The organism is Micromonospora zamorensis, assembly GCF_900090275.1.
GTDB lineage: Bacteria > Actinomycetota > Actinomycetes > Mycobacteriales > Micromonosporaceae > Micromonospora > Micromonospora zamorensis.
In genome coordinates this window covers 519,045-978,591 of the sequence record NZ_LT607755.1, presented here as the reverse complement: position 1 = coordinate 978,591, position 459,547 = coordinate 519,045, and the positions used below count along the sequence as shown (strand labels likewise).

422 protein-coding genes, 3 tRNA genes, 4 pseudogenes and 1 riboswitch (2 of these 430 only partly in view) are annotated in these 459,547 nt (G+C 71.9%); of the genes and pseudogenes, 154 read left to right on the top strand and 275 right to left on the bottom strand.

Annotated features, from left to right (window positions below; all coding sequences use genetic code 11):
• Together GA0070619_RS04480 and GA0070619_RS04475 are read left to right on the top strand one after the other, a co-directional pair.
• Positions 1-916: the 3' portion of an ATP-binding cassette domain-containing protein gene (locus GA0070619_RS04480; RefSeq protein WP_088946893.1), read on the top strand. The gene continues 17 nt to the left of window position 1, outside the view; only the last 916 of its 933 coding nucleotides appear in the window; the start codon falls outside the window, past its left edge; its stop codon occupies positions 914-916.
• On the top strand, positions 913-1,683 hold the full coding sequence (locus GA0070619_RS04475; protein ID WP_157743898.1) for an ABC transporter permease: 771 nt from the start codon (positions 913-915) through the stop codon (positions 1,681-1,683). Before GA0070619_RS04480 ends, GA0070619_RS04475 begins: the two co-directional genes overlap by 4 nt.
• Before the next feature lie 35 nt (positions 1,684-1,718).
• On the opposite strand, the gene GA0070619_RS04470 is transcribed toward GA0070619_RS04475, so the two are convergent.
• Genes GA0070619_RS04470 through GA0070619_RS04455 form a run of 4 tightly spaced genes read right to left on the bottom strand, consistent with a single transcriptional unit; the run spans position 1,719 to position 5,853 of the window.
• Entirely contained in the window at positions 1,719-2,396 is a 678-nt protein-coding gene (locus tag GA0070619_RS04470; protein WP_088946892.1) for a response regulator, read from the bottom strand.
• Positions 2,396-3,940 carry a sensor histidine kinase gene (locus GA0070619_RS04465; RefSeq protein WP_231927259.1) on the bottom strand — a complete coding sequence of 515 codons (1,545 nt, stop codon included), beginning with the start codon at positions 3,938-3,940 and terminating at the stop codon, positions 2,396-2,398. Before GA0070619_RS04465 ends, GA0070619_RS04470 begins: the two co-directional genes overlap by 1 nt.
• 54 nt (positions 3,941-3,994) lie before the next feature.
• Positions 3,995-4,720 (bottom strand): dethiobiotin synthase, encoded by a 726-nt coding sequence (gene bioD / locus GA0070619_RS04460; protein WP_088946890.1) that lies wholly within the window; start codon positions 4,718-4,720, stop codon positions 3,995-3,997.
• Complete coding sequence (locus tag GA0070619_RS04455; RefSeq protein ID WP_088946889.1) at positions 4,717-5,853, bottom strand: 8-amino-7-oxononanoate synthase; 1,137 nt, start codon at positions 5,851-5,853, stop codon at positions 4,717-4,719. The genes bioD and GA0070619_RS04455 overlap by 4 nt, the downstream gene beginning before the upstream one ends.
• Before the next feature lie 153 nt (positions 5,854-6,006).
• Between GA0070619_RS04455 and bioB the strand changes: the two genes are divergently transcribed.
• Genes bioB through GA0070619_RS04440 form a run of 3 tightly spaced genes read left to right on the top strand, consistent with a single transcriptional unit; the run spans position 6,007 to position 7,710 of the window.
• Positions 6,007-7,002, top strand: coding sequence for a biotin synthase BioB (bioB, locus tag GA0070619_RS04450; RefSeq protein ID WP_088946888.1), 996 nt, complete (start codon positions 6,007-6,009; stop codon positions 7,000-7,002).
• On the top strand, positions 7,002-7,199 hold the full coding sequence (gene bsaP, locus GA0070619_RS04445) for a biotin synthase auxiliary protein BsaP (RefSeq protein ID WP_088946887.1): 198 nt from the start codon (positions 7,002-7,004) through the stop codon (positions 7,197-7,199). The genes bioB and bsaP overlap by 1 nt, the downstream gene beginning before the upstream one ends.
• Before the next feature lie 4 nt (positions 7,200-7,203).
• On the top strand, positions 7,204-7,710 hold the full coding sequence (locus GA0070619_RS04440) for a GNAT family N-acetyltransferase (RefSeq protein WP_088946886.1): 507 nt from the start codon (positions 7,204-7,206) through the stop codon (positions 7,708-7,710).
• Between the two features lie 9 nt (positions 7,711-7,719).
• Here the strand turns inward: GA0070619_RS04440 and GA0070619_RS04435 are convergent, their stop codons facing one another.
• From GA0070619_RS04435 to GA0070619_RS04415, 5 genes are all read right to left on the bottom strand, one after another.
• Positions 7,720-8,247: a DUF488 domain-containing protein gene (locus GA0070619_RS04435; RefSeq protein WP_231927258.1), complete on the bottom strand. Its 528-nt coding sequence runs from the start codon at positions 8,245-8,247 to the stop codon at positions 7,720-7,722.
• Between the two features lie 276 nt (positions 8,248-8,523).
• Positions 8,524-10,974 (bottom strand): non-reducing end alpha-L-arabinofuranosidase family hydrolase, encoded by a 2,451-nt coding sequence (locus tag GA0070619_RS04430; protein WP_088946884.1) that lies wholly within the window; start codon positions 10,972-10,974, stop codon positions 8,524-8,526.
• 208 nt (positions 10,975-11,182) lie between these two features.
• Complete coding sequence (locus GA0070619_RS04425; RefSeq protein WP_088946883.1) at positions 11,183-14,068, bottom strand: glycoside hydrolase family 9 protein; 2,886 nt, start codon at positions 14,066-14,068, stop codon at positions 11,183-11,185.
• Between the two features lie 175 nt (positions 14,069-14,243).
• Positions 14,244-14,729, bottom strand: coding sequence for a hypothetical protein (locus GA0070619_RS04420; protein ID WP_088946882.1), 486 nt, complete (start codon positions 14,727-14,729; stop codon positions 14,244-14,246).
• Positions 14,730-14,759: 30 nt separating this feature from the next.
• Positions 14,760-18,242, bottom strand: coding sequence for an ALF repeat-containing protein (locus GA0070619_RS04415; protein WP_088946881.1), 3,483 nt, complete (start codon positions 18,240-18,242; stop codon positions 14,760-14,762).
• A gap of 362 nt (positions 18,243-18,604) precedes the next feature.
• Between GA0070619_RS04415 and GA0070619_RS04410 the strand changes: the two genes are divergently transcribed.
• Both GA0070619_RS04410 and GA0070619_RS04405 read left to right on the top strand, forming a co-directional pair.
• Positions 18,605-20,170, top strand: a complete 1,566-nt coding sequence (locus tag GA0070619_RS04410; protein WP_088946880.1) for an aldehyde dehydrogenase family protein — start codon at positions 18,605-18,607, stop codon at positions 20,168-20,170.
• Between the two features lie 67 nt (positions 20,171-20,237).
• Positions 20,238-20,636: a VOC family protein gene (locus GA0070619_RS04405; RefSeq protein ID WP_088946879.1), complete on the top strand. Its 399-nt coding sequence runs from the start codon at positions 20,238-20,240 to the stop codon at positions 20,634-20,636.
• An 11-nt stretch (positions 20,637-20,647) separates the two neighbouring features.
• On the opposite strand, the gene GA0070619_RS04400 is transcribed toward GA0070619_RS04405, so the two are convergent.
• The 3 genes from GA0070619_RS04400 to GA0070619_RS04390 form a co-directional block, all read right to left on the bottom strand.
• The gene (locus GA0070619_RS04400; protein ID WP_088946878.1) at positions 20,648-21,712 is read right to left on the bottom strand and encodes a GNAT family N-acetyltransferase; all 1,065 of its coding nucleotides are present in this window, start codon (positions 21,710-21,712) and stop codon (positions 20,648-20,650) included.
• Positions 21,713-21,878: 166 nt separating this feature from the next.
• On the bottom strand, positions 21,879-22,838 hold the full coding sequence (locus tag GA0070619_RS04395) for a hypothetical protein (protein ID WP_157743897.1): 960 nt from the start codon (positions 22,836-22,838) through the stop codon (positions 21,879-21,881).
• A gap of 61 nt (positions 22,839-22,899) precedes the next feature.
• Positions 22,900-23,601 carry an ACT domain-containing protein gene (locus GA0070619_RS04390; protein WP_088946876.1) on the bottom strand — a complete coding sequence of 234 codons (702 nt, stop codon included), beginning with the start codon at positions 23,599-23,601 and terminating at the stop codon, positions 22,900-22,902.
• Between the two features lie 149 nt (positions 23,602-23,750).
• On the opposite strand from GA0070619_RS04390, the gene GA0070619_RS04385 reads away from it, so the two are divergent.
• Both GA0070619_RS04385 and GA0070619_RS04380 read left to right on the top strand, forming a co-directional pair.
• Entirely contained in the window at positions 23,751-24,830 is a 1,080-nt protein-coding gene (locus tag GA0070619_RS04385) for a phosphotransferase family protein (RefSeq protein ID WP_088946875.1), read from the top strand.
• A complete protein-coding gene (locus tag GA0070619_RS04380; protein WP_088946874.1) occupies positions 24,830-26,041 on the top strand; it encodes an acyl-CoA dehydrogenase family protein in 1,212 nt (403 codons plus the stop codon). Before GA0070619_RS04385 ends, GA0070619_RS04380 begins: the two co-directional genes overlap by 1 nt.
• Before the next feature lie 29 nt (positions 26,042-26,070).
• Here GA0070619_RS04380 and GA0070619_RS04375 read toward each other — a convergent pair whose 3' ends face one another.
• The 6 genes from GA0070619_RS04375 to GA0070619_RS04350 form a co-directional block, all read right to left on the bottom strand.
• Positions 26,071-27,117 carry a LacI family DNA-binding transcriptional regulator gene (locus GA0070619_RS04375; protein ID WP_088946873.1) on the bottom strand — a complete coding sequence of 349 codons (1,047 nt, stop codon included), beginning with the start codon at positions 27,115-27,117 and terminating at the stop codon, positions 26,071-26,073.
• An 82-nt stretch (positions 27,118-27,199) separates the two neighbouring features.
• Positions 27,200-28,621 carry a GH1 family beta-glucosidase gene (locus GA0070619_RS04370; protein ID WP_088946872.1) on the bottom strand — a complete coding sequence of 474 codons (1,422 nt, stop codon included), beginning with the start codon at positions 28,619-28,621 and terminating at the stop codon, positions 27,200-27,202.
• Entirely contained in the window at positions 28,618-29,460 is an 843-nt protein-coding gene (locus GA0070619_RS04365) for a carbohydrate ABC transporter permease (RefSeq protein WP_088946871.1), read from the bottom strand. The genes GA0070619_RS04370 and GA0070619_RS04365 overlap by 4 nt, the downstream gene beginning before the upstream one ends.
• 10 nt (positions 29,461-29,470) lie before the next feature.
• On the bottom strand, positions 29,471-30,442 hold the full coding sequence (locus GA0070619_RS04360; protein ID WP_088946870.1) for a carbohydrate ABC transporter permease: 972 nt from the start codon (positions 30,440-30,442) through the stop codon (positions 29,471-29,473).
• Positions 30,443-30,551: 109 nt separating this feature from the next.
• Positions 30,552-31,841: an ABC transporter substrate-binding protein gene (locus GA0070619_RS04355; protein ID WP_088946869.1), complete on the bottom strand. Its 1,290-nt coding sequence runs from the start codon at positions 31,839-31,841 to the stop codon at positions 30,552-30,554.
• 226 nt (positions 31,842-32,067) lie between these two features.
• On the bottom strand, positions 32,068-32,631 hold the full coding sequence (locus GA0070619_RS04350) for a plasmid pRiA4b ORF-3 family protein (protein WP_088946868.1): 564 nt from the start codon (positions 32,629-32,631) through the stop codon (positions 32,068-32,070).
• Positions 32,632-32,781: 150 nt separating this feature from the next.
• On the opposite strand from GA0070619_RS04350, the gene GA0070619_RS04345 reads away from it, so the two are divergent.
• The 10 genes from GA0070619_RS04345 to GA0070619_RS04300 all read left to right on the top strand — a co-directional run bounded on the left by GA0070619_RS04345 (position 32,782) and on the right by GA0070619_RS04300 (position 44,457).
• On the top strand, positions 32,782-33,528 hold the full coding sequence (locus GA0070619_RS04345; protein WP_088946867.1) for a pyrimidine reductase family protein: 747 nt from the start codon (positions 32,782-32,784) through the stop codon (positions 33,526-33,528).
• Positions 33,529-33,676: 148 nt separating this feature from the next.
• Positions 33,677-35,431 carry an ATP-binding protein gene (locus GA0070619_RS04340; RefSeq protein ID WP_088946866.1) on the top strand — a complete coding sequence of 585 codons (1,755 nt, stop codon included), beginning with the start codon at positions 33,677-33,679 and terminating at the stop codon, positions 35,429-35,431.
• 19 nt (positions 35,432-35,450) lie between these two features.
• A complete protein-coding gene (locus GA0070619_RS04335; protein ID WP_088946865.1) occupies positions 35,451-36,599 on the top strand; it encodes an exonuclease SbcCD subunit D in 1,149 nt (382 codons plus the stop codon).
• Entirely contained in the window at positions 36,599-39,073 is a 2,475-nt protein-coding gene (locus GA0070619_RS04330) for an AAA family ATPase (protein ID WP_088946864.1), read from the top strand. The genes GA0070619_RS04335 and GA0070619_RS04330 overlap by 1 nt, the downstream gene beginning before the upstream one ends.
• 55 nt (positions 39,074-39,128) lie before the next feature.
• On the top strand, positions 39,129-40,088 hold the full coding sequence (locus tag GA0070619_RS04325; protein WP_088946863.1) for a hypothetical protein: 960 nt from the start codon (positions 39,129-39,131) through the stop codon (positions 40,086-40,088).
• A 15-nt stretch (positions 40,089-40,103) separates the two neighbouring features.
• A complete protein-coding gene (locus GA0070619_RS04320; protein ID WP_088946862.1) occupies positions 40,104-40,961 on the top strand; it encodes a spermidine synthase in 858 nt (285 codons plus the stop codon).
• 127 nt (positions 40,962-41,088) lie between these two features.
• On the top strand, positions 41,089-41,781 hold the full coding sequence (locus GA0070619_RS04315) for a sigma-70 family RNA polymerase sigma factor (RefSeq protein WP_088951545.1): 693 nt from the start codon (positions 41,089-41,091) through the stop codon (positions 41,779-41,781).
• Positions 41,778-42,554 (top strand): anti-sigma factor family protein, encoded by a 777-nt coding sequence (locus tag GA0070619_RS04310; protein WP_088946861.1) that lies wholly within the window; start codon positions 41,778-41,780, stop codon positions 42,552-42,554. The genes GA0070619_RS04315 and GA0070619_RS04310 overlap by 4 nt, the downstream gene beginning before the upstream one ends.
• Positions 42,555-42,757: 203 nt before the next feature.
• Positions 42,758-43,405 (top strand): hypothetical protein, encoded by a 648-nt coding sequence (locus GA0070619_RS04305; RefSeq protein WP_088946860.1) that lies wholly within the window; start codon positions 42,758-42,760, stop codon positions 43,403-43,405.
• Between the two features lie 131 nt (positions 43,406-43,536).
• Positions 43,537-44,457 (top strand): DNA-3-methyladenine glycosylase family protein, encoded by a 921-nt coding sequence (locus GA0070619_RS04300; RefSeq protein ID WP_088946859.1) that lies wholly within the window; start codon positions 43,537-43,539, stop codon positions 44,455-44,457.
• 28 nt (positions 44,458-44,485) lie between these two features.
• Here GA0070619_RS04300 and GA0070619_RS04295 read toward each other — a convergent pair whose 3' ends face one another.
• The gene (locus tag GA0070619_RS04295; protein WP_172861974.1) at positions 44,486-44,989 is read right to left on the bottom strand and encodes a DUF1990 family protein; all 504 of its coding nucleotides are present in this window, start codon (positions 44,987-44,989) and stop codon (positions 44,486-44,488) included.
• A gap of 97 nt (positions 44,990-45,086) precedes the next feature.
• Between GA0070619_RS04295 and GA0070619_RS04290 the strand changes: the two genes are divergently transcribed.
• Positions 45,087-45,581 (top strand): GNAT family N-acetyltransferase, encoded by a 495-nt coding sequence (locus GA0070619_RS04290; RefSeq protein WP_088946857.1) that lies wholly within the window; start codon positions 45,087-45,089, stop codon positions 45,579-45,581.
• On the opposite strand, the gene GA0070619_RS04285 is transcribed toward GA0070619_RS04290, so the two are convergent.
• Positions 45,556-45,978 carry an SRPBCC family protein gene (locus tag GA0070619_RS04285; protein WP_088946856.1) on the bottom strand — a complete coding sequence of 141 codons (423 nt, stop codon included), beginning with the start codon at positions 45,976-45,978 and terminating at the stop codon, positions 45,556-45,558. The two genes, GA0070619_RS04290 and GA0070619_RS04285, sit on opposite strands and share 26 nt — an antisense overlap.
• Before the next feature lie 92 nt (positions 45,979-46,070).
• Positions 46,071-46,283: a hypothetical protein gene (locus GA0070619_RS04280; RefSeq protein WP_088946855.1), complete on the bottom strand. Its 213-nt coding sequence runs from the start codon at positions 46,281-46,283 to the stop codon at positions 46,071-46,073.
• A 134-nt stretch (positions 46,284-46,417) separates the two neighbouring features.
• Between GA0070619_RS04280 and GA0070619_RS04275 the strand changes: the two genes are divergently transcribed.
• Both GA0070619_RS04275 and GA0070619_RS04270 read left to right on the top strand, forming a co-directional pair.
• Complete coding sequence (locus GA0070619_RS04275) at positions 46,418-47,533, top strand: ATP-dependent DNA ligase (protein WP_088946854.1); 1,116 nt, start codon at positions 46,418-46,420, stop codon at positions 47,531-47,533.
• Positions 47,534-47,591: 58 nt separating this feature from the next.
• Positions 47,592-49,163 carry an alpha/beta hydrolase gene (locus tag GA0070619_RS04270; RefSeq protein WP_088951543.1) on the top strand — a complete coding sequence of 524 codons (1,572 nt, stop codon included), beginning with the start codon at positions 47,592-47,594 and terminating at the stop codon, positions 49,161-49,163.
• Here the strand turns inward: GA0070619_RS04270 and GA0070619_RS04265 are convergent.
• Positions 49,090-49,602: a potassium channel family protein gene (locus GA0070619_RS04265; RefSeq protein ID WP_088951544.1), complete on the bottom strand. Its 513-nt coding sequence runs from the start codon at positions 49,600-49,602 to the stop codon at positions 49,090-49,092. The genes GA0070619_RS04270 and GA0070619_RS04265 overlap by 74 nt on opposite strands.
• Before the next feature lie 73 nt (positions 49,603-49,675).
• Here GA0070619_RS04265 and GA0070619_RS04260 point away from each other — a divergent pair, with 73 nt between their 5' ends.
• Positions 49,676-50,128, top strand: coding sequence for a GNAT family N-acetyltransferase (locus GA0070619_RS04260; protein ID WP_088946853.1), 453 nt, complete (start codon positions 49,676-49,678; stop codon positions 50,126-50,128).
• A 63-nt stretch (positions 50,129-50,191) separates the two neighbouring features.
• Positions 50,192-50,689 carry a hypothetical protein gene (locus GA0070619_RS04255; protein ID WP_157743896.1) on the top strand — a complete coding sequence of 166 codons (498 nt, stop codon included), beginning with the start codon at positions 50,192-50,194 and terminating at the stop codon, positions 50,687-50,689.
• 88 nt (positions 50,690-50,777) lie between these two features.
• Here GA0070619_RS04255 and GA0070619_RS04250 read toward each other — a convergent pair whose 3' ends face one another.
• The 8 genes from GA0070619_RS04250 to GA0070619_RS04220 form a co-directional block, all read right to left on the bottom strand.
• Positions 50,778-51,503 carry an ABC transporter ATP-binding protein gene (locus GA0070619_RS04250; RefSeq protein ID WP_088951542.1) on the bottom strand — a complete coding sequence of 242 codons (726 nt, stop codon included), beginning with the start codon at positions 51,501-51,503 and terminating at the stop codon, positions 50,778-50,780.
• An 11-nt stretch (positions 51,504-51,514) separates the two neighbouring features.
• Positions 51,515-52,510 carry an ABC transporter ATP-binding protein gene (locus tag GA0070619_RS04245; RefSeq protein ID WP_088946851.1) on the bottom strand — a complete coding sequence of 332 codons (996 nt, stop codon included), beginning with the start codon at positions 52,508-52,510 and terminating at the stop codon, positions 51,515-51,517.
• A 1-nt stretch (position 52,511) separates the two neighbouring features.
• Positions 52,512-55,220, bottom strand: a complete 2,709-nt coding sequence (locus tag GA0070619_RS04240) for an FtsX-like permease family protein (RefSeq protein ID WP_088946850.1) — start codon at positions 55,218-55,220, stop codon at positions 52,512-52,514.
• Positions 55,217-58,405 (bottom strand): ABC transporter permease, encoded by a 3,189-nt coding sequence (locus GA0070619_RS04235; protein WP_088946849.1) that lies wholly within the window; start codon positions 58,403-58,405, stop codon positions 55,217-55,219. The genes GA0070619_RS04240 and GA0070619_RS04235 overlap by 4 nt, the downstream gene beginning before the upstream one ends.
• 130 nt (positions 58,406-58,535) lie before the next feature.
• Positions 58,536-58,700: a hypothetical protein gene (locus GA0070619_RS32650; protein WP_172861973.1), complete on the bottom strand. Its 165-nt coding sequence runs from the start codon at positions 58,698-58,700 to the stop codon at positions 58,536-58,538.
• The gene (locus tag GA0070619_RS04230) at positions 58,697-58,912 is read right to left on the bottom strand and encodes a helix-turn-helix domain-containing protein (RefSeq protein ID WP_088946848.1); all 216 of its coding nucleotides are present in this window, start codon (positions 58,910-58,912) and stop codon (positions 58,697-58,699) included. Before GA0070619_RS04230 ends, GA0070619_RS32650 begins: the two co-directional genes overlap by 4 nt.
• Positions 58,912-59,346 (bottom strand): DUF2975 domain-containing protein, encoded by a 435-nt coding sequence (locus GA0070619_RS04225; RefSeq protein WP_231927257.1) that lies wholly within the window; start codon positions 59,344-59,346, stop codon positions 58,912-58,914. The genes GA0070619_RS04230 and GA0070619_RS04225 overlap by 1 nt, the downstream gene beginning before the upstream one ends.
• A gap of 120 nt (positions 59,347-59,466) precedes the next feature.
• Positions 59,467-60,141 (bottom strand): Rossmann-fold NAD(P)-binding domain-containing protein, encoded by a 675-nt coding sequence (locus GA0070619_RS04220; RefSeq protein ID WP_088946846.1) that lies wholly within the window; start codon positions 60,139-60,141, stop codon positions 59,467-59,469.
• A gap of 127 nt (positions 60,142-60,268) precedes the next feature.
• Between GA0070619_RS04220 and GA0070619_RS04215 the strand changes: the two genes are divergently transcribed.
• Positions 60,269-60,631 carry a winged helix-turn-helix transcriptional regulator gene (locus GA0070619_RS04215; protein ID WP_088946845.1) on the top strand — a complete coding sequence of 121 codons (363 nt, stop codon included), beginning with the start codon at positions 60,269-60,271 and terminating at the stop codon, positions 60,629-60,631.
• 88 nt (positions 60,632-60,719) lie between these two features.
• Here GA0070619_RS04215 and GA0070619_RS04210 read toward each other — a convergent pair whose 3' ends face one another.
• On the bottom strand, positions 60,720-61,970 hold the full coding sequence (locus GA0070619_RS04210; protein ID WP_088946844.1) for an HNH endonuclease signature motif containing protein: 1,251 nt from the start codon (positions 61,968-61,970) through the stop codon (positions 60,720-60,722).
• 62 nt (positions 61,971-62,032) lie between these two features.
• Positions 62,033-63,070, bottom strand: a complete 1,038-nt coding sequence (gene ligD, locus GA0070619_RS04205; protein WP_088946843.1) for a non-homologous end-joining DNA ligase — start codon at positions 63,068-63,070, stop codon at positions 62,033-62,035.
• Positions 63,071-63,117: 47 nt separating this feature from the next.
• On the opposite strand from ligD, the gene msrB reads away from it, so the two are divergent.
• Complete coding sequence (msrB, locus tag GA0070619_RS04200; protein ID WP_088946842.1) at positions 63,118-63,522, top strand: peptide-methionine (R)-S-oxide reductase MsrB; 405 nt, start codon at positions 63,118-63,120, stop codon at positions 63,520-63,522.
• A gap of 61 nt (positions 63,523-63,583) precedes the next feature.
• Here msrB and GA0070619_RS04195 read toward each other — a convergent pair whose 3' ends face one another.
• The 3 genes from GA0070619_RS04195 to GA0070619_RS04185 all read right to left on the bottom strand — a co-directional run bounded on the left by GA0070619_RS04195 (position 63,584) and on the right by GA0070619_RS04185 (position 65,408).
• Entirely contained in the window at positions 63,584-64,207 is a 624-nt protein-coding gene (locus tag GA0070619_RS04195; RefSeq protein WP_088946841.1) for a DUF305 domain-containing protein, read from the bottom strand.
• Positions 64,208-64,271: 64 nt separating this feature from the next.
• Positions 64,272-65,024, bottom strand: coding sequence for a lytic polysaccharide monooxygenase (locus tag GA0070619_RS04190; RefSeq protein WP_088946840.1), 753 nt, complete (start codon positions 65,022-65,024; stop codon positions 64,272-64,274).
• Positions 65,025-65,132: 108 nt separating this feature from the next.
• The gene (locus GA0070619_RS04185) at positions 65,133-65,408 is read right to left on the bottom strand and encodes an isoamylase early set domain-containing protein (RefSeq protein ID WP_088946839.1); all 276 of its coding nucleotides are present in this window, start codon (positions 65,406-65,408) and stop codon (positions 65,133-65,135) included.
• A gap of 154 nt (positions 65,409-65,562) precedes the next feature.
• Between GA0070619_RS04185 and GA0070619_RS04180 the strand changes: the two genes are divergently transcribed.
• The 4 genes from GA0070619_RS04180 to GA0070619_RS04165 all read left to right on the top strand — a co-directional run bounded on the left by GA0070619_RS04180 (position 65,563) and on the right by GA0070619_RS04165 (position 68,637).
• Entirely contained in the window at positions 65,563-65,823 is a 261-nt protein-coding gene (locus GA0070619_RS04180; RefSeq protein WP_088946838.1) for a Prokaryotic metallothionein, read from the top strand.
• Positions 65,824-66,001: 178 nt separating this feature from the next.
• Positions 66,002-66,943 carry a DMT family transporter gene (locus tag GA0070619_RS04175; protein ID WP_231927256.1) on the top strand — a complete coding sequence of 314 codons (942 nt, stop codon included), beginning with the start codon at positions 66,002-66,004 and terminating at the stop codon, positions 66,941-66,943.
• Positions 66,944-66,962: 19 nt separating this feature from the next.
• Positions 66,963-67,418 carry a GNAT family N-acetyltransferase gene (locus GA0070619_RS04170; RefSeq protein WP_088946837.1) on the top strand — a complete coding sequence of 152 codons (456 nt, stop codon included), beginning with the start codon at positions 66,963-66,965 and terminating at the stop codon, positions 67,416-67,418.
• Between the two features lie 118 nt (positions 67,419-67,536).
• Positions 67,537-68,637 (top strand): lytic polysaccharide monooxygenase auxiliary activity family 9 protein, encoded by a 1,101-nt coding sequence (locus tag GA0070619_RS04165; protein WP_088946836.1) that lies wholly within the window; start codon positions 67,537-67,539, stop codon positions 68,635-68,637.
• Positions 68,638-68,729: 92 nt separating this feature from the next.
• Here GA0070619_RS04165 and hemQ read toward each other — a convergent pair whose 3' ends face one another.
• From hemQ to hemE, 3 genes are read right to left on the bottom strand one after another with little or no spacing between them, the layout of a single operon-like run.
• Positions 68,730-69,431, bottom strand: a complete 702-nt coding sequence (gene hemQ / locus GA0070619_RS04160) for a hydrogen peroxide-dependent heme synthase (protein ID WP_088946835.1) — start codon at positions 69,429-69,431, stop codon at positions 68,730-68,732.
• Positions 69,428-70,837 carry a protoporphyrinogen oxidase gene (gene hemG, locus GA0070619_RS04155; protein ID WP_088946834.1) on the bottom strand — a complete coding sequence of 470 codons (1,410 nt, stop codon included), beginning with the start codon at positions 70,835-70,837 and terminating at the stop codon, positions 69,428-69,430. Before hemG ends, hemQ begins: the two co-directional genes overlap by 4 nt.
• 6 nt (positions 70,838-70,843) lie before the next feature.
• The gene (gene hemE, locus GA0070619_RS04150) at positions 70,844-71,941 is read right to left on the bottom strand and encodes a uroporphyrinogen decarboxylase (protein WP_088946833.1); all 1,098 of its coding nucleotides are present in this window, start codon (positions 71,939-71,941) and stop codon (positions 70,844-70,846) included.
• Positions 71,942-72,078: 137 nt separating this feature from the next.
• Here hemE and GA0070619_RS04145 point away from each other — a divergent pair, with 137 nt between their 5' ends.
• The gene (locus tag GA0070619_RS04145; RefSeq protein WP_088946832.1) at positions 72,079-72,651 is read left to right on the top strand and encodes a DUF3000 domain-containing protein; all 573 of its coding nucleotides are present in this window, start codon (positions 72,079-72,081) and stop codon (positions 72,649-72,651) included.
• Positions 72,652-72,673: 22 nt separating this feature from the next.
• Here the strand turns inward: GA0070619_RS04145 and GA0070619_RS04140 are convergent, their stop codons facing one another.
• Together GA0070619_RS04140 and GA0070619_RS04135 are read right to left on the bottom strand one after the other, a co-directional pair.
• On the bottom strand, positions 72,674-73,288 hold the full coding sequence (locus GA0070619_RS04140; protein ID WP_231927255.1) for a hypothetical protein: 615 nt from the start codon (positions 73,286-73,288) through the stop codon (positions 72,674-72,676).
• A gap of 411 nt (positions 73,289-73,699) precedes the next feature.
• Positions 73,700-74,914 (bottom strand): S1C family serine protease, encoded by a 1,215-nt coding sequence (locus GA0070619_RS04135; protein ID WP_088946831.1) that lies wholly within the window; start codon positions 74,912-74,914, stop codon positions 73,700-73,702.
• Positions 74,915-75,111: 197 nt separating this feature from the next.
• Between GA0070619_RS04135 and GA0070619_RS04130 the strand changes: the two genes are divergently transcribed.
• The 7 genes from GA0070619_RS04130 to GA0070619_RS04100 all read left to right on the top strand — a co-directional run bounded on the left by GA0070619_RS04130 (position 75,112) and on the right by GA0070619_RS04100 (position 82,396).
• Positions 75,112-76,431, top strand: a complete 1,320-nt coding sequence (locus GA0070619_RS04130; RefSeq protein ID WP_088946830.1) for a ribonuclease D — start codon at positions 75,112-75,114, stop codon at positions 76,429-76,431.
• A gap of 194 nt (positions 76,432-76,625) precedes the next feature.
• Positions 76,626-77,822, top strand: coding sequence for a thiolase family protein (locus tag GA0070619_RS04125; protein ID WP_088946829.1), 1,197 nt, complete (start codon positions 76,626-76,628; stop codon positions 77,820-77,822).
• On the top strand, positions 77,819-79,888 hold the full coding sequence (locus GA0070619_RS04120) for a 3-hydroxyacyl-CoA dehydrogenase NAD-binding domain-containing protein (protein ID WP_088946828.1): 2,070 nt from the start codon (positions 77,819-77,821) through the stop codon (positions 79,886-79,888). The genes GA0070619_RS04125 and GA0070619_RS04120 overlap by 4 nt, the downstream gene beginning before the upstream one ends.
• A gap of 170 nt (positions 79,889-80,058) precedes the next feature.
• Positions 80,059-80,829, top strand: coding sequence for a hypothetical protein (locus GA0070619_RS04115; protein WP_088946827.1), 771 nt, complete (start codon positions 80,059-80,061; stop codon positions 80,827-80,829).
• 132 nt (positions 80,830-80,961) lie between these two features.
• On the top strand, positions 80,962-81,300 hold the full coding sequence (locus GA0070619_RS04110) for an ArsR/SmtB family transcription factor (protein ID WP_088946826.1): 339 nt from the start codon (positions 80,962-80,964) through the stop codon (positions 81,298-81,300).
• Entirely contained in the window at positions 81,297-81,773 is a 477-nt protein-coding gene (locus tag GA0070619_RS04105) for an SRPBCC domain-containing protein (protein WP_088946825.1), read from the top strand. Before GA0070619_RS04110 ends, GA0070619_RS04105 begins: the two co-directional genes overlap by 4 nt.
• A complete protein-coding gene (locus GA0070619_RS04100) occupies positions 81,770-82,396 on the top strand; it encodes a dihydrofolate reductase family protein (protein ID WP_088946824.1) in 627 nt (208 codons plus the stop codon). Before GA0070619_RS04105 ends, GA0070619_RS04100 begins: the two co-directional genes overlap by 4 nt.
• 117 nt (positions 82,397-82,513) lie before the next feature.
• Here the strand turns inward: GA0070619_RS04100 and GA0070619_RS04095 are convergent, their stop codons facing one another.
• From GA0070619_RS04095 to GA0070619_RS04080, 4 genes are all read right to left on the bottom strand, one after another.
• Entirely contained in the window at positions 82,514-82,933 is a 420-nt protein-coding gene (locus GA0070619_RS04095) for a VOC family protein (RefSeq protein ID WP_088946823.1), read from the bottom strand.
• Positions 82,930-83,337, bottom strand: a complete 408-nt coding sequence (locus GA0070619_RS04090) for a VOC family protein (RefSeq protein ID WP_088946822.1) — start codon at positions 83,335-83,337, stop codon at positions 82,930-82,932. Before GA0070619_RS04090 ends, GA0070619_RS04095 begins: the two co-directional genes overlap by 4 nt.
• A gap of 159 nt (positions 83,338-83,496) precedes the next feature.
• On the bottom strand, positions 83,497-84,672 hold the full coding sequence (locus GA0070619_RS04085) for a sensor histidine kinase (protein ID WP_088946821.1): 1,176 nt from the start codon (positions 84,670-84,672) through the stop codon (positions 83,497-83,499).
• Positions 84,669-85,337 carry a response regulator transcription factor gene (locus GA0070619_RS04080; protein WP_088951539.1) on the bottom strand — a complete coding sequence of 223 codons (669 nt, stop codon included), beginning with the start codon at positions 85,335-85,337 and terminating at the stop codon, positions 84,669-84,671. Before GA0070619_RS04080 ends, GA0070619_RS04085 begins: the two co-directional genes overlap by 4 nt.
• A gap of 142 nt (positions 85,338-85,479) precedes the next feature.
• Here GA0070619_RS04080 and GA0070619_RS04075 point away from each other — a divergent pair, with 142 nt between their 5' ends.
• Complete coding sequence (locus tag GA0070619_RS04075; protein WP_088946820.1) at positions 85,480-86,628, top strand: peptidase C39 family protein; 1,149 nt, start codon at positions 85,480-85,482, stop codon at positions 86,626-86,628.
• Here the strand turns inward: GA0070619_RS04075 and GA0070619_RS04070 are convergent, their stop codons facing one another.
• Both GA0070619_RS04070 and GA0070619_RS04065 read right to left on the bottom strand, forming a co-directional pair.
• Positions 86,629-87,912 carry an outer membrane protein assembly factor BamB family protein gene (locus GA0070619_RS04070; RefSeq protein ID WP_157743895.1) on the bottom strand — a complete coding sequence of 428 codons (1,284 nt, stop codon included), beginning with the start codon at positions 87,910-87,912 and terminating at the stop codon, positions 86,629-86,631.
• Positions 87,909-89,189, bottom strand: a complete 1,281-nt coding sequence (locus tag GA0070619_RS04065) for an outer membrane protein assembly factor BamB family protein (RefSeq protein ID WP_157743894.1) — start codon at positions 89,187-89,189, stop codon at positions 87,909-87,911. The genes GA0070619_RS04070 and GA0070619_RS04065 overlap by 4 nt, the downstream gene beginning before the upstream one ends.
• 126 nt (positions 89,190-89,315) lie before the next feature.
• Here GA0070619_RS04065 and GA0070619_RS04060 point away from each other — a divergent pair, with 126 nt between their 5' ends.
• A complete protein-coding gene (locus GA0070619_RS04060; RefSeq protein ID WP_172862170.1) occupies positions 89,316-91,205 on the top strand; it encodes a hypothetical protein in 1,890 nt (629 codons plus the stop codon).
• On the opposite strand, the gene GA0070619_RS04055 is transcribed toward GA0070619_RS04060, so the two are convergent.
• Both GA0070619_RS04055 and GA0070619_RS04050 read right to left on the bottom strand, forming a co-directional pair.
• A complete protein-coding gene (locus tag GA0070619_RS04055) occupies positions 91,206-93,008 on the bottom strand; it encodes a hypothetical protein (protein WP_088946816.1) in 1,803 nt (600 codons plus the stop codon).
• Positions 93,008-95,023 carry a glycosyltransferase family protein gene (locus GA0070619_RS04050; RefSeq protein WP_231927254.1) on the bottom strand — a complete coding sequence of 672 codons (2,016 nt, stop codon included), beginning with the start codon at positions 95,021-95,023 and terminating at the stop codon, positions 93,008-93,010. The genes GA0070619_RS04055 and GA0070619_RS04050 overlap by 1 nt, the downstream gene beginning before the upstream one ends.
• 155 nt (positions 95,024-95,178) lie before the next feature.
• Between GA0070619_RS04050 and GA0070619_RS04045 the strand changes: the two genes are divergently transcribed.
• A complete protein-coding gene (locus tag GA0070619_RS04045) occupies positions 95,179-96,375 on the top strand; it encodes a hypothetical protein (protein WP_088946815.1) in 1,197 nt (398 codons plus the stop codon).
• A 63-nt stretch (positions 96,376-96,438) separates the two neighbouring features.
• Here the strand turns inward: GA0070619_RS04045 and dxs are convergent, their stop codons facing one another.
• The 3 genes from dxs to GA0070619_RS04030 all read right to left on the bottom strand — a co-directional run bounded on the left by dxs (position 96,439) and on the right by GA0070619_RS04030 (position 101,821).
• Positions 96,439-98,385 (bottom strand): 1-deoxy-D-xylulose-5-phosphate synthase, encoded by a 1,947-nt coding sequence (gene dxs, locus GA0070619_RS04040; protein ID WP_088946814.1) that lies wholly within the window; start codon positions 98,383-98,385, stop codon positions 96,439-96,441.
• A gap of 81 nt (positions 98,386-98,466) precedes the next feature.
• Complete coding sequence (locus GA0070619_RS04035) at positions 98,467-99,702, bottom strand: class I SAM-dependent RNA methyltransferase (RefSeq protein WP_088946813.1); 1,236 nt, start codon at positions 99,700-99,702, stop codon at positions 98,467-98,469.
• 31 nt (positions 99,703-99,733) lie between these two features.
• Positions 99,734-101,821 carry an APC family permease gene (locus tag GA0070619_RS04030; protein WP_088951537.1) on the bottom strand — a complete coding sequence of 696 codons (2,088 nt, stop codon included), beginning with the start codon at positions 101,819-101,821 and terminating at the stop codon, positions 99,734-99,736.
• Positions 101,822-101,985: 164 nt separating this feature from the next.
• Here GA0070619_RS04030 and GA0070619_RS04025 point away from each other — a divergent pair, with 164 nt between their 5' ends.
• On the top strand, positions 101,986-102,651 hold the full coding sequence (locus GA0070619_RS04025) for a potassium channel family protein (RefSeq protein ID WP_088946812.1): 666 nt from the start codon (positions 101,986-101,988) through the stop codon (positions 102,649-102,651).
• Between the two features lie 3 nt (positions 102,652-102,654).
• Positions 102,655-103,344, top strand: coding sequence for a potassium channel family protein (locus GA0070619_RS04020; protein WP_088946811.1), 690 nt, complete (start codon positions 102,655-102,657; stop codon positions 103,342-103,344).
• A gap of 17 nt (positions 103,345-103,361) precedes the next feature.
• On the opposite strand, the gene GA0070619_RS04015 is transcribed toward GA0070619_RS04020, so the two are convergent.
• From GA0070619_RS04015 to dut, 4 genes are all read right to left on the bottom strand, one after another.
• Positions 103,362-104,045 (bottom strand): DUF3159 domain-containing protein, encoded by a 684-nt coding sequence (locus GA0070619_RS04015; protein WP_088946810.1) that lies wholly within the window; start codon positions 104,043-104,045, stop codon positions 103,362-103,364.
• Between the two features lie 25 nt (positions 104,046-104,070).
• Positions 104,071-104,451 (bottom strand): OB-fold nucleic acid binding domain-containing protein, encoded by a 381-nt coding sequence (locus tag GA0070619_RS04010; protein ID WP_088951536.1) that lies wholly within the window; start codon positions 104,449-104,451, stop codon positions 104,071-104,073.
• A 114-nt stretch (positions 104,452-104,565) separates the two neighbouring features.
• The gene (locus GA0070619_RS04005) at positions 104,566-105,228 is read right to left on the bottom strand and encodes a DUF3710 domain-containing protein (RefSeq protein WP_088946809.1); all 663 of its coding nucleotides are present in this window, start codon (positions 105,226-105,228) and stop codon (positions 104,566-104,568) included.
• Between the two features lie 25 nt (positions 105,229-105,253).
• Positions 105,254-105,790 carry a dUTP diphosphatase gene (gene dut / locus GA0070619_RS04000; RefSeq protein ID WP_088946808.1) on the bottom strand — a complete coding sequence of 179 codons (537 nt, stop codon included), beginning with the start codon at positions 105,788-105,790 and terminating at the stop codon, positions 105,254-105,256.
• Positions 105,791-105,880: 90 nt separating this feature from the next.
• Here dut and GA0070619_RS03995 point away from each other — a divergent pair, with 90 nt between their 5' ends.
• Positions 105,881-106,408: a DUF3093 domain-containing protein gene (locus GA0070619_RS03995; protein WP_088946807.1), complete on the top strand. Its 528-nt coding sequence runs from the start codon at positions 105,881-105,883 to the stop codon at positions 106,406-106,408.
• Positions 106,409-106,427: 19 nt separating this feature from the next.
• Here GA0070619_RS03995 and GA0070619_RS03990 read toward each other — a convergent pair whose 3' ends face one another.
• Both GA0070619_RS03990 and GA0070619_RS03985 read right to left on the bottom strand, forming a co-directional pair.
• Complete coding sequence (locus GA0070619_RS03990; protein WP_088946806.1) at positions 106,428-107,252, bottom strand: hypothetical protein; 825 nt, start codon at positions 107,250-107,252, stop codon at positions 106,428-106,430.
• A gap of 116 nt (positions 107,253-107,368) precedes the next feature.
• The gene (locus tag GA0070619_RS03985) at positions 107,369-107,665 is read right to left on the bottom strand and encodes a DUF4193 domain-containing protein (protein ID WP_007075406.1); all 297 of its coding nucleotides are present in this window, start codon (positions 107,663-107,665) and stop codon (positions 107,369-107,371) included.
• 433 nt (positions 107,666-108,098) lie between these two features.
• On the opposite strand from GA0070619_RS03985, the gene GA0070619_RS03980 reads away from it, so the two are divergent.
• A complete protein-coding gene (locus GA0070619_RS03980; protein ID WP_172862169.1) occupies positions 108,099-108,614 on the top strand; it encodes a LytR C-terminal domain-containing protein in 516 nt (171 codons plus the stop codon).
• 24 nt (positions 108,615-108,638) lie between these two features.
• Here the strand turns inward: GA0070619_RS03980 and GA0070619_RS03975 are convergent, their stop codons facing one another.
• Complete coding sequence (locus GA0070619_RS03975; protein WP_088946804.1) at positions 108,639-109,460, bottom strand: inositol monophosphatase family protein; 822 nt, start codon at positions 109,458-109,460, stop codon at positions 108,639-108,641.
• A gap of 288 nt (positions 109,461-109,748) precedes the next feature.
• Between GA0070619_RS03975 and GA0070619_RS03970 the strand changes: the two genes are divergently transcribed.
• Positions 109,749-111,338 (top strand): RNA polymerase sigma factor, encoded by a 1,590-nt coding sequence (locus GA0070619_RS03970; RefSeq protein ID WP_088946803.1) that lies wholly within the window; start codon positions 109,749-109,751, stop codon positions 111,336-111,338.
• 245 nt (positions 111,339-111,583) lie between these two features.
• On the top strand, positions 111,584-111,817 hold the full coding sequence (locus GA0070619_RS03965) for a DUF7455 domain-containing protein (protein ID WP_030489368.1): 234 nt from the start codon (positions 111,584-111,586) through the stop codon (positions 111,815-111,817).
• A gap of 796 nt (positions 111,818-112,613) precedes the next feature.
• Here the strand turns inward: GA0070619_RS03965 and GA0070619_RS03960 are convergent.
• The 3 genes from GA0070619_RS03960 to GA0070619_RS03950 all read right to left on the bottom strand — a co-directional run bounded on the left by GA0070619_RS03960 (position 112,614) and on the right by GA0070619_RS03950 (position 115,449).
• Complete coding sequence (locus GA0070619_RS03960) at positions 112,614-114,347, bottom strand: DEAD/DEAH box helicase (protein WP_088946802.1); 1,734 nt, start codon at positions 114,345-114,347, stop codon at positions 112,614-112,616.
• 180 nt (positions 114,348-114,527) lie between these two features.
• Positions 114,528-115,190, bottom strand: coding sequence for a trimeric intracellular cation channel family protein (locus GA0070619_RS03955; protein WP_088946801.1), 663 nt, complete (start codon positions 115,188-115,190; stop codon positions 114,528-114,530).
• Positions 115,191-115,230: 40 nt separating this feature from the next.
• A complete protein-coding gene (locus tag GA0070619_RS03950; RefSeq protein WP_088946800.1) occupies positions 115,231-115,449 on the bottom strand; it encodes a DUF3039 domain-containing protein in 219 nt (72 codons plus the stop codon).
• An 88-nt stretch (positions 115,450-115,537) separates the two neighbouring features.
• Here GA0070619_RS03950 and GA0070619_RS03945 point away from each other — a divergent pair, with 88 nt between their 5' ends.
• Together GA0070619_RS03945 and GA0070619_RS03940 are read left to right on the top strand one after the other, a co-directional pair.
• Entirely contained in the window at positions 115,538-116,473 is a 936-nt protein-coding gene (locus GA0070619_RS03945) for a pseudouridine-5'-phosphate glycosidase (RefSeq protein WP_088946799.1), read from the top strand.
• On the top strand, positions 116,470-117,369 hold the full coding sequence (locus GA0070619_RS03940) for a carbohydrate kinase family protein (RefSeq protein WP_088946798.1): 900 nt from the start codon (positions 116,470-116,472) through the stop codon (positions 117,367-117,369). The genes GA0070619_RS03945 and GA0070619_RS03940 overlap by 4 nt, the downstream gene beginning before the upstream one ends.
• Before the next feature lie 54 nt (positions 117,370-117,423).
• On the opposite strand, the gene GA0070619_RS03935 is transcribed toward GA0070619_RS03940, so the two are convergent.
• Positions 117,424-117,783, bottom strand: a complete 360-nt coding sequence (locus GA0070619_RS03935) for a DUF3099 domain-containing protein (RefSeq protein WP_172861971.1) — start codon at positions 117,781-117,783, stop codon at positions 117,424-117,426.
• 104 nt (positions 117,784-117,887) lie between these two features.
• Between GA0070619_RS03935 and GA0070619_RS03930 the strand changes: the two genes are divergently transcribed.
• The gene (locus GA0070619_RS03930) at positions 117,888-118,175 is read left to right on the top strand and encodes a hypothetical protein (protein WP_088946797.1); all 288 of its coding nucleotides are present in this window, start codon (positions 117,888-117,890) and stop codon (positions 118,173-118,175) included.
• Between the two features lie 13 nt (positions 118,176-118,188).
• Entirely contained in the window at positions 118,189-118,500 is a 312-nt protein-coding gene (locus GA0070619_RS03925) for a hypothetical protein (protein WP_088951534.1), read from the top strand.
• 28 nt (positions 118,501-118,528) lie between these two features.
• Here GA0070619_RS03925 and GA0070619_RS03920 read toward each other — a convergent pair whose 3' ends face one another.
• A complete protein-coding gene (locus tag GA0070619_RS03920) occupies positions 118,529-119,119 on the bottom strand; it encodes an HhH-GPD-type base excision DNA repair protein (RefSeq protein WP_088946796.1) in 591 nt (196 codons plus the stop codon).
• A gap of 83 nt (positions 119,120-119,202) precedes the next feature.
• On the opposite strand from GA0070619_RS03920, the gene GA0070619_RS03915 reads away from it, so the two are divergent.
• Genes GA0070619_RS03915 through dtd form a run of 3 tightly spaced genes read left to right on the top strand, consistent with a single transcriptional unit; the run spans position 119,203 to position 122,192 of the window.
• Complete coding sequence (locus GA0070619_RS03915; protein WP_088946795.1) at positions 119,203-120,204, top strand: CPBP family intramembrane glutamic endopeptidase; 1,002 nt, start codon at positions 119,203-119,205, stop codon at positions 120,202-120,204.
• Between the two features lie 34 nt (positions 120,205-120,238).
• Positions 120,239-121,723 (top strand): DUF7782 domain-containing protein, encoded by a 1,485-nt coding sequence (locus GA0070619_RS03910; protein WP_172861969.1) that lies wholly within the window; start codon positions 120,239-120,241, stop codon positions 121,721-121,723.
• A gap of 46 nt (positions 121,724-121,769) precedes the next feature.
• The gene (gene dtd / locus GA0070619_RS03905) at positions 121,770-122,192 is read left to right on the top strand and encodes a D-aminoacyl-tRNA deacylase (protein WP_088946794.1); all 423 of its coding nucleotides are present in this window, start codon (positions 121,770-121,772) and stop codon (positions 122,190-122,192) included.
• A 147-nt stretch (positions 122,193-122,339) separates the two neighbouring features.
• Here dtd and GA0070619_RS03900 read toward each other — a convergent pair whose 3' ends face one another.
• Positions 122,340-123,128 carry a sporulation protein gene (locus tag GA0070619_RS03900; protein WP_088951532.1) on the bottom strand — a complete coding sequence of 263 codons (789 nt, stop codon included), beginning with the start codon at positions 123,126-123,128 and terminating at the stop codon, positions 122,340-122,342.
• A 231-nt stretch (positions 123,129-123,359) separates the two neighbouring features.
• Here GA0070619_RS03900 and sigB point away from each other — a divergent pair, with 231 nt between their 5' ends.
• From sigB to GA0070619_RS03880, 4 genes are all read left to right on the top strand, one after another.
• Positions 123,360-124,376, top strand: a complete 1,017-nt coding sequence (sigB, locus tag GA0070619_RS03895) for an RNA polymerase sigma factor SigB (protein WP_414855621.1) — start codon at positions 123,360-123,362, stop codon at positions 124,374-124,376.
• Between the two features lie 121 nt (positions 124,377-124,497).
• A complete protein-coding gene (locus tag GA0070619_RS03890) occupies positions 124,498-124,875 on the top strand; it encodes an ArsR/SmtB family transcription factor (RefSeq protein ID WP_088951530.1) in 378 nt (125 codons plus the stop codon).
• Positions 124,872-125,378, top strand: a complete 507-nt coding sequence (locus tag GA0070619_RS03885) for an SRPBCC family protein (RefSeq protein ID WP_088946793.1) — start codon at positions 124,872-124,874, stop codon at positions 125,376-125,378. Before GA0070619_RS03890 ends, GA0070619_RS03885 begins: the two co-directional genes overlap by 4 nt.
• Complete coding sequence (locus tag GA0070619_RS03880) at positions 125,375-125,782, top strand: VOC family protein (protein ID WP_088946792.1); 408 nt, start codon at positions 125,375-125,377, stop codon at positions 125,780-125,782. The genes GA0070619_RS03885 and GA0070619_RS03880 overlap by 4 nt, the downstream gene beginning before the upstream one ends.
• Positions 125,783-125,791: 9 nt before the next feature.
• Here the strand turns inward: GA0070619_RS03880 and GA0070619_RS03875 are convergent, their stop codons facing one another.
• From GA0070619_RS03875 to GA0070619_RS03865, 3 genes are read right to left on the bottom strand one after another with little or no spacing between them, the layout of a single operon-like run.
• Positions 125,792-128,347, bottom strand: coding sequence for a bifunctional acetate--CoA ligase family protein/GNAT family N-acetyltransferase (locus GA0070619_RS03875; protein WP_088946791.1), 2,556 nt, complete (start codon positions 128,345-128,347; stop codon positions 125,792-125,794).
• Positions 128,348-128,372: 25 nt separating this feature from the next.
• Positions 128,373-129,554, bottom strand: a complete 1,182-nt coding sequence (locus tag GA0070619_RS03870; protein ID WP_088946790.1) for an acetoin utilization protein AcuC — start codon at positions 129,552-129,554, stop codon at positions 128,373-128,375.
• Positions 129,555-129,602: 48 nt separating this feature from the next.
• Positions 129,603-130,463, bottom strand: coding sequence for a sulfurtransferase (locus tag GA0070619_RS03865; RefSeq protein WP_088951529.1), 861 nt, complete (start codon positions 130,461-130,463; stop codon positions 129,603-129,605).
• Between the two features lie 101 nt (positions 130,464-130,564).
• Here GA0070619_RS03865 and GA0070619_RS03860 point away from each other — a divergent pair, with 101 nt between their 5' ends.
• Positions 130,565-131,254, top strand: coding sequence for a metal-dependent transcriptional regulator (locus tag GA0070619_RS03860; protein WP_088946789.1), 690 nt, complete (start codon positions 130,565-130,567; stop codon positions 131,252-131,254).
• Positions 131,255-131,288: 34 nt separating this feature from the next.
• Here the strand turns inward: GA0070619_RS03860 and GA0070619_RS03855 are convergent, their stop codons facing one another.
• Entirely contained in the window at positions 131,289-131,837 is a 549-nt protein-coding gene (locus GA0070619_RS03855) for a hypothetical protein (RefSeq protein ID WP_088946788.1), read from the bottom strand.
• Positions 131,838-131,948: 111 nt separating this feature from the next.
• Positions 131,949-132,203, bottom strand: coding sequence for a DUF5522 domain-containing protein (locus GA0070619_RS03850; protein ID WP_088946787.1), 255 nt, complete (start codon positions 132,201-132,203; stop codon positions 131,949-131,951).
• A 51-nt stretch (positions 132,204-132,254) separates the two neighbouring features.
• Between GA0070619_RS03850 and GA0070619_RS03845 the strand changes: the two genes are divergently transcribed.
• On the top strand, positions 132,255-133,106 hold the full coding sequence (locus GA0070619_RS03845; RefSeq protein WP_088946786.1) for an alpha/beta fold hydrolase: 852 nt from the start codon (positions 132,255-132,257) through the stop codon (positions 133,104-133,106).
• On the opposite strand, the gene GA0070619_RS03840 is transcribed toward GA0070619_RS03845, so the two are convergent.
• Positions 133,094-134,206, bottom strand: a complete 1,113-nt coding sequence (locus GA0070619_RS03840) for a carboxypeptidase-like regulatory domain-containing protein (protein ID WP_088946785.1) — start codon at positions 134,204-134,206, stop codon at positions 133,094-133,096. The genes GA0070619_RS03845 and GA0070619_RS03840 overlap by 13 nt on opposite strands.
• A 204-nt stretch (positions 134,207-134,410) precedes the next feature.
• Here GA0070619_RS03840 and GA0070619_RS03835 point away from each other — a divergent pair, with 204 nt between their 5' ends.
• Positions 134,411-135,352 (top strand): MerR family transcriptional regulator, encoded by a 942-nt coding sequence (locus GA0070619_RS03835; RefSeq protein WP_088946784.1) that lies wholly within the window; start codon positions 134,411-134,413, stop codon positions 135,350-135,352.
• Between the two features lie 14 nt (positions 135,353-135,366).
• On the opposite strand, the gene GA0070619_RS03830 is transcribed toward GA0070619_RS03835, so the two are convergent.
• The 3 genes from GA0070619_RS03830 to nrdR all read right to left on the bottom strand — a co-directional run bounded on the left by GA0070619_RS03830 (position 135,367) and on the right by nrdR (position 139,959).
• Positions 135,367-136,302: a DUF2332 domain-containing protein gene (locus GA0070619_RS03830; protein ID WP_088946783.1), complete on the bottom strand. Its 936-nt coding sequence runs from the start codon at positions 136,300-136,302 to the stop codon at positions 135,367-135,369.
• A 224-nt stretch (positions 136,303-136,526) separates the two neighbouring features.
• Positions 136,527-139,391: a vitamin B12-dependent ribonucleotide reductase gene (locus GA0070619_RS03825; protein ID WP_370453076.1), complete on the bottom strand. Its 2,865-nt coding sequence runs from the start codon at positions 139,389-139,391 to the stop codon at positions 136,527-136,529.
• A gap of 67 nt (positions 139,392-139,458) precedes the next feature.
• On the bottom strand, positions 139,459-139,959 hold the full coding sequence (gene nrdR, locus GA0070619_RS03820) for a transcriptional regulator NrdR (RefSeq protein ID WP_088946781.1): 501 nt from the start codon (positions 139,957-139,959) through the stop codon (positions 139,459-139,461).
• 539 nt (positions 139,960-140,498) lie between these two features.
• On the opposite strand from nrdR, the gene lexA reads away from it, so the two are divergent.
• On the top strand, positions 140,499-141,287 hold the full coding sequence (gene lexA / locus GA0070619_RS03815; RefSeq protein ID WP_088946780.1) for a transcriptional repressor LexA: 789 nt from the start codon (positions 140,499-140,501) through the stop codon (positions 141,285-141,287).
• Between the two features lie 134 nt (positions 141,288-141,421).
• Here lexA and GA0070619_RS03810 read toward each other — a convergent pair whose 3' ends face one another.
• The gene (locus tag GA0070619_RS03810; RefSeq protein ID WP_088946779.1) at positions 141,422-143,149 is read right to left on the bottom strand and encodes a hypothetical protein; all 1,728 of its coding nucleotides are present in this window, start codon (positions 143,147-143,149) and stop codon (positions 141,422-141,424) included.
• A gap of 49 nt (positions 143,150-143,198) precedes the next feature.
• Positions 143,199-144,653: a GTPase HflX gene (gene hflX, locus GA0070619_RS03805; RefSeq protein ID WP_088946778.1), complete on the bottom strand. Its 1,455-nt coding sequence runs from the start codon at positions 144,651-144,653 to the stop codon at positions 143,199-143,201.
• Positions 144,654-144,836: 183 nt separating this feature from the next.
• Between hflX and GA0070619_RS03800 the strand changes: the two genes are divergently transcribed.
• Positions 144,837-146,303: an NAD-dependent malic enzyme gene (locus GA0070619_RS03800; protein WP_088946777.1), complete on the top strand. Its 1,467-nt coding sequence runs from the start codon at positions 144,837-144,839 to the stop codon at positions 146,301-146,303.
• A 67-nt stretch (positions 146,304-146,370) separates the two neighbouring features.
• Here the strand turns inward: GA0070619_RS03800 and dapF are convergent, their stop codons facing one another.
• From dapF to GA0070619_RS03785, 3 genes are read right to left on the bottom strand one after another with little or no spacing between them, the layout of a single operon-like run.
• Complete coding sequence (dapF, locus tag GA0070619_RS03795) at positions 146,371-147,225, bottom strand: diaminopimelate epimerase (protein WP_088946776.1); 855 nt, start codon at positions 147,223-147,225, stop codon at positions 146,371-146,373.
• Positions 147,226-147,232: 7 nt separating this feature from the next.
• The gene (gene miaA / locus GA0070619_RS03790; protein ID WP_088946775.1) at positions 147,233-148,168 is read right to left on the bottom strand and encodes a tRNA (adenosine(37)-N6)-dimethylallyltransferase MiaA; all 936 of its coding nucleotides are present in this window, start codon (positions 148,166-148,168) and stop codon (positions 147,233-147,235) included.
• A complete protein-coding gene (locus GA0070619_RS03785; protein WP_088946774.1) occupies positions 148,165-148,977 on the bottom strand; it encodes a class III extradiol dioxygenase subunit B-like domain-containing protein in 813 nt (270 codons plus the stop codon). Before GA0070619_RS03785 ends, miaA begins: the two co-directional genes overlap by 4 nt.
• 150 nt (positions 148,978-149,127) lie before the next feature.
• Here GA0070619_RS03785 and GA0070619_RS03780 point away from each other — a divergent pair, with 150 nt between their 5' ends.
• Entirely contained in the window at positions 149,128-150,336 is a 1,209-nt protein-coding gene (locus tag GA0070619_RS03780) for a DUF349 domain-containing protein (RefSeq protein WP_088946773.1), read from the top strand.
• Positions 150,337-150,926: 590 nt separating this feature from the next.
• Entirely contained in the window at positions 150,927-152,516 is a 1,590-nt protein-coding gene (locus GA0070619_RS03775) for a cellulase family glycosylhydrolase (RefSeq protein ID WP_088946772.1), read from the top strand.
• Between the two features lie 100 nt (positions 152,517-152,616).
• Here the strand turns inward: GA0070619_RS03775 and miaB are convergent, their stop codons facing one another.
• Complete coding sequence (gene miaB / locus GA0070619_RS03770) at positions 152,617-154,110, bottom strand: tRNA (N6-isopentenyl adenosine(37)-C2)-methylthiotransferase MiaB (protein WP_088946771.1); 1,494 nt, start codon at positions 154,108-154,110, stop codon at positions 152,617-152,619.
• A 220-nt stretch (positions 154,111-154,330) separates the two neighbouring features.
• On the opposite strand from miaB, the gene GA0070619_RS03765 reads away from it, so the two are divergent.
• Complete coding sequence (locus GA0070619_RS03765) at positions 154,331-155,239, top strand: alpha/beta fold hydrolase (protein ID WP_231927253.1); 909 nt, start codon at positions 154,331-154,333, stop codon at positions 155,237-155,239.
• Positions 155,240-155,304: 65 nt separating this feature from the next.
• Here the strand turns inward: GA0070619_RS03765 and fxsT are convergent, their stop codons facing one another.
• Genes fxsT through GA0070619_RS33740 form a run of 5 tightly spaced genes read right to left on the bottom strand, consistent with a single transcriptional unit; the run spans position 155,305 to position 164,226 of the window.
• Positions 155,305-159,174, bottom strand: coding sequence for an FxSxx-COOH system tetratricopeptide repeat protein (gene fxsT / locus GA0070619_RS03760; RefSeq protein ID WP_088946769.1), 3,870 nt, complete (start codon positions 159,172-159,174; stop codon positions 155,305-155,307).
• Entirely contained in the window at positions 159,171-160,442 is a 1,272-nt protein-coding gene (locus GA0070619_RS03755; RefSeq protein ID WP_088946768.1) for a TIR-like protein FxsC, read from the bottom strand. The genes fxsT and GA0070619_RS03755 overlap by 4 nt, the downstream gene beginning before the upstream one ends.
• Positions 160,439-161,098: a TIR-like protein FxsC gene (locus GA0070619_RS03750; protein ID WP_157743893.1), complete on the bottom strand. Its 660-nt coding sequence runs from the start codon at positions 161,096-161,098 to the stop codon at positions 160,439-160,441. The genes GA0070619_RS03755 and GA0070619_RS03750 overlap by 4 nt, the downstream gene beginning before the upstream one ends.
• 46 nt (positions 161,099-161,144) lie before the next feature.
• On the bottom strand, positions 161,145-161,969 hold the full coding sequence (locus GA0070619_RS03745) for an AAC(3) family N-acetyltransferase (protein WP_231927252.1): 825 nt from the start codon (positions 161,967-161,969) through the stop codon (positions 161,145-161,147).
• Positions 161,953-164,226 (bottom strand): FxsB family cyclophane-forming radical SAM/SPASM peptide maturase, encoded by a 2,274-nt coding sequence (locus GA0070619_RS33740; RefSeq protein ID WP_269458555.1) that lies wholly within the window; start codon positions 164,224-164,226, stop codon positions 161,953-161,955. The genes GA0070619_RS03745 and GA0070619_RS33740 overlap by 17 nt, the downstream gene beginning before the upstream one ends.
• Positions 164,227-164,630: 404 nt before the next feature.
• Here GA0070619_RS33740 and GA0070619_RS03735 point away from each other — a divergent pair, with 404 nt between their 5' ends.
• Positions 164,631-164,879 carry a DUF2277 family protein gene (locus GA0070619_RS03735; protein ID WP_088946765.1) on the top strand — a complete coding sequence of 83 codons (249 nt, stop codon included), beginning with the start codon at positions 164,631-164,633 and terminating at the stop codon, positions 164,877-164,879.
• Positions 164,880-164,944: 65 nt separating this feature from the next.
• On the opposite strand, the gene GA0070619_RS03730 is transcribed toward GA0070619_RS03735, so the two are convergent.
• Entirely contained in the window at positions 164,945-165,424 is a 480-nt protein-coding gene (locus GA0070619_RS03730) for a hypothetical protein (RefSeq protein ID WP_088946764.1), read from the bottom strand.
• A 251-nt stretch (positions 165,425-165,675) separates the two neighbouring features.
• Positions 165,676-166,665 carry a selenide, water dikinase SelD gene (gene selD / locus GA0070619_RS03725; RefSeq protein WP_088946763.1) on the bottom strand — a complete coding sequence of 330 codons (990 nt, stop codon included), beginning with the start codon at positions 166,663-166,665 and terminating at the stop codon, positions 165,676-165,678.
• Between the two features lie 195 nt (positions 166,666-166,860).
• Between selD and GA0070619_RS03720 the strand changes: the two genes are divergently transcribed.
• The 4 genes from GA0070619_RS03720 to GA0070619_RS03705 are packed head-to-tail and all read left to right on the top strand — an operon-like array spanning position 166,861 to position 170,269.
• Positions 166,861-167,616, top strand: coding sequence for an amino acid ABC transporter ATP-binding protein (locus tag GA0070619_RS03720; protein ID WP_088946762.1), 756 nt, complete (start codon positions 166,861-166,863; stop codon positions 167,614-167,616).
• Positions 167,617-167,672: 56 nt separating this feature from the next.
• Positions 167,673-168,551, top strand: coding sequence for a glutamate ABC transporter substrate-binding protein (locus GA0070619_RS03715; RefSeq protein WP_088946761.1), 879 nt, complete (start codon positions 167,673-167,675; stop codon positions 168,549-168,551).
• Between the two features lie 42 nt (positions 168,552-168,593).
• Complete coding sequence (locus GA0070619_RS03710; protein ID WP_088946760.1) at positions 168,594-169,301, top strand: amino acid ABC transporter permease; 708 nt, start codon at positions 168,594-168,596, stop codon at positions 169,299-169,301.
• Positions 169,298-170,269, top strand: coding sequence for an amino acid ABC transporter permease (locus GA0070619_RS03705; RefSeq protein WP_088946759.1), 972 nt, complete (start codon positions 169,298-169,300; stop codon positions 170,267-170,269). Before GA0070619_RS03710 ends, GA0070619_RS03705 begins: the two co-directional genes overlap by 4 nt.
• 62 nt (positions 170,270-170,331) lie before the next feature.
• Here the strand turns inward: GA0070619_RS03705 and rny are convergent, their stop codons facing one another.
• The 8 genes from rny to GA0070619_RS03665 all read right to left on the bottom strand — a co-directional run bounded on the left by rny (position 170,332) and on the right by GA0070619_RS03665 (position 179,564).
• On the bottom strand, positions 170,332-172,098 hold the full coding sequence (gene rny, locus GA0070619_RS03700; protein WP_088946758.1) for a ribonuclease Y: 1,767 nt from the start codon (positions 172,096-172,098) through the stop codon (positions 170,332-170,334).
• A gap of 570 nt (positions 172,099-172,668) precedes the next feature.
• Positions 172,669-173,427: a 3-keto-5-aminohexanoate cleavage protein gene (locus GA0070619_RS03695; RefSeq protein ID WP_088946757.1), complete on the bottom strand. Its 759-nt coding sequence runs from the start codon at positions 173,425-173,427 to the stop codon at positions 172,669-172,671.
• Between the two features lie 30 nt (positions 173,428-173,457).
• Positions 173,458-174,147 (bottom strand): regulatory protein RecX, encoded by a 690-nt coding sequence (locus tag GA0070619_RS03690; protein ID WP_088946756.1) that lies wholly within the window; start codon positions 174,145-174,147, stop codon positions 173,458-173,460.
• Positions 174,148-174,161: 14 nt separating this feature from the next.
• Positions 174,162-175,208: a recombinase RecA gene (gene recA / locus GA0070619_RS03685; protein ID WP_053656326.1), complete on the bottom strand. Its 1,047-nt coding sequence runs from the start codon at positions 175,206-175,208 to the stop codon at positions 174,162-174,164.
• A 183-nt stretch (positions 175,209-175,391) separates the two neighbouring features.
• Positions 175,392-175,592, bottom strand: coding sequence for a DUF3046 domain-containing protein (locus GA0070619_RS03680; protein WP_030489422.1), 201 nt, complete (start codon positions 175,590-175,592; stop codon positions 175,392-175,394).
• 5 nt (positions 175,593-175,597) lie between these two features.
• Positions 175,598-176,989: an MFS transporter gene (locus tag GA0070619_RS03675; RefSeq protein WP_088946755.1), complete on the bottom strand. Its 1,392-nt coding sequence runs from the start codon at positions 176,987-176,989 to the stop codon at positions 175,598-175,600.
• A 231-nt stretch (positions 176,990-177,220) separates the two neighbouring features.
• Positions 177,221-177,925, bottom strand: coding sequence for a UdgX family uracil-DNA binding protein (locus GA0070619_RS03670; protein ID WP_088946754.1), 705 nt, complete (start codon positions 177,923-177,925; stop codon positions 177,221-177,223).
• 298 nt (positions 177,926-178,223) lie between these two features.
• Complete coding sequence (locus GA0070619_RS03665; RefSeq protein ID WP_088946753.1) at positions 178,224-179,564, bottom strand: aminotransferase class I/II-fold pyridoxal phosphate-dependent enzyme; 1,341 nt, start codon at positions 179,562-179,564, stop codon at positions 178,224-178,226.
• Positions 179,565-179,600: 36 nt separating this feature from the next.
• On the opposite strand from GA0070619_RS03665, the gene GA0070619_RS03660 reads away from it, so the two are divergent.
• On the top strand, positions 179,601-180,842 hold the full coding sequence (locus tag GA0070619_RS03660; protein ID WP_088946752.1) for a bifunctional pyridoxamine 5'-phosphate oxidase family protein/GNAT family N-acetyltransferase: 1,242 nt from the start codon (positions 179,601-179,603) through the stop codon (positions 180,840-180,842).
• On the top strand, positions 180,842-181,513 hold the full coding sequence (gene leuE, locus GA0070619_RS03655; RefSeq protein ID WP_088946751.1) for a leucine efflux protein LeuE: 672 nt from the start codon (positions 180,842-180,844) through the stop codon (positions 181,511-181,513). The genes GA0070619_RS03660 and leuE overlap by 1 nt, the downstream gene beginning before the upstream one ends.
• Positions 181,514-181,526: 13 nt before the next feature.
• Here leuE and GA0070619_RS03650 read toward each other — a convergent pair whose 3' ends face one another.
• The 10 genes from GA0070619_RS03650 to GA0070619_RS03605 form a co-directional block, all read right to left on the bottom strand.
• Positions 181,527-182,459 carry a sporulation protein gene (locus GA0070619_RS03650; protein WP_088946750.1) on the bottom strand — a complete coding sequence of 311 codons (933 nt, stop codon included), beginning with the start codon at positions 182,457-182,459 and terminating at the stop codon, positions 181,527-181,529.
• A gap of 132 nt (positions 182,460-182,591) precedes the next feature.
• The gene (locus GA0070619_RS03645; protein WP_088946749.1) at positions 182,592-183,656 is read right to left on the bottom strand and encodes a hemolysin family protein; all 1,065 of its coding nucleotides are present in this window, start codon (positions 183,654-183,656) and stop codon (positions 182,592-182,594) included.
• A gap of 52 nt (positions 183,657-183,708) precedes the next feature.
• On the bottom strand, positions 183,709-185,064 hold the full coding sequence (locus GA0070619_RS03640; RefSeq protein ID WP_088946748.1) for a hemolysin family protein: 1,356 nt from the start codon (positions 185,062-185,064) through the stop codon (positions 183,709-183,711).
• Between the two features lie 230 nt (positions 185,065-185,294).
• On the bottom strand, positions 185,295-185,654 hold the full coding sequence (gene mnhG, locus GA0070619_RS03635; RefSeq protein ID WP_088951527.1) for a monovalent cation/H(+) antiporter subunit G: 360 nt from the start codon (positions 185,652-185,654) through the stop codon (positions 185,295-185,297).
• Positions 185,654-185,917: a monovalent cation/H+ antiporter complex subunit F gene (locus GA0070619_RS03630; RefSeq protein WP_088946747.1), complete on the bottom strand. Its 264-nt coding sequence runs from the start codon at positions 185,915-185,917 to the stop codon at positions 185,654-185,656. Before GA0070619_RS03630 ends, mnhG begins: the two co-directional genes overlap by 1 nt.
• On the bottom strand, positions 185,914-186,525 hold the full coding sequence (locus tag GA0070619_RS03625; protein WP_088946746.1) for a Na+/H+ antiporter subunit E: 612 nt from the start codon (positions 186,523-186,525) through the stop codon (positions 185,914-185,916). The genes GA0070619_RS03630 and GA0070619_RS03625 overlap by 4 nt, the downstream gene beginning before the upstream one ends.
• A complete protein-coding gene (locus GA0070619_RS03620) occupies positions 186,522-188,027 on the bottom strand; it encodes a Na+/H+ antiporter subunit D (protein WP_088946745.1) in 1,506 nt (501 codons plus the stop codon). Before GA0070619_RS03620 ends, GA0070619_RS03625 begins: the two co-directional genes overlap by 4 nt.
• On the bottom strand, positions 188,027-188,506 hold the full coding sequence (locus GA0070619_RS03615; RefSeq protein WP_088946744.1) for a Na(+)/H(+) antiporter subunit C: 480 nt from the start codon (positions 188,504-188,506) through the stop codon (positions 188,027-188,029). Before GA0070619_RS03615 ends, GA0070619_RS03620 begins: the two co-directional genes overlap by 1 nt.
• A complete protein-coding gene (locus GA0070619_RS03610) occupies positions 188,503-191,337 on the bottom strand; it encodes a Na+/H+ antiporter subunit A (RefSeq protein ID WP_088946743.1) in 2,835 nt (944 codons plus the stop codon). Before GA0070619_RS03610 ends, GA0070619_RS03615 begins: the two co-directional genes overlap by 4 nt.
• A gap of 100 nt (positions 191,338-191,437) precedes the next feature.
• A complete protein-coding gene (locus tag GA0070619_RS03605) occupies positions 191,438-191,824 on the bottom strand; it encodes a hypothetical protein (protein WP_088946742.1) in 387 nt (128 codons plus the stop codon).
• A gap of 177 nt (positions 191,825-192,001) precedes the next feature.
• Between GA0070619_RS03605 and GA0070619_RS03600 the strand changes: the two genes are divergently transcribed.
• Positions 192,002-196,648 (top strand): ATP-dependent helicase, encoded by a 4,647-nt coding sequence (locus GA0070619_RS03600; RefSeq protein ID WP_088946741.1) that lies wholly within the window; start codon positions 192,002-192,004, stop codon positions 196,646-196,648.
• 154 nt (positions 196,649-196,802) lie between these two features.
• On the opposite strand, the gene GA0070619_RS03595 is transcribed toward GA0070619_RS03600, so the two are convergent.
• Positions 196,803-197,369, bottom strand: coding sequence for a hypothetical protein (locus GA0070619_RS03595; RefSeq protein WP_157743892.1), 567 nt, complete (start codon positions 197,367-197,369; stop codon positions 196,803-196,805).
• 147 nt (positions 197,370-197,516) lie between these two features.
• Between GA0070619_RS03595 and GA0070619_RS33905 the strand changes: the two are divergent.
• Together GA0070619_RS33905 and GA0070619_RS33900 are read left to right on the top strand one after the other, a co-directional pair.
• A pseudogene (locus tag GA0070619_RS33905) lies at positions 197,517-197,867 on the top strand (GNAT family N-acetyltransferase); the annotation flags it as partial.
• A gap of 122 nt (positions 197,868-197,989) precedes the next feature.
• Complete coding sequence (locus GA0070619_RS33900) at positions 197,990-198,340, top strand: CPCC family cysteine-rich protein (protein WP_331716864.1); 351 nt, start codon at positions 197,990-197,992, stop codon at positions 198,338-198,340.
• A 27-nt stretch (positions 198,341-198,367) separates the two neighbouring features.
• On the opposite strand, the gene GA0070619_RS03580 is transcribed toward GA0070619_RS33900, so the two are convergent.
• On the bottom strand, positions 198,368-199,633 hold the full coding sequence (locus GA0070619_RS03580; protein WP_088946737.1) for a hypothetical protein: 1,266 nt from the start codon (positions 199,631-199,633) through the stop codon (positions 198,368-198,370).
• 109 nt (positions 199,634-199,742) lie between these two features.
• Here GA0070619_RS03580 and GA0070619_RS03575 point away from each other — a divergent pair, with 109 nt between their 5' ends.
• Positions 199,743-200,576, top strand: a complete 834-nt coding sequence (locus GA0070619_RS03575; RefSeq protein WP_088946736.1) for a DNA-formamidopyrimidine glycosylase family protein — start codon at positions 199,743-199,745, stop codon at positions 200,574-200,576.
• Positions 200,577-200,742: 166 nt separating this feature from the next.
• Positions 200,743-204,348, top strand: coding sequence for a hypothetical protein (locus GA0070619_RS03570; RefSeq protein ID WP_088946735.1), 3,606 nt, complete (start codon positions 200,743-200,745; stop codon positions 204,346-204,348).
• A 32-nt stretch (positions 204,349-204,380) separates the two neighbouring features.
• Here the strand turns inward: GA0070619_RS03570 and pspM are convergent, their stop codons facing one another.
• The 7 genes from pspM to GA0070619_RS03535 form a co-directional block, all read right to left on the bottom strand.
• Positions 204,381-205,169, bottom strand: a complete 789-nt coding sequence (gene pspM, locus GA0070619_RS03565) for a phage shock envelope stress response protein PspM (RefSeq protein ID WP_088946734.1) — start codon at positions 205,167-205,169, stop codon at positions 204,381-204,383.
• Between the two features lie 23 nt (positions 205,170-205,192).
• Positions 205,193-206,065, bottom strand: coding sequence for a PspA/IM30 family protein (locus tag GA0070619_RS03560; protein ID WP_088946733.1), 873 nt, complete (start codon positions 206,063-206,065; stop codon positions 205,193-205,195).
• 199 nt (positions 206,066-206,264) lie between these two features.
• A complete protein-coding gene (locus GA0070619_RS03555) occupies positions 206,265-206,705 on the bottom strand; it encodes a helix-turn-helix domain-containing protein (protein WP_088946732.1) in 441 nt (146 codons plus the stop codon).
• Positions 206,706-207,112: 407 nt separating this feature from the next.
• Complete coding sequence (locus GA0070619_RS03550; RefSeq protein ID WP_088951526.1) at positions 207,113-207,670, bottom strand: CinA family protein; 558 nt, start codon at positions 207,668-207,670, stop codon at positions 207,113-207,115.
• Between the two features lie 207 nt (positions 207,671-207,877).
• The gene (pgsA, locus tag GA0070619_RS03545; RefSeq protein WP_088946731.1) at positions 207,878-208,471 is read right to left on the bottom strand and encodes a CDP-diacylglycerol--glycerol-3-phosphate 3-phosphatidyltransferase; all 594 of its coding nucleotides are present in this window, start codon (positions 208,469-208,471) and stop codon (positions 207,878-207,880) included.
• Between the two features lie 77 nt (positions 208,472-208,548).
• On the bottom strand, positions 208,549-210,057 hold the full coding sequence (gene rimO, locus GA0070619_RS03540) for a 30S ribosomal protein S12 methylthiotransferase RimO (RefSeq protein ID WP_088951525.1): 1,509 nt from the start codon (positions 210,055-210,057) through the stop codon (positions 208,549-208,551).
• An 88-nt stretch (positions 210,058-210,145) separates the two neighbouring features.
• Entirely contained in the window at positions 210,146-211,069 is a 924-nt protein-coding gene (locus GA0070619_RS03535; RefSeq protein ID WP_088946730.1) for an ornithine cyclodeaminase family protein, read from the bottom strand.
• Positions 211,070-211,161: 92 nt separating this feature from the next.
• A riboswitch (guanidine-III (ykkC-III) riboswitch) is annotated at positions 211,162-211,234 on the top strand.
• 56 nt (positions 211,235-211,290) lie between these two features.
• Here GA0070619_RS03535 and sugE point away from each other — a divergent pair.
• Together sugE and GA0070619_RS03525 are read left to right on the top strand one after the other, a co-directional pair.
• Positions 211,291-211,605 carry a quaternary ammonium compound efflux SMR transporter SugE gene (gene sugE / locus GA0070619_RS03530; RefSeq protein WP_088946729.1) on the top strand — a complete coding sequence of 105 codons (315 nt, stop codon included), beginning with the start codon at positions 211,291-211,293 and terminating at the stop codon, positions 211,603-211,605.
• 74 nt (positions 211,606-211,679) lie between these two features.
• A complete protein-coding gene (locus GA0070619_RS03525) occupies positions 211,680-211,925 on the top strand; it encodes a hypothetical protein (RefSeq protein ID WP_088946728.1) in 246 nt (81 codons plus the stop codon).
• A 100-nt stretch (positions 211,926-212,025) separates the two neighbouring features.
• On the opposite strand, the gene GA0070619_RS03520 is transcribed toward GA0070619_RS03525, so the two are convergent.
• Positions 212,026-214,485, bottom strand: coding sequence for an FtsK/SpoIIIE family DNA translocase (locus GA0070619_RS03520; protein ID WP_088946727.1), 2,460 nt, complete (start codon positions 214,483-214,485; stop codon positions 212,026-212,028).
• Between the two features lie 113 nt (positions 214,486-214,598).
• On the opposite strand from GA0070619_RS03520, the gene GA0070619_RS03515 reads away from it, so the two are divergent.
• The 3 genes from GA0070619_RS03515 to GA0070619_RS03505 all read left to right on the top strand — a co-directional run bounded on the left by GA0070619_RS03515 (position 214,599) and on the right by GA0070619_RS03505 (position 217,012).
• Positions 214,599-215,078, top strand: coding sequence for a type III secretion system chaperone family protein (locus tag GA0070619_RS03515; RefSeq protein WP_088946726.1), 480 nt, complete (start codon positions 214,599-214,601; stop codon positions 215,076-215,078).
• The gene (locus GA0070619_RS03510; protein WP_157743891.1) at positions 215,075-216,748 is read left to right on the top strand and encodes a type III secretion system chaperone family protein; all 1,674 of its coding nucleotides are present in this window, start codon (positions 215,075-215,077) and stop codon (positions 216,746-216,748) included. The genes GA0070619_RS03515 and GA0070619_RS03510 overlap by 4 nt, the downstream gene beginning before the upstream one ends.
• Before the next feature lie 81 nt (positions 216,749-216,829).
• Positions 216,830-217,012, top strand: a complete 183-nt coding sequence (locus GA0070619_RS03505) for an LPXTG cell wall anchor domain-containing protein (RefSeq protein WP_231927250.1) — start codon at positions 216,830-216,832, stop codon at positions 217,010-217,012.
• Positions 217,013-217,092: 80 nt separating this feature from the next.
• On the opposite strand, the gene GA0070619_RS03500 is transcribed toward GA0070619_RS03505, so the two are convergent.
• The 5 genes from GA0070619_RS03500 to GA0070619_RS03480 form a co-directional block, all read right to left on the bottom strand.
• The gene (locus GA0070619_RS03500; RefSeq protein WP_088946724.1) at positions 217,093-218,781 is read right to left on the bottom strand and encodes a ribonuclease J; all 1,689 of its coding nucleotides are present in this window, start codon (positions 218,779-218,781) and stop codon (positions 217,093-217,095) included.
• A 52-nt stretch (positions 218,782-218,833) separates the two neighbouring features.
• The gene (gene dapA / locus GA0070619_RS03495; protein ID WP_088946723.1) at positions 218,834-219,760 is read right to left on the bottom strand and encodes a 4-hydroxy-tetrahydrodipicolinate synthase; all 927 of its coding nucleotides are present in this window, start codon (positions 219,758-219,760) and stop codon (positions 218,834-218,836) included.
• 47 nt (positions 219,761-219,807) lie between these two features.
• Complete coding sequence (gene thyX, locus GA0070619_RS03490) at positions 219,808-220,548, bottom strand: FAD-dependent thymidylate synthase (RefSeq protein ID WP_088951523.1); 741 nt, start codon at positions 220,546-220,548, stop codon at positions 219,808-219,810.
• Positions 220,549-220,810: 262 nt separating this feature from the next.
• Positions 220,811-221,413: a DUF2752 domain-containing protein gene (locus tag GA0070619_RS03485; RefSeq protein ID WP_231927440.1), complete on the bottom strand. Its 603-nt coding sequence runs from the start codon at positions 221,411-221,413 to the stop codon at positions 220,811-220,813.
• Positions 221,414-221,477: 64 nt separating this feature from the next.
• A complete protein-coding gene (locus GA0070619_RS03480; RefSeq protein ID WP_088946722.1) occupies positions 221,478-222,707 on the bottom strand; it encodes a winged helix-turn-helix domain-containing protein in 1,230 nt (409 codons plus the stop codon).
• Between the two features lie 79 nt (positions 222,708-222,786).
• On the opposite strand from GA0070619_RS03480, the gene GA0070619_RS03475 reads away from it, so the two are divergent.
• Positions 222,787-223,338, top strand: a complete 552-nt coding sequence (locus GA0070619_RS03475) for a GNAT family N-acetyltransferase (RefSeq protein ID WP_088946721.1) — start codon at positions 222,787-222,789, stop codon at positions 223,336-223,338.
• Here GA0070619_RS03475 and GA0070619_RS03470 read toward each other — a convergent pair.
• Positions 223,237-224,511 carry a glycosyltransferase family 87 protein gene (locus tag GA0070619_RS03470; protein WP_088946720.1) on the bottom strand — a complete coding sequence of 425 codons (1,275 nt, stop codon included), beginning with the start codon at positions 224,509-224,511 and terminating at the stop codon, positions 223,237-223,239. The two genes, GA0070619_RS03475 and GA0070619_RS03470, sit on opposite strands and share 102 nt — an antisense overlap.
• Before the next feature lie 35 nt (positions 224,512-224,546).
• On the opposite strand from GA0070619_RS03470, the gene GA0070619_RS03465 reads away from it, so the two are divergent.
• Positions 224,547-225,131 (top strand): GNAT family N-acetyltransferase, encoded by a 585-nt coding sequence (locus GA0070619_RS03465; protein WP_088946719.1) that lies wholly within the window; start codon positions 224,547-224,549, stop codon positions 225,129-225,131.
• Between the two features lie 45 nt (positions 225,132-225,176).
• Here the strand turns inward: GA0070619_RS03465 and GA0070619_RS03460 are convergent, their stop codons facing one another.
• From GA0070619_RS03460 to GA0070619_RS03425, 8 genes are all read right to left on the bottom strand, one after another.
• The gene (locus GA0070619_RS03460) at positions 225,177-225,662 is read right to left on the bottom strand and encodes a GNAT family N-acetyltransferase (RefSeq protein ID WP_088946718.1); all 486 of its coding nucleotides are present in this window, start codon (positions 225,660-225,662) and stop codon (positions 225,177-225,179) included.
• A 61-nt stretch (positions 225,663-225,723) separates the two neighbouring features.
• Positions 225,724-226,491, bottom strand: a complete 768-nt coding sequence (dapB, locus tag GA0070619_RS03455; protein ID WP_088946717.1) for a 4-hydroxy-tetrahydrodipicolinate reductase — start codon at positions 226,489-226,491, stop codon at positions 225,724-225,726.
• 109 nt (positions 226,492-226,600) lie between these two features.
• The gene (locus tag GA0070619_RS03450; RefSeq protein WP_088946716.1) at positions 226,601-227,998 is read right to left on the bottom strand and encodes a M16 family metallopeptidase; all 1,398 of its coding nucleotides are present in this window, start codon (positions 227,996-227,998) and stop codon (positions 226,601-226,603) included.
• 47 nt (positions 227,999-228,045) lie between these two features.
• On the bottom strand, positions 228,046-230,448 hold the full coding sequence (locus tag GA0070619_RS03445; protein ID WP_088946715.1) for a polyribonucleotide nucleotidyltransferase: 2,403 nt from the start codon (positions 230,446-230,448) through the stop codon (positions 228,046-228,048).
• Between the two features lie 227 nt (positions 230,449-230,675).
• Positions 230,676-230,945, bottom strand: a complete 270-nt coding sequence (gene rpsO, locus GA0070619_RS03440) for a 30S ribosomal protein S15 (RefSeq protein ID WP_030337594.1) — start codon at positions 230,943-230,945, stop codon at positions 230,676-230,678.
• A 199-nt stretch (positions 230,946-231,144) separates the two neighbouring features.
• Positions 231,145-232,074 carry a bifunctional riboflavin kinase/FAD synthetase gene (locus GA0070619_RS03435; RefSeq protein WP_088946714.1) on the bottom strand — a complete coding sequence of 310 codons (930 nt, stop codon included), beginning with the start codon at positions 232,072-232,074 and terminating at the stop codon, positions 231,145-231,147.
• Positions 232,075-232,149: 75 nt separating this feature from the next.
• The gene (gene truB / locus GA0070619_RS03430; protein ID WP_088946713.1) at positions 232,150-233,034 is read right to left on the bottom strand and encodes a tRNA pseudouridine(55) synthase TruB; all 885 of its coding nucleotides are present in this window, start codon (positions 233,032-233,034) and stop codon (positions 232,150-232,152) included.
• A 57-nt stretch (positions 233,035-233,091) separates the two neighbouring features.
• The gene (locus tag GA0070619_RS03425) at positions 233,092-234,432 is read right to left on the bottom strand and encodes an MATE family efflux transporter (protein WP_088946712.1); all 1,341 of its coding nucleotides are present in this window, start codon (positions 234,430-234,432) and stop codon (positions 233,092-233,094) included.
• 194 nt (positions 234,433-234,626) lie between these two features.
• On the opposite strand from GA0070619_RS03425, the gene GA0070619_RS03420 reads away from it, so the two are divergent.
• A complete protein-coding gene (locus tag GA0070619_RS03420) occupies positions 234,627-235,502 on the top strand; it encodes a flagellar basal body-associated FliL family protein (RefSeq protein ID WP_088946711.1) in 876 nt (291 codons plus the stop codon).
• Positions 235,503-236,059: 557 nt separating this feature from the next.
• On the opposite strand, the gene GA0070619_RS03415 is transcribed toward GA0070619_RS03420, so the two are convergent.
• The 9 genes from GA0070619_RS03415 to rimP all read right to left on the bottom strand — a co-directional run bounded on the left by GA0070619_RS03415 (position 236,060) and on the right by rimP (position 244,044).
• The gene (locus tag GA0070619_RS03415) at positions 236,060-236,269 is read right to left on the bottom strand and encodes a DUF6186 family protein (RefSeq protein WP_172862168.1); all 210 of its coding nucleotides are present in this window, start codon (positions 236,267-236,269) and stop codon (positions 236,060-236,062) included.
• Entirely contained in the window at positions 236,269-236,676 is a 408-nt protein-coding gene (locus GA0070619_RS03410) for a hypothetical protein (protein ID WP_088946709.1), read from the bottom strand. Before GA0070619_RS03410 ends, GA0070619_RS03415 begins: the two co-directional genes overlap by 1 nt.
• A gap of 97 nt (positions 236,677-236,773) precedes the next feature.
• Entirely contained in the window at positions 236,774-237,832 is a 1,059-nt protein-coding gene (locus tag GA0070619_RS03405) for a DHH family phosphoesterase (RefSeq protein WP_088946708.1), read from the bottom strand.
• Positions 237,829-238,329, bottom strand: a complete 501-nt coding sequence (gene rbfA / locus GA0070619_RS03400) for a 30S ribosome-binding factor RbfA (RefSeq protein WP_088946707.1) — start codon at positions 238,327-238,329, stop codon at positions 237,829-237,831. Before rbfA ends, GA0070619_RS03405 begins: the two co-directional genes overlap by 4 nt.
• Before the next feature lie 126 nt (positions 238,330-238,455).
• Positions 238,456-238,752: a DUF503 domain-containing protein gene (locus tag GA0070619_RS03395; RefSeq protein ID WP_088946706.1), complete on the bottom strand. Its 297-nt coding sequence runs from the start codon at positions 238,750-238,752 to the stop codon at positions 238,456-238,458.
• A gap of 90 nt (positions 238,753-238,842) precedes the next feature.
• Entirely contained in the window at positions 238,843-241,872 is a 3,030-nt protein-coding gene (gene infB / locus GA0070619_RS03390) for a translation initiation factor IF-2 (RefSeq protein ID WP_088946705.1), read from the bottom strand.
• Positions 241,873-241,965: 93 nt separating this feature from the next.
• Complete coding sequence (locus GA0070619_RS03385; protein ID WP_088946704.1) at positions 241,966-242,298, bottom strand: YlxR family protein; 333 nt, start codon at positions 242,296-242,298, stop codon at positions 241,966-241,968.
• A 16-nt stretch (positions 242,299-242,314) separates the two neighbouring features.
• Complete coding sequence (gene nusA, locus GA0070619_RS03380) at positions 242,315-243,358, bottom strand: transcription termination factor NusA (RefSeq protein WP_088946703.1); 1,044 nt, start codon at positions 243,356-243,358, stop codon at positions 242,315-242,317.
• A complete protein-coding gene (gene rimP, locus GA0070619_RS03375) occupies positions 243,355-244,044 on the bottom strand; it encodes a ribosome maturation factor RimP (protein ID WP_088951521.1) in 690 nt (229 codons plus the stop codon). Before rimP ends, nusA begins: the two co-directional genes overlap by 4 nt.
• Positions 244,045-244,274: 230 nt before the next feature.
• Between rimP and GA0070619_RS03370 the strand changes: the two genes are divergently transcribed.
• From GA0070619_RS03370 to GA0070619_RS03340, 7 genes are all read left to right on the top strand, one after another.
• Positions 244,275-244,727, top strand: coding sequence for a hypothetical protein (locus GA0070619_RS03370; RefSeq protein ID WP_088946702.1), 453 nt, complete (start codon positions 244,275-244,277; stop codon positions 244,725-244,727).
• Positions 244,724-245,161: a ferritin-like domain-containing protein gene (locus GA0070619_RS03365; protein WP_088946701.1), complete on the top strand. Its 438-nt coding sequence runs from the start codon at positions 244,724-244,726 to the stop codon at positions 245,159-245,161. The genes GA0070619_RS03370 and GA0070619_RS03365 overlap by 4 nt, the downstream gene beginning before the upstream one ends.
• A gap of 52 nt (positions 245,162-245,213) precedes the next feature.
• Positions 245,214-245,816, top strand: coding sequence for a PadR family transcriptional regulator (locus GA0070619_RS03360; protein WP_088946700.1), 603 nt, complete (start codon positions 245,214-245,216; stop codon positions 245,814-245,816).
• Positions 245,813-246,547 carry an ABC transporter ATP-binding protein gene (locus GA0070619_RS03355; RefSeq protein WP_231927249.1) on the top strand — a complete coding sequence of 245 codons (735 nt, stop codon included), beginning with the start codon at positions 245,813-245,815 and terminating at the stop codon, positions 246,545-246,547. The genes GA0070619_RS03360 and GA0070619_RS03355 overlap by 4 nt, the downstream gene beginning before the upstream one ends.
• Positions 246,544-249,315: an FtsX-like permease family protein gene (locus GA0070619_RS03350; RefSeq protein WP_088946698.1), complete on the top strand. Its 2,772-nt coding sequence runs from the start codon at positions 246,544-246,546 to the stop codon at positions 249,313-249,315. Before GA0070619_RS03355 ends, GA0070619_RS03350 begins: the two co-directional genes overlap by 4 nt.
• Positions 249,316-249,400: 85 nt before the next feature.
• Positions 249,401-249,901, top strand: coding sequence for a nitroreductase family deazaflavin-dependent oxidoreductase (locus GA0070619_RS03345; protein ID WP_088946697.1), 501 nt, complete (start codon positions 249,401-249,403; stop codon positions 249,899-249,901).
• A 33-nt stretch (positions 249,902-249,934) separates the two neighbouring features.
• Positions 249,935-250,669, top strand: coding sequence for a hypothetical protein (locus tag GA0070619_RS03340; RefSeq protein ID WP_088946696.1), 735 nt, complete (start codon positions 249,935-249,937; stop codon positions 250,667-250,669).
• A gap of 6 nt (positions 250,670-250,675) precedes the next feature.
• On the opposite strand, the gene GA0070619_RS03335 is transcribed toward GA0070619_RS03340, so the two are convergent.
• Positions 250,676-251,389 (bottom strand): VIT1/CCC1 transporter family protein, encoded by a 714-nt coding sequence (locus GA0070619_RS03335; RefSeq protein ID WP_088946695.1) that lies wholly within the window; start codon positions 251,387-251,389, stop codon positions 250,676-250,678.
• Positions 251,390-251,444: 55 nt separating this feature from the next.
• Entirely contained in the window at positions 251,445-252,302 is an 858-nt protein-coding gene (map, locus tag GA0070619_RS03330; RefSeq protein WP_088946694.1) for a type I methionyl aminopeptidase, read from the bottom strand.
• A 95-nt stretch (positions 252,303-252,397) separates the two neighbouring features.
• Here map and GA0070619_RS03325 point away from each other — a divergent pair, with 95 nt between their 5' ends.
• The gene (locus GA0070619_RS03325; protein WP_172861968.1) at positions 252,398-252,712 is read left to right on the top strand and encodes an STAS domain-containing protein; all 315 of its coding nucleotides are present in this window, start codon (positions 252,398-252,400) and stop codon (positions 252,710-252,712) included.
• A 21-nt stretch (positions 252,713-252,733) separates the two neighbouring features.
• On the opposite strand, the gene GA0070619_RS03320 is transcribed toward GA0070619_RS03325, so the two are convergent.
• From GA0070619_RS03320 to GA0070619_RS03295, 6 genes are all read right to left on the bottom strand, one after another.
• The gene (locus tag GA0070619_RS03320) at positions 252,734-256,393 is read right to left on the bottom strand and encodes a SpoIIE family protein phosphatase (protein ID WP_088946692.1); all 3,660 of its coding nucleotides are present in this window, start codon (positions 256,391-256,393) and stop codon (positions 252,734-252,736) included.
• A gap of 193 nt (positions 256,394-256,586) precedes the next feature.
• The gene (locus GA0070619_RS03315; protein ID WP_088946691.1) at positions 256,587-257,138 is read right to left on the bottom strand and encodes a pyridoxamine 5'-phosphate oxidase family protein; all 552 of its coding nucleotides are present in this window, start codon (positions 257,136-257,138) and stop codon (positions 256,587-256,589) included.
• Positions 257,139-257,185: 47 nt separating this feature from the next.
• A complete protein-coding gene (locus GA0070619_RS03310) occupies positions 257,186-257,884 on the bottom strand; it encodes a gamma-glutamyl-gamma-aminobutyrate hydrolase family protein (RefSeq protein ID WP_088946690.1) in 699 nt (232 codons plus the stop codon).
• 173 nt (positions 257,885-258,057) lie between these two features.
• Positions 258,058-258,825: a 3-oxoacyl-ACP reductase gene (locus GA0070619_RS03305; protein WP_088946689.1), complete on the bottom strand. Its 768-nt coding sequence runs from the start codon at positions 258,823-258,825 to the stop codon at positions 258,058-258,060.
• A gap of 5 nt (positions 258,826-258,830) precedes the next feature.
• Entirely contained in the window at positions 258,831-260,186 is a 1,356-nt protein-coding gene (locus tag GA0070619_RS03300; RefSeq protein ID WP_088946688.1) for an aldehyde dehydrogenase family protein, read from the bottom strand.
• Between the two features lie 22 nt (positions 260,187-260,208).
• Complete coding sequence (locus GA0070619_RS03295; RefSeq protein WP_088946687.1) at positions 260,209-261,573, bottom strand: glutamine synthetase family protein; 1,365 nt, start codon at positions 261,571-261,573, stop codon at positions 260,209-260,211.
• A gap of 91 nt (positions 261,574-261,664) precedes the next feature.
• Between GA0070619_RS03295 and GA0070619_RS03290 the strand changes: the two genes are divergently transcribed.
• Positions 261,665-262,810, top strand: coding sequence for a PQQ-dependent sugar dehydrogenase (locus GA0070619_RS03290; RefSeq protein ID WP_088946686.1), 1,146 nt, complete (start codon positions 261,665-261,667; stop codon positions 262,808-262,810).
• Positions 262,811-262,827: 17 nt separating this feature from the next.
• Here GA0070619_RS03290 and GA0070619_RS03285 read toward each other — a convergent pair whose 3' ends face one another.
• The 6 genes from GA0070619_RS03285 to pcaF all read right to left on the bottom strand — a co-directional run bounded on the left by GA0070619_RS03285 (position 262,828) and on the right by pcaF (position 270,454).
• Positions 262,828-264,414, bottom strand: a complete 1,587-nt coding sequence (locus tag GA0070619_RS03285) for an amino acid permease (RefSeq protein WP_088946685.1) — start codon at positions 264,412-264,414, stop codon at positions 262,828-262,830.
• Positions 264,415-264,711: 297 nt separating this feature from the next.
• Entirely contained in the window at positions 264,712-265,458 is a 747-nt protein-coding gene (locus GA0070619_RS03280) for an MBL fold metallo-hydrolase (RefSeq protein WP_088946684.1), read from the bottom strand.
• A gap of 60 nt (positions 265,459-265,518) precedes the next feature.
• Positions 265,519-266,019 carry a DUF456 domain-containing protein gene (locus GA0070619_RS03275; protein WP_088951520.1) on the bottom strand — a complete coding sequence of 167 codons (501 nt, stop codon included), beginning with the start codon at positions 266,017-266,019 and terminating at the stop codon, positions 265,519-265,521.
• A gap of 55 nt (positions 266,020-266,074) precedes the next feature.
• Positions 266,075-268,321, bottom strand: coding sequence for a putative bifunctional diguanylate cyclase/phosphodiesterase (locus GA0070619_RS03270; protein WP_231927248.1), 2,247 nt, complete (start codon positions 268,319-268,321; stop codon positions 266,075-266,077).
• A gap of 4 nt (positions 268,322-268,325) precedes the next feature.
• Positions 268,326-269,138 (bottom strand): SAM-dependent methyltransferase, encoded by an 813-nt coding sequence (locus GA0070619_RS03265; protein WP_088946683.1) that lies wholly within the window; start codon positions 269,136-269,138, stop codon positions 268,326-268,328.
• 110 nt (positions 269,139-269,248) lie between these two features.
• Positions 269,249-270,454: a 3-oxoadipyl-CoA thiolase gene (gene pcaF / locus GA0070619_RS03260; RefSeq protein ID WP_088946682.1), complete on the bottom strand. Its 1,206-nt coding sequence runs from the start codon at positions 270,452-270,454 to the stop codon at positions 269,249-269,251.
• Positions 270,455-270,560: 106 nt separating this feature from the next.
• On the opposite strand from pcaF, the gene GA0070619_RS03255 reads away from it, so the two are divergent.
• From GA0070619_RS03255 to GA0070619_RS03240, 4 genes are all read left to right on the top strand, one after another.
• Positions 270,561-271,526: a glutathione S-transferase family protein gene (locus GA0070619_RS03255; RefSeq protein WP_088946681.1), complete on the top strand. Its 966-nt coding sequence runs from the start codon at positions 270,561-270,563 to the stop codon at positions 271,524-271,526.
• Positions 271,519-272,175 (top strand): DUF998 domain-containing protein, encoded by a 657-nt coding sequence (locus GA0070619_RS03250; protein ID WP_088946680.1) that lies wholly within the window; start codon positions 271,519-271,521, stop codon positions 272,173-272,175. The genes GA0070619_RS03255 and GA0070619_RS03250 overlap by 8 nt, the downstream gene beginning before the upstream one ends.
• 223 nt (positions 272,176-272,398) lie before the next feature.
• On the top strand, positions 272,399-273,703 hold the full coding sequence (locus GA0070619_RS03245) for a dicarboxylate/amino acid:cation symporter (RefSeq protein ID WP_172862166.1): 1,305 nt from the start codon (positions 272,399-272,401) through the stop codon (positions 273,701-273,703).
• A 70-nt stretch (positions 273,704-273,773) separates the two neighbouring features.
• Positions 273,774-274,841: an NADH:flavin oxidoreductase/NADH oxidase gene (locus GA0070619_RS03240; protein ID WP_088946678.1), complete on the top strand. Its 1,068-nt coding sequence runs from the start codon at positions 273,774-273,776 to the stop codon at positions 274,839-274,841.
• Between the two features lie 58 nt (positions 274,842-274,899).
• Here the strand turns inward: GA0070619_RS03240 and GA0070619_RS03235 are convergent, their stop codons facing one another.
• Positions 274,900-278,475, bottom strand: coding sequence for an ABC transporter ATP-binding protein (locus tag GA0070619_RS03235; protein ID WP_088946677.1), 3,576 nt, complete (start codon positions 278,473-278,475; stop codon positions 274,900-274,902).
• An 894-nt stretch (positions 278,476-279,369) separates the two neighbouring features.
• On the opposite strand from GA0070619_RS03235, the gene GA0070619_RS03230 reads away from it, so the two are divergent.
• Entirely contained in the window at positions 279,370-279,930 is a 561-nt protein-coding gene (locus GA0070619_RS03230; RefSeq protein WP_088946676.1) for a hypothetical protein, read from the top strand.
• A gap of 407 nt (positions 279,931-280,337) precedes the next feature.
• Here GA0070619_RS03230 and GA0070619_RS03225 read toward each other — a convergent pair whose 3' ends face one another.
• Positions 280,338-281,177, bottom strand: a complete 840-nt coding sequence (locus tag GA0070619_RS03225) for a GNAT family N-acetyltransferase (RefSeq protein WP_088946675.1) — start codon at positions 281,175-281,177, stop codon at positions 280,338-280,340.
• On the bottom strand, positions 281,107-282,447 hold the full coding sequence (locus GA0070619_RS03220) for an MFS transporter (RefSeq protein WP_088946674.1): 1,341 nt from the start codon (positions 282,445-282,447) through the stop codon (positions 281,107-281,109). The genes GA0070619_RS03225 and GA0070619_RS03220 overlap by 71 nt, the downstream gene beginning before the upstream one ends.
• A 112-nt stretch (positions 282,448-282,559) precedes the next feature.
• On the opposite strand from GA0070619_RS03220, the gene GA0070619_RS03215 reads away from it, so the two are divergent.
• Entirely contained in the window at positions 282,560-283,150 is a 591-nt protein-coding gene (locus GA0070619_RS03215) for a PadR family transcriptional regulator (RefSeq protein WP_088946673.1), read from the top strand.
• Between the two features lie 162 nt (positions 283,151-283,312).
• On the opposite strand, the gene ispG is transcribed toward GA0070619_RS03215, so the two are convergent.
• From ispG to GA0070619_RS03190, 5 genes and pseudogenes are all read right to left on the bottom strand, one after another.
• Positions 283,313-284,485 carry a flavodoxin-dependent (E)-4-hydroxy-3-methylbut-2-enyl-diphosphate synthase gene (ispG, locus tag GA0070619_RS03210; RefSeq protein ID WP_088946672.1) on the bottom strand — a complete coding sequence of 391 codons (1,173 nt, stop codon included), beginning with the start codon at positions 284,483-284,485 and terminating at the stop codon, positions 283,313-283,315.
• A 9-nt stretch (positions 284,486-284,494) separates the two neighbouring features.
• The gene (locus tag GA0070619_RS03205) at positions 284,495-285,745 is read right to left on the bottom strand and encodes a M50 family metallopeptidase (protein ID WP_088946671.1); all 1,251 of its coding nucleotides are present in this window, start codon (positions 285,743-285,745) and stop codon (positions 284,495-284,497) included.
• On the bottom strand, positions 285,745-286,956 hold the full coding sequence (gene dxr, locus GA0070619_RS03200) for a 1-deoxy-D-xylulose-5-phosphate reductoisomerase (RefSeq protein WP_088946670.1): 1,212 nt from the start codon (positions 286,954-286,956) through the stop codon (positions 285,745-285,747). Before dxr ends, GA0070619_RS03205 begins: the two co-directional genes overlap by 1 nt.
• Before the next feature lie 43 nt (positions 286,957-286,999).
• Positions 287,000-287,632: a Uma2 family endonuclease gene (locus GA0070619_RS03195; RefSeq protein WP_088946669.1), complete on the bottom strand. Its 633-nt coding sequence runs from the start codon at positions 287,630-287,632 to the stop codon at positions 287,000-287,002.
• A gap of 647 nt (positions 287,633-288,279) precedes the next feature.
• Positions 288,280-289,155 (bottom strand): annotated as a pseudogene (locus GA0070619_RS03190) (RHS repeat-associated core domain-containing protein); the annotation flags it as partial.
• Positions 289,156-289,319: 164 nt separating this feature from the next.
• Here GA0070619_RS03190 and GA0070619_RS03185 point away from each other — a divergent pair.
• Positions 289,320-289,763 carry a hypothetical protein gene (locus GA0070619_RS03185; RefSeq protein ID WP_088946668.1) on the top strand — a complete coding sequence of 148 codons (444 nt, stop codon included), beginning with the start codon at positions 289,320-289,322 and terminating at the stop codon, positions 289,761-289,763.
• Positions 289,764-289,918: 155 nt separating this feature from the next.
• Here the strand turns inward: GA0070619_RS03185 and GA0070619_RS03180 are convergent, their stop codons facing one another.
• Together GA0070619_RS03180 and GA0070619_RS03175 are read right to left on the bottom strand one after the other, a co-directional pair.
• Positions 289,919-293,611: a CARDB domain-containing protein gene (locus tag GA0070619_RS03180; protein WP_088946667.1), complete on the bottom strand. Its 3,693-nt coding sequence runs from the start codon at positions 293,609-293,611 to the stop codon at positions 289,919-289,921.
• A 375-nt stretch (positions 293,612-293,986) separates the two neighbouring features.
• Positions 293,987-294,538, bottom strand: a complete 552-nt coding sequence (locus GA0070619_RS03175) for a GNAT family N-acetyltransferase (RefSeq protein ID WP_088946666.1) — start codon at positions 294,536-294,538, stop codon at positions 293,987-293,989.
• A 51-nt stretch (positions 294,539-294,589) separates the two neighbouring features.
• On the opposite strand from GA0070619_RS03175, the gene GA0070619_RS03170 reads away from it, so the two are divergent.
• Both GA0070619_RS03170 and GA0070619_RS03165 read left to right on the top strand, forming a co-directional pair.
• Positions 294,590-295,429, top strand: coding sequence for a YhjD/YihY/BrkB family envelope integrity protein (locus GA0070619_RS03170; protein WP_088946665.1), 840 nt, complete (start codon positions 294,590-294,592; stop codon positions 295,427-295,429).
• An 11-nt stretch (positions 295,430-295,440) separates the two neighbouring features.
• Positions 295,441-297,036, top strand: coding sequence for a phytoene desaturase family protein (locus GA0070619_RS03165; RefSeq protein WP_088946664.1), 1,596 nt, complete (start codon positions 295,441-295,443; stop codon positions 297,034-297,036).
• 90 nt (positions 297,037-297,126) lie between these two features.
• Here GA0070619_RS03165 and GA0070619_RS03160 read toward each other — a convergent pair whose 3' ends face one another.
• Positions 297,127-298,707 (bottom strand): Rieske 2Fe-2S domain-containing protein, encoded by a 1,581-nt coding sequence (locus GA0070619_RS03160; protein WP_088946663.1) that lies wholly within the window; start codon positions 298,705-298,707, stop codon positions 297,127-297,129.
• A 199-nt stretch (positions 298,708-298,906) separates the two neighbouring features.
• Between GA0070619_RS03160 and GA0070619_RS03155 the strand changes: the two genes are divergently transcribed.
• On the top strand, positions 298,907-299,128 hold the full coding sequence (locus GA0070619_RS03155; protein ID WP_088946662.1) for a DUF2631 domain-containing protein: 222 nt from the start codon (positions 298,907-298,909) through the stop codon (positions 299,126-299,128).
• Positions 299,129-299,213: 85 nt separating this feature from the next.
• Here GA0070619_RS03155 and GA0070619_RS03150 read toward each other — a convergent pair whose 3' ends face one another.
• The 8 genes from GA0070619_RS03150 to GA0070619_RS03115 form a co-directional block, all read right to left on the bottom strand.
• Entirely contained in the window at positions 299,214-300,377 is a 1,164-nt protein-coding gene (locus tag GA0070619_RS03150; protein WP_088946661.1) for a DivIVA domain-containing protein, read from the bottom strand.
• 31 nt (positions 300,378-300,408) lie between these two features.
• Positions 300,409-301,566, bottom strand: a complete 1,158-nt coding sequence (gene rlmN / locus GA0070619_RS03145; protein WP_088946660.1) for a dual-specificity RNA methyltransferase RlmN — start codon at positions 301,564-301,566, stop codon at positions 300,409-300,411.
• 103 nt (positions 301,567-301,669) lie between these two features.
• On the bottom strand, positions 301,670-302,956 hold the full coding sequence (locus GA0070619_RS03140; protein WP_088946659.1) for a phosphatidate cytidylyltransferase: 1,287 nt from the start codon (positions 302,954-302,956) through the stop codon (positions 301,670-301,672).
• A gap of 392 nt (positions 302,957-303,348) precedes the next feature.
• Positions 303,349-303,906, bottom strand: coding sequence for a ribosome recycling factor (gene frr, locus GA0070619_RS03135; RefSeq protein WP_088946658.1), 558 nt, complete (start codon positions 303,904-303,906; stop codon positions 303,349-303,351).
• Positions 303,907-303,989: 83 nt separating this feature from the next.
• Positions 303,990-304,757 carry a UMP kinase gene (gene pyrH / locus GA0070619_RS03130; protein WP_088946657.1) on the bottom strand — a complete coding sequence of 256 codons (768 nt, stop codon included), beginning with the start codon at positions 304,755-304,757 and terminating at the stop codon, positions 303,990-303,992.
• A gap of 161 nt (positions 304,758-304,918) precedes the next feature.
• Positions 304,919-305,746 (bottom strand): translation elongation factor Ts, encoded by an 828-nt coding sequence (tsf, locus tag GA0070619_RS03125; RefSeq protein ID WP_088946656.1) that lies wholly within the window; start codon positions 305,744-305,746, stop codon positions 304,919-304,921.
• A gap of 133 nt (positions 305,747-305,879) precedes the next feature.
• Positions 305,880-306,794, bottom strand: coding sequence for a 30S ribosomal protein S2 (gene rpsB, locus GA0070619_RS03120; protein WP_088946655.1), 915 nt, complete (start codon positions 306,792-306,794; stop codon positions 305,880-305,882).
• A gap of 391 nt (positions 306,795-307,185) precedes the next feature.
• The gene (locus tag GA0070619_RS03115) at positions 307,186-308,256 is read right to left on the bottom strand and encodes a hypothetical protein (RefSeq protein WP_231927247.1); all 1,071 of its coding nucleotides are present in this window, start codon (positions 308,254-308,256) and stop codon (positions 307,186-307,188) included.
• A gap of 196 nt (positions 308,257-308,452) precedes the next feature.
• Here GA0070619_RS03115 and GA0070619_RS03110 point away from each other — a divergent pair, with 196 nt between their 5' ends.
• Positions 308,453-308,812, top strand: coding sequence for a YraN family protein (locus GA0070619_RS03110; RefSeq protein WP_088946654.1), 360 nt, complete (start codon positions 308,453-308,455; stop codon positions 308,810-308,812).
• A 32-nt stretch (positions 308,813-308,844) separates the two neighbouring features.
• Entirely contained in the window at positions 308,845-310,317 is a 1,473-nt protein-coding gene (locus tag GA0070619_RS03105) for a YifB family Mg chelatase-like AAA ATPase (protein ID WP_088946653.1), read from the top strand.
• Here GA0070619_RS03105 and GA0070619_RS03100 read toward each other — a convergent pair.
• Both GA0070619_RS03100 and GA0070619_RS03095 read right to left on the bottom strand, forming a co-directional pair.
• Positions 310,302-310,517, bottom strand: a complete 216-nt coding sequence (locus GA0070619_RS03100) for a winged helix-turn-helix domain-containing protein (RefSeq protein ID WP_157743889.1) — start codon at positions 310,515-310,517, stop codon at positions 310,302-310,304. The two genes, GA0070619_RS03105 and GA0070619_RS03100, sit on opposite strands and share 16 nt — an antisense overlap.
• 287 nt (positions 310,518-310,804) lie before the next feature.
• Positions 310,805-311,149 (bottom strand): hypothetical protein, encoded by a 345-nt coding sequence (locus GA0070619_RS03095; RefSeq protein WP_088946651.1) that lies wholly within the window; start codon positions 311,147-311,149, stop codon positions 310,805-310,807.
• A gap of 25 nt (positions 311,150-311,174) precedes the next feature.
• Here GA0070619_RS03095 and GA0070619_RS03090 point away from each other — a divergent pair, with 25 nt between their 5' ends.
• Complete coding sequence (locus GA0070619_RS03090; protein ID WP_088946650.1) at positions 311,175-311,390, top strand: hypothetical protein; 216 nt, start codon at positions 311,175-311,177, stop codon at positions 311,388-311,390.
• A 66-nt stretch (positions 311,391-311,456) separates the two neighbouring features.
• On the opposite strand, the gene GA0070619_RS03085 is transcribed toward GA0070619_RS03090, so the two are convergent.
• The 11 genes from GA0070619_RS03085 to GA0070619_RS03035 form a co-directional block, all read right to left on the bottom strand.
• A complete protein-coding gene (locus GA0070619_RS03085; RefSeq protein ID WP_157743888.1) occupies positions 311,457-311,948 on the bottom strand; it encodes a hypothetical protein in 492 nt (163 codons plus the stop codon).
• Between the two features lie 18 nt (positions 311,949-311,966).
• Entirely contained in the window at positions 311,967-314,108 is a 2,142-nt protein-coding gene (locus tag GA0070619_RS03080; RefSeq protein WP_157743887.1) for a hypothetical protein, read from the bottom strand.
• Entirely contained in the window at positions 314,105-315,484 is a 1,380-nt protein-coding gene (locus tag GA0070619_RS03075) for a phage tail family protein (RefSeq protein WP_088946647.1), read from the bottom strand. The genes GA0070619_RS03080 and GA0070619_RS03075 overlap by 4 nt, the downstream gene beginning before the upstream one ends.
• Positions 315,484-315,897 (bottom strand): HK97 gp10 family phage protein, encoded by a 414-nt coding sequence (locus GA0070619_RS03070; RefSeq protein WP_088946646.1) that lies wholly within the window; start codon positions 315,895-315,897, stop codon positions 315,484-315,486. Before GA0070619_RS03070 ends, GA0070619_RS03075 begins: the two co-directional genes overlap by 1 nt.
• 145 nt (positions 315,898-316,042) lie before the next feature.
• A complete protein-coding gene (locus GA0070619_RS03065; RefSeq protein ID WP_088946645.1) occupies positions 316,043-316,369 on the bottom strand; it encodes a hypothetical protein in 327 nt (108 codons plus the stop codon).
• 20 nt (positions 316,370-316,389) lie between these two features.
• Positions 316,390-316,797 carry a hypothetical protein gene (locus tag GA0070619_RS03060; RefSeq protein WP_088946644.1) on the bottom strand — a complete coding sequence of 136 codons (408 nt, stop codon included), beginning with the start codon at positions 316,795-316,797 and terminating at the stop codon, positions 316,390-316,392.
• A 14-nt stretch (positions 316,798-316,811) separates the two neighbouring features.
• Positions 316,812-317,219 (bottom strand): hypothetical protein, encoded by a 408-nt coding sequence (locus tag GA0070619_RS03055; RefSeq protein ID WP_088951519.1) that lies wholly within the window; start codon positions 317,217-317,219, stop codon positions 316,812-316,814.
• Positions 317,219-317,791: a hypothetical protein gene (locus GA0070619_RS03050; RefSeq protein ID WP_088946643.1), complete on the bottom strand. Its 573-nt coding sequence runs from the start codon at positions 317,789-317,791 to the stop codon at positions 317,219-317,221. Before GA0070619_RS03050 ends, GA0070619_RS03055 begins: the two co-directional genes overlap by 1 nt.
• Positions 317,792-317,933: 142 nt before the next feature.
• Complete coding sequence (locus tag GA0070619_RS03045) at positions 317,934-319,229, bottom strand: phage major capsid protein (protein WP_088946642.1); 1,296 nt, start codon at positions 319,227-319,229, stop codon at positions 317,934-317,936.
• A 9-nt stretch (positions 319,230-319,238) separates the two neighbouring features.
• The gene (locus GA0070619_RS03040) at positions 319,239-319,907 is read right to left on the bottom strand and encodes a head maturation protease, ClpP-related (RefSeq protein ID WP_088946641.1); all 669 of its coding nucleotides are present in this window, start codon (positions 319,905-319,907) and stop codon (positions 319,239-319,241) included.
• Positions 319,888-321,123 carry a phage portal protein gene (locus GA0070619_RS03035; protein ID WP_231927246.1) on the bottom strand — a complete coding sequence of 412 codons (1,236 nt, stop codon included), beginning with the start codon at positions 321,121-321,123 and terminating at the stop codon, positions 319,888-319,890. The genes GA0070619_RS03040 and GA0070619_RS03035 overlap by 20 nt, the downstream gene beginning before the upstream one ends.
• Before the next feature lie 41 nt (positions 321,124-321,164).
• On the opposite strand from GA0070619_RS03035, the gene GA0070619_RS32645 reads away from it, so the two are divergent.
• Entirely contained in the window at positions 321,165-321,467 is a 303-nt protein-coding gene (locus GA0070619_RS32645; RefSeq protein WP_088946640.1) for a hypothetical protein, read from the top strand.
• Positions 321,400-322,893 carry a terminase gene (locus tag GA0070619_RS03025; protein WP_231927245.1) on the top strand — a complete coding sequence of 498 codons (1,494 nt, stop codon included), beginning with the start codon at positions 321,400-321,402 and terminating at the stop codon, positions 322,891-322,893. Before GA0070619_RS32645 ends, GA0070619_RS03025 begins: the two co-directional genes overlap by 68 nt.
• A gap of 72 nt (positions 322,894-322,965) precedes the next feature.
• Here GA0070619_RS03025 and GA0070619_RS34015 read toward each other — a convergent pair whose 3' ends face one another.
• From GA0070619_RS34015 to GA0070619_RS32640, 9 genes are all read right to left on the bottom strand, one after another.
• Positions 322,966-323,172, bottom strand: a complete 207-nt coding sequence (locus GA0070619_RS34015; RefSeq protein ID WP_157743886.1) for an HNH endonuclease — start codon at positions 323,170-323,172, stop codon at positions 322,966-322,968.
• A gap of 53 nt (positions 323,173-323,225) precedes the next feature.
• Positions 323,226-323,372, bottom strand: coding sequence for a hypothetical protein (locus GA0070619_RS32130; RefSeq protein WP_157743885.1), 147 nt, complete (start codon positions 323,370-323,372; stop codon positions 323,226-323,228).
• A gap of 14 nt (positions 323,373-323,386) precedes the next feature.
• The gene (locus GA0070619_RS03015; RefSeq protein ID WP_088946637.1) at positions 323,387-323,728 is read right to left on the bottom strand and encodes a hypothetical protein; all 342 of its coding nucleotides are present in this window, start codon (positions 323,726-323,728) and stop codon (positions 323,387-323,389) included.
• A gap of 133 nt (positions 323,729-323,861) precedes the next feature.
• Positions 323,862-324,020 carry a hypothetical protein gene (locus GA0070619_RS32125; protein ID WP_157743884.1) on the bottom strand — a complete coding sequence of 53 codons (159 nt, stop codon included), beginning with the start codon at positions 324,018-324,020 and terminating at the stop codon, positions 323,862-323,864.
• A complete protein-coding gene (locus tag GA0070619_RS03010; RefSeq protein WP_157743883.1) occupies positions 324,013-324,285 on the bottom strand; it encodes a hypothetical protein in 273 nt (90 codons plus the stop codon). The genes GA0070619_RS32125 and GA0070619_RS03010 overlap by 8 nt, the downstream gene beginning before the upstream one ends.
• A 221-nt stretch (positions 324,286-324,506) precedes the next feature.
• A complete protein-coding gene (locus tag GA0070619_RS03005) occupies positions 324,507-325,640 on the bottom strand; it encodes an AAA family ATPase (protein ID WP_088946635.1) in 1,134 nt (377 codons plus the stop codon).
• Entirely contained in the window at positions 325,637-325,801 is a 165-nt protein-coding gene (locus GA0070619_RS32120; RefSeq protein ID WP_157743882.1) for a hypothetical protein, read from the bottom strand. The genes GA0070619_RS03005 and GA0070619_RS32120 overlap by 4 nt, the downstream gene beginning before the upstream one ends.
• Positions 325,801-326,103, bottom strand: a complete 303-nt coding sequence (locus GA0070619_RS03000) for a helix-turn-helix domain-containing protein (RefSeq protein ID WP_088946634.1) — start codon at positions 326,101-326,103, stop codon at positions 325,801-325,803. The genes GA0070619_RS32120 and GA0070619_RS03000 overlap by 1 nt, the downstream gene beginning before the upstream one ends.
• Positions 326,104-326,349: 246 nt before the next feature.
• A complete protein-coding gene (locus tag GA0070619_RS32640; RefSeq protein WP_088946633.1) occupies positions 326,350-327,789 on the bottom strand; it encodes a recombinase family protein in 1,440 nt (479 codons plus the stop codon).
• 15 nt (positions 327,790-327,804) lie between these two features.
• Here GA0070619_RS32640 and GA0070619_RS34205 point away from each other — a divergent pair.
• From GA0070619_RS34205 to GA0070619_RS02980, 4 genes and pseudogenes are all read left to right on the top strand, one after another.
• Positions 327,805-327,909, top strand: a pseudogene (locus GA0070619_RS34205) (magnesium chelatase subunit ChlI family protein); the annotation flags it as partial.
• Positions 327,906-329,117: a DNA-processing protein DprA gene (locus GA0070619_RS02990; RefSeq protein WP_088946632.1), complete on the top strand. Its 1,212-nt coding sequence runs from the start codon at positions 327,906-327,908 to the stop codon at positions 329,115-329,117. The pseudogene GA0070619_RS34205 and the gene GA0070619_RS02990, both read left to right, overlap by 4 nt.
• 295 nt (positions 329,118-329,412) lie before the next feature.
• On the top strand, positions 329,413-330,471 hold the full coding sequence (locus GA0070619_RS02985) for a tyrosine-type recombinase/integrase (RefSeq protein WP_088946631.1): 1,059 nt from the start codon (positions 329,413-329,415) through the stop codon (positions 330,469-330,471).
• A 43-nt stretch (positions 330,472-330,514) separates the two neighbouring features.
• Entirely contained in the window at positions 330,515-331,696 is a 1,182-nt protein-coding gene (locus GA0070619_RS02980) for an aminotransferase class V-fold PLP-dependent enzyme (protein ID WP_088946630.1), read from the top strand.
• Here the strand turns inward: GA0070619_RS02980 and GA0070619_RS02975 are convergent.
• Positions 331,617-332,354 carry a murein hydrolase activator EnvC family protein gene (locus tag GA0070619_RS02975; RefSeq protein WP_088946629.1) on the bottom strand — a complete coding sequence of 246 codons (738 nt, stop codon included), beginning with the start codon at positions 332,352-332,354 and terminating at the stop codon, positions 331,617-331,619. The two genes, GA0070619_RS02980 and GA0070619_RS02975, sit on opposite strands and share 80 nt — an antisense overlap.
• A gap of 115 nt (positions 332,355-332,469) precedes the next feature.
• Positions 332,470-332,916: a DUF4240 domain-containing protein gene (locus GA0070619_RS02970; RefSeq protein ID WP_088946628.1), complete on the bottom strand. Its 447-nt coding sequence runs from the start codon at positions 332,914-332,916 to the stop codon at positions 332,470-332,472.
• A 161-nt stretch (positions 332,917-333,077) separates the two neighbouring features.
• Here GA0070619_RS02970 and GA0070619_RS02965 point away from each other — a divergent pair, with 161 nt between their 5' ends.
• On the top strand, positions 333,078-334,205 hold the full coding sequence (locus GA0070619_RS02965; RefSeq protein WP_088946627.1) for a sulfite oxidase: 1,128 nt from the start codon (positions 333,078-333,080) through the stop codon (positions 334,203-334,205).
• An 82-nt stretch (positions 334,206-334,287) separates the two neighbouring features.
• On the opposite strand, the gene GA0070619_RS02960 is transcribed toward GA0070619_RS02965, so the two are convergent.
• The 12 genes from GA0070619_RS02960 to proS form a co-directional block, all read right to left on the bottom strand.
• Positions 334,288-334,611, bottom strand: coding sequence for a DUF2469 domain-containing protein (locus tag GA0070619_RS02960; RefSeq protein WP_007075222.1), 324 nt, complete (start codon positions 334,609-334,611; stop codon positions 334,288-334,290).
• A complete protein-coding gene (locus GA0070619_RS02955) occupies positions 334,608-335,420 on the bottom strand; it encodes a ribonuclease HII (protein ID WP_088946626.1) in 813 nt (270 codons plus the stop codon). Before GA0070619_RS02955 ends, GA0070619_RS02960 begins: the two co-directional genes overlap by 4 nt.
• On the bottom strand, positions 335,414-335,947 hold the full coding sequence (locus GA0070619_RS02950) for an NUDIX hydrolase (RefSeq protein WP_269458584.1): 534 nt from the start codon (positions 335,945-335,947) through the stop codon (positions 335,414-335,416). Before GA0070619_RS02950 ends, GA0070619_RS02955 begins: the two co-directional genes overlap by 7 nt.
• Positions 335,948-336,001: 54 nt before the next feature.
• Positions 336,002-336,637 carry a signal peptidase I gene (gene lepB, locus GA0070619_RS02945; RefSeq protein ID WP_088946624.1) on the bottom strand — a complete coding sequence of 212 codons (636 nt, stop codon included), beginning with the start codon at positions 336,635-336,637 and terminating at the stop codon, positions 336,002-336,004.
• Between the two features lie 10 nt (positions 336,638-336,647).
• Complete coding sequence (gene lepB / locus GA0070619_RS02940) at positions 336,648-337,517, bottom strand: signal peptidase I (RefSeq protein ID WP_088946623.1); 870 nt, start codon at positions 337,515-337,517, stop codon at positions 336,648-336,650.
• 181 nt (positions 337,518-337,698) lie between these two features.
• On the bottom strand, positions 337,699-338,055 hold the full coding sequence (gene rplS, locus GA0070619_RS02935; RefSeq protein WP_088946622.1) for a 50S ribosomal protein L19: 357 nt from the start codon (positions 338,053-338,055) through the stop codon (positions 337,699-337,701).
• Positions 338,056-338,197: 142 nt separating this feature from the next.
• Positions 338,198-338,971, bottom strand: a complete 774-nt coding sequence (trmD, locus tag GA0070619_RS02930; protein WP_088946621.1) for a tRNA (guanosine(37)-N1)-methyltransferase TrmD — start codon at positions 338,969-338,971, stop codon at positions 338,198-338,200.
• Between the two features lie 12 nt (positions 338,972-338,983).
• A complete protein-coding gene (gene rimM, locus GA0070619_RS02925; protein ID WP_088946620.1) occupies positions 338,984-339,544 on the bottom strand; it encodes a ribosome maturation factor RimM in 561 nt (186 codons plus the stop codon).
• Positions 339,544-339,804 (bottom strand): RNA-binding protein, encoded by a 261-nt coding sequence (locus tag GA0070619_RS02920; protein ID WP_172862164.1) that lies wholly within the window; start codon positions 339,802-339,804, stop codon positions 339,544-339,546. Before GA0070619_RS02920 ends, rimM begins: the two co-directional genes overlap by 1 nt.
• On the bottom strand, positions 339,779-340,309 hold the full coding sequence (gene rpsP, locus GA0070619_RS02915; protein ID WP_088946619.1) for a 30S ribosomal protein S16: 531 nt from the start codon (positions 340,307-340,309) through the stop codon (positions 339,779-339,781). Before rpsP ends, GA0070619_RS02920 begins: the two co-directional genes overlap by 26 nt.
• A 229-nt stretch (positions 340,310-340,538) precedes the next feature.
• A complete protein-coding gene (locus tag GA0070619_RS02910; RefSeq protein ID WP_088951517.1) occupies positions 340,539-341,186 on the bottom strand; it encodes a ribonuclease FAU-1 family protein in 648 nt (215 codons plus the stop codon).
• A gap of 83 nt (positions 341,187-341,269) precedes the next feature.
• A complete protein-coding gene (gene proS / locus GA0070619_RS02905) occupies positions 341,270-342,676 on the bottom strand; it encodes a proline--tRNA ligase (protein WP_088946618.1) in 1,407 nt (468 codons plus the stop codon).
• Positions 342,677-342,961: 285 nt separating this feature from the next.
• Between proS and GA0070619_RS02900 the strand changes: the two genes are divergently transcribed.
• Positions 342,962-343,564, top strand: coding sequence for a TetR/AcrR family transcriptional regulator (locus tag GA0070619_RS02900; RefSeq protein WP_088946617.1), 603 nt, complete (start codon positions 342,962-342,964; stop codon positions 343,562-343,564).
• Positions 343,565-343,729: 165 nt separating this feature from the next.
• Here GA0070619_RS02900 and GA0070619_RS02895 read toward each other — a convergent pair whose 3' ends face one another.
• The 9 genes and pseudogenes from GA0070619_RS02895 to ftsY form a co-directional block, all read right to left on the bottom strand.
• The gene (locus tag GA0070619_RS02895) at positions 343,730-344,809 is read right to left on the bottom strand and encodes an amidohydrolase family protein (RefSeq protein ID WP_088946616.1); all 1,080 of its coding nucleotides are present in this window, start codon (positions 344,807-344,809) and stop codon (positions 343,730-343,732) included.
• 65 nt (positions 344,810-344,874) lie between these two features.
• Complete coding sequence (gene ffh, locus GA0070619_RS02890; RefSeq protein WP_088946615.1) at positions 344,875-346,437, bottom strand: signal recognition particle protein; 1,563 nt, start codon at positions 346,435-346,437, stop codon at positions 344,875-344,877.
• A gap of 114 nt (positions 346,438-346,551) precedes the next feature.
• Positions 346,552-347,208, bottom strand: a complete 657-nt coding sequence (locus tag GA0070619_RS02885; RefSeq protein ID WP_088946614.1) for a response regulator transcription factor — start codon at positions 347,206-347,208, stop codon at positions 346,552-346,554.
• Positions 347,205-348,368 (bottom strand): sensor histidine kinase, encoded by a 1,164-nt coding sequence (locus tag GA0070619_RS02880; protein WP_231927244.1) that lies wholly within the window; start codon positions 348,366-348,368, stop codon positions 347,205-347,207. The genes GA0070619_RS02885 and GA0070619_RS02880 overlap by 4 nt, the downstream gene beginning before the upstream one ends.
• A 329-nt stretch (positions 348,369-348,697) precedes the next feature.
• Positions 348,698-350,973 (bottom strand): annotated as a pseudogene (locus GA0070619_RS02875) ([protein-PII] uridylyltransferase).
• A 16-nt stretch (positions 350,974-350,989) separates the two neighbouring features.
• On the bottom strand, positions 350,990-351,328 hold the full coding sequence (locus GA0070619_RS02870; protein WP_172862163.1) for a P-II family nitrogen regulator: 339 nt from the start codon (positions 351,326-351,328) through the stop codon (positions 350,990-350,992).
• A 25-nt stretch (positions 351,329-351,353) separates the two neighbouring features.
• Positions 351,354-352,763, bottom strand: coding sequence for an ammonium transporter (locus GA0070619_RS02865; protein WP_088946612.1), 1,410 nt, complete (start codon positions 352,761-352,763; stop codon positions 351,354-351,356).
• 276 nt (positions 352,764-353,039) lie between these two features.
• Entirely contained in the window at positions 353,040-353,903 is an 864-nt protein-coding gene (locus tag GA0070619_RS02860; RefSeq protein ID WP_172861967.1) for an aminoglycoside phosphotransferase family protein, read from the bottom strand.
• Between the two features lie 6 nt (positions 353,904-353,909).
• The gene (gene ftsY / locus GA0070619_RS02855) at positions 353,910-355,097 is read right to left on the bottom strand and encodes a signal recognition particle-docking protein FtsY (protein ID WP_088946610.1); all 1,188 of its coding nucleotides are present in this window, start codon (positions 355,095-355,097) and stop codon (positions 353,910-353,912) included.
• A gap of 149 nt (positions 355,098-355,246) precedes the next feature.
• On the opposite strand from ftsY, the gene GA0070619_RS02850 reads away from it, so the two are divergent.
• From GA0070619_RS02850 to GA0070619_RS02830, 5 genes are all read left to right on the top strand, one after another.
• The gene (locus GA0070619_RS02850; RefSeq protein WP_088946609.1) at positions 355,247-356,974 is read left to right on the top strand and encodes an alkaline phosphatase D family protein; all 1,728 of its coding nucleotides are present in this window, start codon (positions 355,247-355,249) and stop codon (positions 356,972-356,974) included.
• A gap of 9 nt (positions 356,975-356,983) precedes the next feature.
• Positions 356,984-357,424: a MarR family winged helix-turn-helix transcriptional regulator gene (locus GA0070619_RS02845; RefSeq protein ID WP_231927243.1), complete on the top strand. Its 441-nt coding sequence runs from the start codon at positions 356,984-356,986 to the stop codon at positions 357,422-357,424.
• 145 nt (positions 357,425-357,569) lie between these two features.
• Positions 357,570-359,189 (top strand): MDR family MFS transporter, encoded by a 1,620-nt coding sequence (locus tag GA0070619_RS02840; RefSeq protein WP_088946608.1) that lies wholly within the window; start codon positions 357,570-357,572, stop codon positions 359,187-359,189.
• Positions 359,190-359,200: 11 nt separating this feature from the next.
• A complete protein-coding gene (locus GA0070619_RS02835; RefSeq protein WP_172861966.1) occupies positions 359,201-359,695 on the top strand; it encodes a universal stress protein in 495 nt (164 codons plus the stop codon).
• A 42-nt stretch (positions 359,696-359,737) separates the two neighbouring features.
• On the top strand, positions 359,738-360,268 hold the full coding sequence (locus GA0070619_RS02830) for a DinB family protein (protein ID WP_088946607.1): 531 nt from the start codon (positions 359,738-359,740) through the stop codon (positions 360,266-360,268).
• A 13-nt stretch (positions 360,269-360,281) separates the two neighbouring features.
• On the opposite strand, the gene GA0070619_RS02825 is transcribed toward GA0070619_RS02830, so the two are convergent.
• A complete protein-coding gene (locus tag GA0070619_RS02825) occupies positions 360,282-361,253 on the bottom strand; it encodes an ArsR/SmtB family transcription factor (RefSeq protein ID WP_088946606.1) in 972 nt (323 codons plus the stop codon).
• Between the two features lie 77 nt (positions 361,254-361,330).
• On the opposite strand from GA0070619_RS02825, the gene GA0070619_RS02820 reads away from it, so the two are divergent.
• The gene (locus tag GA0070619_RS02820; RefSeq protein ID WP_088946605.1) at positions 361,331-362,281 is read left to right on the top strand and encodes an SMP-30/gluconolactonase/LRE family protein; all 951 of its coding nucleotides are present in this window, start codon (positions 361,331-361,333) and stop codon (positions 362,279-362,281) included.
• Positions 362,282-362,294: 13 nt separating this feature from the next.
• Here GA0070619_RS02820 and GA0070619_RS02815 read toward each other — a convergent pair whose 3' ends face one another.
• The 3 genes from GA0070619_RS02815 to GA0070619_RS02805 all read right to left on the bottom strand — a co-directional run bounded on the left by GA0070619_RS02815 (position 362,295) and on the right by GA0070619_RS02805 (position 367,082).
• Entirely contained in the window at positions 362,295-362,915 is a 621-nt protein-coding gene (locus tag GA0070619_RS02815) for an HAD-IA family hydrolase (RefSeq protein WP_088946604.1), read from the bottom strand.
• Positions 362,915-366,529: a chromosome segregation protein SMC gene (gene smc / locus GA0070619_RS02810; RefSeq protein WP_088946603.1), complete on the bottom strand. Its 3,615-nt coding sequence runs from the start codon at positions 366,527-366,529 to the stop codon at positions 362,915-362,917. The genes GA0070619_RS02815 and smc overlap by 1 nt, the downstream gene beginning before the upstream one ends.
• A gap of 358 nt (positions 366,530-366,887) precedes the next feature.
• Positions 366,888-367,082, bottom strand: a complete 195-nt coding sequence (locus tag GA0070619_RS02805) for a hypothetical protein (protein ID WP_007456482.1) — start codon at positions 367,080-367,082, stop codon at positions 366,888-366,890.
• A 373-nt stretch (positions 367,083-367,455) separates the two neighbouring features.
• On the opposite strand from GA0070619_RS02805, the gene GA0070619_RS02800 reads away from it, so the two are divergent.
• The gene (locus tag GA0070619_RS02800; RefSeq protein WP_406082303.1) at positions 367,456-368,604 is read left to right on the top strand and encodes a CAP domain-containing protein; all 1,149 of its coding nucleotides are present in this window, start codon (positions 367,456-367,458) and stop codon (positions 368,602-368,604) included.
• Between the two features lie 117 nt (positions 368,605-368,721).
• Entirely contained in the window at positions 368,722-369,564 is an 843-nt protein-coding gene (locus GA0070619_RS02795) for an endo alpha-1,4 polygalactosaminidase (protein ID WP_088946602.1), read from the top strand.
• A 235-nt stretch (positions 369,565-369,799) separates the two neighbouring features.
• On the opposite strand, the gene GA0070619_RS02790 is transcribed toward GA0070619_RS02795, so the two are convergent.
• The 9 genes from GA0070619_RS02790 to rsmD all read right to left on the bottom strand — a co-directional run bounded on the left by GA0070619_RS02790 (position 369,800) and on the right by rsmD (position 377,725).
• Positions 369,800-372,019, bottom strand: a complete 2,220-nt coding sequence (locus GA0070619_RS02790) for an MMPL family transporter (protein WP_088946601.1) — start codon at positions 372,017-372,019, stop codon at positions 369,800-369,802.
• Between the two features lie 222 nt (positions 372,020-372,241).
• Positions 372,242-373,099 carry a bifunctional DNA-formamidopyrimidine glycosylase/DNA-(apurinic or apyrimidinic site) lyase gene (gene mutM, locus GA0070619_RS02785; RefSeq protein WP_088946600.1) on the bottom strand — a complete coding sequence of 286 codons (858 nt, stop codon included), beginning with the start codon at positions 373,097-373,099 and terminating at the stop codon, positions 372,242-372,244.
• Positions 373,092-374,012, bottom strand: coding sequence for a ribonuclease III (rnc, locus tag GA0070619_RS02780; protein ID WP_231927242.1), 921 nt, complete (start codon positions 374,010-374,012; stop codon positions 373,092-373,094). The genes mutM and rnc overlap by 8 nt, the downstream gene beginning before the upstream one ends.
• Positions 374,009-374,995 carry a hypothetical protein gene (locus GA0070619_RS02775; protein WP_088946598.1) on the bottom strand — a complete coding sequence of 329 codons (987 nt, stop codon included), beginning with the start codon at positions 374,993-374,995 and terminating at the stop codon, positions 374,009-374,011. Before GA0070619_RS02775 ends, rnc begins: the two co-directional genes overlap by 4 nt.
• Positions 374,996-375,106: 111 nt before the next feature.
• A complete protein-coding gene (gene rpmF, locus GA0070619_RS02770; protein WP_030335284.1) occupies positions 375,107-375,280 on the bottom strand; it encodes a 50S ribosomal protein L32 in 174 nt (57 codons plus the stop codon).
• Between the two features lie 5 nt (positions 375,281-375,285).
• Positions 375,286-375,849 carry a YceD family protein gene (locus tag GA0070619_RS02765; protein ID WP_088946597.1) on the bottom strand — a complete coding sequence of 188 codons (564 nt, stop codon included), beginning with the start codon at positions 375,847-375,849 and terminating at the stop codon, positions 375,286-375,288.
• 109 nt (positions 375,850-375,958) lie between these two features.
• A complete protein-coding gene (locus GA0070619_RS02760) occupies positions 375,959-376,456 on the bottom strand; it encodes an SPFH domain-containing protein (RefSeq protein WP_088946596.1) in 498 nt (165 codons plus the stop codon).
• Between the two features lie 226 nt (positions 376,457-376,682).
• Entirely contained in the window at positions 376,683-377,165 is a 483-nt protein-coding gene (gene coaD, locus GA0070619_RS02755) for a pantetheine-phosphate adenylyltransferase (RefSeq protein ID WP_088946595.1), read from the bottom strand.
• Positions 377,162-377,725, bottom strand: a complete 564-nt coding sequence (gene rsmD, locus GA0070619_RS02750; RefSeq protein WP_088946594.1) for a 16S rRNA (guanine(966)-N(2))-methyltransferase RsmD — start codon at positions 377,723-377,725, stop codon at positions 377,162-377,164. Before rsmD ends, coaD begins: the two co-directional genes overlap by 4 nt.
• Positions 377,726-378,030: 305 nt before the next feature.
• Between rsmD and GA0070619_RS02745 the strand changes: the two genes are divergently transcribed.
• Positions 378,031-379,539: a cell wall anchor protein gene (locus tag GA0070619_RS02745; protein ID WP_088946593.1), complete on the top strand. Its 1,509-nt coding sequence runs from the start codon at positions 378,031-378,033 to the stop codon at positions 379,537-379,539.
• A gap of 158 nt (positions 379,540-379,697) precedes the next feature.
• Here the strand turns inward: GA0070619_RS02745 and GA0070619_RS02740 are convergent, their stop codons facing one another.
• Positions 379,698-380,171 (bottom strand): NUDIX domain-containing protein, encoded by a 474-nt coding sequence (locus tag GA0070619_RS02740; protein ID WP_088946592.1) that lies wholly within the window; start codon positions 380,169-380,171, stop codon positions 379,698-379,700.
• Complete coding sequence (locus GA0070619_RS02735) at positions 380,168-380,890, bottom strand: XRE family transcriptional regulator (RefSeq protein ID WP_231927437.1); 723 nt, start codon at positions 380,888-380,890, stop codon at positions 380,168-380,170. The genes GA0070619_RS02740 and GA0070619_RS02735 overlap by 4 nt, the downstream gene beginning before the upstream one ends.
• Before the next feature lie 246 nt (positions 380,891-381,136).
• On the opposite strand from GA0070619_RS02735, the gene GA0070619_RS33240 reads away from it, so the two are divergent.
• A complete protein-coding gene (locus GA0070619_RS33240) occupies positions 381,137-381,394 on the top strand; it encodes a flavin reductase (RefSeq protein WP_088951513.1) in 258 nt (85 codons plus the stop codon).
• A 2-nt stretch (positions 381,395-381,396) separates the two neighbouring features.
• Here GA0070619_RS33240 and recG read toward each other — a convergent pair whose 3' ends face one another.
• Positions 381,397-383,595 (bottom strand): ATP-dependent DNA helicase RecG, encoded by a 2,199-nt coding sequence (gene recG, locus GA0070619_RS02725; RefSeq protein ID WP_088946590.1) that lies wholly within the window; start codon positions 383,593-383,595, stop codon positions 381,397-381,399.
• On the bottom strand, positions 383,592-385,205 hold the full coding sequence (locus GA0070619_RS02720) for a DAK2 domain-containing protein (RefSeq protein ID WP_088951512.1): 1,614 nt from the start codon (positions 385,203-385,205) through the stop codon (positions 383,592-383,594). The genes recG and GA0070619_RS02720 overlap by 4 nt, the downstream gene beginning before the upstream one ends.
• Before the next feature lie 288 nt (positions 385,206-385,493).
• Between GA0070619_RS02720 and rpmB the strand changes: the two genes are divergently transcribed.
• Positions 385,494-385,685 (top strand): 50S ribosomal protein L28, encoded by a 192-nt coding sequence (gene rpmB, locus GA0070619_RS02715; protein WP_007456456.1) that lies wholly within the window; start codon positions 385,494-385,496, stop codon positions 385,683-385,685.
• Positions 385,686-385,871: 186 nt separating this feature from the next.
• On the opposite strand, the gene GA0070619_RS02710 is transcribed toward rpmB, so the two are convergent.
• Together GA0070619_RS02710 and GA0070619_RS02705 are read right to left on the bottom strand one after the other, a co-directional pair.
• Positions 385,872-386,333, bottom strand: a complete 462-nt coding sequence (locus GA0070619_RS02710) for a GNAT family N-acetyltransferase (protein WP_088946589.1) — start codon at positions 386,331-386,333, stop codon at positions 385,872-385,874.
• A 29-nt stretch (positions 386,334-386,362) separates the two neighbouring features.
• Complete coding sequence (locus tag GA0070619_RS02705; RefSeq protein ID WP_088946588.1) at positions 386,363-387,352, bottom strand: thiamine-phosphate kinase; 990 nt, start codon at positions 387,350-387,352, stop codon at positions 386,363-386,365.
• A 96-nt stretch (positions 387,353-387,448) separates the two neighbouring features.
• On the opposite strand from GA0070619_RS02705, the gene GA0070619_RS02700 reads away from it, so the two are divergent.
• Both GA0070619_RS02700 and GA0070619_RS02695 read left to right on the top strand, forming a co-directional pair.
• Positions 387,449-387,682, top strand: coding sequence for an Lrp/AsnC ligand binding domain-containing protein (locus GA0070619_RS02700; protein ID WP_007456453.1), 234 nt, complete (start codon positions 387,449-387,451; stop codon positions 387,680-387,682).
• A gap of 9 nt (positions 387,683-387,691) precedes the next feature.
• On the top strand, positions 387,692-388,351 hold the full coding sequence (locus tag GA0070619_RS02695) for a DUF3515 domain-containing protein (protein WP_088951511.1): 660 nt from the start codon (positions 387,692-387,694) through the stop codon (positions 388,349-388,351).
• A 76-nt stretch (positions 388,352-388,427) separates the two neighbouring features.
• On the opposite strand, the gene GA0070619_RS02690 is transcribed toward GA0070619_RS02695, so the two are convergent.
• Positions 388,428-389,528: a D-alanine--D-alanine ligase family protein gene (locus GA0070619_RS02690; protein WP_088946587.1), complete on the bottom strand. Its 1,101-nt coding sequence runs from the start codon at positions 389,526-389,528 to the stop codon at positions 388,428-388,430.
• Positions 389,529-389,723: 195 nt separating this feature from the next.
• Positions 389,724-389,942: a hypothetical protein gene (locus GA0070619_RS02685; protein ID WP_088946586.1), complete on the bottom strand. Its 219-nt coding sequence runs from the start codon at positions 389,940-389,942 to the stop codon at positions 389,724-389,726.
• A 278-nt stretch (positions 389,943-390,220) separates the two neighbouring features.
• On the opposite strand from GA0070619_RS02685, the gene GA0070619_RS02680 reads away from it, so the two are divergent.
• On the top strand, positions 390,221-391,066 hold the full coding sequence (locus GA0070619_RS02680; RefSeq protein WP_088946585.1) for a helix-turn-helix domain-containing protein: 846 nt from the start codon (positions 390,221-390,223) through the stop codon (positions 391,064-391,066).
• A gap of 5 nt (positions 391,067-391,071) precedes the next feature.
• Entirely contained in the window at positions 391,072-391,272 is a 201-nt protein-coding gene (locus GA0070619_RS02675; protein WP_088946584.1) for a DUF397 domain-containing protein, read from the top strand.
• A 201-nt stretch (positions 391,273-391,473) separates the two neighbouring features.
• Here GA0070619_RS02675 and GA0070619_RS02670 read toward each other — a convergent pair whose 3' ends face one another.
• The 5 genes from GA0070619_RS02670 to GA0070619_RS02650 all read right to left on the bottom strand — a co-directional run bounded on the left by GA0070619_RS02670 (position 391,474) and on the right by GA0070619_RS02650 (position 396,273).
• Positions 391,474-392,523, bottom strand: a complete 1,050-nt coding sequence (locus GA0070619_RS02670; RefSeq protein ID WP_088946583.1) for an ROK family protein — start codon at positions 392,521-392,523, stop codon at positions 391,474-391,476.
• 84 nt (positions 392,524-392,607) lie between these two features.
• Positions 392,608-393,396, bottom strand: a complete 789-nt coding sequence (locus tag GA0070619_RS02665; protein WP_088946582.1) for a putative protein N(5)-glutamine methyltransferase — start codon at positions 393,394-393,396, stop codon at positions 392,608-392,610.
• Positions 393,393-394,523, bottom strand: a complete 1,131-nt coding sequence (locus GA0070619_RS02660) for a cystathionine gamma-lyase (RefSeq protein WP_088946581.1) — start codon at positions 394,521-394,523, stop codon at positions 393,393-393,395. The genes GA0070619_RS02665 and GA0070619_RS02660 overlap by 4 nt, the downstream gene beginning before the upstream one ends.
• Positions 394,524-394,531: 8 nt before the next feature.
• A complete protein-coding gene (locus GA0070619_RS02655) occupies positions 394,532-395,539 on the bottom strand; it encodes an NAD(P)H-dependent glycerol-3-phosphate dehydrogenase (protein WP_088946580.1) in 1,008 nt (335 codons plus the stop codon).
• Positions 395,536-396,273, bottom strand: coding sequence for a lysophospholipid acyltransferase family protein (locus GA0070619_RS02650; RefSeq protein WP_088946579.1), 738 nt, complete (start codon positions 396,271-396,273; stop codon positions 395,536-395,538). The genes GA0070619_RS02655 and GA0070619_RS02650 overlap by 4 nt, the downstream gene beginning before the upstream one ends.
• Before the next feature lie 127 nt (positions 396,274-396,400).
• Between GA0070619_RS02650 and cofC the strand changes: the two genes are divergently transcribed.
• From cofC to GA0070619_RS02625, 5 genes are read left to right on the top strand one after another with little or no spacing between them, the layout of a single operon-like run.
• A complete protein-coding gene (cofC, locus tag GA0070619_RS02645; protein WP_088946578.1) occupies positions 396,401-397,051 on the top strand; it encodes a 2-phospho-L-lactate guanylyltransferase in 651 nt (216 codons plus the stop codon).
• 23 nt (positions 397,052-397,074) lie between these two features.
• Entirely contained in the window at positions 397,075-397,272 is a 198-nt protein-coding gene (locus tag GA0070619_RS02640; RefSeq protein WP_030335323.1) for a cold-shock protein, read from the top strand.
• A gap of 54 nt (positions 397,273-397,326) precedes the next feature.
• Positions 397,327-399,681, top strand: coding sequence for an RNA degradosome polyphosphate kinase (locus tag GA0070619_RS02635; protein ID WP_088946577.1), 2,355 nt, complete (start codon positions 397,327-397,329; stop codon positions 399,679-399,681).
• Between the two features lie 24 nt (positions 399,682-399,705).
• Positions 399,706-401,226: a CYTH and CHAD domain-containing protein gene (locus GA0070619_RS02630; protein WP_088946576.1), complete on the top strand. Its 1,521-nt coding sequence runs from the start codon at positions 399,706-399,708 to the stop codon at positions 401,224-401,226.
• The gene (locus tag GA0070619_RS02625) at positions 401,214-402,092 is read left to right on the top strand and encodes an NUDIX hydrolase (protein ID WP_088946575.1); all 879 of its coding nucleotides are present in this window, start codon (positions 401,214-401,216) and stop codon (positions 402,090-402,092) included. The genes GA0070619_RS02630 and GA0070619_RS02625 overlap by 13 nt, the downstream gene beginning before the upstream one ends.
• A 173-nt stretch (positions 402,093-402,265) precedes the next feature.
• Here GA0070619_RS02625 and GA0070619_RS02620 read toward each other — a convergent pair whose 3' ends face one another.
• The 4 genes from GA0070619_RS02620 to leuC all read right to left on the bottom strand — a co-directional run bounded on the left by GA0070619_RS02620 (position 402,266) and on the right by leuC (position 407,268).
• Positions 402,266-404,203, bottom strand: a complete 1,938-nt coding sequence (locus GA0070619_RS02620; RefSeq protein ID WP_088946574.1) for an endonuclease/exonuclease/phosphatase family protein — start codon at positions 404,201-404,203, stop codon at positions 402,266-402,268.
• 140 nt (positions 404,204-404,343) lie between these two features.
• Positions 404,344-405,048 carry an HU family DNA-binding protein gene (locus GA0070619_RS02615; protein WP_172861965.1) on the bottom strand — a complete coding sequence of 235 codons (705 nt, stop codon included), beginning with the start codon at positions 405,046-405,048 and terminating at the stop codon, positions 404,344-404,346.
• Between the two features lie 172 nt (positions 405,049-405,220).
• Entirely contained in the window at positions 405,221-405,808 is a 588-nt protein-coding gene (gene leuD, locus GA0070619_RS02610; RefSeq protein WP_088946572.1) for a 3-isopropylmalate dehydratase small subunit, read from the bottom strand.
• Positions 405,809-405,822: 14 nt separating this feature from the next.
• Positions 405,823-407,268: a 3-isopropylmalate dehydratase large subunit gene (leuC, locus tag GA0070619_RS02605; RefSeq protein ID WP_088946571.1), complete on the bottom strand. Its 1,446-nt coding sequence runs from the start codon at positions 407,266-407,268 to the stop codon at positions 405,823-405,825.
• Between the two features lie 49 nt (positions 407,269-407,317).
• Between leuC and GA0070619_RS02600 the strand changes: the two genes are divergently transcribed.
• Positions 407,318-408,004, top strand: coding sequence for an IclR family transcriptional regulator (locus GA0070619_RS02600; RefSeq protein ID WP_007456408.1), 687 nt, complete (start codon positions 407,318-407,320; stop codon positions 408,002-408,004).
• A gap of 216 nt (positions 408,005-408,220) precedes the next feature.
• Here the strand turns inward: GA0070619_RS02600 and GA0070619_RS02595 are convergent.
• The 4 genes from GA0070619_RS02595 to GA0070619_RS02580 form a co-directional block, all read right to left on the bottom strand.
• Positions 408,221-408,293: transfer RNA gene (locus GA0070619_RS02595), tRNA-Glu, on the bottom strand.
• 173 nt (positions 408,294-408,466) lie between these two features.
• Positions 408,467-408,539 (bottom strand) — tRNA-Glu (locus GA0070619_RS02590).
• A gap of 135 nt (positions 408,540-408,674) precedes the next feature.
• Positions 408,675-408,746: transfer RNA gene (locus GA0070619_RS02585), tRNA-Gln, on the bottom strand.
• Positions 408,747-408,854: 108 nt separating this feature from the next.
• Positions 408,855-409,658: a fumarylacetoacetate hydrolase family protein gene (locus GA0070619_RS02580; RefSeq protein ID WP_088946570.1), complete on the bottom strand. Its 804-nt coding sequence runs from the start codon at positions 409,656-409,658 to the stop codon at positions 408,855-408,857.
• A 172-nt stretch (positions 409,659-409,830) separates the two neighbouring features.
• Between GA0070619_RS02580 and GA0070619_RS02575 the strand changes: the two genes are divergently transcribed.
• Both GA0070619_RS02575 and GA0070619_RS02570 read left to right on the top strand, forming a co-directional pair.
• Positions 409,831-411,306, top strand: coding sequence for a hypothetical protein (locus GA0070619_RS02575; protein ID WP_088946569.1), 1,476 nt, complete (start codon positions 409,831-409,833; stop codon positions 411,304-411,306).
• A 33-nt stretch (positions 411,307-411,339) separates the two neighbouring features.
• A complete protein-coding gene (locus GA0070619_RS02570) occupies positions 411,340-412,206 on the top strand; it encodes a 3-methyladenine DNA glycosylase (protein WP_088946568.1) in 867 nt (288 codons plus the stop codon).
• Positions 412,207-412,219: 13 nt separating this feature from the next.
• Here GA0070619_RS02570 and arfB read toward each other — a convergent pair whose 3' ends face one another.
• The 7 genes from arfB to GA0070619_RS02535 all read right to left on the bottom strand — a co-directional run bounded on the left by arfB (position 412,220) and on the right by GA0070619_RS02535 (position 417,790).
• The gene (gene arfB / locus GA0070619_RS02565) at positions 412,220-412,645 is read right to left on the bottom strand and encodes an alternative ribosome rescue aminoacyl-tRNA hydrolase ArfB (protein ID WP_088946567.1); all 426 of its coding nucleotides are present in this window, start codon (positions 412,643-412,645) and stop codon (positions 412,220-412,222) included.
• 34 nt (positions 412,646-412,679) lie between these two features.
• Positions 412,680-412,976 (bottom strand): hypothetical protein, encoded by a 297-nt coding sequence (locus GA0070619_RS02560; RefSeq protein ID WP_088946566.1) that lies wholly within the window; start codon positions 412,974-412,976, stop codon positions 412,680-412,682.
• Positions 412,977-413,086: 110 nt separating this feature from the next.
• Positions 413,087-413,959: a S1C family serine protease gene (locus GA0070619_RS02555; protein WP_088946565.1), complete on the bottom strand. Its 873-nt coding sequence runs from the start codon at positions 413,957-413,959 to the stop codon at positions 413,087-413,089.
• Positions 413,960-413,997: 38 nt separating this feature from the next.
• Complete coding sequence (locus tag GA0070619_RS02550; protein WP_088946564.1) at positions 413,998-414,957, bottom strand: VWA domain-containing protein; 960 nt, start codon at positions 414,955-414,957, stop codon at positions 413,998-414,000.
• Positions 414,954-415,973: a DUF58 domain-containing protein gene (locus tag GA0070619_RS02545; protein WP_088946563.1), complete on the bottom strand. Its 1,020-nt coding sequence runs from the start codon at positions 415,971-415,973 to the stop codon at positions 414,954-414,956. Before GA0070619_RS02545 ends, GA0070619_RS02550 begins: the two co-directional genes overlap by 4 nt.
• Positions 415,970-417,013, bottom strand: coding sequence for an AAA family ATPase (locus GA0070619_RS02540; protein WP_088946562.1), 1,044 nt, complete (start codon positions 417,011-417,013; stop codon positions 415,970-415,972). The genes GA0070619_RS02545 and GA0070619_RS02540 overlap by 4 nt, the downstream gene beginning before the upstream one ends.
• Before the next feature lie 267 nt (positions 417,014-417,280).
• Positions 417,281-417,790, bottom strand: a complete 510-nt coding sequence (locus GA0070619_RS02535) for a hypothetical protein (RefSeq protein ID WP_088946561.1) — start codon at positions 417,788-417,790, stop codon at positions 417,281-417,283.
• A gap of 378 nt (positions 417,791-418,168) precedes the next feature.
• Here GA0070619_RS02535 and GA0070619_RS02530 point away from each other — a divergent pair, with 378 nt between their 5' ends.
• The 3 genes from GA0070619_RS02530 to GA0070619_RS02520 all read left to right on the top strand — a co-directional run bounded on the left by GA0070619_RS02530 (position 418,169) and on the right by GA0070619_RS02520 (position 420,830).
• Complete coding sequence (locus tag GA0070619_RS02530) at positions 418,169-419,251, top strand: IS630 family transposase (protein ID WP_088946560.1); 1,083 nt, start codon at positions 418,169-418,171, stop codon at positions 419,249-419,251.
• Positions 419,248-419,679, top strand: a complete 432-nt coding sequence (locus GA0070619_RS02525; protein WP_088946559.1) for a hypothetical protein — start codon at positions 419,248-419,250, stop codon at positions 419,677-419,679. The genes GA0070619_RS02530 and GA0070619_RS02525 overlap by 4 nt, the downstream gene beginning before the upstream one ends.
• A 137-nt stretch (positions 419,680-419,816) precedes the next feature.
• Positions 419,817-420,830 (top strand): endonuclease/exonuclease/phosphatase family protein, encoded by a 1,014-nt coding sequence (locus GA0070619_RS02520; protein WP_088946558.1) that lies wholly within the window; start codon positions 419,817-419,819, stop codon positions 420,828-420,830.
• Positions 420,831-420,869: 39 nt separating this feature from the next.
• Here GA0070619_RS02520 and cimA read toward each other — a convergent pair whose 3' ends face one another.
• Complete coding sequence (gene cimA, locus GA0070619_RS02515; RefSeq protein WP_088946557.1) at positions 420,870-422,453, bottom strand: citramalate synthase; 1,584 nt, start codon at positions 422,451-422,453, stop codon at positions 420,870-420,872.
• A gap of 365 nt (positions 422,454-422,818) precedes the next feature.
• Between cimA and GA0070619_RS02510 the strand changes: the two genes are divergently transcribed.
• A complete protein-coding gene (locus GA0070619_RS02510) occupies positions 422,819-423,277 on the top strand; it encodes a hypothetical protein (protein WP_088951510.1) in 459 nt (152 codons plus the stop codon).
• A 65-nt stretch (positions 423,278-423,342) separates the two neighbouring features.
• Positions 423,343-424,089: a tyrosine-protein phosphatase gene (locus tag GA0070619_RS02505; RefSeq protein WP_370453074.1), complete on the top strand. Its 747-nt coding sequence runs from the start codon at positions 423,343-423,345 to the stop codon at positions 424,087-424,089.
• A gap of 79 nt (positions 424,090-424,168) precedes the next feature.
• Here GA0070619_RS02505 and GA0070619_RS02500 read toward each other — a convergent pair whose 3' ends face one another.
• Complete coding sequence (locus tag GA0070619_RS02500; protein WP_088946555.1) at positions 424,169-425,266, bottom strand: branched-chain amino acid aminotransferase; 1,098 nt, start codon at positions 425,264-425,266, stop codon at positions 424,169-424,171.
• Positions 425,267-425,429: 163 nt separating this feature from the next.
• Positions 425,430-426,461: a 3-isopropylmalate dehydrogenase gene (locus tag GA0070619_RS02495; RefSeq protein ID WP_088946554.1), complete on the bottom strand. Its 1,032-nt coding sequence runs from the start codon at positions 426,459-426,461 to the stop codon at positions 425,430-425,432.
• Between the two features lie 231 nt (positions 426,462-426,692).
• On the opposite strand from GA0070619_RS02495, the gene GA0070619_RS02490 reads away from it, so the two are divergent.
• Both GA0070619_RS02490 and GA0070619_RS02485 read left to right on the top strand, forming a co-directional pair.
• Positions 426,693-427,535 carry an FAD:protein FMN transferase gene (locus GA0070619_RS02490; RefSeq protein WP_088946553.1) on the top strand — a complete coding sequence of 281 codons (843 nt, stop codon included), beginning with the start codon at positions 426,693-426,695 and terminating at the stop codon, positions 427,533-427,535.
• 385 nt (positions 427,536-427,920) lie between these two features.
• Positions 427,921-428,277 (top strand): hypothetical protein, encoded by a 357-nt coding sequence (locus GA0070619_RS02485; RefSeq protein ID WP_088946552.1) that lies wholly within the window; start codon positions 427,921-427,923, stop codon positions 428,275-428,277.
• Between the two features lie 76 nt (positions 428,278-428,353).
• Here GA0070619_RS02485 and serA read toward each other — a convergent pair whose 3' ends face one another.
• The 5 genes from serA to GA0070619_RS02460 form a co-directional block, all read right to left on the bottom strand.
• Positions 428,354-429,952, bottom strand: a complete 1,599-nt coding sequence (gene serA, locus GA0070619_RS02480) for a phosphoglycerate dehydrogenase (protein WP_088946551.1) — start codon at positions 429,950-429,952, stop codon at positions 428,354-428,356.
• Positions 429,953-430,379: 427 nt separating this feature from the next.
• Complete coding sequence (ilvC, locus tag GA0070619_RS02475; protein WP_088946550.1) at positions 430,380-431,393, bottom strand: ketol-acid reductoisomerase; 1,014 nt, start codon at positions 431,391-431,393, stop codon at positions 430,380-430,382.
• Positions 431,394-431,486: 93 nt separating this feature from the next.
• On the bottom strand, positions 431,487-432,002 hold the full coding sequence (gene ilvN / locus GA0070619_RS02470; RefSeq protein ID WP_088946549.1) for an acetolactate synthase small subunit: 516 nt from the start codon (positions 432,000-432,002) through the stop codon (positions 431,487-431,489).
• On the bottom strand, positions 432,002-433,885 hold the full coding sequence (locus tag GA0070619_RS02465; RefSeq protein WP_088946548.1) for an acetolactate synthase large subunit: 1,884 nt from the start codon (positions 433,883-433,885) through the stop codon (positions 432,002-432,004). Before GA0070619_RS02465 ends, ilvN begins: the two co-directional genes overlap by 1 nt.
• A gap of 187 nt (positions 433,886-434,072) precedes the next feature.
• Positions 434,073-436,427, bottom strand: coding sequence for a putative bifunctional diguanylate cyclase/phosphodiesterase (locus GA0070619_RS02460; RefSeq protein WP_371409981.1), 2,355 nt, complete (start codon positions 436,425-436,427; stop codon positions 434,073-434,075).
• A 128-nt stretch (positions 436,428-436,555) separates the two neighbouring features.
• Between GA0070619_RS02460 and ilvD the strand changes: the two genes are divergently transcribed.
• Together ilvD and GA0070619_RS02450 are read left to right on the top strand one after the other, a co-directional pair.
• Positions 436,556-438,403: a dihydroxy-acid dehydratase gene (gene ilvD / locus GA0070619_RS02455; RefSeq protein WP_088946546.1), complete on the top strand. Its 1,848-nt coding sequence runs from the start codon at positions 436,556-436,558 to the stop codon at positions 438,401-438,403.
• Positions 438,404-438,567: 164 nt separating this feature from the next.
• The gene (locus GA0070619_RS02450) at positions 438,568-439,410 is read left to right on the top strand and encodes an SCO4651 family lipoprotein (protein ID WP_088946545.1); all 843 of its coding nucleotides are present in this window, start codon (positions 438,568-438,570) and stop codon (positions 439,408-439,410) included.
• Between the two features lie 135 nt (positions 439,411-439,545).
• Here GA0070619_RS02450 and GA0070619_RS02445 read toward each other — a convergent pair whose 3' ends face one another.
• The gene (locus tag GA0070619_RS02445; protein WP_088946544.1) at positions 439,546-439,863 is read right to left on the bottom strand and encodes an ROK family protein; all 318 of its coding nucleotides are present in this window, start codon (positions 439,861-439,863) and stop codon (positions 439,546-439,548) included.
• A gap of 81 nt (positions 439,864-439,944) precedes the next feature.
• On the opposite strand from GA0070619_RS02445, the gene GA0070619_RS02440 reads away from it, so the two are divergent.
• Positions 439,945-440,688 carry a copper homeostasis protein CutC gene (locus GA0070619_RS02440; protein ID WP_088946543.1) on the top strand — a complete coding sequence of 248 codons (744 nt, stop codon included), beginning with the start codon at positions 439,945-439,947 and terminating at the stop codon, positions 440,686-440,688.
• Between the two features lie 120 nt (positions 440,689-440,808).
• Here GA0070619_RS02440 and GA0070619_RS02435 read toward each other — a convergent pair whose 3' ends face one another.
• From GA0070619_RS02435 to GA0070619_RS02415, 6 genes are all read right to left on the bottom strand, one after another.
• Positions 440,809-441,345 carry a hypothetical protein gene (locus tag GA0070619_RS02435; protein WP_088946542.1) on the bottom strand — a complete coding sequence of 179 codons (537 nt, stop codon included), beginning with the start codon at positions 441,343-441,345 and terminating at the stop codon, positions 440,809-440,811.
• A 141-nt stretch (positions 441,346-441,486) separates the two neighbouring features.
• A complete protein-coding gene (locus GA0070619_RS33735) occupies positions 441,487-441,618 on the bottom strand; it encodes a hypothetical protein (RefSeq protein ID WP_269458550.1) in 132 nt (43 codons plus the stop codon).
• Positions 441,619-441,656: 38 nt separating this feature from the next.
• Positions 441,657-441,839: a hypothetical protein gene (locus GA0070619_RS02430; RefSeq protein ID WP_157743881.1), complete on the bottom strand. Its 183-nt coding sequence runs from the start codon at positions 441,837-441,839 to the stop codon at positions 441,657-441,659.
• Between the two features lie 98 nt (positions 441,840-441,937).
• Positions 441,938-443,629: a SulP family inorganic anion transporter gene (locus tag GA0070619_RS02425; RefSeq protein WP_088946540.1), complete on the bottom strand. Its 1,692-nt coding sequence runs from the start codon at positions 443,627-443,629 to the stop codon at positions 441,938-441,940.
• On the bottom strand, positions 443,626-443,964 hold the full coding sequence (locus GA0070619_RS02420; protein ID WP_088946539.1) for an ArsR/SmtB family transcription factor: 339 nt from the start codon (positions 443,962-443,964) through the stop codon (positions 443,626-443,628). The genes GA0070619_RS02425 and GA0070619_RS02420 overlap by 4 nt, the downstream gene beginning before the upstream one ends.
• A 73-nt stretch (positions 443,965-444,037) precedes the next feature.
• Positions 444,038-446,482, bottom strand: a complete 2,445-nt coding sequence (locus tag GA0070619_RS02415; RefSeq protein WP_088946538.1) for a glycoside hydrolase family 2 protein — start codon at positions 446,480-446,482, stop codon at positions 444,038-444,040.
• A 119-nt stretch (positions 446,483-446,601) separates the two neighbouring features.
• On the opposite strand from GA0070619_RS02415, the gene GA0070619_RS02410 reads away from it, so the two are divergent.
• Positions 446,602-447,621, top strand: a complete 1,020-nt coding sequence (locus GA0070619_RS02410) for a LacI family DNA-binding transcriptional regulator (protein ID WP_088946537.1) — start codon at positions 446,602-446,604, stop codon at positions 447,619-447,621.
• Between the two features lie 20 nt (positions 447,622-447,641).
• On the opposite strand, the gene GA0070619_RS02405 is transcribed toward GA0070619_RS02410, so the two are convergent.
• Positions 447,642-450,032: a GGDEF domain-containing phosphodiesterase gene (locus tag GA0070619_RS02405; RefSeq protein ID WP_088951509.1), complete on the bottom strand. Its 2,391-nt coding sequence runs from the start codon at positions 450,030-450,032 to the stop codon at positions 447,642-447,644.
• 218 nt (positions 450,033-450,250) lie between these two features.
• On the opposite strand from GA0070619_RS02405, the gene GA0070619_RS02400 reads away from it, so the two are divergent.
• Positions 450,251-450,643, top strand: a complete 393-nt coding sequence (locus GA0070619_RS02400) for a PH domain-containing protein (RefSeq protein ID WP_088946536.1) — start codon at positions 450,251-450,253, stop codon at positions 450,641-450,643.
• Here the strand turns inward: GA0070619_RS02400 and GA0070619_RS02395 are convergent.
• A complete protein-coding gene (locus tag GA0070619_RS02395; RefSeq protein ID WP_088946535.1) occupies positions 450,637-451,563 on the bottom strand; it encodes a 2-hydroxyacid dehydrogenase in 927 nt (308 codons plus the stop codon). The genes GA0070619_RS02400 and GA0070619_RS02395 overlap by 7 nt on opposite strands.
• A 186-nt stretch (positions 451,564-451,749) precedes the next feature.
• On the opposite strand from GA0070619_RS02395, the gene GA0070619_RS02390 reads away from it, so the two are divergent.
• The 3 genes from GA0070619_RS02390 to GA0070619_RS02380 all read left to right on the top strand — a co-directional run bounded on the left by GA0070619_RS02390 (position 451,750) and on the right by GA0070619_RS02380 (position 456,459).
• Positions 451,750-453,567, top strand: a complete 1,818-nt coding sequence (locus GA0070619_RS02390; RefSeq protein WP_088946534.1) for a SpoIIE family protein phosphatase — start codon at positions 451,750-451,752, stop codon at positions 453,565-453,567.
• A 92-nt stretch (positions 453,568-453,659) separates the two neighbouring features.
• Positions 453,660-454,832: a PQQ-dependent sugar dehydrogenase gene (locus GA0070619_RS02385; RefSeq protein ID WP_088951508.1), complete on the top strand. Its 1,173-nt coding sequence runs from the start codon at positions 453,660-453,662 to the stop codon at positions 454,830-454,832.
• Positions 454,833-454,893: 61 nt separating this feature from the next.
• Complete coding sequence (locus GA0070619_RS02380; protein ID WP_088946533.1) at positions 454,894-456,459, top strand: metallophosphoesterase; 1,566 nt, start codon at positions 454,894-454,896, stop codon at positions 456,457-456,459.
• 310 nt (positions 456,460-456,769) lie between these two features.
• Here GA0070619_RS02380 and GA0070619_RS02375 read toward each other — a convergent pair whose 3' ends face one another.
• Both GA0070619_RS02375 and gatB read right to left on the bottom strand, forming a co-directional pair.
• Positions 456,770-459,127 carry a transketolase-like TK C-terminal-containing protein gene (locus GA0070619_RS02375; RefSeq protein ID WP_088946532.1) on the bottom strand — a complete coding sequence of 786 codons (2,358 nt, stop codon included), beginning with the start codon at positions 459,125-459,127 and terminating at the stop codon, positions 456,770-456,772.
• Between the two features lie 86 nt (positions 459,128-459,213).
• Positions 459,214-459,547, bottom strand: partial view of an Asp-tRNA(Asn)/Glu-tRNA(Gln) amidotransferase subunit GatB gene (gatB, locus tag GA0070619_RS02370; protein WP_088946531.1) — the final stretch only. It continues 1,166 nt past the right edge of the window; only the last 334 of its 1,500 coding nucleotides appear in the window; the start codon falls outside the window, past its right edge — the gene reads right to left on this strand; it ends in the stop codon at positions 459,214-459,216.

The following is a 459,547-nucleotide window of genomic DNA, read 5'->3' as shown; positions in this document are numbered from 1 at the left end:
GTTGACGAAACGGTTCGGGGCGACCGTCGCGGTCGACGCCCTGACCGTCGACATCGCGCCCGGCCGGGTCACCGGGTTCCTCGGCCCCAACGGCGCCGGCAAGTCCACCACCATGCGGATGATCCTCGGGCTGGACCGTCCCAGCGCCGGGCAGGCCCTCATCGGCGGGCGCGCGTACCGGGAGTTGCGCCGGCCGCTGCACGAGGTCGGGGCGCTGCTCGACGCCCGTGCCATCCACCCGGCCCGCTCCGGCCGAGCGCACCTGCTGGCCATCGCCCGCAGCAACGGCATCCCCACCCGCCGGGTGGACGAGGTGCTCGACACCGTCGGGCTGGACGCGCGGGCCGCCAGGAAACCGGGACGGACCCTCTCCCTCGGCATGGGCCAGCGGCTCGGCATCGCCGGCGCGCTGCTCGGCGACCCGCCGGTGCTGATGTTCGACGAGCCGGTGAACGGCCTCGACCCGGACGGGGTGCGCTGGGTGCGGCAGCTCATGCGCTCGCTGGCCGACCAGGGACGGACTGTCTTCGTCTCCAGCCACCTGATGAGCGAGATGCAGCTCACCGCCGACCAGCTCGTGGTGATCGGCCGGGGACGACTGCTCGCCGACGCCCCGACCGACGAGGTGATCGCCGGCAGCGCGGTCGCGGTCCGGGTCCGCAGCCCGCACCCGGACGGCCTCGCCGCCCTGGCCGCGCGCCTCACCGCCACCGGCGCGACAGTGCAGGCGGCCGACCGCAACGAGCTGACCGTCACCGGCACCACCGCCGACCGCGTCGGGGACCTGGCACACGAACTGGGCGTACGACTGCACGAGCTGAGCCCGCACGGCGCGTCGCTGGAGCAGGCGTTCATGGAACTGACCGCCGACAGCGTCGAGTACGCGGGCGGAACGACCGGAGGTGGGGCGCGATGAGCACCAGTACCCGCGGTGGCGCGGTGGCCGCCGAGTGGACCAAGCTCTCCTCGGTGCCGAGCACCTGGTGGACGGCGCTGGCCGGGCTGCTGGTGATGGCCGCGAGCGCCGGTCAGCTGGCCATCTACGCCGCCAACGACAACACCAACGACGACCCGACCGACGACCGGGGAATCGTCACCGTCGGCAGCGTGCTGATCGACTCGGTCGAGTTGACCCAGTACGTGGTGCTGGCGCTCGGCCTGCTGGCGATCACCGCCGAGTTCACCAGTGGCACCATCAGGACCACGCTCCAGTGCACCCCGTCGCGTGGCCGCGTACTGCTGGCCAAGGCCGCCGTCGCCGGCACCGTCACCTTCGCCCTCGGTCTGCTGCTCGGCGGCGTCGGCGCCCTGGTGGCCCGACCGGTGCTCGGCGAGTGGGGCAGCGCCCCGGTGGCCGGCACGATCGGCGACATCGTGGCGGTGGCCGCCTACCTGGCGCTCATCGGCGTGCTCGCCCTGGGCCTCGGCGCCGCGCTGCGCAACGCGGTACTCACGATCACCGTGCTCCTCGCCACCCTGATGATCGTGCCGTTGTCGCTTCAGGAGCCGGACATCGACGTGCTGAACCGGATCGCCGACGTGTTCCCCGGCGTGGCCGGAGCGCACTTCCTGGCCGGCGACACCGAGCCGTACCCCAGCCTCGTCGGGCTGCTGCTGCTCGCCGGCTGGGCGGGGGCCGCGCTCCTGCTGGGCCGGGCCGCGCTGCGCCGCCGCGACGCGTGACGCCGGCGGCTGAGCGGGGGCCGCGCCGCACCCGCTCAGCCGTCGACCAGCCCCGCCTCGTACGCGAGGATCGCCGCCTGCACCCGGTTGCGCACGTCGAGCCGGGTGAAGATGCTGGTCAGGTAGCTCTTCACGGTGCCCTCCACCAGGTGCAGCCGGCGGGCGATCTCGGCGTTGGACAACCCCGCCCCGACCAGGGCCAGCACCTCCCGTTCCCGCTCGGTCAGCCCGGCCGTACGGTCCCGTGCGGCGGGCCGGCGGGCCAACCGACCGGCGCCCAGCTCGATCACCCGGCGGGCCACCTGCGGCGACAGGTACGCACCACCGTCGGCGACGGCGTGCACGCCCGCGATCAGCTCACGGGGGTCGCCGGCCTTGAGCAGGAACCCGTTGGCGCCGTGCCCCAGCGCGCGGGCCACGTGGTCGTCCTCGCCGAACGTGGTCAGCATGATCGTCGCGGTCTCCGGCACGACCCGGCGGATCTCGGCGGCGGCGGCCAGCCCGTCCATCCGCGGCATCCGGATGTCCAGCAGCGCGACCCGAGGTCGGTGCGCACGGACCAGCTCCACCGCCGCGTGCCCGTCGCCGGCCTCGGCGACCACCTCGATGCCGGGATCGGTGGCGAGGATGGCCCGGACGCCCGCCCGGATCATCGCTTCGTCGTCGGCCAGGACGACCCGGACCGGCGCTGCCCCGGTCGTGTCGGTGTTCACTACGCGATCCACTCCTTGCTGACCAGCCGGCCGTCGGTGAAACACAGCCGCCAGGTCGGCTGCGCGAGGGGAAAGTTGCCGTCGGTGTAGTACTCGCAGTCCGCCCGGTCGGCCGGCGTGGGGCGATCCAACTGCCGCCGGGGCAGCCCGGCCAGCTCCGACCGGGCCGCGCCGACCCGCATCTGGTCGAAGGTGGCCCGGTCCAGCACCGTCCCGGCAGTCGCCACCGGGTAGTAGACGAGGGAGAGCACGAGGGCGAAGCCAACCGGCGCCGCCAGCGCCACCAGGAGGCTGCGGCGCACCCGTCGGCGGGCGTCGTGCAGCCGCCGCTCGGCGTCCACCGGCCGCTCCACCGGACCGCGCTGGTCGCCGCCCTCGATCGCCTCCACCGGCGGCGCGCTTGCCGGCAACACCGCCCGTACGACGAAGCCGCCCTCGGTACGCGGGCCGGCGTGCAGCGTCCCACCGGAGAGACGGACCCGTTCGGCGAGGGCGAGCAGTCCGCTGCCCTGCGACGGTGGGGCGGGCAGCGGCCCCGCCGGCGCGGCGCCGTTGACGACGGCGACCTCGACCCGATCAGCGTCCCGGGTCAGGCGCACCTCCACCGGGGCGCCCGGTGCGTAGCGGGCGGCGTTGGTCAGCGCCTCACGGACGATCCGGTGGGCCGCGTGACCGGTCATCGCCGGCAACTCCGCGACCGCCGGGCCGGCCTCCATGCGTACCGCCATGCCGGCCTCCCGGGCACCCTCGACCAGATCGGCGACGGTCTCCCCGCTCGGACGCACCGACGCGCCGCCCTCCTCCCGGAGCACCCCGATGATCTCGTGCAGTCGCTCGGTGGCGGCGGAGACGCTGGTCCGCAGCTCCCCCGCCGCGGCCCGGTGCCGATCGTCCAGGTCGGCGGCGACCTCCAGGGCGGCGGCCCGCAACGCGATCAGGCTGAGGTCGTGACCGAGCGAGTCGTGCATCTCCCCGGCGATCCGGGCCCGTTCCCGCAGCCGGATCCGCTCGGCGGCACCACGCTCCTCGCGGGTCAGCGCCTCCACGTGCCGTCGACCGGCGTCGGCCAACTCCTGCTGCTGACGCCGGTATCGCCCGACCAACCAGGGGAACACCGCGGCGAACAGCAGCACCGAGGCGAGCAGGAACCAGGTGGCCGGGCCGGTGCCGAGCACGCCCAGGTTGAGCGCCGTGCCGCCCGCCGCGATCAGCACGAAGACCCCGGCCGCCCGGCCCGCGGAGGCGCTGCGCCGCCCGGCGAGATAGCTGAAGACCGGGATCGCGAACACGAAGTTGCCGTCGACGACCGACCCGAGCACCACCAGCACGAGGGCCGCCAACGGTGCGCGCCGATTTGCCAGCACCGCCGCCACGCCGAGCAGCACCAACTTGCCGACCACCAGCGGCAACGCGTACCGCGGATAGGGCGGGCTGAACCCGGCATAGCCGACCGGGGCGGCCACCACCGCCCAGAGCAGCACGTCCCGCAGCAGCCGACGCCACCGGTCCGACAAACCCGGCGGCGAGAAGTCGAAAATCGGCACGGCGGTCAGGCTACCCACGTCCGACCTGGGCGGACACCGACGAAAGTCAGGTGTTCAGCCGCTCTCCTCGGCCCAGACCCGCCAGTCGTCGAGCACGCCGTGCAGGGCCGGGGTGAGCCAACCCGGCGCGGACCGCCGGAACACCCCCGGGTCCATCGCACCGGCGCCGTCGGGCAACGCGCCGAGCAGGTTCGGCACCAGGTCGGTGAGGTTCGTCCAGTGCACCAGCTCCGGTCTGGTCGGCCAGGCGCCGATCACCACGCCGGCGGGCACCGCACGCCGGTCGAGTGCCTCCAGGGTCAGCGCGGTGTGGTTGAGCGTGCCCAACCCGGCGCGGGCGACCACCACCGCGGGTACGCCGAGCGACACCGCCAGGTCGGCCATCGTCCACGGCTCGCCCGACGGGCGCAGCCCCATCGGCACCAGCAGCCCACCCGCGCCCTCGATCAACACAAGGTCGTGCTTGTCCGCCTCCGCGCGGACGGCGTCCACCACCGCGTACAACTCCAGCGGCGGCAGATCCGCCACCCGGGCGGCGGCCAGCGGGGCGAGCGGATCGGGATACTTGGCCAAGGTCCGGCCGGTCAGCGGGGCAGCCAACCGGTTGACCGCGTCCACGTCGCCGGGCTCACCGCTGGCCGTACCGGTCTGGCCCGGCTTGACCACCGCCACCCGCAACCCGGCGGCCTGCGCGGCGGCCGCGATCGCCGCGGTCACCACGGTCTTACCGACCTCGGTGTCAGTCCCGGTCACCAGAACCGGGCCCTCCCACGCGGTCATGGGGCAGTTTCCACGATGACGTCCACAGCCCGCTCGAACGCCGCCCGGGGCACCCCCGCGCTGATCGTGAGCCGCAGGCGGGAGCGGCTGTCCGGGGTGGACGGTGGCCGGAAGCAGCCCACCGCGACGCCCCGGTCCCGGCAGTCGGCGGCCCAGGTGGTCGCCGCCTCCGGCCCGGGGGCGGTCACCGAGATCACCGCCGCGTCCGGCACGGAGACGGTCAGCCCGGCCGCACGCAGCCGGTCGACCGCCAACCCCACCCGGTCCGACAGCTCCGCACGCAGGTCGTCGCCAGCCCGGACCAGCCCCAGCGCGGCGTGCACACCGGCGGCGACCGCCGGCGGCAGGGCCGTGTCGAAGATGAACGTACGCCCGGTCTCGACCAGGTGCCTGACGAACTCGGCCGGGCCGGCCACCAGCCCACCCGCGCCGCCGAGCGCCTTGGACAGGGTGGCGGTGACCACCACGTCCGGCTCACCGGACAGCTTCGCGGCGGCCACCCCGCCCGCGCCAGCCGGACCGATCACGCCCAGCGCGTGCGCGTCGTCGACCAGCAGCAGCGCACCGTGCCGGCGGGCCACCGCGTGCAGCCGGGCCAGCGGGGCGAGGTCACCGTCGACCGAGAAGACCGACTCGGTGACCACCACCGCCGGGCGACCCGGAGCGGCCGCGAGTGCGGCAGCCACCGCGTTCACGTCGGCGTGCGGGGTGACCACCGTCTCCGCACCGGAGATCCGGCAGCCGTCGATCAGGGACGCGTGGTTGTGCGCGTCGGAGACGAGCAGCGTCCGAGGTTGGACGAGTGCCCGCAGCGCGCCGATGTTGGCCAGGTAGCCGGAGGAGAAGACGAGGGCCCGGTCGGTGCCCAGCCACTGCGCCAGCTCGTCCTCCAACGCCTGGTGCGCGTCGGTGGAGCCACGCACCAGGCGCGACCCGGTCGCCCCCAGCCCGTACGCCGACAGCGCAGCCGTGGCCGCGGCCGTGACCTGCGGGTGGGTGGCCAGGCCGAGGTAGTCGTTGCCGGCCAGATCGGTCATCTGATCGTCGGCGGGACGCGGGGTCAGTCGCCGGGTCAACCCGGCCTTCGCCCGCAACTCCGCGCGGCGGTCGAGCGCCGCCAGCCAGTCCGCCACGTCACCCCTTCACCGCCGTCCGCGCCGGTCAGCCCGACACCCGCCGGGCGAAATTACCACCCGCCGCCGACGCCCGGCGGATCCACTCGCTGCGAGGCATCGACGGCTGTTAGGTCATTCCGGCTGATCGGGGCGCCTTGTAAGGTACGAGCCATGCCAGCGATCCTCGACCAGGCCCGGACCCAGGTCCTCGGTGACGGTGTCGGCCTCGACCAGGCCGGCATCCTCGCCGTGCTGAACCTGCCCGACGAGCACCTGCCCGCCGCTCTGCAGCTCGCCCACGACGTGCGGATGCGCTGGTGCGGCCCGGAGGTCGAGGTCGAGGGGATCGTCTCGCTGAAGACCGGCGGCTGCCCGGAAGACTGCCACTTCTGCTCCCAGTCCGGCCTGTTCACCTCGCCGGTGCGCTCGGTCTACCTGGACATCCCGTCACTGGTCGAGGCGGCGAAGCAGACCGCCAAGACCGGGGCGACCGAGTTCTGCATCGTCGCGGCCGTGCGCGGCCCGGACGCCCGGCTCATGAAGCAGATGCGCGAGGGCGTCGCCGCCATCAGGGCGGAGGTCGACATCCAGGTCGCCGCGTCGCTGGGCATGCTCACCCAGGAGCAGGTCGACGACCTGGTCGACATGGGCGTGCACCGCTACAACCACAACCTGGAAACCTGCAAGTCGTACTTCCCCAACGTGGTCACCACGCACTCCTGGGAGGAGCGCTGGGAGACGCTGCGGATGGTCCGCGACTCCGGCATGGAGGTGTGCTGCGGCGGCATCCTCGGCCTCGGCGAGACCGTCGAGCAGCGGGCCGAGTTCGCCGCGCAGCTCGCCGAGCTGGCCCCGCACGAGGTGCCGCTCAACTTCCTCAACCCGCGCCCCGGCACCCCGCTCGGCGACCGCCCGGTGGTGGAGGGCAAGGACGCGCTGCGGGCCATCGCCGCGTTCCGGCTGGCCATGCCGCGCACCATCCTGCGGTACGCGGGCGGCCGGGAGATCACCCTCGGTGACCTGGGCACCCGTGACGGTCTGCTCGGCGGCATCAACGCGGTGATCGTCGGCAACTACCTGACCACGCTGGGTCGACCGGCGACCGCCGACCTGGATCTGCTGGCCGAGCTGAAGATGCCGGTCAAGGCGCTCTCCGACACGCTGTGATGACCGTGACGACGACGGAGCTGTGGTGCGACCGGTGCGGTGAGTCGGCGACGGCCACCGCCCACCCGGCCTGCGCGTCGGCTCGCGAGTTGGAGCCGCCCCGATTCTGTCCCCGGTGCCGGCGCCGGATGAAGGTGCAGGTGCTGCCGGTGGGTTGGTCGGCGGTCTGCGTCGAGCACGGCGAAGTTCGGGGCTGAGCCGGTGCTGCGCGGGCGGGCGGTGGTCCTGCGACCGGCGACGGCCGCGGACGTGGAGGCCCTCGTCGCGATCCGGGCCGACCCGGAGGTCCGCCGGTGGTGGCGGGGCGGCGACGACCTGACCGGTTCCGTCCGCGCCGACCTCGGCGACGACGACCTGCACGTGTACGCGATCGAGCACGACGGCCGGGTGGTCGGCGCCATCCAGTGGTACGCCGAGGCGGACCCGGACTACCGGCACGCCAGCCTGGACGTCTTCCTCGAACCGGCGGCCCGCGGTGAGGGCCTGGGTGGGGACGCGATCCGCACCCTGGCCCGGCACCTGATCGACGAGTACGGCCACCACCGCTTCACCATCGACCCGGCGGCGGCGAACAGCGCCGCCATCCGCGCGTACGCGAAGGTGGGTTTCCGCCCGGTGGGGGTGCTGCGCCGTTACGAGCGTGGCGAGGACGGGCGCTGGCACGACGGTCTGCTGATGGACCTGCTCGCCGACGACCTGGTGGAGTGAGCGGGCACCTCAACCGTCCCAGCAGAGGTGCCCGTTGGGGAGTCGCCGGGCACCCTCGGCGGGCTGGTGCGGGCTGAGCCGCCCCTCCGGCATGAGGTGGGCCACCGGCGTCCCGCGACCGAGCGCCGCGACGTCGGCGATCAGCCGGCGGTGGCAGCGCCACCAGAGGCTCTCGCTGCACATGACAGCGGTGGTGCGTTCAGCCGCGTCGGCCAGCACCCCGGTCAGCGCCGTGTCGAAGTCCTGGGTGCGGGTGTAGGCGGCGTACGCCCGGAACGCCGCGACCTTCCACCAGGTGTCCGGCTCGGGCTCCCCGGCCGGGACGTGCCGGCGGCCGCCCAGGTGCGGCTCCCAGCGGTAGTCGATGGCGTACTCGGGCAACCACCGCTCAAGCTCCTCGCGGTGCACGTCGGGGTTGGTGCGGCTGGCCGGGTACCGTCGCACGTCCACCAGCAGCGCCACCCCGGCCCCGGTCAGCAACTCTCCCAGCCGCACCCGGTCGGCTGTGCCGTGTCCAACGGTCAGCAGCTCAATCACACTGCTGCCTTGCCCCGAATCCCGCCTGCTTATCCCCCGGCCTTGGCGGGATCTTGGGTACAGGCGAGCGATGCCACCCAATGGCATGCCGGGGGTCAGTGCCGCTGGGGCACCCGCCGGGCGGCGCTCGTGGCGAGCGCGACGGAGAGGGCGCCGGCCAGCAGGATGATCATCCCGGGTACGACGGTGTGGGTACCCGGACGCAGATCTCGGACGGGCGTGCCCGGCACCGCACGGTGCCGGGCACGCCCCGGTTCTCCGCGAACGGAGTGACGCCTAACGCTGGAGGGTCAGCACACCCGGCCGCCACGGCAGCAGGTTGTAGTCGCCGCCCGCACTGGGGTTCTTGCCCTGGTACAGGAACTGCAGGTTGCAGGCGTCGACGGTCTTGGTCTGGTCGGGGTTGGTGCGGACCAGGTCACCGTGGCTGATGTCGTTGGTCCACGTCGCGCCGCTGTTGGCCTTGCCGGCGAAGGGGTTGCTCTCGGTGGCGGCCTGCGGGGTCCACGAGCCGTTCAGACTGGTGGACGTGAACGACCGGAAGTAGCGTCCCTGACTCCCGATCGCCTCGACGATCATGAGGTACTGGTTCTGGCCCTGCACCTTGTAGACCTCGACGCCCTCGAACAGGTTGTTCGTCGAGTCGGTCATGACCGTCGTGTAGGTCGAGCCGAAGCTGCCCGGGAAGTTCCCCAGCGGCATGCTCGACCGGTAGATCTTGCCGTTGTCCCCGGCGAAGAACAGGTACATGTTCTGGTCGTCGCCGATGAGGGTCTGGTCGATCACCCCGTACGGGGCGTCGGAGAGGGTGGCGGTGGAGAGCGTCTGCGCCGAGGACCAGCCGTTTGCGTTCGTCGGGTCGCTCGACGTCTTGTAGCTGAACGAGGTCGGTCCCCACTGGTACGCCAGCACCCAGATGTTCTTCGGGGCGAAGTACAGCAGCGTGGGTGCCACGGTGCCCTGACTCATTCCGGTCTGGCCGGCCGAGGCCATGTCGGACCAGTTGGTGAACAGGCTGAAGTTCATCGATCCGTACTGGCCGCTGCTGTTGACGTTGGACGCGTAGACCAGGTGCTTGCCGTTGTAGACCACGTTTGTGAAGTCCTTGACCGAGACCCAGCCGTTCTGCGGGTTCGCCAGCGCGCCGGTCGACGACCACCGGTAGGTCGACGGGAGCGCGCAGCCACCCGTCGGCGGCGGCGTGGTGGTCGGCGGGGTCGACGTCGGCGGCGTGTCGCCGCCGAAGTCGGTCCGCCACTGCTGGTTGGTCTGTCCGTGGCAGTCGTACAGCTGGACCTGCTGGCCGTTGCCGGTACCCCAGACGTCCAGGCACCGGCCGGACTGCACGCCGCTGATGGTGCCGTTGGAGTTGATGTTCCACTGCTGGTTCGGCTGGCCGTTGCACTCCCAGATGATGATTCCGGTGCCGTTCGCGGTGCCCGCGCCGTTCGCGTCGAGGCACTTGCTGCCGTAGACCCTCAACTGCTTGCCGCTGGTGTACGTCCACTGCTGGTTCGACTGACTGTTGCAGTCGTAGAGCTGGACGCGGGTGCCGTTGGTCTGCGTGGCGTTGGGCACGTCGATGCACCGGCCCGACTGCACGCCGACGATCCGGCCGGCGCCGCCGCTCGGCGGCGGGCTCGTGGTCGGGCTCACCGTCGGGGTCGCGGTCGGGCTCGAGGTCGGGGGGGCCGCGTTGAGCGCGTTGAGGACCGAGTTGTAGGCGGCTTTCTTGTTGCCGCCGCCGTCGAAGAGCAGCGGGCTCTCGTTGGAGCGCCAGGAGTCGCTGTCGCGTACGCCCCAGACGGTGATGCCGATGCAGCGCGGCACGTTCAGGCACGCCTGGGTCAGCCCGGCGTACTGGGTGGTGGAGGAGTTGGTGACGTCGACCTCGGTCAGCGCCACGTCCACGCCGAGCGCGGCGAAGCTGGACAGCGTGGTCTGGAAGTTGCTCGGCAGCGAGCTGCCGCCGGTGAAGTGGGTCTGCAACCCGACGCAGTCGATCGGCACGCCACGGGACTTGAAGTCCTGGATCATGCGGTAGACGCCCTGCGTCTTGCCGTACGACCAGTTCTCGATGTTGTAGTCGTTGTAGCAGAGCTTGACCGAAGGGTCGGCCGCCCGCGCGGTGCGGAACGCGACCTCGATCCAGTCGTTGCCGGTGCCCTGGAGGTTGGACTGGCGACGGCTGCCGTCCTCGTTGAACGCCTCGTTGACCACGTCCCAGGCGGCGAGCTTGCCCCGGTAGTGGCCCATCACGCCGTTGATGTGGTCGATCATCGCCTGACGGAGGTTGCTGCCGCTCAGGCTCTGCATCCACCCCGGCTGTTGCGCGTGCCAGGCCAGGGTGTGCCCACGGACCTTCAGGCCGCGCTGGGTCGCCCAGTTGTAGATCTGGTCGCCGGAGTTGAAGTTGAACTGGCCCCGCTGGGGCTGCGTCGCGTCCGGCTTCATCTCGTTCTCAGCCGTGATCATGTTGAACTCGCGCGCGGCGATCGTGCTGTATGTCGAGTCGCCGAGCCGGCCCGCCGCGATGGCGGTGCCGAAGTACCGGCCCGACTGTGCGGCGGCCGCGCCGAGCGTGCTCGCGGCGGCGTTCGCCGAGGGCATCATCACCGCGACGGCGGCCACGGTCACGACGCTGAACGCGCCGGCGAGCAGCGCTCGGACGGCGGGCGATCGCCGTCGCCCAGTCGCGCCGCGATGAACGGATGGGCTCATTGCCATCTCAGCCTCCTTACTGGCCAACACCCGGGCCGCCGAGGCGGGGACGACCGGACGTCTCGATTGGGACATCTAATCCAGTCGATGCTTACACCACGTGTCGGTCCGGACAATGTGTTACGGAAAAGTTTCGGAAATGCTGTGCCGCGCGCGGCGTAGCGTGGCCGGTCGCCCGGGCGCGGTACCGACCACGCCACGCCGCGTCGATGAGTCAGGAGACGGTGCAGGCGGTGCCGTTCAGGGTGAAGGCGGCCGGCCTGGTGGTACTGCCGGTGTGGGTGCCGTTGAAGCCGAAGCTCGTCGACGCACCCGGCGCCAGTGTCCCGTTGTAGGACAGGTTCGACGCGGTCACCGCGGTGCCGGTCTGGGTCACGTTCGCCGACCAGGCCTGCCCGATCTTCTGCCCGCTGCTCGGGAACGTGAACGTGAGCGTCCAGCCGTTTATCGGCGTCGTTCCGGTGTTGGCGATCGTGATGTTCGCGGTGAACCCGGTGTCCCAGTTGTTCGCTGTCCAGGTCACCGCGCAGCCGCCGCCGGCGGGCGGGGCCGTGGTGGTGACCGTGACGCCGGGCGACGCGGCCGAGACGTTTCCGGCCGCGTCCACCGCCACCACCGTGAACGTGTACGTGGTGGAGGCGGTCAGCCCGGTCACGGCCAGCGTGGTGCCGGTGGCCGAGCCGACCAGGACGTTCCCGCCCCGGTAGACGCGGTAGGCCGTGACGCCCGCCGCGTCGGTGGACGGGCCCCAGGTCAGGGTCAGGCCGGTCGGGCCGACCGCTGCGGCGGTGGGCGTACCGGGTGCGGTCGGCGGGGTGGTGTCCGGCGCCGGACCGGCCGGCGTGGTGACGCTGAGGGCGGCCGATGCCGCCGAACGATTGCCGGCGCCGTCGAGCGCCCGCACGGTGAACTGGTACGTCCGCTCGGGTGCCAGGCCGGTCACGGCCAGGGAGGCCCCCGTCGAGGCGGTGACGACTGGGTCGGCGCCGGCCGAGGTGCGGGTCACCTCGTAGCCGGCCAACCCGCTGCCGCCCGTGTCGGTGGACGTGGTCCAGGTCAGCGTGAGCCCGCTGGACGTGACGGCGGACGCGACGGGCGTGCCGGGCACTGTGGGCGCGGTGGTGTCCGGCACGACCGGGCCCGGCTCCTCGCCCCAGACGCGGGTGGTGCCGGAATAGAGCGGCACCTTCCGGTTGGGCCCGGCGGTGGCCTGGTACGACGGGTCGTTGGTCGGGTCCCAGGTGCCACCCTCCGGCACACCGATCTTGAACTGGACCTCCATCCGGTGCTGCGACTGCCCGGCCGGGGCGATGGTGTGCCCGGTGCAGTCCACCTCGACGTACCAGATGTCGCCGCTGAACTGCTTGGCCGTCGTCGGGGACGGGCAGCCCTGGGTGTAGCCGGCGGTGACCTGCACCGGGCCGGTGCCGTCGGGCCGGAAGTAGTACCGGAACCGGCCGTCGGTCAGGGCCCGGGCCGGGAACGCCGACTTGTTGTAGACCATCACCTTGAGCCCGGTGGCCCGCGGTTCGGCCTGCGTCACAGTGGTCTCCACTGTCAGCTCGTCGATGTCCGGCGTCTCGGCGACCGGGAAGTTGGCGAGCGGCGTGCCGCCGTACTCGGAGACCAGCCGGACCAGCGCGGAGGTGAAGCCGGCGTTGTAGTCGGTGGCCACCTCGTTCATCACGTAGTCCGACCGGCTGTCGCTGTACGCGTCGTTGGCCGAGGACGGGCCGCCGACCAGCGCGCCGTAGAGGGTGTGCCGGGTCTCGACGGGCACCGTCTGGCTGTCCCACCAGGAGCCGTGGGCGGTGCGGTGGTGCGGGTTGCGCGGCGAGTTGGCGCCGAACCCGATGACGTAGCTGGAGTTGCGCGGGTTGTCGCCCAGCGCGTAGTTGATCTGCCGGACGGCGAAGTCGTGGTAACGCGCCTTGCGGGTGGTGTCGGTGGTCTTGTCGCTGTAGACCAGCGCGGCGAAGGAGGTGTTGGCCGCGTAGCGCAACGCACCCCAGGAGTCGAGCACCGCCATCCCACCGGGTGAATACGGCACCCGCTGCCCGTCCACCCCGACGGTCCAGTAGTCCAACCAGCGGTTGGCGTCGTCGACGTACTTCTGCTTGCCGGTCAGGTTGGCCAGCAGCACGTACGCCCCGAACTGCTTGTTGTCCCAGGCGATCGTCCACTTGTAGGAGCGGGTGGTGGACTGGTTCTCGGTGCCGAGCTTGTCGTACTCACTCTCGGCCTTGGCCAGGTAGCTGGCCTCGCCGGTGGCCCGGTGCAGCCAGATCGCCGCCCAGACCAGCTCGTCCTGCCAGCCGCTCCACGAGCGGTAGAAGCTGGTCGCGTCGGTGATGCACTCGTGGTAGGACTTCCGCACCGTGTCGGCGAAGGTGTAGAGCTGCCGGGCGTGCCCGAGCAGCCGGTCGGCGTAGGCCGCGTCGGTGGGACGGAAGACCATCGAGGACGCGGCCATCGCGGCCGCCGTCTCCCCCGCCAGGTCCGCGCCGCCACAGCTCGCATCGATCTTGTACGCGGGCCGCGCCATCGCCATCACCTCGGCCGGACCCCACCACTTGTGGTCGTCGTCGCCCTTGCCGACCTGTCCGTAGAGGACGTTGGCGGACGGGTGCGCCTTGATGAAGTAGTCGTTGACGAAGCGCAGGTTGTTGAGCAGGTGCGGCAGTTGGCCGGACGCGGTGTAGCCGCTGCGGTACTCCACAGCGCCCCAGGCGAGCATGGTGGCGCTGAACGCCATCGGGAAGCCGAACTTCACGTGGTCGCCCGCGTCGTACCAGCCGCCGGTGAGGTCCAGCCCAGCGTCGGCGCCGTCGGTGAGCGCGCTGTCGCCGCGCCAGGAGACCCGGTTCCAGTCGGGCAGCCGCCCGGACTGCTGCGCCTCGTAGAAGAGCAGCGACTTCTGCAGCACCTCGGCGTAGTTGTAGGCCGCTGGCGCGGCGGAGGCGGGCGACGACGTCGGCCCGGCGACCGCGAGGGCGAGACCCGTGAGCAGGGCGACGCCAGCGGCCAGCAACCGCCGCGGCCAGGGCTGGTCCCGCACAGGCTGCACGGGCCGGCGGCGAATCCGTTCCGGGTAGGACATGGCGGAACTCCTGTCGATGGCGCCGCCGGGCAGCCCGACCGAAGCGGGACGACGTCAGGGCACGGGTGCCCGGCGGCTGTGGTGGTGGAGCCGGGGGCGCCTCGGGAGCGCTCCCACAGATGAACGTCAATCTAGCCGCCTGCGTGCCGCCTTGTGAAGGGTCGGCGGAAACGCGCTAGAACTCCACCCCGTGCAGATAGACCCGTGATCGCCCCTGGCCGGTGGTCACCTCGACGGTGATCTCCGTGCCCGCCAACGGCCTACTCCGGAAGCGCAGGTAGGAGGTGCTGTCGTCCTCGTACCAGCCCCAGTCCGTGCGCTTGTCGTCGCGAAACCGGAGGGCGTCGTCCCGGCTGACGGCGGTGCCGCCCGCGAGCTGGTTGTCCCGCAGGAAGCCGTCCACGCAGGGGGCGTCGGACGCGAACGTCAGGTAGAGGGTGTCATCGATGTAGTCGCCCGACCAGTACCGAAGGTCGGCGAGAGCGCAGTCGGGCACTCGCACCTGGAACTGGTCGAAGATCTCGCCCATCGACTTGTCCCACCTGCTCGACGGGTACGCCCGCCCGTCGAAGGGACCCTTGCCCCACAACGCCACGCCGAAGGCGGCGGCGAGCACGGCCAGCACCGTGCCCACCACCGCCAGACGCCGCCGCCAGGTCATAGGTCGTAACCCTAGGGCGGAACCCACCTGTCAGCCCAGACTCTGGGTGCTGCTCGTGCCCTTGACCGTGAACTCCTGCGCCACCCCGTACGTGTGCATGGCGGCGTAGTCGCTGAACGAGATGCCCCAGATTTCCTCGTCGGCGTCGAAGTTCCAGTCCTTGTAGACATCGACCTCGTAGCTGCCGGCCGTCCTGGGCACCCCGTTGACCATCGAGACGGTGATGGACCCGTTGACTCGGTACTGGACGCCCCGAACCCCCAGTCGGTAGTCCAGGTTCTCGGTCATGCTCACCCCCCGCCACATGCTGTCGATGTTGTAGGTACAGGACGACCGCCCGCTGCCGGCGCACCGGCTGCCAGCCGTGGCGAGCAACTCCGCCACGTCGCGGTCGACGGCGGACTTGAACTGACTGTCCCTCAGGTAGTCGTCCACGTTGACCGTGAAGTCGTCACCCGAGGCGTTGTAGTAGTGCTTCCACAGCGCGCAGGCCTGGGTGGTCAGCACGCAGACACCCTGCATGGTCGTCCAGAGCTGTGCCCGCATCTCCAGCAGGGCGGTGGGCTCGTTCCATGGCGGAGTCTTCGAGCCGAACGCGCCGTTGTCCGATGGTGTGGTGGGATCGTAGGGATCCTTGTCCGCATCGGGGTCGGTCACGACCATCTCTGCAGCGAGGCGGGCCTGCTCCTCCTCCCGCTGCTTGCGCACCGCGATCTGCATCGCCTCGATCGCCGCCTGGGCCGCGAGAACCGCGTCCTTACCGGCCTCGATCGCCGAGGCACGGGCCCGCGCCGCCGACGACTGAGCCGCGGCGGCGTAACCGCGGGCCTGCGCGGCCGAGGCGTTCGCCTCACTGGCCGACCGAGTGGCCGACTGGGCCGCCCGCTGGGCCGAAGCGGCGGCCTCCCGGGCGCGTTGTGCTGCGGCTGCGGCCTGGTCTGCCGAAGCCTTCGCCTGCAGCGCCGATGCCTGGGCGTCGGCGGCGTACCCGGCCGCCAGCGCCGCGGCCTGGCTGGCCTGCCGGGCGTACGCCTCGGCCTCGGCCTGCGCCTGCCGGGCGATCGCTGCGGCATGACCGGCGTCGGCCGCGTCCTTCTGAGCGTTGGCGGCGTACTGGGACGCCTCCGCGACATACCGGCTGACGGTCGCGGCGTGCGTCGCTGCCTCCTGGTCCCGCTGGCGGGCCTTGAACTGCTCCGTTTCGATGAAGTACCGGATGTAGCCGCGAGGCCCTTCGAGCCCGATCCTGCCCGCCGCCTTGACCTCGGGACCCCCGGCGGTGATGATCTGCCCGGCGGTGATCCGGTCGTCAGCCTCCGCCGCCTGGTAGCGGCCGGTGCGAAGGAACTGGGCCACCGCAGCCGCACCGGAGTTCAGCGCGGTCTGCGCCGCCGCCTTGGTGGTGGGCCCACCGGCGGCCATGATCTGGCCGACCTTGATCCGGTCGTCCAGCTCCTTGCCCGGGTACTGCCGGCCGTCGAGGAACGTGCGGACATCGTCGTGATCGCCACCGAGGGCCGCCTTCGCGGCCTCCTTGAACGCCGGCGGCCCGGCACCCTCAGCCAGGTGCAGCACCCGCCCACGGTCGTCCTGCTCCGCGGCCAACAGGCGACCGGTGCTCAGGAACTGCCGCAGGTCGGCCTCGGAGCCGGTCAGGGCGTCCTCCGCAGCGGTGCGGGTCCACGGGCCGGCGATGTCGAGCAATCGCAGGGCAGCCTGCCGACCGCTCGTCAGAACCGTCTCCGTGGACGCTCCGGGAGCCGACGCCTCGGCCAGCAGCCGGTCGGTCTCGTCGTCCACCCGCTCCAGCTCCGGACGATCGAACGGGATCTCCAGCGGGCGGTCGAGGTCGACGGTGCGGGCCTGCTGCGCGGCTTGGACAGCCCGCTCGGTCTCCAACTCCAGGCGCAGCACGTCGGCCTGCCGAGCCGTGGTCTCGACCTGCCCGGCCTGGGCTGCGGCCTGCGTCGCCACATCCGCGGCGACCTTCGCCGACGCGGCATGGCGAGTCGCCTCGGCCGCCGCGTCCGCGGCCTCCCCGGCATGCTCGGCCGCGTCGTCGGCGGCAGCGGCGGCCGCCCGGGCGTGCCGCGCCGAGTCCATGGCGAACTGGTACGCCTGCCGGGCGGCACGCCCGGACTCCCCCGCCAACGCCTCGGCGGCGTCCGCCGCGCGGTCGGCGATGGCGGCCTGTCGCCGCGCCTCGGCCGCAGCCCGCTTGGCCCGCTCCGCCTCACCGCCGGCGGCCTGGGCGTAGTTACCCGCCTCCTCCGCGGCGGCAGCCGCGGCCTGGGCGTTCGTCACGGCGTTGCGTGCCGCGCGAGCCGCGGCGCCCGACGCGTCGGCCGCGTCCGCCGCCTTCTGGGTGGCAGCGGCAGCCATCTCCGCCGCTGCGGCGGCAGCTCGTGCCTGCTGGGCCGCGGTTCGCGCCGCTGCGGCCTTGCTCGCATCGCCGGCCGCCGCGCCGGCGGCGTTGAATGCCTTCGCGGCAGCCTTGCCGGCCATCGCCGAGGCGGCTGCGGCCCTGGACGCCGCGTTCGCGGCAACCCGGGCCGCACGGTTTGCCGCGCTGGCCGCATTCGTCGCATCCTGGGCCGCGGCCGCAGCCCGTCGGGCGGCGTCCGCGGCCCGTCCGGCAGCAGCCGCCGCCTTGTCCGCCGAACCCTGCGCCGCCGCCGTCTCCGCCGCGGCCCGTTGCGCCGCTTCCTTCGCGAGCTGGGCCGCCGTCACCGCGCGCTTCGAGGCGTCTTCTGCGGCCACCGTCTCCTCGGCCGCGGTCTGCCCCGCCTGGCGAGCCAGATCGGCAAGCTGGGACACCGAAAGGATCTCCTGATCCCGGGCCCGGGCAACCTCCTGACCCCGGTCGAGGAAGTATCGGATGTCTTCCAGGGTGCCGTTGAGCGCTGCCTGCGCCGCAGCCCGGACCGCCGGGCCGCCCGCCGTCATGATCTTCGCGACCAGGACCCGATCGTCCTGCTCCTTGGCCTGCTGCCGGGTGACGAGCAGGAAGTTGGCCACGGCGCTGTCGCCGCCGTTGAGCGCCTGCTGCCCGGCGGCCTTCGTCGCTGGGCCACCCTGGCTCATGATCCGACCCACCTGGATCCGCAGATCCTGCTTCATCGGAGCCTGGTAGCCGGTGTCCAGGAAGGCCCGCACGTCCTGCTCGGTCTTGCCGAGCACCACCTGCCCGGCGGCATTGGTCGTGGGGCCGCTCAGACTCATCATCTGGGCCAGGCGGATCCGGTCGTCGTACGCCTGCGCCTGTTGCCGGCCCGTGGCCAGGAACGCGCGTACGTCCTCATCCGAACCCACCAGGCACGCCCGCGCGAGGCTGGCCACGCTCGGGCCGCCCGCCCGGAGCAGGGCGAGCACCTGTGCCCGGTCGGAGCTGGCGGGCTCCGCCGCTCTCGCACCGCCGACACCGACCCCGGCCGACAGGGCCAGCGCCAGCACACCGATCAGCGAGCCGCGTGCGAGCCCCTGGGCCCGGCCTGCGCGTCGCCATCTGGACATGGTTCTACCCGTGCTCAACATCGAACCCCCGTGCATCTTCGATGGTCACCAGGGCCGCATCCGCCCTGGGCGACGTCAAAATATCGAAGATCTCCTCACTCCACTGCCCCGTCTCGGCAGTGTGGACAGTGCACCACACCACATTGCGAGGAACACATCACATAATCGATGTTCATCAATGTTTTTTCCTTGTCAACCCGCGCTGCGGCTGAGGGACTCGTCGCGGGGTGCCCCCGGCGTACGGTTCAACACCCCAGAAAGACAGACGTACTGTTGCCGACCCGCTACCCGCCGCGAGACAGTACGGCTCATCAGCGGTGTCATCGACGCCGCCGCTCCCCGGTCGACCCTGAGGAGAAGCGATGGCACTACGACTCGCCGACGGCACCGCCTGGTCCGACGTCCTGGCCCGCGCGGTGGCCGCCACCGGAGAAGCGTTCGGAGCCGAGGTGGACGGCGTCACCACCCTGCACAACCTGGTCGAGGGCGAATGGCGGGCCACCGGTCAGCCCGCCCCCGTCCGCACCCCGGTGGACAACACCGTCGTCATCAACCTGCGCCGGCTCGACGCCGACACCGCCCGCGCCGCGGTCCTGCACGCCGCCGCCGAGCACCGGACCTGGGCCCGGACCCCGCTCGCCGACCGCAAGGCCCGCGTCGCCGACGCACTGGACTCGCTCACCGCCCACCGCGACCTGCTCGCCATGCTGCTGGTCTGGGAGATCGGCAAGCCCTGGCGGCTCGCCTGCGCCGACGTGGACCGCGCGCTCGACGGCGTCCGCTGGTACGCGGACGAGATCGACCGGATGCTCGCCGGCGGTCGCGAGCCGCTGCCCGGCCCGGTCAGCAACATCGCGTCGTGGAACTACCCGATGAGCGTCCTCGTGCACGCCGAGCTGGTGCAGCTGCTGGCCGGCAACGCGGTCATCGCCAAGACCCCGTCCCAGGGCGGCGCCGTCTGCCTGACCGTCGCACACGCGCTGATGCGCCGCGCCGGCCTGCCCGCGACCCTCGTCAGCGGCGGTGGCGAGGAGTTGTCCGAGGTGCTGGTTCGCGCACCCGAGATCGGTGCCGTCGCGTTCGTCGGCGGACGCTCCAACGGCGGCAAGGTCGCGGCCGCGCTGCTCGACACCGACAAGCGGCACTTCATCGAGCAGGAGGGCCTCAACGCCTGGGGCATCTGGAACTTCTCCCAGTGGGACCTGCTCGCCGCCCACCTGAAGAAGGGCTTCGAGTACGGCAAGCAGCGCTGCACCGCGTACCCCCGGTTCGTGGTGCAACGTGACCTGGTCGACGAGTTCCTCGACATGTACCTGCCCGTCGTCCGCTCGGTGCGCTTCGGTCACCCGCTCGCCGTCGGCGACGACTGGGCCGCGGGAGACCCGCTGCCCGAGCTGGACTTCGGGCCGCTGATCAGCGCGGCCAAGGCCGACGAGCTGCACCGAAAGGTCGACGAGGCGGTCCGCGGCGGAGCGGTGCCGCTGCACCGGGGCAAGCTCAACGGCGCGCCGTTCCTGCCCGGGCAGGACACCTCGGCGTACGTGGCACCGTCGGTGCTGCTCGCCCCGCCCGGCCGGTCCCGGCTGATGCACGCCGAGCCGTTCGGGCCGGTCGACACGATCGTCGTGGTGGACACCACCGACGAGCTGCTGGCCGCGATGAACGCCTCCAACGGGGCACTGGTCGCCTCCCTGGCCTGCGACGACACCGACGAGGCCAGCAAGCTCGCGGTGGACCTCCAGGCGTTCAAGGTGGGCATCAACAAGCCGCGCTCACGGGGTGACCGGGACGAGCCGTTCGGCGGCCGGGGCGCCTCCTGGAAGGGCGCGTTCGTCGGCGGCGACCTGCTGGTGCAGGCGGTCACCGTGGGCGGCGACAGCCGTCTCTACGGCAACTTCCCCGACTACAACAGCTACCCCGCCACCTGAGGTCGGCGCCGGCCCCCTGTCGACGCCCAGCGCGTGCGACAGGGGGCCGGCGGCGTACCGTCGCGAGATGGCGACGATCGAGCAGCTCTCCCTGGGTGTGTCCGACGCCGAACGGGCGGCGAGGTTCTGGGCTGCGGCCCTCGACTACCGTCGCCGGGCACCGCGATTCGACGGCGACGAGTGGATCGTGCTGGAGCCCCAGCCAGGCGCGCCGGGCATGGCGATCGCGATGGACCTGAGCGAAAGCCCGGTGCAGGATTTTCCCCGCCTCCACCTGGACCTGGACGCCGGCGAGCGCAGCCTCGACGAGGAACTCGACAGGTTGCTCGCGCTCGGCGCCCAACGGGTGGACTGGCGCCACTACCCCACCGACCCGCACCCGACCGAACCCCCGTACGTCGTGCTCGCCGACCCGGAGGGCAACCGGTTCTGTGTGTCCGGCCGCCGGGAACGCCCCGCGCGGTGACAGGGCCCGCCCTACGAACCAGGCGTCGAGAGGGTGCCCTTCCGGTCCGCGGCGAGCGGGACGGTGAGGGTGAGCAGGGTGCCGTCGCGCTCCGCCGAGCTGGACCGGTTCAGCCGGCGCAGCGTCCGCAACATCGGGGCGTTGTCGGCCTGGACGTGCAGCACCAGCGCCGCGTACCCGGATCGGTCGGCATGCTGGGCCAGCCGGCGCAGCAGCGCTGAGCCGAGCCCCCGCCGCTGCCAGTCGTCGCGCACCAGCAGCGCCACCTCGGCCTCGTCACCCTCGCCGAGCAGGTTCGCCAGGGCGACCAGCGACTCCGCCTCGCCGTCGGCGCCGGTGGCCGTGGCCACCAGGGTCAGCCCTCGGCTCGGCTCCAGCAGCCGACGCAGCCGGGCCGGCTGCGGCAACCCCGCCCCGCCCAGGTAACGCCGGTGCCGGCTGCGCGGCGAGCACCCCTCGTGCAGCTCCACGACACCGGACAGATCGTCCGCGCAGGCGGGCCGCACGGCAACCTCGGCACCGTCGGGCAGCACCAGGGTGATCTGCTCGGCCGCCCGACGGACCACCGTGGCGGCCAGCTCGACCAGGGCCTGCGCCCGGGCGTACTCCGCCGGGGTGAAGGCGGGCGCGACCCGGCGCAGCGAGAACGAACCGCCCGCCGGGTCGGCCAGCAGCATGGTGGCGCCGGTGATCCCCCGTTCGACGCCGGTCGACGCGGGTCGCCAGCTGACCGAGTCGGCACCGAGCAGGGTGCGCAGCGCCGCGCCCGTCGCGTCCGGGTCACGCACCAGCCGGTTGGCCAGCCCGAGCACCCGGGTCGGCTGGTCGGCCAGGCCGCGCGCCTCGCTGCGCGCCACCCAGCAGTCCCGGCCCCGACCCCGCTCGACGGCGGCGATCAGCCCGGCCTCGTCCAGCGCGTCCGGCGCGTCGACCAGGAAATCGTCCACCGCGCCCTGCTCGGTGGGCTGCACCTGCACGGTGAGGATGTTGACCCCGCGCAACGCGAGGCTCGCCGTGAGCACCGACAGGTAACCCGGCCGGTCGTCCACGGTGGCCCTGATCCGCCACAACGTCATGGCTGCCTCCCTTCCCCGGGTGTCAGCCTCGTCCCCCGCTGTTGCCGCCCTGTTGCTCGGCGGTCACGGGTTTCGCTCAGGAATCGGGTCGGGTAGGGGCACCTGACGGCTGGTGTCCCGCTGGACACCACCGGCAGAGCCAGACCGTGCGGCGGACCGGATCGCCCTATGCCGGGCGGCCGCGGTAGCCGATGGGGCCCTCGCCGACCCGCTGGTAGGTCCCCAGGAAGCCGCCGTCGCCGAAGGCGACTGTGCCGTTGTTGCCCCGGAGGTCGCGCCAGCTCAGCCTGGTGACCGGGTGGCCGGGCACACCCACCGCGACCCGCAGGTCACCGGAGCGGTGCCACCCACCGCCCCAGCCGTCCTCGGTGGTGAAGTGCTGAGCATTCCGGGCCACCGAGCCGCGCTCGATCAGCCGGCCGCGGAACTCCCGCGGCCGCTCACCCGGCTGTCGGCTCCAGCCGTAGAAGGCGGCCTGCTGCTGCTCGAACATCATCGCGTACTCGGCGCCGGACGCATCCGCCCACGCCACCTGGTCGAGGACAGCCTGCTCGCCGCGGTCGACGAAGATGGTGACCTCGCCGACGTCACTCGCGTACCGCAGCACCGGCTCGGCGACCGCCTGTCGGACGAGGGCCAGGCCCGCCTGATCGTGGGCGTTCATCGGGTCGACCGTCACCCGGTACAACCACAACATGCTCCGGGCGTCGTTACCGCTCTCGATCCGCACCGTGTTCCGGCCGGCCACCAGTTCCTCGGCCGGGACCGCGAAGACCAGCCGTTGCGGGAGTCCACCGCCGTTCGGGATCCGCAGCCGGTCGGCCAGCGACCTGCCGTTGAGGCGAACGGTGAGCGGGGCGTGTCCGGGCCCCCCGGAGAGCATCGACGCGAGCGCCACGAGGGTGACGCACGCCTCGCGGACGATGGTCGGGTCGGGCACGTCGAACTCCAGTTCGACGGAGCCGCCGGAGTGGAGGGCCAGGTGATCGCGCTGGGCCGAGGACCGGTGGACGCCGGTGATGGTGACGTTCCCGAGGCGCGGCGGCTCGGTGCCGAAGTCGGCGTAGGTGGGTTCCATCTGGGTGCCGGCACGACGCTTGCCCGCTGACGCAGGAGACGAGTCCATTTGACGAGACTAGATCAACGATTTCGGACCCGCGGACCACCGGTCTCCCGACCGTAGCGACTCAGGGGCTGGCGACCACCGGGGGCGCGCCGACCAGGTCGAGCCGGTCACCGAGGATCACCGCGCAGGCCCGGACGAGCTGGGTGAGACGATCCACCTCGGTGCTGTGGAACGCGGCGGCGGAGAGGGTCTCGCTGTGCTCGCGGGCCACCACCAGCACCAGGCCCGCCCGTCCGAACGGCGCGACCGCGTGGTGCGTGCCGTCGGGCGTGGTCATCGACCGACCGCGCAGCGGGGTCACCTCCGGCAACCGCAGGGGTACGGGTGCACGCCAGCTCGCGTGCCCCACGGTCGCCCCGCCGCCCCCGGTCCGCGAGGCCCAGTCGACAGGCACCACGGCGGCGACGGCCCAGTCGGCTGCCAGCAGCCCGGGAACCGCGTCGACCAGGGTGGCGAGCCCGTCGGCCGGGTTGGCCGCGACCTGCGCCAGCAGCTCCGCGTCCTGCCCGGTGGTGGTGGGCGCGCCGATCGCCCGCCACACGCCGTCCACCCGCACGCCGGGGATCGCCGCGAGACCGGCCAGCAGCCGCTCCACCCGCGCCGCGCCCGGCCACACCACCGTGAAGTCGTCCACCGCGCGCCCGCCGAGGCGTTCGAGGACCACCACCTGGACGATGTCCGCGCCGGAGACGCCCAGCGTGCGGGCGACCTGGCCGAGCGTGCCTGGACGGTCCGGCAGGGTGACCCGAACTCGCAGCAACATGTCTGTCCCTCCGCTCGGCGGGCCGGCAGAGTGCGACCGGCAGGCTGGCCCCAGCCTGGTCGTTGACCATTTCGTCCCTGTTGCAAAGGCATGTCCCGAGCGGAAAATCTCATATTGACAACGTGAACCGGCTGCCATCAACTAGTCGGATGAGTGATCCGGCCATCGATGCGTTGCGGCCGGAGGCCGTCCCAGGCTCCCCCACCGGGCTCGCCCTGGACCGACTCGCCGACTATCTGGCCCAGCACCGACCCGAGTTGGCCGTCGGGCCACTGCGCGCCAACCTGATCGCGGGCGGCAAGTCCAACCTCACCTACCTGCTGCGACTCGGCGACCGGGAGGTCGTGCTGCGCCGCCCGCCGCTGGGGCACGTGCTGGCGACCGCGCACGACATGGCCCGGGAGTTCCGGGTCATCTCGGCGCTGGCGCCGACCGAGGTGCCGGTGCCCGGCGCGCTGCTGCTCTGCACCGACCCGGAGGTGATCGGCGCGCCGTTCTACCTCATGGAGCGGATGCCCGGTGAGGTGTTCCGCACCCGCGCACAGACCGACCCGCTGGGCGACGAGCGACGCCGCGCCCTCGCCATGGCGATGATGGACACTCTCGCCGCGCTGCACAGCGTCGAGCCGTCCTCGGTGGGGCTGAGCGACTTCGGCCGCCCGGAGGGCTACCTGGCCCGGCAGGTCCGCCGCTGGGGTGGGCAGCTCGACCGCTCGCGCAGCCGTGATCTGCCCGGCATCGACGAGCTGCGTGACCTGCTGGCGGCCACCGCCCCGGAGGGCGCGAACGCCGGCCGGATCGTGCACGGCGACTACCGACTGGACAATCTTCTCGCCTCGGCCGACCCGGTGGCCGTGCACGCCGTCCTCGACTGGGAGATGGCCACCCTCGGCGACCCCCTCGCCGATCTGGGGCTGCTCCTGACGTACTGGGAGGTGCTCGGCGGCAGCGACACGGCCGACGGCAACCCGGTCGCCGACGGGCTCGGGCCGCGCGCCGGCTTCCCCACCGGCGCCGAGCTGATCGACCGGTACGCGGGGCGCAGCGACGTGGACGTCGGGCCGCTGCACTGGCACGTGGCACTCGGCTGTTTCAAGCTCGCGGTCATCTGCGAGGGCATCCACTACCGCCACACGCTCGGGCAGACGCTCGGCGAGGGCTTCGACCGGATCGGCGAGATGGTGGCACCGCTGGTCGCACACGGGCTGACCGCCGCCAGGGAGCGGTGATGGACTTCTCATACGACAGCCGGACCGAGGAACTACGCGGCGAGCTGACCCGATTCCTGACCGAGCACGTCTACCCGGCCGAGGCCGTGCACGCCGAGCAGGTCGCCACCGGTGACCCGTGGTCGCGTACCCCGGTGTTGGCCGAGCTGAAGGCGGAGGCCCGCAAACGCGGCCTGTGGAACCTGTTCCTCCCCGACCCGCGCTACGGCGCCGGCCTGACCAACCTCCAGTACGCGCCGCTGGCCGAGTTGACCGGGCGCAGCCCGCACCTGGCGCCGGAGGCGGTCAACTGCGCGGCACCGGACACCGGCAACATGGAGCTGCTGGCCGAGTTCGGCTCGGAAGCGCAGCAGAAGCGCTGGCTGATGCCGCTGCTGGAGGGCGAGATCCGTTCCGCGTTCTGCATGACCGAGCCGGACGTGGCATCCTCCGACGCCACCAACATCGCCACCCGGATCACCCGCGACGGCGACGAGTACGTGATCAACGGGCGCAAGTGGTGGTCGTCCGGCGCGATGGACCCGCGCTGCGAGATCTTCATCGTGATGGGCAAGACCGACCCGGACGCCGACCGGCACCGCCAGCAGAGCATGGTGCTGGTCCCCCGGGACACCCCCGGGGTGAACGTCCGTCGGGGCATGAGCGTCTTCGGCTACACCGACGGCTCACACGGTGGGCACGCCGAGATCGACTTCACCGATGTCCGGGTGCCCGCGGAGAACCTGATCGGCGCCGAGGGCACCGGCTTCGCCATCGCCCAGGCCCGGCTGGGTCCCGGCCGGATCCACCACTGCATGCGATTGATCGGAATGGCTGAGCGGGCATTGGAACTGCTCTGCAAGCGGGCGCTCGAGCGGGTCGCGTTCGGCCGACCGCTGGCCGAGCAGGGCGTGGTCCGGGAGTGGATCGCCGAGTCACGGGTGCGCATCGAGCAGGCCCGGTTGCTGGTGCTCAAGACGGCCTGGCTGATGGACACCGTCGGCAACAAGGGCGCGCACACCGAGATCCAGGCCATCAAGATCGGCACCCCGGCGATGGCGGAGTGGGTGATCGACAAGGCCATCCAGGGGTACGGCGGCGCCGGCGTCAGCCAGGACACGCCACTGGCCGCCCTGTGGGCGCAGACCCGCACCCTGCGCCTGGCCGACGGCCCCGACGAGGTCCACCGCAACTCCCTCGCCAAGCGGGAACTCCGCCGCTGGGCCCCGTAACCCGCCCAGCGCCGCCCCCGAGGTCGGGGTCAGGCGCTGGCGCGGTGGATCAGCTGGGTGTCCAGGAGGATGTGCGGGGCCGGGAGGTCGTCGCCTCGGATGCGGGCGACCAGCAGGCGGGCCATCTGTCGACCCATCTCCTCCACCGGTTGGAAGACGGTGGTCAGCGGCGGCTCGGCCTGTTTGGCGATCGTCGCGTCGTCGAAGCCGATCACCGCGACGTCCTCGGGCACGCGCCGGCCGGCCTCGCGCAGGGTACGCAGCGCGCCGAACGCCATGAGGTCGGACGCCACGAAGACCGCGTCCAGGTCCGGGCAGGAGTCCAGTAGCCGGCGCATGGCGGCCGCGCCGCTGCCCTCGCTGAAGTCGCCGTACGCGATCAGGTCGGGGTTGACGCCGCCCCCGGTGGCCTTGACCGCCTCGGTGTAGCCGGCCAGGCGGGCCAGGCCGGCGCCCATGTCCTGTGGCCCGGCGATGGTGCCGATGCGTCGGCGCCCCAACCCGGTCAGGTATTCCACCGCCTGCCGAGCCCCGCCAACGTTGTCCACGTCGACGAACCAGGCCGGCTGGGCGCCGGGTTGCAGCATCCGGGCGGGCCGACCGCCGAGCACGGCGGGCAGGCCGCGCTCCTCCAGCAGCGTCGGCAGCGGGTCGGAGTCGTGCAACGACAGCAGCAGTACGCCGTCGACGTGCTGGTTGGTCAGGTGGTGCTCGACCCGCTCCCGCTCGACCGGCGACTGCGCCATGGCCAGCCAGAGCTGCATCGGCGTCTCCAGCAGCGCGGAGCTGATGCCCCGCACGATCGAGGCGAAGAACGGCTCGGTGAAGACCCGCTCGCCGGACTCGGACACCACCAGGGCGACGGAGTCGGTGCGCTGGGTGACGAGCGCACGGGCAGCCCGGTTCGGCACGTACCCCAGCTCGGCGATGGCCTGTTGGACCGCGGCCCGGGCCTCCGGGCTGACCTGGGGCGAGCCGTTGACCACGCGGGAGACCGTGCCCCGGCCGACGCCGGCACGCGCCGCGACCGCGTCGAGGGTCGGGCGCCCGAGCGACCGGGTGCGCTGCGTTGTCATCGTCTGCTCCTCCGACGGCGGACGGACCCGGCGCCACCTGCGGGAGGTGGACGCCAGGACCGTCCTGATGGCTGGCCCGAGCCTATTGTGCGGCCAGACCGTTGCGCCGGATCACCGAGGCGTACCACTTGGCGCTGGACTTGGGGGTGCGGGCCTGGCTGTCGTAGTCGACGTGGATCATGCCGAACCGCTTGGTGTAACCCCAGGCCCATTCGAAATTATCCATCAACGACCAGGCAAAGTATCCCCGCAGGGGAACTCCGTCGTTGATCGCCTCGTGCGCGGCGCGCAGATGCGCGTCGAAGTAGGCCAGCCGGTCGACGTCGTCGACCTCCCCGTCGACCACCGAGTCGACGAACGCGGACCCGTTCTCGGTGACGTAGAGCGGCAGGTCGGTGTAGTCGTGCACCCGCCGCAGCGTCTCGGTCAGGCCCGGGGCGTCGATCTCCCAGCCCATGTCGGTGACCGGGACGCCCCGGGTGACGAACCGTACGTCCTCGCTGCCCGGCCAGCACGAGGGAGCACTGTCGGTCGCGACACCCTCGGTCGATGCGGCGACCACGTGCCGGCTGTAGTAGTTGACCCCGACCAGGTCCAGCGGCGTGGAGATGGTCGCCAGGTCGCCGTCGCGCACGTGGCCGAAGTCGGTCACCGTACGCAGGTCGGCCACCAGGTCCTCCGGGTACGACCCGCGCAGCAGCGGGTCCAGGAAGAACCGGTTGGCCAGCCCGTCGATCCGCCGGGCGGCGTCGGAGTCAGCAGGGGTGTCGCTGGCCGGGTCGACCGGGTAGAGGTTGACGGTCACGCCCACCTCGGCGGTCGGCCGGGCAGCCCGCAACGCCTGCACGGACAGGCCGTGACCGAGCATCAGGTGGTGCCCGGCGCGAACCGCGTCCGCCCCGTTGGTGCGGCCGGGGGCGTGCACACCGGAGCCGTAGCCGAGGAACGCGGAGCACCACGGCTCGTTCAGCGTGGTCCAGTAACGCACCCGGTCACCGAGCGCGTCGGCCAGCAGCGTCGTGTAGTCGGCGAAGCGGGCCGCGGTGTCCCGGGCCGGCCAGCCGCCGGCATCTTCCAGCGGCTGCGGCAGGTCCCAGTGGTACAGGGTGAGCCACGGCTCGATGCCGTTGGCCAACAGTTCGTCGACCAGCCGCCGGTAGAAGTCCAGGCCCTGCGGGTTGGCCGCGCCCGTGCCGCCGGGCTGCACCCGGGGCCAGGAGACCGAGAAACGGTACGACTTGAGGCCGAGCTCCGCCATCAGCGCGACGTCGTCGCCGAGCCGGTGGTAGTGGTCGCACGCGACGTCCCCGGTGTGCCCGGCGACGACCCGACCCTCGGTGTGGCTGAAGGTGTCCCAGATCGACGGAGTGCGGCCGTCCACGGCCGCCGCCCCCTCGATCTGGTACGCCGCAGTCGCGGCCCCCCAGAGGAATCCGGGTGGAAAGGTCAGCCCGGGGCGCTCGTCGAGGACGTCGACGGCGGGTGGGCTGGCGGGGTTGCTCACGACTTGACGGCACCTTCCATGATCCCGCCGATGATCTGGCGGCCGAACACGAGAAAGACGAGCACGAGGGGGATGGTGCCGATCGCCGTGGCGGCGAACACCTGGGAGTAGTCGGTGTAGTAGGCGTACGAGAGGAAGGAGAGCGAGACCTGGAGGGTCGGGTTCTCCGGGGTGAGGATGGCGTACGGCCAGATGAACGAGTTCCAGGTCTCCATGAAGGTCAGCAGACCGAGCACGCCGGCGGCGGGACGTAGCGCGGGCAGCACGATGCTCCAGTAGATCCGGAACGTGCTCGCCCCGTCGACGCGGCCGGCCTCGATCAGCTCGTCGGAGATGGCCTGGCTGGCGTACTGCCGCATCATGAACACGCCGAAGGCGCTGACCAGGAACGGCACGGTGACCGCGTAGAGGGTGTCGTACCACCCCAGGTCCTGCATCATGGACCAGAGCGGGATGAGGCCCATCTGGGTCGGGATCATCATGGTGACGATGATCGCCAGCAGAAGAGCGTTGCTGCCCCGGAACTTCAGCTTGGCGAAGGCGAACCCGGCCAGTGAACCGGTGAGCACCACCGACAGGGTGACCACCGAGGAGACGATGATCGAGTTCATCATGCCGGTGAGGAAGTTGGCGGCGTCGTTGTCGAGCACTCGCCCGAAGTTGTCACCGAACGCCCCGCCCGGGGTGAGCGGCGGCGGCACGTCGTTGATGTTGTCCAGGCTGCGACTGCCGATCACCAGCATGTAGTAGAACGGGTAGATCGACAGCAGTGCCGCCAGGATGAGCGCCACGTAGGTCAGCGGGCTGGTGCGCCACAGGCGCTGGGAAGCCGAGATCATCGATCTCTCCTCACTTCGCCGAGCGGCGGACGAGTAGGAAGTTGACCAGCGACACCACGACGATGATCATGAAGATGGCCCAGGCGACCGCGGCTCCGTAGCCGGCGGTGTTCAGGTTCGCGATGCCCATCTCGTACATGTACATGGCCAGCGTCTGGAACTCCCGCTGGCTGCCGCCGAGAATGTTGCCGTTGGCGAAGAGCAGCGGCTCGGTGAAGAGCTGCATGCCGCCGATCGTGGACAGGATGACCACGAAGGTGAAGGTGGGCTTGAGCATGGGCAGGGTGATCTGCCAGAACTGCCGCCACGGGCCGGCGCCGTCGATCTCCGCAGCCTCGTAGAGGTCCTTCGGGATCGCCTGCATGCCGGCGAGCAGGATCAGGGTGTTGTAACCGGTCCACCGCCAGTTGACCATCGATGAGATGGCGAACCACGAGCTCCACCGCTGCCCGTCCCAGTCGACCGGGTCGACACCGACGAAACTGAGCAGCCAGTTGAACAGGCCGAACTCCCGCTGGAACAGCATCCCGAAGACGATCGCGACCGCGGCCACCGACACCACGTTCGGCATGAAGATGGCCATCCGGAAGAAGGTCTTGGCGCGCAGGAAGGTCCGGTTGAGCAGGTTCGCCAGGAAGAGGGCGAGCAACAGCTGCGGGATGGTCGACATGGCGAAGATGCCGAACGTGTTGACCAGCGCGTTCCAGAAGTACTCGTCGGAGAACAGCCGGGTGTAGTTGTCGAAGCCGATGAACGAGTGATCGCCGATCATGTCCCAGTCGTGCAGAGACATCCAGGCGGTACGCACCATCGGGTACAGCCCGAACGCACCGAAGATCAGGAAGAACGGGGCGATGTAGAGGTACGGCGAGTACTTGACATCGAGGCGGTTGAGTAGCCTTCCCCGGCGCTGCCGGGAAGGGAGATCGGGAGAAGGCGGTGCTGCTGGCGACGGCGGTGCCGTCGTGGCCGACAGGCTCATGCGAATTTCCTTTTCCGGCGAGGCCCGGGGGCCCTCGCGCAGGGCGCTACGCGGAGGGGACCGGCCGGTGGCGTCCGGGAAGCCCCGAACGCCACCGGCAGGGAATCACTCAGAAGGCACCCTGAGTCTTGGCGTCCTTCGTGAACTGCTCCCAGGCCTTCGCCTTGTCGGCCTGCCCGCTCTCGAACGCCCGCAGGGCCGGCTCGAGTGCGTTCTCCTTGATCGCCTGGTGCTTCGGGCCCAGGTGGGTCGGCTGGATCTTGGCGACGCTCTCCCCGAAGATCTTGCCGGTCGGCGCGTTGCTGAAGTACTCGTTGGTGTAGCTGATGAACGCGTCGTTCTTCAGCGCCTCCAGGTTGGTGGGCAGCGGGCCCTTGGCCTTGAAGGCCTCCACCTGGCTCTTCGCGTTGGTCAGGTACTCGGCGAGCTTCGCCGCCTCCTTCGGGTACTTGCTCTGCGCCGGAACCGCGAGCCACGAGCCGCCCCAGTTACCGCCGCCGCCCGGCACGGACGCCACGTCCCACTTGCCCTTGTTGGCCGGACCGGAGTTCTCCGTGACGATGCCGAGCATCCAGGACGGGCAGAAGGTCGCCGCGAAGGTGCCCTGCTTGAAGCCACCGGACCACTCCGGCGACCAGGTCTGCGCCTTGGCGGAGATGTCCGCCATCGAGGTGGCGGTGTCCCAGGCGTTCTTCACCGCGGGGCTGGTGTCCGCGATGATGTTGTCTTCCTTGTCGTAGAACAGGTCACCGTTGCCCTGGAACATCACGCCGTTGGAGACGGCGGTGATCGAGTCGATGAACGCCTTGCCGCCGCTGCCCTGCTTGTACTTCCGGCCGGCCTCGTGGAAGCCGTTCCAGTCCGACCAGAGCGCCGACACCTGGTCGCGCTCGGTGGGCAGGCCGGCAGCCTGGAACAGGTCCTTGCGGTAGCAGACGGCGAGACTACCGACGTCGGTCGGCAGGCCGATCAGCCGGCCGTCGGGCGCCTTGCCCAGCTCCCACTTCCAGGGCAGGTATTCCTTCGAGTGGTCGGCAACCAGCGGGGTGAGATCGGCCCAGTTGCGCGCGTTGGGCTTGAACTCGTTGAGGATGCCCTCTTCCAGGGCGGTGACGTCCGCCGCACCCTTGCCGGTGGCCAGGTAGCGGACCAGCTTCGGCCGGTACTCGGCGAGCTGCGCGGTCTTGCGCAGCTCGACCTTGATGCCGGTGTCCTTCTCGTACTGCTTGACGAGCTCGTCGTAGCCCATCTCGCCGAAGGTGTCGACGACCAGCTTGGCTGGCTTCTCGCCGGCCGCCGGCTTGTCGTCGTCGTTGCCGCAGGCTGCGAGACCGCCGATAGCGGTGATCGCGGCCAGGGCAGCGGCCGCCAGGCGGGTACGCCGCGTGGTGACACTCATTCGCTGACCCCTCTTTCCGGTGGTGAGGCTGGATGTGTGTGGTGGGGTGCTCATCACGCCTGGCCGGGGATGCGTCAGTGACCCATGCCACCCTCGGGAGCGCTCCCATGAGATTGCCGACAGGTAACGGGAGTGTCAATAGGGCGATGGGAGCGTTCCCAGATCGTTACCGCTCAGCTCACCTGGCAACTCCGCCTCGCAAACTCCGCCTCGGACCGGCGGAGCTTCAGCAGAAGCGGCGGAGCAGGGTGGTGGTCTGGTCCGGATCGAAGCGGGACGGGTCGAAGGTGGAGCCCGCCCAGTCGCGCAGCGTCGCGTGCCGTGGATCGACCGGCCCGACCGGATCGTCCTCGTCGGCCAACGCGACCAGGAGCGCCCCGTAGCCCAGCGGCCCGCCGACGCCCTCCGGTGGGCAGGCCCGCTCACCGTCCAGGCAGACCGGGTACCGCTCGTCGGGGTCGGCGGTCAGCGCGTCCTCCACGACCAGGTCGTGCTCCCACCAGTCACCGAAGTCGTACGTGTAGGAGAACCGGCTGCCCTTGCCGAGCACCGCGTCCAGCCGCACGTCCAGCTCGTCGTGCAGCGCCAACTCGCCGTCCGGGTCGGGGTCGCCGTACTGCACGGCGTCGATCTCGAACGAGTGCAGGTGGCAGTCCCGCCAACCCATCGCGTGCTGCACCACCCGGTGCAGCCGGTCCAGCGTGTAGCCGGCCGGCACGAGCACCCGGCGCCACACCGGCGGGCGGACGCCGGCGAGGGACATCTTCAGCTGGAAGATCTGACGCGGCATGCTGTCCTGTCCTCCCGCGGCTTAGGCTGCGAGCATGATCTGCCGAGCGTGCCGGGCCCGGCGACACGACGACTGCCCGGGCCGGAACTGGTGCGACTGCCAGCACCGTACCGCCGAACCGACCCCTCCCGTCACTGGTCCGGCCGGCGAATGAGCGTCGGAATTCCGATCCGACGGCTCTGGCCCGAGCCTTCGACGCAACAACTCGACGACGCCGCGCTGACCACGCTCTACGGCCGCGCCGACGAGCCCCGACTGCGGGTCAACTTCGTCGCCAGCCTGGACGGCGCGGTCACCCTGGACGGCTATTCCGCAGGGCTGTCCGGCCAGCCGGACAAGCGGGTGTTCGGCGTGCTGCGGATGGTCTGCGACGCGCTGGTGGTGGCCGCCGGCACGCTGCGCCACGAGGGATACCGGGCGGTCCGCCTCGACGAGCGCCGTCGCGCCTGGCGACGCGAGCACGGGCTGGCCGAGTATCCGACGCTGGTGGTCGTCTCCGGTTCACTCGACCTCGATCCGGCGCAGGCCGCCTTCGCCGACGCGCCGACCCGTCCGATCGTGCTCACCCACGCCGACGCCGAGCCACCGCCCGGCCTGACGGACGTCGCCGACCTGCTGCGCTGCGGCACCGGGCGGGTTGACCTGGCCGCCGGCCTCACCGAACTGCACCGACGCGGGCTGACCCAACTGCTCTGCGAGGGCGGCCCGCACCTGCTCGGCGCGCTCACCGCCGCCGACCTGGTGGACGAGCTGTGCCTCACCGTCGCGCCGCTGCTCGCCGGGCCCGGCCCGGGCCGGATCACCGCCGGCGAGGCCGCACCGCCCCGGCACCTGCCACTGCGGCACGTGCTCGCCGCCGAGGACGGCGTCCTCCTGCTCCGCCACGCCCGCCCGTAACGGGCCGTCGTCCGGCCACACACCCACCGTCGCGGGTGTGACGGCGCATGGTGTCGTCCGCCGCGTCGCGTGGCGACCTGTCGTACTCCTCGGGCAGGATGCACCTCATGGTTCCCGACCGTGCTGCCCGACCGACCCGAGTCGCCCGATGACCGACGCCGACCTCGACAGCCCGGGCGAGGTGGTCGGGCGGGTGCTGGGCACCGCCGACGCCACCCCGTTGCAGTTCTGGACGGCCGTGGCACCCGGCAGCTATCTCCAGCTCGACGACGTCGTGGTCACCCGACGGGAGCTGCCGGACCGGGAGCCGGTGACGATCGCCGGCGTGGTCACCCAGGTCCGCGCTCGACACGAGGGCGCCCAGTTCGAGTCCGACGTGTTCGCCATCGCCGACGGCACACTGCCCGCGCAGGTGCAGGAGGCCGCCGAGGTCACCACCACCCGGGTCGATCCGGAGCTGTACGTGCCGCCGACCCCCGGCGCGGTGGTGCACCGGGCCGAGGGCGACGCCCGGGCGCGCGCGCTGCACTTCGACCGGATGGAACGGCGCATCCCGATGGGGATGGGTCGGGACGGCGTCCCGGTCTATCTCAACGCCGACTTCCTCGACGGCAGCCGCGGCGCACACGTCTCGATCTCCGGCATCTCCGGGGTGGCCACCAAGACCAGCTTCGCGACCTTCCTGCTCTACTCGGTGTTCCGCTCCGGGGTGCTGGGCGGCGACGCGGTCAACGCCAAGGCGCTGATCTTCAACGTCAAGGGTGAGGACCTGCTCTTCCTGGACCATCCCAACACCCGCCTCGACGATCCGACCCGCGCGGCGTACGCGAAGCTCGGGTTGAGCGCCGGCGCCTTCCCCGACGTGCGGGTCTACGCCCCGCCCCGGGTCGGTGACGCGGCCGGCACGCCGGATGTGAGCAGCCGGCTCACCGGGGTGGACGCGTTCTACTGGACGCTGGACGAGTTCTGCGCCGACCGTCTCCTGCCGTACGTCTTCGCCGACGCCGACGACGAGCGCCAGCAGTACACGATGGTGGTCCACTCGGTGACCGCGCACCTGGCCCGCTACGCCCAGCCGGCCGACGGCGGGGTGAGCATCGACGGGGTCCGGCTCGGCTCCTACGGCGACCTGGTCGACCACATCGTCGACCAGCTCAACGACGACGAGACCCGCTCCGACTGGGCGGGCAGCGCGGTCGGTCTGGGCACCGTCAACGCGTTCGCCCGGCGGTTGATCGGCAGCAAGAAGGACCTGGCCCGGCTGATCCGTGGCGACCTCGCCACCCGTCGCCCGCACTCGATCAACACCAGCGAGTCCGCGCAGGTCACCGTCGTCGACCTGCACAACCTTCCGGACCGCGCCCAGCGGTTCGTGGTGGGTGTGACGCTGAAGAGCGAGTTCGAGCGCAAGGAGAAGTCCGGCACCGCCAAGCCGTTGCTCTTCGTCGTGCTCGACGAGCTCAACAAGTACGCCCCCCGGGAGGGCTCCTCGCCGATCAAGGAGGTGCTGCTCGACATCGCCGAGCGGGGCCGCTCGCTCGGGGTGATCCTGATCGGCGCGCAGCAGACGGCGAGCGAGGTGGAACGGCGCATCGTCACCAACTCGGCGATCCGGGTCGTCGGCCGGCTCGACCCGGCCGAGGCGTCCCGCCCGGAATACGGCTTCCTCCCGCCCGCACAGCGCCAGCGGGCGCTGCTGGCCAAGCCGGGCACCATGTTCGTCAACCAGCCGGACATCCCGGTGCCGCTCTGTCTGGAGTTCCCCTTCCCGGCCTGGGCCACCCGGGTCTCCGAGGCGGGCCGGGCACCATCGGAGACGCTGCGCTCGATCACCCAGTCCGCCGACCCGTTCGCCGTGGTGGGCTCCGGCGGCGGCAGCACCGACGACGACATCCCGTTCTAGGCAGGGGCCAGCCACAGCAATGAAGATCCTGCACACCTCCGACTGGCACGTGGGAAAGGTGCTCAAGGGGCAGTCCCGGGCCGAGGAACACAAGGCCGTGCTGGCCGGGGTGATCGACATCGCCCGTGCCGAGCAGCCGGATCTGGTGATCGTCGCCGGTGACCTCTACGACACCGCCGCGCCCACCTCGGAGGCGACGCGTCTGGTCACCCGGGCGCTGACCGCGCTGCGTCGCACCGGCGCGGACGTGGTGGCGATCGGCGGCAACCACGACAACGGCCCGGCGCTGGACGCGCTGCGGCCGTGGGCCGATGCCGCCGGCATCACGCTGCGCGGCGGGGTGCGGGAAAATCCGGACGAGCACGTCATCGACGGCGCCACCGCCGGCGGAGAGCGGTGGCAGCTGGCCGCGCTGCCGTTCCTGTCCCAGCGGTACGCGGTGCGCGCGTTGGAGATGTACGAGCTGACCGCGGCGGAGACCAACCAGACGTACGCCGACCACCTGGGCCGGGTGCTCGGGCGACTGACCGAGGGGTTCACCGAACCGGACCGGGTGCACCTGGTCACCGCGCACGTGACGGTGACCGGCGCGACCACCGGTGGCGGCGAACGCGACGCGCACACGGTGCTGGGCTACGCCGTCCCGGCCACCGTCTTCCCGGCCACCGCGCACTATGTGGCGCTGGGCCACCTGCACCGGGCGCAGCGGGTCATCGGCCCCTGCCCGGTGCGCTACAGCGGCAGCCCGCTCGCTGTCGACTTCGGTGAGCAGGAGAACGTCCCCTCGGTGACGATTGTCGAGGTGACGGCCAGCACCGCCGCCCGGGTGCGGGAGGTGCCGGTGACGGCGGCGAGCGCGCTGCGGACGGTGCGGGGCACCCTGGCCCAGCTCGCCGAGATCGAGGCACCGGACGCCTGGCTGCGGGTGTACGTGCGGGAGCAACCCCGCGCCGGCCTGCGCGAGGAGGTGCAGGAGCTGCTCCCCCGGGCGCTGGAGATCCGCATCGACCCGGAGCTGCTGGCCGCGCCGGGCAGCGGTGCCCGCATCGCGCAGCGCTCGGGGCGTTCGCCGCGGGAGTTGTTCGCCGACTACCTGGACAGCCGGGGCCACGCCGACGAGGGCGTGCAGGAACTCTTCGACGAGCTCTTCGAGGAGGTCGAGCACTGATGCGTCCGATGCGCTTGGACATGGCCGGGTTCACGGTCTTCCGGGACGACACCACAGTCGACTTCACCGACGCCGACTTCTTCGCCCTGATCGGCCCGACCGGTTCGGGCAAGTCCACAGTGCTGGACGCTATCTGCTTCGCGCTCTACGGCATGGTCCCCCGCTGGGGTGGCGCCCGAGGGCTGGCGAACGCGCTCGCGCCGTCGGCGACCGAGGCCCGGGTGCGGCTGGTCTTCGAGTCCGGCGGGGCCCGCTACGTGGCGACCCGGGTGGTCCGGCGGGACGGCCGGGGCAACGTGAAGACCGCGAACGCCGGGTTGCAGCTGATGCCAGCCGGCTTCGACGTGACCAAACTGGACACCGGGTTGAGCCCGGACGACCTCGGTGAGGTGGTGGCCGGCACCCCCGCCGAGATGGAGCAGGCGGTGCTGGAGGCGGTGGGGCTGCCGTACGAGCAGTTCACCAGCTGTGTGGTGCTGCCGCAGGGGCAGTTCGCCGATTTCCTGCACGCCAAGCCGGCGACGCGGCAGCAGATCCTGGTCAACCTGCTGGGCCTCGGCGTCTACGAGGACGTGCAGAAGAAGGCGACGGCGCGTGCCGCGCAGGCGGACGCCCGACTCGACGCGGTCGACCAGGTGCTCGCCGGGCTCACCGGCGTGGACGACGAGGCGTTGGCCGAGGCCGAGGCCCGGGTCGAGCGGATGGCCGAGCTGGCGGCAGCGGTGACGGCCGCGGTGCCGGAGCTGGCGGCGGCCCGGACGACCGCGCGCGAGGCGGCGGCGGCGCTGACCGCTCTCGACGACGAGTTGTCCGTGCTGACCGGGATCCGCGCGCCGCGCGGGGTGGCCGAGGTGGCACGCGCGGTGACTGCGGCGCGGGCCGACGCCGAGGCCGCGGCGACGGGCGTGTCGTTGGCCGAGGAGCGCGAGGAGAAGCTGCGCGGGGAGCTGGCCGGCGCTGGCGACGAGAGCGCGGCGCGGCTGCTGCTGCGGGCGTACGACGATCGGGACCGGCTGTCCGCTGAGGCCGACACGGTCCGGGCGGCGGTGCGCGCGGCGAGCGACGAGCATGCCACGGCGGTGGCCGCGCTGGCGGTGGCCCGCGCGGAGGCCGAGCAGGCCGAGGCCGACCTGGAGGCGGCCTTCCGGGCGCACGAGGAGGCGAAGGCCACCGACCTGGCGGTCAGTCTGCGGGTGCACCTGCATGCCGGCGCGCCCTGCCCGGTCTGCGAGCAGCCGGTGGCGCAGGTGCCGGCGGTGCCGGCCGATTCGGCGGTGGCGGCCGCGACGGCGGCGGGCAAGGCGGCGCGGGCCGCGACCAAGGCCGCGCAGACCGCGGTGCGGCAGCGGGACGAGGCGGCGCGTGACCTGGAGCGCCTGCTGGTTCAGGCGCGGGCCCGGCAGGAGCAGGTGGACTCCCGGCTGGCCGAGCTGGACGGGCAGCTCGCCGGGGCTGCGGAGCCGGCCGTGTTGCGCCGGGAGTTGGCCGAGCACGCCCGGTTGCGGCGCGCCCTGGAGGAGGCGGCGACAGCGGTGCGGGCCGGCCGCGAGGCCGCACGTCAGGCCCGGGCCGGGGTGGATGCCGCCGAGGAGCGGCTGCGGGCGGCCTGGCGGGCCTTCGACACGTCCCGCGACGGGTTGGCGCGGTTCGGCCCGCCGGCGACCGATCGGGACGATGTGGCCGCCGCGTGGGCCGCGTTGACCGGTTGGGCGACGACCGAGGCCGACCGCCGCCGCGAAGATCGGGCGAGCCGGGCGGTCGCCGTCGCCGAGGCCGAGTCGGTGGCTGACACGGTGCGGCGGCGCATCGCCGGCATCTTCGCCGACGCCGACGTGCCGGTCGGCGACGACCCGGTGCACGCCGCGACCGTCGCGGTGGAGCGGGCCGACGCCGACCTCCGCCGGCTGCGGGAGCGCCGGGAGCAGGCCGGGACGCTGCGCGAGCAGCGTGCCGGGCACGAGCGGGAGGCGCAGGTGGCGCGGGCGCTCGCCGGGCACCTGCGGGCCAACAACTTCGAGCGGTGGTTGCTGGCGGAGGCGTTGGACCTGCTGGTCGACGGCGCGTCGGGGATCCTGCGGGAGCTGTCCTCCGGCCAGTACGAGCTGGTGCACGACAAGGGCGAGTTCGTGGTGGTCGACCACCACGACGCGGGGCTGCGCCGGGGCGTTCGCACCCTCTCCGGGGGTGAGACGTTCCAGGCGTCGTTGGCGCTGGCCCTGGCGCTCTCCGAGCAGCTTGCCGGGATGTCGACCACGGCGGCCAGCCTGGAGTCGATCGTCCTGGACGAGGGCTTCGGCACGCTCGACGCGGCCACCCTGGACACGGTGGCCGCCACTCTGGAAAACCTGGCCGCCCGGGGTGACCGGATGGTCGGCGTGGTCACCCACGTGCCGGCGCTGGCCGAGCGGATCCCGGTCCGGTTCGAGGTGCGCAAGGACGCGCGTTCGGCGCGCATAGAGCGGACGGGCCGGTGAGCGCGAGGAGTGCAGCGCAGCGGAGCCCCGCAGTCGCGAACGAAGGGCCAGCTCGGTGAGCGACGCCGCGTTCTTCGTCGACTCGTGGGATCCGGCGTACGGGGCGTCGTTCGAGGCGTCCGCTGCCGGGCCGGCCGCGCCGAGCAGCGCGCAGGTCGACGCGGACGCCGAGGTGCCCGCTGTCGACTGGCGGGCGATCGGGGTGCGGGCGGGGGTGCGGGCGCCCGACGTGGTGCTGCTGGTCGACGGGGTTCGCCGGATCGACGCGAGCATCTGGACGGCCGAGACCGACGGCGTGTCGTTTCCCGGGTTGGCCGCCTCGTACGCTGCCGGGGTGGTCCGGTGCGACCTGGGCCGGGGTGCGGCGCAGTTGGCCGGCACCCGGGTTGGCCGGGGTCTGTTCACCGCGAGCCCGTCGGCGCAGGACGTGGTGGCGGGTGCGATCCGCTATCCGGTGCACCGGGTGGGTGGCACCGGTGAGCTGGCGAAGTTGCCGGCCGCGGTGCAGGGCCCGCTGACCGCGCTGGAGGTGGCGGTGTCCGACGCCGCCCGGGTCGACGGTGACCTGCTGGTGGTGGACGGCCCGTTGCGGAGCCGCCGGCAGTTGCCGCGCACACTGGGTTACATCAAGACGCAGCACAGCCAGTACCTGGATGCCCGGCTGACCGCGGTGGTGACCGGTATGGCGTCGGGTGAGCGCTCGCCGGTGTTCCGGCTCGGCACCGCCTGGGGTGGCTGGTCGTGGTATCTGCGGTTGCCGGTGGCGGTCGGTGCGCCGTGGGCGGGCATCGTCCGGGTGGAGTGCTCGGCCGATCTGCCCGTCGAGGCGGCGATCGAGCTGGCCGACCTGTCGCTGGTCACCCTGCCGCGTTTCGCCTCCACCCCGTACAAGGATCCCCGCGCTCCGCAGAACCTGATCCCGATCGCCGGTCTGGAACGCCGACTGCGTGCCCTGCTCGGCGACTCCCGACTGCTGCACCGCGCGTTGACCGCCGCGGCTCGCGCCGCGCGGTAGACGGGGCTGATCACGATGGGACGTAAACGGGCGGCTGACCGGGTGGTCGAGCAGGTCGACACCGGGCAGGCCGAGCTCGTTCCGGATCCGGACCGGGCGGGCTCGTGGACCCTGCTGCTGGACGGCGCGCCGCAGTCGCATGTCGACCTGACCGACCCCACCCACCTGGAATTCGAGTACGTGCGACGGCTGGCCGCCGCGCTGGACCTGATCGCGCCCGCCGGTGAGCCGCTGCGGGTGCTGCATCTGGGCGGTGGGGCCCTGACCCTTCCCCGGTACGTCTCCGCAACCCGTCCCGGGTCTACCCAGCGGGTGTCCGAGGTGGACGGCGCGTTGGTGGAGCTGGTCCGTCGGGCGTTGCCGTGGCCGTCCGACACCCGGCTGCGGGTGCGGGTGGAGGACGCGCGGGCGGTGTTGACATCCACCCGCGACGCCAGCTACGACGTGGTGGTCGCCGACGTGTTCGCCGGTGCCCGTACCCCGGCTCATCTCACGTCCGTGGAGTACGCGGCGGAGGTGGCCCGGGTGTTGCGCCCCGCGGGTTGGTATCTGGCGAACCTGGCCGACGGCCCACCGCTGCGGCACGCCCGGGCGCAGGTCGCCACGGTCCGCTCGGTGCTGCCGCAGGCCTGTCTGGTGGGCGACGCGGCGGTGTTGCGTGGCCGCCGGTACGGCAATCTGGTGCTGGTCGCCGGGCGGGTCACACCGCCGGTGCCGGAGCTGACCCGGCGCGCGGCCGGTGACTGGTTTCCGGGTCGGGTGGTGGCCGGCGACGACCTGGACCGCTTCGTCGGTGGAGCGCAGGTGGTGCGGGACGCCGACGCGACCGGCTCCGATCCCCCGCCTCCGGGGCTGTTCTCGGTCCGCCGCTGACCGCCCACCCGGCAGCGACGCAGAACTTTTTTTTCGCGGTTTGTTGATCCGTTCGGGGCGCTGGCGCGTACCACCGGGCGGCCCACCTCGTGGGCCGGCGTTGGTGACGGACATCCCGGAGGTCTGCATGCATGCGGTGGCGGCCGGTTGGCATGGTGACGCGGTACGCGCGGACTGGTTGTCGGCGCGGTCCTCGTCGCGGCCGACGCCCCCTGCTCGGGGGGTCGACGCGCACGCGACGTCTCGCCAGAATGGTCCGGTGACGCCGCGACCGGCGCCCGGGCGCCATCAGGCGACGACAACCGAGGCCAGCCATTCCGACCAGTTGATCCGTCAGCTCTACGCCGAGCACGCCGGTCCGCTGCTGATGTTCGTGATGCGTCTCACCGGGGGGGATCGGCAGCGTGCGGAGGACATCGTCCAGGAGACGCTGCTGCGGGCCTGGCGCAACGCGCACCGCCTCGGCACGCAGGGGCAGGGCTCGCTGCGGCCGTGGCTCGTCACGGTGGCCCGTCGGATCGCCATCGACGAGCACCGCAGCCAGGAGGCCCGGCCACCGGAGACGTACGACCGGGACCTCACCGCGTTCGCCGAGGCGGACAGCACCGACCGGGTGTTGCGCACGATGACGGTGGCGGACGCGCTGCGTACGCTCAGTCAGTCGCACCGGGAAATTCTGATCTCGACGTACTTCCGGGGGCGGACGGTCCCGGAGGCCGCCGAGGAGTTGGGGCTGCCGCTCGGCACCGCCAAGTCGAGGGTCTACTACGCGCTGCGCGCGCTGCGCACGGCTCTGCAGGAGCGGGGGGTGACAGAATGAGCCGGCCGGACCACATGGACGTCGCGGCGTACGCGCTCGGTGTGCTCGACGAGCAGGATACCGAGCGGTTCGAGGAGCATCTCGCGACCTGCTGGGCGTGTGCGGCGGAGTTAGAGACGATGGTGCCGGTGGTCGGGCTGCTCTCCGACATCGACGGCGAGACGATGATGGCGCTGGAGCAGACAGCGACCGATCCGGCGTTGTTGAACCGGACGCTGGGCGCGGTCCGGGCCGATCGTCGGCGTACCCGGTTCCGGCAGATGTTGGCGACGGCCGCTGCGGTGGTGGTCTTCGGCGGACTGAGCGGGTACGGGTTCGTCAGCGTGACCGACAGCGGCTCGACCCCGGTGGCCGGTCCGACGTCGAACGCACCGATCGACCCGCAGACCAGCGGGCCGACTGCTCCGCCGAGCGGCCCTGGTGTGGGCGGCACGGAGGAGGAGGGCGACCAGGTCGACGCGACCGACCCGACCACGGGCGTGCAGACGACAGTGTTCCTGGTCAAGCGGGAGTACGGCACCCGGATCAATTTCAGCCTGCGGAAGCTGCCCGGCCCGCGCGTCTGCCGGCTGGTGGTGGTGCGCAAGAACGCCGACCCCGAGGTGATTTCGACCTGGTCGGTGCCGGAGGGTGGTTACGGCACCAACACCCGCCCGCAGGGTCTTGAGTTGAGTGCCTCGACGTCCGCGCTGGTGAGTGACATCAAACAGCTCCAGGTGCAGTCGATCGACGCCAATGGTGTGGCGAGTCCGCTGGTCACGGTCCCCCTGTAGTCGCGCGTACGCTTCGGCGCCGGTCATTGTCACAATGACCGGCGCCGATCTGTCGTTTGTGGGGAGTTTCCCTTGCGGGGGCGTACGTATCGCTGCCCCGATCGGTTCAATCAAAGAACGTGAAATTGACCACTGTTACTACTTCAACCTTGACAGCCCACTTCCCGTACCTATGGGTGAACTGCCAAGAATGAGGAGGGCACGTGGCACAGATGAAGCGGACCGTCATCGTCGCGAGCGCGATGGTCGCACTAACGGCCTGCGCTCCCGCAGGTTACGACGGGGCGAACTCGAGCGCGGCCGAGCCGGTCGCCGTCGCCGCGGCCGAGCCCACCGCGTCGGTTGTACCCGAGGCTTCGGCGTCCGCGGAGGCGCCCGCCGCCGACGCGCCGCCCGCGAACGTGGACCTGACCGAGAAGTTGGTCGGCAAGAGCGTCGCCCGGATGGGCAAGGTGGTCACCGACCAGGACGGTTGGATCCTGTACCGCTTCGACAAGGACACCGCCGACCCGCCGTCGTCGAACTGCGTCGACAAGTGCGCCGAGGTGTGGCCCCCGGCGCTGACCGACGGCAACCCGCAGCTCACCGGCGTCTCCGACGACAAGGTCAGCAGCGTGACCCGCCAGGACGGCACCCGTCAGCTCACCGTCGGCGGCTGGCCCGTGTACCGCTACATCGGCGACAAGAAGCCCGGCCAGTGGAAGGGCCAGGCCGTTGGTGGCACCTGGTTCGTGGTCCAGCCGGACGGCAAGAAGAACCTCAGCTGCCTGCCCACCTCCACGCCGAAGGCGGTCGCACCGCCGGCGGACAGCGGCTCGAACGACGCCGGAGGCTCGGGCTACTCGTACTGAGCCAGGCACACCACCAGGACGCGGTGGTCGGTCGTCGCCGGGGAGGGCGCGGCCGGCCACCAGTTGTACGGGCGGGACGTCGGCACACCGGTGGTGCCGACGTCCCGCCCGTACGTGGCAGAGTTGGCGGCGTGACCGACACCGAACCCGCCGCGAGCAGGGTGTTGCGCCCTCCGGTCGGTTATCGGCTGGCGGCTTCTGTGCGCGCACTCACCTTCAGCCCGTACGACCCGTGCGCGCGGGTCGCCGCCGGCACCTTCTGGTGGGCCACCCGCACCCCGGACGGCCCGGCCACCCTGGCCCTGCGCGCCGCCGGCGGCGAGTTGCTCGCGGAGGGCTACGGGCCGGGCGCCGAGCACGTCCTCGCCCGCGCCGACGCGATCGCCGGGCTGCGCGACGACCTGACCGGCTTCACCGAACTGGCAGCGGCGCACCCGCTGGTCGCCCGGCTGGCCCGGGAGCACCGGGGCCTCCGGATGCCCGCCACCGGGGAGGTCTTCCCCCGACTCCTGCGCGCGGTCTTCGAGCAGAAGGTCACCGGCAAGGAGGCCTACCGGGCGTACTCGGCGATGGTGCGGCACTTCCGGGAGCCGGCTCCCGGCCCGTTGCAGCCGCTGCTCCTGCCGCCCGAGGCCGCCACCGTGGCCGCGGCCCCGTACTGGGTGTTCCACCCGTTCGGGGTGGAACAGCGCAGAGCCGACACGCTCCGTCGCGCCGCGGCGCTCGCCGACCGCCTGGAGCGCAGCACAGACGCCGCCGACGCCACCCGCCGGCTGACCGCAATTCCCGGCATCGGGCCGTGGACGGCCGCCGAGGTGGTCCGGATCGCGTACGGGGACCCGGACGCGGTCAGCGTCGGCGACTTCCACATCCCGAACACTGTCGCCTGGGCGCTCGCCGGCGAGCCGAGGGGCGACGATGCCCGGATGTTGGCCCTGCTGGAGCCGTTCCGGGGTCACCGGGGCCGGGTCTGCCTGCTCCTGGAGGCCGCCGGCATCCGCGCGCCGAAGTACGGCCCGCGCGCCCCGATCCGCTCGTTCGCGGGTTACTGAGCCTCGCCGGAGCGACAGTGCCCGGCGCTCAGCGGCTCAGACAGAGCCGCCGCAGGGTACGGCCGAGCCACCAGGCGTAGGTGTGCTGCACCGCCCGGACAGCCGGGCCGCCGGCACAGGTGAACCAGCGGGCCGGGAGGCTGAACGCGCGTACCTCGAACCAGACCGCGCCGTCGTCCTCGCGGCCGACCACGAACGCCTCCTCGCCCCGCTCCGGATGCCCGGTCAGGCTTCCGTAGCCGAAGCCCGCGCGAGTGGGCGACTCCTCGCTCCAGATCACCTGACACGGCCCCCAGATGCGGGCCGGGCCGACGCCCAGGCCGGCGGTGACCAGCACCCCCTCGGTGGCGCGTGCGACGGTGGTCCGCATCCGGACCCCGGCGGCGCGGTGCAGCCGCCAGCTCAGCACCGCCTCGGCCGCGGTGTCGAAGCTGCCCGCCGGCAACGGATACCGGTGGCGCAGGTGGTGGTAGCCGCCGGGCAGCGCCCCGTGCCGGGTCCGCCCCACCTCCGGGTACGTCAGCTCGGCCACCGCTCCCCCTCGTTCTCGGCTGGACACGGGCCAGCGTACGGCCGGCGCGGGCGGGGCCGCCCGCCGAGGACATCGGCGGTCGTGGTGTGCTGCCCCGATGAGCGTCGAGGCGAGCATCGTCCCGGCCGGTGTCGCGGACGTCGGCGAGATCCTCACCGTGCAACGGGCCGCGTACCTGACCGAGGCACAGCACTACGGCGACCCGTTCCTGCCGCCGTTGACCGAGACGCTGGACGAGGTCCGGGCGGTGTTGACCGGCCCGGGCGTCGTCCTCGCAGCCCGGTCGGGGCACCGACTGGTCGGCTCGGTGCGGGCCCACCTGGCCGGGGACACCGCGCACGTCGGGCGACTCTCGGTGGCCCCGGACCAGCAGGGTCGGGGGGTCGGTGGACGGCTGCTCACCGCGATCGAGGTGGCCTGCGCCGGCCGGGTGGCCCTGTTCACCCTGTTCACCGGGGCGGACAGCGCGCGCAACCTGCGGCTGTACGAGCGGCACGGCTACCGGATCGTGGCGCACCGGCCGGACCCGAACGGCATCCGGTTGGCCGTGCTGGAGAAGCCGGTGGTCAGCCCCGCTCACTCCGACGTTTGAGCCCGTCGGCCTCCAGACGCAGGTAGCGCCGGAGCAGGTCGCCGTAGAGCCAGCCAATCACGTCGGCCAGCGGCCCGGACTGGGCGATGGCCAGCTCGACCCGGGTGCGCCCGCCGGGCAGCGGCAGCAGACGATGCTCGCCCCGGGTGCGTACACCGGGGGTCTGGGAGGCCCAGGTGAACTCCCGGCCCTCGGTCAGATCGGTGACCCGCCACACGGCCGGCCGCAGCTTCGGCTGGGTCAACCGGGCCGTCGCGCCGACGGCGAGCGGCCCCGGCTCCCCCCGCTCGGCCCGCGACACCGAGGCCGTCCACTCCGGCCAGCGCGGCACGTCGACCAGCACCGCCCAGACCTGCTCGACGTCGGCGGCGATTTCCGTATCCGCTTCGAACCGCATCGTGTCTCCTCCCGGCGGCGCCGGTCGGCACCGCCGGGGTGCAGACGAGGCCTCCGGGTGGATCGTGACACCCGGGCGCAAGCTCGGTGGGATCAGGCCGCTTCGCGCAGGTCGGCCAGGCTCAGCGGGGTACGCCGGCGCAACAGCTCCTCCAGCTCCGGCACCGAACCGACCTCGCCGAGCACGTCGCGACCGCCGCCGAACCGCTCCGGGTAACGCCGGGTCAGCCGGTAGCGGTAGCGGCCCCGGATCAGCTCGACGCTGACCCGCCACCGCCCACAGCAGTCACAGACCCACTCGGACACCCCGCGAAAGTAGCTCTGACCTGCGGTTATCCGATCCGGTCGGTCGGGACGAGCAGCGCAGCGGCGGACACGCCGCCCCGGCACCGACGGTGATCTGCCTCACGACTGTCGGCACCGTCTGATTGACTGGCGCCGTGGACCTGCCGATCAACCCGCCGGTCGAGCCGATGCTGGCCAAGAGCGTGCCCAAGCTGCCCACCACCCCAGGCCTCACCTACGAGCCCAAGTGGGACGGGTTCCGGTGCATCGTGTTCCGCGACGGCGACGAGGTCGAGCTGTCCAGCCGGGGCGGCAAGTCGATGACCCGCTACTTCCCCGAGGTGGTCGAGCAGGCCCGTCGACAGCTACCCGAGCGGTGCGCGGTCGACGGCGAGCTGATCGTGATCCGGCGCGACGGGCCGAGCGGCCAGCCCCGGCTGGATTTCGAGCTGCTGGCCCAGCGCGTCCACCCGGCCGCGTCCCGGGTGAAGATGCTGGCCGAGACCACTCCGGCCGACTTCGTCGCGTTCGACCTGCTGGCGATCGGCGACGAGGCACTGCTCGACCAGCCCTACCCGCGCCGCCGCGAACGGTTGGTCGAGGCGCTGGCCGGGGTGCGTCCGCCGGTGCACGTCACCCAGGTCACCACCGATCCGGACACTGCCCGTCGCTGGTTCGACGTGTTCGAGGGCGCCGGGTTGGACGGGCTGATCGTCAAGCCGGCCGACCTTCCGTACGAGCCGGGCAAACGGCTGATGTTCAAGGTCAAGCACGCCCGCACCGCGGACGCCGTGGTGGCCGGGTTCCGCTGGCACAAGTCCGGCCCGGTGGTTGGCTCGCTGCTGCTCGGCCTGTACGACGACTCCGGGGTCCTGCACCACGTTGGCGTGAGCGCGTCGTTCAGCATGGCCCGCCGCGCCGAGCTGCTCGACGAGCTGGCGCCCTACCGGGACACCGGAGGCGAGCACCCGTGGGTGCACGGCGACCACGAACGCGGCCAACGCATCCCCGGCGGGGTGAGCCGGTGGACGGGCACGAAGAACCTGGAGTGGGAGCCGGTGCGCCCGGAGCTGGTGGTCGAGGTGGGCTACGACGCGATGGAGGGCGAGCGGTTCCGGCACACCGCCCAGTTCGTCCGCTGGCGCCCGGACCGCGACCCCCGCTCCTGCCGCTACGACCAGCTCGACCGCCCGATCCGCTTCGATGTGGACCAGGTGCTGCGCGGCGACCCGACGGCCACCGTGGACCGAGCCGCCACCGGCCCGGCGTAACCTGGCCGTCGACCCGATCCCGGAGGACCACGTGACCCGCACCGACCGTCAGCCCCGGATGGCGACCACTCGCCGGGTCCGTCGGCACCTGGCCGCCTTCGTGGCGGCCGCGCTGCTCACCGCCGGCTGCACGCTGCCGGCGTTCGCGCCGCGCACCGAGGTGGAGGGTGCCGCCGCGCCGACCGGGAGCGCCCCGACGTGGCGGCCCTGCCCGGAGGTGCCCGACGAACTGGTCGGGCGTGGCGCACCGGACATGCGGTACGAGTGCGCGCGCATCGCGGTGCCCCGCGACTGGGGCACCGGGGCCGGAGCGAGCACCGGCCCGGGCGCCGGGGAGACGTTCGAGATCGCCCTGCTGCGCGCCCGGTCCACCAAGCAGCGCGACCGGGTCGGCTCGTTGGTGGTCAACCCGGGTGGCCCGGGCGGCTCCGGCGTCGACACTGCCGTCTACCTCTCCTTCGGCACCCAGTTCGGCGGGCTGCCCGCCTCCATCACGGAGCGTTTCGACATCGTCGGCTTCGACCCGCGTGGCGTCTCCCGGTCCAGCCCGGTGAAGTGCATCTCCGACGCCGACCTGGACGCCAGCTTCGGCTTCGACCCCGACCCGACGAGCCAGTCGGCGTTCGACGGCTTCGTCGGCCTGAGTCAGCGGATCGGGCGCGGCTGCGGCGACCGCTACGGCGACCAGTTGCCGCTGTACGGCACCGAGCAGGCCGCCCGCGACATGGACGCGGTACGCGCCGCAGTGGGCGACGACAAGCTCACCTACCTCGGCTACTCCTACGGCACCCTGCTCGGCGCCACGTACGCCCAGCTCTACCCGCAGCGGGTGCGGGCGCTGGTGCTCGACGGCGCTGTCGACCCGCAGCAGCGGCTGGTGGAGGGTTCGGAGAGCCAGGCCCGCGGCTTCGAGCGGGCCTTCACCAACTTCACCCGCTGGTGCGCGGCGAACGCCGGCCGCTGCCCGATCGCCCCGGACGCACGCGCCGCTGTCACCTCGGCCATCGACAAGGCCAAGGTCTCACCGGCACGCGGCGCCGACGGCCGGGAGGCCACCGCCGGCTGGGTGTTCTACGCGGTCATCTCGTCGCTCTACACCGAATCCGGCTGGCAGGAGCTGGCCCAGGCGATCGACCGGCTGGGCGAGGGTGACCCGAAGGACGTGTTCCGGCTCGCCGACGCGTACGCCGGCCGGGCCGACGACGGGCACTACTCGAACCTGTTCGACGCCAACCTGGCCATCAACTGCGCCGACGAGACAGAGAAGCCGAGCCGGGAGCAGATCCGGCAGTTGCAGTCGGAGTGGCGCGGCAAATACCCGCTGTTCGGGCCGGCGCTGGCGGTCGGCATGCTGAGCTGCGTGGAGTGGCCGGGCGGGCGTGACCCCTACCCGACCGGGAAAGCCAACGGCGCGCCGCCGATCGTGGTGGTCGGCACCACCGGCGACCCCGCGACACCGTACGAGCAGACGCCCCGGCTCGCCTCGATGCTGGGCGTCGGCCGGGTGCTCACCTGGGAGGGTGAGGGGCACACCGCCTACCCGCAGACGTCCTGCATCACCGACGCGGTCGACGCGTACCTGATCGAGCTGACCGTCCCCCGCGAGGGCCTGCGCTGCCCTGCCCGTTGACCGGCTGGACCGGCGGCAGCGGTGGCACCTCGATTCCCTGCCGGGCGGCCAACTCCTCCAGCAGCGCCCGCATCCGGCGCACGTCGGTCTTGAGCTGCTCCTGCTCCTCGTGCACGAACGCGTCGTCGTCGACGATGAGCCGGCTCGCGAAGTGCGCGGTGATCAGCGGGATGACCAGCAGCACCATGGTCGAGATGAGCAGCGCGGCGAGCGTACGACCCGCCCAGGTGGTCGGCGAGATGTCGCCGTACCCGACGGTCGAGGCGGTGACCACCGCCCACCAGACGGCGTCCGCCGGGCTGCGGTGCTCGACCTCCCCGTAGATGACCCCGGCCACGACGATCATCAGCAGGTACGAGGTGATCAGCGTGCGGGGTGAGTTCGCGAACCACACCAACGCCCGGTAGATCCACCGGAACGGCAGCAGCAAGACTTCCATGCCGCTCATGCTGCCCCGTGGTGGCAACCGCCGCCGACCCATCCGTCGACGTCGCTGTGCCAGGCTCATCGGCATGACCGACGTGACCTACCGGGAGGCGGTCCGGGGCGACCTGCCCGCCGTCATCGCCCTGCTCGCCGACGACGTCCTGGGCAAGGCCCGCGACTTCACCGAGGTCGACGAGGCCTACGAGAGGGCGTTCGCGGACATCAGCGCGGACCCGCGCAACCAGCTCATCGTGGCCGAGCAGGACACCGAGCTGGTCGGCTGCCTCCAGATCACCTACATCCCCGGGCTGGGCCGGCACGGTGCCGAGCGGTCGCTGATCGAGTCGGTCCGGGTCCGCTCCGACCGGCGCGGCCAGGGGTTGGGCCGGGAGCTGATGACCTGGGCGGTCGACCAGGCCCGGCAGCGGGGTTGCGCGCTGGTGCAGCTCACCACCGACAAGACCCGCGAGGACGCGCACCGCTTCTATCTGAGCCTCGGCTTCGTGGCCAGCCACGAGGGCATGAAGCTCGCGCTCTGACCCGGCGTCGCGTTCACCCGGCGGGGCAGTGGGAGTCGCCCCGACCGGGTTACGTTCGCTGCCATGAGCAGGCCGACGATTCCCGGCGCCGCAGCATCGCGCCCGGCATGGCGGCGGACTGGCTCGGCGCTGTTGGCGGTCGGCGTCCTCCTGGTCGTCGTCGCGTTCTGCCTGCCCGCGTGGCACCGCGTCTACCCGGATCGGACGGAGACCACTCCGGGTTCGACGATGCTCGGCTGGGCGCTACCGTTCGCGGTGATCGCCGCCATGTTCGCGGTGCTGTCGCTCGCCAACACCGGCCCGGCCCGCTGGGTCTGGCGGCAAGCCAGCCTGGGAATGCTCATCTCCAACGTGCTCGCCTGCGGCAGCCTCACCGGGGCGTACTGGTATTTCGAGGCCGAAGACCCCTACGTCAAACACGAGTTGATCTCGACCAGGCCGGGCGCCGGTCTTCTCCTCGCCCTGCTGGGCTACCTGCTGATCCCGCTCGCCGGGTCCCTTCCTGACGGCCAGAGACGCGCCGACCGGCCCGAGCACGACCGGCCCGACCGGACGCAGTAGGGAACGCCCTCGCCCTACCGCCGTACCAACGCGCCAAAGCGCCGCACCGCGACGGCGTGGGCCAACGTCGGGCCACTATCCGGCAGCGTCAGCTGTCGACCAGGCGACCGTCGCGCAGCACGAGCACCCGGTCGGCGAGGTCGATCAGTGCCGGGTCGTGCGTCGCCACCAGGGCCGTCATGCCACGGGCGTGCACCACCGCGCGCAGCAGATCCATGATGGAGCGTCCGGTTTCCGAGTCGAGCTGACCGGTGGGTTCGTCGGCGATGAGCAGGTCCGGCTCGTTGGCCAGCGCGCGCGCCACCGCGACCCGCTGCTGCTGCCCACCGGAGAGCTCGTAGGGACGCTGCGCGGCGTGCCCACCGAGGCCGACCAGCTCCAGCAGCACCGCGACCCGCTGCTCCCGTTCCGCGGCCGGCACCTGCGCCAGCCGCAACGGCACTCCGACGTTCTCGGCGGCGGAGAGGATCGGCACCAGCCCGAAGGTCTGGAACACGAACCCGACGGTGCCCCGGCGCAGCCGCAACAGCTCCGCCTCTCCCGCCGAGGTGACCTCGTGCCCGGCCACCACCACCTGACCACTGTCCGGCCGGTCCAGCCCGCCGATCACGTTCAGCAGGGTGGTCTTACCGGCTCCGGACCGGCCCCGGATGGCGACCAGTTCGCCCCGGTTGGCCGTGAACGAGACGCCCTGCACGGCATGGACGGCGTGCTCGCCCCGGCCGAAGGTCCGGCTGACGTCACTGACCCGCACCACCTCTGCGGGGTGCGCCGAGGGCACACCGCCGAACCCGGCCGCGCCGGTCACCACCATGTCCTGCTGGCTCATGCCCGTGCCCCCCGCTCGTCCGAGGCCCGGTCACCGGGCCGTACCTGCACATGGTCCGGCTCCAGGTCGAGCCGGACCCGTTCCTTCAGCGCGAGCGCGTCGACGAACGCGGCCGGTAGCTGCATCCGGCCGTTCCGGTCCAGCACCGCGTACTCCTCGCTGACCAGCTCTGTGTTGCCGTCCGCGCCGACCCGAGCGGTGCGGCGTACCTCGGAGGCGGTCCGACCGTCGCGGATCGCGACGGTCCGGCGGACCTGCGTGGCCACGGCGTGGTCGTGGGTGACGACCACGATGGTCACGCCCAGCTCGGCGTTGATGGTGCGCAGCGCCGCGAAGACCTCCGCGCCGGTCGCCTCGTCCAGTTCGCCGGTCGGCTCGTCGGCGAAGAGCACCTCCGGGTCGTTGGCCACGGCCACCGCGACCGCACACCGCTGCTGCTCACCGCCGCTGAGCTGCCCCGGCCGCCGGTCGGCGCAGTAGCCCACGCCGACCATGTCGAGCAGTTCCCGGGCTCGCTGCCGACGGGCCTTGCCGCTGAGTTTGCCGGCCAACTGCATCGGCAACTCGACGTTCTCCAGCGCGCTCAGATACGGCAGGAGGTTGCGGCCGGTCTGTTGCCAGACGAACCCGACCAGCTCCCGCCGGTAGCTCAGCCGACGCTTCGCGGAGAGCGAGAGCAGGTCGTAGTCGGCCACCCGGGCGATGCCGGCGGTCGGCGTGTCCAGGCCGGAGAGGATGTTGAGCAGGGTCGACTTGCCCGAGCCGGAGGCGCCGACGATCGCGACCAGCTCACCCCGGTCGATGACCAGGTCGAGCCCCTGCAGGGCGACCACCTCCACCCCCTCGGTCTTGAAGATGCGCACCAGGCCGTCGCAGACGATGTGCCCGCGCAGGCGGTCCTGCCCGCCGGCCCGCTCGGCGGCGCGTTGCGCTGCCCGCTGTTGCAGGGCGGCCAGGTCCGGCACCAGTGGAGTCTGGGCGGTAGCGGTCATCTCAGCTCTCCTCTCCGAGCCGAAGCACCTCACCGAGGCGCAACCGGCGGTTGTTCAGGGCCTCGACGGCGACCGCGAAGCCGAGGGCGACCGCCCCGAGCGCGAGCACCGCGGCGACCAGGCTGGGCTCGAAAGCCACCTGGACCGGCACACCACTGGTGAACGCGGACAGGCCGAGCACCGGATTGAGCAGCAGGGGCAGCACCGCACCGACCAGCGCACCGGTCAGCACCGACACCGCGACCAGCGGGGTCAACTCGACCAGCAGCAGCCCTCGCCACTGCCGGCGGGACAGGCCGAGGGTACGCAGCCGGGACAGCACCTGACCCCGGGCACGCGCCCCGGCCAGCACGGTGAACGCGATGGCCAGCAGCCCGAGCACGGTGCCGCCGACGGCGCCGGCCACGAACCCGAAGGCCAGCACCCCGTTCGCACCGCCGTCGCCGAGTTCCCGGCGGACGTCCGCGCGGGTGTCGACAGTGACCCCGAGTGGGCGGTCCCGACCGGTGACCGCTCCGTCGCGTTGGTAGCGTGCCTGCCCCTGGTCACCGGCGACGCGCAGCGCCTCGGCGTCCAGCGGGTCCCCGGCGACCAGCAGGCTGGTCGGCACGGGTGTGGTGGTGCGTTCCGGCAGCGCCTGCCAGGGCAGGATCACGAACCGGCTGGTGTTCGCCGACAACAGCGGGAAACCCTCCTGGGTGTCGGCCACCCGGAACTCGTACCGCTGGCCCTGCACCGAGATGAAGGCCGAGTCGTTCAGCCCGGCCTTGGCCAGGTCGGCGGCGACCGCCGGGGAGACGATCGCCGGCAGCGGACCCTCCCCCGGCCGGGCGGCGAGCAGCGCGGGCGGCACCGACAGGTCGACCTCGGATTCACGGGCCACCGCATCCAGCCCCGAGCCGTCGACCAGGAGCACGTCCGTCGGCGCGACCCACGCGTCGGTGCCGATCTCGTCGACCGCCAGCCGCTCGTCCGCCTGGTACAGCACCCGGGTGACGGCCCGAACCCCCGGCAGACGACCCAACTCGTCGATGGTGTCGGGCGCGAACCGCTCCCCGCGGATCACCGCGTCGGCGGGCACGATCTGCTCGGCGGCCCGTTCCCGGCTCGCGTCGACGCCGGCGGCGACGACCGCGCAGAACGCCGCGGTGCCGATCGCCAGCACCACGACGACCAGCGGGGTGGCGACGGCGGACCGGCCGGCCCGCGCCGTGCCGAGGAAGGCCACGCTGCCCCGGGTCCGCGCGGCAAGCCGGCTGACCAGCAACAACGGCCAGGGGTACGCCCGCAGCGCGAGCACTGCCGCCGCTACCGCGAGCAGCACCGGCACCGACACGAGCAGCGGGTCCACCTCGCCGAGGGTGAGGCCACGTCGGCGCAGCAGCACCGCGGCGAACCCGGCCAGCAGCAGCAGGGAGACCTCGACGGTGAGCCGGCGGGCCGAGGGGCGCACCCGGATCAGGTCACGGCGGGCCGCCGCACCGCCCGGTACGGCCAGCGTCGCCAACGGCAGCGCGAGCGTGACCAGGACGGTCGCCGCGATGACGTACGGCGTGGTCGGGTCCGGCTCGCCGGGGAACAGGGTGCCGAGCCACCAGCCCAGCGCGGCGGCGACCGGCACCACCAGCAGCGATTCGGCGAGGCTGCGCCGAGCACCGGCGGTGGCCGCGCCACCACGGGCCCGCAGCAGCACGAACTCCGAACGGCGCCGTCGGGTGGCGAGGCTGGCCGCGAGCACGATGAGCCCGGCCAGAGTGGCCAGTACCCCCGCGGCGATCACCGCGAGCAGGGTCCGGGCGGCATCGACCTGGGCGGCGAACGCGCGCAACGGGACGTCGACGCCCTGGGTCAACGTGAGGTCCTGCGGCCGGGTGCGCTGCATCGTCTGCAGACCGTCGATCAACTGGTCCAGCTCGCGTGCGTCGATCCGGTCGGCGCCCAGGCGGTATCGCCAGTTGTACTGGACCGGCCAGCCCGCCGCGGCCCGCTTGTTGAGGGCCGACTGGGCGACCACGCCGACGATGACTTTCGACTGGGCGTCGCCGGGCGGTTCGATGATCCGCAGCAGCTGTGGCAGCCCGTCCCAGATCCCATTCGCGGGGTCGACGGGGCGGAACAACCCGGACACCACCACCGGGGCAGCGTCGGAGAGTTTGCCCTTGTCATCGGCGTTGCCGATGCGCAGTTGGCTGCCGGCGCGCAGGTTGAGTTTGCCGGCCACGTCGGCGTCGAGCGCCACCTCGATCGGCCGCTCGGGAATGTAGGTCTCGCTCGGCCACGCCCCCTCGACGAGGGTGCTCGCGTCCTGGATGCCGGGCACAGCCCGTAGGCCCAGGTCGACCCGCAGGTTGCGAGCCGCGAGATCCGGCCCGACCACTCGGGCCGCCTGGGAATCCACGTTGTACCACCGCTCGGTCACCGCCGACCGCACCTGCGACGGCATCTCGGCGGCCAGGCGGTCGAACCGCTCGGTGGCGCCGCCCATCGCCGTGTTCCTGGAGGTCGCGGTCACCACCCCGGTGGTGTACGAGATGTCCCGGCGGGCGGCTGGCTCACTGCTCAGCTGCGCCCGCAGGCCCTGTTCGGCGAGCCGGTTGACCAACCGGGGCACCCCACTGATCAGCAGCGTGACCACCAGGGTCAGCACCGCCAGCAGCAGGAACTGCCCTCCGTACGCCCGGACCCGCCGGACGGCCGCGCCGACGCTCATCGTTCTCCCCCGATTCGCAGCTGCACCGCCGCCACCCGCTGACGGATGCCGGTGGCGATGAACGCGCTGAAGGCGAGCGCCGCCAGCAGCAGGCCGACCGCGGTCAGGCCGATCGGCACCCAGGGCAGCGCGAACGTCGCCGGAGGGATCGGCCGATCGGCGGCCGAGGTGAGGATGACCAGTGGCGCCATGGTGGCGCCGACTCCGGCACCGAGTAACAACCCGACCCCCACGCCGATGCCGGCGAGGAACGTCTGTTCGGCCAGCAACGCCCGGGCCAGGAGCCCAGGCGTGGCGCCGAGGGTGTGCAGCACCGCGAACTCGCCGAGCCGGTGTCGCGCGGTGGCCCAGACATCCACCATCAGGCCGACGAGGGCGAGCAGCACCGCGCCGAGCGCGGCGGCGAGCATTCCGGTACGCGAGCCCTGCCAGTACGGGTCGTCGGCGGCCGACTCGTACACCGCTTCCCGGTTGAGCACCGTGACGCCCGACAGCTCGCCGGCCGCCTGGGCGGCGGCCGTCGCGTCGTCGGCGCCGATCCACCACTCCGGTACGGGTCGCATCGTGCCATTGCCCCGGACCAGCATGTCGACGGCTGCGGGCAGGTCCAGCAGCACGCCTTCCCCGGTGGTGGTCGGCACCGCACTCAGCTCGCCCACCAGTTGGACCGGCAGCGTCGCCCCGGCGAGCGTCAGGTCGACGGTGTCGCCGACGCGCAGGCTCAGCGCCTCACGCACCCCGGGGGTCATCAGCACCGCGATGGGCTCGCTCTCCCCGCCGGGCACGATCGTGAACCGGGTCGGCGGCTGGTACAGGAACTGCCCGCCAGGAATCACGTCCACCGGGTGCACCGCGGCGAACCCGGTGGGAGTGGTCCGCACCGGCGTGGACTGCTGCTCGCGGGGGGCCGTCATCGTCCAGTTACCGCTCAGCCCCGCGGGCGCTGTGGTGCCGTCGGCGTTGACCACCGTCAGCCCGTCGAGCTGGAGTCGGTAGGCGTTGCCGGCCGCCAACCCACCGTCAGCTTCGAATCCGGTCAGCCGCAGCCGTGCCCCGCGGGCGTCGGGCAGCTGCACGGTGAACTGGGTGGCCCGGCCGTCGCTGGCGGAGTTGGCCGCGGGCAGCCGCAGGGCGAGACCGTCGGAGCTGGTGACCAGCAGCGTCACCGCGACCTGAACCGGCCGGCTCGCGTTGCTCACCGGGGTACGGACCGTGCCGGTGATCGCGCGCGCGTCGGCGGGCAGCTCGACGCCTGCGAAGGCTCCCCGCGCCTTGACCATCCGCTCGAACTGTGTCGACGCGGTTCCGTCGCTCAGGCGGTCGGCGAGACGGACGACCCCGGCGGCGCTGGCCGCGTCGACACCGATCACGGTCGCCTGGAGGTCCTCCCGGCCGACCCGTATCTCGTCCCGCCACGCCGGGAGCACCCGCTTGACGCTCGGCAGAGCGGCGAGCTGGTCGCCCCGGGTCGGCGGGGCGGCGCCGGTCCGTTCGGTGACCCGCAGGTCGGCGCCGACCGTGTGTCCGGCCTGCTCGACCTGGGACCGCTCCCCGGTGCTGATCAGGGACCAGGCCAGGGTGCTGCCACCGACGGCGAGGGCCAGCAGGAGCACCGGGCCGGCGTGCGGACGCCGACCGGCCTGCCACATACCGAACATGGTGGCCGTCCAGGGCCGCCGGTCGACAAACCGCTCGGCGAACCGGGTGAGCGGCGGAAGCATCCGCAGCGCCAGCACGGCGCCGGCCAGCACGCCGAGCGTCGGGGCGGCGACCAGCAGTGGGTCGATCCCGAGTCGACCGCCGGACCCGGCCAGCGGGGAGGCGTACCGGCGTAGCTGCACCCAGGCGAGCACGGCGAGCGCCACGAGGACCAGGTCGACGCTGGCACGTTGGATGCTCGCCGACCGGTTCGGCCGGGACCGGGCGGCCATGTCGGCCACGTACGTGCCGGCGTTGCGCAGCGTCGGGAGAACCATGGCGACGAGGCAACCGGCCGCGGTGGCCGCCGCTGCCGCCCAGATCAGTGTGGTGTTGCCACCGGCGGTGGAGAGGTCGGCCGACCCGCCGGGTCGGACGAACCGCAGTGCCTCGCCGGCGATCAGCGGACCGAGCACGGCGGCCGGGGCGACCACCAGGGTCGCCTCGCGAGCGGCCAGGCCGGCCAGTTGCCGACGGGCGGCGCCGCGGGCTCGCAGCAGCGCGGTCTGCGGGCGGCGGTCCTCGTGCAGGAGCGCGGCGACCAGCACCAGCGCGTACCCACCGAGCACCAGGATCAGCAACAGCGGGGTGGCCAGCGAGGAACGACCCACCAGGTCGGCGCGGGCGATCCGGTCCAGCAGTGTCTCCATCTTGGTCACCGTCTGCCCGGAACTGCCGAGCTGAGCGGCCTCGGGCACGGCCGAGGTCGCCTCGGTGAGGGCTTTCCGCACGGCGGGCAGATCGGCGGTGTCGACGCCCGCGAGGTCCGGTTCGGCCAGCCAGGACGCCGACACCGACCCCGGCGAGGTGGCGACGAAGTCGACCGGGTCGAGGGTGAACGGCCCGTACGAGGTGCCGGAACCGGCACTGCCCTCCCCCACTCCGGGGGCCAGCAGCCAGTACGCGTCGGTCGGGTCGCGGGGCCGCCAGGTGCCGGCGAGGACCAGCTCACCGCGTCGTTCGGTGGCCCGGTCACGCACCGGGATGCGTTCGCCGACGCTGAGGCCCAGCGTGCCGGCGACCCGCTCCGGCAGGCTCACCTGGACGGGGTTCGCGCCCGGGCTGGGCCAGGCTCCGCTGGTCAGCTCCGCGTGGGCGGCGAGGTCGTCGAGCGTGGCCAGGTTCGCGAAGACCGGTTCGTCGTCCGGACGGGTGACCTGCCCGAGATCGCCGGTCAGCTCCCGGCCGGTGCCGTAGCGGGCGGCGGCGACGCTGACCGGGGCACCGGCGAGCCCGTTGGCGAACTCGGCTCGGACCGCCTGGTCCCGGGTGGCGAACTCGGCCGCGTCACGCCCACCTGAGCCATTGACCAACAGGCCGCGTTCCTCGGCCGGCGAGGCGGCGACCAGGGCACGCTGCCCGGCGTCCACCGCCCGGCGGTTGTAGTCGGACAGCCCGGTAACCAACGCGACGGCGACGAGGGCAGCGATCACCGCGGCAACCAGCAGCCCTCGCGCCTCGCGGGCCCGCCTCCACACCAGCTTCATCCGACGCCTCCCCTGGCCCCGGTGGGCCGACGACCATCAAGACAGGCCACCCCCCGGGAAAGGTTCGCGCCCGTTACATGATCGTTATTACGAGAGGGTCAGCTCACCCCGGCCCGTGCGCCTCGGACGGTCAGCTACCGCCCCGTACGTTGCGGATGCCGAACGCCACCGCGCCGATCACGAGCACGACGCCGAGGAGTTGCAGGCCCGGCGAGTCGTCGGCCTCCCCGTGCACGATGCCGGCGACACCGAGCGCGACGCCGAGGACGGCGACGACGGTCAGGACGTACCTCATGAGGTTTCCTCCTCAACCCACTCGAGCAGGTCTCCGGGCTGGCAGTCGAGCACCCGGCACATCGCTTCCAGGGTGCTGAAGCGGACGGCCTTGGCTCGGCCGTTCTTCAGCACCGCCACGTTGGCCGGAGTGAGCCCGACGCGTTCGGCGAACTCGCCGACGCTCATCTTGCGCTTGGCCAACTCGACGTCGATGCGGACGACGATGGGCATCAGATCACCGCTTCCATGTCGGTCCGCAGCGTGGTCGCCTGCCGCAGCAGCGCACGCATCACCACCATCAGGAGCCCCAGCACGGTGACGCCCACCGTCAGCAGGAACAGCAGCAGCGGCACGCCCGGGTCATCCGCGTTGAAGCCGACGTAGAGGAAGACGCCCACGAGCACAGCCCACCCGGCGCCGATGGCCCACACGATCGCGTCCACCCATTTCAGGGACGCTTCGGTGAAGATGCGGTCGTTCTTGACGAGGCTGAGCAGCTGCCACGTCGCGACGATGACCACCTGCACGCACAGCACCCAGAACACCGTCACGATGGTCGCCGGCCATCGCAGGTAGGCGTCCTCCGGCGACTCCTGGGCCATGTACGCGAACTGCCCCGGCAGCGAGAGGGTCTGGAACACGACCAGCACCCCGAACAGCACCACGAGAAAGACTCTGAGAGCGGCTACCGCTCGATGCTCCGTAACCATGCATCGAGTTTCGCTCGTTACCTATCGAAAGTCAATCGGCGAGTCGGGGGCGCTGTCGGAGCGTTGGAGGGCGACTCACGCGGCAGCGGTCAGCTCCGCAAGGACCGTGTAGAGCCGGGCAGCCGCCGACTGGTCGAACTCCGGTCGCGTGAGAGGGACCGGCGCGCCGCGCCGCAGCGCCGTCAGCCGAGCGGCCGGCGGCTCGGCCAGCAGGGCCGCCAGGAGGGTGGCAGCGTCAGCGGTAGAGGATCCAAAGAGCGCGGCGGACGCCCCTACGAGGGCGCGCATCGGTTGGCGGAGTTGACGGTGCATACCGCTGTCGACGAACAGCGGGTTGTACAGCACGTATCGGATTGGGCTGTTCGGGTTGTGCGCGGCGAAGCCGGCGCCGAGGAGGTCGTTGGCGCGCGCGCCCTGCATCGTCGCCTTCAACATGGTGTATCCGCTGGCCAGCTGCAGATCGTCCCAGTGGATTCGGCCGGCCCGGATTCCGCCGGTGCCGCTGAGGTTGAGGATGACCGGTGTCTGAACACGTTCCAATGCCGGGCGGAGCCGTTCGGCGAGCAGATAGCGACCGAGGACGTAGATCGCGAAGGTCTGCTCGAAGCCCTCACCGGTGACGATCCGCCGCTGGTCGAAACGCCCTGCCGCCAGTACCAACACGTCGATCTTGTCCGGTAACCGGTCTGCCAGTGCGGAGGTCTGCCGGACCGAGGTGAGGTCGGCGTCGGCACTGCCGATCGCGACCACTCGATCTCCGGCTCGCCGCAGTTTGTCGGCAAGGGCACCGCCGATGCCACGTGTCCCGCCTGCAATCACCACTGTGCGCATACTTCATCGTTGGCTTCTGTCGGCCCACTCGAAAGAAGGCACATCGATGTCACCGGCACTGCAGCTACCCGTGACCCCGGCCGACCGCGCGGCGTGTCCGGCAACCGACGTGCTGCGCCGCGTAGGCGAGAAGTGGAGTGTTCTCGTTCTCGCGGTGCTCCGCGAACGCCCTCATGGCTTCAACGAACTCGACCGCACCATTCACGGTCTGAGCCGACGCATCCTCACCCGCACACTGCGCACCCTGGAGAGCGACGGGCTGATCAGCCGTCAACAGACACCGGAGCGTGTCGAATATGCGCTCACCGACCTGGGCCGCTCACTTCTGCCACTGGTCATCGCCGTCGGCGAATGGGCAGTCGCGCACGCCTCCGACATCGAGCAGGCACGCGCTCGGATGCATGGATGAGCCACGAGAACCGGCGCAGAGAAGCTGCGTCGCACCTCGGTTTCGACCTCGCACCTCTCGCAGATCACCGGTGACCGCGTCCCGTTGCCTACGTCCGTCGGTGATAGTGGTTGCGACGCGGGAGCTGGTCGGCGTCGAGCCAGGCCGGCGGTATGAATTCGGGGTGGTTGTCGTCGCCGAGCCGCACGGTCCAGTCGTTGTGGTGGAGGTGTCGGTGGTGGTGGCCGCAGAGTAGGACGGCGTTGTTGAGGTTGGTGGGGCCGCCGTCGGCCCAGTGGTGGATGTGGTGGGCGTCGCACCAGCGGGGTGGTCGGTCGCAGCCGGGGAAGGCGCAGCCGCGGTCGCGGAGCACGAGGGCGCGGCGTAGTGGGCCGGTGATGAGGCGGCGTTGTCGGCCGAGGTCCAGTGGTTGGCCGGTGCTGTTGAGGACGGCGGGCAGGATCGCGGCGTCGCAGGCGAGTCGGCGCACCGTTTCCGGTGTGAAGTGCAGGCCGAGGTCGAGCGCCCCGTCGCCCAGCTGCCGGGTCAGCGTGTCGTAGCTGGTGGTGACGACGATCTGGGCGGGGTCGCCGCCGTGTTCGGGTAGCTCACCGGTGCGCAGGGCGAGGCGGCACACGTCGGCGAGGGCGTCGTGGCGGCGCTGGCCGGCGCAGCGCTGGTCGTCGGGGCCGGCGGGTGCGCTGAGGGGGTCGATGGCGGCGCGCAGCAGCGCGGCGGCTTCCACGTCGAGGGTGCCGGTGAGGCGCAGCCGACCATCGGTCTGCTCGGAGATGGTGAGGTGCCGGTCGCGCGTCGCCCGGGCGGCCTCGGCGTCGAGTGCGGCGCGGGCGGCGGCGTCGGCGATGTCGGGGGCGACGTGGTCGAGGATGCGGGTGCCGAGCTTGCGCAGCAGCATGGGATCGAACTGCCCGGCCCAGTCGACCAGCACACCGACGGCCTTGTCGGCCACCTCCGGCCCAGCGGTCGACTGCACAGTGCTCACGGTGTCGGCGATGACCCGCACCTGCTCCACGCTGACCGCGCCGGCCGCCAGCGCGCCCCGCACGGCCGTCGGGGCCGCGTCAACGCAGAGCGCGAGATCGACCAACCGGCGGGCCGCCGGAATGGTCAACCGCAGTCGCTCGCGCAACCAGACCGCTGTGCTGGACGCGCCCTGCGCGACCGCCGTGCCCCGACCGTCCACCTCGCGCACCAACGCCAGCTTCACGGCGGCGAGACGCTGCTCCAAGCGGTGTGCGGCGTCGAGCGCCGCGATCAGCTCATGCTCGGTGAGAGGCCAGGCGGCCGCGTCGGTGCAGGTCGCCACCGCACTCTCCGCCCGCGCCAACTCATCGATCACATCCAAACTCTAGAACAGGTGTACGACAAATTACGGCCCTGCGAGAAGCGAGGCCCGGCCGGTCAGGCGTTGTCGTCGTCGGGGGTGCGCTTGGCGCGGCTGGGCTGCACGCGCTTGGGTTCGCCGGGCATCTTCGGGTGGTCCGGCGGGTACGGCAGGTCGCCCTGACCGGCGGCGGCGTCCCGGTCGGCCCACTCCAGCAGCGGGGTGATGTCCCACGGTGCGTCGTCGATGCCGGCGTGCGGGTCGCCGCGCTCGGCGAGCCGGGCCGGAACGGTGCGCAGGTCGAAGTCGTCCGGGTCGACGTCGGGCAGCTCGTCCCAGGTGACCGGGGTCGAGACGGTCGCCCGGGCGTTGGCCCGCAGCGAGTACGCGCAGGCGATCGTGCGGTCGCGCGCCATCTGGTTGAAGTCGACGAAGACGCGGCTGCCGCGTTCCTCCTTCCACCACGCGGTGGTGACCAGGTCGGGGTGGCGGCGTTCCACCTCCCGGGCGAGCGCGATGGTGGCCCGGCGCACCTCGGTGAACGTCCAACGGGGCTGGATTCGCAGGTAGACGTGCACACCTCGGCCGCCGGAGGTCTTCGGCCAACCGGCCACGCCCAGCTCGTCGAGGAGCGCACGAACCTCCCCGGCGGCCCGGGCCGCGTCGGCGAAGTCGGTGCCGGGCTGTGGGTCCAGGTCGATGCGCAGCTCGTCGGGCCGGTCGGCGTCGGCGGCGCGGACGGGCCAGGGGTGGAACACGATGGTGCCCATCTGCGCCGCCCAGGCCACGTGTGCGAGGTCGACCGGGCACAGCTCCGCCGCGCTCCGACCGCTGGGGAAGGTGATCTGCGCGGTCGTCACCCAGGGCGGCACCCCTCGGGTCGGCACCCGCTTCTGGAAGAACGCCTCACCCTCGACGCCCTCGGGGAAGCGTTGCAGCGTTGTGGGCCGGTCCCGCAGGGCGCGCATGATCGCGTCGCCGACGGCGAGGTAGTAGTGGAAGACGTCCGCCTTGGTGAACCCCCGCTGGGGGAAGATCACCCGATCCGGACTGCTCAGCCGTACGCTGTGCCCGGCCACCTCGACCTCGGTGACCGCTGCCTTGGTGCCAGCCATCCCGCGACCTTATGCCACGACCCCGACCTTCGACGTACCGTTGACGGGTGAGTCTTGACGACAATGAGCTGCCCCGCACCGACGACGAGTGGCGGGTCCGACTGACCCCCGAGGAGTTCCACGTCCTACGGGAGGCCGGCACCGAGCGACCGTGGACCGGCGAGTACGTGGACACGAAGACCCAGGGCGTCTATCACTGCCGAGCCTGCGGGTTGGAGCTGTTCTCCAGTGACACGAAGTTCGACTCGCACTGCGGCTGGCCGAGCTTCGACGACGCCATTCCGGGCCGGGTGAAGGAAATCGAGGACCGCACCCTCGGCATGGCGCGCACGGAGATCCGCTGCGCCCGCTGCGACAGTCACCTCGGGCACGTCTTCCACGGCGAGGGCTTCACCCCGAAGGACACCCGGCACTGCGTCAACTCGGTCTCCATCAAGCTGGAACCCCGCTGACCAGGGCACCCCGGGGCATAACCACGCCCGGGGCATAACCACGCCCGGGGCATAACCACGCTCAGGGCGTACCCCTCAACAGCTCGACCTCGGCGGTCCGGGACTGCTCGATGCGCCGGGCCAGGTCGCGGACCCGCTCGTTGCGGCCGACGTCGACCTGGGCCCGGGCCAGGTCGGCTGCCGACCGCTGGTGGTCGGCGAGCACCTCGCGCAGCACCCGGTCGACGTCCGCGTCCGGCGCGGTCCGCAGCCGGTCGAGCGCGGCGTCGTCGCCGTGCCCTTCGTGGTGGTGGGCGGCCGCGCTGGCGCCGGGCCCGGTAGTGGGCAACCAGCCGCGCATCGCGGCCAGCTCGTCGGCTTCGGTCGCCTCGATGGCGGCGGCCAGGGTGCGCAGCGCGTCGTCGCGCAGCCGGTCGGAAGCCAATCGGACGATCTGCAGGGTGCGTTCGCTGTGCCCGACCATCGTGCTGAGGAACACCACGTCGATCCCGCTCATCGTGGCGGCGTCGATCGTGTCCCCGGCCGGGGCGGCACCGGCGCCTGAGGCTCCGGCATCCGCGGACCCGGCCGGGGACGCGGGCGCCGGTTGCGGCCGGGTTGACGAGTTCGACGTGGGCGACCCGGCGCAGCCGCCGGTGAGCAGCAGAGCGGCGACCAGGGACGCCAGACGGGTACGGCGAGGCATGCCGGGTGCTCCGTTCACGCGAGGGCGGCGAACACGGGTGCGGCCATGGGCCGCACCCGTGCGGTCAGACCTGTTGCCAGAGCGCCGGTACGTTCGGCGGCTCCCAGCCGGGAATCGCGGTGTGCGCCTGCCGGCAGCGGTAGGTGGCTCCGCCGTAGGTGACCTGGTCGCCGACCTGGTACGCCCGACCCGTCGTCCAACTGCCGCCCGGCGCGGGCGGAGTGGTCGGCGTGGCGGTCGGGGTGGGCCGTGGGGTGGGTGAAGGGGTGGGGGTGGGCGTGGGGGTGGGGGTCGGGTTCGACCCGCCGCCGCCGATCTGCACGTCGATGCAGGAGTAGAAGGCGTTCGCCGTGTCGGAGATGTTCCACACCGCGAGGATCTTCTGCCGGCCGGAGAAGCCGCCGAGGTTGACGTTGTGCGAGACGGTGGCGCCCGGCTGCTGGTTGTTGCCATTGACCACGCCGACACGGGTGTTGCCGATCCAGTACTCCCAGTTGCTGGTGGCGTGCCGGGCGGTGTTCACCCAGGTGAAGGTCAGCGAACTGCCCACCGAGGTGGCCGGCCAGCCCCGGCTGTCGTCGTTGAGGACGGCGAACTGGGCGATTCCGGCGTTGCAGCTGCGCAGGCCCTTGGGGCCCTCGACGCTCTGCGGCTCGTACTTGATCTGCCCGCAGTCGGGCACCCGGCCCTGCGCGCAGAGCGCCTGCCGGCTGGGTGGGGCGGAGACGTAGCCGTGCGCCTGCGCGGGGGCGGCGACGGTGAGGGTGGCGGCGACAGCACCCGCCGCCACCAGCGGAATGGTCATTCTTCGACGCATCGGGGCAGCTCCTTCTCCAGGTACGGTGGGTGCCCCTCAAGGTAATTTAAACTTTGTTAACAGTAAAGACTCCCATCGATAAATCCATCGATGGTGGCGAGTTTTCCCTCAGATCCGGAGCAGGCTCCCCCGGTCGTCGACCTGGTCGGCTGACTCGTCGTCCAGCCAGACGCCGCCGGTGGCGAGGTAGCGGAACCGGTATTCACCCGGGGGAAGCTTCACGGTCACCGTCCGGGTGCCATCGCGGCGGGTCACCATCTCGTGCCGGCCCGGCTCCCACCCGTTGAAGGAGCCGACCACGCTCACCGGGCCGGGCGGGGCGTCCCGGGGGAGGCAGAAGGTGACCCGGGTCTGGTTGCCGAAGAGCTTGTTGCGCTTGATCACTGTGATCCTCCGGGGTTGCGGCGGTTCACCCCACACAACGGACAACACGCCGACGCCGACACGCCGCCACGACTCCTGCACCTCGACATTTCGCCTCGCGAGCCGCCGAGCCGAGAGCAGTCTGTAGACACATGTCGTGATATGGGAGGTTTCAGTGGCAACGTGTGAGGTCTGCGGCAACGACTACTGGATGGCGTTCGAGGTGCGCACCGTCAGCGGTGACGTACACACCTTCGACTCGTTCGAGTGCGCGATCCACCGGATGGCACCGATCTGCGAACACTGCCAGATCAAGATCGTCGGGCACGGCGTCGAGGTCAACGGCCGCTTCTTCTGCTGCGGGCACTGCGCCCGTGCCGTCGAGGGCGACGTGGGCGCGGAGATCCGCGACGCCGTCGGCGCACGCCCGGCCTGACCAGGCCTGCGGTACGGTCGTCCCCATGCGGCCACTGCTGGGCGTCCTGCCCCCGCCGCGCTCCTGAGCGGAGCGCCGCGCCTCTCGCCGATCGGGTGACCTGACCCGACCCGGCTCGCTGCCGTACGCGCTCCGTCGACGTCGTCCCCGTCAACGGCTCATCCTTCGGAGCGCATCCGTGTCCGTTTCCCGTACCGTGCAACCGGCTGCCTCGGCGCCGGCCGTCGACCAGGCCCGCACCGGCCTGATCCAGATCACCGTCACCGGCGTGCTGTGGGGCACCACCGGTGTGGCGGTGCAACTCCTGCACGACAGCACCGGGCTCAGCCCGGTGAGCATCGGCTTCCACCGCCTCGCGATCGCCGCGCTCGTCCTGCTGGCGTGCACCGCCGGTCGGCTCGGCGCGATCCTGGCCACCCTGCGCGCGGCACCCGTACCCCTGCTGCTCACCGGCGTCGGCCTCGGCCTCTACCAGGCGCTCTACTTCGCGGCCGTGGCTTGGGCCGGCGTCAGCGTGGCCACCGTCGTCAGCCTGGGCCTGGCCCCGGTGCTCGCCGCGGCCTGGGAGTCGGCGCGCGCCCGACGGATCCCCGGCCCGCTGCGTCTCGCCACGCTGGTCGCGGCCGTGGTCGGTCTCGCCCTGATCACCGGGGCGACGGCGGACCCGACCGCCGCAGCGCCCGCGCCGCTGCTCGGCCTGCTCGCGGCTGCCGGCTCCGGCCTCGGGTACGCGGTGACGACCCTGATCAGCCGACAGGTGTCGCAGCGCGTCGCACCGATGACGCTGACCACCATCTCCACAGTTGTCGGAGCGCTGACCCTGGCGCCGTTCGCCGTGGTCGCCGGGGTGAGCGTGCCGGTACGCCCCGACACGGTGGCACTGCTGCTGCACCTCGGCGTGGTCACCACCGCGGTGGCGTACGCGCTGTTCTACGCCGGGCTGCGCACCACCCCGGGCAGCGTCGCCGCCGTGCTGACCCTGCTCGAACCGCTCACCGCCGCGGCGCTGGCGGTGGTGCTGCTGCACGAGCCGCTTCCACTGCCGGTCGTCGCCGGCGGCGTCCTGCTGCTCACCGCCGTGGCCGCCACCTACCTGGCACCTCGACGGGGCACCAGGTGAGGCGGCCTACCATCGTCGGATGCCCTCGCAGACCACCGAGATCCGGACGGCCTCCTTCGCCGACCTGAACACCCGCACCTTCCACGACCTGCTCAAGCTGCGCATCGACGTGTTCGTGGTGGAGCAGAACTGCCCGTACCCGGAACTCGACGGGCGCGACGTCGAGCCGGGCACGCGGCACCTCTGGCTGACCGACGGCGGCGCGCCGCTGGCGTACCTGCGGATCCTGGCCGACCCGGACGGCACCGCCCGGATCGGTCGGGTGGTGGTGGCACCGGCGGCGCGCGGCGGCGGGCAGGCCGGCCGACTGATGACCGCGGCGCTGGAGGTGGTGGGCAACCGGCCCTGCGTGCTGGACGCCCAGTCGCACCTGGTCGCCTTCTACACCCGGCACGGCTTCGCGGTCAGCGGCCCGGAGTACGTCGAGGACGGCATCCCGCACACGCCGATGCGACGCGGTGCCATTGACGTCTGACGATCGAGCTGGCATGGTGCCGGGTAGAGCCATCGCAGGAGCCAGCGAGTAGGCGCGGGAGTGGGCAACTCCCGTCGGTCCGGGTGTCGTCGTCCGACCTCATCCCCCCGGGGGCTCCATGTCCACTCTCATCCGATCACGACGCGTGTTCTGGTTGTTCGCCATCGCGACGGCCGCCGCGCTCCTGTTGACCACCGCGCTGACCACCATCCAGGCCAGGCCCGCCTCCGCGCACGGCTCGGTCGTCGACCCGGCCTCGCGCAACTACAGCTGCTGGCAGCGCTGGGGTGACGACTTCCAGAACCCTCGCATGGCCACCGAGGACCCGATGTGCTGGCAGGCCTGGCAGGCCGATCCGGCCGCCATGTGGAACTGGAACGGCCTGTTCCGTGAGGGCGTGGGCGGCAACCACCAGGGCGCCGTTCCCAACGGCCAGCTGTGCAGCGGCGGGCGCACCCAGAGCCCTCGCTACAACTCGCTGGACACCATCGGCGCCTGGAAGACCACCTCGGTGTCGAACAACTTCCGGCTCCGCTTCTTCGACCAGGCCAGTCACGGCGCCGACTACATCCGGGTGTACGTGACCAAGCAGGGCTTCAACGCGCTCACCGAGCCGCTCGGCTGGGACGACCTGGAGTTGGCCGGCCAGATCGGCAACACCCCGGCGTCGCAGTGGAACCCGGACACCGGTGGCGTCTCCATCCAGATCCCGGTCAACGCGTCGGGACGCACCGGGCGGCACATCGTCTACACCGTCTGGCAGGCCAGCCACCTGGACCAGTCGTACTACCTGTGCAGCGACGTCGACTTCGGCGGTGGGTCGACCACCCCGCCACCGACCACTCCCCCGCCGACGACCCCGCCGCCCACCACTCCCCCGCCCACCACCCCGCCGCCGACCACCCCGCCGCCGGCTGGGGCCTGCACGGCGACGTACCAGGTGACCGGTCAGTGGTCCGGTGGCTTCCAGGCCGACGTGAAGGTGACCGCGGGCGGTTCACCCACAAAGGGCTGGTCGGTGAGCTGGAACTACGGCAACGGCCAGCAGGTCACCTCGTCGTGGAACGCGACGGTCAGCGCCAACGGCACGCTGGTCACCGCACGTAACGCCAACCACAACGGCACCCTCGCCGCCGGAGCGAGCACCACGTTCGGTTTCCTCGGCTCGTGGAACGGCAGCAACCCGGTTCCGCTGGTCTCCTGCACGACGACCAGTTGACCCCCGTCCGGTGCCGCACCCGGGCGGGGGTGCGGCACCGGCCGGCGGGCCCGAAGCGTGCGTCCCGGCTCAGACCAGGCAGCGTCCCGGGCTCAGACCAGGCAGTTGACGATCTCGGCGACCGAGCGCCGGCGGCCGGTGTAGAAGGGGACCTCTTCCCGGACGTGCCGGCGGGCGCCGGACGCGCGCAGGTCCCGCATCAGGTCCACGATCCGGTGCAGTTCGTCGGCCTCGAAGGCGAGCATCCACTCGTAGTCCCCGAGCGCGAACGAGGCCACCGTGTTGGCCCGGACGTCCGGATAACCGCGCGCCATCTTCCCGTGCTCGGCGAGCATCTCGCGCCGCTCGGCGTCGGGCAGCAGGTACCACTCGTAGGAGCGGACGAACGGGTACACGCAGATGTAGGGGCGGGCCTCCTCCCCGGCCAGGAACGCCGGGATGTGGCTCTTGTTGAACTCCGCCGGCCGGTGCAGCGCCATCTGCGACCAGACCGGGGTCAACGCCCGCCCCAACGTGGTGCGGCGGAACCGCAGGTACGCGTCCTGGAGCGCGTCGGGGGACGCGGAGTGCCACCAGATCATCACGTCCGCGTCGGCGCGCAGACCAGCGACGTCGTACACGCCCCGGACCACCACGTCCTTGCCGGCCAGCTCGTCGAAGAGGGCCACGACCTCGCTGGTGACGTTGTCCCGCAGTGAGGGCAGCGGCGCGCTGGCCCGGAACACCGACCACATGGTGTAGCGGATGCTGTCGTTGAGCTCCCGCAGGCGGGCCGCGTTGGTCTGCTCGGTCATCTCGCCGATCCTCCCAGTGCTGTGACGATCTCCTCGGCCGCCGTCTCGCCGGAGCGGACGCAGACCGGGATGCCGACGCCGTCGTATCCGGCGCCGGCGAGGACCAGTGTGGGGTGCGCGGCCCGCAACGCCGTGCGCGCGGCGGCGACCCGGTCGGCGTGCCCGGGGGCGTACTGGGGCAGCGCCCCGCCCCACCGCTGCACGTGCCCGTCGACCGGGGCCGGCAGCGGGGTGCCGAGCACCGCCGAGAGCTCTCGATGCACGGTGGCCGCCAGGTCCGCGTCGGGGCGCTGGAGATGCGCCTCCTCGCCGTACCGGCCCACCGAGGCGCGCACCAACGCCACGCCGTCCGGCCGGCGCAGGTGCCCCCACTTGGTGGTGAAGAAGGTGGCGGCCTTGATCAGCAGCCCTTCGGTGCTCGGCACCAGGAAGCCGGACAGCTCGGGCAGCTGCGGCTGCGGCACCGCGAGGGTGACCAACGCGACGCTCGCGTAGTCCAGCTCGCCGATGCCCGCCGCCGCCACCGGGGCCGGGCCCGCGAGCAGCCGGGCCGCCGGTCGCGCCGGCACCGCCAGCACCACGGCGTCCACGTCGACCAGCTCAGGGTCACGCGTCGGGCCGACAGTGAGCCGCCAACCCGTGTCGGTCGGGGTCAACTCGCGGACGGCGGCGTCCCGTCGTACCGTCGCGCCGCTGGCCGTCACGGCGGCCTCGATCAGGGTGCTGAGCCCACCGACCAGGGTGCCGAAAACCGGGGTGCCGGGCGCGCGCGGCGCGGCGGCCTGCGCGGCCCGGACCGCACCGGTCAGGGTGTGCTCCACCCGGGCCGTGCGGGCCAGCGCCGGCATCGTCGTGACCAGGGAGAGGTCGTCGGCGCGGCCCGCGTACACGCCGCCCAGCATCGGGTCGACCAGCCGCTCGACCACCTCGTCACCGAAGCGGGACCGGACCAGCGCACCCACCGAGACGTCCGCGTCCGGCCCGACCAGCGGCCGACCACCGTCGGTGTCGGCGCCCGCGAGGGGGCGGGCGACCGACGTCACCCGGTCCAGATCCCCGGGTACGCCCACCAGCGTGCCGCCCGGGATCGGGCGCAGCCCTCCGTCGACGACCAGCGCGGCCTGCCCCACCGTGGGGTGCACGATCTTCTCGGCGAGACCGAGCCGGCGGGCCAACGCCACCGCCGCGCTCTCGGCGCCCGCCGGGTCGCGCATCAGGAACGACTCGGCGCCGAACTCCACCGGCTGGCCGGCCAGCTCACCGGTGCGCAGCTTGCCGCCCAGCGCGCCGGACTGCTCGTACACCGTGATCTCGGTGCCGGCCGGTGCGCAGTCGCGCAGGCGGACCGCGGCGGCCAGCCCGGCGATCCCGCCGCCGACCACCGCCACCCGCCAGGGCTGCCGCATCGCCGGTCAGCCCTGGTCGGCCCGGCGGCTGGACAGCTCGTGCACCAGCGCGACCACCCGGGTCAGCACATCCGGGTCGGTTTCCGGCAGCACCCCGTGACCGAGGTTGAACACGTGCCCGGGAGCCGCCCGGCCCTGCTCCAGAATCCGGCGCACCTCGGCCTCGACCACCGGCCACGGCGCGAGCAGCACGCACGGGTCCAGGTTGCCCTGCACCGCCTTGTCCGGGCCGATCCGGCCGGTGGCCACGTCCAGCGGGGTACGCCAGTCGACACCGACCACGTCCGCGCCGGCCTCACCCATCGCGCCGAGCAACTCGGCGGTGCCCACCCCGAAGTGGATCCGCGGCACCCCGGCGTCAACAAGCCCGCTCAGCACGGCGGTCGAGTGCGGCAGCACGAAACGGCGGTAGTCGGCCTCGGAGAGCGCCCCGGCCCACGAATCGAAGAGCTGCACGGCTGACACACCGGCGTCGATCTGCACCCGCAGGAAGGCCAGCGTCACCTCGGCCAGCCGGCCGCAGAGCGCGTGCCACAGCTCCTCGTCGCCGTACATCAGGGCCTTGGTCTTCGCGTGGGTCCGCGACGGCCCGCCCTCGACCAGGTAGCTGGCCAGGGTGAACGGCGCGCCGGCGAAACCGATCAGCGGGGTGTCACCCAGCTCGACCACCAACTGCCGGACGGCCTCGTCGACGTACCAGACGTCGTCGCGGGTGATCGGGCGGATCCGCTCCACGTCGGCGGCGGTGCGGATCGGCTCGGCGACGACCGGACCGGTGCCCGGCACGATGTCCAGGTCGACGCCGGCCGCGGCCACGGGCACCACGATGTCGCTGAACAGGATGGCCGCGTCCACCCCGTGCCGGCGCACCGGTTGGAGGGTGATCTCGGTGACCAGCTCCGGGCGGCGGCAGGACTCCAGCATCGGCACGGTCGCCCGGATCTCCCGGTATTCCGGCAGCGAGCGGCCGGCCTGGCGCATGAACCAGACCGGGGTGTGCGGGCCGGGCCGGCGTCGGCAGGCCCGAATGAAGGGCGAGTCGGCCGGTCCGCCGGGGCGGGATTCTCCGTCTCGGGCGACAGTGCCCGTGGTGTCCGTGGTCATCGCCGCAATCGTGCCACGCCCACCACCCCCACCCGGGTGGGGGTGAGATGAAGGGCACCGTTCCTTACGCCCGGCGCCCTTCATGAGCGTCGGCGCGCCGTCGAAGCGGGGGACGGGCGGCGGCATAGGCTGCCGACATGGCCCCCCCGATCGCGCTCCCGGAGACGTTCGCCCGCGCGGTCGCCGGGCTGCGGTCGGCGGCCCCCCGGCCGGAGATCACCCTGGAGGAGGTCGGCGCCCCCCAGCGGCTCGCCCCGTACGCGTTCGCGCTCTCGGCGGCCGTGCTGCGCGACGGCGACGAGGTGGCCACCGGCCGGCTGATCCTGCTGCACGACCCGGTCGGGCACGAGGCGTGGCAGGGCACCCTGCGGTTGGTCACCTACGTGACCGCCGAGTTGGAGGTCGACCTGGCCGCCGACCCGCTGCTGCCCGGGGTTGGCTGGACGTGGCTGACCGACGCGTTGGACGCCCAGGACGCCGGCCACCGGGCGATCGGCGGGACGGTGACGCAGACCATGTCGACCCGGTTCGGTGACCTCGCCGGCCCACCGACAGTCGGCGACATCGAGATCCGCGCCTCCTGGACGCCGGTCGACGACGACCTCAGCGCGCACCTGCTCGGCTGGTGTGCGCTGCTCGCCTCCACGGCCGGGCTCCCCCCACCCGGCGTGACGGCCCTGTCCGACCGCCGCCCCGCCGGCGCAGCCTGACCCGGCGAGGGGCGGCGGAGGGCTACAGGTAGTTCTCCGCCTCGTCGCAGACCTTGTCGAGGCCCTTCATGGCCGCGTCGTAGGCGGCCTTGTTGCCGGCCGACGCCGCTCCCAGCGCGGTCGTCAGCTTGTCCAGGCAGCTCGCGATGACCGTCTTCTGCCGGGCCTGCTCGTCACGGTCGTTGCGGGTGCCGGTCAGGTCCTGCTCGGTGTTGTCGAGCTTCGCCTGCATCGTCCCCAGGTCGGCCTTCAGCCTCGTGATCTCGGTGGCGTTGGCGGCGATGGTGCCGTCGCGCTGGCTGACCTGACCGGTGAGACGCTTCTCGGTGCGGTTCAGCTCGTTGTTCTTCGTCACGAACAGCCCGGTCATCACGCCGCTGACGACGAAGAGCAGCGCGGCCACCAGGGCCAGCACCAGCACCGCGCGCCCCCGCCCGGCCGCAGGCGCACCGGGAGGGCCGTACGGCGGCCCGTATCCCGGGCCGGAGACCGGCGGCGCGGACATCGGCGGCCCGTACCCGGGGCCGGAGACCGGGGGCACGGACATCGGCGGCGCGGACATCGGCTGGCCGGTGTACGGCGGGGCGCTGGCCGGGTAGCCCGGCGACCCCTGCGGCATGCCGTACTGGGGTGGCACGGGAGGGTTCGCGGGGTACTGCGGCGGGGCCTGTCCCGGCGCGTACGGCTGCGGGGCGGGCTGGGCGACCGGGTGTGGGACGGTCGGGTCGGCGTTTGTCGACTGCCAAACGGCCTGCTGTGGAACGGTCGGTTCAGCGCCGGACGGACCGTCCTGGGGACCTACGGCGTGCGCCACGGTCCGGTCGGGGTCGGGGGGCGTCGGAGAGGCCGGCGGGACAGCCTGCGACTCGGGCGATGGTTGGGACATCTTCATTCCTCCAGATGGGCGCGCCCGCCTCGGCAGGCGCGGTGACGTGCTGCGAAGAGATCGCCTGATGCCGGCTGATCAGCCGGGTCGGCGATGGATCGGCGATGGGTCGGCAATGGCCGTGGGTGGTGCGTGCGGCCGGCGGCGTCGCCGGTCGCCGGTTCAGCAGATCTTGAAGCCGTCGCAGGCGACCTTGATCGGTACGGCCAGCCCGATGCCCTCGGCGTTGCGCGCCTTGGCGGTGGCGATGCCGACAACCTCCTTGCTGCCGTTGATCACCGGCCCGCCGGAGTTGCCCGGGTTGATCGGGGCGTCGAACTGGATCGCCGGGCCGGACCCGCCCTGGGCCGGCCGCAACGCGCTCACCACGCCGGTGGTCACGCTGTCCTCCAGGCCGAGCGGCGCGCCGACGACGACGATCTGCTGGCCGGACTTCGCCGCGGCGGGCGCGGTGACCAGGCCGCTGAACTTGCCGCTGGCACGCAGGTGCGCCACGTCGTTGGTCTTGTCGACCTTGACGATCGTCGCCGGGAAGCGCTGGCTGGTGCGCTCCAGGAACACTTCGCGGCCACCGCCGTCCCAGACCGCCTCGACCACGTGGAAGTTGGTGAACAGGTTCGTCCCGCCGCCGCTCGCCGGCTTGCCCACCGCGAACGCGGTGCCGGTGAACTCACCGGCCCGGACCCGGAACACGCTCGGCAGCACCGCGCTGGCCACCGCCTCCGGGTTGAACGCGGCACCCGCCTGCTTCTCCAACGTCTCCGCGCGCTTGTCCAGGCTGTCGAGGCGGGCGAGGTCGCCGTCCTGGGCCTGCGCCAGCCGGCGGTCGGTGTCGGCGAGCCGGTCGCCGACCCGGTCGAGCTGGTACGCCTGGAGCCCGGCCACCGCCGCGAGCACGACGACGGCCACCGTGGCGAGCACGGCCGGCCACCGACGACGGGTGGGCCGGTCGGCCGGCGGGGAGGCTGGCCAGTGCGCGGGGCCGCCGGGGTAACCGGCGGTCGTGGAGGGCCCAGTGCCGGCCGGACCGGGCGGCGGATAACCGGCCACGCCCGGAAACCCGGGTGCGGCCGGCGGATAGGCGCCGGGGCCGGGGGCGGCCGGCGGAGCGCCCGGGCCCTGGTGCCCGGCGCCGCCGAACGGGGTCGGCGGCGGGCCCCACTGCCCGGTATTGGGCGGGACGGGACGCTCGGGGCGGGGTGCGGGGACGGGTCGGGCCTGGTCCGTGCCGCCCGAGGGGGGCGTGGACCAGGCCGAACCGGGTTGGGGCTCGATGCGCGGTGGCAGCGGACCGGGTCGGCCGGCCATCGACCCGCTCGCGTCGGCGGGTTCGGCACCCGCCGGTCGCCCGTCCCCCGAACCGAAGCCAGCCGTCATGATCGCCGTGCCTTTCCCGTGGTCTTCCCGCCGCCGTCGACTCGTCGTCCCGGCCGGCGGTTCGATGGAACGTACCTGTGCGATCGGGCTTTGTCTCCCCCGATGTCCGGCATCCGAAGGACGCCTTGTGGACACCTGACCGACACACGCCGGACCGGCTGCACCCGCCGGATCATCGCGCGCACTAGGGTTGGCAGGTGACCGACGAACCACCCCTGCGCCGTCGGCCCACCGAAGACCTTCCGGGAAACGCACCCCAGCACCCGCCGTCGGCCCAGCCGCAGCTGGCAGGCGAGGGAGCCGACCCGGCCGACGGTGGGCCCGTTCCGCTGATCGCCCCGCGTGACGGCACCCCTGATCCGGTGGCCGCTCCGGCCGAGCTTGCCGAGGTCGTTGCCCGTTTCGCGGCGGGCACCGGCCCCGTCGCCCTGGACGCCGAGCGAGCCTCCGGTTACCGCTACAGCCAGCGCGCGTACCTGGTGCAACTGCGCCGGGCCGGTGCGGGTACGGCGCTGATCGACCCGCTGCCGCTGCCGGACCTCAGCACGCTGGACGCGGCGATCGGCGAGGCCGAGTGGGTGCTGCACGCTGCCAGTCAGGATCTGCCCTGCCTGGCCGAGGTGGGGCTGCGCCCGCGCCGGTTGTTCGACACCGAACTGGCTGCTCGGCTGGCCGGATTCGAGCGGGTCGGGCTGGCCGCGCTGACCGAGCAGCTACTCGGGTTCACCCTGGAGAAGCACCACTCGGCGGCCGACTGGTCGAGCCGACCGTTGCCCGAGTCGTGGCTGACGTACGCCGCTCTCGACGTGGAGCTGCTCACCGACCTGCGCGACGCGCTCGACGCCGAGCTGACCCGGCAGGGCAAGTCGGCCTGGGCCGCGGAGGAGTTCGCCGCGCTGGTCCGCACCGGGGCGCGCCCACCGCGGGTCCGCGCCGAGCCCTGGCGGCGCACGTCCGGCATCCACCGGCTGCGGGGAGCGCGGGCCCAGGCCCGGGTCCGCTCCATGTGGTACGCCCGGGACCAGATCGCCTCCCGGCGGGACGCCGCGCCCGGTCGGGTGTTGCCCGACTCGGCGATCATCGCCGCGGCCGAGCTGGACCCGAAGGACGAGAAGACCCTGCTGACCCTGCCCGGTTTCGGCGGCCGGTCGGTGCGGCGGTTGGCTCGCACCTGGCTCGCCGCGCTCGACGACGCCCGACAGCTTCCGGAGGACTCCCTGCCGGTCTCCCCGACCGTGGAGGGCCCGCCCCCGCCGCACCGCTGGGCCGAACGGGACCCGGTGGCGGCTGGTCGACTGGCCCGCTGCCGGGAGGTGGTGATCCGCATCGCCGGTGAGCACAACCTGCCGCCGGAAAACCTGATCACGCCGGATTCGGTCCGCCGGTTGGCCTGGACCCCGCCGGAGGAGCTGACCGAGGAGACGGTCGCGGAGACCCTGCGCGGTCTCAACGCCCGCGAGTGGCAGATCGGCCTCCTCACAGCCGACCTGACCGAAGCCCTGGACCCCACCCCCTGACCCCACGCTCCCGGCCTGGCGCTCGGGGGCGTGGGTCACCGGGCAGTGTGGGGTGGGCCACAGCGGGGGGTCGGGACGGGGTTGGTTACTGGCGAGTAGCATTTCGGGGGAACCTGCCCGTGTCGGCGACCCTTGGTTCAGTCCGCAGCGCCGCTCGGCGCGAAAGCCGGATCATGGTCGAATAGGAGGCTCAAGTGCCCCGTGAAGTTCGGGATGTCGTCTTCGTCGATGGCGTCCGTACCCCGTTCGGCAAGGCGGGTGGCATGTACGCCAACACCCGCGCCGACGATCTGGTGATCCGCTGCATCCGTGAGCTGCTGCGCCGCAACCCGCAGCTGCCCCCGGAGCGGGTCGAGGAGGTCGCCATCGCGGCCACCACCCAGATCGGTGACCAGGGCCTCACCATCGGCCGTACCGCCGCGCTGCTGGCGGGTCTGCCCAAGACCGTTCCCGGCTTCGCCATCGACCGCATGTGCGCCGGCGCGATGACCGCGGTGACCACCGTGGCCAGCGGCATCGCGATTGGCGCGTACGACATCGCCATCGCGGGTGGCGTCGAGCACATGGGCCGTCACCCGATGGGTGAGGGCGTCGACCCCAACCCGCGCATCATCGCGGAGAAGCTGGTCGACCCGTCAGCGCTGGTCATGGGCTCCACCGCGGAGAACCTGCACGACCTGGTCCCGCACATCACCAAGGCACGCACCGACGCGTTCGCGCTGGCCTCGCAGCAGAAGACCGCCAAGGCGTACGCCAACGGCAAGCTCCAGGACGACCTGGTGCCGATGTCGATCCGCGACGCCGAGGGCGGCTGGGGTCTGGCCACAGTGGACGAAGCCCCACGGGACACCTCGCTGGAGAAGCTCGCCACCCTGAAGACCCCGTTCCGCCCGCACGGCAAGGTCACCGCGGGCAACGCGGCCGGCCTGAACGACGGCGCCACCGCGAGCCTGCTCGCCGACGAGGCCACCGCCCGTGAGCTGGGCCTGCCGATCGCCATGCGGTTGGTGTCGTTCGGTTTCGTCGGTGTGGAGCCGGAGGTGATGGGCGTCGGCCCGATCCCGTCGACGGAGAAGGCGCTGCGCCTGGCCGGGCTCAGCATCGACGACATCGGCCTGTTCGAGCTGAACGAGGCGTTCGCCGTGCAGGTGCTCGCGTTCCTCGACCACTTCGGCATCGCCGACGACGACGCGCGGGTCAACCCGTGGGGCGGCGCGATCGCCATCGGTCACCCGCTGGCCTCCTCCGGCGTACGCCTGATGACCCAGTTGGCCCGCCAGTTCGCCGAGCACCCCGAGGTCCGTTACGGCGTGACGGCGATGTGCATCGGCATCGGCATGGGCGGCACGGTCATCTGGGAGAACCCGCACTGGACGGAGGGCAACAAGTGAGCGCGCTCGCCGCACCCAACGAGGTCGTCACCAAGGCGCTGCTGCGCCAGGTGAACGTGCCGGGGCTGGACCGTCCGGCCGCCCTGATCACGCTGGACAACGGCTTCGACCACACCAAGCCGAACACGTTCGGCCCCGGTGGTCTGGCCAGCCTGGACGAGGCGATCACCGCCGCGCTCGCCGCCGACCCGGCGTTCATCGCGGTGACCGGTAAGCCGTACATCTTCTGCGTGGGCGCGGACATCGTCGGCCTGCCGCAGCTCGCCGACCGCGCGCAGGCGCTGGAGATCGGCCGGCTGGGCCACCGGGTCTTCGCCCGTCTCAAGGACAGCACCGTCCCCACCTTCGCGTTCGTCAACGGCGCGGCGATGGGCGGCGGCCTGGAGCTGGCGCTGCACTGCCACTACCGGACGCTCTCCGGTGGTGCGGCGGCTCTGGCCCTGCCCGAGGTCTCCCTCGGCCTGGTGCCGGGCTGGGGCGGCACCCAGCTGCTGCCGAACCTGATCGGCATTCCCGCCGCCACCCAGGTGATCATCCAGAACCCGCTCATGCAGAACAAGATGCTCAAGCCGAAGCAGGCCGCCGAGCTGGGCATCGCTGACATCCTGCTGGAGCCGGCCGACTTCCTGGAGCGGTCCCTGGAGTGGGCCGCCGGGGTGGTCCGGGGTCAGGTCACCGTGACCAGGCCCGAGGTCGACAAGGACATGTGGGCGGGCGTGCTCTACTTCGCCCGGGAGACGCTGAACCAGCGGCTGCACGGCGCGGTCCCGGCCGCGTACAAGGCGCTCGACCTGCTGGAGACGGCGAAGGACGGCGACTTCGCCGCCGGCACCGCCGCCGAGGACGAGGCCCTCGCGGACCTGGTCTTCTCCGAGGAGCTGCGCAGCGGTCTGTACGCCTTCGACCTGGTGCAGCGGCGGGCCAAGCGGCCGGCCGGCGCACCGGACAAGGGCCTGGCCCGCACGATCACCAAGGTCGGCATCGTCGGCGCCGGCCTGATGGCCAGCCAGTTGGCGCTGCTGTTCGCCCGCCGCCTCCAGGTGCCGGTGGTGATGTCCGACCTCGACCAGTCCCGGGTGGACAAGGGCGTCGGCTACGTGCACACCCAGATCGAGAAGGCCGTCACCAAGGGCCGGATGGACAAGAACACCGCCGCCAAGCTGTACGGCCTGGTCAGCGGCACTGTCGACAAGAGCGCCTTCGCGGACGCCGACTTCGTCATCGAGGCGGTCTTCGAGGACCTGGGTGTCAAGAAGCAGGTCTGGGCCGAGTTGGAGAAGATCGTCTCCCCGGAGGCGGTGCTCGCCACCAACACCAGTTCGCTGTCGATCACCGAGATGGCCGCCGAGTTGGAGCACCCGGAGCGGGTGGTCGGCTTCCACTTCTTCAACCCGGTGGCGGTGCTGCCGCTGCTGGAGATCGTCCGGGGCGAGCGCACCGACGACGTCACGCTGGCCACCGCGTTCGCGGTCGGCAAGCAGCTCAAGAAGTCGAGCGTGCTGGTCAAGGATGCTCCGGCGTTCGTGGTGAACCGGCTGCTCACCCGCTTCCTGGGCACCGTCTTCGCCGCTGTCGACCAGGGCACCCCGCTGGACGTGGCCAACAGCGCACTGGACCCGCTGGGCCTGCCGATGCGCCCGTTGGCCCTGCTCCAGCTGGTCGGTCCGGCCGTCGCGTACCACGTGGGCGGCACTCTGCACGCCGCGTACCCGGACCGGTTCGGTGTCAGCGAGAACCTCAAGCGGATCGCCGACTCGGGCCAACCGATCGTGGTCGACGACCAGGTCAACGACGAGGTGGCCAAGCTGCTCGTCGTCGGTGACCAGCCGCTGACCGCCGAGCAGGTGCGCCAGAACGCGCTCGACGCGCTCGCGCAGGAGATCCGGCTGATGCTGGACGAGGGCGTGGTCGCCGAGGCGCAGGACATCGACCTGTGCATGATCCTGGGCGCCGGTTGGCCGTTCCACCTGGGTGGGGTCACTCCATACCTGGACCGGACCGGCACGTCCGAGCGGGTCACCGGTCAGCGGTTCCTGCCGCGCGGGGCGGCGAGCCTGCCGGCCTGACCGATCGCAGCACCACCGTCGCGGTGGTCGGAGCGTCCCTCGTGGACGATCCGGCCACCGCGACTGTTTGTGATCACATGGCGGCTGGCAGGGGCCTGTGCAGGGACAACGCCGGGGTCCTCGGCGGGTTAAGATCACGCGCTTTGCACCCCCAACTTGGAGCTGACTGAATGTCCCAGCCGCCGGCCAACCCTTACGGCCCGCCGCACGATTCCCCCACCCCGCCGCAGCAGCCCGGTCAGCCGGGCCAGCCGCAGCAGCCCGGTGGTTGGTCCCCGCCGCAGCAGCAGGGATTCCCGCCCGCGCAGCCGGGTCAGCCGTACGGCGATCCCAGCCTTCTCGGTCCCCCGCAGCCGGCGAAGAAGTCGAAAGCCGGCAAGATCGTGCTGATCGTGCTGGCCGTGGTGCTGGTGCTCTGCGTCGGCGGCGCGGTGATCACCTGGCTCGCGGTCAAGGGGCCGGTGGGCGACGCCGTCGATGCCAGCAAGACCCGGCTGGTCGCGCCAGCCACCCTCGCCGGCCGGCCGAAGGTCACCGACGCGGAGCTCCAGACGGCCGCCGACCAACTGGTCCGCGAGATGAAGTCGTCGGTGCAGAACGAGACCAGCACGGTCGGCGCCTTCTACGGCGACCCGACCAAGCAGGACCTCGTCATGATCGCCGGCGCGTCCGGCCTGATATCCGACCCGAAGAAGGAGATGAACGACGCCATCAGCGGGCTCTCCACCGAGCTGACGGTGACCAACATGGTGGCCGTCGATCCCGGCCCACTCGGCGGTGAGGCGAGCTGCGGCGACGGCAAGGCGGAGAGCGTGCCGCTGGGCGTCTGCGTCTGGGCCGACAAGGGCAGCCTGGGCATGGTGGTCACGTACTTCAAGTCCGCCGAACAGGCCAAGGCCGAGTTCATCACGATCCGGGGCCAGGTCGAGCAGCGCTCCTGACAGTGGGCGACGGGGCCCCGGCCACCCTCGGGTGGTCGGGGCCCCGTGCCGTGTCTGCCGAGCGTCGGGTTGCCCATCCTGGTAAATACTTCGCCCTTGCGCTAAGTATCGTCTCACGCAATACTTAGCCACATGGCACAGTTTTCGGCGCAGCTCGACGGCGTGTTCGTCGCCCTCGCCGACCCGACCCGGCGCTGGGTCATCCGACGCCTCGGCCACGGCCCGACGAGCGTCGGCGATCTCGCCCGCGAGTTCCCGATGACCCTTCCGTCGTTCATGAAGCACGTGCAGACGCTCGAATCGAACGGGCTGATCCGCACGACCAAGTCCGGCCGGGTGCGCACCTGCGTGCTCAACCGCGAGCGCCTCGCCCTCGTCGACGACTGGCTCGCGGAGCAGCGCCGGATCTGGGAAGAGCGCACGGATCACCTCGAACGCCTCGTCACCGATCAGCAGGAGGATCAGCAGTGAATCCCGACCTGGACCTGACCATGACGCGGGTCATCCGCGCCCCCCGTGCCGCCGTGTGGAGCGCCTGGACCGACCCGTCCCGCTTCGCGAAGTGGTGGATCCCGGCGCCGTCCCTGTGCCGCGTCGATCGCCTGGACGTGCGGCCCGGTGGCGCGCTGGTGACCCGACTGAGCGATGACGGGGTGGAGTTCGTCCCACACCTCGACGCGTGCTTCCTCGTCGTCGACGATCATGAACGGATCGTGTTCACGAACGTGATCGACAGCGCCTGGCGGCCCGCGAACCCCAGCCCGGTCCCGATGACCGCCGAGATCACCATGAAGGACCACCCGGACGGCACCGACTACCGGGTCGTCGTCCGCCACGGTGATCCCGCCGCTCGTGACCTGCACGAGAAGATCGGCTTCGCGGACGGCTGGGGCTCGGTCACCGAACAACTCGCCGGGCTCGCCGAGAGCCAGGGTGCGCCGTGAAGCTCGTCCTTACCGAGTTCGTCACTCTCGACGGCGTCAGCCAGGGTCCCGGCTCGCCGACCGAGGATCCGAGCGACGGCTTCACCCGCGGCGGCTGGCTCGTGCCCTACCTGGATGAGGCCTTCGTCCGCCGCACCTCTGACTGGTTGGGTCTCGCCGACGGTCTGCTGCTCGGACGGCGGACCTACGAGGCGTTCGCTCGCGACTGGCCGCAGATCACCGACCCGGACGATCCGTACACCGAGCGGATGAACTCACTACCGAAGTACGTCGTGACCAACACCCTGACGGAGGGCGTCTGGCAGCCGACGACGGTGCTCCACGGCGACCCGATCAAAAGCGTCGGAAACCTCAGGGGCCAGCCAGGACGGGAGCTCCAGATTCACGGCAGCGCGCGGCTCGGCAGGGCCCTGTTGTCGGCCGGCCTCGTCGACACCCTCCGACTCGTCGTCGCCCCCACCGTGGTCGGTTCCGGACGACGGCTGCTCGACCACCCGAGCGCAGCCACCGGCCTTCGACTCGTCCACCACGACGCAACCGCGAACGGCCTGCTCCTGCTCGAGTACGAGCATGTCGGCGCCGCCCCGGTGGCGGAATACGAGGGCGTGACGAACTTCGTCTAGTCACCGCGCTACGACACGGCCACCGCCTGAATCTTGCGGGCAAGTCCTGCCCCAGCAGCGTGGCGTGGGGCCCCGGCCACCTGAGGGTGGTCGGGGCCCCGCGCCGTCCGTGGACGGTCAGGCCGGTTCGGCAACCGCTGCCGCGGCCCGCGCGGCCGCCGCGGCCGCCCGCTCAGCGGCGTTGCCGAGCACGCAGAACTCGTTGCCCTCCGGGTCGGCCAGCACCACCCAACCCCCGCCGGTCGGGCCGACGTGGTCGGCGACGAGCGTCGCGCCGATGCCGAGCAGTCGCTCGACCTCCTCGGCCCGGGTCCGGTCGGCGGGTTGCAGGTCCAGGTGCAGCCGGTTCTTCACCGTCTTGCCCTCGGGCACGGCGAGGAAGAGCACCTCCGGGCCGCCCGGCGGCAGGAGCATCGCCTCCGGGTCACCGGGGAAGTCGTCGGGCTGCCGGGGGCAGTCGAAGACCTGCGCCCAGAAGCCGGCCAGGGCGTACGTGTCGTGACAGTCGATGCTGATGTTGTGGATCGTCGAACTCACAGCTGGTCCTCCACGGTGGTGGTGGCGAGACGTTCCCCAGCGCTGCGGACCACGCAGAACTCGTTCCCCTCGGGGTCGGCGAGCACCGCCCAACCCGTGCCGTCGGCACGCCGACGGTCGGCGACCACTGTGGCACCGAGGCCGAGCACCCGCTCGACCTCCTCATCTCTGGTCCGGTCGACGGGTTCCAGGCAGATGTGGAGCCGGTTCTTGGTCACCTTCTCCTCCGGCACCTCTTGGAAGAACAGGTTCGGGGTGGCGTCGTCCGGCGGCAGCAGGGCCGCCTCCGGGTCACCGGGGGCGTCCTCGGAGTGCCGGGCGTACCCGAGCACGGCGGCCCAGAAGCCCGCCAGGGCGTACGTGTCGTGACAGTCAAAACTGATGTTGCGGATCCGTGGATACACGGGTGTTCCCTCCGTACGGGATGGGACGCTCCGCTTCCGGGAGTCAGCCGGCGCACACCCGGGGTGCGGAGTCATGATTGGTGGACATCGACGCACCCCCTTCGCTTCCTGGCTGACGCCGTGATCTTGCCACCGGCCGAACGCCGCGCGCAACCCCCGTCAGCCCTGGCCGGGCACCGACCCGTTGACCGCCGGAGCGTCCGCCGACGGGAGGGTGACAGTCACCTCCAGACCACCACCCGACTGCGCGATCACCCGTACGGTGCCGCCGTGCGCCGTGCAGACCGCCCGGACGATGGACAGCCCCAGGCCGGAGCCGCGGGCCCCGGTCCGTTCCCGGCCACCGCGACGGAACGGCTCGAACAGCCCCGGCACGTCGGCCTGGTCCACCTCGAAGCCGGTGTTGCCCACCACCAGCCAGGACCGGTCGCCGTCGGTGCCGGTGCGCACCCAGAGCCGGCCGTGCAGGTGGTTGTAGCGGACCGCGTTCTCGATGAGGTTGCCGGCCAACCGGTCGAGCAGCCCCGGGTCGCCGACCACCGGAGCGGACTCCAGTGACGTCTGGACCCGTAGCCCGATCCGTTCCACCTCCCGGCGCATCGCGGACAGCGCGTTGGCGGTGCCGGCGGCGAGGTCACACTCGGTACGCCGGCCCAACTGCCGCCCGGCCTGGGCCTCGCTGCGGGCCAGCACCAGCAGCGCGTCCACCAGGCCGTTGGCCCGCTCCGAGGCGTCCCGGACCACTGTCGCCATCCGGCGGTATTCGGCGGCGTCCGCGTCGTCGTCGCTGAGCGTCACGTCGATCTCGGTGCGCATCACGGCGAGCGGGGTACGCAGCTCGTGCGAGGCGTTGGCCACGAAGCGCTTCTGCGCCTCGAAGGCGGACGCGATCCGGTCCAGCATGGCGTCGAACGTCTTGGCCAGCTCGGCCACCTCGTCGTCGGCGCCCGAGTAGCCGATCCGCTGGTCCAGGGTCGCCTCGCCGAGCCGCTGGGCGGTCGCGGTGACCTGGTGCAGTGGGCGTAGCGCCCGCCCGGCCACCGCGTACGCGCCGGCCACCCCGACGACGCTGATCGCCAACAGCGCGACGAGGCCCTTGGCCAGCAACTCCCCGGAGGCGGCGTCGACGAGTTGCCGCTGCCACTGGGCGGCGTCCATCGACTCGCCGTCCGCCAGCAACACGACCGTGCCGGGCAGCAACTCGTCGGTGGGTCGCAGCGCGTCACGGACCAGCAGCCAGGCCAGCAGCACCAGGATCGCACCGGCCCCGATCAGCAGCACACCGTTGAGCAGGGTCAGCCGCAACCGCAGGGTGGGCCGCAACCGGCGGCTCATGCGCCAACCTCGGCGGTGCGGTAACCCGCTCCGACCACCGTCTCGATCAGCGGCGGGTCGCCGAGCTTCTTGCGCAGCGTCATCACGGTGACCCGGACGATGGTGGTGAACGGGTCGGTGTTGGCGTCCCAGACCCGTTCCAGCAGCTCCTCGCTGGACACCACCGCGCCGCGCGCCTTGAGCAGCTCGCTGAGCACCCCGAACTCCTTGTTGGTGAGGTCGACCGGCACGCCGGCGCGGGTGGCCACCCGACGGGCCGGGTCGAGCACCAGGTCGGCCAGTTCGAGCACCGGCGGCGCGGCCGGGGTCGCCCGCCGGCCCAGCGCCTGCACCCGGGCGACCAACTCGTCGAACGCGAACGGTTTGGGCAGGTAGTCGTCCGCTCCGAGCTGCAGCCCCTCCACCCGGTCGGCCACCGTGCCGCTCGCGGTGAGCATCAGCACCCGGGTCAGCGCGCCGGAGGCGGCCAGGTCGGCGCAGATCTGGTCACCGTGCACACCCGGCAGGTCCCGGTCGAGCACCACCACGTCGTACCGGGTGACGAACGCCGCCTCGTGGCCGGCGTCGCCGTCGTACGCCACGTCGACGGCCATCCCCCGCTTGCGCAACCCTCGCGCGATCGCGTCGGCGAGGTTGCGCTCGTCCTCCACCACCAGTACCCGCATCCCGGCCTCCTCGCTGCTGACCACCGACAACCTAGTGCCGGTCGGCAACCATCGTCCCTCGCCGCCCGCACCGGTCGGCGTTGCGGACCACCTCGGCGTACGCGATGCTGGCCCGCGGCACCGAGGGACGGACGGACCTGGCATGACCATCGCGGCACCAACCACCGGGCGGGACATCGCCTACCGGGGTTTCCACCTGCCGGCCGACACGACGGCCGGCAACGGCGACGGCCTGCTCGCCACCGGTCGAGGGCTGGCCCTCGACGGCGTGAACCAGCAGGGCGCCTGGACGTCGCCGCCGGTGCGGGTCGGCTTCCCCGTCAGCGAGGTGGTGCCGTCCTGGACCGCCGAAACCCCGGCCGGCTGCTGGATCGAGGTCGAGCTGCGCGGCTGGCACGACGACGCGCCGAGCACCGGCTGGTACCGGTTGGCCCGCTGGGCGGCCGACGACCTGGCAGTTGAACGCACGTCGGTGCCCGGGCAGCGCGACGGCGACGCCCGGGTCGACACCGACACCCTGATCGTGACCGGCGCGACGGTCACCGGTTGGCAGGCGCGGGTCACCCTGTGCCGGCCGGCGGAAAGCACGACCGGCCCGGTGCTGCGCAGCGTCGGCGCGGTCGCCACCGGTCCCACGAGCACCGCCCAGGAGTACGCGCAGCCCGCCTCGTCCGCCGCCTGGGGCCGGGTGCTGGACGTGCCCCGCTACTCGCAGCGGCTGCACGCCGGCCAGTACCCGCAGTGGGGAGGAGGCGGCGACTCCTGGTGCAGCCCCACCTGCATCTCGATGGTGCTCGCCCACTGGGGTGCCGAGCCGACCCCGGCGCACTACGCCTGGGTGGAGCCGCCCGGCCCGCGTCCGGTGGTGGTACACGCCGCCCGACACTGCTACGACCACGCGTACGCCGGGGCGGGCAACTGGTCGTTCAACACCGCGTACGCCGGCCGGTACGGGGTGGACGCGTTCGTCACCCGGCTGCGGTCGCTGGTCGAGGCGGAGGCGTTCATCGCGGCCGGCATCCCCCTGATCGTCTCCGCCGCGTTCCGGGCCGACGAGGTGCCGGGGCTCGGGTACGACACGGCAGGGCACCTGATGGTGCTGGTCGGCTTCACCGTCGACGGCGACCCGGTGCTCAACGACCCGTACGCCCCGGACGACGACGCGGTCCGTCGCACCGTGCCCCGGCAGCGGTTCGAGGCGGTCTGGCAGCGCGGCAGCGGCGGTGTGGCGTACGTGCTGCGGCCCCCGTCGGTGCCGCTGCCCCCGCCGCCCGCTCAGGCGAACTGGTAGTCAGTCCGGCAACTCCCAGATCCGGTAGGCGCCGGCCGGGGCGGCACCGCACACCAGGTGATCGGTCATCGCCTGACATTCGCCGATGGCCTGGGGCAGCACGTCCAGGACCTGCACCTTCCCGGCGCGGACGTCCACCTCGCCGACGACCACCCCTCCGTCGGGATGCCGTCGTGTGCCGATCAGCCGACCACCGAGACTGAGTTGGTAGAGGTCCCACCGGCCCAGGTCGGCCAGTTCCCGCCCGGTCAGCGGATCGAGCACGACGAAGTGCTCCGGCCCGTCTTCGCTGCTCAACACGTTGACCATCAGCCGACCGTCGTACGGCCAGGCCCAACCCCACCGGGTGTTGCGCCAGCGCAACGCGCCGGTTGCGGTGTCGATCGCTTGGAGTTCGTTGTTGCCGGTGCGCACGCACAGGACGGGGCCACAGTCCAGGGCGAAGTCCACGTTGACACCCGCGCGGCTCCAGCGTTGGTCGAGCTTGTCCAGCCCGTACGCGGCCACCGTGCCGGAACCTCTGTCGATGGCCAGCAGCAGGTCCTTCGTCAGGTCCACTCTGATCGGACCACCGTCGGGCGGGCGCAGGTCGGCGCGGGCCAGCACGGCGCCGGTGACCGCGTCGCGTACCTCGACCGGCCCGTCCACCTGGTTGAGCACCACGCGGTCCACTCCGTGCCCGGTGTCCCGAACGTTGATCTCGGCGGTGGTGGGGGGCAGCTGCCAACGCACCGTGCCGCAACACGGATCGACCACGCGCAGACCGGACGGCTGGGTCTCGCCACCGGTACGCAGCAGCAGGTTGCCGTCGGTCAGCTCGAAGACGCTGCCCGGCTGCTGCCACCGGTACGCCCCGGTCGCCCGGTCCAGAGCGACGGTGCGTGTCTCCCGGCCCTCGGGGCCGATCTCGTACCCGGTGACCAGCATCATCCCGGCCAGCGGAGTCATTCCCCAGTACCGCGCCTCCGCCGACAGCGGCGCCTGCCAGACCGGCTCGCCGCCGGGCAGCCGATACGCGGCCAGCCGCCCCTGCCGCCCAGGGCTGGTCGGCTCCATGACCAGAACGAGGTCACCGTCGACCAGGACGTCGGCCCCGGGCTGGGTCGGCAGCGTCACCGGGGCCCGCCGGGGTGGGGCCACGGCGGAGGCAGCGAGCGTGACCAGCGCGAGGAGCAGGACCAGCGCGCAGCGCAGCTGCCGGCCGTCGGCGCGGGGTGGGCGGGGTAACGGCTCCGGGTCCGTGCCGTGCCGCAGCTCGCCGAGGTCGATCACCGAGTCGCTCACCGCGTCAACCGCCACAACGCGGTCGCGCCGTCGACACGCTGGCAGAGCAGGACCGGCAGGGACGCCTGGCAGCTGCCGGCGATGACCCGGAGCACGTCGAGGATCCGCGCCTGACCTGCCACCAGGTCCAGCTCGGCGACGACCATCCGGCCGTCGGCCCCCTGGCGCAGGCCGACCAGCGGATCGTCCGGCCCGAGCACCGGCAGCAGGCCCCACGCGCCCAGCTCGGTCCTTACCTGCCCGGTCGCCGCGTCCCGCACCTCGTACCCCTGGCCGGGCCTGGCCATCAGCAACCGGCCGTACCGGACGTCGGCCAGGTTGTCCTGGCCCTGTTCGGACCAGCGCACCGCGCCGGTGGCGGGATCGAGCACCTGGAGGCCGCCGGTCTGCGGTACCGCACAGAGCAGACCGCCGCAGTCGACCACATGCGACACCAGCGTCACCTCGGCCGTCCACCGTAGCTCCAGCTCGGCCAGCCCGTAGCTCACCAGCCGGGTGCTGCCGGGCGGGACGAGCAGCAGCAGGTCGTCGACGACCTGCACCCGCTGGTACGCCGACCGGTCACCGGGCAGTGTGTCGATGCTACGCAGCAGGCGGCCTGTGCCGGCGTCGTGCACCTGCACCTCGCCGGTCGGTTGCAGGAGCACGAACCGGTCGACCTGGCCCTCGGGAGTGAGGTGGTAGGACGGGTTGGCGGCCGGCGGGACCGACACCGACCAGAGCACCCGGCCGGTGTCGGGCTCGACCCCGCTCACCGCGCCCGACCCGTCCTCCCGGCCGTCGGTCACCAGCAGAGCGCCGCTGGCTGTCGGCTGGGGAGCACCCGGATGCTGCCAGCGTTGCCGGCCCGTGACGGTGTCGAAGGCGGTGGTCTGGAACACCCTGTTCGGGGCGCTGACCGCCATCGTCAACACCAACCCTCGCTCGACCCGGACGTCCAGGTAGTCACCGGTGCGGACCAGCGGCGTCTGCCACCGCCGCCGCACGACTGTTCCGGATGGTGCCGGCTGGGCGTAGGCGGTCAGGTAGCGGTCCCCGTCGGGTGTCGGCGGGTCGATGACGAAGATGCCGTCCCCGGCCAGGTATGCCGTGGCCGTGGGCGACGCCGGCACGATGCTCACCGTTCGCTGCGGTGACGGCGTGGCGCCGGCCAGCACCACCAGGCTGAGCACCAGCACCGCCGCGCTGCGCAGCGGGCGACCGGCGGCGCGCGGGCGGCGGACCGCAGGCGCTGACGCCGGCTCCTCCCGGATCTCGCCCAGCTCGATGATCGACAACGATCGTCCTTCCGTCACCACTCAGGCTGACCGACGGGTGACCGTCCGGCAAACCGACCGTGAGCGCACCGGGCCGGCAAAAGCGGCGGAACCCCGCCTGTACGATGGCGCGTCGTGGCTGTGCCGGTGGTAGACCCTTCGCTGAATCCCCTGACCGACGCCGACCCGGCCGAGGCCGAGTCGACACGGCGGCCTCGACGCCGCCCGGCCCGAGCCGACCTGTTGGCCCTCGGAGCCTATGTCCTGCTGGGCGTCTTCGTCTGCCTCAACTACTGGGGTGACGTCAGCGGCCGGGTCTCCTCGCACCTGCCCACCGACCACAGCTGGTTCGAGTGGCTGTTCGCGCACGGCGCGTACTCGGTGCGGCACCTGGAGAACCCGCTGTTCACGGCCCAGCAGAACGCCCCGGACGGGGTGAACATGATGGCCAACACCTCGCTGCTCGGGGTGACCCTGCCGCTGGCCCCGCTGACCATGCTGCTCGGCCCGCAGGTGATGTACGCGCTCTACCTCGGTGCGGCGCTGGCCGCCACCGCCGGCACCGGCTACTGGATGCTCTCCCGCCACCTGGTGCGCTCCCGGGCGGCGGCCTTCGTCGGCGGCGCGTTCCTCGGCTTCGCGCCGGGAATCATCCACCACGCCAACGGCCAGCCCAATTTCGTGTCCAACTTCCTGCTGCCGCTGATCGTGGTGCGGGTGCTGCGCCTCGGCGAGCCCGGCCGGTGGCGGCGCAACGGGTTGGTGCTCGGGGCGCTGGTGACGTACCAGATCTTCATCAACGAGGAGATGCTGCTGCTCACCGCGCTGGCCTGCCTGGTCGTCGTGCTGGCGTACGCCGTGCAGCGCCCGACGGCCACCCGGGCCGTCGCTGGCACGTTCCTGGCCGGGCTCGGCGTCGCTGGCGGGGTGGCCCTGGTGCTCGCCGCGTACCCGATCTGGTTCCAGTTCAACGGCCCGCAGTCCTACCGGGGCCTGCAGGGTGGCGTCTTCCACAACTGGGGCGAGGACCTGGTCGCCTTCGTCACCTTCGCCCGGGACACCTGGGCCGGCGACCCGGCAGTGGAGAAGACGATCGGGTTGACCGAGCAGAACACCTGGTTCGGCTGGCCCCTGGTGCTGCTCTCGGTGGTCGCCCTGGTGCTGCTCGTACGCCGATCGTTGCCGGCCCGGATCGCCGCCGTGCTGATCGTCGTCTTCACAGTGGCGTCGATCGGGCCCCGGGTGCGGTTCAACGGCGTCGAGACCGGGGTGCGCGGCCCGTGGTCGTACGTGCCGGACGACCTGCCGCTGGTCGAGATGATGATGCCGACCCGGTTGACGCTGGTGGTGGCCGCCGCGGTGGGCGTACTGCTCGCGCTGACCTGGGACGCCGCGCACCGCCAGGGGCGCCCGGTGGCCGACCAGCCGCGGGTGCCGGCCCAGCGCGTCGGGGAGGCGGCCCCGGCGACGTCCGACGAGCCGAGCCCGCCCGCGCCGGTCGCGGCGGGCCGCCGGTGGCTGCGCCCGGTGGGGTACGCGGCTGTCGCCCTCGCCGTGCTGCCGCTCTTTCCCCGGCCGCTGCCCGCCCAGCAGATCGACCCGCCACCGCACTTCATCAGCGCGGGCGGCTGGCGGCCGTACGTGCCGGCGGGTCGAACCCTGGTGCCGGTGCCGATCCCGAGCAACGTGCACGGCCTGCCGACGCTGCGGTGGAGTGCGCTGACCAGGCAGGAGTTCCCCGTCCCGGGCGGCTACTTCATCGGGCCGAACGAGCTGGGCGAGGGTGTCTTCGGCGCGCCGAACCGGCCCACCAGCACCCTCATCTACTCCACGATGGACAAAGGCGCGGTCCCGGTGCTCACCGACGAGAACCGCCGCCAGGCCGTCGAGGACCTGCGGTTCTGGCGGGCGTCGGTGGTCGTGCTCGGGGCGCATCCCCGCGAGGCGGTGCTGCGCGAGCTGGTAACCGGCCTGATCGGGCCGCCCCAGCGGGTCGACGACGTCTGGGTCTGGGACGTCCGCGCCCTGGTGAGCTGATCAGTCGACCTGGTTCCGGACGTCCCACATCCACCCGCCGTCGACCGGTCGGCCCGGCCCGAGCAGGTCGTCGACGGTCCGACGGACCGGCTCGCCGTTGGTCAGCTGGCCGAGCACCACCACGGCGGCCCGCCAGTGCCGTAGATCCTCGACGGCCTGGCGGCGGTCGGCGTCGGTGAGCACCGGCGCCGTGCCGGTCTCGGCGACCCGCCGCAGCAGCACCGACGTTGGGCGGTCCGGCGCGCCCCAGCGGGCCGCCGGGTCGTCCGGGCCGCTCGGGCCGATGAAGTAACCGCCCGGCGTGGGAAACGCCAGACCGGTACGGGCGGACCAGAGCATCGCCGGGCTCTGCGCCGCGCCGGTGACCGGCGGAACGGCGACCACCGTCCGGCCGGGCGGCACCAGCGGACGCCACCCGCCGTCGGCGACGAACCCCGGCACCGGCGTGACCGGCACCACCCGGATCGGCGTCGGGACCAGCGGCAGCAACGCGGCGGCCACCGCGCCGGCCCAGAGCAGCCGCACCGGCAGCCCGGGTGCGGTCGACAGCCGGCGCGCCGCCCGCACCCGGTCCAGGGAGAGCGCCACCAGCACACCCAGCACCGGTACGCAGACCAGCGCGAACCGGGCCGGCACCGCGAGGTCGAGCAGGGGCAGCCCGGCGACCACCCGGTACGGCCCCGGAATGCCGGTGGCGGTGCCGTCCACCCGCAGCTCGGTGCCGAGGGAGAGCAGCGCGAACACCAGCCCACAGCCGGCCAGCGCGCGGACCAGCGGCCGTCGCCACAGCCAGATCACGATCACCACGGCGAGCACCAGCAGCCCCGGGCCGAAGAAGGAGTTCTCCTCGGTCGGGTTCGGCGCGAGCAGGCCCGGCAGCCAGTCGTCGCCGAGCACGGTCTGCCGGGCCGACGCGGTGAACGACGCGGCGTCCAACTGGAAGGCGTGCGTGGCGAACGCCATCCCGGAGTAGTGCTGCGGGCCGTGGAACTGGAACCACAGCGGGTATGCCAGCGGCACCGCCGCCACCCCGGCCGCCACCGCCAGCCGGCCGAGGAGGGCCGGGGCGAGTTGCCGGGCGGCCACCCGGTCGGCGAGCGCGTAGCCCAGCGCGAACACCCCCGCCGCGAGCGCCAGGAAGACCAGCACCTCCTCCCCGATGAAGACCTGCCAGACCAGCAGCAGCCCGAGGACGATGCCGGGCCGCCACACGCCGACGAGCCGGTGCGCCGGGTCCACGGCGGGCCGGAACACCAGGGCGAGGATCGGGGGCACCAGGAACTGCGCGGCGATGTGCAGGTGCGCGCCCGCCTGGGCGATCATTCCCGGGGCGAAGCCGCAGATCAGCCCACCGACCGCGGCGGCGGAACGGGTGGTGACCAGCCGGCGGCGCAGCAGCGCGTACCAGGCGGCGGCCGTGCCGGCGAGGCAGCAGACGACCGCCACGCAGAACGCCACCTGCGAGCCGAGGAGCAGGGTGACCGGGGTCAACGGGACACCCAGGCCGAGCACCGAGGTGTTCGCCATCAGGTTGACCCCGTCGGGCGCGTTCAACCCGGCACTGTGGAGGGGGTTGTCCCCCGCGACCACGGCGTGCGCCGCGTGGGCCAGCATCCACTCGAAGAGGATCTGGTCGCCCGCCTGGTGGAACAGCCGCCCCGGCTGGCCCCACTGGGCGCTGGTCAGCACCGCGGCCAGGCCCAGATAGCCGACCACCACCAGCAGGTCCCGCAGCCAGACCGGACGGGGCGTCGGCACCACCGCCGGGGGCGAGGTGGCCGGGGACGTCGTCCCGGTGGTCATCAGACCGAACGGTCGGTCAGCGCCCGGACGTCCCACACCCAGACGTCCAGCTCCTGGCGGCCGGGGCCGACCAGGTCCTCGACGGTACGCCGCAACGGCTCGGCGTTCTGCTGACGGAGCGGCAGCACCAGGATCGCGGCCCGCCAGTGACGCAGCTCGTCGGCGAAGCGGCGGCGTTGCCGGTCGTCGAGCTTCGGCATCCGCCCGGTGGTCGCCACCTCCTCCAGCATCTGACCCACCCCGCTGGGTCGGCCACCGAACCGACCCGCGTCACCGGTGTTGCCGTTGCGCGGGGCGAGAAAGTAACCGCCGGGGATCTTGAAGTCGAGGTTGGTGGTCGCCGCCCAGCGCATGCCGTGCGTGTTACCCATACTGGGCACCGGGATCGGCACCAGCGTCTGGTCCGGCCCGACGTACGCCCGCCAGCGGTCGGCCGTGATGAAGTCCGGCACCGGCGGTCGGGAGACCATCCGCAGCGGCATCGGAGCGATCGGCAGCAGCGCGAACGCCAGGCCCGCCGCGGTGAGCGTCCGCACGGTGCGTCGGTCGGCCGGTCGCAACGCCCAGGCCCGCTCGACGGCGAGCGCGAGCAGCAGACCGATCACCACACTGGTGATCAGACCGAACCGGGTCGGCACCACCGCGTCCAGCAACGGCAGGTGGACCAGCAACTGCCACGGCCCGCTGACCAGCTCACGGTCCCACCAGGAGACCCGCTCACCGAGCGACAGGACGGCGAAGAACAGGCCGGTCACCGCGAGCGCCCGGACGATCAGCTCCCGGCGCAGCCAGACCACGATGCCGATGGCGAGCATGGACAGGCTCCAGCCGAAGAACGCGTTCTCCTCCGAGTAGTTCGGCGCCAGGTTGATGTTGGCTCGCTGGTTGCCGCCGAGGGTGGGCGAGCCGGGGGCGAAGAAGGCGGCGATGTCGTTGCCGTAGTCCTTCACCGCGTCGCTGAGCCCGTGGTAGGCCATCGGCCCGGCGAACTGCACGTACAGGGGGTACGCCAGCAGCGCCCCGGCCAGCAGCGTGCAGGTCACCACGCCGATTCCGAGCGGTCGCCAGGCCGCCGACCAGCGGGCGGGTTCCTGCGCGAGCACGGCCAGCAGGAACACCCCGCAGGCCAGCGCAGTGAAGAGCAGGATCTCCTCGTTGATGAACGCCTGCGCGGTGACCAGCAGGGCGAGCAGCGCCCCGTCCCGGACCGGCCGACGGGACCGGGTGAGCACCAGCACCCGCCAGACGATGAACGGCAGCAGGAACTGGCTGATGATGTTCGGGTGCCAACTGGCGTGCGACAGCATCGCGGGCGAGAAGCCGCAGAACCAGCCGCCCACCGCCGCCGCCAGCGGCGTACGCACCAGGTGGCGGGAGAGCATGAGGTACCAGGCCATGGCGGTGCCTGCGAGGCCCAGTGTCACCAGCACCACGAAGGAGACCGCCGGCCCGAAGAGCAGCGTCACCGGGACCATCGGGATGCCCAGCGCCAGCACGGCCGTGTTGGCCATCAGGTTGACGCCGTCGGGGTAGTTGAACTGCTCGGTGTAGAACGGGTACTCGCCGTGCAGCACCACGCGTACCGAGTGGGCGAGGAAGAACTGCACCTGGGCCGGGTCACCGGTGTAGAGCGAGGCCACCCGACCGGACGGGTCCAGCCAGATCCGGCTGGTCACCCAGAGCGCGGCGAGCAGGAACAGGCCACCCACCGCGAGGTGTTGCCGTCGCCGGGTCCAGCGACGCCACCGCGCCCGCGTCGGTACGACCTCCGCGCCGTCGGCCACCGCCACGTCCTCCGCCGGCGTTGCGGGCTCGGACGGCGCTGCGGGCTCGGACGGCGTTGCGGGCTCGGACGGCGCGTCCGGGTCCGTCGGTGCTTCGGGCTCAGCCGGTGCTTCGGCGGGGGCGGTGGCGGCGAAGAGGCCGCCCGGTGTGCGGTAGCTCACCATCTCGTCGGGGCCGGTTGCGGCCTCCGGGTGCGGCGCGGGCAGGGCGCGGGACTCGGCAGGCGTCACAGTCGGCGGAGTCTACCGGAGCAACGAAAACGCACTAAAGCCCCGGTGACGTCCATTGTGGTGGGTCTGACGGCGACCACCTGGGGTCCCGCACCGGACATCTCGTACTATGGCGCTTTCCGACAGCGACGGCGAGGCGATCGGGGGCGGACCAGGTGACTCCAGGCCGTCGGCACGGCAGGGCGCTTCCCGTCCTGCTCACCGCGCTGCTGGCCGCCACGGCCTGCGGTCCGGTGGCCGAGAGGAAGCCGCAGGATCTGCGGGTCGGCTACGACAGCCTGGACGGCGCGTTGGTCGTGTGGCCGCCCCGGGGCGACCTCTCGGGGGACGCCACGGCGACGGCAGCGGTCACCAGGACGGTCCGCGACTGGCGGTCACCGGCCGATGACCGCGCGCACCTGCCCTCGTCCGGCATCCTCTTCTCCGGCCGGGTCGACGGCGCGCCGGTGGCACTCGTGGCCGCCGACGTGCCCGGCGAGAGCGCCTCCTGGCTGCTGCAACTCACCCGTGACGGCGACCGGTACGCGGTGACCCGCGCCACCGAGTACACCGACCCGGGCTACCTCGTCTACTCCGACGTTCTGCCGGTGCAGACCGCCGCCGGCCGCCGCTACCTGGTCTCGGCGCGGGTGCAGACGCTGGTCGGGCCACAGGATCGGACGTTGCCCGTCACGGACGGCCTCAGCGCGCCGGTCGACGTGCCGTCCTGCACCGCGGTCGGAGTGACAGCGACCCTGCGGACCACCGAGTCGCTGCCCCGCGGGCGGGCCGCGGACCGGCTGCTCGACCTGGGCACCGGCACCGTCGACCCACGCTATCCGCTGGTCCGCGACGAGTCCGGCACCGGCCGGAGGGCGCTCACCGGGCTGGACACCTGCGTGCTGGGCGGTGACCGGGGCCCCTTCGGCAGCATCCCCCGCCGGATCGGCGACCGGGACGCGCCGCGCTCGGTGCCGACGTCCTGGCCGATGGCGAAACTCACCGTCCGCTCGCTCGGCGAGGTCGCTCTCGGCGGTGGTGAGGCGGCCGAGTTGCAGCAGCTCAGCTGGGACACCGACGCCGGCGCGATGACCGCTGTGGTCTACCGACCGGCCGACGGGAGCGCGCCCGTCGTCTCACCCGCCGACCGGGCCACCCCGTTGCAGGCGTACCAGTTGCCGGTGCCCGGCCAGCCGCTCGTGGTGCTGAGCTGGCGAGCCACCCGGGACAGCTCCCTGTCCGTTCCGCCGGGCACTCCCCTGCTGGTCGAACGCCCCGGCCTGGCGGTCATCCCCGGCCCGTCCCGTTCCCAGACCTACAGCCTCGCCAACACCGACAAGACCCACTACCGCTCGGTGAAGCCAACCAACTGACCCGCTCGTGCGAACGACGACGGCGGGCGTCCCCGGGAGGGGGCGCCCGCCGTCGTCGTTTCGTCAGTTCTGCGCGGCCGCGTCGCTGGGGGTGAGGCGGTCCGGGGTGGCGTCCAGGCCGGAGATCCAGCCGGTCACGTTGCGCGCCACGTCCTGGGCGGTCAGGCCCAGGTCCGCGAGGATCTGCGCGCGGGTGCCGTGCGGGTGCCACTCGGCCGGTACGCCCAGGTCCTTGAGCGGCACCCGGACGTCGGCGTCGCGCATGGCCTGGGCGAGCGCGTCGCCCACCCCGCCGACCCGGACCCCGTCCTCGACGCTGACCACGAGCCGGTGGCGGGCGGCCAGGTCGACCAGCTCCGCCGGGACCGGACGCACCCAGCGGGGGTCGACGACGGTGACGCCGTAGCCCTGCTCGGCGACCCGGGCGGCCACCTCCATGCCCAGCTGGCCGAACGAGCCGACAGCGACCAGCAGCACGTCGGTACGCGCCGACTCGGCCAACACGTCGACCGGGCCCACCCGGCGCAGCGCCGGCAGGTCCGCGGCGACCGCGCCGGTCGGGAAGCGCACCACGGTGGGGCCGTCGTCGACGGCCACCGCCTCGCGCAGCTCCTCCCGCAACGTGGCGGCGTCTCGGGGAGCGGCGATCCGCAGCCCGGGCACCACCCCGAAGACCGACATGTCCCAGATGCCGTAGTGGCTGGGGCCGTCCGGGCCGGTGATGCCCGCCCGGTCCAGCACGAAGGTCACCGGCAGTTTGTGCATCGCCACGTCCAGCAGGACCTGGTCGAAGGCGCGGTTGAGGAAGGTGGCGTAGACCGCGACCACCGGGTGCAGACCGCCGAGCGCCAACCCGGCCGCCGAGGTGGCGGCGTGCTGCTCGGCGATGCCCACGTCGTACACCCGCTCGGGGTACTTGCGGGCCAGCTTGGCGATGCCGGTCGGCTCGGCCATCGCGGCGGTGATGCCCACCACGTCCGGCCGCTCGTCGGCGACGGCCAGCAGCTCGTCGGCGAAGACGTGCGTCCACTTCACCGACGGGGCGGCCAGCAGCGCGCCGGTCTCGACGTCGAAGGCGCTGCTCGGGCCGTGCAGGCAGTCCGCCTCGTCCTCCTCGGCCGGGCGGTAGCCGTAGCCCTTGCGGGTGACCGCGTGCACGATCACCGGGCCGCCGAAGTTCTTCGCCGCGCGCAGCGCCGCCTCGACGGCCGCCACGTCGTGCCCGTCCACCGGGCCCACGTACTTGATGCCCAGGTCCTCGAACATGGCCTGCGGGGCAACCGCGTCCTTGATGCCCTTCTTGACTGCGTGCAGCACCTCGTACATCGGCTTGCCGACCAGCGGCGTGGAGCCGAGGGCGTCCTTGACGGTGTCGAGGACCTTCTCGTAGCCGGGGTTGAGCCGCAGCGAGGAGAGGTGGTCGGCCAGCCCGCCGATGGTCGGCGAGTAGGACCGGCCGTTGTCGTTGACCACGATCACGAGGGAGTTGCCGGCGGTGGCGATGTTGTTCAGCGCCTCCCAGCACATGCCACCGGTGAGCGCGCCGTCGCCGACCACGGCCACGACGCTGCGGGCCTCACCACGCAGCGCGTACGCCTTGGCGAGGCCGTCGGCGTAGGAGAGCGCGGTGGAGGCGTGCGAGTTCTCGATGAGGTCGTGCTCGCTCTCCGCCTGGCTGGGGTAGCCGGAGAGGCCACCGCGCTGACGGAGCTTGTCGAAGCCGGCCTGGCGCCCGGTGAGGATCTTGTGCACGTACGCCTGGTGGCCGGTGTCGAACAGGAGCCGGTCCCGGGGCGAGTCGAAGACGCGGTGCATGGCCAGCGTCAGCTCGACCACACCGAGGTTGGGCCCGACGTGCCCGCCGGTGCGGGAGACCTTGGCGATCAGGAAGTCCCGGATCTCGGCGGCGAGGACGTCCAGCTCCTCGCCCGACATCCGCTTGACGTCCTGCGGACCGCGTACCGTCCCCAGCAGCCGGCCGTGGTTGGCCGTGTCCTCTTCAACACTCATGACCGGAGAGTCTATCGGCCGCCCGGTACTCCGCAGCCTGGGCCGAGAGGCCCGGGCCGTGCGGGTCGGCTGAGCCCCTGGTCAGAGCGCGATCCGCGGCGGGAGCAGCAGCCCCACCTGCTCGACGTGCTGTGTCATCGGGAACAGGTCGAAGCCCCGCAGCGCCGCCAGCCGCCAACCGAGCTCGGTGAAGGTGCGGACGTCCCGGGCGAAGGCCGCCGGGTCACAGGCCACGTACGCGACCGCTCGCGGGCCGGCGGCGACGATGTCACGCACCACCTGGGCGCCCGCGCCGGAGCGCGGCGGGTCGAGCACCACCACGTCGACCGGGCCGGTGATCCGTCGGCGGGTCAGCGCGGTCTCCACCCGGGCGGCGACCACCTCGACCTGGGGCAGGTCGGCCAGGTTGGCCCGGGCCGCGTCCACCCCGTCCCGGCTCGACTCGACCAGGGTGATCCGGGCGTCGCCGACCCGTCCGGCGAGGGCCGCGGCGAACAGCCCAGCGCCGCCGTAGAGGTCCCATCCGGTCTCGCCCGGCTGTGGGTCCAGCAGGTCCAGCACCGCCGCGCAGAGGGTGTCCGCCGCGGCCGGGTGCACCTGCCAGAACGCGGACGCGGGCAGCGTCCAGTCCCGTCCGGCGGCCACCTCGCGGACCTCGGTCGGCCCGCTCACCAGGGTGGGCACCCCGTCGCGGATCTCCGTGACGGTCACGTCCCCGCCGGTGCTGGCGATCGTCTCGACCCCCTCGGCGGCCGGCCAGCGCTCGGTGAGCACCGGCAGCTGCTGGATGGCCGGGTGGGCGATCCGGCAGCGGTCGATCGGCACCACCTCGTGCGACCGGTGCTTGAGCAGACCGGCCCGGTCCGCGGCGTCCACGGCGTACCGGACCCGGGAGCGCCAGCCGAGCAGCCCGCCGGGCAGCGCCTCGACCCGGACGCCGAGCTTGTCCAGCTCGGCGTCGGTCAGCCCGCCGAGGCGGACCAACTGCTCGCGCACCACTGCGGTCTTCCAGGCCAGTTGCGCGTCCGGGGCGACGTGTTGCAGGTCGCAGCCGCCACACGCGCCCGGCCTGGCGTACGGGCAGGGCGGCTCGACCCGGTCCGGTGAGGGGTCCAGCACCGTCACCGCGTCGGCCCGGACGAACCCCCGGTGCACCTCGGTGACCTCGGCGATGACCCGTTCACCGGGCAGCGCGTGCCGGACGAAGACGACCTGCCCGTCCACCCGTGCCACGCAGTGCCCGCCGGGGGCGACCGCGTCCACGGTCAGCTCGACCCGTTCCGCCTCGGCCAGCCCACGCTCGGGTGCCGGTGGCACCGGGGTTGTCGCGGTTCGCTGTCCGCCCGACTCAGTCACGGCCGTTTCCTTCCGTTGCGCGGTCCGCCGGGCCGCCCTCACCGGGCGGCGGCGGAGAAACCACCGGCGGTGCGGAGACCAGCGGCGGCACGGTGCCGCGCGGCCCCCGTGCCGGTGTCCGGGACAGTGTGGCGTCCAGCCGGTCCAGGTTCTTGCTCGCTGTCGACGCGAGCTGCCACGGCACGCTGACCACCATCACCCCCGGTTCGAAGAGCAGTCGGCCCTTGAGGCGCAGGGCGCTCTGGTTGTGCAGCAGGTTCTCCCACCAGCGGCCGACCACGTACTCCGGGATGAAGACGGTGACCACGTCGCGGGGTGACTTGCGGCGGGTGGAGGCGACGAAGTCCAGGATCGGGCGGGTGATCTCCCGGTACGGCGAGTCGATCACGGTGAGCGGGATGGCCATCTCCCGCCGCTCCCAGTCGGCCTGCAGGTCCCGGGTGTCCTTGTCGTCCACGTTGACGGTCACTGCGGTCAGCGTGTCCGGCCGGGTGGCCCGGGCGTAGGCGATGGCCCGCAGTGTCGGCTGGTGCAGTTTGCTGACCAGCACGATCGCGTGGTTGCGGGCGGGCAGCGTGGCCCGGCCCTCGTCCGGCGGGGTCAGCTCGACGGCGATCCGGTCGTAGTGCCGGCGGATGGCCAGCATCAGCACGTAGATCACCGCCATCGCGGCGATCGCGATCCAGGCGCCGAGCAGGAACTTCGTGACCAGGACGATCACCAGCACCGTGCCGGTCAGGCCCATGCCGAACGTGTTGATCGCCCGGGACCGGTACATCTTGCGGCGCGCCTCCGGGTCCCGCTCGGTCCGCAGGTGCCGGTTCCAGTGCCGGATCATGCCGGCCTGGGAGACGGTGAACGAGACGAAGACCCCGACGATGTAGAGCTGGATCAGCTTCGTCACCTCGGCCTGGAAGCCGACGATCAGCACGATCGCGAAGAGGGCGAGGAAGGTGATGCCGTTGGAGAACGCCAGCCGGTCGCCGCGGGTGTGGAACTGGCGGGGCAGGTAGCGGTCCTGCGCGAGGATCGAGCCGAGCACCGGGAACCCGTTGAACGCGGTGTTCGCGGCCAGGAACAGGATCAGGGCGGTCACCCCGGCCAGCACGTAGAGCAGGATCGACCCGGACCCGAAGACCGTCTCACCGAGCTGGGTGGTGACGGTCTTCTGCACGTACCCCTCGGGGCCGGAGACGATCTGCAGGGCCGGGTCCTCGACAAACTGCAGGTGGGTCAGCCGGGCCAGCCAGATGATCCCGACCAGCATGCTCACCGAGATGGTGCCGAGCAGCAGCAGGGTGGTGGCGGCGTTGCGGCTCTTCGGGGCCTTGAACGCCGGCACACCGTTGGAGATCGCCTCCACGCCGGTGAGCGCGGCGGCGCCCGAGCTGAACGTCCGCAGCAGCAGGAAGATGAGCGCGAACCCGGTCACGCTGTGCTCGGCCTGGATCACCAGGTCGGCGCTCGGTGCACGGAGGTCGTCGCCCAGCACGAAGACCCGGAACAGCCCGGTGAGCAGCATCCCGAGCATCACGATCACGAAACCGTAGGTGGGGATGGCGAACGCCGTGCCCGACTCGCGCAGCCCGCGCAGGTTGACAGCGGTCAGCAGCACCACCGCGATCACCGCGATCAGGACCTTGTGGGTGGCCACGAACGGCACCACCGAGCCGAGGTTGGCCACCCCGGAGGAGACCGACACCGCCACCGTGAGCACGTAGTCGACCAGCAGCGCACTGGCCACCCCGACGCCGAACTTCGGGCCCAGGTTGACAGTGGCCACCTCGTAGTCGCCACCGCCGGACGGGTAGGCGTACACGTTCTGCCGGTAGCTGGCCACCACGGTGAGCATCACCACGACCACTGCCAGCGCGATCCATGGAGAGAACAGGAACGCCGAGGCGCCGGCGATGGAGAGGGTGAGCAGGATCTCGTCGGGCGCGTACGCGACGCTGGACAGCGCGTCGGAGGCGAACACGGGCAGCGCGATGCGCTTCGGCAGGAGGGTGTGCTGGAGCCGGTCGGACCGGAACGGTCGACCGAGGAGGAGCCGCTTCAGCAGCGAGGTGGGACTGGCCACGAACGCCAAGGGTACGACCACCACGGCGGGGGCGCGGGGGTGGGCGATCACGGCTGCTCACGACGACGGGGGTACGGTCGGTCCCCGCTTCCCGCCGGGACGTGGCAGGCTCGCACTCGGAGGCCACCGGAAGCGGGGGCGGTACGCACCTTGGGAGGGACAGCGTGCACGTCGTGATCATGGGATGTGGCCGGGTCGGGTCGACCCTCGCGCACAGCCTGGAGTCCCGAGGGCACTCGGTGGCGGTGATCGACCAGGACGCCGACGCGTTCCGCCGGCTCGGCCCCGACTTCGCCGGGATCACGGTGACCGGGGCCGGCTTCGACGGCGAGGTTCTCCGACAGGCCGGCATCGAGCGCGCGGACGCCTTCGCGGCGGTGTCGAGCGGCGACAACTCCAACATCATCTCGGCGCGGCTGGCCCGCGAGACGTTCGGCGTGTCCCGGGTCGCCGCCCGCATCTACGACCAGCGCCGGGCGCAGGTCTACGAGCGGCTGGGCATCCCCACCGTCGCGACAGTGCGCTGGACTGCCGACCGGATGCTGCGGCACCTGGTGCCGGAGGGCAACGTGGAGATCTTCCGCGACCCCACGAGCACCGTGTCGATCGTCGAGGTGCCGGTCCACAAGGACTGGATCGGCCGGTCGTTGCGCACACTGGAGGAGGCGTCCGGCGCACGGGTCGCCTACCTGATCCGCTTCGGCATCGGCACGCTGCCCACCGGCTCCACCGTCGTACAGGAGGGTGACCAGGTGTTCATGCTGGTCAGCGATGACATCGTGGCGACGGTCACGTCGGTGGCGGCGGCGCCGCCGGAAGGGGGGCACTGAGCCATGCGGGTCGCCATCGCGGGCGCGGGCAACGTGGGCCGCTCGATCGCCCAGGAGCTGATCGACAACGGCCACCAGGTGATGCTGATCGAACGCCAACCCAAGATGCTGCGCCCGGACCGGGTGCCGGCGGCCGAGTGGGTGCTCGCCGACGCGTGCGAGGTGGCCAGCCTGGAGGAGGCCAACATCGCCGGGTGCGACGTGGTGGTCGCGGCGACCGGCGACGACAAGACCAACCTGGTGCTGTCGCTGCTGGCCAAGACCGAGTTCGCGGTGCCGCGCGTGGTGGCCCGGGTCAACCGGGCCGAGAACGAGTGGCTGTTCACCGAACAGTGGGGCGTCGACGTCGCGGTGAGCAAGCCGCGGGTGATGGCCGCGCTGGTCGAGGAGGCCGTCACCGTCGGCGACCTGGTCCGGCTGATGACCTTCCGCCAGGGTGAGGCGAACCTGGTCGAGATCACCCTGCCGCCGACCGCGCCCTACGTCGGTCAGCCGATCCACGCCGTGCCGCTGCCCCGCGACTCCGCGCTGGTGGCGATCCTGCGTGGCAAGCGGGTCCTGGTGCCCAGCCCGGACGACCCGATCGAGGCCGGCGACGAGCTGATCTTCGTCTGCACCGCCGAGGTGGAGGACCAGGTCCGCGCGGTGATCCTCGGGCCGGACAGCGTCGAGCGGACCCGCGGCTCACGCTGAGCCCACGGGCCGTTCGGTCAGGCGCCGGGCAGCGGGGTCGGCGACGACTCCCGGGTGACCCGGCGCACCGTCCAGACCGTGATCAGCAGCAGCAGCGCGTACGGCGGGTAGCCCAGCGCCAGCCGGGCCACGCCCAGCGCGGTGTCCTGATGGGCCAGGTAGAGCCCTGCCTGCACGCCCACCTTGGCCAACCAGACCACGCCCCAGAGCACGGTGAGCTGGGTGAAGGTGCGCACCAGCTTCGGGTCGGTGCGCCATTCCGAGCGGCCCTTGGCGACCAGCACCGACCAGATCCAGCCCACCAGCGGCTGCCGGATCGCCGCCGAGATCAGCAGAGCGACGCCGTACCCGATGCCGTAGAGGATGCCGGGAAGGTAGAAATCGCGCTCGTCGCCGGTGCGCCAGGCGATGGCCGCGCCGACGCCGACGCCGAACAGCCCGTTGATGGCATGCCGGATCGGCCGACGCTGGGCCAACCGCAGCCCGGCGATCAGCAGCGCGACGGAGACCGAGGCGATCACCGCCGGTCGCAGCTCGCCGATGACATTGGCGAGAACGAAGACCACGACCGGGATGCTCGACTCGACCAGGCCCCGCCAGCCGCCAAGCTGGTCGGCCATCTGCTCGGCGATCGTCGGCAGCGGCTCCTCCTCCGGAGGGCCGGTCTCCGGCTGCGCCGCCCGGTGCTGTCCCGTCGTCATCGCCGGCCTTCCGTCCGCAACGCCGTCACTTCGGCGAGTCCAGCTCGTAGTAGGGGTTGTAGATGACCTTGCGCTCGTCGCGCACCGCCACCCGGCCACGGGCGGTCAGGTGCCGGCCCGGCTCGATCCCGGCGATGTGCCGTCGACCCAACCAGACCAGGGTGACCACGTCGCTGCCGTCATACAGGTCGGCCTCCAGGGTGGGCAGGTTGGTGCGCGGCGTGTAGACCACCGTGCGCAGCCGACCAGCGACCGACACCAGCTGACCCCGGGAGCACTGCTGTGCCGGGATCCCGCCGCACTGGGCGCTCTCGCGCCGCAGCTCCTGCGCGTCTATCTCGGCCTCGCTGGCGGTGAACCGTTGCAGGATGCGCCGCAGCGACACCCGGCCCTCGTCGGTCGTCATGACCTCCGCGTCACCCTCTCCACGCTCGCCGTCCCCGGCCGGCACCGGCGGCGCCGGAACCGTGCCGCCAGCGTACGCCGACGGGGCTGGTTCCGGCGGGCCGGTGCGCGCGGGTCAGACCTGGCGCGGCTCGGCGGCGGCGGCGCCCGCCTCGGCCTCGGCCTGGTCGGCGATCTCGCGGGGCAGCCGCAGCGGCAGCGGCTCACGGACCGGCTTGGCCTCCTGGCCACGGTCGACCACCAGGCCGTCCAGGCACTCCACCAGCGGCCCGGCCACGGCCGGGTTGGTGGCCACCGGGCCCTGGAACACGCCGCGGACCATCCAGCGCGGCCCGTCGATGCCGACGAACCGCAGGTTCGTCGGGCCGTCCGGGGTGTTCACCTGGGCGTGCAGCTCCGGGCCGTACTCGCCCTCGACCTCCTGCGCGCTCGCGCCGTCGCGCAGCAGGGACTGCCGGATCTCCTCGCGCACCTCGCCCCAGATCCCCTCGGACCGGGGGGCGGCGAAGACGCCCAGCTGGAGTGCGTTGTCGCCATGCACCAGCACCACCTGCTGGACCACACCCTGCGGGTCGGCCTGCACCCGCACCTCGACGTCGGCGATCGCCGGGATGTGCAGGCTTCCCAGGTCGAGTCGCTGCACGTCGTCGTAGCTCTCGGAGATGTCGTACGGGCCGCGCTCCAACGCCGGCGCCGCATCGCCCTGGTCGGGGACCTGGGTGGCCCGGTCGTCACGGGTCTGCCGCTCGGCGTCGGCCCGCTTTCGGGAGAAGATCACTGCGCCTGCCCTCCGCTGTTCACACTCACCCTGCCACCTCTTCCGTCTGCCCGCGGCCCGGCTCGTCTGGCCGCCGCTCGACCCGGTCCTGGCCCGTCGGCGACGGCACCAGCCCGGCGTGCCCGCCGGTCGACCCGTGCCCGCCGACCCCACGCCGGGACGTGGGCAGCTCGACCACCGGCTCGAACCGCGCCCGTGCGACCTGCTGGACCACGAGCTGCGCGATCCGGTCGCCGCGGGAGATCTTCGCCGGCACATCCCGATCATGATTGATCAGGTTGACCAGGATCTCACCCCGGTAGCCGGCGTCGACCGTACCGGGCGCGTTGAGCACCGTCACGCCGAGCCTGGCCGCCAGACCGGAACGGGGATGGACCAGACCCACGTACCCCTCCGGCAGCGCGATGGCCACGCCGGTGGGCACCAGGGCACGGCCACCGGGCGGCAGTTCCACGTCCGCGGCCGCCACCAGGTCGGCCCCGGCGTCGCCGGGATGGGCGTACGTGGGCAGCGGCAGCTCGGAGTCGAGCAGCTGCACGGGCACGGGTACGACGTCGGTCACGGGTCCCCTCTTCCGTCCGGTTCTCGGGGTGACCCTGCCATCCTGCCGGTTCGCCGAGCCGCCGTGCGCCGTACCCTCGCAGGAGTGAGCATGTCGCCCTCTCCCTCCGCCGATCAGCCGCCGGTCGACGCCCGCCCGGCGTACGCCGAACGGTTGGATCTGCCCTGGTGGTTGTGGCTGGGCGGGCTGGTGGCCGCCGCGCTGCTGGCCGTCGAGATCTGGATGGGCGCCGCCGGCGTGCGCGCCTGGCTGCCGTTCGTCGTGCTGCTGCCCCTCACCGCGGCAGGGCTGTGGTGGCTCGGCCGGATCCGGATCGGGGTCGCCGACTCCGAGCTGCGGGTGGACGACGCCCGCCTGCCGGTCCGCTTCGTGGCCGACGTGGTGCCGCTGGACGTGGCCGGCCGCCGTGAGGTGCTCGGGGTCGGCGCGGACCCGCTCGCCTTCGTGGTGCAGCGGCCGTGGATCGGCGGCGCCGTGCAGGTGGTGCTCGACGACCCGGCCGATCCGACCCCGTTCTGGGTGGTGAGCACGCGGCACCCCGTCGAGCTGGCGGAGGCGGTGCTGGCCGCGCGGGACGCTCTGGCGCTCTCCCGACCCACCACGGGTGAGCAGGGCTGATCCGACGCCGTCGACCCGGTCAGGTGCCGGTCGGTGGGCCGGGCAGGGCTGCCGGTGGCGCGGGTCGGGCGATGCCCCGCCGGCGCAGGTCCACCTGAAGCTGCTCGGCCATCTGCTGGGTGGCCCGGCGGTTGAGGAAGCTGGCCACAGCCGCGCCGGTCAGGAACGGCCCGAGCGTGGTGAGGTTGCGACCGAAACGCCGCAGCAGCATGTCCCGCAGTTCCTTGCGGGCCGCGGTGCCGAGCACCGCGCCCACCCCCACGCCGGGCACCATCGGGTTGACCCCACGCTGGGTGGCCCAGGAGTGCACCAGGGCGACCGCCCGTTGGCTGCCGCCCTCCGGTAGCGCCACGCCGTGGACCTCGTGCAGCTCACCGACCAGTTTCAGTTCCACCGACACCACGGCGACGGTCTCGGCGGCGAGCAGCACCGGCGCGGAGAGCAGGGTCGGGGCGACCGTCCACTCGACGGCGGCGACTCCCCCGCCGGCCGCGCCGATCGCGGCGGTGGCCCGGGACGCGTTGCGGATGAGCCGGTCGGCCAGGGCGGCATCGTCCAGGCCGGGGAAATGCCGGCGCAGGGTGGCCAGGTCCCGCACCGGGATGTGCGGGGCGACCTCGGTGACGGTGTCGACCATCCAGCGCACGGCGGCACGGGGCTTGAACAGGTCGGAGATGCCCCGGGCGCGGGCCTGCCCGACCATCCGGGTCAGCAGTTGGCGGCGACGGGCCGGAGCGAGGTCGTCCGCGGTCAGCGCCGCGACGGTGGCGCCGAGGTCGTCCGTGCCGCCGGTGGCACCAACGCTGCCCGTGCCATCGTCGGTGGTGCCGCCTCGATCGCTCATCGGACCTCCCGGTGCTGTGGCTACCCGCTACGAGTCAAGCAGGTACCCACTACCGGCGCACGCCTACACCAGCAGCGGCGGCCCCGTTCAGGAGGCCGCCGCCGGTGTCGTGGTTGTCAGACGCACTCGCGGCAGATCAACTCGCCGTTACGCTCGACTGCCAGCTGGCTACGGTGATGTACCAGGAAGCAGCGGGCGCACCGGAACTCGTCCTGCTGCATCGGAAGCACCTTGACCGTGAGCTCCTCGTCGGCCAGATCGGCACCGGGCAGCTCGAAGCTCTCGGCCACCTCGGCCTCGTCGACGTCCACCGCGCCCGACTGTGAGTCGACGCGCCGTGCCTTGAGCTCTTCCAGGCTGTCCTCGCCGAGGTCGACCTCGTCGCGACGCGGGGCGTCGTAGTCGGTGGCCATCGGTTTCACTCTCCCATATCGATGTTGTCGCTTCCGGTTGTAACGCCGGACGACGCTGTTTCGGTTCCGCTGGCCGGCCACCACTTGTGTCGGGCACCCGACCCGAGGACCGAACGGGTCGAGCTCGCTGGGGCGACTCCCCTGCGAGCGCGGAACCTTACCCCCCCTTGGGCGAGGCATGTATACCGCCCTTGCGGCTGAGATGTACGCCCCCGCACGCGAAGTTGTTCCCAATGTGATTCAGGCGACACGAAGATAGGGGTAGTAGTACCCGGTTCGCGGTCGGCGCGCCGGCATGTCGGGCTGTTTCCACGCGACGGCCGGACAACCGTTAACCTCAGCGGCGTATTCGACGGCCGGCGGCCAGTCTGATCGTTGCCGGCTGCCGCCACCCACCTGAGGTCCCGGGAGTGCCCAGATGAGTTTTGCGCGAGTGCGAGCACTCGTCGTCGTCGGCCTGCTCGGGGTGCTGGCCCTGGCGTTCGTGGTCACCGCGATCATCCGGGACACCCAGGGGAAGGCGGGCACGGCCGCGGGCTGCCCGGAGGGTTGGCCGCTGGCCGACGTGACACTGCACGAGCCCAAGGACGTCAAGATCAACGTGTTCAACGCGACCGACGAGCCCGGCCGGGCCGGCACCGTCGCGGACGACTTCCGCAACCGCAAGTTCCAGGTGAAGAAGGTCGGCAACGACCCCAAGGGGATCGACGACGTGGCAGTGCTGCGCTACGGCCCGAAGGGCGTCGGCTCCGCGCACCTGCTGCAGGCGTACTTCCTCAACAACGCCGTGCCGGGCTACGACGAGAAGCGCACCGACGACGTCGTGGACGTGGTGCTGGGCAACGGCTTCCAGCAGCTCGCCACCACGACCGAGGTCAACCAGTCCCTCGGTGACATCGGCGCGCCACGGGCACCCAAGGGCTCCTGCCCGTCCCCCGTCGCCAAGTGACGGCCTGACTGCCCTGACGGCCGCTCAGGGCCCGCCAGCGGCATCCAGCTCGGCCAGCCGGTCGTGCAGCGGCCCGAAGAGCGCGGGTGGGGCCGCGACCACCAGATCGGGCCCCGGCGGGCCACCGGCCAGGCCGGCGACACGCACGCCCGCCTCGGCGGCCACCAGCCCGCCGGCCGCCAGGTCCCAGGCCGCGAGGCCCTTCTCGAAGTACGCGTCGAGCCGGCCCTCCGCGACCAGGCAGAGATCCAGCGCGGCGGCACCGAGCCGACGGATGTCCCGGACGTGTGCGATCAGCCCGGCCACCACCTGGGCCTGGTGCGTGCGGCGCCCGGCGTCGTAGCCGAAGCCGGTGCCGACCAGCGCCTGCCCCAGGTCAGTCTCGCCGGAGCAGCGCAACCGGACACCGTCGCGCCAGGCCCCGCCCCCGACCGTGGCCGTCCACTCCTCGCCGGTGCTCACGTTGCGCACCACGCCGGCGACCACCACCCCGTCCACCTCGGCGGCCAGCGACACCGCGCTGTACGGCAGCCCGTAGAGGTAGTTGACGGTGCCGTCGATCGGGTCGATGATCCAGCGCACCCCGCCCGGAGCGACCGGCCCGGTGTCCCGAATGCCGTATTCTTCGCCGAGCACCGCGTCGTCCGGCCGCAACTGCTTCAGCGCGTCGAGCACCTGCCGTTCGACCGCCCGGTCCGCCGCGGTGACCACGTCGGTGACAGTGCTCTTGGTCGCCGCCACCGAGACACCCTCGACCCGCATCCGGTACGCGGTGGCCGCCGCATCGCGCGCGACGCCCAGCGCGACCGCCAAAAGTTCCCGAGGTGACGGCGCCGAACGGTCCATCCCAACGTCCCCTTCCACGCGACCGGGGCGTTCCGCGCCCCGCGCGAGTATCATCCTTACAAAGTCCACATCAGCGCCGAATCGGCGGTCCCACCGCCGTTAAGCAGTGCGGCGCAGGAAGATCGCGGCAGACGGCGTTACAATTCACCCCTGCCCACGCGCCACGGACCGCCGACCACCGGCCGGTCCGGGACACGGGGGTCCCTCAACCACACTGCCCGGCCCGGTTGCCCCACGCTGTGCCGGACAACCCGGCCGTGCCCGCTCTTCGCCTCCGGAAGGTCATTCGTGACAGAACCCCGCCAGACCGGCGCCGACGTTCGCTCGCTCACCGACACCCTGATCGCCCACGCGCAGAGCGCCGGTGGTCAGCTCACGTCGGCCCAGCTCGCGCGCACCGTCGAGTCCGCCGAGGTGACTCCGGCCCAGGCCAAGAAGATTCTGCGGGCGCTCTCCGAGGCGGGAGTGACCGTGGTGGTGGACGGCTCGGCGAGCACCCGCCGCCGCGTCGCCGCGGCCCGTTCGACCACGCCGGCGTCCCGGGCCACCACTGCCAAGACCACCAAGAAGGCCGCGGCGCCCGCCCCGAAGCAGGCGCCCGCCTCCGACGACGCGCCGTCCGCGCCTGCCCCGCGCAAGGTGGCCGCCCGCAAGGCCGCCCCCGCCGAGGGCGGTGCGACGCCGGCGAAGGCCACCAAGTCGACCCGGGCCACCAAGGCCACGGTCGCCGCCGCTGGCGCCAAGGCCGGCACCAAGGCCAAGGGTGAGGGCGCCGAGGGTGAGATCGACCCGGAGGAGCTGGCCGCCGCCATCGAGGACGTGGTGGTCGAGGAGCCGGCCGAGCTGGCCCAGGCCGCCGAGACCGACGCCGCCGCCTCGGCGACCGACAACGACTTCGAGTGGGACGACGAGGAGTCCGAGGCCCTCAAGCAGGCCCGGCGCGACGCCGAGCTGACCGCCTCGGCCGACTCGGTCCGTGCGTACCTGAAGCAGATCGGCAAGGTTCCGCTGCTCAACGCCGAGCAGGAGGTGGAGCTGGCCAAGCGGATCGAGGCCGGGCTCTACGCCGCGGAGCGGCTGCGCGCGGCCGACGAGGGCGAGGAGAAGCTCGTCCGGGACATGGTCCGTGACCTGGGCTGGATCTCCCGCGACGGCGAGCGGGCCAAGAACCACCTCCTGGAGGCGAACCTCCGACTGGTGGTGTCGCTGGCCAAGAGGTACACGGGCCGTGGCATGGCGTTCCTCGACCTGATCCAGGAGGGCAACCTCGGCCTGATCCGCGCGGTGGAGAAGTTCGACTACACCAAGGGCTACAAGTTCTCCACGTACGCCACCTGGTGGATCCGGCAGGCGATCACCCGCGCGATGGCCGACCAGGCCCGCACCATCCGCATCCCGGTGCACATGGTCGAGGTCATCAACAAGCTTGGCCGCATACAGCGTGAGCTGCTCCAGGACCTGGGCCGCGAGCCCACTCCGGAGGAGCTGGCCAAGGAGATGGACATCACACCCGAGAAGGTGCTGGAGATCCAGCAGTACGCTCGGGAGCCCATCTCACTGGACCAGACCATCGGCGACGAGGGCGACAGCCAACTCGGTGACTTCATCGAGGACTCCGAGGCCGTGGTCGCGGTGGACGCGGTTTCGTTCTCGCTCCTGCAGGACCAGCTCCAGCAGGTGCTGCAGACGCTCTCCGAGCGTGAGGCGGGTGTGGTACGCCTGCGCTTCGGCCTGACCGACGGTCAGCCGCGGACGCTGGACGAGATCGGCCAGGTCTACGGGGTGACCCGGGAGCGGATCCGGCAGATCGAGTCCAAGACGATGTCCAAACTGCGTCACCCGTCCCGGTCGCAGGTCCTCCGGGATTACCTGGACTGAGCGGGTTTCGTCAACCGAACGTGTCTTTTTGACCACCTGGTGTGCAACACCAGATGGTGATCGTCCGGATGCACGAATGTGATCGTTGACGTGGCACCCTGGGTGCACGGCACACTGTCCCTGCCAGGTGTGACCTCGGTCCCCCGCGGGCACACAGGGAAGGCAGTGCCTAGTAAGGGTGTTGCACCATAGGTGAGCAACGACCGAAGAGATTGTTCATCGGTGACGACCAGAGGAGGAAGGCGATGACCCCGACCCTCACGCCGCCGCCCGTGACGGCGGCTCCCCCAGCCGCCGATGAACGGTGCGACCGCTGCAATGCTGCCGGGAAGCTCCGGATCACCCTGACGGGTGGGAGCGAGCTGGTGTTCTGCGGGCACCATGCGAACAAGTACGCGGAGGATCTCGTGAAGATCACCGAGCGGTTCGCGACGGAGCCCGATTTCAGCTGGCGTGGCGCCGATCTGATGGCGAACTAAATCCGCAAACCGACATAGCCGGCCGGAGGCACCCCGAGGGTGTCTCCGGCCGGCTTTTCGCTACCCAAACCACCCCGCCCCGGCCCGGCCACCGCCCTCGCCCCGCGCCCGCACTTGCCCCGCCCCGCGCTTGCCCGCCCGTGCCGGCGCTCGCCCGCCCCGCGCCCCGCGCGCTCGCCCCGCCCCGCGCTTGCCCCGCCCGTGCCGGGCGCTTGCCCGCCCCGCGCCCCGCGCGCTCGCCCCGCCCATGCCGCGCTCTCGCCCCGCCCATGCCGCGCGCTTGCCCCACCCTCCGTTCCGCTTGCCCCGCCCGCGCGCTTGCCCGCGCCGGCCCCAGGGACGCACGCCGCCGGAGTGCCGCCAAGATCCGCACTACTTCGGTGAAGTTGCTGCCTCCGGCGCCCGCGAGGCAGCAACTTCCCCGAAACTGTGTGGATCTTCGCGCCCCGCGCCCCGCGCCCCGCGCCCCGCGCCCCGCGCCCCGCGCCCCGCGCCCAAGATCGTGCTCGAACCAGGATGTAGTGGCCTCATCGACGCGCCGATGCCACTACATCCCGGTTACTGCGCGATCTTGAAGTAGGACGCTCCGCAGACGGCACCCGCGGGCGTCCCGGGCACGTAATCCTCGGTCTCACCCCAGGCCAGCCCGTGATCCACTCGATTTCACGGAAGTCGCGGTTTCCTCCGCGCTCGAAGACCGCGTTTTCAAGGAAACCGAGTGGATCACGCCGGAAGCAAGCACGGCCGCAGACCTCTACCGCAGACCTCGACCGCAGGCAACACCGATGCGGCAGGTCTAGAGGGTCTGGACGGTCGCGATGCGTTCCTCGAGCTGCTCGATGGTGGCCTGGGCGCTCGGAGGGCCGCCGCAGAGCCGGCGCAGCTCGGCGTGGATCTTGCCGTGCGGCTGGCCGGTGCGATGGTGGCGAGCGGCCACCAGGGCGTTCAGTTGGCGCCGGAGCGCCACGCGACGCTGAGCGGCGCTCATGGGTGCCGGTGGCGCCGCCGTGGGCGCAGAGGCCGGCTGAGCGGCCCCGTCGGCGGTACGGCGGCGTTGGGCGGCGAGCTGTGCGGCCTGCCGTTTGGTCAGCAGCAGCGACACCTGGTCGGCGGTGAGCAGGCCGGGCAGGCCGAGGTATTCCTCTTCCTCCGGGGTGCCGGCCTGGGCCGCGGTGCCGAACGACGCGCCGTCGAAGATCACCTGGTCCAGTTCGGCGGTGGCCGAGAGCGCGGCGAACCGCTTCTCCAACTCGCCGCTGGCCTGGTCGTCGCGCTGCGCCCGTTCCAGCAGATCGTCGTCGAGCCCGTCGGATTCCTTGGGTTTGCCGAGGACGTGGTCCCGCTCGGTCTCCATCTCGCTGGCCAGGCCGAGCAGGTGGGGCACGCTGGGCAGGAAGACCGACGCGGTCTCACCGGGCCGGCGGGCTCGCACGAACCGGCCGATCGCCTGGGCGAAGTAGAGCGGCGTGCTGGCGCTGGTGGCGTAGACGCCGACCGCCAGTCGGGGGATGTCGACACCCTCGGACACCATCCGCACCGCGACCAGCCATCGCTGGTCGGACGCCGCGAACGTCGCGATCCGCGCGGACGCGCCCTGGTCGTCGGAGAGCACCACGGCGGCCTTCTCGCCGGTCACCTGCTCGATCAGCTTGGCGTACGAGCGGGCGGTCTGCTGGTCGGTGGCGATGATCAGACCACCGGCGTCGGCCATGCCCGCGTTGCGCAGCACGGTCAGTCGGGCGTCGGCGGCGCGCAGCACCTGCGGCATCCAGTCCCCGGCCGGGTCCAGGGCGGTACGCCACGCCTGCGCCACCAGGTCCTGCGTCATCGGTTCACCGAGGCGGGCGGCCAACTCCTCCCCCGCGTTGGTCCGCCAACGGGTCTCCCCGGAGTACGCCAGGAAGAGCACCGGCCGGACCACGCCGTCGCGCAGGGCGTCGGAGTAGCCGTACACGGAGTCGGCACGTGAGCGCAGCAGCCCGTCTCCGCCCCGCTCGTAGCTGACGAACGGGATCGGGTTGTCGTCGGAGCGGAACGGTGTCCCGGTGAGCATCAGCCGGCGTACGGCGGGGTCGAAGGCGTTCTTCACCCCGTCTCCCCAGGATCGGGAGTCGCCCGCGTGGTGGATCTCGTCGAGGATGACCAGGGTGCGTCTGGTCATGGTGCGCCGCCGGTGCACCTGCGGTGCCATGCCCACCTGGGCGTAGGTGACCACCGCGCCGTGGAAGTCGGCTGCGGAGTGCACGTCGGCGTTGCGGAACGCGGCGTCGAGCTGGATGCCGACCCGGGCCGCGGCGTCGGCCCACTGGTTCTTCAGGTGCTCGGTCGGGGCGACCACGGTGACCGCCTCCACGGTGCCGTCACCGAGCAGCTCGGCCGCGATCCGCAGGGCGAAGGTGGTCTTGCCGGCGCCCGGCGTGGCGACCGCTGTGAAGTCCTCGGTGCGCCGGCGCAGGTATTCCACCAGGGCTTTGCGCTGCCAGGCGCGTAGTGCCGGGAACGTCTCGAGCACCGGCGTCCGGGCTGCCACGCGAAAGCTCCTCTCCGACCGCACGACGGCGGACCCGGGGCGAGGGTCACGATGACCGCCGCCCATGAAAACGCCTCCGCGCAGAAGCTGCCGCGAAGGCCGACTCAGCATAACCAGCGCGAGCCCCACGGCCCAGGCGACGCCACGCTGGTCACATTCGCCACCCTGGCGCGGATGGCCTCACCACTCCCGGTCGGCGCGGGGATCCGCCCCATCGGCGCGCGGCGGGCGCAGCGTCGCCACCGGCGCGGACCAGCGCCGACGCAGCGCGATCAGACGTAGCCCGAAGACCAGGGCGGCAGCGGCGGTGAGCGGTACGGGCCCGGTCTGCCCGGTCACGTAGAGCAGCACCACCAGCACCGAGCCGGCCAGCGCGGCGAGGGCGTAGATCTCCCGACGCAGCACGACGGGGATCTCGGCGGTGAGCAGATCGCGGCCGAGCCCGCCGCCGATGGCGGTGAGCATGCCGATCAGGCAGGCGCCGACCGCTGGCACCCGGGCGTCGAGTGCCTTGAGCGTGCCGGTCACCGTGAACAGTGCCAGGCCCGCCGCGTCCAGCACCAGGACGGTGGTGCGCAGTCGGGCAAGTTGCGGGTGCAGCCAGAAGACGGCGAGGGCGGTGATCGCGGCGGTGGCCGCGTATCGCCAGTCGGCGAAGGCCAGCGGCGGCACCTCGTCGATGACCAGGTCCCGGAAGATCCCGCCGCCGAGGGCGGCCACGAAACCGACGAACGCGACGCCGAACAGGTCCAGTCGCTTCGCCACCGCCGCCGACGCCCCGGACGCGGCGAACACCGCCACCCCGGTCAGGTCGGCGAGGAGCAGGGCGGTGGAGGTGGTCACCGCCGCAGGCTACGTCGCCGGCCGGAGCACCGGCCGAGGTTCACTCGCGGTACGAGTCGTAGATCTCCTTGCACTTGGGGCAGACCGGAGAACCCGGCTTGGCCGCCTTGGTGACCGGGAACGTCTCGCCGCAGAGCGCGACGACGTAGGTGCCCATGACGGCACTTTCGGCGATCTTCTCCTTGCGGACGTAGTGGAACATCTCGGGACCGGTGTCGGCGTCCTTCAGCTCCGGACGCTCGAGAACCTCTGTGCTCACGTCTGCACCTCCAACCGACAAGTTTGGCAGGTCATCACGGCCGGGTCCACTTGAGGCCGGCCCATGCCCCACCCCGTACCGTGCTCGTGTGAATGACTTTCGCATCAGCTACGGAACCGAGGTCGCCGAAGCCTTGCGCGACGGCCTGCCCGTCGTCGCCCTGGAGAGCACCATCGTCTCGCACGGCCTCCCCCGGCCGGAGAACCTGCGGGTGGCCAGGGAGATCGAGCAGACGGTCCGGGACGCCGGCGCCGTCCCGGCGACGATCGGCATGATCAGCGGCAGGCTGGTGGTCGGTCTGGACGACGCGCAGTTGACCCGCCTCGCCACCGTCGACGGAGTGACCAAGCTCTCCGTCCGCGACCTCGCACTGGCGGCGGCGACCGGCGCGGACGGCGCCACCACCGTCGCCGCGACCAGCGCGGTGGCCGCCGCGGCCGGGATCGGGGTGTTCGCCACCGGCGGGCTGGGTGGGGTGCACCGGGAGGCAGCGCACACCTTCGACGAGTCGGCGGACCTGGGCACCCTGGCCCAGACTCCGATCGCGGTGGTCTGCGCCGGGGTCAAGTCGATCCTCGACGTGGGCGCGACGCTGGAGCGGTTGGAGACCCTCGGGGTCGCCGTGGTCGGTTACCGCACCCGCCGGTTCCCCGGCTTCTACCTGACCGACGCCGGCTTCGACCTGGACTGGTCGGTGGACTCGCCGGAGCAGGTCGCCGCCGTGCTCGCCGCCCGCGACGAGCACGCCGTGCACACCGGCGGACTGCTCGTCGCCAACCCGCTGCCGGTCGAGGAGCAGCTCGACCCGGAGCTGCACGACCGGACGCTCGCCGACGGCCTAGCCCTGCTGGAGCAGGACGGGGTCACCGGTAAGGCCGTGACGCCGTACCTGCTGTCGTACTTCCACTCGGCCACCGAGGGCGCGAGCCTGGCGGTGAACGTCCGGATCATCCTGCGCAACGCCGACCTGGCCGCGCGGATCGCGGTCGCCGCAGCGGCCCGCCGCACCACCGGCCCGGCATGACCCGACCGGCCCGGATGGTCGTCGTCGGGGACGTGATCACCGATGTGGTCGCCGTGCTGTCCGGGCCGCTCGCGGCCGGCTCGGACACCGGAGCCGAGATCAGCATCGGCGGCGGCGGTCAGGCGGCCAACACCGCCGCCTGGGTAGCGGCGCAGCGGGTGGACGTCACGCTCGTCGGCGCCGTCGGTGACGACGACGCCGGACGGGACCGGGTGGCCGAGCTGGAGCGGGCGGGTGTCGACTGCGCGATCGAACGCGTCGAGGGCGTGGCGACCGGCACGGTGATCGTGTTGGCCACCGACGACGAGCGCACCATGGTCAGCCAGCGGGGCGCGAACCTGCGGCTGACCGGCGCGCACGTCGAGCGGGCCCTCGCGGCGGTGCCCGACGCAGGGCACCTGCACCTGTCCGCGTACACCCTGTTGGACGCCGGGTCGCGCGACGCCGGGCTGCGGGCGCTGGCCGCCGCGCGCGAGCGTGGGCTCACCACCAGCGTCGACGCGGCCTCCGCGGCGCCGCTGCGGCGAGTGGGCGCGGCGGCGTTCCTGAGTTGGGTACGCGACGTCGACCTGCTGCTGGTCAACGCGGACGAGGCCACCGTGCTCGCCGGTGGGCTGGACCCGGCGGCGCAGGGGCGGGCGTTGTCGGCGACGGCCCGGCGGGTCGTGGTCAAGCGCGGCGGGGCCGGCGCGGTCTGGGTCGACCGCACCGCGGCGGTCCGCGTGGCTGCGGCCCGGCGGGTTGCGGTGGTGGATGTCACGGGGGCGGGGGACGCCTTCGCGGCTGGCCTGCTCACGGCCTGGCTCGCGGGTGCCACCCCGGCCGCGGCGCTGAGCCGCGCCACCGACCTGGGGGCGCTGGCCGTCTCCACCGTCGGCGCACGACCGCAGCCGTAGTCGCCAGCGCACGGCCGCGGCTCCCGAGTGCTCGAACCCTGGCCCGTTCGCGGGTCAGGGTTCGGCGTCGATGACCTTGTGCGGGCGCTCCTCGGCGGTGAGGCTCATCGGCGGGGTGTCGTCCGTGTGCCGGCGGTGGAACCTGTTGGCCAGCCGGTGCTCTTCCTTCGGCGGCCGGTCGTTGGCCAGCAGCACGGCCAGCCAGGGGATGAGCACCATGCCGAGGGCGCACAACGGCAGCCAGAGCCAGAGCAGCGGGGCGTTCGCACCGACCAGGATCGCGCCGGCGATGATGCAGGCCACCCGGATGCCCATCATCAGGACGTAGCGGCGCTGACGGCTGGTGAGCTGGTCACCCTGGCTGCGCGAGGCGTCGGTGATCAGAATCGGCTGGTACGCCTGACGCTTCACCATGGACCTCCTCGAGGGGGTTACGCCTCATCCTGTCACCGCAGGGCCGTGATCAGCGAACTTCGACTCATCCCGTCGCGTGTTACGTGCGTGGTACGCTGCCTGGCGTGGGCAGCAGGTTCAGCTTCACCGACGAGGCGTTGGCCAACCTGAGGGTCTACGACGTCACACCCGGGGAAGTCTGGGAGGCGCTGCACAGCGCCCGACGGGTGATCCGCCATCTGGGTGACGACGTGATGGTGGTCTACGCCGCCGCCCGTCGGGGCCGCCGACTGGCGGTGCTGCTCGCCGAGGCCGATGGCACCGACAACGACTGGGACATCCTCTCCGCTCGTGAGCTGAGCGACGCCGAGTCCAAGCGCTACGACGAGGCCGTGCGGAGATCTCGCCGATGAGGAGGCCGTGACGATGCACCGAAACGACGCGACCAAGCAGTTCCACAGCGGCGACGACCGCATCGCCGAGCTGATCGACGAGGGCCCGGGGGTGGACCTCCCCGCCCCCGACACCGACGTGCCGATGGTGAGCCGGTCGGTCCGGCTGCCACTGGAGACGTACGAGCGGGTGCGGGCCGCCGCCGACGCCCGAGGCATCGGGGTCACCACGCTGATGCGCCAGTGGATCGAGGCCGGCCTCGCCGACCTGGACGACTCCGCGACCGTCTCGCTGGCCGACGTCCGGCGCGCGCTGGCCTCGCTGGCGCACCCCACCGCGGCCTGAGCGACAGCCCCCACCAGGCCGGTCGCTTTCAGCCGCCGGCGGTCTTCGCCTTGGCCGCTGCCTTCATCTGCTGCTTGTACTCCCGCACCTGGCGCAACGAGTCGGCGTCGGTGACGTCGGCCACCGACCGGTACGCGCCCGGGTCGCCGTACCCGCCGGCCGCCGTCCGCCAGTCCTGCGGGGTGACCCCGAACCGCTTTCCGAGCAGAGCTACGAAGATCTGCGCCTTCTGCTTGCCGAAGCCGGGCAGCCCGGAGACCCGGCGCAGCAGCTCCGGCCCGTCGGCGACGTCGGCCCAGAGCAGCGCCGCGTCACCGTCGTAGCGCTCCACCAGGACCTGGCAGACCTCCTGCACCCGGGCCGCCATCGCCTTCGGAAACCGGTGCAGTGCGGGCGGCTGGGCGAAGAGCGCGACCAGGGCCTCCGGGTCGTACCCGGCCAGCTCGACCGCGTCCAGTTCGTGGCCGAGCCGCTGCGCCAGCACGTACGGCGAGGAGAACGCCTTCTCCATCGGCACCTGCTGGTCCAGGGTCATCCCGATGAGCAGGGCCAGTGGGCTGCGCTCCAGCAACCGGTTGGCCTCTGGGTCGATGGGCAGCACTAGCGTCATGCGGACCATCCTGCCTGGCCCACCGATCCGGGCGGACGCCGACGCTCCGATCGTCTCGCGACACGTGGCGCTCGTCTGCCACGCTCGACGACATGCTGTGGACCGCCCCGCCCGGTTCCCCGTACCACCGGCTCGGCCGCACTGCCCGGCACCGCTGGTGGCAGCCCCTCGTCGGCACCGTCGCGCTGGTTGTCTCGGCGGTGGTGGTCCTCTGCCTACTCTTCGGCGTCGCCGCCGTCGTGGCCGAGCTCACCAACCGCCCGTACGACGCCGACGGGCTTCCCACCTTCGGCCCGATTCCGGACGCCGCACTGCTGATCGCCTCGCTGGCGTTGTTACTCCCACTTCTGTTCGGCGCGGCCTGGCTCGTGCAGCGCCGGCCCGCAGGCACGCTCTCGTCGGTGCTCGGCCGGCTGCGGTGGAACTGGCTCGGCTGCTGCCTCCTGATCGCCACGCCGCTGATCATCGTCATGCTGTTCGGCGCGGACCTGCTGCTCGGGCTGACCGGCGAGAGCTCGGTGCTCGCCCCGGCGGACACGTGGGTGGGTGGGCCGGAGTTCGCCGCCGGCCTGCTGATGGTCCTGCTGCTGGTGCCATTCCAGGCCGCCGCGGAGGAGTACGCCTTCCGGGGCTGGCTGTTACAGGCCGTTGGCGCGTACCTTCGCTCACCCTGGCCCGCGATCGCCCTTCAGGCGGTGCTCTTCGCCGCGGCACACGGCTGGGGCACGATCTGGGGTTTCCTGGACCTGGCATTCATGGGCGCGTTGTTCGGCTGGTTGACGGTGCGAACCGGCGGGCTCGAGGCCGCGATCGCGCTGCACGTGGTGAACAATCTGACCGCGTTCACCCTGGCGGCGGCGTTCGGCGGGCTCAGCGCCGACGAGACGATGGCCGACGCCCCATGGCAGCTCGTCCTCGTCGACGTGCTGGTGCTGTCCGCGTACGCCCTGGTCGTCGACCGGATGGCCGCACGCCGAGGGCTGGCGACGGTCGTACCGCCGGACCTGGTCGTGGCGGTGCCCGGCGGGCCCTCGGCCCCGACCGGTGCGGAGCTGAAGCGGCCGGAGGTCGGGGTCGAATCTCGCGGGTGGTGACGGCTTTCTCCGCGACGGCAGGCAGGATGTCGGGGTGGACGAACACGACATGCTGCTCTCCCCCGCCGGCGTCGACGCGCTGCGCGACGCGCTGACCCGGACCGGTTTCACCAGCCACGGCATCGCCGAGCGCCTGGGCGCCCAGGCGACCACCGCCGTCGCCCGCAACGACTACCGGGCCGCGCTGCGCGCCACCGAGGACGGCGACCCACTGGGCACCCTGATCCGGGTGTTCATCTGCGACCAGACCGAGCCGGAAGCGCTGGTGGCCGCCGCGCTGGCGCCACTGAGCCTGCAGGAGGCGCTGGCCGGCGGGCTGGTCGAGCGGTACGGCGACGGGCTGCGTGCCGGCGTCGACCTGGAGCCGTACGGCGACGACTGGTGGGTGCTCGCCGACGTGCCGGCCAGTGCCCGACCGGGTCGCCCGTTGCACGCCGAGCACGTGCTCGGCATCGGCGGGGCCACCCACACCCTGATCGGGGCGACCATCCGCCGGCCGGTGGGCAGCGCGCTGGACCTCGGCACCGGCTCTGGCGTCCAGGCCCTGCACCTGGCCACCCACGCCGACTCGGTGACGGCCACCGACCTCTCGGAGCGGGCACTGCGCTTCGCCAGAACCACCGCCGCCCTCAATGGTCAGGACTGGGAGCTGCTGCGCGGCGACCTGGTCGCCCCGGTTGCCGGCCGACGCTTCGACCTGGTGGTGAGCAACCCGCCGTTCGTGGTCGGCCCGGGCACCACCACGCACGTCTACCGTGACTCCGGCCGGGTCGGTGACGCGATCGGCGCCGAGCTGGCCGCCGCCGCCCCGGGCCTGCTCACCGAGGGCGGCACCATGCAGTACCTGGCAAACTGGGTGCACGTCGCCGGCGAGGAGTGGGACGAGTGGGTCGCCGGCTGGTTCTCCGGGACCGGCCTGGACGCCTGGGTCATCCAGCGCGAGGTGGCAGACCCGATGGCGTACGTCGACCTGTGGCTCACCGACGCCGGCGAGACCACCGACCCGCAGCGGATGGCCGCCTGGCTCGACTGGTTCGACGCGCACAAGGTGGAGGGGATCGGCTTCGGCATCGTGTCGCTGCGACGGGGTGGGCACGCCGACCCGGTGGTCCGGGTGGAGGACCTGCGCCAGCGGGTGCAGCCGCCGCTGGGCGACCAGGTGGCCGCCTGGTTCGACCGCCAGGACTTTCTGCGGGTACGCGACACCGAAGCGCTGCTCGCCGAGCGCTACCGGGCCGCCGAGGGCCTCCAACTGCGCCAGGAGGCCACCATGGGTGACGAGGGCTGGGGGGTGGACCGGCAGGTCCTCGCGATGCCGCACGGCCTGCGCTGGACCGAGGAGATCGACCCGCTGGTGCTGGCCCTGGTCGGTGGCGCCGACGGCCGCCTACCGCTGCGCGACCAGCTCGCCCTGCTCGCCGCCGCGCACGACGTCGAGCCCGACGAGATGGCCGAGGCCGCGGGCCCGATCGTGGCGCACCTGGTGGAGCGCGGCTTCATCGAGGCGGTGACCGCGTGACGCGGGCAGGTTCTGCGCCGGCTGCCGGCGTTGCGGCGGGCTGCTGATGCGTGCGGTGGTGCAGACCGTCGGGCGGGCCAGCGTGACAGTGGACGGCGAGGTGGTCGGCGCGATCGAGAACGGCCTGCTGGTGCTGCTCGGGGTGACCCACACCGACACCGCGGAGACCGCTCAGACGATGGCCCGCAAGGTGCACGAGTTGCGCATCCTGGACGACGAGCGGTCCGCCGCCGACACCGGCGCGCCGATCCTGGTGGTCAGCCAGTTCACCCTCTATGGGGACGCCCGCAAGGGTCGCCGTCCAAGTTGGACGGCAGCCGCCCCCGCCGAGGTGGCCGAACCACTGGTGACCGCGGTCGTCGACGCACTGCGCCAGCGCAACGCCCCGGTGGAAACCGGCCGCTTCCGCGCCCACATGCTGGTGGAAAGCACCAACGTAGGCCCCCGAACCCTCCTCCTGGACCTCTAACCCCACCCCACCCCCGCCACCCTGGTTGATCATGAAGTTATTGCCCGCCGCCTCGGCGTGTCGTGGCAATAACTTCATGATCAACGGGCCGGAAGGGGGGCGCGCGGGGGGTGGGGGTGGGGGTGGGGGTGGGGGTGGGGGTTGGGGTCAGGAGAAGAGGCCTCGGCGGGACAGGGACTGGCGGAGCCAGTTGTCGAGTTCGGCGGTCCAGTCGGTGCGGTCGGCGGTGGCGTGGTCGACAGTGAACCGGCCGAAGGCGTCCCGCCCCTCCGTGAAGACGCCGCCGCGCTTGTCGACCTCCAGGACCACCTGCATCTGCTGCGCGTCGGCGACGAAGGTGACCTCCAACTGGTTGATCGAGCGGGCGTACTGGGGCGCCGGGCCAAACTCGATCTCCTGGTAGAAGGGCAACGTCTGTCGTACGCCGTAGATGTGCCCACGCTCCACATCGGCGCGGGCGAACCGGAAGCCCAGTCGCAGCAACGCGTCCAGCAGTCGCTCCTGCGCGGGCAGCGGGTGCACCGACACGGCGTCCAGGTCACCCTTGTCGACGGCGCGGGCGACCTCCAGCTCGGTACGCAGGCCCATAGTCATGCCGTGCAGGTGCTGCCCGTACAGCTCGGTGACCGGTGTCTCCCACGGCACGTCGAAGCGGAACGGGATGTCGTGGCGCTGCCCCGGCTCCAGCCGGAACGCGCCGGTGATCTGCTGGCGACGGAACTCCTGAGTGGTGTCGTAGTCGTTGTCGCCGCTCTCCACCTCGACCCGGGTGACCAGACCGAGAGTCACGTGGTCGATGTCGACCTGGTGGTCGCCGCCGACCACCTGGATGCGGCCCTCCAGCTGGCCGCCCGGGCGGCAGTTCGGGTTGGCCAGCACCGTCTCCACCGCTGGGCCGCCGACCCCCATCGCCTTCATGAGCCGCTTGAAGACCACGCCGTCCTCCATCTTTCGTCGTCGCCGACCCGAGCTGGCCGGCCGTCCGCAACGTAGTCGGGGCGGGCAACCGCACACCGGGACGACACACCGCACCAGAGACCCGACCTGATTCCTGTCGGGTGCCCGATCGCCTCACTCCCGTTTTACGCCCCGACCGCCAAGCTGTGTGCACACCGGCACCACTGGGCCGGAGACACGGCACAGACGTGGAAACGGGGAGAGACAGAGATGGCCCTTCAGATGACGGAACACCGGATGCGCCCGGCCACCACGACCGACACCGACGGGACCTCCGAGGTCCTCACCGACCTGGACGCCACCGACGAGCGTGGCATCTCCACCGACCTGGTCCGGGCGTACCTCAACGGGATCGGCCGCACGAAGCTGCTGACCGCCGCGCAGGAGGTCGACCTGGCCCGTCGGATCGAGGCCGGCCTGTTCGCCGACGAGAAGCTCGCCACCTGCACCCCGGTTTCCGCGGAGCTGCGGGCCGACCTGGAGCTGATCGTCGCGGAGGGCCGGGCCGCGAAGGACCACCTGCTGGAGGCGAACCTGCGGCTGGTCGTCAGCATCGCCAAGCGCTACACCGGCCGTGGCATGGCCTTCCTCGACCTGATCCAGGAGGGCAACCTCGGTCTCATCCGGGCGGTGGAGAAGTTCGACTACGCCAAGGGCTACAAGTTCTCCACGTACGCGACGTGGTGGATCCGGCAGGCGATCACCCGCGCGATGGCCGACCAGGCCCGCACGATCCGCATCCCGGTGCACATGGTCGAGCAGGTCAACCGGATGGTCCGCGCCCGCCGCGAGCTGGCGGTGACGCTGGGCCGCGAGCCCACTGTCGCCGAGGTGGCCCGCGCCCTGGAGATCCCCGAGATCCAGGTCATCGAGCTGATCTCCTACGACCGGGAGCCGGTCAGCCTGGACCAGGCCGTCGGCGACGACGGCGAGAGCGCGCTCGGCGACTTCGTGGCCTCCGTGGACCCGCGCACCGAGCCGGGCGACGCCGTCGCCCAGGGTGAGTTGCGCAACGAGGTGAGCATCGTGCTGGCCACCCTGTCCCAGCGGGAGCAGGCGGTCATCCGGCTCCGGTTCGGTCTCGACGACGGCCGGCAGCGCACGCTGGACGAGGTCGGTCGGGAGTTCGGTCTGTCCCGGGAGCGGATCCGGCAGATCGAGAAGGTGACGCTGCTGAAGCTGCGCGCGCCGGAGCGGGCCCAGCGCCTGGAGTCGTACGCCTGCTGATGCACCTGCTCGTGGAAGGCCCTGGCGGTTCGCCGGGGCCTTCCATGCTGTCGGGGTGCTTGACCGGTGGCACCATCCACGGTAGAAACCATGTGGTTATAAAACCAGGAGGTTATACGTGGTGGGCACCGAACTGCTGGACGCGACCTTCGCGGCGCTGGCCGACCCGACCCGACGGGCCATCCTCGCCCGTCTCGCGACCGGGGAGGCGACAGTGACAGAGCTGGCAGCACCCTTCGCGATGAGCCAACCGGCCATCTCCAAGCACCTCAAGGTGCTGGAACGCGCTGGCCTCGTCAGCCGGGGCCGGGACGCCCAGCGCCGACCCTGCCGCCTGGAGGCCCGGCCGCTGCGGGAGGCGACAGCCTGGCTCGCCGACTACCGCGACTACTGGGCAGAGAGCTATCAGCGCCTCGACGCGCTGCTCGACGAACTCCAGGCCGTCGACCAGACCGACTCCGCCCGTCGACGCTCCCGACCGGACGGGCCGCGCGGGTGAGCAGCGTCGACGATTCGCTCGTCGTCCACACCCCGGGTGATCGGGAGATCGTGCTGAGCCGGCTGTTCGAGGCACCGGCACGCCTGGTGTTCGCCGCCTTCACCCGACCCGAGCTGCTGGTCCGGTGGTACGGCGCGCGCGGCTGGAGGCTGGTGGAGTGCGATGTCGACCTGCGGGTCGGCGGGCGGTGGCGGTTCGTGTCGCAGGGCCCGGAGGGCGAGCGGATGGTCCAGGCTGGGACCTACCGGCAGATCGAGCCACCGCACCGGCTGGTCTGCACCGAGCTGTTCGATGACCAGTCCTACCCGGGCGAGACGCTGGTCGGCCACGAGTTCACCGAACTGGCCGGCCGGACGACGGTCACCACCACGCTGCGCTACGCCACCACGGAGGGGCGGGACACCGTGCTGCGCTACCCGATGACCCGGGGGGTCGGGCAGAGCTACACGCGGCTCGCCGACCTGCTGCGTTCCACAACGACGATACGAGGAGAGCAACCATGAACTGGACGCTGGAAGTGGTGATCGTGCCGGTCACCGACCTGGACCGGGCCAAGAAGTTCTACGCCGAGCAGCTCGGCTTCGTGGTGGACCACGACACCGTGATCGGCGACGAGGCGCGCATCATCCAGCTGACCCCGCCCGGCTCCGGCTGCTCGATCGTGATCGGCAAGGGCGCCGTCCCGGACATGCCACCGGGGTCGCTCAAGGGTCTGCAACTGGTGGTGCCCGACATCGAGCGGGCCCACGCGGAGCTGGTCGAACGTGGCGTGGAGGTCAGCGACGTCCAGGTGCTGGGTGCCAGCCCAAGCCCCACGCCGCACCCGTTGGACAATGTCGGCTTCGTCTTCTTCACCGACCCGGACGGCAACGCCTGGGCCGTCCAGCAGATCTCCAGCCGCGCCTGACCGCCCCCGTCACAGGCGGCGGGGGCCGGTGTCCGGGCGGGCAACCACACCGCCGACGCGCACCTGGGCGTGCAGGACCGAGATGCCCTCCGGGCGGGCGAGCACCGGGTTGAGGGTCAGTGACCGCACCCGGGGCTGCTCGTCGGCGAGCTGACCGACCCGCAACAGCAGGTCGGCCAGGGCCGCCCGGTCGACCGGCGCGGCGCCCCGGTGCCCCCGCAGCAACGGCGCCGCCCGGGGCTCGTCGACCAACTCGGCCGCGTCCCGGTCGGTCAGCGGCACCGCCCGCCAGGCCCGGTCGCCCAGCAGCTCGGTGGCGACCCCGCCGAGGCCGAAGCCGACCACCGGCCCGAACGCCGGGTCCTCCACCAACTCCACCACGCAGGCCACACCTGGCGGCACCATCGGCTGGACCAGCACGTCCGCGCCGAAGGTCGCCGCCAGCTCGGCGTACGCCCGGCGGAGGGTCGGCTCGTCGGGCAGGTCGAGCCGGACCGCGCCTAGGTCGACCCGGTGCCGCAGCCCGGGATCCGCCGCCTTCAGCGCCACCGGGAACCCCAGCCGCGTCGCCGCGTCCACCGCCGCGCCGACCGAGTCGACGGGCACCGAGGCCACCACGTCGATGCCGTACGCGGCCAGCAGCGCCCCCGGGTCGGTGCCGTCGGCGCGGAGCGCGGCCTGCGCGGCGGCCCGGTCGATGCCGGGCAACTCGGGTGCCACCCCGGGCGGGCGGCGCAGCCACTCGGCGTACCGGTGCACCCGGGCGAGCGCCCGCACCGCCTCCTCCACGCCCCCGTACGCGGGCACTCCCGGCGGCAGCCGGCCGACCAGGAACGTCGCCACTGTCGGTTTGCCCAGCGCGAGGGCGGCCGGCAGCGCGGCGGTCACGTCGGCGTCCACATCGGTCAGCTGCCCGGGCAGCGGCGGGGCGAAGACCACCACCAGGGCGTCCACCCCCTCGTCGGCGGCCGTCTCGGCGAGAGCGGCGGCGAACTCGGCGGCACCGGCGCTCGGCCCGACGTCGCGGGGATGACCGTCGGCCACCGTGAGGCCGTGCCCGACGCAGGCGGTGGCGGCCAGCCCGGTCAGAGCCGAGGAGTTGCCGACCACACCGACCCGTCCGCCGACCGGCAACGGTTGGTTGGCCAGCAGCACACCCACGTCGAGCAGCTCCGGCACGGTGTCCACCCGGATCACCCCGGACTGGGCGAAGAGCGCGGCCACCGCCACCTCGTCCGGGCCTGCGGTGTCTCCGACCCCGACCGGGCGGGCCGGCGAGGCGAGCGCCACGACCGGTTTGGCACGGCCGATCCGCCGGGCCAGCCGGGCGAACTTACGCGGGTTACCGAAGGTTTCCAGGTACAACATGATCACGTCGGTGCCGGGATCGTCCTGCCAGTACTGGAGGAGGTCGTTGCCGGAGACGTCGGCCCGGTTGCCGGCCGAGACGAAGCTGGACAGCCCCAGACCGCGCCGGTCCGCCTCGGCGAGCAGCGCCACCCCGAACGCGCCGGACTGGCTGAAGATGCCCACCCGACCGGCCGGCGGCAGCGCCGGGGCGAGGGTGGCGTTGAGGCGTACCGTCGGGTCGGTGTTGGCCACGCCCAGGCAGTTCGGGCCGACCACCCGCATGCCGGCGGCGTGCGCCGCGCGGACCAGCGCCCGCTGCGTGGCCGCGCCCTCGGCGCCGGCCTCGGCGAAGCCGGCCGAGATGACGACCAGGCCGTGCACCCCCGCGGCGGCGGCGTCGGCGACCACAGCGGTCGCCGCCCCCGGCGGGACCGCCACCACCGCCAGGTCCACCGGCGTCCCGGCCTCAACCGCGGAGGGGTACGCGGGCAGCCCCGCCACTGTCGACGCGCTCGGATGCACCGGCACCACCACGCCGGTGAAGCCGCCGTCGCGCAGGTGCCCGAGCACCGCGGCGCCGACGCCCTGACCGGTGGCGCTGGCGCCATAGACGGCGATGCCACGTGGGGCCAACAGCCGGGCGATGGAACGGGCCTCGGTGCGGTGTTCCCGGCCGCGCTGCACCTCCAGCGTGGCCTCGGTGGGCGCGATCGGGAAGCTCAGGTGCACCACACCGTCGGCGTACTCGCGCTGGACCTGGTAGCCGAAGTCGGCGAAGACGCGCAGCATCGTCCCGTTGGCCGGCAACACCTCGGCGACGAAGCTCATGATCCCGTTGCGCCGGGCCGCGTCGGCCAGGTGCTCCATCAGCACCGAGCCGATGCCCCGGCCCTGGTAGGCGTCCTCCACGACGAAGGCCACCTCCGCCTCCGGGGCCTGCGGGCCGAGCCGCTCGTAACGGCCGACCGCGACGATCTGGTCGCCGGCCAGCACCACGAACGCCTCCCGGTCGCGGTGGTCGACGGTGACGAACCGGATCAGATCCCGTTCCGGGATGCGCGGGTACGGCGAGAAGTACCGCAGGTAGCGGGTGCGCTCGGAGAAACGGCTGTGCATCGCCACGATGCCCGGCGCGTCGGACGGGTCGATCGGTCGCAACTGGACGGTGCTGCCGTCGCTGAGCAGCACGTCCACCGGTTGGCTCACGGTCGTCACCGGCGTGGCCCTCCCCTGGCCCGGCTCAGTCCCGCGGGTCGTACGGGTCGAGCCCGAGCAACGGGAAGACCGTCTTGCGGGTCGCGGCGATCGCCCGGTCCACCGCGTTGGGCTCGCCGGTCGGCTGCCACGGCTCGAACGACGGGTCCGCGTCGTCGGTCATCCGCAACGGCACCTCCCGGCCCAGACGACGGGAGGCGACCAGCTCCCGCCAGGCGAGCGGGGTGAGCGTGGCCGGGGCGATCGGGTCACCGGTGGCCACGGCCAGCAGGTGACTCCACGCCCGGGGCACCACCTCGACCAGGGCGTACCCACCACCGCCGGTGGCCACCCACCGACCGTCGCACAGCTCGTCGGCGAGTGCCCGCATCGCCAGGTAGGTGGCTCGTTGGCCGTCCACCGTCAGGTTGAGGTCGGCGAGCGGGTCCAGTCGGTGCCCGTCGGCGCCACACTGGCTGACCAGCACCTGCGGCCGGAACGCGCGCAGCACCGACGGCACGATGGCGTGGAACGCCCGCTGCCAGGCGCGGTCCTCGACACCCGGCGGCAGCGGCATGTTGACCGCGCTGCCCTGCGCGCCCGGCCCACCCGTCTCGTCCGGAAAGCCCGTGCCCGGAAAGAGCGCCAGCGGGGTCTCGTGCAGGCTGATCGTGAGCACCCGGGGGTCGTTCCAGAAGATCTGCTGCACACCGTCGCCGTGGTGCACGTCGACATCCACGTACGCGACCCGCTCGGCGCCCAGGTCGAGCAGCCGGGCGATGGCCACCGCAGGGTCGTTGTAGACGCAGAAGCCGGAGGCTCGGGCGGGCATCGCGTGGTGCAGGCCACCGGCCACGTTCACCGCCCGTCGTGCGTCACCGCGCCAGACCGCCTCGGCGGCAGCCATCGTCGCACCGGCGATCAGCGCGCTGGACTCGTGCATCCCCTCGAAAACCGGGTTGTCGGACGTGCCCAGCCCGTACCCGGCGAAGAGCGGATCGCGCGGCGCGGCACGCACGGCTGCCAGGTAGGCCGGGTCGTGCACCCGGGTCAGCGCGGCGTCGTCGGCGGGCTCCGGCTTGACCATGCGCACCCCGGGGCGATCCAGGACGCCCAGCTCGCGGGCGAGCGCGATGGTCAACTCCACCCGGACCGGATCGAGCGGATGGTCACCCATGTCGTAGGCGAGCAGCGACTCGTCCCACACCACCACAGTGTCGTCGGACATGAGCCCATCGTCGCACGAGGACCTTCGTCGGCCCACCGCACGCGCTGGTCAGCGGTCGGAAGTCGGCCCGGAGGCGACCGGCCGGGTCGGATCGGCCACCCAGTTGCTCCACGAACCGACGTAGAGCGCGGCGTCCGTGCGACCGGCCAGGTGCAGCGCGAGCACCGCCTGCGCGGCGGTCACCCCGGAGCCGCAGTACGCCCCGACAGCCCGCGCCCCGGTGACGCCGGCGGCGGCGAACCGCTCGCTCAGCACATCGGCGGCCGGGAAGCACCCGTCCGGGCCGACGTACTCCCCGGCGGGCAGGTTCGCCGCTCCCGGCACGTGCCCGGCGACCGGGTCGATCGGCTCGACCTCGCCCCGGTAACGCGGTGCCGCCCGCACGTCGAGCAGCACCGCGTCGTCCGCGGCGGCCAGTTCCGCGGCCTGCCCCGCGTCGAGCACCGGAAGATCACCGGGACGCACGACGATGTCGCCGGGGGTCGGGGCGGGCGCGTCGGTGGAGACCGGCAGGCCTGCGGCGACCCAGGCCGGGAAGCCACCGTGCAGCAGGCGCACCGGCCGGTGCCCGGCCCAGCGCAACGTCCACCAGGCCCGGGCGGCAGCCAGGCCGTCGCCACCGTCGTACACCACAACGGGGTGACCGGCGCGGACGCCGGCGGCCCGCAACGCGGCCTGCAACGCGGCCGGGTCGGGCAGTGGGTGCCGACCGCCGACGCCGGGCGGCCCGCAGAGCGCGGTGTCCAGGTCGACGAAGACCGCGCCGGGCAGGTGACCGGCGAGGTAGTCGTCGTGGCCGGGTGGGCCGATGAGCCGCCAGCGGACGTCGAGCAGGGTGGGCGGATCGGCGTCGTCGAGCTCGGCGGCGAGCCGATCGACCTCGACCAGCGGCTCCTGGGTACCGGACATGGCGACCATCCAACACCATTCGGGCCGAGGGCTCACGGTTCGGCGGCGGCCGGCGGGCCAACACCCGAGGTAGCATCGTGCATCGGAGGGCCGCTGACCTTATGAAGTCTCACGACCTGGTCGATACGACCGAAATGTATTTGCGCACCATCCTTGAGCTGGAAGAGGAGGGGGTGCCGCCGCTGCGTGCCCGGATCGCCGAACGGCTGCAGCAGAGTGGCCCCACCGTGAGCCAGACCGTCGCCCGGATGGAGCGCGACGGCCTGCTCACCGTCGAGGGAGACCGGCACCTGACGCTCACCGCCCAGGGTCGCGGCAGCGCCGTGTCGGTGATGCGCAAGCACCGCCTCGCCGAGCTGCTGCTGGTCAACGTCATCGGGATGCCCTACGAGGAGGCCCACGAGGAGGCCTGCCGCTGGGAGCACGTGATGAGCGACGCGGTGGAGAAGCGGGTGTACGACCTGCTCAACCGGCCGACCCGCTCCCCATATGGCAACCCGATCCCAGGGCTTCAGGAGCTGGGCTCACCGGCCGCGGAGGCCACCGAGGCCGCCGAGGGTGAGCGCAACCTGGCCTTCCCCGGCCTTTCCGGGTCGGTCGTGGTGCGCCGGATCTGCGAGAGCGTGCAGAAGGACGCCGACGTGCTGCGCCAGCTGCACGCCGCCGGTGTCGACCCGGGCGCCACGGTGACCGTGGCACAGGAGCGCGACGGCGTCTCGATCGACCGCTCCGGGGACCGGGTGCGGCTGCCCCGCGAGGTCGCCTCCCGGGTTTTCGTCGCCGCGAGCTGAGTCGCCGCCAACTGATCAACCGGACACCCGGGCGTCACAACGCCCGGGTGTCCACCTTTTTCGCCAGCGCGGCCAGGGCGCCGGTCAGCTTCTCCGCCGCCGAGCGCTCGCCGCCACGGGCCGCTGTCCAACTCACCGTGGCCAACCGTCCGTCGGTGGCCAGCCAGCCCACCTCGGCGACCGGCCCATGCCCGCTCGCCGCGGCGGTCGTCCGCCGGTACGCCTGCAGACCCAACCCGGTGACCTTCGCCGCCTTGTCGGGCACCACATCCGCGGCGAAGGTGGCCTTGTCGATCGTGGTCTCGGACACACTCAGTGTCAGCTCCGGCAGCGTCGCGTTCCTGGCCCGCACCACACAGGTGTGCGTGTCGCCCTGTTCGCTGGCCGCCGCCACGTCGAAGCGCACCTTGACCAGTTGCTCGATCACCGTGAAGTCCAGCAGCCGGCAGGCCCCACCCGAGGAGGCCGCCGCCACGTCCACGGCGATCGGCACCGGCGGCGGCACCGCAACCGGCTCGGCCTCGGCAGCACAGCCGCTCACCAGCAGCCCCGCCACCCCGGCGACCACGATCCGCCCGCGCACGTTCCACCCTCTCGCCGACCGACGGCGGAAGGTGCCCGCCAGGTGTCCGTCGGACACCGTACGGCGTGTCGGTGGCGGGCGGAAGCCCTCGTTCCGCCGATCTGCCCGCGCCTATCCGGACTGTGGATCATCCACGTACGGGCAGTGCCGGCAGCCGCGTCCACAGCACGTGCCACGGCGGGCCAGGAAGCCGGCACTGAGCACGAACAACCCGCTCTGCGGGTCGAGATAGCCGGCCTCCCCGGCGGCGAGCGCGGCATCGTGTGCGGCGAGGATCCGGGCCCGGTCGGGGTGCTCCGGCGACAGCCGGGACGGGTGCGGCTCGGTGAGCGGCCGGTCGGCCAGGGGTCGTCGCTCTCCGCTCACCGAGGCAGTCTAGGGAAGCGCACGTCCCAACCGCCCTGGGAGGGTGTACCCATGGCCACCTTCGCCGCGCCCGACGGCACCACACTCGCGTACCGGAGCATCGGCGCGGGCGACCCGCTGGTCTGTCTGCCGGGCGGGCCGATGCGGGACTCGGCGTACCTCGGTGATCTCGGCGGTCTGGGCGCGTACCGGACGCTGGTCGTCCTCGACCTGAGGGGCACCGGTCGGTCGGCCGTACCGGCCGACGTCTCCACCTACCGTTGCGACCAGATGGTCGACGACGTCGAGGCGCTACGCCGACACCTGGGCCTCGACCGGTGTGACGTGCTCGCGCACTCCGCCGGCGCCAACCTGGCCCTGGGGTACGCGACCCGCCATCCCGAGCGGATCGGCCGGCTCGCGCTGATCACACCGAGCACGCGGGCTCTCGGCCTGGAGGCGACCGCCACGCTGCGCCGGGAGGTCACCCGGGTCCGAGCCGGCGAGTCGTGGTACCCGGCGGCAGCGGCGGCGTTGGACTCGATGGTGTCCGGTCCGGCGACCGCGGATGCCTGGCAGGCGATCGCACCGTTCTTCTACGGCCGGTGGGACGCGGCCGCCCGCGCGCACCAGGCGGCGGAGCCGGGCCAGCGCAACCAGGACGCGGCCCGGGTCTTCGGCGCCGAGGGCGCCTTCGATCCGCCGGCGACCCGCGCCGCGCTCGCCGCACACCGGGGCCCGGTGCTGCTGCTGGCCGGTGAGGTCGACTTCGGCGCCCCGCCCGGCCTGGTCGCCCAACTCGCGGAGCTGGCACCGGGCGCCGAACTGGTCGTGCAGCCGGGCGCGGGGCACTACCCGTGGCTTGACGACGCCGACAGATTCACTGCCACGGTCTCGACGTTCCTGCGCTTTCAGCCCCGGTAGTCGTTCTGGTGGATGCCACCCTGCGGGGGCGCGCCGTACGAACCCGGGAACCCGCGCACCGGCCCGAGGTGCAGTACCGCTGTCGGGGCGTCGGTCATGCTCCCACCGGCCGGCGCCAACAGCTGGGGCGTCGAGGCAACACCGGACTCCGCGACAGCGTCCGGTGTGTTCCTCAGGCGCATCACCACCAGTGCGAGCGCGCCCACGCCCGCGGCGACCAGCAGGCCACCCAGGAGCAGGAAGGGCAACGAACTGCTTCCCTCCTCGCTGACGGCCTTGAGGGTGGGCAGCGCAGCAGCGGGGGTCTCCTCGCCCACCTCCTCAGCGGCGAGAGGGCTTGCCTCCACGGCGGGCGACGGCGACGTCCTGGTGGGCGCTGCCACCGCCGAGAGGGTCAGCCCCACTGTCGCGACGTCACCGGCAGTGCCTCGTACGGTCGTGCGAGCGGTGCCGTAGCCGTCCATGGTCGCGCGGACGGTGATGGTGCCCTCGGCGATCGGCTTGCCGTCGCTCGACGTGATCGAGAACTGGCCGCTGCGGTTGGTGGTCGTCCGGTATTCGTGCCCGGCGCTGTCCGTGATGGTCAGGTTCACGCCGCCGATTACCTTTCCGCTGGCGTCGCGGACCCGACCGGAGACACTTTTCACCCCGGCTGCCGGCTTGTCCCCGCCGGATGGCGACGCACCCGGGCCGTGGACGTAGACGGTCCTGTGGTCATAGCTGTTCTGCCCGGCAAGCCGCACGGCGACTGAGATGTTGAGGCCGGTGATCTCATTCGGACGAGCTGCGGGGGCGACGAGCGTCGTGTCGAAGGTCTGGCTCCGGCCGGGTCCCAGCTTCGGCTCTGCCCGGCATCCGGAGGTGCATCGCAGGCCGCCGCCGACCACCACGATGGCCGTTTCGGCCCTGCTGCCGGTGTTGGTGACGCTGAACCGCACGCGCACCGTCTCGTTGGGCTTCACGTTCTCCGCCGACACGCTCAGGATCCGGACGGGCTGCGGGGCGGCCGTCGCGGGCGCCGCCGACACCGCGAACGTCCCCCCGATCAGCGTGATCAATGCGGCCGCCCGGGTCCATCGGACACATAAGCGCGTCGTCACTTCCAACCACCTTCTGCAAGAGCAGGCAACACCGGTCGATGGCACCGCGGGCCACTATGCCCTGTCCGGGACGGGTTGCGCGACCCACCGCCGACGTCTGGCCGGAGGACACAACAGTGCCAGGGAGGGGTCTGAGCGAGTCGAATGCGCCTGTCGCCGGTGTCGGGTTGAGTCTCCAGCGGGGGGAGACAGCAGGGTGGGGACATGAACGGGAAACCGCTGTACACGATCGGCGACCTGGCCGGGCGAACCGGCCTGAGCGTCAAGACGATCCGGTACTACGCCGACCGGGGAATCGTGCCGCCCACCGACCGGAGCCCCGCCGGCTACCGCCTGTTCGACGCCGAGGCGGTCGCCCGACTGGAACTGGTCCGCACCCTGCGCGAGCTGGGCGTGGACCTGGCCACCGTTCGTCGCGTGGTGAACCGCGAGGTGACCCTGCCCGAGGTGGCCGCCGCGCACGCCGAGGCGTTGGCGGTGCAGATCCGGGTGCTGCGGCTGCGCCAGGCGGTGCTCACCGTCGCGGCGAGGCGCGGGGCGGGCCCGGCGGAGGTGGACGACCTGCACCGCCTGGCCCAGCTCACCACGCGCGAGCGGGGGCACCTGGTGGGTGACTTCCTGAACACCGTCTTCGCTGGTCTGCGCGACCAGCCCACCTCGCCCGGTGTCGTCGTGTCGATGACACCGAGCCTGCCCGACGAGCCCAGCACCGAGCAGGTCGAGGCGTGGCTGGAGCTGGCCGAGCTGTGCCAGGACGCCAGTTTCCTGGCGAGCATGCGACGGTTGGCGCGCCAGCACGCCGCCGACCACGACGTCCCGGGACTGCCCCGCCCGGACGCCGTCGCGGTGGTTCGGGACGCGGTGGCCCCCGCCCTGGCGGCCGGTCTCGATCCGACCGCTCCCGAGGCGGATGCCGTGGTCGCGAGGGTCATCGACCGGTACGCGCGTCTGCGGGGGCGCCCGGACGACGCCGACCTGCGCCAGCGGCTGCTCGACCGACTGACCGTGGCGAACGATCCCCGCCGGGACCGCTATGTCGACCTGTTGTCGGTGCTCAACGGCTGGTCGACCGGCGACGCGGTCGCCCCGGCGGCGGAGTGGTTCATCCAGGCCCTACGCGCCCGGATGCCCGAACCGGCCCGCTGAGCCGACTCACGGCGTCACCCGAACCAGGTCATCGCCTGGCCGTGGCCCCGGGCCCAGGCCAACGGCCTGCCGTCCAACGCGAGGACGTTGTGCATGGCATCGTCGGGCGGGTCGGGCAGCCCGTCGTGCCGCAGCACCTCCGGGGCCTCGTTCGCGATCCAGTGACCGGGCAGCTCACGGACCAGCCGGACGAACTCCTCCCGGCGCGGCGGCGGCACCTGGTAGAGCACTGACGTGTGGAAGACCACCAGCGTCGCGTCGGCCGGTGCCCGGGCGGCCAGCGCCGGCAGGTCGTCCACCAGATCGCCGCGGAGCAGCAGCGGCGGGTCGGCCGCGGCGACCGCCGCAGCGGCGCGCAGCCGGGCCCGCCGGTGCGCGTGCTCCGGCCAGATCAACGCGTCCAACCAGGACACGTCGCCGGGGTCGGTCACGTCGAGAGGGTTGAGGTCCAGGCCGGCCCGCCACACCACCTGGGGTACGCGGGTCGGCGGCACCAGACCGTTGGCCGCGCACTCCAGGACCGGCTCGCCGGAGCCGACCTGGTGCTCGCCGTAGCGGTACGCGTACCGGTCGGGGTAGAGGCAGAGCCCGGCGGACGCGCCGACCTCCAGCAGGGCGAGGGGTTGCGGCAGCGCGGCGAGCACCGGCAGCAGGACCGCACACCGGCCGCTCTCGTTCGTCTGGGTGGCCCGGGTGAGCAGCTCCGCCTTGACGGCGGGCCAGTGCGTCACAGTGAAATCGTGAAAGGCGGCCCTGTCGTCGACCGGGCCGCCGAGCCAGCGGACGACACTGAACAACAGGTTGGGCTGCCGCTTGGCCGGCGGAAGCGCATCCAGCAGGGCGAGCAGGGCATCGTCGTCGGCGACGGCATGCGACAGACGCTCATAGGTGGGCGACACCCCGCGCGCCTCACGCCTGCCGAACTCCGCGTACGCCTCGGCGGTCGTCATGCCCTCATCGTCGCAGCCCGTTCCTCGGCAATTCAGCCCCCATTCCTGTGCGCTGCCTCACCCGCCTCCTGGAGTGCTGCGGCCGCATGATCGACTCGGGTTTCGTGAAGTCGGGGTGTCCTGGCGAGGTTGATGCACCGGTTTCCTGGAACGCGAGTCGATCAAAAAACGCCGCGAGCGCGGCAGGGGATCCCTGCCGCGCTCGCGGATCTCGCGTTCGTACGTCAGCTGCAGCCGCTGGTGGAACCGCAGCCCTCGCAGACATAGCAGCTGCCGGCCGGGCGCATCTTCGTGCCGCAGGTGAAGCAGAGCGGTGCGTCGGCGGCCTTGCCGATCACGGCCTCCAGCAGTTCGGTGCTGGAACCCACACTCGGCGCCGGCTTGGCGGCGGCCACGTCGGCCATCTCCTGGGCCGGCTGCGCGACGGCCTCCGACTTGGCCGGGGCCTCCACGGGCGCCGAGGACGCCATCGCGGTGAGCTCGGCACCGGTGACGCCGGCGGCCTCCGCGTCGGCCTCGGCCCGCAGTTGGGCGGCCCGCTCCGAAGCGGTGAAGATGCCCAGCTCGGCGCGGCGCTCGTAGGGCAGGAAGTCCAGCGCCAGGCGACGGAAGATGTAGTCCATCACCGAGGCCGCCATCCGCACGTCCGGGTCGTCGGTCATGCCGGCCGGCTCGAAGCGCATGTTGGTGAACTTGCTGACGAACGTCTCCAGCGGCACGCCGTACTGCAGACCGATGCTGATGGCCACCGAGAAGGCGTCCATCACCCCGGCCAGGGTCGAGCCCTGCTTGGACATCTTGAGGAAGACCTCGCCGAGGCCGTCGTCCGGGTAGGACGACGCGGTGAGGTAGCCCTCGGCGCCTCCGACGGAGAAGCTGACCGTCTCGGACGGGCGCTTCTTCGGCAGGCGCTTACGCACCGGCCGGTACTCGATGACCTTCTCCACCGCGACCGGCGCGGCCTCGACGGCGGCCGGCTCGGTGGCCTTGTTGGACTTCGCGACCGAGAGCGGCTGACCGACCTTGCAGTTGTCCCGGTAGATCGCCAGCGCCTTGAGGCCGAGCTTCCAGCCCTCGAAGTAGATCTTCTCGACGTCCTCGACGGTGGCCGCCTCCGGCATGTTGACCGTCTTGGAGATCGCGCCGGAGACGAACGGCTGGATGGCCGCCATCATCCGCACGTGACCCATCGGGGCGATCGTCCGCTCCCCCATGGCGCAATCGAAGACCGGGTAGTGCTCCGGCTTGAGGCCGGGGGCGTCCACCACGTGGCCGTGGTCGGCGATGTGCTCGACGATCGCTTCGACCTGCTCCTCGGGGTACCCGAGGCTGCGCAGGGCGCGCGGAACCGTCTGGTTGACGATCTGCATCGAGCCGCCGCCGACCAGCTTCTTGAACTTGACCAGCGCCAGGTCCGGCTCAACGCCGGTCGTGTCGCAGTCCATCATGAAGCCGATCGTGCCGGTCGGGGCGAGGACACTCGCCTGCGCGTTGCGCCAACCGAACTTGTCACCGATCTTGTTGCCCTGGGTCCACTGCTTGGTCGCCTCACGGACGATCGCGGTGGCCACCGGGCTGGTCGGCTTGATCTCGTCGTTGGCCGCGGCGTGCTTGCGCATGACCCGCTTGTGCGGCTCGGCGTTGCGGGCGTAGCCGTCGTACGGGCCGACGACGCCGGCCAACTCGGCGGAACGGCGGTAGGCGGTGCCGGTCATCAGCGACGTGATCGACGCGGCGACCGAGCGGCCCTGGTCCGAGTCGTACGGCAGGCCGGTGGCCATCAGCAGGGCGCCGAGGTTGGCGTAGCCGATGCCGAGCTGCCGGTAGGCGCGGGAGGTCTCACCGATCTTCTCGGTCGGGAAGTCCGCGAAGCAGATCGAGATGTCCATCGCGGTGATGACGAACTCGACGGACTTGACGAACTTCTCCACCTCGAAGCCACCGTCGGCGCGGAGGAACTTCATCAGGTTGAGCGAGGCCAGGTTGCACGAGGAGTTGTCCAGGTGCAGGTACTCCGAGCACGGGTTCGACGCGGTGATCCGCCCGGTCTCCGGGCAGGTGTGCCAGTCGTTGATCGTGTCGTCGTACTGCAGGCCCGGGTCGGCGCACTCCCAGGCGGCCTGGGAGATGGTGCGGAACAGCTTCTTTGCGTCGACGGTGTCGATCACCGAGCCGTCCAGCCGACCGCGCAGGTCGAAGCCGCCGCCGGTCTCCACCGCCGACATGAACTCGTCGGAGACCCGGACCGAGTTGTTGGCGTTCTGGTACTGCACGCTGACGATGTCGGAGCCGCCGAGGTCCATGTCGAACCCGGCGTCGCGCAGGGCGCGGATCTTGTGCTCCTCGCGCGCCTTCGTGACCACGAACTCCTCGATGTCCGGGTGGTCCACGTCGAGGATGACCATCTTGGCCGCCCGGCGGGTCGCGCCGCCGGACTTGATGGTGCCGGCGGAGGCGTCGGCGCCCCGCATGAAGCTGACCGGGCCCGAGGCGGTGCCGCCGGAGGAGAGCAGCTCACGCGACGAGCGGATCCGCGACAGGTTGACCCCGGAGCCGGAGCCGCCCTTGAAGATCAGCCCCTCCTCCTTGTACCAGTCGAGGATCGAGTCCATCGAGTCGTCGACGGCCAGGATGAAACAGGCGCTGACCTGCTGCGGCGACGGCGTGCCGACGTTGAACCAGACCGGCGAGTTGAAGCTGAACACCTGGTGCAGCAGCATCCAGGTCAGCTCGTGGTCGAAGATCTCGGCGTCGGCCGGGCTGGCGAAGTAGCCGTACTCCTCGCCCGCGGTGCGGTAGGTGGTGACCACCCGGTCGATCAGCTGCTTGAGCGACCACTCCCGCTCCGGGGTCCCCACCGCGCCCCGGAAGTACTTGGTGGTCACGATGTTGGCCGCGTTGACGCTCCACGACTGCGGGAACTCGACCCCCCGCTGCTCGAAGTTGATCGAGCCGTCCCGCCAGTTCGTCATCACGACGTCGCGGCGCTCCCAGGTGGCCTCGTCGTACGGGTGGACCCCCTCGGTCGTCCACACCCGCTCGATCTTCAGCCCCGCGCCTGCCTTGTTTCGTGAACGGCTAGTTGTCACGCCGTCGCCCCCCTCGTCTGCGCGGTCACCCACCGCGCGTCCCAATCTCTTGAAAAACTGTGAAGATTCAGCTGGTACGGCCGGCGGCCTCAACCGCATCGGCCCTGCCCTGCCCCCGGGCGCGCGCCGCGGCCCGCAACGTCTCGATCTCGCGCTCGAAGTCGGCGAGTGAGTCGAAGGAGCGGTAGACGCTGGCGAACCGCAGGTAGGCGATTTCGTCCAGGTCGCGCAGTGGGCCCAGGATCGCCAGGCCCACGTCGTGGCTGGGGATCTCGGCGGCCCCCTTGGCCCGGACCGTCTCCTCCACCCGCTGCGCGAGCAGCGCGAGTGAGTCGTCGTCCACCGGCCGGCCCTGGCACGCCTTGCGCACCCCGCCGATGATCTTCGTACGACTGAACGGCTCGGTCACCCCGCTGCGCTTGACGACAGCGAGGACCGCCTCCTCGACGGTGGTGAACCGCTTGCCGCATTCCGGGCAGGAACGCCGCCGTCGGATGAGCTGGCCGTCGTCGGCCTCCCGCGAGTCGACCACCCGGGAGTCAGCGTGCCGGCAGTACGGACACCGCATCGCCCACCTCCTAAAAATGATCAACTGCGCCCACACCGGACAGTCCCGGGCACGACTCACCACGGCGGCGCCACCCTCGGTGGGCGCCCGCCGTGATCGACGTTACGGGAGTGCGGTCGGTAGTCGGACCCAACCTGTGGGCAACTTACGCCCGTGTCACTACTACATCTAGGGGTTGACCGTATGTCGCTGGGGAAGCCGGGTCAAGTTGACCGGCGTGTCCGGCGCGTCACGGACCATCCGGTCATCCACGACCATCGGCACGCCCGAAGACCCAACGCGAACGCCCCGCCCGGGTTACCGGCCAGCGGGCCAGAGTGACAGGGAAAACGGCCGATGATCGAACACCAGTGCTACCTGACGTACCATTTATCAGAACATCCGTACGACCGGAGCGCTTTTTCACCCCGACACGCCGGTGAGAGGTCGTACAGATGTTTGAAAATGACCGATCTCACCTATACGGTCATGAACAACGTGGCACCACCGCACGCACCACGAGCCGACGAGGCACCCAGCGCCGACCAGGGAGGACGGACGTGACCGAGGACCGGGCCAGCCGGCCGAAGAGCCCGCAGCAGATCACCGAGGCGGGCCCGCCGGCCACCACCCGACGCCGCAGCGCCGCGCGCAGCCGGACGGGTCAGCCCGCCGTGCGCCAGGTCACCCCGGTGGTCAGCGCCTTCCCCGACCCGGCGACGATCGACCTGACCGCTCGCCAGCGTCGCATCCTGGAGTTCATCCGCACCTGGGTCGAGCGGCACGGCTACCCGCCGAGCGTCCGCGAGATCGGCGAGGCCGTCGGCCTGGTGTCGCCGTCCAGCGTCGCCTACCAGCTCAAGGAGCTGGAGAAGAAGGGCTTCCTGCGCCGCGACCCGAATCGGCCGCGCGCGGTGGACGTCCGTGCTCCCAGCGAGGCCATCGACGACGAGCTGTCCCGGGCGCAGCGGCCGACCCCGGCGTACGTGCCGATGCTCGGTCGGATCGCCGCCGGTGGGCCAATCCTCGCCGAGCAGGCCGTGGAGGACATCTTCCCGCTCCCCCGCGAGCTGGTGGGCGAGGGCGAAGTCTTCATGCTCCAGGTCAAGGGCGACTCGATGCTCGACGCGGCGATCTGCGACGGCGACTGGGTCGTCGTCCGGCAGCAGCCGACCGCCGACTCCGGCGAGATCGTGGCCGCCATGCTTGACGGCGAGGCGACCGTGAAGACCTACCGACGGCGCGACGGGCACGTCTGGCTGATGCCGCAGAACCCGGCCTTCGACCCGATCCCCGGTGACGACGCCACCATCATGGGCCGGGTCGTGGCGGTCCTGCGCCGAATCTGAGCGGCCGGCGGGTGGGTGCCCACGGCGCCCACCCGCGCCCGCTGTTCAGAAGCGCGGCCCACCCACGCCCGCTGTTCAGGCGCGCGCGCTACCCGCGTTGGTTGTTCAGGGGCGCGTGAGCGCGGCGACGCTCATCAGTAGCGGTCGCCCCGATAGCCGCGGCCGCCCCCGGGATACTGCCCGTACGGATCGACGGGCCCGTCGTCGTCACGCCGGCGGCCGGGCCGCTGGCCCCGCTGGTCGGGTTCCTGCCCACCGCGCCGGGGCGGCTCCGCCCGACCGGCGCCGGGCTGGCCGCCGCCATCGCCGTACACACCGCCGCCAGGACGACCGCCCCCACTCTGCGGACGACCGCCAGCACCCTGTGGGCGACCGCCACCAGCAGCCGGGGGGCGACCGCCACCACTGGCCGGAGGACGAGCGCCACCACTGACCGGGGGACGACCTCCGCCGGCTGGGGGACGACCTCCGCCGTACACGCCGCTGCCGGCTTCCGGCCGTGGCGTGCCGTAGCCACCGTCGGCGACGGCCGGGCGACCACCGCCGCCGTACACCGCACCACCCGCCGGGGCCGGGCCGCCGCGACCCGCGGCACCGCCGTAGACCGCGCCACCCGCTGGCGCGCCACCACCGTAGACACCGCTCTTCCGGCCGGTGGGCCCCGCGGGCCCGTCGGCGGCACGACCGGCACGTGGGCCTGACGGCTCACCATCCGGATCCGGCGAGTCGGGCCCGTCTGCGGCCGGCGGCCGTCGGCGGGCCCGGACGATGCCGATGATCCCGGCGCCGACCAACAGGAGGCCGATCAACCCGACGGCGCCGACCAGGTAGGTGATGTCGTCGAGGCTCAGACCGTCGGTCCACGACTTCGCCGCGGCCGGCTTGGCACCGCCGGCCGCTGCGAGTGGCACCGCTGTCGAGGTGGACGGTGTGTAGCTGAGGATGTCGAGGGGCTCGTCCTCGGCGAAGCGGGCCGCGTCGGAGACGGTCAGGAACGACTTCCCGTCCGGCGTGTAGCTGATGGCCTCGCCGAACGGGTCGGCCAACGCCGTCACCCGGGGCTTGCCGGTGGTGAGCGCGCCGACGATGTCGCCGCCGCTCACGTCGTACTCGAAGGCGTCCGCGTAGGTGCGCAGGACCACCCGGGAGCCGTCCGGGGACCGGGCCGCGCCGGTGATGGCGATCCGACCGAACGTGTTGAGCGGGTTCTCCGTCTGCGTCTTGGGCAGCTCGATCTCGCCGGCCCTGCTCATCGGCACCGGGTCGGTGTCGCCGCTCTTCAGGGCCGCCGTCGGGGTGTAGATCTCGGCCTTGCCGCTGGTCACCTTCGTGATGATGAGCGGCTTACCGTCGTCGCCGATGAGCAACGCCTCGGCGTCGCGCGGTTTGGCCTCCGGGTACGCGAGCCGGTGCAGCGTCGGCTGCTTGGTGCCGGTGACCGGCATCGACCAGAGCGCGATGCGGCTGCGGCGCTCCTTCGAGTCGGCGTTGTCGCCGATGTCGGCGATCCAGAGGGTGCTGCCGTCCTTGGAGAGAGCCAGATCCTCGGTGTCGAAGGGGCCCTGCCCGGAGTACCGGACCGGCTCCTTCGAGATCTTGCACTTGCTGTCGAGGAAGAAGACCCGCTTGCGTGCCGGGACCTCGGTGCCATCGTTGATGACGATGTAACCGCTCTTGGTCGCGACCAGCCCGGACAGCTCTCGCAGGCGCTCGTCGACGATCGTGCACCGCTTCTGACCGGGAGCGGCAGCGGACAGCCCCGACGACACGGGCGCGGGGGCCGCAGCGGCGACTCCGGCGAGCGCCACGGTTGCCCCGAGCAGGCCGAGGGCAACCGTGACCGAGGAAACAACGCGGCGCATTCGGCCAGTGTCGCATGCCACGCGTTTCAGGTGGATGACGCCGTGGGGCTCAGGACCGGGTGCCGGCCGCCTGGCCCTGCCGCGCGACGTCGAACGGCGCCAGCTCCGCAGCCAGCTCCGCACTGACGCGGACGTGCAGCAGGGTGCCCTCCGGCAGGTGCGACGTGCTGAGCACCTCACCGGTGCGGTGCACCCGGGACACCAGGTCACCCCGGTCGTACGGCAGGACCGCCCGGACCTCGACGGCCGGCTGCGGCAGCCGGTCCTCGATCGCCGAGCGCAGGTCCTCGATGCCCCTGCCGGAGTACGCCGATACGAAGATCGCGTCCGGCCAGAGCCGCTTGAGCCGCAGCAGAGTGTCCTCGTCGGCGGCGTCGGTCTTGTTGACCACCAGCAGCTCGGGGAGCCGGTCGGCGCTCACCTCGGCGAGCACCTCGTGCACCGCCCGGACCTGCTCCTCCGGATCCGGGTGGGTGCCGTCGACGACGTGCACCACCAGATCCGCCTCCGCGACCTCCTCAAGCGTCGAGCGGAACGCCTCGACGATCTGGTGCGGGAGGTGCCGGACGAAGCCGACCGTGTCGGAGAGCGTGTAGATCCGCCCGTCCGAGGCGGTGGCCTTACGGGTGGTCGGGTCCAACGTCGCGAACAGCGCGTTCTCCACCAGCACACCCGCGTCCGTCAGCCGGTTGAGCAGGCTCGACTTGCCGGCGTTGGTGTAGCCGGCGATGGCCACGGCGGGGATCGAGTTGCGGGTGCGTCGGGCACGCTTGGTGACGCGTACCGTCCGCATGTTCTTGATCTCACGGCGCAGCCGGGAGATGCGGTGGCGGATACGCCGCCGGTCGGTCTCCAGCTTGGTTTCACCGGGACCACGCACACCCACACCGCCACCGGCGCCGCCGCCCCGGCCGGAACCACCGGTCTGCCGGGAGAGCGTCTCACCCCAACCGCGCAGTCGGGGCAGCAGGTATTGGAGCTGGGCCAGCTCGACCTGCGCCTTACCTTCCTTGCTCTTGGCGTGCTGGGCGAAGATGTCGAGGATCAGCGCCGTCCGGTCGACAACCTTGACCTTGGTGCGCTGCTCCAGGTTGCGCAGCTGCGACGGCGACAGCTCACCGTCGCAGATGACCGTGTCGGCGCCGGTGGAAAGCACCACCGCGCCGAGGTCGTCGACCTTGCCGCGGCCAATGTACGTCGCCGGGTCGGGTCGTGTGCGACGCTGAATGAGCCCTTCGAGCACCTGCGAACCGGCCGTCTCGGCCAGCGCGGCAAGCTCGGTCAGCGAATTTTCCGCGTCGGCGATCGTGCCCTCGGTCCAGACGCCCACCAGGACGACCCGCTCCAGCCGCAGCTGGCGGTATTCCACCTCGGTGACGTCGGTGAGCTCGGTTGACAGGCCCGGGACGCGTCGCAGGGACTGCCGCTCCGACAGCTCCATCTCGCCGGTGGTGACGTCGTCGAGCTCGTCCTCGACGGGGACAAAGCTCTCCTGGTCTCGCAAGCGGTTCTCCTGTCCGTTTTGATAAGTAGAACGTAATCCTGACATGACACAACGCCGAACGCACCTGCTATATGCCCATGGTGAAGGTCGCCAAAAGTGGGGGCGAATGCTGGTCGGACTCGACAACCCGGTAGAAATGCGGGCGGCGGCCGACTGGCCGCACAGCCGTGACGGAGGGATCCCGTGGCCATCACCCGACTGCCGAGCGCCGGATTTTCAATCACCATCCGGATCGCCGTAACCGCGGACGCCTCCTCGATCGGCCGGCTCACCACCTCGGTCGGCGAGGCCGGGGCGATCGTCACGGCGCTGGACGTGGTGGACTCGGACCCGACCCACGTGATCGTCGACCTGACCTGCGACACCGCCGACGCCGGCCACGCCGATCAGGTGGTCGACGCGTTGACCGCGCTGGACGGCGTGGACGTCCGCAAGGTGTCGGACCGGACGTTCCTCCTGCACCTCGGCGGCAAGATCGAGGTGACCTCGAAGGTCGCGCTGCGCAACCGTGACGAGCTGTCCCGGGCGTACACCCCTGGGGTGGCCCGGGTCTGCATGGCGATCGCCGAGAACCCGGCGGACGCCCGGCGGCTGACCATCAAGCGCAACACCGTCGCGGTGGTCAGCGACGGCTCGGCGGTGCTCGGCCTGGGCAACCTGGGCCCGGCCGCGTCGCTGCCGGTGATGGAGGGCAAGGCGGCGCTGTTCAAGCGCTTCGGCGGGGTGGATGCCTGGCCGGTGGTGCTGGACACCCAGGACACCGACGAGATCGTGCAGATCGTCAAGGCGATCGCGCCCGCGTACGGCGGGATCAACCTGGAGGACATCGCCGCGCCGCGCTGCTTCGAGATCGAGGCCCGGCTGCGCGAGGCGCTGGACATCCCGGTCTTCCACGACGACCAGCACGGCACCGCGATCTGCGTGCTGGCCGCGCTGACCAACGCGCTGCGGGTGGTCGGCAAGCGGCTCGAGGACGTCCGCGTGGTCGTCTCGGGCGCCGGCGCGGCCGGCACCGCGATCATGAAGCTGCTGCTGCGCCAGGGCGTCGGCGACATCATCGCGTACGACCGGGAGGGCGCCCTGCACCGCGGGCTGACCGGGCTCAACTCGGCGTGGCAGTGGCTGGCGGAGAACACCAACAAGGAGAACTACTCGGGCGACCTGCCGGGTGCGATCCGGGGTGCCGACGTGTTCATCGGGGTGAGCGCGCCGAACCTGCTCACCGGCGACGACATCGCCCAGATGGCGAAGGACTCGATCGTCTTCGCGCTCGCCAACCCGGACCCGGAGGTCGACCCCCGGGAGGCGCGCAAGCACGCCGCAGTGGTCGCCACCGGTCGCTCGGACCAGCCGAACCAGATCAACAACGTGCTCGCCTTCCCCGGTGTGTTCCGCGGCATGCTCGACGCGCACGCCGAGGAGTTCACCGAGGAGATGGCCCTCGCGGCCGCCCGGGCCATCGCCGACGTGGTCGGTGAGGACAAGATCAACCCGACGGTGATCGTGCCGAGCGTCTTCGACTCCCGGGTCGCCCCGGCGGTCGCCGCCGCCGTCCGCGCCGCCGCGAACAACCCCAGCCCACTTCCGGCAGCCGACCCCGGCCCGTCGGACCTCCCCGAGATCGCGGCCAACGCCAGCGCGACCCCCTGACGCACTCCCCCTGTTGATCAAGAGGTTTGCGTCAGGATCCGCGTTGTTCCTGACACAAACCTCTTGATCAACCCGGGTGGCGGGGCAGGGCGCTGGGGTCCAGCTCGCCTGTTGCCACCAGGACGGCTGGGCCGGACAGCCAGCAGGAGTCCGCCGTCACCGTGACCGTCACGCGGCCACCGGGCACGTCCACGGCGACCACTCCGGTGTCCCGGCCGGCGTCACGCAGGGCCACCGCGCCCACCGCGCAGGCACCGGTGCCGCAGGACAACGTCTCGGCGCTGCCACGCTCGTACACCCTCATCAGGCTGTGCGCGTCGGTGGCGTCGACCGAGTCGCCCGCCACGATGAACTCCACGTTCACCCCGCTCGGGAAGACCTCCGGGTCGAACCCGGGCGCGGTCGTCAGGTCCAGCGCGGACAACTCCACACCGGCCGGCAGGACGCAGACCAGGTGCGGGTTGCCGACGTCCACCACCGCACCGGTCAGGGTCAGCCCGCCGAGGGTGGCGGCGGAGCTGTCGTACACCTGGGGGCGGCGCATCTCGACGGACACCACGTCGCCCTCGACCAGCGCGCGCACGACGCCGGCCCGGGTGGCCACCGGCAACGCCGCGCCGGCGGGCGTGGCCAGCCCGGTGTCGAGCAGGTAGCGCACGAAGACCCGGGCACCGTTGCCGCACATCTCGGCGAACGAACCGTCGGCGTTCCAGTAGTCCATGAACCACTCGGCCTCGCCGGCCAGCCCGGCGCCCTCCGGATGCTTGGCCGCGCGGACCACCCGCAGCACGCCGTCCGCGCCGATGCCCCGCCGCCGGTCGCAGAGCGCCGCGACCAGCTCCGGGGTCAGGTCGAGCTGACCGTCCGGGTCGGGAAGGAGGACGAAGTCGTTGCCGGTGCCGTGGCCCTTGGTGAACTCCACGCCCCCATTATCGCGTCTCGGCGGGCACCAGACGGAGGGCGGCCCCGATCAGGTCCGGAGTCGCCGAATCCAGCCAGTGGATCCGCGGGTCACGCCGGAACCACGACCGCTGCCGGCGGACGAAACGCCGGGTGGCGCGAACCGTCTCGTCGTGCGCCTGCGACTCGGTCAGCTCACCGGCGAGCATGCGCAGCACCTGCTGGTAGCCCAGCGCCCGGCTCGCCGTCCGCCCTTCGGGCAGCCCCCGCCCGACCAGTTCGCGGGTCTCCGACACCAGGCCGTCAGCCCACATCCGGTCGACCCGCAGGGCGATCCGCTCGTCCAGCAGCCCGGTGTCCAGGTCGACGCCGAGCTGCACCGACGGGTAATACGGCGTCGGCTGCGGCAGAGAGGCGGTGAACGGCGCGCCGGTGAGCTCGATCACCTCCAGGGCCCGGACGATCCGCCGACCGTTGCCGGGCAGGATGCCGTCCGCGGCGACCGGGTCGGCGGCGCGCAGCCGCGCGTACAACGGCGCGGGGCCGACCTCGGCCAACTCGCGTTCCAGCCGCTCCCGCAGCACCGCGTCGGTGCCGGGGAACTCGAAACGCTCCAGCACCGCCCGCACGTACAGCCCGGACCCACCGACCAGCAGCGGCACCCGACCCCGGGACAGGATGTCGTCCACCGCCGCGCGGGCCAGCCGCTGGTACTCCGCGACGCTCGCCGGCTCGGTGACGTCCCAGATGTCCAGCAGGTGGTGCGGCACCCCGTCCCGTTCGGCGACGGTCAACTTGGCGGTGCCGATGTCCATACCGCGGTAGAGCTGCATCGAGTCGGCGTTGACCACCTCGCCGTCGAGGGCGCGCGCCAACGCGATGCTCAGCGCCGACTTGCCCGCCGCGGTCGGGCCGACCACCGCGACGACAGTGCCCCCCGCAGTGCCCCTCGCGTCGCTGGTCACACCCGCTCCCAGGACGCCACGAAGTAGGCGACACCGTAGGGGGCCGCGTCGTGCAGCAACTCGCCGCGCCATCCCCCGCCGGCCGCGCGGGCCGCGCTGGCAAGCACCTGCCAGGGCGCGCGGCCGGCGGCCTTCAGCTCCGCCGACACCACCGGGTCGAGGCCGAGCAGGACGTCCAGGTCCGCGTCGGCCAGCGCCCCGGCAACCCGCTGGTCGTACGGGAGGGCGCGCGGGTCGTCGTACCCGGGTGACTTCTCTCCCCGGCAGGCCGACCCGTCCCCGAGCACCAGCAACGCCACCCGGTCACCCGTGGCGGACACCTCGTCGGCGAGCGCGGAAAGCTCGGCCAGACCGGCGTCAGCGGCCACCTGCACAGCGGACACGGGCACGGCGGAGGCCGGCGCGGTGTGGGCCGGCGCGGCGGTCAGCGGCAGTCGCGCGTCGTGCCGGGCGAGCAGCCACGCGCCGATGGTCAGGCTCAACGGCAGCACCGCTCCCCGGTCGGGCTGACCGGGGACCAGCGGCACGTCCAGGTCGACACCCCAGGGCTGCAGGGAACCCGTGGCCGGGGGGCGGATCGGCCCGGTCACCGGACCGGTGCCGAGCAGCACCACGCGGTCCGGGTCGGCTGCCAGCAACCGGCGTACGGCGGTGTCGCAGGCCGTCCGCAGGTCGTCCAGCTCGGGGGTTGCGGAGCCGGCCACCTCCGGCACGAGCAGGGGCGGATGCGGGCAGACAGCGGCGGCGACCAGTGGCACCCGTTCACCGTAGCGGGAATCCCCGGTGCGTCTCCGCGCCGATCCGGTCATTCGGCCCCTAGGACACCGTATGGTCACGGTCGGCGATAGGCGCTCGACGCGGACCGGGTAAGACCTGTGACAATGCCGGAAGCAACTTGGCTGCGCCGTGGCGGCGACGGGGGTCCATTCCCTCGACGCCGGGAGAACGAGGATGGGCACATGAGCGACTGGACTGCCTTCGGACGGGTGGACGCGGACGGCACCGTATACGTCAAGACCACCGAGGGTGAGCGGGTGGTCGGATCCTGGCAGGCGGGTGCGCCGGAGGAAGGTCTGGCACACTTCGCGCGCCGCTTCGCCGATCTGGTCACCGAGGTGGATCTGACCGAAGCGCGGCTCAAGTCGGGTGCGGCGGATGCCGGGCACTCGCTGAGCACGATCCGGCGGATCCGCGCCACGCTCCCCGAGGCCAACGTCGTCGGCGACATCGACGCCCTGGCCGCTCGCCTGGACAAGCTGGCGACCCTCGCCGAGGAGAAGGCCGGTGAGGCGCGCGCCGCCCGGGACGCCGCTCGCGGTGAGGCCCTGGCCCGCAAGACCGCGCTGGTCGAGGAGGCCGAGAAGCTGGCTGCCGAGTCCACCGGTTGGAAGACCGCCGGGGACCGGCTCAAGGAGATCCTCGACGAGTGGAAGACCATCCGGGGGGTCGACAAGAAGGCCGACGGTGAGCTGTGGAAGCGGTTCGCCGCCGCCCGGGACGGTTTCACCCGACGTCGGGGCGCCCACTTCGCCTCCCTGGACTCGCAGCGCAAGCAGGCGCAGACCGTCAAGGAGGAGCTGGTCGCCGAGGCGGAGAAGCTCCAGGAATCCACCGACTGGGCCACCACCGCCAACCAGCTCAAGGATCTGATGACCCAGTGGAAGGCCGCGCCGCGCGCCTCCAAGGAGGCCGAGCAGAAGCTCTGGGAACGATTCCGGGGTGCGCAGGACGCCTTCTTCAGCCGGCGCAGTGAGGTCTTCTCCGCCCGGGACAACGAGCAGCGCGGCAACCTGGAGCGCAAGCAGGCCCTGCTCGCCGAGGCCGAGGCGCTGGACATTGACGCCGACCCGAAGGGCGCCCAGGCCAAGCTGCGGGACATCCAGGCACAGTGGCACGAGGCCGGCCGGGTGCCCCGCGAGGCGGCTGCCGGGCTGGAGCGCCGGCTGCGCGCCATCGACGACAAGGTCCGCGACGTGATGGACTCGGCGTGGCGCCGCACCACCAAGGAGGACAACCCGCTGCTCGCCCAGATGCGGGCGCAGGTGGCGGAAGCCGAGGACCGGCTGGCCCGGGCGCAGAGCGCCGGGGACGCACGCCGGATCAAGGAAGCCGAACAGGCGCTCACCGCCAAGCGGCAGTTCCTCCAACTCGCCGAGCAGGCGGGCTGAGCTGACGTCTTCCGGAGCCCCCGGTCCCTGCGAGGGGACCGGGGGCTCCCGCATGTCCAAGGCCTTCGCGGCCGGCCCCCGCGCCTCGCGCCCTGCGCCTCGCGCCCTGCGCCTCGCGCCCTGCGCCTCGCGCCCTGCGCCTCGCGCCCTGCGCCTCGCGCCTCGCGCCTCGCCCAAGATCCTCGCAACTTCCCCGAAACTGCTGCCTCAGATCCACCGGAGGCAGCAGTTTCCCTGAAGTTGCCGGCTTGCCGGGGCGCGGGGCGGGGGACGAGCGCGGGGCGCGGGGCCGGCGCGGGACACGGGCGCGGGACGGTGGGCGGGGCCAGCCGGACGGCTGGTTGACGCATTGAAGACTGCTGATCAGAATGAGCGGCAGAGCCAGGTCGGGCATCGACGCGAGGGCGCTGACGGCGGTACGACGTCGTCGGGGATCGTCGGTGTGCGTTACGCGAGTGACCACGTCCGCGTGACATGGGTCGTTCCGCGCTGTGCGCGTACTCCTGAGGGAGCGTGACGGGCGGACGGCCTCCCCCGGTCTTCCGCCCGCGCCGCCGACGGCGGCGTCGGGCATCCGAAGTGGAGCTCGCATGCACCGTCCCACCTCTTTCGGCGGCGCGCTGGCCGCGCTCGCCACCGCCGCGGCTGGCGCGCTCGTCGCCGTCGCGGTCAGCACCGGTCCGGCGGTCGCCGCGCCGGGTGGCACCGGCACCGGTTATCTGCACACCAGCGGCAATCAGATCGTGGACAGCACCGGCGCCACGGTCCGGTTGACCGGTATCAACTGGTTCGGCATGGAGACCGACAACAAAACCTTCCACGGGCTGTGGTCGAACAACCCGTGGCGGGGGCAGCTCGACACGATGGCCCGGCTGGGTTACAACACGTTGCGGGTGCCGTACTCGAACGACGCGCTGAAGCCGGGCGCGACCGCCAGCGGGGTCAACGACTTCGTCAACCCGGATCTGGTCGGGTTGTCGCCGTTGCAGATCCTGGACAAGGTGATCGACTACGCCGGCAGCAAGGGGATGCGGATCATCCTGGACCGGCACCGGCCGACGGCGGCCGGGCAGTCGCCGCTGTGGTACACGCCGACGGTTTCCGAGGCGACCTGGATCAACGACTGGAAGATGCTGGCCCAGCGGTACGCGGGCAACCCCACGGTGATCGGCGCGGACCTGCACAACGAGCCGCACGCCGAGGGCACGAACCCGGCGGCCACCGGCGCGTGCTGGGGTTGCGGCGACACCACCCGGGACTGGCGGCTCGCCGCCGAGCGGGCCGGTAACGCGATCCTCGGCGTCCAACCCAACTGGTTGATCTTCGTGGAGGGGGTGAGCTGCCCCAGCGGTGGCCTCTCCAACGTGTGGGACGGCGACACCAGCAACGACGAGGACTGTGGTTGGTGGGGTGGCAACCTGTCCAAGGCCGGTCAGTTCCCGGTACGGCTGAACGTGGCGAACCGCCTGGTCTACTCGCCGCACGAGTACGCCACCTCGGTCTACCGACAGAGCTGGTTCGACGCCCCGGACTACCCGGCGAACATGCCGGCCATCTGGGACAAGTACTGGGGTTACCTGTACAAGCAGAACATCGCGCCGATCATGATGGGTGAGTTCGGCAGCACCCTGGCGGACCCGAAGGACAGGGTGTGGCTCGAGAAGTTGATGGCCTACACCGGCACCGGGGTGACCGGGATGTCCTTCACCTACTGGTCGTGGAACCCGAACTCGGGTGACACCGGCGGCATCGCGCTGGACGACTGGACGAACATCAACACCACCAAGCAGGCGATCCTCCAGCCGTACCTGATCGCGCCGACCGGTGGCGGCACCACCACCCCACCGCCCGACGGACCGACGGACCCGCCCGCCGGCGCCTGCACTGTGAGTTACCGGCAGGTCAACGCCTGGCAGGGCGGCTTCCAGGGTGAGTTGACAGTGAAGAACACCGGCTCCGCCGCGGTGAACCCGTGGTCGGTCACCTGGACCTGGCCGTCCGGGGTGACGTTGGGCAGTGGCTGGAACGCCACGGTCTCCCAGTCCGGCACGACGATCACCGCGGCCGCGCCGGGGCACGCCCCGTCGCTGTCGGCGGGCGGGTCGGTCACCGTGGGCTTCACCGCCAACGGCACCGCCAGCGCGCCGGGCACGGTAAAGCTCAACGGCGCCAGCTGCTGAGTTGTCGGGACGGCCGGCGCTTCCCGCGTCGGTCGTCCGCCGGCGCCGGTCTGAACGAGGGCCCCTTGTCGTGGTGCGACGACAAGGGGCCCTCGCGTGCTCAGTGGGTGGCGCAGCCGGCGGTCGGTGCGGCAACGACCGGCGGTGCGCCGATCGTGGGCAGACCGAGCAACACCCCGGGGGTACGCGGGGAGCGCCCCGCCTCGGCCGCGTCGCCGGCCCGGGTGCGCCGGTGCGCCACCGGCGCGCCGTCGGCGTTGAGGTGGTGCGGCGCGGCGTACGTGATCGTGGTGTGCACGATGTCACCCGGGCGGATCTGGTCGGCCAGCGACTCCCCGTCCGCGGTGTCGGTCGCGAAGTGCACGAGCCGGCCGTCGCGGGCCCGACCGGACATCCGGCCGGTGCGCTCGTCCTTGCGGCCCTCGCCGACCGCGACCAGCACCTCGACGGTCTCGCCCACCAGGCGCTTGTTCTCCGCCCAGGTGATCTCCTCGACGGTTTCGATCAGCCGCTCGTAGCGCTCCTGCACGACCTGCTTGGGCAACTGGTCGTCCATGGTCGCTGCGGGGGTGCCGGGGCGCTTCGAGTACTGGAAGGTGAAGGCCGAGGAGAACCGGGCCTCGCGGACCACGTCCAGGGTGCGCTGGAAGTCGGCCTCGGTCTCACCCGGGAAGCCGACGATGATGTCGGTGGTGATCGCCGCGTCCGGCATCGCCGCCCGGACCTTCTCGATGATCCCCAGGTAGCGCTCGGAGCGGTAGGACCGGCGCATCGCCCGGAGCACGTCGTCGGAGCCGGACTGCAACGGCATGTGCAGCGAGTGGCAGACGTTCGGCGTCTCGGCCATCGCGGCGATCACGTCGTCGGTGAAGTCCTTCGGGTGCGGGCTGGTGAACCGGACCCGCTCCAACCCGTCGATGTCACCGCAGGCCCGCAGCAGCTTGCCGAACGCGTACCGGTCGCCGAACTCCACCCCGTAGGAGTTGACGTTCTGCCCGAGCAGGGTCACCTCCAGCACGCCCTCGTCGACCAGCGCGCGCACCTCGGAGAGGATGTCGCCGGGACGGCGGTCCTTCTCCTTGCCGCGCAGCGCGGGCACGATGCAGAACGTGCAGGTGTTGTTGCAGCCGACCGAGATCGACACCCACCCGGCGTACGTGGACTCGCGGCGGGTGGGCAGCGTGGAGGGGAAGACGTCGAGGGACTCCAGGATCTCCACCTCGGCGGCGGCGTTGTGCCGGGCCCGCTCCAGCAGCACCGGCAGCGAGCCGATGTTGTGGGTGCCGAAGACGACGTCCACCCAGGGCGCCTTGCGGACGATCTCGCCCCGGTCCTTCTGGGCCAGGCAGCCGCCGACCGCGATCTGCATCCCGGGGTGCTTGTCCTTCACGGGGCGCAGCCGACCGAGGTTGCCGTAGAGCCGGTTGTCGGCGTTCTCCCGGACGGCGCAGGTGTTGAAGACGACGATGTCCGGGGTGTCGTCGGCGGGCACCGCGCGCACGTAGCCGGCCTGTTCGAGCAGGCCGGAGATGCGCTCAGAGTCGTGCACGTTCATCTGGCAGCCGTACGTCACGACGTTGTAGGTCCTAGCCACCCTCTTGGTGCCCCTTCCCCTCGGGCTACCAGGGTAGCGGCCCGCTCGGCGGCCCCAACCCACCGGCATTGACCCGGCGGCCCATAGCGGGCATCCACGACGGGCAGTACGCTGCACAACAAGAATGTGTTCTGGGCGGTTTCGGGGGCTTTGCACTCAGCGCCGACAATGCGCGGCTCCATTCACGGGGGAGCACATGACGACCCGCGGGAGGCCAACCGTGACGCGACAAGATGCGGCACAGCGCACCGTCACCACCCCGGAGGGGCGGCACCTCGCGGTGGAGACCTCCGGCTCGCCGGACGGTCCTGCGGTCTTCCTGCTGCACGGCACCCCGGGGAGTCGCAGCGGCCCCCGGCCCCGGGGCATCGTCGTCTACCGCCTCGGCGTGCACCTCGTCTGTTACGACCGGCCCGGTTACGGCGACTCCGACCGGCACGAGGGTCGGCGGGTCGCCGACGCCGCCGCCGACGTGGCGGCGATCGCCGACGACCTCGGCATCGAGCGGTTCGCGGTGGTGGGCCGGTCCGGTGGCGGTCCACACGCCCTGGCCTGTGCGGCGTTGCTGCCGGACCGGGTCACCCGGGCCGCCGTGCTGGTGGGGCTCGCCCCGGCCGGTGCACCCGACCTGGACTGGTACGCCGGGATGGCCGAGTCGAACGTGGAGGACTACGGGCAGGCCGACGAGGACCTGGCCGAGCTCACGCTCAACCTGAAGGTCCGCGCGGAGGAGGCCCGGCGGGACCCGATGACGCTGCTGGACTTCCTGCGCCCCCAGTTGCCCGACGAGGACATCCGGGTCGTCGACGACGTCGCGATCCGCCGACTGCTGACCGACATGTACTCCGAGGCTTTGCGGCACGGCCCCGAGGGCTGGATCGACGACGTGCTGGCGATACGGCGTGGCTGGGGGTTCGACCTGAGCGCCATCCGCGCGGAGGTCCGGCTCTGGCACGGCGAGCAGGACCGCTTCTCGCCGGTGGAGCACTCCCACTGGCTCGCCTCGCGGATCTCGCGGGCCGAGGTCCAGGTGCAGCCCGGCGCCGCGCACTTCGGCGCTGTGGAGATCCTGCCGCAGACCCTCAGCTGGCTGGCCACGCCGGACCTCGCGACCACCCCGCGGGTCTGACCGACAGTCGTTCAGTGCTCGGCCCGGCGAGGCGGACCTGACCCACCCCGCCGGACCAACCCCGGTCAGATCGTGTGCGGGTCGATCACCCGGACGACGAACCGCCGCTCACGCAGGGTCTGCACCGTCGGATGCTCCGGGCCGATCACCTCGGCCAGCCGGTCCGCCACCGCGCCGACGTCCTCGGCGGGGGCCTCGCCACCGGCCCGCCTCGACACCAGGGAGAGATCACCGCGGCAGCGCAGCGTGTCGGGGTGATCCGCGCCGATCACCGTGGCCAGGCGACCGGCGGTCTCCCGCAGTCGCTCCCGCGCCGAGTCCCACTCCCCCTCCTCGGCGAGGCACACCGCGTGGTTCACGTCCGCGGCAAGGGTGTGCGGGTGGTCGGGGCCGAGCACCTTGCGCAGCTCGCCGGAGGCCCGGGCCGCCGACGCACGGGCATCCGACCTGCGCCCGAGCGCGCGCTCAGCAGCGGAGATGTTGCTCAGCGTCGCCAGCGTGTGCGGGTGCTCCGCGCCGAGGCGCAGCTGTTCCTCGTACGCCTGGCTCACGGCGGTCATCTCCGTGAACGCCCTGGCCGCGTCGCCGACGGCCAGAAGGTTCGCCGCACGGCTCGACCGGGACGCCACCGTGTCCGGGTTGTCCGGTCCGAAGCGTTCGTCGAGCTCGCGGTAGGCCGTCTCGAACATCGGCGCGGCCTCGGCTCCCCGGCCGGCGCTGCGCAGTGACACCGCCAGGTTGACCTGCGCGGCGAGACTCTGGCCGTCGTCCGGCCCGAGCACCTCGCAGTACGTGTCGTACACGGTGCGCAGCAGGGTGACCGACCGCTCGTACTCACCGGCTTCCCGCAGGTCGCTGCCCAGACGCACGGCGGAGACCAGGGTGTACGGGTGGGTGGGGCCGAGCACCAGCCGCCGCCGCTGGTGCACCTCGTCGTCCCACCTGCGGGCGGACCGGTAGTCGCCGACCAGCCGGTAGGAGACGGCGAGGTTGTTGGCCGCGCTCAACGTCCGGGGGTGGTCCTCGCCGAACACCTGGAGCCAGGAGGCGTACGTGGACCGGTCCCGTTCCAGCGCCTCGGCGTACCGGCCGAGCGCGCGCAGGTCACCGCCGAGGCTGCCGGCGGTCATCAGACTGTGCGGGTGCATCGGGCCGAGCAGCCGGCGTTGCTCGGCCAGCACCGCCTCGTCCAGGTCCCGGGCCTCGTCGAACCGGCCCAGGCTGCGCAGGATGTTCGCGCGGTTGAAGCGCAGGTGCAGCAACTGTCGACCCAGCGCGGACGCCTCGACCTCTTCGTGCGTGTCGCCGAGCCGGGCGGACCAGGTCTCGTCCACCTCCTGACTGAACCCGTCGGCCTGGTCCAGACCGCCGCGCTGCCACAGGTAGCGGACCCGGTCGATGAGCAGCTGACACACCGACTCGTCGGGGCAGTTCAACGCCTCGGAGACCTCCAGGTGCGGCCAGAGCATCCGCAGCCGGGGCCAGGTGGTCGGGTCGTCCACGTCACCGCGGGGCCGGGACGCCGCCAGCACCAGGTGCACCTGGTGTCGGGCCGCGTCGATCTCGTCGTCGGTCATCCGGTCGCGCACGACCGCCTGCAACAACCGGTGCACCTGGACCCGGCCGCCCTGGACGTCGAGTTTGAGCAGGGCGAGCCGGTTGATCTGCTGGACCAGCGCACCGCGGACGAGCCGTTCCGACACCGACGGGTCGAACGGCACGAGGGCCGCCGCCATCTCGTCGCTGTAGATCAGCTCCAGCGCGATCTCCGGGGCCAGCACCGAGCAGAGCTGCAACAGCCGGTACGCGGCGGGCGCCTGGTCGAGCAGCCGGTTCAGCGACAGGTCCCAGGTCGCCTCGACGGAGAGCGCGCTGGGGCCGTGCCGCTCGATCTGCCGCAGGTAGTCGGCGACCGACGTGCCGGTGTCGGCCAACCACGCGCCAGCCGCCGCCACCGCGATCGGCAGGTCGCCGAGCGCCTCGGCCACCCGGTCGGCCTCCTCGGCGCTGATCGTGGGCACCCGCTGGGCGAGGTGCGCGACGCTCTCGGTGCGGTTGAAGACGTCCACCTGGATCGGGTTCGCCCGGTCACCCCAGGCGCGGTTGCGCGAGGTCAGCAGGACGTGCCCGGGGCCCTGGGGCAGGAAGGGCTCGATCTGGTCGAGCTCCTCGGCGTTGTCGAGCACGACGAGCCACCGCTCGTACGGCTCGCCCCGGCCCAGCACCTGCAACACGGACCGGACCGTGTCGGGCACGGTCGGCCCGGCGAGGATGCCGAGGCGGCTGGCGAGGTCGGCCAGGGCGGTGTCGACGAACTGCGGCGGGTCCGCCACGATCCACCAGACCACGTCGTACGCGGTCTTGTAACGGTGCACGTACTCCAGGGCCACCTGTGTCTTTCCGACGCCGCCCATGCCCTGGAGGGCGACCGGCAGCACCACCGCGCTGCCCCCGCTCTGCAGTTGCGCGCGCAGCTGGGCCAGGTCGTCCTCCCGGCCGGTGAACCGGGCGTTCCGGTTGGGGGCGTTGAAGATCAACGGTTCGGTGCCGGGAAAACGGGTGCTCCCGCCCGCCGGGCCGTCCGCAGACGACGGCACCGGCCGGCCGACCAGCCGCAACACCCGCTCCACGGCGGTCGCCGCGCTCACATTGACCAGGTTGGTGGAGCTCTGGGAGGGGAACTCCGCCAGCGGGCGCAGGTCGGCGACGTACACGGCGAGCGCCGTGGAACCGGTGCTGGTGTCCCGGTCGGGCAGACCGCCGGACGGCGTCGCCACGTAGGCCGGCGAGACCACTGTCAGCGTGCGCGGCGCGGGCGTGCCCGCGGACCCGACGGCGGCCGTGGGCTCCACCACCCGCAACCCCGCCGAGCTGAGCACCCGCTCCAGCCACTCGGCCCAGATGGCGTCCTCCGGCGCACACCGGAGCACGATCTGGTCGTCGATCGCCTCGGTGCGTCGACGGAAACGGGCCTTGCCCCGCTCCCGCACCGACTCGTCCATCAGCGGCAGCGCGGTCACCGCGCCGTCGGTGAGGATCCCGGTCAACGTCTCGAACGCGGCCAGCAGCGACGTCGGCGAGCCGGGCGGGTCCCCGAACGTCGCCAGTGTCTCCTCGTACGCGTAGAACGGCCGGTACGGGACCTCGACGGCAGCCCAGTAGCGCCGCCGCTCGGCCTCGGTCATGCCCGCGGGCAACCCGGCGAACCGCCGCATGGCCAGCAGACGACCCGCCTCGGCCCGCTCCTTCTCGGCCTGGTCGACGCGCATCGGCACCGGCAGGACGCGGATGTCACGCCGCCGGTACCTGTCGCGTACCGAGTGCGCCACCCGGGCCGCGCCGTCGATGCCCTGGTCGCTGAGGGTGAAACAGTCGACCAGCGTGTCCGGAAGGTGCAGTGTGCAGATGTCGGCGACGTCGCTCAACCCTGTCCGGCTGTCGATCAGGGTGAAGTCGTACTGGCGCTTCATGTCCGCCCGCAGCGCTTCGAAGAACTGCGCACCGCCCAGCCGGTTGTAGAAGTTGTCCCAGTCCAGCCCGCTCACCGAGACGGCATAGTCGCTGTTCTGCCGGCCCGCGGAGAGGAAGTCCAGACCCCCGCCGTCGGGGAAGTTCCAGCGCAGCGAGAAGGCGTGCCGCCCCACCCGGGCGTACTGCTCCATCCAGCGGTCCGGCCGGTCGTCGACCCGGGTGGTCTCCCACTCGTAGTCGCGGATCATGTCGATCACACCGCTGGTGCCCTGGATCGCCTCGGCGTCGAGGAACGGGTGGAAGAAGCGGTGCAGGCCGGGTGACTCGAGGTCCCAGTCGGCGACGAGCACCCGCCGGCCACTGGCCGCGAGGATCCAGGCCACATTGGCCAACGCCATCGTCCGGCCCGTCCCACCCTTGAACGAGTAGAAGGTGACGACCTGGCCTTCGCGATCGTTGTTCATCGGTTTTCTCCGTGGGGACGCAATGGGGCCGGATCGTCAGGCGTGGACGCGGGATCGGGGGTGACGGTCGAGCCGGCCGGCGGCAGGCCGTCACGCAGGCTCGGCACCGGCTCCGGCGGCGGTTCGAAGGGAACCACCGGGCCGTACTTGAGGAACTGACGGCGAGCCTCGGTGACCAGCGCCGGCATCAGGTCGACGAACTCCGGCATGCTGCACGCCCGCTTGACCTGGGGCAGGCCGGCGTCGTGCAGCAGTTGCGTCACCTCGGTCGCCCACCGGCTGGCGTCCTGGGTGTCGTCGTCGTCGGTGACCACCAGTGGAACCACCCACTCCCGCAGGCCGTGCAGCTGGCCGGAGAGGATCGCGGCGGCGTCCGGCGAGGCCGCGATCCACGGGTCGACAAGCAGCACGGCCGGTCGGCGATCGAGCAGCCCGGCGGCCTGCGCGAAGTCCGCCGTGCGGGCGGACAGCCCGAGCCGCTCGGCGGTGCTGGCCGCGTACTCGGCGGCGGGCAGCTCCTGGCGGCGCCCGTACGGTCGCCACAGCCGGCCGCTGGCCGCGTAGCCGGCGGGGTCGCGGTCGGTCGGCAGGTGGTCCCGGGTCGGCGCCAGGACGGCGACGACGAAGTCCGGGTCGGTCGGCCCCGGGCGGACGACCTCGTCGAGGCCCGGCGCGCGGGACGGACCCAGCGGTCGCCGCTCGGCGGTGTGCACGATCCGGCTGGCCAGGCGGCTCAGCAGAAGCTCGTACTGTGCCCGGTAGGAGGCCAGCATGCAGAACGCCCGCAGGCCGTCCTCGGCGTATGCCGGGACGTCCCGGCCCAGGTCCAGGGCGCCGTCCAGCTCCGGATGCGTCTCCCACGGTGGGAACGGGATCCACAGCACCGGGGTGAGGTGGCCGGCGGCCAGCCGGGCCGACCCGGCGGCGGCCAGCCGGGCCCGGAAGGACTCCTGCTCCCCCAACGCCCACGGGCGACTGAAGTAGCCGGGCGAGTAGAGCGGAACGAAGACCTCGGCGTCGCCCAGCGCCTCCGCGAGAGCCGCCTTCCAGTCGGCGCCCAACGGGATGTGCTGGTCGAAGAAGCCAATCCGCATCCCCGCCACCGGTCGCGCCTGGCGCCGCACCTCGTCGGACAGGTCGGCGAAGAACTGGCCGACCCAGACGTCGGCGTCGGCGCGGGCGCCCGGCGGGGGTGCCGAGTGGGCGTAGCTGAGGAAGAAGTACGTCCCGCGCGCTGCCGGTCGGCGCCGGTCCGTCGGCGGGCTCATCCCGGCTCCTCGTTGAACCGGTTGCACAGCTCGTCCACGCTCGCCGGCACCCAGGGCTGCACCACGTACGACCGGTGGATCGCCACGATCCGCTGGGCGAGCCGCCAGACCACCGCCCGGTACGCGTTCTCCCACTGCATGGTCAGCAACCCGTAGACCCCATCCCGCTGGTAGTGCACCGCGATGTCGGGATCCGGCACGGCGGTCGGGGTGAACCGTTGGATGTCGCGGAGCACCCGGGGCAGCGCCGTGCCGTTCGTCGGCGACCAGGTGACCGGCACGATGGCCGTCTCGTGGGGCGAGGCGGAGCTGTGCCGCGGGACGATCGTCCGGCGGGAGAACGCGTCCCACTCCCGGCCGCACCAGTCACTGCCGAGCAGCGCGCTGGACACCAGCGGGACGAAGACCTGGCAGGTGCCGGCGGCCTGGAGCAGCTCCGGGCTCCACCGTTCACCGCCGGCGATGGAGCTGTCCAGAAAGCCGGCGTCCACTCCGGTCACCGGGCCGACCAGCTCACTGACGTGGACGGAGAGGTCCTCGAAGAACCGGGAGACGTACTCGGCGGGTTTGCCGGTGGCGCGGCCGACCGGGGCCCGGGAATAGCTGATGAAGAAAAGCGGGGCGCGCAGTCTGGAGGGTGCGTCCACTGTGCTCACCCCTCCGCCCTCCCCACGCGGCCGGAACATCAGCGTAGTCCCCGCGTCAACGCTGCGCTGCCAGGCGATTCGCGGCGAACCAGCCGACCGCGAAGTCCACGGCGGCTCGCGCCGGCAGCAGGCGAGCCTGGGCCCGCCCGACCCGCCCGTGCCGGACGATCGGTGTGCCGTCGAGCGCGGCACCCACCCGCGGAAAGTCGCGGTCGTCCAGGTCGAGCCCGCGGAAGTCGAGACGTACGCGGCGGCCGTCGACGAGCCGGAAACAGCGGTAGTCGCGCTCCGGCGTCGGCACCGGCAGCCGGTACTCGGCCAGGTGCAGGGCGCTGCACGCCTCGTAACCGAGGCCGAGCAGCAGGATCTGCCCGTCGGCCGCGTACAGGCCACCCACCGGTGAGCGTTCTCCCAGGTGGCAGGTGAGATCGTGGCCGTCGGTGAGCTGCCGGGCCCGAGGGCCGAGCGCGGCGAACGAGGTCTGGGGATGGTCACTGCGAACCGCACCGGGGGCACAGCGGACGTACTCGGCGAGCACGCCCATCCGCTGCGAGGGCGTGGTCTGGCGGTCCCAGCCCGGCAGCGCCGCCTCGTACCGCTCGCGTTGCGCCCGGTCCATCCCGGCGACGGCCGCCAGGTGGGCCCGGGAGGTGGTCGAGTTGCCGTCGGTCTGGGTGGGCACCAGCAGCGTGCCGGCCGGGCCGAGGACGTCCCGCAGGGCGCCGGCGAGGGTCGCGGGACCGTGCTCCAGCGGGCCCACCCGGCGCAGACCGCAGTGCACCAGGAGGCACACACCCGGGCGTACGCCCAACGCCCGCAGATCGTCGGCAAGGTGGGGACGGCCCAGGGCGGGCAGATGCCGTTCATCGGGACCCGACACCGGTCTCCTCCAGGGCGTGGCGCAGCTGACCGACGAACCGCTCACCGGCCGTGGTGAGCGACCGGCTGGCCAGCAGCGCGTCGGCGCCGTCCCGGGTCCACGCCAGGTAACGGGCGGCGTGCGCCGACGCTTCCCCGCCGTCGGTCGCTGCCCGGGCCCGCCACACCTGGGTGACGGCCAGGTGGGCGTACACCCCCTGGAGGACCCCCTCGGGTGGCCGCGGGTCGGGGCGCCACGGCACCGTGATCCGGGGGCTGTGCCCGGGTGCCACCAGGTCGTACCGGTCGAGCACGGCACCGAGTTTCGCGTGCTGCCACTCGTGCACGAGCAGCACCGCCATCGTCTCCGGGTCCGGATGGGGGGTGACGGCGACCGCGCCGAACGCGTGCCGGGCGGTCGCGCTGCGCAGTGGTCGCGCCGGGTCGGGTGCCAGCGGCACGACGGCGCGCAGACCGCCGTCGAGCGCCGCCGCGTGCGCCGGCACGTCCCGGCGCACGATCTGCCAGGCCTCGACCAGGGTACGGCCCAACGCCTGCGCGGCCGGGGTGTCCAGGCGCGATGCCACCGGCTGGCCGTAGCAGTCCCGGTACGGATCGCCGTCCTCGATGGACAGCCGACCAGCCGGCGTCGGCACGTCGCGCACCGGTCGCCAGCCGGCCGACGGCTCGACCGTGTCGAGGAGGACGGTCCGGTCCGCCGACCCGCCCCGGACCCGGAACCCACCGGGCAGGACTGTCACCTCGGCGTGCTCCCCCAGACCGGACAGCAGCAGGCTGCCGAGCGTGGGCACCGTGATCGCGTCGGCCCGCACCGGGACGTCCACAGTGACGGGGACGCCCACCCGGACGGCCGCGGCGACGGCGAGGGCCGGCAGGGGGTCGGCAGCCGCGCGGGCGCCGGACCGGGCCGACGGGTCGAGGCGGTGCACCAGCCACGGGCGGACGAAGGGGTGCTCCAGGACCGCTCGGACCGCCTCCGGCGCCTTCAGCTCAAGGTCGGCGAGCACCTCCCAGGCGGCCGCGCTGTCGGACAACTCCCGACAGGCCGCCAACAGCATCCGGGTGATGGCCAACTGGTCGTCGGCGATTCGTCTCACGGTCTGCGGCGACCCGTGCCCGGTCGCCAGGTCGTCCAGCAGGTCGTCGACCGGAGAGGCGGCGGACCACACGCTGGGCGCGACGTGGCCGGGCGCCGGGTAGGCGTCCACAGTGTCGATCAGGCTGAGCAGGTCGGCGCAGTAGACCGAGGGATTGTCGAAGCCGGAGCCGGTGCGCCAGCGGTGGGCGTACAGGCCTCCGCCGCAACGGTCGACCACCGGGCAGGCCCGGCAGGTGGCACAGAGCCCCTGCACGCCGTCCTGTCGGATGGCCACCCCGGGATGCCGGGCGGCCTCGTCCACCGAATGGTCGAACACGTCGAACCCGGTGCCGGCCGCGCCATGGTATGCCGTCTTCAGCGAGTCGACCTGCTCCCAGGTGCCGTCGGCCTCGACCACCAGCACGTCGGCCGGCGCGAGGCCGAACGCCTCGGTGCCGCCGCCACCCGGCATCAGCGCCTCGAACAGCCGGATCGACCCGGGGCGCCCGTCGTCCACCCACCGCCGGTGGATCCGCCCCAGCCAGTCCGCGTACGGGGTGGAGCCGGGGCCGGGACGCTCCGGTGGGTGGTCCCAGGTGGCGTGGGGCAGCAGCAGGTCGACCCGGGGCGGACTCTCGGCCAGCAGCGCCTCGTAGACCCGGTCGGGATCGTTGCGGACGTCGACAGTGCAGAGGATGCCGGCGTAGCTGCTGCGGTACGCCGGTCGCCGGAGCAGGGCCAGGGCCCGCCGGACCTGGTCGTGGCTGCTGCCGCCGTGGGCGAAGATCCGGTGGCGGTCGTTGGCGGCACGGTCGCCGTCGAACGACACACCGACCCGCACGTCGTAGTCGACGAGCAGTTGGCACAGTTCCTCGTCGAGCAGCACACCGTTGGTCTGCATGCGCAGGTCGAGCCGCGTCCACGGGGTGATCGCCGCCTGCAGCTCGGCCAGCACCTCGCGCAGCCCGGCGGCACCCAGCAGCAGCGGCTCACCGCCGTGCAGCACCACGTGCACGTCCGGCACCTCGTGCTCGCGGGCGTGCTCGGCGATGCGCCGTGCGGCAGCGCGGACCGTCGCCGGTGGCATCCGCACCGGTCGGCCCCGCCAGGTCTGGTCGGCGTGCTGGTAGACGTAGCAGTGGTCGCAGCTGAGGTCGCACCGACTGTGCACCTTCAGCACGAACTGGCTGATCGGCCGGCAGGATCCGCCCGCTCCGGGCGCACCGCACCGGCAGACCATCGCTCAGATGGACGAGTTGAAGGCGGCGACGGGCACGCTGCCGGACGGGACCGATTGGCCCGCGACGACGCGCCTGCGGATCGCCTCGATCAGATCGGCGTGCTCGACGACGATCCGATCCAACGGGGTGTGCAGGCTGCGTGCGAGGTCATCTGGGTCGGGACGGGGTGAGCGGGTGGGGGCATGGTCCACAATGAGTCTCCGGGGGCCCGGGGCGCTGGGGGCGCGAGCGGCGAGAATGGCTCGAAAGGCTCTGGTCCGTGACCAGGATAGACAAATATCGACCCAGTGTCACCGTCGGTACAGCCATCGGCACCACGAGTGGCAACCCGAGAGGAGCGCACATGTGCCGGAGCATCAAGACCTTGCGTGAGCCGTTCACCCCGCAGGTGACCGACGCGGACGTCGAGGCGGCGGCGCTGCAGTACGTCCGGAAGATCTCTGGCTTCCGGGCGCCCGCCGCGCACAACGCCGCCGCGTTCGACGCCGCGGTGGCCACCGTGGCCGAGGCGACCCGCACCCTGCTCGACCAGTTGGTGGTGCGGGGTGCCGGCTCGGGCACCCCGGACCGGCAGGCCACCGCCTCCCACTGAACGCCAGCCCTGTCTGACGGACCGGCGCGGCACCCCGGCCGACCGGGACCTGACCCTGGAGAGGGTCAGGCCGCGGCGAGCGCCGGGGCGACCGTGTCGGGCGCCCAACGTGAGCGGTGACACTGCGACCAGCCCCGGCAGCCCGGGTCGCCCAGCGTGCAGAGCCGCCACCTGCTGAGCACCTCACCGTCGTCGGTGTCCCGCACGTCGAAATGCACCGGACGGACCGTGCCGTCCGGAGCCACGAGCAGGTGCCGGCCCGCGTCGAGTGTGTCGTCGCGCAACAGGCAGTTGCGGCCCAGCAGTCGTGCGAGCGCGGCGATGCTGGCGTGCTCGGGGAGCTGATCGGGCACCCCGTAGCAATCCACCACCGTCGCGAACTCGCCCGGCGCCTGCCAGACGTCACACACCACCGCGTACGCCGGCAACCGGGCCGGGTCGGCCACCGCCAGCGGCATCACCACCCGGCCAAGCGCCTCGGCCAGCGCCGGGTAGACCTCCACGGGTTGAGCCCCGTCGATTCTCCAGTTCCACAGCTCGGTCATTCCGCCTCCTCGCTGCGTTCGTCCCCACCGGCCTCCGAATCGGGCCTTACACACGATGGTGGGGGGCATTTGACCCCAGCCGGGGGCAAGTTACCGGTCTGTGACCATTCCGGGCAAAATTTCCCTGAGCAGCATTGCTCGGAGTAGCGGGAAGGTGACAGTTTATCGGGTATGGTGCCCGATCCACACCATCGCAGCCGCGTGTCCGACGACCACAACCGCAGGTCGAACGATGCGCCGGCCGGGTTGGGTCAGCGCAGGACGACGAGGTGCTCGCCCCGGGGCAGCAGCTCGCCCACCACCGGTGCGCCGGGCACCTCTCCGGCCACCAGCAGGCCGCCGGAGGTCTGCGCGTCGGCCAGCAGCAGCCGTTCGCCCTCGCCAGCCGCTCCGAAGTCGGTCCACGGGGTCACCCACTCCAGGTTGCGCCGGCTGCCGCCGCTGACATGGCCGTCGCGCAGCGCCTCCCGCGCCCCCGCCAGATAGGGCACCCGGGCTGTGTCGATGGCCACGGTGACCTGGCTGGACCGGGCCAGTTTCGAGGCGTGCCCGAGCAACCCGAACCCGGTCACGTCGGTGCCACAGCGGATGCCGGCGGCGACCGCCGCGCGGGCGGCGTCCCGGTTGAGGGCGCTCATCGTGGCCACCGCCTCCGGGAAGCTCTCACCGGTGGTCTTGTGCCGGGTGTTCAGCACACCGACCCCGAGGGGCTTCGTCAGGGACAACGGCATCCCGGCCCGCCCGGCGTCGAGGGTGATGAGCTCTTCCGGCCGGACCGTGCCGGTGACCGCGAGGCCGTACTTCGGGCCGTCGTCGTCCACGCTGTGCCCACCCGCCAGGTGGCAGCCGGCCTCCCGCGCCACGTCCTGCCCTCCGCGCAGGACCTCGCCGGCCAACTCCATCGGCAGCACGTCGCGCGGCCAGCAGAGCAGGTTGAGCGCGATCAGCGGGGTGCCACCCATCGCGTACACGTCGGAGAGCGCGTTGGCCGCGGCGATCCGACCCCAGTCGTACGCGTCGTCGACCACCGGGGTGAAGAAGTCGGCGGTGCTGACCAGGCCGGTCCGCTCGTCCAGGCGCACCACCGCCGCGTCGTCGCCGTGATCCAGCCCGACCAGCAACTCGGCGGTGCCGGTTGCCGGGCCGAGACCGGCCACCATGATCTCCAGCTCGCCCGGCGGGATCTTGCAGGCGCAGCCGCCGCCGCGGGCGTAACGGGTCAGCCGTACCGGTTCGGTCATCCACCCATGATCGCGACAACGCGCCACGATCGCCACCGTTGTGGCCCTTACGGTGACCAGAATCGGACGACCGAGGCCGATCATGGCCGGTGTTACCGCTCCGTGACCCGCTGAGTTGCATTCCGCCACATCAGGCCGCCTACAGTGGCCGCACCGGGGGTCAACCGACCCCGATCCGGGAGATGACAGGGGACGGTGGACGACGTGACGACGGGCGAACCGCTCATCGTGCTGGACGCGGTCAACAAGTGGTTCGGGCCGCTGCACGTGCTGGACGACGTCTCGCTGTCGGTGGGTCGGGGCGAGGTGGTCGTGGTGATCGGCCCGTCCGGCTCCGGCAAGTCGACGCTGTGCCGCACCATCAACCGACTGGAGCCGATCAATTCCGGCACCATCACCTTCGACGGCCAGCCGCTTCCGGCCGAGGGCAAGCCCCTCGCGAAGCTGCGCAGCGAGGTGGGGATGGTCTTCCAGTCCTTCAACCTCTTCGCGCACAAGACCATCCTGGAGAACGTCACCCTCGGCCCGATCAAGGTCCGCAAGGAGAAGCCGACCGCCGCCCGCGAGCGCGGCCTGGCACTCCTCGACCGGGTCGGCATCGCCAACCAGGCGGACAAGTTCCCCGCCCAGCTCTCCGGCGGTCAGCAGCAGCGGGCGGCCATCGCCCGGGCGCTGGCCATGCAGCCCAAGGCGATGCTCTTCGACGAGCCGACCAGCGCGCTGGACCCGGAGATGGTCGGCGAGGTGCTCGACGTGATGACCTCGCTGGCCAGCGACGGCATGACGATGGTCGTGGTCACGCACGAGATGGGCTTCGCCCGGCACGCGGCGAACCGGGTCATCTTCATGGCCGACGGGCAACTGGTCGAGGATGCCCCGCCCGCGGAGTTCTTCGCGAACCCGCGCAGTGAGCGGGCCCGGGACTTCCTCTCCAAGATCCTCACGCACTAGGCGTCCGTAGTGGAGCGCGCCGTACTCGGTGGGCTCCGTTGAAAAAGGAGAAGAGTATGCGTATCAAGCGCGTTGCGGCAGTCGCCGCGGTTGCCGCTCTGGCGCTCGGCCTCACCGCCTGCGGTGGCGACGACGACGGCGGGGACACCGGTGCTGGCAGCAAGTCCTTCGCCGCCGGCAGCACCATGGAGAAGCTGAACAAGGCCCAGAAGATCAAGGTCGGCACCAAGTTCGACCAGCCCGGCTTCGGCCTGAAGGGCCTGTCCGGCAAGCCGGAGGGCTTCGACGTCGAGATCGCCAAGATCATCGTCAAGGAGCTCGGCATCCCCGAGGACAAGATCGAGTGGGTCGAGGCCCCCTCGAAGGTCCGCGAAGACGTGATCGTCAACGGCACTGTCGACCTGGTCGCCGCGACCTACACGATCAACGACAAGCGCAAGGAGCGGATCGCCTTCGCAGGCCCGTACTACGAGGCCGGCCAGAACATCATGGTGAAGAAGGACGACACCACCATCACCGGTCCGGACTCGTTCAAGGACGGCACCAAGAAGGTCTGCTCGGTCACCGGCTCGACGCCGTTCGAGGAGATCAAGAAGTACGTCAAGGACGTCGCCACCCAGCTGGTGCCCTTCGACACCTACGACAAGTGCCGCGACGCCCTCAAGAGCGGCCAGGTCGACGCCGTGACCACGGACAACGTGATCCTGCTCGGCTACATCGCCAAGGACGAGGCCTCCTTCAAGCTGGCCGGCAGCAACTTCACCAAGGAGCCGTACGGCATCGGTGTGAAGAAGGAGGACGCGGACTTCCGCGGCTTCATCAACGACACGCTGGACAAGGCTGTCGCCGACGGCAGCTGGAAGAAGGCCTGGGACGACACCGCCGGCAAGTTCGGCGCGGAACTGGGCTCGGCGCCCACCATCAACCGCTACTGATCTGACCCTTTTCGATCTGGAGGGTGGGAGGAACACCGACCCGTGAACGTGCTCATCGACAAGTTCGACGTCTTTGCGGGTGGTTTCTGGCTCACCCTCCAGATCTGCGTGCTCGCCGCGATCGGCGCCCTCATCCTGGGCGCCGTCGTGGCGGTGCTCCGCATCTCGCCGGTGCCGCCGCTGCGCGCCCTCGGCACCGGCTACGTGAACGTCTTCCGCAACATGCCGTTGACCGTGGTGATGTTCTTCGCCGCGTTCGGTCTGCCGGCGCTCGGTTCCAACGCGGACTTCCTCCGCGTCCCGGTGATCGACTCGCTGTTCACCCGGCTCGGCACCGACCTTCCGTACTTCCGGTTCGCACTGATCGCCCTGGTGCTCTACACCGCGGCATTCGTCTGCGAGGCGCTGCGGTCCGGGGTGAATGCGGTGTCCGCCGGCCAGGCGGAGGCGGCGCGGTCACTGGGTCTGACCTTCGGGCAGAACCTGCGCTACGTGGTGCTGCCGCAGTCGTGGAAGGCATCCATCGTGCCGCTCGGCTCGGTGATCATCGCGATGATCAAGAACTCGGCGCTGGTCGGCTTCTTCGGCGTGGTCGGTGACCTGTCGCAGACCGCTGACCAGCTCACCTCGGCCGAGGGCTACGCCTTCGTCCCGGTCGCCATCGGCATCTCGCTCGGCTATCTGATCATGACCGTGCCGCTCGGCACCCTGCTGGACCGGATCGAGAAGCGACAGGCGGTGGCCCGATGAGTCAGCAGACCAGCGTCCTCTACGACGTCCCCGGGCCCCGGCAGCGGCGGATCACGCTGGTCAGCAGCATCGTCGCCGGGCTGGTCCTGCTCGTCGGGGCGTACTTCCTGATCTACCGGCCCCTGGACGAAAAAGGCCAGTTGTCGATGGAGCTGTGGGGGCCGCTCGTCGACCCCTCCAACGAGAACTTCTCCCTGGTCTGGGAGCGGATCGGCCTCGGCTTCAAGAACACCCTGATCGCGGCGGCGATGGCCATCGTCGCCTCGCTGGTCGTCGGAACGCTGCTCGCCGTGCTGCGGATCCAACTCAAGAGCCTGACCGGACGCCGGTTCACCGGCGCGGCCGCGCCCGTGGCGTACCTGCTGCGCGGGCTGAGTGTCCTCCTGTCGGCGATCACCCGTGTCTGCGTCGAGGTGTTCCGCGGCCTGCCCGTCGTGCTCACCATCTTCTTCGTGGCCCGCGGCTTCCCCGAGTTCGGCCTCTACTTCGACAACCTCTGGTATCTGGTCATCGGCCTCACCATCTACAACTCGGTGGTGATCGGCGAGATCCTCCGCTCCGGCATGGAGGGGCTGCCGGGTGGCCAGGCGGAGGCCGCTGAAGCCATCGGGCTCTCCCCGGCCCAGACCACCCGGATGATCCTGCTGCCGCAGGCCTTCCGGATCATGCTGCCGGCACTGATCAGCCAGCTGGTCGTGGTGCTCAAGGACACCTCGCTGGGGTTCATCATCAGCTACGAGGAGACCCTGAACATCGGCAAGCAGATCATCGGCGCGCTGGGCAACCCGATCCAGGTGTACGTCGTGATCGCCGTGCTCTTCATCGTGGTGAACTACTCGCTGTCGAAGCTCGCCCAGTACGTTCAGCGGCGGCTCGCTCGGGGCCGCAAGACCGCCGGCACCCCGGCGCAGAACCCGCCGCCCGCGGCACTGATGTCGCAGGCCGAGGGCGGCGGCGGGGCCGTCTGACGCTCAGCTCGCACGGAGAAGGGCCAGCCCGGTGTTCCGGGCTGGCCCTTTCACTGTTCCGACTAACGGGCGATCTCGGTGACCCGGGACTCGCGGACCACGGTGACCCGGATCTGACCCGGGTAGGTCAGCTCCTCCTCGATCTGCTTGGCCACGTCCCGGGCCAGCACTGCCGCCCCGATGTCGTCCACGTCGTCCGGCTTGACCATCACCCGGATCTCCCGGCCGGCCTGCATGGCGAAGACCTTGTCCACGCCGAGCTTGCTGGCCGCGATCTCCTCGATCCGCTCCAGGCGCTTGACGTACGCCTCAAGACTCTCCCGACGCGCGCCCGGCCGACCGCCGGAACAGGCGTCGGAGGCCTGGGTGAGGACGGCCTCGATGGTCTGCGGGGGCACCTCGTTGTGGTGCGCCTCGATGGCGTGCACCACGTCCTCGTGCTCGCCGTACTTGCGGGCCAGGTCCGCGCCGATGATGGCGTGGCTGCCCTCCACCTCGTGGGTGAGCGCCTTGCCGATGTCGTGCAGGAATGCCGACCGTTTGATGATGGGCACGTCCAGTCGCAGCTCGGCGGCCATGATGCCGGCGATGTGCGCGGTCTCGACCAGGTGCTTGAGCACGTTCTGCCCGTACGAGGTGCGGTAGCGCAGGCGGCCGAGCAGGGTCACCAGCTCCGGGTGGATCTCGGTGATGCCGACCTCGACCAGGGCATCCTCGGCGGCGCGGAGGCAGAGCTGCTCCACCTCCTGCCGGGCCAGGTCGTAGACCTCCTCGATCCGGTGCGGGTGGATCCGCCCGTCCAGCACCAGCTTCTCCAGCGTCAGCCGACCCACCTCCCGGCGGACCGGGTCGAAGCAGGAGAGCAGCACCGCCTCGGGGGTGTCGTCGATGATCAGGTTGACGCCGGTCACCGACTCGAAGGCGCGGATGTTGCGCCCCTCCCGGCCGATGATCCGCCCCTTCATCTCGTCACCGGGCAGGTGCAGGACGCTGACGACGCTCTCCGCGGTCTGCTCGCTGGCGACCCGCTGGATGGCGTCCACCACGATGTGTCGGGCCCGCTGCTCGGCGGTGTTGCGCGCATCGGACTCGATGTCCCGCACGAGCAGCGCCGCCTCCCGCTTGGCAGAGGTCTCGATCGCCTCGACCAGCTCCAGTCGCGCCGAGTCGGCGGTGAGCCCGGCGATCCGTTCCAGCTCCCGGCGGCGCAGCTCCTCCGACTCGGTCAGCTCGGCCTCCCGCTGGGCGAGCGCGGACTCCCGGGCCGCGAGGGCGGCCTTCGCCGCGGTGAGCTGCCGCTCCCGCTCGGCGAACCGCTCCACCTCCTCGGTGTGCATCCGCTCCCGCTCGTCCATCCGGGCGGCCCGGCGCTCCACCTCCGCGGCCTGCTCCCGGGTGGTGGCGGCGAGCACCGCGACCTCCCGCTCACCGCTGCGCCGGGCTGCCGACCGCAACTGCTCGGCGTCCGCCTCGGCCTGCTTGTGGGCGCGCTCCAGAACGGTGTCCGCCTCGGCGCGGGCGTCGTCGAGGACCCGGCGTGCCTCGGCGCGGGCCGCCTTCGCCTCGGCCTTCGCCGCCGCCGCCTCGGTACGGGCCGCCGCAGCGGCGGACTTCGCCACGTCGATCGTGCTGTTCACCTCGTCGGCCGCGGTCCGCAAGGCAGCGAGGGACTGCTCCTGACGGTCCTTCTCGGCGATGAAGGCGGGATCCTCCGGAGCCGGCGCGGCGCCCATCCGGCGCAGTGTCCGGATGCCCACCAGCACGGCCCCGATCACCACCACCGCGAGGACGAGGACGGCCGCGAGGAGCACGACGTCGAAGGCGTTCATGCCGGGACCCCGTCGGGTCTACCGGTGAACCTGTGCCGCCGCCCCGCCATGGCCGCCTCCCCTAAGGTCGAGACCGCAGCGACCGTGCCGGGGCACACTCCTGCGGCTGTGGACGCCCGACCGGAGCGGCTGGCCGTGGGTAGCTCTCTCCGCCGGCGGTGCCCGGGGGCAACGTCGGCGACCGGGTGCAGTTGTCGCGGCGTCCCGGAACGGCCTGTCCGGAGTTGCCGCCAAAGGCCGCGGAGTCGGCCAAAGTGATGCTGTCTTGTTACGCGATCTATGTTGTGCGCTTAGCCTGCAATGGTCGGGCAATGTGAGCCTGTATGGCGAGGCTAGGTCGCCGGGGGTGCTCTGGTCAAGGACTCATGATCAAACCCCCCGAACGGAGCGAAGTTGCGGTGTCACTCCGAGCTGATGCCGTGTCGGACACGACGGGACAAACACGGCGAGTCAATGGCGCTGATCCGGATGTCGTGCCTGATCAGCGACGGCATCACCCCGCGTCGAGCCGACTTTTGTGACACCAGCGACCCTGCTGACCCGAACGCCCGGGCGGGTGGGAATCCCAGCTCAGCGAGCGCCGGCGGCCAGGGCGGCGGTGACGAGCGCGGCGTTGCCGGGTGCCGGCGTGCCGTCGGGCAGCAGGAGCGTGTCCTCCAGCCCGATGCGGGTGTGCAGCCCACGGCTGACCGCCTCGGCGAGCACCGCCCAGGTGGCCGGGCCCTCGGCGTGCAGCAGCACCGGTGGCGCCACCGCGCCCTGCGGTGAGCGTGCCGCCGACGGCGATCCGGCGGGCGCCCCCGTCGACGCAGGCAGCGCGGCGAGTATCCGCGCCGCGTCGGCCATCGCGACCGGCACCTCCTCCGCCATGCACTCGACGAGGATCCGCCCGACCGGCACCCGCCAGGACCGGTACGCCTCGACGGCGTCGAGCGTCCAGAGCCCCACCTCGACGAGCACACCCCGCTCGTGCAGGGCGGCGGCGACGGCCTCGGCACCGGCCTCGTGCGCGTTGACCGAGGCGAAGTCGGGCAGCACCGCCCAGGCTCGGACGGCGGCCACCCGGGCGGCCGGATCCGGCTCGATCCACGCTCCGGTGCTCACGCCCACCGGCAGCCCCGGCCCGGCGGCGCGGATCGCGGTGAGCGCGTCGGCGATGACCTCCGGGCGCAGCGACTCGACACCGGACGCGTCGCGGGGATGGACGTGCACGGCTGCGACGCCGAGCGAGGCGCAACGGGCCGCGTCGGCGGCCAACTCCGCCGGGGTGACCGGCACCGCAGGGTGGGCGTCACTGTTGCGCCCGCCGTTCAGACACGCCTTCAACATCGGACCACCCCACAGCACCCAGCGCGACTCTCAGTCGACCGGACGGTTGTCGCGGTCCAACTCGCCCTCGGCGTCGGCGAGCGCGTCGGCGTCGATCTGCTCGGCGAACTCGGCCGCCTCGGCGCTCTGCGCGGCCAGCGCGTCCTTCACTGCCCGGATCGCCACGCCAGGCGGGTAGCCCTTGCGGGCCAGCATGCCCACCAGCCGACGGAAGACCGCGTCGGGCTCACCTCGGGCGGTGCGCAGCTTGCGCTCCACGAGGGTGCGGGCGGTGTCGGCCTCGGTCTCCTCGTCCAGCTCACCGAGCGCCTCGGTGGCCACCTCGCCGTCCACACCCTTGCGGCGCAGCTCGTTGGCGAGCGCCCGGCGAGCCAGGCCTCGCCCGGTGTGCCGACTGGACACCCAGGCTCGGGCGAACGCGGCGTCGTCGATGATGCCGACCTCGTCATAGCGGTCGAGCACCTCGGCCGACACCTGCTCGGAGATGCCCCGCTTGGCCAACGCTCCGGCCAGCTCGGCCCGGGTGCGTGGCCGGACGGCGAGCTGGCGGAGACAGATCTCGCGGGCCATCTCCGACTCGTCGCGGGGTGGGGACGCCGGTTTGTCCGCCTGCGGCTCGGCCTGGCGGCCCCGTCGAGGACGGGGTGGGTCACTGGCGTCGCCCGTACGAGGCGGACTGGCATCCCAGCCCCGCCCCGTACGGGCGCGTCGTCCTGCCATGGGTCAGCGACCGATCAGAAGTCGACCGGCGGCAGCTCCGGGCCACCGGCGGCGTCACCCGCGCCGACCCCGACGCCGAGCTTCTCCAGGATCTTCTTCTCGATCTCGGCGGCCACGTCCGGGTTTTCCTTCAGGAACTCCCGAGCCTTTTCCTTGCCCTGGCCGAGCTGGTCGCCGTCGTACGTGTACCACGCTCCGGACTTGCGGATGATCGCCTGCTCCACGCCGACGTCGATCAGCGAGCCCTCACGCGAGATGCCCTTGCCGTACATGATGTCGAACTCGGCCTGCTTGAACGGTGCGGCGACCTTGTTCTTCACGACCTTGACCCGGGTGCGGTTGCCGACCACGTCGGTGCCGTCCTTGAGGCTCTCGATGCGTCGCACGTCGAGCCGGACCGAGGCGTAGAACTTCAGCGCCCGACCACCGGTGGTGGTCTCCGGGCTGCCGAACATGACGCCGATCTTTTCCCGCAGCTGGTTGATGAAGATCGCCGTGGTGCCGGTGTTGCTGAGCACACCGGTGATCTTCCGGAGTGCCTGGCTCATCAGCCGGGCCTGGAGGCCCACGTGGCTGTCGCCCATCTCGCCCTCGATCTCGGCGCGCGGCACCAGGGCCGCCACCGAGTCGATCACGATGATGTCGATCGCGCCGGAGCGGATCAGCATGTCTGCGATCTCCAGCGCCTGCTCACCGGTGTCCGGCTGGGAGACGAGCATCGCGTCGGTGTCGACCCCGAGGGCCTTCGCGTACTCCGGGTCGAGCGCGTGCTCGGCGTCGATGAAAGCGGCGATGCCGCCGAGCCGCTGCGCGCTGGCCACCGAGTGCAGCGCCACCGTGGTCTTACCGCTGGACTCCGGGCCGTAGATCTCGACCACCCGACCCCGGGGCAGGCCACCAATGCCGAGGGCCACGTCGAGTGCGATGGAGCCGGTCGGAATGATTGCGGTCTGGACGACCGGCCGGTCACCCAGCCGCATCACCGAGCCCTTGCCGAATTGCTTGTCAATCTGAGCGAGAGCAAGGTCGAGTGCCTTCTCCCGGTCAGGCCCTGCTGCCATGTTTGCCACCCCTGCCTTCGCCGGCGTCTTTGCTGAGCTTCGCGTCACGCGGACACGCTAGGCGCTAGGTCCGACAGAAAACCAGCCGACGGGCCGCGAGCTGTGGACGAGCACCCAGCTGTGGACAGTAGCCGAACAGGTGTACGACTCGGCAAGCGACACGCGGATGGACGAAAAGGCTGCTCAGCGTAGTCGGGCGGGCACGCGATCGGGGTACGCGGCGCAGACCGCCCGCCACACCACGTGCGTCTGCTCCCCCGACGCCAGCGCCTGTTCGATGGTCCGTCCGCCGAGCTGGGACAGCACCTGGTCGCGGGCGATGCTGGCCGCGTAGCCGGGCCCGAACGCCTCATCCAGCCGCGTCCAGAAATCGGTCAGCCGCACAGTGATCAGCCCTCCTCGTCCGGTGCCCCGGTCGGCACCGGGCGCAACGCTAGCGCCACCAGGGGCACCGCCGCGACCGCCGCGAGCAGGGTGAGGACCGGATAACCGGCGAACTGCATGACAAACCCGCTCACCACTGCGGCGGCGGCCCCGGCCAATCCCATGATCAGGTCGGAGAACCCCTGGACGCTCGGCCGGACACCGGCCGGCACCGACTCGGACAGCAGCGTCGAACCGGCCACCATCGTCCCCGACCAGCCCAACCCGAGCAGGACCAGACCCACCGACAGCCGGGGTGTGTGGTGCCCGGCGGTGCCGGCGACCGCACATGCGGCCAGCAACAGACCGACCCCACCGAGGATCACCGCCCGCCGGCCGAACCGGTCGGTGAGCCAACCCACCACCGGAGAGAACGCGTACATGCCCGCGATGTGCAGACTCAGCACGATGCCGACCAGCCGCAGCACGTCGGCGTCGGCGTGCGACTCGCCGAGCCGGACCGGGGTCATCGCCATCACCGCCACCATCACCAGGTGACCCACCGCCACGGCGGCGATGCCGAGCCGGGCCGCCGGCCGCCCTCGTACCACCGACCAGGCCGTCCGCATCCCGGCGGCACGCGGCGCGCGCACCTTGACCGGCGCGGTGGCCGGCGTCACACCAGCGCCGGCCGCCGGTGCCTCGGCCGCCACGGCGGTCGCCGGCGCGTCCGCTGCCAGCGGCGGGCCGGCGGTCGGTGCGTCGGCCGCCGCGAGCCGCCGCGCGGTGAGGAGTGGGTCGGGCCGGAGCAACCCGAGGAGTACGACGGCAGCCAGCACGAACGCCGCCGCGCTGAACGCGAACGGGCCGGCCAGCGGAGGCAGCCCCCAACCGGTGGTGACCCGGTCGGCCAGCGCGGCGAAGTTCGGCGCGGCCACCGCACCGATGGTGGTGGCCCAGACGATGAGGGAGAGCTGCCGACCTCGACGGGCCGGCTCCGCGAGGTCCACAGCGGTGTAGCGGGCCTGGAGGTTCGCGGCGGTGCCACCGCCGAAGAGCAGCATGCCGAGGAAGAGCAGCGGCACCCAGCGGGTGGCCGCGGCCAGCACCACCAGCACGCCGCCGACGGCACCGATCGCGTACGCCAGCACCAGGCCCGGCCGGCGACCGTGCCGCGCCATGATCCGGGTGACCGGGACGGCGAGCAGCGCGGCGCCGACCACCCCGGCGCTCTGCGCGACACCGGCCACCGCGGTCCCGGCGATCCGTGCCGCGAGCAGCGCGCCCACGGCGATGCCGATGGTCACACCGATCCCGCCGATGATCTGGGTGGTGAAGAGCAGCCGCAGGGTACGCCGCTGGATCGACGCGACGTCGGGTCGGGCGACGGTACGCGGCGCGGTCAGGTCGGTCGCCATCGGCGCTCCTCAGGAAGGGATGACCCATCCTCGCGCACCCGCACCGACCAGCGGCAGTGGGTTTTGCCGACAGCAAAACCCACCGCCCGGCGACCGCCGGCCCGCCCCAAGATCTGCGCAACTTCGGTGAAGTTGCTGTGTCAGCGCGCCCGGAAGCAGCACTTTCCCCGATGTTGTGCGGGCGGTGGTTCTACTCGCGCGGTCGCGGCGGCGGTCGGCAGAGCCGTCGGGTTAATCGGGCAGGGCGCGGGTGACGATGCTGAGGTCGGCGACCAGGCCTTCGTACGCCTTGTCCTGGTCGTCGGCCCGCAGGACGGCGGACGGGTGGATGGTGGCCAGCAGCCGAGCCTGCGGCGCGTCGGCCCGCTTTCCTGCGTTGTCCACCGGCACCTGCTCGAAGTCTGCGGGGTGTTGGGCCGACTCCGGCCAGGGCAGCAGCTCGCCCCGCTGCCGGGTGACCCGGAAGGACGGGCCGAGCAGCGCCTTGGCGGCGGTCGCGCCGAGCACCACCACGATCTCCGGACGCAGGCGGGCGAACTCCGCGACCAACCAGGGGCGGCAGGCGGTGATGTGCACCTGGTCCGGGGTCTGATGGATCCGCCGCTTGCCACGCAACTCGAACCGGAAGTGCTTAACGGCGTTAGTCAGGTAGAGGTGACCCGGGTCCAGCCCGGCGTCGTCGACCGCACGGCGCAGCAGCCTGCCGGCGGGGCCGACGAAGGGCAACCCCTTCTGGTCCTCCATGTCGCCGGGCTGCTCGCCGACCAGCACCACCCGGGCGCTCTCGTCGCCCCGGCCGAAGACCGTCTGCGAGGCGTCCCGATAGAGCTCACAGCCCCGACAGCCACCGGCCGCGGTCCGCAGGTCGTCGATGGTGTCGGCATCGGGCGGGATGAACCGCTGGGCGCCCGGGGCGCTGTCGGTCTGCTCAGCCATGCGGACTGTTATATACCTGTTCGATGCTTCGTGCCGGGTACGCCCCGGCGCGGTGTCGCCCGCCGACGCGCGTCAGTACCCGTTGCCGCCGCCGTCGCCGCCGGAAGAGATCGCGATCAGCACGATGACGATGATGATGATCGCCAACGCCACCGCGATCCAGATTCCCTTGCGCGCCCCACCTGAAGCCATGACCCCCACCTCCGGCGGCCCGCATACCCATCCCGTCCGCCCCGAATCACCGCAACCGTGCGCTTTCTGCCGCAACCTGCCGGCCGCGCCTCGGGACGAGGTCTGGTCAGGTGGGGAAGCCCGGCGGCGGGGTGGGGTTGGTGGCGTGGGCCAGTGCGGCGGCCAGGGGTGCCAGGTCGTCGGCGTCCAGGGAGCTGACGGTGACGCGCAGGGCGGGCGGGGCGGCGATCCGGTAGAGGGCGCCGGGGGCCACCGCCCAACCGGCGTCGCGCAACGCGGTGACCGCGCTGGTCTCGTCCTGCACCGGCAGCCAGACGTTGATGCCGCTGCGGCCGTGCGCGCTCAGGCCGTGCTCCGCCAGCGCGGTCAGCAGGCCGTCACGCCGCTGCTCGTAGCTCTGCGCCGCCCGCCGCACCAGCTCGTCGACCGCCGGGTCCCGCCAGAGGGCGAGGACCAGCCGTTGCAGCACCGTGGAGACCCAGCCGGCACCGACGCGCGTCCGGCCGGCCACCCGGGCCACAGTGGTCTCGTCGCCGACCAGCACCGCGAGCCGCAGGTCCGGGCCGAAGGGTTTGCTCACCGACCGCAGGAAGGCCCAGCTCGCGGTCGCCCCGGCCAGCGGGTGCAGGGGTACGCGGGCCAGTTCGGCGGCGTGGTCGTCCTCGATCAGCAGCACGTCCCGCCGGCCGGCGAGCAGCACCCGCAGCTCCTCGGCGCGGGCGGCGGAGACGGCTGCGCCGGTCGGGTTCTGCGCCCGGCTGGTGACCACCAGCGCCCGCGCTCCGGCGGCGAGCGCGGCGGCCACCCCGGCCACCAGTGGGCCCTCGTCGTCCAGCGGTACGCCGATCGGGCGCAGCCCCAGCGCGGCGACCAGGTCCAGCAGGTTGGCCCAGCCCGGGTCCTCCACGGCCACCGCGTCGCCGGGACGCAGATGGGCGCCGAGCAGCCGCTCGATGCCGTCCAGCGCGCCGCCGGTGAGGGTGAGTTCCCCGGCCGGTACGCCGTCGGCGCCCAGTCGGGCGCGAGCAGCCTCGGCCAGCTCGGGCAGGACGCCGGCATGGGAGTAGCCGACCGGCGGGCCGGCGTCGGCGGCGAGCGCCGCCAGGTGCGGGCCGAGCGGGGGAAGCAACCGGGGGTCGGGTTCACCCCGGGACAGGTCACGGGCTCCGGGTAACGGGGCGGGGCGCAGCGCGGAGCGGCGGGCGGCCACCGGTGGGCGGGGGCGTACCCGGGTGCCGTGCCGACCGGCGGTGGCGAGCAGACCACGCTGGCGCAGCTCCTGGTAGGCGCGGGCGACGGTGGCCGGGCTGACGCCCAGCTCGGCGGCGAGTGCCCGCACCGGTGGCAGCGCGGCCCCCGGAGGAAGGGCGCCCGTACGGATGCCTGACTCGATGCTGGCCGAAATCTCGACGGCCGTCGTACCACTGAGCTGATAGCGTGCTGACACAAACAGGAGATTGTACTAGAACAAAGGGGCGCGCGCATGTATCCACCCACCGCCCGGACCACACCCCACCGTTCCCGCGACCGGATGAGCTACGACCGGGCCGCCGCACACGCCGTGCTCGACGAGGCGTACGACTGCGCGCTCGGCTTCACCGTCGACGGCCAGCCCCGGGTGCTGCCCACCCTGCACGTCCGCATCGGCGACACGCTCTACCTGCACGGCTCCACCGGCAGCCGGCCACTGCTCGCCGCCCGGGGTGAGGGCCTCCCGGTCTGCGTCGCGGTGACACTGCTCGACGGGCTGGTCTACGCCCGGTCCCAGTTCCACCACAGCGCCAACTACCGCTCGGTCGTCGCGCACGGCACCGCCCGACTGGTCACCGACGAGCGGGAGAAGCTCGCCATGCTCACCGCGCTGGTGGAGAAGGTCGGCGCGGGACGCAGCACCCAGACCCGCCCGCCCAGCCGGCGGGAGTTGGCGGAGACCGCCGTTTTGGCGTTGCCCCTGCACGAGGTGTCCGTCCGGGCCCGCAGCGGTGGGGTGCGCGAGGACGAGGACGACCTGCACCTACCGCACTGGGCCGGGGTGCTGCCGCTGCGGGTGACCGCCGGGCAACCCGAGCCCGACGCCGGAGTCACCGCACCACTGCCGGCGTACCTGCGGGCGGCCCGCACGCCCTGGCACGACCCCGTGTCGCTGCACGGCGAGCACGTCCGGCTGGAGCCGCTGGACCTGGCGCACGCCGACGAGCTGCACGCCGCCACCGGGGACGCGGAGGTGTGGCGGCACCTCGGCAGCACCCGGCCCAGCACACCGGGTGAGACCGCCAAGGTGATCGGCACCGCCCTGGCCGCCCAGCACCGTGGCGAGCGGGTGGCCTGGGTGCAGCGGTGTGCGGCGACCGGGGCGGTGGTCGGCACCACGTCCTACTACGAGATCGATCCGGAGCGGCGCTCGGTGGCGATCGGGTACACCTACCTCGGCCGGCCCTGGTGGCGTACCGGGATCAACACCGAGGCGAAGCTGCTGCTGCTCAGGCGGGCCTTCGACGACCTCGGGGCGGTGCGGGTGGTCTGGCACACCGACATCCGCAACGTCCGCTCCCAGGCCGCCATCGAACGCCTCGGCGCGACCCGGGAAGGGGTGCTGCGGATGCACCGGCAACGCCCGGACGGCTCCTGGCGGGACACCGTCCAGTACGCGATGACCGTCGACGAGTGGCCGAACGCACAGGCCACGCTGCGAGAAAGACTTCTGCGGACGGCACCGGTGGCGTGATGATGGCGGGCGTGCTGGGGATCACCGACATCTGGACGTACGTGCTGGGCACCGTGGCCATCATTCTGCTGCCCGGGCCTAACTCACTCTTCGTGCTCTCGACCGCGGCCAAACGGGGTGTCGCGGTCGGCTACCGGGCCGCCGCTGGCGTGTTCGTCGGCGACTGGGTGCTGATGTTCCTCTCCGCCGCCGGGGTGGCGTCGCTGCTCAAGGCGTACCCCCCGTTGTTCATGGTGATCAAGTACGCGGGTGCCGCGTACCTCGGTTATGTCGGGGTGACGATGCTGCTCGGCGCCTGGCGGCGCTGGCGCGACCGCAACGACCCGAGCACGCCGCGGCTCATCGACGCCGCGGAGCCGGCGGCGATGCGCAGCCCGTTCCGCAAGGCGCTGGTGATCAGCCTGCTGAACCCGAAGGCGATCCTGTTCTTCATCTCGTTCTTCATCCAGTTCGTCGACCCCGGCTATGCCTGGCCGGCGCTGTCGTTCCTGCTGCTCGGCCTGATCGCCCAGGTGACCAGCGCGCTGTACCTGACCGCGTTGATCTTCGCGGGCACCTTCCTGGCCTCGCAGTTCCGCCAGCGCCGCCGCCTGGCGGCCGGCGGCACCACCGCCGTGGCAGCTCTGTTCCTGGCCTTCAGCCTCAAGCTGGCCACAGCCAGCGCCGGCTGACCTGGCTGCGGGGTCAGGTGCCGTCGCCGCCGCCGGAGCCGCCTCCTCCCACGCCGGCGCCGCCGGCGGTGCCGCCGAGGCCGTAACCGGGTCGGATCGGCTCGTCGGGGTGGCGGCTGACGTGGGCGGACCCCGCAATCTGCGCGGACCAGTCGGCGTGCGCAGCCGCGGCGGCGTGCCGGTTGATCGCCTGCCGGATCCAGCCGTCAACGGTGGCGACCCAGTCCCGCCGCTCGGCGTCCTCGTGCCAGATCCGGAACCGGCTGATGCTCTGGTGGGTGATCCCGGCCAGCGCCAGCCGACGATCCATCCAGAGGATCGCTTCCAGGCCCGCCGAGTTCGTCACGAAGATCACCTCCAGCTCGGTGATCGGGCCGGCGTAGAGCGGCCCCACCCAGTAGCCCCAGCGCTGGTGCAGGGGCAGGGTGTGCTCCACCCCGGGCAGCCCACCCTGCAGCAACCCGGACTGACGGATCATGAAACCGAGGGTGTCCAGCGCCGCCAGCACGTGCTGCTGCGTCGGGAGCGGATGCACGAAGACCGGCACCATGGCGCCCTGGTCGAGATCGGGGTCGAGGGACACCTCGGTCCGCAGACCCATCCGCAGGCTCAGCAGCGGCACCCCGCCGAAGGTGGTCACCGGGGTCTCCCAGGGCAGCGGCAACGCGAAGTCGACCGCCCGCCGCCGACCAGCGGGCACGACGAACCGGCCGGCGATCGGTAGTTGGTGGAACTGCATGAGACGCCGGGGGGCCGCCGGGTCGTCCGGTTCGACAGTGGTGACGAGCCCGAGCCGGATATGCCGCACCAGCACGTCCTCCGGCCCGGCCGCGAGGGTCACCCGCCCCGGCAGGCGCAGGCCCGGCCGGGTGCTCGGGTTGGGGAGCGTGGTCTGCACGGACAGCCCGGTCCCACCGGACTCCGGGGACACTCCCGTCAACCGCACCGCGCGCCCCCTCCCAGGACGGGGCTCCGCCGGCCCCACCAGGCGCGCCTACCCGGTCGGGGTCCGCTCAAGCCCGCTGCCGTGCCGACCGCTGACCCGGCCGCACTTCGTCAGTGCAGCCGGGTCGGCAGGTCACCGCAACCGACGCCCGCGCGGGACCGTGTCGGTCTCGTCGTCGAACTCGCCGATGACCTCCTCCAGGAGGTCCTCCAGCGCGACGAACCCGATCGGCCGGGCCGGGCCACCGCCGTTGCGCACCAACGCGAGCTGCGACTGCCGGGCCCGCATCGCCGCCACCGCCTCGGTGACCGAGGACGTCGCCGGCAGGGTGAACGCGGGTGTCATCAACTCGCCGGCGGTGGCGACGCGACCGGTGGTGACCACCCGCACCGCCTCCCGGACGTGCACGAGGCCGCAGACGTCGCCCGCCTCGTCGAGCACCGCGAGCCGGGACCGCCCGCTGTCGCGGCTGACCTCCTCGATCCGCCCGGCCGGGTCGTCCCGACGGACGGTCACCATGGTGGCGAACGGCTCCATCACCTGCGCCACCGACGTGCCCTGCAACTCCAGCATGCTGGTCAGCAGCTGGTGCTGCTCGGCGCCGAGCAGCCCGTGCTCACGGGACTGCTCCAGCAGGATCCGCAACTCGTCCGGGCCGTGCACCTGGGCGAGCTGGTCCTGCTGGTTGACCCCGAACAGCCGCAGGATGGCGTTGGCCAAGGCGTTGAGCGCGGACAGCACCGGCCGGGACACCCGGGCGAAGGCGCGGAACGGCAGAGCGAGCAGCGTCGCCGAGCGCTCCGCGTCGGTGATCGCCCAGGACTTCGGTGCCATCTCCCCCACCACCAGGTGCAGGAAGGTGACCACCCCGAGGGCGAAGATCAGGGCGATCAGGTGACTGGCCGCGTCCGGCAGGCCCACCGCGTGCAGCAGAGGGCTGAGCAGGTGCTCGATCGCCGGCTCGGCCAACGCGCCGAGACCCAGTGTGCACAGCGTGATGCCGAGCTGCGCCCCGGCCAGCATCAGCGACAGCTCGCGGACGCCGTCCAGCGCGGCGCGTGCCGCCCGACCACCGTTCGCCGCCGCCTGCTCCAGGCGGTAGCGCTTGCTGGCCACCAGGGCGAACTCGGCGGCAACGAAGAACCCGTTCAGCGCGAGCAGGACCACCGAACTGAACAGCGCGATCCCGGGGCTCATCGGTGCCTTCCTTCATTCGCGACTGCGGTGCTCGCAAGCTCACTCCTCGCGCTCACGCGCTCACCCCCGGTTTGGTGAGCTGAAGCCGCACCGAGTCGGCCACGTGCCGGTCCACGGCCAGCACCTCGACCAACGCGCGGGGCTCCGCCTCGTCGACCTCGCCGTCCGCCCCCTCGGGTTGCAGGCTGATCTCCAGCCGGTCACCGACCTCCGGCACCCGACCCAGCTCCCGCATCACCAACCCGGACAGGGTGTCGTACTCCGGGGCCTCGGGCAGGGCGATGCCGGTGCTGTCGGCGACCTCGTCGATCCGCCAGCGGGCCGGCACCACCCAGGACCCGTCGTCCTGCCGGGCGGGTGCCCGCTCCGGTGGGTCGTCCTCGTCCCGGATCGGGCCGACCAGCTCCTCGGCGATGTCCTCCAGCGTGATCACGCCAGCGAAGCCGCCGTACTCGTCGACCACACACGCCATCTGCCGATGACCGGACCGCAGGCGGTCGAGCACCGTGGGCAGGGGCAACGTCTCCGGTACGAGCAGCGGCGGCCCCGCCACCGCACTCACCGGGGTGGTCGCCCGCTCCCCCGGGGGTACGCCGAGCACGTCGGCGATGCCGACGACGCCGATCAGGTCGTCGACGCCCTCCGTACCGCGTACCGGGAAGCGGGAGTGACCGGTGTCCAGCAGCTCGACCACCCGGCTGACCGGCTCGTGCGCCCGTACGGTGTGCACGTCGACCCGGGGCACCATGGCCTCCCCGGCGGTCAGCTCCCGGAAGTCCAGACCTCGGTCGAGCAGGGTGGACATCTCGACGTCGAGGCTGCCCTCCTCGCGGGACTCGGCGATGATCTGTTCCAGGTCCGCCGGGGTGGCGCCGCTGGGCAGCTCCTCGATCGGCTCGATGCCGATCCGGCGCAGCAGGCGTACCGATGCCCGGTCGAAGAGGTGGATCAGCGGCCCGGCGACGGCCAGGTAGATCAGGGTGGACCGGCTCAGCGCCCGGGCCAGTTGCTCGGCCCGCGCGATGGCCAGGTTCTTCGGGGCCAGCTCGCCGAGGACCATCTGCACGATGGTGGCGATGACCAGGGCCAACGCCACCGAGAGCGGCAGGCTGACCGCCTCGCTGACGCCCGCCACGCCGAACAGGTCGGCGAGGCCGCCGCCGAGGAACGGCTCGGCGACGTAACCGACGAGCAGGGCGGTGACGGTGATGCCGAGTTGGGCGCCGGAGAGCATGAAGGAGAGCCGGCTGGTGACGGTCAGGGCCCGGGCGGCGGCGGCGTCGCCGTCATCGGCAAGCTGGCGCAGCTTGCCCCGGTCCACGGCGACATAGCCGAACTCCTGCGCCACGAAATAGCCGGTGGCGGCAGTGAGGAGAGTAATCAGAAGAAGACCAACGACGATCAACACGGGTCGCTCAGGGCTCCCGGGGTCGTCGGTACGGGGATATGCCGGGCACGACCCGGCTGGCTACTGCTGCCCTCCTGGGCAGAAGAGTCGATCATGCCGCTATTTTATCGGCGCTGGCTGGGACTCCGCTGGGGGTGGGCCGAAGGAGCGGATCGTCCGGTTCGCCGACCCCATCCCAGGCCGTCACGCCGGCCTCGCCGCGCGCCTTCACGCGGCCCCGCCCCAGGCCGTCACGCCGGCCCCGCCGGCCCCGTGCCGGAACCGCGTTCGGCCAGCTCATCGGCGTCGAGGAGACTCCGGTCGAGTCGCCCCGACCGGTACGCGGCCCGCCCGATCATCTGGGCCGCGACCGGTGCGGTCGCCAACTGGAAGACCGCCACGAGCAGGATCATGCCCAGGTCCGCCGGGGACCGCAGCCGCAACATGATCCCCAGCAGCAACAGCAGCACCCCGAGCACCTGCGGCTTCGTGGCCGCGTGCATCCGGCTCAGCGGGTCCGGGAACCGCAGCACGCCGATCGCGGCGGCCAGGCCGAGCACGGCACCGGCCACCAGACAACCGGCGCCCAGCCAGTCCGCGATCGTGGCGATCACTGCTGCTCCCGGACCGCGAAGCGGACCAGCGACACCGAGCCCACGAAGCCGAGCAGGGAGAGCACCACCAGCACGGGCAGTGTGGTGGCGTGCCGGTTGACCGCCGCCTCGGCGCCCACCGCGCCGACCATGGTGGCGAGCAGCATGTCCGCGGCGATCACCCGGTCCACCAGTGACGGGCCACGGTAGAGGCGCACCAGCGCGAGCAGCGCGGTCACCGACAGCAGGACGGTGAGGACGACGGCCAGGAACGTGGTCACGAGCGGGTTCCCTTCTCGGACGGGTCGGTCTCGATGCGGCGCAGTTCGGCGGCCGAGCCCACCGCACGGACGATCCGCCGCTCGATGGTGAGGGTGCGTTGCCGGGCCACCTCCAGGTCAGCCGGCCCGTGGGTGTCCAGCACGTGCAGGTAGAGCGTTCCGGAATCCCGGTCCACCTCGAGGATCAACGTGCCCGGCACCAGCGAGACCGCCTCGGCGGTGAGCGCCAGGTTCAGGTCACTGGGCACCCGCAACTGGACCCCGATGATCGCGCCGCGCGGCCGGTAGCCGGGTTGCACGGCGATCCGGGCGACGTGCAGGCTCGCGCTGACCAACTCGACGACGAACCGGCCGGCGAAGACGAGCAGCGCCCCGGGCCGCAGCCGGCCGCCGAAGCTGACCGCCGGCAGCGGGTAGAACACCAGCACCGCGCCGCCCACCAGCAGGCCGCCGACCAGGTTGCCCCAGTTGACGTCGCCCCAGAGCAGGTTCCAGACCACCACCAGCCACCCGAGTGCCACCACCTGGTCGCGCCAGCGCCCGAGCCGGCCACGCCCCACCACGGCGGGCCCGGGGGCGTCGGGAGCCGGCTCAGGGGTGCCGGTCACGGCACACCGCCCGGCAGCACGGCATGCACGTACGGGGTGCGCAGCCGCAGGTCGGCGGCCGCGTCCGTGGTGACGTCGAAGAGCGGACCGGCCAGCAGGGTCAGCCCCAGCCCGAGGGCGACCAGGGCCACGGTGGCCCCGATCATCAGCCTCGGCAGTGGGACGGCCGGCTCGCTGGTGGCCAGCCGGGGCGCGCGCCAGAAGGCGATGTTCCACACCCGGGACGCCACGTAGAGGGTGAGCAGGCTGGTCACCGTGCCAGCCGCCACCAGCACCCCGGGCAGCGGCCCGCCGGCCGCCACGCCGGCCTGGAGCAGGCCGAGCTTGCCGAGGAAACCGGAGAACGGCGGCACACCGGCGAGGTTCATGGCCGGGACGAAGAACAGCACACCCAGCAGCGGCGCCACCCGGGCCAGCCCGCCGATGCGGCGCAGGTCGGTGCTGCCCGCGCGCTCCTCGACCAGCCCGGCGACGAGGAACAACGTGGTCTGGATGGTGATGTGGTGCACCACGTAGAAGATCGCGCCGGAGAGCCCGGCGACGGTGCTCAACGCCACCCCGAAGATCATGTAGCCGATGTGGCTGACCAGGGTGAACGAGAAGAGCCGCTTCAAATCGGACTGGGCCACCGCGCCGAGGATGCCGATCACCATGGTCAGACCGGCGACGACCATGAGCAACGTGTCCGCGTGCCCACCGGGAAACAGCAACGTCTCGGTGCGGATGATCGCGTACACGCCCACCTTGGTGAGCAGGCCCGCGAAGACGGCGGTGACCGGGGCCGGTGCGGTGGGGTAGCTGTCCGGCAACCAGGCCGACAGCGGGAAGACCGCCGCCTTGATCGCGAATGCCAGCAACAGCATCAGCTCCAGGGCCAGTCGGACGCCGTCGGGCAGGTCGTCGAGGCGCTGGGCGAGCTGGGCGAGGTTGAGCGTGCCGGTGGCCGCGTACACCAGACCCACCGACGTCAGGAAGATCATCGAGGAGAGGATGCTGACCACCACGTACGTCGACCCGGTGCGGATCCGGGTCTCGGTGCCTCCCAGCGTGATCAGCACGAAGCTCGCGGCCAGCAGGATCTCGAAGCCGACGAAGAGGTTGAACAGGTCACCGGCCAGGAACGCGTTGGTGACGCCCGCGGTGAGCACCAGGTACGTCGGGTGGAAGATCGACACCGGGGCGGACTCGCTCGTCTCGCTGCCGCCCTGGCCGATCGAGTACAGCAGCACGCAGAGGGTCACCGCCGACGAGACCACCACCATCAGCGCGGCCAACTGGTCGGCGACCAGCACGATGCCGACCGGTGCCGGCCACCCACCGACCGCCACCACCACCGGCCCGTGCCGGTACGCCTGCACGAGCAGCAGCAACGCCACGGCGAGCGTGCCGCCCAGGCAGGACACGCTGATCGCGCGTTGGAGTCGGGGCTTCCCGGCCAGCAGCAGGGTCAGCGCCGCACCGAGCAGTGGCACCACCACCGGCAGCGGCACCAACGCGCTCATCACGACTCCTTCCCCCGTCGGAGCCGACGGCGGGCGGGCTCGGGATCGACCTGCTCCGGGTCGGCGTCCGGGCCCTCTCCACCGTGGTCGACGGCGCCCGCCTCGTTCCGGTCCGCCCGGCGGATGATCTGCCGGTCCTCAAGGTCGTCGGGCACCTCGTCGTCGCCGGTGAGATACCAGCTGCGGTAAGCCACCGCGAGCAGGAACGCGGTGAACCCGAAGGTGATCACGATGGCGGTCAACACCATCGCCTGCGGCAGCGGATCACTCATCTGCCCCACCGCGCCGGTGCCGACGATCGGCGCCCCACCCGAGCGCCCACCCAGCAGGATCAACAGGTTCACCCCGTTGCCGAGCAGGATCACCCCGAGCAGGATCCGGGTCAGGCTGCGCTCCAACAGCAGGATCACCCCGCACCCGACCAGCACCGCGACGGCCAGCACCAGCACCAGCGTCGGTCCCGCACCGCTCTCCGTCATGCCCGGTCCCCCTTGTCGACGGCCAGGCCGCCGGTGGCCGTTCCGGTGGCCTCGATGTGCCGGTCCACCTCGGCGCCGAGGCTGCGCAGGATGTCCAGCACCAACCCGATCACGACCAGGTAGACACCGATGTCGAAGAAGAGCGACGTGACCAGGTGGACGTCCCCGATCAGCGGCAGGGACCGGTCGACCTTGGCGCTCTCCAGCACCGACCCGCCGACCAGCAGCGCCACCACTCCGCTGCCCACCGCCATGGCCAGGCCGGCGCCGAGGATCGGACCGGCGCCGACCGGCGCCGCCTCGGTCAGCTCGTACCGACCGCCGGCCAGATAGCGGACCACCAGGGCGAGACCCGCCACCAGACCGCCGGCGAAGCCACCGCCCGGCGCGTTGTGCCCGGAGAACAGCAGGAAGAGGGAGAACAGCACCACGGTGTGGAAGATCAGCCGGATGACCACCTCCAACACGATCGAGCGGCGCTCCTCGTAGAGGGTGGGACCGCCGCGCAGCCACACCGGCCGGCCGGGTTCGTCCACCCGCTGATCGGACTCCGGCCGGCGCGGTCGCGGCCCGGTCCGGGACCGCTCGAAGATCAGGCTGGCCACCCCGGTCGCGGCCACCACCAGCACCGACAGCTCGCCCATGGTGTCCCAGGCCCGGATGTCGACCAGGGTCACGTTGACCACGTTGCGGCCGTACCCCTCCAGCACCGCCAGGTCCGGGAAGGCGGCACTGATGTCCGGTGCCCGGCGGGCGCCGACGGCGGTGAGGGCCAGCCCGGCGGCCACCACACCCACCGCCACCCCGATCGCCCGACGGACCCAGCGGGTCCGCCGCAACGGACGGGCCGAGAAACGCTCCGGCAGGCGCCGCAGCACCAGCACGAAGACCGCGATCGTCGCGGTCTCCACCAGGAACTGGGTGAGCGCCAGGTCGGGCGCGCCGTGCAGGACGAACAGCATCGCGGTGCCGTAGCCGGTCATCCCCACCAGCAGCATCGCGGTCAGGCGACGGCGGGCACCGACCGCCAGCACCGCGGCGACCGCGATCACCAGGACGACCACCGGTTGCAGCAGGTTGTCCCAGAGCGGGATCCGGGCCCTCCACGGGCTGGCGGAGACCATCGCCGTGCCGGGCACCAGCACCAGTGTGATCAGGATGATGCCCAGGTACTGCGGCAGGGAACCGCGCTGGGTCGCGCCGGTGACCTCGATGGCCAACCGGTCGAACCGGCCCACGATCCACTCGTACCCCTGGTTGCCTCCCACCGGCGAGCGGAGCCGGGCCAGCACCGGGGCCAACGGCCCGCGCACGGCGAACAGCAGGCCGCCGCCGACGAGCGCCACCACGGACAGGGCGAGCGCCGGGGTCGGCCCGGACCAGAGCGCCAGGTGCGCGTCGACCCCACCGAGCAGATCGGCGTACGGACGCAGCAGCTCGTCCAGCACGCCCGCGGCCGGACCGGCGAGCAGACCGACCCCGGCGAGCACCGCTGGCGGGACCAGCAGGGACGCGGCGATGGGTTCCGACTGGACCGGTTCCACCCCCGGCCGGTCGGCGAACGCGCCCCAGAGGAAGCGGGCGCTGTACGCGACGGTGAGCACCGTCCCGGCGACCAGGCCGGTGAGGAGGACCGGCTGATCGGTGAACGCCCCGAACACCGCCTCCTTGGACACGAAGCCGACCAGCGGCGGCACACCGGCCATCGACGCCGCGGCCAGCACCGCGACCACGAACAGCGGCCTGGACCAGTGCCGCAGCCCGGACAACTCGCGCAGGTCACGGGTGCCGGCGCCGTGATCGATGACGCCGACGACCAGGAACAACGCCGACTTGAACAACGCGTGCGCCAGCAGCATCGCCGCGCCGGCCAGAGCGGCGTCCGGGGTGCCGGACCCGGTCACCGCGATCAGGAGGCCGAGCTGACTGACCGTTCCGTACGCCAGCAGCAGCTTCAGATCGGTCTGCCGCAACGCGGCCCAACCGCCGAGCAGCATGGTGGCCACGCCGGCGATCTGCACCACCGGTCGCCACGGACCGACAGTGGCGAGCGCCGGCGCGAGCAGCCCGACCAGGTAGACGCCGGCCTTGACCATGGCGGCAGCGTGCAGGTACGCGCTGACCGGCGTGGGTGCCGCCATCGCGACCGGCAGCCAGGAGCTGAAGGGCAGGATCGCCGACTTGGACAGCGCACCGGCCAGGATGAGCAGCACGGCGCCCACCAGGTAGCCGCCGCCGGGCAATGGTTGGGCGACGATCTCCGACCAGCGGTAGGTGCCGGCGTGCTCGCCCAGCATGATGAACCCGACCAGCATGGCGAGCCCACCCAGCGTGGTGACGGTCAACGCCTGTGCCGCCGCCCACCGGCTGGAGCGCCGTTCGGTGCTGTGCCCGATCAGCAGGTACGAGAAGATCGTGGTCAGTTCCCAACCGACGTAGAGCAGCAGCAGGTCGTCGGCGAGGACCAGGACGAGCATCGCGCCGGCGAACGCGACCAGGACCCCGGCGAACTGCGCGAGGCCGGTCGAGCGGGCGTCGAAGTAGCGGGCACTGTAGATGAGCACCAGCGCACCGATGCCGCCGATCAGCAGCGTCATCAACCAGGACAGCGTGGTGAGCCGCAACGCGATGTCCAGGCCCAACTGCCCGATCCACGGGTACGTCTCGACCACGGCCCCGCCGTCGCTGACAGCCGGGGTGCGGGCCAGCGCCCAGCAGAACGCGGCGGCTGGCGCCAGCGCCAGGGCGTAGCAGGCATTGGATCCCCACCACCGCACGAGCAGAGGCGCGGCGAGAGCCGCCACGAGGTGGAGGACGAGCAGTACCAGCACCTGCGCTCCCGATCGAGGTGGCCGACGCCCGTGCAGCGGTGGCGCCTAGCAGCGATCAGACGCCAGTTCGTGGCCCTCCGGGCGGTTTTGCCAGAATTCGTCAGTGAAGCAGGGTGTTGGCCAGGGGTTGGGCATCGTCGGGTGCGGGGCGGTCGCGGCGCAGCTCGGCCAGCAGGTCGAGGCGGCCGAGCTGACGCGCGACCCGGTCGACCACCCGTTCCGCGGCGGCCAGTGAGCGCACCGACAGCAACCGGCCTCGGCTCTCCCGGCGCAGCACGAAGTAGTGGACGGCGACGCGCACCTGGCCGCGATCGGCGGCGCTCGCCTGGGCGGTGCAGAGGACCAGCTCCCGCAGGCAGTGGGCGAGGCGTTCGGCAAGGTCGAGCTCGGGGCCGTGCAGGCCGCCACGGAGTGCGGCAAGGTGGCTGTCGACCTTGCGAATCAGCACGTCGGTGCCCGGTTCGATGGTGCGCTGCTCGCCGGCCATCAAATCCCCTCACCCCGGTTCGCGTTGCGGGTGAAGTTACTTTATGTTGCTCCGTACAAGCAAGCAGTTAAGTGAGACTTAACGGATCAAGCGCACCTTCCACGCTTTTTGCTAGTGTCGGGGCGCATTCCCCCGGGGTCGCTCGTGGTTGTCGTACCGGCGGGGCACGATGGACCGGTGACCGGGGCAGACGCAGACGCCGGCGCGGTGCTCGCCGGGTTCGGTCCGGCCACCCGCGCCTGGTTCGACAACGCCTTCGCCGCCCCGACCGCCGCGCAGACCGGCGCCTGGCGGTCGGTCGCCGCCGGTCGAAACGCCCTCGTGGTGGCACCCACCGGCTCGGGCAAGACGCTCGCGGCCTTCCTCTGGTCGCTGGACCGCCTGGCCCGCGAGCCGGCACCGGCCGAGGCCCGGCAGCGGTGTCGCGTGCTCTACGTCAGCCCCCTCAAGGCCCTCGCCGTCGACGTGGAGCGCAACCTGCGCGCCCCACTGGCCGGGATCCGGCAGGCAGCGACACGGCTGGGCGTCGCACCGCCCGACATCACCGTCGGCATGCGCACCGGCGACACCCCGGCCGACGAGCGGCGTGCCTTCGCCCGCACCCCACCGGACATCCTCATCACCACTCCCGAGTCGTTGTTCCTGCTGCTCACGTCCGCGGCGCGCGATTCGCTGCGCGGCGTCCAGACGGTGATCGTCGACGAGGTGCACGCGGTGGCCGGCAGCAAACGCGGCGCCCACCTCGCCCTCTCCCTCGAACGCCTCGACGAGCTGCTGCCCGCTCCGGCGCAGCGCATCGGGCTCTCCGCCACCGTCCGCCCGATCGACGCCTGCGCGCAGTTCCTCGGCGGCGCCCGCCCGGTCGACGTGGTGCAGCCGGCCACCGCCAAGACCATCGAGGTCAGCGTGCAGGTCCCGGTGGAGGACATGACCCGCCTGGACGAGCAGGAGCAACCGGAGGACGACCTCGGCGGCCTCGGGCCACGCCGCGCGTCGATCTGGCCGGCCGTGGAGGAGCGGGTCTTCACCCTCATCGGGCAGCACCGCTCGACCATCGTCTTCACCAACTCGCGCCGCAGCGCCGAGCGCCTCTGCGCCCGGCTCAACGAGCTGGCCGCCGAGGCGGTGGCCGCCGCGTCGGACGACGGCGCGATCGGCGTACCGGAAGGATTGCCGGCCGGCGACGACCCGGCGGGTGGCGCGCAGCGGTGGGGTGACCCGGCCGGTCCGGTTCGCAACCGGCCGCCGGCCGAGGTGATGGCCCAGTCCGGCGCGGCCACCGGCGCGGCGCCGGTGATCGCTCGCGCCCACCACGGCAGCGTCTCCCGGGAGGAGCGCAAACACATCGAGGAGGCGCTCAAGTCCGGCCAGTTGCCGGCGGTGGTGGCCACCTCCAGCCTGGAGCTGGGCATCGACATGGGCGCTGTCGACCTGGTGGTGCAGATCGAGGCGCCGCCCAGCGTGGCCTCCGGCCTGCAACGGGTCGGCCGGGCCGGGCACCAGGTGGGCGCGATCTCGCGCGGGGTGGTCTTCCCCAAGCACCGCGGCGACCTGCTCTCCTGCGCTGTGGTCGCCGAGCGGATGGCCGACGGCGCGATCGAGGAGCTGCACTACCCACGCAACCCACTGGACGTGCTGGCCCAGCAGATCGTCGCGATGGTGGCACTGGAGCCGTGGCCGCTGGGCGACCTCGCCGTGCTGGTCCGCCGGGCCGCGCCCTTCGCCGAGCTGCCCGACTCCGCGCTGCACGCCGTGTTGGACATGCTCTCCGGCCGTTACCCGTCCACCGCCTTCGCCGAGCTACGCCCCCGACTGGTCTGGGACCGGGCCACCGACCTGCTCACCGGCCGTCCCGGCGCGCAGCGGCTCGCCGTGACCAGCGGCGGCACGATTCCCGACCGGGGCCTGTTCGGGGTGTTCCTGGCCGGCGCCGAGCGGGCCGCCCGGGTGGGCGAGCTGGACGAGGAGATGGTCTACGAGTCCCGGGTCGGCGACGTCTTCCTGCTCGGCTCCTCCTCCTGGCGCATCGAGGAGATCACGCCCGACCGGGTGCTGGTCTCGCCCGCCCCCGGTCAGGCCGCGCGGATGCCGTTCTGGAAGGGCGACCAGCTGGGCCGGCCGGTGGAGCTGGGCCGGGCCATCGGCGCCCGGGTGCGCACCCTGCTGCGACAGACTGACGAGGCGGCGCTGGCAGCCCTGCGTGACGGCGGTCTGGACGACTGGGCCGCCAGCAACCTGATGGCCTACCTGCGCGAGCAGCGGGAGGCCACCCGCTCGCTGCCCGACGACCGCACGGTCGTGGTCGAGCGGTTCCGCGACGAGCTGGGCGACTGGCGGCTCGCCGTGCACAGCGTCCTCGGCGCCCGCGTCAACGGGCCGTGGGCGCTCGCCGTGGGCCGCCGGCTCGCCGAACGGTACGGGGTGGACGCCCAGGTGATGCCCTCCGACGACGGCATCGTGATCCGCCTTCCGGACACCGCGGACGAGCCGCCCGGCGCCGACGTGGTGGTCTTCGAGCCCGACGAGATCACCCAGCTCGTGGAGGAGTCGGTCGGCACCTCCGCGCTCTTCGCCGCCCGCTTCCGGGAGTGCGCCGCCCGGTCACTGCTGCTGCCCCGCCGCGACCCGCGCCGCCGCCAGCCGCTCTGGCAGCAGCGCCAACGCGCCGCGCAACTGCTCGACGTCGCCCGCGAGTACGCGGACTTCCCGGTCACCCTGGAGGCTGCCCGGGAGTGCCTCCAGGACGTCTTCGACCAGCCGGCGCTGGCCGGCCTGATGCGCGACCTGGCCACCCGCAAGGTGCGGCTGGTCGAGGTCGAGACCAGCGCGCCGTCGCCGTTCGCCCGGTCGCTGCTCTTCGGCTACGTCGGCGCGTTCTTCTACGAGGGCGACGCGCCGCTCGCCGAGCGTCGCGCCGCCGCGCTCGCCCTGGATTCCACCCTCCTCGGTGAGCTGCTGGGCCGGGTCGACCTGCGCGAGTTGCTCGACCCGGCCGTGCTCACCGAGACCGATCGGCAGCTGCGCTGGCTGACCGAGCAGCGCCGCCCCCGCGATGCGGAGGACGTCGTCGAGCTGCTGCGGGTGCTCGGTGACCTGAGCGACGCCGAGTTGACCGAGCGGGGTGTGCCGGAGGCCTGGCTGACCGAGCTGGAGGCGACCCGCCGCGTGCTGCGGGTCCGCATCGCCGGCGAACAGCGCTGGGTGGGTGTCGAGGACGCCGCCCGTCTGCGCGACGCCCTCGGCGTGGCGTTGCCGGTCGGGGTGGCCGAGGCGTACCTCGCCCCGGTGGCCGATCCGCTCGGTGACCTGGTGGCCCGCTACGCCCGCACCCACGGGCCGTTCGCCGCGGCCAGCTGCGCGGCCCGCTTCGGGTTGGGCGTGTTCGTCGTCGAGCAGGCGCTGCGTCGGCTCGGTGCCACCGGGCGGGTGGTCTCCGGTGAGTTCACCCCGGATTCGGCCGGCGCCCAGTGGTGCGACGCCGAGGTGCTGCGGATGCTGCGCCGCCGCTCGCTCGCGGCGCTGCGCCGGGAGATCGAGCCGGTGCCACCCCGGGCGCTGGCCGCGTTCCTGCCCCGCTGGCAGCAGGTCGGCTCGTCCGCCCGAGGTGTGGAGGCGCTCGCCGCGACGGTGGAGCAGTTGCAGGGCGCGGCGGTGCCGGCGTCCGCCCTGGAGCGGTTGGTACTGCCCGGTCGGGTCGCCGACTACTCCCCTGCCCAGCTCGACGAGCTGTGCGCCAGCGGGGAGGTCCTCTGGGCCGGGTCGGGAGCGATCTCCGGCGGCGACGGTTGGGTCACCCTGGCGTACGCGGACGCCGCACCGCTGCTGCTCCCGCCGCCCGACGAGGCGCTGACCCGCACCCCGCTGCACGACGCGGTGCTCGACGCGCTCGGCGACGGGCAGGCGCTGTTCTTCCGGCCGCTGGCCGACCGGGTCGGCTCGACCGACGACGCGGCCTTGACCACGGTGATCTGGGATCTGGTGTGGGCCGGGCACCTCACCAACGACACCCTGGCGCCGCTGCGCGCGGTGCTCGGTGCGGGCGGGGCACACCGCTCGCGGCCCTCCGCGCCGCGCACCCGTTACCGGCGGCCCGGTCGGGTGGCGCTGCCCACCCGGGGTGGTCCGCCGACCGTCGCCGGTCGCTGGTCACGCCTCCCGGAACGGGACGTCGACCCGACGCGACGTGCCGCCGCGCTCGCCGACGTCCTGCTGGAGCGGCACGGGGTGGTCACCCGCGGCGCGGTGATGGCCGAGCAGGTGGTCGGCGGCTTCTCGGCGGTCTACCCGGTGCTGTCGGCGTTGGAGGAGCGTGGCGCGGCCCGTCGGGGTTACTTCGTCGAAGGGTTGGGCGCGGCGCAGTTCGCGGTGCCCGGCGCGGTGGACCGACTGCGCGCCCTGGCGGAGCCCGCCGACGGCGCCCGGGGCCGGGGCACCCCGGCCACGGTGCTCGCGGCCACCGACCCCGCCAACCCGTACGGCGCGGCGCTGCCCTGGCCGGAACGGGTGCTCGACTCCGGCGACGGGGCCGCCCCGGCGACCGGGCACCGGGCCGGCCGCAAGGCCGGTGCGCTGGTGGTGCAGGTCGGTGGCGACCTCGTCCTCTACGTCGAACGCGGCGGCCGCACGCTGCTCTCCTTCAGCGACGACACCGACACCCTGGCCGCGGCCGGCAAGGCGCTCGCCGACGCCGTTCACTCCGGGGCGTTGGGCGCGATGTCGGTGGAGCGGGCCGACGGCGAGGCGGTGCACTCCTCACCGCTGCGCGACGCGCTGACCGCCGCCGGTTTCCGGGCCACCCCCCGCGGCCTCCGCCTGCGCGGCTGACCCGCCAGCCCGGCCGGCCGCGCCCGACCGCCCGCTCGGCGCTTGTCGGGCGATGCCACACAGACCGTGATGCCTGTGAGTCATCAAGATGACTCACAGGCATCACACTGAGAAGAGCGACATGCCCCGGCCCCGCCGACGCCAGGCCCGGTGCTCAGCGCAGGCCGTCGAGCACCTTCTCGTAGCGTGGGCGGTCGGCGGCCGGGGTCTTCGCCTCCAGATAGTTCAGCACCACCGCGCCACGCTGGTACGACTGGCCGCCCCAGGTTTCCGCGATGTCACTGGCACTCGTCTCGTCCGGGAACACGTAGACCGTGACCGCGTCGGTGGCGATCAACTCGGAGCAGCCCAGCCCGAGGCCGTCCGGGCCACAGTCGACGGAACGGTCCTTCGGGCGCGGCACCTTCAGGCCAGCGGCCCGGAAGGCGTCGACGACCTGCTTCGCACCGGGCGCACTGGCCGGCCGTTTTGGCAACACCACCGGTGGCGGGCTGGCCGGCCGGCGCTGGGTCGGACCCTGCGCCCCGGCGGAAGGTGACACCGGGGCGACCAGCGCGCTCGTGGTGGGGGACGTCGGCGCGCTCGGAACGCCGGTGGGGGTCACCTCGGACGAGGCGGATGGGGCTGCGCTCGACCGGCCGTCGTCGTCACTGCCGCAACCGGCGGTGAGGGCAACGGCGACCAGCAGGGCTCCGACGGCGGGCAGGCTCCGAATTGTCACCAGGGCAGTCTGCCCAACGGCTTCCGGCGACGGGAGGGGCCGGTCGGTCACTGCGCTGTCCCGTATCCGCCACCCACCGCTGGACCACTCGACGCGGGTACGATCCCGGCCGGCAGGGCGGCGACGGCGACGAGCGGAGGCCGGGGCGTGGGTGGGTTCGAGGTACGGGCGATCCGACCCGACGAGCGGACGGCGGTCGACGCGCTGCACGAGCGCGAGTGGGGCGGCCCGTACGTGGTCGCACACGACACCCGCCACGACCTGCGTACCCTGCCGACCCTGGTGGCGGTCGACGACGCCGGGGCGGTGGCCGGCGCGTTGACCTACCACGCGGACGAGGACGGCCTGGAGGTCGTCAGCCTGGTCGCGGCCGTGCCCGCCGCCGGGAGCGGCACGGCGCTGCTCACGGCGGCGACGGCCACCGTCGTGGCGATGGGCCTGACCCGCGTTTGGTTGATCACCTCGAACGACAACCTGCGGGCGCTGCGGTTCTACCAGCGGCGCGGCATGCGGCTGGTCGGCGTGGACCGGGGCGCGGTCGATCGGGCCCGCCTGCTCAAGCCGGAGATCCCGTTGGTGGGCGACGACGGGATACCCCTGCACGACGAACTCATCCTGGAGTGGCGGCCCGGCGCCGGGCGTCAGCCCACGGTGGGGCTCCCCGGGGTGTCTCCCGAGGGACCTCCTGCGGGTATCGGGCCGATGTTCGACTGTGGAATGCTGCCCCGGTGGGTGAACAAGTGGTTCCCGTGGGTTGTCCCTGCTGTGCATCCCGGACCGGCGGGGGGACCTGCCCGGTCTGCTTCTGGACCGACGACGGCCAGACCGACGCGGACGCCGACGCCGTCCGGGGTGGCCCCAACGGCGACCTGAGCCTCTCGCACGCTCGACTCAACTACGCCGTCTACGGTGCCAGCCACCCGCGCTACCAGGACATGGTGCGCCAGGCCCGCCCCGACGAGCGCCCCTGACGCAGCACTCGACGGGGCGGGCACGGGTCAGCAGACCGGCACGCTGCCGCCGTACACGCTCGAAATGTAGGCGTGGCTGACGTACTGGCCGGTGGTCAGGCGGTTCCAGCGGGTGGTGGTGCGGTACGGGCCGGCCACCGACTGACCGGTGACGTAGCACTGGATCGGCACGTGGGCCAGCCGGGCGGCGAGACCACGGGTCGCGTACGACGTGCTGGCCCCGGAGCGGATGTTGAGCGGGCCGTCACCGACCACGCCACGCGGCCCGCCGCCGGTCCACAGGTAGGCGACGTCCACCCAGGCGTTCGTGGTCAACCGCAGGCCGTCCCAGAAGGTGCCGTCGGCCAGGTCGATGCCGGCCGGGTTGAGCACCGTACGCCCGAACTGGTCCCGCCCGCCGTTGTAGCCGGACTGGTACGCGGCCTGCGCCTCGGGCCGGCCCTGCGGCAGGTTCTTCCAGTTCTCCCGCACCGACGAGGGGTTCCAGTAGTCGTCGCGGGTGTTCCACGGACCGACGTCCCAGACCGGGGCGTACTCGCAGCGGGCGCCGCTGGTCGTGCAGACCCGCACTGTGTAGTCGCCGGTGTTGAGTGGGGAGAGACCGCGCCGCGACGGGAGTGCCACGAAGTGGTCCCGGGGTTGCACGGTACGGCCGTTGGCGGTCACCTCGCCGACCAACCCGATGCGGGTGGCGTACACCCGGTAGGTGCGGCCGGGCGTGGCGGCGGAGACGGCGGCGGTCGCGTCGGCGGTGAGCCGCACGCCGCTCACGGTCGCGGTGGCCCCGCCGTTGGGCGCGGTCAGCACCACCCGGGTCTGCACCCGGGTGACCGGCCGGTCGAAGATCGCACCGCCGGTGGCGGCCTGCCACTCCGTCCAGCCGGCGGTCCGCCAGCCGCGGACCTGCGCCTCCACTGTCGCCCCGCCGGGGACCGAGGCGCTGATCTCGGCGCGGACCCGGGTGGCCGGTCGGGCCAGGGTGCGGGGCGTGGTCAGCAGCATGCCTTCGGCGACTGCGCTGTGTGGGCTTCGGGCGCGGTGGCTGGTGGCCCGGGCCTCCCGCAGTCGCAGCCCGGCAGAGGTGCGGCGGACGTTGACGTCGTCGCGGTCGACGACCGAGACATCGACGTCCCACCGTTCGCCACCGGGCGCCCCGGCGGTGAGGATGATCGGACTGCCGGCGACGGGTGTGGCCCGGTCTGCGCTGGTGGCGGGCAGGAACGCGGCGGCGAGCAACAGGGAGAGAGTGGCGACGAGGGCGACGGATGGAATACGACAACGAGGTCGCGTCATGGGCATTCTCCTCAGAACCCCCTGACCTTCGCATGTCGGGAGATCATGAGGAAGCTGTGTACAAATAGCGACACATGCGAATATTGCTCAAAAGAGGGAGGATGGCAGGGTGCCCGAAGGCGACACCGTCTGGAACACCGCGCGCGTGCTGCACCGCGCGTTGGCCGGCGCGCGGATCACCAAAAGTGACTTCCGGGTGCCGCAACTGGCGACCACCGATCTCAGCGGCTGGACCGTGCGCGAGTCGGCCAGCCGGGGCAAGCACCTGCTGCTGCGCCTCAGCGCCCCCGACAGTCCCGCAGGGCAACCCACGCCCGACGCCCTCTGGACCCTGCACTCGCACCTGCGGATGGACGGCGCCTGGCGGGCGTACGCCCCGGGGGAACGGTGGGGCGGACGGCCCGCGCACCTGATCCGGGTGGTGCTGCACAGCCCCGGCGCTGTCGCGGTCGGCTACCACCTGCACGAGATGACAGTGCTGCCGACCGCCGAGGAGGACCGACTGGTCGGCCACCTCGGCCCCGATCTGCTCGGGCCGGACTGGGACCCCGCCGAGGCGGTCCGCCGGCTCGCGGACCACCCGGAGCAGACCATCGGTGAGGCGCTGCTCGACCAGCGCAACCTGGCCGGAGTGGGCAATCTCTACAAGTGCGAGGTGCTGTTCCTGCGGGGTGTGTCGCCGTGGACGCCGGTCGGCGCGGTGCCGGACCTGCCAGGCATGGTGGCCCTCGCGCAACGGTTGCTCGCGGCCAACCGGGGACGGTGGACGCAGAGCAGCACCGGCTCCCTGCACCGGGGGCAGACCAGCTACGTGTACGGCCGCCGCGCCCAGCCGTGCCGCCGCTGCGGCACCGCGATCCGCAAGGAGGAGCTGGGCGAACGGGTCACCTACTGGTGTCCGGTCTGCCAACCCGAGCACCCGGACCGGCCTGAAACCGGCTGACCAGGCCGGCCATTCACCAACGCCACGCCAGAAACGGACGATTGGGTAATTCCTATCCGGCCGCCGAAGTCGCATGCTGCGGTTGAACCCTCACCGACCGTCAGCAGAGTGCCGAGGTCCGCCACGCCGGGGTGGCGGACGTCGTGCCCCGACCCCGGGGAGAGTCATGGCGATGTTCCGCAGGCTCCGCTCCACCTTCTTCGAGCGGACCACCCGCCAGACCAACGGCCGGACGGCGTCCGTGCCGGCCGCGCGTACCGCCGAGGAGACCACGCCGGCACCAAGTCTGGACCCGGCCGTGGTGCCGCGCAGCTTCGGTCCCGTGCCGAACTTCGCCCACAGTCCCCGCCCGGCGCGTGACCCCGCGGGGCGGGTGGTGCCGGGCACCGGGCTGCGCAAGTTCGTCGACCCGCTGCCCGTTCCGGGCCAGCAGAGCCGCACCGACCTCGGCAGCCACCTGCCGGTGGCAGCCCCGGACACCATCAGCTATCCGGGATGCGACTACTACGAGATCGGCCTCCAGGAGTACGCGCAGCGGCTGCACCGGGACCTGCCGGCCACCCGGCTGCGCGGCTACCGGCAGCTCAACCTGGGCACCGACGAGACGGGCCACAACACGGTGGCACCCCCCGAACGGCCCTGGCACCTCGGCCCGATGATCCTCGCCCGCCGGGGTCGACCGGTCCGGGTGAAGTTCATCAACCAGCTCCCCACCGGCCGGGCCGGCGAGTTGTTCCTGCCCGTGGACGACACGATCGAGGGTGCCGGTCCCGGCCCGCTGGACGGGCCGGCCCCGTACCCGCAGAACCGGGCGGTGCTGCACCTGGCCGGGGCGCAGACCGGCTGGACCAGCGCGGGCAACCCGGGGCAGTGGATCACTCCGGCCGGGGAGATCACCCCGTACCCGACCGGGGCGGGCGTGACGCCCGTGCCGGACATGCCGGCGCCGGGTGCCGGGGCCACCACCCTCTACTACCCAAACGAGCAGAGCGGCCGGCTGCTGTGGTTGCACGACAACACCCTCGGCCTGGCCCGGCTCACCGTCTACGGCGGTCAGCTCGCGCTCTACCTGCTCACCGACCCGGCCGAGGACCAACTCGTCGCCGACGACGTGCTGCCGGCCGACCAGCTGCCGCTGGTGATCGAGGACAAGACGTTCGTGCCCGACGACACCCAACTCGCCGCCGAGGACCCGACCTGGGACCGGGAACGCTGGGGTGCCCGGGGAAGCCTCTGGCACCCCCACGTGTACCAGCCGCGGCAGAACCCGTACCGGTCCGGCGGACGCAACCCCACCGGCCGGTGGGACTACGGCCCCTGGTCGCGCAACCCCACCCCGGGCGGCACCCGCACCGACGGGTGGGCCCCGAACCCGCACCACGACCCGGTGGACGCGCCGGACGAACCGCCGCTGAGCCCTGGGCTGCCGCACCCGTCGGCGGTCCCCGAGGCGTACGGCGACACCCCGCTCGTCAACGGCGTCGCCTACCCGTACCTGGAGGTTCGGCCGCGCGCGTACCGGTTCCGGATCCTCAACGCCTGCCTGGACCGCAGCCTCAACCTCCAGCTCTACCGCGCCTGCTCCGACGCGGCGATGTGGACGGCCGACGGCGCGCTCGCCGACGCCGACGCCGGCGAGGTGCCGATGGTGCCCGCCGTGCGGGCCGCGGACCGACCGGCCGGGTGGCCGACCGACGGACGCGACGGCGGCGTGCCGGACCCGCGCACGGCCGGGCCCGAGTTCATCCAGATCGGCAACGAGGCCGGGCTGCTGCCCGCCCCGGTGGTGCTGCCGAACCGGCCGATCGGCTACCGGTACGACCGACTCGACCCGACAGTGCTGAACGTCGACCGGCACACCCTGCTGCTCGCCCCGGGTGAGCGGGCCGACGTGCTGGTCGACTTCTCCGCCGTGCCACCGGGCAGCACGCTGATCCTGTACAACGACGCCCCCGCTCCGCTGCCGGGCTACGACCCCCGCTACGACCAGCACACCGACGCAGCGGACCGGACCGCCGAGGGTGGCCCGCCGCCCACCGAGCCGGGGTACGGCCCGAACACCCGCACCCTGCTCCAGTTCCGGATCACCGGGACACCCGCGCCGCCGTACGACCTGGCCCGGCTACGGGAGAGGCTGCCCGTGGCGTACGCGGCCAGCCAACGCCCGCCGATCGTGCCGCAGCCGGCGTACGACCCGGCGTTCGGCACCCGCACAACGTCGGAGACGGCGGTGCCGGTGCACGCCACCACTGTGACGTTCACTCCGGCGGGCGGTGCCGGCCCGGTGACCCTGCCGATCGCGGTCAAGGCCGCCCAGCAGGTCTTCGAGCCGGATCACGGCCGGTGGGCCGGCCGGCTCGGCGTCGGGCACCCGCAGGCCGGGCCGCTCAACCCGACGACGCTGCCGCTGGGCCCGACCGATCCGGTGACCGAGGTGCTCTTCGCCACCGATCCCGCCGTACCGGTGGGCACCCCGACCGATGGCACCCAGCTCTGGCGGATCAGTGGCAACGTCCGGCAGACCGAGCCCCTGCACTTCGGCGGCTGCGACGTGCAGGTGGTCAACCGGGCCGGCTGGGACGGCACGCTGCGGCCGCCGCACGGCACGGAGCTGGGCTGGAAGGACGTCGTCCGGGTCAACCCCCGGGAGGACGTCGTGGTGGCGTTGCGCCCGGTCGCCCCGGTGCTGCCGTTCAAGCTGGGCGACAGCGTCCGGCTGCTCGACCCGGGCCTCCCGGCCGGGGCGCGCACCGGGTCGACGCCGGTCAGCCCCGCGGACGGGCGGCCCGCCACGGTGGCCAACCAACTGGTCAACCTGGGCTGGGAGTACCGCTGGCACAGCCACCTCGCCGGCCACCGCGACGGCGGGATGACCCGGCCGCTGGTCCTGCGGGTGGCGCCGAAGGCACCGACCGGGCTGACCGCCACACCGGCGCCCGGCTCGGCCACCGCGCTACCCGCGATCGCCCTGGCCTGGACCAGCAACGGCGGGCGACCACCTGCCACCAGCCACCTGCTGCAACGGGCCACCGACGCGACCTTCGGCGGCGAGGTCACCACGATCACCGTCGCGGCCGCCGCCACCCGGTACACGGACGCGACAGTCACCCCCGGGGTGACGTACCACTACCGGATCCGGGCGGAGAACACCGTCAGCTACTCGTCCTGGTCGAACGGGGTGCCCGCCTCGGTGCACCTGGCGGCACCGAGCGGCCTGGTCGCGGCGCTGCCGCCAGCCGCGCCGCTGCGGGTGGCGCTGCGCTGGGCGAACCGGTCGTTCGCCACCGGCATCGACGTGCAGCGGGCGACCAACCCGACGTTCACCAGCGGCCCGGGCACCACGGCGATCGGGGTCAGCGACAACCACCTGGACGTCACTGTCGCACCGGACACCACGTACTACTACCGGGTTCGGACCACCTACCTGGGCGCCGCCTCGGCCTGGTCGACAGTCGCCACGGTGAGCTGCCCACCCGCACCCGGCACCCCCAGCGGGGTGAGCGCAACGGCCAGCGCTCCCGGGCCGGACACGGCGACGGTGATCCTGGCCTGGGCGGCGAGCACACCCACCGGCCCCGGGTCCGGGTTCATCGTGCAGCGGGCACTGGACCCGGCATTCGACCGGGAGGTCGCCACCTTCACCGTGACCGGTCGAGGCTTCACCAACACGGGGCTGGCCCGGGGCGTTACCTACCACTACCGGATCCGGTCGTTCAACGTCGTGGGCAATTCGCCGTACACCGGCCTGGTGCTGGTCACGACACCACAGTGACCGGCCCGACGGGCCGGCCGTCGGCGCTGCTCTCAGCGGGTCGGCGCGCGCAGCGGCGTGCCGACGGCGCGCAGCTCGGCCAGGGCGCCGGCGACGCCGTGCAGCAGGTCGGTCGCCTCGGTGAGCCGGTCGGCGGCCGGGTGGGCGGCCTCCGGTCGGGCGTCCTCGGCCAGGTAGCCGGCGGCAGCGACCACCAGCCGCTCGTAGGCCGCGACCCCGCTCTCCAGTTGGCCGGTCAGCACGGCGTGCGCCTCGGCCAGCGGCGCCCGGGCGTCGGCCGGGGCCAGCCGCAGCGCACGTTCGACGCTGGCCACCCGTGCGGCCAGGTCGCGCAACGAAGCATCGGCGGTGGCGGCCTCCTGCACGGCCGGCCCGGCCAGCCCGGTGAGCCGGGGGGCCATCCCGGCCAGGGTGAGTGCCGCCCGATCCAGTCGGGCCCACTGCTCGCCCGCGCTGGTGCCGCGCAGGGCGATCCGGGAGCGGACCCGGCGAACCTCGGCCAGCACGCCCGGGCCGACCGGCAGCCGCTCGACGGCGGCGATCAACCGGGCCCGCGACCGGGCCGCAGCCTCGGCCGGATCGAGCGCGGGGGGCGCCGGCTGGGCGGCCAGGGCGCGCGCGTCGATCCACCGCCAGGCGGCGAGCGCCACCGCGCTGCCCGCGGCGCCGGCCCAGGCCGCGTCGGGCAGACCAAGGCCGGCGTACGGGGTCAGCACCGCCGCCGCGCCGCCGAGCCCACCGGCCAGCACGCTCCACCGCCGGGCGGAGCGGCGAAGCCGGTCCAGCCTCCGGAAGTATCGAGTCCGCTCGTCTGCTGCCACCCTGACCCCCTCGGTCCGGTCGTTCAGCCGGCGGCGGTCGGGTCGCCGGTGCCGCGCTCGCGAGCCATGCTGGCGCGCAGCTCGTCCAGCCGGGCGGCGGCCGTCGGGTCGGTGGCCGGGCCGGCCTTCTCGCCCTGCGGCACGGCCGGTCGCTGCGACGCGCCGCCGAGCTGCTCCCCCGCCATGCTGGATCGGATCTGCTCCAGCCGGGCGGAGCCGGCCGAGTCGATGGTTGACTTCTGGATCTCCAACATCCGGCCCTCGACGGAGTTGCCGGCCAGCTCGGCGCGGCCCATCGCGTTGGCGTAGCGCCGCTCGATGCGGTCGCGCACCTCGTCCAGGGACGGGGTGTTGGTGGGCGCGGTCAACGACGACATCGACTCCAGCGAGCGGGCCACCGTCTCCTGCATCTTGGCCTGCTCCAGCTGGCTGAGCAGCTTGGTGCGCTCGGCGAGCTTCTGCTGGAGGATCATCGAGTTGTTCTCGACCGCACGGCGGGCCTGGGCTGCGGCACCCAACGCCTGGTCGTGCAGGGTCTTGAGGTCTTCGGTGGCCTGCTCGGAGGAGACCAACTGGGTGGCCAGGGTCTGCGCCGACTGCTCGAACCGCACCGCCTCGGCCTCGTCACCCTTGGCCCGGGCCTGGTCGGACAGCACCAGGGCCTGTCGGGCGTTGCCCTGCAACCGCTCGACCTCGGACATCTGCCGGGACAGCTTCATCTCCAGCTGACGCTGGTTGCCGATCACGGCGGCGGCCTGCTGGACCAGCGCCTGGTGCTGCCGCTGGGCATCCTCGATGGCCTGCTGGATCTGCACCTTGGGATCGGCGTGCTCGTCGATCTTCGCACCGAAGAGCGCCATCAGGTAGTTCCAACCCTTGACGAACGGGTTCGCCATCTCCGCGGTATCCCCTCAGTAGCGTCGCTCCACCACAGCCGGGCCGGATGGACCGACCGACCACGACCGGCCGGTCTCCATCGTCCCAGCCGAACGCCAACGAGGCATCCGTACGGGGCGGTCGACGGCACCGGCAGCTCCTGCGGGCCACCCTACGCGGCCGGGGCCAGCCCGCCCATGGTCAACCGGAAGGACGGGCTCAGGCCGCGCAGACCACGTCCCGATCGCGCTCGTTCGGGCGGACGCGGGCACTGCGCAGCGTGGCCTTGAGCGGCGAATCCTGACGGACCGACACGGCGACCTTGCCATCGGAGGTGACCTGACGCACACCCCGGTTGGTGCTCTTGGACGCGGCCGAGGAATCGGCCTGCTCCTCCTGCATCGAGACGAGCACCCCGGGCATCTGCTCGGCGAGCGCCACGGTGTCGCTCACCTCACGCAGCAGCTCGGACAGGCGCGCGCCGAGGGCGTCGCAGATCGCGGCGAGCAGCTCGCTGGACGGCTCTTTGTGCCCCCGCTCGATCTCGGAGAGGTAACCGAGGCTGACGTTGGCGGCGGTGGAGACCTCACGCAGCGTGCGCTGCTGGCCTTGCCGGCGCGCCCGCAGTGCGTCACCGATCACCCGGCGTAGCAGGATCATCGCACCTCCCCCTGAGGGATACCTCGCGCCCGCCGTTGGGCAGCCGGTCGCGGCGGACCGCGCCGACCCCGAACGTCGGAGCCTTCCCGCAACCGTACCCGTTGCGGGCCCGGCCGACATCCCGCCCCGCCCGTCGGTTCGCCAGCGTGGGCTCACCGGCGCGCGGCATCGCCCGTTCCGGCCCTGTCCCGGGTGCCCCCGGCGGTCTCGGCTGGATCTTCCGGCCCGTCGACTTCTGGGGCCTAGGGCCTGTTTCATAAGGGCGGTCGAGCCGAGGCGGAGTCCGGGCGGCGAGCCGGCAAGGCGCGGTTTCGTCCGGATACCGGTGTTGTATCTGGACGAGACCGCAACGCCGCCGGTCGTCGTCCGGGCCCGCCGCAGGCCGGCCAGTCCTTGTGAAACAGGCCCTAGGGGTGGTCGGTCGCGGGTTCGGGGACCTGGGCGTCGGGGCCGGAGCCCTGGGCGTCGGGGTCGAGGTCGGGGTCCTTCACGTCGGCGTCGTGGATCCGCTCGGCGAGTAGCCGCAGAGCCTCGATCACCGCGACCGCGCGGACGTGGTCCCGCCCGCCGTCCAGGTCGAGCTGGCGGACCTCCCCACCGTTGGGACCGGCGACCGCGACGTAGACCAGGCCGACGGGCTTGTCGTCCTGCGGTTCGGGGCCGGCGACGCCGGTGGTCGCCACCCCCCAGTCCGCGCCGCAGCGCTGGCGACCGCCCTCGGCGAGGGCCGCCGCCACGTCCGGGTCCACCGGCCCCCGCTCGGACAGCAGGTCGGTGGGGACGCCCGCCAGGGTGCCCTTCAACTCGGTGGCGTAGACCACGAGGCCACCCCGGTAGATCCCGCTGACCCCGGCGATGTCGACGATCGACGCGGCCAGCGACCCGCCGGTGAGCGATTCCACAGTCGCGAGGGTCTCGTGCCGCTGCACCAACCGGTGCACCACACCCGCCGCCGCGCTGCCCATCACGGCCTCGTCCGACGCCGCACCATCCGACGGCCGCTCGACACCACCACTAGCCTCGCGCTGCATGAATTCGTCCTTCCCCACCCAACGGCCCCCAACCCTGCCCACCCGATCGCGTCGATCATGAAGTTATCGCCCCGACACGCCGCTGCGGATGGCAACAACTTCATGATCAACGGAGGGGGTGGGTGGGGTGGGGTTGGGTTTTTAGCGGGGGCGGCGGAGGCGTAGGGCCTGGGCTATGTAGTCGAAGCCGGTGGCGACCGTGACCACGACGGCGGCGGCCATGATCCACGGGCCGACGGCGGCCAGGGCGGCCGGCATCGGCCAGAGGTACCAGGCGATGGCCAGGATCTGGAGCGCCGTCTTGACCTTGCCGCCTCGGCTGGCGGCGATCACACCGTGCCGGATCACCCAGAACCGCAGGCCGGTGATGCCCAGCTCGCGGACGAGGATCAGCGCGGTCACCCACCAGGGCAGAAGGTCGTACCAGGAGAGCAGCACCAGGGCCGCGCCGGTGAGCGCCTTGTCGGCGATCGGGTCGGCCACCTTGCCGACCGAGGTGACCAGCCCGAACCGGCGGGCGATCCACCCGTCCACCAGGTCGGTAGCCGAGGCCACCGCGAAGATCAGGCACGCCGCCATCCGCCAGCCGGAGTGGGTCATCCCGGACACCACCACCGAGGCGGCGAAGACCGGCACCAGCACCAGCCGCAGGGCGGTCAGCGCGTTGGCCGCGTTGAGGACGGGCACCACCGCCACCACCGCCCGGCCGGGCGTCGACTCCGTCGCCCCGGTCACCGCCGCACCCCGCTCGGGTCGCCGTGGCGTTCCCGGTACCGCACCACGTGGCTCCCCCGCTCCGCTCGGGCCCGCCGTCACCGTGCCGCGCCGGGCGCCGCCGAGATCATCTCATCCGGCACGGCGAGCAGGTCCACCCCTTCGGTGCCGGTCACCGTTGCGCGCACCAGGTCACCCGGGCGCAGCGCGGAGAGGTCGACCCCACCCTCGGCCGGGGCGACCAGGGTGGTGGAGCCGTCCACCTCCGGCGCCTGGTGCGCCGCCCGGCCCTCCACCACGCCGTCCTCGATCGAGTCGACCAGCACCTCGATCGTCGAGCCGAGGCGGTCCTCGGCCCGCTGCGAGCAGAGCTCGTCAGCGAGCGCGCTGAGCCGGTCGTACCGTCGCTTGATCGTGGCGGCGGAGACCTTGCCGGGCAGGCCGGCGGCCTCGGTGCCGTCCTCGTCGCTGTAGTCGAACATGCCGATCGCGTCGAGCCGGGCCTCGGTCAGGAACCGCACCAGCTCGTCGACGTCGGCGCGCGTCTCGCCGGGGAACCCGACGATGAAGTTGCTCCGGGCGCCAGCGTCCGGGGCCAGCGCACGGGCGCTCGCCAGCAGCTCCAGGAACCGGTCGGTGGAGCCGAAACGCCGCATCCGGCGCAGCACCGGCTCGCTGGAGTGCTGGAACGACAGGTCGAAGTACGGGGCCACGCCCGGGGTGTTGGCGATCGCCTCGACCAGCCCGGGCCGGGTCTCGGCCGGCTGGAGGTAGCTCGCCCGCACCCGGACGATGCCGGTCACGGCGGCGAGCTGCGGCAGCAGCTTCTCCAACGCGCGGGGGTCGCCCAGGTCCTTGCCGTACGAGGTGGAGTTCTCGCTGACCAGCACCAGCTCCCGTACGCCGGACTTGGCCAGCCACTCCGCCTCGGCGAGCAGCTCGTCCGGCGTACGCGAGACGAACGCCCCACGGAAGGCGGGGATGGCACAGAACGCGCAGCGCCGGTCGCAGCCGCTGGCGAGCTTCAGCGAGGCCACCGGGCCGGTGTCCAGTCGACGGCGCAGGATCTGCCGCAGGTGTGCCGGGGTGTGCTCGTCGGTGTCGGTGGTGGTGCGGGTCACGGTGCCGTGCCCGGGCAGGGACACGCCGCTGTCGCGCCGCTTCACCGGGGTCAACGGCAGCAGCTCCCGCCGGTCCCGGGGGGTGTGCGCGGTGATCTGCTCACCGGCGACGACCGCGTTCAGCCGGGCGGCGATGTCCGGGTAGTCGTCGAAGCTCAACACCGCCTGCGCCTCGGGCAGGCTGTCGGCGAGCTCCCGGCCGTACCGCTCGGCCATGCAGCCGGCTGCGACGACCTTGGCCCCGGTGCCGGCGGCGGCGAGCAGGGTCTGGATGGAATCCTGCTTGGCCTTCTCCACGAAACCGCAGGTGTTGACGACCACCACGTCGGCGCCCTCGCCGTCGGTGCTCACCTGCCAGCCGTCGGCGTGCAGCCGGGCGGCCAGCTCCTCCGAGTCGACCTCGTTGCGGGCACAGCCGAGGGTCAGGAGGGCGACACGACGGCCCTCGGCGTGGTCGGAAGGAGAAGGAGCGGTGGCAGACACCATCCGAGGGTACCGGGCCGGCCGGGGAACCCCACGCACGCGGGCTGCGGGCACGACCCACGCACCGTCGTTCCGCCCCGCCCGCGGCCGGTCAGCGCGCCGCGACACCGACGCGGGTCAACGCGTCGAGCAGGAAGACCTCGGTCCCGGCCAGGCCGGTGGAGCAGAAGACGGAGACCTGGTCGGCGGTGGTCCGGCCGGGGGCCGCGCCGGCCAGGATGCCGCCCAGGTCGCGCAACCGCTCGGCGTACGGGGGTGTGGCCGCGAGCATGGGCGGCTGGTAGTCCGCCGCCTGGGCCGGTGAGTCGGTGACCAGCAGGTCGGCGGTGTCCAGCAGGTCGGTGCCGAATTCGCTGCGGTTGAGTTGCTTGAAGCCGACGGCGTTGACGTGCGTGCCGGGGCTGAGGTCGGCGGCGCAGAGCACCGGGGTCGGGCTGGTGGTGGCGAGCACCACCAGGTCGCGCCCTGCGACGGCCGCGCCCGGGGTGGTCACCGCGCGGGCCGGCACACCCAGCTCGGCGCGGACCCGGGCGGCGAAGGCGTCCCGCCGAGCGGCGGAGCGGCTGTGCACCACCACCTCGCGCAGCGGGCGGACGGTCGCGGCGGCCCAGACCTGCGTCCACGCCTGCCGGCCGGAGCCGATCACACCGAGGGTGGCCGCGTCCGGGCGGGCCAGCGCGTCGACCGCGAGGCCGCCCAACCCTCCGGTACGCCGGGAGCCCAACTCCTCGCCGACCGCCACCGCCCGGATCACCCCGGTGCGGGCGTCGTGCAGCACCACCAACTGTTCACCCTGCTCGTGGCCGAAGGTGTCGTAGGAGCGGAAGCCGTACCACTCGCCGACCAGGTGCCCGGCGGTGAGCACCATCCGCCCCCCGTCGAGCGGGGCGGCGGCCCGAGGCGGAGCGATCAGCCGTCCCTCGTACGCGGCCAGGAGAGCGGCCCGCATGGCGGCGACCGTGGTGGCGGCGTCCAGCGCGGCGGCGACCTCGGGGTCGGCGTAGAGCAGAGTCATGCCAGCAATACTGCAAGTTGAAGTGAAGTGGAGGTCAACGGGCCGTGGCGGGAGTCACCGCCCGACGCCCGGCGCCGGTGCTAGCGTCGGCTTCGGTGGCCCCGGATGCTCGTGGCCGCCCCGGACGAGTGGTGGGCGTACCCGGTCAGGCCAAGACGCCCCGTGTGACGTGCAGACTCGTCCCGGCGCGACAGCCCGGGCGCCTTTTCGTGAGGTGGACGATGGCTTGGCTCGTGCTGGTGATCTCGGGACTGTTGGAGACGGCCTGGGCGATCGCCCTGGACCGCAGCGCCGGCTTCAGCCGGCTGACCCCGTCCGTGGTGTTCGTGGTGACCCTGCTCCTGAGCATGGCCGGGCTGTCGTACGCCCTGCGGGAGATCCCGGTCGGCACCGGGTACGCGGTCTGGGTCGGCATCGGCGCGGTCGGCACCGCGCTGGTCGGGATGCTGGCGCTCGGCGAGTCGGCGAGCCTGCCCCGGATCCTCTGCCTGCTGCTGGTGGTCGTGGGCGTGATCGGTCTGAAGATCTTCCACTGAGGAAGTACGCGTGACAAGTCCGCACAGTGGGTAGTCATCGATCCGTCACGACAGGCTCTCACACGGAGGAAGACATGGCCGACATGCCGAGCACCGCCCGTCCCCGCAGCAACGCCGCCCGCATCCTCACCATCGTGGGCTTCGTCTTCGCGGTCCTCGCCCTGCTGCTCAGCCCGATCATCTTCGGCGTGCTCGGCGTGATCGCGGGCATCGTCGGCGCCGTGCTGGGCGACAAGCCGCTCGGCTGGTACGCCGCCGCGGCCAGCGTCGTCGCCGCGATCCTCGGCGTGGTGGTCTTCGCCGCGTTGATGAATAACTGACACGCTTTCCCAGCCACGGGCCCGCCTTGTCTCGGCGGGCCCGTCGTGCGTTCCGGGGTCGGTCGTACCGTCGACCGGCCCTCGCAGCGCTATCCCCCGGTCATTCCCCGTCGCCGCGCAGGCCGGCCAGGACGTCCTCCAGCTCGTCCGGCTTGACCAGCACGTCGCGCGCCTTCGACCCCTCCGACGGCCCGACCACCCCACGGGTCTCCATCAGGTCCATCAGACGGCCCGCCTTCGCGAAACCGACCCGCAGCTTGCGCTGGAGCATCGAGGTCGAGCCGAACTGCGAGGTGACCACCAGCTCCACCGCCTGCACCAACAGGTCCAGGTCGTCGCCGATGTCCTCGTCGGGCTTCTTCTTGGTCTCCTGCGCGGGGGCCAGCACGTCCTTGCGGAACTCCGGCTCGCGCTGGTCCTTGCAGAACTTGACGACGTCGGCGATCTCCCGCTCGGTGACCCAGGCGCCCTGGATGCGGACCGGCTTGGAGGCACCCATCGGCAGGAACAGCCCGTCGCCACGGCCGAGCAGCTTCTCCGCGCCCGGCTGGTCGAGGATGACCCGCGAGTCCGCGAGCGAGGAGGTGGCGAACGCCAGCCGGGACGGCACGTTCGCCTTGATCAGACCGGTCACCACGTCGACCGAAGGGCGCTGGGTCGCCAAGACCAGGTGGATGCCGGCGGCCCGGGCGAGCTGGGTGATCCGGACGACCGAGTCCTCCACGTCGCGCGGCGCGACCATCATCAGATCGGCCAGCTCGTCCACGATCACCAACAGGTACGGGTACGGGCGCATCTCCCGTTCGCTGCCCGGCGGGGCCTTGATCTCGCCGTTGCGGACCTTGCGGTTGAAGTCGTCGATGTGCCGAACCCCGTTGGCGGCGAGGTCGTCGTAGCGCATGTCCATCTCGCGGACCACCCAGTCCAGCGAGTCGGCCGCCTTCTTGGCGTTGGTCACGATCGGGGTGACCAGGTGCGGGATGCCCTCGTAGCCGGTCATCTCGACCCGCTTCGGGTCGATCAGCAGCAGCCGCACCTCGTCCGGGGTGGCCCGGGTGAGGATGGACACCAGCAGGGTGTTGAGGCAGCTCGACTTGCCCGCGCCGGTGGCGCCGGCGATGAGGATGTGCGGCATCTTGGCAAGGTTGGCCACCACGTAGCCACCCTCGATGTCCTTGCCGAGGGCCACCACCATCGGGTGGTGGTCGCTGGTCGCCGCCCGTGAGCGCAGCACGTCACCGAGGGCGACGTTCTCCGGGTCGGTGTTCGGGATCTCCACGCCGACGGCGCTCTTACCCGGGATCGGGCTGAGGATCCGCACGTCCGGCGACTTCACCGCGTACGCGATGTTGCGGGACAGCTGGGTGATCCGTTCGACCTTGACGCCGTGCCCCAACTCCACCTCGTAGCGGGTGACCGTCGGGCCGCGGGTGAAGCCGGTGACCGCCGCGTCCACATCGAACTGGTCGAACACGCCGGTCAGCGCGGCGATCACCTCGTCGTTGGCCTTGCTGCGGGTCTTCGCGGCGGCGCCGGCGCTGAGCATGTTGGGCGGCGGGAGGGTGTAGTCCCCGGAGAGCCCGGTCAACGCGAGCTGCTCGGCCCGGGTCGGCGCGGGCGAGTGCTCCGGCGGCTCGACCGGCGGCTTGCGGCTCGCCGGCACCTTCGCCGGCGACTTGCGCGGCAGCACCATGGTTTCCTGGAGGTCCGCGCCGTCCAGGTCCTCGAAGTCGTCCGGGTCGAGCGGCGGAGGCATCCGCTTCGCCGGCCGCTTACGCGTCGGCTTCGCGGCCTGCTCGTCGGCGTCCTCCGTGGAGGAGTCCGGTGCGGCGACCAGCCCACCGGCGAGCAGCCCGAGGCGCTCGGGGATCTTGTTGATCGGCGTCGCGGTCACCACGAGCAGACCGAAGAGCAGCAGCAGGACCAGCAGCGGCACCGCCACCCAGGCGGTGACGGCCCGCTCCAGCAGACCACCGACGCCCGCGCCGACCAGACCGCCCGCGAAGTCACGCTCCAGCGGGTCGGCCGGGTCCTGGCCGATCTGGAGCAGCGCTGCGGTCGAGACCAGCAGCGAACCCCAGCCGATCAGCCCACGGCCCCGGTGCTCGGGGTCGGCCGGCTGACGCATCAGCCGCCACGCCCCGATCATCAGCAGCACCGGCACGACCACCGAGATCGCGCCCAGGAACAGCCGGATCGTGTCGGCCAGTCGCGCGCCCACCGGGCCCGCTCCGGAGAGCCAGAGCGCCACGGCGGAGAGCAGGGCGAGCCCGAACAGCAGCAGCCCGGCGCCGTCGCGGCGGTGCTCCGGGTCGAGGTCGCGGGCCGAGGCGGCCTGCCGGCCGGCGGCCCGCACCGCCCAGCCCATCCCGTGTGCCAGACCCATCCACAGTGCGCCGACCGCCCGGCCCACGTAGACGGCCGGGCCGGGCCGGGCGGGCGCGGTGCGCCGCCGGACCGGTGCCCGGGTCTTCTTCGCCGGTTGACGGGCACGACTGTTGGTGCCACCGCGCGGCGACGCGCCGCGCCGCCGGCTCGCCTGAGAGGTACGGCCCGCCATAGAGTCACGGTAACGGTGGGGCCGGGCAGATCCCCGCTTTTCCGGGTCGTGTCCGCGCGTCGCAACACGACCGCCACTGCCGGTCGTGATATCCGCCTCAGAAGGGATGCCCCATGGCGTCGCCGGAAACCGCGGGCGATCCCGACGATCCGCTGGCCGGGCACCCCGGTGCGCTGCGTCCACTGAGCGGCGAACTGGTCGCCGCGGTGCTCGCCGCCCGTGGCCGGTCCGTCGGCCTGACCGTGGACGGCGAGTTGGTGGGCCGCTTCGACGACAACATGATCTGGTTCCTCCGCCTGGGCGGCGACGGGGAGCTGCTCCAGGTACGCACCATGGTCACTCCCACCTTCGGAATCGAGCAGGTGCCCGCCCTGTACGCCTTCTGCAACTCGTGGAACCACGACCGGCTCTGGCCGAAGGCGTTCGTGCACGTCGACGACGACGGTCGAGCCCGGGTCTACGGCGAGGTGATCACCGACCTGGAACGCGGGGTGACCCCGCACCAGCTCGACCAACTGCTCGACTGTGGCATCTCCACCGGCTGCCAGCTCGCCGTGGCGGTCCGTCGACTGCCCGGCGCGGTGCTGTCGTGACCGGCCGGGACGAGTTCACGGGCAGTCGCACCAACCGGGCCGGCGCTGCGCCCGACGGCCCGGTCGGCGGGGGCCGCCTTCCGGCGCTGGAGGCCGCGCTCGCCGATGCCCGGGACCTGCCCGACGGCCCGGACCGGCAGGTGACCCTGGAACGGCTCGCCGAGCGCGCCGACGCCGCCGGGGACGTCCGGTCCGGGGTGGACGCCCGGTTCGCGCTGATCGAGGCGTACCTGCTCGACGGGGAGCGGTGGCGCCTGGTCGAGCCGGTCCGGCGCTGCCGGGCGGCCGCCGACCACCGACCCGAGCTGCTGACCGACAACGAGACCGGGCTGCTGCTGCGCTACCAGCGGTACGCGGTGGAGGCACTGCTCGGCACCCCCCGGGTCGGGCTGGACCAGACCAGGGCCCTGCTGCACGACCTGGCCCACCGGGTCGGCACGGACGGTCCGGACGCGCCAACCGTCGCGGAGCTGCACTGCCGAATCGCCGATCACCTGGGCGACGAGCCCACCGCCCGCCACTGGTATGAACGGTGGTCCGGGAAACGGCCCGGCCCCGCCGGTGGCTGCCCGGGCTGCGCCTCCGCTCGGCGGGCGGAGCTGCTGGCCGGCTGGGGTGAGTGGCGAGCCGCGCTCGGCGAGCTGGAGAAGCGCGACGGCGAACCGGAGCCCTGCACCGACCAGCCCGAACGGGACCTGGTCGCCGGCCTGCTGCCCGCCCTGCGGGCCGGGGAGCCGGAGCGGGCCGCGGCGGCCCACGTGCGGGCGTACCGCCGGCACCGGCGTGAGCCGGCCGCCTTCCCGTACCTCGCCGCGCACCTGCGGTTCTGCGCGTTGGGTGGGCACCTGGAACGAGGGCTGACCATCCTGACCGAACAGCTGCCCAGACTGGACCGGCCCAGCGACGACCTCGCCGCGATGGAGTTCGCCGCCGCCGGTGCGCTGGTCTGCACTCTGGCCGAGGAGGCCGGGCTGGGTGGGCGACCGCTGCCCCGACCGGCGTACGGCGGACGACCCGCCACTGAGCCGGACGTGTCCACACTCGGCGCCCTGCTGCTCGGGGTGGCCAGTGAACTGGCCGGCAGCTTCGACGCCCGCAACGGCACCGGCCACCACTCCGGCCGGATGGCCGCCTGGCTCGCGGAGCGCCCGCTCACCGCACCGGTCGTGCTGCCCGCCGACGACGAGCCGGACGGGCCCGACGCCGACGGGTCTGCCGAGCCCGACGCCGACGGGTCCGACGAGGCGAGCGGGTCGGGCGAGCGGGAGCTGATGGCGCTGACCGTCGACATGATCACCGCGGTACTGGACCGGCGCGGCGACCAGTACCTGGTGGAGGAAGGCGACACCGTCGTCGGCCGGTGGGGCGGCGTGGTGATCCAGTTCCGGCGGGCCGGCGAACGTGGCGAGGTGCTGCACGCCCGGGCAATGGCCGCCCGCCGGCTGCCGGCGACCCGCCGCTCCGAGGCGTACGCGTTCTGTAACGCCTGGAACCATGACCGGCTGCTGCCCAAGGCCTACGCGCACGACATCGGCGAGGAGTTGGTGCTGGCCGGCGACGTGGCCACCGATCTGACCCACGGGGTGGCCCCGGCGCAGCTCACGGTGCTGGTCGACGCGGCCATCGCCACCGGCGTCGCCTACGCCGAGGCGGTCGCGGCGCTCCCCTAGTCGCGAACAGGGCGAATGGTTGCGCTCCGGGGCGCGACTGTGCGACATCCGACAGGACGCAACCGGACGTGCCGCGTCGATGTGCCACGGCCATCACCGACCGCCACCGCAGGCCCGACCGCCACCGCAACCACGTCCGCCCCGGAGGCGGCGCAACTGCCCCGCACCGGTGTCTCCGGCAGCACGTACGGCCTCATCGGAGCGGCCCTGCTGGCCCTCGGGGTCGGGCTGCTGGTGCTGCGGCGGCGACTGTTCCGGGGCTGAGCCGGAACACCTCCTGAACGAGTCGGGCCGGCCACCGACATCCACGGGGAATGTCGGCCACCGGCCCGGTCACGCGTGTGTCAGACCTCGACGACGGTGGGCACGATCATCGGGCGACGACGGTACTTGTCGTTGACCCACCGCCCCACCGTGCGCCGGACGATCTGCTGGAGCTGGTGCGGGTCGGTGATGCCGTCCGCCGCGGCCCGGTTGAGCGCCTCGGTGACCAGCGGGACCACCGGGTTGAACGCCTCCGGGTCCTCGGAGAAGCCCTTCGCGGACAGCGTCGGGCCGGCGACCACCTTGCCGGTGACCGAGTCCACGACGACGGTGGTGGCGATGAAGCCGCCGTCGCCGAGGATCCGCCGCTCGGTGAGCAGCGACTCGCTGACGTCACCGACTGCGAGGCCGTCCACGTAGACGTACCGGCTCTTCACGTGCCCGACCAGTGTGGCGCGACCCTCGACCAGGTCGACCACGTCGCCGTCCTCGCAGATCACCACCCGGTCGGCGGCGACCCCAGACTCGATGCCGAGCCGGGCGTGGGCACGCAGGTGGCGCCACTCGCCGTGCACGGGCATCAGGTTGCTGGGCCGAACCACGTTGAGCAGGTAGAGCAGCTCTCCGGCGGGGGCGTGCCCGGAGACGTGCACCTTCGCGACGTCCTTGTGCACGACGACCGCGCCGGCCCGGGCAAGCCGGTTGATCACCCGGTAGACCGAGGTCTCGTTGCCGGGCACCAGCGAGGAGGCCAGCACGACGGTGTCGCCGGGGGCGATGGTGATGTGCCGGTGATCGCCGCTGGCCATCCGGCCCAGCGCGCTCATCGGCTCACCCTGCGAACCGGTGGACATCAGCACGATCTCGTCCGGCGGCAGCGTGGTGGCCTCGTCGATGCTGATAACCAGCCCGGCCGGGATGTTGAGCAGGCCGAGGTCCCGGGCGATGCCCATGTTGCGAACCATGGACCGCCCGATCAACGCGACCTTGCGGCCATGCTCCGCGGCGGAGTCGAAGACCTGCTGCACGCGGTGCACGTGCGACGCGAACGACGCCACGATGATGCGGCCCTTGGCCTTCGCGAAGATCGAGTCGAGCACCGGCCCGATCTCCCGCTCCGGGGTGACGAAGCCGGGAATCTCCGCGTTGGTGGAGTCGGACAGCAACAGGTCGACACCTTCGGCGCCGAGCCGGGCGAAGCCGGCCAGGTCGGTGATCCGACCGTCCAGCGGGAGCTGGTCCATCTTGAAGTCGCCGGTGTGCAGCACCAGGCCCGCAGGGGTGCGGATGGCCACCGCGAGGGCATCCGGGATCGAGTGGTTGACCGCGAAGAACTCACACTCGAACGGGCCGAGCCGCTCCCGGCCGCCCTCCCGCACGGTCAGCGTGTACGGCTGGATCCGCCGCTCGGCCAACTTGGCCTCGACCAGGGCGAGGGTGAACTGTGAGCCGACCAGCGGGATGTCGGGCTTGTGGGCGAGCAGGTAGGGCACCGCGCCGATGTGGTCCTCGTGACCGTGCGTCAGCACGATCGCCTGGACGTCGGCAAGCCGGTCCAGGATCGGCCCGAAGTCGGGCAGGATCAGGTCCACACCTGGCTGCTCGACGTCGGGGAACAGGACCCCGCAGTCGACGATCAGCAACTTGCCGTCGAACTCGAAGACGGTCATGTTCCGACCAATGGCGCCGAGCCCGCCGAGCGGGATGATCCGCAGGCCACCTTCCGGCAGCGGCGGGGGTAGTTCCGCCTCGATGTGCGCCTCGGTCACGCGTCCACCTCAATCTGCGACGCCGTCACTCGGCGTCCATCGTGTCGTTTGATCATTCGGGCAGCTCCATGCCCGCTGCCGCGAAGTCCGCGCGCAGCTGGGCGATCTCGTCGTTGGTGGCGTCCACCAGCGGGGGTCGCACCGGGCCGGCCGGCAGACCCAGCGATGCCAGGCCCGCCTTCACCAGGATCGTGCCCTGCGTGCGGAAGATGCCGGTGAACAGCGGCAGCAGCCGCCGGTGCAGCGCCAGCGCGGTCGGCATGTCCCCCGCGTCGTACGCCTCGATCATCTGTGCGGCCAGCGCCCCGGTGAAGTGCGTCGAGGTGCCGACCAGGCCCACGCTGCCGACGGCCAGCGCCGGCAGGGTGAGGGCGTCCTCGCCGCTGTAGAAGGCGAGGGCGGTCCGGCTGGTCACCCAACTTGTGGCGGTCAGGTCGCCCTTGGCGTCCTTGACCGCGACGATCCGGCCGTGCTCGGCGAGCCGGACCAGCGTCTCGGTGTCGATCGGCACGCCGGAGCGGTGTGGGATGTCGTACAGCATCACCGGGAGGCCGGTGGCGTCGGCCACCGCGGTGAAGTGCCGCAACAACCCGCTCTGCGGCGGCTTGTTGTAGTACGGGGTCACCACCAGCAGACCGTGCGCACCTGCCTTCTCGGCGGCGGCGGCCAGCTCGATGGTGTGCCGGGTGTCGTTGGTGCCGACCCCGGCGACCACCTTGGCGCGGTCACCGACGGCCTCCACCACGGCCCGGATCAGGTGGTCCTTCTCCGCCTCGGTGGTGGTCGGCGACTCGCCGGTGGTGCCGTTGACCACCAGTGCGTCGTTGCCCTGCTCGTCGACCAGGTGGCTCGCCAGCCGGGCGGCGCCGTCGAGGTCGAGCGAGCCGTCGGGGGTGAACGGGCTCACCATGGCGGTGAGCAGCCGGCCGAAGGGGCGGGACGCCGGTCGTGCCGCGGCGTCGAGGTGGTCGTGCGTCATACCCTCCAACCTAGCGGACGACCAGCCGGGGCCCGCCGGGGAAGGGCTCAGGACGCCTCGTGCGGGCTGGCCGCCACCTCGGTGCCGTCCGGCAGCGTGGAGATCACGAAGTCGGCGAACACGTTGGGGGCGACGTCCTGGAGCTGCCGCAGGCACTCCACGGCCAGCTCACGGATCTCCACATCGGCGTGCTCGGTGGCGCGCATCGCGACGAAGTGCCGCCACGCCCGGTAGTTGCCGGTGACCACGATCCGCGTCTCGGTGGCGTTGGGCAGCACCGCCCGGGCCGCCTGCCGGGCCTGCTTGCGGCGCAGCGTGGGGTTCGGTTCGTCGGAGAAGCGCTTTTCGAGGCCCTCCAACAACTCGTTGTACGCCCGAACGCTCGCCTCGGCGGCCTCGGTGAACTTCTTGTGCAGCTCCGGGTCGTCGGCGATGACCGCCGGCTCGACCATGGCCGCGTCCCGCTCCGGGACGTAACGCTGGGACAGCTGGGAGTACGAGAAGTGCCGGTGCCGGATCAACTCGTGGGTGAAGGAGCGCGACACCCCGGTGAAGTAGAAGGTGACCGACCCGTGCTCCAGCACCGACAGGTGCCCGACCTCCAGGATGTGCGCCAGGTAACCGGCGTTGGTGGCGGTCGCCGGGTTCGGCTTCTTCCACGACTGGTAGCAGGCCCGGCCGGCGAACTCGGCGAGCGCCTGGCCACCTTCCGCGTCGGTCGACCACGGCACGTCGTCCGGGGCCGCGAACTGGGTCCACGCGATCAACTTGACCTGGGGCTGCACCATCTCCGGCATGCCAGGGACTGTAGTGGCGCGGTGCCTCCCGCCCCAACTCAGGCACGCCTCGTGCAATGTCGATCACTCAGACCGCGGGCGGCACCGCCGCCGGGACGCGCCCGCCTGCGCGGCGCTCGCCGCGTGATCGACTCGGGTTCCTGGAAGTCGGGGTGTCCGGGGCGGGTGGACGGCCCGCTTCCCTGAATGCCGAGTCGATCATGGGAGTGCAGCACATGCCGGCGGTGTGGCGATCCTCGAGCGGCAGGCGCGCTCAGACGTACAGCGAGGTGAACGGCGCCCAGGGCAGGTTGCGCAACACCGAGAAGGCCAGCCACGCGCCCATGAACCCGACGATGACCTTCGAGCTGAGTCGCAACTCCGGCAGTCGCCAACCGAACGCCTGGTTTCCCGCCCAGGCCACGAAGAGGTACGCGAGGAACGGCAGCGCGAAGACGAACAGGAAGTGGTGCCGGGCGGCGGCCGGCAGGTCGGCGTGCAGCACGTACCAGAGTGCGCGGGTGCCTCCGCAGCCCGGGCAGTCCAGCCCGGTGGTCAACTTCAGCAGACAGGTGGGCGCGGCGTCCGGGGCGGCGTGGGTCGGATTGCTGAGCAACGCGTAGCCCATGCCGATGGCGACGCAACCGACCGCGGCCAGCGGCACCGCCCAGCGCGGTGAACGCTCGTAGAGCCGCAGCACGAACCGCGTGATCCGGTCCGGCTTCAGTTCCGCGTAACCATCCGGCGGGACCGTCGGCCAGCCGGCCGGACCCGAGCCACCCGATGCCGCGCCACCCGATGCCGGGTCGGCCGGGACCTCGCCGGCCGATGCCAGGCCGGTCGGACCGGAGCTGGTCGACACCGCGCCGACAGGCACCGGGTGAACCGCCCCGGGGGCGGGCTGCGGCTGGTCGACCGGTCCGGGAGCGCTCGTCACGCGCTCACGGTACACCGGACACGCCGGTCAACGCGGCGGTGAGCGGACCGGCCAGGTCGCCGGCCGTGGGCGGCTCCACCGCGTCCAGACCGAGCCAGCCGGCGAGTCGGTGCAGCTCGGCGGCGAGCGCCACAGCGGTCTCCCCCGGGTCGGCGCCGGGCTCGACCCACGCGGCCGGCACCAGCAGCACACCGGCCTTGCGATCGGCCTTCAGGTCGACCCGGGCGGTGAACCGGTCGCCCTGCAGGAAGGGCAGCACGTAGTAGCCGTAGACCCGCTGTGGCGCCGGGACGTAGATCTCGATCCGGTAGCTGAAGTCGAACAACCTCTCGGTGCGGGCACGTTCCCAGATCAACGGGTCGAAGGGGCTGACCAGGGTGTTGCCGCGAATCCACCGGGGCAGCCGCGCGGACGCGTGCAGCCAGGCCGGCTGTCGCCAGCCCGCCACGGTGACCGGCACCAGCTCACCGGCCTCGGCCAGCTCCGCGACGGCTTGGCGGGCACCGGCCAGCGGCAGTCGGAAGTAGTCGCGCAGCTCCGGCTCGGCGGCCACCCCGAGCGACCGCGCGGCGAGGGCGACCAGCGTGCGGTACGCCTCGGCGTCGGTCGGGGTGGGCGCGGCCAGCACCGCCGCGGGCAGCACCCGCTCGGGCAGGTCGTAGCGGCGGGCGAAGGAGGTGCTGCGCTCCGCGGCGGTCACCTCGCCGGCCCAGAAGAGGAACTCCAACGCCCGTTTGACCGCCGACCAGTTCCACCCCCAGTTGCCCGTCTCCCGAGGTGCGTCGTGCTCGATCTCGGCAGCCGTCAGCGGGCCGCGGGCGGCCACCTCGTCGCGAACCCAGCGGACCAGCTCCGGCTGCTCCTGGGCGATCCGCTGCATGCCACCCCAGGAATCGCTGTGCGCGCGAGCCATCCGCCAGCGCAGCACCGGGTGCAGCTCGACCGGCACCAGCGACGCCTCATGACCCCAGTATTCGAACAACTCGCGGGGGCGGCGGTAGGCGGCCTGGTCGAGCAACCTGGTCGGGTAGGGCCCGAGCCGGCTGTAGAGCGGCAGGTAGTGCGCGCGTTGCAACACGTTGACCGAGTCCATCTGGATCAACCCGACCCGGTCCAGCACCCGGCGCAGATGCCGGCGCGTCGGCACGCCGGTTGGCGCGGGGTCGGCGAAGCCCTGGGCGGCGAGCGCCACGCGGCGGGCCTGGGCGAGCGAGAGTGATTCCGGTGCGGTCATCGTCGGCGACGATAATTCATCGGTACGACGCCGGTGCGGGAAGCTGGACGCGACGGCCAACGGGGCATAGAACGGTGCAATGCTGACCATCCGTCGGGAGGAGCCGGACGACGCCGAAGCCGTCGCCCGGGTGCACGTGCACGGCTGGCAGGCGGGCTACGCCGGCTTCATGCCGGACGAGGTGCTGCGGCGGCTGAACGTGGCGGCGTGGGCACAGCGCCGTCGCGACATCGGCACCGCCGACCCCGAGCACCCGTTCACCACACTGCTCGGCGAGGTGGACGGGTTGGTCGTGGGCTTCACGACGTTCGGGCCGTACCGCCGCGACCAGGACCGCGACGACCTGGACCCGACGGTCGGGGAGGTGCTGGCGATCTACGTGGAGCCGGCGTGCTGGGGTGACGGGACCGCCACGTCGCTCCTGGCCGCCGCCCGGGCGGGGCTGCACGAGCGGGGCTGGACCGACTATCGGCTGTGGGTGCTGGCGGACAACCGGCGGGCCCGACGATTCTGTGAGCGGGCCGGGTTGTCACCGGACGGTGAGCAGTCGACCTACCAGGTGCCGCTTGCCGGTGGGAGCCCGCCGGTCGGGCTGGTCGAGCTGCGGTACGCCGGACGCCTCGACGGCTGAGCCGCCCGGGGTCAGCCAACGGCGGATCGGCAGGAAGGCCAGCAGCGCCAGGCTGATCCACACGTAGGCGTTGCTGCCCAGGAAGCCGTCGACCCCGGTGAAGTCCTTCTCCCAGAACCAGACGGTGCGGCTGATCAGCACCGCGTACCCGATGGTCGCGGCGACCAGCAGGACCCGCCGTCGGCGGCCGGCCGGCGCGGCCATCGCGTTGTCGACCAGCAGGATCAGCGCGGGCAGCAGCCAGACCAGGTGGTGCACCCAGGTGACCGGGCTGACCAGGCACATCACCGCGCCGGTCAACGCCAGGCCGGTCGCCTCGTCGCCGACCGCGACGGCGGCCCGGGACCGCCAGGCCCAGAGCGCCAGGGTGCCGAGCACCAGCAGCAGCCAGAGCAGGGTGCTCGGGTGCTGCGGGTCGAGCCGGGCGACGACCCCGCGCAGCGACTGGTTGGAGACGAAGGCGAGCTCGCCGACCCGGCCGGTGTTCCACAGCGCCTCGGTCCAGAACTCCCGGGACGCGTCGGGGAAGAGCGCACCGGCCAGAAGCGTCACCCCGGCGGCGGTGCCGCTGGCGGTGAGGGCCGCCCGCCATCGCCCGGTCACCAGCAGATAGACGATGAAGACACCCGGGGTCAGTTTGATCGCGGTGGCGAGCCCGATGCCCACCCCGGCCCACCGGTTGCCGGCCGGCAGCAGCCGCAGCAGATCCACGGCCACCAGGAACAGCAGCAGCGTGTTGACCTGACCGAAGTTGACCGTCTCCCGCATCGGTTCGAACGCGGCGGCCAGGCAGAGCGCCACGGCGAGCGCGAACCACCGGGTCCAGCCGGCCCGGCGGGCGATCGGGTCGATCAGCCACCAGAGCAGCACCGCGGTGGTGACCACGCTGGCGAGCACACTCACCACGATCGCGGCCGTCCACGGCAGGTACGCCATCGGCAGCATGACCAGCGCGGCGAACGGCGGGTACGTGAAGCCGTACTGGGTGCCCGGCTTGAGGTAGTCGTAGATCTCCCCGCCGTCGTGCACCCACCAGGTCAACGCGCCGTAGTAGACCTTCAGGTCGAAGAAACCGTGCCGGACGGCCGCGACGGCGAGGAACGCGGTGACCGCCGCAGCGAGCACCACCACCCCGGTGACCTGCGCGGTCGTCCTGTTGGCACCCTGCGCCACCGTCGCCTCCCTCGCCCTGCGTAGGCTTCCGTCCCATGGCTCTCGGGTACGTCCGCCCGGCGCGTCCCGAGGACGCCGGCGAGATCGCACGCATCCAGCTCGCAACCTGGCGGGTCGCGTACCGCCGCATTCTGCCTCGGCACGTGCTCGACAACCTGGACGAGGCGTTCCTCGCCCGGCGGTGGAGCGCCGCGGTGCTGGAGCCGCCCTCGGGCGCACACCGGGTGCTGGTCGCCGTCGAACAGGCCGAGCAATCGTATCTGGTGGGGTTCGCCGCCTCCGGCCCGGCTGACGCCGAGGCGTTGGCCCCGGGTGAGCCGGCCGACGCGCTCGGCCCCGACGTGGCCGCCGTGACCGACCTGCTGGTCGAGCCGCGGTGGGGCCGGCGTGGGCACGGCAGCCGGCTGCTCGCCGCCGCGGTCGACCTGTGGCGGTCCGACGGCCTGAGCCGGGCGGTGGCCTGGGCGTTCGAGGGTGACGAGGCGACCCGGAAGTTCCTCACCAGCACCGGTTGGGAGCTCGACGGCGCGGCCCGCGCGCTGGACGTCGACGACATGCTGGTGCCTCAGGTGCGCCTGCACGTCGGCGTCCCGGCGGAGAAGGTGCCCGCAGAAGAGTGACGCGGCCGGTGTGGCGGCCTCTGCCGGGCCGCTGCACCGTGTCGGTCAGCCCTTGTCCGACCCGCCATTGGCTTCGGCGACCAGCTCTTCGTCGTCGACCGCTCCGGTGGGGTGGAAGCCCAGGGAGGTGTAGAGGGCGGCGGCCGGGGTGTTGTCCGGGTGGTACGAGAGGCGGACCGGCGGGTTGCCCTCCCGCGCCGCCAGCCAGGGGGCCAGCGTCTGCACGGTGGCCCGGCCGACGCCCCGGCCCTGCTCGGCGGCGTCGATCAGCATTCCGCCGATCCAGTGCGAGCCGTCGTCGTCCACGCCCCACATGACGTGGCCGACGACCGTCTCGTCGGCGTACACGGCGAGCGAGGTCCACACCTCCGAGCGGCTGCTCAACAGCACGTACCGCGCGCCCAGCGCGGCCACGAACCGGCGCTGGTCGTCACGCGGGGCGACGTCGGCCACAGCCCGCCAGTTGTCGTCGTCGACCGGCCGGAGCGTCACCCGTCGCCCGGCCCGGTCCAGGTGTCCCCCATTGATCATCCGCCGGATGCTACCCGAGCTGGGGGCTCAGATCTTGGCCGCGTGGCGGAGGAACGGACCGTCAGTCGAGCAGGGCGTCCAGGCCGACGGTGAGGCCGGGGCGGTTGCGCACCGCGCGGACGGCCAGCAGCACGCCCGGCATGAACGACGCCCTGTCGTAGGAGTCGTGCCGGATGGTCAGCGTCTCGCCCGTGGTGCCGAAGAGCACCTCCTGGTGGGCGACGAGGCCGGTGGCACGAACGGCGTGGACGCGTACCCCGTCGATGTCGGCGCCGCGCGCGCCCGACACCTCGTCCTTGGTGGCGTCCGGCACCGGGCCGAGGCCGGCCTCCGCGCGGGCCCGGGCGATCTGCCGGGCGGTGTGGGTGGCGGTGCCGCTCGGGGCGTCCAGCTTGCGCGGGTGGTGCTGTTCGATGATCTCGACGGACTCGAAGTGCCGGGCGGCCCGCGCGGCGAACTGCATCATCAGCACCGCGCCGATGCCGAAGTTCGGGGCGATGACCACGCCCACCCCGGGCCTGTCGGCCAGCCAGCCACGCACCTGCTCCAGCCGCTGCTCGGTGAAGCCGGTCGTGCCGACGACCGCACTGATGCCCTGGTCGATGCACCAACGCAGGTTGTCCATGACGACATCGGGCGTGGTGAAGTCGACGACCACCTCGGCGGCGGACACGGCGGAGCGGCTGTCGCCCTGGTCGATCGACGCCGCGAGTTCGAGGTCGTCGGCGGCGTCGACGGCCTTGCAGACCTCGATGCCCATCCGGCCGCGGGCACCCAACACGCCGACCCGCAGCGGCTCGGCCGGGGTCTTGTCCTGCTCGTCAGTCACGGGGCACAACCTATCCCAATCGGGACGTGCCCTTCCGGCCGGATCCGGTGCGCTCCACCGGCCGGGACGCCCCGACCGGGGTGCCGTCAACCGCGCCGCGCGGCAGCCCTCAGACCGCGAAGTCGCCCGCGCCGAAGGGGCCGACCACGGCCAGCGACATCGGCCGGCTGAGCAGCTCGGCAGCGAGGACGTTGACGTCCTCCACGGTGACCTCGTCGACCCGTCGGAGCAGCTCGTCGACCGGCATCAGGTCGCCGTAGAGCAGCTCGCCCTTGGCCAGCCGGCTCATCCGGGAACCGGTGTCCTCCAGGCCGAGCACGAACGAGCCCTTGCTCATGCCCTTGCCGCGGGCCACCTCGGCCTCGGTCAACCCGTCGGCGGCGACCCGGGCCAGCTCGGCGCGGGTCAGGGCCAGCACCTCGTCCACCTTGCCCGGCGCGCAGCCGGCGTAGACGGCGAACAGGCCGGTGTCGGCGTACTGGCTGGCGTAGGAGTAGACCGAGTACGCCAGGCCGCGCTGCTCGCGGATCTCCTGGAACAGGCGGCTGGACATGCCGCCGCCGAGCACGTTGTTGAGCACCCCGAGGGCGAAGCGCCGCTCGTCGAGGCGGTCGATGCCGGGGCAGCCGAGGATGACGTGCGCCTGCTCGGTCTCCTTCGGCTCCACCACTGTGGTCGCCGGCTTCGTCCGTACGGTGGGGGTTGCCGCGCGGTGTGGCGCCGGGGTGGCCGGGTCGCTGTCCAGGGGGGTGCCACGCACCGCCTGGCGGACCATCTTGACCACTGCGGCGTGGTCGAGGTTGCCGGCGGCGGCGATGACGATCTGCGGTGCCGTGTAGCGGCCCCGGTAGAAACTCTGGATCTGCCGGCGGGTCATCGGCGTGACGGTCTCGGCGGTGCCGGAGATCAGTCGGCCCAGCGGGTGGTCGCCGTAGACGGCCTGGACGAAGAGGTCGTGCACCTCGTCACCGGGCTCGTCGTCGTGCATGGCGATCTCTTCCAGGATCACGCCACGCTCGGTCTCGACGTCGGCCGGCTCCAACAGCGAGTCGGCCACCAGGTCGCACATCACGTCGACCGCGAGCGGCAGGTCCTCGTCCAGCACGCGGGCGTAGTAGCAGGTGTATTCCTTCGTGGTGAAGGCGTTGGTCTCGCCACCCACCGCCTCGATCTGCGAGGAGATCTCCAGGGCGGTGCGCTTGTGCGTGCCCTTGAACAGCAGGTGCTCAAGGAAGTGCGCGGCACCGGCCTGCGGGCCGGTCTCGTCGCGCGAGCCGACCGCCACCCAGACGCCGAACGAGACGCTGCGCATCGCCGGAATCGCCTCGGTGAGGACGCGCAGCCCGCTGGGCAGCACGGTACGTCGTACCGTGCCGCCCAGCGGATCGTCGCTGAGCGTCCGGGTCACCGCGCGGGCGGTGCCGCCGGAGCGGCCCGCCCCGGTGTCCCGAGAGGGGGCCACCCCCCGTCGATCCGGTGGAAACGGCGCACTGAAGGCCCGACTCACGACTTGCTCCCGGTTCGACGAGGGGTGGGTGATGCGAGGTACGACGATCAGCTGTGCCGGGTCCGGCGGCGCGGACGCTCGCCGCCCTCGCCACCCTCGCCGCCGCCGCCGCCGTTGCCGCCCTCGCCGCCGCCGTTGCCGCGCTCCGGGCCACGCCCGCCCCGGTCGCCGCCACGCTCGCGGTCGCCGCGGTCACGCGGAGCCCGGTCGCCGCGGTCACGACCAGCCGGACGGTCGCCACCGGCGGCCTCGCCGGCGGCCGGCGCCTCGGTGCCCTCCGGCCGGACCTTGTCCAGGTAGATCTTGCCGCGCGCGTCGATGTCGGCGATCTCGACCTCGACCCGGTCACCGACGTTGAGGAAGTCCTCAACGCGCTCGACCCGCTTGCCGTCGCCCACCTTGGAGATGTGCAGCAGGCCGTCACGACCCGGCAGCAGCGAGATGAACGCGCCGAACGCGGCGGTCTTGACCACCGTGCCGAGGAACCGCTCGCCCTGCTTCGGCAGCGTCGGGTTGGCGATCCCGTTGATCCGGTCGACGGCCGCCTGGGCCGACGGGCCGTTGGTGGCGCCGACGTAGATCGTGCCGTCGTCCTCGATGGAGATCTCGGCGCCGGTCTCGTCCTGGATCGCGTTGATGGTCTGACCCTTCGGGCCGATCACCATGCCGATCTTGTCGACCGGGATCTTGACGGTGGTGACCCGCGGCGCGTAGTCCGACATCTCGGCCGGAGCCTCGATCGCGGCCTTCATGACACCGAGGATGACCTGCCGGGCCTCGTTCGCCTGCTGCAGCGCGGAAGCCAGCACGTCCGACGGGATGCCGTTGAGCTTGGTGTCGAGCTGGAGCGCGGTGACGAACTCCGGCGTGCCGGCGACCTTGAAGTCCATGTCACCGAACGCGTCCTCGGCACCGAGGATGTCGGTCAGCGTCACGTACTGGGTCTTGCCGTCCACCTCGTCGGAGATGAGCCCCATCGCGATGCCGGCGACCGGCGCCTTCAGCGGGACACCCGCGGAGAGCAGGCCCAGCGTCGACGCGCAGACCGAACCCATCGAGGTGGAGCCGTTGGAGCCGAGCGCCTCCGACACCTGCCGGATGGCGTACGGGAACTCCTCGCGCGACGGCAGCACCGGGATCAGCGCACGCTCGGCGAGCGCACCGTGGCCGATCTCGCGACGCTTCGGCGAGCCGACCCGGCCGGTCTCACCGGTCGAGTACGGCGGGAAGTTGTAGTTGTGCATGTAGCGCTTGCGGTTCTCGGGGGACAGCGTGTCCACCATCTGCTCCATCCGGAGCATGTTCAGCGTGGTGACGCCCAGGATCTGGGTCTCGCCCCGCTCGAACAGCGCCGAACCGTGCACCCGGGGCAGCACGCCGACCTCGGCGGTCAGCGCCCGGATGTCACGCGGGCCGCGGCCGTCCATGCGGACCTGCTCGCGCAGCACGCGGTTGCGCACCTCGGACTTGGTCAGCGAGCGGAAGGCGGCGCTGAGCTCCTTCTCCCGACCCTCGAACCGAGCACCCAGCTCCTCGGCGACCCGGGCCTTGACCCGGTCCAGGGCTTCCTCGCGGTCGGCCTTGCCGGCGATGGTGATCGCCTCGGCCACCTCGCCACGGGCCAGGTCGGCCACGGCGGCGAACACGTCGTCCTGGTAGTCCAGGAAGACCGGGAACTCGGTGACCGGCTTGGCGGCGACCTCGGCCAGCTCGCTCTGCGCGCGGCACAGCTCACGGATCGCCGGCTTGGCGGCCTCCAGGCCGCTGGCGACGACCTCCTCGGTCGGGGCGGTGGCACCGGCCGAGATCAGGGCGACGGCGTTCGGGGTGGCCTCGGCCTCGACCATCATGATCGCGACGTCGCCGTCCTCGAGCGTGCGGCCGGCCACGACCATGTCGAAGGTGGCGCGCGCCAGCTCCTCCAGGGTCGGGAAGGCGACCCACTGGCCGTCGATGTGGGCGACGCGGGTCGCACCGATCGGGCCGGAGAACGGCAGGCCGGAGAGCTTGGTCGACATCGAGGCGGCGTTGATCGCCACGACGTCGTACGGGTGCTGCGGGTCCAGCGCGAGGATGGTCTCGACGACCTGGACCTCGTTGCGCAGGCCCTTCACGAAGGACGGGCGCAGCGGCCGGTCGATCAGGCGGCAGGTGAGGATCGCGTCCTCGCTCGGCCGGCCCTCACGGCGGAAGAACGAGCCGGGGATGCGGCCCGCGGCGTACATCCGCTCCTCGACGTCGACGGTCAGCGGGAAGAAGTCGAACTGCTCCTTCGGGTGCTTACCGGCGGTGGTGGCGGAGAGAACGACCGTCTCGCCCAGCTGGGCGATGACGGAACCGGCGGCCTGGCGAGCCAGCCGACCGGTGGAGAAGGTGATCTCACGGGTGCCGAAGGACCCGTTGTCGATCACGGCGGTGCGGGATTCGGTGCCGAGTTTGGTCTCGGTCATGTGCTGTCGTGCTCCTTCGCGTCGTGGGCCCACGACATCGGGGAGCTGCTCAGCCGGCCGGTCTTCGATCGAAGCGCCCGGGTGGCCGGCATGATGCCGGGGTTCCCGGGGGCCACTACCGGAGACCGGTACGCTGACCGGCTCCCTCTCGGGTGGTCGCGCGGCCCGTGTTTCTTCAGATGGGACGCGGTACGGGGGAGCGGCCGGTCGGCCACTCCCCCGTCACGTCACCGGCGCAGGCCGAGCCGCTCGATGAGCGACCGGTAGCGCGCAATGTCCTTCTTCTGGACGTAGTTGAGCAGCCGACGGCGACGGCCGACCAGCAGCAGCAGCCCACGGCGGCTGTGGTGGTCGTGCTTGTGCACCTTCAGGTGCTCGGTCAGCTCGGCGATCCGCTTGGTGAGGACCGCGACCTGAACCTCCGGCGAACCGGTGTCGCCCTCGGCGGTCGCGTACTCCGCACGGATGCTGGCCTTGGCTTCCTGGTCGAGCGCCATGTTCTCCCTGTTTCGGTGGGTTGATCAAGTGGGTGTCCGTCGTCCCGATGGACCGGGAACGGACCGGTACCTCGCACCCGCGGCGTCGAGCAGGCACGCGAGGCCCCACGCCGGTCACCCGACGTCTCGGCAAGACTACCAGCACTCACCGGTAACACCCGGCCAAGGGCCTCGGCAGGGCCCCGCCGGTCGGAGATGATCAGGCCAGAGCACGCCGGGTGCGCTCGACGTCCTGGTTCATCTGGGTGATCAACGGCTCGATCGAGTCGTAGCGGATCTGGCCGCGTAGGCGCGCCACGAAGTCCAGGGCCAGCCGTTCGCCGTACAGGTCGCCGGAGAAGTCCAGCGCGTACGCCTCCACCCGCCGCTCCCGGCCGGAGAAGGTCGGGTTGGTGCCCACGGACACCGCCGCCATCAGCGGTTCGTGCTGCCCACGGCGGATCAGCCGGGCCGCGTACACCCCGTCGGCGGGCACCGCCGCATACCGGTGGCAGAGCAGGTTGGCGGTGGGAAAGCCCAGCTCCCGGCCCCGCTGGTCGCCACGGACCACCACGCCCTCCAGGCGGTGTGGGCGGCCCAGCGCGGCGGCCGCCGCGCCCACGTCGCCCGCGTCGACGCAGGAGCGGATGTACGTGGAGGAGAAGACGGTGCCGTCCTCGGCGACCAGCGGGCCGCCCTCGACGGCGAAGCCGAAGGTCTGCCCCAGCCGCTCCAACAGGGCCACGTCGCCGGCCGCCCGGTGCCCGAAGCGGAAGTTGCTGCCGACCACCACCAGTGCCGCGTGCAGGTTCTCGACCAGGACGTCGTGCACGAACTGCTCGGCCGGCAGCCGGGAGAACTCCTGGGTGAACGGCACCACGCAGAGCACGTCGACGCCGAGTGCCTCGATCAGCTCCGCCTTGCGGGCCGGCTCGGTGAGCACCGCCGGATGCGAGCCGGGGCGGACCACCTCGGCCGGGTGCGGGTCGAAGGTGACCACCACCGACTGCACGCCCAGCTCCCGGGCCCGGGCAACGGCGTGCCCGATGGTCGCCTGGTGCCCTCTGTGCACGCCGTCGAAGACGCCGATGGTGACGACCGAGCGTCCCCACCCACCGGGCGCCGCGTCGTACCCCCGCCACCGCTGCATGCCGTTCCTCCCTGTGTCCCGCCGGCCGGCGGGTCGACACCGCCGGCCCCGGGCCGGCGGACCTGCTCCCCGCCGTCAGGCCGGGGCGAGCACGATCTCCGCGCGGGCCCGCCCGTCCCGCTCGCTGACGATAGCGATCAGGCCGCCGGCCGGTCCGAAGACGGCGTACGGCCCGGTGAGGCCGGCCGGGTCCAGCGGCCCGCCGTGGGCGAGCACCCGGGCCTCCTCGGGTGTCGCCTCGCGGCGCGGAAAGAAGCGGTCGGCCGCCGCGTCCAGCGGCAGGTTCACCACGTCCGGGGCACGCTGCTCCAGCTCGTCGAGGGTCGCCGCCTCGGCGAGGGTGAAGCCGCCCACAGCGGTTCGGCGCAGCGCTGTCAGGTGGCCGCCGACGTCGAGGGCCAGGCCCGCGTCCCGGGCGATGGCCCGGATGTACGTGCCGGAGGAGCAGGTCACGTCGACGTCGACGTCCACCACGTCCGGCTCGGTACGGCGGATCGCCAGCACCTCCAGCCGGGAGATGGTGACCCGGCGCGCGGGCAGCTCGACGCTCTCCCCGTCGCGGACCCGCTTGTACGCCCGCTGGCCGTCGATCTTGATGGCGCTGACCGCGCTCGGCACCTGCTCGACCTCGCCGCTGAGCGCGGTCAGCGCCGACCGGATCGCGTCGTCGGTGAGGTGACCGGCGGGCGCGGTGGCGATCACATCGCCCTCGGCGTCGTCGGTGACGGTGGCCTGGCCCAGCCGGATGGTGCCGTTGTAGCTCTTGCCCGCGCCGATCACATAGGTCAGCAGGCGGGTGGCTCGGCCCACACCGATCACCAGCACCCCGGTGGCCATCGGGTCGAGGGTGCCGCCGTGCCCGACCCGTCGGGTCTTCGCCAGCCGGCGGATCCGCGCCACCACGTCGTGCGACGTCATGCCGCCGGGCTTGTCGACCACGATCAGACCATCGGTGCTCACGTCGGCCAAGCCTGCCAGATGCCCGGCACGCGGCGGTGTGTGGGCGGGCCGACCCGGTCAGCGGACCGCGCCGGTGACCGCCCAACCGCCGTTGCGCAGGCGCAGCAGCAGGGCGACCAGCCGGATCACCACGAAAAGGGTGAGCCCGGCCCAGATACCGCCCAGCCCGAGGTCGAGGGCGTACGCCAACCAGATGGCCGGCAGGAAACCGCCGAGCGCCGCCACGATGGTGAGGTTGCGCAGGTACCGCACGTCCCCCGCGCCGATCAGCACGCCGTCCAGGGCGAACACCACCCCGGCCAGCGGCAGCATGACGACGAACCACGGCCAGGCGGCCATGGCCTGCTCGCGTACGCCAGCGTCGGAGCTGAACCACGACGGCACGACGCCGGCGCCGGCGGCGATGAGCAGCGCGAAGCCGACGCCGCAGACGCCGCCGAGCAACCCGATCCGGCGGGCGAGCGCCCGGGCGCCGGCGTCGTCGCCGGCGCCGAGCGCGGCGCCCACCAGCGACTGGGCGGCGATGGCCAGCGCGTCGAGCACCAGCGCGGTGAAGAACCAGAGTTGCAGGGCGATCTGGTGGGCGCCGACGGCCGCGGCGCCGAAGCGGGCGGCGACGGCGGTCGCGGAGAGGAAGCTGGCCTGGAACGCCACCCCTCGGATCAGCAGGTCGCGGCTGAGCACCAGTTGCTGGCGGATCACGCGGGGCCGGGGCCGCAGCGACACCCGCTCGGCGACCAGTGCTGCGGCGAACAGCGCCCCGCAGAGCGTCTGCGCGACGACGTTGGCCACCGCCGAGCCGATCAGGCCCAGCCCACCGGGGTAGACCAGCAGCGGGCAGAGCAGCGCGGAGAGCAGGTTGGGGCCGAGCACGAAGAACAACGGGCGTCGGGTGTCCTGCACACCGCGCAGCCAGCCGTTGCCGGCGGCGGCGAGCAGCAGGCCAGGGGCGCCGAGGGCCGCGATGCGCAGCCAGTGCGCGGCGGCGTCGGCCACCTCGCCACCACCGCCGGCGAGGGTACGCGCGAGCGCGCCGCCGCCGAACTGCATGCCGATCGCGATCAGCAGACCGACACCGAACGCCAGCCAGGACGACTGGACGCCCTCGGCCACCGCGGCGGCCCGGTCACCCGCGCCGAAGCGGCGAGCCGCGCGCCCGGTGGTGCCGTACGCGACCACGGTGCCGACCCATGCGGTGAGGGTCATCACGGTGCCGCCGACGGCGAGTGCGGCGAGCGGCACCCGGCCGAGGTGACCGACCACGGCCGTGTCGACCAGCACGTAGAGCGGCTCGGCGGCGAGCACCACGAGGGCCGGCAGGGCGAGGCTGGCGATGCGGCGCGGCGAGGCGGACCCGCTGGTGGCCGTCGCGGTGTCGGTGTGGGCTGACTGGCTCATCGCCGCCGATCCTGGCACGGCCACAGTAAGGAGTGCAAGGCACCTAGCGACTTACGCGGGGCATTCCCCGTTCGACGCTAGCCGGCGAGGCGAGCGTGGCCACGAGTGAGTGCCGGGCGTCCCACTTGCAGGGCTTACTACCCTGACCACGTTCCACGATCTTGACAACGCACTGACAGCGATAAGGGCTTACGATGAGTGACCAATACCCTCCGTACGGGCAGCAGCCTGACCCGAACGTCACGCCGTGGAGCGGGCCCCCCGCGCCGCAGCAGGGCGGGCAACCGCCCTACGGGCAGCAGCCCCCGGTACCGCAGTACGGGCAGCAGCCCCCGATGCCGCAGTACGGCGCCCCCGTTCCGCCGGCCAAGAAGTCGAACAAGGGTCTGATCATCGGACTCGTCGTCGGTGCGGTCGTCCTGATCCTCGCCCTCTGCGGCGGCGGTATCGGACTCCTGGTCGCCTACGGCGACGACGACGAGCCCACGACGGCCACGTCCGCCGAACCCACCTCCGGCACCACGCCGGGGACGACGGCCTCACCCGCACCCGGGCAGTCGGATGCCCCGAGCGACAACAACTCGATGACGGCCCGCTTCTCCAGCGACCTGTCGAACGTCTGCCAGGGCAGCCGGATCCTGAACTCGGCACCCTACAACGGCCCGGCTGGCGCCAAGGCGTACACGTTCTCGAACAGCCCGGACCGGCCGACGTCCTGGTCGTCGAAGTACGTCTCATCGACCAAGCCCTACTCCGCCAAGACCACCGAGTACGAGGCGGTGTCAGTGGTCGGCTGCCTGAAGTTCGTGGAGGGCAGCGAGGGTGAGCCGACGAAGTGCCTGTACAAGGACAAGACCGGCAAGCAGGTCACTGTCGACTATGTCTCGTCGCGCTACGTCCTGACCTTCTACGCCGCCAAGACCGGCGAGAAGGTCGGCGACGGCGGCACCGTGGCAGCCCCGGCGAACAGGTGCCCGAGCGTCATCTCGTACAACAACGTCACCATGAAGGCGTACGCGTCGCCGGACGCCGGCACCATCGAGAGCGCCCTGGACAAGTTCCTGTCCTGAGCGGCCCCCACGGGCGGCCGGGGCAGGACGGTTACACCCGGCCGCCCCGGCCGCCCGACGGTGGTTCCAGAGCTTCCGGGTCGAATGGTCGAGCGCACAGGCGCGGCTCGGCGAGGATTGCGAGCGGCAACCAGGTAGGGCGTCAAACGGACGGGTGGCCGCGAGACGCCTCGGCGGCGTCCCACCGGCAGGAACGGTCTACTGACGCGTGTCCATCGACGTCTGCAGCGCGCGGCGGGCCTGCTCGCGGGCGTCGTCGGTGGTCTCAGGCTTGGGCTTGTTCGGCATGGTGGTGGTCCTTCCAGGGAGCGAGCCACCGACACGCGGCGGCCCTCACGGGCGGTCGTGCTGAGCGCCCCACGGCGGTCCGGGATTACCGGAGCAGCCGACTGGGCAGCGTGAGCCCGGGTCGGTGCGACCCTGGAGGGAGGCGGCACGAGGTGTGGCACCACCACCCATGAGCTGCGCCGCCATGCGGCGCCGGCCCTCTCCCAAGTTATCGTTCAGGTCCACATGCTGCTCTCGGTTCCCGCCATCTGGACAGCCGACAACCCGGCTCAGCGGGCCAGGAAGTGCCAGCCCAGCCACCACCAGAACCCGAACAGACCGATCCGGCCCACCGGCACCGGACCGACCTCGTAGCGCATCACGTACGCACACATCTCGCCCAGAGTGGGAATCCGGGAACCCTCCCGACGGGCCATCCACTCGACCACCGCGAAGAGGACCAGCGCGGTCAGGAAGCCGCCGATCGCGAGCGCCCGCATCATCGCCGCACCAGCCCCCAGAAGGCCGCCAGCCAGGCGAACCAGACCGCCGAGCGGGTCAGGTGATCTTCCAGGAGGGGGTCGGCCAGCCGGGAGAAGGTGGGGAAGTCATCCCCGACCGCCATCACGAAGGTCGCCCCCTCGAAGACGCCGAAGACCACCACCGGCACCGCCCACCAGGCCGCCCCCGCACCCAGACGACGCGGGGCCGGTCGGCGGGGCACCCGATTGCTCAGACCGAGCCAGATCAGCACCCCGCCGGTGCCGAGCGTGAAAAGATTCGCCTCGGTGGAGAAGGACGCGAACCGGCCACCGACGAGCGAAAGGCAGACCAGGACGGGAACGGAGACGGCGGGCCGGTCCCATGCGCGGGGGGCCTCCACGGTGAGGTCGTGCGGCTGCTCCATCCCGCAATTCTTCCCGGTCTCACGGAGCGCGGGAAGACCAACACTCCCCGGAGCTGACCCTGATCTTCGGGACCGACCGACGGCGACGAACGCCGTTTCAGCGTACGGAGCGGACCAGCGCCGCGTCCAGCTGGCCGCGAATCGACTCCACCACCTGCTCGACGGTGCCCCGACCGGTGAACCCGGCCGCGAACGTGTGACCACCACCGCCCAGCGCGACAGCGACCCGGCTGACGTCCACCGCGCCCTTGCTGCGCATCGACACCGCCCACTCGCCCGACGTGGTCTGCTTCAACACACAGCCCACATCCGCCTCGGCCGTGCAGCGCACCGAGTCGATCAACGCCTCAAGCACGTACGGACGCTGGTCGTGCCGGGCCAGGTCATCGAGAGTGGCGAAGGTCCAGACCAGCCCCCTGCCACCGGCAGCGCTCGGCTCCAGCTGCGCACGGCCGAGCACCTCACCGAAGAGCCGGACCGCGCCGAAGGGCCGGGTGTCGAAGACCCGCCGGGAGATGTCACCGGGCGAGATGCCGGTCGCCAGCAACCGGGCGGCCATCTCGTGCACCGCCGGGGTGGTCGCCGCGAACCGGAACGAACCAGTATCCGTGGTCAGGGCCACGTAGAGGCACTCGGCGATGGCCCGATCCACCACGACCCCGAGCCTGGCCAGCAACTGCTCGGCCACCACCGACGTCGCCGCGGCGCCCGGGTCGACCAGGTTGACGGTGCCGAACCCCGGATTGGAGGCGTGGTGGTCCAGCACCAGCGCCGCACCCGCCGACGACAGCCGCCCGGCCAACTCGCCGAGGCGCGACTCGCTCGCCGCGTCGAAGCAGATCACCAGATCGGGTGCGACGTCCGCGGCGTCCGCCGGGACCAGCAACTCGAGGCCGGGCAGCCCGTGGAACGGCTCCGGCACCTCCGGCGGCCCCGGGAAGGTCGCCTGCACCTCGCGTACGCCGAGCTGCCGCAGACCCAGACCGAAGCCGAGCATGCTGCCCAGCGCGTCGCCGTCCGGGTTGACGTGACAGATCAGCAGCACCCGGCCGTTCGGCGGGACAGCCCGCAGCAGCGCCTCGGCCGCGGCCCAGTCCAACTCGGCGGGAGCGACCCCGGCCGCCCCGGCGAGCGGGACGCTGGCGGTGCTCGTCACCGCGTTTCCCCACCCCGCGGGGTCTCCTTGACGTCGGTGGCCTCCTCGGCCTCGTCCGTCTCGTCGTCCTCGTCCGTCTCGTCGTCGACCCGGTACGGCTGGGCCTCGCCCGCGTACTTCGCCTGGGCGGCGAGCCGCTGCACCTCGGCGTCGGCGTTGCGGGCCGCGGCGAGCAGGTCGTCGATGTGCTTGACCTGGTCCTGAACGTCGTCGAGGACGAACGTGAGGGTCGGCGAGTGACGCAGCCCGAGCGCCTTGCCGACAGTGCTGCGCAGCAGCCCCTTGGCGCTCTCCAGAGCCGCCGCGGTGTCCGCCTGGGCCACCGAGTCACCGAGCACGGTGTAGAAGACCGTCGCGTCGCGCAGGTCAGCGGTAATCCGGGCATCGGTGATGGTGATCATCCCGAGCCGCGGGTCCTTGATCTGGCTCCGCACCACCGACGCGACCAGCTCACGCACCCGTTCCGCGTGCCGGCGTACCTTGGCCGGATCAGACATCTCGCCACCTCCACGGCGTCCTGCTCCCGGCCGACCCGGCGACCCGGGGGCCGCCGGCCGACCGGCCAACATCTCGAACACTACCTTCGCGGCCGCACCGGTCGCCCGGCACAGCCGGCACCGTGGTCAGTCGTCGTCCACGCCGTACAACCGGCGTCGAACCGACAACAGCTCGACCTCGGGACGGCCGGCCACCAGGCGCTCACAGGAGTCGAGCACCTCGCGGACGTGCGCCGTCTCGGCGGCCACCACGGCCACCGCAATCTGCGCTCGACCGTGCAGGTCGAGCGCACCCACCTCGGCGGCCGACACCTCGAAGCGGCGCAGAGCCGCCACGATCGGCCGTACATATGATCTCTTGGCTTTGAGCGACCGGGAGTCACCCGGCAGCAGCAGGTCGAAGACCGCGGTTCCGGTAAACATCGCTCCGGACGATACCGCCAACCCGCCCCGCATGATCAAGGGGTTTACGCCGTACGGCGTAAACCCCTTGATCAGCGTGTCACTGCCGGATCAGGCGCGAACCTTTTCCCGCATCTCGAAGGTCTCGATGACGTCGCCGACCTGGACGTTGTTGTAACCACCCAGGGTCAGACCACACTCGAAGCCCTCGCGAACCTCGGTGGCGTCGTCCTTGAACCGCTTCAACGAGCTGATCGTGAGGTTGTCCGCCACGACCGCCCCGTCTCGCAGCAGGCGCGCCTTGGCGTTGCGCCGAAGGACACCCGACCGGACGATGCAACCGGAGATGTTGCCGATCTTGGACGAGCGGAAGACGTCGCGGATCTCCGCGCTGCCCAGCTCGACCTCCTCGTACTCCGGCTTGAGCAGGCCCTTGAGCGCCGCCTCGATCTCCTCGATGGCCTGGTAGATGACGGTGTAGTACCGGATCTCCACGCCCTCGCGGTCGGCCATCTCACGGACCTTGTTGGAGGCCCGCACGTTGAAGCCGATGATCGTGACCGGCTCGGACGAGGCACTCGCGAGCATGACGTTGCTCTCGGTGATCGCGCCCACGCCACGGTCGAGGACCTTGAGCTGGACTTCCTCGGGGATGTCCAGGTTGAACAGCGCGTCCTCGAGAGCCTCCACCGAACCGGAGACATCGCCCTTGAGGATGAGGTTGAGCGAGGTCTTCTCGCCCTCCTTGAGCTGCTCCATGAGCGTCTCAAGGGTGGCCCGACCACGGGAGTTGGCGAAGGACGCCGCCCGCCGCCGTGCCTGCCGCTGCTCAGCGATCTGCCGCACCGTGCGGTCGTCCGCCGCGGCGAGGAACGTGTCGCCCGCGCCGGGAGGCGCGGTCAGACCCAGCACCATGACCGGACGCGCCGGCCCAGCCTCGGTGAGCTGGTTGCCGTTCTCGTCGAGCATGGCCCGAACCCGGCCGTGCGCCCCACCGGCGACGATCGAGTCGCCTGCCCGCAGGGTGCCCTTCTGCACCAGCACCGTCGCCACCGCACCGCGGCCCTTGTCCAGGTGTGCCTCGATGGCCACACCCTGGGCCGGCCCGTCGATCGGAGCGGTCAGCTCCAGCGACGCGTCGGCGGTCAGCAGGACAGCCTCGAGCAGCTCCTCGATGCCGATGCCCGGCTTGGCTGCCACGTTGACGAACATGGTCTCGCCGCCGTACTCCTCGGCGACCAGGCCGTACTCGGTCAGCTGCTGGCGGACCTTGTCCGGGTTGGCGTCCGGCTTGTCGACCTTGTTGACCGCGACCACGATCGGCACGTCGGCCGCCTTGGCGTGGTTCAACGCCTCGATCGTCTGCGGCATCACACCGTCGTCGGCCGCGACGACCAGGATCACGATGTCCGTGACCTGGGCACCACGAGCACGCATGGCGGTGAACGCCTCGTGACCCGGGGTGTCGATGAAGGTGACCGCCCGGTCCTCGCCCTCGTGCGGCACGTGGACCTGGTACGCACCGATGTGCTGGGTGATGCCACCCGCCTCACCGGCCACGACGTTCGCCTTGCGGATCGCGTCGAGCAGCTTGGTCTTACCGTGGTCGACGTGACCCATGACGGTCACCACCGGCGCACGGCTGACCAGACGCTCCTCGGCCACCTCCGCGTCGAGGTCGATGTTGAACTGCGCGAGCAGCTCGCGGTCCTCGTCCTCCGGGCTGACGATCTGGATGTCGAAGCCCAGGTGCTCACCCAGCAGGTGCAGGGTGTCGTCAGAACAGGACTGGGTCGCGGTGACCATCTCGCCCAGGTTGAACATCTCCTGGACCAGCGAACCCGGGTTGGCGTTGATCTTGTCCGCGAAGTCGGACAGCGAGGCGCCACGGGAGAGCCTGACGATCTGACCCTGACCCCGGGGAGCGCCCGAGCTCATGGTCGGAGCCGACAGGTTGTCGAACTCCTGTCTGCGCTGCTTCTTGGACTTGCGACCGCGCGTCGGCCGGCCACCCGGACGCCCGAAGGCACCCGCAGCGCCGCCGCCACGGCCACGACCGCCCGCACCCGGGCGACCGCCACCACCGGACGGAGCACCCGGACGGAAACCGCCACCGGGAGCACCGCCACCGCCGCCGGGACCGCCACGGTAGCCACCGCCACCGCCGGCACCCGCGCCGCCACCAGGGCCGCCTCGGTAACCGCCACCGCCACCGGCGCCACCGCCGGGACCGCCACGGAAGCCACCGCCGCCGCCACCACCACCGGGACGACCAGCGCCACCGCCACCGGGGCGACCAGCGCCACCGGGACCAGGGCGACCGGCAGCCGGACGCTGACTCGGCATGGACGCCGGGCTGGGCCGCGGCGGCATCGAGTTCGGGCTCGGCCGCGGCGGCATGCCCGCCGGGCTGTTGGGACGGGGGCCACCCGCACCCGCGGCCGGGGGCCGCTGCTGCTGGCCACCCTGGATGCCGAACGGGTTGTTACCGGCGCCACGCGCCGGCGGGCGACCACCAGGTCGGGCACCCGGACCCGGAGCCGGCGTGCTCGGACGAGCTGCCGGTGAACCGGGACGAGGGGGCATCGCGGCCGGACCCGGCCGAGGGCCGGGGCGGTTGCCGCCGTCTGCCGGGGGCTCCCGGCGTACCGGGTTGTCCCGCTGCTGCTGGCGGGCGGCCTGCGCGGCCTTGACCGCGGCCTCCTGCTCAGCCTTCAGCGCGGCGGCACGCGCCTCCGCGGCCGCCACCTCGATGTCGTGGGCACTCGCCGGCTTGGCGACCGGAGCCGCGGGCTGCGGTGCACCAGGCACCGGACCCTTCGGCTTCGGGCCGGGAGCCGGCGCGGTCGGCCGCCGGGGCGGCATCGGCTTGGCCGCAACCCGGGGCGCGCCCGGGGTCGGGGCCGTCGTCGGGGTCGGGGTCGAAGCCGGCGTCGACGCGGGCGCCGACGGAGCGGCGGCCGGTGCCGGAGCACCGGCGGACGCGACGAATGCGTTACGCAGTCGCCGGGCGACGGGCGCCTCGACGGTGCTCGACGCGGACTTCACGAACTCGCCCATTTCCTTCAGCTTGGCGAGAACGGTCTTACTCTCGACCCCGAGCTCTTTTGCAAGCTCGTGTACGCGGGCCTTGCCTGCCACTGCACTCCTCACTCCGAGGTCGTGCGGGCAGCACCCGCAGCGACCTCACTCGTGCACTTGAAGCCTGGTCATTTCAGGGACTTCATCGTGTGCTCATGTCGGTCGTCCTACCCTGCTAGCGACCCTCGCCCGGTCGGGCTGACCGGACGTAGTGGTTGGCGCATCGACGTGCTCCGCCAGCACACCGTGGTCAAGGACCTCGGTGATGCGCAACGCACGCCCGAAGGCGCGGCGCCGCACCGCCAGCGCGAAGCAGGCCGGATCCGGGTGCATGTTCGCTCCCCGACCCGGCAGCCTGCGAAGCGGATCAGGCCGGAGACTGTAACCAGCCTCGTCCCTGACCGCGACTATCCGCAGCAATTCGCTGGCCGGCGCACGTTGCCGGCAACCCACACAGGTGCGCTCCGGCAGCGCGCGTCGTACCACTGGAGGAAGTCTACCCCTAGCTGCCCGAGATCGCTCCGCCCGGCTCCCGCACGTGATCAGCCGACCCTCGCGCGGCCGGGGCGGTCTGCTCCGCATCCGAGCGAATGTCGATCCGCCAACCGGTCAAGCGGGCAGCGAGTCGGGCATTCTGCCCCTCCCGACCGATGGCGAGCGAGAGCTGGAAGTCGGGGACGGTCACCCGGGCGGCCCGGTTGGCCAGGTCGACCACCTCGACCCGCAACGCCTTGGCAGGTGACAACGCGTTGCCGACGAAGGTGGCCGGGTCGTCCGACCAGTCGATGATGTCGATCTTTTCGCCGTGCAGTTCGCTCATCACGGCGCGCACCCGCTGGCCCATCGGGCCGATGCAGGCGCCCTTGGGATTCACACCGGGGGTGGTGGAGCGTACGGCGATCTTCGTACGGTGACCTGCCTCACGGGCGATCGCGCCGATCTCCACAGTGCCGTCGGCGATCTCCGGCACCTCCAGCGCGAACAGCTTTTTGACCAGCGCCGGGTGCGACCGGGACAGGGTGATCTGCGGCCCGCGCATGCCCTTGGCCACGTGCACCACGACGCAGCGGACCCGTTCACCGTGGGCGTACCGCTCACCGGGCACCTGCTCGGACTGCGGCAGCACACCCTCCAGCTTGCCCAGGTCGACGCTGACGATGCCCTTCTCGGTGCGCGTCTCGTGCGCCTGCACCACGCCGGTGACCAGGTCACCCTCGCGGCCCACGTACTCACCGAAGTGCACCTCGTCGGTGGCCTCCCGCAGACGCTGGAGGATCACCTGCTTGGCGGTCATGGCCGCGATGCGGCCGAAGTCGTGCGGGGTGTCGTCCCACTCCCGCACCAGGCTGCCGTCGGCGTCCATCTCCTGCGCGTACACCAGGGCGGCGCCGGACTTACGGTCGATCTCCACCCGGGCGTGCGGCTCGGCGCCGTCGGTGTGCCGGTAGGCGGTCAGCAACGCGGTCTCGATCGCCGCGAGAATCGTGTCGAACGGGATCTCCCGCTCGCGCTCGAGTGCGCGCAGCGCCGCGAGGTCGATGTTCACCTCTCCTCGTCCTCCACATCATCTTCGTCGTCGATGTCGTCTGAATCGTCGATCTCGTCTGAATCGTCCGCGTCGTCGAACTCCTCGTCCGGCTCACCGAGTTCGGCGAGCCGGGTGAACTCGACCTGCACGCGGCCCGGGCCCAGCTGGGCGTACGCCCAGGAGGTGCGGCCGTCCTCGGTCTCCAGCTGCACGCCCTCGTCGTCGGCCGCGATCACCCGACCGGTCAGCTGGCGGTCGCCGGTGGGCTGCTCGCCGCGCTGTTCGGGCAGCGCGGCCGCGCCCCGGACGGTGACCTTGACCAGCCGGCTCACGTTGCGCCGCCAGTGCCGGGGCAGGGTCAGTGGCCGGTCGACGCCCGGCGAGCTGACCTCCAGCTGGTATTCCCCGGCGACGATGTCGCCACCGGCTTCCTCCGCGGCGTCCAGCGCGGCCGAGACCGCCCGGGAGACGTCCGCGACGGCGTCCAGGTCGATCCCGCCGTCGGCGTCCACCATCACCCGCACCACGTGCCGGCGACCGGCCCGGGAGACCGTCAGGTCCTCCAGGTCGTAGCCGGCGTCGTTGACGACCGGCTCGATCACAGCTCGTAGTCGGGCACGTCGCCCGGCGAGATCACCACCGCGGGGACCCGCGGCATCACGGGGTCGACCTGTCGGCCTGGTGGCACGGCCACGCTGCGTCATCTCCGCACCCTTTCCCTGGTCGACGGTGATCGGCCGTCCCGCCATGCCGGCACGCCACCGGAGCGGACACGCCGGTGGCTGCGCAGAGCGTAACGCGCCTGCCCGGCAGCGGACCGGGCGGCGCACCGACGCCGGTCGCCCCTGGACCGACGCCGATGGTGTTGACTTGCCCGGTGGGGATCGGCAGAACGACACAGCGCGACCAGGCATCCGGACATTCCCGGCGAAAGTTGCTGCGCGGCGGGGCGCTGCTGGTGCTCGGCGGCGCCGCTGCGCCGCTGACCGGCTGTGATCTTTTCGACCGTGACGACCAGCCGGCGCCACCACCGGACCCGCTGCGCCCGATGGTGGACGAGTCACTGGCGCTGGCCGAGGCACACCGGAGTGCGGCCACCGCTCATCCCGACCTGGCCGACCGGCTCGGTCCGATCGCCGAGGCGCACACCGCACACGCCACCGAACTGGCCCGGGTGATCGGTGTCGCCCTGCCGTCGGCGGCGGCCACCGCCCCCACCACCGCCCCGGCGGCCGAGCCGGCCGGCGCGCTCGCCGCACTGCGCGCCCTGGAGAAGACCGCCCAGCAGGCCGCCACCCAGGCCTGCGCCGCAGCGCCAGCGGAACGGGCCGCGCTGCTCGGGTCGATCGTCGCCGCCCGAGCCACCCACCAGGAGGCACTGAAGTGAGGCAGCCGTCCTCCGGCGAGGCCCTCGCCTCCGCCCTGTCCGCCGAGTACGCGGCCATCTACGCCTACGGGCGGATCGGCGTCCGGCTCACCGGCGCCGCCCGGGAGGCGGCGCACCAGGCGGAGGCCGCGCATCGACGCCGACGCGACACCCTCGTGGTGCAGCTCACCACCGCCGGCGGCGTCGTGCCTCCGGACCGCGCCGGGTACGCGCTGCCGTTCCCGGTCACCGACCGGGCGAGCGCCCTGCGGCTCGCCGCCGAGGTCGAGGAACGCACGGCAGCGCACTGGCGGGCGGCTCTGGCGTCCACCACCGGCGCCGACCGGGACCAGGCGTTGGCGGCCCTGGTCGAGTACGCTGTGCGCGCCACCCGGTGGCGTAAGACGGCCGGGTCGACCCCGCTGACTGTCCCGTTTCCCGGACGTCCGGCCTGAGCGGGTCCACTCCGGTTGCGGTGCGCATACCAGGTATGCATACTCCGTTGCCATGTCCATCCGTCACGGGTTGCTCGCCCTGCTCGAACGCGGCCAGATGTACGGCTACCAGCTGCGCGCCGCGTTCGAGGAGTCGACCGGCTCGACTTGGCCGCTGAACATCGGGCAGGTCTACACCACGCTGTCCCGGCTGGAGCGCGACGGTCTGGTGCGCCCGCTGCCGGAGAGCGAGGCCGGGCAGCGCCCGTACGAGATCACCGACGCCGGCCGGGCGGACCTGGCGCTGTGGTTCGCGACCCCGGTCAGCCGAACCGACCGGCCCCGCGACGAGCTGGCGATCAAGCTGGCGTTGGCGCTGACCACCCCCGGTGTCGACGTCCGCTCCGTGGTGCAGGCCCAGCGCAGCGCGACCATGCGGGCCCTGCAGGAGTTGACCCGGTTGAAGTACGGCAGCAACCGACCGGAGGACCTCCCCTGGCGCCTCGTGCTGGACTCGATGGTGTTCCAGGCCGAGGCCGAGGTGCGCTGGCTGGACCACTGCGAGACGAGCCTGGTCCGGCACCAGCCCAGTGATCAGGCACCCGCACCTCCCCGACCGGGTGACGCCGACGCACGTGCCGCTGCCAGATGGGCCGGCGAGGAGGCGCGACGGTGAGCGGGTCGGACGACGCGGTGCTGGAACTCCGCGCCGTCCACCGCACCCACGGCGCCGGACCGGCGGCGGTGCACGCGCTGCGCGGCGTCAGCCTGGCCGTCCGGCCCGGTGAGCTGGTCGCCGTGATGGGGCCGTCCGGCTCCGGCAAGTCGACGTTGCTGGCCCTCGCCGGAGGGCTGGACCGCCCGACCGGCGGCGAGGTCCGGGTCGAGGGACAACCGCTGGGGGCACTGGACCGGCGCGGGCTCGCCCAACTGCGTCGCCGCCGGATCGGCTACATCTTCCAGCAGCTCAACCTGCTCGGCAGCCTGAGCGCACTGGAGAACGTGGCGCTCCCGCTGGAACTCGACGGCACCAGCGGCCGCCGGGCCCGGGCGCTGGCCATGGCGGCGCTCACCGAGGTGGGTCTACCCGCACTGGGTGACCGCTTCCCGGACCAGCTCTCCGGCGGCCAGCAGCAGCGGGTGGCCATCGCCCGCGCCCTGGTGGGAGAACGCCGACTGGTGCTCGCCGACGAGCCCACCGGGGCACTGGACTCGCAGACCGGTGAGGCGGTCCTCCACCTGCTGCGCCGCCGGATCGACGCGGGCGCCGCCGGCGTGCTGGTCACCCACGAGGCGCGACATGCCGGCTGGGCCGACCGGGTGGTGTTCCTCCGCGACGGGGTGCTGGTCGACACCACGGCACCGTTGGGCAGCGTGGAGCAACTGCTGTCCGGCAGCGACCGGTGACCAGCCGCCGGACCAGGCAGGCCCCTGGCCGGGTGGACGCCCCCACGGCGGAGCCGGTCGAGCCACCCGCTCTCGTCGGCCGGCGGCGGATCGCCGAGCTGACCGGCTCCTGGCGGACGGCGCTGCGCATCGCCCGGCGGGAGTCCCGTCGGGCCCGACGACGGACCGCCCTGGTGCTCGCGATGATCGCCCTGCCGGTGGCGGCGCTGGCCTTCCTGGCGGCGAGCTACGACATGGCCGAGCTGACTCCGCAGGAACGCGTCGACCGCCGGCTCGGCGTGGCCGACGCGGAATTGCGCTGGATCGCCGACAACCCGGTGGGACAGGACGAGCGGGGTGAGGGCTGGTTCACGCGGGACGACACGTACCTGCCTCCCGCGAAGGCGACCGCGGCCCAGTTGACCGCGCTGCTCGGGCCCGGAAGCCGGGTCACCGAGGTACGCACGTACATCACCCTGACGCTGCGGGGCCCACACCGCGACGAGGAGGTGACCGGGCGGGCGCTGGACCTCGACGACCCGTTGGCCCGCGCGCTGGTGCGGTTCCGGGCCGGCCGGGCGCCGCAGCAGCCCGGCGAGGTCGCGGTCAGCCCGGCGGCGCTGCGTCGCCTGGACCTCCACCTCGGCCGTGCCGTCGCCGTGGCCGACGGAAGCAGGGCGTACACCGTGGTCGGTGTGGTCGAGTTCCCCGACGATCTCGGCCCGTTGGTGGCGTTGCACCCGGGAGCCGCGCCGCCGACCGGTCCCGAGACGGACAGCGTGTGGCTGGCGGACATACCCGGAGCCGTCGACGCCGCCCTGGTGTCCCGGCTCAACGACCGGGGGGTGGTGGTCACCCCACGTCCCCCGACCCAACCGGACCGGTCGTGGCTCGGCTCGATCAACCTGGGCGACACCAACGACCTCAGCACCGGCGTGCTGATCGCCGGCCTCGGGCTGCTGGAGGTCGTACTCCTGGTCGGGCCGGCGTTCGCCGTCGGCGTCCGTCGCCGTCGGCGGGATCTGGCGCTGGTCGCGGTGGCCGGCGGGGACGCCGCCCAGCTCCGCCGGGTCGTGCTGGCCGACGGAGTGGTGCTGGGTGTGCTGGGCGCCGCCGCCGGCCTGCTCGTCGGTGTCCTCGCGGCGTTCGCCGCTCGTCCACTGGTGGAGCAGTACGTGTTCGGCGCGCGCTTCGGCGGGTACCGCTGCTGGCCCGCGGCGCTGGTGCTGCTCGGTGGGGTCGCGGTCCTGGCCGGGGTGCTCGCCGCGCTGGCACCGGCCTGGTCGGCCGCACGGCAGGACGTCAGCGCCGGCCTGACCGGTCGGCGTACCCCACCGGTGTCCCAGGCCCGCTGGCTGGCCCTCGGCCTGGGACTGGTGGCCGGCGGGGCCGGACTGGCGGCGTTCGGGGCCGCCCGGACCTCACCGGCGGTGATCCTCACCGGCCTGATCCTCGGCGAACTGGGCCTGGTCTGCTGCACGCCCACGCTGATCGGGGCGCTCGCCCGCCTCGGTCGGGTGTTGCCACTGGCCCCGCGGATCGCGTTGCGCGACGCGAGCCGCAACCGGGCCGCCGCGGCGCCGGCCATCTGTGCAGTGATGGCCGCCGTCGCCAGCAGCGTCGCTCTCGGCGCGTACCTCGCCAGTGACGGCGAGCGCGACGCGCGCGCCTACCAGGCGGCACTGCCGGTCGGCCACGTGCGGGTCGACCCGATCGAGTCGACCCGGCAGCCCACGCTGACCCAGGTCGCCGCCGCGGCCCGGGAACAGTTGGGCACCGGCGCTGTCGCCCCGCTGCACAGCCTGGGCTGCGGGCCGGCGAGCACCGGCTACTGCGAGGTCACGCCCGTGCTCCCGGTGGAGCAAGCCTGCCCGTGGCAGCCCCGGGACGGCCTTCCCGAGTCCGACCGCCGGCAGGCCCGCGCCGACCCCCGCTGTCGCATCCGTGAGACGGACTACTTCGGCGGGTACGTGCAGACCGGGGTGGACGACGGGACCGCTCTGCCACTGCTCACCGGCGCGGACCCGGCGACGACCGCCGCAGCCGCGGTGGTGCTGCGCGCCGGTGGCGTGGTGGTGACCGACCCGCGCTACCTGCACGACGGCCTGGTGACCGTACGCGTCAACGAGGTGGAGGCCGGACCGGACCCGCCGACCGGTGTCCGTGACCTCCCGGGGTACGCGCTGCCCCGGGCGGTCGGCCCGCCCCGCCTGCTGCTGTCCGGGACCGCGGCCCGAGAACTCGGCCTGACCTGGTCACCGGCCGGCTGGGTGATCGGCACCACCAGTGCGCCCGACGAGGACCATCGGAAGCGCTTCGCCGCCGCCCTGCGGTCCTTCGGGACGGTCTCGCTGAGCGTGGAGTATGGCGCTGCACCCCGCGACGTGTCACCGCTGCTGCTGCTCCTCGCGGCGGCGGCCGGTGTGATCACGGTGGGGGCGGCGGGGATCGCCACCGCGCTCGCCGCTGCCGAGGGGCGCGCCGAGATGACCACCCTCGCGGCCGTCGGCGCGGCACCCGCGTTGCGCCGGCTGCTGGCGATCTGCCAGGCCGGGGTCATCGCCGGGCTCGGTTCGGTGCTCGGCATCGTGGCCGGGCTCGGCACCGCCGCGATCGTGCTGTTCTCGGTCAACCGGCAGTACGCGGACGACTGGCCGTTCGCCGACCCGTACCCGATCCTGGTGCCGTGGCCCGCGCTCGGGGTCCTGGTGCTGGTGCCGGTGGTGGCGATGCTCGGGGCCGGGTTGTTCACCCGCGCCCGGCTGCCGATCGAGCGGCAGATGGACTGACCGCCGCGCGGTGGCCGGCCGGTCGGCGATCCGGGCGCGTACGGGGGGGTGCCGCCGGAGCCCGGCAGCGGGCAGACTGATCCGCGTGTCAGTGCTGGGAACTCTCACCCGTCGAGTCGGTCATCATCGCTGGTTCGGTGCCGCCGCACGCCTGCTGGTGCCCGCCGACCGGGTGGTCGGTCGGCTCACCCGGGGCCGGGTGGTGGCACTCGGCCTGATCCCCTCCCTGGTCATCACCACGACCGGCCGTCGCTCCGGAAAGCCACGCAGCAACCCGCTGCTCTACGTGCCCGACGGCGACGCGTACGTGGTGATCGGTTCCAACTGGGGGCAGACGCAGCAGCCCGGCTGGGCGATGAACCTGCTCGCCAGTCCGACAGCCGAGGTGGACGTGAAGGGCCTGCGGGTCCCGGTGCGGGCCGACTTGGCGTCCGGGGCCGAACGTGACCGGCTGTGGCAGCTGCTGGTCACCGAGTGGCCCGCGTACCGCAGCTACGTGCAGCGGGCCGGCGGCCGGGAGATCCGCATCTTCCGGCTGGTGCCGACCGGGCGCGGCGCACCGGCCGGCCCGCCGCCGGCTGGCTAGGCTGACGCTCGGTAGCCGAGGCGAGGTGGTCCCGTGAGCGCGAGGAGTGAGCCGGCTGGCGGCCGGGACCTCGATGATCGACGGTGGACGGTCGCGGAGCGGGTCGCCGAGGCGGTCCGACGGCGGTTTCCGGCCGACGTGCTCACGGTCGCGGTGCACGGGCCCCTGGCGCACGGCGACGACGACGGCGGTGGGGACCGCGAGGCGGGGATGCTGGTGGTCACCTATCGGTCCGGCGCGGGTCCACCGCCCGCGACCCGGCGGGTGGACGGGGTGCTGGTCGACCTGACCGTGGCCGCCGCCGAGGACTACCTGGCGCAGGCCCGGGTGCTCTCCCCACTGTGGCCGTTGACCGCCGACCGGTACGTCACCACGCAGGCGTTGCACGACCCGACGGGCTGGTTGCGGACGCTGCGCGACGAGCACCTCGGCCGGTTGGCGAGGGCCCGGCCGGCGGAGTTCAGCACCGCGGCCCGGCAGGCCTGGTACAGGGGCAGCGCGGCGCACGCCCGGGCCGCCCGACTGGCCGAGTGGTACGAGACCGACCAGGCCCTGCTGATGCTCGGTGAGGCCCGGTTGGCGGCGGCCACGGTGACCGGTCTGCTGAGTCGCACCTACTTCCGTGATCCCGGGGACGCGGTACGACGCACCGGGTTGGCCGGCGCGGACATGACAGAGGTGGGTGTGGTGCTGGCCCGGCAGGCCGAGGAGTTGGCCGCCCGTGGTCGTGGGGTGGACGGCACTATCGACGAGCTGCTCACCGGTTGACCGGTGTCACAGCCCGCCCTGCACGCCGATCAGCGAGCCGATGAGGTAGGTGGCGCCGGCTGCGGCGGCACCCAGCAGCAGTTGGCGCAGGCCGCTGGTCCACCAGGGCCGGTTGGTGAAGCGGGCCACCACCGCGCCCGCGACGAACAGCCCGAGCCCGCCGACGGCCAGTGCGAGCCACAGCTCGGTGGCGCCGAACAGGTAGGTCAGTAGCGGGACCAGTGCGCCCAACGAGAAGAACAGGAACGACGAGATCGCCGCGGCCCACGGGCTGGGCTGGTCGTCGGGGTCGACGCCCAACTCCTCGCGGACGTGCACCCGCAGCGCCTCCTCCGGGTCACGCCGCACGGCTTCGGCGACCTGGGTGGCGAGATCACGGGGAAGGCCGCGTGCCACCCACGCGTCGGCCAGCTCCCGGGCCTCGGCCTCGGGGTGCCGTTCCAGCTCCCGCCGCTCCTTGGCCACCTCGGCGGCGACCTGTTCGTTGGCGGAGCGCACGCTGGTGTACTCGCCGAGACCCATCGAGATCGCACCGGCGACCAGGCCGGCGGAGCCGGTGAGCACGATGCTGTGCGACGAGACCCCGCCGCCGCCGACGCCGGCGATCAGGGCGATGTTGGTGACCAGGCCGTCCATCGCGCCGAAGACGGCAGGACGCAACCAACCGCCGGAGACGTCCGCGTGGTGCGCCTCCCGCAGGGCTGCCGGGGCGTCGGTCACGGCGCCTGCCCTTCGTTCGCGACTGCGGGACTTCGCTTCGCTGCGTTCCTCGCGCTCACGGCAGGGTCAGGATCTCGTGACCGCTGTCGGTCACCACGATGGTGTGCTCGAACTGGGCCGTCCACCTGCGGTCCTTGGTGACCACGGTCCACCCGTCGTCCCACATGTCGTACTGGTAGGTGCCGAGCGTGATCATCGGCTCGATGGTGAACGTCATACCCGGTTCCATGATGTCCGTGGGGCGCGGGCTGTCGTAGTGCGGAACGTAGAGCCCGCTGTGGAAGGACTCGCCGATGCCGTGGCCGGTGAAGTCGCGGACGACGCCGTAGCCGAACCGCTTGGCGTACGACTCGATGACCCGGCCCACCACGTTGATCTGGCGGCCCGGGGCGACGGCGCGGATGCCGCGCATCATCGCTTCGTGGGTGCGCTCGACCAACAGTCGGGCTTCCTCGCTGACCTCACCGACGCAGAAGGTGGCGTCGGTGTCGCCGTGCACCCCACCGATGTACGCGGTCACGTCGACGTTGATGATGTCGCCGTCCTGCAGGACGGTGGAGTCCGGGATGCCGTGGCAGATGACCTCGTTGAGGCTGGTGCAGCAGGACTTCGGGAAGCCCTTGTAGCCCAGCGTCGACGGGTACGCGCCGTGGTCGCAGAGGAACTCGTGCACCACCTTGTCGATCTCGTCGGTGGTCACGCCCGGCTTGCAGTGCTCGCCCGCGAGCTGGGTCGCCTGGGCGGCGAGCCGGCTGGCGATCCGCATCTTCTCGATGGTTTCCGGCGTCTGCACGTGCGAGCCGCGCCACTCCTGCGGGCGCTTCTTGCCCACGTACTCCGGTCGGGTGATCTGGGATGGCACCGGTCGCAGCGGGGAGAGCGTGCCTGGTGTCAGCGGCGGGCGAACGGTCATGCGACAAGCCTATCGCCGGGGTCGCTGGTGACCCGCGCCACGGCCGCTCGGGAGTGGTTGTTGCCCAGCCTGGTCGGCTGTGCCATGGTGTCAGCGTGGATCAAGGTGGAGCACCGCCAGTCTTCTCCGCCAGCGCGGAGATCGATGGTGACCACCTCCACGTGGTGGTGGCCGGTGAGGTCGACATGGCCACCGCCGACACCATGCTCCAGACCGCGCTGCGCGAACCCGCCGGGCAGGTCACCCTGGACCTGAGCGCTGTCACCTTCTTCGACTCGGCCGCCATCCATGCTCTGGTCCGGCTCGCCCAGCAGTTTCCGGGCGCGCTCACCGTCCTGCCGTCCCGGCAGGTCCGCCGGGTGCTGGAGATCTCCGGCCTGGGTGAGCAGACCTGGCTCGACCCGGCCTGAGAGACGCCGCCGGGCGCACTGTCAGTCCCGCAGCTGCCGGCGCAGCGTCACCTCGGTGCCCTCATCGGTACGCCGCACAGTGAGGTCGCCCAGCGCCCTGATCAGGGACAGGCCGCGCCCCCGGAACCCGGAGTCGGTCGACTCGCGCCACTGCCCGCTGTCGCGCACGGTGGCCGTCACCGTCCGGTCCTCGATGGCCACCTCCACGCTGATCATGGCCTCGGCGGGGTGGATCGGGTGCTCGATGGCGTTGGCGGCTGCCTCGGAGACCGCGACGGTCAGGTCGAACACGTCCGTCTCGTTGACGGCGTGCGCGACCAGGAAGTCCTCCAGACGCTTACGCAGCACACTCAGCCGGGTCGGGTCCGCCGGCAGTCGCAACGCGAAACGGTTCAGCTCCACCGCCTCCAGTGCGAGGACCGCCACGTCGTCGCGGCGCGGCCGACCGGCGACCCGCTTCACCACCGCGTCGATCAGGTCCGCCATGTGCTCGCTGGGGGCCGCCGCGTCGACGCGCAGCTGGGCCAGCGCGGCGTCGATGTCGATCTGGCGGTCCTCGATCAGCCCGTCGGTGTAGAGCAGCAGCCGGCTGCCGGGAGCCAACTCCCCCTCGACCGCCTCGTACGTCGCGCCCGGGAGGGCGCCGACCGGTGGACCGAGCGCCCGGTCGTGCAGGAACGTCACGTCGCCTCCCGTGATCAGCAGCGGCGATGGGTGGCCGGCGCTCGCGTACCGCAGGCGGCCGGTGCGCGGGTTGAACAGCAGACAGACCACCGTGGCGAAGGATCGGCGTTCGGTGGACACGACCAGCCGGTTGAGGCGGGTCAGCGACTCCCCCGGGTCGTAGCCCTCCAACAGGTACGCCCGCAGCGCGTTGCGCAGTTGTCCCATGGCCGCAGCGGCCTGGACACCCTTGCCCACCACGTCGCCGATCACCAGCACCAGTTCGTCCTCTTCGAGGGCGATCGCGTCGTACCAGTCGCCGCCGACCTCGACGTCGGCGCTGCCGGGCAGGTAACGGCTGGCCACGACCGCTCCCGGCAGCCGAGGCAGCGACCGGGGCAGCAGACTGTGCTGCAACGTGCTGGCGATGCGGTGCTCGGCCTCGTAGAGCTGGGCGTTTTCCAACCGCACCCCGACCAGGCGGGCCAGCTGGGTCAACGCGGCCTCGTCGGCCTGCGTGTCGTCAGCGGCCGGCCCCCAGACCCGCAGCTCGCCGAGGGGCTTGCTGGTGGTGCCGGTCAGCTCGGCCACGAAGGACGGGTCGGTGACGGTGGCACCGCCGGTGTCCGCCTCGCCACGGGCGCCGGTCGCGGTGACCACCACCCGGGCGGCCTCGGCGAGGCTGAGCGCGTGCCCGGCGGCCACCTGGAGCACGTCGCCGGTCGAGCGGGCGGTGTTGACATCCACCGCCGCGTCGGCCAACGCCCGGAGCCGACGGATGATCTGGCCACGGAGCTGACCCAGCTCGACGTTGGCCCGGACCCGGGCGATCAACTCCTGGCCGGTGAACGGCTTGGTGAGGTAGTCGTCGGCACCGACGGACAGACCGGCGACGGCCTCCGCGGAGCCGGCCCGGGCGGAGAGCAGCACGATCGGCACATGACGGGTACGCGGGTCCGCGCGCAGCGCGCTCACCAGCCCGAACCCGTCCAGCCGGGGCATCATCACGTCGGTGAGCACCAGGTCGAATCCGCCCTCGCGGGCCAGCTGCAGGCCGGCCAGCCCGTCGCTCGCGGTGACCACCTCCCAGGTGGGCGAGAGCAGCCGGGTGACGTGCTCGCGCAGGTCCACATTGTCGTCGACGACCAGGATCCGACCGGCCGGAGCGGCCGCCGTCGGTCGGCTGTCGAACTCGGCTGCCGGCTCGACGCCGGTCCACAGCGCGGTCTCCGCCACATAGAGCCGGGCCTGCTCGGGCTCACCCGCGGGCAGCGGGCGGAACGCCGCCACATGGTCCGCGGGCAGGTGGGCCGACCCGAACGGCACGGTCACCGTGAAGGTGCTGCCCCGGTCGACCTCGCTGGTCAGCCCGACCTCACCGCCGTGCATCTCGACCAGCTCCCGGACCAGCGCCAGACCGATCCCGGTGCCCTCATGGGTGCGCGCACGCACCCCCGGCACCCGGTGGAACCGCTCGAAGACGTGCGGCAACTCGTCCGGCACGATGCCGATGCCGCTGTCTGTCACGTCCAGCCGGGCCACGCCGTCCACGGCCCGGACCCGCACCCGGATCTCGCCGTCGAAGGTGAACTTGACGGCGTTGGACACCAGGTTGAGGACGATCTTCTCCCACATGTCCCGGTCGACGAAGACCGGTGCCGGCAGCGGCGGGCAGTCCACCACCAGCCGCAGCCCGGCCCGCTCGGTGGCCGAGCGAAAGGTGCTGGCCAGCCGGGCGGTGTAGCCGGCGAGGTCGGTGGGCTGATAGCGGGCGGCGAGCCGGCCGGACTCCAGTCGGGAGAAGTCCAGAACGGTGTTGACCAGCTTGAGCAGGCGCAGCGCGTTGCGGTGCATCATGGTGAGCCGCTCGGTGTCGGCGGCGGGCAGCGCCGGGTCGGCCAGCATGTCCTCCAGCGGGCCGAGCACGAGGGTCAGCGGGGTACGGAACTCGTGGCTGACGTTCGCGAAGAAGTTGGTCTTCGCCCGATCCAACGCCGCCAGCTCGGCGGCGCGAGCCCGTTCCTGCTCGTACGCCCGTTGAATGCCCGCCGCCCGGGAGATCTGGGCGGCGACCAGGTCGAGGAAGTCGCGGTAGTCGTCATTGAGCGGCAGCTGGCGGGCCACGCCGACGACCAGCGCGCCGACCGTCTGGTTGGTCGCCGTGAGCGGCAGCACGAGGGCCTGGCCGGCAGCGTCGGCCGGCGGTGCATCGAGCAGCTCGGTCACCTCGACCGTGGCGGGCGCGCCATCGGCGATCACCCGGGTGAGCAGCTGAGACGTGACGTCGACGGCGGGCGGGGCGGTGCCGGTGGCGCCGGAAAGGGCGAGCTGGCCGCTGTCGTCGGCCAGGTAGATCAGGGCGAACGGCAGGTCCGCCCGGTGCCGGCCGAGCACCGTGGCGGCGGTCCGGCCGAGTTCGGCGGCGCTGCCGCTGTCGTTCAGCTCGGCACCCAGTTCGGCGAGTGCCCGCAGCCGACGCTCGCCGAGCACCCGCCCGGTGGTCTCGTTGACGATGCAGTAGACGCCACTGACCGAGCCGTCGTCGCCCAGGATCGGGTCGTACGAGACGTTGAAGTAGGTCTGCTCGACGAAGCCGTACCGGTCCAGCAGGAAGGGGTGATCCTCGCCGCGGTAGGAACGCCCGGTGCTCCGGACGCCGTCGAGCAGCGGGCCGAGCACCGCCCAGGTCTCCGCCCAGTGCTGGCGGGCCGGCTGGCCGATCACCTGCGGGTGCTTGGCACCGATGGTCGGCCGGTAGGCGTCGTTGTAGAAGGCGGACTGCTCGTCGCCCCAGAACATGACGATCTGCGCACTGGAGGCGAGCATCATGCCGACCGCGTTGGAGAGCGCCAACGGCCAGCGACCGGGCTCGCCGAGCGAACTGGTGGACCAGTCGAAGCTGCTCAGCCGCTCGCCCATCTCGCCACCGGACGCGAACGCCGCTGCCAGCATCGGGGGGATCTCGCGGCCGGACACGAAGGGATGCCCGACGTCCCCGCCCCCCTGAGCCGAGCTCATGCAGCCTCCCGCTCCGGCCGTACCCCTCGACCGTTGATCTTCACCCGCCGTGCCTCGACTTGTACCCAAGCGGACCAGCAACGTAACGCATCACGACCGGCGGACGCTGTTTACCTACGCCTGAGCGGTCGGGCACCGGACAGTGCGGGCCCGAGGCGGCGTCGGACGGCGGTCGCAGAGGCGCCCCGACGCGTCAGAAGACAGGCAGCCCGTCGATGCTCGCCGCGTTCCTGGTGGCCCGGTAGACCACCAGGTCATCGGCCGTACGACGCGAGTGTGAGGTGAGCAGCAGATCACGCTCGGCGCGGAAGTCCATCAATGGCACCGCGTAGCCGCAGGAGTCGCTGACCCGCTCCACCTCGACCGTGATCACCGCCCGGACGGCGTGCACGTCCGGCGGTGCGGGAAACTCGGCGAGCCGGTCGGCGAAGGCGTCCTCGGTCACGGCGACGCTGCTGCCCCGACCGTGCAACCGGACGATCTTCGGCGGCCCGTCGAAGGCACAGAACATCAGCGTGATCCGGCCGTTGTCCCGCAGGTGGGCGATGGTCTCCGCCCCGCTGCCGTGGTAATCGAGGTAGGCCACCCGGTGCGCCCCGAGGATCACGAACGTGCCCCGCATGCCCTTCGGCGAGACGTTGACGTGGCCCTCCGCGCCGGACGGAGCGGTGGCCACGAAGAAGACCGCCTGGGCCGCGATGAAGTCACGCAGTCGAGCGTCGATCTCGGGATAGACCTTGCCCATACGCTGATCCTCCCACCGGCGGCACCAGCGCGCGGGGGCGATATCCGTCACACCCGCTGGCCAGCGGCCCCGACCAGGGCGGTGATCGGACGAGGGTCAGGCTCGTTCTCCGGGTGCCACTGCACCCCCAGCACGAACGGCCGGGCCGGGTCCTCCACCACCTCGACCACACCGTCCTCCGCCCAACCCGTCACCGACAACCGGCCCGGGTCGGCGACCGCCTGATGGTGGTACGAGTTGACCCGGTCCACCCCGGCCAACACCGTCGCGGCCAGACTGCCCGGCGCGAACCGCACCGGATGGCTGCCATACACACCGGGCGCCGGACGGTGTGCCTCGTGACCGACCACATCGGGCAGATGCTGGTGCAGTGTCCCGCCGTAGGCCACGGCGAGCAGTTGCATCCCCCGGCACACCCCCAACACCGGCAGCTCGGCGGCGAGAGCGGCGGTCAGCAGGGTCAACTCACCGGCGTCCCGGTCCGGCCGGTCCTCGGTACGCGGGTCGGGCCGCTGGCCGTACCGCCCCGGACCCACGTCGGCGCCACCAGCCAGCAGCAGCCCGTCCAGGACGGCCACCACCTCGCCGTCCACGTCGTCCGGGGGCAGCACCAACGCCCGGCCGCCCGCCGCCGTCACCGCCCGCACGTACGCCGCCGGCACCAGCACGGCCGGCACACCCCTCCAGACCGCCCAGTCGGCCGGTTCGACGTACGCGCTGATCCCGATCAGCGGCCTCGCGCTCACAGGGCTGCCAAGGTTCGCGACTGCGGGGCTCGCAAGACCGGCTCACTCCTCACGCTCACAGTGCCGGCCTCGTTCGCGACTGCGGGGCTCGCAAGACCGGCTCACTCCTCGCGCTCACAGTGCCGGCCTCGTTCGCGACTGCGGGGCTCGCAAGACCGGCTCACTCCTCGCGCTCACAGGGGGGTGACGTAGGCGCCCGTGATGCCGCCGTCGACCACGAACTGCGCGGCGGTCATGAACGAGGCGTCGTCGCTGGCCAGGAACGCCACCGCGGCGGCGATCTCCTCGGGTTGCCCGAAGCGGCCCATCGGCACGTGCACCAGCCGACGGGCGGCCCGCTCCGGGTCGGCGGCGAACAACTCCAGCAACAACGGGGTGGCCACCGGGCCGGGGCACAGCGCGTTGACCCGGATGCCCTCGCGGGCGAACTGCACACCCAACTCCCGGGTCATCGCCAGCACGCCGCCCTTGCTCGCGGTGTACGCGATCTGCGACGTCGCCGCGCCCATCAGCGCCACGAACGAGGCCGTGTTGATGATCGACCCCTTGCCCTGGCGGCGCATGTGCGGAATCGCGTACTTGCAGCAGAGGAAGACGCTGGTGGTGTTGACCCGCAGCACCCGCTCCCACGCGTCGAGGCCGGTGTCCAGGATGGAGTCGTCGTCGGGCGGCGAGATGCCGGCGTTGTTGAACGCGATGTCCACCCGGCCGTGCCGGTCGACCACCCCGTCGAACAGGTCGCGTACCGCCGACTCGTCGGCGACGTCTGCGCGGACGAACTCGCCGCCGCACTCCTCGGCGGCCTTCTCGCCGGCCGCCACGTCGATGTCCACGCAGACCACCCGGGCCCCCTCGGCGGTGAACCGCCGGACGGTGGCCAACCCGATGCCGCTGCCCGCTCCGGTGATAACGGCCACCCGGTCCTGCAATCGACCCTGCACTGGCGTCACTCCTCTGTCGCGATGAACACGTTCTTGACGTCGGTGAAGGAGTGCAGCGCGTCCGGGCCCAGCTCACGGCCGAGCCCGGAACGCTTCATCCCGCCGAACGGGGTCCAGTAGCGCACCGAGGAGTGCGAGTTGACGCTCAGGTTTCCCGACTCGACGGCGCGGGCCAGGCGCAGGGCCCGACCCACGTCCCGGGTCCAGATCGAGCCGGAGAGCCCGTACTCGGTGTCGTTGGCGAGCCGGACCGCGTCGGCCTCGTCGTCGAACGGCAGCACCGAGACCACCGGGCCGAAGATCTCCTCCCGCCAGTGCCGGTCGGCTGGCGAGTCGGCCAGCAGCACTGTGGGGGCGTGCCAGAACCCGGGGCCGTCGGGGCAGGAGCCGGTGAAGGCGACAGTCGCCCCGGTCAGGTAGCCGGCGACCCGGTCGCGCTGGGCCGCGGAGATCAGCGGACCCATCTCGGCGGTGTCCCGGGACGGGTCCTGGACCCGCACCGCGCGTACCGCTGGTTCGAGCAGTGCCAGGAACCTGTCGTACACCGGGCGCTGGACCAGGATCCGCGACCGTGCGCAGCAGTCCTGGCCCGCGTTGTCGAAGACCGCGCCCGGCGCGGTCGCGGCGGCGCGCTCCAGGTCGGCGTCGGCGAACACGATGTTCGCGCTCTTGCCGCCCAGCTCCAGGGTGAGTCGCTTCACCTGGGCCGCACAGCCGGCCATGATCCGGGTGCCGACCTCGGTGGAGCCGGTGAAGCAGATCTTGCGGACCGCCGGGTGGCTGACGAACCGCTCCCCCACCACCGCGCCCTCGCCCGGTACGACGATGAACACGTCGTCGGGCAGGCCTGCCTCGCGGGCCAGCTCGGCCAGCCGCAGCGCGGTCAGCGGGGTCAGCTCGGCGGGTTTGAGCACCACCGTGTTGCCGGCGGCGAGGGCCGGGACGAACCCCCAGGCCGCGATCGGCATCGGGAAGTTCCAGGGGACGATCACGCCGACCACGCCGAGCGGCTCGTGGAAGGTGACGTCCAGCCCGCCCGGCACCGGGATCTGCCGCCCGGTCAACCGCTCGGGCGCCCCGGCGTAGTAGTCCAGGACGTCCCGCACGTTGCCGGCTTCCCACCGGGCGTTGCCGATGGTGTGGCCGGAGTTGCGGACCTCCAGCGCGGCCAGCTCGTCCAGGTGCGCGTCGACCACGGCGGCGAACCGCCGCAGCAGGCGTGCCCGGTCCCCGGGAGCCACCCTCCGCCACGCCTCGAACGCGGTGGCGGCCCGCGAGATCGCCTGGTCAACCTCGTCGACGGAAGCCCCCACGACCTCCTGAAATTCCACCCCGGAAGCCGGGTCCACCAGAACCGTCACGCTCGTCCCCCTGCTCCGTCGATCACAGACGCTCGAAGCCTCGGGTCAGCTCCCAGTCCGTCACCGCCGCGTCGAAGGCGGCCAGCTCGACCCTCGCCTGGTTGGCGTAGTGGGCCACCACCTCGTCGCCGAACGCCTCCCGGGCGACAGTGGAGCCCTCCCAGAGGGCCAGGGCGTCGCGCAGGGTGCCGGGGACCCGCTCGGCCTCCGGGTCGTCGTACGCGTTGCCGGTGCACTCGTCGCCCAACTCCAGCTCACTGTCGATGCCGTGCAGCGCGCCGGCGACCAGGCCGGCGATCGCCAGGTACGGGTTGACGTCGCCGCCGGGCACCCGGTTCTCCACCCGCATGCCCTGCCCGTGCCCGACCACCCGCAGCGCGCAGGTGCGGTTGTCCACCCCCCACCGCAGTGCCGTGGGGGCGAACGATCCGGGCTGGTAGCGCTTGTAGGAGTTGATGTTCGGGGCGAAGAGCAGGCTGAACTCCCGCATGGTCGCCAGCAGCCCGGCGAGCACCCGCTGCCCGGTCTGCGACAGGTGCGCCGGCCCGTCGCCGAGCATCGCCGAGCCACCGGTGCTGTCCCGCAGGGAGAAGTGGATGTGGCAGGAGTTGCCCTCCCGCTCGTTCGGCTTGGCCATGAAGGTGATCGACATGCCCTCCTGGGCGGCGATCTCCTTGGCGCCGTTCTTGTAGATCACGTGGTGGTCGGCGCAGGCGACCGCCTCGTCGTAGCGGAAGGCGATCTCGTGCTGGCCGAGGTTGCACTCACCCTTGGCACTCTCCGGGGTGAGCCCGGCAGCGGCCATCTCGGTGCGGATCCGGCGCAGCAGCGGCTCCACCCGGGCGGTGCCGAGCAGGGAGTAGTCGACGTTGTACTGGTTGGCCGGGGTGAGATCGCGGTAGCCGCGCCGCCAGGCGTCCTCGTACGAGTCGCGGAACAGCACGAACTCCAACTCGGTGCCGGCGTACGCGGTCAGCCCGTGCTCGGCCAGCCGGTCCAACTGCCGGCGCAGGATCTGCCGGGGCGAGGCGACCACGTCACCCGACCCGTCGAGCCAGGTCAGGTCGGCCAGCAGCATCGCGGAGCCGGGCTGCCAGGGCGTGCGACGCAACGTGCCGAAGTCCGGCACCATCGCGAAGTCGCCGTAGCCGCGCTCCCAGCTGGACATCGCGTACCCGTCGACGGTGTTCATGTCGACGTCCACGGCGAGCAGGTAGTTGCAGCCCTCACTGCCGTTGGCCACCACCTGGTCGAGGAAGAAGGGCGCGTGGAACCGCTTGCCCTGCAGGCGCCCCTGCATGTCGACCAGGGCCAACACCACGGTGTCGATCTCGCCGGCCTCGACAGCGACCCGCAACTCTTCCAGCGTCAGTGGCGTTCTGCTCATGAGCGGGCCTCCATCACCAAGGTCTACTGGCAAACCGGATCACCGTCAATGCCCCCGGCGTGGTCGGCGGCAAACCACGCGAGGAGTTGTCATGCGTCTTCGAGCAGTCCTGACCGTCGTCACTCTCGCCATCGCGCTCGGCACGGCGGTGAGCGCCGAGGCGGGGGTTCGTACGCCGGACGGGTCGGTCACCGCAGCCGGTGCCGGCGGGTTCGACTTCGCCCAACCGGAGGTCGTCGCGACCGGGCTGGAAGCACCCTGGGGGCTCGACTTCCTGCCCGACGGCAGCGCCCTGGTGGCTCAGCGCAACCAGGGCACCGTGCTGCGGGTCCGACCCGGCCAACCGACGGTGCAGGTCGCCCGGATCGCCGGAGTGGTCGGCGGCGGCGAGGGAGGCCTGCTCGGCCTGGCCGTCTCTCCCCGGTACCGCCTGGACCGGTGGGTCTACGTCTGCTTCACCACCGCGTCCGACATCCGGATCGCGCGGTTCCGGCTGAACGCGCCGCAACGCCAGCAGGTGATCTTCAGCGGCCCCGTGCGGGCGTCCATCCACAACGGTGGACGGATCGCCTTCGGCCCCGACGGGATGCTCTACGTCGGCGTCGGTGACGCCGGTGTCCCGTCCAACGCGCAGAACCTGGCCAGCCGCAATGGCAAGATCCTGCGGATCCGGCCGAACGGTGGCGTCCCCGCGGGCAACCCGTTCCCCGGCTCGCCGGTGTTCAGCTACGGCCACCGCAACGTGCAGGGTCTGGCCTGGGACGCGCAGGGACGACTGTTCGCCACCGAGTTCGGCCAGGCCACCTGGGACGAGGTGAACCGCATCGTCCCGGGCGGTAACTACGGCTGGCCGGTCGTGGAGGGCCCGAGCAACGATCCCCGGTTCCGTGCCCCGGTGGTCGTCTGGCCACCGGCGCAGGCGTCGCCAAGTGGTGCCGCCTTCGCGGGCGGCACCCTGTTCGTCGCCGCGCTGCGGGGAGCCCGGCTGTGGGCCGTCCCGATCAGCCCCGCCGGGACGGTCGGCACACCGTCCGCCGAGTTGGTGGGTGCCTACGGCCGGCTCCGTACCGTCGAGGTGGCCCCGGACGGCTCCCTCTGGGTGGCCACCAGCAACCGCGACGGCAATGGCACGCCGAGGCCACAGGACGACCGCATCCTCCGATTCACGACCGGCGAGCGGCAGCCGCCACCCGCCGGCCGTGCCGGGTTCCGTCTCGCGGACCCGGTGCAGCCCTGACCCCGGCAGGGCTCGGGTCATTCGGGGCCGTCGACCGCCGCAGGCTCTGACCTCGCGGCCGGCTCCTCGACGGTACGGACGGGCCCGGTGAACCAGGTGCGGGCCGAGGCGTACCACCAGACGGCGACCACCAGCAGCACCCCGCCGACGGCGAGCGGCGCATAGTTGACGGCCGACCAGGTGAACCCGTCGTTGCCGGGCACCCCGGCGGGCACGATGGGCAGCACGAAGTAGACCGCGATGACGGCAATCTCGATCACCGCGATCCAGCCGAGCAGCTTGTACTTGCGGCCGAGCGTCCACGGCCCAGGCACGAACCGGTCGCCCATCCGCAGCCGCAGTGCGATCGGGATGAGGAAGGACAGGTAGAGCCCGAGCACCGCCACCGAGACCACCGCGTAGAAGGCGATCGGAATGCCGGCCGAGCTCTCGTAGAGCGCCGGCAGGGTCAGCACCAGGCCGGCCAGGGTCGCGCCGATGATCGCGTTGACCGGGGTGCCGTTGCGGTCGACCTTCGACCAGAGTCGCCACCCGGGCACCGCCCGGTCCCGGCTGAACGCGTACGCCATGCGGCTCATTGAGGTCACGCAGCTCATGCCGCAGAAGAACTGACCGATGGTGGAGATGATGATGACGATCTTGAAGAAGATCGGCGTCAACGCGGACTCGAAGATGGCACCGGAGAAGCCGCCCGCGGCGTTGACCGCCTCGACGTCGGTGGCTGCGAAGAGGAACGCCAGCAGCAGGATCCAGCCGCCGACAGCGGAATAGAAGATCGACTGCCAGAGCCCTCGCGCGGCGGCCTGCGAAGCGCCGCGGGTCTCCTCGGAGACGTGCGCGCAGGCGTCGAAGCCGGTGATCGTGTACTGGGTCAGCAGGAAACCCAGGGGCAGCACGTAGAACCAGAACGTCAGCCCGCCGATGTCGCCGTCACCGAAACCGGAGTTGTTGAAGCGCTCGGTGAACACGAACTGGAAGCTCTGGTGGTTGTCCGGCACGAAGACCAGGATGGCCACCACGACGGCCGCGCCGGCCACGTGCCACCAGACCGAGACGTTCTGGAGTACGTCGATGATCCGGTGCCCGAAGATGTTGATCAGCCCGTGCAGTATCAGGATGATCACGAAGAGGACGAACGCCTGCCGCAGCGTCCCCGCCCAGCCGTCGAAGAGCGCGGACAGGGTGAGGTTGAGGAACGTCGCGCAGCCGTAGTCCACCGAGGCGGTGACCGCCACCAGACCGATGAGGTTCAGCCAGCCGGTGAACCAGCCGTGCACCGGGCGACCCATGGTGGCCGCCCACCAGTAGATTCCGCCCGCGGTCGGGTACGCCGACACCAGCTCGGCCATGCAGAAACCGATGATCAGGATGAACAGGGAGATCAGCGGCCAGCCCCAGGAGATGGCGACCGGGCCTCCGTTGTTCCACGCCTGACCGAAGGTGGTGAAGCAGCCGGCCAGGATCGAGATGATCGAGAACGAGATGGCGAAGTTGGAGAAGCCACTCCACTTGCGGCGCAACTCCTGTTTGTAGCCGAGTTCGGCGAGCCGTCGGGCGTCGTCGTCCATCGGGTGCTCGGCGGTCGGCACGGGGGTCGTTGCCACTGCACACCTCCCTGAGGTGGTTCCGCGTGCGAGTGGGCAAAGTGTGATCCCGGGCGATCAAGACGGTCAATACATACTCGGCGGGAATGTCACCGCCGACGGCTAATTGTGTTGCCCCTGCGGCCACCCCGGCCGCATCCTTGAGCCCGTGACCAGCCCGTTCGCGACGGGCGTACCCCCGGGCGCTCGGACCGCCCGGACCGCGGCGGCGCGGGGCACACCTCTCTCTCACGTACGGCGCGTCGCCGTACCCGACCAGTGCCCCGCGCCCCCAGCCCGTCACCACGAGCCCCGGCGTCAGGCGGGCAGGTCGACCAGCAGGCCCGACCGGGCCACGTCGACCGAACCGCTGTATGCCCGCCGTGCCGCGGCGACGGCCGCGTCGGGGTCCGTGCCAGGCCACAGATGCGTCAGCAGGACCGCTCTGCTCCGTGCCGCGGTGGCGTAGCGACCCACCTCGGCGGCGCTCGACAGGAATCCGACATGCCGGTCCGGGATCTCGTCGACATACGTCGCGTCGGCGATCAGCAGGTCGGCGTCGCGGGCCAACTCAACCAACATCGGGCTCGGCCCGGTGTCCCCGGTGTAGGCCAGCACCGTTCCGCCGGCGGTGAAACGGGCCCCGGCGTTCGGCACCCAGTGCGGCAGTGACCATGTCCGCACGGTGAACGGACCGACGCCGAAGTTGTCGCCGGGGGTGAACCCGTGCAGTCGGTACGCCGTGTCGATGAGCCCTGACTCGTCGATCGCGAGCAGCGGGTCGAGGCTGCCGCTTGGCGCGTACACCGGCAGGGCCGGCGCGGACCGGTCGGGCAACACCCTGGCCCGCAGCAGTGGCTGCAGGTCGGCGCAGTGGTCGGGATGGCCGTGGCTGACGTACACCGCGTCGACCGATGAGGCGGGCAGCCGGGTCAGCAGCGGTTGCACTGTCGCGTAGCCAGGATCGACCAACAGCCGAAAGCCCTGGTGCTCGACCAGAAAGCCCGCACACGCCTGCTCGGCGGAGGGCCAGGCACCAAGACCGCCAAGCACCACGACGCGCATGGGATCGACCCTAGCCGCTGCCGCTCCGCCTTATCGCCCCGAACTCGTCAGACCGGGGGATCACGCCAGCAGCAGGCCGGCCAGCCACAGTGCGGTAACGACCAGACAGGCGGCGAACTCAACCAGCATCGACAGACCAGCGGCCTTGAGCGCCTGCACTGTGGACGGCCAGGCGAGCTGGTTGCTGCCGAGCCGCAGCCGCTCCGCCGCCCACACCCCGGCGACGAAGCCGAGCACCAGCCCCACGACCGGCACCACGAAGAACCCGACGATGCCGAGCACGCCGCCGGCGAGCAGTGTGGACGTCGGCACACCGGTGCGCTTCAGGTTCCGGCCCGGCCACGCGTACTTGATCACGGTGCCGCCCGCCACGACCACAGTGGCGGCGCCGAACACCGCCCAGCCGACCATGCCCGCACCGCCGAAGACCGCCCAGACCAGCACACCACCCCAGCACAGCGGCAACGCCGGCAGGCCGGGCACCACCACGCCGGCCAGCCCGGCCAGGATGGCCAGGCCGGCCACCACCGTCACCACGGTCTGCGAGTCCGTCAGGCTCACGTCGCCACCTTCCATCGCCGCCATCGGTGCCGACCGAACCGTAGTGGGCCCCCGCTCACGCCGTCGCCCCGCCACGGAGCCGGGCGGTGATCGTGTCGGCCGGAGCCGGGGCGCCGAAGAATCGCCCCTGCCCGGTGTCGCAGCGCAACGCCCGCAACCGTTCCGCCTGCACCTCGGTCTCCACCGCCTCGGCGGTCACCCACAGCTCCAGCGCGTGCGCCAACCGGACCAGCGCGTCGACGATCCGTTCGTCACGGTGGTCGGCGGCGACGTCGGTGCCGTCGGCGCGGATGCCCTCGACGAACGGGCCGGCGAGCTTCAGGCAGTGGATCGGCAGCCGCCGCAGGTACGCCAGGTTGGAGTATCCGGTGCCGAAATCGTCCACCGCCAGCCGGACGCCGAGCGCGGCGAGCCGGTACAGGCTGCGCAGAGGCTCGTCGGCGCTGCCCATCACGGCGCTCTCGGTCAGCTCCAGTTGAAGCAGCTCGGCCGGCAGTCCGCTGGTGTGCAGCGCGTCGGCCACCGTCTCCACGATCGCCGGGTCGTCGGCCTGCCGCGCGGCCAGGTTGACGCTGACCACCAGCCTGGCCTCGGGGAACTGCCGCCACCACCGCTCGGCGTCGTGACAGGCCTGCCGCAGCACCCACTCACCGAGCCGGACGATCAGGCCGGTCTCCTCGGCCAGGCCGATGAACCGGTCCGGCCCGATCAGGCCCAGCTCCGGATGCTCCCACCGGACCAGCGCCTCCACCGCGAGCATGCTGCCCTCCAGCAGCGACACGATCGGCTGGTAGTGCAGGACGAACTCGCCCCGGTCCAGTGCGGCGGGCAGCCCGGCCACCAGCGCCGACCGGGCGATGTCCCGGGCGCTGCGCTCCGGGTCGTAGACCGCCCACCGGCCCCGGCCCGCCGCCTTCGCCCAGTACAGCGTGGTGTCCGCGGCCTTCATCAGCTCCGACGGGGAGGTCTCCGCAGCCGGGCACTGCACGATGCCCACACTGGCCGAGACGGCCAACTGGTGTTCACCGACGTGCACCGGGGACGCGACGGCGGCCAGCGCGGCCTCCGCGACGGCCACCGCGTCGTCGATGTCGTCCCCTCCGTCGACGAGGATCACGAACTCGTCGCCGCCCATCCGGGCGACCAGGTGGCCGTGGTCGGCCACGCACGCGGCCAGCCTCCGGCCGATCATCACCAGCAGGCGGTCACCGAGGTCGTGACCGAGGCTGTCGTTGATCGCCTTGAAGCCGTCCAGGTCGAGGAAGCACACCCCGACTCGCCGCCCGTTGTCCGCGCCGTCGAGGACCCGCGCCAACGTCTCGAAGAACAACGTCCGGTTGGGCAGCCCGGTCAGCGGGTCGTGCAACGCCTGGAAGCGCAGCCGCTGCTGGAGTTCGTACCGCTGGGTGATGTCCTCGATCATCGCGACGGTGAACCGGGGCCGGCCGTCGTCGTAGCGGATCAGTGAGACGGCCAGGTCCGTCCAGACCACGCTGCCGTCCTTGCGGTGGTAGCGCTTCTCCACCCGGGCCGCGTCATGCTTGCCCTCGATCAGCTCCTGGTACAGCTCCCACATCCCGGCGGCGTCGTCGGCGTGGAACAGTGCCGCCACGTTGGTCCCGCGCAGCTCCTCCATGGAGTAGCCGAGCATGTCGGCGAAGGCCTGGTTGACGTCGATGATCCGACCGTCCACGCCGGCGATGCCGATCCCGATGGCGGCACCGGTGAAGACGGCCCGGAACCGTGCCTCGCTGTCGCGCAGCGCCTGCTCGACCTCGTCACGCGCCTGCCAGGCGGACCGGGCGATCCGTTCCTGCTGACTGAAGGTGCGGTCGCGAAGCGCGCGGGCGAACCCGGCGGCCAGCCCGCCCTGCACCGCCGCGATCCGGTCGGCGAGGTCCGCCGGCCGGTCGAGGGCACCCAGCACCCGGTCGGCGAAATCCGCACCGAGGGCGTGCAGTGTCCAGTCCAGGGCCTGCGGCTCGGTGAGGTGCGCCTCCACCAGCGCCCACCCGACCTCCTCGGCCGGGCGGGCGGAGAAGGGCTCCGCCCGCACCGCCTGCGCCAGCCGGATCGTGTGCACCAGCAGCAGCCGCTCGGTCTCGGCCGCGCTGAGCGGCACGAACCCGAGGCGGCGCACCGCACGGGCCCAGTCGGCGGCGTACCCCTGGGCGTCGGCCCGGCCGGCGTCGACCCCGGCGGGGTCCGGGCCAGCACCGACCCCGGCGGGGTCCCGACCGACACCGACCCCGGCGGGGTCCCGGCCAGCACCGACCCCGGCGGGGTCCGGGACGGCGGCCACGGGATCAGCCGGCGGGCTGGTCGTACCGGGCGACGCCCCCGAAGGCGCCGAACCGCTCCGGGTGCTCGTCCACGTCGGACGGTGAGTCGGGCCGCCAGAGCGGCATGTGCACCACGCCCGGTTCGAGGACCGTCCAGTCCCCGAAGAAACCGGTGACCTGGGCGCGGGAGCGCAGGGTGATCTCGGTGTCCGTCCGCGCGGAGAGACGCTGGGCGTCCAGCATCTCCTGCGGCTGGTCCTCGAACGTGGAGTGCGAGATGACCAGGAAGCTGCCCGGCGCGGCGGCGGCCCGCAGGGTGGCCAGAATCTCCTCAGGCCGGTCGCTGTCGGGGATGAAGTGCACCACCCCGGCCAGCAGGATGCCCATCGGCCGGCTGAAGTCGATCAGCCCGAGCTGCCGGGTCTCGGCGAGGATCCGCTCCGGCTCACGCAGGTCGGCGTGGATGACCCCGGTCAGCTCGTTGCCGGCGAGCAACTCCCGGCTGTGCGCGACCGCCACCGGGTCGATGTCGACATACACCACTCGGGCCTTGGGGTTCACCCCCTGGGCCACCTCGTGCACGTTGCCCACGGTGGGAATTCCGGAGCCGATGTCGAGGAACTGGTCGATGCCGGCGTCGAGCAGCGCCCGGACGGCCCGGCGCAGGAACTCGCGGCCCGAACGCATGGTGGCGGCGAGATTCGGCGTCATGCTGGCGATCTGTTCGGCCAGCTGCCGGTCGATCTCGAAGTTGTGCGCCCCGCCCAGGAAATAGTCGTACACCCGGGCCGCGCTCGGCCTGGTCAGATCGATCTCGGTCGGCAGTCCGTCCGGCATCAGCGTGCTCCCCAGTTCATCGCCGCGGCGCGGGACAGCACCGGCGTCGGGGCGCGCAGCGGGCACGCGTGGGCACCGGTCGACCCGCGGGTCGTGTGGTGTGGACCACTCTAGGCGGCTGACTCCAGCAACAGGGAGATCCCTTGACCAACACCTATGCACATGGTGGCCAGAGCCCGGCGACCGCCGCGACGGCGCAACTCCAGGGCGGCGGTCAATGCCAGCCGCGCGCCGCTGGCGCCGAGCGGGTGCCCCAGTGCGATCGCCCCGCCGTTCGGGTTGACGTGTTCGGCGTCCACGGGCAGCCCCAGCTCGCGCAACACCGCCACCGACTGCGCGGCGAACGCCTCGTTCAGCTCCACCACGTCCACCGCGCTCAGCTCGACGCCGACCCGGTCGAGCAGCTTGCGGGTGGCCGGCACCGGGCCGATCCCCATGATCCGGGGCGGTACGCCGGCCGCAGCCGCCCCGCCGATCCGGGCCAGCGGAGTGAGGCCGTACCGGTGCACCGCCGCCTCGCTGGCGACCAGCAGGGCCACCGCCCCGTCGTTGACGCCTGAGGAGTTGCCGGCGGTCACCGTGCCGCCGTCGCGGAACGGGGTCGGCAGCGAGGCCAACTTCGCAAGCGTGGTCTCCCGGGGGTGCTCGTCGACCTCGATCAGCCGGGTCTCCCGGCGACCGGCCGGCACGGACACCGCCACGATCTCCTCGGCGAACCGGCCGTCGGCCTGCGCCTTGGCCGCGCGCTGCTGCGAGCGGTACGCGAAGGCGTCCTGCTCGGCCCGGCTCACGCCGTACTCGGCGGCCACGTTCTCCGCCGTCTCCGGCATCGAGTCGACGCCCCACCCGTCGCGCATCAGCGGGTTCACCAACCGCCAGCCCAGCGTGGTGTCGTACACCTCGGCGGAGCGGGAGTACGCCGACGTGGCCTTCGGCATGACGAAGGGGGCACGGCTCATGCTCTCCACCCCGCCGGCGATCACCAGCTCCGCGTCCCCGGCGACGATGGACCGGGCGGCGGTGGCCAGGGCGTCCAGGCCCGAGCCGCAGAGCCGGTTGACGGTGCTGCCCGGCACCTCCTGCGGCAGGCCGGCCAACAGCGCCGCCATCCGGGCCACGTTGCGGTTGTCCTCGCCGGCCTGGTTGGCGCAGCCGAGCACGACGTCGTCGACCCGCGCCCAGTCCACCGACGGGTGCCGGGCGACCAACTCGCGGATCACGTGCGCGGCCAGGTCGTCGGGGCGGACGCCGGCCAGCGCGCCGGCGTACCGGCCGATCGGGGTACGGACACCGGCCACCAGGTATGCCACGGTCATCGCGAGTCCTTCGGGGGTGCAGACGGCGGGGGTGGGGCACGCCCACGGGGTCGCGGGGGCTGCCGGCCGCCAGGATATCCGCGTCGGCAGCGGATAGGTTGGCGGCATGGCCCGGGCCCAGTTCAGCGCAGAGACCAGCGGCGGCGGCGCGTTCGTCCGTCAGCCCAACCGGTTCACCGGTCGGGTCACCGCCGACTCCACGTCCCCGCCCGGTGGCGGGCCCGACGAGCAGGACCGTTGGCCGCTGGAGGCCGGCCGGTACCGGCTGATCTGGTGCCGCGCCTGCCCGTGGGCGCACCGGGCGAGGATCGTGCGGGGCCTGCTCGGCCTGGACGACGCGATCTCGCTGGGCACCGTCGACCCGATCCGCGACGAGCGGGGCTGGGCGTTCGCCCTGGACCCGGACGGCTTCGACCCGGTCCTCGGCGTCAGCTTCCTCTCCGAGGCGTACCTGGCCACCGACGCGGACTACACGGGCCGGGTGACAGTGCCGGCGTTGGTCGACACCCTGACCGGCCGGGTCGTCACCAACGACTACCCGCAGCTCACCCTCGACCTCTCCACCGAGTGGCGCTCGCTGCACGCGCCCGACGCACCGGACCTGTACCCGGTCGAACTGCGCCCCGAGATGGACGCGCTGATGGCCGAGATCCACACCGACGTCAACAACGGCGTGTACCGGTGCGGGTTCGCCACCTCGCAGGAGGCGTACGAAGAGGCATTCCGGGCACTCTTCGCCCGGCTGGACGCCTTGTCCGAACGCCTCGCCGGGCAGCGCTACCTGATGGGTGAGGCGATCACCGAGGCCGACGTGCGGCTGTTCACCACACTGGTCCGGTTCGACGCCGCGTACCACGGACATTTCAAGTGCAACCGGCAGAAGCTGACCGAGATGCCGATGCTCTGGGCGTACGCCCGGGACCTGTTCCAGACCCCGGGCTTCGGTGAGACGGTGGACTTCGACCACATCAAGCGGCACTACTACGGCACCCACCGGGAGATCAACCCGAGCGGCATCGTGCCGCTCGGGCCTGACGACTCCGGTTGGAGCACGCCACACGGGCGTGGCTGAGCCGGGTCGGCCCGGCACCACGACCGCGCCGAGGGCCCGCGCCGACGTCGCCCGCCGGGTCGCCGGGTCCGCCGCGGCCGGCTGCGCGCTGGCCGGGGCGGTCGCGGTGACCGTCGCCGTGGTCGCCGGTCCCGGTCCGGGGCTCACCGGGTACGTCAGCGAGGCGGGCATCGCCGGCAGTGGTCACGCCACGACGTACCGGATCGGGATCCTCGCTCTGGCCGCAGCGCTGCTGCTGGTCGGCGCGGCGCTGCCTCCCGGGGTGTGGGCGGCACCGGCCCTGCTCGCCACCGGCGCGGTCTTCACCGCCGTGTCCGGGGCCGTGACCTGCTCCGCTGGCTGCCCGCTGCCACCGTTCGAGCGGGCGACGGCGGCGGATCTGGTGCACGGCGGCACGAGCATCGCGGCGACCGCGTCGGTGGTCCTCGCCATGGTCACGCTCGCCGTGTCCGGGCCGGCGGGCCCGGTGCTCCGTCGGCTGGCCGGCCTGGCCGCCGCGGTGGCGCTGCCGCTCTGCGCCGCGGTGGGGCTGGCGATGCTCGTCCTCGGCCGGGGTGCGGTGGTGGGCGTGCTGGAACGGCTGGTCCTCGCCGTCGCGGTGCTGTGGGGCCTCTCGACCGCGACAGCCCTCGCCCTGGCCCGTCGATAGGACGGCGGACGGACCGGATGTAAGGAGCCTCACGCCGATCACCCCTTCCTCCGAGCGGGAATCGGCGTAACGTCGGCGAGCGATGACCAATGTCTGGGGCCTCACCGAGCGCCTGTACGTCGATCTCCGACTGCAGGCCAGCGGCGTCTGTCCGGCATAGCCGCGACACACACGCCCACCCGCTCGGAACCAGACAATTGGACAACGTCTCATGCCTTTCGGCCTGCGCAAGATTCCCTTCTCCGTGCAGATCCTGCTCGGCCTCGTGCTCGGCGTCGCGCTGGGCTTCCTGGCCCGCGCCAACGACCTGAGCTGGCTGACCACCACCCTGCACACCGTCGGCAGCCTCTTCATCCAGCTGCTCAAACTGGCGGTGCCGCCGCTGGTCTTCACCGCCATCGTGGTCAGCGTGGTCAGCCTGCGCGGCGTCGCGAACGCCGCCCGGCTCGCCCTCAAGACCCTGATGTGGTTCGGCATCACCGCCCTGATCGCGGTGAGCATCGGCATCGGCCTCGGCCTGCTCACCAACCCGGGCAAGGGCGTGACCCTCGACCTGGGTGGCGCGGCCCCGCCGAAGAACACCGGCTCGTGGACCGACTTCCTCACCGGCATCGTGCCCACCAACCCGGTCGGCGCGTTCGTCGAGGGCAACGTCCTCCAGATCGTCTTCCTCGCCGTCGTCGTGGGTGCCGCGGCCCTGCTGGTCGGCGAGCCCGCCGAGCCCTTCGTGGCGCTGAACCGGTCCCTGCTGGAGATCGTCCAGAAGGCGCTCTGGTGGGTCATCCGCCTCGCCCCGATCGGCACCCTCGGCCTGATCGGCAACGCCGTCGCCTCGTACGGCTGGGACCTGCTGGCCCCCCTCGCGAAGTTCACCACCGCCGTCTACGTCGGCTGCGCCATCGTGCTGTTCGTGGTCTACCCGCTGGTGCTGATCCTCGCCGGCCGCCTCAACCCGCTGCGCTTCTTCGCCGGCGCCTGGCCGGCGATCGAGCTGGCCTTCGTGTCCCGCTCCTCGGTCGGCACCATGCCGGTGACCCAGCGCTCCGTCGAGCGCCTCGGCGTCCCCCGCGAGTACGCCTCGTTCGCGGTGCCGTTCGGCGCCACCACGAAGATGGACGGTTGCGCAGCCATCTACCCGGCACTCGCTGCGATCTTCGTGGCCCAGGTGTTCGGTGTGCAGCTCGGCGTGACCGACTACCTGCTGATCGCCTTCGTCTCGGTGGTCGGCTCGGCGGCCACCGCCGGCCTGACCGGCGCGATCGTGATGCTCACCCTGACCCTCAGCACGCTGGGCCTGCCGCTTGCCGGCGCCGGCCTGCTGCTGGCCATCGACCCGATCCTGGACATGATCCGCACCGCCACCAACGTGGCCGGGCAGGCACTCGTGCCGACAGTGGTCGCCGCCCGGGAGGGCACCCTCGACCGGGCCGCGTACGAGTCCGCCGGTCGGCGGGACCTGACCGACCCGGAGCCGGTCGCCGACCCCCGGCCGACCCGACAGGACGAGCTGAGCCCCGTACCCGCCTGATCCAGCTGACACCGACGGCGACGGGCCCCTCCCCGGAGGGGCCCGTCGCCGTCTTCGAGAGGATGACCCCATGAGTTCCCTGTTCACCCCCCTGGCCCTGCGCGGGGTCACACTGCCCAACCGGATCGCCATGGCCCCCATGTGCCAGTACTCCGCCGGCCCCGATGGTCTGCCCACCGACTGGCACCTGATCCACCTGGGCAGTCGCGCGGTCGGCGGTGCCGGTCTGATCCTGACCGAGGCGACCGCCGTGCTCCCCGAGGGCCGGATCAGCCCGCAGGACACCGGGCTGTGGTCCGGCGCGCACGTCGACGCCTGGCGACCGGTGACCGCGTTCGTCGCCGCCCACGGCGCCGTGCCGGCCGTGCAGCTAGCGCACGCCGGTTTCAAGGCCTCCACCTACCGGCCGTGGGCACCGGAACGCGGTGGCGTGCCGGACAGCGAGGGTGGCTGGACGCCCGTCGCGCCCGGCTCGGAGCCGTTCACCACCGACTACCGGACGCCGACCAGCCTCGACGAGGCCGGCATCGCCGGTGTGGTCCAGGCGTTCGCCGCGGCCGCCGAACGCGCGCTGGACGCCGGCTTCGCCGCCGTGGAGATCCACGCCGCGCACGGCTACCTGCTCAACGAGTTCCTCTCGCCGCTGACCAACCACCGCACCGACTCCTACGGCGGCGACCGGGCCGCCCGGATGCGACTCACCCTGGAGGTGGCCCGCGCGGTGCGCGCCGCGGTCGGCGAGGACGTGCCGGTGCTGACCCGGATCTCCGCCACCGACTGGGCTGAGGGCGGCTGGACGATCGAGGACAGCGTGGTGCTCGCCGGCGAGCTGGCCGGCGTCGGCGTCGACCTGGTCGACGCGTCCTCCGGTGGCGTCAGCACCGACCAGCGCATCCCGCTCGGCCCCGGCTACCAGGTGCCGCTGGCCGCGCAGATCCGCCGCGACGCCGGTGTGCCGACCGGCGCTGTGGGCCTGATCGTCGAGCCCGAGCACGCGGAGCAGATCGTCGCCAGCGGCGAGGCCGACCTGGTGCTGCTGGGCCGGGAGCTGCTGCGCGACCCGTACTGGCCGCGCCGAGCCGCCGCCAAGCTCGGCGTCGCGTACTCCGGCCCCGCCCAGTACGCCCGCGCGGCCTGATCTTCCGGGCGGTCGGGCGGCTGCCGCTGTGCGCAGCCGCCCGACCGTCATCCCGCTCTCAGCCGGCCAGGTGTGACCAGCGCCCCTCCAGGTCCTGCCAGGTCCCCTGGGCCGCCACCTGCCCGCCGAGCAGCACCACCACGTGGTCGGCCCGGACCAGCGCGGCGCGCTTCGCGGTGGAGCCGACCACTGTCACCCCGTGGTCGCGCAACGCCTGCCACAGCGCCAGCTCGGTCGTGACGTCCAGCGCCGACGACACGTCGTCGGCGACCAGCAGTTCGGTACGCGGGGCCAGCGCACGGGCCAGCGCCAACCGTTGCAACTGGCCGCCGGACAGCCGGGTGCCCTTGTGCCCGATGAGCAGACCGAGCCCACCGCCAGCGGCGGCCAGGTCGTGGTCGAGCTGTGCGGTGCTGACCGCCCCGGCCGCATCCACCTCGTGCCCGAGCGCGATGTTGTCGGCGACAGTGCCGGACAGCACCCGAGGCAACTGGCCGACGTAACCGACCTGGTTGGGGCGCAGGAACAGCTCCGGCTCGGTGACCGGGTCACCGTTCCAGGCCAGCTCACCGGTGTGGTGCACGATCCCGGCCAGCGCCCGCAGCAACGAGGACTTGCCCGACCCCACCGGCCCGACGACCAGCACCAACTGCCCACGCTGCACGCTCAGGTCGACGTCCCGGACGGCCACCGTACCGTCGGAATGCACCACCCCGAAGCCGCGCAGCTCCAGGCAGCGCAGCGGATGCCGGGGTGGTGGCGTGGGCGCGGGCGCCGTCCCGGCGGCCAGGTCGACAGCCGAAACCCCAGCGGAGTACGCGCTCACTCCGGTCATCGCCGCCGTGCGCCGCGTCCAGACCCGCGCCGAGGGTAGCTGGGAGATCAACGACGCGGTGGTCCAGGCGAACCAGCGCGCCGCGCCCAGCGTGGAGACGGCCACCAGCACCGCCCCGGCGGAGAGCGAGCCGCTCAGGTAGAGCGCCCACGCGCCGATCGGCAACAGCCCGCTGGCCACCGACGGCGTGGAACGCGCCCACACCTGCACCGAGATCTCCCGCCGCTGCCGGTCGCTGCGCAGCACGTCCAGGCCCGCCAGGTGACGCAGCACCGCCGTGGTCGCGCCGGCGAGCTTCACCGTCCGCGCCGCGGAGAGCGCGGAGACCAGCGCCGTGGCGAAGGCGGCCCGCGCCGCCACCGTCGCCCGGGCCGCGCGTTCGAGTTTCGGCCCGAACAACGTCGCGGCCAGCCCGGAGACCACCATCGTGCCGAGGAAGAACAGCCCCGGTACGACGCTCCCGGTGACCGCCGTCATGGCGACCACCAGGACCAGCGCGACGCCCTGGTCCAGCACGTTGTCGGCGAGCTGGACCACCCGCTCGGTGTCACCGCCCTGCGCCACGACCTCCGCCGGGGTATGCGAGCTGACCCGGCGCGCCCCGGTCTGGCCGTGCACCAGGCGCAGGCCGATACGCAGCATCTGCCGCACCCACCACTGGGGGAACCAGACGTGGGTGTAGTACGGCAGCGGCATGGTGACCAGCAGCCCGGCCACGATCCCGATCGCCGGCAGGTACGGGTTGCCGGTCCCGTCGACCAGGTCGGCCCAGAGCCAGGGCAGCACCGGGCCGTCCAGCCCCAGCAGGCTGAGCCCGAGGAACAACCCGATCGCCGCCAGCCCGTACCGGGGATCGTTGGTGCAGAGTCGGATGATCTCCCGCAGCGTCCGGGCCGGCGGCACGGGAGGCAGCGGTGGCGGGTCGGCCCGCGTCGGCCCGGCCTTCTCGACCGACTCGACCTGCCCGGCCTTCTCAACCGGCTCGGCCTTCTCGACCTGCCCGGCCCTCTCGACCGGCTCGGTGGTCGGCTCGCTCGGCCAGGCGTCGGCCGGGTCGGGGCCGACCAGCAGGTCGGTGCCGGCGCCGGCGCCGGCGCGGCCGGCCGGTGCCACTGCGGCGTACGCGGCCGCGTGACTGGTCGCCAGCAGTTCGGCGAAGCGCGTCGACGTCTCCAACGGGCCCGCCTCGACCACCGCGCCGTCGGCCAGCACGACCACCTCGTCGCAGCGGCGCACCGAGGAGAGCCGGTGGGCGATGACGATGCCGATCCGGTCGCGCAGCAGTCGTTCGGTGGCCCGCTGCACCCGCGCCTCGGTGACAGGATCCAGACGTGCGGTGGCCTCGTCGAGGATCACCACATGCGGGTCCCGGACCAGGATCCGGGCGAACGCCACCAGCTGCTCCTGGCCGGCGGAGAGCACGTGCCCGCCCTCCCCCAGCCGGGTCGCCAACCCGTCCGGCAACTCGGCGATCCAGCCGGCCAGGCCCAGCTCGTTCAGTGCCTGGGCCGCGGCGTCGAGCAGCTCGGGGTCGTAGAGCGCCACGTTCTCCGCGAGGGTGCCGGCCACGATCTCGGTACGTTGCGGCACCAGTGCCACCCAGCGGCGCAACTGCTCGACGTCGAGGTCACACAGGTCGGTGCCGCCGAGGAAGACAGTGCCCGACGGCACGTCGACAGCCCTGGTGAGCACCTTCGCGAGCGTCGACTTACCCGAACCGGTCCGCCCGATCAGCGCGTACGAGCGTCCACGCGCAAAGGTGAGGCTGAGCCCGCGCAGCGCGGCCCCCCGGCCACCCTCCGGGCCACTCACCTGGTATCCGAAGGTCAGGTCGCGGATGCGCAGGTCACCCTCGGTCGGGCTGGCGCCGCCGACGGGCTCCTGCCGTGCCTTGTGCAGCAACTGCACCCGGGCCCACGCGCCGAGAGCCTCCTGGATTTCCGGCACCATCCGGCTGACGTGTTCCGCGGTGGCACCGAAGGCCAGGGCGAGCAGCCAGATGGCGGTGAGCCGGGCGGCGTCGATCCGGTCGGTGGTCAACGCCCAGGCCCCGCCGAGCACCACCGCGCCGATGCCAGCCCGGATCGTCGCGGTCGCGGCGGCGGCCACCCGCGCGGACAACACCCAGACCAGGCCGCCCCGGGACAGCACGGCGGCGGCCCGCCTTGCGTACAGCCGCAGCACGTACGGGCGGGCCAGGCTGGTCCGTACGTCGTCCTGGCCGTGCACCGCCTCCTCCATCACGGCGGCCAGGTCGGACCACGCCTCCTCCTCAGCCATCCGGGCCGGGGCGATCCGCGCCGTGGGCCGGCGCAGACTGACTGCGAGCACCACAGTGAGCAGCAGCATCGCGACACCGGCCGGCCACCACACGACCAACGCCACGACCATCGACAACAGGCCGACGCACAGCCCCTGGGCGAGCCGGGTGCCCTGGTTGCGGATCGCCGACGCCACCTGGTAGACGTCCCCGTCGATGCGGTCGAGCAGTTCACCCACCGGGGTGGTCTCCAGGGTGGGCAGGTCCTGCCCGAAGGCGACCCGGCAGAGCCGTCGGCGGACGTCGGCGGACCAGTCGGCGGTCAGGCCGGCCATCAGCAGGCTCACCGCGAGGTCGCTGAGCACCACGGCGACCAGCGCCGCGGCCAGCACGACGAAGAAGCCGGCCGAACGATGCACCAACACCGCTCCGGCCAGCGCCGAGGCGCCCGCCTGACCGGCGGCGCCGAGCACGATCAGGACGGCCACGACCGTCATACGACGTGCCGAGGTGCCCCACAGATCACGGAGCAGGCGCATGGAAAGTCCTCCGGATGTGGGGTGGCGGAGACTTCAGCCTGCCGGCGCCGGCGCGTAGATTCAACCGAATTTCCGGCCCTGAGCAGGGCGTCAGTCATCGCCGAACTCATGATCGACTCGGCTTCATTGAAGTCGGGGTGTCAGCCTGTCGCGGATGCCGCGGTTTCCGTGAAGTCGAGTGGATCATGCCCGCATGGGGGTTGTGCGTGCCCGATGGGTGCCCGGGCGCGCGGCACCCCGGCCGGTGGGACGGTGCGACCCCGGCCTGCTCGGGCAGCGGCTGACTGATGCGAGGTTTGTCCGGTCTGAGGGGTTAAGGCGAGAGCGCCGATGGCCCCGGTACGAGGTTCGCGGCCTTCGGGGCGTTTGGCTGTGACCGGTCGCACCGGTGGGTCGGAATGATGGCCGGGGCGGGGTCGTTACACACTCTGACGATCGCAGGACCACTGCCTCGCCGCCCCGCCCACCGGGGTTGGAACAGCTGGTCGCGGGGTTGGAATGCCGCCCCGGCCCGCATCGTTGAAGCCTCCCCAGCACCCGCGCTCCATCGGGTGCGACGGGATGGCCCGGCCCCCGGAATGACCCCCGGCCCCCGGTCGTTGCAGTCCCCACGAGCGACCACCCCGCCACCGCTTCACACGAGCGGACGTCGGCGGATGGGCCCACCGGGGAATGACCCCCGACCCCCGGTCGTTACACATGGACCCGGCGCCCGAGCCCCCCGCTCGCAGGCCGCCGACCCGGCCCCCACAAGCCCCCCGCTTGACGGTGCCGATCTCCCCGAAGACTTTTCCCCTTGATTTTGATGCAGCGCCGGACGAGGTGCTCACACCCTTGCGTCGCCGACCCCCATTGGCGGTGCGGGTGTTTCCTACCCCCGAAGGAGCTACCCCCATGAACACGATCTTCCGTAAGAGCATGCTGTCTGTTGCTGGTCTCGCGTTCGCCGGTGGTGTCTTCGCCGGCCCGATCGCCGCCCACGCCAACCCCGTGGATGCCAAGCCGGTGGCGGTGGCGGTGCAGTCGGCCGCCCCGAAGCCCCAGGGCGACCAGTCCCACATCACCCTCAACGATGAGCAGACCGCCAACGTCAAGGCGATCATCGCCGCCACGAAGAAGGCCGGCCTGCCCGAGCGCGCCGCGGTCATCTCGATCGCGACGAGCCTGCAGGAGTCGAAGCTGGAGAACCTGGGCCACCTCGGCGACGCCAATGACCATGACTCGCTGGGCCTGTTCCAGCAGCGCCCGACCAGTGGTTGGGGTACGCCGGAGCAGATCACCGACCCGGCCTACTCGACGACCGCGTTCCTCAAGGGCCTGCGCCAGGTTGACGGGTGGCAGGACATGGCGCTGACCGACGCCGCGCAGACCGTCCAGGTCTCCGCCTACCCGGATGCCTACGCCCAGTGGGAGCAGCAGGCCACCGACCTGGTCGGCCAGTACTGGAACAGCTGACCCACCAACACGAACACTGAACGACCCGACCGCTGGCCGGCACCCCAACCCGGGGTGCCGGCCAGCGGCATATCCCGCACAACCACAAGGACACCAACAACCAGGCCCGGCAGACCTTGGACACTTTCCGTTAGCCGCTAACGGAAACTGTCCAAGATCTACCTGCGAAGCGGCAGAGATCGCCCCCCTCGGCACCCGGCAGGGGTGCGCCGGGGCCGCGGGGACTCGGCAGATCCGCGCGGCCCAGGTGCTGGCGGGGCGGTGCGGCACCCGGCACGCGGCAGGCGGCAGGCGGCAGGCGGCGCAGCACGCGGCGTCCGATGTCCAGTGCGGCACACGTGGCGCCCCGCACCCGGTGCCGGTGGCCGGTGCGGCACCCGCGCTCGGCACAGGGCGCCCGGCCAGGGTCAGAAGAGGACCGTGGCGAGGGTGCCGACCGGCTGGAAGCCGCAGCGTTCGTAGACCCGGCGGGCCGGGAGGTTGAAGTCGTTGACGTAGAGGCTGACAGTGGGGGCGACCCGCAGCAACGCGTCGCGGACCACGGCTGCCATGGCGGCTGTGGCGATCCCTCGGCCACGCCACTCGGGTGCGACCCAGACGCCCTGGACCTGCGCCGTCCGCTTGGTCACCACGGCCAGCTCGGCCTTGAACACGACCTTGCCGTCGACGAGGCGGGCGTACGCCCGACCGGCGCGGACCAGGTCGTTGACCCGTCGGCGGTAGCTGCGCCCGGCGTCCTCGGCCAGTGGGGAGACGCCGACCTCCTCGGTGTACATGGCAACTGCCGCGGGGAAGAGCCGGTCGACCTCGCCGGAGCGGACCTGGCGTACCTCCGGGTCGGCCGGTACGGGTGGCAGGGAGTCGGCGACCAGCAGCGGCTGGTTGGGGCGGACGTCTCGCGCTGGCCCCCAGGTGTCGGAGAGCCGGTCCCACAGCCCGAGCACTGCGTCGGCCCGACCGACGATGGACGAGCACAACCGCTCCTCGCCCGCGAGCAGGTCCGCGAAGGCGGACACCGCGGCGTCGCTCGCCAGCACCGGCGTCAGGTTGCCGCCGAGCCAGCACAGCGATTCGAGGTTGCGTCGTGCCCCGTACCCCAGGATTCTGCCCTCGGCCCGCCACCACGAGAGGCCGCGCGCGGCGATCCGTTCGGCGACCTGCGCGCCCGCGAACGGGTCATGGTCGAGTAGTCGCTCGACCGCGCGGCGCTCCGATTCCCCCAGTTGGCGTACCGGCACCGTCAGCACGACTACCAGCCTGCCAGATCGACCCCCCGGTCCGCCGGTCGAGTGACAAGGCTGGCACCTGCTCTGTCGGCTCACCGAGCGGCCGGGTTCGACCAGCCCACCGGACGACCGGTGGCACCAGTGCCCCGAGCAGGAGGAACAGGCCACCGAGCACGAACCAGCCCGGTACGCCCCAGCCCAGCGCGAGGGTGGTCACCACCACCGGCGCGAGCATCTTGCCCAGTTCGTAGCCCATGCCGTACGCCCCCTGGTACTGGCCCTGGGCGTCCGCTGGCGCGAGGCCGAAGGAGATCCCCCAACCGGCGGCGGAGTGCCACAGCTCCCCGGTCACGTGGGCGACCGAACCGCAGGCAAGCAGGCCGATGGCACCGGCCGTGGGCAGTGCACCGCTGGCGGCGAAGAGTACGCAGGCCAGGGCGATGGCCACCCCCGCTCGACGGGCGGCACGGGCGGCTCCGGGCAGGGTGGCGGCGGTGCCCGCGGCGCGGACCTGCAAGAGCACCACCAGCACGGTGTTGACCAGCGTCAACGCGGAGATCATCCAGATGGGCGCCCGGGTGTGCCCGGCGATCCACAGCGGCAGGGCGATGGTGAGCAGGCTGAAGTGCATGGACATCAGCCCGTCGACCAGGGTGAAGGCAAGGAACGGGCGGTCCCGCAGGGCGACCAGTCGAGGGCCGTGCGCGGGGGCGGCGACCGGGGCGATGCTGGGCAGTCGGATGAAGACCACCGCTGCGGCCAGCGACGCCGCCGCCGCGGCCAGGATCAGCGCGACGTACCCGGTGCGGGTGTCGGCGGCGATGGCAAAGCCGCCGAGGACCGCGCCGACGGAGATCCCGACGTTGGTGGTGGCCCGGAGGTAGGCGCGGGTGCGTACCCGCTGGTCGGCCGGGATCGCCCCGGCGATCAGCGCGCCCCGCGCACCGCGCTCCACCGCGTCGGCGAGCGCCGTGGCGGCTCCCACCAGCACGAAGGTGGGGAACGACCGGACAGCGATGAGGCCGATGGTGAGGGTGCCGGCGGCGAACAACGCGCCGACCTGTACGCCGCGCGGGCCGACCCGGTCGGCCAGGTAGCCACTGGGTGTGCTGGCCAGCACGCCGACGAGGGCCGAGATGGTCAGGCCGATGCCCACCTGGGTCGCCGACAGGCCGACCGACCGGGTCAGGAAGAGCGCGCTGGCGACGAGCCACAGGCCACGCCCGACGGTCTTGACCAGGGTGCCGACGGTGAGGACCCGGGCCGGGCCCGGTGGGGGAAGCAGGCGCATGACCGACACCTTAACAAGACGTACGTACGGTTTGTAAAGGGCCACTTGTCGGCGATGCATTGGCGATATATCGTTGATGCATCAGCGACAGTACGAAGAGAGGGAGAACCCGATGAGGTTCCATCGACAGCACCACCAGATGCACGAGGCCCGGATGCGTGGGTTCGGCTTCCCGCCGGTCCCGCCCGGCCCGCACGGCCACGGCGAGCACGGACACGGCGGCCCCTGGGGCGGCCGGGGCCGTGGACGGGGTCGGGGCCGACGCCCCAACGTCCGGGCGGCCGTGCTGGCTCTGCTCACCGAGCGGCCGATGCACGGTTACGAGATGATCCAGGAGATCGACTCCCGCACCGGCGGCGCGTGGCGGCCGAGCCCGGGCTCGATCTACCCCACCCTCCAGCTGTTGGAGGACGAGGGCGTGATCGTCGCCAGCACGGAGGAGTCCGGCGGCGGACGGAAGCGGTTCACGGTCACCGAGGCCGGTCAGGCCGAGGCCACCGAGGCGGCGCAGACCCCGGCGTGGGCGGACGTCGCCCAGGGCACGGTGAGCAGCTGGCACGACATCCGCGACTCCGGCGCGCAGGCGATGAACGCGCTACGACAGGTCATGATGAACGGCACCGACGACCAGCGTGAGCGGGCCGCTCAGGTGCTCGACGAGACGCGGCGCAAGCTGTACGCGATCCTCGCCGAATCCGAGTGACACCAGCCCGCACCACCGCGAGGCGAAACCGCAGTGACGCGAGCCCCGCAGTGACGCGAGCCGCATCCACCGCACACCAACCACGCCCCGCACCGACGGGGCCGGGATGCAACAAAAGCGGCCGTTCCCCCGGGGGAACGGCCGCTTTTTCCAACTGGAAAATCAGTGCACGGTGACCGTCGGGCCGGTGATCAGCCCGCGCAGCTCCTCGGGCAGCTCGGCGCCCATCTCGTCGGCGATCCGCAGCGCCTCCTCGATCAGCGTCTCCACGATCTGCGCCTCGGGCACCGTCTTGACGACCTTGCCCTTGACGAAGATCTGGCCCTTGCCGTTGCCGGAGGCGACGCCCAGGTCGGCCTCGCGTGCCTCGCCGGGACCGTTGACGACGCAGCCCATCACGGCGACCCGCAGCGGCACCGGCAGCCCTTCCAGACCGGCGGTGACCTCCTCGGCGAGCTTGTAGACGTCGACCTGGGCCCGCCCGCAGGACGGGCAGGAGACGATCTCCAGGCCCCGCTCGCGCAGGCCCAGCGACTCCAGGATCTGGTTGCCGACCTTGATCTCCTCCACCGGCGGGGCGGACAGCGACACGCGGATGGTGTCGCCGATCCCCTCGGCGAGCAGGGCGCCGAAGGCGACCGCCGACTTGATGGTGCCCTGGAAGGACGGGCCGGCCTCGGTGACACCGAGGTGCAGCGGGTAGTCGCACTGCTCGGCGAGCTGCCGGTACGCGCGGATCATCACGACCGGGTCGTTGTGCTTGACCGAGATCTTGATGTCGCGGAAGCCGTGCTCCTCGAACAGCGAGCACTCCCACAGCGCCGACTCGACGAGCGCCTCGGCGGTGGCCTTGCCGTACTTGGACAGCAGCCGCTTGTCCAGCGAGCCGGCGTTCACGCCGATGCGGATCGGCACCCCCGCCGCCCCCGCGGCGCGGGCGATCTCCTTGACCTTGTCGTCGAACTGGCGGATGTTGCCCGGGTTGACCCGGACCGCCGCGCAGCCGGCGTCGATCGCCGCGAAGACGTACTTGGGTTGGAAGTGGATGTCGGCGATCACCGGGATCTGCGACTTCTTGGCGATCGCGGGCAGCGCCTCGACGTCGTCCTGGGACGGCACGGCCACCCGGACGATCTGGCAGCCGGACGCGGTCAGCTCGGCAATCTGCTGGAGGGTGGCGTTGATGTCGGAGGTGAGGGTCGTGGTCATCGACTGCACCGACACCGGCGCACCGCCGCCGACCGGCACCGAACCGACCATGATCTGGCGGCTGGCCCGACGGGGAGCGAGCGGCGGGGGCGGCACGGCTGGCATACCGAGACTGATTGCGGTCACTTCAGGCACTCACCTTGAGAAGAGCGTGATGGGGTTGACCACGTCCGCGGCGATGGTCAGCAGCGTGAACGCGCCACCGATCAGGATCACCACGTACGTGAAGGGCATCAGTTTGAGGTAGTCCACCCGGCCGGGGTCGGCCCGCCCGATCCGCGCGTAGACCCAGGAGCGGGCCCGTTCGAACCAGGCGATGGCGATGTGGCCGCCGTCCACCGGGAGCAGCGGCAGCAGGTTGAACACGCCGATGAAGAAGTTCAGCGACACGAAGAGCATGAAGAAGACCAGCCAGGCGTTGTTCTCCACCGCCTCGCCGCCGAGTCGGCTGGCGCCGACCACACTGATCGGGGTGTCGACGTCCCGCTCGCCGCCGGTGAGGGCGGTCCACAGGGCGGGGACCTTCTGCGGGAGACGCTGGAGCGCCTTCACGGTGCCGACGGCCAGCTCACCGGTGAAGTCGGCGGTGGCACCGAAGGCGCCGACCGGCCCGTACGTCACGCGGGTGGGCGTGCTGGGGACGAGCCCGACGCCGAGCGCGGCCACCGGCGCGGCGGCACCGGTCGGGTTGTCCAGCGGCGGACGCTGGGTCTGCGCGAGCACCGTGCTGGTGGTGCCCGGCTGCCCGTCGCGGACGTACGCGATCTGCGCGGTGTCGCCCGGCTTGAGACCGCGCAGCGTGGTGAGCAGGTCGCCGTAGGAGTTGACCGGCGTGCCGTTGACCGAGGTGATCCGGTCACCGTTGCGCAGTTGCGCCTGCGCGGCGGGGCTGGCCGCGTCGGCGCTCGTGCACGCGCGGACCGCGTTCTCCGGGACCACGCAATCGCTGAGCTGGATGACCGCGGGCTCCTGGCGGGCCTGCGCGTCGGTGGTCGGGAAGTCCGGGTTGGGCAGGCCGGCGGAGACGGCGAGGATCCAGATCGTGACCAGGGCGAGCGCGAAGTGCGTGACCGAGCCGGCGGCCATCACGATCGTCCGCTTCCAGACCGGGTAGCGCCACATCACCCGCGACTCGTCACCCGGCTCGACGTCGTCGTCCTGCGGAGTCATCCCGACGATCTTGCAGAAGCCGCCGAGCGGGATGCCCTTGACGCCGTACTCGGTTTCGCCTCGCTGGAACGACCAGACGGTGGGGCCGAAACCGACGAAGAACTTCGTGACCTTCATCCCGAACGCCTTGGCGGTCAGCAGGTGACCCGCCTCGTGCAGGCTCACCGAGATGAGAATGGCCAGGGCGAAGAGGACCACCCCGAGCAGGTACGACATCAAGCTCCTTCCACCGAACCCGCGATGATCTCCTGCGCGTGCGCGCGTGCCCACGACTCGGCAGCGAGCACGTCCTCGACGGTACCTGGTTCGTCGAAGTCCGGAGCGTCCTCCAACACGCGTTCGAGGGTGTCGACGATGCCGAGGAACGGCAGCCGGCCCGCCACGAACGCCGCGACGCACTCCTCGTTCGCCGCGTTGTAGATCGCCGGCCGGGAACGCCCGGCCTCCCCCGCGGCCTTGGCCAGCGCGACGGCCGGGAACGCCTCGTCGTCCAGCGGCGCGAACTCCCAGGTGTGCGCGGCCGTCCAGTCCACCGCCCTGGACGCCTCCGGCACCCGGTCCGGCCAGCCGATGCCCAGCGCGATGGGCAGCCGCATGTCCGGTGGGCTGGCCTGGGCGATCGTCGACCCGTCGACGAACTCGACCATCGAGTGGATCACCGATTGCGGGTGCACCATCACTGTGATGTCGGCGTACGGCACGTCGAACAGCTCGTGCGCCTCGATCACCTCAAGGGCCTTGTTGACCATGGTGGCCGAGTTGATCGTGACGACGGGCCCCATGTTCCAGGTGGGGTGCGCGAGCGCCTGCTCGGGTGTGACCTGCGTCAACTCGTCGCGCCGCCGACCGCGGAACGGGCCGCCGCTGGCCGTGACGATCAACCGGCGCACCTCAGGGCGCGAGCCGGAGCGCAGGCACTGGGCCAGCGCCGAATGCTCCGAGTCGACCGGCACGATCTGCCCCGGCCGCGTCACCGCGGCCCTGACCAGCGGGCCGCCGGCCACGAGGGACTCCTTGTTGGCCAACGCGAGGGTACGACCACCACGCAGCGCAGCCAGCGTAGGAGCGAGGCCCAGCGAGCCGACCACCCCGTTGAGCACGACGTCGCACGGCCACTGGGCCAGCTCGGTCATGGCGTCGGGACCGGCCACGATCTTGGGAAGCTTGAAGTCGCCGGTGGCCCAGCCGCGCCGGCTCGCCTCGGCGTAGAACGCCAGTTGCAGGTCCTGCGCGGCGGACGCCTTGGCCACCCCGACCGCCTCGACGCCCAGTTCGAGGGCCTGCGCGGCGAGCAGCTCGACATTGCCGCCACCCGCACCCACGGCGACCACCCGGAACCGGTCGGGGTTACGCCGAACGATGTCGATGGCCTGCGTGCCGATCGAGCCGGTGGACCCGAGCAGGACAAGGTCGCGGGGGGAAGTCACGAGGCCATTCTTCCCCACCCCCGCTGAACACCCGCTGGGAGCCTCAGCCCTCCCCGCCCGGCTCCTCCTCGTCCAGCAACTCGGCCGGGTCGATGGAGAATTCGAACGGCTCCCGCATCGCGAAGGTGCTCCCTGCCGCAGCGGCGGCCAACGGGCGGTACTCCCCGTCGACCAGCTCCAACAGCGCCATGGTCGGCACCCGGTTGCGCAGGTCCACCCGAAGGAAGAACGGCACCCCGGCGGCGGCGTACTCCCTGGGCCTGTCGATCACGTCCTTACGCCGATTTCCAGGAGACACGATCTCCCCCAGCAGCACCGCCTCGGCGATGGGGACCGTCGTGCGGCCACCACCGGATTTGCGCAGCACGGCGATGTCCGGAATGAAGAGGTCATCCCCGGCGATGACGTTGATCTCCGGGTAGACCCAGAATCCGGCCTTCCGCGCAGCACGGTGAAGCACGTACGGCAGCTCCCGCTCGACCGACTGATGATCGATTCCCGCGTGTGGTGTCACGATCACGCTTCCGCTCAGGACCTCAACCCTGGGGCCGTTGGTCTCCGGCAACAGGTCGAGGGCGAGCTGCGCGGTCCAAGGCTCGTCGTGCCACCGCAGCACGTCGAACGACGGCTCGGTGTGCTGCGGCGCCGGCTCCGGCGCGAACGCGGCCTGGGCCATCCGGGCTCACCCCCTCAGCGGGACATTCTGCTCAGCTCAGCCTAGCCACCGCAGCCTCAGCTGTGCGTCGTCGCACACCCAGTCCGGCGTCCGCAAGGACAACCCTCCGTGCGTTGCCAAGCGCTGAGCGGTAGCAGTCTCTACTTGGCTCACCGAAAGGGGAGGTTCAGCGTCAGGAGACGCTACGCCGAGCACGTCACCCGGGTTAATGGAGCTATCTTATTCCGGTTCGTATCTTACGGCACATTTCTAACAGAGATGCTTCGCTGTCGTCGTTCCCCTCAGCCCAACCCACAACAGCCAAGGCTTCAACAATCTTGAATCCAAACTCTTGCCGCAGTGCTGCTGCCGCCTGAATGTACTGACCAGGCTCTCCATGAAGCCTGATTATGCGAGCAATATCAACTAGGCCGCCACCAGAATCGATCGACGCGCGAAACATATGACGCCACTCTCCCGCAACAGACATCACGGCCTGCCGAACTGTAGCCGAACGGGCGCCCCGCCAGATACCTCTTGGTCTACATGCAACGGCTTCGTGAAGCCATGCCTTTGAGCCATTTTTCCGGTCCAGGTCATCCATGCAGCCTGTTCCGGCGTGCTTCCGCCTGCAAGTGCTGCGACAAACGATGCCTTGTTCTCATCCACACCGACAGACCCGTCGGGTCCGAGTGGGTCACCGGGTTGTTGTGGGCGTACGCGTACCCGTTGGACTGTGCCGGGTCGGCCAGGTCCAGGACCGGGTCGGCGCACAGGAACCGTCCCACGGCCGGGTCGTACAGGCGGGCGCCGAGCGGGGTGTAACCCGAGGCGTCATCGCGGACCGCACCGAGGAATCCGGTGTTGTTCTGCATGTTGACGCCGAGGGGCGCAGGCCCCGCTGGTTGCCGAACGGATCCTGCTTCCGGATTCGCACGGGCATCGCCGTGTCGTACATGCCGATCTCGGCGTACGTGCTGCCCTGGTGATCGCCTGCGAGGGCCAGCAGGTAGGAGTTGGCAACAGCGTTGTTCGCGTAGCGCACCACGGCGCCACCCGGCGTGGAATAGGACCGCTGGGGCGGAGACCTGCAACCCGCCCCTCTGCACGGTCAGCTGCGCTTCACCCAGGTTCAGGGTGGCCTGACGCTGCTGGATCGTCAGGAGACGGTTGCGGCCCGGCCCGTAGATGTGCCGGGCCTCGTCCTGCGCCTCCCACTGCTGGGCAGGCCCAGTGGCGCACGCCGCCAACACGATCGGCGTGCCATCGGCGGTCGCCGCGTCCTTGACGGCGACACACAGCCCGGAGGCGGGGTGCTTGAGCTGCCCGGTCGACAGGCGTCCACCTGCTGGCCCGCGGAGCCGTTGCAGCTCTGCACGGCGAAGGCTGAGCCCGCGGTGTTAGCCGCCGGCTGGAGGCACCAGTTGTCGTACGCGGCGAGCGTGCCCAGGTTGGGTTGCCTGGTTCGGTGTGGCAGCGAAGGCCCACTTCTGGGCGGGAGAGTCGTTGCACCCATACAACTGCAAGGGCTGGTTCGGGGTAGCAAGGCCACGACTGAGGTGTGCGGGAGGCGCAGTTGGCCAACACGCGGTTCGCTCGGGGCCCGTTGCCGTCCGACCGTCATGATCATGCGTCTGATCGACGGATAGCCCGCCGTGGCCTGCTCCGTAACATCAGCGGCGATCACGATCACAGACGGGGGAACACCATGAACCAGAAACTCCAGGCCCGCGCGTTCGAGCGGGTGGCGCCGATCCTGAAGCCGGGGGAACGGCCGGTCACCGCGACCCGGGCGATGGTCGGAAGCTTCTCGGCCAGTCGGCTCGGGACGGCCGTTGCTCAGGGGCTGATCCAGGCTGCTGCCGGTGCGACGGGTGCCGCGCTGGCGCGGACCAAGAAGCAGTTCGTCGTGCTCACCGACCAGCGGCTGATCTTTCTGCCGCAGACCTTCCTCGGCGGGCCCGGCACCGGTGTTCTCGGCGAGGTGCCCCGGGAACACGTCGAGCTCGCCGAGGCGAAGATGGGCCTTGTGAGCCTGCTCCGCCTCGCCTTCGGCGGTACGGGGGACGGCGTCAGCCTGACCTTCCCGCGGGTGGACAAGAAGAACGCCGAGGAGCTCGCGGCAGCCCTGGCGCCGGTGCCGACCGCCTGATCGGGGCCGGCCCGCGTCGACCTGGCCGCCGCGGCCGTGGCGTTGCCGGCACTGCGGCGGTGTCTCCGCGACGCACAGGCTTGGTCGACTCGGGCTTACGGAAGTCGGGGTGTCCGCGTACTGCGGACACCCCGACTTCCTGGAAAACGTGTTGATCAGGGGTTGATGACGAACTGCGAGCCCGGCTGGATGACGATGTTGCCGTCGGCCGAGTTCGTGATGGTCACGTTCGTCAGGTTGGCGTTGCCGCGCGCGCCGCTCATCGCGAGGATGCCGGCGCCGTTGTTGGACTTGTCGATCCGCACATTGGTGATGGCGACGTTCGGCATGTTGCCGCCGCCGTTCTTGAACTGGATGCCGTCGAACGTGGAGTCGATGATGTCGGTGTCGCGGATCGTGACGCCGACGATGTCCCTGGTGGCGGGGAAGAGCGTGATGGCCCCGAACTCCTGGTCCTCGTTCCAGAAGGCGCCACCGGTGCGGTAGAGCCCGTTGTTGGCGATCAGCGTCGTGCCGGAGAACGGCAGCGGGTCGTGGTCGGTCGCCAGCATGATGCCCGGGTAGTTCGCCGTGTCGTAGATCAGGTTGTTCTCGATGGAGTTGTCGTAGCCGCCGTAGATGGCGATGCCGTTGGCCCGCCAGGGCAACTGGATGGTGTTGTTGACGAAGTGGTTGTCGTGGGCGATGTCGACGTTGCGGTCCTTCACGTACGGGTTGGCCCAGACCGCGAGCGCGTCGTCACCGGTGGTGCGGAACGACGAGTTGAACACCCGCGAGTTGCGCGTGCCGTTGCTGAAGTTGATGCCGTCGGCGTACGTGTTGCGGATCCGCATGCCGGTGAACTCCAGCCCGTCGGCCGGCCCCCACAGGTCGGGGATGTTGTCGTAGTCGCGACCCACCCAGACACCCACGTTGGCGTGCTCGATCCACACGTTGCTGATCCGGGTGCCGGTGCCGAAGCGACCGTTCAGACCGACGCCACCCTCGGCGTTGCCGTCACCGCCACGGATCCGGCCGGAACCGAAGATGGCGATGTCGGAGATCTGGGTGTTCTTGTCGATGTCGAAGCCGAAGTTGCCCTCGTGGGGGTGGTTGATGCCACCCACCACGTTCTGCGGCTCGGTCAGCGTGTAGAGCTGCGAGTGCCACATCCCGGCGCCCCGGATGGTGACGTTGCTGATGCCGACCTGGTTGTGCGTGCCCCGGTTCAGCGGGTCGTCGGTCAGGATCTTCTGCTCCTGCCGCCACTGCCCGGCCGGGATCCATACGCAGCTGATGACGCCGTTCTGGTCGTCGGTCACCGCGCGCTGGATGGCGGCGGTGTCGTCGAGCCCATCGTTCGGGACCGCCCCGTACGAGGTAATCGAGGTGCAGCCGGCCGGCTGGCTCGCCGCCGGTGCCACCTGCTCCAGGTCGATCATGTCGATGACGTAGAACGAGGCGGTGTCACCCGAGTCGCGCTGCAACTTGAACCGGGTGCCGGCCGGGTACGACTGCCCCAGCAGTGCGTTCGACTCGTCGAAGAGCCGTCGGGCGTCGGCCTGCGGGGTGTTGGTCAGCGCCTCCGGCCCGTCGGTGTTGCCGTAGAGCCAGCTGTGCCGCGACGACAGTGTCAACTTCCGGGAGAAGACGTCGTTGACGTAGAGGCTGATGGTCGCCTCGATGCCGCCACCACCGGGCGCGTCCGGGATCGAGTTACGCACCACGATGGAGTTGGCCTGGTTGGCCGAGGTGAACTCGACGAACTGTCCGGTGCTGGTGAGCCGTACCGACCTGCGGCCGGAGGATTCGCTGGCGAAGTTGGTGTGGCCGAAGGTACGCAGCGCGTCGGGCTCCAGCAGCGTGCCCTGGTAGCGAGCGGCCTCGGCCTCGTACGAGACGTACGGGACGGCTGCGCCGCGCCCGACCACGATCGACTGGCTGAACCCGTTGTTGGTCTCGTTGGTCTCGGTCACCGCATTGGTCGCGTCGGCGGTGGCCGTGATGGTGGCACCTCCGCTGGTGGCGGTCCAACTGCCGGTGACGGCCACGTTGACCGTCGCGCCGGCCGCGATCGAGGCGGTGCTGGTGTTGAGCGTGGTGCTGCCCACCACCAACCGGGTGACAGTGGTCGCGCCGGTCGCGGTGGTGCCACGGTTGCGGACCGCCACGGTGAAGGTGACGGACGCGCCGACCGCCGGGTTCGGCGGGTTCGAGGCGATGCTGAGCACCTGCAGGTCCGGGCCGGGCGCCTGCGCGACCACCAGCGGCGACGCCGCCGTGAAGCTGTTGTTGCCGTTGTTCTGCTCGACGATCGTGTTCGTCGGGTCGACCACCGCCGAGACGGCGTAGCTGCCCATCGGCCGGGTGCCGGCGTTGAACGACACGGTGGTCGAGCCGCCCGCGGCGAGCGCGCCCACCGTGGCGCTGCCGGCGACGGCGCCGGCCAGGCTGAAGTTCACAGTGGTCGCCGCGGCGGCGGCGGAGCCGATGTTGCGCACCACGGCCGAGAGCGTGACCGGGGAGACCTCGCTGGGCGAGGTCGGCGACCAGGTCACCGAGCTGACGACCAGGTCCGGGTTGGGCGCCGGCGTGCCGCACACCTCGAACTCGGCCACCTGGCCGGACGGGGCGCCGGTGTTGCCGGTGAACCGCAACTGCACGTCCGCGGTGGTCGCGGTGACCGGGATGCTCACCACGTTGGTGCCCTGGACGAACTGGTAGGTCGCCGCCGACACCAGACTGGTGTACGAGGACGAGGCCTGGTCGCGGCCGAGGACCTGGATGGTCTGGGTACGGGTGCCCCAGGCCGGGTCCGGGTTGAGCTTGACGGTGACGCCGGAGATGGTGTGGTTGGCACCCAGCGCGACGGTCAGGTTCTGCGGGTAGCTCGCCGCGCCCTCCCAGTAGGTGGTGAGCTGCCCGTCGTTGGCCTTGTCCGGGGTGAAGCTGAAGGTGGAGCCGCTCGCCGTCATGCTCTTGCCCTGCGCCACGTTGGTGCAGGCGGGCGGGTTGCTGCCGGTCCGGGTGACGGTGTTGCTGTTGCCGGACAGGTTGCTGGCGGCGTCGCGCGCCCGGACGTGGTAGGACACGGTGGCCGTCGTCGGCTGGGTGTCGTTGAAGGTGGTCACGTTCCCGATGGACTGGAGGAACGCGCCGTTGCGGTAGACGTCGTAGCCGGCGATGCCGCTGCCACCCGCGTTGTCGGTCGAGGCCACCCAGTTGAGGCTGATGGTGGTGCCCGACTGGGTGTACGAGAGGTTGCCGGGGACGCTCGGCGCGGTGGTGTCCGGGGTGGTGCCGCCGCTGCCGTACACCTCCAGCTCGGAGAGCTGCCCGGCCGGCCAGGCGCTGTTGGCGGTGATGGTGATCCGCACGTAGCGGGTGGAGGTCTGACCGAAGTTGATGGTGACCGTGCTGCCGCTAGCCGGGTTGAAGGTGTACGTCTGGGACCCGACCAGGTCGGTGAACGACGAACCGTTGACGCTGCCCTGCACGCTCAACGTCTGCGTCCGGGTGCCCCAACCGGAGGTCGGCAGTTTCAGTACGACCTGGTTGACGCTCTGCGATGAGCCGAGATCGACCTGGACCCACTCCGGGAAGGAGTTGTTGACGCTCTCCCAGTAGCTGCCCGCGTTGCCGTCGACGACCTTCGACGAGTCGTAGACGTCGGCGTGGCCGCTCTCCTGGGTGGGTCGGCCCTGCGCGAGGTTGGTGGCCGCCGCGGCGAAGCCGGCGCTCGGCGCGGCCGCCGTGTCGGCGGGGCGGGCGGCACTGGCGGGGTTCGCGAGGGCGGTGGCCCCTGCCGTGGCGATCAGCGTGGCCGCGGCTGTCGCCGCCACCATCCTGAACAGATTCGTTCGTCTCATCACTGTCCTTGTCGTCGGGGGGACGGCTGCCGCGGCGGCTTGACCACGGGGGGTGGGGGTGCGGCGGTGGGACGACCATCAACGGGCCCCCCAGGGGGCCCGTTGAATCTTCCGAGGACATGCGCTAAATCACGCACGTCTTTGTCAAAATCTTGCGCAACTTTGACCAAAGGTTACTGACGTGCTACGGGAGCGTCAACACTTCGACCACCGTGACTATTTATGGGCATGCGCGTCCTGCGGGCCGTCGCCACTTCGCTGTGGCGGGCGCCCGTCGGCACAACAGTGATGCCGGCGAGTCGTCAGAACGACTCACCGGCATCAGGGTTCGCAACGCGTTGGGCTCACGGCACGGGCACGGAGGTGCCCGGGTGTTCAGGCAGTCGGCGCCGCTCGGACGAAGGTCTCCAACTCCTCACCGCCGTACCACTCGGTGCGCCGGCCCACGTGCTCCATGCCGAGGCGCCGGCAGACCGCCATCGACGGCTCGTTGCCCGGCGACACGACCGCGTAGATCTCCGAGGTGCCGGCCGCGAACTCCCGCGCCATGAGGGCACGGGCCGCCTCGGTGGCGTAGCCGTGACCCCTAGAGTCCGGATGCAGGTGCCAGCCCGTCTCGATGTCCTCGGTGAGCTGCGTCTCCGGGTTCCCCGGCAGCCGCTTGAGCAACACTGTGCCCGCCACCAGCCCGGTCTCGCGTACCTCCATCGCCCAGGTGCCGTACCGGCCTCCGTCGGCGGCGTGCCGGTTCTGCCAGATGCGCAGCCGATCGATGGCCTCGCTCGGGTCGGTCAGCGGCAGACCCGGTGCCGCGCCCAACCAGCGGGTGATCTCGGGGCGGGAATAGATGTCGTAGATCCGGGCCAGATCAGCCGGATCGTCGGTCCAATCGCGCAGGATGAGGCGTTCGGTGGTGACAACAGTCATGACCCGCGATCTTAAGGAGTGGCGGCCCCGACGACAGGGAAAGGCATCACGATGGGCAGCGGATGGCAGCAGGCGAAGCGGATCACCCGGGCCGCGTTCCGCCCGCTACGTGGGCGGGACCTGTCACTGCACGCCGCCGCGATCACCTTCTACGGCGCGATCGCCGTGGTGCCGGTCGCCCTGTTGGCGATCTGGCTCACCTCCCTGGTCGCCGGAGCCGACCGGGTACGCCGGCTCACCTCGTACGCCGTGGAAGCCCTGCCCACCGCGATCGGCGCACCCCGCGCGGTGGACGCGTTGGTCAACGCCGGGGTGGAGTTGACCCCGCTGCTGGCTCTGGCCTCGCTGCTTCCCGCGTCCCTGTACGGCGAGGGGCTGCGCCGGGCGTTCGTCTCGGTGGCGGCACCCCGTTCCGACGAGCACCTGGTCGGCTGGCGGGGTCGGATCCTCCTGCTACCGCTGCTCGCGCCGGCCCCCGCGCTGCTGCTGTCGATCCTGCTGGCACTCCCGCTCACCACCCGTCTCGTCCGTCAGGGCGGCTGGGTCGGCGCGCTGGGCGTGGTGCTGTCGTTCCTGGCGGTCTGGCTGGTGCTCACGCCGGTGCTGGTGTGGGTGTTCCGGGTCGTCGGGTCGGCCTCCCCGGACTGGCTCTCCACGCTCGGGATCGGATCGTTCACCGCGGCGAACCTCTCCGGCTTCCTGCACGGCTTCGTGCTCTTCGCCTCGCTCCCCCTGGACCTGGGAGTGCCGTTCGGTGGCTTCGACGAGATCGGCGCCGGCGTGGCCGTGCTCCTATGGCTCTACATGTTCCACGTGATCGTCCTGGCCGGTTACTCCGCCACCCTGACCCTCTCCCGCTGGCGCGCCCAGCGCACCGGCTCCACGGACTAGGCTGCGGCGGCATGAGCAGTGAGATTCCGGCCCGCGCCGACGTCGTGATCGTCGGTGCCGGGCACAACGGCCTGGTCTCCGCAGTCCTGCTGGCCCGCGCCGGCCTGGACGTCCTGGTGCTGGAGGCGGCCGACGTGATCGGCGGCGCGACCCGCACCGAGAACCCGTTCCCGAAGGTGCCAGGGCTGCGGCACTCCACCGGCTCGTACCTGCTCGGGTTGATGCCACCGGAACTGCTCGCCACGCTCGACGTCCGGATCCCGGTGCTGCGCCGCGACCCGCACTACTTCCTGCCCACGCCGGGTGGCCTCGGCTCGCCGTACCTGCTCTTCGGAAGCGACACCGCAGCCACCCGGGCGCAGCTCGCGGAGTTCTTCTCCCCCGCCGACGTGGCCGCCGACGACGCCATGCAGGCCGAACTGGCCGCGCTGCGCGAGGATCTCGCCCCGGCCTGGCTGGCCGAGCCACTGAGCGTCCAGGAGACCGCGGAGCGGCACGTGCGACCGGCGCTGCGGCAGGTCTTCGTCGACCTCGTGCAGGGCTCGGTGGCCGACTACCTGGCCCGGTTCGAGTTCCGCTCCGAGCTGCTGGTCAGCATGTACGCGGTCACCGACGGGCTGTCCGGCCTCAACGCCGGCCCGGACGACCCCGGCACGGGCCACAACTTCCTCGTGCACAACATGTGCCGGCTGCCCGGGTCCGGCGGCACCTGGATGATCGCCGAGGGTGGGATGGGCACTGTCTCACGGACGTTCGCCGAGGCCGCCCGCGCCGCCGGGGCGACAATCCTGACCGGTACGCCGGTGAGTGCGGTGACCCTCGACGGCGGCGCGGCCAGCGGAGTGGTGCTGGCCGACGGCCGACAGGTCGCCGCCAAGGTGGTGCTCGGCGCGTGTGACCCGTACCGGTTGATGGACCTGCTGCCCGACGGCGCGCTCCCGGCGCCGCTCGGCGAACGGATGGCGGCGGTCCGCCGCCCCGGCACCACCCTCAAGCTCAACCTGGCGCTCACCGGGCTGCCCCGGTTCTCCTGCCTGCCGGCCGACGCGCCGAGCCCGTTCGGCTCGACCATCCACCTGCTGCCCGGCTCCGCGTCGCTGGTCGGCGGGGACGACACGTCGCCGATGACCGCGCTGCGCTCGATGTGGGCGGACGTGCAGGCCGGGCGACTGCCGGCGGAGCCGACCATCGAGTGGTACCTGCACACCACCGTCGACCCGTCGCTCTCCGACGCCGCCGGGCACCACTCGTCGGCGCTCTTCGTCCAGTCGGTCCCCTACGAGCTGGCCGGCACCACCTGGGACGCGGCACTGCCCGGCTACGTCGACCGGCTCATCGGGATCGTCGAGCGGTACGCCCCCGGCACCGGTGACCTGATCGCCGACGCGGTGCCGCTCCCCCCGCCCGGCATCGAGAAGCACTTCGGCATCACCGGCGGGCACATCCACCACGTCGACAACACGGTCTCGTTCACCGACCGGATGCCCTACGCCACCGGCATCGACGGCGTGTACGCCGGCAGCGCCGGCTGCCACCCGGCCGGCAGCGTCATCGGCGCGGCAGGCCACAACGCCGCCCGCCGAATCCTCACGGACCTGGGCCGCTGACCCCGACCTACCGCAGAAGTGCGTGATCATGAAGTTATTGCCTGCCGTGGCGGCGTGTCGGGGCAATAACTTCATGATCAACGAGGCGGGTCAGATCACCGCTTCGCCGGCGGGGGCCGGGGTTTCCGCGTCCACCCGGTGGGCTCTCACCTTGTGGCCGACGCTCGTGAGGCAACGGCCGCTGGGCAGGTCGAAGCGCCAGCCGTGCAGCTGGCAGGTGAGCTGGTCACCGTCGACGATGCCGAACCGGGTCAGGTCCGCCTTCAGGTGCGGGCAACGCCGCTGCACCACCCAGTCGCCCAGGGTGATGTCCTCGGCGTCGGTGCTGCGCTCGTGCTCGTCGTACCAGCCCTCGGCGTACTGGAGACGCTCCTCGGAGAGGCACTTGAAGAACGCGTAGACGAACTCGTTGTACTGGCCGATCCGGGCCGCCGAGAAGCGGCAGGACAGGAAGAGCGAGTTGACCCAGTCCACCTCGTCGATGAAGAGCAGGTGCTCGATCAGCGACCGCTCGGTACGGAACCGGTAGCGGACCTTCTCGTCGGCGTACGGCCGGACCTCCTTGCCCGGGAAGTCCACCACGATCGACTCGACGCTCTCGCCGTCGTAGCCGACCAGGTCGAAGCGGACCGGGCCACCCACGCCCTTGGCGAGGTAGATCGACTCGTCCAGCAGCGGCTCGATGCGGCGCTTCATCTCGCCGAGGACGTCCACCTCGGGGTGCCGCCAGGATGCCTTCTCGGCCTCGATGACCGGGCGCTTACGCTCCCGCATCTCCTCCAGGTGGGCGACTTTGTTCGCGAAGAACTCCTCCACCGGCACCGGGTGGGTGGTGCTCGCGCCCTCGGTGGTGACCTCGGCGACGCTGCCCGGCAGCAGCACGATGCCGTTGGTGCCGCCGACCTTGGCGTACTCCGCCAGGAAGACGGACTGGTCGGGGAAGATGTTGCCCTCGTCGCCGTGGATGTCGTTGAACTGCCACAACTCGTCGTCGAGGAAGCACGGCGGGCCGGCGATCGGGAAGACGTGGTCGGCCTTCAGGTCGTCGATGTAGCGCCACGTCCGGTCGAACTGCCGGTCACGCTTCTGCTTGCCGAACGCGGTCTTCGCCGCCTGCGGCAGCTCGTAGACCATCGGGTACCAGATCGCGCCGGAGAACTGGAGCAGATGCGCGTGCACGTGCCCCAACTCGGCGAAGACGCTCAGGTCGGTGGGGCGGGCGTCGTTCTGGTTGAGCAGCCGCACCCCGTCGTGCTCGACCCAGAGCGACGAGTCGCCGATCGGTCCGTCGGTCGGGCTGGTCAGCGCCTGGATCATGATCTTGAGGCCGCCGGGCAGCTCCACGACCTGCTCGTTGGGTGCCCTCAGGAACTTGGTGAAGCCCAGCGCCCGGAACTCGTCCTCCATCTCCGAGGTGGGGAACTCGGGGAGCAGGACCGTGGCGTCCTTGGAGATGAAGTCCCGCAGATGCTTGGCGTCGAAGTGGTCCCGGTGCAGGTGGGACACGTACAGGTAGTCGACCTGGCCCAGCGTCTCCCAGTCGAGCAGGGAATTGTCCGGGAACGGGAACCACGAGGCGAAATAGGCCGGGTTGACCCACGGGTCGCACAGAATGCTGCCCGCGGCCGTGTCGATCCGCATGCTGGCGTGCCCGGTTCCGGTCACTCGCACCGCACAGTCCCCCTCAAACAGACAATCAGGTGTACGCCAAACGCTACCGGAGGGAGTCTGACCACCGCCCCGCGACGCCGGTAGTGCCGTTCGGCCCCGGGTGGGCAGGGCCTGACGGCCGGGAAACCCCCACCCCGCCGCGCCGAGCAGGAGGCGTGCCAGACTAACCAAAGATCCGATCGCGAGGGAAGGACCGACAGTGGCAGGAAGCGAGCCGGTAACGTCGCCAGACCAGCACAAGCCCGGGCACCGCAAGGCCGGGCAGATCGGCGCCGTGCTGTCCGCACTGGCGCTGCTGGCGATGATCTGCGGCAACCACGAGGGCAGGGTCGAGGACCTCTGGCTGATCGGCCTGGCCGCGCTGCTGCTGATCATCGTGATCGGCGACATCGTGCTTCGGCGCAACGGTCTGCGCTCCTGACCCGACCGACCGCCGGACGACCGGCCGACGACGCCGAGGGCCCGCCCCCACCCGGGGGACGGGCCCTCGTCCGTACGCGTCGGGGTCAGCGCCCGAAGAGAATGTCCTGCACGTCCTTGAGCGCGGCGTCGACCTCAGCCTCGAAGTAGCCGCCGGGCACCAGCCCGAACCGGAGCGTGTCCAGGTCCTTCGGGTCGACCGGCATCGGGTTGCGGCGCTGCATGCCGCCGAGCAGGGTCTCGAAGAACCGGTCCACCTGGTCCGGGTCGTAACCGCTGCCGAACCGGCGTACCTGGAAGCTGCGGCGGATCTGGTCGACCCGGTACAGATCGCTGCCGGGCGGGCCGGCCATCGGCGGACCACCCATCGGCGGGCCGCCCATCGGGGGGCCGGCCACGGCGGGCGGGCCGGCCATCGGCGCGCCACCGATGCCCTGCTGAGGCAGCTGCGGCGGACCGGCCGGGCCCCGGCGCATGTCGCGCAGGTCCCGCTCCGGCATCCGGATCTCGGCGGTCATGTCGGCCCGACCGTGTCGCCCGGCCTCGAAGCCGTCGAAGCGCGGCTCCTCCGGCGGCGGATAACCGCCGGGCGAACGCTGATCGTCGGGGCCGTACCCACCGCGCTGATCATCCGGGCCGTAGCCGCCGGGCCCACGTTGGTCGTCCTGGCCGTAACCCGAGGGGCCGGCGGGGAGGCCGCGCGGCGGAACGCCGTGGCCACCCATCGGACCGGGGCCCATCGGGCCGCCGGGGCCCATCGGGCCAGGACCGGCCGGGCCGCGCGGCGCGTCGTAACCGCCCCGGGGGGCGTCGTACCCACCGGCGAAGGCACCGGTCGGCTCGTCGTAGCGGCCGTAGCGGTCGGGCGGGCCGGCCTGCGCGGGCATCGGACGGGGCGGCATCGGCTGCGGAACCATGCCCCGCTCATCGCGCATCGGCGGCCCCATCCGGTCCGGTGGGCCCATCCGGTCACCCATTCGGGGGTCGCCACCGCGCCCGGCGCTGTTGCGCTCCTCCAGCTCGGCCAGCTGCCGCTCCACCCGGTCCAGGTGCAGGTCGACCTGCCACTCGTCGTAGCCGTTGAACCGGACCCGGAAGACGACGTCGTGGACCTCCTGGGAGGCCACCGGCGCGCCGACCTGTCGGCCGTCGAGTGTCGCCTCGACCCGGTCGAGGAAGGCATCCACCTCGTCGACCTTGTATCCCCGGCGGAGCGCCTTGCGCCGGAAACGCTGACCCTGACTCGCCACTATGTCTCCTGGTCTCGTTCGCCACGCCCGGTCACGCCGGTGCCTCTCCGGCGCGGTCGGTGTTGGTGTCGTTGTCCTCGGCGGCGGCGAGCTGACCACACGCGCCGTCGATCTCGCGACCTCGGGTGTCCCGTACGGTGGTGGACACCCCGGCATCGCGCAACCGCCGGACGAACTCCCGCTCCACCGGCTTCGGGCTCGCGTCCCAGCGGCTGCCCGGCGTCGGATTGAGTGGAATGAGGTTCACGTGGGTCAACTTGCCGGCCAGCAGCCGCCCGAGGAGGTCGGCTCGCCACGGCTGGTCGTTCACGTCCTTGATCATCGCGTACTCGATCGACACGCGACGGCCCGTCCGGGCGGCGTAGTCCCACGCTGCGTCCAGCACCTCGGCTACCTTCCAGCGCTGGTTCACCGGCACGAGTTCGTCGCGCAGATCATCATCGGGCGCGTGCAACGACAGCGCAAGGGTCACTGAGAGGTCTTCGCTGGCCAGTCGGCGGATGGCCGGAACCAGGCCGACCGTGGAAACGGTGATGTGCCGCTGGGACAGGCCGAGCCCCTCCGGAGCAGGGCTGACCAGGCGACGGATCGCACCGATCACCCGGTTGTAGTTGGCCAACGGCTCGCCCATGCCCATGAACACGACACGCGACAGCCGCGGCGGGGAGCCGACCACCGCACCGGAGGCCGCCACGCCGGCCATGTACACGGCCTGGTCGACGATCTCGGCGGTGGACAGGTTGCGGGTAAGCCCGGCCTGGCCGGTCGCGCAGAACGGGCAGGCCATCCCGCAGCCCGCCTGGCTGGAGATGCAGACGGTCACCCGGTCCGGATAGCCCATCAACACGCTCTCCACCAGAGCGCCGTCGTGCAGCCGCCAGAGCGCCTTACGGGTCGCGCCGTCGTCACACGCCAGCTCGCGCACCGGGGTGAGCAGGGTGGGCATGAGCTGCTCGGACAGCCGCTCCCGGGTCGCCGCGGGCAGATCGGTCATGGCCTGCGGGTCGCGGACCAGCCGCCCGAAGTAGTGATTCGAGACCTGCTTGGCGCGGAACGCGGGCTCACCCAACTCGGTGACCAGCGCCTGGCGGCCGGCCAGGTCCAGGTCGGCGAGGTGCTTCGGCGGCATGGAGGCTCGGCGCGCGGCGGTGGCGTCCGAGATGGCGGGGATCAACGGCAGGCTCGTCATGGCTGGTCTAGTGTGTCACGCCGTCGGCGGCAGGTGCCGGTGCGGAGGTGTCGAACGGGCGGCGACCGCCGCAGCCAGATGACCGGAACGCCGTGATCATGCCTCAGTTCACCACCGGCACGAAGACGGCCAGCAGCAGGTAGGCCGTCGGCACCGCGAACAGGATCGAGTCCAGCCGGTCCATCAGACCGCCATGGCCGGGCAGCAGGTTGCTCATGTCCTTCACGCCGAGATCCCGCTTGATCATCGACTCGGCCAGGTCTCCGAGGACCGCCGCGCAGGAGACGGCCACCCCGAACACCGCACCCCACCAGGGGGCCACCTCGAACATCAGCCACAACAGCAGCGCACTGCCCAGGGCCGCCGCCGTGACCGAGCCGGCGAAGCCCTCCCAGGACTTCTTCGGGCTGATCGACGGGGCCATCGGGTGTCGCCCGAAGGAGACGCCGGCCGCGTACCCACCGGTGTCGGAGAGGACCACCGCAATCAGCGTGGCCAGGATGCGCAACGGGCCGTCGTCGGGGGCCGCCGCGAGCAACGCCGCGAACCCGGCGAGGAACGGCACGTAGACCGCGATCAGAGTGGCGGCGGTGAGATCCCGTTGGAAGCCGGCCGGCCCGTCACCCAGCCGCCAGATCATGGTGCCCAGCACGGTGACCAACAGCCCCAGACTGAGCGCGTCCGGGCCGGCGAACCAGGCCAGGCCCACGGTCAGCACGCCACCGGCGATCAACGGCACCAACGGCGGGTGCGCTCCGCTGCGTCGGACCGCCCGGGCCATCTCCCACATGCCGACGGCGACGGCACCGGCGAGCACCAGCAGGAACGCCAACGGGTAGACCACCAGCGGCACCACGATCAACGCGCCGAGGCCGAGCCCCACGCCGATCGCCGCCGGGAGGTTACGGCCGGCACGCCCGGTGCCCAACTGCTGGGTGGCCGGTCGATCGACACTGGCCCGGCGTCGGCCCTTCGTCCGCCGACCGGACGGCGGCTCCGGCTCGATCACCGGCCCCGGGTCCGGTGCGATCTCGGCCCCGATGGGCGCGAGCTGCGCGGTCGGGTAACCGGCGTCGTCGTCGTAGCGGACCGGTCCGTCGAACGGTTGCGGGCCGTCGTAACGGTCGGGCTGGTTCCGGTCGTCCTCGCGAGGGTCGCGGTCGTCGAAACGGTCCCGGTCGTCCGGGCGGACGGTCCGGCCACGCTCGTCGTACGGGTTCGGGTCCGCGTACGGCCGGGTGTGCGGGTCGGCGTACAGCTCAGGGCCAGCCGTGGGACGGCGGCTCCACTGGCCGGCCTCCAGGTCCTGCTCGGGCCACGGCAGTGCCACCGGGCGCTCGGCGCGGTCCCAGCCGCGAGGCTCGCTGCCGTAGGGGTCGGGGTGGGACATCACGCACCGCGACGAGGCGCGAGAACCACCACATGACGCAAGACCACAAGCATCCCCTACACGCGCGATGTTCCTCCGATTGACCGCCCCGACGGTCGGTCGATTCCCGGTGTTCACCGCCCGGTGGCCGGGAATCCTGCCGAGCCTACTGCACCCGCCGGATCGGCACGGCGGACGAGGCACGGCGATCGACATCGCCAGTGGCCGGCGGCCCGTCGCCGAGCGATACCCACCCATCCGGTACGCAGACCGCAGTCATGATCCGACTCGTCTCCCGCACGATCCGGGAAGAGCCTCAGGACCGTCTGGCTTCCCCGCTCACGTACGACACGAGGCCCGGCCCCGGTGGGGGTCGGGCCTCGGCGCATCTCACCCGAGCGACGGGCGGACGGTCACACCTCGAGCAGTTCGGTTTCCTTGTGCTTGACCAGGTCGTCGATGCTGGCGACGTAGCGCTGGGTCAGGTCGTCGAGTTCCTTCTCGGCGCGGCGACCGTCGTCCTCGCCGGCCTCACCGTCCTTGACGATCCGGTCCAGCTCTTCCTTGCCACGGCGGCGGACGTTGCGGATCGCCACCTTGGCCTCCTCGCCCTTGTGCCGGGCCACCTTGATCATGTCGCGGCGGCGCTCCTCGGTCATCTGCGGGAGCAGGATGCGCAACTGGTTGCCCTCGTTGTTCGGGTTCACCCCGAGGTCCGAGTCGCGGATCGCCTTCTCCATCGCATTGATCTGCGAGTTGTCGTACGGCTTGATGATGGCCATCCGCGGCTCGGGCACCGCGATGGACGCCATCTGGGTCAGTGGCGTGGGCGTGCCGTAGTAGTCGATGATGACCTTGGAGAACATGGCGGCGTTGGCGCGACCGGTACGGATGGCGCCGAACTCCTCCTTGGCGTGCTCAACCGCACGCTCCATCTTTTCCTCGGCCTCGAGGAGGGTGTCGTCGATCACCGGTCTCCTCGCCTCCTTCTGTGCTCGTGGTGGGCTCTGCTGAAAGTCGTCAGGACCGCCGCTGCCGTCGCCGCCGGCGGGGCTCAGGCGGTGATCAGGGTGCCGATCTTGTCGCCACCCACAGCGCGGATGATGGTGTCGTCACCCTGCGCGCCGAAGACCAGCATCGGCAGGCCGTTCTCCATGCAGAGGCTGAACGCCGCCGCGTCGGCCACCCGCAGGTTGCGGCGCAGCGCCTCGGAGAAGGTGATCGAGTCGAGCTTGCTGGCGGTGGGGTCGATCCGCGGGTCGGCGGTGTAGACGCCGTCCACGCCGTTCTTGCTCATCAGCACCACGTCGGCCCGGATCTCCAGAGCCCGCTGGGCGGCCACCGTGTCGGTGGAGAAGTACGGCATCCCGGCGCCGGCGCCGAAGATGACCACACGGCCCTTCTCCAGGTGCCGGATCGCCCGCAGGGGGATGTACGGCTCGGCGACCTGAGCCATCGTGATGGCGCTCTGCACCCGCGTCTCGATGCCTTCCTTCTCCAGGAAGTCCTGCAACGCGAGGCAGTTCATCACGGTGCCGAGCATGCCCATGTAGTCGGCGCGGGCCCGGTCCATCCCGCGCTTTTGCAGCTCCGCGCCGCGGAAGAAGTTGCCGCCGCCTACCACCACGGAGACCTGCACGCCGCGACGGACCACGGTGGCGATCTGCCGGGCGATGGCCTGGACGACGTCCGGGTCGACGCCGATCGCGCCGCCGCCGAACACCTCACCGGAGAGCTTCAGCACCACCCGGCGGGCCCGTCCCGGCGGCGGTGCCGTCGGATCGTCCACCGCCAGCGTCCGGTCACTCACAACCTGCGTCATCCGCCCCGCCCTTCCCCACGCGCACGCCCCGTGCGGCGCGTACCGCGAACCTGCCGCTGCCGACCCTATGTGACAAGGAGGCCGCGGTGCCTGTCACGTACACCGGCGGCCTCCTCGTCGACGTCTTCTGCCCACGGGCGCCCACGGCGCCCGGTGACGGCTCAGGCCTGGCCGACCTCGAACCGCACGAAGCGGGTGACCTCGATGCCAGCCTCGGCCAGCAACTGCTTCACCGACTTCTTGTTGTCAGCGACGGACGACTGCTCGATCAGGACGTAGTCCTTGAAGAACGAGTTCACCCGACCCTCGATGATCTTCGGCAGGGCCGCCTCGGGCTTGTTCTCCTCGCGGGCGGTCTGCTCGGCGATGCGCCGCTCGGACTCGACGACCTCAGCCGGAACCTCGTCCCGGGTCAGGTACTTCGGCCGCATCGCGGCGATCTGCATGGCCACACCACGGGCGTCGGCGTCGCCAGCCTCGTCGGTCTTACCGGTGTACGACACCAGCACACCAACGGCCGGCGGCAGGTCCTGGGCCTTGCGGTGCAGGTAGACGGCGGTGGTGCCCTCGACCCGGGCGAACCGGTTGAGCACCAGCTTCTCGCCGATCTTGGCCGACTGCTCCTGGATCAGGTCCGCGACGACCTTGCCGTCGAGCTCGGTGGCGAGCAGCTCCTCGGCGGTGTTCACGCCGGCGCGCTCGCCGTGCTCGACCAGCTGCTGGGCCAGCGCGATGAACGACTCGGTCTTGGCGACGAAGTCGGTCTCGCAGTTGAGCTCGAGCAGCGCCTTGCCGGAGTGGGCGACCAGGCCGTTGGCGGCCGTACGACCGGCCCGCTTGCCGACGTCCTTGGCGCCCTTGACGCGCAGGATCTCGATGGCCTTGTCGAAGTCGCCCTCGGCCTCGGTCAGCGCCTTCTTGCTGTCCATCATGCCGGCGCCGGTGAGGTCGCGGAGCTTCTTGACGTCCGCGGCGGTGATTTGGGACATGGCTCTCTCTTCGGTGTTGAGACGGCGTGTGGATGGTCAGAGGTGACGGTTACCCGGATCCGGGCGGATCGTGCCCGGCGTACCGTCGCTGCCCGCCGTTCGCGAAAACGGACGGCGGGCAGCGACGGTGCGATCACTCCGCGGTGGCTGCCGCCGGCTGCTCGGTGGCGGCCTGCGCCGGCTGCTCCGGGGTGGCGGCGGGCTGCTCGGCGGCAGCAGCGGCGGGCTGCTCGGCCGGGGCGGCCGGGGCGGCCGACTCGTCGGCCTTCTTCGGCTCCAGCAGCTCGCGCTCCCACTCGGTCAGCGGCTCGTCGCTCGCGACACCCTCGGGCTTCTCGTCGTTGCCCCGGCGACGGCCGGAACGTGCGATCAGACCATCCGCGACGGCAGCGGCGACGACCTTGGTCAGCAGCTCCGCCGAGCGGATCGCGTCGTCGTTGCCCGGGATCGGGAAGTCGACCTCGTCCGGGTCACAGTTGGTGTCCAGCACCGCGATCACCGGGATGCCCAGCTTGCGGGCCTCGTCGACGGCGATGTGCTCCTTCTTGGTGTCGACGATCCAGACCGCGGCGGGAAGCTTCTGCATGTCCCGCAGACCACCGAGGGTGCGGGTCAGCTTGATCTTCTCGCGGGAGAGCTGCAGGGTCTCCTTCTTGGTGTAACCGGCGGCGGTGCCGCTGAGGTCACCCAGGCCCTCCAGCTCCTTCATCCGCTGGAGCCGCTTGTACACCGTCTGGAAGTTGGTCAGCATGCCACCGAGCCAGCGGTGGTTGACGTACGGCTGGCCGACCCGGGTCGCCTGCTCGGCAATCGCCTCCTGGGCCTGCTTCTTGGTGCCGACGAACAGGATGCTGCCACCCTCGGCGACGGTCCCACGCACGAACTCGTACGCCTTCTCGATGTACTCGAGGGTCTGGCGCAGGTCGATGATGTAGATGCCGTTGCGCTCGGTCATGATGAAGCGCTTCATCTTCGGGTTCCAGCGCCGGGTCTGGTGCCCGAAGTGGACACCGCTCTCCAGCAGCTGGCGCATGGTCACGACGGCCATGGTTGGGGTACTCCTCAAGATCCCTGGTTGTCACGCCCGGCCGGTGGCCGGGCGTCCTGGCGCCTGGTCGCCGACCCATGGTGGACCCGATCAAGATCGGGACCAGGGAGGCCGTCGCTCCACGACGATTCGTGAAGAGGGCGCGCGAGGTCGACCGCACGAGGCGGTCGCCAGTTGGCCAGTGTACGCCCCTCGCCCGTTCAGCCGCCCCGGGGTGCGAAGTGCGCGGGATGCGCGGCGGGCGCACGGCGGGGCGGCGCGTTCGGCGATGATCGACTCGGTTTCCTGGAAACCGCGGCTTCGCGCCCATCCGGACACCGCGACTTCCTGAAAGCCGAGTCGATCAAGACGCGGCAGGCAGCGCCACGCACAGCTGGCGGCGCTCGACGGGTCAGCCGACAGCGAGCGCGGCCGCGAGGAAGAGCACCAGCCCGACCGTCAGGTAGGCCGTGGGCGGGCGGAGCCACCCCCGACCACCGTCGGAGAGCGCCAGACCGCCGGTCCGGAGCCCGTAGAGCCCGGTCGCGAAGATCGGCAGCCCGGCGACCAGGGCGATACCCACCACCACGTTCCCGGCGTCCACCGGGTCGCCGGTCACGCCCGCCAGCAGCACCCGCAGCGCGGGGACTTCGAAGATCAACACCAGCAGAGCGAAGAGTACGGCCAGCACCGGCCGGCGGGTCCGGTAGACGCCGTCAGCCACCGGGGGGTACGTCGACGGCTCCGTCGCGGGCAGGTCCGGGCGGGGACCGATCCCCGGCATCGGGCCGGTCGGCATCTCCAGCGGGTGTGGCGTGTCACCGCCCCGGCTCGGCTCGATGATCGGGTAGCCAGCCAGCGGGGCGGGACGCACCTGGTCGGCGAGCGCGGCAGCGGACGTGTCGGACGCCGGCAGGGCGTCCCTGGTGGCCTCCGGCAGGCCGGTGGTCAGCGGTGAACCAAGCCCGGTCGACTCGCGGGCGGCCCGTCGACCGGGCAGCTCACCGGAGACCTCCGACGGGTCCCGGTCAGCCCTCCGCGAGCGGGTCGCCCGGTAACCGTCCGCTTCCGATCGTGCATCGCTCAACGGGTCAACCGCACCGAACCGTCCCGATTCGGGCTCACTCGCGCCGAACCGAGCAGGCGGGGCTTCCACGGCACCGAAGCGGCCCGAGTCCGGTTCGGGGGCGCCGAACCGGCCCGCGTCCACAGCGCTCAGCCGACCCGAGTCCGACTCAGGCGTACCGAAGCGGCCGCTCGCATCGACGGCGCCGAAGCGACCGGAGTCCGGCTCCCGGCGGCGACCGACGCCGGTGTCCTCGACGGAGCGGCTCTCGTCGGGGCCGCGCTGCTCGGGAACCTCAGTGTCCCGGTACCGCGATTCGCCCGTGCCGCGCCACTCCGACTCGCCGTAACCGCGACCCCGCTCATCGGGGTACCAGCGCGACTCCTGATCTTCCGGAAAGCTCCGTCGTCCGTCCACGTCAGGCACCGTATGCGACCGGCAGCCCGCGCGCCATCCGGCCCCAGCTCAGCGACACCGCAGGCACAACCTGTCCAGGATGTCGCCGTAGCACATCCGGGCATGATCGTCCGGTTGTCCACAGGACACCCGTCGTCCACAGCTGGGCCGTCACCGGGGTCGCGAAACGCGCACTCTGGCGGGCACCGTGCCGGCCATGACGAATCGGAACCAGGCGGTCGGCGCGTACGGCGAGCGGTGTGCCGCCCGGCACCTGACCGAGGCAGGGCTGCGCCCGATCGCCCGAAACTGGCGTTGCGCGGCCGGGGAGATCGACATCATCGCGTGGGACGGGCCGGTGCTCGCCTTCTGCGAGGTGAAGACCCGCCGGGGCGACGACTTCGGCACCCCGGCCGAGGCGGTCGTTCCGGCCAAGGCCCGCCGGCTGCGCGGGCTCGCCGCCCGTTGGCTGACCGAGACCGGCACGACCGCCGAGGAGGTGCGTTTCGACGTGCTGTCGGTGCGGCTGCCCGACGCCGGCCCGGCGCAGGTCGACCACCTCAAGGGCGCGTTCTGACATGCGCGCTCCCAAGGATCGGTGACGGCGCCATGAGCTACGCCAAGGTGCTCTGTGTGGGCTTGGTCGGGGTGACCGGTCACCTGGTCGAGGTGGAGGCCGACCTGTCCGCCGGCCTGCCGGCGGTGGTGATATCCGGGTTACCGGACACCGCCCTGTACGAGGCCCGCGACCGCGTTCGCGCCGCCGTGGTCAACTCCGGCCAGCGCTGGCCCAACCGGCGGATCACCCTCAACCTGCTGCCCGCCACGCTGCCGAAGTTCGGCTCGGCCTTCGATCTCGCCATCGCCGCGGCGCTACTCGGCGGCTCGGGCGAACTGCCACTGCTTCCGCTGGAGGGGGTCGTGGTCCTCGGCGAGTTGGGGCTCGACGGGACGGTCCGACCGGTGCGCGGGGTGCTCCCGATGGTCGCCGCCGCGGCCCAGGCCGGCGTCGGGCGGGTGATCGTGCCGGTTGGCAACGCCGCCGAGGCCGCGGTCATCCCGGGAGTACGGGTGCGAGCGGTGGACAACCTGCACCGGCTGGTCGCCTTCGTTCGCGACGGCACTCCGCTGATCGAGCCTCCGACGGCCGTCCCGGCACAGCTGGACGACGGACCGGATCTCGCCGATGTCGCCGGGCAGCAGCTGGGCCGACGCGCGTTGGAGGTCGCCGCCGCCGGCGGGCACCACGTGGCCCTGCTCGGCCCTCCGGGTGCCGGCAAGACGATGCTGGCCGAACGGCTGCCGTCGATCCTGCCCGAGCTGGACGACGACGCGGCGCTGGAGGTCACGGCGCTGCACTCGATTGCCGGGCTGCTGCCGCCGGGCGGCCGGTTGCTGCGTCGCCCGCCGTTCCAGGCGCCGCACCACACCGCGACCGTGCCGTCGCTGGTCGGTGGAGGCTCGGGGCTGGCCCGGCCCGGCGCGGTGTCGCTGGCACACCGCGGGGTGCTGTTCCTGGACGAGGCCCCCGAGTTCAGCAAGGGCGCGTTGGAGGCCCTGCGCCAACCACTGGAAAACGGTCGCATCCAGCTGAGTCGCAGCGGGGGCGGCACCGTGTACCCGGCCCGGACCCAACTGGTGCTTGCCGCCAATCCGTGCCCGTGTGCGAAGCCGTCCGGCGACGCGCACTGCGAGTGCACAGCGCTGGTCCGCCGCCGCTACCTGGGCCGGCTCTCCGGGCCGCTGCTCGACCGGATCGACGTACAGGTTCGGCTGATGCCGGTGCGGGCGGCGGAGTTGCTGGCACCCGAGGGCGACACCGAGCCGTCGGCGACGGTCGCCGCCCGGGTGGCAACGGCCCGGCAGGCGGCGGCCACCCGCTGGGCCGGTCTCGGCCGGCGCGTGAACGCCGAGGTGGACGGCCCGCACCTGCGCCGACCGCCGTGGCGGCTGCCCGCCCGGGTCACCGCCGAACTGCGGGGCCGGCTCGACTCCGGCTCGCTGTCGGCGCGCGGCTTCGACCGGGTCATTCGGATCGCCTGGATAGGGGAATGGCGTAACTCCGGTCAGTCGGAGACGTAGTAACCGCTGCCGGGGATGGACTCCACCTCGCCGGACGCCTTCAATCGCTCCATCGCCATCCGCACGGTGATCCGCGAGACGCCGTACTGGTCGATCATCTCGGTGCCACTGGGCAGCTTGTCGCCAGGGCCGAACTCGCCCTTGGCGATGCGGTCCCTGATCGCGGACATGAGCTTGTCGGTCTTGGTCTGGGCAGGCATGACTGGCTCCTTGGCAGGACTCGCCGAGTTGACCATGCCCTTACCTCCTCCGTCAATCATCACCTGTAATACCCGGCGATCCACCCTTGACCGGGTATACCCGGGCATGACAGATTCGGCGCTGGGCACCTTGGCAGGAGGCCCACCCGGACCGGCCCCCGCCCCCCGTTGGGGGTCGGTCCCCTAATCCCCTGCGGGGGGCGGTGAGCGGGGCTCCCGGCCCTCGCGGGGGTAACGGACGGAGGCCAACCGTGCTGACCACGAACCTCAACCAGCGGCCGTACCGCTCAGTTCGTGAAGCGGGAGGTAACCACTCCGGCCAGCACGGAGGCCGGGATGCCGAGCCCCGCCAGCAGCAGCGACCAGCGGTTGCTCCCCGAGGTCTTCTGCGCCTCCTCGCGCTCGCGCACCTCTTGGTGAAGGTCAGCCTCCAAGCGCCGGACGCGCTCCGTATCGGCCGCCCGGTCCGCCGCGTAGACCGCCGCCGGCACGAAGGCTAGGCGCTCCATCTTGTCGCCAAGCGACTGGAAGCCAGCCCGCATCTCGGTGCCCAGCCCTCGCACCTCTTCGTCCGTCCGGTCCAGCCGCCGTGTGACCTCCCCCAGGTTCACATCCATCGACTCCTCGCCCATCTCTTCCTCCCCCGAAGGGCACGCAATGAGTACGTACCCCGATCACCAGCCCCGGACTCTGACCAGCGTTCCCTTCTATGTGGAGCAGGCGTCCTACTGCATCACCTGGCATGAGCGGGACACCTGCTCCTCCTGTCCCGATGAAGGCCCCTGCCCGAAGCTGGACGAGGCCGCCGAACTCCTGGCTGAGTACCGGGCACGTCGCGCCGCCCGGTACCAGATCCGGGGCAACGAGAGCTGACGCCCAGCAATAGCCCTCGCCGCCGGACATGTCAGGGCTCCTGCGGTCACCCCATTACGCGGGTCATCAGTTCACCTCCACGCCGCAGCCGGCGTACTCGGAAGCGAACCCGCACGGGCGGACCACCACATACCGAGGGGAGGCCGCGTTAGCGAACACGTTCACCGTGCCCGACGACGCCACAATCGTCAGCGCCACGGCAGCGGTCAGATCCGTCGTCGCCGACCGCAGCAGCACAATCGACCCGTTCGCCATGGCGCTCGTGCCCGCGCTGGTGCTCTCGCACCGCACCCGCCCGAACTCACCCCAGTCAGTGCCTGCAACGTTCGTCTTCCGCACCCGGAACAGCGCCTGAGCGGCGGCGGTGCCGTACACGAGCCCTCGGATCTGCACCTCATACGCCCACCCGGCCTTGAACGTCACGCTGGGCACGGTCAACGACAGCGTTTCGGTGGTGCCGACACCGGTTTGCGATGCGGTCGACCGGACGCTGTACGAGGTGGGTCGGTTCAGCCGGGAGGGGGTCAGCCGCATCCCCGACGCGATCGGTACTGGCATCGTCACAACATGGTCCTCTCATAGTGGTGCGATCGCCGGCTGCCATACGTCCACCTCAGTGCCGGCCGGCCACGCCCTCTGCACACCGTTGAGGCCCCGGGCGGTGATCGTGGCCGTCTGAGGGCTACTGCCACCGCTGATGGCCGACAGGCGAATCCGTTCCTCGCCCACCCGCACATCCAGCGGGAAGTCGGTCGGGTCGGTGGTCCAGGGTCCGTTCCAGACGGTGGACGCCAGCCCCAGGGACATCCCCGTGGAGGTCAGCGCAGCGGACAGCGTTGACCCATCAGCCGCCGCGCGCTGGAGCCCATCCGCCGTGGCGACATCCCACGGCGACGCGGGCACCCCGTTGAAGGTGATCCGCCAGGTGAACTCGCTGATCGTCTCGGTGTAGCCGAGCACCAGGGTTCGCGCGTCCCCGGTCGCCCACGACGGCAGCCCGGTCACCTCGATCACGTCACCGCTGTCGACGCCGAGCAGCGCGGAGGTCCCCGCGAGGTCGTTCCGCCACGCGGGCGCGGCCAGCTCTACCGACAGCGCCGGGTAGCGGGGCTGGTCCACGGTCCCGAGGTGGACTCGCCACGCTGCCTGGTCAGCCAGAGCAGCGTCGTTCGCCAGGTTCAGCTCGACGCTGCTCTGGTACACGCCCACCCCGGCCGGTGGCGGCAAGGCGGCCAGCCTGCCGGTGGTTTCCACCACCCGGGCCGAGCTGCCCGAGGTGCGCTTCACCGTGACGTCGTTGCGCACCGCATCGGCATCATCGACCGGCTCGAACGGCGGTGCCAGCTTGCCAACATAGGCGATGGGCACGGGCGTCTGGTTGTAGAGGCTCACGCGCGGGCGGTACTTGAGGCCGAGCGCGTCGCGCCGCTCGTGCAGGTAGCCGCCGTCCACGGCAACGCACTGTTCGAGCAACTCGGCGAACGTCCCCACCGGCTGCCAGCCCATCCGCTGCACGGCGTCGGCCGCCACCGACGACATGGTCAGCGAGATACCTTCCTCACCGCACAGCCGGGCCAGCCGGTCGGTGGCGGCCTCGTTGTCCCAGGCTGCGGTCGCGCCAGGACGGATGGAGTCGTAGTAGGCGGCGCGCGGGGCGAACAGCGTCAGGTGTCCGAGCGAAGGAGCCCAACCGCTGCTGTCCAGCATGAAGTTCGGCAGCACCAGGTCCGGCACCGGGGCGAGGAAACCGGACCAGGGGCCGGTGGCGACGACCACTCCATCGACCCACAGGTAATGAAAGCTGGTCCCGCCGTCCTGCTCGACGTCGAGCCGGATGTGATGCAGGTACCCGTCCCATCCAGGGTGCGGGCCGACCAGTTCCACGCCGATGACCGAGGCGTCGGTGCTGCCGCCGACGAGCGTGACGGTGCCGGCCGGGTCAAACATGAACGCCCAGTCCCAGCCGGCACTCGACCGCAGGGTCATCGGCAACGAGAAGTTGCCGCCCGGGTTGGAGCCCGCGTCGAACCGGATGGCGAACTCGAACGTCCAGCTCGTCGCGGTGCTGGCCGGGATGGACGCGGACAGCCGACCCCCGGTCTGCAAGCCGACCAGTGAGGCGGCCCCCTGACTGCCCTCGACGCCCCAGACGATCTGCCCGTCGAAATCGCCGACACCGATGTGACTCGTCTCGGACCGGCGGCCCAGCTCAACGATCGGCGGGCCGCCCGGCACCCCGGATGCCGCCCGGTCAACCGACCGACCGTCCTCCAGCGGCCACCACGCGATCGGCCGGTCGTCGGCGTCCTCGATCGCTCGCCGGAGCGCCGACTTACTCGGCCACTGGCCCTGCCCGAGTCGGCGCAGGACTCCAGCGGCCTCGACGTCTACGTACCGGTCCTTGCCGTTGAGGCTCCAACCGGGCGGCCACGCCACCACCTCGCCGTAGAACCGGCCGGTCAACGGGGGCCGTCCGGCGCTCACGCGCAGCAGTGTGTTCCGGCCGAGCAGCCCGTAGTACGCGCCAGCCGGGTCGCGCGGCGAGTAGTTGCCGGAGATGTTGTCCAGGCGGAACGTGCAGCGCCCCGGGTCGGCCTGATTGCCCTCGCTGGTGCGACCCCGAGTGATGGTGACGCTGCCGCGAACGTCTGCGGTGATGTCGACCCAACCGAGCGACCCCAGGAACAGCTCCACCTTGAAGCTATATGCCTTACTCATGCTCCACCGCCGAGCACGAGCTGGACGTTGCCGCCGCGCGTCTTCACGGCCTTGCGCAGCACCTCAAGCAGCAGGTCGTCCAGCCGGGAGCCAGCGGAGTCGATGACCACCACCGCGCCGCCGCCCGAGCCGGTCACGGGCGTGACTCGCTCTCCGGCCTGGAGCACGGCCATCACTTCGGAGCCGGGAGTGCCGGGGACGATGCCGCCGGAGTGGAACTTGGGCAGGTCCGGGACCGAGATGCTGTTGCCGCCGATGCCGGGAATCCAGCCCGGGACGCTCCACGACAGGCTGCCGATCGTGTAGTTCCAGGCGTCCGACACCTTGTTGAAGGCGGCCCTGAACGGGGCGAAGATGAAGTCGGTGACCTTGGAGAATGCCTTCTTGAGCTTGTCGGGCATGTCCTTCATGTAGTCGATCAGGTCCCCGGCCTTGTCCGTGATCGAGTTGAAGGCACCCTTGATCCACTTGTCCCACAGGGTGTCCTTGATCCACGAGCCCACAGCGGACGCGGCATCCTTGATGCCACCCCATGCCGCGTTCCAGAGGTCCTGGAACCACGTGGTCTGCGTGGCGATGAGCACGATCACGGCGATCAGCGCGACGATCGCCAGGATGATCCACGTCGTCGGGCTGGCCAACTGCGCGATGTTCCACGCCCACTGAGCAGCAGTGACCAGGGCGACGACACCGACCAGCCCCGTGAGGATCGGGGCGATCATGTTGATCTTGTCGGCCCACTCCTGCAACTCGGGCGGGTTGGCCTCCTTGGTCGCCTCGTTCAGGTCCAACTGGGCGTTCTTGAGGTCGATCGTTGACTGGTTCGCGTCGGCGTTGGCCTGGTCAACGTCAAGGTTTGCCTGCTTGAGGTCCTGCTGCGCCTGCTTGAGGTCAAGGGCCGCCTGCCTGGCCTCCTCGCTGCCGGCCCCGTGCTCCTTGACCGCTGCGTTGTACTCCTTCTGCGCCGCAGCCTGGTCAAGCACGGCCTGCTCGGCGTCGATCTGGGCCTGGCCGATGTCAAGGGTCGCCTGCTTGCCATCGATCATGGCCTGGTTGGCGTCCTCCTGAGCCTGGGCCATGTCGTTCAGCGCCCGCTCAAGCCGCTGAGTCTTGTTGAACCCGGCGGCCTGGATGTCTGCGAACGCCTGCAACGTGCCAGCGGCGTCGCCGATCGCAGTCGACGCGCCGTCCACGGCCGCGCCCAGGCTCCCGACCTTGCTGGTGAACTCGTCGCTGCCGCCCGCTGCCTTGCGGAGGTCGTCGTTGGCGTCCGTCGCGGCCTTGCCGACCCCGGCGGTCGCCTGCTCGGCCTGCTTCGCCGCCTTCGCCAGCTTCGTGGCGTCGCCCGCGAACTCCAGGTTCACTGAGTTGGCCATCAGTCCACGTCCAGCCCAGAGTTGCGCGCAACCTGCGTCAGAGAGGTGAGCAACGTCCGCTCGATCTCCGGGCGGTGCTTGGCCAGCGTCGGGAAGAGGTAGCGGCCCTCACGGATGAACGGACGCCCCGCCGGACGCCCCGCACGGCGTCCCTGTCCGCCGAAATCCAGCCAGGGGTAGTACGGGGCGTGCCGGCCGCCTACGGACACCCGAGCGGACGTCCTGGTGGACTTCGCCTTGAGCGACTTCGCGGCAGCCCCGGTGACCCGAGGGATCAGCGGCACCGTCCGCGACACCAGCAACTCGGCCGCCTCGTTGAGGGCGATGCGCAACTGCTTCGGCGCGTTGGAGTCGAGCTTGCGCAGGCCACGGTTGAACTCCGCCAGGCCCTCGACGCTGATCTTGGCTTCCACTGCTCACCTCCCCGCCATCTGCTCACGCTGGGCCTTCCGGCCGTAGTAGACCGTCCAGCCGACGTACTCCTCACCGGAAACCCGGTGCCGCATCTCCGCGACCGTCATGCCCAGCTTCTCGGCCAGGAAGAAGTCGAACTCCAGGTCAGGACTCTTCTCGAAGGCTTTTGTACGCCTCCTTGGACGCGCCCCGGCTCACACCGGACAGCTCGTTGACCTTCGCCACCACCGGGGCGATCTGGCCGGCAGGCGAGGTCTTCTGCCACGCCTCCACGTCCTTCTCGGTCATCTCCGGGTCGGTCATGGCGAAGGACAGCATCTTGCGCTCCATCAGCGCCACGTCGTCGCCGCCGACCTTGCCGGCCAGCAGCAGCTCGAACCGGGAGAGGCCGCGTACGTGGACCTCTCCGACCCCCTCGACCTCGACGGTGCCGCTGGGCAGCGTCTGCGCGGTCAGCTTGGTCTTGTCCATCTGGATCGTCTCCTGGTTGATCAGGCGGGCTGCGCGGCCGAGTTGATCTCGTCGCTGAACTGGAGGTCGCACGACCACGTCACCATGTCGGCGACCGGGTTCGTCTCGGTGTACTTGGTCACCAGGACGTCCACGACGTCCTGCGGCTTGCCCGTGCCCGCGCCCTCTGGCTGACGGATCAGCTCCACGACGGTGCCCACCAGCGGGTTGATGACGGCGCGCGGGCCGGTGCTGGCGGTGCTGTCGTAGATGCCCGAGATGGTGCCGCTGCCGTTGAGCAGGCCACCGTTGAAGACGTGCGCCTTCTTGCCGTACGTGGTGACGTCGTGCGAGTCGGCGGTCTTCTCCAACTGGCTCGTGGTCGTGAACGCTGACAGGTCATCCCCGCCCAGCGAGATGAACGTGTTCTTGCCGTGAACGAAGGCCATCAGGCCAGTCCTCTCTACGCGCTGCCCTGGCCCCAGACGTTCAGGTTGAACATCCCGGCCATGTAGTCGGTGCCCCCGAGGGACACCACGTCGAAGTCGGCGCTCTCGACCCGGAGGTCATCGAAAGCGGTGTAGGTGCCGGACTCCAGGACGGCTTTCACCGAGCTGGAGCCGGAGCCGTTGGCGTACGCGGCGAGCTTGTCGGGGGTGTTCCGGTCGGTCGGTCGGCCGATCAGCACGACGACCGGAAGCGCCATGCGGTCCATCCCACGGCCGTACGTCTCGTCGTAGGTGATGCTCTCCGGGTAGCTGACGATGGCGGCTGGCGCTGTCGCCGTTCCGGGCGGGTAGTCGTACACCCGCAGGTTCGGGATGGTGCGCAGCCGCTCGGCCACCTCGGTCATCACCGCTCGTACGTCCATCAGGCGGCCCACCACTGCCGGACGTACTTGCCCAGCGACACGGCAACGTCAGGGTCGACCCGGGCCAGCAGCCGCAGCTCCGAGCCCATGGTCGGCGACCCGGCGATGCCGAACGGCGAGTCGCGCCGGGCCAGGAACCGCGACCCCTGGAGCTTGGTCGCCAGCTTGACCGCTGCCGGCACGGCGTCCCAGCCCCAGAGCCCCGTGAGCTGATACGCACCGGCCCCCGGGAGCGTGATCTCCGTGTAGGGCTTCCCCTTGGCCACCGCGTTCACCGGCCGCAGCTCGTAGCCCGTCACCTCGTTGGCGTTCGCGTCCACCACCGTCAGGCTGTCGGCAACCATGAGGTCATCGATCGCGGCGACGTAGGCCCGCTGGTAACGGTCCCAGGTCGCGGTGTACTGCCGGGTCTGCGCCGTAGCCACCTGGCCGAACTGGCGGTGGCAGTGCGTGTCCACCGCTCGGGAAGCGGCGGTCACGGCGTCGGCAACGTCAGCGTCGTCCAGATCGTCGTCAACGCGTACGTACGCCTTCAACTCGTCTGCCGTGATGTAGTCCGGTGCCCACGCCATGACCGCCCACCTCCTGTCTACTGCTCGGTCTTGCGGGTGGCCTTGGCCTTGCGCAGCTCGGCGCGCAGCCTGATGACCTCGGCCTCAAGGTCGGCGACCCGCTCGGCCGCCTTCCGGTTCTGGCTCAGCTTCGCCATGACGATCAGACGCTCGCGTCGAAGATGACCTGCCGGACGCCGTTGATGTCCAGGTTGGCCAGGGCGATGTCGCCGTAGATGCCGATGGTCACGTGCGAGAGCTGCGGGATCTTGGCGGTCTGGACGGTGGCACCGAAGTTCCAGTCCAGGCGCTCCGGAGCCGACGCCCAGCCCCGGACCTTGGTCGGGTCGAACAGCCACGAGTTGACCGCCGTCGCGCCCGGCGTGCCCAGCGCGTACGCCGGGACGGCCCGGGTGCCCGCGACGTCGATGTACGAGTACAGCGACTGCGTGGTGCCGTTGGCGTTCTGCGGGTTGATCTGCGGGTACAGCGGACGGCCGGCGTCGTCCTTCACGCGCGCCAGCACCCGGTAGAGCTGCTGGTGGACGGCGAAGGCCCGGAAGCGGTTGCCACCACGGGCGAACTGGAGGTCGGAGATCGCCGCCTCCAGGTCGGCGACGGTCTGCTGGTCGTCGTCGTTGTCCGGGGTGGTGGCCGGCGTGGGGGTCAGGGTGATGTCCGCCGCTGCGGTGAGAGTGTTCAGGAAGGTCGCCACTGCGGCTTCCCGGTCCTCGAAGTACTCCCGCAGCATCTGGTCCCAGATGATGCCGGACAGCTCCGGCGAGCCACCCCGGCGCGCGGCCTGACGGGTGATCTCGACCTTGCCCCACACCTGCGTCGGCGTGATGGTCTGGTCCGTGACGGTCATCGCGCCCGGCTCGGGCTCGGTGCCCTCGGTGGCCGGACCGACCAGGCCGGACGAGCTGTTGTACTTCGGCACGTCGAACGAGCGGCCGTCAGTGGGGCCGCTGTTGATCATGTCCCAGAGCGGAGTCGCGTAGTCCATCTGCGGCTGCCACAGGTCGCCCCGGTAGGTGTTCGGGTTGAGGCTCGCGGTGTCGGCCCGGTCGACGTCGTTGGTCGGCGAGAACGCGGCCGAGATCAGCGCGTTGACCCGCTTCTCGGCCTCGGCGGTGCCCGCGCCGTTGACCACGGCGAAGAGGTCGGTCGAGAAGTCGTAGCCGTTGGACCCGACGTTGAAGATGGTGCGGCCCGGCTCGACCCGGCGGACGTTGTACGGCAGCGCCTCGCGGGTCACGACAGCGGCACTCGGCCGGACGGCCGGACGCACGCTGTTGTAGGCCGCGTTGCGGGCGCGGACGGCCTGGTCGCGCTGCGCGTCTTGCAGCTCGGTTTCCAGGGCCTCGTAGTTGGTGACCTCGTCATCGGTGAGGCTGCGGTCAGCGGCCCCGTCGATGAGCGCGGTCATCGCGGCGGTGATCTCCTCGATGGTGCGCATCTGCCCTCCTCAGGCAGTCAGGGCGCGGTGTCGCGCCTGGATAAGCCGGGTCCGGTTGTCCGGCCCTTCGGTCTTGGTCTTGCCGCCAGCGACCCGGTCGGCGAGCTTCGCGTCCACGGCCTGCTGCGCCGAGTACCACGTGGTCGCTGACATGGCAGTGCGCCAGGCTGCGGGCTTGCCGCCCGCGCGGCCGGCGTAGTAGCCAGCGATGTCGTTGGACACCTCATCGAGCAGGTCGGCGTACTCGCGCAGCTCGGCCGGCGAGCCGATGCCGACGCCCTGGGCGTCGTGGATCATCATTCGGCCGCCCTTGGCGATCTCGATGTCATCACCGGCCATCGCCAGGAATGACGCCGCAGACGCGGCCAGGCCGTCGACCTTCACGGTCACCCGAGCGGAGTGCTCGGCAACGGCCTCGTACATCGCCACGGCGTCGAAGACGAACCCGCCGGGTGAGTTGATGTGGAGGTCGAAGGCATCGACGTCGAGCCCGTGCACCGCCTGGACGAACTCGGCGGCATCGTTGTCCCAGCCACCGATGACGTCGTAGACGTACAGCTTCGTCGCCTTGGCCTCGTTGACCACGCGGAAGCAGGGCGTCGACCGCTCGGTCACAGCGTCGGCCGCAGCACGCCACGCCGCCCGCAGCGCCCGGAGGTTACTCGGCTGGCGGTGCATCGCTGCCCTCCTCGCGGTCGCCGTCGACCGGCGGTGCCGGCTCGGGGAGCGGCGGCAGGTTGCGGATCGCCCGCGCCTCGTTGATGGTGAGCAGACCCGCGCCGACCTGCTTGATCAGCAACTCGATCTCCTTGTCCGGGCTCGGCCGCTCCAGGCCGGTGAAGTCGATCTCGATCCAGCGCGGACGGACGAGCAGCCGTGACCCGCGACCCTCAAGGCGACTGGCCCACGGCGCGAGCACCGTCCGGCCCAGCGCGCGGTTCTGCTCCTCGACGCCCGTGCCCCAGCTCGTCTGCTTCTCGGTCTGCATCAGCAGGTGCGGCGGCACGCCCGTCCAGCGGGCGACGTCCTCGATCTGGAACTGCCGGCTCTGGAGGAACTGCGCGTCGACAGCGGTCATCGTCCAGGGCGTGAACTTGAGCCGCCGGTTGATCAGGGCGATTGCGCCGACGTTCTCGGAGCCGGACGTGGCGTTGGAGAGCTGCCTCTTGATGATCGGGAGGTCTTCCGGGTCCAGGTCGTCCTCGGTATCGGGAGACGCCAGGCCCGAGATGAGCGCGCCGTTGGTGAACATCCTCCCGGCGGACTGCTCGGCAGCGAGAGACGTCCCGAGAGAGAAGCGAGCCGCCTGCAACAGGCCCATCCCGCCCACGCCGTCCAGCGACAGCGCCGGGACGTACCAGAAGTCGTCCGCGTCGAGCCGCACCGACTCGCCACCCTCAAGCTGCACCCGGAACCACAGGCCGCCGCTCGGGCGCTCGTCGCCGGTCGGCATCTCCTCGGTGAACGAGGCGGGATGCACCAGCGGCAGCCGGACGAGGCTGCCGGCCTCGTTGCGGACCTTCAACGCCCCGGCCTTGCCGTGGATCATCAGGTACGCGAAGAGGGTTTCGGTCCACTCGAACTGGGTCTGACCGTCCGGTCCGTCCGGGTCATCGAAGACGGACGTGACCCGCTCGGGGGTGCCGTTCTCACCCTCGCGCAGCGTGCGCAGCGGCAGTGAGGCGAGGGTGCCGGAGACGAGCGAGACAGCCCGGAAGACGGCCGAGAGGCCAAGGATCGACTCCTGCGAGACGGTGATGCCGGCGAGGTCAGCCGGTCCGCCCGGACGGATGAACTGAGCGAACACCTCGTCGCTGACGGAGGTGACCCGGTTGCTCGGCTTGGCCTGCCGGGCGTGCTGCCGTGCACGCTGACGACCCCGGCTCCGGCTCACAACATCATGATACCCCTACCGGGTAGGGGTATCCTAGTTCTGTGGCCCTGGCCGAGTCCGTGAATGCTGCGCTGCTGGCCCATCCGGTCGGCGAGCGCGACCGCGCCGTGGCCGACCTCGCCCGGTTCTATGCCTCCGAGCTGGACGGTGGGGGCGACGCCGCGAAGCTCGGGCCGGCCCTCTTGACCACTCTCGAAGCCCTCCAGATGTCCCCGCGCGCTCGCGCGCTCGCTCAGCGCGGGAAGGCCGCCGATGACAAGCCCGCTGACTCTGAGCTTGACGAACTCCGCGCCCGCCGTGCTGGGAAGGGTCGAGCCGCGACTGTGGACGCCGCCGCTCCGTGACCTGACCGACCGGAACGCCTCGTTCGGCTACGAGCTGATCGACTTCGCCAGGGCGATCGGCTGGCCGCTCGACCCGTGGCAGCGATGGCTTGCCATCCACATCGGTGAGCTGCTGCCTGACGGCCGGCCCCGGTTCCGCATCGCTCTCATCCTGGTGGCCCGACAGAACGGCAAGAGCCTGTTCTGCCGCATCCTGACGCTGTACTGGATGTTCGTTGAGACGGTCCCGATCGTCTTCGGCATCAACTCCACCCGTGACACCGCAAAGGCGTCGTGGAAAGAGGTGATCAAGATGGCCGAGTCCATCGAGCTGCTGGCGCGCGAGCTTCCCGCTCGGCACATCAACAAGCAGATCGGTGAGGAGGAGTTCTGGAACAGCCTGGGATCGTCGTACCTCTTCGGTGCGCCGAACTCCCGCGCCGGCCGGTCGCGCACCATCGACCGGGCCATCATCGATGAGCTGAGGCAGCACAAGAACCGCGACGCCTGGGACGCCCTGATCCCCACCATGAACGCCGTTCCCGACGCCCAGGCCGTGATCATCACGAACGAGGGCGACGACAGCGCGGTGGTCCTTCACGAGCTGGGAGACGCCGCCCAGGCGTTCATTGAGACAGGGGAGGGCGACCCCCGCCTGGGCCTGTTCTCGTGGAGCGCGCCGCCCGGCTCGGACCCAACCGACGTGGAGGCGCTGGCCTACGCGAACCCGGACCTCAACCGCCGGGCGCTGCAACTGGACGCGCTGCTCGGGCAGGCCACACAGGCGAAGCGCGCCGGAGGGGAGACGCTGGCCCGGTTCCGTATCGAGATGATGTGCCAGCGCGTCGACACCCTGGACCCGGCCATCGACCCGGACGCCTGGAAGGCCGCTGGAAGCCCTGAGCCGGTCAACCTGGCCGAGTACCGCACCCGCCTGTGTCTGTGCCTTGACGTGTCTCTGAACGGCGAGCACGCCACCCTGGTAGCCGCCGCCACGATCGACGGGATCACCCACGTGGAGGTCGTCCAGCGGTGGCAGGGATTCGGCTGTACGGCCGCCGTCCGCGCCGAGCTGCCCGCCATCATGAAGCGGCTACGGCCCGCGCAGTTCGGGTGGTTCCCGGCCGGCCCGGCGGCGGGCATCGCGGCGAGCCTGCGCGCCAAGGGCTCGCGGTCATGGGCGGGGCGGACCAAGGTCGCCGAGCTGACCGGCGACACCCCGGCGGTCTGCATGGGCCTGGCGGAGCAGGTGATAACCGGCCAGGTTCAGCACCCGGACGACGACATGCTCAACGCCCACGTGTCCCAGACCCAGAAGCTCCGGCACGGCGACGCCTGGGTCTACACCCGCCGGGGCTCCGCGCCGATCGACGGTACGTACGCGATGGCCGGAGCCGTCCACCTGGCCCGCACCGTCAAGGTCCGGCCGCCCCTGGAGCTGGCGTAATCGCGCACAAAAAAACAGGGCAGCGGGTGTTGGACCGGCCAGGGTTCGTGAACTTTTCGGCCGGCCCAACGATCACCAACTGCTGACGCGCTTCGGTGCTGGCTCGGGCTCAACGCGAGCCCTCTTGCGGCTCAGGTTGCAGTGCTCGCACGCTGCCCGCAGGTTGTCCATCTCCTCGGTGCCGCCCATCTCGCGCGGCACGATGTGATCCACGTGAGTAGCCCGCACGGTGCAGCCCTTGGCCTTGATGGTGCACGTCTCCTTGTCCCTGTGCAGCACAGCCGCCCGCGTTGCGCGCCACCGCGTCGTACTGCCCTGCCTCCAGGCCCTGCTCACATCGCGGCCCAGAGCAGCGACAGCGCCATCATCACGATGCCGATACCCACCAGCCGCATTCCCCTCCGGTGCTGCCGGATCGGGTCCACCTGGATCTCCCCGTGGGTCAGCAGATCCTCGCGCCAGGCTTCCGTGTCACTCATCTCGTACTCCATTTCTAATCCATCTCGCTTACTGACTTGTTGTGCGTCTTGCCGCTGATGACCGCGCGGATCGTGCTGGGGTCTACGGCGTGCATCCGGGCCAAGTGCGACTTGGTCACCGTGCCGGTGGCGAACAGCTCCCGGATGCGGCAGGCGTCCTCGTCGGTGAGCCGGTGCCTCGGGGCTGGCGAGAGCACCGGCTCGGTCCTCTCGACCTCCGCCCAGGCGGCCCGGATGTTCTGCGCCGTGCTGACCCAGACCGGGCTGGCCCAGCTCCCGTTGACCTCCAAGGTCAGGCACGCCTCCTCGTAGTCCGCCTCGGGCGGCACCCCGCACAGCTCCAGCTCCTCGATCACCTCTCGCCAGTCCCCGAAGGTCCGCCATTCCCCTGCCGGCTCCGGTGGTGCTGGCCTCTTGACTCGCCCCACGGGTTCCCTTCCCAGGGCTTGAGCCGGGGCTGGCGCAGGGTGGATCGCCAGCCCCGGCAGCTCACTTGGCCCGGTTCCGCGCGAGCTTCGTCGCGTGCCTACGCTCCAAGCCCTTGCGCCGACGCTCCAACATCTGCTTGCGCATCTCAGCCGTCCGCTCCCGCCTGGCAGTGGCCTCCTTCACCTGCTCCAGCCACCGACCACTCACCAGCTCAGTCATGGGTGTCCTTCAAGGCGGTGTTGCGCCGCAGGTGGTCCAGCCAGGTATCCAGGTCCTCGTCGTGGACGTGCTCCCCGGTGTGCTGCTCGATCACCCGGTCCAATCCGGTGCAGCCGGGCTTGTGGACGAACCACACCTTGGCGATGTCCCCGACACCCTTGGGCTCGATCCAGTAGACGTTGCCCTTGCCGGTGATCCACCTGCCGCAGGCGTCGCAGAGCACCAGCGGGCAGGCGTACATCCCGTCCCTACGAATGACGATCACTTGTCCTCCATCGACGTTTATCTGTGGGACAGCTAGGCCCCGAGTCGTGATCTTGAGTAATCAGGAGTGGGACAGAAAGTGGGACAGTCACAACGCTCTGACCTGCGGTTTCTCTTGACCGTCCCAGTCGTCCCACTGCGTCCCAGTGCTCCGCTGATCCGTCCCAGCCGTCCCACCACCCTTTAGGGTGGGACGGTGGGACAGGGGCACTTGAAAGGTGGTCAGCCGGGGTGCCTGGTGAGCCTGAATCGGTAGGTGGTGCCGATCTCCTGCTTCTCCACCAAGCCCTGACCCGCCAGGGCGTTCGCGTGACGGTGGAACGTCGACTTGGTGGCGACCTCGGCGTCAATGGCCTTGGAGGCGCTGATCCAGTCCCCCTGGAAGTTCTCCCACCAGACCTGCGCCATCTTGTGCGCCGCACTCTTCCCGGAGCTGCCGCCGGGGCCGAGTTCGACCACCGGGACCACCGAGTCCAGGTACGGCACCAGGCGCAGGGTGAGGTCGTCCCATTCCTCGGCGTCCTTGTTCTTGGTGCATTCCAGCTTCACCAGCTCGCCGTCCTTGGACACCTTGATGATGGTGCTCAGAGCACCGTCCAACACGGTCGCGCCGCGTCCGGTGTCCCCGTTCCGGCCGATGTGGTGAACGATCAGCACGCAGGCCGCCGACGCCTTGCGCAGCTTCTCGGCCTGGTCCACGAACCGGCCCATCTCGGTGTTGGAGTTCTCCTCCACGCCGACCGTGATCCGGGACTGGGTGTCCAACACGATCAGGGCGTACTGCCGCTCGGCGGCCAGGGCAACCAGCCCGTCCCACATGGTCGCGTTGGTGGACTGCACCGCGATGGGCAGGAAGTCGATGTCCTCCATGCTGCGCCCCATCGCGGCCTCCCACGCCCGCACGCGCTTCTTGACGCCCCGGACGCCCTCAGCGATGAGGTAGAGCACTCGCCCGGGGCGTACGGGGTAGCCCTGCCACGGTGATCCGGTGGCGACGCAGCCGGCCATGTCGATCGCAGCGAACGACTTGCCGTGACCGGGCTTGCCCACCATCCAGTTGATCGAGTCGATGAACAGGATGTCGTTCCCGATGAGCGGCACCGGGTCTGGGATGTCGTCCAAGCCGTCCGAGTCCACCAGGGCCGCTCGCAGCATGTCCACGGCCGGCAACTTGCCCGCTTCCACGACTTCCCCTGCCTGCCTCTGCTCGGCGGACGGCTCCCTCGGGGCTGCCTCCGGGCAGTCGCTCCAGTCGAACGGCTCGCCCGGCCCCTGCGTCTCTGCCTCGGCCTGCTTGTCGGCCAGAATCTTCTCGATGGCCAGGTTCGCCACCTCGTCGTCGCTGTACTCGATCACCGGGCACCTGCCGAGGTGCGCTGCTCAACGCCAAGGTTGAGCCCTGCGGCGGCGTAGAGGTCGATGTCTGCCGGGACCTCCCGGACCTTGCGCTCCGCCTGGAGCATCCGGTCCAGCGCTCGCGTGGTCTGCCGGCGCGAGCCGCAGGAGATGCACGCCATCACGCCACCGCCGAGGTGGTGTCGTTGAGGATGTGCCGGAGCTGGGCGACCTTCTCCGGCGTCAGCGTCGGCGCTGCGGCGACCAGCTCGGTAATGGCGGCACGCGCCTCGCGGGTCAGGCCGGTGGGCTGCTGGACGTTGGCCGCCAGCATGTCCTGGACGGCGGACTCGGGGATGAGGACTGAGCCCTCCACCTTCACGGTCCAGAGTCGACCGGCCTTGATCCAGTTGTGGATGGTCTGCTCGGTCTTCTTGAACTTCTTGGCGAGGTCCGCCTTGGTGTAGAAGTTCTGGTCTTCCACTGCTGCTCCAGCGGCGCGTTAGGACTGAGAGGAGTCCTTCTGCGGTGGCCTTGCGAACCGTTGCATCTCGCCGCTGAAATGAACACTAGAGGACGTGAAATAGCCATGCCAAGAGTTGTTCATGTTGGCTATACATGTGTTCTAAGTCACGGAGTGATCATGCGTCTGAACAGGCCATACACAACACAAAGGGTGGCCTGCGGAAACGTCACAGGCCACCCCGGAATTGCTTATCTATCTCGCTAACTAACGCCACTCGACCACGACGGACTCCGGCCGGAAGGTGCGCGTGCCCCGGCCCGGCGGCAACAGCTTGACGGTCATCAGCAGGTTGATGACCAGCCGCAGCCGGTCGGTGTCCAGGGCCAGCACGGCGGCCCGCACGTCGCCCGCCCGGACCAGCGGCCCCAGGACGTCCAGCCGGCCGGCGTCGGCCATCTCCGCCTCCACCTCGGCCAGGCGCTCGCGCAGCCGCTTGGACTCGCGGCGCACGCTGATCTCGTCCAGCACCTCGTCCGCGAGCAGCCGTGCCAGCGCGTCCAGCCGCGCCCTGATCGCCCTTGTCTCGCGGTCCAGCTCCCGGGCGTTCGGCCGGTCGTGGTCGATCAGCAGCGCGGCGGCGTCAGGGCGCTCCAGGCGGGCGATCACCAGCTCCGTGACGTAGAGGTCCACCGGCTCGGACGCACGCCCTACGTGGCCGTACGAGGCGCGGCAGCGGTACGTGGTGTGGCCGGGCTGACCACGACGGGCCGGGGCCGCGCCACGGTGGACGGTCGCCTCACAGATCCCGCAGAGCCCGACGCCGGTCAGCAGGCCCTTGCCGGAGCGCGGCCCGGTGAGGCGGGACGGGTTGGTCAGCACCTCGACCACCGCGCGCCACGTCTCCTCACCCACGAGGCCCTTCCAGGCCGCCTTGCCCACGATCCCCTTGATCCGGGCCTTCCGAGGGTCCATCGACTCCCGGAGCTGTTCGGTGACATGGCTGCGCAGGCCGGCGTAGCGGGGGTTCAGCAGGACGGGCCGGACGGTCTGGGCGGTCCACGGCGAAGGCGACCCGTCGCGCTTGGTCTGCGGCGTGGTGAGGCCGCGCCCGTTCCACGTCGCGGCGATCCGGCCGATCGGCACGCCGGTCAGCACCGCGTCGTAGGCGTCCCGGATGGCCTGGGCCTCGGCCTCCCGGATCGTCACGCCGTCCGCCTCGTAGCCGAACGGTCGGCGGCCACCGATCCGGCGGCCCTGCTCTGCGGCCTGCCGCGCCGCCCGCCGCTGGCGCTCGGACTTCTGCTCGATCTCGTGCCGCGCCGCAGCGATCAGGATGGACGCGGTGAGCCGGCCGGCCGCCGTGCTGAGGTCCAGGTCGGGAGCACGGACGAACCAGAGCTGGAGGCCCGTCTCCAGGCCCAGCTCCAGCAGCCGTACCTCGTCCCTGGCCTTGCCCCGGGTCAGGCGGCTCATGTCGGTGGCGATGATGACGCGAGCCTCACCCTTGCGGACCAACTCCAGACCGACCTCGAAGTCCGGGCGCTTCCGCTTGCCGGCAGCGCTCACGTCGTTGTCTGTCAGCTCGCGGGTGATCGTCGCCTGGCGGGAGTCGGCAAGGGCGCGGTGGTCTTCGTGCTGACGGGCGACGGACAGCTCCTCGCCGGTCCTGTCCTGGCTGGCGCGTGCGTACGAGAGTGCATCCACGTCTGCGATCTAAGCATCCTTGCGATGGCCTGGACCATCGCTGACCTGGACGGCCGGGATCGGCCGGACCTGGACGACGTGCGGGAAGCGATCCAACTCCGGACGGGAGAAGCGACATGAGCGCCGACGACGAACGGCGGCTGGCCCGGGTCGCCCTGACCTGGCTGGCCGAGCCGGGCACCCGCGCGGTGCACCGACTGGTCGAACGGCACGGCCCGGTGGCGACCCTGGACCTGCTGCTCGACGGCGGCAGCCCGGACGGTTGGCTGCACAGCACGGTGGCCGCCCGGACGGCGGCCGGCGACGCCCGGGCGGTGGCGGCCGAGGCGCTGGAGCGCGCGGACCGGCTCGGAGCACGCCTGGTCACGCCGGACGACGAGGAGTGGCCAGCCCAGGTCGCGGTCCTGGCCAAGCTGCGCCTGCCGGATGTCACCCGCCGGGTGGACGTGGAGACCGCCCCGCCGCTCTGCTTCTGGGTACGCGGAAGTTGGCCGTTGGGCGAGGCCCTGGATCGTTCGGTGGCCGTGGTCGGGGCGCGGGCGGCCACCGGCTACGGGCAGCACGTCGCGACCGAGTTGGGTTACGGGCTCGCCGAGCGGGACTGGACGGTCGTGTCCGGTGGCGCGTTCGGCATCGACGCCGCCGCCCACCGGGGTGCCCTCAACGCCGGCGGCCTGACCGTCGCGGTGCTCGCCTGTGGGCTGGACAGGCCGTACCCGATGGGCAACGCCGCACTCTTCGACCGGATCGCCGACACCGGGTTGCTGGTCAGCGAGTGGCCGCCCGGTGCCGAACCCCTGCGGCCCCGGTTTCTGATCCGCAACCGGGTGATCGCCGCAGGCACCCGGGGCACCGTCCTGGTGGAGGCGTCGGCACGCAGTGGCGCGACGCAGACCGCGCGGCGAGCCATCTACACCAACCGGGTGGCCATGGTGGTGCCTGGGCCGGTGACCTCGGCGATGTCCGTCGGCGCGCACGAGTTCCTCCGCGAGTTCCCCAAGGCTCGGCTGGTCACCGGGTTGGCGCACGTCCTTGAGGAGGTGGGCCGGATCGGCGCGGACCTGGCTCCGTTGACGCGCGGCCCGCAACGGCCCGCCGACGCGCTCGACGACGACGCGCGGTCACTGCTGGAGGCGCTGCCGCAGCGAGGCGCGATGGGCGTGGACCGCCTCGCCGCCCGCGCGGGTGTCGACCTGCGGACCGCGTTGCGCAAGTTGTCTCTCCTGGAGGAGTTGTCCATGGTGGTTCGTCGCGACGGCGGTTACGCCCTCATCCCGCGCTCCCGACCGAAGCGCACGACGGCGGCGATGACGTCCGGGTCGGCCTGAGGGCGCCAGCGTGGGGGCACTGAGATGTCGCTCCTACCGGTACGGTGCCCGGTCATGGGTGCTGTCAAGCCGTGGCACATCACGGTGCTGTGCTGTCTCTTCACGTCCGCCGTGCTCATTGCCGGCCTGGTGGTGGTGCTGATCAGGAGGTCCAACAGGCGATAGTCGAGGCCCGACGAACACCGGCACCGTGGGGGCCGGTGACCCTCGTCGTTCGGCCGTAGGCTGGTGCCGTGCCAGCTGCCAGTGAAGGTGCCGGGGCCGATGGACCGGTCCGCAAGCCGACGCGGCCACGATGAGCCGGCCGGACCGGGGCACCCGGGCCATGCACCAGGCACTACCGCCCGAGCTGCGTGACGCCGTCGACGACTTCGCCGAGCACCTGTCCCGGGTGCGTAACCGGTCGGCGCACACCGTCCGCGCGTACGTCACCGATCTCGTCTCGCTGCTCGACCACGCCGTCCGGATGGGCTGCGTCGACCTGGGCGCGCTGGACCTGTCGGTGCTGCGCAGCTGGCTGGCGAAGCAACGCACCACCGGTGCGGCCCGCACCTCGCTGGCCCGCCGGGCCGCGTCGGCACGGGCGTTCAGCGCCTGGGCGCACCGGGCCGGGCTGCTCTCCGCCGACGTCGGTGCGGCGCTGGCGAGTCCGCGTGCGCACCGCGAGCTGCCCAGCGTCCTACGCGCCGACCAGGCCGCCGCCCTGGTCGAGGCACCGTCCCGGCAGGCACCGCCCGTGGGTTCAGCTCCCACCAACCCGCCGGTGCGGCCGGCGCCGTCCGTAAGCCCAGCTCCCACCGACCCATCTCCGGGGCCAACACCGAGCGCGGCGCAGACGGCCGAGATCGAGGCCGTGCCGCTGCGTGACCGGGTGCTGCTGGAGCTGCTCTACGCCACCGGTGTACGGGTCAGCGAGGCGTGCGGGTTGGACGTCGGGGACGTCGACCATGGCCGGCGGGTGATCCGGGTGTTCGGCAAGGGCGGACGGGAGCGCGCGGTGCCGTACGGGGTGCCCGCACAGCGGGCGTTGGACGAATGGCTGCGTCGGGGCCGTCCGGCGTTGGTGGGTGCCCGTTCCGGGGACGCGCTGCTGTTGGGTGCCAGGGGTGGCCGACTCAACCCGACGACGGCCCGTCAGATCGTCGGTGCGTACGCCGAGGCCGCCGGTCTGCCCCGGACGAGCCCACACGGTCTGCGCCACTCGGCGGCCACCCACCTCCTGGAGGGCGGCGCGGACCTGCGGGCCGTGCAGGAGCTGCTCGGCCACGCGTCGTTGGCCAGCACGCAGATCTACACGCACGTTTCTGTGGAGCGGCTGCGCGCCGCCTACCGTCAGGCCCACCCACGCGCCTGATCAAGGACCGGAGGGCGGGGGCCCCGGCGGTTACGATCATCACGTGAGCGTCCCGCAGCCCCCTGAACCCATTCCGGGCGCCCGCCTGCTCTTCTCCCTGGACCCGGCGGTCAGCCACCTCAACCACGGCTCGTTCGGCGCGGTCCCGATCGGGGTGCAGCGGGCCCAGCAGCGGCTGCGTGACGAGATGGAGGCCAACCCGCTGCGCTTCTTCACCCAGGGCCTGGTCGACCGGATCGCGCACACCCGCCGGCACCTCGCCGGGTTCCTGGGTGCCGACCCCGACGGCAGCGCCCTGGTGGGCAACACCACGACCGGCGTCGCCGTCGTGCTCCAGTCGCTGGGTCTGCAACCCGGCGACGAGGTGCTCAGCACAGATCACGGGTACGGGGCGGTGAGCCTGGCCATCCAGCGCGAGTGCCGTCGCACCGGAGCGGTCAGCCGGGTGCTGCCGATCCCGCTGGCCGCGAGCGACGAGCAGCTCGTGCAGATCATCCGCGCGGGCCTGCGCCCCGGGCGGACCCGGGTGCTCGTCGTCGACCAGCTCACCTCGGCCACGGCCAAGCTCTTCCCGACCGCCGCGATCGTCGGGGTGGCCCGCGAACACGGCGTACCGGTCCTGGTCGACGCCGCACACGCCCCGGGGATGCTGTCCACGACGGTGGCCAGCATCGGCGCGGACTTCTGGGTGGGCAACCTGCACAAGTGGGCGTACGCCCCGCGCGGGACCGCCCTGCTGGCGGTGGCACCGCAGTGGCGGGACCGGATCGAGCCGCTGGTGGTGTCCTGGGAGCAGGAGTCTGGTTTCCCGGCCCGGGTCGAGTGGCAGGCGACCCTCGACTACACGTCCTGGCTGGCCGCTCCGGCGGGCCTGTTCACGCTGCGCAGTCTCGGCGTCGACCGGGTGCGGGCGCACAACGCCGCGCTCGCCGCGTACGGCCAGCGGGTGGTCGCGGACGCGCTGGGGGTGCCTCCCGCCCAACTGCCCGACCCCGGCGGGCCGGAGGTGTCTCTGCGCCTCATTCCGTTGCCGGCCGGCCTGGCCGCCACCATCGACGCGGCGCGGGCGTTGCAGGCGCGGATCGGCGAACGGCTCGCCGCCGAGGTGGCGGTGATGAGCTGGAACGGCCGGGGGTGGTTGCGCCTCACCGGTCAGGTCTACAACACCGCCGACGAGTACGAGCGGCTGGCCGCGCGGCTGCCGGCGCTGCTCGCCCAGCGCTGACCTCGCCGAGGCCGGCCCCATGGACCGGCAACGGTGGGCCGGCCTCATGGACCGGCAGCGGAGGGCCGGCCTGATTGACCGGCAGCAGTCGCACCGGGCCGAGGCCGAGCAGTGCCAGCGGGTCCAGATAGTCCGTGCCACGGCGCAGGCCCCAGTGCAGGCACGCCGCGGCCGGGCAACCCGGGTGTCCGGGCAGCAGCTCGCCCAGCGGCGTGCCGGCGGTGACCTGCTGGCCGGGACGTACGGCGGGTCGGACCGGCTCGTGGGTGGTTCGCAGCCCGTCGGCGTGCCCCACGGTGATCACCGGTCGCCCGGCCACCAGACCGGCGAAGAGCACGGTGCCCGGACCGGCGCTTCGGATCACCGTTCCGGCCGGCGCGGCCAGGTCGACGCCCCGGTGACCGGGCAGCCACGGCCGGGGCGGCGGGTCGAATCGGCGTACCGGACGAGGCGCCCCGGTGACCGGCCAGCGGAACCGCCCGGCGTGCTGCGGGGCGGACGGCAGGGCCGCCGCGACCGGCACGGCCGGCGTCGGTGGTTCGCGGGGTGTCGCCTCGACCAACCCGCCGAGCTGGACGATCAGCGCGAGGACAAGCGCGGCGCGGAGCAGCCCGGCATGGCGGACCCGGCCGATGCGCGGGACGGATGGGGGTCGCATGACGGCAGCCTCCGACCGAAGCCGGGTCGTCCGCCAGCCCGGCCTGCGGACCTGGGGACAACCGGAGGTCCTGTGGACGACCACCCAGTGATGCCGAGGATCTGCTACGGCCCGGTCACCACCACGGCTCGTTCGAGCCGGTCTCGTAGTCGTACTCCTCGACGTGGTCCCACTCCTTCCCGGTCGCCTTCTGGTAGGCGTCGGAGGGGACGTCGAGGATCGATTCCGCATGAGCGGCCTCGACGGTGGTGAAGCGGTCGAACGCTGCGGGATCCGCCAGCACGGCAGCCATGGCCGCTGGTCCCGCCACCACCACCGCGCACCGCGCATACAGGAAGTCGTCATCGGACAGTCGGTCGGCGCCGGGCAGGACAGCCTGGGCCAGCACCCGACGGTCCAGTTGGTGGAGCTTGAACGCCAGCGCCTCGGCGAAGTCGACGATCCGCTCCACCGGCTGCTCCGACAGCACCGAGGTCAACCGCTCGTACGGACGGTCGTCCTGGACCTCGGGCTGACCGCCCAACATGTCGACGAGTCGCCAGAATTCCTCATCCGCGAGCACTGGGAGCCTCCACCGGGACTGTTCGGCCGAACCGGCGCCAGTCTCCTCCTCCCCCGCTGACCTCACCCCACCGTCCCCCGGGCCATGTTCGTGCTGCCAGGGAGGGCCTAGGCTGGTCCGCGTACGGCGGGTGCCGCCGTGTGGACCGGGGAGGCCCAGGCATGACCACTGTCGATGACCGGACGCCGACGGTGGCCGACGTGAGCGGCCCGTCCCGGCTTGCGGAGCCGGACGAGGCGATCAGCGCCGAGGAGTTGCAGCTCGCCGCCCGCAACCACGGCATCCCGTTGGAGGCGCTGCGCTACGACGTCACCCCGGCCGGGTTGCACTACCTGCTGATCCACTACGACATCCCGGACGTCGACCCGGCGGCGCACACGCTGACCATCGGCGGCGCGGTGGACCGCCCGCTGACGGTCACCCTCGCCGACCTGCGTGAGCGGCCACGGGTCACCCAGCAGGTGACCCTGGAGTGCGCCGGCAACGGGCGAGCCCTGCTGCACCCCCGGCCGGTCAGCCAGCCCTGGCTGGTCGAGGCGGTCGGCAACGCCGAGTGGACCGGCACCCCCCTCGCTCCGCTGCTGCGGGAGGCGGGCCTCGGGCCGGACGCGGTGGACGTGGTCTTCACCGGCGCCGACCACGGCGTCGAGCGTGGGGTCGAGCAGGACTACCAGCGGGCCCTTCCGGTCGCCGACGCGCTGCGCGAGGAGGTGCTGCTGGCGTACGAGATGAACGGCGCTCCCCTGCTGCCGCAGCACGGCGCCCCGCTTCGGCTGATCGTGCCCGGCTGGTATGGCATGGCGCACGTGAAATGGCTCCAGTCGGTCGAGATCCGCACCGAGCCGTTCGAGGGCTACCAGAACGCCGTCGCGTACCGGGTGCGCACCGACGCTGACGACCCGGGCGTTCCGGTCACCCGGATCGAACCCCGCGCGCTGGTCCGCCCGCCTGGCTTCCCCGATTTCATGTCCCGCCGCCGGGTGCTGCGGCCCGGGCCGTGCACGGTGGACGGACGGGCCTGGTCGGGGCACGCGCCGGTGGTCTCCGTGGAGGTCACCACCGACGGTGGGCAGAGCTGGGCGCCGGCCGAGTTGGACCCGGCGGACGGCGGCGACTTCGCCTGGCGGCGGTGGCGCTACGAGTGGTCCGCCACGCCGGGCCGGCACGTGCTCGGTGCCCGGGCGACCGACGCGTCGGGTCGCACCCAGCCGGTCGAGCAGCCGTGGAACCGTGGCGGCTTCGCCAACAACCTGGTGCAGCGGGTCGAGGTCGTGGTGCCGGCCGAGTGACCTGGTGCCGGCCGAGTGATCGGCGGCAGGGGTCACACCGCGGGTGGGGGGCCCGTGGTGCGGCCGGTCGGCGTGGGTGCGGTCAGCCGCCGAAGCCGGAGTCGGCGGGCAGCGAGATGTCGGGCTTCTCCAGCTCTTCGACGTTGACGTCCTTGAAGGTCATCACCCGGACGTTCTTCACGAAGCGGGCAGGACGGTACATGTCCCACACCCAGGCGTCGTGCATCTCGACCTCGAAGTAGACCTCGCCGTCGGAGTTGCGCACATGCAGGTCGACCTGGTTGGCCAGGTAGAACCGACGTTCCGTCTCCACCACGTACGAGAATTGGCGGACAATGTCGCGGTACTCCCGGTAGAGCTGCAGCTCCATCTCGGTCTCGTACTTCTCGAGATCTTCCGCGCTCATCGCACTCCGCCTTCCATGGCCACATCTTCCCCCACCGGCGCCGGAGGCCGAGGCTGCTCGCCCAACGCCACGCCGACGGTACCCCCTGACGCCCAGGAGCGCTCCATCGGCTCTTCCAGCGCGTGGCCGCCGGGCCGTCGGGCCCGCGGCGGCCGGCCGTCGCGGCCGGAGACCGCGGCGACATTGACGTACGAGAACCGGTGCTCCCGGCACGGCCCGTGCTCCCGCAGCGCAGCGGAGTGCTCCGGGGTGATGTAACCCTTGTGCTCGGCGAAGCCGTACGCCGGGAACACCCCGTCCAGCTCCACCATGATCCGGTCCCGGGTGACCTTGGCGAGCACGCTGGCCGCCGCCACACACGCCGCGACCCGGTCACCCTTCCACACCGCCAGGCCGGGCACGCCCAGGCCGTCCACGCCGAAGCCGTCGGTCAGCACGTACTCCGGGCGGGTGGTGAGGGAGGCGAGCGCCCGACGCATCGCCGCCAGGTTGCACACGTGCAGCCCCCGGGCGTCGACCTCGTCCGCGGGGATGACCACCACGGCGTACGCGAGTGCCCGGTCCACCACCTCCGCGTACACCCGTTCCCTGCTCGCCGGGGTGAGCAGCTTCGAGTCGGCCAGCCCCTCGATCTCGCCGCGCCGCCCCTCGGGCAGCACCGCCGCGGCGGCGACCAGCGGACCGGCACACGCGCCCCGGCCCGCCTCGTCCGCGCCGGCGACGTGCCGGAAGCCGCGCCGCTGGAGCGCTCGCTCCAGGGCGTACAGGCCGGCCTCGCGGCGCACGACGGTGCGCGGCGGGGTCAGCACGACGCCTCGCCCTGGCCCGCGCCGGTCGACTGCCCCAGCCGGGTCAGCAGGACGGGCAGCTCGGGGGGATAGAACCGCTCACCGCTGACCGCCAACTCGGCGGGAAGCCACCAGCGGTGATCGGCGATGCTGCGCTGCTCGATGTCGTTGAAGCCGGTGGTGTCCACCTGCCAGGACTGCACCCGGAAAAGGAAGAAGTCCTGTTCCTGGCGGTACCAGGTGCCGTCGAACGTGAACTCGGTCGTGTCGCACCAGACCGGCTCGCCCAACTCGGCCGGGTCGAGCCGCAACCCGGTCTCCTCGGCCAGCTCCCGTGCCGCGCCGGCTGCCGGGGACTCCGCCGGGTCGAGCCCACCGCCGGGGGTGAACCAGTAGCGGTGCCCTGGTCGGGCCGGGTCGAAGCCCTCGAACAGCAGGACCCGGCCGGCCGCGTCGACGAGCAGCACGCGGGCGGCGCGTCGAGGGGTATAGGCACGGTCGGCACTGCTCGCGGCTGCGGGGCTCGCAGGCTCACTCCTCGCGCTCACGGTCACCGCCCCAGCCTGCCAGACCGGCGGCGGATCGCCCACGCCCCGGGCGGCCTACGGCTTGGGAATGCCGTCGAACTGGTCCGGCACGGTCAGCCAGGTGGCCCGACTCACCGGCCAGAAGACGGTGAACGCCCGACCGACGACGTCGTCCTCGGGGATCGTGGCCTCGGTGATGTTCTGCCCGGACTGCTGCCAGTGCTCCAGGGAGTCACCGGAAGCCGAGCGGTGGTCGCCCATCACCCACAGCCGGCCCTTCGGCACGGTGATGTCGAACTCCTGATCGGCGGGCTTGTCGCGGATGCCGTCCATCGAGAAGATGTACGGCTCGTCCAACGACTTGCCGTTGATCATCAGCCGTTCCTCCGGGTCGCAGCAGACCACGTGGTCACCGGGGACGCCGATCACCCGCTTGATGAAGTCCTCACCGTCGGGGTTGCCGCTCCAGGCGGTCGGAGCCTTGAACACGATCACCTCGCCGCGGTGCGGCGATCGGAAGTCGTAGACCAGCTTGTTGACCAGCACCCGGTCGTCGATCTTGAGAGTGTTCTCCATGGACGGGGAGGGGATGAAGAAGGTCTGCAGCACGAAGGCGCGGACCAGCACCGCGACCAGGATCGCCACACCCAGCAGGATCGGCAGCTCCTTCCAGAAGGAGCTGCGGGGCTTGTCGGTCTGCTCGTCAATCACGCCAAGGAGCCTACGTTGCCGAACTGGACGCCACCGACCGGAACGCGCGGGAACCACGCAGTGCGGCTGCCAACGGGAGTATCAGCAGCACACCGCCCTGCGGGGTCGGTTGCACCGGGGGTGCGCCGGGAGACGCCGTCGCCGGCGCGGACACGTCGTCGAACGTCGACGGCACCGACAGCGAAGTCCACCGCGACGAGGGCCAGACCACGATGAAGGCCCGCCCGACCACGTTGTCGATCGGCACCGGGCCCTGGCAGCGCGCATCCTGCGAGACCTCGCGGTGGTCACCCATCACGAAGATCTGACCGGGCGGTACGACGACCTCGTCGAAGCGCCGGGAGCGGCACTCCGCCGGGTTGGGCGGCAGGTCCAGCGGGGAGTCCCGCAGCACGTACGGCTCGTTGAGCGGCGTGCCGTTGACGGTCACCCGACCCTGGCTGTCGCAGCACTTGACCCGGTCGCCGGGGAGACCGATCACGCGCTTGATGAAGTCCTTCTCGCCGGGGCGACTCACCCCGACCAGGTCACCGACGGTGCGGGTGAGCTTGCCGGCGACGCCGGGCGCCGGCTGCTCGTCGACCTGCGGCGCCCAGCGGTCGGTGCCCCGGAAGACCACCACCTCGCCGCGTTGCGGGTCGCGTACGTCGTAGACGACCTTGTTGACCAGCACCCGGTCCCCGATGAGGAGCGTGTCCTCCATCGAGCTGGACGGGATGAAGAACGCCTGGAGCAGGAAGGTGCGGATCAGCACCGCGAGGCAGAACGCGACCACCAGCAGCAGCGGGAGCTCCTGCCAGAGAGGCATCTGGCGGCGGGCACGGCGAGCCCGCCGGCGCCACGGATCGACGGTGCCGTCCTCGTCAAGCGTCTGCACCACGCCACTCCCCGGTCCACAGAAGCACTACCGCCCGGGAGCCTCGTCGAGGCTCCACGGGCGGTAGTGGACGGCTGCCCGCCACGTGGGCGGGGCCGCCGCCTCGCTGCGCCCGTACGACCAGGGTAGTGCGGTCTGGTCGGTACGGCATACGCACAGCTCAGGCGGCGTGGTGAGCGGGAAGTCAGCTGGGCTGCTTCTCCCGCTTCTCCTTGATCTTGGCCTTCTTGCCGCGCAGCTCGCGCAGGTAGTAGAGCTTGGCGCGGCGCACGGCACCGCGGGTCACGATCTCGATCCGGTCGATGCCCGGGCCGTTGATCGGGTAGGTCCGCTCGACGCCGACGCCGAAGCTGACCTTGCGGACCGAGAAGGTCTCGCGCAGACCGTCACCCTGGCGGCGGATCACGACGCCCTGGAAGATCTGGACACGGGACCGGTTGCCCTCGACGACGCGGGCGTGCACCTTGACGGTGTCACCGGCCCGGAAGTCGGGAAGGTCGGTCCGCTTCGACTGGGCGTCAAGGGCGTCCAGGATGTTCATCGCTGCGTCCTCGTAAGGCTCACGGCGCACCGTCACTCGGTGCGCGGGTGGGTGATTCTGATCCCCGGGTGACGTCGGCGGGCCGACCCCGGTCGGGGATCCTCGCAGCCGCCCGCGGGCGCGGACGGATGCGGCAACCCCCCTACTTTGCCACATCCCCCGCCGGCAGCTGAAATCCGGCCTGGTCCAGGGCCGCGATGTCCCGTTTGTCGAGCCGATCGGCGGGCAGCGCGGCGAGCAGGTCAGGACGACGGGCGGCGGTGCGCAGCAGACCCTCCTCGCGCCGCCAACGGGCGATCCTGCCGTGGTCACCCGAGCGGAGCACCTCGGGCACGTCGTGCCCGCGCCAGCTCGGCGGCTTGGTGTAGATCGGCGCCTCCAGCAGCCCGTGCGCGTGCGACTCCTCGTCCAGCGAGCCCGCGTTGCCCAGCACCCCCGGCAGCAACCGGGTGACCGCCTCCAGGATCACCAGCACCGCGACCTCGCCACCGAAGAGGACGTAGTCACCGAGTGAGACCTCGGTGACCGGCATCCGGGTGGCGGCGTGCGCCAGAACACGTTGGTCGATGCCCTCGTACCGGCCGCAGGCGAAGAGCAGATGCGACTCGGCGGCCAGCTCGTGAGCCATGGCCTGGGTGAACGGGGCACCGGCCGGCGACGGCACCAGCAACCGGGGTGGCGGGGCGTCGGCCGGCGCGAGCGCGTCCAGCGCCTCACCCCACGGCTCCGGACGCATCACCATCCCCGGCCCGCCGCCGTAGGGAGTGTCGTCGACGGTGCGGTGCACGTCGTGGGTCCAGGTCCGCAGGTCGTGCACGGCAAGCTGGAGTACGCCGTTGGCCCGCGCCCGCCCGATCAGCGACAGGTCGAGCGGGGCGAAGTATTCCGGAAAGATCGACACGACGTCGACGCGCATAGCGGGGTGATCCTAGAGATCGAGCAGTCCGGCTGGCGGGTCGACGATCACACGTCCACCGGCCAGGTCGACCTCCGGGACGATCGCCCGGACGAACGGGATCAACGCGGTACGCCCCTCGGAGCGTCGCAGGACCAGCAGGTCCGAGGACGGCGCGTGGTCGATCCGGGCCACCTCGCCCAGCCGCTCACCGGTCGGGGTGACCACGGCCAGCCCGACGAGCTGGTGGTCGTGGAACTCCTCCGGGTCGTCCGGCGGGGTCACATCGGCGCTGTCCACCACGAGCAGGGTGCCGCGCAGCGCCTCTGCGGTGTTGCGGTCCGGGATCCCAGCGAACGCGATCAGCACCCGGCCCTGGTGGAAGCGGGCTTCCTCGATGGTCAGCTCCGCCGGAACCCGGAACGGAACGCCGGGCTCGTCTTCCGGGGCTGTGGGCGGGGGCATCGCCCCCGGCTCAGTGCGCAGCACTGTGCCGGGGGCGAACCGTGCTTCGGGCTCGTCGGTCCGCACTTCCACGGTGACTTCACCGCGGACGCCGTGCGGCTTGCCGATCCTGCCAACGACGAGCTGCATCAGTACGAGTCGACGATGTCGACGCGTACCCCGCGCCCGCCGATGGAGCCGATCACCTGGCGCAGCGCCTTGGCGGTCCGGCCGGACCGCCCGATCACCGTGCCGAGGTCCTCGGGGTGCACGCGGACTTCGAGCCGCTTGCCCCGACGGGAATCGACCATCCGCACCCGGACGTCGTCCGGGTGGTCGACGATGCCCTTGACCAGGTGCTCCAACGCCGGACGCAGAGGCATGTCAGGCCTGCTCACCGGCGTCGGCAGCGGCGGCCGGAGCCTCAGCCTTCGGAGCCTCGGCCGGAGCCTCGGTCTTCGCAGCCTCAGCCGGAGCCTCGGTCTTCGGAGCCTCAGCCTTGGGCGCCTCGGCCGGAGCCTCAGCGGTCTTGGCGGCCTTCTTGGCCGGCTTGGCCGGCGTCTCCGGGGCGAGCCCGGCGGCGGCCTTCGACTCAGCCTCGTACACAGCCTTGCGGTCGGCCCGCTCGGGGGCGACCAGGAGCGGCGGCGGGGCCGGCAGGCCCTTGTACTTCTGCCAGTCACCGGTCAGCTCCAGCAGCCGCTGCACCGCCTCGCTCGGCTGAGCGCCGACGGACAGCCAGTACTGGACCCGCTCCGACTTGACCTCGATGATCGAAGGGTCTTCCTTCGGCTGGTAAATCCCGACGAACTCAATCGCCCGACCGTCACGCTTGGTGCGCGAGTCGGCGATGACGATGCGGTACTGCGGGTTGCGGATCTTGCCCATCCGCAGGAGCCGGATCTTTACGGCCACAGTTGTTTCGCTCCTGTTGCGATCTCACCGGCCCGTGCGGGCGGTGTGCATGGGTGAGCGCCGACCGGACCCGTGGGGTTGGGCCGGAGACTACTCGGTGGACTAGCGACGTGCCCGGGTTAGAGGGCGCCGGACGCGCGCCGGATACCAGCGACCCATTCTGCCAGATCCGATGCCGATCGCACGCATCGGACCCGGACACCGCGTCACCGGTGACGCGGGACACCTCTCAGCGCACCGGCGAACGGTCCCATCCAGGTGGAAGTTCATCCGGTACGTCCCAGTCTGGTGGGGGTGTGAAGTCGCACCAGGTGCCGTCGAACGGGAACTCGCCGGCCTCGGCGAGCGCGATCACCCGCTCCCCCTCGGCGCGGACCGCCTTCTCGTCGGTCACCCAGTAGTCGTCGCCGAAGGCGAGCCGCTCGACGAACTCGTCCTCGTCCTTCCAGTCCCAGCTGAGGTCCGGTCGCACCACCACGTCCAGGTCCTGGTCCACCACGTCGACGCCGGCCACCGGACCGTCGTCCCAGCGGACACCGGGCTCCTCCAGGTTGACGTACCAGTTGGCGAACCGGCCCTGCGCGTCGCGGAACCACCAGACGGAGTGCGCCGCCCCGGTGGGCAGGAACTTCAGCAGCGGCGGCCCGTTCCAGCGCCCGTGCGCCAAGCGGTACGACGACGAGATCCACTGGGCGAACGGCATCGCCCGCATCCCCAGCCCGGCCTCGGTCACCTCGTGGGCCACCGGGGAGTCCCGGGCGATCCACACCAGCAGACCCCGGTCGTCGTCGCTGACCACGCGGCCCGGCCGGACCCACCCGATCCGACCGTGCCGCACGTTCCGATGCATGATCAGCCGACCCGGCTCGAAGCGCACCGCACCCACCTTCGGGTTGTTCTTCCTCTGCCGCCGGCGTGGAGAAGGATGCCCACGCGCGCCGGCCCAGGCTTCCCTACACCTCAGTAGGCGCGGGCGAGGATGGCGACCAGGTCGGGCTCGTCCTCGGAGTCCGGTACCGAGCCGTCGGCGCGCAGCAGGCAGCGCACCGTGACGCCCTGACCGTTCGCCTCGGCCTCGCCGGCCACGCCGACCGCCGACCACGGCACCCGTGCCCAGCCGTTCGCGGCGGCCTCGATCGCCTCGGCCAGCGTGGCGACCTCCACCGTGCGCGACTCGCGGTTGGCCAACGCCTGGTCGTGCAGCACCTGCTGGTCCGTCTCCAACGCGGCCAGCACAGCGGCGACCACGTCGGCCACCGGCGTCGGGGACTTCGAGCCGTCGGTGCGGCGCACCACCGTCGCGTTGCCGACGGCCAGGTCCCGGGGGCCGACCTCGATGCGTACCGGATAGCCACGCAGCTCGGCGTCGACGGCCCGGCGGCCGAAGGCGGTGTCGGTCCGGTCGTCGAGCGCGACCCGGACACCGGCGTCACGCAGGCCGTCGCGCAGCTTGGCCGCCGCCTCGGCGACACCCTCGCCGTCCTTGACGATCATGACGTACGCCTGGATCGGGGCCAGCCTCGGCGGCACGCGCAGACCGTTGTCGTCGCCGTGCGCCATGATCAGGCCACCCAGCATCCGGGTGGACGTGCCCCAGGAGGTGGTCCAGGCGTGCTCCCGGCCGCCCTCCTTGGACGAATAGCTGATGTCGAACGCCTTGGCGAAGTTCTGGCCCAGCTCGTGGCTGGTGCCCAACTGCAGCGCCTTGCCGTCACCCATCATGCCTTCGCAGGTGTACGTGGCCGTCGCCCCGGCGAACCGCTCGCGCGTCGTCTTCAGGCCCACCACCACCGGAATGCCGATGACGTTGACCATCAGGTCCTCGTACGCCTCGTGCAGGATCTTCCGCGCGTACGCCCGGGCGTCCTCGCGGGTGGCGTGCGCGGTGTGACCCTCCTGCCAGAGGAACTCGCTGGTACGCAGGAAGAGCCGCGGGCGCAGCTCCCACCGGACCACGTTCGCCCACTGGTTGAGCAGCAGCGGCAGGTCCCGGTACGAGTCGATCCACTTGGCCATGAACTCGCCGATGACCGTCTCGCTGGTCGGGCGCACCACGATCGGCTCGGCCAGGGGCTTGCCACCACCGTGGGTGACGACCGCCAGCTCCGGCGAAAAGCCCTCGACGTGCTGGGCCTCACGCTTGAGGTAGCTCTCCGGGATGAAGAGCGGGAAGTACGCGTTCTCCGCACCCGCCGCCTTGATCCGGGCGTCCATCTCGGCCTGCATACGCTCCCAGATGGCGTAGCCGGCCGGTCGGATGACCATGGTGCCGCGAACCGGGCCGTTGTCGGCCAGCTTTGCCTTGGCGATCAGGTCTTGGTACCAGCGGGGGAAATCCTCCGCACGGGGAGTGAGCACGCGTGCCATGACCGCACATCCTATGCGTCACGCGGGGCGACACCGCGCCCGGGAGCCGCAGCGCCGTGTCGCAGCCCCTTCTGGTGGCTGTTGCGCACGCTCGCGGCGTCGGTGGTGACGGCGCTGGACAACTCGACGGCGGCCGGTGGGCGGCTCGACGGCGTTCGCTGGCCGGCCGGTGGCGCACGTCGGGCGGGCGGGCCATGCGCGCTGGGCGGGCGGGCCATGCGCTCTGGGCGGGCGGGCCATGCGCTCTGGGCGGGCGGGCCGCGCGGCCCCTAGAATTCGACCATCATGACTGCAACGACGGACTCGCCGCGTCAGCGGCTGCGCGACACGATCGTGGACGCCGCCCGCGCGCAGACCATCGCCGCCGGCTGGGACGCGGTCCGGATGGGCGGCGTGGCCACCACGGCGGGAGTGAGCCGGCAGACCGTCTACAACGAGTTCGGCAACAAGGCCGGGCTGGCCGAGGCACTCGCCCGCCGCGAGGTGGACCGCTTCGTCGGCGACGTCCGTGCCGCCCTGCTCGCGCACGGGACCGACGTACGGACCGGCGCGTACGCCGCGATCGCGCACACCCTCGCCGCGGCAGCCGACAACCCGCTGGTCAAGGCCATCCTGACCAGCGCCCGAGGTGGTTCGGACGAGCTGCTTCCGTACCTCACCACGCGGGCCGAGGTGGTGCTCACCGAGGCGTCCGGGGCGCTCATCGAGTGGGCCGGCGATCACCTTCCCGGAGCGGACCAGGCCGCGTTGGCCTTCGCCGCCGACACGATCGTCCGGTTGGTGGTGAGCCACATCGTGCTCCCCCGCGCGCCGATCGACCAGACCGCCACGGCCCTCGCCGACCTGGCCGTACACCTCTTCAGCGCCGCCATCCGCCCAGCCCGCTGACCCCGCCCGCCGCCCCCGCACTGACCGCCGAGCGGCGCCGCGCCCGCAACTTCCCGGATGTTGCTGCCTCCGGCGCGCGGGAGACAGCAACATCCCCGATGTTGCTGCCTCCCCTGGCCGGGGCACGGCGCGCCGGGGCACGGCGCGCCGGGGCACGGCGCGGGGTCAGCGCACTACCTGGCCGCGCAGGATCGTGCGGGAGGGGGCGCGGACGACGCGCAGGTCGCGGCGGGGGTCTTCGGGGTAGACGGTCAGGTCGGCGAGGCCACCCTCGACCAGGCCGGGGAAGCCCAGCCACTGTCGGGAGCCCCAGGAGGCGGCGGCGAGTACGTCGATGGGCGCCATGCCGGCCTGCTCGTGCAGCAGAAGCATCTCCTCGGCGGCGAGGCCGTGGTCGATGCCGCCTCCGGCGTCGGTGCCCACGTAGATCGGCACCCCCGCCTCGTACGCGGCACGCACCACCTCGGGGAAACCGTCGCGCAGCGCGAGCATGTGCTCCGCGTACCCGGGGAACTTGCCCCTCGCCTGCTCGGCGATGCCGCCGAAGGTGGCGATGTTGATCATTGTGGGGATCAGTGCAGTGCCCCGCCGGGCCATCTCGTCGATCAGGTCCAGGCTGAGCCCGGTGCCGTGCTCCACCGAGTCCACCCCGGCCCGCACCATGATCTCGACCGCCGACTCGGAGAAGGTGTGCACCGCGGCGCGTACCCCGGCGGCGTGGGCGGCCTGGACGGCCGCGGTGAGGGTGTCCGCGTCCCAGGCCGGCGCGAGGTCACCCACACCCCGGTCGATCCAGTCGCCGACCAGCTTGACCCAGCCGTTGCCGGCCCGCGCCTGGGCGGCCACCGTCGCGGCCACCTCGGTGGCGTCGACCTCCACGCCGATGTCCCGCAGGTAGCGCTTCGGCGGCGCGACGTGCCGGCCGGCGCGGGCCAGTCGCGGCAGGTCCGGCTCGTCGTCGAGTTCGGGGTACGGGTACGGCGACCCGGCGTCGCGGATCGCCAGCACGCCGGCGTCCCGGTCGATGTGGGCCAACTCGCGGGCCTGGTCGAGTGAGGTGATCGGGGCGCCGCCTCGGGCGATGCCGATGTGGCAGTGCGCGTCGACCAACCCCGGCAGGACGAAGCCGCCGTCGACGACCGTCTCCGCACCGGGCACCGGAGTGAAGGTCACCCGGTCCCCGACCAGCCAGAGATCCCGGACCTCGTCGTCGGGGAGCAGCACACCGCGCACGTGAAGAGCCATGCGCACAGTCCTACCCGATCACGCCCGGTCGGGGGCGAGCAGGTCGCCCTCGACCGGCACGGACGTCAGCGGGGGCGGTTGTCGCCCTTGCCAAGCTTGTTGAAGTCGATCTTCGGGAGCTTGAAGCCGGGCGGAAGGCCCTGGCCACCGGCGAGGTCGTTCGGGTCCATCCCCGGCGGGAGCTGCGGCATGCCACCCGGGAAGCCGCCCGGCATCCCGGCTCCGGCACCCGCTCCCGTACGCGGCCGACCGCCACCCTTGGTGCCCTTGCGCTTGTTCTTCGGCGACTTGGTCGCCTTGCGCCGGCCACCGCCGGGCAGGCCCATCATGCCGCCCATCTGCTTCATCATCTTCTGCGCGTCGGTAAAGCGGTTGAGCAGCTGGTTGACGTCCATCACGGTGACCCCGGAGCCGTTGGCGATACGCGCCCGGCGGGAGCCGTTGATGATCTTCGGGTTGGTCCGCTCGCCCGGGGTCATCGACCGGATGATCGCGGTGACCCGGTCGAAGTGGGTGTCGTCCAGCTCGGCGAGCTGGTCCTTCATCTGCCCCATGCCCGGCATCATGGCCAGCACGTTGGCGATCGGGCCCATCCGTCGGACCGCGATGAGCTGATCGAGGAAGTCCTCCAGGGTGAACTGCTCGCCGCCCATCAGCTTGGCGGTCATCTTCTCCTTCTGATCGGAGTCGAAGGCCTGCTCGGCCTGCTCGATCAGAGTGAGGACGTCGCCCATGCCGAGGATCCGGCTGGCCATCCGGTCGGGGTGGAAGACGTCGAAGTCCTCCAGCTTCTCACCGGTGGACGCGAAGAGGATCGGCTGCCCGGTGACCTCGCGCACCGACAGCGCGGCACCGCCGCGAGCGTCGCCGTCGAGCTTGGAGAGCACCACGCCGGTGATGCCGACCCCGTCGCGGAACGCCTCGGCGGTGCGGACGGCGTCCTGGCCGACCATCGCGTCGATGACGAAGATGACCTCGTCCGGCTGGACCGCGTCGCGGATGTCGGCGGCCTGCTGCATCATCTCGGCGTCGATGCCGAGGCGGCCGGCGGTGTCGACGATGACGATGTCGCGGGCAGCCCGCTTCGCGTGCTCGATCGAGGCGCGCGCCACCTGCACCGGGTCACCGGTGCCGTTGCCGGGCTCCGGGGCGTACACCTCGACACCGGCCCGGCCACCGAGCACCTGGAGCTGCCCGACGGCGTTGGGGCGCTGGAGGTCGGCGGCGACGAGCAGCGGCTGGTGCCCCTGGCCCTTGAGCCAGCGGGCCAGCTTGCCGGCCAGGGTCGTCTTACCGGAACCCTGGAGACCGGCCAGCATGATCACGGTCGGCGGCTGCTTGGCGAACTGGAGCCGCCGGCCCTCGCCGCCGAGCACGGTGATCAGCTCTTCGTTGACGATCTTGATGATCTGCTGGGCCGGGTTCAGCGCCTGGGAGACCTCGGAGCTGCGGGCCCGCTCCTTGACGGCCGCGATGAAGCCCTTGACCACCGGCAGCGCGACGTCCGCCTCCAGCAGCGCGAGACGGATCTCGCGCGCGGTGGCGTCGATGTCGGCGTCGGTGAGCCGCCCCTTGCCGCGGAGCTTGGTGAAGATCCCGGACAGGCGGTCACTCAAGGTGTCAAACACGCGAACATCCCGTTTGTCAGTATTCCGGCGGGCACAACGCGGCCGGCACTGCGGAGTCCGGCCACCGCTAGGGTAACCGCCCCGCCGCAAGGCCGCTGTCGCCCGGCCCGGGCCTCACCCCGACACCAACCCCGACTGGTACGCGAACACGACGAGCTGGGCCCGGTCCCGGGCTCCCAGCTTGCCCATCGCCCGGCTGACGTGGGTCCGCGCGGTCGCCGGGCTGACCACCAACCGGGCGGCGATCTCCTCGTTGTTCAGGCCCTCCCCGACCAGACCGACGACCTGGCGCTCCCGATCGGTCAGCGCGCCCAGCCGGGGGTGCGGACGAAGCACCCGCGACGGTCGGGTGGCGAACTCGCGCACCACCCGACGGGTCACCGACGGCGACAGCAGCGCCTCCCCCTCGGCGACCAACCGGATGGCGCGCAGCAGCTCGGCCGGTCGGGTGTCCTTGGTGAGGAACCCGCTCGCGCCGTGCCGCAGCGCGTCGAAGACGTACTCGTCCAGCTCGAAGGTGGTCAGCACCACCACCCGCGTACCGGTCAGGTCGGGGTCCGCGACGATCCGCCGGGTCGCCTCGATGCCGTCGATGCCGGGCATCCGGATGTCCATCAGCACCACGTCCGGCCGTTCCCGGCGCGCCAGCTCGACCGCCTGCAAACCGTCGGCCGCCTCACCGGCGAGCGCCAGGTCGTCCTCGCTCTCCACCAGCGCGCGCAGACCGAGCCGGACCAGGTCCTGGTCGTCGGCGACCAGCACCCGGATCACGTGGTGGGCCCTACGGGCAGCCGGGCGTACACCCGGAATCCGCCGCCGGGGCGCGGCCCGGCGGCCAACCGCCCGCCCAACGCCGCGACCCGCTCCCGCATCCCGGCCAGACCGTGCCCACTCTCGTCGTCGACCGGGTCCATTCCGCCCCGCCGCACGCCGGTGCCCTCGTCGGTGACCTCGACGGTCACCTCGTCGGCGCGGTAGTCGACGCGCACCTCAGCGTTGGCCACCCCCGCGTGTCGCAGCACGTTGGTCAACGCCTCCTGCACCACCCGGTACGCGGTCAGGTCCAGCGCCGCCGGCAGGTCCCGAGCATCGCCGGTCACACACAGGTCGACGGCGAGTCCGGCCCCGGCGAGCCGGTCGCGCAGCGCCGGGAGCCGGGCCAGACCGGGCACCGGCCCTCGCTCGGCGCCCTGCCGCACCGCACCGAGGGTGACCCGAAGCTCGTCCAGCGCCTCCCGGCTGGTCCGGCTGATCGCGGTCAGCGCGGTCTCCGCCTGCTCGGGCCGTTTCGGCAGGAGGTGCAGGGCGATCTCCGCCTGCATGCTGATCGCGGCAAGCCCGTGCCCCACCACGTCATGCACCTCCTGCGCGATGCGCAGTCGCTCCTCGTCGGCCTGCCGCCGGGCCTGTTCGGCGCGATCGCGGGCCGCCTCGGCCCGGCTGCGCGCGGCCGTCTCGCGGTTGACCCGCACCACGACCCCCACCGCGAACGGTACGACCACCCACGCCGATGCGGGCAGCACTCCGGCCCAGCCGGGCGCCGGACCCTCGGACCAGAAGACGTGCGCCAACAACAGGACGAACGCGCCGCCAAGGGCGAGCGCCGCCGGGCGCACCGGCAGTCGCACCGCCACGGTGTACACCGCGATGAGGAACGCGACCAGGATCGGCCCGTACGGGTAGCCGAACACCAGGTACGTCGATGTGGTCACGGTGACCACGGCGAGGGTGGCGATCGGGGCGCGCCTGCGGAACAGCAGAGCGAGCGCGGCGACCGCGATCAGCACCCGGCTGGCGGCGTCCACCGGCGTCGACCCCGGCTGGTTGTCCCCGGCCAGACCGGTGGCGAGCAGCCCGAACCCGAGCAGCACCAGAGCCAGCGCGGCGTCTGCCGCCACCTCCGGCCACCGCCACCGCCCGCTGCCTCGCATGGCCGTCATTCTGCCCGCGCCGAGGCCACCTGACGTGCGTCCACGAGCGGCACCGCACCTACGCCCCCGGACGTACCCGTTCACGGGCCCTTCGATCGCACCGCAGCGCACTGACGGCGGACTTCCTCACGAGCCTGATGACTCTGGGGCATAAATATGACTCTGAGGTATAACGCTCTCAGGAGTGACCGGCTGGCAATGGCCGAGCACCGCCCGGCCGCACCCGGCGACCAAGCAGCCAGGCAGTCGGCGCGGCACTCGGCGACCAGGCGGCCGGCTGTGTCAGCACGCCGCAGCCGGACAGCAACCGTCGGCGGTGTCGCCGTAGGTCAGACGGCGGCGAGGACGGCCGCCTCCAGGCGGGCCCGGGTGGCGTCGTCCGGCCAGCCTCCGACCAGGTAGAAGGCGTCCACCACGTCGGCGCCGAGAGTGGAGATGCGGGCCGCGCGGACCAGGGCGCCCGCCTCGTCGAGCGCGCAGGCGACCCGGTAAAGCAACCCGGCGGCGTCGGCGGCGCGCAACTCCAGCAGCACGGCGTTGGTGGCCGCCTCGCGGTGCCAGACGACCCGGGGAGCAGCCCCACCGCCGCGGGCGGCGAGCGCCCGACCCCGCAGCCGCTGGGTGACCGACACGTCGCCGCCGACCGCACGACGGAGGTCGGCGCGGAGCGGGACCGGGTCGGGCGGGAGACCGTAGCGGGGTTGGACCCGGCACTCGACCAGGGCACGGCCGTCGACCACGGAGGCATCCGCGGAGATCACTTCCAGCCGGTGCAGCGCCAGGCAGCCGGCGACCGTGGCGAGCAGGCCCCGCCGGTCCGCCGCGGCGACCGACACCCGGTCGCCGGTCAGATGGACGACCGGCAGGGGCCCGGCCAGCAGCGCCGGGTCCGGGGTGGGCGGTTCGGGCAGTACGCCGGTGTCCAGTGCGGTGCGGACCCGACCGACCAGTTCGGCGACGAGTCGGCCCTTCCAGTCCGACCAGGCCGCCGGCCCGGTCGCCGCCGCGTCGGCGCGGACCAGCGCGTGCAACAGGTCGAGGGTGCCGGTGTCCCCCACCGACTCGGCCACCGAGGCGATGGTGACCGGGTCGGCCAGGTCACGGCGGGTGGCCACGTCGGGCAGCAGCAGGTGCAACCGGACCAGCGTGCCGATCAGCTCGACCTCGGTGGGGGGCAGACCGATCCGGGTCGCCGCCGCCTGGGCGACGGGCACCCCGACGGTGCTGTGATCACCGGGAAGTCCCTTGCCGATGTCGTGCAGGAGAGCGCCGAGGAGCAGCAGGTCGGGCCGTTCCACCTCACGGGCGTGCCGGCTGGCCTCGTGAGCGGTCTGCACCAGGTGCCGGTCGAGGGTGTAGCGGTGCACCGGGTTGTGCTGCGGCAGACTGCGCAGCCGGGTCCATTCGGGCAGCCAGTTGTCGACCAGTCCGTACCGGTCGCAGGTTTCCCAGGCGGGCACCAGGCCGGGACCGGCGCCGAGCAGGGTGGTCAGCGCGGCCCGGGCATCAGTCGGCCAGGGCGCGGGCAGTGGCGGGCAGTACGCCGCCAGCCATTCGCAGGTGGCCCGGGCGATCGGGAGTCGGGTCGTGGCCGCCGCGGCGGCCACCCGCAGCGAGAGGCTCGGGTCGGGGCGAGCCCCGATCGCCGTACGGGCCAGCACGAGCTCGCCGTCGTGCTCGACCACGTCGCGGGCCACCGGGCGGCGCGCGGGGGAGCGCCGCCCCCTCGGGACCGGCCGGATCGCAGCCGGTCGGCGGCACGGAACGCGTCGTCCAGGGCGTGGCTGACCGTGCGGGCGTCACCGGCGACCCGTCGCAGGAGGGCGTCGCCGTCCTCCAGCGCGAGAAGCGCGGCCACACCGTCTCGTTCCTGGGCGACCAGCCGGTCGACCCGGCGGCCGACCTGCTGGTGCAGGGCGTCCCGGATGTCCAGCAGGCGCAGGTGGGCGGCGCGTACGGCGGGGCGCAGCGCGTCGGTGATGCCGGCGGCGGAGATCGCTCGCAGCAGCCCGACGTCGCGCAGACCGCCGGCGGCCTCCTTCAGGTCGCCCTCCAGCAGGAAGGCCAGCTCGCCGTGGGCCTGCCAGCGTGCTTCGGTGACCGCCCGCAGGCCGGGCAGGTGCCGGACGGCGGTGCGCCGCCAGTGGTCGGCGGCGGTGCGGATCAGCGCGTCGGCCAAGGTCTGGTCGCCCGCCACCAGCCGGGCGTCGAGCAGCCCGAGGGCGACCTTGACGTCGTCCTGGGCCACCGAGAGTGCTTCGGAGACGGTGCGTACCGAGTGGTCGAGCCGTAGGCCGGCGTCCCAGATCGGGTACCAGACCGAGGCGGCCAACTCGTCGGTGCCGGGCACCCCGGCGTGCAGCAGGACCAGGTCGAGGTCGCCGTACGGGGCGCACTGCCGCCTCCCCAACCCCCCGACGGCGATCAGCGCGACCCCCTCCCGCGAAGGCAGCAGCCCTCGCAGAAAGGCGTCGTAAGCGCTCGCCCGCCCCAGCCGGGCGGACTCCCCGATCCCCCCGGGAACGCCGACGACCTCGTTGATCAAGAGGTTCGCGTCACCGTCACCGGCGTGTCCTGACGCGTTCTTCTTGATCAACGAGGTCATGTCGGTCGTTGCGCGATCAGAGGGCGTCTAGGCCGCGTTCGCCGGTACGCACCCGGACGACCTCTTCGACACCGGTGACCCAGACCTTGCCGTCACCGATCTTGCCCGTGCGGGCCGCCCCGACGATGGCGTCCACCACCTTGTCCACGTCGATCTCGTCGGTGAGCACCTCCACCCGGATCTTGGGCAGGAACTCGACCGTGTATTCAGCACCCCGGTAGACCTCGGTGTGCCCCTTCTGGCGCCCGTACCCCTGAACCTCGCTGACGGTCAGCCCGGCCACCCCGAGGGCGTGCAGGGCCTCCTTCACCGCGTCCAGTTGGTACGGCTTGATGACTGCGGTCACCAGCTTCATGTCCAACCCCTCCATCCCAGGAACGTTAACCGGCGACCTTTTCGCTGACCGTCTCGGCGGGCTCCGCCGGCGGCTTGGCACCACTCGTGCCGCCACCGGGGGTGCCGATACCGGCCATCGCGAACGCGCTGCCCGTGCCACCACCGGCCGGGGACAGGTCGTAGCTGCTCTCGGCGTGCTCGGCGATGTCGATGCCCTCGACCTCGTCCTCACCCTTGACCCGGAAGCCGATCGTCTTCTCGATGACGAAGGCCAGCACCCAGGCGATGCCGAAGGACCAGACGGTGACGATCAGGCCGGCGAGGGCCTGCCGCCCGAGCTGGGTCGCGCCGCCGCCGTAGAAGAGACCGTCGGAGGCGCCCACCACGTCGCTGATCGCGGCGTTGACCGAGTTGGTGGCGAAGAGACCGAGCCAGAGCGAGCCGATCCAACCACCGACGAAGTGCACGCCGACCACGTCGAGCGAGTCGTCGTAGCCGAGCTTGTACTTGAGGCTGACGGCGAGCGCGCACACCGCACCGGCGACGATGCCGAGCAGGACGGCCGCCCACGGGGCGATGAAACCACAGGCCGGGGTGATGGCGACCAGGCCGGCGACGGCGCCGGACGAGGCGCCCACCATCGTCGGCTTACGGGTCTTGACCCACTCGACAGCGATCCAGCCGAGCACCGCCGCCGCCGTGGCGAGCTGGGTGTTGATGAAGGCGAGGCCGGCGACGGAGTCGACGGTCAGCTCGGAGCCGGCGTTGAACCCGAACCAGCCGAACCACAGCAGACCCGCACCGAGCGCGACCAGCGGGATGTTGTGCGGCTTCATGCCCTCACGCGGCCAACCGAGCCGCTTGCCGAGCACCAGAGCCACGGCCAGGGCCGCCGCACCGGCGTTGATGTGCACCGCGGTGCCACCGGCGAAGTCCAGGGCGTGGATGTCGGCGCCGATGATGCCGCCGCCCCACACCCAGTGGGCGACCGGGAAGTAGACCAGGGTGGCCCAGCCGAAGGCGAACAGCAGCCAGCCGGCGAACTTTGCCCGGTCGGCGATGGCACCGCTGATCAGCGCGACGGTGATCACCGCGAAGACCATCTGGAAGGCCATGAACACGTAGAGCGGGACCCCGATGCCGCTGGGGTTCTCTGCCGTGGCACCCCACAGGTCGGTCTCGGCGAGGAACGTCTTGGTGCCGAGGTACGCGCCCGGGTCGCCCCAGAAGCCGTTCACGTCGGTCCCGAAGGCGACGCTGAATCCGTAGAACCACCACAGAATAGAGATGAGCCCGATAGCGGAGAAGCTCATCATCATCATGTTGAGTACGCCCTTGGCCCGGTTGAGGCCGCCGTAGAACAGCGCCAGTCCGGGGGTCATGAGCAGCACGAGCGCGGTCGAAACCAGCAGCCACGTGGTGTTGGCGCCGTCGATCGTCGGTGCTTCAGGCACGCTGGCCTCCTAAAGGGTGAATTCCTCCTTCGCGGCTTTCCGGGGCAGCGTCGCCCGTAGGCCGGTTGCGCGGAAGCTTCGCGGCCGGCTGTTTCACACAGGGTCCCGGGCGGGTTTCCGTTTCGTGACGGGTTGTTTCGTACGTGTCACGAAGTCCGCACAGTCGGCGGCATGGACAATGGTGGATCGTTCGGACGGTGGACGTCGATGGCTGACCGGCCAGGCCCATCGACCGGTCCGCTTGACGGGACCGGCCGAGCATCGACCGGTCGACGGTCAGCGGAGGGCGTTCTCGAGTGCGTGCCGCTCGTAGTCGAGCAGCCGCAGATCGCGCATCGGTCGGCGCAGGTGGCCCTTGTGCACGATCCGGACGAACGCCGGCTCACCGGCGGCGGCCATCCGGCGGATGCCCTCGACGTGGTCCACGATCCGCTTGCGGATGGTCCGGATCAGCCGGTGCCGGTCCCGAGGGATCAGCCCGTACGCGTCGGCGAAGAGCCGGAGCCGGCGCGGCCGGTCCGGGTGCTTCCAGCCGAGCGTGATCGAGTCACGGTCCGCGAAGATCGGCACCCAGGTCCAGGCCGCGTACGCCACGTCGTAGATCCGCGCGCCGGGTGAGGCGAGGTCGAAGTCGATCAGCCCGAGGGTGCCGTCCGGCCGCCAGATCACGTTGTGCGGCGCTGCGTCGTGGTGGCAGATCACCTCGGTGTCCGGTGGCGGGGGCCCGAACGAGCGCCAGACCGCCCCCGGCTGCGGGGTGAAGCCGTACTGCGCGTCGTGGAACATCCGCAGCATGGTGGCGACGGTGACCAGCGCCTCGTCGGTCACCCAGTGCGGGGCGAGCGGGTATTCCCCGCACTCCCCCTCCAGGTACGACAGCACCTCGCGGTTGCGCTCGTCCATGCCGAGCGCCCGGGGTGCGCCGGTGAAGCCCACGTACTCCAGGTGCCGCAGCAGGGCGTGCACGGACGGTGTCCACGGCCCGGCGTTGCGGCGGACCGTGTCACCGACGCGGACGACGGTGCTCACGTTGCCGCCGTGCAGCGGGATCTCCTGCGAAGTCACGTACGGTCTCCCGAGGCGCTGCGAGGGGTGGCCGGGGTCACGCCAGCCCGCGTATGCGCGGTTGTCACTGGACACCCGAGACTACGCGTCCCGTCCGGTGGCCTCGGTCCCCAGCAACGCGTCGACGAACTGCGCCGGGTCGAACGGGGCCAGGTCGTCCTTGCCCTCACCGAGGCCGACCAGCTTCACGGGGATGCCGAGCTTGCGCTGCACGGCGATCACGATGCCGCCCTTGGCGGTGCCGTCGAGCTTGGTCAGCACCACGCCGGTCACGTTGACCACCTCGGTGAAGACCCGGGCCTGCTCCAGGCCGTTCTGGCCGGTGGTGGCGTCCAGGATGAGCAGTGTCTCGTCGATCGGGCCCTGCTTCTCCACCACGCGCTTGACCTTGCCCAGCTCGTCCATCAGGCCGACCTTGTTCTGCAGGCGGCCGGCGGTGTCGATGAGCACGGTGTCCACGCCGGTGTCGATGCCGCGCTTGACCGCGTCGAAGGCGACACTGGCCGGGTCGGCGGCCTCGGGCCCCCGGACGGTCTCCGCGCCGACGCGGGAGCCCCAGGTCTCCAGCTGGTCGGCGGCGGCGGCCCGGAAGGTGTCCGCGGCGCCGAGCAGCACGGTACGGCCGTCGGCGACCAGCACCCGGGCGATCTTGCCGCAGGTGGTGGTCTTGCCGGCGCCGTTGACGCCGACGACGAGGACCACCGCCGGCACGCCGTCCTTCGGGGCGGTCCGCAACGAGCGGTCCAGGCTCGGGTCGAGCGCGTTGACCAGCTCGGCGGCGAGCAGTGCCCGCAGCTCGGACGCCGAACGGGTGCCGAGCACCCGGGTGCGCTCACGAAGCCGGTCGACGATGTCGCGGGTGGCGTCGACGCCGACGTCGGCGGTGATCAGGCTGTCCTCGATCTCCTCCCAGACGTCCTCGTCGAGGTGGTCGCGGGCGAGCAGGCCGAGCAGGCCCTTGCCGAAGACGTTCTGCGAGCGGGACAGTCGCGAGCGGAGCCGGACCAGCCGCCCGGCGGTCGGCTCGGGCACCTCCACCGGTGCGGGCGCCTCGATGACCGGCGGCGGCTCGACCAGGACGCCGGTGGACAGTTCGGACTCCGGAGCCTCGACCGGCGGGCCGGCGAGATCTTCCTCGGCCCTGGTGTCGACCTCGGTGTGCGGCAGCGGGGGCTCGGGCCGACGCCGCAGGCGCGGCACGACCAGCCCTACTGTGCCGGCGATCAGCACACCGAGCAGGACCAGAGCGAGGACGAGATATTCGGCCATGCCGGAATCCTGTCAGATGCGGGCGGCGGCGTCTCAGCCACCGCACCCGGGGCGGTGCCCGGAGTCTCAGCCACCGCACCCCGAGCGGTGCCCGGAGTCTCAACCACCGCACCAGGCCGGTGCCGGGAACCGGCGGTAGGCTCGGCCGCATGCCCGCCGCACACCTCCTCATCGGCCCACTCCTGCGGCGAGTGGTGGACACCCGAGCGACCGTCTGGGTGGAGACGGCCGCGCCCGCCGTGGTCACCGTCCGCACCGCCGACGGCGCCACCGGCACCGCGCCCACCTTCTCGGCGTACGACCACCACTACGCCCTCGTGGTGGTGGAGGGGCTCACCCCGGACAGCGCGACCACCTACGAGGTGGTCGTCGACGACGAGGTGGTCTGGCCGGTGCCGAGCAGCGGCTTCCCGCCGAGCGTGATCCGCACCCGGGCCGCCGACGACCGGGACCAGCCGGTCAACCTGATCTTCGGCTCGTGCCGCGAGACCACCCAGCACTCCACGACCCGCAAGCTGCCACCGGACGCGCTGGACGCGTACGCCCGACGGTTGATGGCCGACCCGGAGGCGAACCCGCCGCCGGACCTGCTGGTGCTGCTCGGTGACCAGGTCTACGCCGACGTCACCTCGCCCACGGTGCGCCGGCTGCTGCGTCGGCGCCGGCGGCGTCCGAAGGGCGCCCCGGCCGACCAGGTGGTGAGCTTCGACGAGTACACGAAGCTCTACCTGGAGTCCTGGCGTGACCCGGAGATCCGTTGGCTGCTCTCCACCGTGCCGAGCGTGATGATCTTCGACGATCACGAGATCATCGACGACTGGAACACCTCGGCGGCGTGGCGTGCCGAGATGCGCGAGCAGCCGTGGTGGCAGGAGCGGATCGGCAGCGGGCTCGCCTCCTACTGGGTCTACCAGCACCTCGGCAACCTCTCCCCGGACGAGATCGCCGCCGACCCGGTCTTCGCGAAGGTCGCCGCCGCCGAGGACGCCACCGGGGTGCTGCGCGATTTCGGGCACCGGGTCGACCAGGAGTCGGACGTGGCGCACGACACCGAGCGCTGGCGCGCGGTGCAGTACCAGTGGAGTTACGCACTGGACCTGGGCCGGACCCGGCTGGTCATGCTCGACAACAGGTGCAGCCGGGTGCTCGACCCGGGCAGCCGGGCGATGCTGCCGCCGGGCGAGTGGTCCTGGTTCCTCGACCAGGCGCACGGGGTCTACGACCACCTGGTGGTCGGCGCCTCGCTGCCCTGGCTGCTGCCGCAGGGCATCCACCACATCGAGGCGTGGAACGAGAAGTTGGCGGACTCGCGTCGCCCCTGGGTGGCCCGCGGGGCGGAGAAGCTGCGCCGCGCACTGGACCTGGAGCACTGGGCGGCGTTCCGGCGTTCCTTCGAGGCGCTGGCGGAGACCTTCACCCGCATCGGCACCGGCACCCCCCGGCAGTCCGGCGCGCGGGTCGGCGCCGGTCCGGCGTACGCCCCGCCGGCGTCGATCAGCGTGCTCTCCGGGGACGTGCACCACTCGTACGTGGCCCGGGCCCGGTTCGGCGATCCGGCGGTGGTCACACCCGTGCACCAGCTCACCTGCTCACCGATCCACAACCAGGTGCCGGCCGGCATCCGTCCGCTGATGCGGCTCGGTTGGTCGGCCGGTCCGGCCGGTGCCACCCGGGCGCTGGCTCGCTCCGCGGGTGTCCGACGGCCGGGGGTGCGGTGGCGCAAGTTGGCCGGTCCCTACTTCGGCAACGCGGTTGCGACCCTGACGCATGAGGGGCGCAGGGCTGACGTGGTGATCGAGGGCACCACGAAGGACGGCCGCCTACGCCCCGTGATGCGGCGCCGACTCTCGGCCGCCGCACGGCCGGCCTCGCCGTAGTCTCTACGCGTGGACGAGCACCTGCCAGAACCGATCCGGGCGGTCGAGCACGAGTTGACCGCCCTGCTGCGCCGTGGGCGGGCGGTTTCCTGGGAGATCGCCCGCGAGGTGCATCCGAACCTGGAGCCGAACACCTACGGGCTGCTGCTCTGGTTGCGGCGCAGTGGGTCGATCCGGTTGACCGAGTTGGCGGCGCGGCTTGGTGTGGGCAAGGGAACGCTGAGCCGGCAGATCAACGCCTTGGAGGTCCTCGGCCTGGTCTACCGCGACCCCGACCCGAGTGACCGACGGGCCGCGCAGATCACGTTCACCGAGGAGGGCCAGCGCCGGTTCGACGCAGCCCGGTCTGCGCGGGTGGGAGAGTTGCTGCGCACGCTGAACGACTGGCCGGCCCGGGACGTCGAGGAGTTCGCCCGGCTGTTGGGCCGGTTCAACGACTCCTGGCAGTAGCGCTCCGAGACGGGGAATAGCGCACCGCTCCGTCAGGTTGTTGCTTCAGGCAACCAAATATACGGTTGCCTCAGGCAACTCTCAGGCGACCCTCGCGAAACCGCCCCCGTCGCTTTCACCTCGACTCCCTTCGGAGGCAGCAACGATGACCCAGGCGACAGCGCCCCCACGGGCGACCGGCGTCGACATGACGCACCGGCAGATCCTGCAGGCCCTCTCCGGCCTGCTGCTGGGCATGTTCGTCGCGATCCTCTCCTCCACGGTCGTCTCGAACGCGCTGCCGAGGATCATCACCGAACTGCACGGCAGTCAGTCCGCGTACACCTGGGTGGTCACCTCAGCCCTGCTCGCGACCACCGCGACCACCCCCATCTGGGGCAAACTCGCAGACCTGACCAGCAAGAAGCTCCTGGTCCAGATCTCCCTGGGGATCTACGTGCTGGGCTCGGTGCTGGCCGGGGCCGCACAGGGCACCAGTGAGCTGATCGCCTGCCGGGTGCTCCAGGGAGTCGGCGCCGGCGGCCTCACCGCGCTGGCCCAGGTGATCATGGCGACCATGATCGCGCCACGCGAGCGGGGCCGCTACAGCGGCTACCTCGGCGCTGTGATGGCCGTCGGCACCATCGGCGGCCCGCTGATCGGCGGTGTGATCGTGGACACCTCCTGGCTCGGCTGGCGCTGGTGCTTCTACGTCGGCGTGCCGTTCGCCATCGCCGCGCTGGTCGTGCTCCAGAAGACCCTGCACCTGCCCGTGATCAAGCGGAAGGCACAGATCGACTGGTGGGGCGCCACGCTGATCACCGCAGCCGTCTCGCTGCTGCTGATCTGGGTCTCGCTCGCTGGCGGCCAGTTCGCCTGGGCCTCCTGGCAGAGCGCCGTCATGGTGGTCGGTGCCCTGGTGCTCGGCGCGCTGGCGATCCGGGTCGAGACCCGGGCCGCCGAGCCGATGATCCCGCCGCGGCTGTTCCGCAACCGCACCATCACCCTGGCCGTCGTCGCCAGCATCGCTGTCGGCGTGGGCATGTTCGGCGCCTCGGTCTTCCTCGGCCAGTACTTCCAGATCAGCCGCGGCCAGAGCCCGACCATGTCCGGCCTGATGACGCTGCCGATGATCCTCGGTCTGCTGGTCTCCTCCACGCTGAGCGGACGGATCATCACCCGTACCGGCCGCTGGAAGAGGTTCCTGGTCATCGGTACGGCGCTGCTCACCGCCGGCTTCGCGCTGATGGGCACGCTCCGGGCCGACACCAGCTTCACACTGCTCAGCGTCTACATGGCGCTGGTCGGCATCGGCCTGGGCATGACCATGCAGAACCTGGTCCTCGCCGTGCAGAACACCGTCGGCACGCACGAGCTCGGCGTGGCCAGCTCGACGGTTGCGTTCTTCCGCAGCCTGGGCGGCGCGATCGGCGTTTCCGTGCTCGGCGCGGTGCTCGCCCACAAGGTCACGGGCTACACCGCTGAGGGCCTCGGCCGGCTCGGGATTGCCGCGTCCGGCTCGGGCAGCGGTGGTGTCCTGCCCGACGTGCACACCCTGCCCGGGCCGATCCGGGCCGTGGTGGAGAGCGCGTACGGCCACGGCGCCGGCGACATCTTCCTGGCCGCCGCCCCCTTCGCGCTGATCGCGCTGATCGCTGTGAGCTTCATCAAGGAGGTGCCGCTGCGGCAGCACAGCAGCTCTCCGGTCGGCACCGAGGTCGAGCAGGAATCAACCATCGCGGCCGGCGCTGGTGCCGCCGTGGTCCGCACCGGCGAGCACAGGTGAGGTAGCCAGCCATGAGCGTGGGAGCACCGGACCGCGAGGAGTACGGCCCCCGGACCCGCCCGCTGCCGTTCGAACGCGGCACGGACGGGCCCCGGGTGGTCCTGGTCGGCGTCGACGGCACCCGCACCTCCGAGCGGGCCGGCTGGTACGCCGCCGGCCTGGCCCGCCGGCAGGGTGCCGCGTTGGTGGTGGTCTACGTCAGCTCGACGAGCGGGCTGACCGCCCTGATGCCGGGGATGGACGCCGGCGCGGTGCAGCGGACCCACGACGAACTGGCCGCCGAGCTACGCCGGGAGTGCCGCCGCGGGGCCGAGGAGCTGGGCGTACCGCTGACTTTCCTGTCCCGGCGCGGTGACGCGTACGGGGAGTTGTGCGCGGCGGCGGACGAGTTCCAGGCCGACATGGTGGTGGTGGGCGCCTCCGAGCAGGCCGGTCACCGGCTGGTCGGCTCGGTCGCCAGCCGTCTGGTCCGCACCGGCCGGTGGCCCGTCGTCGTGGTGCCCTGATAACCGGTCGCGGCTGTCGTACCCGAGCCGCAGGATGACCCGATGACGACATGGAGAGCACCGGAGATCGACCGCAGCCACGAGCCTCTGGTCGCAGATGAGCGCACCATGCTGGAGGGCTGGCTCGATTACCACCGCGACACCCTGCTGCACAAGTGCGCCGGCCTGACCGCCGAGCAGTTGCGCACGGCAAGCGTCGAGCCGTCCGGCCTGAGCCTTCTCGGGTTGGTCCTGCACATGACCGACGTCGAGCGCTCCTGGTTCCGCCAGCGCTTCGCCGGCCAGGACCTGCCCGACCTCTTCGACTACTCCACCGACAACGACGCCGACTTCCACGCTGCGGCGGGCGCCGACGCGGAGGCCGCCTTCGCCGCCTTCCGAGCCGAGGTCGAAGCGGCACGGGCGGCCACCGAGGGACGGTCTCTGGACGAGACGTTCATGCTGACCCGCAGCGACGGGACACGCACCTTCAGCCTGCGCTGGGCGTACCTGCACATGATCGAGGAGTACGCCCGGCACAACGGCCACGCCGACCTGATCCGGGAACGCATCGACGGCGTCACCGGCGATTGACCTGCTGCCCTCGTCAGCCGGGGCGCCCGGCCCGGAGCAGGTGCTCGCCCAGCGGGGTGAGCGTGTGTCGCACCGCCGGGCCCGCCCGGCGGGTGGTGACCAACCCGGCCGACCGGAGGATGGTGGCGTGCTGGCTGGCCGAGGCGAGGGAGATGCCGACCGTCCGGGCCACCTGTGAGGTGCTCGGGCCGTCGGCGATCGCACCCAGCACTGCCGCTCGGGTGCGCCCCAGCAGGTCGGCCAGGGGTCTGCTGCTCACCAGCGCCCGTCGGGTGGGCCGGATCGGGTAGGCCAGCACCATCGGGCCGGCCGGGTCGTCCAGGACGCAGGGTCGGGGCAGCAGGTACGACGGCACCAGCGTGACGCCTCGGCCGGCCGGGGCCAGGGCGACTCCGTTGGCGAATCCACACTCGTACGACAACTCGTACCGCTCGCCGTACGGTTTCCAGAACAGGTACGGGCTCAGGTCACGCAGGACCCGGTCGATCCCGGCGTCCACCATGGTGTGTGCCCGCACGGCCCGGTCGCCGTGGACCGCTGCCGTGATCGTGTCCTGGTACGGCGCGACCGCGACCTGGTGGAACGCCCGCATCGCCGCGCTCAGTCGCTGCCGGGCGGCCGTCTCGCCGGAGGCGAGGGCACCGACCCGGGCCGGCAGGTCGCCGGCGGCGATCCGGGGGCGCAGTTCCGCCGCCAGCGTCGCCGTCGGGGTGGCCAGCACCTCGTCCAGGGCGGCCGGCAGGTCGCTGCCGAGGCTCGGCGGGGTGAGGAAGTCCGGAAACCACCAGGGCAGCCGGCACAGGTCGAGGTACGGGCGCATCTCCGGGCGCAGCGCCGCCCGGGTGCGTGCCCGCCAGACCGTGAGGTGTTCCGGTGCGGCCTCGAACAGCCGCTGGCCGGCCGCCCCGAGCTCCAGCAGCACCGCGGGTTCGGAGCGCAGGACGGTGCGGCTCAGATCCGTCGCGGTGAGCTGCAACGTCAGCATGAGCCGACGCTAGCCACCCTTCGGCCCTGCCTGAAAGGGCATGGAGCAGGCTGCGACCGGACCGGAATCCTCGGCCCATGAACATCTTGCTTGTCCTGGCCACCAGCCTGGTCGTGCTCACCGGCACCTCGGGAGCGCCAGCGCACGCCGCCGTCGGGCGTCCCGACACGTACGTCGTCTCCGGCGAGCCGGGGGTGCTGCCCGAGGGCATCGCCGTCACCCGCACCGGCACCATGTACGTCACCAGCGTCGCCACCGGCGCCGTCTACCGCGGCGACGTCCGACACCGGTGGCTGCGCCCGTTCCTCCCCGGGGGCTCGGACGGGCGGACCCGCGCCGCCGGGGTCCACGTCGATCGCGCCGGCCGGCTCTTCGTGGCCGGTTACGACACCGCGACCCTCTTCGTGTACGACCTGGACGGCCGCCTGCTGGCGAAGCGGAGCGCGGTGACCGGTGCGGCTCTCAACGACCTGGTGATCACCGACCATGCCGTGTACGTGACCGACTCGACCGGTGGCACGATCTGGCGGGCCACGCTGGACGGTGGACGCGTCGGCCCGCTCGTGCCGTGGCTGCTGCCGTCCAACTTCCCGGCCGTCCCCGGCTTCCTCAACGGCATCGTCGCCACCGCCGACGGTCGGCTCGCGCTCGTCGCCGACCAGGGCACCGGTGAGCCGGGCAGCGAACGTCTGTGGCGCATCGACCTCGCCGACGCCACGGCCAGCGAGGTCGCCGTGTCGGGTGGACAGCTCGGCGCCGACGGGCTGCTGCTGGAGGGCGACCGCCTCTACGGCGTGGTCAACTTCCCCGATCCCGCTGGCGGGTACCGCTTCGCGGTCAACCTGGCGGTGCTGGACGGCGACCTTCGGGCCACCCGGGTGGTCCGGCAGTCCCACACCGCCGGCCTGGAGCAGTCCCCGACCACCCTGGCCCGCGACCACGACCGGCTGCTGTGGGTCAACAGCCAGCTCAACGCGACCGCGCCGGCACCACCGTTCACGGTGACCGAGGTCCCCGGCCTGCGCTGAGAGGCGGCGCGGCTCAGTGGCCCAGAGCCGCCCGCAGGTAACGCAGGTCGGCGTGGCCGCCCCAGCGGTGCGCCGACAGCCCAGCGGAGCGGGCACCCCGTACGGCCCAGTCCTCGTCGTCGACGAAGAGCACCCGGGCCGGCGGGGTGGCCAGGGCCTGGCAGGCGGCCTGGAAGTATTCCGGGGCGGGCTTGTGCACTCCGAGGGTGGAGGAGTTGACCACCACGTCCAGCTCGCCGACCAGACCGAGGGCGGCCAGGTCGGCGTCGAGCAGGTCTGTGGCGTTGGTGCCCAGCCCGACAGTGATCCCGGCCGCGCGTACCTCGCGGACGAAGTCGAGCACCTCGGTGTCCACCTCACCCCGGTAGCGCTGCCACTGCTCCACCGCTGCCCGGGCCCGGTCCGGGCCACCGGCCGGCTCGGCGAGAGCGTCGGCCACGCTGCTCACCCACTCGGCGTGGCTGACCTGGCCGGTGAGAACCGGCTGAAGCCGGCCCCACTGCATGGCGATCTCGCCGAGCACCCCCTCGGACAGGCCGTACTCCCGCTCGACACCGGCAGCCACCGCCGGATCCCACCGGCGCAGTACGCCGTCGAAGTCCAGCAGGAGCGCCGTCGCGCGTTCCCGAGCCACTACCCGTTCTCCTCGCCGCGGCCGTGCCGCTGGTCGTCCTCGTCGGCCCGGTTGAGCCGTTGGCTGATCACCTGGGTGACCCCGCTGCGCATGGTGACCCCGTAGAGCGCGTCCGCGATCTCCATCGTCCGCTTCTGGTGCGTGATGACGATCAGCTGGCTCTTCTCCCGCAACTGTGCCAGCAACAGGATCAGCCGGCCCAGGTTGACGTCGTCGAGGGCCGCCTCCACCTCGTCCATGATGTAGAACGGGCTGGGCCGGGCGCGGAAGATCGCCACAAGCATGGCCACCGCGGTCAGCGACCGCTCGCCGCCGGAGAGCAGCGACAGCCGCTTGATCTTCTTGCCCGGCGGTCGGGCCTCCACCTCGACGCCGGTGGTGAGCAGGTCGTCCGGCTCGGTGAGGATCAACCGGCCCTCGCCGCCGGGGAAGAGCACCGTGAACACCTGCTCGAACTCCCGAGCGGTGTCCTCGAAGGCGCTGGCGAAGACCTCCAGGATCCGCTCGTCCACGTCCTTGACCACGGTGAGCAGGTCCCGACGGGTGGCCTTGAGGTCTTCCAACTGCTCGGAGAGGAACTTGAAGCGCTCCTCCAGCGCGGCGAACTCCTCCAGCGCGAGCGGGTTGACCTTGCCGAGCAGGGCCAGTTCGCGTTCCGCCTTGGCGGCGCGCTTCTCCTGCACCGGCCGCTCGTAGCGCACCGGCTCGGGCACCGGCAGGCCGTCCCGTTCGGCCGTCGCGACGTCGACCTGGGTCGGCGGAACGGGCTGCGCGGGGCCGTACTCGGCGACCAGCGTCTCCACGTCCAGCCCGAAGTCCTCGGCGGCCTTCGCCTCCAGCTGCTCGATGCGCAGTCGTTGCTCGGCGCGGGCCACCTCGTCACGGTGCACCTGGCTGGTCAGCCGCTCCAGCTCCGCGCCGAGACGCTTGGCTGCCCCGCGTACCTCCTGAAGCTCCGCCTCGCGGGCGGCGCGTTCCAGGGCGACGGCGTCGCGGTGCTCCTCGGCCGTCGCGATCGAGGTGGTGAGCCGGGTGAGCGCCTCCCGGGCGCCGCCGGCGACGGCCCGGGCGATGCCCGCACCCCTGGTGCGCGCGGCCCGCCGGGCCGCGGCGCGCTCCCGGGCGGCCCGCTCCGCGGTGGCCTGCCGGGCCAGCGAGTCGGCCCGACCGGCGATCGAGGAGACCCGCTCCTCGGCGGTACGCACGGCGAGCCGGACCTCCATCTCGTTCTGCCGGGCCTGCGGCACCATCGCGGCGAGTTGGTCCCGTTCCTCGCTGGACGGCTCGGCGTCGACCGGGGTCTCCTCGGCCAGCCGCAGCCGTTCCTCCAGCTCGGCGAGTGCGGTGAGGTCCCGCTGTCGAGCCGCCTCGGCGCGGGAGCGGGACTCACCGAGCCGGTCGGTCTCCGCCTTCGCCGAGCGGGCCGCCGCCCCCAGCTCGGCCAGCCGGCGCGCGGCGGCGTTGCGGTGGCTCTCCGCCTCACGCTTCTCGGCGGCGGCGTGCTGCACGGCCTCCTTGGCGGCGGCCACCTCGGCACGCGCCTCGACGAGCTGGTCGCGCAGCTCCACGCCCGCGCGCTCGGCGGTGAGCCGGTTGGCGCGGGCCTCCTCGACGGCGGCCTGCACCTCGATGTAGCTGGGGGCCTTGGCCGACCCACCAGCCGCCGCGTACGCCCCGACCACGTCACCGTCGGGGGTGACCGCCCGCAGCTCGGGGTTACTGGCGACCAGGTCGGCGGCGGAGGCGAGATCGTCGACGAGCGCCACGTCGCGCAGTGCCCGGTGCACGGCCGGACGCAGCTCGGCGCTGCACTCCACCAGGTCGGGGGCCCACCGGGCGTCGTCGGGCAGCTTCGGGCGCAGCGCGTCGGCGGAACCGGTCATGCCGGGCCCCGCCGGGCTGCCGACGAGCAGGCCGGCCCGGCCGGCGTCGGAGATCTTCAACAGGCGCATCGCCTCGACGGCCTCGTCCACCCCGCTGACGGCGACCGCGTCGGCGAGACCGCCGAGCGCGGCGGCCAGTGCGGCCTCGTGGCCGGGCGCGACGGTGAGCAGCCCGGCGAGGCTGCCGAGCAGGCCGGGCACGTCGCCGGCCCGGGCGAGCAGCGCTCCCGCGCCGTCCTTACGGCGCAGCCCGAGCGCCAGCGCCTCCTCCCGGGCCTTCCAGGTGGCGGCGTCCTTCTCCGCCGCCCGCTCGGCGTCGGACAGCGAGCGCACGGTGGCCTGCGCCCGCTCCTGCACGGCGACCGCCTCGGCGTGCCGGGCGTCCAGGTCCGCGTTGTCCCGGTCGGCCTCGGTGGACTGGGCGGCCACCGCGTCCAGGTCGGCCTGCGCCTGCTCGGCGCGGCCCAGCGCGTCGGCGTGCGCGACGGCGAGTCGTTCGATCTCCTCGCCGGCGCTGGTCGTCCGGGCGCGGGCCGAGTTGACCTGCCCGGTGAGCCGGGCCATCCCCTCCCGGCGGTCGGCGATGGCCTTGGCGGCGGCGACCAGCTCCCGTTCGGCGGCGGCGAGCTGCCGTTCCAGCTCCTGGCGGTGCTCAACCGCCTCGGCCAGCCGGATCTGGTCGTCGGTGAGTGCCCCGCGCAGCTCCTCCTCCTGCTCGCGGACGCGCTCCGCCTCGGCCTCCAGCTGGTCCGGGTCGCGGCCGGGCCGCTCGTCGTCGCCGCTGGCGCTGAGGTGCCGCAGCCGTTCCCGGGCCAACTGCTCGATCGAGCGGAAGCGCTCCTGGAGGGCGGACAGCTTGTACCAGGTGTCCTGGGCGGCGGCGAGCAGCGGCGCGTCCTCCGCGAGGGCGGCCTCCAACTCGCCGAGCCGGCCCTGCACCTCGACGTGCTCGCCCTCGATCTGCTCACGCCGCTCGCGCAGCGCGGTCTCGTCGGCGATCTCCCGATCGAGGGTGGTGCGCAGGGTGGCCAGGTCGTCGGCGAGCAGACGCAGCCGCGCGTCGCGCAGGTTGGCCTGGATTCCGGCGGCACGGCGGGCCACCTCGGCCTGCCGGCCCAGTGGCTTGAGCTGACGGCGCAGCTCAGCGGTGAGGTCGGTCAGGCGGTTGAGGTTGGTCTGCATCGCGCCGAGCTTGCGCAGCGCCTTTTCCTTGCGCTTGCGGTGCTTGAGGACGCCGGCCGCCTCCTCGATGAACGCCCGCCGGTCCTCCGGCTTGGCGTGCAGCATGCCGTCGAGTCGGCCCTGCCCAACGATGATGTGCATCTCCCGGCCGATGCCGGAGTCGGACAACAGCTCCTGGATGTCGAGCAACCGGCAGGTGTTGCCGTTGATCTCGTACTCGCTCTCGCCGGAGCGGAACATCCGGCGGGTGATGGAGACCTCGGTGTACTCGATCGGCAGCGCGCCGTCGGTGTTGTCGATGGTGAGGGTGACCTCGGCGCGGCCCAGTGGCGCCCGGCCGGCGGTGCCGGCGAAGATGACGTCCTCCATCTTGCCGCCGCGCAGGGCCTTGGCGCCCTGCTCGCCGAGGACCCAGGCGATGGCGTCGACGACGTTGGACTTGCCGGAGCCGTTCGGGCCCACCACACAGGTGATCCCGGGCTCCAGCTTCAACGTCGTGGCGGAGGCGAAGGACTTGAAGCCCTTCACCGTCAGGCTCTTGAGATACACCTTCTCGATCCTCGTCCGGTGGCCGCCGTACCGTCGCCGGCTCTGGGGACCTGGGTGAACCCGCAGACTAACCCGGTGGTGGGAGCGGAGGAGCACGCGACCCGCCCCGGGTCGTGTGCGTCGAGGGCGCGAGGCACCACCGCGCTGTTGTTCCGACGGCCCCGATAATGGCGAGAGCAGTTCATGATCGGCTTATCCGTGGGCGCGTTATTCGGATGCGGCCGGGACGGTTCCCGTGCGACCGACCACAAGATCACAAATCGTCGGCCCGAAAGGAACCGGACAGTGTTGCGCGCCGGCACAGAACGTGTCGGCGCGCTTTTTGCGATAGTGCGATTCAGTTTTGTCGAGGTGGAGATCAGGTCAGCGCCGGCTCGGCCAGACGGAGCAGATCGTCCGCCTCCGCCGCAGCCGCCGCGAGCCGATCGTTGTCGGCACGCAGACGCGTGATCTCGAACTCCAGTGCCTGCACCCTGGCACGCAGTCGGGTGACCTCGTCGAGCAGACGCCGGTCGGGCGCTGCACCTACGTGGCCGTAGAGGGCCTTCGCCATGCTGACTCCTTGATATGCGCTGCCGGAAAGGCCGGCCAACGCGCGCCCATTAAGTACGCGGCTGTCATTCCAGGCTGTATCTGGGCATGACCGGGCGCGACTGGCGACACCTATATATTGAGCCGAAACCCCCTCCTTCGTCAAGTTCTCGCAGGCCGTAGATCATCTCCACGTCGACCTGTCCACTTGTCGGGGGGCTGCCTTCAAGGCACGGACACTCTCTGTCCGGACACCTTTACTGTACGCCCGGATTTCCGGAAGTCCGCCCCCTCGCGTCCGACTTCCCCTTAACTCTTCCTTAGCCACGTTGCCGCAGCTCGGGGCCGCGCCGTAGCGTCACCCCGGCCCGCAACCGACCCCTGGAGGCATAGGCGTGTACGGCTGGACCGACCCGATGGACCCGAACGGCGCACCCCGGCGCGTCGAACGGCCGACCGACGAGCCGGCCTGGCTGCACGACCGTCCGGAGCCCCGCTCGGCCTACCTGTTCGGTGACGACTCCGACCAGCCCGGGGACGAGTGGCACCCGGAGCAGCCCGCCGCCGACTGGCAGTCGGGCCCGGCGACACCCGTCGACTCGGCCGACGCCCACACCGCCACCTGGCCGGCCCACCGCCCTGATGGCGGGAGCGGCGCCTGGGCCAACAGCCGCCCGGTCGAGGACCCCACCGGCGGCTGGCACCCGGACACCGACGCGGAGACCACCGGCGGCTGGCGCACCGACGCCGACCCGGAGACGACAGTCGGCGTGACCGGCCGGCCCGGCGAGGGCCGACACCGCTCTCCCCGCCGCTGGCGCAAGCCACTGATGATCGGAGGCGCCGCCGCAGCGGCCACCCTCGTGGTGAGCTTCGGCGTCGGCGCGCTCGCGCTGCCCGGCGGTGACAACGGGGGCAGTCAGCCAACCGCCGTCGACGACACCTTCGCGACGGAGGCCCCGGCCGAGCAGCCGGCCATCGACACCCTGGCCGCACCCTCCCCGTCCGCCACGCCCAGCCCGGCGCAGCCGAGCCCCTCGCCGAGCAAGGTCGTCAAGCCGACCCCGGCGGCGTCACGGACCACCGCCGCGTCGCGCCGCAGCGTCGAGCGCAGCACCGCGCCGAACACCAGCAGCGGCTCCAGCGGCTCCAGCGGCACCGTCAGCGCCCAGGCCAGCGAGGTGGTGAAGCTGGTCAACGCCGAGCGGGCCAAGGCCGGCTGCAAGGCGCTGAGCATCGACGCCAAGCTGATGACCGCCGCACAGAAGCACAGTCAGGACCAGGCCGACCACCAGAAGATGTCGCACACCGGCAGCGACGGCAGCAACGCCGGCACGCGGCTGGACCGGGTCGGCTACACCTGGCGCACGTACGGCGAGAACGTGGCCTGGAACCAGAAGACCCCGGCCGCGGTGATGGATGCCTGGATGAACAGCTCCGGCCACCGGGCCAACATCCTGAACTGCGCGTTCACCGAGATCGGCGTCGGCATCGCCAACAGCAACGGGCCGTACTGGACGCAGGTCTTCGCCGCGCCGCGCTGACCGCGCGTCGTCCGCGCCCCCGCGCTCGTTTGACCCGGTGAGGTACGTCGGGCCGAGGGTGCGGGGCGGCGTACCGGTGCGGGCGGCGACGGGCCGTCCGGGACCCGGGAGCTGCCGATGTGGATCCGGCCGCGGCGACACGTCGCCGTACGCCCACTGCGCCGCGTCCTGTCGGCCGGCGTCGCGCTCCTCCTGGTCGTGCCGGCGTACGGGTGCCGAGCCAAGCTGACCCCGCCCGGCGCGCCCACCGCGTGGCCGGCCGCGTCGGCCCGCACCTGGCAGTGGCAGTGGCAGCTCAGCGGCCCGCTCGACCCGACGGTGGAAGCAGACGTCTTCCTGCTCGACCCGGTGGTCACCACCACCGAACAGACCACCGACCTGCGCTCCCGGGACCGCCGGTTGATCTGCCAGGTGCACGTCGGGTCGGTCCGCACCGCCGACCCGGACGCCAGCCGGTTCCCGGACATCGTCCAGGGCTCGACCGGACGTCGGCCCGACAGCCGGTGGCTGGACGTGCGGAGCTGGGACGCGCTCAAGCCGGTGCTGGCCGACCGTTTCCGACTCTGCCGGGGCAAGGGCTTCGGCGCGGTGGCGCTCGCCGACGCCGACGGGTACGCGTCCCGCACCGGCTTCCCGCTCGACTTCGACGACCAACTGCTGTTCAACCGCCGGCTGGCCGAGCTGGCCCGTTCGCTGAGCCTCTCCCCCGGGCTGGTCAACGACGTGCCCCAGCTCGCCGCACTGGCCCCGGACTTCGACTTCGTCGTCAACGAGGAGTGCGTCCGACTGGGCCAGTGCGCCAAGCTGCTGCCGTTCGTCGACGCCGGCAAACCGGTCTTCCACGTGGAGTACGCCAGCTCGACCGACGAGTTCTGCGTCACCACCGTCGGCTACGGCTTCGCGTCGATCCGGAAGGACCGTGCGTTGGACGCCTGGCGGGAAGCCTGCCCCCTGCCCTGACACGGCTGTGGGCCGGGCCGTGGCCGTGGCCGTGGCCGTGGCCTGGCTACACCCAGCCCACCAGCCCAGCCCCGCCACACCCCACCGCTCGCCTCCGCCCCTTGATCGACTCGCCCTTCATGATGTCGCGGTATCAGGCGCCCTGGGATACCGCGACATCAATGAACCCGAGTTGATCAAGGGGCAAGAACGGCGAGCGGCGGGGCGGGGACGGCGTGGGCCGTTTCCGGGCGGTTCAGGGCACCGGCACCAGCTCCGGGGCGGGGGCCGGCGGGTCGGCCGGCGCGGGCGCCGGACGCGGGCGCAGGAAGCGCGGGGCCCACCAGTTGGCGTCGCCCAGCATGGTCATCAGCGCCGGCAGTACCACGCCCCGGATGATCGTGGCATCCAGCAGGATCGCCGCCGCGAGGCCGATGCCGAGCTGCTTCATGTCGATAGTGCTCAGCGTGGCGAAGATCGAGAAGACCCCGACCATCACGATCGCGGCGCTGGTCACCACCCCGGCCGAGGAGGTGATCCCGTAGGACACCGCGTCGCGGTTGGGCATCCCGGCCCGGATCCCCTCGCGGATCCGACTGACCACGAAGACGTGGTAGTCCATCGAGAGGCCGAAGAGCACCACGAAGAGGAACAGCGGCAGCCAGGACACGATGGCGCCCATCGAGGTGAAACCGAGCAAACCCTCGGCCCATTCACCCTGGAAGATCAGCACCAGCAGCCCGTACGCGGCGCCGGCGGAGAGCAGGTTCAGCGCGATCGAACTCGCCGCGATCACCACCGACCGGAAGGTGAACACCATGACCAGGAAGGTCAACACCAGCACGAAGCCCATGACCAGCGGCAACTTCTGCCGGACGTGAGCGGCGTAGTCCTCGCTGTCGGCCACGCTGCCGCCGACCGCGTACTCGATGCCGGGGATGCCCCGCAGCTCCGCCGGGACCAGGTCCGCGCGCAGCTTCTCCAGTGACTGCACCGACCGGTCGTCCCGACTGGCGTACGGGGTGGCCACGTCCAGTACCGACACCCGCCGGTCGGCCGACACCTCGATCTTCGGACCGTCCGCCTCGACCGGAGCGAACAACGGATCACCGGCGGCACGGGTGGACAGTTCGGTGAGGGCGGCGCGAACCCGGTCGGCCTGCTCGGCCGGCGCCCGCACGGCCACCACGTGATTGGTGCCGGTGCTCGGGAAGGCGGCGGTGAGCCGGTCGTACGCCTGCATGGCCGGCGTGGTGCGGGGCAGGTCCTCCATGCCGGGGAACTTCAGCTTCATGCCGAGCGCCGGCGCTGCCAGCGCGAGCAGCAATCCGACCGAGATGACCAGCGTCACCACCGGAGCGCGGAGCGCGGGCCGGAGCACCGCGGGCCAGAGCCGGGGCTTGCGGGGCTCGCCGTGCCGGCCGGTGCGCGGCGCGGTCAGCCGCCAGAGCAGTGGCACCCTGGGCCGGTCGACCCAGCGGCCGAGCTTGGCCAGCAGAGCGGGCAGCACGGTCAGCGAGCCGGTCACCGCGACGGCGACCACGAGGATCGAGCCGACGGCGAGGGACGAGAAGACCACGTCGCCGGCGAGCAGCAGCCCGGCCATCGAGATGATCACCGCGAAGCCGGAGACCACCACCGCGTGTCCGGAGGTCTCCGCGGCGATCTCCACGGCGTCGAGGCCGGATCGGCCCTTGGCACGTTCCTCCCGCTCCCGACGGATGTAGAACAGCGAGTAGTCGACCCCGACCGCCATGCCGATCAGGAGGATCACCGGGGCGGTGGTGTCGGTGGCCGGCACCAGGTGTGAGGCGAGAGTGGACAGACCCATCGCGGCGGCGACCGAGGAGAGCGCCAGCAGCACCGGCACGCTGGCCGCGATCAGCGCCCCGAACGCGATGATCAGGATCGCCAGGGTGACCGGCAGGCTGAGCAGCTCGGCACGCTTGAAGTCCTTGCCCAGGGTGTCGTCGAGGGCCTGGCCGATCGACGGCCCGCCGACCTGCTCGACGCGCAACTGCGGGTGCTCGGCCTGCACGCCGGCGGTGGCGTCGCGCAACGGCTGCACCCGTTCCGAGGCCGTCTCCGGGTCACCGGACATCGTGATCGGCAGCAGCAGCGCCGAGCCGTCCCGGGCGGTGACCGGCTGGCCCACCGAGGCGACCCCGACGACAGTGCGCAGCCGGGCCGCCGCGTCGTCGGCCGCCGCCCGGGCCGCCGCCTCGTCCAGCGCACCGCCCCGGGAGGTGATGAGGACGTTGTCCACGGCCGGGTCGTCGAAGTCAGCGGCGTCCACGATCAGGCCGGCCCGCCCTGTCTCGCCGATCGCCTGGTCGCCGCTGGTGGCCTCGTTGAGACCGGCGGCGCTGCCGCCGACGAAGCACACCGCCACGAACACCGCCCACATCGCGAGCGCCCGCCACGGGTGCTCGGCGCTCCACCGCGCCAGCCGCACCGTCACCGGTCTTTTCCTCATTCCGACTCCCCCTGTCACGTCAGCCCCCCAGTGATCGGTGCTGACGTTAGGTGCGTGACGAGGCGGTCACATCGGGGATCGGCCCCGGCGCATCCCGGAATCACCGCAGGGCGCGCGGGGGTCGGTTCGGCGGGCGTCAACCCGCTATCGGGACGTACGCCAGGGTCCAGCCCGGAGCGGCCGGCCGCGACCCGCCGGCACCACCCCGGAGTCGGCTCCGGGTCATCCCCGAAGGGAACCCCGGGGCCGTGGCTGGCAGTGCGGGCAGCTGTACGAGGACCGGTTCATGAACGCCTCGCGTCGGATCGGTGCGCCGCACCGCCGGCACGGCTCTCCCTCGCGGCCGTACGCGTTCAGCGCCCGGTCGAAGTAGCCGCTCTCGCCGTTGACGTTGACGTAGAGGGCGTCGAAGCTGGTGCCGCCCTGTGTGATCGCCTCGCCGAGCACGTCGCGGACGTGGCCGAGCAGGCGTTGCGCGGCAGGGCCGGTCAGCGCGTCGGTGGGTCGGGCGCCGTGCAGCCCAGCGCGCCAGAGCGCCTCGTCGGCGTAGATGTTGCCCACCCCGGAGATCAGGGTCTGGTCGAGCAGGGCCCGCTTCACCTCGGTGTGCCGGCGGCGCAGCGCGGCGACGAACTCCGCGTCGGAGAACTCCGGGTCCATCGGGTCGCGGGCGATGTGCGCGATCTCGTCTGGCAGCTCGGCGCCGCCCTCGCTCACCGAGAGCCCGCCGAACGTGCGCTGGTCGACGAAGCGCAGCTCCGGGCCGTCGTCGGCGAACCGGAACCGGACCCGCAGGTGGGTCTCGTCGGTGGTGCCGGGTGGCTGGAGCAGCATCTGACCGGACATCCCGAGGTGCCCGATGATGGCGTCGCCGCTGTCCAGTGGCAGCCACAGGTACTTGCCGCGACGGCGGGCGTCGAGCACCGTCCGGCCGGCGAGCACGTCGGCGAAGTGCACGTCACCCGGGATGTGCCGACGGACCGCACGCGGGTGACGGACCTCGACCGAGGTGATCCGGCGGCCGACGACCCACTGGGCCAGCCCTTGCCGGACGGTCTCCACCTCGGGCAGCTCAGGCACTCCGTGACCCCGTCTCGTGGCCGTCGGCACCCCCGGCCGGCAGTGCCTGCGCCAGGTGGTCGGCCTGCTCGGCCTGGGCCGCCCGCTCGGCGCGCTCCAACGGCCCGAACGGCTCGTCGGAGTCGGCCGAGCCGCCCCGGTCGACCGGCTGGTCCTCGCGCCCGTCGCCGGCCCGCCCGTCCTGACCGTCGTCGTTCTGGCCGTTCTGCTCGGCGAGCGTCCGCCAGGCGGCCTCGGCGGCCCGCTGCTCGGCCTCCTTCTTGCTGCGCCCCTCGGCGCCGCCGTACCGGTTGCCGGCCACCACCACCCAGGCGGTGAACGTCTTCAGGTGGTCCGGGCCGGTGCCCTCGATCCGGTACTCCGGGACGCCGAGCCCCAGCGCCGCCGTCAACTCCTGCAGGCTGGTCTTCCAGTCCAGGGCGGCGCCCCGGCCGGCCGACTCGGCCATCAGCGGGTCGAAGAGCCGGTGGATGACGATCCCCGTGGTGTCCAACCCGTACTGGAGGTAGATCGCGCCGAGCAGCGCCTCCAGCGTGTCGGCGAGGATGCTCGCCTTGTCCCGGCCGCCGGTGGTCTCCTCGCCCTTGCCGAGCAGCAGGTACGCACCGAGGCCGTCCGGGCCCAGACCACGGGCCACGTCGGCGAGGGCCCTCATGTTGACCACGCTGGCGCGCAGCTTGGCCAGCTGCCCCTCGGGGAGGTCCGGGTGGTTGTGGAAGAGCGCCGTGGTGATCACCACGCCGAGCACCGAGTCGCCGAGGAACTCCAGCCGCTCGTTGGTGGGCAACCCGCCGTTCTCGTACGCGTACGAGCGGTGGGTCAGCGCACGCTGCAGCAGCTCGGGTTCCAGGCTCACGCCGAAGGCGGCTTCCAGGTGACCGACGGATGCCCGCCGCCGCTTGTCGTTGCTCATGATGTGCGTACCTCGGTGTCGGTGGAACGGTCGGTGCGGTCCGTCGCGGCGTCGCCGTCGAGCAACGCGGAGACCAGATCGGTGGCGCGCCGCCGCCACAGGTGAGCGGCGAGAGCTATGCCGGAGGCGACGTCGTCGGCGCGGGCGGAACCGTGGCAGACGACCACAGTCCCCGCGACGCCCAACAGGGCGGCCGCGCGGGGCGCGCCACCCCCGCTGGGAGGGCCGCCAGCCATGGCGTACGCGCCCTCGATGGCCTTGAGCAGCACGTTACCGGTGAAGCCGTCGGTGACGACCACATCGGCGCGCGCGCCGAGGGCCACGTCGTACCCCTCGACCAGGCCGACGTAGCGCGCCCCGCCGGGGAGCGGCTCGACGGCGAGCAACGGGTCGGTGGCCCGGCGGACCCGGTCGCCCTTGCCGGCCTCGGTGCCGACCGAGAGCAGGCCGACCCGCGGCGCGGCGATCGAGTGCGCCACCGCGGCGTACGCGGCGCCGAGCACGGCGTGGCGGGCGAGAGTGGCCGGGCGGGGTTCGAGGGAGCCGCCGACGTCGAGCAGGACGACAGGCCCGGCCACGGCGGGCAGGGTGGCGGCCAGGGCAGGTTGGCGGATCTCCGGCCAACGGCCGAGGCCCAGGACTGCCGCGGTGACGGTGGCACCGGTGGCACCGGCGGACACCAGGGCGTCGGCGGTGCCGTCGCGAACGGCGGTGACCGCGGCCCGGACGGTGCTCTCCGCGCGGGCGGCACTGGGGTGGTCGGCCATACCGACGACATCGCGGACGGGCCGCACCGTGATCCGGGCGCGTTGCGCCGGATCGAGGGCAGCAATCATCCCGTCGGCGACCTCGGTCGGACCGACGAGGAGCAGGTGCAGGTCAGGGTCGGCGCGCATGGCCCGCAGAGCGCCGTCAACCACGACGGCGGGAGCGTCGTCCCCGCCGAGGAGGTCAACGGCGATCCGCGCGGTGCCCGGCTCCACCGGGACGCCGGCCGGAGTGGGCCGGGCGTCGGAGGGAGCCGGGGCACCGGGCGAATGCCAGGATGCGCGCGCCGCCCGACCTGGGGTCGGGGGCGTCACTCGGCGTCCAGGTCAGACCTCGAGAACCTGGCGGCCGTTGTAGGTGCCGCAGACGGAGCAGGCGGCGTGCGGCAGCTTCGGGGACTTGCACTGCGGGCACGCAACGGTCGCGACCACGGTCGCCTTCCAGTTCGCCCGGCGGGACCGGGTGTTGCTGCGCGACATCTTGCGCTTCGGGACGGCCACGGTTCTTACTCCTCTGTAACGGTCATTTGCGACAGGCCCGCCCAACGCGGGTCGATCTGCTGGTGACTGTGGTCGGCCGGCAGATCGTCCCAGTGCGCCCCACATTCAGGGCACAGTCCTGGGCAGTCCTCCCGGCAGAGCGGGTTGGTCGGCAGCGTGAGCACCAACGCGTCCCGCAGCGCCGGCTCCAGGTCGATCAGATCGCCCTGCATCCGGCCCACCTCGTCCTCGTCGGTCGTGGCGTCCGTGGTGCTGTCCTCGTACGCGTACAGCTCCTGGATCGTCACGCCCATCGAGTCGTTGATCTCGCGCAGGCAACGGCCGCACTCGCCCTGAACGGGACCGGTGATGGTCCCGGAGACGAGCACGCCCTCGGACACTGACTGCAACCTCAGATCGAGGTCGAGGTCCGCGCCCTCCGGCACGCCGATCAACTCCACACCGAGGTCCGCCGGTGCCGGCACGACCCGCCGGACTTCACGCAACGCGCCAGGGCGGCGCGGGAGGTCCCTCGTGTCGAGGACCAACGGCGACCTGGGGTTGAGTGTCGATGGCGAGTGCTTGGGCATAGTCAGACTCCGGCCGGTGAGAGGCCGACAAAAAAGGTTACCTGGACGACCGCCGGACCGTCGAACCGGGGGCGACGCCCGCCTGAGAAGTCGGCTGGTGAGGTGCCGCTCAGAAGGGTAGCGGGCGTTCCGCCTCATCCCCAGCGAAGGTGCCGATCTCCCGCAGTGCGTGCATCTTGTCCCGGCCGCGCTCTATCGAGGCCAGCGCCCGGGTGAGGAACTGCTCGAAGTTGGCCAGCGCGGTGTCGACGTAGTCGTCGACCTCCTCACGCAGGCGCTGCGCCTCGGCCCGGGCCTCGGCGATGATCCGGGCACCCTCGTGCTCGGCCGACACGGTGATCTCGTTCACCGAGACCAGGCGGGCGTGTTCTGCCTCACCCTCGCTGATGATCCGGTCCGCCTCGCGCTTGCCGGCCTCCATGATCTTGTCGCGCTCCTCCAGGAGAGCGGCGGCGCGACGCAGGTCGGCGGGGAGGTCGGCGCGCATCTCGTCGAGGGCCGCGATCATCTCACCCCGGTCGACCATGCAGTTGTTACGCGACATCGGGACGGAGCGGGCCTGCTCCACCATGGCGATCAGTTCGTCGATGCGATCGAGCGGGTCCACCGGTACCTCACTCCTGTCGTTCTTCGGCCGACCTCCATGATGCGGGCTACGGCCGTTCCCCGCGCCACCAATCATGTCGTGCCGGCCCCACACCGGCCCCATCCGCCCCAACCCGGCGCGTCGCGACATCGTCACACCGCGCCCACCCTGCCCGCACTCTTGCGTCAATTTTCCGCAAAAGGGGCGTCACGGCGACCGAAGCGGCAGGACCACCGGATGGGGGGTGTCAGGGGCGGGGGCCGAGCCGGGCCTGAAGGGCCTCACGGACCAGGTCGGGGACGTGCGCGGAGATGTCGCCACCCCACTTGGCCACGTCCTTGACCAGGCTTGAGGAGAGGAACGAGTAGAGCGGGTTGGTCGGCATGAAGAGCGTCTCGACGCCGGCCAGCCCGATGTTCATCTGGGCCATCTGCAACTCGTAGTCGAAGTCGCTGACCGCCCGCAGACCCTTGATCAGCACGCTCGCCTGCTGGGCCCGACAGAAGTCAACCAGCAGCCCTCGGAACGACTCGACCCGCACGTTGCCGTACGACGAGGTCACCTCGCGGAGCATCTCGATCCGCTCCTCGACGGTGAACAGGCCACTCTTCGACTGATTTATCAGCACACCGACGATCACCTCGTCGAAGAGCCGACTGGCCCGCCCGATGATGTCGAGGTGTCCGTTGGTGACCGGGTCGAACGAACCGGGGCACACCGCACGTCTCATGATCGGCGACCGTACCAAAGGGTGGTCTCGCCGTAACGGCGACTGCGCTCCGGGGTGATCCCGTCCACCCAGTCGAACTCCCTGGTCCGCCGGGACCGCTCCACCACCACCAGCGCGTCCGGCGCCAGCCAGTCGCCGTCGACCAGCGTGGTCAGCAGCGCGGTGATCTCCGCGTCCGGCACGGCGTAGGGCGGGTCGGCGAAGACCACGTCGTACGGCCCACCGTCCGGACCGGCGGCCAGCACCGTCGCCACCTTGCCGGTGACCAGGCGGGCGGCGGGGCCGGCACGCAGAGCCGCCACGTTCTCCCGGATCACCCGGGCCGCCCGCGCGTCCGACTCGACCAGCAGCACGTGCGCGGCCCCGCGGGAGAGCGCCTCCAACCCGACCGCGCCGGAGCCGGCGTACAGGTCGGCGAAGCGGGCGCCGTCGAGATCGACCTCGGCCTCGACGGCACTGAACAGCGCCTCCCGGACCCGGTCGGAGGTGGGTCGGGTGCCGGCACCGGGGGGCGCGGCGATCCGCCGGCCGCCGAGCGTCCCGGCCACGATCCGGGTCACGGTCTCCTCCTGCTCATGCCCGCGACGCTACGCGACCCGTCGGACCCGGCGGCCGACACGGTCGGTACCACCACGAAGACGACGTGATCACTTCTCGTATATCAATGATCACGAATTCATAACATTCGCCTTAGCAAATCCTGAGCGCTGTATCACGAGGGGCGATCTCGCTAGGGTCTGCCGGGTGCCGGCGGCAACCCACCGGCCCGCGGTGCGGGAGGGCGCCTCTCCGATCGGACGTGCAGTGACCGTCCACTGTCGCTCCCGTGCCACACCCCTGACGCTTCAGCACTCCAGGAGTACCCGTGATCCGTCCCAAGCTGTCGCTACAGCGACCGCTGGCCATCCTGGGAGCCGCCCTCATCGGCCTCACCGGGGCAGTCGCGGTGGCCGCTCCGGCCAGCGCGCACCACACCACCATCAGCGCCACCGCCGAGTGTGACCGGCTCTCCGGCGAGCGTGTGATCACGTGGAAGGTGGAGAACAGCGAGCGCGACAAGGCCGTGACCCTCAAGCAGGTGACCGCGACGCCGTCGACCGACGTCACAGTGCCCGTGGAAGGCGCCAAGGCGGTACCGCTGCAGGGCTCCGTCATCCCCAAGGCCGGCACCATCACGGCCGTCCAGCGGGTGCCGGGCGACACCGCCAACGCCAAGCTCACGGTGTTCGGCAAGTGGAAGAAGAACGGCAAGGAAGCCACCAACGACGGCAGCATCAACCTCGCCGCCGACGGGTCCTGCGCGCCGACTCCGAAGTGCGTGGACGTCAACAAGGCCAAGTACAGCCACACCTTCGACGGCCCGAAGGGCACCGCGACCGTCAAGCTCGACGGTGACCTGCCGCTCTGCGGCGAGGGCAAGCAGTGGTTCACGCTGGTGTCGTACTTCGCGCCCCGGCCGCAGTTCGCCACTCCGCAGTACGTGTACGGCACGCCGGACAGCAACTGGATCGGTGGCACCCAGACCGAGATCAAGCTGAACGTCGAGATCCCGGACTGCCACACCCAGGTCGACCTGATCTGGGGCGGTAAGGACGAGGTCATCGGCGAGCTGGTCGACGGCGGCAAGCGCTACGACAACAAGAAGCTGGGCTCGCCGGGCGCTCCGGGTAACCGGTCCAAGGGCCCGCAGGGCTGGTACAACGGCGGCGACAAGAGCTGCGTCACCCCGGCCTCGACCTTCGCGTCCAACTGCGACGGTTCGGTCGCCGTCTCGCTGAGCAACGACGGCAAGATCAGCAAGTACGCCGTCGAGTTCGAGGTCAAGGGCGAGAACGGCTTCTCCAAGAAGGTCTCCGTCGCGGCTGGCAAGGCTGACAGCAGCATCGTGGTGCCGGCCGCCAACGCCGGCAAGATCGAGGTGCTGGTCGACGGCAAGGTCATCGAGAAGGGCACCTACTCGTGGCAGCGCCCCGAGGACTGCCCGCTGCCGGCCGTCACCACCAAGGCCGACTGCAAGGACTTCGCCCTCACCGTGACCAACCCCGAGGGTGGGCTCCCGGTCAAGGCGGCGTTCACCTACGGCGGCAAGACCGAGAACCGTGCGGTCGCGGCCGGCGCGTCGGAGACGGTGACCTTCAAGGCCGGTAAGGCCGAGACGGCGCTCGTCGCGCTGCCGGAGCTTGACCTGGAGATGGAGGCCGTCTACACGCCGGAGGGCAACTGCGGCGGCGGTGGCGCTGGCGGCGAGGAGCCGGGTCTTCCGGTCACCGGTGCGGCTGCCGGCGGCATCGCCGCAGGCGCGATCGCGCTGCTCATCGCGGGTGCGGTGCTCTTCGTCATCGCCCGTCGGCGTCGGGTGACCTTCACCGCCTGACCTGACCTGCGCTGAACCCGAGGGCGCGTCGACCATCCGGTCGACGCGCCCTCGGTCCGTTATGCGTTCACCGAATCGGGGCGCAGTCAGCGGCCCCGGTCGAGTTCCCACCCTTCCGAGAGCATGAGAGGGGTCGTCAGTGCGCCGACGTGTCGCCGCTATCCGAGGTAGGGGGTGTCGCGGCCTTCGACGTGGTGATCGAGGCGAAGTCGAACGGTGTCGTGGATGGGGATGTGGTCGAAGTCGGCGGGATCGATGAAGCGGACATCCGTCGACTCGTCGCTGATGCTGATCGTGCCGCCGATGACATGGGCGCGGTAGGTGACCGTGAACTCTTGGCGGACTTCGCCGTCGGGGTAGGCGATGACGTGTGCTGGATCGCTGTAGATGCCGAGTAGGCCGGTGACCTCGACGTCCAGGCCAGTCTCCTCCCGCACCTCGCGGACGACGCACTGTTGGAGGGTTTCGCCGACGTTCATGGCACCGCCGGGCAGGGACCAGTTACCGGAGTCGCTGCGTCGCTGTAGCAGCACGCGGCCGTGCTGGTCGGTGACGATGGCTGCGGCGGCGGGGACGAGACTGTTGGCGACCGGCGCTGTCGGGTCGTGGTAGTAGTCGCGCCGGCCGGTCACCGGGTCTCCTTTGGGTAGGCGGTGGTGGTCTGCCAGATCTGTTCGAACTGGTCGGCGTGAGCGGCGAAGATCCCGTGCGGCGATAGTTCACGTAGGTGCAGGGCGGGGTGCTGGTAGCCACGGGCGCGGTACAGGTGTGGGGTGACGATCATCTGGTGGTCGAAGCGGAACACCGAGTTGTACAGGTGCACTGTGTGCAGGCCGATCTCCACGCCGGGCACGCGGTGGAGAGGTTCGCAGAAGTTGAGGGCGTTGCGGATCCGGCCGGGTAGTGTGCCGCCGATCTGTTCGAGAGCGTCGCGTTCGGCGACGTGCGGGCAGTCAGGATCGGCGAACGCGAGGCGGACCTGGGCACCGTCGGCGGCCTTGTCAGAGATGAGCTGCATCGTGTTGGGCAGCAACTCCAGCAGGAACGGGTAGGCGTAGCCGAGCAGGTCGATCCGCGTGGTCGCGCCGGTGAGCAGCGCGGCCCAGACATGGTGCGGGATGTCGGCGCGGTGGGCGTAGGCGGCGACGACCTCGGCGCTGGCCTCCGCGCCGGGTGCCTGGTCGGGACGGGTCTGGGGCCAGAGGTCTGCTTCGGTTTCGCCGAGGGCGTCGGCGACGACGAGGCGGGTGCGCTGGTGCGGGACGCGGCCGGAGAGCCACCGAGTGACAGTTTTGATGTCGACACCGACGGCCGTGGCGAGGGCCGCTGAGTCGAGGTGGGCGCGGAGCATGGCCGCGCGGAGGCGGTGACTCATACCGTCCCACCGTAGTGGACACCGAGGGACGCTTCAGTGTCCTGGAAGTGTCCGGCCTGGTGTCCACAGGGACGTTGGAGTGCCCGAGGCCGGTTCGTAGGTTCAGCGGCAGGGCCTCACCGGTTCGCTTGCGGCGGATTCGCCGGGCTGGTGGGTGCCAGGGGGAAGAGGTTGCCAGCACCCTGGGAGGGACCTCTTCCCCTTCAACGATCCAGGAGGGTGGTGGGGTTGTTGTTGGTGCATCAGCCGGTCAGGCCGCAGTGGACCTGCGCGGGTTGCGGGGCACCGTGGCCGTGCAGAACTAGAAAACGGCAGCTCATTGAGGAGTTCACCGACGCGCGGATATCGCTGATGCTGCATCTGTCGGCGTACCTGGTGCAGGCGTGTGCGGACCTGCCGCTTACACCGTCTGGGGTGTTGCACTCGCGGTTTCTCGCCTGGCCGCGTTCGGCGGCACTGCGCGACGAACAGCCGCGGTGACGTCAACCCTTCTCCAGGTACTCCGCGCGGTCCTCGTCCACCAGCGCGGCCACCGAGGCGGCCAGCGCGGGATTGCGGGTCAGCTCCGGGTCGTCCTCGACCAGGGTGATCGCCTCCGCACGGGCGTCGCGGATCAGCTCCGTGTCGCGTTTCAGAGACAGCAACCGCAGGTGTGAGCGGTGCCCGGACTGGGTGGCACCCAGCACGTCACCCTCGCGGCGCTGCTCCAGATCCAGCTCGGCGAGCTTGAAGCCGTCGCTCGTGGACGCCACCGCGTCCAGCCGCTCACGCGCCGACGAACCCTCGGCCGCCTCGCTGACCAGCAGGCAGAGCCCGGCGGCGGAGCCCCGGCCGACCCGGCCACGGAGCTGGTGCAGCTGGGAGACACCGAAGCGGTCGGCGTCCAGCACGATCATCACGGTCGCGTTCGGCACGTCCACGCCGACCTCGATCACAGTGGTCGCCACCAGCACGTCCAGGTCACCGGCCGCGAAGGAGCGCATCACCGCGTCCTTCTCGTCGGCCGGCAGGCGGCCATGCAGCACCCCGATCCGCAGCCCGTGCAACGGCCCCTCGGCCAGCAACGGGGCCACCTCGGTCACCGCCAGCGGGGGCCGGCGGCCGTTGTCGTCCACCGGTGGCGGCTCCTCCTCGCTGGCCGACCCCTCACCGATCCGAGGACACACCACGTACGCCTGGTGGCCGGCAGTGACCTCCTCGCGCAGTCGACGCCAGGCCCGGTCCAGGTAGGCAGGTTTCTCGGCGGCCGGAACCACGTGCGAGGCGATCGGCGACCGCCCCCGGGGCAGCTGGGAGAGGGTGGAGACCTCCAGGTCGCCGTAGACGGTCATCGCCACCGTGCGCGGGATCGGGGTGGCCGTCATCACCAGCACGTGCGGCGGCTGGTCGGCCTTGGAGCGCAGAGCGTCGCGTTGCTCCACACCGAAACGGTGCTGCTCGTCGACGACCACCAGGCCGAGATCGGCGAAGTCGACCCCCTCGTAGAGCAGGGCGTGGGTGCCGAGCACGATGCCGGCGGCACCGCTGGCGACCTCACCGAGGGCCCGCCGTCGGGCGGCAGCGCCCAGCGAGCCGGTGACCAGCTCGACCCGGGTGGCATGCTCTGCGGAACCCAGCTCGCCGGCCCGCCCGAGCGGCCCGAGCAGGTCGAGCATGCCGCGGTAGTGCTGGGCGGCCAGCACCTCGGTGGGCGCCAGCAGCGCGGCCTGCCCGCCCGCGTCGACCACCTGGAGCATCGCCCGCAGCGCCACCACTGTCTTGCCCGAGCCGACCTCGCCCTGCAACAACCGGTGCATCGGGTGCGGCGCGGCCAGATCGGCGGCGATCTCCACACCGACGTCGCGCTGACCGGCGGTCAGCTCGTACGGCAGTCGGGCGTCGAAGGCGTCCAGCAGCCCACCCGAGCGTGCCGGGCGGGGTCGCGCCGGCCAGTCGGCTGCCCTGTGCTTGCGCTGCACCAGGGTCAGCTGGACGGCGAACGCCTCGTCCCACTTGAGCCGCCGCCGCGCCCGGTGCAGCTCCTCCTTGCTGGACGGCCGGTGGATCTCGGTCAACGCGGTGCCCAACCCCACCAGCTTGCGGCTGGCGCGCACGGTGCCCGGCAGCGGATCGTCCGGAGGGGTGAACGTGTCCAGAACGACTCGCACGCAGCGCGCGATCACCCAGGTTGGCACGGCCGCGGCGGCCGGGTAGACCGGAATCAGCGCGCCAGCGAACTCCTCGATTTCGTCGCTGACCGCCGCCTCGCCGTCGCCACCCTCGCCGAGCAGGACGTACTCCGGGCCGTTGAGCTGCCGTTTGCCCCGGAACTCGGTGACCTTGCCGGCGAACAGCCCCCACCGGCCGGGGCGCAGCTCCCGTTCGCGCCATGCCTGGTTGCCGAAGAAGGTCAGTGTCAGCACCCCGCCGGAGCCGTCGCCGACGGTCACCTCCAGCAGGTTGCCCCGCCGCTGCCGCATCGGGCGCACCGCGGTGCGCTGCACCTGGGCCAGCACTGTGACCTGCTCGCCGACGTCCAGGGAGCGGATGTCGGTGTGCTCGCCGCGCTCGTCGTAGCGACGGGGGAAGTGGTAGACCAGGTCACCCGCGGTGTGCAGGTCGAGGTGCGTGGCCAGCGCCTTGGCCGTCTTGTCCCCGACCAGCTTCTTCAGCGGAGTGTCCACCGTGGCTGGTTCGCTCATTCGATCCCTACCAGGAGCGGATAAAACGGCTGGCCCCCCGGGTACGCGTGCACCTCGACGAACGGCCAGCGTCTCGCGACGTGCGCGCGGACGGCATCGGTGAGCCCGGCCGGGGCGTCCGCCCCGGCCAGCAGGGTGACCATCTCGCCACCGCCGCCGAGCATCCGGTCGACCACGGCGGCGCAGGTGTCGGTGAGGTCGGTGCCGATGAGGTGCACCTCCCCCTCGACCAGCGCGAGCACGTCGCCGGGACGGCACGGGCCGGCGACGGTCAGCGCCTCCCGGCTGGCGTGGCAGACCTCGGCGTAGCGGCAGGCGCCGGCCGCCTCGGCCATCGCGATCACGTCGTCCTCGAAGCGGCGGTCGCCGTCGCGGACCGCGAGGGCGGCCAGCGCCTGCACGGGTGAGCGCGTCGGCACCACGCTGACCTTGATGCCGTGCCGATGGGCCTCGCGGGCCGCCGCGCTCGCCACCGCCTCGGTGTTGGCGTCGTTGGGCAGCACCACCACCCGGGCCGCGCCGGTGCTGCGCACTGCGTCCAGCAGCTCACCCGTGGACGGGTTGCCCGGCACCACTGTGGCGCCCTCGGCGGCGAACAACTCGGCGATCCCTCCGCCGGTGGCGACCACCACCGCGGCCCGCCCGGCCGTCACCGGGCCTGAGGGCGGCTCCGGCTGGTCGGCGAAGCGGGTCACCGAGATCCGGTACGGGCGACCGGCGGCGACCCCCGCCTCGACCGCCGCGCCCACGTCGTTGACGTGCACGTGCACGTTCCAGGTGCCCTCGGGCTCACGCCCGTCGCCGACGATGACCAGCGAATCCCCCAGCGCGTCCAGCGCCCGTCGCAACCCGTCGACCGCCTCCGCCCCGGCGTCGAGCAGGAACTGCACCTCGTACGCGTACTCGTCGGAACCGGTCTCCCGGGCGACGGTGGCCGCCGGGCGGGCGGAGCGCGGCGTCGGCGCGGGCTGAGCGGTGCTCTCCCCGGTGAGCACCGCGACCAGGGCGTCGAGCAGCACGCACAGCCCTCGGCCACCCGCGTCGACCACGCCTGCGCGGGCCAGCGCCGGCAGTTGCTCCGGGGTGTGGGAGAGCGCCTCGGCGGCGGCCCGGGCCGCGGCGCGGACCACCGCCGGCAGGTCGTCGCTGTCCGCCCGTTCGGCGCCCGTGGCCGCCGCCGCGACCACCGTGAGCACTGTGCCCTCGACCGGCCGGGCAACCGCGGTGTACGCCGCGGCGGCGCCGGAGCGCAGCGCGGCGGCCAACTCCCGACCGCGCACCGCCGGCACCCCGGCGACCTCGTCGGCGAACCCCCGCAGGATCTGCGAGAGGATCACCCCGGAGTTGCCCCGCGCGCCGAGCAGCGCGCCCTGCGCCATCAGCCGCAGCGCGTGCCCGTGCGCGGTCGGCCCGCTGTCGGGGAGGGTGTCCAGGTTCATGGCGAGGGCCTGTTGGGCCGAGGTGAGGGTGAGCACCAGGTTGGTGCCGGTGTCGCCGTCGGGCACCGGGTAGACGTTGAGCTGGTCGATCTCGCCCTGGTGACGCTTGAGCGCGGCCAACCCGCTCGCACACCAGCGGCGGACCGCGGCGGCGTCGAGGGTGTCCAGCACGGCCAGAAGCCTACTGGCGCGCACCGACACGCGTCGGACTCGTCCCGCGTGTCCCCCGCGCCCCGCTCCGGCGGTGGCCGTAACACGGGCTAACTCCTCCGGTACCCTTGCCGCCGGGCCGGTCCCACCCACGGGCGGGCGGGCCCACGACCAGGCACAAGCCGGGGCACGGGCGAGCGCCGGACCGGGCCGGTTGGCCGGGTCGGCGAGTCATCGGGTAACCTGACCAGGTTGCCCGGGCAGCACCTGCCGGCGACCCCATGAACGTATCAATCCCAGGAGTATCCCGTGGCTAGCGTGTGCGACGTCTGTGGCAAGGGACCGGGCTTCGGCCACAACGTGTCCCACTCGCACCGGCGGACCAACCGCCGCTGGAACCCGAACATCCAGTCGGTGCGTACCCCGGCCGGTGGCGGCAACACCAAGAAGTTGCAGGTCTGCACCTCGTGCATCAAGGCCGGCAAGGTCACCCGCGCCTGACGCGGTAGCACCCACCTTCTCGTACGGCGGAGCCGGCGGACCCTGAGGTCCGCCGGCTCTGTCGCGTCCGGTCGCCGCCTGAGCTGTGGCGTGCCGCCTTGATCGACTCGGTTTTCCGGGAGTCGGGGTGTCCGGCGCTGGGGACAGCCCGAGTTCAAGAAACCCGAGTCGATCACCGCAACGGAGTCAGAGGGTGCGGCCGAAGGAGACGCAGCCCTCCGCGTCCTTGTAGAAGCCGAAGTTCGAAATCCGCTCGTAACCGGCGGAGCTGTACATCGCGATCGCCTCGGGCTGCTTGTCCCCGCACTCCAGGACCACCCGCTTACGGCCCTGCTCCCGGGCCGAGCGCTCGACGGCCGCCAACACCGTGCGGGCCACGCCCCGCCCACGCGCAGCCGGGGCCGTGTACATCCGCTTCAGCTCCGCGGTGTCCGCGCCGTGGCTGCGCCAGCCACCGCACCCGACCGGCTCGCCGGCCAGGTAGGCGACCAGGAACGCGCCATCCGGCGGCTCGAACTCGGTCGCGTCCACCGGGGTGTCGTCGCCGGTGCCGCCGTAGCGGGCGCCGAGGTCGGCCAGTGCGGCTTGGATCAACTGCTGTGCCACCGGTGCGTCGAACCGCACCGTCCGGATCTCGATCTCACTCACGGTGTCCAGGGTACGGCGGGCCCCAGGCCTCACCGGAAATGGTCCCAGCCGGTCGGGCCGTCGTGGGGCGCGCCGTCGACCGTCACCCCGGCACCCTCCGTGACCAGGCCCACCGGCCGCCAGTCCGGCGGCAGCACGACCGCCGGGGGAAAGGTCGCGGCCAGCGCGTGGTCGTCGCCACCCGCCAGGATCCAGGTGTACGGGTCGACGCCAAGTGCCTGTGCCGCGTCGGCCATCTGCCGGGGCACCTCGAACGCGTCCCGCCGCACGTCGATGGCCACCCCGCTGGCCGCGGACACGTGGCCGAGGTCGGCGAGCAGCCCGTCCGACACGTCGATCATCGAGGTGGCGCCGAGCCGGGCGGCCTGCGGGCCGGCCTGGTAGGGCACCTGCGGCCGCCGGTACGCCTCGACCAGCAGCCGGGGAGTGCGGAAGCCGCGGGTGAGCACGGTCAGCCCGGCAGCCGCGTACCCGCTGCGCCCGGCCAGGGCGAGCACGTCACCGGGACGGGCGCCGGAGCGCAGCACGGGTGGGCGGCCCTCCAGGTCGCCCAGCGCGGTGACCGCCACGGTCAGGGTGGGGCTGGCCGACATGTCCCCGCCGACGACGCTGGCACCGACCGTCGCCGCCTCGGCGGCGAGCCCGTCGGCCAGCTCCTCCGCCCAGCCGGTCTCCAGGTCAGCCGGCATGCAGAGCGCGACCAGCAGGGCGGTCGGCGTGGCGCCCATCGCCGCGATGTCGGCCAGGTTGGCCGCCGCCGCCCGGTGCCCGACGTCGCGCGCCGAGGACCAGTCCCGCCGGAAGTGCCGACCGTCGACGAGCACGTCGGTGGAGGCCGCCACCCGGCCGTCCGGGGCGGCCACCACCGCCGCGTCGTCGCCAGGACCGAGCAGGGTCGTGGGCCCGAACGAGAGTCGGGCAGTTATCTTCCCGATCAGCCCGAACTCCCCGATCCCGGACACACTGGCGCCACTGCCGGCGTTCTGCCCGTGCTGCCCGGCTCCGCCGTGCTCGCTCACCGCTGCTCCTTGACGACCGATAGGGATCAGACCTGGTCCGTAAGGTAGTTTCACCCTTCGGGCCGCTCCCGGGCGGCGACGGACGGAGGTCGAGTCGTGGTACAGGCGTACATCCTCATCCAGACCGAGGTCGGCCGCGCACGTGACGTGGCGGGTCTCATCGCGGACATCGCCGGCGTGGTGCGCGTCGACGCCGTCACCGGGCCGTACGACGTGGTCGTCCTCACCGAGGCGAACACCGTCGACGAGCTCGGCAAGCTCATCGTCAGCAAGGTGCAGATGGTGCCTGGCATCACCCGCACCCTCACGTGTTCGGTGGTGCGGCTGTAAGTGGACGAGATGACGGCCTCCTCTGCACGTGACGACGACCGGACGCGTGAGCCGGCTGACGGTAACCGCGACCCGGCCGACACCGCCGCCGCCGCGCCGGCCGGCCGCGACCGGACCATTCGCGGCGCCGCGCTACTGGCCACGGTGATCGCGCTGCCGATCACGCTGCTGGTGGCCGTGCTGGCCTTCAACAAGCTCAGCCCGGGCGCACCCGCGGCCGCGCCGACCCCGTCCGCGACGACTCCCCGGGTGCAGTCCACCGCCCCGGTGGAGATGGCCGCCCCGGCGCTGGCCGCCCGCCCGGCCACTGTCTGCCGGGCCCTGCTCTCCCAACTGCCGGCGAACATCCGCGATCTGACCCAGCGGCCGGTCACCGCCGGCCCGGAGCAGAACGCGGCGTACGGAGACCCCGCTCTCACCGTGGCCTGCGGCGGCACCGAGCCGGAGTTCCCCAGCACCGACGAGGTCTGGACGGTGAACCGGGTCTGCTGGCACCTGGCCGAGCAGGCCGACGCGGCGGTGCTCAGCACTGTCGACCGGGAGACACTGATCACGGTGCGTGTCCCGCGCTCCTACGAGCAGCCGTTGCAGTGGCTGACGACCATCTCCAGCACGATCGTGGCGACAGTGCCCTCCGGCGGCGCCATCCCGTCCGGCTGCCAGCGCTGACCCGATCCCGCGCCGCCGGACGCACGTCGGGCGGGACCGGGCGGCTCGGCTGTCTGACCCTCCTGGGCCGGGTGGCTCAGTGCAGGCCGACGCCGCGCCGCTGGGCGGTGCGGATCAGGCGGTTGACCAGCTTCGGATATTCCAGGCCGGAGGCCGCCCACATCCGGGGGAACATCGACGTCGGGGTGAACCCGGGCATCGTGTTGATCTCGTTGAGGTAGACGTCCAGCTCGGGGGTGACGAAGAAGTCGGCCCGGGCCAGGCCCGCGCAGTCCAGCGCCGTGAACGCGCGGACGGCGTACTCCTGCACCTGGCGGGTCACCTTGTCCGGCAGGCCGGCCGGGATGTCGTACTCGCAGGAGTCGTCGAGGTACTTCGCCTCGAAGTCGTAGAAGTCGTGGTCGGCGACGACCCGCACCTCGGCCAGCACGGACGCCTCGGGCGCACCGCCGGCCTCGCCCTCCAGCACACCGCACTCGACCTCGCGGCCGATGATCGCGGCCTCGATGATGACCTTCGGGTCGAACTGCCGGGCGGCGGCGACCGCGTCGTCGAGCTGCGCCCAGTCGGTGACCCGGGTGATGCCGAACGACGACCCGGCCCGGGACGGCTTGACGAAGACCGGCAGACCGAGCCGCTCCTTGTCCTGCTCGCTGAGCGTCATGCCGTTGCGCAGCACGGCGTACGAGCCGACCGGGATGCCCTCGACGGCGCAGAGCTTCTTGGTGAACTCCTTGTCCATCGCCGCTGCGGACGCGAACACGTTCGCCCCGACGTAGGGGATGCCGGCCATCTCCAGCATGCCCTGGATGGTGCCGTCCTCGCCGTAGGTGCCGTGCAGCACCGGGAAGACCACGTCGACGTCGGCGAGCACCCGGGGGCCCTCGGTCGGGTCGAGCACCATGAGCCCGTTGCCGGTGGGGTCGGCGCGCAGCACGATGTCGTCGCCGGAGTCGGCGGTGATCTCTGGCAGCTGACGGGCGTTGATTGCGAGCTGGGCGGGATCTCCGCTGGTCAGGACCCACTGGCCGGCCCGGGTGATGCCGACGGGCACCACCTCGAACTCGTCGGGGTCGAGCGCGCCGAAGACGCTGCCGGCGCTGACGCAGGAGATGCCGTGCTCCGGGCTGCGGCCGCCGAACACGATCGCCACGCGGGTCTTGCCTGGGGTGGTCACTCCGGTCACCTCTTCGTACGCGACTGCGGCTGGTCGTGCTCGCCGGTGGCGCTCACCCGGTTGACCTTACTGTGCGTGGCGATAGGGCGAGGCGATACCCGGCGAGCCACAGCACGACACGGCAATCGGTCAACAGAGGATGTACGGTGCGTGACGGGACAGTCGCGGTGTCGCAGGCCGGTGACCTGGGCCTGCTCAGTCCCGGGAGTGCCGGCGACCGACCGCGATCACCTTGACCCGTTGCCGGCCGGCCCGCACCATGCCCAGCGCCATGAACGCTCCGGCGATCCGGTCGGCGGCCTCCCGACTGCTGGCGCCGACCACCTGTCGGCGCCGCTCGGGCGCGACCCTCTCGTTGCGGTCGATGCCCTCGACGGGGCGCACGTCGGTGAGCACCACGAGGAAGCGGGTCATCGACAGCCGCCCGGGTGCACGGCGGAGGGCTCCGGACAGGTTCGCACGTCGTCTCCTTCCGGCGGGACGGGATGGCGGGGCGGCACGCGACGATCGGGCACGGGGGAGAAACCCGATCGCCGCGCGCCCCATCCCCTCCGGTCGCTCACCACCACCGTCGCCACGACAACCGGCGGTGAGGACGCGGTAACAGATTGACACGTGTACAGCCGTGAATGCAACTCTCATCGACGTTTTCTCATGCAGACGTTCCCGCAAATGTGTGCGACCATCGATGCATGGCCCCCAAGACCGCCCGCGCCCGCCGGCTCGGCATCGCCCTGCGCCATCACCGGGAAGCCGCCGGCCTGACGCTGGAAACCGCGGCGGATGAGATCAACAGCACCCGCAGCACCCTCTCCCGGTACGAGAACGCCCAGACGCTGATCAGCCCGGCCACCGTGCGCGCCCTGCTCACGTCGTACGGGGTGGGTGCCGAGGAGGTGGCTGCGGCGGTGCAGCTCGCCAAGGACGCCCGCAAGCCGGGCTGGTGGGTGTCGTACTCGTACCTCCTGGATCCGCGCACCATCGACTTCATCGCGCTGGAGGCCGAGGCGACGGCCATCGCCAACTTCGAGCCCTCGGTGGTGCCCGGCCTGCTGCAGACCGCGGACTACGTCCGTGGCGTGATGCGCGGCGGGCCGCACACCCTCGGCGACGACCTGGTGGAGCAACGGGTCAAGATCCGGCTGGACCGTCAACAACGGCTCACCGGCGACAACCCGCCCATCTTCGACGCGATCATCGACGAGGGCGCGCTGCTGCGTCCGGTCGGTGAGAAGTCGGCGATGGACGGGCAACTGCGTCACCTGGTCAAGATGGCCGAGCTGCCCAACATCAGCGTCCAGGTGATCCCGCTCTCCGCCGGCTACCACCGGGGCACGCGGGGTTCGCTGCACATCCTGGAGTTCGCCGACCCGGAGGACCCGATCATCGCCTCGGTGGAGACCGTGGCAGGTCAGATGATCCTCGACCGGGCCGGCGAGACGCGTACCTGCACCAAGATCATGGAGCATCTCCGAAGCGTGGCGCTCAGCCCGGCGGACAGCCGCGAGATGCTCCTGTCAGTCCTGAAGGGACGGTAGGACCGATGACACCGACAATTACAGCGGCCTTGGCCGCGGCGGCGTGGCGCAAGAGCAGCCGCAGCGGCGACGAGGGTGCCTGCGTCGAGGTTGCCGCGCTGCCACGGCTGGTGGCCGTCCGCGATTCCAAGGACCCGGCCGGCCCGGCTCTGCTGTTCGCAACGGGCGCCTGGGCCGCCTTCGCTCAGGCGCCACCTCGCCGGTGACCAGGCCGTCGCACCGCTGACCCGACCTGGGGCCACCGCAGCCCGGACCGGGCACTGCCCCCTGCTGACCGCCCGCCGCGCCGCCGATCAGGGCGCGCGGCGGGCCAGGCCAGGGACGTGGCAGGCCCAGGCACGGTATAGCGAGGCCCGGCAGGCTCAGGCCCGGCAGGCTCAGGCCCGGCAGGCTCAGGCCCGGCAGGCTCAGGCGACCAGCGGGCGGGGCTCCGGGACGGCGCGCAGGGCTTCCAGCGCGGCGATCGCCACGCCCCGGGCGCCAGCCATGTCCCGGTCCGGCACCAGCGCGAAGGTGGCCACCGCGGCCTGCTCCTCGCGGAGCACCGTGTGTTCGCGGACCGTCGCCAGGAACCAGTCGCGGAACTCCGGTGCCGCCTCGACCACCCCGCCACCGACGAAGTACGCGTGCGGGTCGGTGAAGTTCGCCGCAACGGTGAAAAGCCGGCCCAGCGCCATCGCCTGCTGGGTGAAGAGGTCCCGGGCGAGGGCGTCTCCCCGTTCGCCGTACCCGCGAACCAGCTTGGCCGCCCGAGCCAACGGCTCGGCGGCGAGCGGGTGGTCGGGGTAGCGGGTCAGCCAGTACGGCAGCAGGTTGCGCTCGATGCCGGTCAGCGAGGCCACGCTCTCGACGTCACCGGTGAAGCCGCAGGCACAGGTGGGTTCCTGCTGCCCCGGGCTGAGCAGCCCGTTCAGCGGGATGTGCACGTGACCGAGCTCCCCGGCCATTCCGGCCGCACCGGCGATCACCCGACCGCTCTCGACCACACCGCCGCCGAGGCCGGTGCCGACGATCGCCGAGACCGACGAGCGGCCCATCGCGTCGGCGCCGAAGTACACGTGGTGGGCGTAGAGCGCCGCCGCGTTGCCGTCGTTGTGATAGACGACCGGCAGGCCGAGCCGTCGTTCCAGCGCGCCCCGCACGTCGAAGCCCCGCCAGGCCGGCTGGGAGAAGTTGGTGGAGCCCCGCGACGAGATGACGCCGTCGGCGCTGGCGGGGCCGGGAGTGTCCAGCCCGACCGCCTGAACCAGGTCGCGCGGCACCCCGGTCTGCGCCAGGGCGCCGTCCAGCGCCTGGGCGAGTGCCTCGATCGCCGCCTCCGGCCCGGCCCGTACCTCGCTGGGGATCTCCAACAGCCCGTCCACCAGGAAGCGGCCGTCCACCGTCAGCACGGTGGCGTTGTTGCTGGTGCCGCCGTTGTCCAGCCCGACGACCACCGGCACACCTGCGCTGCCCACCGATACCGCCTCCCGCCGTCATGAGTGTGAGCCGAGGCTAGTGCCAACCCTCCTCCCCCGCTACGCCCGGCCACCCGAGCGGGCTCAGTTGGGGCGGCGGGCGGTTACTGCTGTGGCGTCCAGGTCCTCGTCGTGTCGCACGCTCGGCACCAGCCCGGCGGCGGCGAGCGCCGCGCAGAGCACGTCCGCCTGGGCGTCGCTGGCCTCGACCACCAGGTGTCCGCCAGGGGCCAGCCAGGAGGCGGCACCGACGCCCACCCGGCGCAGCACGGTGAGCCCGTCCGGCCCGCCGTCGAGCGCCACCGGGGCCTCGTGCAGCCGCGCCTCGGCGGGCATCAGCGCCACCGCGTCGGTCGGCACGTACGGGGCGTTGGCGACCACCAGGTCCAGCCGACCCCGCCACTGCCGGGGCAGCGGTGTGAAGAGGTCACCCTCGTACACCTCGGCGTCCAGCCCGGCGAGGTTGCGGCGTGCGCACGCCACGGCCGCCGGGTCGATGTCGGCACCGGCCAGCCAGCGTGGGGCGAGCCGGTGCGCCAGCGCGACGGTGGTGGCCCCGGAGCCGCAGCAGAGGTCGGCCACGGCCGGCGCCGGGCCGGTCAGTTCGGCGGCCACCTCGACCAGCAGCGCGGTCCGCCCACGCGGCACGAAGACGCCAGCGTCGACGGCGATCCGCAGCCCGCAGAACTCGGCCCAGCCGAGCAGGTACTCCAGCGGTTCACCGGCCACCCGGCGGTCGGTCAGCTCAGCCAACGCCGCCGGGGTGTCCGCGGCGGTCAGCAGCAGGTCGGCCTCGTCCTCGGCGTAGACGCAGCCAGCGGCACGCAGCCGGCCCACGAGCGCGGACCGGTCGGCCAGGGGTGCTGACGTCACGAGCCTCCTCGGACCAGCCCGGCCGCGTCCAGGGCGGCGGCGATGTCGGCCACCAGGTCCGCCGTGTCCTCCGCACCGCAGGAGAGCCGGACGAAGCCGGGTGCGGTGTCGTCGCCCCACTGCTCCCGCCGGTCCGCCGTGGTGTGCAGGCCACCGAAGGAGGTCGCCGCCGCCACCAGCCGGGCGGCCTCGATGAACCGGCCCACCCGGTCGGCGCTACCCAGATCGAACGAGAGCACCCCCGGCATCCGACGCATCTGGGCCGAGGCCACCGCGTACGCGGGATCGCCCGGCCGCCCCGGCCAGCGCAGACCCGTCACGTCCGGCCGGTCGGCCAGCAGGTCGGCGACCGCGGCGGCGTTCGCGCTCTGCCGGGCCAGCCGCAGATCGAGGGTGGCCAGCGACCGGTGTGCCAGCCAGGCGTCAAACGCTCCCGGCACCGCCCCGGTGGTCGTACGCCAGGTCGTCACCGCCCCGACCAGCTCGGTGGACCGGCTGGCCAGGTAACCCAGCAGCAGGTCGGAGTGGCCGGTGAGCGCCTTCGTGCCCGAGGCGACCACCAGGTCCGCGCCGAGGTCCAGTGGGCGCTGACCGAGCGGGGTGGCGGTGGTGTTGTCCACCGCGAGCAGCGCGCCCGCAGCGTGCGCCCTCTCCGCCAGGGCCGCCACGTCGACCACGTCCAGGCCCGGGTTGGCCGGCGTCTCCACCAGCACCAGCCGGACGCCCTCGAACGACGGGTACGGCCCGGCGGTCGGCGCGAACAGCACCCGGACGCCGATGCCCTCCAGCACGTCGGTGGCGAACGCCCGGACCGGGAAGTATCCGTCGGAGGGCAGCACCACCGTGTCCCCCGGGCGCAGCAGGGTGAGCAGCAGGCCGGTGATGGCCGCCTGACCGGTGGCGAAGACGCGGCAGTCGCCGCCTTCCAACTCGCCCACGGCCGCCTCCAGGAGCCGCCGGGTCGGGTTGTCGGGGCGACCGTAGCCGTTCGGCGACGTGCCCTGGCCCTGGAACGGGTCGAGGTGGTACGGCGCGGCGAAGACCGGCCCGGGCAGGAACGGGTCCCCTGGTGCCGGCTCCGGCAGGCCGGCGCGTACGCAGCGGGTGCCGTCTCCCAACTCGCTCATCGGATTCCTCACTCGTACGACTCGGGTTTGGCGGTGCGGCTCATCAGGGCTTCCACGGCGAGGCGTGGGTCCATCCCCTCGTGGCAGATCCGCTCGACGTGCTCGGTGATGGGCATCTCCACACCGTGCGCGCGGGCCAGGTCGCGAATCGCCAGGCAGCTCTTCACACCCTCGGCGGTCTGCCGGGTGGCCGTCTGGGCCTGCTCCAGCGTCTCGCCCCGGCCCAGGTGCTCGCCGAAGGTGCGGTTGCGGGCCAGCGGGGACGAGCAGGAGGCGACCAGGTCGCCCATTCCCGCGAGGCCGGCGAAGGTGATCGGGTCCGCGCCGAGCGCCACGCCCAGCCGGGCGGTCTCGGCCAGCCCCCGGGTCATCAGCATCGCCCGGGTGTTGTCGCCGAAACCCATCGCGGTGGCGATGCCGTACGACAGGGCGATCACGTTCTTGACCGCCCCGCCCAGCTCGCAGCCGATCACGTCGTCGTTGGTGTACGGGCGCAGGTATGGCGTCCGGATCGACGCCTGCACGAGCGCGGTGCGGTGGCTGTTCGTCCCGGCGACGACGGTCGCGGCGGGCTGCTCGGCGGCGATCTCCGGGGCGAGGTTCGGGCCGGACACGACGACCACCCGGTCCGCGGCGACCCCGGCGGTCTCCACGATGACCTCGCTCATCCGCTTGGTGGTGCCGAGCTCGATGCCCTTCATCAGCGACACCAGGGTGGAGTCGGGGTGCAGGTGTCCGACCCACTCGGCGAGGTTGCCGCGCAGGGTCTGCGACGGCACCGCCAGCACCACCAGCTCCGCGCCGGTGATCGCCTCGGTCGCGTCGGCGGTGGCGGTGACCCGGGCCGGCAACAGCAGGTCGGGCAGGTACTCCGGGTTGCGGCGCTCGGTCCGGATGCTCTCGGCGACCGGCGCACGGCGGGCCCACACTGTCACGTCACGCCCCGCGTCGGCCAGGATCTTGGCGAACGCGGTGCCCCAGGAACCGGCGCCGAGCACCGCGACGTGGCCGGTCATGCCAGGTCGCCCTGCTGCTCGTGCCGGACGGAGGACCGGGCCGGTCGTTCCCACAGCGGCGGCGGGGTGCCGCCACGGATCTCGGCGAGCATGTCCCGCAGCCGCAACATGATGGTGTCCGTCATCTCCTCGAGGGTGGCCCGGGTCGGCGGGGCGTCCGCCCACCGGCTCAGGTCGATCGGGTCTCCGGCGACGACGGTCACCGGGGTCCGGGGGCGCAGGTTGACGCGGCTGGTCCGTGGGTCGAAGATCCGCTCCGGTCCCCACATCACCACCGGTACGACGGGGGCGCCGGTGGCCAGGGCCAGCCGGGCGGCACCGGTCTTGGCCTTCATCGGCCACAGCTCCGGCTGTCGGGTGGTGGTGCCCTCCGGGTAGATCACCACGGCGCCGCCCTCGTCGAGCGCGGCGACCAGTGCGTCCAGCGAGCGGACCGCGTCGACGCTGCCCCGCTCGACGGGGATCTGTAGGCACCGGTGCAGGATCCAGCCGACCACCGGCACCCGGAACACGCTGGCCTTGCCCAGGTACTGCGGCCAGCGCCCGGAGTCGTAGATGAAGTGCGCGGAGACGAGCGGGTCGGCGTGCGAGATGTGGTTCGCCACGATGATCACGCCACCGTCGCCGCCGAGGTGTTCCTGGCCCCGCCAGGTGCGCCGGGTCCACACGGTCATCACCGGCTTGACCAGCCACACGGCGAACCGTTGCCAGAACCCCAGCCTCCGCCGTGCCACTGTGCCTCCTCGTCGCGCCCCAACCCCGCCGCGAATCCCGCCCGCGACACCCGCAGCGGAAATCATGCCTGCTCGCCCCCGGTACGGCCAGTGAGGGTCCCGCCGTGCGGCTGGCAGGATTGCGGGCGTGAGTCAGCCGAGGTGGGCCGTGGTGGTGCCGGTGAAGCATCTGGCCGCTGCCAAGAGCCGGCTGCGGGGCGCGCTGTCCGGCGTACCGCACGAGGAGCTGGCGCTGGCCCTGGCGGCCGACACCCTCCGCGCGGTGCTGGCCTGCCCGGCGGTCGCCGAGGTCCTGGTGGTCACCGACGACGCCCGGGTCGCGGCGGCGGCGCTGGGCGCCGGGGCGCGGGTGCTGCCCGACGGGCCGGACGCCGGCCTGAACGCGGCGTTCCGACACGGCGCGGCCGGGACTACCGCCGGCTGGGTGGCCGGGCTCACCGCGGACCTGCCTGCGCTGCGCCCGGCCGAGCTGGCCGGCGCGCTGCTCGCGGCGCAGAACGGTCGGGAAGGGGTACGCCGGTTCGTGCCGGACGCGCCCGGCAGCGGCACTGTGCTGCTCGCCGCCCCGCCGGGTGTGCCGCTGGATCCTCGCTTCGGGGTGGGCTCGGCGGTCGCGCACGCGGCGAGCGGGGCGCTGCCCCTGACCGGCGACTGGCCCAGCCTGCGCCGGGACGTGGACACCGCCGCGGACCTGGCCGCCGCCGCCCGGCTCGGACTGGGGCCGCGCACCGCCGCACTCGTCGCCGCCGCCAGCCGTCCGGCCCGCTCCGCCGGGTGACCCCCCGGGTGTACGGTGCCAGCATGCAGGGCACGGTGGCCAGCTATGACGCGGCAACACGCAGCGGTGTGCTGCTGCTCGACGACGGCACCGAGATGCGCTTCCCCGCGCGGGCCTTCGACGCCTCCGGGCTGCGGTTGCTCCGGCTGGGCCAGCGGGTCCGCATCGACACGGATCCCGACGGAGAGGTCGTCCGGGTGACATTGCCGACGATGATCTGAGCCGGCGAGCCCAAGTTCATTTTGCGTTCACCGTAATCGGGTGATTATGAGCGGGTGAGCACCCCTCGCGAGCAACCGGCCCACCCGCCCACCACCGACCTCCGCAACGGCTCCCGCACGCGCGGCACCGACGGCCGCTTCCGCCCGTCCCGCGCGGAGAGGGCCAGCGCCGCCCGCGCCGACACCCTCGCCGACGACCCGGCTGCCGCCTCCTCCGGGCTGGACGAGGTCCTCGACCCCACGCCGAGCGTCGAGGCTGCCGGCCCGACCGCCGGTGGCGTCCACCAGGTCCTGCCCGGCGACCTACCGACCGGCGCCGATGACGAGGACGACGAGCCGCCGGCGCCGCTGCCGGAGGACCGGTTCCTCAACCGGGAGCTCTCCTGGCTCGACTTCAACGCCCGCGTGCTCACCCTGGCCGAGGACCAGCGCACCCCACTGCTGGAACGGGCCAAGTTCCTGGCGATCTTCGCCAGCAACCTGGACGAGTTCTACATGGTGCGGATCGCCGGGCTGAAGCGGCGCCTCTCCGCCGGCCTGCCGGTGCGCGGCGGGGACCGGCTGCCCCTGCGTACCCAGTTGGAGCTGATCGCCGAGCGCACCGCGGCACTGGGTGCCCGGCACGCCGCCTGCTTCGTCGACGACGTGCTGCCCAAGCTGGCCGACGAGGGCATCCGCATCCTGCGCTGGGGCGAGCTGGGCGACCCGGAGCGGGAACGCCTGCGCACCTACTTCCGGGAGCACATCTTCCCGGTGCTGACCCCGCTCGCGGTCGACCCGGCGCACCCGTTCCCGTACATCTCGGGGCGCTCGCTGAACCTGGCGGTGGCGGTCCGCGACCCGAACGGCGGTTCCGAGCTGTTCGCGCGGGTGAAGGTGCCCAACAACGTGCCCCGCTTCGTCCGGGTCGACAGGGGTCAGCCGGGCGTACGGATGCTGCCCCTGGAAGACCTGATCTCGGTGCACCTGGGGCAGTTGTTCAGCGGCATGCAGGTGGTCGAGTGCCACCTGTTCCGGGTCACCCGTAACGCCGAGGTGGAGGTCGACGAGGACCGCGACGAGGACCTGTTGCAGGCTCTGGAACGGGAGCTGGCCCGGCGGCGGTTCGGTCCACCGGTCCGGCTGGAGGTGGCCGCGTCCATCTCCGACCACGTGCTGGAGCTGCTCGTCCGCGAGTTGGACATGGACGACCAGGACGTGCTGCGGGTGCCCGGACTGCTGGACCTGTCCGCGCTGTGGCAGGTCTACGGCGAGGCCGACCGGCCGGACCTCAAGGACCCGCCGTTCGTGCCCTCCACCCACCCCCGGCTCGCCGAGGGCGAGGTGCCGCGCAGCGTCTTCTCCACACTGCGCGACGGGGACATCCTGGTGCACCACCCGTACCACTCGTTCGCGACCAGCGTGCAGCGCTTCATCGAGCAGGCCGCCGCCGACCCGAACGTGCTGGCCATCAAGCAGACCCTCTACCGCACCAGCGGCGACTCACCGATCGTCGACGCGTTGGTCGACGCGGCCGCCGCCGGCAAGCAGGTGGTGGTGCTGGTGGAGGTGAAGGCCCGCTTCGACGAGGTGGCCAACATCGGCTGGGCCCGCACGCTGGAACGCGCCGGCTGCCACGTGGTGTACGGCCTCGTGGGCCTGAAGACGCACTGCAAGACCGCGCTGGTGGTCCGCCAGGAGGGCAACCAGATCCGCCGTTACTGCCACATCGGCACCGGCAACTACCACCCGAAGACCGCCCGACTCTACGAGGACTTCGGGATGCTCACCGCCGACCCCGAGATCGGCGCCGACCTCACCGACCTGTTCAACGTCCTCACCGGCTACAGCCGGCAGACCGCCTACCGGCGGTTGCTGGTCGCCCCGCAGGGCATCCGCACCGGCCTCATCGAGCGGATCGAGCGGGAGATCTCGCACGTCCGACTGGGCATGCCCGGCCTGGTCCAATTCAAGGTCAACTCCCTGGTCGACGAGGGGGTGACCGACGCCCTGTACCGGGCCTCCCAGGCCGGCGTCCACGTCGACCTGCTCATCCGGGGCATGTGCACGCTGCGTCCCGGGGTGCCCGGGCTGTCGGAGAACATCCGCGTCCGCTCGATCCTCGGCCGTTTCCTGGAGCACTCGCGGATCTTCCGCTTCGGCAACAACGGCGAGGCGGAGTTCTGGATGGGCTCGGCCGACCTGATGCACCGCAACCTGGACCGTCGGGTGGAGGCGCTGGTGAAGGTGACCGACCCGATCGCCCGGGCCGAGCTGGACCACGTGCTGACCGCCGCGATGAGCCCGGACGTGGACGCGTTCGAGCTGGCCGGCGACGGCAGCTGGACCCGGCGGACCAGCGCCGACGACAACGCCCGGGTGCATCTGCAGGAACTGTTGTTGCGCCGCGTCGGTGGCACGGCCGGCTGAACGATCAGCGCATAGGCTGAGCTGATGGTCGAGGAGGAGCAGAAGTACGAGGTGGACGACGCCTACGTGCTGCCGGACCTGACCGCCACGGCCCCGGCCGGGGGTCGGGTCCGGGCGCTGCCACCGGTGACGCTGGTCGCCCGCTATCTCGACACCGTCGACCTGCGGCTGGCCCGCGCCGGTGCCTCACTGCGCCACCGCAAGGGCGACGAGCTGCCCTGGACGGTGAAACTGCCGACCGGGACACCGGGTGTCCGGCACGAGATCTCCCGTCCAGGGCCGAAGGGGCGGCCACCACCGGAGCTGGTGGAGCTGGTCACCGTCCTGCACCGGGGGGCGCCGCTGGCCCCGGTGACTGTGGTGCGGACGGTGCGGCACGCGTACGAGGTGTGTGACAAGGCCGGCGCGGTGCTCGCCGAGGTGGTGGACGACCGGGTGACCGTGCTGGACGACTCCGGCGCCACCTCCGACACGTTCCGCGAGGTGGAGGTGGAGCGCAAGGCCGGCGACAGCGAGCTGCTCGACCGGATCGGCGCGGTGCTGCGCGAGGCTGGCGCCCGGGGTGGGTCGTTCACCCCGAAGCACGTACGGGCGCTGGGCGAGACGGCGCAGGCCGATCCGGATCTGGTCGCGCCGGCCGGGCTGACCGCCGAGGCGAGCGCGGGCGACGTGGTGACCGAAGCGGTCCGCAAGGAGATCCGCCGGCTGCTGGCGCACGACCCACTGGTCCGGCTGCGCGCCCCGGCCGCCGGTGGCGACACCGCCGTGCACCAGATGCGGGTCGCCTGTCGACGCCTGCGCAGTGACCTGCGCACCTTCAGGCCACTGCTCCGCAAGACGTGGTCCCGTCCGCTGCGTGACGAGCTGCGCTGGCTGGCCGGTGTCCTCGGCGCGGCCCGCGACGCCGAGGTGCTGCGCGCACGGCTGCGCCGCACCGCCGACGCCGACCCGCTCAGCCCGCTCGACCAGGGCGCGGTGGACCGCCTGGACGAGGTGCTCGCCCAACGGCAGCGGACGGCGCACGCCGCCATCGACGAGGCGCTGCGCTCCGCGCGTTACCTGGCCCTGGTGGATTCCCTGGTGCTGGCCGCCCGCGCGCCCCGGCTCACCCGCAGGGCGGCCGCGCCCGCGGGTGAGGCGCTGCCTGCGCTGGTGGCCCGTCCGTGGACGCGGCTGGCCGGGCCGGACGGGGTCGACGGGCTCGACGCACAGTCGCCGGACGACAGTTGGCACGCCGTTCGCAAGGAGGCCAAACAGGCCCGCTACGCGGTCAACGCCGTGGCACCGACGGTCGGCAAGGGCGCACGTCGACTGTCCCGCGCCCTGGCCCGGGTGCAGGACGTGCTCGGCGAGCACCAGGATGCGGCAGTCGCGGCGGACACCTGGCTGGGGATCGCCGCCGAGCGGCCGGATGACCACGAGCTGGCGGTCACCGCCGGGCGGCTCGCCGAACGGGAACGCGGGTCCGTACGCCGCACGCGCGGCCTCCTACCGGCCGCCTGGCACCGGGCGACCCGGCGACGGCGGACCAGTTGGCTGCCGTGATCGGCATCCGGGCGGCGGGCGGGGTGGCCTGGCGGCCGACCCCCGACGGCGTACGCGTCTGTGTGGTGCACCGCCCCCGCTACGGCGACTGGACGCTGCCGAAGGGCAAGCTGGAGCCGGGTGAGCACGCGCTGGCAGCGGCGGTCCGTGAGGTGGCCGAGGAGTCCGACGTGCGGGGCGTACCGCAGGTCCGGCTGCCGTCGGTGCGGTACCGCAGCGAGGGGCAGGCCAAGCTGGTCGACTACTGGTCGATGCTCGCTGTGGCCAGCGGCGGTTTCCAACCGGACACCGAGGTGGACGACATGCGCTGGCTCGCGGTGGACGACGCGATCCGGTTGGTCAGCTACCCGCACGACGCCGAGGTCCTGGCGGCGTTCGCCGCGCTGCCGCCGGTGACCGCGACTGTCGCGCTGGTCCGGCACGCACACGCAGGCAAGCGGGCCACCTGGTCCGGTCCGGACGTCGGGCGGCCCCTGGACGCCGAGGGACGGGCCCAGGCGAGCGCCCTGGCCGACCTGGTCGCCCTGATCCGGCCGTCCCGGCTGGTGTCGGCGTCACCGCGACGGTGCGTGCAGACACTGGACCCGGCGGCGGCGCTGCTCGACCTGCCGATCGAGATCTGCGGCGACCTGGACGAACCCCAGCCCGGCCAGCAGAGCGACGAGCAGATCCTGGCCACCGCCGCCCGGCTGCTGGAGTTGGCCAACGCCGGTGGGCAGGTGGCGGTGTGCAGCCAGGGCAAGGTGCTGCCGGGCGCCCTGGAGCAGCTCACCGGCCGCACCGACGAGGACTTCACGACGCCCAAGGGCGGCGGTTGGCTGCTTGCCTTCACCGCCGACCGCCTGTTGGCCGTCGACCGCCTGTAGGGCGTGTGTGGGAAGTGCTGGCCGGCCTGCGCCGGGCCCAGCCGCCGCCCGGCGGCGTTGTCGCGGTGTTCGGATACAACACCGGTATCCGAACACCGCTCCGCCTTGCCGGACGACACCTGGACTCCGGCTCAGCTCGACCGACACTTCCCACACACGCCCTGGGGCGTGTTTCAGCGGGGCGGGAGGGTCAGGGTCACCGCGACCGGCAGGTGGTCGCTGGCCGTGCTGCGGGGCGCCACCGGGTCGCCGGGAGTCAGGCCGGGCGAGACGAAGATGTGGTCGATCTGCTGGCGCGGGTCGTCCGCCGGGCTGGTCGCCAGCGGTCGGGCGGTCGCGAACGCGTCGGTCAGGCCCGCGTCGGTGAACTCCGTGTACGCCTCGTCGCCGGGCTCGGTGTTCAGGTCGCCGGCGACAACCAGGGGTCGGCCGGCCGCGTACCGGGTGGCGAAGTCCGCGACCGCGCGGGCCTGCACCACAGGGCCCCGCCCCGGTGGCGGTTGCAGGTGGGTGCTGACCACGGCGGTACGGACACCGTCGCCCAGGTCCAGCGTGACGGCGAGGGCCTGCGCACCGGTGGGCGCCCCGACGGCCGGCAGCGGGCGGCTGCGCGGGTCGCGCATCGGCCAACGGCTGAGCACCGCGTCACCCCAGACCGGGTCGGCGGCCGGCCCGAAGACGTACGGCATACCGAGCCGGCCTGCCAGCAGGTCCAGGGTGTCGTGCCCACCGTTGAGCAGCCAGGCGCGGTCCACCTCGCTGAGCAGCACCACGTCGGGTCGTTGCCGTTCGACGACCTCGGTGAGGCCGGGCAGGTCGAACCGGCCGTCCAGCCCGAAACCCATCCGGATGTTGTAGGCCACCACGGTCAGCCGCTCCGGCGGGCCGTCCCGGTTGCTGGCCACCGGGATGTCGTCGGCGAGCACCGGCGCCAGCAGGGCCAGCGCGGTGACCGCTGCGGCGGCCCGTAGTGGCGGAAACGGCCCGGGGAGCCGGTGCACGACGGGACGGGCGGCGAACGCCACGACGGCGGCGAGCCCGGCCACCAGCACGGGCACCGCCGCGTTGGGGTAACCGAGGTCGTAGGCGGAGTAGTACCCGACCGCCCCCAGCGCGAAGATGAGCATGCCGGCGGCCACCGCGTACCCCCGGCGGGCCGCTCTGGCGCTGGCGTTGCTGGTGTCGCTGGCGCTCGCGGTGTCGCTGGCGTTGCCGGCGTCGCTGTCCGGGCCGCTGGCGTCGTCGGTCAGCGCGAGGCAGGCACCGAGACCGACTGCGGCGAGCAGGACGGCCGGGAGGAGCAGGTCACCCCTGTCGAGGGCGAACAGCACCGCGCCGGCCAGCAGCGCCACCGGCCCGTACGCACGGCTCCACCCCCGGGGCGGTCGGGTCAACGCGGTAAACAGGAACCCGGCGACCGCCACCGGCACCGGCGCCAGGCCGAACAGCGGCGAACGAGCCACGCCGTCCCCGGCCACCAGGAACGACATCCCGGTCCGGGCCAGCGCCGGGGAGAGCGCCACCATTCCGGCCAGCAGCAGCGCCGGCCCGGCCAGCAGCCAGGCCCGCACCCCACCGGTACCGGTCACGCCATCGGCACGGGTGCCGGGCTGCGCCGTCCCGAGCACGAACAGCACGACCGCGACGGAGCTGAGCAGCCAGGCCAACCAGCCGCCCCGCCACACCAGGTCGACGGTGTCCAACACCGCGTGCAGGGCCGCGTTGACAGCGAAACCCAACGCCAGCCCCGGAACCGGGCGGTCGGTGTCGGCGGCGACGCCGACCAGCCAGACCAGCCCGGCGAGCAGCCCGGCGGTGGCCAACCAGAGCTGCGTACGCCCGCCGGGTGTTGCGGTGAGCGCGAGCCGGGCGACGGCGAGCAGAACGGCGGCGACGACCGTGACGGGGCGGGCGCCGACCCGGCGGACCACAGCGGGTGCGCCCAGCGCGAGCACGAACCAGCCGAGGGCGAACGCGCCCATCAGCTCGGCCGGCGTGGACGCCGCCTGGCCGAAGATGGTGATGATGCCGGGCAACCAGACCCGCAGCACGTCGATGAGCAGGATGACGCCCAGCGCGAGCGTCCCGGTGGTGAGCTGGCGGTAGCGCACCGGCGCCCCATTTCGCGTCGACGGGCCGGCGGAGGGGGACCGGCACGGCGATTCTGCGCGAGCGAGGCGAGCGGGTCAACGGTCCCCGTACGCCGAAAGGGCGCCCACCCACGGGTGGACGCCCTTTCGGAACAGGTCGGTCAGCGCTTGCTGGCCGCCTTCTTGGCCGGAGCCTTCTTCGCCGGCGCCTTCTTGGCCGCCGCGCTCTTGCTCGCCGCCGCGGTGGTCTTCTTCGCCGCGGTCGACTTGGTCACCGCGGTGGTCTTCTTCGCCGCCGCGGTGGTCTTCTTGCTGGCGGCCGTCTTGGTCGCCGTGGTGCTCTTGCTCGCCTTGGCCGGGGCGGTCTTCTTGCTGGCGGCCGTCTTGGCCGTCGTGGTGCTCTTGCTCGCCTTGGCCGGGGCGGTCTTCTTGCTGGCGGCCGTCTTGGCCGCGGTCGCCTTGGTGCCAGCCGCCTTCGTGCCGGCAGCCTTGGTGCCAGCCGCCTTGGTGCCGGCTGCCTTGGTGCCGGCCGCCTTGGCCGTGGCGGTGCTGGTGGCGGCCTTCTTCGTCGCCACCGTGGCCTTCGGCACCTTGCCGCTGGCCACCATCTCCTTGAACCCGGCGCCAGCGCGGAAGGTCGGGACTGACGTCTTCTTGACCTTCACCGCCTCGCCGGTACGAGGGTTGCGCGCTGTTCGCGCGCCACGTACACGCTTTTCGAATGCTCCGAATCCGGTGATCGCCACCTTCTCGCCCTTGGTGACTGCCGCCTGGACCTCGGTGAGGACCGCGTCGAGCGCGGCCGTCGCCATCTTCCGGTCCCCCAGGCGAACAGCGAGCGCCTCGATGAGCTCGGCCTTGTTCACGACTTCCTCCCGATTGTGCAACTGACTCGACGCGAGCCATTCTGCGCGCACGTTATGCCCTGTGCTGCCGAGACACAAACATTCGGTAGAAAAAAGCCCTTGTGTCGTAACGGATTCACCCCCACCGGTTGGACCGATGGGGGTGGAATTCGCTGTGTGAGCGGGCGTACGGCTATGCCACGGAGGGCAGGAACGGCAGTCGACGCGCCTCGTAGGAGTCGATGTCGGCGGCGTGCCGAAGGGTGAGTCCAATGTCGTCCAGGCCCTCCAGCAGCCGCCAACGGCTGAAGTCGTCCAGCGGGAACGACCAGCTGGCGTCCCCCGCCCGGAGCTGGCGGGCGGTCAGGTCGACGGTCACCGGGGTGGTCGGATCCGACTCGACCAGATCCCACAGCTCTTCGACGGCTTTCAATTCCAACTCGACCGGCAACAGACCTTCCTTGAGGGCGTTGCCACGGAAGATGTCGCCGAAGCGCGGGGCCACCACCGCGCGGAAGCCCCAGTCCCGCAGGGCCCACACGGCGTGCTCCCGGGAGGAGCCGGTGCCGAACTCCGGGCCGGCGATGAGGATCGACGCCCCGGAATAGCTGTCATCGTTGAGCACGAATTCCGGATCTTCCCGCCACGCGTTGAACAGCCCGTCGGCGAAACCCGTCCGGGTCACCCGCTTGAGGTACACGGCGGGGATGATCTGATCGGTGTCCACGTTGGACCGGCGCAGCGGCACGGCGGTGCCGGTGTGGGTGGTGAACTTGTCCATCTCCTCGGTCCCTTCTACAGGTCGGCGGGGGCGGCCAGCCGGCCGACCACGGCGGTGGCGGCGGCGACCGGTGGGGAGACCAGGTGGGTACGCCCACCCCGGCCCTGACGGCCCTCGAAGTTGCGGTTCGAGGTGGACGCGGAGCGCTCGCCCGGCTTCAGCGTGTCGGGGTTCATCCCCAGACACATGGAGCAGCCGGCGAACCGCCACTCGGCCCCGGCGTCGGTGAAGACCTTGTCCAGCCCCTCGACCTCGGCGGCCTCCCGCACTGCGGCGGAACCGGGCACCACGAGCATCCGGACGCCGTCGGCGACCTGGTGCCCCCGCAGCACGTCGGCGGCGGCCCGCAGGTCCTCCAGACGACCGTTGGTGCAGGAGCCCACGAAAACCACGTCGATGGGCAGCTCCCGCAGGGGGGTGCCGGGGCGCAGGTCCATGTATTCCAGGGCGCGACGCGCGGCGGCGCGCTCCGAGTCGGTGGTGAACTCCTCCGGGTCCGGCACCGGTGCGCTCAGCGGCGCCCCCTGGCCGGGGTTGGTGCCCCAGGTGACGAACGGGGTGACCCGGCTGGCGTCCAGGGTCACCTCGGCGTCAAAGCGCGCGCCCTCGTCGGTGGGCAGCGTCCGCCACCACGCCAGCGCCGCGTCCCAGTCCGCGCCCTGCGGCGCGTTCGGCCGACCCTTGAGGTACGCGAAGGTGGTCTCGTCCGGCGCGATCATGCCGGCCTTGGCGCCCCACTCGATGGACATGTTGGCGATGGTCATCCGCCCCTCCATGGAGAGGGCCTGGATCGCCTCGCCGCGGTACTCGACGATGTGCCCACGCCCACCGCCGGTGCCGACCTGGGTGATCAGCGCCAGCACCAGGTCCTTGGCGGTGACGCCGGGGGCGAGGCGGCCGGTGACGTTCACGGCCATCGTCTTCGGCCGGCTCTGCGGCAGCGTCTGGGTGGCCAGCACGTGCTCCACCTCGCTGGTGCCGATGCCGAAGGCGAGCGCGCCGAACGCGCCGTGGGTGGCGGTGTGCGAGTCGCCGCAGACGATCGTCATGCCCGGCTGGGTGACACCGAGCTGCGGGCCGATGACGTGCACGATGCCCTGGTTGTCGTCACCGAGCGGGTGCAGCCGCACCCCGAACTCGGCGCAGTTGCGGCGCAGCGTCTCGATCTGCGTACGCGACGTGGGGTCCTCGATGGTGAGCAGGTCACCACGGCGGAGGCGGAACGCCGGGTCGGCGTACCCGGTCGGGGTGTTGTGGTCCTCGGTCGCGAGGGTCAGGTCGGTACGACGCACCCGGCGCCCGGCGAGCCGCAGCCCGTCGAACGCCTGCGGGCTGGTCACCTCGTGCAGGAGGTGCAGGTCGATGAAGAGCAGGTCCGGCTCACCAGCGGCAGACCGTACGACGTGCGTGTCCCAGACCTTCTCGGCCAGGGTCCTCGGCTCAGGAGTGACTCCCACCATCTGGACATCCTAAATTCTGGGAGGTAAGTTTCGGCTTGTGGGACACAGTATGAGCGGTGTCGGCGTTCTCGACAAGGCGGTGGTCATCCTGGCCGCCTGCGTCGACGGCGCCAGCCTGGCCGAACTCGTTGAACGCACCAAGCTGCCCCGAGCCACCGCGCACCGGCTGGCACAGGCCCTGGAGATTCACCGGATGCTGGTGCGCGACACCCAGGGCAGGTGGCGACCGGGCCCCCGCCTGGGTGAGCTGGCCAACGCCGCACCGGACGTTCTGCTCACCGCCGCCGAGCCACTGCTGGCCGCCCTGCGCGACGCCACCGGCGAGAGCGCACAGCTCTACCTGCGCCGCGCCGACGAGCGGATCTGCGTGGCGGCGGCAGAGCGCGCCAGCGGCCTGCGGGACACCGTTCCGGTCGGCTCGGTGCTGCCGATGACGGCCGGCTCCGCGGCCCAGATCCTGCTCGCCTGGGAGCCGCCGGAGGCGGTGATGCCGTTGCTGCCACGCAGCAAGTTCACCGGCCGGACCCTTGCCGAGGTACGCCGTCGTGGCTGGGCGCAGAGCGTCGCCGAGCGGGAGGCCGGCGTGGCGAGCGTCTCCGCGCCGATCCGTGACCGCACCGGCCGCGTGATCGCCTCGGTGAGCATCTCCGGCCCGATAGAGCGCCTGGGCCGCCGCCCCGGCGAACGCCACGCCATGGCAGTGGTGAGAGCCGGCCAACGCCTCTCCGGCCTCTAACCCCACCCACCCCACCCCTGTCCCCCGCCCCCTCCCACCCAGCCCGGGTGATCAAGAAGTTTGCGTCATGACACGCCGGAAGCGGTGACGCAAAGCTCTTGATCACCGAGGCAGAGGTGGGGGTGGGGTGGAGGCGGCCGGGGGCCGGGGGCCGGGGGCCGGGGTGGGGTACGGGAAAGCCCGTCCTGCCATTGGCGGGACGGGCTTTGGGTGTTGTAGCCCCGACCGGATTCGAACCGGCGCTACCGCCTTGAGAGGGCGGCGTCCTGGGCCACTAGACGACGGGGCCAGAACTTTTCCGTTCACCGCCCTCGCGGGCGGCACGGCTGTAGTCTAGCGGCACCGTCGCGCCGGCGTGATCGCGGGGTGCGGGCGCACAGAGGGCGCACAGCGGCTGGCGCGGACCACAAAGCGGACAACAAAACAGCCCGCCTCACCAGGTGAGACGGGCTGTGCACAATGTAGCCCCGACCGGATTCGAACCGGCGCTACCGCCTTGAGAGGGCGGCGTCCTGGGCCACTAGACGACGGGGCCAGAACTAGCTTTTGCTCCCCCACCCGTGCGGGCGGAGGAGCTGCACTCTACCGAAGACCACTCTCCGCCCCCGAAGGGGCGGAGTCGAACTCCGTCAGAATCCAGCGTCTGGAACTCTCGCGAATTCCAGCAGCGCTGGGGTACCAGGACTCGAACCTAGACTAACTGAACCAGAATCAGTCGGGCTGCCAATTACCCCATACCCCATTGGCACCTTGCGGCGCCGGGAGTGAACTTTACCCTCCCGGTGCCGACTGGCCAAATCCGATCCCCCCGAACCACTCGTGAGCTGCGGAAACAGGGGCATCGGACGGATCAGGCGACGGGAACCACCGGGTTGGTGAGCTCGCCGATGCCCTCGATCCGCACGGTGACCGTATCCCCCTCGACAAGCGGGCTAACCCCGGCCGGAGTGCCGGTGAGAACGACGTCTCCGGGCAGCAGAGTCATCACGTGCGAGATGTACGACACCAGGCCCGCCACGTCGAAGACCATGTCCTTGGTCCGGCCGAGCTGGCGTACCTCCATCTCCTCCGGGTTGCGACCCACCTCACAGCGGATCTCCACGTCGGAGACGTCCAGACCGGTGGTGATCCACGGACCGATCGGGCAGAACGAGTCGAAGCCCTTGGCCCGGGTCCACTGCCCGTCCGAGCGCTGGAGGTCCCGCGCGGTGATGTCGTTGGCGCAGGTGTAGCCGAAGATGGCGCGTTCGGCGGCGGCCCGGTCGGCGCGGCGCGCCCCCGGTGCCCCGATCACGACCGCGAGTTCCGCCTCGTGCTCGACCTGCTTGGAGAAGATCGGCAGTCGGATGGCGTCGCGGGGGCCGATCACCGAGGTGGACGGCTTGAGGAAGAGCAGCGGCTCCTTGGGCACGTCGTTGCCGAGCTCGGCGGCGTGGTCGGCGTAGTTGCGGCCGACGCAGACAACCTTGCTGGGCAGGATCGGCGAGAGCAGCCGAACGTCGGAAAGGGCCCAACGGGCCCCACTGAAGGAGAGTTTGCCGAACGGGTGGCCCTCGATCTCGGCGATGGTCAGGCCCTGCGGCCCGGCCTCCGCTTCGCCTTCGACGGCACCGAACGACATTCCCTTGGCATGGGCGAAACGAGCGATACGCACCCGGCCAATCTAGCCCCGCCGACACCTGCACCGGCCAGGACCGGCCGTGCGGTGTGCGCAACACGTCAGCGCGGCACCCTATCGGAGCAGGAGGTGAGCGGGGCGGTCTTCCCGACTTCGTACCCGCACGGAGGCAACTCGCCCCTACCGTCGGCTCCGGAGGTTCGTTCGTATGCCTGCATCGACACGACACCACAGAGCCCTCGCAGTGTTCGTACACTGCCTCGGCATCCTCGCCGCCGTGCCGGCCCTGCCGTCGGCGGCCCCGGAGGCGGCGGCCACGCCACGACCACCGGCCGCCACGCCACAACCAACGACCGCGACGCCACGGTCACCGGCTGCGGCGCCGCCAGTCGCCGCGACGCCACGACCGGGCGCCGCGCGGCCACCGGCGGAGACCGCCGGGCCGACCGTCACGCAGCCGCCGGTCGCGGTGGTCGCGTGGCTGACCGAGCCCACCCCGCCCTCGGCGCCACCGGCGGTGGCACCACCCTCCCGGGCGCCGGCGTCAGCGCCCCCGCAACAGGTCACGGTGGCGGTCGCGCCGGAGAGCAGCCCGGCGCCGAGGTACCGGATCCAGGTGCGCAACGTGGGCAACGCGCCGGTGGACACCACTGTGCGTCAGGAGCTGCCGGCCGGCTCGTCGCCGACCGCGATCAGCGCCGGCGGCCGGTCCACCAGCGCCGGCGGGTCCAGCACGGAGGTGACCTGGCGGTTGCGGCTGCCGGCGCACAGCAGCACCACGCTGGGCACCGCCCTCGCCGCGACCGCGCCGGGCCAGCCGCTGACCGCGCCGGCCTGCGCGTTCACCAGTGACGGCAGCCGGCCGTACGACTGCGCGACGGCCACCTGGAAGGCGGCGGGAGCACCGGCGGCCGAGGTCACCGAGGCGCCGCCCTGGCGGCGGTACCCGGTGCTGCTCGCCGGCCTGGCGGTCCTGCTGCTGGTCAGCGCCGCGCTGCTGTGGGTGTGGCGACGTCGGCGCGGGCGTCGGGTGACGGCTGCCGCACTGGCCACCAGCGGCGGGCCGGAGGGTGATCGCGGGACGATCTATCCGCGTCCGGCAGCCCCGAGGCCGGCGAGTCGTCGGCGTACCCCGCCGGTCTGGTTGTTGGTGGGTGCCGCCGTCGTGGTGCTGGCCGGTGTCGTCGGCACCGCCGGCTGGACGGCGACCCGGCAGGTCTCGGAGATCGACACGCAGAAGCAGCCGACCAGCGGCGCGTGGAGGGGTAGCGGTGTGACCGGACCGGTGGGTGTGCCGCTGCGTGAGTCGGCGTTCGAGTTCACCGTGTACCGGATGTCGTGTGGTGCGCCCGGCTCTGCCGCGAAGACCGACGGCGGTGGTGCGGCACCGGCCAACGGTCGACGCTGCCAGGCCACAGTGGGTGTGCGCAACGTCACCGGGGACCACCAGCCCTGGCACGGTCAGCTGCAACGGGCGTACCTGCCCGGCGGGCGCTGGGTGAGCACCGACGAGCCGGCCACCCGGGCGGCCAACCTGGGTCGGGACATCTTCGCCGACCCGATGGCTGCGGGCACCCGGATGGTGCTCCCGCTGGTCTTCACCGTCGACGGGCGGGACCCGCCCCAGCAGCTGGAGCTGCGCAGCGGGGTGTTCTCCGCCGGCGTCCGGGTGCACATGCCCTGACCGGTGTGCGGGCGGCGGTCGTACCCTGGGTGCGTGACCGCCGCCCTCGCCCCCGCCGTGCTCGACGTGGCGCAGTGGCAGGCCCGCCGACGGGCCCACGAGGAGCGCATGGACGTCTGGCTGACGCCGCACCTGGCCCGCCGGCGGCGTGGTGAACGGCATCCGGTGGCCGACTTCCTGTTCACCTACTACTCGCACCGCCCGGCCCAGCTCCGTCGCTGGCACCCGGGGGCCGGGGTCGAGCTGCGCGACGCCGACCCGGCCGAGTTCGGCCGGGACTACAGCGCCACCGCCGCCGGGGTCACCCTCGACACCGATGCGGTACGCGCGCGGCGCGGCGAGTCGATCACCTGGATCCGCTCCCTGTTGGCGGCCACCGCCGGGCGGGCCCCGCACTTCGGCTGCTTCGGGATGCACGAGTGGGCGATGGTCTACCGGCAGACCCGTGAGGAGCTGCGGCACAACGCCTGGCCGCTGCGGCTGACCCCGGAGCGGACCGCCGCGGTCGTCGAGGAGCGCGGCGTGCGGTGCAGCCACTTCGACGCGTTCCGGTTCTTCACGCCGCCGGCTCGACAGTTGAACCTGCTCACCCCGACCCGGGAGACGCAGCACGCACTCGAACAGCCGGGCTGCCTACACGCCAACATGGATCTCTACAAGTGGGCGTACAAGCTGTCCCCGCTGGTCACCTCGGAACTGGTGGCCGACGCGTTCGAGCTGGCCCGGGAGATCCGCACGCTGGACATGCGGGCCAGCCCGTACGACCTGGCGGCGCTGGGCTGTCCGCCGGTGCGGGTGGAGACGCCGGAGGGTCGGGCGGAGTACGCGGTGGCGCAACGTGGGTTCGCCGACCGGGCCGCTGTGCTACGCGACCGGCTGCTCGCCGCCGTCCCGGCCTGAGCCGGCCGACCGGTCAGTCGTCGTCGGCGCGGCGGTCGCGTTTGCGCTGGGACTGGCGCTTCTTCTCGGCCAGCCGGCGTTCCTTGGCCCCCCGCGACGGGCGGGTCGCTCGGCGGGCCGGCGGTGGGGGTGCGGCGGCCTCCCGCAGCAGGGCGGTCATCCGTTCGCGGGCCGCCTCCCGGTTGGCCAGTTGGGCCCGGTGCTCACTGGCGGCGATCGTCAGCACCCCGTCGACCAGGCGGTTGGCCAGCCGGGCCAGGGCCCGCGTCCGCAGCCACTCGGGCACGGCCGGCGAGTTGGCCAGGTCGTAGCTCAGCTCGACCCTGGAGTCCGCGGTGTTCACTCCCTGCCCACCCGGCCCGGACGAGCGGGAGAAGCGCTCCCGCAGCTCCCCGGCGGGGACGACCCACCGGTCGGTCACCCGCAGTCCGTCGTCCACGCCCCGAGGCTAACCCGCGACGACCCGCCGGGGGTCATCGGTGCGGACGCTCACTCTGCGGCGGGGACTGGCTGGGCGTCGGCCCGGCGGTTTCCTCGTCGGCGCCGACCGCCGCGTACGCCACCGCGCCGAAGAGCAGCAGCGCGATCACAGCGGCCTTGACGACGAGCCCACGGACGAGTGTCCAGGCGCCTCGACGGGCGCCCGGCACCGATTTCTTGACGGTCTGGTAATCGTTCCACCCGCGTCGTGCCCGGGCGTACGCCGACCCCACTGCACATCCAATGACCAGGCCCACCAGCAGGAGGACCGCAAGAAGGGGACTCTCCACCTCCGCCAGTATCCATACCGACCGTAATATTTCCATGGCCCGATGCTGTCCCGCCGGATATCTGACAGTGGCCGCGCTGCCACCGCCCGCCGCGAGGCCGTCCGGGCAGCTCAGCCACCCTTGCCGATGATCGTGTCGGCGGTCTGCTGCACCTGGTCGATCGGGATGGCGAAGCCGATGCCGATCGATCCGTTTCCGTCGATGGTGGCGATGGCGGTGTTCACCCCGACCACCTCCCCGCGGGCGTTGACGAGGGGCCCTCCGGAGTTGCCGGGGTTGATGGAGGCGTCGGTCTGCACCGCAGTGTGCCGGTTGTTGCCCAGCCGCACCTCGCGGTCCAACGCGCTGACGATGCCCGCGGTGACCGTGCCGGCCAGGCCGAGCGGCGAACCGACGGCGAGGACCGGCTCGCCGACCCGGGTCGCTCCCGGCTTGGCCAGGGGCAACGGGGTGAGCCCGGCCGATGCCGGCACCTTCAGCACGGCCAGGTCGCTGCGCGGCTCCCGTCCGACCACCTCGGCGGCGAACCGGCGGCCGTCGGGCAGCTCCACTGTCACCGGCCCACCGCCCCCCTTGGCCAGGATGTGGTCGTTGGTGATGAGGTGCTGCTGGTCGTCGACGGCGAAGCCCGACCCGGTCGCGGACCCGCTGGTCGTGGACCCGCCGGTCGCGCCGCCGCCGGCCAGCACCGACACCACCCCGGGTACGGTCCGCTCCGCCGCCGTGACCAGCTCGGCCGGCACCGGGGCGGCGGACGCCGCTGCCGGGCCCCCAGCCCCGTCCCGGCTGGCCACCACGCCACCGGCGAGAGCACCGGAGACCGCGGAGACCGCCACCACGGCCAGCACGGCGAGCAGCCGCCCAGGCTGTCGCCCGCCCGGTTCCCGCTCGGGTGGGTCCCACCACCCGCGCCCGTCCGGGTCGAGTTCCGGCGAGATGAACCAGGGACCGCGCGGTTCGCCCAGTCCGGTCTGCACTGCCATGCGTACTCCTCACGGTCGACGTCGGTCGTGCGCGGCGATCAGGGCAGCCGGGAGAACCAGCGCATCGAGCCGGCGGCGGCACCCATCGCGAACACCAGTCCGAGGCCGATGAACCGGGCCGAGACGTCCTGCCGCTCGGTGCGGTATCCGACCGAGCTGCCGATGTCGTCGTAGACGGCTCGCAGCTCGTCGGTGGTGCTGGCCTCGTGGAACATGCCGCCGGTCTCCTCGGCGACCGCCTTGAGCGTCTGCCCGTCGACAGGCACCTGGATGGGCCGTCCGCCACGGTCCACGAACCCGGACGGTGTGCCGAACGAGATGGCGTGCACCGGCACCTCGGCCGTCACCGCTTCCGCCGCCGCTTCCATCGGGTCCATCCCGGAGGTGTTGGCGCCGTCGGAGAGCAGGATGATCCGGGCCGGCGGCGTCTCCTTGGCGGCCTCGCTGTCCAGGCTCTTGACCGCGCCGAGCGAGGTGTTGATGGCCTCGCCGATCGCGGTGCCCTGCACCCCGGTGATTCCCTCGGCGAGCCGGTCGATCCCCTCGTCGAGGGCGCCCCGGTCGGTGCCGGGCGGCACCAGCACGGCTGCGCTGCCCGCGAAGGCGACGAGCCCCACGTTGAACTCGTCGGGCAGGCCCTCGACGAAGCGCCGGGCCGCCTGCTTCGCGGCGGTCAACCGGTCCGGTTCCACGTCGGTGGCGAGCATCGACGTGGACACGTCCACCGCCACCATCACCGTGGCGCGTTCCCGGGGCACCCGGACCTCGGCGCTGGGTCGGGCGAACCCGACCACGAGCAGCGCCAGCATGGCCAGGAAGAGCCCGGCCGGCACGTGCCGGCGCCAGGCGGGCCGCTCGGGCGCAACCCGGTCCAGCAACCGCAGGTTGGTGAAGCGGACCGCGTAGCGGCTGCGTCGGCGCTGCACCACCAGATACGCGACGACCAGGGCGAGCACGCCGAGCAGCAGCCAGAGTCGCAGTGGCGACTGCCAGATCACGCGACACCTCCCCGTCGGTGGCCGGCCGGCGCGGCGGCCAGCCGACGTTGGGCGTGGACGTGCCGGACGATGTCCGCGCTCCAGTCCCCGTCGGTGCGCAACGGCAGGTGGGTGACCCCGCTGCGGCGCAAGGCCTGGCGGACCTGATCGCGTTGGGCGGCGGCGGCCTCGGCGTACCGCTCCCGCAACCGACGGTCCGATGTGCACACCTCACGGCAACGCCCGGTCTCCGGGTCCATCAGCGTGATCAGGCCGACATCCGGCAGCTCCAGCTCACGCGGGTCGGTCACCTCGATCGCCAGCACCTGGTGCCGGGCGGTCAGCCGGCGCAGCGTCCGTTCCCAGGGCGCCTGCCTGTCGGGGTCGTCGGGCAGCCCGTCGAGGAAGTCGGACACCACCACGACCAGTCCCCGCCGGTTGGCGATCCGGTGCAGCGCGTCGAGCCCGTCGGCCAGATCCGGCGGGCGGGGTTGTTCCCCGGCCTCCGACCCGGGCGCGGTGGCACGAGGGGCGGCGAGCAGCGCGCGGAGCAGAGCAAGCAGATGGGTACGTCCGGCGCGGGCGGGGAAGCGGCGTACCCCGTCCGCGCGCAGCACCTGGGCGCCGAGGCGGTTGCCGACGCCCGCGGTCAGGAACCCGACCGCCGCGACGGCGGCCACCGCCAACTCCCGCTTGTCCAGCTCGGCGGTGCCGAACTCCATGCTGGCGCTGCCGTCGACCAACAGCCAGGTGGTCAGCTCACGGTCGGCGTCGACCTGCCGGACGTGCGGTACGGCGGTACGGGCCGTCACCGCCCAGTCCATCCGGCGCACCTCGTCCTCGCCCGGCCGGTACTCGCGGCTGCCGGCTGGTTCACTGCCCGGTCCGGGCAGCAGGCCGCGGTACTGGCCGTGCAGCAGGCCGTTCAGTCGGCGGGTGACGGTCAGCTCCAGGCGGCGCAACCGCTGGTCGGGGGCCAGCTCGGCCAGGCCGGGGTCGGCCGGCGCGGCGGCGGGTGTCACGTGCACGCGTCTCATGCCGCCGCCAGGTCCGGCGTCTGCTGTGGGCTGGCCAGCCGAGGCGGTGGCACCGCCTCGACCAGTCGGCGCACCACACTCTCGGCCGACACCCCGTCGGCCACCGCGTCGAAGGAGAGCACCAGCCGGTGGGCGAGGACGTCGACGGCGAGTTCACGGACGTCCTCGGGCAGCACGTACTCCCGTCCCCGCAGCAGGGCCTGCGCCCGGGCGGCCGCGACCAGGCCCAGGGTGGCCCGCGGGCTGGCCCCGTACGCCAGCAGTGGTGCGATCTCCGGCAGCCCGAACCGGCCCGGGTCCCGGGTGGCGAGGATCAGCCGCACCACGTACTCGGCCAGCGCGTGGTGGACGAAGACCCTCTCGGCGTGGAGCTGGAGGTCCCGCAGCCGTTGGGCGTCGAGCACCCGCCGTGGGCTCGGCCGGTCGGTGCTCATCCGGTAGAGGATGGCCAGTTCGTCGGCGTCGCTGGGGTAGTCGACCACCACCTTCATCAGGAACCGGTCGCGCTGCGCCTCCGGGAGCTGGTAGACCCCCTCCGACTCGATCGGGTTCTGGGTCGCCAGCACCAGGAAGGGCTCCGGGACCGGCCAGCTCCGCCCGCCGATCGAGACCTGCCGTTCGGCCATCGCCTCCAGCAGCGCCGACTGGACCTTCGCCGGGGCACGGTTGATCTCGTCGGCCAGCACCAGGTTGGCCATGATCGGGCCGAGCTCGATGTCGAAGGTCTCCTTGGAGGCCCGGTAGATCCGGGTGCCGACGATGTCGGAGGGGACCAGGTCCGGAGTGAACTGGATCCGCGAGAAGCTGCCGCCGACCACTGTGGCGAGGGTCTGGGCGGCCAGTGTCTTGGCCACGCCGGGCACCCCCTCCAGGAGACAGTGCCCGTTGGCGACCAGTGCGGTGAGCAGGCGTTCGACGAGGCGATCCTGCCCGACGATCACGCGTTTGACCTCGAAGAGGGTCTGTTCCAGCTCGGCGCCCGTCGGCTCGGGATCGACCGAGCTGGGCATGCTGGCCAGGGTGTCCGAGATGTCCGTCACGGTGCTTGCTTCCCGGGCACGTGCCCGGCAAACGTGGGATTGTGCGGGCCGGACCGCCCCGGGGTGACCCGAACGGGGATGAGCCGCGCGAACGGGTGAAGAACGGCACGAGGCACTCGGCGACGGCCGATCGACTCGGGACCACGGAAACCGGACCTGGCAGGAAACCGAGTGGATCAGAGCCGGAGTCGGGCTGGGACCGGTGGGCCCCGCAGCGGACATGGTGCGGCCCCCGCGCACGAGGCGCGGGGGCCGGACGTCGGTCGATCAGGGGAGGTGGACGACCAGGTGGAAGCCCAGGTCGGTCGGGGTGCCGGCCGAGTTGCGGGTCTGCACGAAGACCCCGTTGGGCGTGCTGAGCCGGGGCGCGACCGAGATCTCGCCGGCCGGCGGGATGCAGCAGGCGTCAGCCCGGCCGACGGTGGCCACGAAGACGCCCGACGTGACGGTGTAACCGAACTGGACCTCGTACTGGCCGACGCCGTACTTGATGACGGTGCCGACGCCGCGTGCCTTGGTGCCGTTGGAGTTGACGACGACCACGGTGGTGCTGGCGACCAGCGTGGTGGCCGCACCCGACTTCAGCGCGGCCTTCGCCATCCGGGCCGACTCGGCGGTGACCGGCGGCTGGGAGTTCGTGCCGCGGGCCGCGGGCTGGACAGCCTCCTGCGGCGCCTTCGCCGACGGCTGGGCGATAGCGATCCCCCCACCAGCCAGGCTGAGCGCCAGGACGGCGAACGTGACCGCTGCCGCCTTACGTCGGAAAGATGTGCTCATGACAGGTCCCCCTTGTGTGACCGTGCGAATTCGGCCGACCCGCGGGGCGGGACGGATGACTGCCCTCAAATAGGCGGCACGACGACGGCAGGGCGGGGGCAAGTTGTTTCTCCTGCACCCAGTGAGGTTGATTTCTCAACGACCTCTAACCCGTCTGAGCTGGGATTACTACTCAGAGTTGCGTCGTTTAAGCCAGATGGAACGTAGCACCGGAAAAAGCCGGGAGTCAATAGTTGATCTCACTTTGTCGAGCTGTCAATCAGCCGTCAGATAATTGTGAAAGATGAGCGCGTCACCATTCACGAAATTGCTTCGCTGTTCTGAACGAGTGCCGCGTGTCGTAAGTGATCAGACGGTGATCGTGCGGGACAATGGGGCATGGCTGTTGCCGCACCGCTGGTGTTGCGCCCAGGTGACGGCACTCGTCTTCGTGCGTTGACGCGCTCGTCGGTTGCTGCGGCCGGGCATGTGTCGCGGGCCAGGATGGTGCTGCTGGCCGCGGAGGGGCTGCCCAACGCCGAGATCGGCCGGCGCGTCGGTGTGACTCGACAGACGGTGATCTCGTGGCGAGCCCGGTATGAAGCTGGCGGGATGGACGCGCTGGCCGATCTGCCACGGTCGGGTCGCCCGTCGGTCATCGACGAAGCGGCGGTGGTGACCGCGACGCTGAACCCGCCGCCAGCCGAGCTGGCGGTCACGCACTGGTCTGCTCGGCTGCTGGCCGAGCAGCTGACCAAGGATGGGATGCCGGTCAGCTTCGCCGAGGTCGCCCGAATCTGGCGCGATTGGGACCTGCAGCCGCACCGGGTCGAGTCGTTCAAGTTCTCCACGGACCCGCAGCTGGAGTTGAAGATCCGTGACGTGGTCGGGTTGTACCTGGCGCCGCCGGAGAAGGCGGTCGTTGTGTGCGTAGACGAAAAGTCCCAGATCCAGGCCCTGGACCGGACCGCCCCGCTGCTGCCGATGCGGTTCGGCGTCGCCGAGCGACGTACCCATGAGTACGTCCGGCACGGCACCACAACGCTGTTCGCCGCGCTTGAGGTGGCCACCGGACGCATCACCGCCGACGCCTGCCACGAGCGGCACCGCAGCGATGAGTTCCTGGCTTTCCTCAAGATCGTGGCAAAGGCGCATCCGCGGGTGCCGCTGCACGTGGTAGTCGACAACTACGCCACCCACAGCCACCCCAGGGTCAAGGCCTGGATGGCCAAGCACCCGCGGATTAGGCTGCATTTCACCCCGACCGGCTGCTCCTGGCTCAACCTGGTTGAGATCTTCTTCGGCATCATCACCCGGCAGGCCATTCGCCGCGGCACCTTCACCAGTGTCCCAGACCTGATCGGCGCCATCCGCGCCTTCATCGATGCCTATAACGAGCGCTGCGTACCGTTTGCCTGGACCAAGACCGCCGACCAGATCATCGCCAAGGCCGACCGGCGAAAGGGGCGCCCACGACCGTGAACAGCACCATCGCGCGGCTGTGGCTGGCCGACAACCTCCCGATCCGAGACGGCCTCTATCGAGCCGATGGGTTAACCCGAGCCGTGCGAGCCGGACCGTCGACGCCCGGCGGACTCGCGCTGCTCGAGCCGTTCGACCTCGAAGCATGGCTGCTGGCCAACCCCGAATGGCATACCACCATCATCACCACCATCGAGCTGCCGTTGCCCGATGGTTCCGGATACCTATGCTGCGGCGAAGGGTCCTACGGCTCGGAAGGATTCTTCGCCAGGCTCGACCAACTCAACATGCTCGTGTGGGTCGTCTACCTGGAAGACTCCAACCCGTTTGTCGACGCAGCCATCCACGGGCCACACGCCACGGTCAGGTCAAGCTCACGCCTGTCCGTCACCGTGGACCTCACAAGCCCGGAGTTCGGCCCCACCTGACCGGCGCAACTCCGACCAGCCGGACTCACCGCCACAACGAAACTGCAGCACTCCGTGGCCAAGGCGTGCCGACCCCCGAGCCACTCACGGGTCCCACCGTCAATCCAGTTCAGACACACGACACTAGGATCAGCGCCATGATCGTCGACGCTCCGTCAACGCTCACTCCCACGCCCACGTCGGGGTGGCACCGAAGCGCTCGGCTCCGCACGGCGGTCTGCTGGCTGGTGGTCGCCCCGACAGCCCTCTGGGCCGCCCTCCGACTGATCGGCCTGGACCGGGGGCCGCTGGTGCAGGCGCTCGCCTTCACGCCGTACGTCGCGGGCTTCAGCGTGCTGGCCCTCACCCTCACCCTCGCCCTGCGGCGCTGGTGGCCGGCGGCCCTCGCGGCAGTGGCGGCGGTGGCACTGCTCGGTGCCGTGGCACCCCGGGCGTTGGCCTCCGCGCAGCCGACGGTGGCCGGGCCGACCGTCCGGCTGCTCACCGCCAACCTGCTCGCCGGCGCCGGCGACGCGCGGACCCTGGTCGAGCTGGTGCGGCGCTACGAGGTGGACGTGCTCACCGTGCAGGAGTTCACCCCGGACGCGCAGGCGGCCCTGGATCGGTTCGGCCTCGACGGGCTGCTGCCGCACCGGCAGCTCAACCCGGAGATCGGCACACCCGGCTCCGGGCTCTACTCGCGGTGGCCGCTCACCGACGTCGGCCTGCGGCGCAACCTCGGCGGCTGGGGCTTCACCCAGGCGCACGGCACGATAGCCATCCCCGACGCGCCCCCGGTCCGCGTGGAGTCGGCTCACCCCTCGGCGCCATACGCGGTGGACCAGGTGGGCGCCTGGCGTGCCGACCTGAAGGGTCAACCACCGGCCACCCCGGACGGCGGCCTGCAGATCCTCGCCGGCGACTTCAACGCCACCCTCGACCACAGCCCTCTGCGGGCCCTGCTGAGCACCGGTTACGTCGACGCCGCCGACGCCACCGGAAAGGGCCTGACCGGCACCTGGGGCCCGTACGACGGGGACCTCATCCCACCGGTCACCATCGACCACGTGCTCGTCGACCGGCGCATCGCGGTCCGGTCGGTGAAGGTGCTCGCCCTACCCGGCAGCGACCACCGCCCCGTCCTAGCCACCGTGACCCTCCCAACCCGGTAACCCCCAGCGCTGCCCCACGTGCAGCGCTGGGGTGGGGGGTTAGACCGTGGTGGGGGCCAGGCCGTAGGTGAGGGCGTCGACCAGGGCGTGCCAGCTCGCTTCGACCACGTTGGGGTGCACACCGACAGTGGTCCAGTCCCGGCCGGTGCCGTTGGCGGTCTCCAGCAGCACCCGGGTCACCGCGCCGGTGCCGTGGCTGCCCTCCAGGATGCGCACCTTGTAGTCGGCCAGCTCGAAGTCGCGCAGCTGCGGGTAGTGCCGGGCCAGGCCCACCCGCAGCGCCTCGTCGAGCGCGTTGACCGGGCCGTTGCCCTCGGCGGTGGCGATCACCCGCTCACCGCGTACCCGGATCTTGACGGTCGCCTCGGAGACCACCGCGCCGTCCTCGCGGTGCTCGACCAGCACCCGGTACGACTCCAGAGTGAACGGTCGGGCCGGGCTGCCCTCCGGCAACTCGGAGCGGACCAGCAACTCGAAGGAGGCGTCCGCAGCCTCGAAGGACCAGCCACCCGCCTCCAGCTCCTTGACCCGATTGGTGACCCGGGTCAGTGCCTCCGGGCTGCCGGCCAGGTCCAGGCCGAGCTCACGACTCTTGAGCTCGACGCTGGCCCGGCCGGCCATCTCGGTGATCAGGATCCGCATGTCGTTGCCCACCACCGACGGGTCCACGTGGTTGTAGAGCAACGGGTCGACCTTGATCGCACTCGCGTGCAGCCCCGCCTTGTGAGCGAAGGCGGCAGCCCCGGCGTACGCCTGGTGGGTGTCGGGGGCGATGTTGGCGATCTCGGCGATGGCGTGCGAGACCCGCACCATCTGTGCCAGGCAGCCCTCCGGTAGGACGGGCATGCCCAGCTTGAGTTGGAGGTTGGCGACGACCGCGAAGATGTCGGCGTTGCCGGGGCGTTCGCCGTACCCGTTGGCGGTGCCCTGGACGTGGCGGACACCCGCCTCCACGGCGGCGATCGTGTTAGCCACCGCGCAGGAGGTGTCGTTCTGGGCGTGCATGCCGAGCAGCGCGGCGTCGATCCCCAGCCTGTCGGTCAGGTCAGCGATCACGGCGGTCACCTGGGACGGCAGCATGCCGCCGTTGGTGTCGCAGAGCACCATCCGCTCGGCGCCGGCGGCCAGCGCGGTCTGCACCACCGCCGCGCCGTACGCGGGATCGTGCCGGTAGCCGTCGAAGAAGTGCTCACCGTCGACGAAGACCCGCCGGCCCTCGCGGACGAGGTGGCTGACGGTGTCGTGGATCATCGCGAGGTTCTCCGCGCCGGTGGTGCGCAACGCGCGCTCGACGTGCCGGCTGTCGGCCTTGGCAACCAGGGCCACCGCCGGCGTCTGCGCGTCCAGCAGGGCACGCACCTGTGGGTCGTCGGCGACCGCCACACCGGCCTTGCGGGTGGCGCCGAACGCGACCAGGACGGCGTGCCGCAGGTCCAGTTCGGTGCGCGCCCGGCGGAAGAACTCGGTGTCCTTGGGCACCGCGCCCGGCCAACCGCCCTCGATGAAGCCGACCCCGAACTCGTCGAGCAGCCGGGCCACGGCCAGCTTGTCGACCACCGAGTAGGTGAGCCCTTCGCGTTGGGCGCCGTCGCGCAACGTCGTGTCGAAGACCTGGAACGTCATCAGGATCCTTTCTCGGAGCAACAAAAAGACCTCCCGCGGATGCGGGAGGTCTGCGCGCTCGGCGGAGGGGGCCGGCGCGCTAGGTCGCAATAATCAGGGCGGTGCTGGTCACGATGGCCACTCTGCCACTCCGCCCGTGGTTTTGGGAGGAACAATCCATATAGCGGGACGGTCACCCTGCGTGGCCCCCAGCGCCGGGCGGAGCACGTACGCCCCGACGGGCCGCCGCCACACGGCGCGGCTCGGCGTCCCGCCGCACCGCGGCCTCGGCCTCCTGCCGTTTCCGGTCCCCGGCGGACGGGTAGCTCCTGCGGGGACGCACCCACCTACGCCGAGACGATCGGCGACAGTCAGGAGTGAACGGCATGGACAGGATCGATCCCCACGCCACCCACGCCGGGCCGGACCCGCTGCGCGGTGGCGACCAGGGCACGGTGCCCGGCGGCGCGCCGGCCGGCACTTTCGACCCCTGGCGCTACCGGGACCAGGCCGGGGTGGCCGACGCCGACCTGGTCGGCTACAAGGTCGAGGCCACCGACGGTGGAATCGGCAAGATCGACAGCGCCAGCCACGAGGTGGACGGCAGCTACCTGGTCGTGGACACCGGCCCCTGGATCTTCGGTAAGAAGGTGATGCTGCCGGCCGGCACCGTCAACCAGGTCGACCACGACCAGCGCACCGTTTCCGTCGACCGGACCCGCGACCAGATCAAGGCCGCCCCGGAGTACGACGAGACCAGCCACAGCGACCCGAGCTACCGGGATCAGCTGGGCGGCTACTACGACGAGACGTACGGTGCGCTTCCACCCGGCACGGCACGCTGACGGTTCGGCCCCGACGGCCGGTGGGGCACGGACCCACCGGCCGTTACCGTGAGGGCGTGGACGCCATCGACGACAGCCGACAGATCCCGCTCCCCGCCACCTTCAACTTCCGCGACGCCGGCGGCTACCTCGGGCACGGTGGCCGACCCGTACGCCGTGGTCGGCTCTACCGCTCCGACTCGCTGCACCGCCTCACCGAACAGGACCGGGACGCGTTCGTCGCGATCGGCATCCGCACCGTCATCGACCTGCGCCGCCCCACCGAGGTGGAGCGGGACGGCCGGGTGCCTGCATACCAGGGGCTGACCTACCGGCACATCCACCCGGAGCACGACGACTGGGCGGGCGTGCCGCACGAGGAGGGCGCGAGCCTGGCCCGGTACCTCGCGGACCGGTACGCCGCCCTGGCCCAGACCGGCACCGCCGGGCTGGCCGAGGCCGTCGGTCTGATCGCCGACTCCGCCAACGCCCCGGTGGTGGTGCACTGCGTCGCCGGCAAGGACCGCACCGGCATCGTCTGCGCGCTGACCCTCGCCGTGCTCGGCGTCGACGACGCGGACATCACCGCGGACTACGCGCTCAGCAGCGAGGCGTCGGCCCGGTACAGCGCGTGGCTGGCCTCCATCAACCCGGGCGGCGGGGACCTGCCGGCGCCGTTCCTGGCCTCACCCGCCGAGGCGATGCAGATCTTCCTGGACGAGCTGCGCGAGGGGCACGGTTCGGTCGAGGCGTACCTGCGGCACGCCGGTGTGACCGACGAGCAGCTCGCCGCGCTCCGCGCCCACCTGCTCGCCGAGCCCACCGAGGCGTAGACCGCCGAGGTTCCGGACGCCTGTACCGGTCCGACTGCGCCGGCCCGTCCCTCTGGACGGGCCGGCGCAGCGACGGATGTCAGAAGACCCGCTGCACCCATCCGTGCGGGTCGGCGGCCTCGCCACGCTGGATCTCGACCAGCTGCTGACGCAGCGCCATGGTGACCCGGCCGGGCTCGCCGCCACCGATCAGGAACTCGCCGTCCGGGAAGCGGACCCCACCGATCGGGGTGACCACCGCGGCGGTGCCGCAGGCGAACACCTCCTTCAGGCGTCCGCTGGCGGCGTCGGCCTGCCAGTCGGCGAAGCTGACCGGCCGCTCCTCGACCTGGTGCCCGGCCGCCCCGGCCAGCGCGAGAATGGCATCGCGGGTGATGCCCGGCAGGATCGTGCCGGTCAACGGTGGGGTGACCACCGTGCCGTCGTCGTAGACGAAGAAGACGTTCATGCCTCCCAGTTCGTCGACGAACCGGCGCTCCACCGCGTCCAGGAAGACGACCTGGTCGCAGCCGGCCTCGATGGCCTCGGCCTGGGCCGCCAGCGACGCGGCGTAGTTGCCGCCGCACTTGGCCGCGCCGGTGCCGCCGGGCGCGGCCCGGGTGTAGTCCGGGGAGACCCAGACGGTGACCGGCTTGACGCCACCGGTGAAGTACGCGCCGACCGGTGAGGCGATCACCATGTAGAGGTACTCGTTGGCCGGGCGGACGCCGAGGAAGACCTCGCTGGCGAACATGAACGGCCGCAGGTAGAGGCTGCCGTGCTCGTCGGTGGGGATCCACTCCCGGTCGATCTCGATGAGCTTGTGCAGCGAGTCGACGAACACCTCGGGCGGCAGCACCGGCATCGCCATCCGCTGCGCCGACGTGGCGAAGCGTGCGGCGTTGGCGTCCGGCCGGAACATCGTCACGCCACCGTCGGCCGTCCGGTACGCCTTCAACCCCTCGAAGATCTCCTGCGCGTAGTGCAGCACCGCACTGGCCGGGTCCATCGGGATCGGGGCCCGCGCCTCGACCCGGGCGTCGTACCAGCCCTTGCCGTCGGCGTAACGGACCGTGACCATGTGGTCGGTGAAGACGCGGCCGAACCCGGGGTTGGCCAGCAGGGCGGCCCGGTCGGCGGCCGATACCGGTGCGGGATTCGGACGGATCTCGAAGTCGAGCTTGTCACCACCGCTCATCGCGCTGACCTCCCTGCGGGACAACGGCATGCGGAATCGCACACCGACTTGGCTGTGCCAGAAACTTACCCCGAACGGTCGTTCAGCGGGTAGCGCCGCTCGGGCGAGACAGAGCGGCCCGGCCGGGCCGAGGCCGGGCCGGTCGCTGGTGGGGTCGGGTCGGTCAGGCTACGGCGTGGGCGGCGAGCCGGTCGCCTACCTCTTCGGTACGCAGCGTCACGCCCGGAGTGCGGCTGGCCAGCTCGACGGCGACCGACGCGTTGACCCGGGCCGCGGCCTCGGCGTGCCCGAGCTGCTCCAGCAGCAACGCGGCGGAGAGCACCGCGGCAACCGGGTCGGCGATGCCCTGCCCGGCGATGTCCGGCGCCGAGCCGTGTACCGGCTCGAACATCGAGGGGTACGCCCCCTCGGGGTTGATGCAGCCACTGGCGGCCAACCCGATCCCGCCGGTGACGGCGGCGGCGATGTCGGTGAGGATGTCGCCGAAGAGGTTGTCGGTGACCACGACGTCGTAGCGCTGGGGCTGGGTGACCAGGAACATGGCCGCCGCGTCGACGTGCTGGTATTCGGTGGCGATGTCCGGGTGCTCGGCGGCGACCACGTCGAAGGTGCGCGACCAGAGCGACCCGGCGTGGGTGAGCACGTTGGTCTTGTGCACCAGGGTGACCTTGCGCCGCTCGCGGCGGCCGGCGCGGGCGAAAGCGTCGCGGATGACCCGCTCCACGCCGTGCCGGGTGTTCAGGCTCTCCTCGGTGGCGACCTCGGCGGGGGTGTCCCGGTGCAGCGAACCACCGGCCCCGGCGTAGAGACCCTCGGTGCCCTCGCGCACCACCACCAGGTCGACCTCGCCCGGCTTGACGTTGCCGAGCGGGCCGGCGACCCCGGGCCAGAGCCGGGACGGGCGCAGGTTGACGTACTGGTCGAAGGCGAAGCGGAGCTTGAGCAGCAGCCCTCGCTCGAGCACACCCGGCGGAACCGTCGGGTCACCGACCGCGCCGAGCAGGATCGCGTCGTGCCCGGCCAGCTCGGTCAGCACGGAGTCGGGCAGCACCTCTCCGGTACGGTGCCAGCGGGCGGCGCCGAGGTCGTACTCGGTGGCCTGCACGCCGGGCAGCACCGCGTCGAGCACCTTGCGGGCCTGCGCGACCACCTCGGGCCCGATACCGTCCCCGGCAACCACCGCGATCCGCGCCACGACCGCACTCCTCTGCTCAACGGGTTCTCCTCCGGGGCAACGGTACGTGGGTGTCCCGCCTCCCGGTACGCGCCTTCCAACATTCGGGACGCGCGGATGCACAGCACCCTCTCAGCTGAGACTCATGGGGCGGTCATGTCCGCTGCATACGGTGGTGGTCAGCGGGTCACGGGGGCCTGCCGACCATCGGCGTCGCGACGACGCGACGCCAAGCGCGAGGGGGTAGATGCGATGCGCATCGACGAGCAGCCGCGGACCCGCTGGCCGGACCCGGCCGCATTCCGCCACCGCCGGCCGGACCTCCGACTCGGCAGCCGTCGACACCGCATCGACCCAACCTCCGCCACCGATGGCCGGATCGCGGTGCAGCACACCGTTCGCACCGCGACCGCCGAATACACCCTCCTGCTCAACGCCCCCGCGTGGCTCGGCCGCCGCGGCGTCGGCGAGGCACTGCGGGACAGCGTGGCGGAGCTGCGCGCCATCGACCTCACCTACGGTCCCAACCGGCCGGAGAGCCTGGTCTCCCGCCTGCGCAGGGGCGAGATCAGTCCCGACTCGTACCCGCCACTCGCCGACCTGGTGGACCGCTGCACGGCCATGCGCGCCGCCACCGACGGGTGGTTCGACGCCTGGGCGGTGCCCGGCGGCTTCGACCCGGGTGGTCTGCTCGGCGGCTGGGCTGTCGAACGCGCCGCCGAGCGGCTTCGTGCCGCTGGCATCCACGACTACGCCGTCCTCACCGGTGCCGACCTCGTCGTTCGCGGCCACGCGCCGCACGGTGGGCCCTGGCGGGTCGCGGTGCACCACCCCACCGCACCCGAGCGCGCCCCGTTGGTGTTGGAGATGACCGCCGGAGCGGTCGGCACGTCCGGGGTGACCGGGCGGCAGGGGCACGTGGTGGACCCGCACACCGGTGAGCCGGCCGACCAGCTCGTCGCCGCCACCGTCGTGGGCCCCGACCTCACCATCGCCGACGCGTACGCCACAGCGCTCTACGCGGCCGGCCCCACCGGCCTGTCGTGGTTCCGTGGCAACTCCGACTATCGGGCGCTGTTCGCACACCGACGCTGAGAAGAACGCGGGCGCAGCGAGCCCGTCTCCCCGCGGCGCTCGGGCCCGATTCGCACCTCGGCCGCTGACAGGCGGCCGGACGGGCCAATGCGATCGGCCCCCACGGTCTCGGCAACGACAGTGGGGGCCGGTCAGCGACGAGTGCGCGTGGCTCGCACAATCGAGGGGTGCGGACCGGTCGGGCCGGACGTCGACCGCGCCACCCGAAGACGGGCCGGCGCCTCGAACTCGGCCAGTGACCGCAGACGTACGCTAGCGAATCGACGCAACTCGACGCAAGAGTCTCCACAGCGGACCGTCGTGACCGGAGACTGCGGTATCCGGTGGTTGACCCGGCGGCGAGGCAGTTTCGACATGGTGAACGACGGATGGCACGCTGTCCGCCGTGAGTTTCGATCTGAGCGTGTGGGCCCTGGAGCACGGGGCGACGCCCGAGGACGTACGGACAGCGGTCGACGGTTGCCGACAGGGGCGACACGTGGACCGTTACCCCGACCCGAGGGTGGTCAGCTTCTACCGCGCCATCACCGCCTCCTATCCGGACCGCCACCCCGGCCCGAACAGCCCGTGGGCGGTGGCGCCACTGCACGCCGCACACGATCACGTCGAGTTGAACCTGCACCCGACCTGCGCGGACCAGGTGCTGCTGGACATCGAACGGCTGGCCGGCGAGCACGGGCTGATGCTCTTCGACCCGCAGGACGGCTCGGTCTACCCGCCCCCGGCCCGACTGCCCGGCTGACCTGGCCTGCTTCACGGACGGGAAATGACGAGGGGCCCGGCGAATCGCCAGGCCCCCCACAGTGTTTGTCGTCTACTTACTCGTCGCGCAGGTCCGCGGCGCTGGCCGACGTGGCACCGATCGAGTCGGCGGCCGAGGTCAGCAGGTCCGCGCCGAGCGCCTGGTCGACGGTCAGCGTCATCAGCGTCTCACCGCCCGCCTCGCGCCGAGCCACCTGCATGGCGGCGATGTTGATGCCGGACTCGCCGAGCAGGGTGCCGACGGTGCCGACGACACCGGGCCGGTCGGCGTAGCGCAGGAAGAGCAGGATGCCCTCCGCGCCGATCTCCACGTCGAAGCCGTCCACCTCGGTCAGCTTGAGGACGTCCCGGGCACCGGAGTGGGTGACGGTGCCGGAGACGCTGACCGTACGACCATCCGGCAGCGCGCCACGCACAGTCACCAACGTGGGCTGCTCGGCCGTCTCGGCCAGGGTCGCCAGGGTGACCTCGACGCCACGCTCGGCCGCCAGGTGCGGGGCGTTGACGTAGGTGACCTGCTCCTCGACCACCGAGCTGAACAGGCCCTTGGTGGCGGCGAGCTTGAGCACCGACACGTCGTGGCTGACGATCTCGCCACGCACCTCGACCGTGACGCTGGCGGCAACCCCACCGGCGACAGCGGTGAACGCCCGACCCAGCTTCTCCGCCAGCGGCAGCAGCGGCCGGACGTCCTCGGCGACCACGCCGCCCGCCTGCACGTTCACCGCGTCCGGGACGAACTCGCCCTGCAACGCCAGCTTGACGCTCTTGGCCACGGCGAGACCCGCCTTGTCCTGCGCCTCGTGGGTGGAGGCGCCCAGGTGCGGGGTGGCCACCACGTTGTCGAAGGCGAACAGCGGCGACGAGGTGCACGGCTCCTTGCTGTACACGTCGACACCGGCGCCGGCGACCCGCCCCTCGGCGATCGCGTTCGCGAGCGCCTGCTCGTCGACCAGCCCGCCACGGGCGGCGTTGACGATGCGAACGCCGGGCTTGACGATCGCCAGCTCCTTCTCACCGATCAGCCCCACCGTCTCCGGCGTCTTGGGCAGGTGGATGGAGATGAAGTCGCTCTCCCGCAGCAGCTCCTCCAAACCGACCAGACGTACGCCGAGCTGCGCCGCGCGGGCCGGCTGGATGTACGGGTCGTACGCGATCAGCCGGGTGCCGAACGCGGCGATGCGCTGCGCGAAGAGCACCCCGATGCGACCGAGCCCCACCACGCCGACGGTCTTGCCCTGCACCTCGACGCCGGTGTACTTCGACCGCTTCCACTCCCCCGCCTTGAGCGCGGAGCTGGCGCTCGCGGTGTTACGCGCGACGGCCAGCAGCAGTGCGACGGCCTGCTCGGCGGCGGAGACGATGTTGGAGGTGGGCGCGTTGACGACCATGACGCCCCGGGCGGTGGCGGCCGGCACCTCGACGTTGTCCAGCCCGACGCCCGCCCGGGCGACCACCTTGAGTCGCGGCGCGGCGGCGACCGCCTCGGCGTCGATCTGGGTCGCGCTGCGCACGATCACGGCGTCGGCCTCGGAGAGCGCCGCGAGCAGGGCCGGACGGTCGGTGCCGTCGACGTGACGGACGTCGAAGTCGTGGGCGAGCACCTCGATGGCGGCGGGGGCGAGTTCTTCGGCGATCAGTACGACAGGATTCATCGGTCCTCGTAGAGGTCGTGTTTGCGATCGGCCCGGGCGGCGGGGCGCCGCACTGCACCCTGCGCTGATCCGTGCCGTGGCCGTCAGGTGCCGGCTGCTGCACCTACCCGCGATCGTAGGTGCCTTGCTGCCCAGCATGTTCCGGTCTTCGGGGTGAGGGCCCTCACACGCCCGGTCGTGCGACGGACATCGACCGTTCACCGGGCCGAAACGGTCCCGCCCGCCGCCGCGCCCGCCCATCGGTGCCATGACCCGCGCAACATCGGGGAAACTGCTGCCTCGAAGCAGCCTGAGGGCGCAATATCCCTGATGTTGCGCGGATCACGGAGGCATCGAGCGCGTTGAGGGGCGGGGCGGCGCATGGTTCGACGGCCCCGGGCGACGCTGGGGAGAGCGCCGGCCGGGGCCGTCGGTGTCGCAGGATGCGTCAGGCGGTCTCGGTGATCGGGCGGTCGACCCAGCTCATCATGCCGCGCAGCTTCTTGCCGGTCTCCTCGATCGGGTGCGCCGCACCCTCGGCCTGCCACTTGGTGAAGTTGGGCCGGCCGGCCTCGTCCTCGGCGACCCACTCGCGGGCGAACTCGCCGGACTGGATCTCGCCCAGGATCTTGCGCATCTCGTCCTTGACCCGGGAGTCGATGATGCGCGAGCCGCGGGAGAGGTCGCCGTACTCGGCGGTGTCGGAGATGCTGTAGCGCATCTTCGCGATGCCGCCCTCGTACATGAGGTCGACGATCAGCTTCAGCTCGTGCAGGCACTCGAAGTAGGCGACCTCCGGGGCGTAACCCGCCTCGGTGAGCACCTCGAAGCCGGTCTGCACCAGTGCGGAGGCACCGCCGCAGAGCACCGCCTGCTCGCCGAAGAGGTCGGTCTCGGTCTCCTCGGTGAAGGTGGTCTTGATCGCGCCAGCGCGGGTGCCACCGATGCCCTTGGCGTACGCGAGGGCGAGGGCGAACGCGTTGCCGCTGGCGTCCTGCTCGACGGCGACGAGGCAGGGCACACCCTTGCCGTCGGCGTACTGGCGGCGCACCAGGTGGCCGGGGCCCTTCGGCGCGACCATGGCCACGTCCACCTCGGCCGGGGGCGTGATCAGGCCGTACCGGATGTTGAAGCCGTGGCCGAAGAAGATGGCCTTGCCCGGGGCGAGGTTCGGGGCGATCGACTCCGAGTAGATGGAACGCTGGGCGGTGTCCGGTGCGAGCACCATGATCACGTCAGCCTCGGCGGAGGCCTGCGCCGGCGTGAGGACCCGGAAGCCCTGCTCCTCGGCCTTGGGACGGCTCTTCGAGCCTTCCGGCAGACCGATCACCACGTCGACGCCCGAGTCACGCAGCGACAGCGCGTGGGCGTGACCCTGGCTGCCGTAGCCGATCACCGCGACCTTCCTGGCCTGGATCAGGCCGAGGTCGGCATCGTCGTCGTAGAACACCTCAACGCTCATGAGAACTTCCCTTTCGTACGACGGCCGGGGCGGCCCGTCGTGGTCTGTGTTGATGGGTTCCGGGGCAGCCCGCCAGGGCCGACCGGGTGGCGGTCAGGCGGCCCGCAGCGCGGGACCGGCGGTGATCGAACGCGAGCCGCGCCCGATCGCCACCAGGCCGGACTGGACCATCTCCTTGATGCCGAAGGCTTCGAGATCGCGCAGCAGAGCGTCGAGCTTGTCCGGGGTGCCGGTGGCCTCGATGGTCAGCGTGTCCGGTGCGACGTCGACGACCCGGGCGCGGAACAGGTTGACGGTCTCCAGCACCTGGGACCTCGCGGACCTGTCGGCGCGGACCTTCACCAGCAGCAACTCGCGGGCAACCGAGACCTGGGGATCCAGCTCGACGATCTTCAGCACGTTGACCAGCTTGTTCAGCTGCTTGGTGACCTGCTCCAGCGGGGACGACTCCGCGTTGACCACGATGGTGATCCGGGAGACGTCCGGGTTCTCGGTCTCACCCACGGCGAGACTGTCGATGTTGAACCCGCGCCGGGAGAACAGGCCGGAGACCCGGGCGAGCACGCCCGGCTTGTTCTCCACGAGCACGGACAGGGTGTGCATCGTCATTAGATGTCATCCTCGTCGAAGGTCGGGCGGACGCCGCGGGCGAACATGATCTCGTCGTTGCTGGTGCCGGCGGCGACCATCGGCCAGACCATCGCGTCCTTGCCGACCACGAAGTCGATCACCACCGGGGCGTCGTTGATCTCCATGGCGGCGGCGATGGTCTTGTCCACGTCGGCCGCGTTCTCGCAGCGCAGACCGACGCAGCCCAGTGCCTCGGCGAGCTTGACGAAGTCGGGGATGCGGTGCTTGTGGGTGCCGAGCTCGGTGTTGGAGTAGCGCTCGTTGTAGAACAGCGTCTGCCACTGCCGGACCATGCCGAGGTTGCCGTTGTTGATGACGGCGATCTTGACCGGGATGCCCTCCAACGCGCAGGTGGCCAACTCCTGGTTGGTCATCTGGAAGCAGCCGTCACCGTCCACCGCCCAGACCACCGTGTCCGGCTTGCCGACCTTGGCGCCCATCGCCGCCGGCACCGCGTAGCCCATCGTGCCGAGACCGCCGGAGTTCAACCAGGTGTACGGCTTCTCGTAGGAGATGAACTGGGACGCCCACATCTGGTGCTGGCCCACCCCGGCCACGAAGATCGCGTCGGAGCCGACGATCTCGCCCAGGCGCTTGATCACGTACTGCGGGGAGAGCGTGCCGTCGGACGGCTCGTCGTAGCCCAGCGGGTAGCGGTTGCGCAGGTCGTCCAGTTGGGTCCACCAGTCACCCAGGTCGGTGCTGTGACCCGCCGACCGCTCGACGGTCACCGCGGCGATCAGCTCGTCGATGACGTGTTTGGCGTCGCCGACGATCGGCACGTCCACGTGCCGGTTCTTGCCGATCTCGGCGGGGTCGATGTCCGCGTGCACCACCGTCGCGTCCGGGGCGAACGAGTCCAGCTTGCCGGTGACCCGGTCGTCGAACCGGGCACCCAGCGCGACGATCAGATCCGCCTTCTGCAGGCCGTAGACCGCGGCGACAGTGCCGTGCATGCCGGGCATCCCCAGGTGCTGCTGATGCGAGTCGGGGAACGCGCCGAGCGCCATCAGCGTGGTGACGACCGGGATGCCGGTCAGCTCGGCCAGCCGGCGCAGCCCGTCGGTGGCACCGGCCTTGAGCACGCCGCCGCCCACGTAGAGCACCGGCCGGCGGGCGCCGGACATCAGCCGCGCCGCCTCCCGGATCTGCTTGCCGTGCGGGTGCAGGGTGGGGCGGTAGCCGGGCAGGTCCAGGGTCGGCGGCCAGCTGAAGGTGGTCGGCGCCTGAAGCACATCCTTGGGGATGTCGACCAGCACCGGGCCGGGTCGCCCGGTGCTGGCCAGGTGAAACGCCTCGGCCAGCACCCGCGGGATCTCCTCGGCGTTCTGCACGAGGAAGTTGTGCTTGGTGATCGGCAGGGTGATGCCCTGGATGTCGGCCTCCTGGAAGCCGTCGGTGCCGATCAACGGGCTGGCCACCTGTCCGGTGATCGCAACGATCGCCACCGAGTCCATGTACGCGTCGGCGATCGGGGTGACCAGGTTCGTCGCGCCCGGGCCGGAGGTGGCCATGCAGACGCCGACCTTGCCGGTGGCCTGCGCGTACCCGGTCGCCGCGTGTCCGGCGCCCTGCTCGTGCCGCACCAGGATGTGCCGGACGGTGGAGTCGTAGAGCGGGTCGTACGCCGGCAGGATCGCGCCGCCCGGAATGCCGAAGACGACGTCGACGTCGAGCGCCTCGAGGGACCGCACGAGCGAGCCGGCCCCGGAGACCTGGGCCGAGGCGGTGGGTCGTACCGCCGGGACGGCCGGGCTGGCCGCGCTGCGTGCGGCGGCCGGGTCGACGTCGACGGCGGGGTCGGCGGAGGCGCGGGCCCGGCGGGCGGTGTGGGCGAGGGTCTCGGGCGTGGGTCTCGTCATGACGGTTCTGGCCTTCGGCTGGAGTGGCTGGTGGCTAGTCAAGCGATGCGACACGGGCGGGGCTCGCGTCGCCAGGTTCCGATGGCAATAAAAACGGCCCTCGTGCAGATGCACGGGGCCAGCGCACTCTCAGGAGGGAGAGTGCGCTCAGGTAAGTACTCGCAGCGACCGGTACGACGACATGCGGCTAAGCCTGACGCATCTCACGCGATGAGTCAACTGATCCCACATGTTGGTTAACGGACGTCGGCGCGTCGGTCGGCGACGCGCTGTCGGCAGGCGGGTTGAGCTGCCCTGACCCGCCCGGATGCCGACGCGGCGTGGGCAGCGGAGCAGGCCGCGCACCGGGTGAGGTCGCCGCCTCCAGCATCGCCTCCAGGTGCTCGGCCGGCACTCCCCAGCCGAAGAGCGCGCCCTGGCCGAACCGGCATCCGGCGGCCACCACGGCGGCCAGCTCGGTCGGCGTCGTCACCCCCTCGGCGATCACCTCCAGCCCCAGCTGGTGGCCCAGTCGCATGACGATGTCGACCATCGGCGCGAACGCCGGACCGTCCTGGTCGACCGGGCGGACCGGCTCGTGCTCGGCGACCAGGCTGTGGTCGATCTTCAGGATGTCGATCGGGAGCCGCCGCAACTGCCCCAGCGACGAGTAGCCGGCCCCGAAGTCGTCCAGCGCGATCCGGACACCGGTCAACCGCAGCGCGGTCAGCCGCCGGATCAGCTCGTCCAGGTCGGTGGCGACCGCGTGCTCGGTGACCTCCAGCACCAGCCGCTGCGGCGGCACGTGGTGGGCGCGCAGCGCCTCGGCGACCTGCACCACGTACTCCGGGGCGTGCAGCTCACGCGGGGAGACGTTGACCGACACCCACACGTCGTGCCCGTCGGCCAGCCACCGGGAGAGCTGGTAGCAGGCCTGGTGCAGCACCCAGGCGCCGAGCGGAGCGATCATCCCGCACTCCTCGGCGAGCGGGATGAACTCGTCCGGACGGACGTTGCCCAGCTCGGGGTGGTGCCAGCGGAGCAGCGCCTCGGCGCCGACCGGCCGCACCGACGGCAGCGACGCCACCGGCTGGAAAGCCAACCGCAGCTCGTCGCGGTCGATGGCACCGCGCAGCTCATGCTCCACCGCGGTCCGTCGACGCAACAGCTGGTCGTACGCCGCGTCGTAGCGCTCGATCCGGTTCTTGCCGCGTTGCTTGGCGTAGCGCAGCGCCAGGTCGGCGTGGCGCAGCAGCAGCTCCACGTCTCCCTCGCCGGCCGACCCGGCCACCCCGATGCTGACCGACAGGAAGACCGGCCCCTCCGGCTCGTCGTACGGCCGGTTGACCACCCCGAGCAACCGTTCGGCGACCCGGTCCGCCTCGGCCGGCCGGCCCTGCATGAGGACGGCGAACTCGTCGCCGCCCAGCCGGGCGGCCACGTCGCCGGGGCGCAGGTTGGCGCGCAGTCGCCGGCCCACCTCGGCCAACACGGCGTCGCCCACGTCGTGACCGCGCATGTCGTTGACGTTCTTGAAGCCGTCCAGGTCGAGGCCGAGCAGGACGCGGGGGTTGCCCGTCGCGGCGCTGTCGTGCAGTGCGCGGAGCAGACCACGCCGGTTGGCCAACGACGTCAACGGGTCGGTGTGCGCCAGCTCGCGGAAGTGCGCCTCCCGCTCGGCCAGGCGGTCCGCGTACCCCCGGACGTCGCGGAGGGTGAGGTATTGCCGTGCCACCAGGGCGAAGCCCTCCACGCTGCCGGCCACGATGCCCGCCGCCGTGAACCGGCCGTCCTGGGCGAGGTGGTACATCGCCGACGCGGCCATCGCCAACATCGGGGCGATGGCGTACTCGCCGTCGCGACCGATCAGGTCCAGATCGACCTGCCCGGGCCGGTCCGCCCGGTACACCGAGAGCGCGACGGTCAGCAGGCCGGCGGCGAGCACCGCAGCACCGGTCAGGGCCATCGTCGGCCCGGCCTGGCAGAGCCCGGCGCTCAGGCCGAGGCCACCGCAGGTCACCGCGGTGATGCCGGAACCCAGCGCGGCGAGCCGTCGACGGGGGGTCGCGGCCCGGAAGACCACGATCACGGCGAGCCCGGCGCCGAGCGCGGCGCTCACCGTGGCCACCAGGATCGCCGGGCAGGCCATCGGGGTGGCGGCGCCGAGCAGCCGGGTGGGCTCGGAGAAGAGCACCCAGCCGACGAACCACAGCGCGGCCGCCATGACCAACCCGTCCAGGGCGAGCCGGGCCGTTCCCGACGCGGTGGCGGCCACCCCGGGCAGCCGGAGAAGACCGGCGGCGAAGGCCAGCCCGCTCACTGCCGCGCCGATCGCCACCACCGTCGCCCAGCCCGTACGCTGCCCCTGCTCGTGGGCCCAGTGGTCGTTCGCGCTGAGCGCGGCCACGACCCCGGCCAGCAGACTGAGCAGCGCGACCCCGGCGGCCGCGGCGAGCAGCACGTGTGCGGGCCGGCGCGGCCCGGTACGCCGCCAGGCGACGACGGTCAGCAGCACGGCGGCCACGGCGGCGGCGAGCCCGCTGAGCGCCGCCACAGCGACCATGCCCGGGGGGAGATGCACGCTCCCAAGAGTGCCGGATGCGCGCGAGTCGTGGGGGGTGGGTGTGCATCTGTTGGGACACGGCGCCCACCGGGGCCGGTCCCCGTGGCGACGGTGTCATGCTGGTATGCATGCCTGAGCTGCGGTCGAGGACTTCCACACACGGTCGGACGATGGCCGGCGCCCGGGCCCTCTGGCGGGCCACCGGGATGACCGACGACGATTTCGGTAAGCCGATCGTCGCCATCGCCAACAGTTTCACCCAGTTCGTGCCTGGTCACGTCCACCTCAAGGACATGGGTGGCCTGGTCGCCGACGCGATCGCCGAGGCCGGCGGGGTGGGCCGGGAGTTCAACACCATCGCGGTCGACGACGGCATCGCCATGGGGCACGGCGGCATGCTCTACTCGCTGCCCAGCCGGGAGCTGATCGCCGACGCGGTGGAATACATGGTCAACGCGCACTGCGCGGACGCCCTGGTCTGCATCTCCAACTGCGACAAGATCACCCCGGGGATGCTGCTGGCCGCGCTGCGGCTCAACATCCCGACCGTCTTCGTCTCCGGCGGCCCGATGGAGGCCGGCAAGACGATGGCGATCGAGGGCGTCGTGCACAGCAAGATCGACCTGATCGACGCGATGATCGCCTCCTCGAACGAGGCGGTCACCGACGAGCAGCTCGGCGAGATCGAGCGCTCCGCCTGCCCGACCTGCGGCTCGTGCTCCGGCATGTTCACCGCCAACTCGATGAACTGCCTCACCGAGGCGATCGGGCTGGCTCTGCCGGGCAACGGCTCGACGCTGGCCACCCACGCCGCGCGCCGGTCACTCTTCGTCGAGGCCGGCCGCACCGTCGTGGAGATCTCCAAGCGGTGGTACGACGGCGACGACGACTCGGTGCTGCCCCGCACTGTCGCCTCCAAGGCCGCCTTCGAGAACGCGGTCGCCCTGGACGTGGCGATGGGCGGGTCCACCAACACGGTGCTGCACCTGCTCGCCGCCGCCCGGGAGGCGGAGATGGACTTCGGCGTCGCCGACATCGACGCGATCTCCCGGCGGGTGCCGTGCCTGGCCAAGGTCGCACCGAACTCCCCGAACTACCACATGGAGGACGTGCACCGGGCCGGCGGCATCCCCGCGATCCTCGGTGAACTGGACCGGGCCGGGCAGCTCAACCGGGACGTGCACGCCGTGCACTCCCCCTCGCTGGCCCAGTGGCTGACCGACTGGGACGTGCGCGGCGGCTCGCCGACACCGACGGCCGTCGAGCTATTCCACGCGGCTCCTGGCGGCGTGCGTACCGTCGAGCCGTTCTCCACCACCAACCGGTGGTCGTCGCTGGACACCGACGCGGCCGGTGGCTGCATCCGGGACCACGAGCACGCCTACTCCGCCGACGGTGGGCTGGCCATCCTGCACGGCAACCTCGCACCGGAGGGCAGCGTGGTGAAGACCGCCGGCGTGCCGGACGACTGCCTGACCTTCCGCGGCCCGGCGAAGGTCTACGAGTCGCAGGACGACGCGGTGACCGCGATCCTCGCCAAGCAGGTGGTCGCGGGTGACGTCGTGGTGATCCGGTACGAGGGACCCAAGGGCGGCCCCGGCATGCAGGAGATGCTCTACCCCACCTCGTTCCTCAAGGGACGTGGGCTGGGCCGGTCCTGCGCGCTGCTCACCGACGGCCGCTTCTCCGGCGGCACCTCCGGGCTCTCCATCGGGCACGTCTCCCCCGAGGCGGCCTCCGGTGGGCTGATCGCCCTGGTCCGTGACGGTGACGAGGTCGTCATCGACATCCCGAGCCGGTCGATCGAGCTGAACGTGTCCGCCGAGGAGTTGGAGGCGCGACGGGTGGCCGAGGAGAAGCGCGACAAGCCGTACACCCCGACCGACCGGCAGCGCCCGGTGTCGGCGGCACTGCGCGCGTACGCCTCGATGGCCACCTCGGCCAGCGACGGCGCCTACCGCCGCGTCCCGGAGTAACCACCGCTCGGGATCGACACTGGATCGCCGATGTTGGGGTGTCCCACCGGATGCCCCAACATCGCTGATGTCGAGAGGCTGAACCGGTCCGCGGATGTCGGACGCGTCGGTTAGCGTGTCGTCGATCAATTCGGGGAGAGCCCGGATTCCTGCGGGGAAGAGGCGTGTACGTGTCGTTTGGCAAGAAGTCCGTTGCGGTGGCGGTCTCGGCGCTCACCGCGCTCGCTGTCTCCGCGTGTGGCACGACGTCCGGCGGGTCCAATGAGCCCAAGCAGCCCAGCGCTCTGGAGCTGCTGGCCAGTGACCTCAAGGGGTCGCTGCAGAAGACGGCCGAGGCCACCAACAAGAGCGATTCGGTGACCGTGTCGATGACGGGCACGGCGGGCGGCGAGAAGGTCGAGATGCGCGGCGTCCTGGACCTCGGCGACCCGGTCAAGGCCGAGATGACGACGACGGACCCGAAGGGCGACTCGACTGTCGTCCGGATGGTCGGTGCGGTCATCTACGTCGAGATTCCGGCCGAGGACCGCTCCAGCATGGACGGCAAGCGCTGGATGAAGATGGACCTGAGCGAAGCCGGTAAGCAGGCCGGGATGAACTTCGGCAAGCAGTTCGAGGACATCGACCCGACCAAGCAGGTCAAGACGCTGATCGCCACCGAGGGCACGAAGGTGGTCGGGCAGGAGACGGTGGACGGGACGGCCACCGTCCACTACACGGTCAACACTCCCCTGGCGACCCACCTTGAGCAGGTCGACGCGAAGCTGCGGGCAGGCGTCGAGCAGCAGATGACCAAAATGGGCGTCAAGGAGATCACCACCGATCTGTGGGTTGACGAGCAGTACCGGCCCCGCCGGGCGGCCCTGAAGATGGGCCCGTTGGGTGACCTGGTGATGGACTACACCGACTACGGCAAGGCGGTGACGGTCGAGACGCCGCCGACGGCGGAGACCCTCGACTTCGCCGAGATGCTCAAGGGTCTGCAGGGCTTGACCGCCAGCAACTGATCAGGACCGGAAGACTGCCCGGCTGGCGCGGAGACGCGCCCGCCGGGCAGTGCCGTGTCCGCCCCCACTCGTCGCGGCCCGACTGACAGCCGACTCCGGGCCAGCCGAGGTCGCGCAGGTCGAGGGCAGGCGAGGTCAGTTGGCCGCCACGACGTGGTCGATCACCAGGTGGGCGGCGCCGGTGATACCGACGTCCTGACTGGTGGCGACCCGCTCGATGAGCAGGGTCTGGGTGGCCACCACGACAGCCAGGATCTCGCCGATGGCCCGGCCGGCCTGCCGGGCGAGCGCGGTGGCGTGCCGGTCGCCGTCGTCGATCAGGCGGATCACACCGGTCAGGTCGGAGACCGGCACGCCCTGGTCGCGTAGCGCGGTGACCAGGGCCACGCCGCTGGCCACCGCCTCCAGGCAGCCCGCGTTGCCGCAACCGGTCGGCGCCGTCACGGCCGTCATCGGCTGGACCGCACCGTCCTGAACCTCAGCGGGATCGTCTCCGACCGAAGCGGCACCGTCTCGTACCGAAAAGGAAGAGTCATGAACACATTCGAGATCTGCATCGACAGCGTCGAAGGAGCGGTCGCCGCCGAGGAGGCCGGCGCCGACCGGGTGGAGCTCTGCTCCGCGCTCTTCGACGGCGGGTTGACTCCCAGCCTGGGCACCGTCGAGACGACAGTGCGCGCCGTCACCCGGATCCGGGTGCACGTGATCGTCCGCCCCCGGGCCGGCGACTTCATCTTCTCGCCGTTCGAGATCGAGGCGATGGAGCGGGACGTGCGGGCGGCGGTCGCGGCCGGCGCGCACGGCATCGTGATCGGCGCGCTGACCGCCGAGGGTGACGTCGACGTGCCGACTACCCGTCGCCTGATCGCCGCCGCAGGCGACGCCAGCATCACGTTCCACCGTGCGTTCGACATGACCCGCGACCCGCACGCGGCGCTGGAGCAGCTCATCGAGTTGGGCGTGCACCGGGTGCTCACCTCGGGCCAGGAGGTCAGCGTGCTGGAAGGCGCTCCGCTCATCGCCGACCTGGTGCGCCGGGCCGCCGGACGGATCGTCGTCATGCCGGGCGGTGGCATCACCCCGCGCAACATCGCCCGGATCGTCGAAGCGACGGGTGCCGACGAATACCACTTCGCGGCCCTGGTCAGCTCGGACAGCCCGGCCGTGCACCGCAACCCGGCACCGCTGATGGGCGGCAGCCTGAGCCGGCCCGAGTACGAGCGGTCGGGCACCTCCGGGGCCCTGGTCGGCCAGGTACTCGCGGCCGCCCGCGCCTGACCGGCAACGCGCTCTGACGAGCGGTGGGCCTGAGGAGTCACCTTCAGGCCCGCCGCTCGCGGGTGTCAGCCGGTGGGCCAGGGCCGCGATGTCACCCCGGATTGACGGCGGCGACCGGCCTCAGTAGCCCAACAGGGCGATGAGCAGCGAGGACACCGCAGCGACCAGGAGCACTCCACCAGTGCCGAGCCCGACCACCGCGCTCACCGCCACGGCGCGGGCCCGGGCCACCGGCACCGCCGCAAGGGCCACCACGGTGACGAGCGCGGCGACCAGATGAATCAACGGGTAGTCGATCAGCGCCGCAACCGGGAAGAGGTGCACGCCCACGACGAGGGCGATCCAGGGGGCGGCCAGCTCATTACGCCGCAGCAGTGCGAGCAGCCCGGCACCGACCGCGGCGGCGCCGAACTCGATGCCGACGACGATGCCGAAGGTAGGGCTGGTATCGGCATCGAACGCCGTACCGTCCGACCAGTGACGCCAGGCGAGCAGGGCCCCGACGGCCGCCGTGAGCAGGGACAAAACCGAACCAGCGATGAGCACCGGCCGCCACCGCTTCGGGGGCGCCTCCTGCGCCCAACCAAACCAGCTGGTGGCGAAGAAGCCGAACACGAACGCCGTCGCCGCTGCGTCTCGGACATGTTCGGTGATCATTGCCCTCCCCGGGTACCGCTGGTTCGACGTCGGACTTCGCCGTTGTCGGCGGCGCTGTCACCACCGACCACGACGCGGTAATACTGCCCTGACAGGTGCTTGATGACAGCGTGGGGTTGCGGTCGCTCACGCCGCGGCCCCCTATGCGGTGACGAGGTTGATGGCGACGCTGATCGGGACGGACGCCGCCTTACGACAGACCGCGTAGGTCCGGGCCTCCGGCGAGGAGGCGTACGCCGTCGTCGTCGTGTCGGTGCACCGCGCAACCGGCACGGGTGAAGCACACGGTGACGGCTGCGCTGGCGACGGGTTCAGGGGTACGCGACGCTGCCCGAGCCGCGACACTGCTCGCAGCTCCGGTACGCCTCACGACGCGGCGCGGGGACGTCGGCGTCGGCGAGAAGCCGGTCGCCGTAGGTGGTGCACCGGCACGGTTCCAGCGTGAAGGTCATCCCGTCGAAGTCGGGGCAGGTCACGACGAACGCGGCGGTCACCGACACCGCCGGGCCGGGCAGTCACCTTCGTGTTCCACCCGCCGCACGCACCGCCGACCGCCGTCGAGTGGCAGGTCGACAGCGGGCGGCCCTACCGCTCAGTCGGCGGGTACGACCGTCGGGTGACCCACCGCGGAGAGCGCGGCCGCGCGGGCGTGCCGGATCGCGGCCGGTGTGTCGGGGAAGACCAGCCCCTCGCGGCGTAGGTCGTCAGCCACTCCGAGGGTGGCGAGGACGCGGTCGTGGGCGGGGGTGATGCCGGAGAGCAGGACGGTGATCCTGCGTCCGCGTAGCCGTCGGATCGCGTCGCCGAGGACGTGCGCGCCGGTGGCGTCCATGGTGGTAACCCGGGACATCCGCAGGATGACGACCCGGACGTCGGCGACCTCGGACAGTTCGAGCAGGAAGGTGTGGGCCGCGGCGAAGAAGAGCGGCCCGTCCAGCCGGTACGCGACGATGTGTTCGGTGAGCAACGCGTACTCCTCCGCGCTGTGTTCCCCGGGGTCGAGGGGCACCTGTTCCAGCCGGGCGCTGCGGGCCACCGCGCGCAGGGCGAGCACCACGGCGACGCCGACGCCGACCGCGACGGCGGTGACGAGGTCCCAGATCACGGTGACGGCGAAGGTGAGCACCAGCACGACCGCGTCGCCCCGGGTGGCCCGCGCCAACGCCCACAGCGAGGCGGCCTCCACCATGCGGACCGTGGTGGCCAGCAGCACCCCGGCCAGGGCGGCGAGCGGAATTCGGCCGACCAACGGCGCGGCGGCCAGCACGATCGCCGCGAGGGCGACGGCGTGGGTGAGGGCCGCCAGCTTCGAGGCCGCTCCGGCGCGGACGTTGACCGCCGTACGGGCGATGGCGGCGGTCGCCGGGATGCCGCCGAAGAGCGGGGCCGCGAGGTTGGCCAGCCCTTGACCGAACAGCTCCCGGTCCGGGTCGTGCCGCTCGCCGACGGTCATGCCGTCGGCTACGGTCGCCGAGAGCAGGCTCTCCAGGGCGGCGAGCGCGGCGACGGCGAGCGCGCTGGGCAGCAGTACGCCGAGCGCGCCGAGGTCGAGGAAGCCGAGCGAGGGGGCGGGCAGGCCCTGCGGCAGCGCGCCGATCCGGACCAGGTCAACCGGGACGACCTCGGCGAGGACGGTGGCGGCCGCCACGCCGAGCAACGAGAACGGCAGGCCGGGTCGCCACCGAGCGCCAAGCAGCATGAGCGCCGCGACGGCGAGGGCCACCGCGAGGGCGGCCGGCCGCGGGTGTGCGACGAAACGGGCGACCGCGTCGGCGGCGACGGCCCAGACCTTCTGCCCGTGCGCGTCGGTGACGCCGAGCGCGGCGGGCACCTGTTGCAGGGCGATGACCACGGCGATGCCAGCGGTGAAACCCTCCAGCACCGGGGTGGGCAGGTAACGGACGTACCGGCCCAGGCGTGCCACAGCGAGTGCGATCAGCACCAGGCCGGCCATCGCCCCGACCATGAGTACGCCGGTGGCTCCGAACTGCTGCACCACCGGCACCAGCACCACGGTCATCGCTCCGGTCGGTCCGGAGACCTGGAGGTTGGAGCCGCCGAAGACAGCCGCCACCGCGCCGGCGACAACGGCGGTGATCAGCCCGGCCTGGGCGCCCAGGCCGGAGGTGACGCCGAACGCCAGTGCCAGCGGCAGCGCCACCACCGCCACGGTGAGCCCGGCCAGGAGGTCCCGGCGCGGTGAGCGGTGGACAGCCGCCCAGTCGGACCGACCGGGCAGCAGCCCGAGTAGCCGCTCGCGGACGACAGGAATGGCGCCGCTCACCTGTCCACGCCGGTGGCGCGCAGCTCGTCGAGGAGGCCGTCCCGGTCGGTGAGGACCGCGCCGAGGATCCGCCGCCCGGCGGCCAGCAGGTCGGCCACGTCCGGAGTGCTGAGCGCGTACATGACGAGGGGACCGTCGCGGTGTGAGGTGACCATCCCGGCGCGGCGCAGCACGGCGAGCTGCTGGGAGAGGTTGGATGCCTCGACCTCGATCACGGCGAGCAGGTCACGGACCGGCTTCGGGCCGTCCTGGAGCAGTTCGAGGACCCGGATGCGCACCGGGTGCCCAAGGGTGCGGAAGAGTTCCGCCTTCGCCTGGTACAGCGGGACCGACATGAGCACCCTCCCCATCGATACGAAGACTTTAACACTTGAAGAAGTCTTCAATTGCTGGAAGGGGGCCCTTCTCTCAGATGTCGTTGACGCAGCGCAGCACCGGTCGAGCGGTCAGCGCAGCAGTGTCCAGCGGACCAGAAGTCCGCACCGTGAAGGTCGTCGACTCGCCCGGCAGCAGGGTGACCAGTGCCTCGTCGACGGAAGCCGTCGGGTCGAGCCGGTCGGCGAACAGCGTCAGGTCGCGCAGCACCGTGCGGGCCGTGACCCGGACCCGCTGTCCACCGTCGAACGGCTCGACCGTCGCCTCCCAGGCCGCCACAGGCCACTCCACCTCGCGGTCCTCGGCGAAGAACCAGAGTGCCCGCTCGGCGCTCTGGCCCGCCTCGGCGACGAGCAGCTCGCGTCTGGCCTCCTCCGGCCGGGCCAGCTCCGCCGGCAGCGCCAGCGTCACCGCCGAGTACGCGGGAACGGCCAGCTCCATCGTCGTCTTCGCTCGGGGCTGGCCGGCGAGGGTCACCCGGGTCACCGAGGCCGACGCCCGCCAGGGTGTGCCACTCTCGTTGACCGCGACCAGGGCCAGGCCGCCGGCGCGGGGCTGCACGGTGAGCAACCGATCGGCGTACGCGTGACGCAGCGAATACCACAGGGGTTTGCGTCGGCCGTCGCCGTCGACGGCCGACCAGGAGGTCACCGGCCAGCAGTCGTTGAGCTGCCAGACGATGGTGCCCGCGCAGACGTCCCGGTGTGAGCGGAAGTGCTCCACCCCGAGCTGGATGGCGCGGGCCTGGTTGAGCTGCGTCAGGTAGTGCCAGTCGTCGAAGTCCGCCGGGGCGGGCAGGTGCGCGTCCAGGCCCCGCTGGAGCTTGGCGTCACCGTTTGCTGCCTTCTGGTGGTGCGCCATGCCCGGTGAGTCGTGCGCCAGGGGCTCGTCGCTCAGCGCCCGGCGCACTGTGGCGTACGCCGGCGGTGCCTGGTAGCCGAACTCGGCGACGAAGCGCGGGACGTACTCCCGGTATCTGGTGTAGTCGTCGGTGTTCCACACGTCCCAGATGTGCGTGGTGCCGTGCGCCGGGTCGTTGGGGTGGATCGCCTCGCTACCCGACCAGGGGCTGCCCGGCCAGTACGGGCGGGTCGGGTCCAGCTCACTGACGATCCGGGGCAGCACGTCGAGGTAGTAGCCGCGCCCCCAGGTGCGCCCGGCCAGCGGCTCCTGCCAGTCCCAGTCGTGCCAGCCCCAAATGTTCTCGTTGTTGCCGGTCCAGAGCACCAGCGACGGGTACGGCGCCAGCCGCGTCACCTGCTCGGCCGCCTCGGCGGCAACCTCGGTGGCGAAGGGCTCCTCCTCCGGGTAGGCCGCGCAGGCGAAGAGGAAGTCCTGCTGGACGAGCAGCCCCCGCTCGTCGGCGAGGTCGTAGAAGTCCGCCGACTCGTAGCGGCCACCGCCCCAGACGCGCAGCAGGTTGATGTTGGCTTCGACGGCCTGGTCGAACCGCTCGGCCAGTCGGTCGCGGGTGATCCGGGTGGGGAACACGTCGTCCGGGATCCAGTTGACGCCCCGGACGAAGACGGGGACGTCGTTGACCGACAGCGCGAACGGGGTGCCGTGTTCGTCGGGCGTGGTGTCCAGTCGCACCTTGCGAAAGCCGACCCGGTGCGACCAGACGTCGAGGGTGTCGTCGTCCGGCCCGTGCACTGTCACCTCGATCGGGTGGCGTGCCTGTTCGCCGTACCCCCGGGGCCACCAGAGCGTGGGCTCGCGGACGGTGAGGGTGAGCACGGCCGTGCGCTGGCCGGCCGGGACGATCACCTCGGTGCGGGAGCCGGCGACGGCGGCGCGGACGGTCAGCGGGACGTCCGAGGCCCGCTCGATCTCGACGTGCACCTCGACCCGGCCGTCGCGGCCGTCCATTGTGACCAGTGGGCGGACGGTGGCCAGCCGGGCGGTCGACCAGGCGTGCAGGCCGATCTCCTGCCAGATGCCGGCGGTGACCAGGGTGGGCCCCCAGTCCCAGCCGAAGTTGCAGGCCATCTTGCGGATGAAGTGGAACGGCTCCGGGTAGGCGTTGGGCCGGTCGCCGAGCCGCTCCTGCTGCGCCTCGGCGTAGCGGTACGCGGAGTCGAACGCCACGACCAGGTCGTTGTCGCCGTCGCGCAGCAGCGACCGGACGTCGAACCGGTAACCGCGGTGCATGTTCTCGGTGCGGCCGACCTCGACACCGTTGAGGGTGAGCGTGGCGACGGTGTCCAGGCCGGCGCAGACCAGGTCGACACGCTCGTCGTCGCCCGGCCGGTGCACGAAGGTGGTCTGGTAGCTCCAGTCGCTGCGCCCGATCCAGGCCAGCGCCAGCTCGTTGTCGTCCAGGTACGGGTCTTCGATCAGCCCGGCGTCGAGCAGGTCGGTGTGCACGCAACCCGGCACTGTCGCCGGCACGGCCCGCCCGGCGATCCCGGCCGGCACCTGCGCTCCGGGTGCCGCCCGCAGGGTCCAACCGTCGTAGAGTGCCTGTCGGCTCACCATTGCACCGCACCTTCCGCATCGAAAGACGTTTACTGAACCGGATAAGCTAGCAACCGTACGGTCCACCATGGTGACTGTCAACGGCCGGTTGACGCCCCGCAGCGAAGAGGAGCACGCCGGTGAAGCGGCCGACCATCGCCGACGTCGCCCGACGCGCCGGCGTGTCCAAGGGCGCCGTGTCGTACGCGCTCAACGGGCAGCCCGGCGTCTCCGAGACCACCCGGCAGCGCATCCTGGCCATCGCCACGGAGATCGGGTTCAGCCCGAGCAGCGCCGCCCGCGCCCTCTCCGCCGCCACCGCCGGGGCGGTCGGCCTGGCCCTGTGCCGACCGGCCCGGACACTCGGCATCGAGCCGTTCTTCATGGCGTTGATCAGTGGTGTCGAGGCCGAGCTCTCCGCCCGCTCGTACGCGCTGACCCTCCAGGTGGTGGCCGACCACGACGCCGAGATCGCGGTCTACCGACGGTGGTGGGCCGAACGCCGGGTGGACGGGGTGCTCGTGTGCGACCTGCGCACCGACGACCGGCGCATTTCCGCGCTGGAGCAACTCCAACTGCCGGCGGTGGTGATCGGTGGGCCCGGCGGCACCGGTGAGCTGTCCAGTCTCTGGTCCGACGACGCCGCAGCGCTGACCGAGACGGTGGAATACCTGGTCGCCCTCGGGCACCGACGCATCGCCCGGGTGGGCGGCCTGCCCGACCTGCGGCACACCGAGATCCGCACCGAGGCCTTCGCGGAGATCTGCCAGCGGCTCGACCTGGTCGACGCGATCACTGTCTGGTCCGACTACACGGGCGAGGAGGGAGGTCGGGCCACCCGCCGGCTGCTCAGCTCCGCCCAACGGCCCACCGCGGTCATCTACGACAACGACGTGATGGCCATCGCCGGGCTCTCCGTCGCCCAGGAGATGGGGCTCACCGTGCCCGGTGATCTGTCCATCGTGGCCTGGGACGACTCGCCGCTGTGCCGCCTGGTGCACCCGTCGTTGACCGCGCTGGGCAGGGACATCCCCGCGTACGGCGCGCACGCCGCCCGCCAACTGCTCGCGGTCATCGCCGGACAGCCCGCCGGCCGGGTGCAGGACGAGACGCCGCACCTCACCCCGCGCGGCAGCACCGCACCACCCCGGATGAGATGAACCGGTTCAGTTACCAGGGCTCAGCGGGACGCTGACGGGAACTCCTCGAAGTACGCCTCGACCCGCTCGGCCGTCGCCGGGCGGGCCAGCGCGAACCCCTGCCCGTACCGGCAGCCACCCCGGCGCGCCCCCTCCACCTGGGCCGACGACTCCAGCTCCTCCGCGACGATCTCCACACCCAGCCGCTCTCCGACGTTGACCACCACGTCGATCAGCGGCGGCTGCCCGTCCGGCCGTGCGCCCACCAACTCCGGGCCCACCTTGAGCAGGTCGATCGGCAGGCGGCGAAGCTGCGCCAACGAGGCGTGCTCGGCCCGGAAGTCGTCCAACGCGGTGCGCACACCCAGCGACCGCAGCCCAGCCAGCCGGGCCACCACCGTCGACAGGTCACCAGCGACCCTCGGCTCACTCACCTCCACCACCAGCCGCTCCGGCGGCACCCCGTACGCGGCCAGCACGGCCGCGGCCCGCTGCACGAAGTCGGGGGTGGTCAGCTCCCGGGTGGTGATGTTGACCGCCATCCACAGCTCCCGTACGCCCACCGACCAGTCGGACAACTGCCGGCAGGCCCGGTCCAGAACCCACCACTCCAACTCGCCGATCAGGTCCAGGTCCTCGGCGACCGGCAGCAGCTCGGCCGGGAGCACCGTGCCGAGCACCGGGCTCCGCCAGCGCAGCAGAGCCTCCGCGCCCACCGGCTGCCCGTCGGCCAGGTCGACCACCGGCTGGTAGACCAGATCCAACTCACCGCGGGCCACCGCACCGGGCAGCTCGCGTTCCAGGTCGAGCCGGCGAACCAGCTGCTCCTCCAGGAACGCGTCGTACCACTCGACCCGGTCCCGGCCCAGCTGCACGGCCCGCCGTCGGGCCAGCTCGGCCTGACGGAGCACGTCCGCCGGCCCGGCCCCGCTGACCTCGGCCAACCCGATGCTCGTCTGCACCCGCAGCACCGCACCGCCCAGCCGGTAGGGCGGGCTGAGCGCGGTCAACAACCGGGTGCCCAGCGCGTACGCCAGCATCGGACCGGCGGCGGTGACCACGGCGAAGCCGGCACCCGTGCACCCGGTGACCAGGTCGTCGGGGGCGATGACCGCGCGGGCCCGGTGCACCGCCTCGGCCAGCATGTCCTCCCGGGCCGTCGGGCCGACGCCCTCGGTGCCGTGCAGGTCCACCAGCAGCAGCGCGCCGGTCGGCGCCGGCACGTCGCCGATCGCGGCGAGGGCGTCCAGCAGAGCCGCCCGGTCACCCGGACCACCGCCGCCCGCCGGGACGGGCCGTCGGTTGAGCGCCGACCAGGCGGCACCGTCGTCGGTTGCCCAGGCTGGGCCGACACCGCTCGGTGCGGCCGGGTCGACGGCGCGGCCGGAGTGGTGCTGGGCCGGTGTGGCTGGCGGCTCCGACCTGCCCGGCCAGCGTGCCGGCGCCGCATGGCGGTGCCGGACCGCGCCGCCCGTGCGTCGACGGTGCGCGGCCCGCCGTTCGGTGGTCGAGGTGCCACCCGCGCGCAGCAGGTCACGCAGCACCAGGGACGGCACCGCCGCCAGGGCCAACACCACGCTCGTCCGGTCGGGAGCACGGCCGGCAGCCAGGTGCACACCCGCCGCCAGCAGCAGCATCCCCGCCGGGAGCACCGCTCGGGGCCAGGCCGCGGCGACCGGCTCCGCCGGCTCGGCGTCACCCTCGTCCGCCGCGTCGGCCGCACCGACCGCGACGAGCAGCATCCCGAACACCAGCGGGGGTACGGCCAGCAGGGCCGCCGGCCCGACCGGCTCGGTTGGCAGCGTGGCCAGCAGCACCAACCCGCCCAGAGTGAGCAGGACGCCGCCCCGGCAGACCTCCGCACCCGAGCGTCGCCTCGGCCCCGCGAACGCGTTGAGGGCGGCCATCCCCAGCCCACCGAGCGCCAGCGCGACGACCAGCCGGGTCGAACCCGGCAGGTCGGCACGGGGCAGCAGCAGCCAGCCGGCGAGGGCCAGGCCGACGGCCGGGCCGCTCGACTCGACCGACCGGCGCAGCAGGACACCGGCCGACGTCCCCGTCCGGCCGGGAAGGCGGTGGAGACCGAGCCCGGAGAGGGCGGCCACGACCAGCGAACCGATGAGCACGGCGACGGTCGACCCGACGTCGGCCAGGGGCAGCACGACAGCGGTGAGGCCAGCGGTCACCACCGCCGCGTCGAGGAGCACACCCGCCGTACGCGGTGACGGATCGGCACGGCGTCGTCCGGCCAGCCGGGAGAGTCGCACCCCCGCGAGCGTGGCGCCGGCACCAGCGGCCAGCGCGATCACCACCGAGGCCGGGACCAGGCCGATGGCACCGGCGAGAAGGAGAAGCGCCACCGCGGTGGAGGTGGCGGCCTCCGGTGCCGCCCGGCGAGGGACGAGAGCACGGAACGGGTACGCGAGGAGCACGGCGGTCGCCTTCGTGAGGGGGCACGGGGGCGGTACGACGGTGCGGGGCATCGGACGTTGCGGGTCCGCTGCTCAACAAACGGAAACGATCGGCGGCCGGATTGGTTACGTGTCGGTCACCTGGAGGAGACAATGACCTGTGTCACTGTACGGCGTACCGCACCCCGCCGGCACCGCCCGCCGCGAGCCGGACCGGCCGGGGGTGGGATCATCGGAGGGTGAGTAAGCCCGACACGGTCCGCTTCCGGTACAACCAAGCCATCCTGGTCGCCGCGGTCATCGCCTTCATCGGTGCACTGCCGCTGGCGAGCGCCCGGACCTACCTGCTGCCGGTGCTGCTCCTGCCGCTCGCCGTCGCGCTCTGGGCCTGGCGGGCCGGCACCGACGCCAACGCCCGGGAGCTGCGCGTACGGGCGTTGGCCGGGCAACGCCGCATCGACTGGGACCAGGTCCTCGAACTGGTCACCGACCAGCGCGGACGTGCGGTCGCGCGGCTCGACGACGGCCAGCAGGTGACCCTGCCGGCGGTGCGCGGCGTGGACCTGCCCCGGCTGGTGTCGGCCACCGGCCAGACGCTGCCCGACAACTCGGCCGAGGCGCCCGGTCAGTAGCCGTCGACCACCGTGTTGATCAGCGGCTGCCCGGCGGCGAACCGGCGCACCTGGTCACCGACCAGTCGGTAGGCACGCGGCAGCAGACCTCGCACCGACCCGGCCACATGCGGTGTGAGCAGCACGTTCGGCATCGTCCAGAGCGGCGAGTCGGCGGGCAGCGGCTCCGGATCGGTGACGTCCAGGGCGGCCGAGATCCGACCGGTGGCCAGCTCCGCGACCAGCGCCTCGGTGTGGGCCACCGGCCCCCGGGCGGCGTTGACGAGCAACGCACCGTCCGGCATCGCGGCCAGGAAGTCCTTGTCGATCAGGCCACGGGTCTGGTCGGTGAGCGGCACGATCACGATCACCACGTCGGCGTCGGGCAGCAGCCGGGGCAGTTCCTCGACGCCGTGCACACCCTGCTCCGGGCGGGCGGTCCTCGCCACCAGCGTGAAGCTCACCTCGAAGGGGGCGAGCCGGTCCCGCACCGCGGTGCCGATCGCGCCGGCCCCGACGATCAGCACCCGCTTGCCGGTCAGCTCGTCGGTCGGGAGGTTTCCCTCGTTCGCCCAACGCCGCTCGGCCTGTGCCCGGATGAACGTCGGGAACGCCCGCAGCTGGGCAAGGACAGCCGTGACGACCCACTCGGCGGTGGACGGGTCGTGCACACCCCGCGCGTCGCAGAGCGTGACCCCCGGCGGTGTCCGGCCGGCCCAGGCGTCCGCCCCGGCGGAGAGCAACTGCACCACGGCGAGGTCGGGCAGCTCACGCAGCAACGCCGTCGCGTCCGAGCCGCCCAGGAACGGTGGCACCCAGACGCGGACGTCGGTCGCCTCCGACGGCAGCCGGTCCGGGTGCTCGAACACCTCCACCGTCACGTCCGGGGGCAGCTCGCCCATGAGGTTCAGACCGGCCTGGTGTGGGATCCATACCTTCACGTCCGCCGACGATAGTCCCCTTGACCACGGCCGGCGCGGGCACGGCGGCGAACAGACGTCCCGGGGGATGGCGCGTGGGGTCGGGGCGGGCGAGACTCAGCACACCGATGTTCGACTCCGCCCTGGACGAGGTATAACGAAGGGTCGGAGGGCCGGTCGGCCTCCGACCCGGCAGACAGGTGCTCGATGACCGACGGCTCCCCCGCCACCGCCCGGCCTCCGATCGTCCCGCCTGCGGCGCTCGGCGAACCGGCGCGGCTGCGCGCGCTCGCTGACACCGGGCTCGACGCCGTCCCGGACGAGGCGTTCGACCGGTTCGCCCGGCTGGTCAGCGACCTGCTGGACGTGCCGGTGGCGCTGGTCTCCCTGGTCTCCGCCGACCGGCAGTTCTTCCCCGGCGCGGTCGGGTTGCCGGACCCCTGGTCGGAGCGTCGGCAGACCCCGCTGAGCCACTCGTTCTGTCAACACGTCGTGGACATCCAGGTGCCGATGGTGCTGCCCGATGCCCGGCTCTACCCCCGCGTCCGGGAAAATCTGGCGATCGACGACCTCGGCGTGGTCGCGTACGCCGGGATGCCTTTGACCGACCTCTCCGGTCGGGTGCTCGGCTCGCTGTGTGCCATCGACAACAAGCCCCGAGCGTGGACGGCCGCGCAGCTGCGGACACTGGCCGATCTGGCCGCCGCCTGCTCGTCGGAGCTGCGACTGCGGATCGCGCTCGACAGCGCGCAGGAGGCCGGGCGGCGGATCGTGCAGGCGCACGAGCGGTTGGAGCTGGTGGCCGGGGTGAGCGAGACGCTGGCCGGCACCCTGGACGTGGGCACCGCGTTGCGCCGGCTCGCCGCCGCGATGGTGCCGCTGCTCGCCGACTGGTGCCTGCTCACCCTGATCGGGCCGACCGGCCTGCCCCGCGAGGTGGTCTCGGTGCACCGCGACCCGGCCCGGACGGCGGACGTCGACCGCTTCGGTGAGCTGCTGCGCACCGGGCTGAGCCCAGAGTCGATGGTCCGGGCGGTCCTGCGGACCGGCCAGCCCCGGCTCGGCAGCGTGGCGTCCCTGGCCGACGTCACGAGGGGCACCACACACCCGGAGATGTCGACGATCGCCGACCGTCTCGGCATCGCCTCCTACCTGAGCGTGCCGATGCAGGGCGTCGGCGGCACCGTGCTGGGCGCGATCACCCTCGTCAACGGCGCGCAACGGCAGCAGTTCGACGACCGCGACCTGCTCACCGCTGTCGACATCGGCCGCCGGGCCGGCCAGGCCGTGGGCAACAGCTCGATGTACGGCGAGCAGCGGCACGTCGCAGAGGTGCTGCAACACAGCATGCTGCCCCAGCTGCCGATCGTGACCGAGCTGGAGCTCGCCGCCCGCTACCAGCCGGCGGCCGACCGGGTGGAGGTCGGCGGCGACTGGTACGACGCCTTCGTCCAGCCCGACGGTGACGTGATCGCGGCGATCGGCGACGTGGCCGGGCACGACATCGAGGCGGCGGCGACCATGGGTCAGCTCCGCAACCTGGTGCGGGGCAACGCCTTCGGCCGGCCGGACACGGTCGGGTCGCTGATGAGCAACCTGGACGGCGCGATCCGTGGCCTGCGGCTGCCGATCGCCGCCACCGCGACACTGGTCCGGATCTGCCCGCAGCGCGGCGGTGTCCACGAGGTGACCTGGTCCAACGCCGGGCACCCACCGGCCCTCGTGGTTCGCGCCGGTGGGGCGGTCGAGGTCCTGGAGGCGACCCCGGAGCCGCTGCTCGGGCTGGCCCGGCCGTCGAAGCGGACCAGCCAGTCGACCAACCTGGCCACCGGTGACACCCTGCTGCTCTACACCGACGGGCTGATCGAGCGGCGGGACCGCTCCATTGACGAAGGGCTGGCCGAGCTGACAGACCGACTGGCCGGCACCGACACGCTGCCCCTCGACGAGCTGTGCGACCTGCTGCTCGCCTCGATCGACCACCGCGAGGACGACACCGCGCTGCTGGCCGTACGGGCACGGTGAGCGGTCCACCGGGGACCACCGACCGGGTTCACCGGCACCCGTCGGGTCGCGACGGGCCCGGCCGGGCCGTCCAGCGGGCTACCCTGGGCCGGGTGAGAGCCCGTCCCCCGTACCCTCGCGTCCGTCGCCTCCGGGCGGCCCTCGCGGCGTCCTGCGCGGCGCTGCTGTTCGCCTCCGGTTGCAGCTTCGGCGAACCGGAACCCGACCCGGCCGGCGAGCCGCCCAACCTGCCGACCCCGTCCGCGCCGGCGAGCGCAGGCGGCGCCGGCCAGCAGGCGGTGGCGACAGTGCTCGCCAAGGGTCTTCGGGTGCCGTGGGGCATCGCCTTCCTGCCGGACGGCGGCGCGCTGGTCACCGAACGCGACAACGGCCGGATCCTTCAGGTCGGCCCCGAGTCCGGGCCGGACGGGCTGCGGGTCCGCCCGGTGCAGACGATCCCCGAGGTGGCCGCGGCCGGCGAGGGCGGTCTCCTCGGCATCGCCGTCTCCCCGGCCTACGCCCAGGACCGCACGGTCTTCGTCTACTACACCGCCGCCCAGGACAACCGGGTCGCCCGGCTGCAACTCGGCGGTCAGCCCACCCCGATCCTCACCGGCATCCCCAAGGCCAACGTGCACAACGGCGGCGGGTTGGGCTTCGGGCCGGACGGGCAGCTCTACGTCAGCACGGGCGACGCGGGTGAGCGCCCCTCCTCCCAGGACGTGAAGAGCCTCGGCGGCAAGATCCTCCGGATCACGCCGGACGGCAAGCCCTCCACTGGCAACCCATACCCCAACTCCCCCGTCTGGTCACTGGGCCACCGCAACGTCCAGGGGTTCACCTGGGACGGCGCCAAGCGGATGTACGCCGTCGAGTTCGGCCAGAACACGTGGGACGAGATCAACCAGATCACCAAGGGCGGCAACTACGGCTGGCCGGAGGTCGAGGGGCGCGCCGGCGACAAGCGGTTCACCGACCCGATCACGCAGTGGGCCACCTCGGACGCCTCCTGCTCCGGTCTGGCCGCCACGGACCGGCTGCTGGTCACCGGCTGTCTGCGCGGCAAGCGCCTCTGGGTGATGGAGCTGACCGACACCGGGACGCTGCTCGGCCAGCCCAGTGAGCTGCTCACCAACCGGTACGGTCGACTGCGTGCGGTGGCCGCGGCACCGGACGGGTCGCTCTGGGTGGGCACCTCCAACCACGACGGGCGCGGTGACCCGGCCGGCGACGACGACCGGCTCCTGCGGGTTGTCTTCGCGGGCGGCGACGGCGGCCGCAGCTGACGTTCGTCACCATCCGGTCAGGTTTGCCAAGATCTTTCGACGGGCAGGTCAGACTTTCAGCATGGACGGGCAACGCGACGAGCAGCACGACGACGCCGACGACCGGGACGACCCGGCGACCGGCGGCGACCGGCCGCGCCCGGACAGTCGGCGGCTCGGGTCCGCCGAGCTGCTGCGCCGCATCGGGCTGGTCGTCGCCGTCCTCGCCGTGGCCCTGGGCGGGGCGGTACTCGGGGTGCTGGCCGGCGGTCGGGTGGACACCGACATCGGCCCGTTCCGGGCCAACCTCAGCATCTCCCCCGCCCGCGACGGCGGCACCACCGTCGACATCCCACCGCTGGGCGCGCTGCTGCTCGACAGCCACGACGGGCCGACCCACCTCACCGTCCGCCTGGGCGCACTCGACCAGGGCCGCACCGAGGCGCTGATCGACGACCCGGCCAGCATCAGCCGGGCCAGCCAGAGCGCCGTCGAGGACGTCCGCTCCGGGGTGATGCGGCTCGGCCTGCGGACCCTCGGCACGTCGGTGCTGGTCACCCTGATCCTGGCCGGGCTGATCTTCCGCAACGTCCGGCGGACCGCCTGGGCGGGCGGGCTCGCACTGCTGATCACCGCCGGCAGCCTCGGCACGGCGGCGGCCACCCTGCGTCCGCAGGCGATCGAGGAACCACGCTACGAAGGGCTGCTGGTCAACGCACCGGCCATCGTCGGCGACGCGCGCCGGATCGCCAACGACTACACCAAGTACGCCGAGCAGCTGCAACGCCTGGTCGGCAATGTCAGCCAGCTCTACACCACCGTCTCGGCGCTTCCGCTGTTGGAGCCGACCCCGGGCACCACGCGGGTGCTGCACGTCTCCGACATGCACCTGAACCCGACCGGCTGGCAGTTGATCCGCACGGTGGTGGAGCAGTTCGGCATCGACGTGGTGATCGACACCGGCGACATCACCGACTGGGGCAGCGAGCCGGAGGCGTCCTTCGTCGGGTCGATCGGCCTGCTCAAGAAGCCGTACGTCTTCATCCGGGGCAACCACGACTCCGGCAAGACCGCCGCCGCGGTGGCCCGTCAGCCGAACGCGATCGTGTTGAACAACACGACGACGACCGTCGCCGGGCTGACCATCGCCGGCGTCGGTGACCCGCGTTTCACCCCGGACAAGAACACGTCACCCGCCGGCAGCGGCCTGACCCAGCAGGTCGCCGACCAGGTGACCGGGGTCGGCGAGCAGCTCGCGACCACGGTGCGCCGCTCACCGCGGCCGGTGAACATCGCGCTGGTGCACGATCCGGCGTCGGCCGGGCCGCTCTCCGGCACGTGCCCGCTGGTGCTGGCCGGGCACACCCACGCGCGGCAGGTCTCCAAACTGCCGCAGGTGCCCGGGCAGCAGCCCACCACGCTGATGGTCGAAGGCTCGACCGGCGGGGCCGGGCTGCGCGGCCTGGAGGGCGAGAAGCCGACCCCGCTGTCGATGAGCGTGCTCTACTTCGACCAGCTAAAGATGCTCCAGGCGTACGACACCATCACCGTCGGAGGCACCGGGCAGGCCCAGGTCAACCTGGAACGACGCCTGGTGGAGAACCCCACCGTGGCGTCCCCCTCGCCCACCACCAGCCCGACCCGCTGACGCGGCGTGGAGGGGCGACCGCCGTCCTTCAGTTCGACACAGAGAGTAAACAGAGACGAGCGTCCCCCACCCCTGCTTTCCCCCTTTGCTCTGCTGCCCAATCTGCACCAGTCACTGTCGGTGCGTCCCGCACGGCATGACGCCAAAAGAGCAACGGTTGGTTCGCGCTGTTCAGACCGGGTGGCGCATCGGCGGCAGCAGAGCAAAGGGAGGAAACGGCGTGGCGTGAGCGGCAGAGACGATTACAGCGAGTTGCGAACGGGTTCTTTCCTATGCGAATCACTCAGTGTGATAACGCTCACCGCCGCGGTCAGCGTAGGGCGATGGCGGCCAGCGCGGCGTTGACGATGCTGCCGGGCAGCAGGTCGTGCAACTCGTACAGCTCGGCGACGCTGCCGGACTGGCCGAACTCGTCCACCCCGAGCGGCACCGCCGGGGCGCCGACCGCCGAACCGAGCCAGGCCATCGCGTGCGACGCGGCGTCGTGCACGGTCACCACCGGCACCCGATCGACGAACGCGGACCGCAGCGCGCCCGGCACGCTGGGCACGGTGGCCGTCCGCACGCCCTGGCGCAGGGTGCGCTGCCAGGCCCGGTAGAGCCGGTCGAGGCTCGTCACGTCCACCACGTGCGCGGCGACGCCCTCGTCGGCCAGCTCCGCCGCGGCGGCCAACACCTCGGGCAGCACCGCGCCTGAGGCGGCCAGTTGCACCACCGGGGCGTCGACCAGGTGCGGATACGCCTGGTGCGCGTCGACCAGCCGGTACGCCCCGGCGACCACCTGCCGACGCAGGACCGCGTCGCCGAGCCGGGCGCGGGCCGCCTCGAACGGTGCCTGGTCCAGCGGCCGGGTGCTCAACCGGAAGTAGTACGCCCCGTCCTCGGTCGGCGCGGCCGTCGCGGCCGGGGCCGACCCGCCGGCGATCTGCCCCAGCGCGTCGCAGAGCAGCCAGTCGAGGCTGGCCGCGTACGCCGGCTCCAGGAAGGTCACCCCGGGCAGCTCCAGGCCGACCGACGCGGTGATGGTGGACTGGTGGGCGCCGCCCTCCGGGGCCAGGGTGATGCCCGACGGGGTGCCGGCCACCACGAACCGGGAGCCGGAGTACGTGCCGTACAGGAACGCGTCGAGGCCGCGCAGGACGAACGGGTCGTAGACCGTGCCCACCGGCAGCAGCGGTTGACCGGACAGGTCCCAGGAGAGCCCGAGCTGGCCGAGCAGCAGGAACAGGTTCATCTCCGAGATGCCCAGCTCGATGTGCTGCCCGGCAGGGCTCTCCGTCCAGCGCAGCATCCGGTCCTCGGTCCAGGAGCGCTGCTCGGTGGGTGCGAACACCCCGGTCTTGTTGATGAACCCGGCCAGGTTGGTGGAGGTGGCCACGTCCGGGGCGGTGGTGACCAGGTAGCGGCCGACCTCCCGGTTCCGCGCCAGGTCCACCAGCACCCGGCCGAAGACCTCCTGGGTGGAGATGGGCTTGGTTGCGCGTACTCCCGTGCTTTCCGGAACCGTGACCCCCAGCGCGCGCTCGCGGGGCGCGCGGGACAGCGCCTCCCGGCGGGCGCCTGCCCGGATGCCGGCCGGTGACGCCGGGTCGAGGCGGTCCCACTCGGTCTCGGAGGTCAACCCCTGCGCGGCCCGCAGCGTGTCGACCTGCTCCGAGCTGAGCAGCGCGGAATGGTTGCGCGGGTTGCCGGCGATGGGCAGACCCCAACCCTTCACGGTGTACGCGAAGACGACGCTGGGCCGGTCGGTGACCGCGTCGCACTGCGCGTACGCGTCGAGCATCGCGGACAAGTCGTGCCCGCCCAGGTCGGTGACGAGGGGACCGAGGTCCTCGTCGCTGATGTGGGCGATCAGCTCGTCGATGCCGGCCGGCGCGCCGTCCAGGAACTGCTTGCGCAGCGCCGGGCCGGTCAGCCCGAACAGCGACTGGTACTGCTCGTTGGGCATCGCGTCGATCCAGTCGCGCAGCGCCTCGCCGCCCGGCCGGGCGTACGCCTCGGCGAGCCGGCGACCGTACTTGACCTCCACGACGTGCCAGCCGGCCGCCTCGAACTGACCCCGCCACTGGTTGATCCGGATGCCGGGGACCACCCGGTCCAGCGACTGCCGGTTGAAGTCGACAAGCCACATGACGTTGCCCAGCCCGGTGGTCGCCGGGTCGGCCACCGCCTCCCAGATGTTGCCCTCGTCCAGTTCGGCGTCGCCGATCAGCGCCACGAACCGGGAGTGTGGTCGGGCCCCGAAGTGCGCGTCGACGTAGCGGCGGGTGGCGGCGGCGAAGAGCGGCGCGGCCGCGCCCAGACCCACCGAGCCGGTGGAGAAGTCCACCTCGTCGGGGTCCTTGGTCCGCGACGGGTACGACTGGAGGCCGCCCCGGGCCCGCAGCCGTGGCAGGTACGAGCGGTCCAGGTTGCCGAGCAGGTACTGGATGGCGTGGAACACCGGGGACGCGTGCGGCTTCACCGCGACCCGGTCCTCGGCGTCCAGGTGCGCGAACCACAGCGCGGTCATCGCCGTGACCAGGGAGGCGCTGGACGCCTGGTGGCCGCCGACCTTCACACCGTCTCCGGTGGCCCGGTCATGGTTGGCGGCGTCCACGATCCGGGTCGCGAGCCACAGCACCCGCCGCTGGATCTCGTCAAGGACATCGAGGTCGTGCTGGGTCACGGTGGCTCCATCCAGGCGTCGCCGTTGACGCCCTCGCGAGGGGTGTGGATCGCGCCGCCCGGGGCGGCAGAGGGGTGACGTGCCGGTCAGCCTTCGACGCCGAGGCGCTCCAGGATCAGCGTGCGGACGGCGGCGGCGTCGGCCTGACCCCGGGTGGTCTTCATGACCGCGCCGACCAGCGCGCCGGCCGCGGCGACCTTGCCACTGCGGATCTTGTCGGCGATGCCGGGGTTCGCGGCGATCGCCTCGTCCACGGCGGCGGTCAGCGCGCCGGTGTCCGACACGACCTCCAGGCCCCGGCTGGCCATGATCTCGGCGGGTGAGCCCTCACCGTCGACCACGCCCTCCAGCACCGCGCGGGCCATCTTGTCGTTGAGCTTGCCGGCGTCGACCAGCCCCTGCAACTCGGCGACCTGGGCG

Bases quoted from the DNA above. Each gene is read 5' to 3' on its own strand.
- GA0070619_RS04475 (WP_157743898.1), top strand. From the start codon at position 913: ATGAGCACCAGTACCCGCGGTGGCGCGGTGGCCGCCGAGTGGACCAAG.
- bioD (WP_088946890.1), bottom strand. From the start codon at position 4,720: ATGACCGCGTGGGAGGGCCCGGTTCTGGTGACCGGGACTGACACCGAG.
- bioB (WP_088946888.1), top strand. From the start codon at position 6,007: ATGCCAGCGATCCTCGACCAGGCCCGGACCCAGGTCCTCGGTGACGGT.
- bsaP (WP_088946887.1), top strand. From the start codon at position 7,002: ATGACCGTGACGACGACGGAGCTGTGGTGCGACCGGTGCGGTGAGTCG.
- GA0070619_RS04430 (WP_088946884.1), bottom strand. From the start codon at position 10,974: ATGGCAATGAGCCCATCCGTTCATCGCGGCGCGACTGGGCGACGGCGA.
- GA0070619_RS04425 (WP_088946883.1), bottom strand. From the start codon at position 14,068: ATGTCCTACCCGGAACGGATTCGCCGCCGGCCCGTGCAGCCTGTGCGG.
- GA0070619_RS04420 (WP_088946882.1), bottom strand. From the start codon at position 14,729: ATGACCTGGCGGCGGCGTCTGGCGGTGGTGGGCACGGTGCTGGCCGTG.
- GA0070619_RS04415 (WP_088946881.1), bottom strand. From the start codon at position 18,242: ATGTCCAGATGGCGACGCGCAGGCCGGGCCCAGGGGCTCGCACGCGGC.
- GA0070619_RS04410 (WP_088946880.1), top strand. From the start codon at position 18,605: ATGGCACTACGACTCGCCGACGGCACCGCCTGGTCCGACGTCCTGGCC.
- GA0070619_RS04405 (WP_088946879.1), top strand. From the start codon at position 20,238: ATGGCGACGATCGAGCAGCTCTCCCTGGGTGTGTCCGACGCCGAACGG.
- GA0070619_RS04400 (WP_088946878.1), bottom strand. From the start codon at position 21,712: ATGACGTTGTGGCGGATCAGGGCCACCGTGGACGACCGGCCGGGTTAC.
- GA0070619_RS04395 (WP_157743897.1), bottom strand. From the start codon at position 22,838: ATGGACTCGTCTCCTGCGTCAGCGGGCAAGCGTCGTGCCGGCACCCAG.
- GA0070619_RS04390 (WP_088946876.1), bottom strand. From the start codon at position 23,601: ATGTTGCTGCGAGTTCGGGTCACCCTGCCGGACCGTCCAGGCACGCTC.
- GA0070619_RS04385 (WP_088946875.1), top strand. From the start codon at position 23,751: ATGAGTGATCCGGCCATCGATGCGTTGCGGCCGGAGGCCGTCCCAGGC.
- GA0070619_RS04380 (WP_088946874.1), top strand. From the start codon at position 24,830: ATGGACTTCTCATACGACAGCCGGACCGAGGAACTACGCGGCGAGCTG.
- GA0070619_RS04375 (WP_088946873.1), bottom strand. From the start codon at position 27,117: ATGACAACGCAGCGCACCCGGTCGCTCGGGCGCCCGACCCTCGACGCG.
- GA0070619_RS04365 (WP_088946871.1), bottom strand. From the start codon at position 29,460: ATGATCTCGGCTTCCCAGCGCCTGTGGCGCACCAGCCCGCTGACCTAC.
- GA0070619_RS04360 (WP_088946870.1), bottom strand. From the start codon at position 30,442: ATGAGCCTGTCGGCCACGACGGCACCGCCGTCGCCAGCAGCACCGCCT.
- GA0070619_RS04355 (WP_088946869.1), bottom strand. From the start codon at position 31,841: ATGAGTGTCACCACGCGGCGTACCCGCCTGGCGGCCGCTGCCCTGGCC.
- GA0070619_RS04350 (WP_088946868.1), bottom strand. From the start codon at position 32,631: ATGCCGCGTCAGATCTTCCAGCTGAAGATGTCCCTCGCCGGCGTCCGC.
- GA0070619_RS04345 (WP_088946867.1), top strand. From the start codon at position 32,782: ATGAGCGTCGGAATTCCGATCCGACGGCTCTGGCCCGAGCCTTCGACG.
- GA0070619_RS04340 (WP_088946866.1), top strand. From the start codon at position 33,677: ATGACCGACGCCGACCTCGACAGCCCGGGCGAGGTGGTCGGGCGGGTG.
- GA0070619_RS04335 (WP_088946865.1), top strand. From the start codon at position 35,451: ATGAAGATCCTGCACACCTCCGACTGGCACGTGGGAAAGGTGCTCAAG.
- GA0070619_RS04330 (WP_088946864.1), top strand. From the start codon at position 36,599: ATGCGTCCGATGCGCTTGGACATGGCCGGGTTCACGGTCTTCCGGGAC.
- GA0070619_RS04320 (WP_088946862.1), top strand. From the start codon at position 40,104: ATGGGACGTAAACGGGCGGCTGACCGGGTGGTCGAGCAGGTCGACACC.
- GA0070619_RS04315 (WP_088951545.1), top strand. From the start codon at position 41,089: ATGCATGCGGTGGCGGCCGGTTGGCATGGTGACGCGGTACGCGCGGAC.
- GA0070619_RS04310 (WP_088946861.1), top strand. From the start codon at position 41,778: ATGAGCCGGCCGGACCACATGGACGTCGCGGCGTACGCGCTCGGTGTG.
- GA0070619_RS04290 (WP_088946857.1), top strand. From the start codon at position 45,087: ATGAGCGTCGAGGCGAGCATCGTCCCGGCCGGTGTCGCGGACGTCGGC.
- GA0070619_RS04285 (WP_088946856.1), bottom strand. From the start codon at position 45,978: ATGCGGTTCGAAGCGGATACGGAAATCGCCGCCGACGTCGAGCAGGTC.
- GA0070619_RS04270 (WP_088951543.1), top strand. From the start codon at position 47,592: ATGGCGACCACTCGCCGGGTCCGTCGGCACCTGGCCGCCTTCGTGGCG.
- GA0070619_RS04265 (WP_088951544.1), bottom strand. From the start codon at position 49,602: ATGGAAGTCTTGCTGCTGCCGTTCCGGTGGATCTACCGGGCGTTGGTG.
- GA0070619_RS04260 (WP_088946853.1), top strand. From the start codon at position 49,676: ATGACCGACGTGACCTACCGGGAGGCGGTCCGGGGCGACCTGCCCGCC.
- GA0070619_RS04255 (WP_157743896.1), top strand. From the start codon at position 50,192: ATGAGCAGGCCGACGATTCCCGGCGCCGCAGCATCGCGCCCGGCATGG.
- GA0070619_RS04250 (WP_088951542.1), bottom strand. From the start codon at position 51,503: ATGGTGGTGACCGGCGCGGCCGGGTTCGGCGGTGTGCCCTCGGCGCAC.
- GA0070619_RS04245 (WP_088946851.1), bottom strand. From the start codon at position 52,510: ATGACCGCTACCGCCCAGACTCCACTGGTGCCGGACCTGGCCGCCCTG.
- GA0070619_RS04240 (WP_088946850.1), bottom strand. From the start codon at position 55,220: ATGAGCGTCGGCGCGGCCGTCCGGCGGGTCCGGGCGTACGGAGGGCAG.
- GA0070619_RS04235 (WP_088946849.1), bottom strand. From the start codon at position 58,405: ATGAAGCTGGTGTGGAGGCGGGCCCGCGAGGCGCGAGGGCTGCTGGTT.
- GA0070619_RS32650 (WP_172861973.1), bottom strand. From the start codon at position 58,700: ATGAGGTACGTCCTGACCGTCGTCGCCGTCCTCGGCGTCGCGCTCGGT.
- GA0070619_RS04230 (WP_088946848.1), bottom strand. From the start codon at position 58,912: ATGCCCATCGTCGTCCGCATCGACGTCGAGTTGGCCAAGCGCAAGATG.
- GA0070619_RS04215 (WP_088946845.1), top strand. From the start codon at position 60,269: ATGTCACCGGCACTGCAGCTACCCGTGACCCCGGCCGACCGCGCGGCG.
- ligD (WP_088946843.1), bottom strand. From the start codon at position 63,070: ATGGCTGGCACCAAGGCAGCGGTCACCGAGGTCGAGGTGGCCGGGCAC.
- GA0070619_RS04195 (WP_088946841.1), bottom strand. From the start codon at position 64,207: ATGCCTCGCCGTACCCGTCTGGCGTCCCTGGTCGCCGCTCTGCTGCTC.
- GA0070619_RS04190 (WP_088946840.1), bottom strand. From the start codon at position 65,024: ATGCGTCGAAGAATGACCATTCCGCTGGTGGCGGCGGGTGCTGTCGCC.
- GA0070619_RS04170 (WP_088946837.1), top strand. From the start codon at position 66,963: ATGCCCTCGCAGACCACCGAGATCCGGACGGCCTCCTTCGCCGACCTG.
- GA0070619_RS04165 (WP_088946836.1), top strand. From the start codon at position 67,537: ATGTCCACTCTCATCCGATCACGACGCGTGTTCTGGTTGTTCGCCATC.
- hemQ (WP_088946835.1), bottom strand. From the start codon at position 69,431: ATGACCGAGCAGACCAACGCGGCCCGCCTGCGGGAGCTCAACGACAGC.
- hemG (WP_088946834.1), bottom strand. From the start codon at position 70,837: ATGCGGCAGCCCTGGCGGGTGGCGGTGGTCGGCGGCGGGATCGCCGGG.
- hemE (WP_088946833.1), bottom strand. From the start codon at position 71,941: ATGACCACGGACACCACGGGCACTGTCGCCCGAGACGGAGAATCCCGC.
- GA0070619_RS04145 (WP_088946832.1), top strand. From the start codon at position 72,079: ATGGCCCCCCCGATCGCGCTCCCGGAGACGTTCGCCCGCGCGGTCGCC.
- GA0070619_RS04135 (WP_088946831.1), bottom strand. From the start codon at position 74,914: ATGACGGCTGGCTTCGGTTCGGGGGACGGGCGACCGGCGGGTGCCGAA.
- GA0070619_RS04115 (WP_088946827.1), top strand. From the start codon at position 80,059: ATGTCCCAGCCGCCGGCCAACCCTTACGGCCCGCCGCACGATTCCCCC.
- GA0070619_RS04110 (WP_088946826.1), top strand. From the start codon at position 80,962: ATGGCACAGTTTTCGGCGCAGCTCGACGGCGTGTTCGTCGCCCTCGCC.
- GA0070619_RS04085 (WP_088946821.1), bottom strand. From the start codon at position 84,672: ATGAGCCGCCGGTTGCGGCCCACCCTGCGGTTGCGGCTGACCCTGCTC.
- GA0070619_RS04080 (WP_088951539.1), bottom strand. From the start codon at position 85,337: ATGCGGGTACTGGTGGTGGAGGACGAGCGCAACCTCGCCGACGCGATC.
- GA0070619_RS04075 (WP_088946820.1), top strand. From the start codon at position 85,480: ATGACCATCGCGGCACCAACCACCGGGCGGGACATCGCCTACCGGGGT.
- GA0070619_RS04055 (WP_088946816.1), bottom strand. From the start codon at position 93,008: ATGACCACCGGGACGACGTCCCCGGCCACCTCGCCCCCGGCGGTGGTG.
- dxs (WP_088946814.1), bottom strand. From the start codon at position 98,385: ATGAGTGTTGAAGAGGACACGGCCAACCACGGCCGGCTGCTGGGGACG.
- GA0070619_RS04020 (WP_088946811.1), top strand. From the start codon at position 102,655: ATGCGGGTCGCCATCGCGGGCGCGGGCAACGTGGGCCGCTCGATCGCC.
- GA0070619_RS04015 (WP_088946810.1), bottom strand. From the start codon at position 104,045: ATGACGACGGGACAGCACCGGGCGGCGCAGCCGGAGACCGGCCCTCCG.
- GA0070619_RS04010 (WP_088951536.1), bottom strand. From the start codon at position 104,451: ATGACGACCGACGAGGGCCGGGTGTCGCTGCGGCGCATCCTGCAACGG.
- GA0070619_RS03995 (WP_088946807.1), top strand. From the start codon at position 105,881: ATGTCGCCCTCTCCCTCCGCCGATCAGCCGCCGGTCGACGCCCGCCCG.
- GA0070619_RS03990 (WP_088946806.1), bottom strand. From the start codon at position 107,252: ATGAGCGATCGAGGCGGCACCACCGACGATGGCACGGGCAGCGTTGGT.
- GA0070619_RS03985 (WP_007075406.1), bottom strand. From the start codon at position 107,665: ATGGCCACCGACTACGACGCCCCGCGTCGCGACGAGGTCGACCTCGGC.
- GA0070619_RS03975 (WP_088946804.1), bottom strand. From the start codon at position 109,460: ATGGACCGTTCGGCGCCGTCACCTCGGGAACTTTTGGCGGTCGCGCTG.
- GA0070619_RS03965 (WP_030489368.1), top strand. From the start codon at position 111,584: ATGACCCCGACCCTCACGCCGCCGCCCGTGACGGCGGCTCCCCCAGCC.
- GA0070619_RS03940 (WP_088946798.1), top strand. From the start codon at position 116,470: ATGACCCGACCGGCCCGGATGGTCGTCGTCGGGGACGTGATCACCGAT.
- GA0070619_RS03935 (WP_172861971.1), bottom strand. From the start codon at position 117,783: ATGGTGAAGCGTCAGGCGTACCAGCCGATTCTGATCACCGACGCCTCG.
- GA0070619_RS03925 (WP_088951534.1), top strand. From the start codon at position 118,189: ATGCACCGAAACGACGCGACCAAGCAGTTCCACAGCGGCGACGACCGC.
- GA0070619_RS03920 (WP_088946796.1), bottom strand. From the start codon at position 119,119: ATGGTCCGCATGACGCTAGTGCTGCCCATCGACCCAGAGGCCAACCGG.
- GA0070619_RS03915 (WP_088946795.1), top strand. From the start codon at position 119,203: ATGCTGTGGACCGCCCCGCCCGGTTCCCCGTACCACCGGCTCGGCCGC.
- dtd (WP_088946794.1), top strand. From the start codon at position 121,770: ATGCGTGCGGTGGTGCAGACCGTCGGGCGGGCCAGCGTGACAGTGGAC.
- sigB (WP_414855621.1), top strand. From the start codon at position 123,360: ATGGCCCTTCAGATGACGGAACACCGGATGCGCCCGGCCACCACGACC.
- GA0070619_RS03880 (WP_088946792.1), top strand. From the start codon at position 125,375: ATGAACTGGACGCTGGAAGTGGTGATCGTGCCGGTCACCGACCTGGAC.
- GA0070619_RS03870 (WP_088946790.1), bottom strand. From the start codon at position 129,554: ATGTCCGACGACACTGTGGTGGTGTGGGACGAGTCGCTGCTCGCCTAC.
- GA0070619_RS03865 (WP_088951529.1), bottom strand. From the start codon at position 130,463: ATGTCCGGTACCCAGGAGCCGCTGGTCGAGGTCGATCGGCTCGCCGCC.
- GA0070619_RS03860 (WP_088946789.1), top strand. From the start codon at position 130,565: ATGAAGTCTCACGACCTGGTCGATACGACCGAAATGTATTTGCGCACC.
- GA0070619_RS03845 (WP_088946786.1), top strand. From the start codon at position 132,255: ATGGCCACCTTCGCCGCGCCCGACGGCACCACACTCGCGTACCGGAGC.
- GA0070619_RS03835 (WP_088946784.1), top strand. From the start codon at position 134,411: ATGAACGGGAAACCGCTGTACACGATCGGCGACCTGGCCGGGCGAACC.
- GA0070619_RS03830 (WP_088946783.1), bottom strand. From the start codon at position 136,302: ATGACGACCGCCGAGGCGTACGCGGAGTTCGGCAGGCGTGAGGCGCGC.
- nrdR (WP_088946781.1), bottom strand. From the start codon at position 139,959: ATGCGGTGTCCGTACTGCCGGCACGCTGACTCCCGGGTGGTCGACTCG.
- GA0070619_RS03810 (WP_088946779.1), bottom strand. From the start codon at position 143,149: ATGCGCCGCGTTGTTTCCTCGGTCACGGTTGCCCTCGGCCTGCTCGGG.
- GA0070619_RS03785 (WP_088946774.1), bottom strand. From the start codon at position 148,977: ATGACCGGATCGGCGCGGAGACGCACCGGGGATTCCCGCTACGGTGAA.
- GA0070619_RS03780 (WP_088946773.1), top strand. From the start codon at position 149,128: ATGAGCGACTGGACTGCCTTCGGACGGGTGGACGCGGACGGCACCGTA.
- GA0070619_RS03775 (WP_088946772.1), top strand. From the start codon at position 150,927: ATGCACCGTCCCACCTCTTTCGGCGGCGCGCTGGCCGCGCTCGCCACC.
- fxsT (WP_088946769.1), bottom strand. From the start codon at position 159,174: ATGAACAACGATCGCGAAGGCCAGGTCGTCACCTTCTACTCGTTCAAG.
- GA0070619_RS03755 (WP_088946768.1), bottom strand. From the start codon at position 160,442: ATGAGCCCGCCGACGGACCGGCGCCGACCGGCAGCGCGCGGGACGTAC.
- GA0070619_RS03735 (WP_088946765.1), top strand. From the start codon at position 164,631: ATGTGCCGGAGCATCAAGACCTTGCGTGAGCCGTTCACCCCGCAGGTG.
- GA0070619_RS03730 (WP_088946764.1), bottom strand. From the start codon at position 165,424: ATGACCGAGCTGTGGAACTGGAGAATCGACGGGGCTCAACCCGTGGAG.
- selD (WP_088946763.1), bottom strand. From the start codon at position 166,665: ATGACCGAACCGGTACGGCTGACCCGTTACGCCCGCGGCGGCGGCTGC.
- GA0070619_RS03715 (WP_088946761.1), top strand. From the start codon at position 167,673: ATGCGTATCAAGCGCGTTGCGGCAGTCGCCGCGGTTGCCGCTCTGGCG.
- GA0070619_RS03705 (WP_088946759.1), top strand. From the start codon at position 169,298: ATGAGTCAGCAGACCAGCGTCCTCTACGACGTCCCCGGGCCCCGGCAG.
- rny (WP_088946758.1), bottom strand. From the start codon at position 172,098: ATGAACGCCTTCGACGTCGTGCTCCTCGCGGCCGTCCTCGTCCTCGCG.
- GA0070619_RS03695 (WP_088946757.1), bottom strand. From the start codon at position 173,427: ATGTTGAAGGCGTGTCTGAACGGCGGGCGCAACAGTGACGCCCACCCT.
- GA0070619_RS03690 (WP_088946756.1), bottom strand. From the start codon at position 174,147: ATGGCAGGACGACGCGCCCGTACGGGGCGGGGCTGGGATGCCAGTCCG.
- recA (WP_053656326.1), bottom strand. From the start codon at position 175,208: ATGGCAGCAGGGCCTGACCGGGAGAAGGCACTCGACCTTGCTCTCGCT.
- GA0070619_RS03675 (WP_088946755.1), bottom strand. From the start codon at position 176,989: ATGGCGACCGACCTGACCGCGCCGCGTACCGTCGCCCGACCCGACGTC.
- GA0070619_RS03670 (WP_088946754.1), bottom strand. From the start codon at position 177,925: ATGGCTGAGCAGACCGACAGCGCCCCGGGCGCCCAGCGGTTCATCCCG.
- GA0070619_RS03660 (WP_088946752.1), top strand. From the start codon at position 179,601: ATGTATCCACCCACCGCCCGGACCACACCCCACCGTTCCCGCGACCGG.
- leuE (WP_088946751.1), top strand. From the start codon at position 180,842: ATGATGGCGGGCGTGCTGGGGATCACCGACATCTGGACGTACGTGCTG.
- GA0070619_RS03645 (WP_088946749.1), bottom strand. From the start codon at position 183,656: ATGAGCCCCGGGATCGCGCTGTTCAGTTCGGTGGTCCTGCTCGCGCTG.
- GA0070619_RS03620 (WP_088946745.1), bottom strand. From the start codon at position 188,027: ATGAGCGCGTTGGTGCCGCTGCCGGTGGTGGTGCCACTGCTCGGTGCG.
- GA0070619_RS03615 (WP_088946744.1), bottom strand. From the start codon at position 188,506: ATGACGGAGAGCGGTGCGGGACCGACGCTGGTGCTGGTGCTGGCCGTC.
- GA0070619_RS03605 (WP_088946742.1), bottom strand. From the start codon at position 191,824: ATGGCCGGCGAGCAGCGCACCATCGAACCGGGCACCGACGTGCTGATT.
- GA0070619_RS03580 (WP_088946737.1), bottom strand. From the start codon at position 199,633: ATGACGCGACCTCGTTGTCGTATTCCATCCGTCGCCCTCGTCGCCACT.
- GA0070619_RS03570 (WP_088946735.1), top strand. From the start codon at position 200,743: ATGGCGATGTTCCGCAGGCTCCGCTCCACCTTCTTCGAGCGGACCACC.
- GA0070619_RS03560 (WP_088946733.1), bottom strand. From the start codon at position 206,065: ATGGCGAACCCGTTCGTCAAGGGTTGGAACTACCTGATGGCGCTCTTC.
- GA0070619_RS03555 (WP_088946732.1), bottom strand. From the start codon at position 206,705: ATGATCCTGCTACGCCGGGTGATCGGTGACGCACTGCGGGCGCGCCGG.
- GA0070619_RS03550 (WP_088951526.1), bottom strand. From the start codon at position 207,670: ATGGGCAGCGCGGCGGCGGGTGTGGTGCACCGGTTGGTGCAGCGGCAC.
- rimO (WP_088951525.1), bottom strand. From the start codon at position 210,057: ATGGTGTCTGCCACCGCTCCTTCTCCTTCCGACCACGCCGAGGGCCGT.
- GA0070619_RS03535 (WP_088946730.1), bottom strand. From the start codon at position 211,069: ATGACTCTGCTCTACGCCGACCCCGAGGTCGCCGCCGCGCTGGACGCC.
- sugE (WP_088946729.1), top strand. From the start codon at position 211,291: ATGGCTTGGCTCGTGCTGGTGATCTCGGGACTGTTGGAGACGGCCTGG.
- GA0070619_RS03525 (WP_088946728.1), top strand. From the start codon at position 211,680: ATGGCCGACATGCCGAGCACCGCCCGTCCCCGCAGCAACGCCGCCCGC.
- GA0070619_RS03520 (WP_088946727.1), bottom strand. From the start codon at position 214,485: ATGGCGGGCCGTACCTCTCAGGCGAGCCGGCGGCGCGGCGCGTCGCCG.
- GA0070619_RS03515 (WP_088946726.1), top strand. From the start codon at position 214,599: ATGGCGTCGCCGGAAACCGCGGGCGATCCCGACGATCCGCTGGCCGGG.
- dapA (WP_088946723.1), bottom strand. From the start codon at position 219,760: ATGACGCACGACCACCTCGACGCCGCGGCACGACCGGCGTCCCGCCCC.
- thyX (WP_088951523.1), bottom strand. From the start codon at position 220,548: ATGGTGCAGCCCCAGGTCAAGTTGATCGCGTGGACCCAGTTCGCGGCC.
- GA0070619_RS03480 (WP_088946722.1), bottom strand. From the start codon at position 222,707: ATGACCGCACCGGAATCACTCTCGCTCGCCCAGGCCCGCCGCGTGGCG.
- GA0070619_RS03475 (WP_088946721.1), top strand. From the start codon at position 222,787: ATGCTGACCATCCGTCGGGAGGAGCCGGACGACGCCGAAGCCGTCGCC.
- GA0070619_RS03465 (WP_088946719.1), top strand. From the start codon at position 224,547: ATGGCTCTCGGGTACGTCCGCCCGGCGCGTCCCGAGGACGCCGGCGAG.
- GA0070619_RS03460 (WP_088946718.1), bottom strand. From the start codon at position 225,662: ATGATCAATGGGGGACACCTGGACCGGGCCGGGCGACGGGTGACGCTC.
- GA0070619_RS03445 (WP_088946715.1), bottom strand. From the start codon at position 230,448: ATGACCGAGACCAAACTCGGCACCGAATCCCGCACCGCCGTGATCGAC.
- rpsO (WP_030337594.1), bottom strand. From the start codon at position 230,945: ATGGCGCTCGACCAGGAAGCCAAGGCCAGCATCCGTGCGGAGTACGCG.
- GA0070619_RS03435 (WP_088946714.1), bottom strand. From the start codon at position 232,074: ATGCAGCGGTGGCGGGGGTACGACGCGGCGCCCGGTGGGTGGGGACGC.
- GA0070619_RS03425 (WP_088946712.1), bottom strand. From the start codon at position 234,432: ATGAGCCAGTCAGCCCACACCGACACCGCGACGGCCACCAGCGGGTCC.
- GA0070619_RS03420 (WP_088946711.1), top strand. From the start codon at position 234,627: ATGAGTGACCAATACCCTCCGTACGGGCAGCAGCCTGACCCGAACGTC.
- GA0070619_RS03415 (WP_172862168.1), bottom strand. From the start codon at position 236,269: ATGCGGGCGCTCGCGATCGGCGGCTTCCTGACCGCGCTGGTCCTCTTC.
- GA0070619_RS03410 (WP_088946709.1), bottom strand. From the start codon at position 236,676: ATGGAGCAGCCGCACGACCTCACCGTGGAGGCCCCCCGCGCATGGGAC.
- rbfA (WP_088946707.1), bottom strand. From the start codon at position 238,329: ATGTCTGATCCGGCCAAGGTACGCCGGCACGCGGAACGGGTGCGTGAG.
- GA0070619_RS03395 (WP_088946706.1), bottom strand. From the start codon at position 238,752: ATGTTTACCGGAACCGCGGTCTTCGACCTGCTGCTGCCGGGTGACTCC.
- rimP (WP_088951521.1), bottom strand. From the start codon at position 244,044: ATGACGCAGCGTGGCCGTGCCACCAGGCCGACAGGTCGACCCCGTGAT.
- GA0070619_RS03360 (WP_088946700.1), top strand. From the start codon at position 245,214: ATGTCCATCCGTCACGGGTTGCTCGCCCTGCTCGAACGCGGCCAGATG.
- map (WP_088946694.1), bottom strand. From the start codon at position 252,302: ATGACCGTTCGCCCGCCGCTGACACCAGGCACGCTCTCCCCGCTGCGA.
- GA0070619_RS03320 (WP_088946692.1), bottom strand. From the start codon at position 256,393: ATGAGCTCGGCTCAGGGGGGCGGGGACGTCGGGCATCCCTTCGTGTCC.
- GA0070619_RS03315 (WP_088946691.1), bottom strand. From the start codon at position 257,138: ATGGGCAAGGTCTATCCCGAGATCGACGCTCGACTGCGTGACTTCATC.
- GA0070619_RS03295 (WP_088946687.1), bottom strand. From the start codon at position 261,573: ATGAGCAGAACGCCACTGACGCTGGAAGAGTTGCGGGTCGCTGTCGAG.
- GA0070619_RS03290 (WP_088946686.1), top strand. From the start codon at position 261,665: ATGCGTCTTCGAGCAGTCCTGACCGTCGTCACTCTCGCCATCGCGCTC.
- GA0070619_RS03280 (WP_088946684.1), bottom strand. From the start codon at position 265,458: ATGCGCGTCGTGGTGCTTGGCGGTCTTGGTGCCTGGCCCTCCGCCGAG.
- GA0070619_RS03265 (WP_088946683.1), bottom strand. From the start codon at position 269,138: ATGCCGGACGGACTGCCGACCGAGATCGATCTGACCAGGCCGAGCGCG.
- pcaF (WP_088946682.1), bottom strand. From the start codon at position 270,454: ATGACCGTGGCATACCTGGTGGCCGGTGTCCGTACCCCGATCGGCCGG.
- GA0070619_RS03255 (WP_088946681.1), top strand. From the start codon at position 270,561: ATGGCCCGGGCCCAGTTCAGCGCAGAGACCAGCGGCGGCGGCGCGTTC.
- GA0070619_RS03240 (WP_088946678.1), top strand. From the start codon at position 273,774: ATGAGTTCCCTGTTCACCCCCCTGGCCCTGCGCGGGGTCACACTGCCC.
- GA0070619_RS03235 (WP_088946677.1), bottom strand. From the start codon at position 278,475: ATGCGCCTGCTCCGTGATCTGTGGGGCACCTCGGCACGTCGTATGACG.
- GA0070619_RS03230 (WP_088946676.1), top strand. From the start codon at position 279,370: ATGAACACGATCTTCCGTAAGAGCATGCTGTCTGTTGCTGGTCTCGCG.
- GA0070619_RS03220 (WP_088946674.1), bottom strand. From the start codon at position 282,447: ATGCGCCTGCTTCCCCCACCGGGCCCGGCCCGGGTCCTCACCGTCGGC.
- GA0070619_RS03215 (WP_088946673.1), top strand. From the start codon at position 282,560: ATGAGGTTCCATCGACAGCACCACCAGATGCACGAGGCCCGGATGCGT.
- GA0070619_RS03205 (WP_088946671.1), bottom strand. From the start codon at position 285,745: ATGTCGTACCTGCTCGGGGTGGTCCTCTTCGCCCTGGCCATTCTCATC.
- GA0070619_RS03195 (WP_088946669.1), bottom strand. From the start codon at position 287,632: ATGGCCCAGGCCGCGTTCGCGCCGGAGCCGGCGCCGCAGCACACCGAG.
- GA0070619_RS03185 (WP_088946668.1), top strand. From the start codon at position 289,320: ATGAACCAGAAACTCCAGGCCCGCGCGTTCGAGCGGGTGGCGCCGATC.
- GA0070619_RS03180 (WP_088946667.1), bottom strand. From the start codon at position 293,611: ATGAGACGAACGAATCTGTTCAGGATGGTGGCGGCGACAGCCGCGGCC.
- GA0070619_RS03175 (WP_088946666.1), bottom strand. From the start codon at position 294,538: ATGACTGTTGTCACCACCGAACGCCTCATCCTGCGCGATTGGACCGAC.
- GA0070619_RS03170 (WP_088946665.1), top strand. From the start codon at position 294,590: ATGGGCAGCGGATGGCAGCAGGCGAAGCGGATCACCCGGGCCGCGTTC.
- GA0070619_RS03165 (WP_088946664.1), top strand. From the start codon at position 295,441: ATGAGCAGTGAGATTCCGGCCCGCGCCGACGTCGTGATCGTCGGTGCC.
- rlmN (WP_088946660.1), bottom strand. From the start codon at position 301,566: ATGACGAGCCTGCCGTTGATCCCCGCCATCTCGGACGCCACCGCCGCG.
- GA0070619_RS03140 (WP_088946659.1), bottom strand. From the start codon at position 302,956: ATGTCCCACCCCGACCCCTACGGCAGCGAGCCTCGCGGCTGGGACCGC.
- pyrH (WP_088946657.1), bottom strand. From the start codon at position 304,757: ATGACGCAGGTTGTGAGTGACCGGACGCTGGCGGTGGACGATCCGACG.
- tsf (WP_088946656.1), bottom strand. From the start codon at position 305,746: ATGTCCCAAATCACCGCCGCGGACGTCAAGAAGCTCCGCGACCTCACC.
- rpsB (WP_088946655.1), bottom strand. From the start codon at position 306,794: ATGGCCGTCGTGACCATGCGCCAGCTGCTGGAGAGCGGTGTCCACTTC.
- GA0070619_RS03110 (WP_088946654.1), top strand. From the start codon at position 308,453: ATGACGAATCGGAACCAGGCGGTCGGCGCGTACGGCGAGCGGTGTGCC.
- GA0070619_RS03105 (WP_088946653.1), top strand. From the start codon at position 308,845: ATGAGCTACGCCAAGGTGCTCTGTGTGGGCTTGGTCGGGGTGACCGGT.
- GA0070619_RS03100 (WP_157743889.1), bottom strand. From the start codon at position 310,517: ATGCCTGCCCAGACCAAGACCGACAAGCTCATGTCCGCGATCAGGGAC.
- GA0070619_RS03095 (WP_088946651.1), bottom strand. From the start codon at position 311,149: ATGGGCGAGGAGTCGATGGATGTGAACCTGGGGGAGGTCACACGGCGG.
- GA0070619_RS03090 (WP_088946650.1), top strand. From the start codon at position 311,175: ATGAGTACGTACCCCGATCACCAGCCCCGGACTCTGACCAGCGTTCCC.
- GA0070619_RS03085 (WP_157743888.1), bottom strand. From the start codon at position 311,948: ATGCCAGTACCGATCGCGTCGGGGATGCGGCTGACCCCCTCCCGGCTG.
- GA0070619_RS03080 (WP_157743887.1), bottom strand. From the start codon at position 314,108: ATGAGTAAGGCATATAGCTTCAAGGTGGAGCTGTTCCTGGGGTCGCTC.
- GA0070619_RS03075 (WP_088946647.1), bottom strand. From the start codon at position 315,484: ATGGCCAACTCAGTGAACCTGGAGTTCGCGGGCGACGCCACGAAGCTG.
- GA0070619_RS03065 (WP_088946645.1), bottom strand. From the start codon at position 316,369: ATGGACAAGACCAAGCTGACCGCGCAGACGCTGCCCAGCGGCACCGTC.
- GA0070619_RS03060 (WP_088946644.1), bottom strand. From the start codon at position 316,797: ATGGCCTTCGTTCACGGCAAGAACACGTTCATCTCGCTGGGCGGGGAT.
- GA0070619_RS03055 (WP_088951519.1), bottom strand. From the start codon at position 317,219: ATGGACGTACGAGCGGTGATGACCGAGGTGGCCGAGCGGCTGCGCACC.
- GA0070619_RS03050 (WP_088946643.1), bottom strand. From the start codon at position 317,791: ATGGCGTGGGCACCGGACTACATCACGGCAGACGAGTTGAAGGCGTAC.
- GA0070619_RS03045 (WP_088946642.1), bottom strand. From the start codon at position 319,229: ATGCGCACCATCGAGGAGATCACCGCCGCGATGACCGCGCTCATCGAC.
- GA0070619_RS03040 (WP_088946641.1), bottom strand. From the start codon at position 319,907: ATGCACCGCCAGCCGAGTAACCTCCGGGCGCTGCGGGCGGCGTGGCGT.
- GA0070619_RS32130 (WP_157743885.1), bottom strand. From the start codon at position 323,372: ATGAGTGACACGGAAGCCTGGCGCGAGGATCTGCTGACCCACGGGGAG.
- GA0070619_RS32125 (WP_157743884.1), bottom strand. From the start codon at position 324,020: ATGACTGAGCTGGTGAGTGGTCGGTGGCTGGAGCAGGTGAAGGAGGCC.
- GA0070619_RS32120 (WP_157743882.1), bottom strand. From the start codon at position 325,801: ATGGCGTGCATCTCCTGCGGCTCGCGCCGGCAGACCACGCGAGCGCTG.
- GA0070619_RS02990 (WP_088946632.1), top strand. From the start codon at position 327,906: ATGAGCGCCGACGACGAACGGCGGCTGGCCCGGGTCGCCCTGACCTGG.
- GA0070619_RS02985 (WP_088946631.1), top strand. From the start codon at position 329,413: ATGAGCCGGCCGGACCGGGGCACCCGGGCCATGCACCAGGCACTACCG.
- GA0070619_RS02975 (WP_088946629.1), bottom strand. From the start codon at position 332,354: ATGCGACCCCCATCCGTCCCGCGCATCGGCCGGGTCCGCCATGCCGGG.
- GA0070619_RS02965 (WP_088946627.1), top strand. From the start codon at position 333,078: ATGACCACTGTCGATGACCGGACGCCGACGGTGGCCGACGTGAGCGGC.
- GA0070619_RS02960 (WP_007075222.1), bottom strand. From the start codon at position 334,611: ATGAGCGCGGAAGATCTCGAGAAGTACGAGACCGAGATGGAGCTGCAG.
- rplS (WP_088946622.1), bottom strand. From the start codon at position 338,055: ATGAACATCCTGGACGCCCTTGACGCCCAGTCGAAGCGGACCGACCTT.
- trmD (WP_088946621.1), bottom strand. From the start codon at position 338,971: ATGCGCGTCGACGTCGTGTCGATCTTTCCGGAATACTTCGCCCCGCTC.
- rimM (WP_088946620.1), bottom strand. From the start codon at position 339,544: ATGCAGCTCGTCGTTGGCAGGATCGGCAAGCCGCACGGCGTCCGCGGT.
- proS (WP_088946618.1), bottom strand. From the start codon at position 342,676: ATGGCACGCGTGCTCACTCCCCGTGCGGAGGATTTCCCCCGCTGGTAC.
- GA0070619_RS02900 (WP_088946617.1), top strand. From the start codon at position 342,962: ATGACTGCAACGACGGACTCGCCGCGTCAGCGGCTGCGCGACACGATC.
- GA0070619_RS02895 (WP_088946616.1), bottom strand. From the start codon at position 344,809: ATGGCTCTTCACGTGCGCGGTGTGCTGCTCCCCGACGACGAGGTCCGG.
- GA0070619_RS02880 (WP_231927244.1), bottom strand. From the start codon at position 348,368: ATGCGAGGCAGCGGGCGGTGGCGGTGGCCGGAGGTGGCGGCAGACGCC.
- GA0070619_RS02870 (WP_172862163.1), bottom strand. From the start codon at position 351,328: ATGAAGCTGGTGACCGCAGTCATCAAGCCGTACCAACTGGACGCGGTG.
- ftsY (WP_088946610.1), bottom strand. From the start codon at position 355,097: ATGGCCGAATATCTCGTCCTCGCTCTGGTCCTGCTCGGTGTGCTGATC.
- GA0070619_RS02850 (WP_088946609.1), top strand. From the start codon at position 355,247: ATGCCCGCCGCACACCTCCTCATCGGCCCACTCCTGCGGCGAGTGGTG.
- GA0070619_RS02840 (WP_088946608.1), top strand. From the start codon at position 357,570: ATGACCCAGGCGACAGCGCCCCCACGGGCGACCGGCGTCGACATGACG.
- GA0070619_RS02835 (WP_172861966.1), top strand. From the start codon at position 359,201: ATGAGCGTGGGAGCACCGGACCGCGAGGAGTACGGCCCCCGGACCCGC.
- GA0070619_RS02830 (WP_088946607.1), top strand. From the start codon at position 359,738: ATGACGACATGGAGAGCACCGGAGATCGACCGCAGCCACGAGCCTCTG.
- GA0070619_RS02825 (WP_088946606.1), bottom strand. From the start codon at position 361,253: ATGCTGACGTTGCAGCTCACCGCGACGGATCTGAGCCGCACCGTCCTG.
- GA0070619_RS02820 (WP_088946605.1), top strand. From the start codon at position 361,331: ATGAACATCTTGCTTGTCCTGGCCACCAGCCTGGTCGTGCTCACCGGC.
- GA0070619_RS02805 (WP_007456482.1), bottom strand. From the start codon at position 367,082: ATGGCGAAGGCCCTCTACGGCCACGTAGGTGCAGCGCCCGACCGGCGT.
- GA0070619_RS02795 (WP_088946602.1), top strand. From the start codon at position 368,722: ATGTGGATCCGGCCGCGGCGACACGTCGCCGTACGCCCACTGCGCCGC.
- GA0070619_RS02790 (WP_088946601.1), bottom strand. From the start codon at position 372,019: ATGAGGAAAAGACCGGTGACGGTGCGGCTGGCGCGGTGGAGCGCCGAG.
- rnc (WP_231927242.1), bottom strand. From the start codon at position 374,012: ATGAGCAACGACAAGCGGCGGCGGGCATCCGTCGGTCACCTGGAAGCC.
- GA0070619_RS02765 (WP_088946597.1), bottom strand. From the start codon at position 375,849: ATGCCCAAGCACTCGCCATCGACACTCAACCCCAGGTCGCCGTTGGTC.
- coaD (WP_088946595.1), bottom strand. From the start codon at position 377,165: ATGAGACGTGCGGTGTGCCCCGGTTCGTTCGACCCGGTCACCAACGGA.
- GA0070619_RS02735 (WP_231927437.1), bottom strand. From the start codon at position 380,890: ATGCTCCGCGCCCACCTCGACTCAGCGGCCCTCGCCACGGCCGTCGGT.
- recG (WP_088946590.1), bottom strand. From the start codon at position 383,595: ATGAGCGAACCAGCCACGGTGGACACTCCGCTGAAGAAGCTGGTCGGG.
- GA0070619_RS02695 (WP_088951511.1), top strand. From the start codon at position 387,692: ATGACGGCCTCCTCTGCACGTGACGACGACCGGACGCGTGAGCCGGCT.
- GA0070619_RS02685 (WP_088946586.1), bottom strand. From the start codon at position 389,942: ATGACCCGCTTCCTCGTGGTGCTCACCGACGTGCGCCCCGTCGAGGGC.
- GA0070619_RS02680 (WP_088946585.1), top strand. From the start codon at position 390,221: ATGGCCCCCAAGACCGCCCGCGCCCGCCGGCTCGGCATCGCCCTGCGC.
- GA0070619_RS02675 (WP_088946584.1), top strand. From the start codon at position 391,072: ATGACACCGACAATTACAGCGGCCTTGGCCGCGGCGGCGTGGCGCAAG.
- GA0070619_RS02660 (WP_088946581.1), bottom strand. From the start codon at position 394,523: ATGAGCGAGTTGGGAGACGGCACCCGCTGCGTACGCGCCGGCCTGCCG.
- GA0070619_RS02655 (WP_088946580.1), bottom strand. From the start codon at position 395,539: ATGACCGGCCACGTCGCGGTGCTCGGCGCCGGTTCCTGGGGCACCGCG.
- GA0070619_RS02640 (WP_030335323.1), top strand. From the start codon at position 397,075: ATGCAGGGCACGGTGGCCAGCTATGACGCGGCAACACGCAGCGGTGTG.
- GA0070619_RS02630 (WP_088946576.1), top strand. From the start codon at position 399,706: ATGGTCGAGGAGGAGCAGAAGTACGAGGTGGACGACGCCTACGTGCTG.
- leuD (WP_088946572.1), bottom strand. From the start codon at position 405,808: ATGGACAAGTTCACCACCCACACCGGCACCGCCGTGCCGCTGCGCCGG.
- leuC (WP_088946571.1), bottom strand. From the start codon at position 407,268: ATGGTGGGAGTCACTCCTGAGCCGAGGACCCTGGCCGAGAAGGTCTGG.
- GA0070619_RS02600 (WP_007456408.1), top strand. From the start codon at position 407,318: ATGAGCGGTGTCGGCGTTCTCGACAAGGCGGTGGTCATCCTGGCCGCC.
- GA0070619_RS02575 (WP_088946569.1), top strand. From the start codon at position 409,831: ATGCCTGCATCGACACGACACCACAGAGCCCTCGCAGTGTTCGTACAC.
- GA0070619_RS02555 (WP_088946565.1), bottom strand. From the start codon at position 413,959: ATGGCAGTGCAGACCGGACTGGGCGAACCGCGCGGTCCCTGGTTCATC.
- GA0070619_RS02545 (WP_088946563.1), bottom strand. From the start codon at position 415,973: ATGAGACGCGTGCACGTGACACCCGCCGCCGCGCCGGCCGACCCCGGC.
- GA0070619_RS02535 (WP_088946561.1), bottom strand. From the start codon at position 417,790: ATGAGCACATCTTTCCGACGTAAGGCGGCAGCGGTCACGTTCGCCGTC.
- GA0070619_RS02530 (WP_088946560.1), top strand. From the start codon at position 418,169: ATGGCTGTTGCCGCACCGCTGGTGTTGCGCCCAGGTGACGGCACTCGT.
- GA0070619_RS02520 (WP_088946558.1), top strand. From the start codon at position 419,817: ATGATCGTCGACGCTCCGTCAACGCTCACTCCCACGCCCACGTCGGGG.
- cimA (WP_088946557.1), bottom strand. From the start codon at position 422,453: ATGACGTTCCAGGTCTTCGACACGACGTTGCGCGACGGCGCCCAACGC.
- GA0070619_RS02510 (WP_088951510.1), top strand. From the start codon at position 422,819: ATGGACAGGATCGATCCCCACGCCACCCACGCCGGGCCGGACCCGCTG.
- GA0070619_RS02500 (WP_088946555.1), bottom strand. From the start codon at position 425,266: ATGAGCGGTGGTGACAAGCTCGACTTCGAGATCCGTCCGAATCCCGCA.
- GA0070619_RS02490 (WP_088946553.1), top strand. From the start codon at position 426,693: ATGCGCATCGACGAGCAGCCGCGGACCCGCTGGCCGGACCCGGCCGCA.
- serA (WP_088946551.1), bottom strand. From the start codon at position 429,952: ATGAATCCTGTCGTACTGATCGCCGAAGAACTCGCCCCCGCCGCCATC.
- ilvC (WP_088946550.1), bottom strand. From the start codon at position 431,393: ATGAGCGTTGAGGTGTTCTACGACGACGATGCCGACCTCGGCCTGATC.
- ilvN (WP_088946549.1), bottom strand. From the start codon at position 432,002: ATGACGATGCACACCCTGTCCGTGCTCGTGGAGAACAAGCCGGGCGTG.
- GA0070619_RS02465 (WP_088946548.1), bottom strand. From the start codon at position 433,885: ATGACGAGACCCACGCCCGAGACCCTCGCCCACACCGCCCGCCGGGCC.
- GA0070619_RS02460 (WP_371409981.1), bottom strand. From the start codon at position 436,427: ATGGTCGCTGTGGCGGCGCTCAGCGGGCTCGCCGCCGCCGTGGCCGCC.
- ilvD (WP_088946546.1), top strand. From the start codon at position 436,556: ATGCCTGAGCTGCGGTCGAGGACTTCCACACACGGTCGGACGATGGCC.
- GA0070619_RS02445 (WP_088946544.1), bottom strand. From the start codon at position 439,863: ATGACGGCCGTGACGGCGCCGACCGGTTGCGGCAACGCGGGCTGCCTG.
- GA0070619_RS02440 (WP_088946543.1), top strand. From the start codon at position 439,945: ATGAACACATTCGAGATCTGCATCGACAGCGTCGAAGGAGCGGTCGCC.
- GA0070619_RS02435 (WP_088946542.1), bottom strand. From the start codon at position 441,345: ATGATCACCGAACATGTCCGAGACGCAGCGGCGACGGCGTTCGTGTTC.
- GA0070619_RS02420 (WP_088946539.1), bottom strand. From the start codon at position 443,964: ATGTCGGTCCCGCTGTACCAGGCGAAGGCGGAACTCTTCCGCACCCTT.
- GA0070619_RS02415 (WP_088946538.1), bottom strand. From the start codon at position 446,482: ATGGTGAGCCGACAGGCACTCTACGACGGTTGGACCCTGCGGGCGGCA.
- GA0070619_RS02390 (WP_088946534.1), top strand. From the start codon at position 451,750: ATGACCGACGGCTCCCCCGCCACCGCCCGGCCTCCGATCGTCCCGCCT.
- GA0070619_RS02380 (WP_088946533.1), top strand. From the start codon at position 454,894: ATGGACGGGCAACGCGACGAGCAGCACGACGACGCCGACGACCGGGAC.